This window comes from Williamsia sp. 1135 (genome assembly GCF_002095395.1).
Classification (GTDB): Bacteria; Actinomycetota; Actinomycetes; order Mycobacteriales; family Mycobacteriaceae; genus Williamsia.
Map to the genome: position 1 here is coordinate 1 of NZ_MJEI01000107.1, position 453,060 is coordinate 453,060.

At 65.4% G+C, this 453,060-nt stretch carries 419 protein-coding genes, 5 tRNA genes, 2 pseudogenes and 2 riboswitches; of the genes and pseudogenes, 287 read left to right on the forward strand and 139 right to left on the reverse strand.

Features of this window, described 5'->3' with window-relative positions:
• Nucleotides 1–23: 23 nt before the first annotated feature.
• Together BFL43_RS26170 and BFL43_RS26175 are read right to left on the reverse strand one after the other, a co-directional pair.
• Nucleotides 24–962: an IS3 family transposase gene (locus BFL43_RS26170; RefSeq protein ID WP_084889697.1), complete on the reverse strand. Its 939-nt coding sequence runs from the start codon at nucleotides 960–962 to the stop codon at nucleotides 24–26.
• Nucleotides 959–1,249 (reverse strand): transposase, encoded by a 291-nt coding sequence (locus BFL43_RS26175; RefSeq protein WP_084889699.1) that lies wholly within the window; start codon nucleotides 1,247–1,249, stop codon nucleotides 959–961. Before BFL43_RS26175 ends, BFL43_RS26170 begins: the two co-directional genes overlap by 4 nt.
• A gap of 160 nt (nucleotides 1,250–1,409) precedes the next feature.
• Between BFL43_RS26175 and BFL43_RS26180 the strand changes: the two genes are divergently transcribed.
• Genes BFL43_RS26180 through dprA form a run of 3 tightly spaced genes read left to right on the forward strand, consistent with a single transcriptional unit; the run spans nucleotide 1,410 to nucleotide 4,519 of the window.
• Nucleotides 1,410–1,793 carry a YraN family protein gene (locus tag BFL43_RS26180; protein ID WP_084896809.1) on the forward strand — a complete coding sequence of 128 codons (384 nt, stop codon included), beginning with the start codon at nucleotides 1,410–1,412 and terminating at the stop codon, nucleotides 1,791–1,793.
• 1 nt (nucleotide 1,794) lies between these two features.
• Nucleotides 1,795–3,351: a YifB family Mg chelatase-like AAA ATPase gene (locus BFL43_RS26185; protein WP_084896217.1), complete on the forward strand. Its 1,557-nt coding sequence runs from the start codon at nucleotides 1,795–1,797 to the stop codon at nucleotides 3,349–3,351.
• A gap of 10 nt (nucleotides 3,352–3,361) precedes the next feature.
• Entirely contained in the window at nucleotides 3,362–4,519 is a 1,158-nt protein-coding gene (dprA, locus tag BFL43_RS26190; RefSeq protein WP_084896218.1) for a DNA-processing protein DprA, read from the forward strand.
• Between the two features lie 3 nt (nucleotides 4,520–4,522).
• On the opposite strand, the gene BFL43_RS26195 is transcribed toward dprA, so the two are convergent.
• Nucleotides 4,523–5,353 carry an SDR family oxidoreductase gene (locus tag BFL43_RS26195; protein WP_084896811.1) on the reverse strand — a complete coding sequence of 277 codons (831 nt, stop codon included), beginning with the start codon at nucleotides 5,351–5,353 and terminating at the stop codon, nucleotides 4,523–4,525.
• A 138-nt stretch (nucleotides 5,354–5,491) separates the two neighbouring features.
• Here BFL43_RS26195 and BFL43_RS26200 point away from each other — a divergent pair, with 138 nt between their 5' ends.
• Both BFL43_RS26200 and BFL43_RS26205 read left to right on the forward strand, forming a co-directional pair.
• On the forward strand, nucleotides 5,492–6,340 hold the full coding sequence (locus BFL43_RS26200; protein WP_084896220.1) for a siderophore-interacting protein: 849 nt from the start codon (nucleotides 5,492–5,494) through the stop codon (nucleotides 6,338–6,340).
• A 120-nt stretch (nucleotides 6,341–6,460) separates the two neighbouring features.
• Nucleotides 6,461–7,360 carry a tyrosine recombinase XerC gene (locus BFL43_RS26205; RefSeq protein WP_240498503.1) on the forward strand — a complete coding sequence of 300 codons (900 nt, stop codon included), beginning with the start codon at nucleotides 6,461–6,463 and terminating at the stop codon, nucleotides 7,358–7,360.
• A 6-nt stretch (nucleotides 7,361–7,366) separates the two neighbouring features.
• Here BFL43_RS26205 and BFL43_RS26210 read toward each other — a convergent pair whose 3' ends face one another.
• Complete coding sequence (locus tag BFL43_RS26210) at nucleotides 7,367–7,975, reverse strand: M23 family metallopeptidase (protein WP_346425997.1); 609 nt, start codon at nucleotides 7,973–7,975, stop codon at nucleotides 7,367–7,369.
• A 303-nt stretch (nucleotides 7,976–8,278) separates the two neighbouring features.
• Here BFL43_RS26210 and rpsB point away from each other — a divergent pair, with 303 nt between their 5' ends.
• From rpsB to BFL43_RS26235, 5 genes are all read left to right on the forward strand, one after another.
• Nucleotides 8,279–9,145: a 30S ribosomal protein S2 gene (gene rpsB, locus BFL43_RS26215; RefSeq protein ID WP_084896815.1), complete on the forward strand. Its 867-nt coding sequence runs from the start codon at nucleotides 8,279–8,281 to the stop codon at nucleotides 9,143–9,145.
• 52 nt (nucleotides 9,146–9,197) lie between these two features.
• A complete protein-coding gene (gene tsf / locus BFL43_RS26220) occupies nucleotides 9,198–10,022 on the forward strand; it encodes a translation elongation factor Ts (RefSeq protein WP_084896223.1) in 825 nt (274 codons plus the stop codon).
• Nucleotides 10,023–10,191: 169 nt separating this feature from the next.
• Nucleotides 10,192–10,923, forward strand: a complete 732-nt coding sequence (gene pyrH, locus BFL43_RS26225) for a UMP kinase (protein ID WP_084896225.1) — start codon at nucleotides 10,192–10,194, stop codon at nucleotides 10,921–10,923.
• A gap of 56 nt (nucleotides 10,924–10,979) precedes the next feature.
• Nucleotides 10,980–11,537 (forward strand): ribosome recycling factor, encoded by a 558-nt coding sequence (gene frr, locus BFL43_RS26230; protein ID WP_084896227.1) that lies wholly within the window; start codon nucleotides 10,980–10,982, stop codon nucleotides 11,535–11,537.
• A 53-nt stretch (nucleotides 11,538–11,590) separates the two neighbouring features.
• Nucleotides 11,591–12,463 (forward strand): phosphatidate cytidylyltransferase, encoded by an 873-nt coding sequence (locus BFL43_RS26235; RefSeq protein ID WP_084896229.1) that lies wholly within the window; start codon nucleotides 11,591–11,593, stop codon nucleotides 12,461–12,463.
• A gap of 7 nt (nucleotides 12,464–12,470) precedes the next feature.
• On the opposite strand, the gene BFL43_RS26240 is transcribed toward BFL43_RS26235, so the two are convergent.
• A complete protein-coding gene (locus BFL43_RS26240; protein WP_084896230.1) occupies nucleotides 12,471–12,866 on the reverse strand; it encodes a lipopolysaccharide assembly protein LapA domain-containing protein in 396 nt (131 codons plus the stop codon).
• Nucleotides 12,867–12,952: 86 nt separating this feature from the next.
• Between BFL43_RS26240 and rlmN the strand changes: the two genes are divergently transcribed.
• Entirely contained in the window at nucleotides 12,953–14,062 is a 1,110-nt protein-coding gene (rlmN, locus tag BFL43_RS26245; protein ID WP_084896817.1) for a 23S rRNA (adenine(2503)-C(2))-methyltransferase RlmN, read from the forward strand.
• 3 nt (nucleotides 14,063–14,065) lie between these two features.
• Here rlmN and BFL43_RS26250 read toward each other — a convergent pair whose 3' ends face one another.
• On the reverse strand, nucleotides 14,066–14,773 hold the full coding sequence (locus BFL43_RS26250) for an ankyrin repeat domain-containing protein (protein WP_240498504.1): 708 nt from the start codon (nucleotides 14,771–14,773) through the stop codon (nucleotides 14,066–14,068).
• Between the two features lie 24 nt (nucleotides 14,774–14,797).
• Nucleotides 14,798–15,052, reverse strand: a complete 255-nt coding sequence (locus tag BFL43_RS26255; protein WP_084896232.1) for a DUF2631 domain-containing protein — start codon at nucleotides 15,050–15,052, stop codon at nucleotides 14,798–14,800.
• 142 nt (nucleotides 15,053–15,194) lie between these two features.
• On the opposite strand from BFL43_RS26255, the gene puuE reads away from it, so the two are divergent.
• The 6 genes from puuE (at nucleotide 15,195) to BFL43_RS26285 (ending at nucleotide 22,694) form a co-directional block, all read left to right on the forward strand.
• Nucleotides 15,195–16,235 (forward strand): allantoinase PuuE, encoded by a 1,041-nt coding sequence (gene puuE / locus BFL43_RS26260; protein ID WP_084896234.1) that lies wholly within the window; start codon nucleotides 15,195–15,197, stop codon nucleotides 16,233–16,235.
• Nucleotides 16,232–17,398, forward strand: coding sequence for a 1-deoxy-D-xylulose-5-phosphate reductoisomerase (dxr, locus tag BFL43_RS26265; protein ID WP_084896236.1), 1,167 nt, complete (start codon nucleotides 16,232–16,234; stop codon nucleotides 17,396–17,398). Before puuE ends, dxr begins: the two co-directional genes overlap by 4 nt.
• 28 nt (nucleotides 17,399–17,426) lie before the next feature.
• Nucleotides 17,427–18,641, forward strand: coding sequence for a M50 family metallopeptidase (locus BFL43_RS26270; protein WP_084896237.1), 1,215 nt, complete (start codon nucleotides 17,427–17,429; stop codon nucleotides 18,639–18,641).
• Between the two features lie 57 nt (nucleotides 18,642–18,698).
• Nucleotides 18,699–19,874: a flavodoxin-dependent (E)-4-hydroxy-3-methylbut-2-enyl-diphosphate synthase gene (ispG, locus tag BFL43_RS26275; protein ID WP_084896239.1), complete on the forward strand. Its 1,176-nt coding sequence runs from the start codon at nucleotides 18,699–18,701 to the stop codon at nucleotides 19,872–19,874.
• Between the two features lie 70 nt (nucleotides 19,875–19,944).
• Nucleotides 19,945–20,781, forward strand: a complete 837-nt coding sequence (locus tag BFL43_RS26280) for a GNAT family N-acetyltransferase (RefSeq protein WP_084896241.1) — start codon at nucleotides 19,945–19,947, stop codon at nucleotides 20,779–20,781.
• Nucleotides 20,782–20,879: 98 nt separating this feature from the next.
• Entirely contained in the window at nucleotides 20,880–22,694 is a 1,815-nt protein-coding gene (locus tag BFL43_RS26285) for a penicillin-binding transpeptidase domain-containing protein (protein ID WP_084896243.1), read from the forward strand.
• Between the two features lie 82 nt (nucleotides 22,695–22,776).
• Here BFL43_RS26285 and BFL43_RS26290 read toward each other — a convergent pair whose 3' ends face one another.
• From BFL43_RS26290 to BFL43_RS26300, 3 genes are all read right to left on the reverse strand, one after another.
• The gene (locus BFL43_RS26290; RefSeq protein ID WP_084896821.1) at nucleotides 22,777–23,607 is read right to left on the reverse strand and encodes a heme ABC transporter ATP-binding protein; all 831 of its coding nucleotides are present in this window, start codon (nucleotides 23,605–23,607) and stop codon (nucleotides 22,777–22,779) included.
• The gene (locus tag BFL43_RS26295; RefSeq protein WP_084896823.1) at nucleotides 23,601–24,599 is read right to left on the reverse strand and encodes an iron ABC transporter permease; all 999 of its coding nucleotides are present in this window, start codon (nucleotides 24,597–24,599) and stop codon (nucleotides 23,601–23,603) included. The genes BFL43_RS26290 and BFL43_RS26295 overlap by 7 nt, the downstream gene beginning before the upstream one ends.
• Before the next feature lie 83 nt (nucleotides 24,600–24,682).
• Nucleotides 24,683–25,732, reverse strand: a complete 1,050-nt coding sequence (locus tag BFL43_RS26300) for an ABC transporter substrate-binding protein (protein ID WP_084896245.1) — start codon at nucleotides 25,730–25,732, stop codon at nucleotides 24,683–24,685.
• A gap of 117 nt (nucleotides 25,733–25,849) precedes the next feature.
• On the opposite strand from BFL43_RS26300, the gene map reads away from it, so the two are divergent.
• Genes map through BFL43_RS26315 form a run of 3 tightly spaced genes read left to right on the forward strand, consistent with a single transcriptional unit; the run spans nucleotide 25,850 to nucleotide 29,101 of the window.
• The gene (map, locus tag BFL43_RS26305; protein WP_084896247.1) at nucleotides 25,850–26,713 is read left to right on the forward strand and encodes a type I methionyl aminopeptidase; all 864 of its coding nucleotides are present in this window, start codon (nucleotides 25,850–25,852) and stop codon (nucleotides 26,711–26,713) included.
• A 1-nt stretch (nucleotide 26,714) separates the two neighbouring features.
• A complete protein-coding gene (locus tag BFL43_RS26310; protein WP_084896248.1) occupies nucleotides 26,715–28,244 on the forward strand; it encodes a cobyric acid synthase in 1,530 nt (509 codons plus the stop codon).
• A gap of 35 nt (nucleotides 28,245–28,279) precedes the next feature.
• Nucleotides 28,280–29,101: an alpha/beta hydrolase gene (locus BFL43_RS26315; protein ID WP_240498505.1), complete on the forward strand. Its 822-nt coding sequence runs from the start codon at nucleotides 28,280–28,282 to the stop codon at nucleotides 29,099–29,101.
• Nucleotides 29,102–29,116: 15 nt separating this feature from the next.
• Here BFL43_RS26315 and BFL43_RS26320 read toward each other — a convergent pair whose 3' ends face one another.
• Together BFL43_RS26320 and BFL43_RS26325 are read right to left on the reverse strand one after the other, a co-directional pair.
• Complete coding sequence (locus BFL43_RS26320; RefSeq protein ID WP_084896250.1) at nucleotides 29,117–30,511, reverse strand: mycothione reductase; 1,395 nt, start codon at nucleotides 30,509–30,511, stop codon at nucleotides 29,117–29,119.
• On the reverse strand, nucleotides 30,504–31,556 hold the full coding sequence (locus BFL43_RS26325) for an alpha/beta hydrolase (RefSeq protein WP_084896251.1): 1,053 nt from the start codon (nucleotides 31,554–31,556) through the stop codon (nucleotides 30,504–30,506). The genes BFL43_RS26320 and BFL43_RS26325 overlap by 8 nt, the downstream gene beginning before the upstream one ends.
• A gap of 137 nt (nucleotides 31,557–31,693) precedes the next feature.
• On the opposite strand from BFL43_RS26325, the gene mqo reads away from it, so the two are divergent.
• The 7 genes from mqo to BFL43_RS26360 all read left to right on the forward strand — a co-directional run bounded on the left by mqo (nucleotide 31,694) and on the right by BFL43_RS26360 (nucleotide 40,726).
• On the forward strand, nucleotides 31,694–33,250 hold the full coding sequence (gene mqo, locus BFL43_RS26330; protein ID WP_276206123.1) for a malate dehydrogenase (quinone): 1,557 nt from the start codon (nucleotides 31,694–31,696) through the stop codon (nucleotides 33,248–33,250).
• A 13-nt stretch (nucleotides 33,251–33,263) separates the two neighbouring features.
• Nucleotides 33,264–33,722: a GNAT family N-acetyltransferase gene (locus BFL43_RS26335; protein WP_084896252.1), complete on the forward strand. Its 459-nt coding sequence runs from the start codon at nucleotides 33,264–33,266 to the stop codon at nucleotides 33,720–33,722.
• Nucleotides 33,706–35,598 (forward strand): VWA domain-containing protein, encoded by a 1,893-nt coding sequence (locus BFL43_RS26340; protein ID WP_084896253.1) that lies wholly within the window; start codon nucleotides 33,706–33,708, stop codon nucleotides 35,596–35,598. The genes BFL43_RS26335 and BFL43_RS26340 overlap by 17 nt, the downstream gene beginning before the upstream one ends.
• A 73-nt stretch (nucleotides 35,599–35,671) precedes the next feature.
• Nucleotides 35,672–36,286 (forward strand): cob(I)yrinic acid a,c-diamide adenosyltransferase, encoded by a 615-nt coding sequence (cobO, locus tag BFL43_RS26345; RefSeq protein ID WP_084896254.1) that lies wholly within the window; start codon nucleotides 35,672–35,674, stop codon nucleotides 36,284–36,286.
• Nucleotides 36,280–37,692: a cobyrinate a,c-diamide synthase gene (locus BFL43_RS26350; protein ID WP_084896256.1), complete on the forward strand. Its 1,413-nt coding sequence runs from the start codon at nucleotides 36,280–36,282 to the stop codon at nucleotides 37,690–37,692. Before cobO ends, BFL43_RS26350 begins: the two co-directional genes overlap by 7 nt.
• 103 nt (nucleotides 37,693–37,795) lie before the next feature.
• Nucleotides 37,796–39,094, forward strand: a complete 1,299-nt coding sequence (gene cobA / locus BFL43_RS26355; RefSeq protein ID WP_084896258.1) for a uroporphyrinogen-III C-methyltransferase — start codon at nucleotides 37,796–37,798, stop codon at nucleotides 39,092–39,094.
• A 126-nt stretch (nucleotides 39,095–39,220) separates the two neighbouring features.
• Nucleotides 39,221–40,726: an MFS transporter gene (locus tag BFL43_RS26360; RefSeq protein WP_240498506.1), complete on the forward strand. Its 1,506-nt coding sequence runs from the start codon at nucleotides 39,221–39,223 to the stop codon at nucleotides 40,724–40,726.
• Between the two features lie 73 nt (nucleotides 40,727–40,799).
• On the opposite strand, the gene yaaA is transcribed toward BFL43_RS26360, so the two are convergent.
• A complete protein-coding gene (yaaA, locus tag BFL43_RS26365; RefSeq protein ID WP_084896262.1) occupies nucleotides 40,800–41,543 on the reverse strand; it encodes a peroxide stress protein YaaA in 744 nt (247 codons plus the stop codon).
• Between the two features lie 88 nt (nucleotides 41,544–41,631).
• Between yaaA and BFL43_RS26370 the strand changes: the two genes are divergently transcribed.
• Entirely contained in the window at nucleotides 41,632–43,371 is a 1,740-nt protein-coding gene (locus tag BFL43_RS26370) for a proline--tRNA ligase (RefSeq protein ID WP_206186760.1), read from the forward strand.
• 82 nt (nucleotides 43,372–43,453) lie between these two features.
• Here the strand turns inward: BFL43_RS26370 and BFL43_RS26375 are convergent, their stop codons facing one another.
• Both BFL43_RS26375 and BFL43_RS26380 read right to left on the reverse strand, forming a co-directional pair.
• Complete coding sequence (locus BFL43_RS26375; RefSeq protein ID WP_084896266.1) at nucleotides 43,454–43,885, reverse strand: ferritin-like domain-containing protein; 432 nt, start codon at nucleotides 43,883–43,885, stop codon at nucleotides 43,454–43,456.
• Complete coding sequence (locus BFL43_RS26380; protein WP_240498507.1) at nucleotides 43,882–44,409, reverse strand: hypothetical protein; 528 nt, start codon at nucleotides 44,407–44,409, stop codon at nucleotides 43,882–43,884. The genes BFL43_RS26375 and BFL43_RS26380 overlap by 4 nt, the downstream gene beginning before the upstream one ends.
• A gap of 204 nt (nucleotides 44,410–44,613) precedes the next feature.
• Between BFL43_RS26380 and rimP the strand changes: the two genes are divergently transcribed.
• The 13 genes from rimP to truB all read left to right on the forward strand — a co-directional run bounded on the left by rimP (nucleotide 44,614) and on the right by truB (nucleotide 59,613).
• Nucleotides 44,614–45,198, forward strand: a complete 585-nt coding sequence (rimP, locus tag BFL43_RS26385; protein WP_084896268.1) for a ribosome maturation factor RimP — start codon at nucleotides 44,614–44,616, stop codon at nucleotides 45,196–45,198.
• Nucleotides 45,195–46,220: a transcription termination factor NusA gene (gene nusA, locus BFL43_RS26390; RefSeq protein ID WP_084838572.1), complete on the forward strand. Its 1,026-nt coding sequence runs from the start codon at nucleotides 45,195–45,197 to the stop codon at nucleotides 46,218–46,220. The genes rimP and nusA overlap by 4 nt, the downstream gene beginning before the upstream one ends.
• Before the next feature lie 103 nt (nucleotides 46,221–46,323).
• Nucleotides 46,324–46,644 carry a YlxR family protein gene (locus BFL43_RS26395; protein WP_240498508.1) on the forward strand — a complete coding sequence of 107 codons (321 nt, stop codon included), beginning with the start codon at nucleotides 46,324–46,326 and terminating at the stop codon, nucleotides 46,642–46,644.
• Between the two features lie 80 nt (nucleotides 46,645–46,724).
• Nucleotides 46,725–49,706: a translation initiation factor IF-2 gene (infB, locus tag BFL43_RS26400; RefSeq protein ID WP_084896270.1), complete on the forward strand. Its 2,982-nt coding sequence runs from the start codon at nucleotides 46,725–46,727 to the stop codon at nucleotides 49,704–49,706.
• A gap of 19 nt (nucleotides 49,707–49,725) precedes the next feature.
• Complete coding sequence (locus BFL43_RS26405; protein WP_084896271.1) at nucleotides 49,726–50,022, forward strand: DUF503 domain-containing protein; 297 nt, start codon at nucleotides 49,726–49,728, stop codon at nucleotides 50,020–50,022.
• 136 nt (nucleotides 50,023–50,158) lie between these two features.
• Nucleotides 50,159–50,635 (forward strand): 30S ribosome-binding factor RbfA, encoded by a 477-nt coding sequence (gene rbfA / locus BFL43_RS26410; protein ID WP_084838568.1) that lies wholly within the window; start codon nucleotides 50,159–50,161, stop codon nucleotides 50,633–50,635.
• Complete coding sequence (locus tag BFL43_RS28730; protein WP_143695572.1) at nucleotides 50,632–51,606, forward strand: bifunctional oligoribonuclease/PAP phosphatase NrnA; 975 nt, start codon at nucleotides 50,632–50,634, stop codon at nucleotides 51,604–51,606. The genes rbfA and BFL43_RS28730 overlap by 4 nt, the downstream gene beginning before the upstream one ends.
• A 68-nt stretch (nucleotides 51,607–51,674) precedes the next feature.
• Entirely contained in the window at nucleotides 51,675–53,006 is a 1,332-nt protein-coding gene (locus BFL43_RS26420) for an MATE family efflux transporter (RefSeq protein WP_206186766.1), read from the forward strand.
• A gap of 110 nt (nucleotides 53,007–53,116) precedes the next feature.
• Nucleotides 53,117–55,717, forward strand: a complete 2,601-nt coding sequence (locus tag BFL43_RS29660; protein ID WP_084896275.1) for a LuxR C-terminal-related transcriptional regulator — start codon at nucleotides 53,117–53,119, stop codon at nucleotides 55,715–55,717.
• Between the two features lie 22 nt (nucleotides 55,718–55,739).
• Nucleotides 55,740–56,894 carry a DUF2235 domain-containing protein gene (locus BFL43_RS26430; RefSeq protein ID WP_084896277.1) on the forward strand — a complete coding sequence of 385 codons (1,155 nt, stop codon included), beginning with the start codon at nucleotides 55,740–55,742 and terminating at the stop codon, nucleotides 56,892–56,894.
• A gap of 120 nt (nucleotides 56,895–57,014) precedes the next feature.
• Complete coding sequence (locus BFL43_RS26435) at nucleotides 57,015–58,007, forward strand: metallophosphoesterase (RefSeq protein WP_084896279.1); 993 nt, start codon at nucleotides 57,015–57,017, stop codon at nucleotides 58,005–58,007.
• Entirely contained in the window at nucleotides 58,004–58,657 is a 654-nt protein-coding gene (locus BFL43_RS26440; protein WP_084896281.1) for a 4'-phosphopantetheinyl transferase superfamily protein, read from the forward strand. The genes BFL43_RS26435 and BFL43_RS26440 overlap by 4 nt, the downstream gene beginning before the upstream one ends.
• Nucleotides 58,654–59,613: a tRNA pseudouridine(55) synthase TruB gene (gene truB, locus BFL43_RS26445; RefSeq protein WP_084896283.1), complete on the forward strand. Its 960-nt coding sequence runs from the start codon at nucleotides 58,654–58,656 to the stop codon at nucleotides 59,611–59,613. Before BFL43_RS26440 ends, truB begins: the two co-directional genes overlap by 4 nt.
• Before the next feature lie 12 nt (nucleotides 59,614–59,625).
• Here truB and BFL43_RS26450 read toward each other — a convergent pair whose 3' ends face one another.
• Nucleotides 59,626–60,291: a metal-dependent transcriptional regulator gene (locus BFL43_RS26450; RefSeq protein WP_084838702.1), complete on the reverse strand. Its 666-nt coding sequence runs from the start codon at nucleotides 60,289–60,291 to the stop codon at nucleotides 59,626–59,628.
• Between the two features lie 227 nt (nucleotides 60,292–60,518).
• On the opposite strand from BFL43_RS26450, the gene BFL43_RS26455 reads away from it, so the two are divergent.
• The 5 genes from BFL43_RS26455 (at nucleotide 60,519) to BFL43_RS26475 (ending at nucleotide 67,823) form a co-directional block, all read left to right on the forward strand.
• Nucleotides 60,519–61,475 carry a bifunctional riboflavin kinase/FAD synthetase gene (locus tag BFL43_RS26455; protein WP_084896285.1) on the forward strand — a complete coding sequence of 319 codons (957 nt, stop codon included), beginning with the start codon at nucleotides 60,519–60,521 and terminating at the stop codon, nucleotides 61,473–61,475.
• Between the two features lie 186 nt (nucleotides 61,476–61,661).
• A complete protein-coding gene (gene rpsO, locus BFL43_RS26460) occupies nucleotides 61,662–61,931 on the forward strand; it encodes a 30S ribosomal protein S15 (RefSeq protein ID WP_084838559.1) in 270 nt (89 codons plus the stop codon).
• Between the two features lie 371 nt (nucleotides 61,932–62,302).
• Nucleotides 62,303–64,588: a polyribonucleotide nucleotidyltransferase gene (locus BFL43_RS26465; protein ID WP_084896833.1), complete on the forward strand. Its 2,286-nt coding sequence runs from the start codon at nucleotides 62,303–62,305 to the stop codon at nucleotides 64,586–64,588.
• A 14-nt stretch (nucleotides 64,589–64,602) separates the two neighbouring features.
• The gene (locus tag BFL43_RS26470) at nucleotides 64,603–65,922 is read left to right on the forward strand and encodes a pitrilysin family protein (protein ID WP_240498509.1); all 1,320 of its coding nucleotides are present in this window, start codon (nucleotides 64,603–64,605) and stop codon (nucleotides 65,920–65,922) included.
• Between the two features lie 47 nt (nucleotides 65,923–65,969).
• Nucleotides 65,970–67,823 carry a putative nucleotidyltransferase substrate binding domain-containing protein gene (locus BFL43_RS26475; RefSeq protein WP_240498510.1) on the forward strand — a complete coding sequence of 618 codons (1,854 nt, stop codon included), beginning with the start codon at nucleotides 65,970–65,972 and terminating at the stop codon, nucleotides 67,821–67,823.
• A 4-nt stretch (nucleotides 67,824–67,827) separates the two neighbouring features.
• Here BFL43_RS26475 and ald read toward each other — a convergent pair whose 3' ends face one another.
• Nucleotides 67,828–68,940, reverse strand: a complete 1,113-nt coding sequence (gene ald, locus BFL43_RS26480; protein WP_084896289.1) for an alanine dehydrogenase — start codon at nucleotides 68,938–68,940, stop codon at nucleotides 67,828–67,830.
• A gap of 136 nt (nucleotides 68,941–69,076) precedes the next feature.
• Here ald and BFL43_RS26485 point away from each other — a divergent pair, with 136 nt between their 5' ends.
• Complete coding sequence (locus BFL43_RS26485; RefSeq protein ID WP_084896291.1) at nucleotides 69,077–69,565, forward strand: Lrp/AsnC family transcriptional regulator; 489 nt, start codon at nucleotides 69,077–69,079, stop codon at nucleotides 69,563–69,565.
• On the opposite strand, the gene BFL43_RS26490 is transcribed toward BFL43_RS26485, so the two are convergent.
• Entirely contained in the window at nucleotides 69,521–70,741 is a 1,221-nt protein-coding gene (locus BFL43_RS26490) for an FAD-dependent oxidoreductase (RefSeq protein ID WP_084896293.1), read from the reverse strand. The two genes, BFL43_RS26485 and BFL43_RS26490, sit on opposite strands and share 45 nt — an antisense overlap.
• On the reverse strand, nucleotides 70,738–71,088 hold the full coding sequence (locus tag BFL43_RS26495) for a bifunctional 3-phenylpropionate/cinnamic acid dioxygenase ferredoxin subunit (protein WP_084896295.1): 351 nt from the start codon (nucleotides 71,086–71,088) through the stop codon (nucleotides 70,738–70,740). Before BFL43_RS26495 ends, BFL43_RS26490 begins: the two co-directional genes overlap by 4 nt.
• Before the next feature lie 194 nt (nucleotides 71,089–71,282).
• Here BFL43_RS26495 and BFL43_RS26500 point away from each other — a divergent pair, with 194 nt between their 5' ends.
• The 17 genes from BFL43_RS26500 (at nucleotide 71,283) to BFL43_RS26580 (ending at nucleotide 92,535) form a co-directional block, all read left to right on the forward strand.
• Complete coding sequence (locus tag BFL43_RS26500) at nucleotides 71,283–72,062, forward strand: IclR family transcriptional regulator (RefSeq protein ID WP_084896297.1); 780 nt, start codon at nucleotides 71,283–71,285, stop codon at nucleotides 72,060–72,062.
• A gap of 120 nt (nucleotides 72,063–72,182) precedes the next feature.
• The gene (locus tag BFL43_RS26505) at nucleotides 72,183–74,654 is read left to right on the forward strand and encodes an FAD-dependent oxidoreductase (RefSeq protein ID WP_084896299.1); all 2,472 of its coding nucleotides are present in this window, start codon (nucleotides 72,183–72,185) and stop codon (nucleotides 74,652–74,654) included.
• On the forward strand, nucleotides 74,651–75,793 hold the full coding sequence (solA, locus tag BFL43_RS26510) for an N-methyl-L-tryptophan oxidase (protein WP_084896301.1): 1,143 nt from the start codon (nucleotides 74,651–74,653) through the stop codon (nucleotides 75,791–75,793). The genes BFL43_RS26505 and solA overlap by 4 nt, the downstream gene beginning before the upstream one ends.
• Before the next feature lie 11 nt (nucleotides 75,794–75,804).
• Nucleotides 75,805–76,962, forward strand: coding sequence for an aromatic ring-hydroxylating dioxygenase subunit alpha (locus BFL43_RS26515; protein WP_143695592.1), 1,158 nt, complete (start codon nucleotides 75,805–75,807; stop codon nucleotides 76,960–76,962).
• A gap of 120 nt (nucleotides 76,963–77,082) precedes the next feature.
• Complete coding sequence (locus BFL43_RS26520) at nucleotides 77,083–78,564, forward strand: amino acid permease (protein ID WP_240498530.1); 1,482 nt, start codon at nucleotides 77,083–77,085, stop codon at nucleotides 78,562–78,564.
• Between the two features lie 54 nt (nucleotides 78,565–78,618).
• Entirely contained in the window at nucleotides 78,619–79,371 is a 753-nt protein-coding gene (gene dapB / locus BFL43_RS26525; protein ID WP_084896307.1) for a 4-hydroxy-tetrahydrodipicolinate reductase, read from the forward strand.
• 13 nt (nucleotides 79,372–79,384) lie between these two features.
• Nucleotides 79,385–79,864, forward strand: coding sequence for a hypothetical protein (locus tag BFL43_RS26530; RefSeq protein WP_143695574.1), 480 nt, complete (start codon nucleotides 79,385–79,387; stop codon nucleotides 79,862–79,864).
• Entirely contained in the window at nucleotides 79,857–80,321 is a 465-nt protein-coding gene (locus BFL43_RS26535) for an NAD(P)H-dependent oxidoreductase (RefSeq protein WP_084896312.1), read from the forward strand. The genes BFL43_RS26530 and BFL43_RS26535 overlap by 8 nt, the downstream gene beginning before the upstream one ends.
• A 78-nt stretch (nucleotides 80,322–80,399) precedes the next feature.
• Nucleotides 80,400–82,550: an RNA polymerase recycling motor ATPase HelR gene (gene helR, locus BFL43_RS26540; RefSeq protein ID WP_084896837.1), complete on the forward strand. Its 2,151-nt coding sequence runs from the start codon at nucleotides 80,400–80,402 to the stop codon at nucleotides 82,548–82,550.
• Between the two features lie 10 nt (nucleotides 82,551–82,560).
• On the forward strand, nucleotides 82,561–83,373 hold the full coding sequence (locus tag BFL43_RS26545) for a thymidylate synthase (protein WP_143695575.1): 813 nt from the start codon (nucleotides 82,561–82,563) through the stop codon (nucleotides 83,371–83,373).
• Between the two features lie 10 nt (nucleotides 83,374–83,383).
• The gene (locus tag BFL43_RS26550; protein WP_084896316.1) at nucleotides 83,384–83,884 is read left to right on the forward strand and encodes a dihydrofolate reductase; all 501 of its coding nucleotides are present in this window, start codon (nucleotides 83,384–83,386) and stop codon (nucleotides 83,882–83,884) included.
• The gene (locus tag BFL43_RS26555) at nucleotides 83,884–85,137 is read left to right on the forward strand and encodes a crosslink repair DNA glycosylase YcaQ family protein (RefSeq protein WP_084896318.1); all 1,254 of its coding nucleotides are present in this window, start codon (nucleotides 83,884–83,886) and stop codon (nucleotides 85,135–85,137) included. The genes BFL43_RS26550 and BFL43_RS26555 overlap by 1 nt, the downstream gene beginning before the upstream one ends.
• A gap of 102 nt (nucleotides 85,138–85,239) precedes the next feature.
• Nucleotides 85,240–85,992: an FAD-dependent thymidylate synthase gene (thyX, locus tag BFL43_RS26560; RefSeq protein WP_084896320.1), complete on the forward strand. Its 753-nt coding sequence runs from the start codon at nucleotides 85,240–85,242 to the stop codon at nucleotides 85,990–85,992.
• Between the two features lie 81 nt (nucleotides 85,993–86,073).
• Entirely contained in the window at nucleotides 86,074–86,979 is a 906-nt protein-coding gene (dapA, locus tag BFL43_RS26565) for a 4-hydroxy-tetrahydrodipicolinate synthase (protein ID WP_084896322.1), read from the forward strand.
• A complete protein-coding gene (locus BFL43_RS26570; RefSeq protein ID WP_084896324.1) occupies nucleotides 86,976–88,934 on the forward strand; it encodes a ribonuclease J in 1,959 nt (652 codons plus the stop codon). The genes dapA and BFL43_RS26570 overlap by 4 nt, the downstream gene beginning before the upstream one ends.
• Nucleotides 88,935–88,958: 24 nt before the next feature.
• Nucleotides 88,959–89,579 (forward strand): TIGR03085 family metal-binding protein, encoded by a 621-nt coding sequence (locus BFL43_RS26575; RefSeq protein ID WP_084896326.1) that lies wholly within the window; start codon nucleotides 88,959–88,961, stop codon nucleotides 89,577–89,579.
• 121 nt (nucleotides 89,580–89,700) lie between these two features.
• A complete protein-coding gene (locus BFL43_RS26580; protein WP_168176738.1) occupies nucleotides 89,701–92,535 on the forward strand; it encodes a DNA translocase FtsK in 2,835 nt (944 codons plus the stop codon).
• Nucleotides 92,536–92,538: 3 nt separating this feature from the next.
• On the opposite strand, the gene BFL43_RS26585 is transcribed toward BFL43_RS26580, so the two are convergent.
• Nucleotides 92,539–93,255 (reverse strand): alpha/beta hydrolase, encoded by a 717-nt coding sequence (locus BFL43_RS26585; protein ID WP_084896328.1) that lies wholly within the window; start codon nucleotides 93,253–93,255, stop codon nucleotides 92,539–92,541.
• A gap of 72 nt (nucleotides 93,256–93,327) precedes the next feature.
• Between BFL43_RS26585 and BFL43_RS26590 the strand changes: the two genes are divergently transcribed.
• Nucleotides 93,328–94,332: a TerC family protein gene (locus BFL43_RS26590; protein WP_084896841.1), complete on the forward strand. Its 1,005-nt coding sequence runs from the start codon at nucleotides 93,328–93,330 to the stop codon at nucleotides 94,330–94,332.
• An 8-nt stretch (nucleotides 94,333–94,340) separates the two neighbouring features.
• On the opposite strand, the gene BFL43_RS26595 is transcribed toward BFL43_RS26590, so the two are convergent.
• Both BFL43_RS26595 and BFL43_RS26600 read right to left on the reverse strand, forming a co-directional pair.
• Nucleotides 94,341–94,625, reverse strand: a complete 285-nt coding sequence (locus tag BFL43_RS26595; protein WP_084896330.1) for a YciI family protein — start codon at nucleotides 94,623–94,625, stop codon at nucleotides 94,341–94,343.
• 23 nt (nucleotides 94,626–94,648) lie between these two features.
• Nucleotides 94,649–95,191 (reverse strand): amino-acid N-acetyltransferase, encoded by a 543-nt coding sequence (locus tag BFL43_RS26600; RefSeq protein WP_084896332.1) that lies wholly within the window; start codon nucleotides 95,189–95,191, stop codon nucleotides 94,649–94,651.
• Between the two features lie 113 nt (nucleotides 95,192–95,304).
• Here BFL43_RS26600 and pgsA (BFL43_RS26605) point away from each other — a divergent pair, with 113 nt between their 5' ends.
• From pgsA (BFL43_RS26605) to BFL43_RS26635, 8 genes are all read left to right on the forward strand, one after another.
• On the forward strand, nucleotides 95,305–95,970 hold the full coding sequence (gene pgsA, locus BFL43_RS26605) for a CDP-diacylglycerol--glycerol-3-phosphate 3-phosphatidyltransferase (RefSeq protein ID WP_084896334.1): 666 nt from the start codon (nucleotides 95,305–95,307) through the stop codon (nucleotides 95,968–95,970).
• Nucleotides 95,971–96,168: 198 nt separating this feature from the next.
• Nucleotides 96,169–96,498 (forward strand): helix-turn-helix transcriptional regulator, encoded by a 330-nt coding sequence (locus BFL43_RS26610; protein WP_084896336.1) that lies wholly within the window; start codon nucleotides 96,169–96,171, stop codon nucleotides 96,496–96,498.
• A gap of 107 nt (nucleotides 96,499–96,605) precedes the next feature.
• Complete coding sequence (locus tag BFL43_RS26615; RefSeq protein WP_084896338.1) at nucleotides 96,606–97,418, forward strand: PspA/IM30 family protein; 813 nt, start codon at nucleotides 96,606–96,608, stop codon at nucleotides 97,416–97,418.
• Between the two features lie 145 nt (nucleotides 97,419–97,563).
• Nucleotides 97,564–97,737, forward strand: a complete 174-nt coding sequence (locus tag BFL43_RS29095) for a hypothetical protein (RefSeq protein WP_168176739.1) — start codon at nucleotides 97,564–97,566, stop codon at nucleotides 97,735–97,737.
• 24 nt (nucleotides 97,738–97,761) lie between these two features.
• On the forward strand, nucleotides 97,762–98,958 hold the full coding sequence (locus tag BFL43_RS26620; protein WP_084896843.1) for a nucleotide disphospho-sugar-binding domain-containing protein: 1,197 nt from the start codon (nucleotides 97,762–97,764) through the stop codon (nucleotides 98,956–98,958).
• Nucleotides 98,949–99,143, forward strand: coding sequence for a DUF3046 domain-containing protein (locus tag BFL43_RS26625; protein WP_084896340.1), 195 nt, complete (start codon nucleotides 98,949–98,951; stop codon nucleotides 99,141–99,143). Before BFL43_RS26620 ends, BFL43_RS26625 begins: the two co-directional genes overlap by 10 nt.
• Before the next feature lie 257 nt (nucleotides 99,144–99,400).
• The gene (gene recA / locus BFL43_RS26630; RefSeq protein ID WP_084838531.1) at nucleotides 99,401–100,444 is read left to right on the forward strand and encodes a recombinase RecA; all 1,044 of its coding nucleotides are present in this window, start codon (nucleotides 99,401–99,403) and stop codon (nucleotides 100,442–100,444) included.
• A gap of 64 nt (nucleotides 100,445–100,508) precedes the next feature.
• The gene (locus BFL43_RS26635) at nucleotides 100,509–101,120 is read left to right on the forward strand and encodes a regulatory protein RecX (RefSeq protein WP_240498511.1); all 612 of its coding nucleotides are present in this window, start codon (nucleotides 100,509–100,511) and stop codon (nucleotides 101,118–101,120) included.
• 23 nt (nucleotides 101,121–101,143) lie between these two features.
• Here the strand turns inward: BFL43_RS26635 and BFL43_RS26640 are convergent, their stop codons facing one another.
• Genes BFL43_RS26640 through gluA form a run of 4 tightly spaced genes read right to left on the reverse strand, consistent with a single transcriptional unit; the run spans nucleotide 101,144 to nucleotide 104,488 of the window.
• Entirely contained in the window at nucleotides 101,144–102,016 is an 873-nt protein-coding gene (locus BFL43_RS26640) for an amino acid ABC transporter permease (protein WP_084896344.1), read from the reverse strand.
• On the reverse strand, nucleotides 102,013–102,696 hold the full coding sequence (locus BFL43_RS26645; protein ID WP_084896346.1) for an amino acid ABC transporter permease: 684 nt from the start codon (nucleotides 102,694–102,696) through the stop codon (nucleotides 102,013–102,015). The genes BFL43_RS26640 and BFL43_RS26645 overlap by 4 nt, the downstream gene beginning before the upstream one ends.
• Complete coding sequence (locus BFL43_RS26650; protein WP_143695576.1) at nucleotides 102,693–103,721, reverse strand: glutamate ABC transporter substrate-binding protein; 1,029 nt, start codon at nucleotides 103,719–103,721, stop codon at nucleotides 102,693–102,695. Before BFL43_RS26650 ends, BFL43_RS26645 begins: the two co-directional genes overlap by 4 nt.
• 38 nt (nucleotides 103,722–103,759) lie before the next feature.
• The gene (gluA, locus tag BFL43_RS26655; RefSeq protein ID WP_084896845.1) at nucleotides 103,760–104,488 is read right to left on the reverse strand and encodes a glutamate ABC transporter ATP-binding protein GluA; all 729 of its coding nucleotides are present in this window, start codon (nucleotides 104,486–104,488) and stop codon (nucleotides 103,760–103,762) included.
• A 220-nt stretch (nucleotides 104,489–104,708) separates the two neighbouring features.
• Between gluA and miaB the strand changes: the two genes are divergently transcribed.
• Complete coding sequence (gene miaB, locus BFL43_RS26660) at nucleotides 104,709–106,244, forward strand: tRNA (N6-isopentenyl adenosine(37)-C2)-methylthiotransferase MiaB (RefSeq protein WP_084896350.1); 1,536 nt, start codon at nucleotides 104,709–104,711, stop codon at nucleotides 106,242–106,244.
• A complete protein-coding gene (locus tag BFL43_RS26665) occupies nucleotides 106,244–106,864 on the forward strand; it encodes a hypothetical protein (protein ID WP_084896352.1) in 621 nt (206 codons plus the stop codon). The genes miaB and BFL43_RS26665 overlap by 1 nt, the downstream gene beginning before the upstream one ends.
• Before the next feature lie 9 nt (nucleotides 106,865–106,873).
• On the opposite strand, the gene BFL43_RS26670 is transcribed toward BFL43_RS26665, so the two are convergent.
• On the reverse strand, nucleotides 106,874–108,238 hold the full coding sequence (locus tag BFL43_RS26670) for a DUF349 domain-containing protein (RefSeq protein ID WP_084896354.1): 1,365 nt from the start codon (nucleotides 108,236–108,238) through the stop codon (nucleotides 106,874–106,876).
• Between the two features lie 181 nt (nucleotides 108,239–108,419).
• On the opposite strand from BFL43_RS26670, the gene BFL43_RS26675 reads away from it, so the two are divergent.
• From BFL43_RS26675 to BFL43_RS26695, 5 genes are all read left to right on the forward strand, one after another.
• A complete protein-coding gene (locus BFL43_RS26675; protein WP_143695577.1) occupies nucleotides 108,420–109,160 on the forward strand; it encodes a hypothetical protein in 741 nt (246 codons plus the stop codon).
• On the forward strand, nucleotides 109,154–110,065 hold the full coding sequence (gene miaA / locus BFL43_RS26680) for a tRNA (adenosine(37)-N6)-dimethylallyltransferase MiaA (protein ID WP_084896358.1): 912 nt from the start codon (nucleotides 109,154–109,156) through the stop codon (nucleotides 110,063–110,065). The genes BFL43_RS26675 and miaA overlap by 7 nt, the downstream gene beginning before the upstream one ends.
• A gap of 29 nt (nucleotides 110,066–110,094) precedes the next feature.
• Nucleotides 110,095–111,015 carry a diaminopimelate epimerase gene (dapF, locus tag BFL43_RS26685; protein ID WP_084896847.1) on the forward strand — a complete coding sequence of 307 codons (921 nt, stop codon included), beginning with the start codon at nucleotides 110,095–110,097 and terminating at the stop codon, nucleotides 111,013–111,015.
• Nucleotides 111,016–111,060: 45 nt separating this feature from the next.
• The gene (hflX, locus tag BFL43_RS26690) at nucleotides 111,061–112,536 is read left to right on the forward strand and encodes a GTPase HflX (protein ID WP_084896360.1); all 1,476 of its coding nucleotides are present in this window, start codon (nucleotides 111,061–111,063) and stop codon (nucleotides 112,534–112,536) included.
• A 106-nt stretch (nucleotides 112,537–112,642) separates the two neighbouring features.
• Complete coding sequence (locus tag BFL43_RS26695; RefSeq protein WP_084896362.1) at nucleotides 112,643–113,785, forward strand: acyl-CoA dehydrogenase family protein; 1,143 nt, start codon at nucleotides 112,643–112,645, stop codon at nucleotides 113,783–113,785.
• 75 nt (nucleotides 113,786–113,860) lie between these two features.
• Here the strand turns inward: BFL43_RS26695 and lexA are convergent, their stop codons facing one another.
• Nucleotides 113,861–114,580 (reverse strand): transcriptional repressor LexA, encoded by a 720-nt coding sequence (gene lexA, locus BFL43_RS26700; RefSeq protein WP_084896849.1) that lies wholly within the window; start codon nucleotides 114,578–114,580, stop codon nucleotides 113,861–113,863.
• A gap of 232 nt (nucleotides 114,581–114,812) precedes the next feature.
• Between lexA and BFL43_RS26705 the strand changes: the two genes are divergently transcribed.
• Nucleotides 114,813–115,322, forward strand: a complete 510-nt coding sequence (locus BFL43_RS26705) for a LysM peptidoglycan-binding domain-containing protein (RefSeq protein ID WP_143695578.1) — start codon at nucleotides 114,813–114,815, stop codon at nucleotides 115,320–115,322.
• A gap of 95 nt (nucleotides 115,323–115,417) precedes the next feature.
• Nucleotides 115,418–115,867 carry a transcriptional regulator NrdR gene (gene nrdR / locus BFL43_RS26710; protein ID WP_084896366.1) on the forward strand — a complete coding sequence of 150 codons (450 nt, stop codon included), beginning with the start codon at nucleotides 115,418–115,420 and terminating at the stop codon, nucleotides 115,865–115,867.
• 15 nt (nucleotides 115,868–115,882) lie between these two features.
• Here the strand turns inward: nrdR and hrpA are convergent, their stop codons facing one another.
• Nucleotides 115,883–119,740: an ATP-dependent RNA helicase HrpA gene (hrpA, locus tag BFL43_RS26715; RefSeq protein ID WP_084896368.1), complete on the reverse strand. Its 3,858-nt coding sequence runs from the start codon at nucleotides 119,738–119,740 to the stop codon at nucleotides 115,883–115,885.
• A gap of 83 nt (nucleotides 119,741–119,823) precedes the next feature.
• On the opposite strand from hrpA, the gene BFL43_RS26720 reads away from it, so the two are divergent.
• Nucleotides 119,824–121,062 carry an aminotransferase class III-fold pyridoxal phosphate-dependent enzyme gene (locus BFL43_RS26720; RefSeq protein ID WP_084896370.1) on the forward strand — a complete coding sequence of 413 codons (1,239 nt, stop codon included), beginning with the start codon at nucleotides 119,824–119,826 and terminating at the stop codon, nucleotides 121,060–121,062.
• A gap of 70 nt (nucleotides 121,063–121,132) precedes the next feature.
• Here the strand turns inward: BFL43_RS26720 and BFL43_RS26725 are convergent, their stop codons facing one another.
• Nucleotides 121,133–121,663, reverse strand: a complete 531-nt coding sequence (locus tag BFL43_RS26725) for an alkyl hydroperoxide reductase (protein ID WP_084896372.1) — start codon at nucleotides 121,661–121,663, stop codon at nucleotides 121,133–121,135.
• Nucleotides 121,664–121,665: 2 nt separating this feature from the next.
• Entirely contained in the window at nucleotides 121,666–122,253 is a 588-nt protein-coding gene (locus tag BFL43_RS26730) for a peroxiredoxin (protein WP_084896374.1), read from the reverse strand.
• A gap of 101 nt (nucleotides 122,254–122,354) precedes the next feature.
• On the opposite strand from BFL43_RS26730, the gene BFL43_RS26735 reads away from it, so the two are divergent.
• On the forward strand, nucleotides 122,355–123,293 hold the full coding sequence (locus BFL43_RS26735) for a hydrogen peroxide-inducible genes activator (protein WP_084896376.1): 939 nt from the start codon (nucleotides 122,355–122,357) through the stop codon (nucleotides 123,291–123,293).
• Nucleotides 123,294–123,303: 10 nt separating this feature from the next.
• On the opposite strand, the gene BFL43_RS26740 is transcribed toward BFL43_RS26735, so the two are convergent.
• Genes BFL43_RS26740 through BFL43_RS26755 form a run of 4 tightly spaced genes read right to left on the reverse strand, consistent with a single transcriptional unit; the run spans nucleotide 123,304 to nucleotide 127,958 of the window.
• Complete coding sequence (locus BFL43_RS26740) at nucleotides 123,304–123,747, reverse strand: MarR family transcriptional regulator (RefSeq protein WP_084896378.1); 444 nt, start codon at nucleotides 123,745–123,747, stop codon at nucleotides 123,304–123,306.
• On the reverse strand, nucleotides 123,744–124,385 hold the full coding sequence (locus tag BFL43_RS26745; RefSeq protein ID WP_084896380.1) for a DJ-1/PfpI family protein: 642 nt from the start codon (nucleotides 124,383–124,385) through the stop codon (nucleotides 123,744–123,746). Before BFL43_RS26745 ends, BFL43_RS26740 begins: the two co-directional genes overlap by 4 nt.
• A 54-nt stretch (nucleotides 124,386–124,439) precedes the next feature.
• The gene (locus BFL43_RS26750; RefSeq protein ID WP_084896851.1) at nucleotides 124,440–126,947 is read right to left on the reverse strand and encodes a DEAD/DEAH box helicase; all 2,508 of its coding nucleotides are present in this window, start codon (nucleotides 126,945–126,947) and stop codon (nucleotides 124,440–124,442) included.
• A gap of 27 nt (nucleotides 126,948–126,974) precedes the next feature.
• Nucleotides 126,975–127,958, reverse strand: coding sequence for a PAC2 family protein (locus tag BFL43_RS26755; RefSeq protein WP_084896853.1), 984 nt, complete (start codon nucleotides 127,956–127,958; stop codon nucleotides 126,975–126,977).
• 286 nt (nucleotides 127,959–128,244) lie between these two features.
• Between BFL43_RS26755 and BFL43_RS26760 the strand changes: the two genes are divergently transcribed.
• A complete protein-coding gene (locus BFL43_RS26760) occupies nucleotides 128,245–129,333 on the forward strand; it encodes an S-(hydroxymethyl)mycothiol dehydrogenase (RefSeq protein ID WP_084896382.1) in 1,089 nt (362 codons plus the stop codon).
• Entirely contained in the window at nucleotides 129,330–129,956 is a 627-nt protein-coding gene (locus tag BFL43_RS26765) for an MBL fold metallo-hydrolase (protein WP_084896385.1), read from the forward strand. The genes BFL43_RS26760 and BFL43_RS26765 overlap by 4 nt, the downstream gene beginning before the upstream one ends.
• On the opposite strand, the gene BFL43_RS26770 is transcribed toward BFL43_RS26765, so the two are convergent.
• The 4 genes from BFL43_RS26770 to BFL43_RS26785 all read right to left on the reverse strand — a co-directional run bounded on the left by BFL43_RS26770 (nucleotide 129,957) and on the right by BFL43_RS26785 (nucleotide 133,736).
• Nucleotides 129,957–130,826: an SGNH/GDSL hydrolase family protein gene (locus tag BFL43_RS26770; protein ID WP_084896387.1), complete on the reverse strand. Its 870-nt coding sequence runs from the start codon at nucleotides 130,824–130,826 to the stop codon at nucleotides 129,957–129,959. It abuts the gene before it with no gap.
• Between the two features lie 78 nt (nucleotides 130,827–130,904).
• Complete coding sequence (locus BFL43_RS26775) at nucleotides 130,905–131,381, reverse strand: hypothetical protein (RefSeq protein WP_084896389.1); 477 nt, start codon at nucleotides 131,379–131,381, stop codon at nucleotides 130,905–130,907.
• Complete coding sequence (locus tag BFL43_RS26780) at nucleotides 131,378–132,589, reverse strand: hypothetical protein (RefSeq protein WP_084896391.1); 1,212 nt, start codon at nucleotides 132,587–132,589, stop codon at nucleotides 131,378–131,380. Before BFL43_RS26780 ends, BFL43_RS26775 begins: the two co-directional genes overlap by 4 nt.
• Nucleotides 132,590–132,593: 4 nt before the next feature.
• Complete coding sequence (locus tag BFL43_RS26785; protein ID WP_084896393.1) at nucleotides 132,594–133,736, reverse strand: SPFH domain-containing protein; 1,143 nt, start codon at nucleotides 133,734–133,736, stop codon at nucleotides 132,594–132,596.
• A 140-nt stretch (nucleotides 133,737–133,876) separates the two neighbouring features.
• Between BFL43_RS26785 and BFL43_RS26790 the strand changes: the two genes are divergently transcribed.
• Both BFL43_RS26790 and BFL43_RS26795 read left to right on the forward strand, forming a co-directional pair.
• On the forward strand, nucleotides 133,877–134,584 hold the full coding sequence (locus BFL43_RS26790; protein WP_168176740.1) for a hypothetical protein: 708 nt from the start codon (nucleotides 133,877–133,879) through the stop codon (nucleotides 134,582–134,584).
• 97 nt (nucleotides 134,585–134,681) lie between these two features.
• Nucleotides 134,682–135,947, forward strand: a complete 1,266-nt coding sequence (locus BFL43_RS26795; protein WP_084896397.1) for a DUF4192 domain-containing protein — start codon at nucleotides 134,682–134,684, stop codon at nucleotides 135,945–135,947.
• 6 nt (nucleotides 135,948–135,953) lie between these two features.
• Here the strand turns inward: BFL43_RS26795 and galE are convergent, their stop codons facing one another.
• Nucleotides 135,954–136,946: a UDP-glucose 4-epimerase GalE gene (gene galE, locus BFL43_RS26800; protein ID WP_084896399.1), complete on the reverse strand. Its 993-nt coding sequence runs from the start codon at nucleotides 136,944–136,946 to the stop codon at nucleotides 135,954–135,956.
• A gap of 12 nt (nucleotides 136,947–136,958) precedes the next feature.
• A complete protein-coding gene (locus BFL43_RS26805; RefSeq protein WP_084896855.1) occupies nucleotides 136,959–137,642 on the reverse strand; it encodes a metal-dependent transcriptional regulator in 684 nt (227 codons plus the stop codon).
• 245 nt (nucleotides 137,643–137,887) lie between these two features.
• Here BFL43_RS26805 and BFL43_RS26810 point away from each other — a divergent pair, with 245 nt between their 5' ends.
• On the forward strand, nucleotides 137,888–139,168 hold the full coding sequence (locus BFL43_RS26810) for an acetoin utilization protein AcuC (RefSeq protein WP_084896401.1): 1,281 nt from the start codon (nucleotides 137,888–137,890) through the stop codon (nucleotides 139,166–139,168).
• A gap of 1 nt (nucleotide 139,169) precedes the next feature.
• Entirely contained in the window at nucleotides 139,170–141,878 is a 2,709-nt protein-coding gene (locus BFL43_RS26815) for a bifunctional GNAT family N-acetyltransferase/acetate--CoA ligase family protein (protein ID WP_240498532.1), read from the forward strand.
• A 104-nt stretch (nucleotides 141,879–141,982) separates the two neighbouring features.
• On the opposite strand, the gene BFL43_RS26820 is transcribed toward BFL43_RS26815, so the two are convergent.
• The 3 genes from BFL43_RS26820 to BFL43_RS26830 all read right to left on the reverse strand — a co-directional run bounded on the left by BFL43_RS26820 (nucleotide 141,983) and on the right by BFL43_RS26830 (nucleotide 144,954).
• Nucleotides 141,983–142,951 carry a sigma-70 family RNA polymerase sigma factor gene (locus BFL43_RS26820; protein WP_084896857.1) on the reverse strand — a complete coding sequence of 323 codons (969 nt, stop codon included), beginning with the start codon at nucleotides 142,949–142,951 and terminating at the stop codon, nucleotides 141,983–141,985.
• A gap of 123 nt (nucleotides 142,952–143,074) precedes the next feature.
• Nucleotides 143,075–144,613, reverse strand: coding sequence for a methyltransferase (locus BFL43_RS26825; protein WP_206186761.1), 1,539 nt, complete (start codon nucleotides 144,611–144,613; stop codon nucleotides 143,075–143,077).
• Entirely contained in the window at nucleotides 144,610–144,954 is a 345-nt protein-coding gene (locus BFL43_RS26830; protein WP_084896406.1) for a DUF3099 domain-containing protein, read from the reverse strand. The genes BFL43_RS26825 and BFL43_RS26830 overlap by 4 nt, the downstream gene beginning before the upstream one ends.
• A 131-nt stretch (nucleotides 144,955–145,085) precedes the next feature.
• Between BFL43_RS26830 and BFL43_RS26835 the strand changes: the two genes are divergently transcribed.
• Nucleotides 145,086–145,322, forward strand: coding sequence for a DUF3039 domain-containing protein (locus tag BFL43_RS26835; RefSeq protein ID WP_084896861.1), 237 nt, complete (start codon nucleotides 145,086–145,088; stop codon nucleotides 145,320–145,322).
• Nucleotides 145,323–145,337: 15 nt separating this feature from the next.
• On the opposite strand, the gene BFL43_RS26840 is transcribed toward BFL43_RS26835, so the two are convergent.
• Entirely contained in the window at nucleotides 145,338–146,495 is a 1,158-nt protein-coding gene (locus tag BFL43_RS26840) for a YihY/virulence factor BrkB family protein (protein WP_240498533.1), read from the reverse strand.
• 263 nt (nucleotides 146,496–146,758) lie between these two features.
• Between BFL43_RS26840 and BFL43_RS26845 the strand changes: the two genes are divergently transcribed.
• A complete protein-coding gene (locus BFL43_RS26845; RefSeq protein WP_240498534.1) occupies nucleotides 146,759–148,432 on the forward strand; it encodes a DEAD/DEAH box helicase in 1,674 nt (557 codons plus the stop codon).
• Between the two features lie 90 nt (nucleotides 148,433–148,522).
• Here the strand turns inward: BFL43_RS26845 and BFL43_RS26850 are convergent, their stop codons facing one another.
• Nucleotides 148,523–148,729, reverse strand: a complete 207-nt coding sequence (locus tag BFL43_RS26850; protein WP_084838497.1) for a hypothetical protein — start codon at nucleotides 148,727–148,729, stop codon at nucleotides 148,523–148,525.
• A gap of 251 nt (nucleotides 148,730–148,980) precedes the next feature.
• Between BFL43_RS26850 and BFL43_RS26855 the strand changes: the two genes are divergently transcribed.
• Nucleotides 148,981–149,961, forward strand: a complete 981-nt coding sequence (locus BFL43_RS26855) for an EamA family transporter (protein ID WP_084896412.1) — start codon at nucleotides 148,981–148,983, stop codon at nucleotides 149,959–149,961.
• A 17-nt stretch (nucleotides 149,962–149,978) separates the two neighbouring features.
• Nucleotides 149,979–150,332 (forward strand): DUF952 domain-containing protein, encoded by a 354-nt coding sequence (locus BFL43_RS26860; protein ID WP_143695580.1) that lies wholly within the window; start codon nucleotides 149,979–149,981, stop codon nucleotides 150,330–150,332.
• Here the strand turns inward: BFL43_RS26860 and BFL43_RS26865 are convergent.
• The 3 genes and pseudogenes from BFL43_RS26865 to BFL43_RS26875 all read right to left on the reverse strand — a co-directional run bounded on the left by BFL43_RS26865 (nucleotide 150,329) and on the right by BFL43_RS26875 (nucleotide 152,247).
• Nucleotides 150,329–151,026 (reverse strand): annotated as a pseudogene (locus tag BFL43_RS26865) (response regulator transcription factor). The gene BFL43_RS26860 and the pseudogene BFL43_RS26865 sit on opposite strands and share 4 nt — an antisense overlap.
• Nucleotides 151,023–151,490: a hypothetical protein gene (locus BFL43_RS26870; RefSeq protein WP_143695581.1), complete on the reverse strand. Its 468-nt coding sequence runs from the start codon at nucleotides 151,488–151,490 to the stop codon at nucleotides 151,023–151,025. The pseudogene BFL43_RS26865 and the gene BFL43_RS26870 overlap by 4 nt, the downstream one beginning before the upstream one ends.
• The gene (locus tag BFL43_RS26875) at nucleotides 151,462–152,247 is read right to left on the reverse strand and encodes a histidine kinase dimerization/phosphoacceptor domain-containing protein (RefSeq protein ID WP_084896418.1); all 786 of its coding nucleotides are present in this window, start codon (nucleotides 152,245–152,247) and stop codon (nucleotides 151,462–151,464) included. The genes BFL43_RS26870 and BFL43_RS26875 overlap by 29 nt, the downstream gene beginning before the upstream one ends.
• A gap of 120 nt (nucleotides 152,248–152,367) precedes the next feature.
• On the opposite strand from BFL43_RS26875, the gene BFL43_RS26880 reads away from it, so the two are divergent.
• Nucleotides 152,368–152,937, forward strand: coding sequence for a hypothetical protein (locus tag BFL43_RS26880; protein WP_084896863.1), 570 nt, complete (start codon nucleotides 152,368–152,370; stop codon nucleotides 152,935–152,937).
• A 22-nt stretch (nucleotides 152,938–152,959) separates the two neighbouring features.
• Here the strand turns inward: BFL43_RS26880 and BFL43_RS26885 are convergent, their stop codons facing one another.
• Nucleotides 152,960–154,039 carry a DUF5685 family protein gene (locus BFL43_RS26885; protein WP_084896420.1) on the reverse strand — a complete coding sequence of 360 codons (1,080 nt, stop codon included), beginning with the start codon at nucleotides 154,037–154,039 and terminating at the stop codon, nucleotides 152,960–152,962.
• 140 nt (nucleotides 154,040–154,179) lie between these two features.
• Here BFL43_RS26885 and BFL43_RS26890 point away from each other — a divergent pair, with 140 nt between their 5' ends.
• The gene (locus BFL43_RS26890; protein ID WP_084896422.1) at nucleotides 154,180–155,064 is read left to right on the forward strand and encodes an alpha/beta hydrolase; all 885 of its coding nucleotides are present in this window, start codon (nucleotides 154,180–154,182) and stop codon (nucleotides 155,062–155,064) included.
• A gap of 33 nt (nucleotides 155,065–155,097) precedes the next feature.
• Here the strand turns inward: BFL43_RS26890 and BFL43_RS26895 are convergent, their stop codons facing one another.
• Together BFL43_RS26895 and BFL43_RS26900 are read right to left on the reverse strand one after the other, a co-directional pair.
• Complete coding sequence (locus BFL43_RS26895; RefSeq protein WP_084896424.1) at nucleotides 155,098–156,480, reverse strand: RNA polymerase sigma factor; 1,383 nt, start codon at nucleotides 156,478–156,480, stop codon at nucleotides 155,098–155,100.
• Nucleotides 156,481–156,621: 141 nt separating this feature from the next.
• Nucleotides 156,622–157,416, reverse strand: a complete 795-nt coding sequence (locus BFL43_RS26900) for a polyphosphate--glucose phosphotransferase (protein WP_084896426.1) — start codon at nucleotides 157,414–157,416, stop codon at nucleotides 156,622–156,624.
• 199 nt (nucleotides 157,417–157,615) lie between these two features.
• Between BFL43_RS26900 and BFL43_RS26905 the strand changes: the two genes are divergently transcribed.
• Complete coding sequence (locus BFL43_RS26905) at nucleotides 157,616–158,494, forward strand: inositol monophosphatase family protein (protein WP_276206125.1); 879 nt, start codon at nucleotides 157,616–157,618, stop codon at nucleotides 158,492–158,494.
• A 25-nt stretch (nucleotides 158,495–158,519) separates the two neighbouring features.
• On the opposite strand, the gene cei is transcribed toward BFL43_RS26905, so the two are convergent.
• On the reverse strand, nucleotides 158,520–159,200 hold the full coding sequence (gene cei, locus BFL43_RS26910) for an envelope integrity protein Cei (RefSeq protein WP_084896428.1): 681 nt from the start codon (nucleotides 159,198–159,200) through the stop codon (nucleotides 158,520–158,522).
• Between the two features lie 425 nt (nucleotides 159,201–159,625).
• Between cei and BFL43_RS26915 the strand changes: the two genes are divergently transcribed.
• A complete protein-coding gene (locus BFL43_RS26915) occupies nucleotides 159,626–159,925 on the forward strand; it encodes a DUF4193 domain-containing protein (protein ID WP_020107433.1) in 300 nt (99 codons plus the stop codon).
• A gap of 74 nt (nucleotides 159,926–159,999) precedes the next feature.
• Here BFL43_RS26915 and BFL43_RS26920 read toward each other — a convergent pair whose 3' ends face one another.
• Nucleotides 160,000–160,533, reverse strand: a complete 534-nt coding sequence (locus BFL43_RS26920) for a DUF3093 domain-containing protein (protein ID WP_240498512.1) — start codon at nucleotides 160,531–160,533, stop codon at nucleotides 160,000–160,002.
• Between the two features lie 22 nt (nucleotides 160,534–160,555).
• Here BFL43_RS26920 and dut point away from each other — a divergent pair, with 22 nt between their 5' ends.
• Together dut and BFL43_RS26930 are read left to right on the forward strand one after the other, a co-directional pair.
• Nucleotides 160,556–161,059, forward strand: coding sequence for a dUTP diphosphatase (gene dut / locus BFL43_RS26925; RefSeq protein WP_143695582.1), 504 nt, complete (start codon nucleotides 160,556–160,558; stop codon nucleotides 161,057–161,059).
• 3 nt (nucleotides 161,060–161,062) lie between these two features.
• Nucleotides 161,063–161,908 (forward strand): DUF3710 domain-containing protein, encoded by an 846-nt coding sequence (locus tag BFL43_RS26930; protein ID WP_084896434.1) that lies wholly within the window; start codon nucleotides 161,063–161,065, stop codon nucleotides 161,906–161,908.
• 23 nt (nucleotides 161,909–161,931) lie between these two features.
• Here the strand turns inward: BFL43_RS26930 and BFL43_RS26935 are convergent, their stop codons facing one another.
• Nucleotides 161,932–162,651, reverse strand: coding sequence for an alpha/beta hydrolase (locus BFL43_RS26935; RefSeq protein WP_084896435.1), 720 nt, complete (start codon nucleotides 162,649–162,651; stop codon nucleotides 161,932–161,934).
• Nucleotides 162,652–162,761: 110 nt separating this feature from the next.
• On the opposite strand from BFL43_RS26935, the gene BFL43_RS26940 reads away from it, so the two are divergent.
• Entirely contained in the window at nucleotides 162,762–163,133 is a 372-nt protein-coding gene (locus BFL43_RS26940; RefSeq protein ID WP_084838484.1) for an OB-fold nucleic acid binding domain-containing protein, read from the forward strand.
• A 115-nt stretch (nucleotides 163,134–163,248) separates the two neighbouring features.
• Entirely contained in the window at nucleotides 163,249–163,899 is a 651-nt protein-coding gene (locus BFL43_RS26945) for a DUF3159 domain-containing protein (protein ID WP_084896867.1), read from the forward strand.
• On the opposite strand, the gene BFL43_RS26950 is transcribed toward BFL43_RS26945, so the two are convergent.
• Nucleotides 163,874–164,545: a TrkA family potassium uptake protein gene (locus BFL43_RS26950; RefSeq protein ID WP_084896437.1), complete on the reverse strand. Its 672-nt coding sequence runs from the start codon at nucleotides 164,543–164,545 to the stop codon at nucleotides 163,874–163,876. The two genes, BFL43_RS26945 and BFL43_RS26950, sit on opposite strands and share 26 nt — an antisense overlap.
• Nucleotides 164,546–164,570: 25 nt before the next feature.
• The gene (locus BFL43_RS26955; RefSeq protein ID WP_084896439.1) at nucleotides 164,571–165,239 is read right to left on the reverse strand and encodes a TrkA family potassium uptake protein; all 669 of its coding nucleotides are present in this window, start codon (nucleotides 165,237–165,239) and stop codon (nucleotides 164,571–164,573) included.
• 130 nt (nucleotides 165,240–165,369) lie between these two features.
• On the opposite strand from BFL43_RS26955, the gene BFL43_RS26960 reads away from it, so the two are divergent.
• The 3 genes from BFL43_RS26960 (at nucleotide 165,370) to dxs (ending at nucleotide 170,828) form a co-directional block, all read left to right on the forward strand.
• Nucleotides 165,370–167,391, forward strand: a complete 2,022-nt coding sequence (locus BFL43_RS26960) for an APC family permease (RefSeq protein WP_084896441.1) — start codon at nucleotides 165,370–165,372, stop codon at nucleotides 167,389–167,391.
• Nucleotides 167,388–168,764 carry a TRAM domain-containing protein gene (locus tag BFL43_RS26965; RefSeq protein ID WP_084896443.1) on the forward strand — a complete coding sequence of 459 codons (1,377 nt, stop codon included), beginning with the start codon at nucleotides 167,388–167,390 and terminating at the stop codon, nucleotides 168,762–168,764. Before BFL43_RS26960 ends, BFL43_RS26965 begins: the two co-directional genes overlap by 4 nt.
• Before the next feature lie 96 nt (nucleotides 168,765–168,860).
• A complete protein-coding gene (gene dxs / locus BFL43_RS26970; protein WP_084896446.1) occupies nucleotides 168,861–170,828 on the forward strand; it encodes a 1-deoxy-D-xylulose-5-phosphate synthase in 1,968 nt (655 codons plus the stop codon).
• Between the two features lie 20 nt (nucleotides 170,829–170,848).
• On the opposite strand, the gene BFL43_RS26975 is transcribed toward dxs, so the two are convergent.
• Entirely contained in the window at nucleotides 170,849–172,141 is a 1,293-nt protein-coding gene (locus BFL43_RS26975) for a ribonuclease D (RefSeq protein ID WP_084896449.1), read from the reverse strand.
• A gap of 10 nt (nucleotides 172,142–172,151) precedes the next feature.
• Nucleotides 172,152–172,745: a DUF3000 domain-containing protein gene (locus tag BFL43_RS26980; RefSeq protein WP_084896451.1), complete on the reverse strand. Its 594-nt coding sequence runs from the start codon at nucleotides 172,743–172,745 to the stop codon at nucleotides 172,152–172,154.
• 118 nt (nucleotides 172,746–172,863) lie between these two features.
• Here BFL43_RS26980 and hemE point away from each other — a divergent pair, with 118 nt between their 5' ends.
• The 3 genes from hemE to hemQ all read left to right on the forward strand — a co-directional run bounded on the left by hemE (nucleotide 172,864) and on the right by hemQ (nucleotide 176,034).
• On the forward strand, nucleotides 172,864–173,913 hold the full coding sequence (gene hemE / locus BFL43_RS26985) for a uroporphyrinogen decarboxylase (RefSeq protein WP_084896453.1): 1,050 nt from the start codon (nucleotides 172,864–172,866) through the stop codon (nucleotides 173,911–173,913).
• Complete coding sequence (locus BFL43_RS26990) at nucleotides 173,910–175,271, forward strand: FAD-dependent oxidoreductase (RefSeq protein WP_084896455.1); 1,362 nt, start codon at nucleotides 173,910–173,912, stop codon at nucleotides 175,269–175,271. The genes hemE and BFL43_RS26990 overlap by 4 nt, the downstream gene beginning before the upstream one ends.
• Nucleotides 175,272–175,338: 67 nt before the next feature.
• The gene (gene hemQ / locus BFL43_RS26995; protein WP_084896869.1) at nucleotides 175,339–176,034 is read left to right on the forward strand and encodes a hydrogen peroxide-dependent heme synthase; all 696 of its coding nucleotides are present in this window, start codon (nucleotides 175,339–175,341) and stop codon (nucleotides 176,032–176,034) included.
• Between the two features lies 1 nt (nucleotide 176,035).
• Here hemQ and BFL43_RS27000 read toward each other — a convergent pair whose 3' ends face one another.
• The 3 genes from BFL43_RS27000 to BFL43_RS27010 form a co-directional block, all read right to left on the reverse strand.
• Nucleotides 176,036–177,265 carry a glycosyltransferase family 87 protein gene (locus BFL43_RS27000; RefSeq protein WP_084896871.1) on the reverse strand — a complete coding sequence of 410 codons (1,230 nt, stop codon included), beginning with the start codon at nucleotides 177,263–177,265 and terminating at the stop codon, nucleotides 176,036–176,038.
• Nucleotides 177,266–177,385: 120 nt separating this feature from the next.
• Nucleotides 177,386–179,017 carry an alpha/beta hydrolase gene (locus BFL43_RS27005; RefSeq protein ID WP_240498513.1) on the reverse strand — a complete coding sequence of 544 codons (1,632 nt, stop codon included), beginning with the start codon at nucleotides 179,015–179,017 and terminating at the stop codon, nucleotides 177,386–177,388.
• A gap of 26 nt (nucleotides 179,018–179,043) precedes the next feature.
• Complete coding sequence (locus BFL43_RS27010) at nucleotides 179,044–179,808, reverse strand: dihydrofolate reductase family protein (protein ID WP_084896457.1); 765 nt, start codon at nucleotides 179,806–179,808, stop codon at nucleotides 179,044–179,046.
• A 34-nt stretch (nucleotides 179,809–179,842) separates the two neighbouring features.
• Between BFL43_RS27010 and zapE the strand changes: the two genes are divergently transcribed.
• Complete coding sequence (gene zapE / locus BFL43_RS27015) at nucleotides 179,843–180,856, forward strand: cell division protein ZapE (RefSeq protein WP_084896459.1); 1,014 nt, start codon at nucleotides 179,843–179,845, stop codon at nucleotides 180,854–180,856.
• A 25-nt stretch (nucleotides 180,857–180,881) separates the two neighbouring features.
• Here the strand turns inward: zapE and BFL43_RS27020 are convergent, their stop codons facing one another.
• The 5 genes from BFL43_RS27020 to BFL43_RS27035 all read right to left on the reverse strand — a co-directional run bounded on the left by BFL43_RS27020 (nucleotide 180,882) and on the right by BFL43_RS27035 (nucleotide 182,054).
• Complete coding sequence (locus BFL43_RS27020) at nucleotides 180,882–181,418, reverse strand: GNAT family N-acetyltransferase (protein WP_240498536.1); 537 nt, start codon at nucleotides 181,416–181,418, stop codon at nucleotides 180,882–180,884.
• 64 nt (nucleotides 181,419–181,482) lie between these two features.
• Nucleotides 181,483–181,686: a hypothetical protein gene (locus tag BFL43_RS29665; protein ID WP_240498514.1), complete on the reverse strand. Its 204-nt coding sequence runs from the start codon at nucleotides 181,684–181,686 to the stop codon at nucleotides 181,483–181,485.
• A gap of 93 nt (nucleotides 181,687–181,779) precedes the next feature.
• Nucleotides 181,780–181,854: transfer RNA gene (locus tag BFL43_RS27025), tRNA-Val, on the reverse strand.
• Nucleotides 181,855–181,886: 32 nt separating this feature from the next.
• Nucleotides 181,887–181,960, reverse strand: a tRNA-Cys gene (locus tag BFL43_RS27030).
• 21 nt (nucleotides 181,961–181,981) lie between these two features.
• Nucleotides 181,982–182,054 (reverse strand) — tRNA-Gly (locus BFL43_RS27035).
• Between BFL43_RS27035 and BFL43_RS27040 the strand changes: the two genes are divergently transcribed.
• Together BFL43_RS27040 and BFL43_RS27045 are read left to right on the forward strand one after the other, a co-directional pair.
• A complete protein-coding gene (locus tag BFL43_RS27040) occupies nucleotides 182,025–182,225 on the forward strand; it encodes a hypothetical protein (protein WP_143695583.1) in 201 nt (66 codons plus the stop codon). The genes BFL43_RS27035 and BFL43_RS27040 overlap by 30 nt on opposite strands.
• A 52-nt stretch (nucleotides 182,226–182,277) precedes the next feature.
• Nucleotides 182,278–182,349: transfer RNA gene (locus BFL43_RS27045), tRNA-Val, on the forward strand.
• Between the two features lie 107 nt (nucleotides 182,350–182,456).
• Here the strand turns inward: BFL43_RS27045 and BFL43_RS27050 are convergent.
• The 3 genes from BFL43_RS27050 to BFL43_RS27060 form a co-directional block, all read right to left on the reverse strand.
• Nucleotides 182,457–182,771 carry a hypothetical protein gene (locus BFL43_RS27050; protein WP_084896466.1) on the reverse strand — a complete coding sequence of 105 codons (315 nt, stop codon included), beginning with the start codon at nucleotides 182,769–182,771 and terminating at the stop codon, nucleotides 182,457–182,459.
• Nucleotides 182,768–183,331 (reverse strand): recombinase family protein, encoded by a 564-nt coding sequence (locus tag BFL43_RS27055; protein WP_084896875.1) that lies wholly within the window; start codon nucleotides 183,329–183,331, stop codon nucleotides 182,768–182,770. Before BFL43_RS27055 ends, BFL43_RS27050 begins: the two co-directional genes overlap by 4 nt.
• A 227-nt stretch (nucleotides 183,332–183,558) precedes the next feature.
• Nucleotides 183,559–184,185: a DUF2461 domain-containing protein gene (locus BFL43_RS27060; protein ID WP_084896468.1), complete on the reverse strand. Its 627-nt coding sequence runs from the start codon at nucleotides 184,183–184,185 to the stop codon at nucleotides 183,559–183,561.
• 150 nt (nucleotides 184,186–184,335) lie between these two features.
• On the opposite strand from BFL43_RS27060, the gene BFL43_RS27065 reads away from it, so the two are divergent.
• The 26 genes and pseudogenes from BFL43_RS27065 (at nucleotide 184,336) to BFL43_RS27190 (ending at nucleotide 211,196) form a co-directional block, all read left to right on the forward strand.
• Nucleotides 184,336–185,475: an acyl-CoA dehydrogenase gene (locus BFL43_RS27065; protein WP_084896470.1), complete on the forward strand. Its 1,140-nt coding sequence runs from the start codon at nucleotides 184,336–184,338 to the stop codon at nucleotides 185,473–185,475.
• Nucleotides 185,472–186,767 carry an acyl-CoA dehydrogenase family protein gene (locus BFL43_RS27070; RefSeq protein WP_084896472.1) on the forward strand — a complete coding sequence of 432 codons (1,296 nt, stop codon included), beginning with the start codon at nucleotides 185,472–185,474 and terminating at the stop codon, nucleotides 186,765–186,767. Before BFL43_RS27065 ends, BFL43_RS27070 begins: the two co-directional genes overlap by 4 nt.
• Nucleotides 186,768–186,889: 122 nt before the next feature.
• A complete protein-coding gene (locus tag BFL43_RS27075; protein ID WP_084896877.1) occupies nucleotides 186,890–187,285 on the forward strand; it encodes a TIGR02611 family protein in 396 nt (131 codons plus the stop codon).
• A gap of 104 nt (nucleotides 187,286–187,389) precedes the next feature.
• Complete coding sequence (gene thrS, locus BFL43_RS27080) at nucleotides 187,390–189,489, forward strand: threonine--tRNA ligase (RefSeq protein ID WP_143695594.1); 2,100 nt, start codon at nucleotides 187,390–187,392, stop codon at nucleotides 189,487–189,489.
• The gene (locus BFL43_RS27085; RefSeq protein ID WP_084896474.1) at nucleotides 189,486–190,055 is read left to right on the forward strand and encodes an HIT domain-containing protein; all 570 of its coding nucleotides are present in this window, start codon (nucleotides 189,486–189,488) and stop codon (nucleotides 190,053–190,055) included. Before thrS ends, BFL43_RS27085 begins: the two co-directional genes overlap by 4 nt.
• Nucleotides 190,056–190,110: 55 nt before the next feature.
• A complete protein-coding gene (pgsA, locus tag BFL43_RS27090; RefSeq protein ID WP_084896477.1) occupies nucleotides 190,111–190,773 on the forward strand; it encodes a phosphatidylinositol phosphate synthase in 663 nt (220 codons plus the stop codon).
• Nucleotides 190,770–191,690, forward strand: coding sequence for a phosphatidylinositol mannoside acyltransferase (locus tag BFL43_RS27095; RefSeq protein ID WP_084896479.1), 921 nt, complete (start codon nucleotides 190,770–190,772; stop codon nucleotides 191,688–191,690). The genes pgsA (BFL43_RS27090) and BFL43_RS27095 overlap by 4 nt, the downstream gene beginning before the upstream one ends.
• Nucleotides 191,687–192,811: a glycosyltransferase family 4 protein gene (locus tag BFL43_RS27100; protein WP_084896481.1), complete on the forward strand. Its 1,125-nt coding sequence runs from the start codon at nucleotides 191,687–191,689 to the stop codon at nucleotides 192,809–192,811. Before BFL43_RS27095 ends, BFL43_RS27100 begins: the two co-directional genes overlap by 4 nt.
• A 71-nt stretch (nucleotides 192,812–192,882) precedes the next feature.
• A pseudogene (locus tag BFL43_RS27105) lies at nucleotides 192,883–193,371 on the forward strand (exopolyphosphatase); the annotation flags it as partial.
• 123 nt (nucleotides 193,372–193,494) lie between these two features.
• Nucleotides 193,495–194,421, forward strand: coding sequence for a pyridoxal 5'-phosphate synthase lyase subunit PdxS (gene pdxS / locus BFL43_RS27110; RefSeq protein ID WP_084896485.1), 927 nt, complete (start codon nucleotides 193,495–193,497; stop codon nucleotides 194,419–194,421).
• A 32-nt stretch (nucleotides 194,422–194,453) separates the two neighbouring features.
• On the forward strand, nucleotides 194,454–195,467 hold the full coding sequence (locus tag BFL43_RS27115; RefSeq protein ID WP_084896486.1) for an RDD family protein: 1,014 nt from the start codon (nucleotides 194,454–194,456) through the stop codon (nucleotides 195,465–195,467).
• 150 nt (nucleotides 195,468–195,617) lie between these two features.
• The gene (locus BFL43_RS27120) at nucleotides 195,618–196,433 is read left to right on the forward strand and encodes a protein phosphatase 2C domain-containing protein (protein WP_240498515.1); all 816 of its coding nucleotides are present in this window, start codon (nucleotides 195,618–195,620) and stop codon (nucleotides 196,431–196,433) included.
• Nucleotides 196,434–196,440: 7 nt separating this feature from the next.
• Nucleotides 196,441–197,211, forward strand: a complete 771-nt coding sequence (locus tag BFL43_RS27125; protein ID WP_084896881.1) for a hypothetical protein — start codon at nucleotides 196,441–196,443, stop codon at nucleotides 197,209–197,211.
• A gap of 205 nt (nucleotides 197,212–197,416) precedes the next feature.
• Complete coding sequence (locus BFL43_RS27130) at nucleotides 197,417–197,896, forward strand: helix-turn-helix transcriptional regulator (RefSeq protein ID WP_084896491.1); 480 nt, start codon at nucleotides 197,417–197,419, stop codon at nucleotides 197,894–197,896.
• 78 nt (nucleotides 197,897–197,974) lie between these two features.
• Nucleotides 197,975–198,826, forward strand: coding sequence for an acyl-CoA thioesterase II (locus tag BFL43_RS29670; protein ID WP_240498537.1), 852 nt, complete (start codon nucleotides 197,975–197,977; stop codon nucleotides 198,824–198,826).
• Entirely contained in the window at nucleotides 198,823–199,431 is a 609-nt protein-coding gene (gene pdxT / locus BFL43_RS27140) for a pyridoxal 5'-phosphate synthase glutaminase subunit PdxT (protein ID WP_240498516.1), read from the forward strand. The genes BFL43_RS29670 and pdxT overlap by 4 nt, the downstream gene beginning before the upstream one ends.
• 126 nt (nucleotides 199,432–199,557) lie before the next feature.
• Complete coding sequence (locus BFL43_RS27145; RefSeq protein WP_084896496.1) at nucleotides 199,558–200,316, forward strand: YebC/PmpR family DNA-binding transcriptional regulator; 759 nt, start codon at nucleotides 199,558–199,560, stop codon at nucleotides 200,314–200,316.
• 302 nt (nucleotides 200,317–200,618) lie between these two features.
• Nucleotides 200,619–201,188 (forward strand): crossover junction endodeoxyribonuclease RuvC, encoded by a 570-nt coding sequence (gene ruvC, locus BFL43_RS27150; protein WP_084896498.1) that lies wholly within the window; start codon nucleotides 200,619–200,621, stop codon nucleotides 201,186–201,188.
• Nucleotides 201,185–201,781, forward strand: a complete 597-nt coding sequence (ruvA, locus tag BFL43_RS27155; RefSeq protein ID WP_084896500.1) for a Holliday junction branch migration protein RuvA — start codon at nucleotides 201,185–201,187, stop codon at nucleotides 201,779–201,781. Before ruvC ends, ruvA begins: the two co-directional genes overlap by 4 nt.
• Entirely contained in the window at nucleotides 201,778–202,962 is a 1,185-nt protein-coding gene (gene ruvB / locus BFL43_RS27160; protein WP_240498517.1) for a Holliday junction branch migration DNA helicase RuvB, read from the forward strand. Before ruvA ends, ruvB begins: the two co-directional genes overlap by 4 nt.
• Nucleotides 202,963–203,063: 101 nt before the next feature.
• Entirely contained in the window at nucleotides 203,064–203,471 is a 408-nt protein-coding gene (gene yajC, locus BFL43_RS27165) for a preprotein translocase subunit YajC (protein WP_084896886.1), read from the forward strand.
• A 167-nt stretch (nucleotides 203,472–203,638) separates the two neighbouring features.
• Nucleotides 203,639–205,192, forward strand: a complete 1,554-nt coding sequence (gene secD / locus BFL43_RS27170; protein ID WP_206186772.1) for a protein translocase subunit SecD — start codon at nucleotides 203,639–203,641, stop codon at nucleotides 205,190–205,192.
• Nucleotides 205,185–206,363: a protein translocase subunit SecF gene (gene secF, locus BFL43_RS27175; protein WP_084836811.1), complete on the forward strand. Its 1,179-nt coding sequence runs from the start codon at nucleotides 205,185–205,187 to the stop codon at nucleotides 206,361–206,363. The genes secD and secF overlap by 8 nt, the downstream gene beginning before the upstream one ends.
• Nucleotides 206,364–206,374: 11 nt before the next feature.
• Nucleotides 206,375–208,081 carry an ABC transporter substrate-binding protein gene (locus BFL43_RS27180; RefSeq protein WP_084896502.1) on the forward strand — a complete coding sequence of 569 codons (1,707 nt, stop codon included), beginning with the start codon at nucleotides 206,375–206,377 and terminating at the stop codon, nucleotides 208,079–208,081.
• Nucleotides 208,082–208,154: 73 nt separating this feature from the next.
• Nucleotides 208,155–208,715, forward strand: a complete 561-nt coding sequence (locus BFL43_RS27185; RefSeq protein ID WP_084896504.1) for an adenine phosphoribosyltransferase — start codon at nucleotides 208,155–208,157, stop codon at nucleotides 208,713–208,715.
• A gap of 105 nt (nucleotides 208,716–208,820) precedes the next feature.
• Nucleotides 208,821–211,196, forward strand: coding sequence for a RelA/SpoT family protein (locus tag BFL43_RS27190; RefSeq protein ID WP_084896506.1), 2,376 nt, complete (start codon nucleotides 208,821–208,823; stop codon nucleotides 211,194–211,196).
• Between the two features lie 24 nt (nucleotides 211,197–211,220).
• Here the strand turns inward: BFL43_RS27190 and BFL43_RS27195 are convergent, their stop codons facing one another.
• Entirely contained in the window at nucleotides 211,221–212,171 is a 951-nt protein-coding gene (locus tag BFL43_RS27195; protein ID WP_084896508.1) for a peptidylprolyl isomerase, read from the reverse strand.
• A gap of 203 nt (nucleotides 212,172–212,374) precedes the next feature.
• Here BFL43_RS27195 and BFL43_RS27200 point away from each other — a divergent pair, with 203 nt between their 5' ends.
• Genes BFL43_RS27200 through BFL43_RS27210 form a run of 3 tightly spaced genes read left to right on the forward strand, consistent with a single transcriptional unit; the run spans nucleotide 212,375 to nucleotide 214,550 of the window.
• Nucleotides 212,375–213,100, forward strand: coding sequence for an MBL fold metallo-hydrolase (locus tag BFL43_RS27200; protein WP_084896510.1), 726 nt, complete (start codon nucleotides 212,375–212,377; stop codon nucleotides 213,098–213,100).
• Nucleotides 213,097–214,371 carry a histidine--tRNA ligase gene (gene hisS / locus BFL43_RS27205; protein WP_084896512.1) on the forward strand — a complete coding sequence of 425 codons (1,275 nt, stop codon included), beginning with the start codon at nucleotides 213,097–213,099 and terminating at the stop codon, nucleotides 214,369–214,371. Before BFL43_RS27200 ends, hisS begins: the two co-directional genes overlap by 4 nt.
• On the forward strand, nucleotides 214,368–214,550 hold the full coding sequence (locus tag BFL43_RS27210) for a hypothetical protein (protein WP_084896514.1): 183 nt from the start codon (nucleotides 214,368–214,370) through the stop codon (nucleotides 214,548–214,550). The genes hisS and BFL43_RS27210 overlap by 4 nt, the downstream gene beginning before the upstream one ends.
• Before the next feature lie 163 nt (nucleotides 214,551–214,713).
• On the opposite strand, the gene BFL43_RS27215 is transcribed toward BFL43_RS27210, so the two are convergent.
• Together BFL43_RS27215 and BFL43_RS27220 are read right to left on the reverse strand one after the other, a co-directional pair.
• Nucleotides 214,714–216,348 carry a DUF885 domain-containing protein gene (locus BFL43_RS27215; RefSeq protein WP_084896516.1) on the reverse strand — a complete coding sequence of 545 codons (1,635 nt, stop codon included), beginning with the start codon at nucleotides 216,346–216,348 and terminating at the stop codon, nucleotides 214,714–214,716.
• Nucleotides 216,345–217,208 carry a neutral zinc metallopeptidase gene (locus tag BFL43_RS27220; RefSeq protein WP_084896518.1) on the reverse strand — a complete coding sequence of 288 codons (864 nt, stop codon included), beginning with the start codon at nucleotides 217,206–217,208 and terminating at the stop codon, nucleotides 216,345–216,347. The genes BFL43_RS27215 and BFL43_RS27220 overlap by 4 nt, the downstream gene beginning before the upstream one ends.
• 96 nt (nucleotides 217,209–217,304) lie before the next feature.
• Between BFL43_RS27220 and aspS the strand changes: the two genes are divergently transcribed.
• The 15 genes from aspS (at nucleotide 217,305) to aroB (ending at nucleotide 239,470) form a co-directional block, all read left to right on the forward strand.
• A complete protein-coding gene (gene aspS, locus BFL43_RS27225; RefSeq protein ID WP_084896890.1) occupies nucleotides 217,305–219,131 on the forward strand; it encodes an aspartate--tRNA ligase in 1,827 nt (608 codons plus the stop codon).
• Nucleotides 219,132–219,137: 6 nt separating this feature from the next.
• Entirely contained in the window at nucleotides 219,138–220,079 is a 942-nt protein-coding gene (locus BFL43_RS27230) for a DUF389 domain-containing protein (RefSeq protein WP_084896520.1), read from the forward strand.
• Nucleotides 220,080–220,209: 130 nt separating this feature from the next.
• Nucleotides 220,210–223,935 (forward strand): transglutaminase family protein, encoded by a 3,726-nt coding sequence (locus tag BFL43_RS27235; protein WP_084896522.1) that lies wholly within the window; start codon nucleotides 220,210–220,212, stop codon nucleotides 223,933–223,935.
• A 77-nt stretch (nucleotides 223,936–224,012) separates the two neighbouring features.
• A complete protein-coding gene (locus BFL43_RS27240) occupies nucleotides 224,013–226,691 on the forward strand; it encodes a circularly permuted type 2 ATP-grasp protein (protein WP_084896892.1) in 2,679 nt (892 codons plus the stop codon).
• Complete coding sequence (locus BFL43_RS27245; protein ID WP_084896894.1) at nucleotides 226,688–227,629, forward strand: transglutaminase family protein; 942 nt, start codon at nucleotides 226,688–226,690, stop codon at nucleotides 227,627–227,629. Before BFL43_RS27240 ends, BFL43_RS27245 begins: the two co-directional genes overlap by 4 nt.
• Nucleotides 227,630–227,683: 54 nt before the next feature.
• The gene (locus tag BFL43_RS27250; RefSeq protein WP_084896524.1) at nucleotides 227,684–228,832 is read left to right on the forward strand and encodes a hypothetical protein; all 1,149 of its coding nucleotides are present in this window, start codon (nucleotides 227,684–227,686) and stop codon (nucleotides 228,830–228,832) included.
• 12 nt (nucleotides 228,833–228,844) lie between these two features.
• On the forward strand, nucleotides 228,845–230,224 hold the full coding sequence (locus BFL43_RS27255; protein ID WP_084896526.1) for a replication-associated recombination protein A: 1,380 nt from the start codon (nucleotides 228,845–228,847) through the stop codon (nucleotides 230,222–230,224).
• Nucleotides 230,225–230,318: 94 nt separating this feature from the next.
• Nucleotides 230,319–232,985: an alanine--tRNA ligase gene (alaS, locus tag BFL43_RS27260; protein WP_084896528.1), complete on the forward strand. Its 2,667-nt coding sequence runs from the start codon at nucleotides 230,319–230,321 to the stop codon at nucleotides 232,983–232,985.
• A complete protein-coding gene (ruvX, locus tag BFL43_RS27265) occupies nucleotides 232,982–233,458 on the forward strand; it encodes a Holliday junction resolvase RuvX (RefSeq protein ID WP_084896530.1) in 477 nt (158 codons plus the stop codon). Before alaS ends, ruvX begins: the two co-directional genes overlap by 4 nt.
• Nucleotides 233,455–235,242 carry an endolytic transglycosylase MltG gene (gene mltG, locus BFL43_RS27270; protein ID WP_240498518.1) on the forward strand — a complete coding sequence of 596 codons (1,788 nt, stop codon included), beginning with the start codon at nucleotides 233,455–233,457 and terminating at the stop codon, nucleotides 235,240–235,242. Before ruvX ends, mltG begins: the two co-directional genes overlap by 4 nt.
• Nucleotides 235,243–235,270: 28 nt before the next feature.
• Nucleotides 235,271–236,113 (forward strand): shikimate dehydrogenase, encoded by an 843-nt coding sequence (locus tag BFL43_RS27275; RefSeq protein WP_084896536.1) that lies wholly within the window; start codon nucleotides 235,271–235,273, stop codon nucleotides 236,111–236,113.
• 88 nt (nucleotides 236,114–236,201) lie between these two features.
• On the forward strand, nucleotides 236,202–236,588 hold the full coding sequence (locus BFL43_RS27280) for an A24 family peptidase (RefSeq protein ID WP_168176741.1): 387 nt from the start codon (nucleotides 236,202–236,204) through the stop codon (nucleotides 236,586–236,588).
• Between the two features lie 37 nt (nucleotides 236,589–236,625).
• Nucleotides 236,626–237,834, forward strand: a complete 1,209-nt coding sequence (aroC, locus tag BFL43_RS27285) for a chorismate synthase (protein WP_084896539.1) — start codon at nucleotides 236,626–236,628, stop codon at nucleotides 237,832–237,834.
• Between the two features lie 38 nt (nucleotides 237,835–237,872).
• Nucleotides 237,873–238,358 carry a shikimate kinase gene (locus tag BFL43_RS27290; protein ID WP_084896896.1) on the forward strand — a complete coding sequence of 162 codons (486 nt, stop codon included), beginning with the start codon at nucleotides 237,873–237,875 and terminating at the stop codon, nucleotides 238,356–238,358.
• Entirely contained in the window at nucleotides 238,355–239,470 is a 1,116-nt protein-coding gene (gene aroB, locus BFL43_RS27295) for a 3-dehydroquinate synthase (protein ID WP_084896541.1), read from the forward strand. The genes BFL43_RS27290 and aroB overlap by 4 nt, the downstream gene beginning before the upstream one ends.
• 86 nt (nucleotides 239,471–239,556) lie before the next feature.
• On the opposite strand, the gene BFL43_RS27300 is transcribed toward aroB, so the two are convergent.
• Entirely contained in the window at nucleotides 239,557–240,063 is a 507-nt protein-coding gene (locus BFL43_RS27300) for a B-4DMT family transporter (protein WP_084896543.1), read from the reverse strand.
• A gap of 176 nt (nucleotides 240,064–240,239) precedes the next feature.
• On the opposite strand from BFL43_RS27300, the gene BFL43_RS27305 reads away from it, so the two are divergent.
• The 10 genes from BFL43_RS27305 to pyrF all read left to right on the forward strand — a co-directional run bounded on the left by BFL43_RS27305 (nucleotide 240,240) and on the right by pyrF (nucleotide 251,315).
• Nucleotides 240,240–241,388 (forward strand): Xaa-Pro peptidase family protein, encoded by a 1,149-nt coding sequence (locus BFL43_RS27305; RefSeq protein ID WP_084896545.1) that lies wholly within the window; start codon nucleotides 240,240–240,242, stop codon nucleotides 241,386–241,388.
• Nucleotides 241,389–241,463: 75 nt separating this feature from the next.
• Entirely contained in the window at nucleotides 241,464–242,027 is a 564-nt protein-coding gene (efp, locus tag BFL43_RS27310) for an elongation factor P (protein WP_084896547.1), read from the forward strand.
• Between the two features lie 5 nt (nucleotides 242,028–242,032).
• Complete coding sequence (gene nusB, locus BFL43_RS27315) at nucleotides 242,033–242,524, forward strand: transcription antitermination factor NusB (RefSeq protein ID WP_084896549.1); 492 nt, start codon at nucleotides 242,033–242,035, stop codon at nucleotides 242,522–242,524.
• 129 nt (nucleotides 242,525–242,653) lie between these two features.
• Nucleotides 242,654–243,232, forward strand: a complete 579-nt coding sequence (gene pyrR, locus BFL43_RS27320; RefSeq protein ID WP_084896551.1) for a bifunctional pyr operon transcriptional regulator/uracil phosphoribosyltransferase PyrR — start codon at nucleotides 242,654–242,656, stop codon at nucleotides 243,230–243,232.
• Entirely contained in the window at nucleotides 243,232–244,176 is a 945-nt protein-coding gene (locus BFL43_RS27325) for an aspartate carbamoyltransferase catalytic subunit (RefSeq protein WP_084896553.1), read from the forward strand. The genes pyrR and BFL43_RS27325 overlap by 1 nt, the downstream gene beginning before the upstream one ends.
• The gene (locus BFL43_RS27330) at nucleotides 244,173–245,474 is read left to right on the forward strand and encodes a dihydroorotase (RefSeq protein WP_084896555.1); all 1,302 of its coding nucleotides are present in this window, start codon (nucleotides 244,173–244,175) and stop codon (nucleotides 245,472–245,474) included. The genes BFL43_RS27325 and BFL43_RS27330 overlap by 4 nt, the downstream gene beginning before the upstream one ends.
• On the forward strand, nucleotides 245,471–245,971 hold the full coding sequence (locus BFL43_RS27335; RefSeq protein WP_084896557.1) for a transporter: 501 nt from the start codon (nucleotides 245,471–245,473) through the stop codon (nucleotides 245,969–245,971). The genes BFL43_RS27330 and BFL43_RS27335 overlap by 4 nt, the downstream gene beginning before the upstream one ends.
• A complete protein-coding gene (gene carA / locus BFL43_RS27340; RefSeq protein ID WP_084896559.1) occupies nucleotides 245,968–247,122 on the forward strand; it encodes a glutamine-hydrolyzing carbamoyl-phosphate synthase small subunit in 1,155 nt (384 codons plus the stop codon). The genes BFL43_RS27335 and carA overlap by 4 nt, the downstream gene beginning before the upstream one ends.
• Complete coding sequence (carB, locus tag BFL43_RS27345) at nucleotides 247,122–250,460, forward strand: carbamoyl-phosphate synthase large subunit (protein WP_084896561.1); 3,339 nt, start codon at nucleotides 247,122–247,124, stop codon at nucleotides 250,458–250,460. Before carA ends, carB begins: the two co-directional genes overlap by 1 nt.
• On the forward strand, nucleotides 250,461–251,315 hold the full coding sequence (gene pyrF / locus BFL43_RS27350) for an orotidine-5'-phosphate decarboxylase (RefSeq protein ID WP_084896562.1): 855 nt from the start codon (nucleotides 250,461–250,463) through the stop codon (nucleotides 251,313–251,315).
• Here the strand turns inward: pyrF and BFL43_RS27355 are convergent.
• Nucleotides 251,308–252,456 (reverse strand): alpha/beta hydrolase, encoded by a 1,149-nt coding sequence (locus BFL43_RS27355; protein WP_240498519.1) that lies wholly within the window; start codon nucleotides 252,454–252,456, stop codon nucleotides 251,308–251,310. The two genes, pyrF and BFL43_RS27355, sit on opposite strands and share 8 nt — an antisense overlap.
• 497 nt (nucleotides 252,457–252,953) lie before the next feature.
• Here BFL43_RS27355 and mihF point away from each other — a divergent pair, with 497 nt between their 5' ends.
• The 26 genes from mihF (at nucleotide 252,954) to BFL43_RS27485 (ending at nucleotide 281,806) form a co-directional block, all read left to right on the forward strand.
• On the forward strand, nucleotides 252,954–253,271 hold the full coding sequence (mihF, locus tag BFL43_RS27360) for an integration host factor, actinobacterial type (RefSeq protein ID WP_023959453.1): 318 nt from the start codon (nucleotides 252,954–252,956) through the stop codon (nucleotides 253,269–253,271).
• Between the two features lie 45 nt (nucleotides 253,272–253,316).
• Nucleotides 253,317–253,874, forward strand: coding sequence for a guanylate kinase (gene gmk / locus BFL43_RS27365; protein WP_240498539.1), 558 nt, complete (start codon nucleotides 253,317–253,319; stop codon nucleotides 253,872–253,874).
• A 7-nt stretch (nucleotides 253,875–253,881) separates the two neighbouring features.
• Nucleotides 253,882–254,184, forward strand: coding sequence for a DNA-directed RNA polymerase subunit omega (rpoZ, locus tag BFL43_RS27370; RefSeq protein WP_084836844.1), 303 nt, complete (start codon nucleotides 253,882–253,884; stop codon nucleotides 254,182–254,184).
• 30 nt (nucleotides 254,185–254,214) lie between these two features.
• The gene (gene coaBC, locus BFL43_RS27375) at nucleotides 254,215–255,492 is read left to right on the forward strand and encodes a bifunctional phosphopantothenoylcysteine decarboxylase/phosphopantothenate--cysteine ligase CoaBC (RefSeq protein ID WP_084896566.1); all 1,278 of its coding nucleotides are present in this window, start codon (nucleotides 254,215–254,217) and stop codon (nucleotides 255,490–255,492) included.
• An 81-nt stretch (nucleotides 255,493–255,573) separates the two neighbouring features.
• A complete protein-coding gene (metK, locus tag BFL43_RS27380; RefSeq protein WP_084896568.1) occupies nucleotides 255,574–256,782 on the forward strand; it encodes a methionine adenosyltransferase in 1,209 nt (402 codons plus the stop codon).
• Between the two features lie 24 nt (nucleotides 256,783–256,806).
• Nucleotides 256,807–258,858 (forward strand): primosomal protein N', encoded by a 2,052-nt coding sequence (locus BFL43_RS27385; RefSeq protein WP_168176742.1) that lies wholly within the window; start codon nucleotides 256,807–256,809, stop codon nucleotides 258,856–258,858.
• Nucleotides 258,859–259,136: 278 nt separating this feature from the next.
• Nucleotides 259,137–260,072: a methionyl-tRNA formyltransferase gene (gene fmt / locus BFL43_RS27390; RefSeq protein WP_084896570.1), complete on the forward strand. Its 936-nt coding sequence runs from the start codon at nucleotides 259,137–259,139 to the stop codon at nucleotides 260,070–260,072.
• Complete coding sequence (locus BFL43_RS27395; protein WP_084896572.1) at nucleotides 260,069–261,442, forward strand: transcription antitermination factor NusB; 1,374 nt, start codon at nucleotides 260,069–260,071, stop codon at nucleotides 261,440–261,442. Before fmt ends, BFL43_RS27395 begins: the two co-directional genes overlap by 4 nt.
• A 57-nt stretch (nucleotides 261,443–261,499) precedes the next feature.
• Complete coding sequence (locus tag BFL43_RS27400; protein ID WP_143695584.1) at nucleotides 261,500–263,557, forward strand: PQQ-binding-like beta-propeller repeat protein; 2,058 nt, start codon at nucleotides 261,500–261,502, stop codon at nucleotides 263,555–263,557.
• 7 nt (nucleotides 263,558–263,564) lie between these two features.
• Nucleotides 263,565–263,822 carry a hypothetical protein gene (locus tag BFL43_RS27405; protein ID WP_084896575.1) on the forward strand — a complete coding sequence of 86 codons (258 nt, stop codon included), beginning with the start codon at nucleotides 263,565–263,567 and terminating at the stop codon, nucleotides 263,820–263,822.
• A 92-nt stretch (nucleotides 263,823–263,914) separates the two neighbouring features.
• The gene (gene rpe, locus BFL43_RS27410) at nucleotides 263,915–264,580 is read left to right on the forward strand and encodes a ribulose-phosphate 3-epimerase (protein WP_240498520.1); all 666 of its coding nucleotides are present in this window, start codon (nucleotides 263,915–263,917) and stop codon (nucleotides 264,578–264,580) included.
• A 25-nt stretch (nucleotides 264,581–264,605) separates the two neighbouring features.
• A complete protein-coding gene (ribD, locus tag BFL43_RS27415) occupies nucleotides 264,606–265,592 on the forward strand; it encodes a bifunctional diaminohydroxyphosphoribosylaminopyrimidine deaminase/5-amino-6-(5-phosphoribosylamino)uracil reductase RibD (RefSeq protein ID WP_084896904.1) in 987 nt (328 codons plus the stop codon).
• A 62-nt stretch (nucleotides 265,593–265,654) separates the two neighbouring features.
• Nucleotides 265,655–265,811: riboswitch (FMN riboswitch) on the forward strand.
• Between the two features lie 65 nt (nucleotides 265,812–265,876).
• Nucleotides 265,877–266,479, forward strand: a complete 603-nt coding sequence (locus BFL43_RS27420) for a riboflavin synthase (protein ID WP_084896906.1) — start codon at nucleotides 265,877–265,879, stop codon at nucleotides 266,477–266,479.
• Complete coding sequence (locus BFL43_RS27425) at nucleotides 266,476–267,807, forward strand: bifunctional 3,4-dihydroxy-2-butanone-4-phosphate synthase/GTP cyclohydrolase II (RefSeq protein WP_084896577.1); 1,332 nt, start codon at nucleotides 266,476–266,478, stop codon at nucleotides 267,805–267,807. Before BFL43_RS27420 ends, BFL43_RS27425 begins: the two co-directional genes overlap by 4 nt.
• Complete coding sequence (gene ribH / locus BFL43_RS27430) at nucleotides 267,804–268,298, forward strand: 6,7-dimethyl-8-ribityllumazine synthase (protein WP_084896579.1); 495 nt, start codon at nucleotides 267,804–267,806, stop codon at nucleotides 268,296–268,298. The genes BFL43_RS27425 and ribH overlap by 4 nt, the downstream gene beginning before the upstream one ends.
• Entirely contained in the window at nucleotides 268,298–268,825 is a 528-nt protein-coding gene (locus BFL43_RS27435; RefSeq protein WP_346425998.1) for a PH domain-containing protein, read from the forward strand. The genes ribH and BFL43_RS27435 overlap by 1 nt, the downstream gene beginning before the upstream one ends.
• A 46-nt stretch (nucleotides 268,826–268,871) precedes the next feature.
• Nucleotides 268,872–270,899: an excinuclease ABC subunit UvrC gene (uvrC, locus tag BFL43_RS27440; RefSeq protein WP_084896581.1), complete on the forward strand. Its 2,028-nt coding sequence runs from the start codon at nucleotides 268,872–268,874 to the stop codon at nucleotides 270,897–270,899.
• Nucleotides 270,896–271,810, forward strand: coding sequence for an RNase adapter RapZ (gene rapZ / locus BFL43_RS27445; RefSeq protein ID WP_084896583.1), 915 nt, complete (start codon nucleotides 270,896–270,898; stop codon nucleotides 271,808–271,810). The genes uvrC and rapZ overlap by 4 nt, the downstream gene beginning before the upstream one ends.
• Complete coding sequence (gene yvcK, locus BFL43_RS27450) at nucleotides 271,807–272,874, forward strand: uridine diphosphate-N-acetylglucosamine-binding protein YvcK (protein WP_084896585.1); 1,068 nt, start codon at nucleotides 271,807–271,809, stop codon at nucleotides 272,872–272,874. The genes rapZ and yvcK overlap by 4 nt, the downstream gene beginning before the upstream one ends.
• The gene (gene whiA, locus BFL43_RS27455; protein ID WP_084836855.1) at nucleotides 272,865–273,848 is read left to right on the forward strand and encodes a DNA-binding protein WhiA; all 984 of its coding nucleotides are present in this window, start codon (nucleotides 272,865–272,867) and stop codon (nucleotides 273,846–273,848) included. Before yvcK ends, whiA begins: the two co-directional genes overlap by 10 nt.
• A gap of 164 nt (nucleotides 273,849–274,012) precedes the next feature.
• A complete protein-coding gene (gene gap / locus BFL43_RS27460; protein WP_084836856.1) occupies nucleotides 274,013–275,032 on the forward strand; it encodes a type I glyceraldehyde-3-phosphate dehydrogenase in 1,020 nt (339 codons plus the stop codon).
• 55 nt (nucleotides 275,033–275,087) lie between these two features.
• A complete protein-coding gene (locus tag BFL43_RS27465) occupies nucleotides 275,088–276,305 on the forward strand; it encodes a phosphoglycerate kinase (RefSeq protein WP_084896587.1) in 1,218 nt (405 codons plus the stop codon).
• A gap of 1 nt (nucleotide 276,306) precedes the next feature.
• Nucleotides 276,307–277,095: a triose-phosphate isomerase gene (tpiA, locus tag BFL43_RS27470; protein ID WP_084896589.1), complete on the forward strand. Its 789-nt coding sequence runs from the start codon at nucleotides 276,307–276,309 to the stop codon at nucleotides 277,093–277,095.
• 170 nt (nucleotides 277,096–277,265) lie between these two features.
• Nucleotides 277,266–277,499 carry a preprotein translocase subunit SecG gene (gene secG, locus BFL43_RS27475; protein WP_084836859.1) on the forward strand — a complete coding sequence of 78 codons (234 nt, stop codon included), beginning with the start codon at nucleotides 277,266–277,268 and terminating at the stop codon, nucleotides 277,497–277,499.
• Nucleotides 277,500–277,526: 27 nt separating this feature from the next.
• Nucleotides 277,527–280,367 carry a phosphoenolpyruvate carboxylase gene (ppc, locus tag BFL43_RS27480; protein ID WP_084896591.1) on the forward strand — a complete coding sequence of 947 codons (2,841 nt, stop codon included), beginning with the start codon at nucleotides 277,527–277,529 and terminating at the stop codon, nucleotides 280,365–280,367.
• Between the two features lie 257 nt (nucleotides 280,368–280,624).
• The gene (locus tag BFL43_RS27485; protein WP_240498540.1) at nucleotides 280,625–281,806 is read left to right on the forward strand and encodes an oxygenase MpaB family protein; all 1,182 of its coding nucleotides are present in this window, start codon (nucleotides 280,625–280,627) and stop codon (nucleotides 281,804–281,806) included.
• Between the two features lie 9 nt (nucleotides 281,807–281,815).
• Here the strand turns inward: BFL43_RS27485 and pgl are convergent, their stop codons facing one another.
• From pgl to tkt, 5 genes are read right to left on the reverse strand one after another with little or no spacing between them, the layout of a single operon-like run.
• Nucleotides 281,816–282,559 carry a 6-phosphogluconolactonase gene (pgl, locus tag BFL43_RS27490; protein ID WP_084896593.1) on the reverse strand — a complete coding sequence of 248 codons (744 nt, stop codon included), beginning with the start codon at nucleotides 282,557–282,559 and terminating at the stop codon, nucleotides 281,816–281,818.
• The gene (locus BFL43_RS27495; protein WP_084896595.1) at nucleotides 282,556–283,479 is read right to left on the reverse strand and encodes a glucose-6-phosphate dehydrogenase assembly protein OpcA; all 924 of its coding nucleotides are present in this window, start codon (nucleotides 283,477–283,479) and stop codon (nucleotides 282,556–282,558) included. The genes pgl and BFL43_RS27495 overlap by 4 nt, the downstream gene beginning before the upstream one ends.
• Nucleotides 283,480–283,517: 38 nt before the next feature.
• A complete protein-coding gene (zwf, locus tag BFL43_RS27500) occupies nucleotides 283,518–285,056 on the reverse strand; it encodes a glucose-6-phosphate dehydrogenase (RefSeq protein ID WP_084896597.1) in 1,539 nt (512 codons plus the stop codon).
• Nucleotides 285,057–285,062: 6 nt separating this feature from the next.
• Nucleotides 285,063–286,187: a transaldolase gene (gene tal / locus BFL43_RS27505; RefSeq protein ID WP_084896599.1), complete on the reverse strand. Its 1,125-nt coding sequence runs from the start codon at nucleotides 286,185–286,187 to the stop codon at nucleotides 285,063–285,065.
• Between the two features lie 30 nt (nucleotides 286,188–286,217).
• A complete protein-coding gene (tkt, locus tag BFL43_RS27510; RefSeq protein ID WP_084896601.1) occupies nucleotides 286,218–288,299 on the reverse strand; it encodes a transketolase in 2,082 nt (693 codons plus the stop codon).
• Nucleotides 288,300–288,531: 232 nt separating this feature from the next.
• Between tkt and BFL43_RS27515 the strand changes: the two genes are divergently transcribed.
• Together BFL43_RS27515 and BFL43_RS27520 are read left to right on the forward strand one after the other, a co-directional pair.
• Complete coding sequence (locus BFL43_RS27515) at nucleotides 288,532–289,527, forward strand: heme o synthase (RefSeq protein ID WP_240498541.1); 996 nt, start codon at nucleotides 288,532–288,534, stop codon at nucleotides 289,525–289,527.
• Between the two features lie 128 nt (nucleotides 289,528–289,655).
• Nucleotides 289,656–290,864, forward strand: a complete 1,209-nt coding sequence (locus BFL43_RS27520) for a DUF4878 domain-containing protein (protein ID WP_168176743.1) — start codon at nucleotides 289,656–289,658, stop codon at nucleotides 290,862–290,864.
• Nucleotides 290,865–290,888: 24 nt separating this feature from the next.
• On the opposite strand, the gene BFL43_RS27525 is transcribed toward BFL43_RS27520, so the two are convergent.
• The gene (locus tag BFL43_RS27525) at nucleotides 290,889–291,863 is read right to left on the reverse strand and encodes a quinone oxidoreductase (protein ID WP_084896607.1); all 975 of its coding nucleotides are present in this window, start codon (nucleotides 291,861–291,863) and stop codon (nucleotides 290,889–290,891) included.
• Between the two features lie 62 nt (nucleotides 291,864–291,925).
• Here BFL43_RS27525 and BFL43_RS27530 point away from each other — a divergent pair, with 62 nt between their 5' ends.
• Nucleotides 291,926–292,231, forward strand: coding sequence for a hypothetical protein (locus tag BFL43_RS27530; protein WP_084896609.1), 306 nt, complete (start codon nucleotides 291,926–291,928; stop codon nucleotides 292,229–292,231).
• Nucleotides 292,232–292,241: 10 nt separating this feature from the next.
• On the opposite strand, the gene BFL43_RS27535 is transcribed toward BFL43_RS27530, so the two are convergent.
• The 4 genes from BFL43_RS27535 to mptB all read right to left on the reverse strand — a co-directional run bounded on the left by BFL43_RS27535 (nucleotide 292,242) and on the right by mptB (nucleotide 296,924).
• Nucleotides 292,242–293,225, reverse strand: a complete 984-nt coding sequence (locus BFL43_RS27535; protein ID WP_084896911.1) for a COX15/CtaA family protein — start codon at nucleotides 293,223–293,225, stop codon at nucleotides 292,242–292,244.
• Between the two features lie 85 nt (nucleotides 293,226–293,310).
• Entirely contained in the window at nucleotides 293,311–294,090 is a 780-nt protein-coding gene (locus tag BFL43_RS27540) for an ABC transporter permease (RefSeq protein ID WP_084896611.1), read from the reverse strand.
• Nucleotides 294,087–295,052, reverse strand: coding sequence for an ABC transporter ATP-binding protein (locus BFL43_RS27545; RefSeq protein ID WP_084896612.1), 966 nt, complete (start codon nucleotides 295,050–295,052; stop codon nucleotides 294,087–294,089). Before BFL43_RS27545 ends, BFL43_RS27540 begins: the two co-directional genes overlap by 4 nt.
• 69 nt (nucleotides 295,053–295,121) lie before the next feature.
• Nucleotides 295,122–296,924: a polyprenol phosphomannose-dependent alpha 1,6 mannosyltransferase MptB gene (gene mptB / locus BFL43_RS27550; protein ID WP_084896913.1), complete on the reverse strand. Its 1,803-nt coding sequence runs from the start codon at nucleotides 296,922–296,924 to the stop codon at nucleotides 295,122–295,124.
• Nucleotides 296,925–297,191: 267 nt separating this feature from the next.
• On the opposite strand from mptB, the gene BFL43_RS27555 reads away from it, so the two are divergent.
• From BFL43_RS27555 to BFL43_RS27590, 8 genes are read left to right on the forward strand one after another with little or no spacing between them, the layout of a single operon-like run.
• Nucleotides 297,192–297,917 (forward strand): metalloregulator ArsR/SmtB family transcription factor, encoded by a 726-nt coding sequence (locus tag BFL43_RS27555; protein WP_276206126.1) that lies wholly within the window; start codon nucleotides 297,192–297,194, stop codon nucleotides 297,915–297,917.
• Nucleotides 297,914–299,368 (forward strand): Fe-S cluster assembly protein SufB, encoded by a 1,455-nt coding sequence (sufB, locus tag BFL43_RS27560; protein WP_084836872.1) that lies wholly within the window; start codon nucleotides 297,914–297,916, stop codon nucleotides 299,366–299,368. The genes BFL43_RS27555 and sufB overlap by 4 nt, the downstream gene beginning before the upstream one ends.
• Complete coding sequence (gene sufD / locus BFL43_RS27565) at nucleotides 299,365–300,573, forward strand: Fe-S cluster assembly protein SufD (protein ID WP_084896616.1); 1,209 nt, start codon at nucleotides 299,365–299,367, stop codon at nucleotides 300,571–300,573. Before sufB ends, sufD begins: the two co-directional genes overlap by 4 nt.
• A gap of 58 nt (nucleotides 300,574–300,631) precedes the next feature.
• A complete protein-coding gene (sufC, locus tag BFL43_RS27570; protein ID WP_084896617.1) occupies nucleotides 300,632–301,402 on the forward strand; it encodes a Fe-S cluster assembly ATPase SufC in 771 nt (256 codons plus the stop codon).
• A 25-nt stretch (nucleotides 301,403–301,427) separates the two neighbouring features.
• Entirely contained in the window at nucleotides 301,428–302,756 is a 1,329-nt protein-coding gene (locus BFL43_RS27575; RefSeq protein WP_084896619.1) for a cysteine desulfurase, read from the forward strand.
• A complete protein-coding gene (gene sufU, locus BFL43_RS27580; RefSeq protein ID WP_084896621.1) occupies nucleotides 302,756–303,226 on the forward strand; it encodes a Fe-S cluster assembly sulfur transfer protein SufU in 471 nt (156 codons plus the stop codon). The genes BFL43_RS27575 and sufU overlap by 1 nt, the downstream gene beginning before the upstream one ends.
• Entirely contained in the window at nucleotides 303,223–303,564 is a 342-nt protein-coding gene (locus tag BFL43_RS27585) for a metal-sulfur cluster assembly factor (protein ID WP_084836877.1), read from the forward strand. Before sufU ends, BFL43_RS27585 begins: the two co-directional genes overlap by 4 nt.
• 12 nt (nucleotides 303,565–303,576) lie before the next feature.
• The gene (locus tag BFL43_RS27590) at nucleotides 303,577–303,969 is read left to right on the forward strand and encodes a DUF1992 domain-containing protein (RefSeq protein WP_084896622.1); all 393 of its coding nucleotides are present in this window, start codon (nucleotides 303,577–303,579) and stop codon (nucleotides 303,967–303,969) included.
• A gap of 7 nt (nucleotides 303,970–303,976) precedes the next feature.
• On the opposite strand, the gene BFL43_RS27595 is transcribed toward BFL43_RS27590, so the two are convergent.
• Together BFL43_RS27595 and BFL43_RS27600 are read right to left on the reverse strand one after the other, a co-directional pair.
• The gene (locus BFL43_RS27595) at nucleotides 303,977–304,411 is read right to left on the reverse strand and encodes a hypothetical protein (protein WP_084896624.1); all 435 of its coding nucleotides are present in this window, start codon (nucleotides 304,409–304,411) and stop codon (nucleotides 303,977–303,979) included.
• Nucleotides 304,411–305,022: an RNA polymerase sigma factor gene (locus BFL43_RS27600; protein ID WP_084896626.1), complete on the reverse strand. Its 612-nt coding sequence runs from the start codon at nucleotides 305,020–305,022 to the stop codon at nucleotides 304,411–304,413. Before BFL43_RS27600 ends, BFL43_RS27595 begins: the two co-directional genes overlap by 1 nt.
• A 141-nt stretch (nucleotides 305,023–305,163) precedes the next feature.
• Between BFL43_RS27600 and BFL43_RS27605 the strand changes: the two genes are divergently transcribed.
• The 4 genes from BFL43_RS27605 (at nucleotide 305,164) to BFL43_RS27625 (ending at nucleotide 307,387) form a co-directional block, all read left to right on the forward strand.
• On the forward strand, nucleotides 305,164–305,649 hold the full coding sequence (locus BFL43_RS27605) for an Asp23/Gls24 family envelope stress response protein (protein ID WP_084896915.1): 486 nt from the start codon (nucleotides 305,164–305,166) through the stop codon (nucleotides 305,647–305,649).
• A gap of 20 nt (nucleotides 305,650–305,669) precedes the next feature.
• The gene (locus tag BFL43_RS27610) at nucleotides 305,670–305,939 is read left to right on the forward strand and encodes a hypothetical protein (RefSeq protein ID WP_084896917.1); all 270 of its coding nucleotides are present in this window, start codon (nucleotides 305,670–305,672) and stop codon (nucleotides 305,937–305,939) included.
• Between the two features lie 274 nt (nucleotides 305,940–306,213).
• On the forward strand, nucleotides 306,214–306,393 hold the full coding sequence (locus BFL43_RS27620) for a DUF2273 domain-containing protein (RefSeq protein WP_084836884.1): 180 nt from the start codon (nucleotides 306,214–306,216) through the stop codon (nucleotides 306,391–306,393).
• Nucleotides 306,386–307,387 carry an Asp23/Gls24 family envelope stress response protein gene (locus BFL43_RS27625; RefSeq protein WP_168176744.1) on the forward strand — a complete coding sequence of 334 codons (1,002 nt, stop codon included), beginning with the start codon at nucleotides 306,386–306,388 and terminating at the stop codon, nucleotides 307,385–307,387. The genes BFL43_RS27620 and BFL43_RS27625 overlap by 8 nt, the downstream gene beginning before the upstream one ends.
• 559 nt (nucleotides 307,388–307,946) lie before the next feature.
• On the opposite strand, the gene BFL43_RS27630 is transcribed toward BFL43_RS27625, so the two are convergent.
• Nucleotides 307,947–309,080, reverse strand: coding sequence for a lycopene cyclase family protein (locus tag BFL43_RS27630; RefSeq protein ID WP_084896632.1), 1,134 nt, complete (start codon nucleotides 309,078–309,080; stop codon nucleotides 307,947–307,949).
• 36 nt (nucleotides 309,081–309,116) lie between these two features.
• On the opposite strand from BFL43_RS27630, the gene BFL43_RS27635 reads away from it, so the two are divergent.
• Nucleotides 309,117–310,748: an ABC-F family ATP-binding cassette domain-containing protein gene (locus BFL43_RS27635; protein ID WP_084896919.1), complete on the forward strand. Its 1,632-nt coding sequence runs from the start codon at nucleotides 309,117–309,119 to the stop codon at nucleotides 310,746–310,748.
• 75 nt (nucleotides 310,749–310,823) lie between these two features.
• On the opposite strand, the gene BFL43_RS27640 is transcribed toward BFL43_RS27635, so the two are convergent.
• From BFL43_RS27640 to acnA, 3 genes are all read right to left on the reverse strand, one after another.
• Nucleotides 310,824–312,350 carry an AMP-binding protein gene (locus BFL43_RS27640; protein ID WP_084896633.1) on the reverse strand — a complete coding sequence of 509 codons (1,527 nt, stop codon included), beginning with the start codon at nucleotides 312,348–312,350 and terminating at the stop codon, nucleotides 310,824–310,826.
• 84 nt (nucleotides 312,351–312,434) lie between these two features.
• Nucleotides 312,435–313,001, reverse strand: a complete 567-nt coding sequence (locus BFL43_RS27645; RefSeq protein ID WP_084896635.1) for a TetR/AcrR family transcriptional regulator — start codon at nucleotides 312,999–313,001, stop codon at nucleotides 312,435–312,437.
• A 16-nt stretch (nucleotides 313,002–313,017) separates the two neighbouring features.
• Nucleotides 313,018–315,816: an aconitate hydratase AcnA gene (acnA, locus tag BFL43_RS27650; protein ID WP_084896921.1), complete on the reverse strand. Its 2,799-nt coding sequence runs from the start codon at nucleotides 315,814–315,816 to the stop codon at nucleotides 313,018–313,020.
• A 302-nt stretch (nucleotides 315,817–316,118) separates the two neighbouring features.
• Between acnA and BFL43_RS27655 the strand changes: the two genes are divergently transcribed.
• From BFL43_RS27655 to BFL43_RS27690, 8 genes are all read left to right on the forward strand, one after another.
• Entirely contained in the window at nucleotides 316,119–316,700 is a 582-nt protein-coding gene (locus BFL43_RS27655) for a DUF6676 family protein (protein WP_084896637.1), read from the forward strand.
• A 268-nt stretch (nucleotides 316,701–316,968) separates the two neighbouring features.
• Nucleotides 316,969–318,441 (forward strand): NlpC/P60 family protein, encoded by a 1,473-nt coding sequence (locus tag BFL43_RS27660; RefSeq protein WP_206186762.1) that lies wholly within the window; start codon nucleotides 316,969–316,971, stop codon nucleotides 318,439–318,441.
• Between the two features lie 135 nt (nucleotides 318,442–318,576).
• Nucleotides 318,577–319,761: a MoxR family ATPase gene (locus tag BFL43_RS27665; RefSeq protein WP_143695585.1), complete on the forward strand. Its 1,185-nt coding sequence runs from the start codon at nucleotides 318,577–318,579 to the stop codon at nucleotides 319,759–319,761.
• Entirely contained in the window at nucleotides 319,751–320,692 is a 942-nt protein-coding gene (locus tag BFL43_RS27670; protein WP_084896640.1) for a DUF58 domain-containing protein, read from the forward strand. The genes BFL43_RS27665 and BFL43_RS27670 overlap by 11 nt, the downstream gene beginning before the upstream one ends.
• Nucleotides 320,689–321,669 carry a VWA domain-containing protein gene (locus BFL43_RS27675; protein WP_084896642.1) on the forward strand — a complete coding sequence of 327 codons (981 nt, stop codon included), beginning with the start codon at nucleotides 320,689–320,691 and terminating at the stop codon, nucleotides 321,667–321,669. The genes BFL43_RS27670 and BFL43_RS27675 overlap by 4 nt, the downstream gene beginning before the upstream one ends.
• A gap of 48 nt (nucleotides 321,670–321,717) precedes the next feature.
• Entirely contained in the window at nucleotides 321,718–322,443 is a 726-nt protein-coding gene (fabG1, locus tag BFL43_RS27680) for a 3-oxoacyl-ACP reductase FabG1 (protein ID WP_084896644.1), read from the forward strand.
• A 61-nt stretch (nucleotides 322,444–322,504) separates the two neighbouring features.
• Complete coding sequence (inhA, locus tag BFL43_RS27685) at nucleotides 322,505–323,329, forward strand: NADH-dependent enoyl-ACP reductase InhA (protein WP_084896645.1); 825 nt, start codon at nucleotides 322,505–322,507, stop codon at nucleotides 323,327–323,329.
• A gap of 38 nt (nucleotides 323,330–323,367) precedes the next feature.
• Nucleotides 323,368–324,384 (forward strand): ferrochelatase, encoded by a 1,017-nt coding sequence (locus BFL43_RS27690; RefSeq protein WP_084896925.1) that lies wholly within the window; start codon nucleotides 323,368–323,370, stop codon nucleotides 324,382–324,384.
• Between the two features lie 20 nt (nucleotides 324,385–324,404).
• Here the strand turns inward: BFL43_RS27690 and BFL43_RS27695 are convergent, their stop codons facing one another.
• Nucleotides 324,405–325,220 carry a hypothetical protein gene (locus BFL43_RS27695; RefSeq protein ID WP_084896647.1) on the reverse strand — a complete coding sequence of 272 codons (816 nt, stop codon included), beginning with the start codon at nucleotides 325,218–325,220 and terminating at the stop codon, nucleotides 324,405–324,407.
• A gap of 102 nt (nucleotides 325,221–325,322) precedes the next feature.
• Between BFL43_RS27695 and BFL43_RS27700 the strand changes: the two genes are divergently transcribed.
• The 3 genes from BFL43_RS27700 to BFL43_RS27710 are packed head-to-tail and all read left to right on the forward strand — an operon-like array spanning nucleotide 325,323 to nucleotide 327,824.
• Nucleotides 325,323–326,156: a DUF3097 domain-containing protein gene (locus BFL43_RS27700; protein ID WP_084896927.1), complete on the forward strand. Its 834-nt coding sequence runs from the start codon at nucleotides 325,323–325,325 to the stop codon at nucleotides 326,154–326,156.
• 22 nt (nucleotides 326,157–326,178) lie between these two features.
• Nucleotides 326,179–326,607, forward strand: a complete 429-nt coding sequence (locus BFL43_RS27705; protein ID WP_084896649.1) for an NfeD family protein — start codon at nucleotides 326,179–326,181, stop codon at nucleotides 326,605–326,607.
• Nucleotides 326,604–327,824, forward strand: coding sequence for an SPFH domain-containing protein (locus BFL43_RS27710; protein ID WP_084896651.1), 1,221 nt, complete (start codon nucleotides 326,604–326,606; stop codon nucleotides 327,822–327,824). Before BFL43_RS27705 ends, BFL43_RS27710 begins: the two co-directional genes overlap by 4 nt.
• Here the strand turns inward: BFL43_RS27710 and BFL43_RS27715 are convergent.
• Nucleotides 327,810–328,370 (reverse strand): hypothetical protein, encoded by a 561-nt coding sequence (locus tag BFL43_RS27715; RefSeq protein WP_084896652.1) that lies wholly within the window; start codon nucleotides 328,368–328,370, stop codon nucleotides 327,810–327,812. The two genes, BFL43_RS27710 and BFL43_RS27715, sit on opposite strands and share 15 nt — an antisense overlap.
• Nucleotides 328,367–328,945, reverse strand: coding sequence for a hypothetical protein (locus BFL43_RS27720; RefSeq protein WP_084896654.1), 579 nt, complete (start codon nucleotides 328,943–328,945; stop codon nucleotides 328,367–328,369). Before BFL43_RS27720 ends, BFL43_RS27715 begins: the two co-directional genes overlap by 4 nt.
• A 257-nt stretch (nucleotides 328,946–329,202) precedes the next feature.
• Here BFL43_RS27720 and BFL43_RS29675 point away from each other — a divergent pair, with 257 nt between their 5' ends.
• Genes BFL43_RS29675 through BFL43_RS27730 form a run of 3 tightly spaced genes read left to right on the forward strand, consistent with a single transcriptional unit; the run spans nucleotide 329,203 to nucleotide 331,185 of the window.
• Nucleotides 329,203–329,631 carry an alpha/beta fold hydrolase gene (locus tag BFL43_RS29675; protein ID WP_240498521.1) on the forward strand — a complete coding sequence of 143 codons (429 nt, stop codon included), beginning with the start codon at nucleotides 329,203–329,205 and terminating at the stop codon, nucleotides 329,629–329,631.
• The gene (locus tag BFL43_RS29680; RefSeq protein WP_240498522.1) at nucleotides 329,624–329,902 is read left to right on the forward strand and encodes a hypothetical protein; all 279 of its coding nucleotides are present in this window, start codon (nucleotides 329,624–329,626) and stop codon (nucleotides 329,900–329,902) included. The genes BFL43_RS29675 and BFL43_RS29680 overlap by 8 nt, the downstream gene beginning before the upstream one ends.
• A complete protein-coding gene (locus BFL43_RS27730) occupies nucleotides 329,899–331,185 on the forward strand; it encodes an NtaA/DmoA family FMN-dependent monooxygenase (protein WP_084896655.1) in 1,287 nt (428 codons plus the stop codon). The genes BFL43_RS29680 and BFL43_RS27730 overlap by 4 nt, the downstream gene beginning before the upstream one ends.
• A gap of 72 nt (nucleotides 331,186–331,257) precedes the next feature.
• Here the strand turns inward: BFL43_RS27730 and BFL43_RS27735 are convergent, their stop codons facing one another.
• On the reverse strand, nucleotides 331,258–332,001 hold the full coding sequence (locus tag BFL43_RS27735) for a TVP38/TMEM64 family protein (RefSeq protein ID WP_240498523.1): 744 nt from the start codon (nucleotides 331,999–332,001) through the stop codon (nucleotides 331,258–331,260).
• A 163-nt stretch (nucleotides 332,002–332,164) separates the two neighbouring features.
• On the opposite strand from BFL43_RS27735, the gene BFL43_RS27740 reads away from it, so the two are divergent.
• Genes BFL43_RS27740 through meaB form a run of 3 tightly spaced genes read left to right on the forward strand, consistent with a single transcriptional unit; the run spans nucleotide 332,165 to nucleotide 337,295 of the window.
• The gene (locus BFL43_RS27740; RefSeq protein ID WP_084896659.1) at nucleotides 332,165–334,048 is read left to right on the forward strand and encodes a methylmalonyl-CoA mutase family protein; all 1,884 of its coding nucleotides are present in this window, start codon (nucleotides 332,165–332,167) and stop codon (nucleotides 334,046–334,048) included.
• 1 nt (nucleotide 334,049) lies between these two features.
• Nucleotides 334,050–336,296 (forward strand): methylmalonyl-CoA mutase, encoded by a 2,247-nt coding sequence (scpA, locus tag BFL43_RS27745; protein WP_084896661.1) that lies wholly within the window; start codon nucleotides 334,050–334,052, stop codon nucleotides 336,294–336,296.
• A 12-nt stretch (nucleotides 336,297–336,308) separates the two neighbouring features.
• The gene (gene meaB / locus BFL43_RS27750; RefSeq protein WP_084896663.1) at nucleotides 336,309–337,295 is read left to right on the forward strand and encodes a methylmalonyl Co-A mutase-associated GTPase MeaB; all 987 of its coding nucleotides are present in this window, start codon (nucleotides 336,309–336,311) and stop codon (nucleotides 337,293–337,295) included.
• Between the two features lie 60 nt (nucleotides 337,296–337,355).
• On the opposite strand, the gene BFL43_RS27755 is transcribed toward meaB, so the two are convergent.
• A complete protein-coding gene (locus tag BFL43_RS27755) occupies nucleotides 337,356–338,393 on the reverse strand; it encodes a nucleoside hydrolase (RefSeq protein ID WP_084896665.1) in 1,038 nt (345 codons plus the stop codon).
• A gap of 114 nt (nucleotides 338,394–338,507) precedes the next feature.
• Here BFL43_RS27755 and BFL43_RS27760 point away from each other — a divergent pair, with 114 nt between their 5' ends.
• A complete protein-coding gene (locus tag BFL43_RS27760; protein WP_084896667.1) occupies nucleotides 338,508–339,494 on the forward strand; it encodes an oxygenase MpaB family protein in 987 nt (328 codons plus the stop codon).
• Here BFL43_RS27760 and BFL43_RS27765 read toward each other — a convergent pair.
• From BFL43_RS27765 to BFL43_RS27780, 4 genes are all read right to left on the reverse strand, one after another.
• Complete coding sequence (locus BFL43_RS27765) at nucleotides 339,485–339,967, reverse strand: DUF664 domain-containing protein (protein ID WP_084896668.1); 483 nt, start codon at nucleotides 339,965–339,967, stop codon at nucleotides 339,485–339,487. The two genes, BFL43_RS27760 and BFL43_RS27765, sit on opposite strands and share 10 nt — an antisense overlap.
• A gap of 6 nt (nucleotides 339,968–339,973) precedes the next feature.
• The gene (locus BFL43_RS27770; protein ID WP_240498543.1) at nucleotides 339,974–341,371 is read right to left on the reverse strand and encodes an SDR family NAD(P)-dependent oxidoreductase; all 1,398 of its coding nucleotides are present in this window, start codon (nucleotides 341,369–341,371) and stop codon (nucleotides 339,974–339,976) included.
• A gap of 98 nt (nucleotides 341,372–341,469) precedes the next feature.
• On the reverse strand, nucleotides 341,470–341,997 hold the full coding sequence (locus BFL43_RS27775; protein WP_084896672.1) for a hypothetical protein: 528 nt from the start codon (nucleotides 341,995–341,997) through the stop codon (nucleotides 341,470–341,472).
• A 97-nt stretch (nucleotides 341,998–342,094) separates the two neighbouring features.
• Nucleotides 342,095–342,180: transfer RNA gene (locus tag BFL43_RS27780), tRNA-Leu, on the reverse strand.
• 116 nt (nucleotides 342,181–342,296) lie between these two features.
• Between BFL43_RS27780 and BFL43_RS27785 the strand changes: the two genes are divergently transcribed.
• The 3 genes from BFL43_RS27785 (at nucleotide 342,297) to BFL43_RS27795 (ending at nucleotide 345,159) form a co-directional block, all read left to right on the forward strand.
• On the forward strand, nucleotides 342,297–343,121 hold the full coding sequence (locus BFL43_RS27785; RefSeq protein WP_084896674.1) for an MBL fold metallo-hydrolase: 825 nt from the start codon (nucleotides 342,297–342,299) through the stop codon (nucleotides 343,119–343,121).
• Between the two features lie 65 nt (nucleotides 343,122–343,186).
• Nucleotides 343,187–344,548 (forward strand): M20/M25/M40 family metallo-hydrolase, encoded by a 1,362-nt coding sequence (locus BFL43_RS27790; RefSeq protein WP_084896675.1) that lies wholly within the window; start codon nucleotides 343,187–343,189, stop codon nucleotides 344,546–344,548.
• A gap of 68 nt (nucleotides 344,549–344,616) precedes the next feature.
• Nucleotides 344,617–345,159 (forward strand): YbhB/YbcL family Raf kinase inhibitor-like protein, encoded by a 543-nt coding sequence (locus BFL43_RS27795; RefSeq protein ID WP_084896677.1) that lies wholly within the window; start codon nucleotides 344,617–344,619, stop codon nucleotides 345,157–345,159.
• Nucleotides 345,160–345,246: 87 nt separating this feature from the next.
• Here the strand turns inward: BFL43_RS27795 and BFL43_RS27800 are convergent, their stop codons facing one another.
• The 3 genes from BFL43_RS27800 to BFL43_RS27810 are packed head-to-tail and all read right to left on the reverse strand — an operon-like array spanning nucleotide 345,247 to nucleotide 347,656.
• Nucleotides 345,247–346,353: a quinone-dependent dihydroorotate dehydrogenase gene (locus BFL43_RS27800; protein ID WP_084896679.1), complete on the reverse strand. Its 1,107-nt coding sequence runs from the start codon at nucleotides 346,351–346,353 to the stop codon at nucleotides 345,247–345,249.
• Complete coding sequence (locus BFL43_RS27805; protein ID WP_084896929.1) at nucleotides 346,350–346,610, reverse strand: DUF5703 family protein; 261 nt, start codon at nucleotides 346,608–346,610, stop codon at nucleotides 346,350–346,352. Before BFL43_RS27805 ends, BFL43_RS27800 begins: the two co-directional genes overlap by 4 nt.
• Nucleotides 346,611–346,639: 29 nt before the next feature.
• On the reverse strand, nucleotides 346,640–347,656 hold the full coding sequence (locus tag BFL43_RS27810; RefSeq protein ID WP_143695586.1) for a hypothetical protein: 1,017 nt from the start codon (nucleotides 347,654–347,656) through the stop codon (nucleotides 346,640–346,642).
• 98 nt (nucleotides 347,657–347,754) lie between these two features.
• Here BFL43_RS27810 and BFL43_RS27815 point away from each other — a divergent pair, with 98 nt between their 5' ends.
• From BFL43_RS27815 to BFL43_RS27840, 6 genes are all read left to right on the forward strand, one after another.
• Nucleotides 347,755–348,597, forward strand: coding sequence for an undecaprenyl-diphosphate phosphatase (locus BFL43_RS27815; protein WP_206186763.1), 843 nt, complete (start codon nucleotides 347,755–347,757; stop codon nucleotides 348,595–348,597).
• 91 nt (nucleotides 348,598–348,688) lie between these two features.
• The gene (locus BFL43_RS27820) at nucleotides 348,689–349,387 is read left to right on the forward strand and encodes an MSMEG_4193 family putative phosphomutase (RefSeq protein ID WP_084896933.1); all 699 of its coding nucleotides are present in this window, start codon (nucleotides 348,689–348,691) and stop codon (nucleotides 349,385–349,387) included.
• A gap of 102 nt (nucleotides 349,388–349,489) precedes the next feature.
• Nucleotides 349,490–350,152 (forward strand): DUF3090 domain-containing protein, encoded by a 663-nt coding sequence (locus tag BFL43_RS27825; protein WP_084896682.1) that lies wholly within the window; start codon nucleotides 349,490–349,492, stop codon nucleotides 350,150–350,152.
• A 7-nt stretch (nucleotides 350,153–350,159) separates the two neighbouring features.
• On the forward strand, nucleotides 350,160–350,996 hold the full coding sequence (locus BFL43_RS27830; protein WP_240498524.1) for an SCO1664 family protein: 837 nt from the start codon (nucleotides 350,160–350,162) through the stop codon (nucleotides 350,994–350,996).
• Between the two features lie 63 nt (nucleotides 350,997–351,059).
• Nucleotides 351,060–352,310 (forward strand): cysteine--1-D-myo-inosityl 2-amino-2-deoxy-alpha-D-glucopyranoside ligase, encoded by a 1,251-nt coding sequence (gene mshC, locus BFL43_RS27835; protein WP_084896935.1) that lies wholly within the window; start codon nucleotides 351,060–351,062, stop codon nucleotides 352,308–352,310.
• A gap of 11 nt (nucleotides 352,311–352,321) precedes the next feature.
• Nucleotides 352,322–352,630 (forward strand): hypothetical protein, encoded by a 309-nt coding sequence (locus tag BFL43_RS27840; RefSeq protein WP_084836915.1) that lies wholly within the window; start codon nucleotides 352,322–352,324, stop codon nucleotides 352,628–352,630.
• A gap of 62 nt (nucleotides 352,631–352,692) precedes the next feature.
• Here BFL43_RS27840 and BFL43_RS27845 read toward each other — a convergent pair whose 3' ends face one another.
• The 4 genes from BFL43_RS27845 to BFL43_RS27860 all read right to left on the reverse strand — a co-directional run bounded on the left by BFL43_RS27845 (nucleotide 352,693) and on the right by BFL43_RS27860 (nucleotide 356,819).
• Entirely contained in the window at nucleotides 352,693–353,007 is a 315-nt protein-coding gene (locus BFL43_RS27845) for a Rieske (2Fe-2S) protein (protein WP_084896685.1), read from the reverse strand.
• Nucleotides 353,004–355,496 (reverse strand): nitrite reductase large subunit NirB, encoded by a 2,493-nt coding sequence (gene nirB / locus BFL43_RS27850; RefSeq protein ID WP_084896687.1) that lies wholly within the window; start codon nucleotides 355,494–355,496, stop codon nucleotides 353,004–353,006. The genes BFL43_RS27845 and nirB overlap by 4 nt, the downstream gene beginning before the upstream one ends.
• The gene (locus BFL43_RS27855; RefSeq protein ID WP_084896689.1) at nucleotides 355,496–355,843 is read right to left on the reverse strand and encodes a molybdopterin oxidoreductase; all 348 of its coding nucleotides are present in this window, start codon (nucleotides 355,841–355,843) and stop codon (nucleotides 355,496–355,498) included. Before BFL43_RS27855 ends, nirB begins: the two co-directional genes overlap by 1 nt.
• 94 nt (nucleotides 355,844–355,937) lie before the next feature.
• Nucleotides 355,938–356,819 carry a PAC2 family protein gene (locus tag BFL43_RS27860; protein ID WP_084896690.1) on the reverse strand — a complete coding sequence of 294 codons (882 nt, stop codon included), beginning with the start codon at nucleotides 356,817–356,819 and terminating at the stop codon, nucleotides 355,938–355,940.
• A gap of 51 nt (nucleotides 356,820–356,870) precedes the next feature.
• Between BFL43_RS27860 and metH the strand changes: the two genes are divergently transcribed.
• From metH to hisG, 5 genes are all read left to right on the forward strand, one after another.
• Nucleotides 356,871–360,449 carry a methionine synthase gene (gene metH / locus BFL43_RS27865; RefSeq protein ID WP_084896692.1) on the forward strand — a complete coding sequence of 1,193 codons (3,579 nt, stop codon included), beginning with the start codon at nucleotides 356,871–356,873 and terminating at the stop codon, nucleotides 360,447–360,449.
• A 70-nt stretch (nucleotides 360,450–360,519) separates the two neighbouring features.
• Nucleotides 360,520–361,734: an acyl-CoA dehydrogenase family protein gene (locus BFL43_RS27870; protein WP_084896937.1), complete on the forward strand. Its 1,215-nt coding sequence runs from the start codon at nucleotides 360,520–360,522 to the stop codon at nucleotides 361,732–361,734.
• Nucleotides 361,735–361,793: 59 nt separating this feature from the next.
• Complete coding sequence (locus BFL43_RS27875; protein ID WP_346425999.1) at nucleotides 361,794–362,486, forward strand: HAD family phosphatase; 693 nt, start codon at nucleotides 361,794–361,796, stop codon at nucleotides 362,484–362,486.
• Nucleotides 362,452–362,733, forward strand: a complete 282-nt coding sequence (locus BFL43_RS27880; protein WP_206186764.1) for a phosphoribosyl-ATP diphosphatase — start codon at nucleotides 362,452–362,454, stop codon at nucleotides 362,731–362,733. Before BFL43_RS27875 ends, BFL43_RS27880 begins: the two co-directional genes overlap by 35 nt.
• A gap of 50 nt (nucleotides 362,734–362,783) precedes the next feature.
• On the forward strand, nucleotides 362,784–363,629 hold the full coding sequence (gene hisG, locus BFL43_RS27885; RefSeq protein ID WP_084896694.1) for an ATP phosphoribosyltransferase: 846 nt from the start codon (nucleotides 362,784–362,786) through the stop codon (nucleotides 363,627–363,629).
• Between the two features lie 58 nt (nucleotides 363,630–363,687).
• Here the strand turns inward: hisG and BFL43_RS27890 are convergent, their stop codons facing one another.
• Nucleotides 363,688–364,527, reverse strand: a complete 840-nt coding sequence (locus BFL43_RS27890) for a thioesterase family protein (RefSeq protein WP_084896695.1) — start codon at nucleotides 364,525–364,527, stop codon at nucleotides 363,688–363,690.
• A gap of 18 nt (nucleotides 364,528–364,545) precedes the next feature.
• Complete coding sequence (locus BFL43_RS27895; RefSeq protein WP_084896697.1) at nucleotides 364,546–365,490, reverse strand: RecB family exonuclease; 945 nt, start codon at nucleotides 365,488–365,490, stop codon at nucleotides 364,546–364,548.
• A 71-nt stretch (nucleotides 365,491–365,561) separates the two neighbouring features.
• On the opposite strand from BFL43_RS27895, the gene BFL43_RS27900 reads away from it, so the two are divergent.
• The 3 genes from BFL43_RS27900 to BFL43_RS27910 all read left to right on the forward strand — a co-directional run bounded on the left by BFL43_RS27900 (nucleotide 365,562) and on the right by BFL43_RS27910 (nucleotide 370,984).
• On the forward strand, nucleotides 365,562–366,407 hold the full coding sequence (locus tag BFL43_RS27900) for a tRNA (adenine-N1)-methyltransferase (RefSeq protein WP_084836924.1): 846 nt from the start codon (nucleotides 365,562–365,564) through the stop codon (nucleotides 366,405–366,407).
• A gap of 165 nt (nucleotides 366,408–366,572) precedes the next feature.
• Complete coding sequence (gene arc, locus BFL43_RS27905; protein ID WP_084896698.1) at nucleotides 366,573–368,354, forward strand: proteasome ATPase; 1,782 nt, start codon at nucleotides 366,573–366,575, stop codon at nucleotides 368,352–368,354.
• Between the two features lie 164 nt (nucleotides 368,355–368,518).
• Entirely contained in the window at nucleotides 368,519–370,984 is a 2,466-nt protein-coding gene (locus BFL43_RS27910) for an FHA domain-containing protein (protein WP_084896700.1), read from the forward strand.
• Nucleotides 370,985–371,003: 19 nt separating this feature from the next.
• Here the strand turns inward: BFL43_RS27910 and glgP are convergent, their stop codons facing one another.
• Nucleotides 371,004–373,592 carry an alpha-glucan family phosphorylase gene (glgP, locus tag BFL43_RS27915; protein WP_084896702.1) on the reverse strand — a complete coding sequence of 863 codons (2,589 nt, stop codon included), beginning with the start codon at nucleotides 373,590–373,592 and terminating at the stop codon, nucleotides 371,004–371,006.
• Between the two features lie 132 nt (nucleotides 373,593–373,724).
• Between glgP and dop the strand changes: the two genes are divergently transcribed.
• The 11 genes from dop to BFL43_RS27970 all read left to right on the forward strand — a co-directional run bounded on the left by dop (nucleotide 373,725) and on the right by BFL43_RS27970 (nucleotide 385,778).
• The gene (gene dop / locus BFL43_RS27920) at nucleotides 373,725–375,227 is read left to right on the forward strand and encodes a depupylase/deamidase Dop (RefSeq protein WP_084896704.1); all 1,503 of its coding nucleotides are present in this window, start codon (nucleotides 373,725–373,727) and stop codon (nucleotides 375,225–375,227) included.
• Between the two features lie 99 nt (nucleotides 375,228–375,326).
• The gene (locus BFL43_RS27925; protein ID WP_084896705.1) at nucleotides 375,327–375,521 is read left to right on the forward strand and encodes a ubiquitin-like protein Pup; all 195 of its coding nucleotides are present in this window, start codon (nucleotides 375,327–375,329) and stop codon (nucleotides 375,519–375,521) included.
• Entirely contained in the window at nucleotides 375,518–376,387 is an 870-nt protein-coding gene (gene prcB, locus BFL43_RS27930) for a proteasome subunit beta (protein WP_084896707.1), read from the forward strand. Before BFL43_RS27925 ends, prcB begins: the two co-directional genes overlap by 4 nt.
• The gene (gene prcA / locus BFL43_RS27935; protein ID WP_084896709.1) at nucleotides 376,384–377,151 is read left to right on the forward strand and encodes a proteasome subunit alpha; all 768 of its coding nucleotides are present in this window, start codon (nucleotides 376,384–376,386) and stop codon (nucleotides 377,149–377,151) included. Before prcB ends, prcA begins: the two co-directional genes overlap by 4 nt.
• A gap of 39 nt (nucleotides 377,152–377,190) precedes the next feature.
• Nucleotides 377,191–378,549 (forward strand): Pup--protein ligase, encoded by a 1,359-nt coding sequence (gene pafA / locus BFL43_RS27940; protein ID WP_143695587.1) that lies wholly within the window; start codon nucleotides 377,191–377,193, stop codon nucleotides 378,547–378,549.
• A gap of 102 nt (nucleotides 378,550–378,651) precedes the next feature.
• Complete coding sequence (locus BFL43_RS27945) at nucleotides 378,652–379,620, forward strand: WYL domain-containing protein (RefSeq protein WP_084896940.1); 969 nt, start codon at nucleotides 378,652–378,654, stop codon at nucleotides 379,618–379,620.
• Nucleotides 379,617–380,603: a YafY family protein gene (locus BFL43_RS27950; protein ID WP_084896712.1), complete on the forward strand. Its 987-nt coding sequence runs from the start codon at nucleotides 379,617–379,619 to the stop codon at nucleotides 380,601–380,603. Before BFL43_RS27945 ends, BFL43_RS27950 begins: the two co-directional genes overlap by 4 nt.
• 105 nt (nucleotides 380,604–380,708) lie before the next feature.
• Complete coding sequence (gene tatA, locus BFL43_RS27955; RefSeq protein ID WP_084896714.1) at nucleotides 380,709–380,972, forward strand: Sec-independent protein translocase subunit TatA; 264 nt, start codon at nucleotides 380,709–380,711, stop codon at nucleotides 380,970–380,972.
• Nucleotides 380,973–381,079: 107 nt separating this feature from the next.
• A complete protein-coding gene (tatC, locus tag BFL43_RS27960) occupies nucleotides 381,080–382,051 on the forward strand; it encodes a twin-arginine translocase subunit TatC (RefSeq protein WP_084896716.1) in 972 nt (323 codons plus the stop codon).
• A complete protein-coding gene (locus BFL43_RS27965) occupies nucleotides 382,038–384,839 on the forward strand; it encodes a DEAD/DEAH box helicase (protein WP_084896718.1) in 2,802 nt (933 codons plus the stop codon). Before tatC ends, BFL43_RS27965 begins: the two co-directional genes overlap by 14 nt.
• Nucleotides 384,840–384,971: 132 nt before the next feature.
• The gene (locus tag BFL43_RS27970) at nucleotides 384,972–385,778 is read left to right on the forward strand and encodes a DUF4333 domain-containing protein (protein WP_084896720.1); all 807 of its coding nucleotides are present in this window, start codon (nucleotides 384,972–384,974) and stop codon (nucleotides 385,776–385,778) included.
• A gap of 33 nt (nucleotides 385,779–385,811) precedes the next feature.
• Here the strand turns inward: BFL43_RS27970 and BFL43_RS27975 are convergent, their stop codons facing one another.
• Both BFL43_RS27975 and BFL43_RS27980 read right to left on the reverse strand, forming a co-directional pair.
• Nucleotides 385,812–386,741, reverse strand: coding sequence for a 5'-3' exonuclease (locus tag BFL43_RS27975; RefSeq protein WP_084896942.1), 930 nt, complete (start codon nucleotides 386,739–386,741; stop codon nucleotides 385,812–385,814).
• Between the two features lie 57 nt (nucleotides 386,742–386,798).
• Entirely contained in the window at nucleotides 386,799–387,824 is a 1,026-nt protein-coding gene (locus BFL43_RS27980; protein WP_143695588.1) for an alpha/beta hydrolase, read from the reverse strand.
• 180 nt (nucleotides 387,825–388,004) lie between these two features.
• Here BFL43_RS27980 and BFL43_RS27985 point away from each other — a divergent pair, with 180 nt between their 5' ends.
• Nucleotides 388,005–389,123, forward strand: coding sequence for a Xaa-Pro peptidase family protein (locus BFL43_RS27985; protein ID WP_084896722.1), 1,119 nt, complete (start codon nucleotides 388,005–388,007; stop codon nucleotides 389,121–389,123).
• Nucleotides 389,124–389,227: 104 nt separating this feature from the next.
• On the opposite strand, the gene BFL43_RS27990 is transcribed toward BFL43_RS27985, so the two are convergent.
• On the reverse strand, nucleotides 389,228–389,638 hold the full coding sequence (locus tag BFL43_RS27990; protein ID WP_084896724.1) for a TIGR03618 family F420-dependent PPOX class oxidoreductase: 411 nt from the start codon (nucleotides 389,636–389,638) through the stop codon (nucleotides 389,228–389,230).
• A gap of 121 nt (nucleotides 389,639–389,759) precedes the next feature.
• Here BFL43_RS27990 and BFL43_RS27995 point away from each other — a divergent pair, with 121 nt between their 5' ends.
• From BFL43_RS27995 to BFL43_RS28015, 5 genes are read left to right on the forward strand one after another with little or no spacing between them, the layout of a single operon-like run.
• Nucleotides 389,760–391,778 carry a TerD family protein gene (locus BFL43_RS27995; RefSeq protein ID WP_240498544.1) on the forward strand — a complete coding sequence of 673 codons (2,019 nt, stop codon included), beginning with the start codon at nucleotides 389,760–389,762 and terminating at the stop codon, nucleotides 391,776–391,778.
• Between the two features lie 38 nt (nucleotides 391,779–391,816).
• Nucleotides 391,817–392,575, forward strand: a complete 759-nt coding sequence (locus BFL43_RS28000; protein ID WP_143695589.1) for an SDR family NAD(P)-dependent oxidoreductase — start codon at nucleotides 391,817–391,819, stop codon at nucleotides 392,573–392,575.
• Nucleotides 392,572–393,783: a precorrin-6y C5,15-methyltransferase (decarboxylating) subunit CbiE gene (gene cbiE, locus BFL43_RS28005; protein ID WP_084896730.1), complete on the forward strand. Its 1,212-nt coding sequence runs from the start codon at nucleotides 392,572–392,574 to the stop codon at nucleotides 393,781–393,783. The genes BFL43_RS28000 and cbiE overlap by 4 nt, the downstream gene beginning before the upstream one ends.
• Nucleotides 393,780–394,547: a precorrin-4 C(11)-methyltransferase gene (gene cobM / locus BFL43_RS28010; protein ID WP_084896732.1), complete on the forward strand. Its 768-nt coding sequence runs from the start codon at nucleotides 393,780–393,782 to the stop codon at nucleotides 394,545–394,547. The genes cbiE and cobM overlap by 4 nt, the downstream gene beginning before the upstream one ends.
• A complete protein-coding gene (locus tag BFL43_RS28015; protein WP_084896734.1) occupies nucleotides 394,544–395,302 on the forward strand; it encodes a cobalt-precorrin-6A reductase in 759 nt (252 codons plus the stop codon). Before cobM ends, BFL43_RS28015 begins: the two co-directional genes overlap by 4 nt.
• On the opposite strand, the gene BFL43_RS28020 is transcribed toward BFL43_RS28015, so the two are convergent.
• Genes BFL43_RS28020 through BFL43_RS28030 form a run of 3 tightly spaced genes read right to left on the reverse strand, consistent with a single transcriptional unit; the run spans nucleotide 395,275 to nucleotide 398,560 of the window.
• Nucleotides 395,275–396,780 (reverse strand): precorrin-2 C(20)-methyltransferase, encoded by a 1,506-nt coding sequence (locus BFL43_RS28020; RefSeq protein ID WP_084896736.1) that lies wholly within the window; start codon nucleotides 396,778–396,780, stop codon nucleotides 395,275–395,277. The two genes, BFL43_RS28015 and BFL43_RS28020, sit on opposite strands and share 28 nt — an antisense overlap.
• 7 nt (nucleotides 396,781–396,787) lie before the next feature.
• Nucleotides 396,788–397,411 carry a precorrin-8X methylmutase gene (locus BFL43_RS28025; RefSeq protein WP_084896737.1) on the reverse strand — a complete coding sequence of 208 codons (624 nt, stop codon included), beginning with the start codon at nucleotides 397,409–397,411 and terminating at the stop codon, nucleotides 396,788–396,790.
• 24 nt (nucleotides 397,412–397,435) lie between these two features.
• A complete protein-coding gene (locus BFL43_RS28030; RefSeq protein WP_084896739.1) occupies nucleotides 397,436–398,560 on the reverse strand; it encodes a nitrite/sulfite reductase in 1,125 nt (374 codons plus the stop codon).
• An 87-nt stretch (nucleotides 398,561–398,647) separates the two neighbouring features.
• Nucleotides 398,648–398,777: riboswitch (cobalamin riboswitch) on the forward strand.
• 38 nt (nucleotides 398,778–398,815) lie between these two features.
• Here BFL43_RS28030 and cobN point away from each other — a divergent pair.
• From cobN to BFL43_RS28060, 6 genes are all read left to right on the forward strand, one after another.
• Entirely contained in the window at nucleotides 398,816–402,415 is a 3,600-nt protein-coding gene (gene cobN, locus BFL43_RS28035; RefSeq protein WP_084896741.1) for a cobaltochelatase subunit CobN, read from the forward strand.
• A gap of 138 nt (nucleotides 402,416–402,553) precedes the next feature.
• Nucleotides 402,554–403,078 (forward strand): FxsA family protein, encoded by a 525-nt coding sequence (locus BFL43_RS28040; RefSeq protein WP_084896743.1) that lies wholly within the window; start codon nucleotides 402,554–402,556, stop codon nucleotides 403,076–403,078.
• 61 nt (nucleotides 403,079–403,139) lie between these two features.
• The gene (locus tag BFL43_RS28045) at nucleotides 403,140–404,750 is read left to right on the forward strand and encodes an amidohydrolase family protein (RefSeq protein WP_084896745.1); all 1,611 of its coding nucleotides are present in this window, start codon (nucleotides 403,140–403,142) and stop codon (nucleotides 404,748–404,750) included.
• Between the two features lie 5 nt (nucleotides 404,751–404,755).
• Complete coding sequence (gene lnt / locus BFL43_RS28050) at nucleotides 404,756–406,384, forward strand: apolipoprotein N-acyltransferase (RefSeq protein ID WP_240498525.1); 1,629 nt, start codon at nucleotides 404,756–404,758, stop codon at nucleotides 406,382–406,384.
• 55 nt (nucleotides 406,385–406,439) lie between these two features.
• The gene (locus BFL43_RS28055) at nucleotides 406,440–407,168 is read left to right on the forward strand and encodes a polyprenol monophosphomannose synthase (protein WP_084896946.1); all 729 of its coding nucleotides are present in this window, start codon (nucleotides 406,440–406,442) and stop codon (nucleotides 407,166–407,168) included.
• A 10-nt stretch (nucleotides 407,169–407,178) separates the two neighbouring features.
• Nucleotides 407,179–407,937 carry a pirin family protein gene (locus tag BFL43_RS28060; RefSeq protein ID WP_084896746.1) on the forward strand — a complete coding sequence of 253 codons (759 nt, stop codon included), beginning with the start codon at nucleotides 407,179–407,181 and terminating at the stop codon, nucleotides 407,935–407,937.
• 60 nt (nucleotides 407,938–407,997) lie between these two features.
• Here the strand turns inward: BFL43_RS28060 and BFL43_RS28065 are convergent, their stop codons facing one another.
• Nucleotides 407,998–408,342: an RNA polymerase-binding protein RbpA gene (locus BFL43_RS28065; RefSeq protein WP_084834877.1), complete on the reverse strand. Its 345-nt coding sequence runs from the start codon at nucleotides 408,340–408,342 to the stop codon at nucleotides 407,998–408,000.
• A gap of 188 nt (nucleotides 408,343–408,530) precedes the next feature.
• Here BFL43_RS28065 and BFL43_RS28070 point away from each other — a divergent pair, with 188 nt between their 5' ends.
• Nucleotides 408,531–408,878, forward strand: a complete 348-nt coding sequence (locus tag BFL43_RS28070) for a hypothetical protein (protein WP_084896748.1) — start codon at nucleotides 408,531–408,533, stop codon at nucleotides 408,876–408,878.
• A gap of 4 nt (nucleotides 408,879–408,882) precedes the next feature.
• Here the strand turns inward: BFL43_RS28070 and BFL43_RS28075 are convergent, their stop codons facing one another.
• The 7 genes from BFL43_RS28075 to BFL43_RS28105 are packed head-to-tail and all read right to left on the reverse strand — an operon-like array spanning nucleotide 408,883 to nucleotide 417,779.
• Nucleotides 408,883–410,526: a TerD family protein gene (locus tag BFL43_RS28075; RefSeq protein WP_084896750.1), complete on the reverse strand. Its 1,644-nt coding sequence runs from the start codon at nucleotides 410,524–410,526 to the stop codon at nucleotides 408,883–408,885.
• 22 nt (nucleotides 410,527–410,548) lie between these two features.
• On the reverse strand, nucleotides 410,549–411,958 hold the full coding sequence (locus BFL43_RS28080) for a TerD family protein (protein WP_084896752.1): 1,410 nt from the start codon (nucleotides 411,956–411,958) through the stop codon (nucleotides 410,549–410,551).
• Nucleotides 411,958–412,947, reverse strand: a complete 990-nt coding sequence (locus BFL43_RS28085; RefSeq protein ID WP_206186765.1) for an HAD family hydrolase — start codon at nucleotides 412,945–412,947, stop codon at nucleotides 411,958–411,960. Before BFL43_RS28085 ends, BFL43_RS28080 begins: the two co-directional genes overlap by 1 nt.
• Entirely contained in the window at nucleotides 412,944–414,080 is a 1,137-nt protein-coding gene (locus BFL43_RS28090; RefSeq protein ID WP_240498526.1) for a cysteine protease StiP family protein, read from the reverse strand. Before BFL43_RS28090 ends, BFL43_RS28085 begins: the two co-directional genes overlap by 4 nt.
• Nucleotides 414,077–415,369: a phosphoribosyltransferase family protein gene (locus BFL43_RS28095; protein ID WP_084896753.1), complete on the reverse strand. Its 1,293-nt coding sequence runs from the start codon at nucleotides 415,367–415,369 to the stop codon at nucleotides 414,077–414,079. The genes BFL43_RS28090 and BFL43_RS28095 overlap by 4 nt, the downstream gene beginning before the upstream one ends.
• The gene (locus BFL43_RS28100) at nucleotides 415,366–416,571 is read right to left on the reverse strand and encodes an HpcH/HpaI aldolase/citrate lyase family protein (RefSeq protein WP_084896755.1); all 1,206 of its coding nucleotides are present in this window, start codon (nucleotides 416,569–416,571) and stop codon (nucleotides 415,366–415,368) included. The genes BFL43_RS28095 and BFL43_RS28100 overlap by 4 nt, the downstream gene beginning before the upstream one ends.
• Nucleotides 416,568–417,779 carry a hypothetical protein gene (locus BFL43_RS28105; RefSeq protein WP_143695590.1) on the reverse strand — a complete coding sequence of 404 codons (1,212 nt, stop codon included), beginning with the start codon at nucleotides 417,777–417,779 and terminating at the stop codon, nucleotides 416,568–416,570. Before BFL43_RS28105 ends, BFL43_RS28100 begins: the two co-directional genes overlap by 4 nt.
• A gap of 233 nt (nucleotides 417,780–418,012) precedes the next feature.
• Here BFL43_RS28105 and BFL43_RS28110 point away from each other — a divergent pair, with 233 nt between their 5' ends.
• From BFL43_RS28110 to BFL43_RS28130, 5 genes are all read left to right on the forward strand, one after another.
• Nucleotides 418,013–418,588, forward strand: coding sequence for a TerD family protein (locus tag BFL43_RS28110; protein ID WP_084896759.1), 576 nt, complete (start codon nucleotides 418,013–418,015; stop codon nucleotides 418,586–418,588).
• Between the two features lie 106 nt (nucleotides 418,589–418,694).
• Nucleotides 418,695–419,810 carry a DUF475 domain-containing protein gene (locus BFL43_RS28115; RefSeq protein ID WP_084896761.1) on the forward strand — a complete coding sequence of 372 codons (1,116 nt, stop codon included), beginning with the start codon at nucleotides 418,695–418,697 and terminating at the stop codon, nucleotides 419,808–419,810.
• 135 nt (nucleotides 419,811–419,945) lie between these two features.
• Nucleotides 419,946–421,055, forward strand: coding sequence for a ferredoxin reductase (locus BFL43_RS28120; protein ID WP_084896763.1), 1,110 nt, complete (start codon nucleotides 419,946–419,948; stop codon nucleotides 421,053–421,055).
• Nucleotides 421,056–421,067: 12 nt separating this feature from the next.
• Nucleotides 421,068–422,306: an acyl-CoA desaturase gene (locus BFL43_RS28125; RefSeq protein WP_084896765.1), complete on the forward strand. Its 1,239-nt coding sequence runs from the start codon at nucleotides 421,068–421,070 to the stop codon at nucleotides 422,304–422,306.
• 58 nt (nucleotides 422,307–422,364) lie between these two features.
• Entirely contained in the window at nucleotides 422,365–423,204 is an 840-nt protein-coding gene (locus tag BFL43_RS28130) for an adenylate/guanylate cyclase domain-containing protein (RefSeq protein ID WP_084896767.1), read from the forward strand.
• Nucleotides 423,205–423,223: 19 nt separating this feature from the next.
• Here BFL43_RS28130 and BFL43_RS28135 read toward each other — a convergent pair whose 3' ends face one another.
• Nucleotides 423,224–423,823, reverse strand: coding sequence for a TetR/AcrR family transcriptional regulator (locus BFL43_RS28135; RefSeq protein ID WP_168176746.1), 600 nt, complete (start codon nucleotides 423,821–423,823; stop codon nucleotides 423,224–423,226).
• Nucleotides 423,824–423,938: 115 nt separating this feature from the next.
• On the opposite strand from BFL43_RS28135, the gene BFL43_RS28140 reads away from it, so the two are divergent.
• Both BFL43_RS28140 and BFL43_RS28145 read left to right on the forward strand, forming a co-directional pair.
• Nucleotides 423,939–424,415: a PaaI family thioesterase gene (locus tag BFL43_RS28140; RefSeq protein WP_143695599.1), complete on the forward strand. Its 477-nt coding sequence runs from the start codon at nucleotides 423,939–423,941 to the stop codon at nucleotides 424,413–424,415.
• A 51-nt stretch (nucleotides 424,416–424,466) separates the two neighbouring features.
• Nucleotides 424,467–425,855 (forward strand): phosphatase PAP2 family protein, encoded by a 1,389-nt coding sequence (locus BFL43_RS28145; RefSeq protein WP_240498527.1) that lies wholly within the window; start codon nucleotides 424,467–424,469, stop codon nucleotides 425,853–425,855.
• A 4-nt stretch (nucleotides 425,856–425,859) separates the two neighbouring features.
• On the opposite strand, the gene BFL43_RS28735 is transcribed toward BFL43_RS28145, so the two are convergent.
• A complete protein-coding gene (locus tag BFL43_RS28735) occupies nucleotides 425,860–426,060 on the reverse strand; it encodes a hypothetical protein (RefSeq protein ID WP_143695591.1) in 201 nt (66 codons plus the stop codon).
• A gap of 252 nt (nucleotides 426,061–426,312) precedes the next feature.
• Between BFL43_RS28735 and BFL43_RS28150 the strand changes: the two genes are divergently transcribed.
• Genes BFL43_RS28150 through malQ form a run of 5 tightly spaced genes read left to right on the forward strand, consistent with a single transcriptional unit; the run spans nucleotide 426,313 to nucleotide 432,641 of the window.
• On the forward strand, nucleotides 426,313–426,702 hold the full coding sequence (locus tag BFL43_RS28150; RefSeq protein WP_084896774.1) for a VOC family protein: 390 nt from the start codon (nucleotides 426,313–426,315) through the stop codon (nucleotides 426,700–426,702).
• A 41-nt stretch (nucleotides 426,703–426,743) separates the two neighbouring features.
• Nucleotides 426,744–427,325, forward strand: a complete 582-nt coding sequence (locus BFL43_RS28155; RefSeq protein ID WP_084896776.1) for a 2Fe-2S iron-sulfur cluster-binding protein — start codon at nucleotides 426,744–426,746, stop codon at nucleotides 427,323–427,325.
• On the forward strand, nucleotides 427,322–428,320 hold the full coding sequence (locus tag BFL43_RS28160) for a xanthine dehydrogenase family protein subunit M (RefSeq protein ID WP_084896778.1): 999 nt from the start codon (nucleotides 427,322–427,324) through the stop codon (nucleotides 428,318–428,320). Before BFL43_RS28155 ends, BFL43_RS28160 begins: the two co-directional genes overlap by 4 nt.
• Nucleotides 428,317–430,434, forward strand: a complete 2,118-nt coding sequence (locus tag BFL43_RS28165) for a xanthine dehydrogenase family protein molybdopterin-binding subunit (RefSeq protein WP_084896780.1) — start codon at nucleotides 428,317–428,319, stop codon at nucleotides 430,432–430,434. Before BFL43_RS28160 ends, BFL43_RS28165 begins: the two co-directional genes overlap by 4 nt.
• A gap of 56 nt (nucleotides 430,435–430,490) precedes the next feature.
• Nucleotides 430,491–432,641 carry a 4-alpha-glucanotransferase gene (gene malQ / locus BFL43_RS28170; RefSeq protein WP_084896782.1) on the forward strand — a complete coding sequence of 717 codons (2,151 nt, stop codon included), beginning with the start codon at nucleotides 430,491–430,493 and terminating at the stop codon, nucleotides 432,639–432,641.
• Nucleotides 432,642–432,645: 4 nt separating this feature from the next.
• On the opposite strand, the gene BFL43_RS28175 is transcribed toward malQ, so the two are convergent.
• From BFL43_RS28175 to BFL43_RS28185, 3 genes are all read right to left on the reverse strand, one after another.
• Nucleotides 432,646–433,491: an alpha/beta hydrolase gene (locus tag BFL43_RS28175; protein WP_084896783.1), complete on the reverse strand. Its 846-nt coding sequence runs from the start codon at nucleotides 433,489–433,491 to the stop codon at nucleotides 432,646–432,648.
• A gap of 184 nt (nucleotides 433,492–433,675) precedes the next feature.
• Nucleotides 433,676–434,908 carry an acyl-CoA desaturase gene (locus tag BFL43_RS28180; RefSeq protein ID WP_084896952.1) on the reverse strand — a complete coding sequence of 411 codons (1,233 nt, stop codon included), beginning with the start codon at nucleotides 434,906–434,908 and terminating at the stop codon, nucleotides 433,676–433,678.
• A 273-nt stretch (nucleotides 434,909–435,181) separates the two neighbouring features.
• A complete protein-coding gene (locus BFL43_RS28185) occupies nucleotides 435,182–435,634 on the reverse strand; it encodes a hypothetical protein (RefSeq protein WP_084896785.1) in 453 nt (150 codons plus the stop codon).
• A gap of 84 nt (nucleotides 435,635–435,718) precedes the next feature.
• Here BFL43_RS28185 and BFL43_RS28190 point away from each other — a divergent pair, with 84 nt between their 5' ends.
• From BFL43_RS28190 to hpnE, 4 genes are all read left to right on the forward strand, one after another.
• Nucleotides 435,719–437,203 carry a cryptochrome/photolyase family protein gene (locus BFL43_RS28190; RefSeq protein ID WP_084896954.1) on the forward strand — a complete coding sequence of 495 codons (1,485 nt, stop codon included), beginning with the start codon at nucleotides 435,719–435,721 and terminating at the stop codon, nucleotides 437,201–437,203.
• Nucleotides 437,204–437,336: 133 nt separating this feature from the next.
• The gene (locus BFL43_RS29805) at nucleotides 437,337–437,471 is read left to right on the forward strand and encodes a hypothetical protein (RefSeq protein ID WP_276206124.1); all 135 of its coding nucleotides are present in this window, start codon (nucleotides 437,337–437,339) and stop codon (nucleotides 437,469–437,471) included.
• A gap of 17 nt (nucleotides 437,472–437,488) precedes the next feature.
• Nucleotides 437,489–437,902 carry a hypothetical protein gene (locus BFL43_RS28195; RefSeq protein ID WP_240498529.1) on the forward strand — a complete coding sequence of 138 codons (414 nt, stop codon included), beginning with the start codon at nucleotides 437,489–437,491 and terminating at the stop codon, nucleotides 437,900–437,902.
• A 16-nt stretch (nucleotides 437,903–437,918) separates the two neighbouring features.
• The gene (gene hpnE / locus BFL43_RS28200; RefSeq protein ID WP_084896787.1) at nucleotides 437,919–439,280 is read left to right on the forward strand and encodes a hydroxysqualene dehydroxylase HpnE; all 1,362 of its coding nucleotides are present in this window, start codon (nucleotides 437,919–437,921) and stop codon (nucleotides 439,278–439,280) included.
• Nucleotides 439,281–439,312: 32 nt separating this feature from the next.
• Here the strand turns inward: hpnE and BFL43_RS28205 are convergent, their stop codons facing one another.
• Both BFL43_RS28205 and BFL43_RS28210 read right to left on the reverse strand, forming a co-directional pair.
• Nucleotides 439,313–440,179 (reverse strand): hypothetical protein, encoded by an 867-nt coding sequence (locus BFL43_RS28205; protein WP_084896789.1) that lies wholly within the window; start codon nucleotides 440,177–440,179, stop codon nucleotides 439,313–439,315.
• A 30-nt stretch (nucleotides 440,180–440,209) separates the two neighbouring features.
• Entirely contained in the window at nucleotides 440,210–441,109 is a 900-nt protein-coding gene (locus BFL43_RS28210) for a PD40 domain-containing protein (protein ID WP_084896956.1), read from the reverse strand.
• 148 nt (nucleotides 441,110–441,257) lie between these two features.
• On the opposite strand from BFL43_RS28210, the gene BFL43_RS28215 reads away from it, so the two are divergent.
• Nucleotides 441,258–441,680 carry a TIGR03618 family F420-dependent PPOX class oxidoreductase gene (locus BFL43_RS28215; protein WP_084896791.1) on the forward strand — a complete coding sequence of 141 codons (423 nt, stop codon included), beginning with the start codon at nucleotides 441,258–441,260 and terminating at the stop codon, nucleotides 441,678–441,680.
• A 111-nt stretch (nucleotides 441,681–441,791) separates the two neighbouring features.
• Here BFL43_RS28215 and BFL43_RS28220 read toward each other — a convergent pair whose 3' ends face one another.
• Complete coding sequence (locus BFL43_RS28220; RefSeq protein ID WP_084896793.1) at nucleotides 441,792–442,256, reverse strand: SRPBCC family protein; 465 nt, start codon at nucleotides 442,254–442,256, stop codon at nucleotides 441,792–441,794.
• Between the two features lie 290 nt (nucleotides 442,257–442,546).
• Between BFL43_RS28220 and BFL43_RS28225 the strand changes: the two genes are divergently transcribed.
• Together BFL43_RS28225 and BFL43_RS28230 are read left to right on the forward strand one after the other, a co-directional pair.
• Nucleotides 442,547–443,260 carry a DUF6319 family protein gene (locus tag BFL43_RS28225; RefSeq protein WP_084896795.1) on the forward strand — a complete coding sequence of 238 codons (714 nt, stop codon included), beginning with the start codon at nucleotides 442,547–442,549 and terminating at the stop codon, nucleotides 443,258–443,260.
• 17 nt (nucleotides 443,261–443,277) lie between these two features.
• Nucleotides 443,278–443,886, forward strand: coding sequence for a class I SAM-dependent methyltransferase (locus BFL43_RS28230; protein ID WP_084896797.1), 609 nt, complete (start codon nucleotides 443,278–443,280; stop codon nucleotides 443,884–443,886).
• A 36-nt stretch (nucleotides 443,887–443,922) separates the two neighbouring features.
• On the opposite strand, the gene BFL43_RS28235 is transcribed toward BFL43_RS28230, so the two are convergent.
• From BFL43_RS28235 to BFL43_RS28245, 3 genes are all read right to left on the reverse strand, one after another.
• Nucleotides 443,923–444,684, reverse strand: coding sequence for a 2-phosphosulfolactate phosphatase (locus BFL43_RS28235; protein ID WP_084896959.1), 762 nt, complete (start codon nucleotides 444,682–444,684; stop codon nucleotides 443,923–443,925).
• A 51-nt stretch (nucleotides 444,685–444,735) separates the two neighbouring features.
• The gene (locus BFL43_RS28240) at nucleotides 444,736–445,422 is read right to left on the reverse strand and encodes a haloacid dehalogenase type II (protein ID WP_084896799.1); all 687 of its coding nucleotides are present in this window, start codon (nucleotides 445,420–445,422) and stop codon (nucleotides 444,736–444,738) included.
• A gap of 121 nt (nucleotides 445,423–445,543) precedes the next feature.
• Entirely contained in the window at nucleotides 445,544–446,347 is an 804-nt protein-coding gene (locus BFL43_RS28245) for an SDR family oxidoreductase (RefSeq protein WP_084896801.1), read from the reverse strand.
• 204 nt (nucleotides 446,348–446,551) lie between these two features.
• Here BFL43_RS28245 and BFL43_RS28250 point away from each other — a divergent pair, with 204 nt between their 5' ends.
• Nucleotides 446,552–447,178, forward strand: a complete 627-nt coding sequence (locus BFL43_RS28250; protein WP_084896803.1) for a TetR family transcriptional regulator — start codon at nucleotides 446,552–446,554, stop codon at nucleotides 447,176–447,178.
• 34 nt (nucleotides 447,179–447,212) lie between these two features.
• Here BFL43_RS28250 and BFL43_RS28255 read toward each other — a convergent pair whose 3' ends face one another.
• Together BFL43_RS28255 and BFL43_RS28260 are read right to left on the reverse strand one after the other, a co-directional pair.
• Nucleotides 447,213–448,205 carry an LLM class flavin-dependent oxidoreductase gene (locus BFL43_RS28255; RefSeq protein ID WP_084896805.1) on the reverse strand — a complete coding sequence of 331 codons (993 nt, stop codon included), beginning with the start codon at nucleotides 448,203–448,205 and terminating at the stop codon, nucleotides 447,213–447,215.
• Nucleotides 448,206–448,239: 34 nt separating this feature from the next.
• Nucleotides 448,240–449,775, reverse strand: coding sequence for a long-chain fatty acid--CoA ligase (locus BFL43_RS28260; protein ID WP_084896807.1), 1,536 nt, complete (start codon nucleotides 449,773–449,775; stop codon nucleotides 448,240–448,242).
• Nucleotides 449,776–449,990: 215 nt separating this feature from the next.
• Here BFL43_RS28260 and BFL43_RS28265 point away from each other — a divergent pair, with 215 nt between their 5' ends.
• Entirely contained in the window at nucleotides 449,991–450,830 is an 840-nt protein-coding gene (locus tag BFL43_RS28265; protein WP_084896961.1) for a chromosome condensation regulator, read from the forward strand.
• 967 nt (nucleotides 450,831–451,797) lie between these two features.
• Here BFL43_RS28265 and BFL43_RS28270 read toward each other — a convergent pair.
• Together BFL43_RS28270 and BFL43_RS28275 are read right to left on the reverse strand one after the other, a co-directional pair.
• Nucleotides 451,798–452,736, reverse strand: a complete 939-nt coding sequence (locus BFL43_RS28270; RefSeq protein ID WP_143695004.1) for an IS3 family transposase — start codon at nucleotides 452,734–452,736, stop codon at nucleotides 451,798–451,800.
• Entirely contained in the window at nucleotides 452,688–452,993 is a 306-nt protein-coding gene (locus BFL43_RS28275; RefSeq protein ID WP_084889730.1) for a transposase, read from the reverse strand. Before BFL43_RS28275 ends, BFL43_RS28270 begins: the two co-directional genes overlap by 49 nt.
• Nucleotides 452,994–453,060 lie beyond the last annotated feature (67 nt).

The following is a 453,060-nucleotide window of genomic DNA, read 5'->3' on the forward strand; positions in this document are numbered from 1 at the left end:
CCCCCAAATCGTGGAGGACTCCTCTATGCGGCTTCGGGCTCCGCGACTGCAGCGTTCTCGTAGTCGATGGGGCTGACCATCCCAATCGTGGAGTGCCGGCGGACGTGGTTGTAGAAGCCGTAACACCAGTCAAGCACACCGGCCTTGGCTCCGGCAAGAGTCTCGAAATCGTTGCGTGACAGTACCTCCCACTCCAGGGAAGAGAAGAACGCTTCGGCAGCGGCATTGTCGAAGCATGACCCGACGCGGCCCATCGACTGACGGAGTCCCATCCGACGGCACAGCTTGGTGAACTTGTTGGAGGTGTACGTCGACCCGCGGTCACTGTGGAAGATGACCCGTTCGGACTCCTCGTCACGCCTTATGGCCTGCTTACCGCCTCGGGTGGCCACCGCCATCTCGATTGCTGCACACGCGAGCGGTGCGTCTGGATGCACGCTGGTGGCCGCACCCAGCAATCGGCGGCTGTAGAGGTCGATCACGGTCGCCAGATACAACTTCCCGGCCGCAGTCGGGATCTCGGTGATATCGCCGACCCACTTCTCGTTCGGACGCGTCGCGGTGAAGTTCCGGCGCACCAGATCCGGGAACTTCGGTGCCGTCTTGTCCTGCCGGGTCAGCCCGTTTCGGCGACGGATCCGGCGTGCCACCAAACCCTGCCGGCGCATCGAATCCGCGACCGTCTTCTCGCTCACTGTCCACCCGTCCTCACGCAGGTCCACGTGCAGCCGCGGGGAACCATGCAAGCCCCGCAATGTCATGAACTTGACCTTGACTGCGCGGTCTACCGTGTCGCGCCGATAGTCACGCGCGGTATGCAATCCTGTTGCTGCACCCGGCTTTTGAGAACGCTTGAACCACTTGTAGAACCACGCCATACTCACGCCAAGCAGCGCGCACGTGACCGTATGTGGCACTCGATAGGTGGTCCTCTGCTCTGCGATGAAGCGGGCCAGCATCACTTCGTCGCCTCCTTCACCCACAGGACCACCGATCGTTTTAAAACATCGCGCTCCATCCGCAACTCGGCCACCTCGGCACGCAACCGCTTGAGCTCGGCAGCACTATCGCCGCTCGCCTCATCCTCGCCGCCGCGCTCGGCGCGCGCACGGTTGACCCAGTTGCCCAGGGTGCCCTCGTTGACCCCCAGATCGCGCGCGACCTGGGCGATCGGTTTACCCGTCTCCTCGACGATCCGGACCGCCCCATCACGGAACTCCCGGTCGTACTTCTTCCGCTTCTCAGACATCGTGCTCCTCATTATCGATGCCTCTACGGTTTGGGGGGAACCTCAGTTCCTGCGTCCGCAAGGGCGGATCTATCCACAGTTGTGGTGGTTGTGCACAGGTCGGTGTCGGGTGGGGGTTGTTGTCTGAGGTCTTGTGGGTGTGGGTGGTCATGGTTGGTTCATGGATCAGTCAGGGGTAGGTGGGGCTCGCCGTTCGCGTCGTGAGGTGGGGCAGTTGGGTGAGGATCTTGCTGTCGATTTCCTGGATGGGCTGGGGTGGGTGGTGTTGGCCCGCAATTGGCGGTGTCGGTATGGCGAGCTGGATGTGATCGCGGCCGAGGGGCGGGACCTGGTCGTGGTGGAGGTGAAGACTCGGTCGGGTTCGCTGTTCGGTGATGTGGCCGAGGCTGTGACGCCCGCGAAGTATCAGCGGATGCGTCGGTTGACGGGGATGTGGTTGTCGGAGCAGGACGTGCACTGGCCGGTGATTCGTTTCGACGTCGTTGCGGTGCAGCTCAATTGGGGTGCTTTGCCGACGGTGACGCATCTGCGGGGGGTGTTTTGAGATGAAGCTGGGCAGGGTGCGGTCGGTGGCGATCACCGGGGTGGAGGGGGTGATTGTCGAGATCGAGGCTTCTATCGGGCAGGGGTTGCCGGGGGTGCATTTGGTGGGTCTGGGTGATGCGGCGCTTAAGGAGGCGAAGGATCGGGTGCGGGCGGCGATCACCAATACCGCGGCGGCGCGCAAGGGGGGTTCGGGGGAGGGGGAGAGCGATCCGGATAAGTGGCCGGAGGGGCGGATCACGTTGGCGTTGTCGCCTGCGACGTTGCCGAAGTCGGGGTCGACGTTCGATGTGGGTTTGGCGTTGGCGGTCTTGTCGGCGAATAGTGGGTTTGCGTCGGGGTTGCTCGAGAAGACGGTGTTCGTGGGCGAACTCGCTCTCGATGGTCGGGTGCGCCCGGTGCGGGGTGTGTTGCCTGCGGTGGTGGCTGCGCGAGCGGCCGGTTTCACGCATGTGGTGGTGCCGCTGGCGAATGTGGCGGAGGCGACGCTGGTCTCGGGGATCGAGGTGGGTGGGGCGTCGCATCTGCGGGAGGTGTTGGAGTGGTTGCGGGGTGTGGGGGTGCTGGACACGGTCGGGCCGGTGGTGTCGAGTCCGCCGGTGGTCGCCGGTCCTGATCTGTGTGATGTGGTGGGTCAGGATGAGGCGCGGTATGCGATGGAGATCGCGGCGGCGGGTGCCCATCATTTGTTGCTCACGGGTCCGCCGGGGATCGGTAAGACGATGTTGGCGCGGCGGTTGCCGGGGATTCTGCCGCCGCTGAGTGAGTCGGAGGCGTTGGAGGTCACGGCGATTCATTCGATTGCCGGTGGTTTGCCTGCTGATCATCCGTTGATCGTCGAGGCGCCGTTCATCGCCCCGCATCACAGTACGACGGTGACGGCGATGATCGGTGGCGGTACCGGGATGGCCAAGCCGGGGGCGGTGTCGCGGGCGCACCGCGGCGTCCTCTTTCTCGACGAGTGCGCCGAGCTCGGGGTGAAGGTGCTCGAAACACTGCGGACCCCGCTCGAGGATGGCGAGGTTCGGGTGGCCCGTCGTGACGGGATGGCGCTGTTCCCGGCTCGCTTTCAGCTGATCTTGGCAGCGAACCCATGCCCATGCGCACCGGCAAACGACGTCAACTGTGTGTGTTCGCCCTCGGCGCGCCGGCGCTACCTCGGAAAGTTGTCCGGACCGCTCATGGACCGGGTGGACATCCGAGTCCGGATGGATCCTCCCGGGAACGCCGCACTCAGCGGCGGCGCCGCTGAGTCGAGCGCGCAGGTCCGCGAGCGCGTGGTCGCCGCCCGTGCGCGTGCCCGGGAGCGCTGGACTGCGCACGGCTGGCAGACCAACTCCGAGGTGCCGGGTTCGGCGTTGCGGCGCGGCGAGTTTCGGCTTCCACCCGCGGTGACCAGGCCGATCGAATTGTTCCTGCGGGACGGTCGGGTCACCGCACGCGGTGCCGATCGCGCACTTCGGCTGGCATGGACGCTGTGCGACCTCGCCGGCACTGACCAACCCACCGAAGACCATGTGGCACAAGCCCTGATGTTCCGCGATCGCGGATACAGCTGAGAGGAAGAACGTGATCGACGAACAACAGCGGCGAGCCTGGGCTTATCTGGCCGCCGTCGCCGAACCGCCGAGTGCTGCGATCGTGGCCCTGATCGCGGATGTCGGCGTTCAGGAAGCCGCCGCGGCGGTGGCGTCGAGGTCGGTACCGCCCTCGCATGCCGCCGTCTTGCAGGCCACCGAAGCGAGGTGGGAGACCAACACGGCCGCCGCGGACCTCGACGCTGTCGATCGGATCGGCGGTCGGCTGGTCACGCCGGATGACGACGAATGGCCGGGTTGGCAACTGCTGAGTCTCGGCAATGCCGACACGGCGGTGAAGGGAGGTGAGCCCACCGCTTTGTGGGTACGTGGTCCCGCGCGGCTCGACGAGGCCGTGGCGCGGTCGGTCGGCATGGTCGGGTCGCGGGCTGCCTCCGCGTACGGCGAGCACGTCACCGCATCGATCTCGGGCGACCTGGTGGTCGACGGGTGGTCGGTGCTGTCCGGCGGAGCGTACGGAATCGACGGGGTAGCCCATCGCAACGCGCTCGCCGCCGAGGGAACGACGGTGGCGGTCCTGGCGTGTGGCATCGACCGCGACTATCCAACCGGACATGCTCGTCTTCTCGCAGAAATCGCTCGTACGGGTCTGGTCGTCAGTGAGTACGCCCCTGGTACCTCGGCCGCCAAACATCGGTTCTTGACGCGAAATCGGCTGGTGGCGGCCTTGTCTCGGGTCGTTGCGGTCGTCGAGGCAGGCCGTCGCAGCGGCGCCGCGAACACCGCTGCCTGGGCGCGCAAGCTGGGCACCCCGTTGGGAGCGGTGCCCGGACCCGTCACCTCGGCGACGTCCGTCGGCTGCCATCGGATGATCGCTGACGGTCTTGCTCAACTCGTCACCGACGCAAGCGACATCGTGCGGCTCGCCGAACCAGATGGGGCGAGCGCGGCCGGTGCGGCCGCAGGTGTTCCTCGTCGCGGCGGGTCCGGCAAACGCACCGACGAACTCGATCCCCAGCAGCTCCGGGTCTATGAAGCGATACCTGCCAAGGGCGCTGTGACCGTCGGCGAGGTCGCCTTCACTGCCGGACTCGACGTGCGTGCTGTCCGCTCGGGACTGGCAGCGTTGGAAGCACGCGGTTTCGTCACGCTGGGCGGATCGGGGTGGATGCTGGCGCCGCGCCGATGAGCCTCACGGACGTCGAGGGACGCCGGTCACGATGCGAATCACTCTGTCAGACAGCGCGGTCGGCATGGCGCCGACCAGCGCGGCCTGTACCTGATTCGCTCGCCCGACCACGTACCGCGCGCGGGGTCGTTTGGCGCGTAGCGCTGTTTCGACGGATGCCGCCACCGACTCGGCGGGAACGGCGACCTTCTGGGAGAGCGGGATCGACTTGCGGTAGCCGGTGATCTGTTTGGAGTACAGGGCGCGGTGCTCGGTCGTCATGTTCTCGACCGTGTCCTCGAGAGTCGTCTCGGCATCGCGCCAGATGTCGGTGTCGGTCTGTCCGGGCTCGATGAGGACCACCCGGATCTTCCACGGCGCCAACTCCATACGCAACGCGTCGGCCATTCCTTCCAGAGCGAACTTCGAGGCGTTGTAGGCGCCGGTCATCGGAGTGGCGACGCGACCACTGATCGACGACACAAAGACGATTCGCCCCTGCGATGCCCGCAACCGCGGCAACACCGCGCGGGTGACCGCATGCTGGCCGATCACATTGACATCGAGCTGGTGTCTGAGCTGATCCGGGGTCAGCGCCTCCACCGGGCCGCCGACAACGATTCCGGCGTTGTTCACCACGGCATCGAGTCGCTGCGGCAGCAGCCGGTCCAGCTCGGCAACGTGATCTGGGTTCGTGATGTCGAGAATGACGGGCGTGACGTGCGGCGCCTTCAGCTCGTCGGCTGACCGTTCATCTCGGACACCTGCGATGACGTCCCAGCCCGACGCCGCCAAGCGCTCGGTGATGGCGAGACCGATGCCGCGTGCGGCGCCGGTGATGAGAATTGTCGGCATGTCCACGAGGCTAGCGGTGGTCCGCCTCCCATCGCGGCGACTTAGGGTGCCCTATTTTCGGGTACGGTGGTTCCGGGCGGCCAGAGCCGATGCAGATCGCAGCTCGACCGTAGGTGCCGCCGACGAGAGGACTTTCGCGTGGCCAAGCGAGAAAACACCATGACGGTGCAGCGGACCGAACAGATCACCCCACATCTCGTGCGGGTGTACCTCGGTGGTGCCGGGTTCGACGACTTCCAGGCATCGGACGACACGGACATGTACGTCAAATTCATCTTTCCCGCCGATGCGGCGGACCGAGCGTCGAAGTCCGGTCTCGGGAAACTGCGCGACAAGTTGAGCTCGGACGAACCGACGATCCTGCGTACTTACACCGTGCGCAGCGTCGACCGGGTCGCTCGCGAGATCGCCGTCGACTTCGTCGTGCACGGCGACGAGGGAGTGGCGGGGCCCTGGGCGGCCAATGTTCAGCCCGGTGAAGTGATCAACTTCTTCGGCCCGGGCAGTGGCTACCGGCCCAAGACCGATGTCGACTGGCACTTGCTGGCCTCCGACGAGGCGGGCCTGCCCGCCCTCGCCGCGGCACTCGAGGCGATGCCCGCGGGCACCGTCGCAAAGGCTTTCATCGAGGTCACCGGACCGGAGGACGAGATCGAGCTCGCCGCGCCGGAAACCGCGCAGATAACTTGGCTGCACCGCGGCGTCAGTTCAGACGCCGTCAGTGATGCCCACGGCGGCGCCAACGCTCCTCTTGTCTCGGCCGTCCGCGACGCGGAATGGCTACCGGGCTCGGTCCAGGTCTTCATCCACGGTGAGGCCGAAGTGGTGATGCAGAACCTCCGCGGATACATCCGCAAGGAACGCGGGGTCTCCGCCGGTAATGCGTCGATCAGTGGGTACTGGCGGCGTGGACACACAGAAGAGGGCTTTCGTGAGTGGAAGGCCAGTCAGCGCAGTCGAGACGAGAAAGCCGGCATCACCGCCTGACCCGATGATGGGTCCCTGTGGCGGACAAAAGGCCAAGTCGGCGCCGCCACAACAACACAATATCGGCGGGGACGGGTGTGGCGGCTTGCAGGCGGCCCTCCCGGTGGGTTGGCTGAGCAGGTGAGTGCGACGATCATCGACGACTACGAGAGCCATCTGCGGCTCGAATGTGGTCACAGCGAACACACTGTGCGCGCTTACCTCGGTGATACGCGATCCCTGGTGAGCTTCGCCGGTGCGCGCGGATTGTCACCGGCCGCGATCGATCTGCCCGTACTGCGCGCATGGCTGGCCGCGCACAGCAAGCAAGGGGCCGCTCGTACCACCATCGCCCGGCAGGCCTCGGCTGCCAAGAGGTTCACGGCGTGGGCGACGCGCGAAGGCGTTCTCGCCGTCGACCCCGGCACCCGGCTGCAGGCGCCGCGAGCGCACCGAACGCTGCCCGGAGTCTTGAGTACGAGCCAGGCGGCCGCCGCGATGAACCCGTCCGAACCCGACTGTGACCCAGACGCACCCCTGTCACAACGAGACCGGGTGATCGTCGAAGTGTTGTACGCCACCGGTATCCGGGTGGGCGAGCTCTGCGGTCTCGACATCGGCGACATCGATTCCTCGCGAAATGTGTTGCGTGTCATCGGCAAAGGCAACAAGGAGCGAACCGTGCCCTACGGCGCACCTGCCGCCGCGGCCCTGGACACCTGGTTGCGCAGCGGCCGACCCGCGCTCGCGCAGGCCAAAGCCGGCAACGCTCTGCTGGTGGGCTCGAAAGGCGGTCGACTCGATCAGCGGATGGCTCGGACCGTGGTCCATCGAGTGCTCGCGGCCCTACCCGACACCCCCGATCTCGGCCCGCACGGGCTTCGGCACAGCGCGGCCACACACTTGCTGGAGGGTGGGGCCGACCTCCGTGTGGTCCAGGAGTTGCTCGGTCACGCCAGCTTGGCGACGACGCAGCTGTACACCCACGTCAGCGTCGAACGTCTGCGCAAGGTGCACGATCAGGCGCATCCCCGCGCCTGAGTCTGCTCAATCCTCCTGCGGTTCACCGTGGTCCTCCGGGGCGATCGGTTTGAGTCGAACCTGGATCTGACCGAGTAGTGCGAGCGGGTCGAAGTACACCGCAGACGCCCCGGCTCCCCGGCGCGCGCCCCAGTGCAGACATGGAGTGCTGCACCCCGCATGCCCCGCCACCAGCGTCCCGATCGGCGCACCTCTGTTCACCGGCTGGCCGGACCTGATCGATGCCGTCACCGGTTCGTAGGTGGTCAGCAGCCCGTCGGAGTGCCGAATGGAGACGACTGGCTTGCCGCCGACCGTCCCCGCGAAATTGATCACGCCCCGCCCGGCGGCTCGCACGACCGCGCCGGCGGGTGCTGCCAGATCGACACCACGATGACCGGGAAGCCATCGCTCGCCGGGTGGGTCGAAACCCTTCACGACGGCCGGGGTCGGTGTCAACGGCCAACCGAAGTCCGCCGAACCCCGCGGCGCCGCGTGCGCGGGCGATGCGGACAGTTCTGCCAGGAATGGCGGCGCGGTGGCGAGCACCGTCAACAGCACTGCCGCACGCACGAGGGCCCACCAGAATCGCATGCGGTAGACGATGGGCGATTCGAGTCGAACAGTCGAGGTCAACTGCACGATTGTGGAGGGATCACGGGGTCATCCACAGTTCGCTGTACGGCCTTGACAACACGTCGTGAGCACCCGCCGGATGCGATTTCGTCTCAGGGGCCCGCGAGCGTAGACTCATGTGGCGCTCTCGCTGCGGCGGGAGTGACTTCGCGCGCCTGCGGTCTGCCGATTCACCTCGGACGACACAGCGTGTGGGCAGTCCCGGGCAGTGGCAATGCTCCGCTGCGGGTTCCACACGTGTCAGGTGCCAGGGTCGGCGACCAACCGGGAGCCGACGACAAACTGCACATGAAAGTGAAGTACATGGCTGTCGTAACCATGAAGCAGCTGCTGGACAGCGGCGCTCATTTCGGGCATCAGACCCGTCGTTGGAATCCGAAGATGAAGCGATTCATCTTCACCGATCGCAACGGCATCTACATCATCGACCTGCAGCAGACGCTGACGTACATCGACCAGGCGTACGAGTTCGTCAAGGAGACGGTCGCCCACGGCGGCACCATTCTCTTCGTCGGTACGAAGAAGCAGGCTCAGGAATCCATCGCCTCCGAGGCCCTTCGCGTCGGCATGCCGTACGTGAACCAGCGCTGGCTCGGCGGCATGCTCACCAACTTCTCCACCGTCCACAAGCGTCTGCAGCGTCTCAAGGAACTCGAGACCATGGAGCAGACCGGCGGATTCGAAGGTCGCACCAAGAAAGAAATCCTCATGCTCACGCGTGAGATGACCAAGCTGGACCGGACCCTCGGTGGTATCCGGGACATGTCCAGGGTCCCCTCGGCCGTGTGGATCGTCGACACCAACAAAGAGCACATCGCCGTCGGTGAGGCCCGCAAGCTGAACATCCCGGTGATCGCCATCCTCGACACCAACTGCGACCCCGACGTCGTCGACTACCCGATCCCGGGTAATGACGATGCCATCCGCAGTGCCGCGCTGCTCACCCGCGTGATCGCGTCTGCGGTCGCCGAAGGCGTGCAGGCACGGGCAGGGCAGAACACGGGCGCCGACACCAAGCCCGAAGGTGCCGCCGGGGAGCCCCTCGCCGAGTGGGAGCAGGAACTGTTGACCCAGGCCACCACGCCTGCGGCAGAAGCTCCCGCAGCAGAAGCCCCGGCAGCAGCCGAGGCGCCCGCAGCAGCCGACGCGGAAACCCCCGCCCAGGCCTGATCCACTTCTGGTTCACCGATCCAGACACATCCGACAGGAGGCTCGCCCACCCATGGCGAACTACACCGCCGCTGACGTCAAGCGGCTCCGCGACCTCACCGGCTCCGGAATGCTCGACTGCAAGAACGCGCTCGCCGACAACGATGGCGACTTCGACAAGGCTGTCGAAGAGCTGCGTATCAAGGGCGCCAAGGACGTCGGCAAGCGTGCCGAGCGGTCCACCGCCGAAGGTCTGATCGCCGCCAAAGACGGCGCGATGATCGAGATCAACTCAGAGACCGACTTCGTGGCGAAGAACGACGAGTTCCAGGCGCTGGCCGCCAAGGTCCTCGACGCCGCGGTTGCCGCGAAGACGTCCGATGTGGATGTCCTCAAGGCCGCCACCGTCGCCGACAAGACTGTCGACGAGCTGATCCAGGAACTCTCGGCCAAGATCGGCGAGAAGCTGGTCCTGAACCGGGTCAGCTACCACGAGGGCAACGTTGCGTCGTACCTGCACAAGCGGGCGTCGGATCTGCCGCCTGCCGTCGGCGTGCTGGTGGAGTACACCGGCGACACCCCGGAGGCCGCAGAGGCCGCTCGTGGCGCCGCAATGCAGGTCGCCGCGCTGCGCGCCAAGTACGCCACCCGCGACGAGGTCCCCGAGGATGTGATCGCTTCCGAGCGTCGCATCGCCGAGCAGACCGCCCGCGAGGAGGGCAAGCCCGAAGCGGCGCTGTCCAAGATCGTGGACGGCCGTCTCAACGGTTTCTTCAAGGACGTGGTGCTGATCGACCAGGCGTCGGTTCAGGAGTCGAAGAAGACCGTCAAGGCCGTACTCGACGAGGCGGGGGCACAGGTTGTGTCGTTCACCCGTTTCGAGGTCGGACAGGCCTGAATCACGTGAGAAGAACCCCGTGCGAATCGCCAGATTCGCCGGGGTTCTTTTGCGCTCAACAGGCCCGTGCTCTTTTGTCCTCGATTGCCAGCCTTTGATCTCGATAGCCAGCCTTTGATCTCGATAGCATGAACGCGATCGCTGCCCGTACCTCGAAAGGGATGCCAACATGACCGACGACGTCGCACAGGAACGCACCGGATTCAAGCGGGTCGTTCTCAAACTCGGCGGAGAGATGTTCGGTGGCGGCAAAGTCGGCCTCGACCCCGATGTGGTGTCGACCGTCGCGGATCAAATCGCCGAGGTGGTCAACACCGGTGTCCAGATCGCGGTGGTGAACGGCGGCGGTAACTTCTTCCGGGGAGCCGAACTGCAGCAGCGTGGCCTGGAGCGGGCCCGGTCCGACTACATGGGCATGCTCGGCACCGTCATGAACTCTCTTGCGCTGCAAGATTTTCTGGAGAAGCGGGGCATTGTCACCCGCGTGCAGACTGCCATCACGATGGGGCAGGTCGCCGAACCGTACATTCCGTTGCGTGCACAGCGTCACCTGGAGAAGGGCCGCGTCGTCATCTTCGGCGCCGGCATGGGTATGCCTTACTTCTCCACCGACACGACCGCCGCGCAGCGCGCCCTGGAGATCCAGGCCGAGGTCGTGTTGATGGCGAAGGGTGTCGACGGTGTCTACTCAGCCGATCCCCGGACAGACCCTGACGCGACGCTCTACCGCGAGATCACGCACCGCGAGGTCCTCGAAAAGGGCCTCAAGGTCGCGGATGCGACCGCCTTCAGCCTGTGTATGGACAACCAGATGCCGATGCTGGTGTTCAACCTCCTCGAGCAGGGCAACATCGCTCGAGCGGTCGCAGGTGAGAAGATCGGAACACTGGTCAGTACCTGACCGGTATCCCGCGCAGCACAACCAGACCGCACCCGCACAAGTCAACGGAGGACACCATGATCGACGACGCGCTCTTGGACGCCGAGGAAAAAATGGAGAAGGCCGTCATCGTCGCGCGCGACGACATGGGCTCAGTGCGCACCGGGCGTGCCAACCCCGCCATGTTCAATCGGGTCACCATCGACTACTACGGGTCACCGACGCCGATCGGGCAGGTGTCGTCGATCAACACCCCTGAGGCCCGCATGATCGTCATCAAGCCCTATGAGCCGTCATCACTGGGTTTGATCGAGACCGCGATCCGCAACTCCGACCTGGGCGTGAACCCGACCAACGACGGAAACATCATCCGTGTGTCGATTCCGCAGTTGACCGAAGACCGTCGGCGCGATCTGGTCAAACAGGTCAAGGCCAAGGGTGAGGACGCCAAGGTCTCGATTCGCAACGTGCGGCGCAAAGCGGTGGATGAGCTTAAACGCATCCAAAAGGACGGCGAGGCCGGTGAAGATGAGGTGACGCGCGCCGAGAAGGATCTCGACAAGACGACGGCCTCGTACGTCACTCAGATCGATGAACTGGTCAAACACAAAGAGGGTGAACTGCTCGAGGTCTAGGTCATCGCATTCGATGACCGAACGGGCAGTGGCGAAGGGGTAGGCAGACGACAGTGACCGACACAGACCGGCCGGGCGGCGCAGCGGCGCCGGCTCCCAAGGGCTCCACCTCGCGGGCCGGCCGTGACCTGCCGGCTGCCATCGGAGTCGGTGGCACGCTCGGCGTCTCGCTGATCCTCATCCTGGTATTCGTGCCCGAGGTGTGGTTCGGCGTGGTCGCGGTGGCGATCGCCGTGGCCAGCTGGGAAGTGACCAAACGCCTCCGTGACGGTGGAATCAAGGTCGCACTGATCCCCATCCTCGTCGGCGGCCAGGCAATCATGTGGGCCAGCTGGCCGTGGGGCATCTCCGGCTCGGTGGTCGCTCTGGCGGCCACGGTACTGGTGTCGATGATCTGGAAGTTGCTGTCGCAGGGCCTACAAGCCGCCCCGGAGAATTACCTGCAGGATCTCGCAGGGACGACCCTCGTGCTCGCCTGGTTACCGCTGATGGGTGCCTTCGGGGCGTCGATGGTGCTGCAGGACGACGGAGCGGCGCGGGTACTGACCCTGATGATCGTGGTGGTCTGTTCGGACGTCGGCGGCTACGTGGCCGGTGTGACCTTCGGTAAACACCCGATGGTCCCGGCCATCAGTCCGAAGAAGTCGTGGGAAGGCATGGCCGGGTCCATGGTCTTCGGCATCGTCGGCGCAGTACTCACCGTCGTGTACCTGCTCGACGCGCAGTGGTGGATCGGGCTGGTCCTCGGTCCGGTCCTCGTCATCTGCGCCACTCTCGGTGATCTGGTCGAATCACAGGTCAAGCGCGATCTGAAGATCAAGGACATGGGAACCCTGTTGCCCGGACACGGCGGGATCATGGATCGTCTCGACTCCATTCTGCCGTGCGCGTTCGTCGTCTGGGCGATCCTGGGAGCCCTCCTCTGACGAGCGGCTAGGGCCGGGCCTTCTTGACCGCTCGTCGAACCTGCAGCATTCGCAAGCTGCCCACGATCGCCGTGATCACTGCGCCGAGGATGGCTGCGATCAGCAGACTCACGCCCACCGGCAGGTTGACCGTCCAGAAGAACAGGTCGATGTTCTGACTGTCGAGATTCTGGACGATGAAGATCAGCAGGATGAGCGTGACGAGCGCGCCGACGATCAAACCGACCCAGGCCGCACGCGTGCGCGTGTGCCTGACGTCGTCGAGAGCCTGTCTACGCACCTCTTCGCGGTGGTCCGCGGCGGGCGGGGCGGTCTCGACTGCATCGGTCGGGTATGCCGCATCGGGTTTGGTGGGGTCGTAATCGGGGCTCGGCTGGTAGCCCTCGGGCGGTTGATACGTCATGGCTCTATGGTGCGCCCGAGTAGGGCGAAACGACAATCACAGTGATCGAATTGGCATCTGTGGCGAATCTACGTCACGCTTTGATGATGACTGGTCCGTTGCCGCTGGTATTCGACGCGCCGAAACGTGGCAAACCGCCGCAACACCTTGCCGACCTCGACGCGGCAGGCCGCGTTGCCGCGGTGACCAAACTCGGCCTGCCCAAGTTCCGCGCAGACCAATTGGCCCGTCAGTACTACTCCCGATTCAATGCCGATCCGGCGGAGATGACCGACCTGCCCGCCGCGATGCGGGAGTCGGTGGGTCAAGCTCTGTTCCCCGAACTGATGACCGTGATCCGCCACATCGCCTGCGACGACAACACCACTCGCAAGACCCTGTGGCGGTTGCACGACGGCACGCTGCTGGAGTCGGTGCTCATGCGCTATCCGGACCGCGCGACCCTGTGCATCTCGAGCCAGGCGGGATGCGGGATGGCGTGCCCGTTCTGCGCGACCGGACAGGGAGGGCTGGACCGGAACCTCTCCACGGCGGAGATCGTCGACCAGGTGCGTTCCGCCGCGCGGGCGATGCGTGACGGCGAGCTCGGCGAGCCCGGCCGCCTCTCCAATGTGGTGTTCATGGGTATGGGCGAGCCGTTGGCGAACTACAAGCGGGTGATCGATGCCGTCCGCAAGATCACCTCGCCCGCCCCCGACGGACTCGGCATCTCGCAACGATCGGTGACGGTGTCGACAGTCGGACTGGCTCCCGCGATCCGCCGGATGGCCGACGAAGGACTCACGGTCACCCTCGCCGTTTCCCTGCACACCCCGGACGATGAACTGCGCGACACCCTGGTCCCGGTCAACAATCGCTGGTCGGTCAAAGAGGTGTTGGACGCGGCTCGCTACTACGCGGACAGCACCGGACGCCGCGTATCGATCGAATACGCGCTGATCCGCGACATCAATGATCAACCATGGCGAGCAGATCTGCTGGGGGAGAAGCTCCGCAAGGCGCTCGGATCGCTGGTCCACGTGAACCTCATCCCGCTCAACCCGACCCCGGGATCGAAGTGGGACGCAAGCCCTAAGCCCGCAGAACGAGAGTTCGTCAAAAGGGTGATCGCTCAAGGTGTTTCGTGCACGGTTCGCGACACCCGCGGGCAAGAGATCGCTGCTGCCTGTGGACAGTTGGCGGCGGAAGAGAAATAGTTCTCAGCCACCGAGCAGGCGCGCGACGCCGGTCTGCCCACGTTGCTGCGCGATCTGCAGGGCTGTTCGTCCCTGCGAATCCAGGATGCCGGGATCGGCACCGGCGGCAAGCAACCGGGAGACGATGTCCTGGTAGGTCGGTGAACCGTCGCCGTAGACGACTGCTTCGAGGAGTGCGGTCCACCCGGAGGCGTTGATGTGGTCCAGGGGTACGCCCGCGTCGATCAGTATCTGGACTGTGGTCGGGTGGCCCTTCTCGGCCGCGGGGATGAGCGCGGTACCGCCGAACCGATTGGTGGAGTTCACATCCGCACCGTGATCGAGGGTCAGGACGAGAATGTCGTCCAGTCCCTCGGCCCCGGCGTAAAGAAATGCCGAGTCCTGCATGTTGTCTTTCGCGTTGACGTCCGCCCCCGCGAGGATCAACCTTCGTGCGGAGTCGGTGTCCCGGGACTTGGTCGCGACCACGAGCGGCGTACGTCCGTCGGCGTCCCTGATCTCCAGCGCGGGATCGAGCGCCGTCGTGCTGGGCGGCACCGGCGACGGTGGCGGTGACGGTGACGTGGACGTGGACCTGGACGTCGCGATGCTCGATTGCGCCGAATCAGTACCCGACACGCCGACCCGGCCGCTGCTGCACGCGCTGACCATGATCAGCGCCCAGGCGACCAGTCCGGCAAAGAAGGCAGCCGGACTGCGGCCCGCTCGCATGTCGACGGTCAGAAGGTTGCGGTTTTACTTCTTCTTTTTCCACTTACCGCGGCCGAGGACCTCGCCGCGGACCAGGAGGAAGACGATCAGCGCGGCGAATCCGACGAGGTACCAGTCTTCGACGTGGCCCTCATGATTTCCGATGACCATGCCCAGCAAGGCGACGACCGACACCCAGGCGGCGATCTTGTACGTCTTCATGCCTTCGCCGTGCCAGCCGAATCGGGCCGAAGGCGCGTCTGCGGGCTCGGGCTTGTACTCGACCTCAGTGCTGGCCACGGCTACTCCTGCTGGTTGCGATCCGACTTTTCTCGTCCGAAGCATATCGCGGCGGGTGACCCGTGGCCGCTGATGGGTTCGGCAGGGGTCGCGTCACCGTCGCGAGCCGCGTCTTCTGCGAGGTCAGGCCCACGGTGTGAGAATGAACGCCGTGCCGACCGAGAGATATGCGCCGTCCGAGTATCCCCGCGACATGATCGGATACGGCCGCACCCCGCCCCATCCGCAGTGGCCGGGCGGGGCCAACATCGCGGTCCAGTTCGTTCTCAATTACGAAGAGGGCTCCGAGAACAACGTCCTGGAAGGCGACCGCGGCAGTGAGACGTTCCTGTCGGAGATGGCAGGCGTCGCCGCATTCCCGAATCGGCACATGAGCATGGAGTCGTTGTACGAGTACGGATCCCGGGCCGGCCTGTGGCGGTTGCTCCGGGTGTTCGACCGCCGTGAACTGCCGCTGACGATTTTTGCCGTGGCGCAGGCCATGGCCCGCAACCCCGAGGCGGTGGCGGCCTTCATCGAGCGGGGCGACGAGATCGCCTCGCACGGATTGCGTTGGCTCAACTACCAACTCATCAATCCGGCTGTCGAACGGGCCCACATGGCCGAGGCGATCGAGATCCTGACCGATCTCACCGGCAGTGCGCCCCTGGGTTGGTATACGGGTCGCGATTCACCGAACACGCGGGGACTCGTCGTCGAGCACGGAGGCTTCGTCTACGACTCCGACAGCTACGCCGATGATCTCCCTTACTGGTTGAAGGTACCTGTCGGCGGTCCTTCGCTGTCGGCGCCCGACGCCTCTCCAGAACAGGCCGTCGATCACCTCGTGGTGCCTTACACCCTGGACACCAACGACATGAAGTACTCCTCGCCTGCCGGGTTTCCGTCCGGTGACCAGTTCTTCGCTCACCTGCGTGATGCCTTCGACGTCCTTTACGCCGAAGGAGCGGCAGGCGCGCCCAAGATGCTGTCGATCGGACTGCACTGCCGGCTCGCCGGACGGCCGGGCCGGACCGCGGCGCTCGAGCGATTCCTCGACCACGTGCAGTCCCACGACAAGGTCTGGATCACCCGTCGCATCGACATCGCCCGCCACTGGATCGAACGACATCCGGCACCAGGCGCGTCGGATCGGGAGTCGGGCGGCGCGAACGCGGGCGGATCGACCACACTGGAGCGGTGACCACTAGAGTTCTGATTCTCGGCAGCACCGGATCGATCGGTACGCAGGCGCTCGAGGTGATCGCCGCCAACCCCGATCGGTTCTCGGTCGTCGGCCTCGGCGCAGGCGGCGGGAACATCGACTTGCTGGCCCGGCAGATCGCCGACTGGCGGTTGCCCGGTTCGGCGGTCGCGGTCGCCGATCGCGCGGCTGCCGACAAGGTGGCCGCAGCCGCAGGAGTCGAGGGCATCACCTCGGGACCCGACGCGATGGTCGAACTGATCGAGAAGTCCGGCGCTGATGTGGTCCTCAACGCGGTGGTCGGGTCGCTGGGCCTTCGGCCGACACTGGCGACGCTGGCCACCGGTGCCCGTCTCGCCCTGGCCAACAAGGAGTCCTTGGTCGCAGGTGGCGCGCTGGTCCTCGCGGCCGCGGCGCCCGGACAGATCGTCGCCGTGGACTCAGAGCATTCGGCCATCGCGCAATGCCTGCGCGGCGGCACCGCCTCAGAGGTCGACCGTCTGGTGTTGACCGCCTCGGGGGGACCCTTCTTCGGTTGGGATGCGGAGCAACTGAAAGACGTGACTCCTGAGCAGGCAGGTAAACACCCGACGTGGTCGATGGGCCCGATGATCACCTTGAACTCCGCGACCCTGGTCAACAAGGCGCTCGAGGTCATCGAAGCGCACCTGCTGTTCGACGTCCCTTACGACCGCATCGACGTGACGGTGCACCGGCAGTCGATCGTGCACTCGATGGTCACCTTCGTCGACGGCGCGACCATTGCGAAGGCGTCCCCACCATCGATGAAACTCCCGATCGCACTGGCGTTGGGGTGGCCGGACCGGATCCCGGGTGCGTCGGCGGCGTGCGACTTCTCGCAGGCGAGTTCATGGACCTTCGAACCGGTCGACAACGCGGTCTTCCCGGCCATCGACCTCGCTCGGGAGGCGGGAACCCGGGGCGGCTCACTGACCGCGGTGTTCAACGCTGCCAACGAGGCCGCCGCCGACGGTTTCTTCGCCGGGGTCATCGCGTTCCCGCGGATCGTCGACATCGTGGGGGAGGTGCTCGCCGCCGCAGATCAATGGACCGCCGATCCAGGTACGGTGGATGAGGTCCTGGCGGCCGACGCCTGGGCGCGAGAGCGCGCCCGGCAACTCGTCGCCGGTGCCTCCGCGTAGAAGTTCACCAGAAGGGTAAGTGCGGCCGATGATGTTTGCGTTGGGCGTGGTGCTCTTTGCATTGGGACTGCTGGCGTCGATCGCCTGGCACGAATGCGGCCACATGTGGGCCGCGCAGCGCACGGGCATGAAGGTGCGTCGCTACTTCGTCGGCTTCGGGCCGACCCTGTGGTCCACCCGTCGTGGAGAGACCGAGTACGGCGTGAAGGCGATTCCGCTCGGCGGCTTCTGCGACATAGCCGGTATGACCACCCACGACGAACTGGCACCCGAGGACGAGTCCCGGGCGATGTACAAGCAAAAAGCCTGGAAGCGAATCGTCGTCCTGGCCGCCGGTCCCGCGCAGAACCTGATCCTGGGATTCGCGCTGATCGTCATCATGGCGTTGGCCTGGGGGCTTCCGAATCTCGCCGAGAGTGCGCCGGCGAAGGTGGGAGCGGTGTCGTGTGTCTCCGACACCGTGACCAACGGTGAGAGCGCGCCGTGCACGGGCGCGGGTCCCGCCGAGCAGGCCGGGCTCCTGCCCGGAGACACCGTTGTAGCCGCCAACGGCAAAAGCATCAGCGACTACTCCGAGCTCAGCACGATTCTTCGGTCCGCCACCGCGCCGGTGGCTCTCACAGTGGACCGCGGCGGCCAGAGTCTCGATCTGACGGTCACACCTCAGACGGTCACCGCGGTCAAGACCGACGACAAGGGCGCCGTGACGGCCACCCAGGACGTCAGCATGGTCGGCATCACCTACGACCTCCCGCCTGCTTTCACGCACCCGTCCGCGGCGGGAGCCGTACCGGCCGCTTTTGTGTTCACCGGTGAACTGGTTGCCAAGACCTGGGACTCGCTCCTGTCACTGCCGTCCAAAATAGGTGCCCTCTGGACCTCCGTGACCGGCGGCGAGCGGGCAACCGACACCCCGGTGAGTGTTTACGGAGCCTCGGTGATCGGCGGAGACGCCGCGGACAATGGCTACTGGTGGTTCTTCGTCTTCCTGCTGGCCAGCATCAACTTCTTCCTGGCGCTCTTCAATTTGGTTCCGCTATTACCCTTGGATGGTGGGCACATGGCCATCGTGGGTTATGAGAAGGTGCGCAACACGCTGCGCCGCTCTCGTGGGCTCGGTGTCGGTGCGCCCGTCGACTACCTGAAACTGATGCCGATCACGTACGTGGTGCTGGTGATCATGGGTGGATACATGGCCCTGACCTTGACCGCGGACATCGTGAACCCCATCAAAGCGTTCTAGACCCCCGCCGGCCTCCGAGGCCGACCGCAACAGCCAACGAAGCAGGAAGTGACAACAATGAGTGCAGACGCCACCGCGATCGGTCTCGGGATGCCCGCAGCACCGCCGCCGGTGCTCGCACCCCGGCGCAAGACCCGTCAACTCCAGGTCGGGACCGTCGCTGTCGGCAGCGATCATCCCGTATCGGTGCAGTCGATGACCACCACCAAGACCCATGACATCAACGCGACGCTGCAGCAGATCGCCGAGCTCACCGCGGCCGGTTGCGACATCGTCCGGGTGGCGTGCCCACGTCCGGAGGACGCCGAAGCCCTGCCCGCGATCGCGAGGAAGTCCCAGCTGCCGGTGATCGCCGACATCCACTTCCAGCCGAAGTACATTTTCGCGGCGATCGATGCCGGCTGTGCTGCGGTGCGCGTGAACCCGGGCAACATCAAGGAGTTCGACGGCCGGGTCAAAGAGGTCGCGAAGGCGGCCGGCGACGCGGGCATCCCGATCCGCATCGGCGTCAACGCCGGTTCGCTCGATCCGCGGCTGTTGCAGAAGTACGGCAAGGCCACTCCAGAGGCTTTGGTGGAATCCGCGTTGTGGGAGGCGAGCCTCTTCGAAGAGCACGGGTTCGGCGACATCAAGATCTCCGTCAAGCACAACGATCCGGTGATCATGGTGGAGGCGTACCGCCAGCTGGCGGCCCAGTGTGACTATCCGCTGCACCTCGGGGTGACCGAGGCCGGACCGGCGTTCCAGGGGACCATCAAGTCGGCTGTTGCCTTCGGCGCACTGCTGGCCGAAGGCATCGGCGACACCATCCGCGTGTCGCTGTCGGCGCCGCCGGTCGAGGAGATCAAGGTCGGCAATCAGATCCTGCAATCGCTGAACCTGCGCCCACGCAAGCTCGAGATCGTGTCGTGCCCGTCGTGCGGTCGCGCGCAGGTCGACGTGTACAAACTCGCCGATGAGGTGAGCGCGGGACTCGAAGGTATGGAGATCCCACTTCGCGTCGCGGTGATGGGTTGCGTCGTCAACGGTCCCGGCGAGGCCCGGGAGGCCGACCTCGGTGTCGCGTCGGGTAACGGTCGCGGCCAGATTTTCGTCAAGGGTGAGGTCATCAAGACCGTTCCCGAGGCCCAGATCGTCGAGACCCTCATCGAAGAAGCCATGCGTATCGCGGAGGAGGCAGGCGAATCCGGGGACGGTGAGTCGGCGGGCGCACCGATTGTCACGGTGAGCTGACCGCAGGCACACCCGCCTGGCAGAATGATCGGGTACGTCCCGTACACCTGCTACGAACCTGGGAGCCGCAGTGCTGAAGCTGTTGGGTGACCGCCCGCTCGGTGAGCGGGACTTCGACGCGGTTGCCCGTGCCCTGGCGCAGGACCCGGTATCGGCCTGCATGGTCGCCGCCCGGGTCGAAGACCACGGCATCAACCCGAGATCACTCGGCGGCGAACTCTGGAGCAACAATCAGCCTGGTACCTCGCTGTGCTTCTCGGGCGCCAATCTCGTGCCACTGATCGGCACCGGTGACGACGTACGCACGTTCGCAGAACGCGCTGTCCGTAATCCGCGAGCCTGCTCATCCATCGTCGGCCCTGCCGATCTCGTCATGCCGCTGTGGGAACTCACGCGGGAGTACTGGGGTCCGGCGCGTGAAATCCGGATGGATCAACCACTTCTGGCACTCGCCAGCGCCCCGGCGATCCCAGGCGACCCGTTTGTGCGGCGGGTACGGCTCGACGAGATCGACGCGTATCTGCCTGCCGCTGTCGAGATGTTCATCGGTGAGGTCGGTGTCGATCCCTGCGCCGGTGACGGTGGCCGCTCCTATCGACGTCGTATCGCCGGTCTGATCAACGCGGGCCGTGCGTACGCGAAATTCGAACGCGGGGAAGTCGTGTTCAAGGCCGAGGTCGGTGCGCTCTCGCGGCAGGTGGGACAGATCCAGGGTGTCTGGGTCACGCCGGATCGTCGTGGCCTGGGCCTAGGGGCGTCCGGTACCGCCTCGGTCGTCGAGGCCATCGTCGCCGGCGGCCGGACCGCGAGCCTGTACGTCAACTCGTTCAACACCGCTGCCCGCGAGGCCTACCGCCGGGTCGGTATGAAAGAGGTCGGGACGTTCGCGACCGTGCTGGTCGACTGAGCAGCGTCCGCGGCAACGCCCTGCTCCGCTCCGCTGCGTCTCCCGGGCCCTGCGTGGCAACCGGGTTGGGGGCGTCGCCACAAATACCATGAGCGGTGATGATCCGTTTCCTGCGCCGCCGGCCCGCCCGTCTGCTGGTGATCGCCACCACCCTGGTGCTCGGCACCTCGATGGTGGCGTGTTCGGCCGACGACAATGGCCCGGGCGCCGCCGCAGGGCGTTTCCTGTCCGCATTCGCCGACAACGACCCGCAACGGGCGGGAGAGGCGACGGATCGACCTGACGACGCCGCGACTGCAGTCACCGCCAGTTGGGATGGGTTGTCCGCCACCGACATGTCGGCGAGGACCGCCGGAGTGAAGGTGACGGGCGACACCGCCACCGTTGCCGCCGACTACACCTGGACGCTTCCCGGAGATCACATCTGGAAGTACCGGGCCACGATCGCGATGTCGCGGACCGACTCGGGGTGGCAGGTCCGCTGGATCCCGGCAGCGATCCATCCCAAGCTCGGCGGCAACCAGACGATGGCCCTACGCACGATCGACGCCCAGCGCGCCGCGGTCCGTGAGAACGACGGATCCAACGTGCTGGTGCCCGGGACCGTCCATGAGGTGCGGTTCGACGCCGCCCTCGCCGCACAGTCGGGTGCGGTGGTGTCGACCGCGGGCGATCTCGCCGGCGCGCTCGGGCGATTCGATCCGTCCCTGACCGCCCAGGCCATCGCGGAGCAGGCGACCGGGCTGGGCGGTCAGTATGCGGTGATCACGTTGTCGCAGCGAGACTTCGATCTGGTCCGCGATCAGCTGGCCGGATTGCCGGGGGTCAGCACGGTCGAGCAGGCGGATCTGGTCGCGCCGAATCCGGACTTCGCACCCACGTTGCTCACCCAGGTCAAGAAAGAGGTCTCCGCGGATCTGATCGGGAAGGCCGGCTGGCGAGTGGTGTCGGTCAATCCGAACGGCGTGGACGCCGACGTTCTCGCAGAGACGCAGCCGGATCCGGCGCCGTCGGTCGAGATCTCGCTGTCGCGTCAGGTCCAGGATGCCGCGCAGCGAGCTGTCGACCAGCGCAAGGACTTCCAGGTCGCGATGGTGGTGATCCAGCCGTCGACGGGGCGGATTCTCGCGGTGGCCCAGAACGAACTCGCGGACGCCGACGGTCAGATCGCGACCATCGGTCTGTACCCGCCCGGCTCCACCTTCAAGATGGTCACGTCGATGGCGGCGATGAGCACTGGGCTGGCAACTCCGTCCACGTTGGTGGGTTGCCCCAGTGAGGTGACCATCGGTGAGCGCAGCGTGCCGAACTACAACGGCTTCGGGCTGGGCACTGTCCCGATGCAGACGGCGTTTGCACGTTCGTGCAATACGACCTTTGCGAAGCTGGCCAGCGAGATGGGCCCGTCGGATCTCACCCGGGCAGCGGCGTCGCTGGGCATCGGACCCGAATACGACGTGGTGGGGTTGCCGACCGACAGCGGATCGGTGCCGATTGCACCTGAACTGGTGCAGCGCACCGAGGACGGCTTCGGTCAAGGCAAAGTCCTGACCAGCCCCTTCGGGCTCGCCATGGTCGCGGCGACGGTGGCACACGGCGCCACCCCGACACCGCAGCTGATCGTCGGACGCGAGACCACGATCGCAGGTCCACACCCGCCGATGGATCCCGCAGTGCTCAGTCAGATGCGCCCGATGATGCGCGAGGTGATCGCCTCGGGAACCGCGCTGCGAATGCAAGACCTCGGCCAGGTGTACGGCAAGACCGGAGAAGCCGAGGTCGAAGGCGGCTCGCACGCGTGGTTCGCCGGGTATCGCGGTGACCTTGCCTTTGCGACCCTCGTCGTTCTCGGAGGCAGTTCTGACAATGCGGTCGCGGTCACCCACGAGATGCTTGCCGCGCTACCCGAGTGAGCTGCCGGACCGTCAGTAGCAAACTTTTCTGAACTTTGCGGTCATCCGAGGGAACCGATTTCCGAACTGTCGCGTCAGATCACTACTCGGGTCGGCGGGGCGCTGGAGGGGGGTACCCCGCCGCCCCGGGTGTTCGATCCGGGAGCACGATGAACTGTCCGGTGTCGGGATGGATCCAGGTCATCACGGGGTGGTCGTAGATCTCCGAGAGCAATTCGGCGCTCATGACCTGCGTGGTCGGCCCGGACGCGACGAGCCGGCCGTCTTTCATGACGAGTACTCGGTCGGCGTACGCGGCGGCAAGCGACAGGTCGTGCACGACGATCAGGATCGCCGCGCCTGTGCTCCTACGCTCGGCGAGAATCGTCAACAGTCGCTCCTGGTGGTGGATGTCGAGCGCCGCGGTGGGTTCGTCGAGCATGAGGACCGGTGCCTGCTGCGCCAGTGCCCGCGCGAGTGAGACGCGGGCCTGCTGTCCACCGGACAGTTGACTGAACGGACGATCCCGCACACCTTGCAGGTCACATTGGGTCAGCGCCTGTTCGACGAAATCGGCAGACCGGGCTGCCTCATGGGTTCGGGTCCAGGGAAATCTGCCCATCTCCACCACTTCGTGTACCAGGAAGGGCGTGTCCGCACGGTTGAGCTGGGTGACCAGTGCGCGGCGGCGCGCCAGCTCGATCGGCGCGATGTCGGAGAGATCGATGCCGGAGAAGCGGACGGCGCCACCAGAGACCGGACGCACCCCGGCCAGGCCCGCGAGCAAGGTTGATTTGCCGCACCCGTTCGGCCCGACGAGCGCCACGATCTCCCCGCTGCCGACGACAAGATCGACGCCGGTGACGATGTCGCGCCCACCGATGGCCACGTGTACGCCGGTCGCGGACAGCGCGGGCTTCGTCGCCGTCACCAGCCGACCCCGCTGTGCCTGCTCCGGCGCAGGAGCAGGAAGAACACCGGACCGCCGATGAGCGAGGTGAGCATCCCCAGTGGGAGATCGGCATTGTGCATCAGGGTCCTGGCGCCGAGGTCGGCTGCGCACACCACAATTGCTCCACCGATGACGCTGGCCGGCAACAGGATCGCGTGTTTGGGCCCCACGATCAGTCGCATCAGGTGCGGTACCACCAGGCCGACGAACATGACGATGCCGGTGAACGCGACCGCGGCTGCCGTGAGCACGGCGACCAGAAAGATGACGATCCGCCGGACGCTCTCGACGCGTACGCCGAGAGCGGCAGCCTGTATTTCGCCGAGCGACAGCAGGTCCACACGGCGCACCAGCAGCATGCTGACCCCGATGGCGCCGGCGGCCAGGGGCAGGACCACCCAGACCGGTTTCCACCCGATGCCCTGGAGTGATCCGAGCTGCCAGAAGACGATCTGTTCCCGATCGTTGGTGTCAGCGAGGAAGGTCAGGAACGCGATGATGCCCGAGGCGAAGGCGTTGACCGCGATACCGATGAGTATCAACATGATCGGCGACGACGACCCATCGCGCATGGACAGGGTGTAGACGAGCGCGACAGTGATCAGCGCGCTGATGAACGCCGCACCGGCCAGACCCCAGACGCTCGCCCAGATCCCGCCGGACACGATCGCGATACAGGCGCCCACCGCCGCGCCGGCGGACACCCCGATCACGCCGGGCTCCGCCAGGGGATTGGCCAGTACACCTTGAAGTAGGCAGCCGGCGCAGGCAAGGGTGGCCCCGACGATCAGCCCCATGACAATGCGAGGGAACCGGACCGTCCACAGCGTCTCCTCGCCGTTGGGGGAGCTCGGCATGGGCCCGATGTCGAGGCCGAGGTGGTGCATCACCGATCCGAAGACCTCGGCAGGGGAGATGTAGACCTGGCCCACCGCAGCGGACCAGCCGACCAACACCACCAGCAGCGCGAGCATGGCGACGATGATCACGACGTTGCGTGGCAGTGTCTGCCGGTCGCCGCCGGCAGTGCCCTTGCGGACTGCTTCGCGCACGGAACTCACACGTAGATCGCTTCGGACAACGCGTTCAGAACCCGCCCGGTGTCGGGCCCGAAGGTCAGGATCTCGGCCTGGTCCATCTGGACGACACGGTTGTTTCGGCCGGCATCGGTCTGGGCGAGCCCGGGCAGTTTCAGTACCTGCTCGAGACCGCCCACGGAGTCGGCGCCCTGGGTCATCACGAGGATCACGGCCGGGTTGGCGTTGATCATCGCCTCGGTGTTCACCGTGGTGAACGCAGAAGTGAGACCGGCGGCGGTGCCCGCGTCGACACCGCCGAGGGCGGCTATCAACTCGTCGGCTCCGGAGCCGGGGCCGGCGAGCAATTGCAGTCGAGGGCCGCGAAGGTAGAGGAATGCCATCTTCGCCCCGCGGGCATCGACCGGGACCTGGTTCTCGGCCGCGGTGATCTGTTGGGTGGTTCGCGCCGCGAGTGCCTCGCCCTCGCGCGGTACACCGAGTGCGCCCGCCACCGCCTCGATGAGCGGCCCGGTACCCGAGATCGTGCGGTCCTTCGTGAACACGACCACGGGCAGGCCGGCGGACCGCAGCTGTGCGACCGTTCCGGGCGGGTTCGTGGCCTCGTCGATCAGGACGACGCTGGGATCGGCGGCGAGCACGGCCTCGATGTTGACCGAGTGCCCGTTGTCGGTGATCACCGGAAGGTTTTCGGCCTCTGGGATCACCGTCGAGCGGTCCCGGGCCACTACGTTGTCGCCGAGACCCAGGGAATACACGATGTTGGCGAGGGTGCCCGAGCGGTCGATGGCGATGATGCGTCCGATGTCGGTGACCGTGACATCGCCACCGATCGACTTCGCGGTGGCAGGAAGCGTGGGGATGGGATTCTGGGCCACCGGGTCGACGGCGGAACCGGTGAGCCGAGCGGTTTGCGGCCCGGTTCTCAGGGTGCCGTCGGAGGCGGGAGGGCTCGTCGCGGGGTCGTTGATCGGGGCCGTGGAGCATCCTGCGATCACGAGGGCGAACGCGGTGAGCAACGCTGCGATGATCCGGGTCCGCCCGCGACCGGGCAACCTGGTGTCGGTCATTCATCACTCCATCCCGCCGGCGCTGTGAGTGTCACCTTACTTGTCGCCCGCCCCGCGGTTGATCGTGTGGGTGAGACGGCGGGGCTGGCTCCCGCGAAGAACAGATAGGCTGCAGGCATGCCTGTTCGTGCCCCACTCGCCCCTGGCGAGATCTCGCCGACTCTGTCGGTGCCGGCCACCATCGAGCGACCCGAGTATGTGTGGAAGTCCACTGCCGCCGAAGGTCACGAGCCCTGGGTGCAGACCCCCGAGACGATCGAGAAGATGAGACTGGCGAGCAAGATCGCCGCCAATGCTCTCGCCGAGGCCGGTAAGGCCGTCGCCCCGGGGGTGACCACCGATCACCTCGACCGGGTGGCGCACGAGTACATGATCGATCACGGTGCATATCCGTCGACTCTGGGCTACAAGGGATTTCCGAAGTCGTGCTGCACGTCCCTCAACGAGGTGATCTGTCACGGCATCCCGGATTCGACGGTGATCGAAGACGGCGACATCGTCAACATCGATGTGACGGCCTACATCAACGGCGTGCATGGGGACACCAACGCGACGTTTCTCGCGGGCGATGTCGCACCTGAGGTGATCGAGCTCGTCGACCGTACGCGGGAGGCGACGAATCGTGCCATCAAGGCGGTGCGCCCGGGCCGTGAGCTCAACGTGATCGGCCGCGTCATCGAGTCATACGCGAACCGCTTCGGCTACAACGTCGTTCGTGATTTCACCGGCCACGGTATCGGTGAGACCTTCCACAACGGCCTGGTCATCCTGCATTACGACCAGCCGAACATCGACACCCTGATCGAACCCGGCATGGTGTTCACCATCGAACCGATGATCAACCTGGGCGCCCTCGAATACGAGATCTGGGACGACGGCTGGACGGTCGCGACCGCCGACCGCAAGTGGACCGCCCAGTTCGAGCACACCCTCGTGGTCACCGAGTCCGGAGCCGAGATCCTCACCTTGCCGGACGCCTGACTTGGCTCCCCAGCCCCGGGGTGCGTTGCTCGTGGCGGGCACGAGTTCTGACGCGGGGAAAAGTCTGATCGTCGCGGGGCTGTGTCGAGCGCTGCATCGGGCCGGGGTCTCGGTGGCCCCGTTCAAGGCGCAGAACATGTCCAACAACTCCGTCGTCACCCTGGACGGGGGCGAGATAGGTCGCGCGCAGGCGATGCAGGCCACCGCATGCGGGCTGGCGCCTTCGGTACGGTTCAACCCGGTGCTCCTCAAGCCCGGCAGTGACCGCCGATCGCAAGTCGTCGTGCGCGGACAGGTCGACGGCACGGTCGGTGCGGCCGATTATCATGCGCGCAGGGCGTCCCTCGCTGGTGTCGTATCTGACGAATTGGCTTCTCTGCGTGCAGATTTTGATGTGGTGATCTGCGAGGGCGCCGGTTCTCCCGCAGAGATCAACCTGCGGCGCAGCGATATCGCGAATATGGGTTTGGCCGAGCTCGGCGACCTGCCGGTGATCGTGGTCGGGGACATCGATCGGGGTGGCGTCCTCGCGCACCTGCTCGGAACCCTGGCTTGTCTGGGTCCGGCGGACCAAGCCCGCATCGCCGGCTTCGTGATCAACAAGTTCCGCGGCGATCGATCGATCCTCGAACCCGGATTACAGCAACTATTCGACCTGACGGGCCGCCCCACGATCGGCGTCGTGCCGTATGCCGACGGGTTGTGGCTCGACGCGGAGGACTCTCTGGCCAGCGTGGTGGGCATGCCGGTGGGACGGGCCGCGCCCGCGGTCGGTTCGGCCCGTTTGTCCGTCGTCGCCATTCGGTTGCCGAGGATCTCGAACTCGACCGACGTCGAGGCCCTGGCATGCGAGCCGGGTGTGGACGTGCGGTGGGTGGACGACCCGGCGAGTGTCGCAGGTGCCGATCTCGTCGTCGTGCCGGGAAGCAAGGCGACCATCTCCGATCTTGCCTGGCTGCGTAGCCGCGGCATCGACGAGGTGCTCACCGAACGGGCCCGGCGCAACCAGCCGATCCTGGGCATTTGCGGCGGTTACCAGATGCTCGGTACCAGCATCGTCGACGACGTCGAAGCGCGCGCGGGAACGGTGTCCGGGCTGGGAATCCTCACGGTGACAGTGCAGTTCGCCGCTCGCAAGGTCCTCCGGCAAGCGGTGGGGGTCGCATCGGGAAATGCGGTGCAGGGGTATGAGATCCATCACGGTCGCGTGATCGGAGGTGATGACACACCACTGCTGCACGATGACGAGCTCGGTCCCGAGGGAAGTGTCGCGGGCGCGGTCACCGGGACCCACTGGCACGGGCTGCTGGCGAACGACGGATTTCGTCGCGACTACCTGCGTGACGTCGCCAGGTGGGCGGGGCGGGGCGGCTTCGAGGTCGGGAACGTCTCCTTCGAGCAGGCCCGGATGTCCCAGCTCGACCTCATCGCCGACCTGGTCGAGACCGAACTCGACATGGAGTTCGTCACAGACCTCATCAGCTCAGGGGTGCCCCTCGGCCTGCCAGTGATCACCACCTCGCTGAGTTGACCCGCCGCCCACGGGTCGACACGTAGGCTGGCCGGGTGAGCATCGAACATCGCACCATCACCGTCGGTGACCTCGAGTTCGACGTCCGGATCGGGGGGCCGGACACCGGACCGACCGTGCTGTTGCTGCACGGATTCCCCAATACCGGAGCCTGTTTCGATTCTGTGGTCGGAAGACTGCACGACTCCGGACTGCGTACGATCGTCCCGGATCAGCGCGGATACTCACCAGCTGCCCGGCCCGACGAGGTCGACGCGTATCAGCTCCGACACCTCGCGTCCGATGCTGTCGGCATCCTGGATGCGCTCGGTATCGGATACACGATGGTCGTGGGGCACGACTTCGGTTCGCTCGTCGCCTGGCATCTGGCAGGGCACTATCCGCACCGTGTCACCGGGTTGGTCGCCGTCAGCGTCGGACATCCCTCATCCATCGCAGCATCGCTGGCGGGCAGTGATCAGCGTGGGCGATCGTCCTACATCCTCGACTTCGTGAAGCCCGGCGCCGAGGACACGCTCTTGGCCGACGACGCGAAGATCTTGCGAGAGTTGGTTCCCGACGACAGTGTGCTGCCGCTCACCGAGCGGCCGGCCCTGACCGCAGCACTGAACTGGTATCGCGCCAACTTCACCGGCGACATCAAGGCGAACCTCGCCTGCCCGCCGATCGAAGCACCGACGACGGTGCTGTGGGGTGACGGCGATGATGCGCTGGGCAGAGAGCAGGCGGAGGGGAGTAGTCGATTCGTGTACTCCGACTACCGATTCGCCGCACTGGAGGGCGTCGATCACTGGATCCCGCAGAACGCCCCTGCAGCGCTGGCGAGCGAGATCGCGTTGCGGTCAGCGGTCTGGTGATCCGCTGGCCTTCCCTCAGATCTCGAGCCCCAGCAGCGCGTTCTCCAAGACCTCGGGCATACCTGGGTGAATCCAGTACTGACCGCGGGCCATCGTGGCGGCGTCGAGCCCGAACGACATCGCCTGGATCACCGGCTGGATGATCGAGGGTGCTTGCGGGCCGATGATGTGGGCGCCGAGCAGTCGGCCCGTGCCCTTCTCTGCGATCAGCTTGCACAGACCGGTCTTGTCCTCCATCGCCCAGCCGTAGGCGACGTCGCCGTAGTTCTGCACCTTGACGGTGATGTCGAGGTTCGCGTCGCGCGCCTCGGTCTCGGTCATCCCGACCGAAGCGATCTGCGGGTGGGTGAAGACCGCCGCGGGCACAAAACGAAGATCGAACGGCTGCAGATCGGTGCCGTCCCAGCCCCGCAGCAGATTTGCCTGGACGACCCGGCCCTCGTGGTTGGCCACGTGCTTGAGTTGGTACGGCGAGCTGACGTCTCCCAACGTCCATACTCCGCGGGCTGCGGTCCGGCCGTAGGAGTCCCGCTCGATGCGGCCGTCTTCGTCCACCTCGAGGCCGATCGATTCGAGGCCGATCTTGTCGGAGTTCGGTACCCGACCCACTGCGACGAGGAGCGCGTCTGCCTCGAGGACGGTGTCGTCGGCGAATGTGATGCGGATCGCACCATCGACGGTTTCGACCGCGGCAATCGCCGAATTGAAATGCACATCCCATGCGGCTGAGGCGATCTCGGTGAAGCGCGCCGAAATGTCCGGGTCCTGGCCACGGAGCAGTGCGCCGCTGCGGGCGATGACGGAGACCTTGGACCCGAGCGCTCCGAAGACGTGCGCGAACTCTGCGGCGATGTAGCCGCTACCGACGATGACCAGTCGCTCCGGCAGCTCCGGTAGACGCATGACGTCGTCGTTCGTGTGGTATCTCACCCCACTGCCCGCGATGATGTCCGGGATGACCGGCCTGGAGCCGGAGGCGATGACGACCCGGGACGCCAGCACCAGGTCGCCTGCGCTGGTTCGCAAACGGTAGCGGCCGTCGGAGTCGACCCCGTCGAACGCGACGTGACTGGTGTAGACGGTGATGTTGTCGCAATCCTCGACCCGGTAGCGTTTGCCGCCCGCGGAGATCGGATCGATTCGGCCGAAGACCCGGTTCACGATGCCGGGCCAGTCGACCTTGTCGACGGAGCCGGTGACACCCAGTCGCTCGCCTTCGCGAATGGTCTCGGCGACCTCGGCGGCGTAGACGAACATCTTCGTCGGGATGCAACCGACGTTGAGGCAGGTCCCGCCGTAGATGCTCTCTTCGAAGATCGCGATCTTCTGATCGGCGAACCGCTCGTCGGGGATCGAGTTTCCCGTACCCGAGCCGATGATGGCCAGGTCAACCGATGTGGACTCACTCATGGAGGGCTCCTCGTATCCGATCGTCGTTGCTCAGCAACCAATTGTCGAGCTCGGTGTATGCGGTGTCCCTGGCGCCCTGCCGGGACAGGAAGACGTCGTGGCGGGCGCCGGGCACGGGGACCGCACTGACCCGATTGCCCAGGCAGCCGGTCCACCGAGCGATCTGGCGGGTGTCCAGGACTCCGTCGGCGGTGTCGATGTGTGGGGTCTCGCCGTCTGCAGCCGGACCCGCCAAGGTCGTCGCGTCCGAGTGCAGCACCAGGGAGGGGACGCCGATCTCGAGTCCTCGGTGCAGCGTCGCGTGGCCTCGGCGCACCGCACTCAAGAATCCGAACGTCACCGGATAGCCGTGTAGCGGTTTGTAGTTCAGGTCGTACTCCCATTCGCCGTGCACACTGTTGTGCAGACTCTCGCCGTAGGCGCCCGCGATCTTGCGGGGGATGGTCGCCAGGGGCCGCACCCGCGCGACCGAGTTCACCACCGTGGTCCCCGCGCCGCGCAGAATCGGTGCGCCCTGCAGGTCGAACCAGGGGGAGTTGAGGACCAGCCCGGTGGGGTTGCCCGCAGTCGGATCACGGTCGAGTCGATCGAGCCCACGGTGGAGTCGATCGAGCCCACGACGGAGTCGATCGAGCCACAGTGCGGTGATCAGGCCGCCCGTCGAATGCGCGGCGATCAGCAGGGGCCGGCTGCCGGTGGCGGCGTTGATCTCGGCCGCCGCCAGGCCCAGTTCTGCGTCGTACATGGACAGGTCGGTGATGTGGTGCGGCGTCTGTCCGGGGCGTTGCGAGCGCCCGCACTTGCGCAGATCCAGCGCATAGAACGCGTAACCGCGTTGCGCGAAGAACTCCGCGAGCGGTCGCTGGAAGAAGTAGTCGGTGAAGCCGTGAACGTAGAGAACGGCGGCGGTGGCCGCGGACTGCTGCTCGTGCCGGACGAGGGTCGCAGTGATCTGGCCCTCCCCGTCTGGGTCGTTGCCGAGGTCGAACGTCAATGCCGAGAAGTCTGGGCCGAGTACGTCGGGCTGCCAGCGGGAAGAGGCCACGATTTCACACTGTAGGCGCGCGGGCCGCGGCGCCGGAGATGGTGCGGGGTTAGGCCGACCGCATTACAGTCTTCCGACGCCGATAAGGAACAATGAAAGTCATCTGAAGGTTCGCCGAAAGAGGAAGTTGAGCTGGAGTGTCTGAGTCTGCAACCCCGCGCGACGGCGGAGTCACCACAACCGACATCGTGCTGGTAGGCGCCGGAATCATGAGTGCCACCCTGGGTGCGCTTCTGCATCGGCTGCAGCCCGACTGGTCGATCACCGTCTTCGAGCGCCTCGATGCCGCTGCTGCCGAAAGCAGCGATCCATGGAACAACGCAGGAACTGGCCACTCGGCGTTGTGTGAGTTGAACTACACCCCACAGACCGCCGACGGGGATGTCGACATCACCAAAGCGCTCGCGATCAACGAGCAGTTCCAGGTGTCGCGTCAGTTCTGGGCGAACTCCGTGGAGTCCGGGGTGCTCCGCGATCCGAGCGAGTTCATCAATCCCATCCCGCACGTCAGCTTCGTGCACGGCGAGTCCAACGTCGACTACCTGCGCAAGCGTTACGACAATTTGGCAGGCGAAACCCTGTTCAAGGGGATGGAGTACATCACCGATCCGGGCGAGTTCACCAAGCGGCTCCCACTGATGTCCGCGGGTCGCGACTTCTCCGATCCGGTGGCGCTGAACTGGTTCGACGGTGGCACCGACGTGGACTTCGGTGCCCTCACCCAGCAGCTGATCGGGTACCTCGGGCACTCCGGCGCGACGGTCAACTTCGGTCACGCCGTGACGAACATCACCAAAGAGTCGGACGGCAGCTGGCGGATCAAGGTCAAGAACCTGCGTACGAAGGAAAAGTCCACCGTCAAGGCCGGTTTCGTCTTCGTGGGTGCCGGCGGCGGGGCTCTGCAGTTGCTGCAGAAGTCGGGCATCAAGGAAGCCAAGGGGTTCGGCGGGTTCCCGGTCAGCGGTGCCTTCTTCCGCTGCACCGATCCGACCCTCATCGATGAGCACGCCGCGAAGGTGTACGGCAAGGCCGCAGTCGGCGCTCCGCCGATGTCGGTACCGCACTTGGACACTCGTGTGATCGGCGGCAAACCCGGACTGCTGTTCGGGCCGTATGCCGGCTGGTCGCCCAAGTTCCTCAAAGAAGGCAAGAACACCGATCTCATCGCGTCGGTCAAACCCGGCAATGTCCTGCCGATGCTGTCGATCGCGCCCAAGGAGTTCGGCCTCCTCAAATACCTGATCAGCGAGTTGGCGGCCGGACCCGCCGACCGGGTCGAAACCCTCTCCGAGTTCGTGCCGCGTGCGGACGGCAAGGACTGGGAGATGATCGTCGCCGGCCAGCGTGTCCAGGTGATCCGCAAGAAGGGCCGCGGCGGTGCGCTGGAGTTCGGTACCGCTGTCGTGGCGGCCGAGGACGGCAGCATTGCCGGCCTGCTGGGTGCCTCTCCCGGAGCCTCCACGGCAGTGCCCGCGATGCTCGACGTGCTCGAGCGTTGTTTCCCGAAGCACTTCACAGCCTGGAAGCCTGTGCTCGGCGAGATGATCCCGTCGCTCGGTTCGAAACTGAACGACAATCCCGATCTGTTTGCGCAGGTGTGGGATTGGACGTCGAACGTGCTGGGCCTGCAGGACACCCCGACTCCGGTTGCGGATGAGGGAGATTCTCATCTGGCGACGCCCACCGCCGTGTGATAGGCACTTGCATATGACCGCTACTGCAAGCCTGCACCGTTATTGGGCCCAGGACATCGACATGTCGACGCTGTACAAGATCTTGCAGCTGCGGGTGGAGGTGTTCGTCGTCGAGCAGTCGTGCCCGTATGCCGAACTCGACGGACGTGATCTCGACCAGGACACGCGCCATCTGTGGCTCGAGGAAGACGGCGAGATCATCAGCACGCTGCGGCTGCTCGAGGAGCATGACGGCGGCAAGTCGTACCGGATCGGCCGACTGTGCACCGAACGCTCGCATCGCGGGCAGGGTCACACCACCCGACTCCTGCAGACCGCGCTGGCCGACGTCGGATCGGACATCTGCCGCATCCACGCGCAGACGTACCTCGTCGAGATGTACGCCAAGCACGGATTCACCGTCGACGGCGAAGAACATCTGCTGGACGGCGTCCCGCACGTTCCCATGATTCGCGGTGGCGCACATCGCTGACACGCATTTTCCGTTCAGTGCGGTCGTCGGACAGGAACAACTCAAGCTTGCCCTGATCCTCTCCGCCATCGCGCCGGAGATCGGCGGCGTCCTGGTGCGGGGAGAAAAGGGCACGGCCAAGACGACGGTGGTCCGCGCGCTCGGTCCGCTGCTGCCGGGATCGTCGGCGTCGGTGGTGGAATTGCCCATCGGTGCCACCGAGGATCGCGTGATCGGCTCGCTCGACCTCCAGAAGATCCTGTCCGAAGGCGAGAAGGCGTTCACGCCGGGTCTGCTGGCCAATGCCGATGGCGGTGTTCTCTACATCGACGAGGTCAATCTGCTCGCTGATCATCTGGTCGACGTCTTGCTCGACGCCGCCGCCACCGGGCGGGTCGTCATCGAACGAGATGGGGTGTCCCACACGCAGGCAGCCCGATTCGTCCTCGTCGGCACCATGAACCCCGAGGAAGGCGAGTTGCGACCGCAACTCCTCGACCGGTTCGGGCTGGCGGTGGACGTCAGCGCGCCCCGGGAGGTTGCCACCAGGGTGGCTGTGATCGAACGACGGCTGGCCTACGAGCGCGACCCGGCCGGGTTTGCGGCCGGTTACGCTGACCAGGACGCGGCGGTCGCCGCAGCCATCGGGCGAGCGCGAGCGGATCTCGACTCCGTCGAGTTGCCTCCGGCGCAGCTTCGCAGGATCGCCGCGATCTGTATGGAACTCGAGGTCGACGGTCTGCGCGCCGATCTGGTGGTCGCGAGAACCGCGCGGGCCCATGCGGCATGGCGTGGCGCGGAGCACGTCGAAGACATCGATGTGCGGCGAGCGGTGGAACTGGCGTTGCCACACCGCCGTCGACGCGACCCTTTCGACGAGCCCGGTCTCACCGAACAGCAACTCGATGACGCGATGGACAAGGCAGATGAACAGGCCGCCCCGAGCGAGCCTCCGGAGTCCGACGAGGACTCGGCGGCCGACCAGGATCCGCCGGCGGGACCCACTCCGTCGGAATCGTCTGCGCAGCAATCGGATCCGGAGCCCGACCCCGATCCCGACGGTCCCGGTGGCGGAGGCGTGTCGTCTCCGGGTCCGGGATTTTCGCCGACCACAGGTGGCGCAGCGGTCAAGGCACTCAAGGCGCGCGGCGTCGGCAACGGTGAACCCGGACGACGGTCGGCGTCGCAGAGCGTTCGCGGTCAGGCGGTGCGCGGAGTACGGGGGGGCGGCAACGGGATCCACCTGATCGGTACGGTACTTGCTGCCGCGGACAATCACCTCGAGCGGGGAAGCGCCAGGCTGCAGGTGTTGCCGGAGGACATCCGCGGGGCACTGCGGCGCGGCAAAGAGGGCAACCTGGTCGTGTTCGTCCTCGATCTGTCCGGGTCGATGACAGCCCGGAAGCGGCTCGAGGCGGTGTCGGGTGCAGTGGTGTCGATGCTCCGGGATTCCTACCAACGCCGTGACCGTGTCGCGGTGGTGACGCTGCGGGGAGCGGGCGCCGAGATCACGGTGCCACCGACGCGTTCGGTCGACGCCGCGGTCCGCCGGCTGACCGGTCTTCGTACCGGTGGTCGTACACCGCTCGCCGAAGGTCTGCTGACCGCCCGGGACGTCGTACGGCGCAACCGCCACAAGGAGCCGAATCGACGCCCGATCGTGGTGGTGCTGACCGACGGCAGAGCGACCGCAGGACCGATGGCGCTCACGCGCGCCGGTGCCGCCGCGGACCGCCTGCGGCGCGAGGGCACCTCGGCGATCGTCATCGACTGCGAGCAGGGAATGGTTCGTCTGGGCCTTGCCCGGGTGCTCGCCGGACAACTCGGTGGAGAATGTGTACAGATCGCAGATCTGACCGCCGGGGGAGTCGCCGGCGTGGTCCGGTCCGCGGCCTGAACGCAGGCAGGCATCGGTTCCGAATCCGCCGACACGAGGCGGAGCGGAGCTCAACCATCAGAAGGGAAATGTTGTGCCGCAGGGAGTTCCATCGGTCATTCCCGACGACGGTCTGACCACCAGGGCAAGGCGCAACCAACCGGTCCTTGCCGTGCACACCGGAGACGGCAAGGGCAAGTCGACGGCCGCGTTCGGAATGGCCATGCGGGCATGGAACGCGGGGCTCGACATCGGGGTCTTCCAATTCGTCAAGAGCGCGAAGTGGAAGGTCGGAGAAGAGTCGGCCCTCACCGCACTCGGCCAACTGCACACCGAGACCGGCCAGGGCGGCCCGGTGCAGTGGCACAAGATGGGCGAGGGCTGGTCGTGGATCCGGCATGCGGGCGGTGAGACCGAACACGCTGAGCAAGCAGCGCAGGGCTGGGCCGAGATCCGCCGCCGGATCATCGATCAAACGCATCAGTTCTATGTGCTCGACGAGTTCACCTATCCCCTGAACTGGGGCTGGATAGACGTCGACGACGTGGTCGAGGTGCTGCGTGCACGTGAGGGAAAACAGCATGTGGTCATCACGGGTCGTCGTGCGCCGGCGGCCCTGGTCGACGCCGCCGACCTCGTGACCGAGATGGTGAAGACCCGCCACCCGATGGATGCCGGTCGAAAAGGACAGCGAGGCATCGAATGGTGAGCGGCGCGCCGCCAGCAGTGGTCATCGCGGCACCCGCCTCAGGCAGCGGCAAGACCACCGTGACCACCGGTCTGATCGGTGCGCTGGCGCGGTCGGGGCACCGGGTTGCACCCTTCAAGGTCGGGCCCGACTACATCGACCCCGGATATCACGGACTCGCCGCAGGCAGGCCGGGTCGCAACCTCGACCCCGTGCTCGTGGGCGAAGAACAGATCGGTCCGCTCTACCGCTCGGGCAGCGCCGGCTGCGACATCGCCGTTGTCGAGGGAGTGATGGGGCTGTTCGACGGCCGCATCACCGAAGAGCACATGCCCGCGGTGGCTCCTGGTTCGACAGCTCAGGTGGCAGCGTTGCTGGGTGCTCCCGTGATCCTCGTCGTCGACGCCTCCGGGCACAGTCAGAGTCTGGCCGCGATCCTGCACGGCTTCGTCAGCTTCGACCCCGGTATCGACATCCGAGGGGTGATCCTCAACCGAGTGGGTTCTCCGAGACACGAGTTCGTCCTGCGGCAGGCATGTGCCAGGGCCGGACTCGAGGTGTTCGGTGCGGTACCCCGAAATGCGAGCATGGCGGTCCCCTCGCGGCACCTCGGACTCATTCCCGCCGCCGAACGCGGCCCCGAGGCGCTTTCCGCCATCGACGCCATGACCGAGTTGATCGGTGGCGCTGTGGATCTGCCCGCCATCATCGCCGCAGCGGACATCGGTGCAGGTCGCACCGGACCGGTGTGGTCGCCGGCTGTGGAGGTCGGCGCAGATCTCGACGAATACCGCGGTCCGGCACCCGTTGTCGCGGTCGCTGCCGGTGCCGCATTCACCTTCGGATACGCCGAACACACCGAGCTGCTCGCAGCGGCGGGTGCCGAGGTGGTGCCCTTCGACCCGCTGTCGGATCTGTTGCCCGCCGATTGCGGTGCGGTGGTCATCGGCGGCGGCTTCCCGGAGGAGCACGCTGCGGCGTTGGCCGCGAATCGGCGTCTGCTGACCCAACTCCGGGCTGCAGCCGGGGCCGGCGTCCCGATCCACGCCGAGTGTGCCGGACTGCTCTATCTCGCGCAGAGCCTCGACGATCACGCCATGGCCGGGATCCTGCCGCTGCGTGGGACATTCGGCAAGACACTCACTCTCGGCTACCGCGATGCGGTCGCCCTGACCGATTCGATCCTCTTCGACGCCGGGACCCGGATGCGCGGGCACGAGTTCCACCGGACGACAGTCACCGCCCTCGATGGGACGACACCGTCGGCGTGGGGTTGGCGCCGAGAGGGCCTGGCGCAGACCGAGGGATGGACCGCCGGCCGTGTACACGCGTCCTACCTCCACACGCATCCGGCCGCCCATCCCGAGGGGATTGCCCGCTTTGTGCGGGCGGCGCGTAGAGCCGTCGACCGGGTGCACCAGCGCTGACCTGGGCCATGATCGGCCTGATCGCGCCATACCGCCTCGAGGTACCGGCCCGGTCACCAGGCCGAGCCATCGCGACGCCCGGCGCCGTGGGTACGGTCTACCCATGTCGAAGGCGGAGTTCAACCCATCGCAGCACGCGCAGTCGGCGTCCCGTGACTCCCAAGGGGATCACCACTACCTGGTGGGCCTGGAACTCACCGGGCGCAAGGTGGTCATCATCGGCGCGGGATCGGTCGTACAACGCCGCTTGGGCACCTTGGCGGACAGCGGCGCCGACATCCACGTGATCGCCCCGGAGGCGACTCCGACCGTGGAGTCCTTCCCCGGGATAACGCTGCAGACTCGTAGATACCGCGACGGTGATCTCGAGGGCGCCTGGTACGCGTTGGCGTGCACCGACGATGCGGAGGTCAACGCCGCGGTGGTCGCGGAAGCGGAGTCTCGCCGGATCTTCTGCGTGCGTGCAGACGATGCGCGGCACGGGACGGCCGTGACACCTGCGTCACTGACCCACGATCGGCTCCGGATCGGAGTCCTGGCGGCCGGGGATCACCGTCGTTCGGCGGCCGTCCGTACCGCCATCGGGCAGGCGCTCGGCGGGGGAGAGTTGGGGGCCGCGGGCCTGGAGGCGGCGGCGCGTGAGCCACACCCGCCCGGTGTCGCCTTGGTCGGTGGCGGTCCCGGTGACCCCGATCTGATCACCGTGCGGGGCCGCAGGTTGCTGGCCGCCGCCGACGTCGTCGTCGCAGACCGGCTCGCCCCACCTGCGCTGCTGGCCGAGCTCGGACCACACGTCGAGATCATCGACGCCGCGAAGGTGCCCTACGGCCGCGCGATGAAACAGGAGGCCATCAACGACGTCCTCGTCGAGCGGGCGAATGCGGGCAAGTTCGTGGTCCGGTTCAAGGGCGGCGACCCGTATGTCTACGGTCGCGGGTTCGAAGAACTCGAAGCCTGCGTGGCGGCGGGGGTCCCGGTGACGGTGGTGCCGGGAATCACGAGCGCGATCGCGGGTCCGTCGTCGGCCGGCATCCCGGTCACCCATCGCGGCATCACCCACGAGGTCGTCGTGGTGTCCGGACACATCCCGCCGGGGCATCCCGATTCCCTGGTGAACTGGCAGGCGCTGGCCCAGATGCGCGGCACCATCGTGCTCATGATGGCCGTCGAACGCCTCGACGTGTTCACCTCGGCGCTGATCGACGGTGGCCGGGCAGGCGACCTGCCGGTGGCGATTATCGAAAACGCGACGCTGGGCAGCCAACGACTCGTCCGGTCCACCCTGTCGCAGGCCGCGGTCGACGCCCGCATCCAGAACGTACGGCCGCCGGCGATCGTGGTCATCGGTCCGGTGGCAGGCTTCGACGCCGAGTCAGGGAGCACCGGGACCGCGCGGCCATGAGGCCCGGGACGCGCGTCATCGACGACGTCACGGGCCGACCGACCGGCGACCAACGCAGGCGTGCGACCGCGACCATGACAAGCGTGATTGTGAAATGGCGGTCCGACGGCGGTAGCGTCCTAGCCCATGACCCCACCGACGCACATGGCTGCTGAGGTCGGCCAGACCCGCGTCTGGGGACCTCAGATCGTCGTCCTGGGCGGGATGCAGCTGCTGGTCGTCCTCGACGGCACCGTTGCCGCACTCGCCCTGCCGCGCATCCAGAACGCCCTCGGGCTCTCTGACAGCGCGGGTGCATGGGTGATCACCGCGTACGTACTCGCCTTCGGCGGACTCATGCTGCTCGGCGGGCGTCTCGGCGACACCTTCGGTCGCAAGCGGATGTTCGTCGCCGGTGTCGCCGCGTTCACCCTGACATCGTTGATCTGCGGCCTGGCCTGGGATCCCATCAGTCTGATCGTGGGCAGAGCCCTGCAGGGTGCTGCGGCAGCGGTCGCCGCACCCACGGCGATGGCGCTGGTCGCCACCACGTTTGCCCCGGGTAAGCCCCGCAATCAGGCCTTCGCCGTCTATGCCGCGATGACGGGTATCGGCTCTGTCGCCGGGCTCATCGCCGGTGGTGTGCTCACCGAACTCTCGTGGCGCCTGGTGTTCCTCATCAACGTGCCGATCGGCGTCATCGTCGTCGTCGGCGCCGTGTTGTTCCTGAAGGAATCGCAGGGTGAACGACTACCCCTGGACGTCCGTGGTGCCGTCCTGGCGACTCTCGGCTGCACCCTCGTCGTGTTGGCGGTCAACGAGGGGCCCGGCGGCTGGCTGCGGCCCGTCGTGGTGGTCCCGCTCGTCGTCGGATTGCTTTCGCTCGCCGCCTTCGTGATGGTCGAGCGGAACGCTGACAACCCGATTTTGCCGTTCTCCCTGTTCAAGAACGGGAGCCGGGTCGCCGCGCTGGTGGCCATCCTGCTCGCCGGCGCGATTATCATGTGTATGGCGGTCTTCATCTCCCTGTATCTGCAGGGCATCTTGAAGTACTCGCCGATCCAGAGCGGTCTGGCCGTTGTCCCGTTTGCTTTCGGCCTGGGTACCGCGGCTGCGATCGCCTCCAAACTCGCATTGCGGTACCAGCCGCGCTGGCTGGTGCTCGCGGGCGGCTTGATCGTCGTTGCCGGCTGTGCCTACGCGGCGAGCATTGCGCGAGACGCTCCTGCCTACTTTCCGCACATCCTGTTCCCCGTGATCGTGATCGGCGCCGGTGTGGGGCTGGCGGTGATTCCTCTGACGCTCTCCGTGGTCGCCGGCGTCGGCCCCACCGAGATCGGCCCGCTGACGGCGCTGGCGCAGGTTGCGCAGAACCTCGGTGGCGCCATCGCCTTGGTGGCGGTCGGCGCGATGGTGACCAGCAGGACCCTGTCCGAGGGTGGGGTCACCGGTCCCGTGGACCAGATGAACGACCTCGAATTGGACGCTTTGGCGAGCGGCTACGGCCTCGCCTTCATCTGCTGTGCGCTGATCGCGGTCGCCGCCGGAATCGTGGTCCTGTTCATGCGGTTCACCCCGGAGGACGTCGCCGAGGGGCAGGCCGCGCAGGAGACGGCACACACGTCCATCGATCCGGACGAGCTGACCGCCTGACCCCGATGATGGGTCGTTTTGGCGGTGCCGACCTGCGGTTTTCTTCGCCAGAACAACCCACTTCCGGCGATGGTCAGTCCGTGAGGATGATCAGTTCCCGATCCGAGGCGACCTCGGCGCGCTGGCCGCCTGCCGTCGCGACGGCGGCGAGCGAGTTCACGTCCCGGATCTGCCGACGTGAGCTGACGAGTGAACGTGCGAGCACGCCCTTGTGATGCTTGTTGAAGTGGCTCACCACGGTTCGTGACCCCGAAGGCCCCTCGGTCAGCACTGTGACGGTGATGGCGCCGGGTACGGGTCCGAGCTGCTGGTAGCCGCCGGAGCGGAGGTCGATGACAACGTCGTCGCCGAGATCCGTCAGAGCTTCGGTGAGCGCCGGTTTCCACATCGACGCGAGCGTGCCCATCCCCGGCAGTTTCGACCCGGAGGACAACCGGTAGGCGGGGATCGGATCGGTGGCGCGTACGACCCCGAACAACGCCGAGCCCACGGCCAATCGCTCGGCCGCCTTGGTCTTCGACGCCCTGCTCAGCGACGGGTGGTCGAGGGCGTCGAACAGCACCCCGGTGTAACGCTCGATCGCGGGGCGGGTCGGAGACGACCACAGCTGCGCATTGCGTTCGATCTCTGCGACTTGGGACACCCCCAGACCGAGCGCCTGCTGACTCGCGGCCGGATCGCCGGCAAGGGTGACGAGAGCGTCGGCCAGCTTTCGCCGGATCGGGGTGAGGGAGGGCAGTGACAACTGGTCGAGGTCGAGGGCGGCGCCACGGCCGCCGGTGGCCTTGGTCTCCGAGGGAGGCAGCACGATCAACACAGTCGCACTTTATCTGGGTGACCACGGTGTCGGCGTCTGCGCCCGCCACTGCGGAGACAGGTGCTCCGGCCCCGTTAAGGTGGCACACGTGATCACACGCATGTCGACCCTGTTCCTGCGCACCCTGCGCGATGACCCCGCGGACGCCGAGGTACCCAGCCACAAGCTGCTGGTCCGGGCGGGATACGTGCGTCGTGTCGCACCAGGTGTCTACAGCTGGCTGCCGCTGGGCCTGAAAGTGCTGCGCCGTGTGGAAGATGTGGTGCGCGAGGAGATGAACAACATCGGTGGCCAGGAGATCTCGCTGCCCGCACTCCTGCCCCGCGAACCGTACGAGGTCACCGGCCGGTGGACGGAGTACGGCGATGCCCTGTTCCGGCTCAAGGACCGCAAGGGCGCGGACATGTTGCTCGGGCCCACCCACGAAGAGCTGTTCGCGCAGTTGGTCAAGGGTGAGTACTCCTCATACAAGGATCTCCCGGTGACCCTGTATCAGATCCAGACCAAGTACCGGGACGAGGAGCGGCCCCGGGCAGGCATCTTGCGCGGCCGCGAGTTCATCATGAAGGACTCCTACTCCTTCGATCTCGACATCGATGGCTCCAAGGCGTCATACGACGCCCACCGCGAGGCGTACCAGGAGATCTTCCGCCGGTTGCAGGTCAAGTATGTGATCGTCGCCGCAACGTCTGGTGCCATGGGTGGCAGTGCGTCCGAAGAGTTCCTGGCCGAGAGCGAGGTCGGGGAGGACACCTACGTGCGTAGCCCGGAGTCGGGCTATGCCGCCAACGTGGAGGCCGTCATCACACCCGCACCGCCTGCCCTGCCCATCGAGGGTCTCCCCGCGGCGGCCGTGTACGACACGGGCGACACCCCGACCATCGACACCCTCGTCGCGTGGGCCCAGGAGACCTTCCCGGACCGTGGATTCACCGCCGCGGACACCCTCAAGAACGTGGTCGTCAAGCTGCGCAGTCCCGACGGAAAGGAAGAGCTGCTGGCGATCGGTGTCCCCGGTGACCGTGAGGTCGACTTCAAGCGCCTCGAGGCGGCCGTCGAACCCGCCGCCGTCGAGCTCATCACCGACGCCGACTTCGCGAAGCACAGCTTTCTGATCCGGGGTTACATAGGTCCGAAGGGACTGCAGCACAACGGTGTTCGGTACCTGGTCGACCCGCGGATCGTCGACGGCACCGCGTGGATCACCGGAGCCAACGCGCCCGGCGAACACGTCGTGGACCTGGTGGCGGGACGCGACTTCGTGCCGGACGGCACCATCGAGGCGGCCGAGGTCCGCGACGGTGATCCCTCGCCCGACGGTATCGGGACCCTGGTGACCGCCCGCGGTATCGAGATCGGCCACATCTTCCAACTGGGCACCAAATACACCGACGCATTCGACGTCGGTGTGCTGGGCGAGAACGGCAAACCGGTCCGGCTCATCCAGGGTTCCTACGGTGTCGGGGTGTCACGGATGGTGGCGGTCATCGCCGAGCAGCATCACGACGAGAAGGGTTTGCGCTGGCCGAAAGAGGTGGCGCCGTTCGACGTCCACCTGGTGATCGCAAACAAGGACGAGGGTGCCTGGAGCGGTGCCCGATCACTGGCCGCCGACCTGGACGCCGCCGGGTTCTCGGTGCTCATCGATGACCGTAAGGCCTCGCCCGGAGTCAAGTTCAAGGACGCTGAACTGCTCGGTATGCCGGTGGTGGTCGTGGTCGGCCGCGGATGGGCGAACGGGACCGTCGAGATTCGCGATCGCTTCACCGGCGAGGCAACCGAAGTCGCCTCCGATGCCGCGGTGGACACCATCGTCGCGAACCGCTGAAACCCTTCCAAAACCATTGGTTTCAGGCAAGCCCAGGTGTTATACAACACCTGGGATTGCCTGCTTCTCGTGGGTTTGTGAGTCAGGCGGAACCAGGCAGGGCGACGGTGACGGGCGAGATGCGCAGTACCAGGCGCCAATTGGCTGCGCGGCCCGCAGAGTCGGTCAAGCCGTCGAGGCCCAGCCTGCGGGCACCGACGTCCTCGGCTTGTTCGATGAGTGCTCGGTAGGCGACTGCGCAGTCTTCTTCGGCGGTCAGTGCCACGGTCAAGGCCGACGCCGGATCCGTGATCGGGGCGCTGAGGTCGTACCCCGCTGCCGCTGCGGGCACCTCCGCCTGCGCCGCGGTCAGCGCTGCGACCAATTCCTCACGCCGGGAACGGTGTTCGGCTGTGTACTCGGCAATGGTCTGAGATCGCGACGAGGCGGCATATGCGGCCACCACCCCGTAGGCGAAGATGGCGGCGTTCTCGGCGGCCAAGGCGACGGTCAACGCGTCGGTGGTCTGGCTCATGCGAGCTGCACCGCCACCGCGGTGGTGACGCCCGCACTGATCGATCCCAGCAAGCCTGCCACGTAGCCGTCGAGCTCGACGGCGAGGTCACCGGCAGATCTTGCCGAGGCCGACAGCTGAGTGCGCAACTGGTCGAGGCTCGGCGGTGTGGGCGCCACGGAGCTGGGCGCCACCGAACTCGAAGCGGTCCGAGCTCGGCCGGCGTCGAGGCGGGTGATCTCCTCGGTGAGTACCCGGGCATGCTCGGTGCGTTCTGTGGCGACCACGCCGAGGGCGGCGGCGCGATCGGGATTGGTGGCGATGGCGGCGTTGGCCGCCGCGGCGTCGGCCTGCGCGGCGGCGACCTGGGGGAGCAATCGGTCGGCGAGCTGTTGCTCGGCGCTCACGCCGGAACCGGAGCCGCAGGCCCCGACCGCCGTCACCGCGAGCGCTCCCACCGACAACGCGGCGGCCGAACGCACGAACGAGCGGCGCGAGGGTCGAAACCCACTTTCTGCTGCCTCCACGAGGCCACTGACCGTCACAGGGACACATAGTGCCAGCAGTCCGGGTCGAGCGTGGGACCCACTGCCCGCGGGCACGGTCGGCGAGACCCGTCGGCCGCGATGGGCGAAAGCACCCCCGCCGGGGCGTTAAGCTGAGTGCACCTGCGACCGCGGGCGCCGGGAGTCGAACACCGGGCGCACCGGTCCCGCTACACCGACAACTGCACACGGAGGGAACGCCGAATGCCTGGGGCAATCGACCGCGACCGCATCAGCGAGCTACTCGAACCGGTCGTGACCGGCAAGGGATTCGATGTCGAGGAGCTGACCGTCGTCTCTTCCGGTCAGGAAAACGTGATCACCCTCATGGTCGATCGCGACGGTGGTGCCGGTCTCGACGAACTCGCCGCTCTGAGCCGGTCGCTCTCCGAGGTGCTCGACGGCGACTCCGGCGACGACGACACCTCCGGACACGACGTTGTCGCCGCACTGCCCACGTACACCCTCGAGGTCACCTCGCCCGGGGTCGATCGACCGCTGACCGCCCCGCGGCACTGGCGCAGGGCGGCGGGACGCAAGGTGGTCATCGACCTGGCCACCGAACCCGCGCAGCGGTTGTCGGGACGTGTCGGGCCGCTGGACGACACCGAGACCACACTCACGCTGGTCACCAAGTCCGGGAAGGGCCTCTCGACGCAGACGGTGCCACTCGAGACGGTGCGCGTCGCCCACGTCCAGGTCGACTTCAGTGAGCCCGGTGCGGCCGAATTACAGATGTGCGGCCTCGATGCCGAACAGATCGAGGCAAGACGGAAAGGGAACAAATGAATATCGACATTGCTGCTCTTCGGATGATCGAGGCGGAGAAGGGCATCTCGATCGACACGGTGATCGAGACCATCCAATCGGCGCTCTTGACGGCGTACCGGCACACGGACGGATTCGCCCAGCACGCCTACATCGACGTCGACCGCAAGTCCGGTTCGGTGCGGGTGATGGCCCAAGAACGCGATGAGGACGGCAACACGATCTCTGAATGGGATGACACCCCAGAAGGATTCGGCCGGATCGCCGCCACCACAGCACGGCAGGTCATCTTGCAGCGCTTGCGGGATGCGGAGCACGACAAGAACTTCGGCGAGTTCTCGACCCACGAGGGTGAGATCGTCGGCGGTGTCGTCCAGCAGGACGCCAGGGCGAACGCACGCGGCCTGGTTGTCGTTCGTATCGGGAGCGAGGCGACCGGCCAGGAGGGTGTGCTGCCTCCCGCCGAACAGGTACCCGGCGAGAAGTACGTCCACGGCGAACGCATCAAGTGCTACGTGGTGGGGGTGACCCGGGGTCAGCGTGGCCTGCAGATCACGCTCTCGCGTACCCATCCCAACCTCGTGCGCAAACTGTTCTCCCTGGAGGTTCCCGAGATCGAGGACGGCTCCGTCGAGATCGTCGCGGTGGCCCGCGAGGCCGGACACCGTTCGAAGATCGCGGTCCACACCGGCGTCTCCGGTCTCAACGCCAAGGGCGCCTGCATCGGTCCGATGGGGCAGCGGGTCCGCAACGTGATGCGTGAGCTCGGCGACGAGAAGATCGACATCATCGACTACGACACCGACCCGGCCGTCTTCGTCGGCAACGCGTTGTCGCCGTCCAAGGTCGTCTCGGTGACGGTGGTCGATCTGGCCGCCAAGGCCGCCCGAGTCGTGGTGCCCGACTACCAGTTGTCCCTGGCCATCGGTAAGGAAGGGCAGAACGCGCGCCTCGCAGCGAGGCTGACCGGATGGCGTATCGACATCCGCAGCGACGCCCAGAGCGACGCCGACAGTGCCACGTCGGACGCGGGTGCGAGCTGAGATACATGGTCATCGGTGGGTCTCATTGGCATCAGACGTGCTGCGGACGGTAGACTCGTCGATGGTCCACAGTGATCCTTCGCTCCACCGCGAGAAACCTCCGATGCGTACCTGCATCGGATGTCGTCAGTGTCGCCCGGCCGCCGAACTCGTTCGGCTGGTGGCAGACACGGGCGAGAGCCAACCGGTGGTGGTGATCGACCACCGAAAGACCATGTCAGGGCGTGGCGCCTGGCTACATCCAGATCCTGAATGTTTGGGATATGCGGTGCAGCGGAAGGCCTTCGCCAGGGCATTTCGGATCGGCGGGTTGACCGTCGACGCCGATCTACTGAAGCGAGAGATCGAATCAGTAGCCACACAGAGAGGCCGGCACAAGCCGGCCACTGAGGAACAGGTAGCAGAAGACATGAGCACACCGTGAAGTTCTTGCGATGAGCGAGTTTCGGACGTAAACCGAGGTCGTAGCGGGCAATGCCGCTCGACCTCCAAGTGAGGAGAGCAGTGGCAGGCAAGGCCCGCGTGCACGAATTGGCCAAAGAACTAGGTGTGACGAGTAAAGAAGTTCTCGCGCGCCTCAGTGAGCAGGGTGAGTTCGTCAAATCCGCGTCGTCGACCGTAGAGGCCCCCGTGGCCCGTCGACTTCGTCAGTCCTTCCCCGGGAAGGACGCTCCCGCCGCAGACGGCGGGTCCCCGGGCGGCAACGCCCCGGCAGGAAAACCATCAGGCGCCAAACCGGGCGGCTCCCGCCCGACGGCAAAGCCCGCGCCGGCATCGAACGGTGCCCAGACCCCTGGCGCCCAGCTCCCTGGCGCCCAGACGCCCGGTGCCCAGACCCCCGGTGGGCGCACCCCAGGTGCACCGACTCCGAATGCGCCGACTCCAGGTGCGAAGCCCGGCGCGCCGAAGCCCGCTCCGGCGGCACCGGCGGCGCCCGCAGCACAATCGTCGCCTGCTCCGGCGGCTCCCAGCCCCGCGGCACGTCCGTCGGCGCCGGCAGCGCCTGCTCCGCAGGCACCTGCGCCCGCTGCTCCGCAGGCCCCCGCGGCCTCCGCGACACCGGCCCCGGCCAGTCGTCCGGCTCCGGGTGCGGGCCCTGGCCCCAAGCCAGGTCCTCGCAAGCCGAAGGTCGGAAACAACCCTTATTCGACGGCCGCTCCGGTGGAGCGTCCCGCGTCTCGTCCGGCACCCGGAACCGGTGGGCCCCGTCCAGGTGGCGGAGCACGTCCGGCACCCGGTGGTGCAACAGGTGGCGGTCGGCCGGCTCCGGGCCAGGGCGGTCCTCGCCCCAGCCCCGGCAGCATGCCTCCCCGCCCGAATCCCGGTGCGATGCCTGCTCGCTCGGCTCGTCCCAGCGGACCCGGTGGACCGGGCGGCGCACGTGGCGGACCCGGCGGAGCGCGTGGTGGACCCGGCGGAGCGCGTGGTGGACCCGGCGGTGGCGGTGGCGGTGGATACCGCGGCGGTCCCGGTGGTGGCGGTGGCGCAGGTGCGCCGACCGGTGCACCCGGTGGTCCTCCCGGTGGATTCCGTGGCCGTCCCGGCGGCGGTAACCGTGGTCGCGGCGGTGCCGCGGGTGCGTTCGGTCGCCCGGGCGGAGCAATTCGTCGCGGTCGCAAGTCGAAGCGTGCAAAGCGCGCCGAGTACGAGAGCATGCAGGCCCCTGCAGTCGGTGGCGTAAGGCTGCCCCGCGGCAACGGCGAGACCATTCGCCTTGCCCGTGGAGCTTCGCTGTCGGATTTCGCCGACAAGATCGACGCCAACCCGGCCTCGCTGGTCCAGGCGTTGTTCAACCTCGGCGAGATGGTCACCGCGACGGAGTCGGTCAACGACGAGACGTTGGAGCTGCTCGGCGGCGAGATGAACTATGTCGTCCAGGTCGTCAGCCCGGAAGACGAAGATCGCGAACTGCTCGACTCGTTCGACCTCACCTATGGCGAAGACGCCGGTGGCGAGGAAGATCTCGAACAGCGTCCGCCGGTGGTGACCGTCATGGGTCACGTCGACCACGGTAAGACCCGACTGCTCGACACCATCCGTAACGAGAAGGTTCGTGAGGGTGAGGCCGGAGGCATCACCCAGCACATCGGTGCCTACCAGGTCCTGACCGAATTGGACGGCAACGAGCGACTCGTCACCTTCATCGACACCCCTGGTCATGAGGCGTTCACCGCGATGCGTGCCCGTGGTGCCAAGGCGACGGACATCGCGATCCTCGTGGTCGCGGCCGATGACGGTGTGATGCCGCAGACGGTCGAGGCGATCAACCACGCACAAGCGGCCGACGTGCCGATCGTCGTGGCGGTCAACAAGATCGACAAGGAAGGCGCAGATCCGCAGAAGATCCGCGCTCAGCTGACCGAGTACGGTCTGGTCGCCGAGGACTTCGGCGGCGAGACCATGTTCGTCGACATCTCCGCCAAGCAGGGCACCAATATCGACGCCTTGCTCGAAGCGGTGCTGTTGACTGCGGATGCCTCGCTCGACCTACGCGCCAACCCGGACATGGACGCCCAGGGTGTCGCCATCGAGGCGCACCTCGACCGTGGTCGTGGACCCGTGGCAACCGTGCTCGTGCAGCGCGGAACCCTCAAGGTCGGCGACTCGATCGTGGCGGGCGACGCGTACGGACGTGTGCGCCGCATGGTCGACGAGCACGGCGCGGACGTCACGGCGGCGCTGCCGTCGCGTCCGGTCCAGGTCATCGGTTTCACTTCGGTGCCCGGTGCCGGCGACAACCTGCTGGTCGTCGACGAAGACCGTATCGCCCGGCAGATCGCCGACCGGCGTAATGCGCGTAAGCGCAACGCACTGGCCGCACGCAGTCGCAAGCGGATCAGTTTGGAAGATCTGGATTCGGCACTGAAGGAGACTTCGCAGCTGAACCTGATCCTTAAGGGTGACAACTCGGGAACCGTGGAGGCCTTGGAAGAGGCACTGCTCGGCATCGAGATCGACGACGAGGTGCAGTTGCGGGTCATCGATCGTGGTGTCGGTGGCGTCACCGAGACCAACGTCAACCTGGCATCCGCATCGAACGCGATCATCATCGGGTTCAACGTGCGGGCCGAGGGTAAGGCAACTGAACTCGCGAACCGCGAGGGTGTCGACATTCGGTACTACTCGGTCATCTACCAGGCCATCGACGAGATCCAGAGCGCGCTCAAGGGCATGCTCAAGCCGATCTACGAAGAGGTCGAGCTGGGCCGGGCGGACATCCGCGCGATCTTCCGCTCGTCCAAGGTCGGTAACATCGCCGGTTGCCTCGTCACCTCGGGCATCATGCGTCGTAACGCGAAGGCACGGTTGCTCCGGGACAACGTCGTGGTCGCCGAGAACCTCACCATCACCTCGCTCAAGCGGGAGAAGGACGACGCCACCGAGGTTCGCGACGGTTACGAATGTGGTCTGACCATCACGTACAACGACATCAAGGTCGATGACGTCATCGAGACGTACGAGTTGCGCGAGAAGGCACGGGACTGACCCGGGCCGGTAGGGCGTGATGTTCGTCGGTTCGTTGGAAATCGACCTGCTACTCGGCGACATCCGCTCTCTCAAGCAGAAGCGCTCAGTGGTGCGACCCATCGTCGCAGCACTGGCGCGTCTGCGGGTGTCCGTTGCGGAGGTCGACGACCACGATCTGCACCGACGCGCCCGGATCGGTATCGCGGCGGTCGCGGGTGACACCAGGCGTCTCGGTGAGATCCTCGATGCCGGTGAGGCGTTGGTCGCTGGCCGCCCCGAGATCGAAGTGCTGTCCGTCCGTCGTCTCGTGCGCGGTGGTGGCGACGATGATTAGAACTGTCGGCAGCGACGAAGATTAGAGTTGCAGTAGCGACGAAGATCGGTGATCGAGCCGGCACGTCGAACGTCTGGAACAAGGGTGGGACGTCTCGACGCGGTCGGACGTCTCGAACAAGGAGAGTGAGCTGGAGATGGCAGATCCCGCCCGGGCACAGCGGATGGCGAAGCGGATCTCTTCGATCGTCGCCTCGGCCATCGCCAAGGAGATCAAAGACCCGCGACTGGCCTATGTCACGGTCACCGACGCCAAGGTGACGGGCGACCTGCACGACGCGACGGTGTTCTACACGGTCATGGGTCCGTCGCTGAACGTCGAACCGGACTACGCCTCGGCTGCGGCGGGTCTCGCGAAGGCCACTGGGATCCTGCGTTCCAAGGTGGGCGCCGGCACCGGGGTTCGGTTCACCCCGACATTGTCATTCGTGCTCGACAAGGTGCCGGACACCGCTCGCGACATGGAAGAGCTTCTCGAACGTGCGCGATTGCAGGACGAAGAAGTCGCCCGGCTCGCACGAGACGCCGCGCCGGCCGGTGACCCGGACCCGTATCGCGAACCGCGGGCGGCCGATGAGGCCGAGGACCCCGCAGAGGACACTGGCGAGCGGTGAACACCACAGAGATCACCGCGTCCCTTGCGTTGCGTTCTGTCGTGGACGTGCTGGCTTCGGCCGATCACGTCACGGTGCTCTGTCATACCCGCCCTGACGCCGACACGATCGGCAGTGGCCTCGCCATCGCGGGGGCGCTGCGAAGCCGAGGCACGGTGGTCGAGGTCAGTTTCCCCGGTCCCACCCGGTTGCCGGCCGCGCTGGCCGAACTCCCGGGCGCCGACCTGCTCATCGAGCCCGAGGACGTCGTCGGATATCCCGTCGTCGTCGCCGTCGACTGTGCAAGTATCCACAGGCTCGAGGCCTTGGCCAGCGTGCTCGAATCGGCAACAGAATCCATTGTCGTCGACCACCATGCCTCGAATGCCGGTTTCGGCACCGTCAATCTCGTCGATCCCGGCGCCGATTGCACCGCCGAACTGGCATTGGCCATCATCGACGCGCTGGACGTGCCACTCGACGTGGGTGTTGCGACGTGCCTGTACGCCGGAGTCGTCACCGACACCGGTTCGTTCAAATGGGCGCAACCGAAATCGCATCGGATCGCGGCCCGGCTCCTCGAACTCGGCGTCGACGGCCGGACGTGGACACGCCACCTGCTCGACACCCATCGCTTCGCCTGGCTGTCCATGGTGTCCGCTGCACTCGACTCCGCAGTTCTGGTCGAGGAGGCGTTCGGTGGCCGGGGCCTGGTGTACGCGGTCGTTGATCACGGGTCCACTCAGGCGCTGGGCTGGGAAGAGAGCGAAAGCGTGGTCGACATCGTCCGTACCACCGCAGAGGCCGAGGTCGCGGTGGTGTTCAAGGAGGCCGGTCCCGGCGATTGGACCGTCTCGATGAGAGCCAAATCCGAGGTCGATCTCGTCCCGATCGCGCGCGCCCACGGCGGCGGCGGCCATCGGCTGGCCTGTGGGTACAGCGCCTCCGGCTCTGCCGACGAGGTGGTCGGCCAGCTGCTGCGCTCGGTGTGAGCGCTTCGCCGAACCCGGCCTCGACAGCCGCCGAGGACCGCGACGATTACAACCCGACCAGCCGCAGGATCTTGCGGTTTTCGCTGTCAGCTCTCGTGGTGCTGGTGGCCGAACCCCTTTATCTGATGCTCGATCTGGCCGTGGTCGGTCGGCTCGGTGGCCTCGATCTCGCTGCACTGGGAGTCGGTGTGCTGGTGCTGTCGGTGGTGAGCACGCAGCTGACCTTCCTGTCATACGGGACCACCGCGCGGTCGGCCCAGAAGTTCGGCAGGGGCGACAGGGCGGGGGCCGTCGCCGAGGGCGTTCAGGCGAGCTGGATCGCGCTCGGTGTGGGCGCTGTGATCGTGGTGGTCGTGGGTGTGTGCGCCCCGTGGATCCTCGCCGCGCTCACCGGCGGCGGAGAGGTGGCAGCAGAGACCACCACGTGGTTGCGCATCGCCGTGTGGGGTGTGCCGCTGATCTTGCTCTCGATGGCGGGCAACGGGTGGATGCGTGGGGTCCAGGACACCCGGCGGCCGATTATCTACGTCGTGGTCGGCCTGGGTGTCTCGGCGGTGTTGTGTCCAGTTCTCGTGCACGGCCTGCTCGGCGCACCCATGCTGGGACTCGAAGGCAGCGCGATTTCGAACGTGGTGGGCCAGAGCATCGCGGGAATACTGTTCGCCGTGAGGGTGTGGCGCGACAGCGCGCAGTACCCGGCTGCCGGCGGTTCGCGCCCGCAGTGGCCGATCATCCGGGGCCAGCTGGTGCTGGGCCGTGACCTCATCGTCCGCAGCCTGTCCTTTCAGATCTGTTTTCTCTCCGCAGCTGCGGTCGCGAGCCGATTCGGTGTCGCTGCCGTGGCCTCGCACCAGCTGGTACTCCAGCTCTGGAACTTCGTGGCGCTGCTGCTGGATTCGTTCGCGATCGCGGCCCAGGCTCTGGTCGGCGCCGCGCTGGGTGCCGGGGCCGTTCCGGCGGCGTGGCGGGTGACCAAGCGTGTCACGGTGTGGTCGCTGAGTGTCTCGATCGGGCTGGCTGCAATCTTCGCAGCGGGCTATGTCGTGATCCCGAAGGTCTTCACCGGCGACGCCGAGGTCCTCCGGGCGGTCGCTACTCCGTGGTGGTTTTTCGTCGCGATGCTGCCGATCGCCGGAATCGTCTTCGCGTTGGACGGGGTGTTGCTCGGCAGCGCCGACGCGGCGTTCCTGCGCACTGCGACCCTGGTCAGCGCCCTCGTCGGGTTTCTGCCCATGATCTGGTGCTCTCTGCTCTTCGACTGGGGTCTGGCAGGGATCTGGAGCGGGTTGATCCTGTTCATGGTGTTGCGACTGATCACGGTCTCCTGGCGGATCCGCAGCGAGAAATGGACGACGGTCGCCAATCCGGTGCGGAATGAGGCTGCGGCGCAGGGTCTTTGACACCGAGGCGAAGCCTTGGCGGCGTCTGTCATTGGACCGCAATGGATTTCGTGAGGATAACTAAAGTTATCCACCTCACTCGGCTTGCGCGGGCAGCCTAGAATCAACGCGTGGCACGCACATGGCCGTTGATCGAGCGCGAGCTGGAGTTCAAGACGATCCAGGCGGCTCTCGATTCCGAGACGGCCGATCTCGGAGTGGTACTCACCGGCGACCCTGGCGTGGGCAAGACAACCCTGGCCCGGTACGCGACCGGATCGATGCCCGGGCAGGTCCGGTGGGTCGCCGGAACCGAGTCGGCGCGGAGCATCCCGCTGGGCGCGTTTGCGCACCTGGTCGGGCCGACCACCGCCACCGACCCGGTGACGTTCATGTCGGCGGCGCGCGAGTCGCTTCTCTCCGGGGGAGACACGGTGATCGGCGTCGACGACGCGCACCTGCTCGACGAACTCTCCGCCACCCTGCTCCATCAGCTCGCCATCGACCGGGCCGTACGCATCATCGCCACCGTTCGCAGCGGCGAGACCGTACCCGATGCGGTGACATCGTTGTGGAAAGATCGCCACCTCGTCCGGATCGTGCTGTCGCCCTTCACCAAAACCCAGAGCGTCGAACTCATCGAATCCGTCCTCGGGGGCCGGCTCGAGGGTTTGAGCGCCGACGTGATCTGGGACGCCTCCAGCGGGAACGCCCTGTACCTGCATCATCTGGTCGAGGGGGCGCTCGAATCCGGTGCGCTGCGTCAGGTGCGCGGGGTATGGCAGCTGCGGGGCCGTGCGGCAGTCACCTCCGAATTGGCCTCACTCCTCGAGGGTCGCATCGAGCAGCTCGACGACGACGCCCTCGCGGTGCTCAAGTTGCTCACGTTCTGCGAACCGCTCGATCTCGACGTGCTGTGCGACCTTGTCGGGGAAGCCGCGGTCGACGATGCGGAGGCCCGCGGCCTCATCCGGGTCGCCAGGGACGGACAGCACTTCGACGTCCACTACACGCACCCACTGTTCGGCGACGTGATCCGTCGGCGACTCGGAACCGCCTCGGCGAGACGCCTGCGCGGCCGGTTGGTCACCGCGCTACTCGCAGGCGGTGTCACCACCGCTTCAGAACGTATCCGGCTGGCGGAGCTGTCACTCGACAGCGATCAGAGTCTCGACGTCGAACTGTTCCGCACAGCTGCCCACGACGCGATCGCCCTGGCAAACCTGCCTCTGGGTGAGCGCTTCGCGGAGGCGGCCCTCGCCGGTGGTGGGGGACTCGCCGCAGCCGATCTTCTGGCCAGGGCGTTGTTGTGGCAGGGCCGGCCGGAGGACTCCGACGCCGTGCTGACCGCATTCGATCCGGCGGGCCTGGACCAGCTCCAGTTGGTGCAGTGGGGCCTGACCCGCGTCGGCAACCTCTTCTGGTCGATGGGGGACAGCGATCGCGCCGACGAGGTTCTCGAACTCGTGTCCTCGCGCGTCGATCACCCCGCCCTGGAGTTGGTGGTCGAAGGCATGTCGTCGGCGTGTGCGCTGTTCGAAGGCAGACTGGAGGAGGCGCTGCGCCGCGCGCAGGTGGTCCTGGACTCGCCGAGTGCCAGTCCGTGGGCACTGGAGTGGGCATGCTTCGGAGGAGGCCTGGCGCGTGCCCTCTCCGGTCGAGGCGACGAGGTCGCTGCGCTCGCCGAGCGTGGCCAGGCCGTCGAGTCGAAGACCGACGGACTGCTCCGCTTCCCGACCGGTTTCGGAGAAATACTGGGGCTGACGCTGATCGGTGGTTTCGATGTCGCGGAACAACGCGCCGGACGCTATCTCGCGTTCTCCACCGCCGGGCAGTTCCTCGGCTGGGCGCTGGCGAACATCGTGATGGGCACCGTGGACCTCGCGCGTGGCAGGCTTCGCGAGTCCGCCGCCCGGTATGAGCAGAGTCTTGCGGCCCTGGACACCACGGCAGGTGCTGCGTGGGGATTTCCAGCCCAGATCGGCCTCGTCCAGTCGTACGCCGCCCTCGGCAAAGCCGATGCCGCACAGCGGGTGCTCGCCGACGCCCGCGGGCGCACCGGACGCTATGTGGCCGTGTTCGATCCGCAATTGACAACTGCGGCTGCCTGGGTCGCCGCGTCACAGGGGGTCACGGGAGAAGCGATGTTGCTCGCCCGCCGCGCCGCAGACAGTGCCTCGGCGGCGGGCCAATTCGCCGTGGAGGCCGAAGCGCTGCACGCTGCGGCCCGCTTCGGGGACCCCGCCGTCGCCGGTCGACTGAACGAACTGGCGGGGCGAATCGACGGTGTCCTCGTGGGTGCGTACGCGCGGCACGCCGACGCGGTGGCCACCGGCGAGGGCTTCGATCTGGATCGCAGTGCGACCGAGTTCGAGGACTTGGGGGCCATGGCGTCGGCGGCCGATGCCTCGGCCCAGGCCGCCAGCGCGCACAGCGGTGCGGGCCGGCGGGCCGCGCTCGCCACCTCGTCGGCGCGGGCCAACCGGTTGTCGGCGGCGTGCGGGGGCCTGCGCACGCCCGCGATGGTCGCCGCGGCCAACCCGCTGCCACTGACAGCCAGGGAACGGGAAATCGCCACCCTGGTGGCGGCGGGCCTGTCGAACAAGTCCATCGCCGAGCGACTGACCGTGTCGGTACGCACTGTCGAGGGCCACATCTACCGGGCCTGCACCAAGCTCGATCTCACCGACCGAGCAGATCTGGCGACCCTGCTGTCCGGCCGGGGTCGGTAATACCGAGAGGGCGGGGCCAGGTATGAAGAATCTCATCATCTGCTGCGACGGAACGTGGAAGCGCGCTGACGACCAATACGTCTCGAACATCGAGAAGATCGCCCGCGCCATCGAGACGACACCGGTCGGCGGGACGATGCAGATCGTCTTCTACACGAGCGGGGTGGGTACGGGAGCCACTGCAGCAGAACGCATCCTGGGTGGCGCATTCGGCATCGGGCTGGATTCGGCCATCGTCAGCGCCTACCGGTTCCTCGCACTGAACTACGAACCGGGCGACGCGGTGTTCGTCTTCGGATTCAGCCGGGGTGCGTACACGGCGCGCTCGCTGGTAGGCATGACGAAGGCCATCGGATTGCTGACGCCGGACGGGCTCGCCGACAACAAGCTGCGGTCCGCGATCTCCCTCTACCGTGGCCGTCCGCGCGCTGACGAAGAACCTTCGGAGGACTTCCGTCGTGCCAAGAGCGACTTCGCCGCGTCGTGCTACTCCGACGAGGACGTCGAGATTCGTTTCCTCGGGGTCTTCGACACCGTCGGTGCGCTCGGAGTTCCCGGCCTGTCGCGCCAGAAGTACAGGTTCCACGACGTAACCCTCAACCCACGGGTCAAGTGTGCGCGGCAGGCGCTCGCCATCGACGAACAACGCCGAACCTTCTCGCCCTGCATCTGGCAGCAGGTGCGCGGGGAAGATGGAACGCCCGAGAACACGCTGACCGATGTGAAGCAGGTGTGGTTCGAAGGCGTACACACCGATGTCGGCGGCGGGTACCAGGAAAGTGCGCTCTCGGATCTCGTGCTCAACTGGATGGTTGCCGAGGCACAGCAGTGCGGACTGGTCGTCGATTCCGGACGGCTTGCCAAGGGGCAGAGGTCCGCGCCCCTGATCGTGCACAATTCGCTCACCCTGGCCTATCGCTTCATGAACGTGATCAGTCGTGGCGGGCAGAAGTTCCGGCGATTCCCCAAGGCGGTGATCTGGCGGTTTCGTGGTGATCGTCGGCTGCTGGAGTCGAGCGCGGAGGACTGGGGTGTGGCGATCGCCTCGGGCGCTCACCGGCGCTGGACCGAGGCCGCGGACATGGGCGAACCCAGCGCCGTCAACGTGAGCTGGTGGATCCAATGGCTCGGCGAGCACGGTGTCGACCCCTCGGTACGTGTGGAGAAGGTCGACTGACCCGCGCAACTCGGCTCTGCGGTCGCCGCGCCGATGGTCCGGTTTGACGCCTCCGGTACAAATGCACAGGGGAACTGTACGTGCAATGAATCGGGGATCAGCGGAAGGGATCGACGCGCTATGGCGACATTGTGGGCGGTCAGTGACCTGCATGTCGCGCACCGCGGCAACGAGTCGGTCATCGATCGCATCCACCCGTCGGACGAGGGTGACTGGCTGATCGTCGCCGGTGACGTGAGCGAGCGGACCGACGACATCTCGGACACCTTGCGCCGCCTCAAGGCGCGCTTCCACACCGTGATCTGGACGCCGGGCAACCATGAGCTCTACACCACCGCCAAGGATCCGATGCAGATCTTCGGCGTCGCGCGCTACGACTATCTCGTGCAGATGTGTCGCGACCTAGGTGTGGTCACGCCGGAGGACATCTACCCGTTGTTCGATGCCGGCGACGGCTCGCAGCCGGTTCGGGTGGTGCCCATGTTCCTGTTGTACGACTACACCTTTCGGCCAAAAGGGACCGCCAACAAGCTGCAGGCCCTCGCAGTTGCCCGAGAGAACAACGTGGTTGCGACCGACGAGTTCTTGTTGTCGCCGGAGCCGTTCCAGACCCGCGACGCGTGGAGCCGCGCCCGGATCGAGCAGACTCGTAAGCGGCTGGACCAGCTCGACCCAGCCGAGCCCAAGGTGCTGATCAACCACTGGCCGCTGCGCCGGGAACCTACGGACACGCTGATGTATCCCGAGTTCGCCCTGTGGTGCGGCAGTGAACTCACCCACGACTGGCATCAGCGCTACAACGCCTCGTGCTGCGTCTACGGGCACCTGCACATCCCGCGGACCACCTGGTACGACGACATCCGGTTCGAGGAGGTGTCGGTGGGCTACCCGCGCGAATGGAGCCGTCGCGGTCTACCCGACCCGTTGCTCCGCAAGATCGCGCCGGACGACGGACTCCGTCCCGAACATCTTCCGGAGCACGGTGCGCGGTTCGAGTTGCCGGCCGATTACAAAGAACGCGCCGAGGAGTTCGCCCAGAAACTGGCAAAGAAGCGCGAGGACACGAGAGCCCGCCGCGCGGAGCGGGAACAGAAGCGAGACGGGACGCCATGATCGAGAAGCTGTTGCCCAACGGGGTCGCAGTGGCCGAATCCTTCGGTGAGATGCCCGATGTCGCGCCGCTCGCAGCCGAGGCCGGTCTCATCGCCAGAGCGGTGGACAAGCGCCGCAAGGAGTTCGTCACCACTCGGAACTGTGCACGAGAGGCCCTGGGTCAGTTGGGTATCGATCCGGTGCCCATCATGCGTGGCGAGAGGGGAGAGCCGCTCTGGCCGCGGCAGGTGGTCGGGAGCCTCACCCACTGCGACGGTTACCGTGCCGCCATAGCGGGCTACACGATGCAGGTGCGTTCGCTCGGTATGGATGCGGAACCGCACGGCCCGTTGCCCGAAGGGGTGCTCGAGCACGTCAGCGTCGAACCCGAACGACAGGTCCTCGCCGCCCGCGGCGACGATCTGCATTGGGACCGGTTGCTGTTCTGCGCCAAGGAGGCGACCTACAAGGCGTGGTTCCCGCTGACCAAGCGCTGGCTGGGTTTCGAGGATGCACACATCACCTTCGAGCGGACCGACGAATTCGCGGGCACCTTCCGCACCGAACTACTCGTCGACGGCACCACTGTCGACGGCGGAGACCCGCTGCTCGGCTTCGACGGTCGGTGGCTGATCGACTCGGGGCTGGTCATCGCCGTGATCGCACTATGACCGCGCCGCGGTCGGGACTCGACGGCGCGGGCCTGCTGATCATCGACAAGGAGCAGGGTGTCACCAGTCACGACGTCGTTGCCTCGTGCCGAAAGCTGCTGAAGACGAGGAAGGTCGGGCATGCGGGGACCCTCGACCCCATGGCGACCGGTGTACTGGTCCTAGGGGTCGAACGCGCCACCAAGATGCTCGGGTTGTTGTCCCTGACGACAAAGGCCTACGTGGCGACGATCCGCCTCGGTGCAGACACCGACACCGACGATGCCGAGGGAGCCATTCTCACCCGTACGGACACCGCAACCCTGGATCCGGCCCGCATTGCGGCAGAGGTTCAAGCTCTGACCGGGAACATCAGTCAGGTCCCGGCGCGGGTCAGTGCTATCAAAGTCGACGGCAAACGGGCCCACGCGCTCGCCCGGGACGGCGCGGACTTCGAACTGAAGGCCCGGCCGGTCACGGTGTCCCGGTTCGAGGTCGGCGCGACCACGGTGACGCCGTGGGAGGCCGGTACCGAGGGTGTTTTCACCGATATCCCGGGCGCCGGAGGCGTCTTCACCGATGTAGAGGTCGAGGTGGACTGCTCGGCAGGAACCTACATCCGGTCTCTTGCCCGCGATCTGGGTGCGGCGCTCGGCGTGGGCGGACATCTGATCGCGTTGCGGCGCACCAGGGTCGGGCCGTTCACGCTGGCCGAGGCCCGAACTCTCACCGAGCTGGCCGACGATCCGGCGGTGAGTCTCGGCATCGACGACGCCGCGCAGTTCGCATTCTCCCATCGCAACATCAGTGCGGACGAGGCGGAATCGATCAGCCAGGGTCGCTGGCTCGAACCGATCGGGATGGCAGGGACGTATGCCGCCATCGATCCGGACGGTCACACGATCGCACTGCTCCAGGAGAAGGGCAGGCGGGCGAGTTCGGTGATGGTGGTGCGGCCGGCGACGCTGCGTCAGTGATCGCCGGCGCGATCAGGCGGGCACCAGCCAGATGGCCTGAGCCGCGATGTCGCCCAGGTCGATCGGGGTTCCGCCGTCGATACAGATCTCGATCGTGCCCGCGAACGGTCGCCGTTCACGGACCACGATCGTGCGGTCGAGCGCGATGCCGACCGAGTCGAAGTACCGCAGCATCTCCGGGTCCGAGTCCGCGATCCGCGCGACGGTGCCGCTGACGCCGGCATCGAGATCGGCGAGCACCTTTGCCTGCGGGGAGGGTACGGAACCGTCCAGAGCCGGAATGGGATCGCCGTGGGGATCGCGGGTCGGGTGGTCGAGTTTCGCGTCCAGCCTCGACAGGAAACGGTCGGAGACGGCGTGTTCGAGCACCTCCGCCTCGTCGTGCACCTCGTCCCACCCGTAGCCGAGTTCCCGGACGAGAAACGTCTCGAGCAGACGGTGCCTGCGAACCATGAGGACCGCGGCCATCCGGCCCGTCTCGGTCAGCGTGATGGACCCATAACGCTCGTGAACGACAAGATCCTGGTCGGCGAGCTTACGGATGGCCTCCGAAGCCGTCGACGGTGACACTCCGAGCCTCTCGGCGAGCATCTTGGTGGTGATCTTCTCCGGCTTCCATTCTTGTCCGGTCCAGATCACCTTCAGGTAATCCTGGGTCACCGAGGACAGTTCGGCCAGTGCCTTCAAGTCGGCGGTGTCGACTGTTGGCGAGGAAGCGTCTGTTCCCTTCCCGGCGTCCGAGGGGGCGTCTGATGGCGGCACCCTTCGAGCTTAGGGCTCGGGCGCTCAGGAGTGGGGATTGGGCGCGCTGAGAAACGGGCCGGCAACGATGATGGGCGCGGCCCGGGTAATGCTCCGGTGCGGCAGTGTCGCGGCCGCCAGGGTGGGGTCGTAGGCTTACCGGTGTGTTGCGTTGGCGAGGGCTAGACGATATACCCGCGGACTGGGGCAGATGCGTGGTCACGATCGGCGTTTTCGACGGCGTTCACCGGGGCCACGCCCAACTGATCACGACGGCCACGAAGGCGGCGACCGAGCGCGGGGTCCCGGCAGTCCTGATGACGTTCGATCCACACCCTGCGGAAGTGGTGCGTCCGGGCACCCACCCACCGCAGCTCTCCACCTTGACCCGGCGGGCCGAATTGGCCGAGGAGCTGGGTATCGATGTCTTCTGCGTCATGCCTTTCACCGCGGTACTGGCGGCGCAGAGTCCGAAAGATTTCGCTCACGAGGTGCTGGTGGAGCGCCTACATGCGCAAGAGGTGGTCGTCGGCGACAACTTCACCTTCGGTAAGAAGGCCGCCGGGGACGTCGGGGTCCTGCGGACTCTCGGCGAAAAGTTCGGGTTCGGGGTCCAGGCGGTTTCGCTGCTCGCTGAACACGCTGTGACCTTCTCGTCCACCTACATCCGATCCTGCGTGGACGCCGGAGACGTCGCAGCGGCAACAGAAGCGCTGGGTCGGCCACACCGTGTCGAGGGTGTCGTCGTGCGCGGGGACGGTCGAGGACGGGAACTGGGTTTCCCGACCGCGAACGTCGCGCCGCCGATGTATTCGGCGATCCCCGCCGACGGGGTCTACGCCGCCTGGTTCACCGTGCTGGGCCCGGGGCCGGTGGTCGGCCAGGTCGAGCCGGGGGAGAGCTACCGCGCCGCGGTGTCCGTCGGGACGAATCCGACATTCTCGGGGCGGACGAGGACCGTCGAGGCGTTCATCCTCGACACGAAGGCCGACCTCTACGGCCAGCACGTGGCGGTCGATTTTGTCGCGCGTATCCGTGCGCAGGAAAAATACGATTCGGTTCAGGTGCTCATCGATCACATCGCGGCAGATGTCGAGGAGATCCGGAAGTTGTTGCCCTAGAGTCTGTCTCGCGATCAGTGCGGTCGGTTGCCGGGCGATTTGGCCGCATGGTCGGTGCGGCTGTATTGTTGCCCGTTGGTGTGCGCTGCGGTTCGCGGTGGCCGCACCTGGAGAACTTCGGTGGTGGGCAAATATCGCCCGGTTCTCTCACACATACGTACGCGATCATCATCACCAGGAGTTTTTGTGGCACTGACCGTTGAAGAGAAGAAGACCATCCTGGCCGAATACGGCCTGCACGAGACCGACACCGGATCTCCTGAAGCTCAGGTCGCGATGCTGACCAAGCGCATCGTCGATCTCACCGAGCACCTCAAGAAGCACAAGCACGACCACCACAGCCGTCGTGGACTGCTGCTGCTCGTCGGCAAGCGCCGCCGGTTGCTCAAGTACGTGGCCAAGGTCGACGTGCAGCGTTACCGCACGCTGATCGAGCGCCTCGGCCTGCGCCGATAGCTGCGGTCGGGCCCGCCGCGGCGGGCTCAAGAACTGGAGCACGGCCCGCTGGGTCGGGCTCAAGAACTGAAGCATGGCCCGCTCGGTCGGGCTTAAGAAGTGAAGATTGACAGCGCCGAGGGTATCGAGTGATACCCTCGGCGTGGCTTTTGTGCAAGGAGAATGTTCGTCCGTGCGCCCGCACTGGTGAGCGGTCTTCGGTAGTGGCTCCCGGAACGCAGATCGGCGTCCGGCAGCTTCGATCGATGGCCGTCACCCTCGGCGCCGACAGATGTCCTCCCTCGCTCAGGGCCTACTCGCGTGTGTTTGCCCGCGAGTCACAGACCGTACGCAGGTCGGACCTGTCGTACGACGAGAGGAAACCCCAACACATGACCGACGTCACCACCACCACAGACGCTGTGGAGTACGACGACGAGATCACCGAAGCAACTGCCATCATCGACAACGGCAGCTTCGGAACCCGCACCATCCGCTTCGAGACCGGACGTCTCGCGCAGCAGGCCGCAGGTGCGGTCGTCGCCTATCTGGACGAAGAGACCATGCTGCTCTCGGCCACCAGTGCCGGCAAGCATCCGAAAGACCACTTCGACTTCTTCCCACTGACCGTGGACGTCGAAGAGCGGATGTACGCCGCGGGCCGCATCCCGGGATCGTTCTTCCGCCGCGAAGGCCGTCCCTCCACCGATGCGATCCTCACCTGCCGTCTGATCGACCGGCCGTTGCGCCCGTCCTTCGTCGACGGCCTGCGTAACGAGATCCAGGTCGTCGTCACGATCCTGAGCCTCGATCCCAAGGACCTGTATGACGTGGTGGCCATCAACGCCGCCTCGGCGTCCACCCAGATCGCCGGACTCCCGTTCTCGGGCCCGGTCGGTGGCGTCCGCGTCGCACTGATTCCGACCGAAGAGAACAAGGCCGGCCAGTGGGTCGCGTTCCCGACCGTCGAACAGCTCGAAGGCGCTGTCTTCGACATGGTCGTCGCGGGGCGCATCGTCTCCGGCGAAGGCGACACCGCCGACGTCGCGATCATGATGGTCGAGGCCGAGGCCACCGACAACGTGATCGAGCTCATCGCAGGCGGCGCCCAGGCGCCGACCGAGGCGATCGTGGCCGAGGGCCTCGAGGCCGCCAAGCCGTTCATCGCGCGCCTCTGTGAGGCACAGCAGAAACTTGCCGCCGAGGCCTCGAAGCCGACCGGTGACTTCCCGCTGTTCCCGCCGTACGGTGATGACGTCTTCGCCGCGGTCGAGACCGCGGGTGCAGCCAAGCTCTCCGAGATCTTGACCATCCCGGGCAAGAAGGATCGCGACGACAAGACCGACGAGCTCAAGGCCGAGATCCTTGCTCAGCTCGGCGACCAGTTCGAGGGACGCGAGAAGGAGATCGGCGGGGCGTACCGCTCGCTGACCAAGAAGCTCGTGCGCAAGCGGATCCTCACCGATCACTTCCGGATCGACGGCCGCGGTGTCACAGATATCCGCTCGCTGTCCGCCGAGGTCGCCGTGATCCCGCGTGCCCACGGCAGCTCGCTGTTCGAGCGTGGCGAGACCCAGATCATGGGCGTCACCACCCTCGACATGGTCAAGATGGCCCAGCAGATCGACTCGCTCGGACCCGAGACCAGCAAGCGCTACATGCACCACTACAACTTCCCGCCGTATTCGACCGGTGAGACCGGTCGCGTCGGTTCGCCGAAGCGTCGCGAGATCGGGCACGGCGCACTCGCCGAGCGCGCTCTGATGCCTGTGCTGCCGAGCGTGGAAGAGTTCCCGTACGCGATCCGTCAGGTGTCCGAGGCGCTGAGCTCGAACGGCTCTACCTCGATGGGTTCGGTCTGCGCGTCGACGATGTCGCTGCTGAACGCAGGTGTGCCACTCAGGGCGCCCGTCGCCGGTATCGCGATGGGGCTGGTCTCCGATGAGATCGACGGCCAGACCCGGTACGTGGCGCTCACGGACATCCTGGGTGCCGAGGACGCCTTCGGCGACATGGACTTCAAGGTCGCAGGGACCAAGGACTTCGTGACCGCGCTGCAGCTCGACACCAAGCTCGACGGAATCCCGTCGCCGGTGCTCGCCTCGGCGCTCTCGCAGGCCAAGGACGCCAGGATCACGATCCTCGAGGTCATGGCCGAGGCCATCGACGAGCCCGACGAGATGAGCAAGTACGCACCTCGCGTGACGACCGTCAAGGTCCCGGTCGACAAGATCGGCGAGGTCATCGGGCCCAAGGGCAAGATGATCAATTCGATCACCGAGCAGACCGGTGCGAACATTTCGATCGAGGACGACGGCACCGTGTTCGTCGGTGCCACCGATGGTCCGTCTGCCCAGGCCGCGATCGACATGATCAACGCCATCGCCAACCCGCAGTTGCCGAAGGTCGGCGAACGGTTCCTCGGAACCGTCGTCAAGACAACCACGTTCGGCGCCTTTGTCTCGCTGCTCCCGGGCCGCGACGGACTCGTCCACATCTCGAAGCTGGGCAAGGGCAAGCGAATCGGCAAGGTCGAGGACGTCGTCAACGTCGGCGAGAAGCTCCGCGTCGAGATCGCAGACATCGACGATCGCGGCAAGATCAGCCTCGTCCCGGTCGAGGATGACGCAGACGCCGCGGCGCCTGCTGACGCCGACGCTACCGAGGCGAAAGCCTGAGTAACACAGCTGGTTTGACGGCGGCGCAGCGCTCTGCGTCGTCGGACACCCACCGGGCAGTACGGAGATCCGTACTGCCCGGTGGGCTGCGTGTGGTCACCGAGTACCTCCCAGGGGTGCGCTCGGCGTCCGTCGGGTTGTGGGTCGCAGTCGGCTCGCGTGATGAGAAGCCGTCCGTCGCGGGTGCCGCACACTTCCTCGAACATCTGCTGTTCAAGTCGACGCCCACCCGGTCGGCGGCGGGTACAGCGGAACAGATCGACGCCATCGGCGGCGAACTGAACGCTTTCACCGGTAAAGAACAGACCTGCTACTACGCGCACGTGCTCGACGAGCACCTCGCGACCGCCATCGACATCGTGGGCGACGTGGTGCTGCGCGGGCAGTGTCGCTCGGAGGACGTGGACATCGAGCGGGCAGTGGTGCTCGAAGAGATCTCGATGCGCGACGACGACCCGGAAGATCTGCTGGCCGACCTGTTCATGACTGCGATGTACGGCGACCACCCCATCGGCAGGCCGGTGATCGGTTCGGTCGAGTCGGTCACGGGCATGTCCAGGGCTCAGATCCGCTCGTTCCACCAGCGCCGGTACACGCCGGACAAGATGGTGCTCTCGGTCGCGGGCAACGTCGACCACGCATCGGTACTCGCTGCGGTCCGGACCACATTCGCCGGTCATCTTTCGGGGAAGGTGCCACCGGCGCCGATTCGGGTGGGTGCCAAAGCGATCGGTGGCAGGCCTGCCCTCGAGGTCTCGTACCGGGACACCGAGCAGGCGCACCTGCTCCTCGGTGTCCGCGGACCCGGCCGGGGCAATCCTGACCGATGGGCGCTCTCGGTACTCAACACCGCCCTGGGCGGGGGCTTGAGTTCGCGGCTGTTCCAGGAGGTCAGGGAGTCTCGCGGACTCGCGTATTCGGTCTACTCCTCGGTGGACTCGTTCGCCGACATCGGGGCCTTCTCGGTGTACGCCGGCTGCTCACCCGACCACCTGTCCGAGGTGGTGACCGTCATCGACGACATCTTGACCCAGGTCGCGGCAGACGGGATCACCGACGAAGAACTCGCGCGGGCCAAAGGGTCATTGCGGGGCGCAATGGTGCTCGGTCTCGAGGATTCGCAGTCCCGGATGCACCGCAACGGACGCGGCGAGATCAACTACGGCAAACAGATGTCCGTCGATCAGACGTTGCGCAAGATCGACCGGGTGACGGTTGCCGACACCCATCGGGTGGCGCGAGAGTTGTTGTCGCGCCCGTTCGGGGCAGCGGTGGTCGGACCGTACCGAACGCGCAGGCAGCTTCCGAAGTCGCTCACCTCACTCGTGAACTGATCTGTTTCGATCGCGCTCGTGCGGCGATGAACTGGCACGATGAGCGAATGGTGTCGATCGCAGAGTTCCTTGCCGGGTATCCGCCCTTCGATTCGCTCGCAGCAGACGAACTCGCGCGGATCGCTGCGGCGTCTCGGCTGGAGGACCATGCCTCCGGCAGCCAGATCATGGACGGATTCACAGACCAGGTCGAAGAGCTGGCAGTGGTGGTCTCCGGGCAGGTGGAGTTGTGGAACTCGCCCGATCACAAGCCTGACGGTCCCGACGAGATCCTGGGCCCCGGGGGAGTTTTCGGCTACTCCGCGATGCTGACAGGATCGTCGATCGGCCCACTTGCCATCGCTGCCGGGCCCGTCCAGGCCTGCCGGATCCCGGGCCCGATCGTCCGGCCGGTGTTCTCGTCTCTGGCGGGTGCGGAGTTCTTGGCGCGCAAATTGACCGTCGCGCAACGCACCGATTCGTTGTCGATCAACGACTACGGCACCGTTGATGAACTGATCCGTACTGCGCCGGTGGTCGGTAGCGGGGACATGACGGTGCAACAGGCCGCTCAGAAAATCTCCGAACATCACAGCGGCTACATCGTGATCCCTTGCGCGGACGGTCGTTTCGGGCTGCTCACCGACCGCGATATCAGGGCCCGCGTGGTCGCAGCGGGCGGTGATCTGCAGCAACCCGTCGAGCAGGTGATGACTTTCCCGGCGATCACCGCCGCCACCAGCGCCCCGGCGTCGGATGTCCTCGTCGACATCCTCGAGCAGGACCTGACGTGCGTTCCGGTCGTGGATCCGGGTGGCCGCTTGAAGGGCGTGGTGTTGCCGGGCGACTTCGTCAACGCCCCGGCCGGGGTGAGCGTGACTCTGCGGGAACAGATCACTCGATCCGATTCGATCGAGACCCTGCAGGAGCGGGGTCGCCGGATGCGCTACCTGGTGGCGGATCTGCTGCGGCGCGGGCGGCCGTCGTTCGAGGTGACGGCGGTGCTGTCGGTGGTCACCGACGCTCTGGTGCGCCGCGCCCTGGAAATGGTGCTGGCCGAGCACCCCGAACTCGATCCGGCCGCGCTGACGTGGCTGTCGCTCGGCAGCAACGCGCGTAGGGAACCGGTGCTCAGTTCCGACGTCGACAGCGCGGTGTCGTTCGACGAGTCGGTGTCGGATCCCGAAGACATGGCTCGGTATCGGGCGATGTTCGGGGAGGTGGGTGAGGTGCTGCGCGGATGTGGCCTCGCAGGCGACACCAACGGCGCCACCGCCGCGATGCCGCTGTTCGCCCGGACGCACGAACAGTGGCGGGAGGCGGCTCAGCAGTGGCTGGTCTCGCCACTCGACAACAAGGGCATGATCTTGGCGTCGCTCCTGCTCGACGGCAGACCCATCTGGGGTGATCCGGGAGCGACGGCGGTCTCCGAGGTGTTCGGTGAACTGCGCAAACACCCGGGCACGATGCGGCTGCTACTGGCCGAATCCCTCTCGTACCGAGCGAAAGTCCGCTCGATGCGCGATGTCCTGTCGCGACGCGGTGGCACGTTCGACATCAAGAGTCACGCACTCATTCCCGTCATCAACATCGCCCGGTGGGCTGCGCTGAGTGTGCAGAGCCCGGAGTTGGGCACCCGGGCGCGACTCGCCGCCGCCGCGGGCAGTCCGATGCTCACCGAGGACAACGCGCACACGCTCATCGAGGTGTTCGAGGTGCTGCAGAAGATCCGCCTCACCTACCAGGTCGCGCAGGTAGACCGAGGTGAGACCGCAACGGATGTACTGACCATGCAACGCCTTTCGCCGCTGGACCGCAGTCTCGTCGGACAGGCCGTCCGGGAGGTCTCAGCGGTCCAGCGGCGAATGGAGAACATGTCGCACTATCTGTCCGTCAAGGAGTGGGCCGAGCCCACGAGGTGAGCGATCAGACGGTCAGCGGTGAGGTTCCCAGCGGGATGTCGAGGGCCTCGGACACGTGCGGGCAGAGCAGTTCACCCTGGTGGGTGCTCAGTCCCTTGGCGAGAGCTGGGTCACGGCGCAGGGCGTCGACCCAACCGAGGTCGGCGAGGCGCAGCACGTGGGGCAACGTGGCGCCGGTCAGTGCCATCGTCGAGGTGCGCGCCACGGATCCGGGCATGTTCGCGACACAGTAGAAGACCGAGTCGTGGACCATGAAGGTCGGGTCGTCGTGGGTCGTGGGCCGAGAGTCCTCGAAGCATCCGCCCTGATCAATGGCGATATCGACGAGAACCGATCCCGGCTTCATCTGCGCCACCAGCGAATTCGAGACGAGAACAGGGGCCTTGGCGCCGGGCACCAGCACGGCGCCGATCACGAGGTCGGCCTTCTTGATCGCCTCGTCGAGGTCGAGTTTGGTGCTGTATCGGGTGTGCACGCGTCCGTTGAACCGTGCATCGATGGCGCGGAGTTTGGTGATGTCCAGGTCGAAGACGGTGACGTCGGCGCCCATGCCGACTGCGATGGTTGCGGCATTGACACCGCTGACGCCGCCGCCGATCACGACCACCTCGGCAGGTGCGGTGCCGGGGACGCCGCCCATGAGCACGCCGCGGCCACCGGCTGAACGCATGAGGTGGTAGGCGCCGACCTGAGGTGCGAGACGCCCGGCGACCTCACTCATCGGGGCGAGCAACGGTAGGGAGCCATCGGCGGCCTGAACGGTCTCGTAGGCGATTGCAGTGGTGCCCGACGTCAGCAACGCGTCCGTGCAGGCCCGGCTGGCGGCGAGGTGCAGGTAGGTGAACAGCGTCTGACCCTCCCGCATGAGCTCGTACTCGGGCGCGATGGGTTCTTTGACCTTGAGCAACAGGTCGGCCTGTTCCCACACCTCCCGGGCGGTACCGAGGATCTGCGCGCCGGCCTCCTTGAAGTCGGTGTCGGCGATCGCCGACCCACTTCCGGCCTCGTGCTCGATGACCACGTCGTGCCCGCGCCGGGTGAGCTCGGCGACCCCAGCCGGGGTGATGGCAACGCGGTATTCGTTGTTCTTGATCTCGCGTGGGACGCCGACGCGCATGGCTGGACTCTCCTCGATGTGGACGGGCTCGGTGTGTTCACCAGCGTGAACAAACGTCGGGAAAGTAGCAATGCATCTGAACATAATTCTCTCATGAGGGAGTATTCTCATGAAATCTTCGTAGAAAGGCCCTGGGATGGCACTTGAACCGAATAATATTCGGGTCCGAACAGCGGGCCTTGACGACATTGATCGGCGCCTGTTGACCCTGCTCCAGGCTGATGCCCGTGCGTCGAACAGTGCACTGGCTTCCGAGGTGGGAATCGCCGCGTCGACATGTCACGGCCGGATCCGCCGCCTGATCGAGCTCGGGGTCGTGCGCGGGTTCTTCGCGGACATCGATCCGGCAGCGGTGGGCCGGCCCCTGCGAGCGATGGTGGCGGTCAGTCTGCAATCCGATGCACGGGGGCAGATCCGCCGGTTCGTCGCCGAGATCGGGCAGAAGGACGACGTGATCGATGTGTTCTTCCTGGCCGGGGCCGACGACTACCTCTTGCATGTCGCCACCGCGGACACCGAGAGCCTGCGTCAGTTCGTCGAGATGCTCAATTCCCGGCCCGAGGTGTCGGGAACCACGACGTCACTGGTGTTCGACCATTTGCGCGGATCGGCGCCGGTCTTCTGAACGGTCGAGTTCTTTGCGCAATCGGGTGAACAAACGTCCGCCGTCCACGGCCACCACTGCGCAGGGGTGGTCGCCTGCGCCGAACGTCGCGACAAAGGAATCGGTGTCCGGTCCACCATCGAGGTAGACCGGGTCGGTGCCGGTGGGCACTGCGCCGCTCACCTGGAGCCTGGTGCCGTACTGATCCGACCAGAAGTACGGGGCAACGGTTTTCGGAGCCGAAAGGCCCAACAGTCGCCGGGCCGCTCGACGCGAATGGTCGAGCGCGCCGGACCAGTGTTCTTGCCGCAGGTGCAGCCCGGTCTTGGGGTCGTATACGCGGGCGCAGTCGCCGACCGCATAGACCCCGCCCACCGCGGTGGCGCAGTCGGCGTCCGTGAGGACCCCGGTGTCCAGGGCGACGCCGGATGCCTTGAGCCACTCGGTGTTCGGAACCGCTCCGATGCCGACGACCACCACGTCTGCGGGAAGCTCGCTGCCGTCGGCGAGGGTCACCGATTCGACGCGCTCGGATCCGTTGATGGTGTCGATCGCGGCGCCGGTGAGCAGACGGACGCCGTGCGCTGCGTGTCGGCGATGTAAGCGGGCAGCCAGTTCTGGCCCGACCAGCGCAGCGCCGGGCGCCTCGGATGCTTCCACGATGGTCACCTTCTTGCCCAGTTTTGCTGCGCTGGATGCCACCTCGCATCCGACGAAACCGGCGCCGATGACGACGACATGGGTGCCATCGCGGAAGGACTCGGCCAACGCCGCGGCGTCGTCGAGCGTTCGGAGCGTGTGAACCCCGGAAAGGTCCGCCCCGATCAGAGTGCGTGCGCGAGACCCCGTGGCGGCGATCACGGCCTGCGCTTCGACGACGCCGCCGTCTGCGAGTTCGACCGTGTGTCCGGTGTCGGTGTGCCGCAATCCGATCGCCTCGACTCCGAGCCGCCAGCCGAATCCGGTGTGGTCGTCAGCGTCGGCGAGCATCAACGACTCCGGTGGTTCGGTCTGTTGCAGGAAACCTTTCGACAGTGGGGGGCGGTCGTACGGGTAGTGGTTCTCGGCGCCGATCAAGGTGATGGATCCGGTGTGGCCGAGTGTCCTGAGCTCACGGGCGGTGGACAGGCCTGCCAGCGAGGCCCCGACGATCGCGACCGAGGAGGCGACAGGTGGTGGAACGCCGTCACCACTCATGCGGCGTCGGGCGCGCTCAGACGCAGATAGATGCGACCGCCGTCGACGACGGTCTGATGGACACGGACCGGGAGTTTGGCGGGCGGACCGGACGGCATCCCGGTACGTAGGTCGAAGCAGGCCTCGTGGAGAGGACACTCCACGGCGCAATCCTCGACCCAACCGTCGGCGAGGGACGTGTCTTGATGGGTGCAGGTGTCGTCGATCGCGAACACACCCTCGCTCGTGTGGAATACCGCGATGGTCGCCTGTCCCGGCGGCGTCACCCGCAGGACTTCGCCGGCGGGGAGCGTGTCGGTGGTCGCCACCAAGAAGTGGGTGAGGTCCTGCTGGGGGAGTGTGGTCATGGTGGCCTCGTGATGTCGGGAGTGTATGTGACGGCCAGTTGCGTACGTTGCAACAAGAATCGTTATGCGCAACAGATTGGCAGCCGTGAGCCCAGTCGTCAAGCCGCCGCGCACGTGTTGTGCATAACCCGAGCGCACAGCGCCGGAACGGGTCGTCGCGGTCGTCGGTGGGCGTCCGATTAGGGTGAACAGCGATGACTGATGCCGAGAACGAAACCCGACCCGCGTCGATCCAGTCGGTCGACCGGGCGCTGCAGGTGCTGGAGATCCTGGCCCGGGAAGGGCAGGGCGGTGTCTCCGACATCGCGGACACCCTGGGCGTCCACAAGTCGACGGTCTCCCGACTGGTGTCCGTCCTCGAGGCCAGGGGTTTCGTCGAGCAACTGGCCGACCGGGGCAAATACCGGCTCGGCTTCACGCTCGTCCGGCTCGCCGGGGCGACGATGGCGACACGGGATCTCGGAAAAGAAAGCCGCGACGTGTGCGAGCCGCTGGCCGCAGAAGTGGGAGAGACGGTCAATCTGGCGATCCTCGAAGGCGACCGCGCGATCAACATCACCGAATCCAGTGGTCCGTCGGGTATAGCCCTGCGCACCTGGGTGGGCCAGAGTTCGCCTGCGCACGCCACCTCGAGCGGGAAGGTGCTGTTGTCGGCATTGACCGATGCCGAACTCGGGGCCGCGCTCGACGAAGCCCTCGAACGCTTCACCGACCGCACGATCGTCAGCCGTGACGCTCTGCGTGATGAACTGCACGTGATCGCCGGGCGGGGCTGGTCGGGTGCGGTGGAGGAACTCGAGGAGGGACTCAACGCGATCGCGGCACCGGTGCGTGATCACACCCGTGATGTCGTTGCGGCGCTGAGTATTTCGGGTCCGAGTTTCCGTTTGACCCCGGACGTCATGGAATTGCTGGCACCACGGGTTCGGGAAGCGGCCCTCGAGGTCAGTCGGCGGATCGGCTTTCCGGGCTGACCCGGTGTGACTTGACACCGGGGCGCACCCAGGCCCACCATTTGTTGCGTAGGGCACGACGTGTTGCAGACAGCGCAACAACTGGATTTGCTCGGTGGTCGCTAGGTTTGGAGACTTCTGGTGGGACAACCACGATTCCTCATCATCGGCGCGGGCGTGGTCGGGTCGTCTCTCGCAGATGAGCTGACCGCGCTGGGTCACCGCGACGTGACAGTCCTCGATCGCGGACCCCTGGTACCCGGAACCACCGCCATGACGGGCGGCTCGAGTTCGCACGCACCCGGTCTCGTGTTCCAGACCAACGCTTCCCCCACGATGACCGGTTTTGCGCAGTACACCGCGCAGAAGTTCGGGTCACTCAATCAGCCGGGCAGCCTCTCGTTCAACGCTGTGGGAGGCCTCGAGGTGGCGACCACGCCGCAGCGCCTGGCCGAGCTCGCCCGCAAGGAGGGCTGGGCGAAAGTTGCGGGAATCCCGGCCGAGCTGCTCACACCCGCCGAGTGTGTCGCACTACACCCACTGCTCGATCGCGGACTCGTCCTCGGCGGTCTGCACACGCCGACCGACGGACTGGCCGGAGCGCCTGCGGCGATCACGGCGCAGATGAATCGTGCGATCGAACGTGGTGCGGTCTTCATCGGTGACCAGGTCGTGGTCGAGGTGCTGCGGCGTGGGGGTTCGGTGACGGGCGTACGAACGGCTGACCGGGTCTTCCGCGCCGACGTCGTCATCTCCTGCGCGGGATTCTGGGGTGCGCAACTCGGTGAGCTCGTCGATCTGGTGGTGCCGCTGGTGCCGATGGGCCATCAGTACGCGAAAACGTCTGCCATAGAATCGCTTTCCGCACTTCCGGATTCCGGCCGCGGCCATGCCGACGCCGCGTTGCCCATCCTGCGGCATCAGGATGCAGATCTGTACTACCGGCAGCACGGCAACCAGATCGGCATCGGCTATTACGGCCACCGGCCGATGCCCGTGGACATGAATCGGCTGTACGAGGCGACTGCGGACGAGTCGATGCCGTCCATGTTGCCTTTCACCGCAGCCGACTTCGATCCCGCATGGGCCGAGACGGCACGGATGTTGCCCGACGTCGCCTCCGCTGAGGTCGTGGACGGATTCAACGGCATCTTCTCCTTCACCCCCGATGGTGGGCCGATGATGGGTGAACACCCGGGCCTCGACGGCTTCTGGGTTGCTGAGGCGGTGTGGGTCACGCATTCGGCCGGCGTCGCAAAAACCATGGCGCACTGGATCACGCAGGGTACTCCCGACGTCGATCTGCACGGCTGCGACCTCGCCCGGTTCACCGACGCGCAATTGCGGCCCGACTACGTGGCGGACACGAGCGCGCAGGGTTTCGTCGAGGTCTACGACATCATTCATCCGCGGGAGCCGCGCTCGGTGCAGCGCGGTATCGCCGCCAGCCCGTTTCACGCTCGCCAGGTCGCAGCGGGCGCCGTCTTCCATGTGGGCCGGCAGTGGGAACGTCCGGCCTGGTACGAGTCGAACGCTCATCTGGTGGATGCGCGACACCACTATCCCGCCGATGAGTGGGCGAGGCGGCATTGGTCGCCCATCGTTCTCGCGGAGGCCGCGGCAACGAGGGAGCGAGTCGGCTTGTACGACATGACGTCTCTCATGAGGATCGAGGTGACAGGACCGGACGCGGCTACCTTCCTGAGTCGGCTGCTGACGCGAAACGTCGACCGTCCGATCGGGACCGTGGTCTACGCGCTGCTCCTCGATGCCCGCGGTGGGGTACGCAGCGATGTGACCGTCGCGCGGCTGGGCGACGATCGTTTTCAACTCGGTATCAACGGCCCGATGGACATCGATTGGTTACGTCGGCGGCGTGATGCGGAGGCAGTCACGATCACCGACATCACCGCAGTGACCTGCTGCATCGGTGTCTGGGGGCCGCGGGCCCGGGATCTGGTGGCGCCATTGTGCTCGATCGATCTGCGAGACAACACCCTCGGCTATTACAAAGCCGCCGAAGCCACCATCGCGGGCATCGCCGTCACCATGTTGCGCATCTCGTATGTCGGCGAACTGGGCTGGGAGATCTACGCAGGCAACGCCGACGGACAGCAGCTGTGGGATCGCCTCGCCGAGGCGGGAAAAACGGTCGGTGCGGTCCTTGCCGGACGTAGCGCGCTCGACGTGCTCCGCATCGAAAAGGGTTATCGCTCATGGGGACATGACGTGAACGCCGAGATGACCCCGGACGAGGCGGGAATCGGTTTCGCCGTGGGAAAGAAGCACGACTTCTTCGGCCGCGAGGCCCTGCTGGAACGTCCGATCCGGTGCCGGCTGCAGACGGTGGTGGCCGACGATCCGGCCGCCGTGGTCCTCGGAGGTGAACCTGTCCTGGTGGACACCGAGGTGGTGGGTCACGTCACCTCTGCTGCCTTCTCGCCGACCGTCGGACGCACGATCGCCTATGTCAAGGTGCGACCGGACGTCGACATCGGAGAACACGTGAGCATCGAGTACTTCGGTCGCACCCTCGACTTCACCGTCACCGATCCGGTGCTCGTCGATCCGGCAGGCGATCGGGTCAAAGGACTGATCGGAGTGGTGGGTTGAGCAATACGAAATACGATGTCATCGTCCTGGGCCTCGGCGGGATGGGATCCGCGGCGGCGTATCACCTCGCGGCCCGTGGCAGGCGGGTCCTGGGTCTCGAGCGCTTCACCCCTGCACACGATCAAGGTTCGAGCCACGGCGGTTCCCGGATCATCCGGCAGTCGTACTTCGAGGATCCCGCTTACGTCCCGTTGCTCCTGCGTTCGTACGAACTGTGGGAAAAACTCAAGCGGGACAGCGGGATAGATGTTTATTCGGTCACCGGCGGTTTGTTCATGGGGCCCGCAGAACCCACGACCTTCTCGGGCTCCCTCCGGGCCTCAGAGCAGTGGGATCTGGCGCACGAGGTGTTGACCGACCGCGAGGTGCATCGGCGTTTTCCGGCATTCGACCCGCCTGCAGGACATATGGCGCTGTACGAGAGCATGGCCGGATTCGCCCGCCCGGAGGCCACGGTGCAGGCGCACATCAACCTCGCGCACAACGCCGGCGCCGACCTGCACTTCGGTGAACCCGTCACATCGTGGTCGGACTCCGGCGACGGAGTCGTGGTGACCACGGAGGCGGGCACGTACCGCGCCGCGCATGTGGTGGTGTGTCCGGGGGCCTGGGCGCCGAAGATACTCTCTGACATCGGCATCCCCATCCGGATCGAGCGACAGGTGATGTATTGGATCGACCCCGTGGCGGGATCTGCTCCGATGGAGGGTGGCCCGATCTATATCCACGAGACCGATGGGGTCGAGCAGATCTACGGATTCCCGCCCATCGACGGGCCCGGGGGCGGCGCCAAGGTCGCCTTCTTCCGCAAAGGCGAGGATTGCACGCCCGAGACGATCGACCGGACGGTGTATCCACACGAGATCGAGGCGATGGTCGAACGGGTGGGCAGGCTGTTACCCGGCTTGACCGGGTCGGTACTGGACACCGCGACCTGCATGTACTCGACCACCCCGGACGAGAACTTCGTCATCGCACGGCATCCCGGGCACCACAATGTGACCGTCGCCTGTGGTTTCTCCGGGCACGGGTTCAAGTTCGTTCCTGTGGTGGGAGAGATTCTCGCTGATCTCGCCATCGATGGCGCCACCGATCATCCCATTGCCCTCTTCGACCCGAAAAGGCTGGCCGACGCATGACCATCACCGGAATGCCAGGGCACCAACAACACCCGGACCCCCCGGCGGCAGCCTCCGGTACTCCCGCGCTGCTGCCGACGCTGGGAGGACAGGCGTACATCGATCCGGGTTACTTTGCCGCAGAGCAGGCGACCATCTTCGAGCAGATGTGGTTCTGCGCTGTCCTCGCCGCCGATCTGCCGAACACCGGGAGTTTCAAGACGGTGATGGTCGGCCGTGAGAGTGTGATGATCGTCCGCGGCCGCGATGGGCGGCTGCGTGCCTTCCTCAACAGCTGCCGCCATCGAGGCGCGTTGGTCTGCACTGAGCCCGAAGGGCAGGTGCGCCGCAACCTGCAATGCTCGTATCATGCGTGGACCTATGGGCTCGACGGCAAACTGGTGGCAGCGCCCAACCTCGTCGACCTGGGGGAAATCGACCGCACCGCATACGGTCTCATTCCTGTGGCGACCCATGAGTGGCTCGGGTATGTGTGGGTGTGCCTGGCCGACGACCCTCCGACGTTCGCGGAGTCCGTCCAGGGAGCGGTGACCGAACGGTTGGGCGACGCTGAGTCGATCGAGCGATACGAGGTCGATCGACTGGTGCTGGGCAGGCGGGAGCGTTACGAGGTCGCGTCGAACTGGAAACTGATCATCGAGAACTTCATGGAGTGCTATCACTGCGCGACGATCCATCCGGAGCTGACCGAGGTGCTGCCAGAGTTCGCCGATGGGCTCGCAGCCCAGTACTACGTCGGTCACGGGGCGCTGTTCGGCGACGACGTCGAAGGCTTCACCATCGACGGTTCAACAGGGCTGGGTGTGCTGCCGGAACTGTCGGAATCTCAGGATCGTAGGTACTACGCGATCACCGTCCGCCCGCAGGTATTCATCAACTTGGTTCCCGACCACGTCATCGTGCACCGGATGTATCCGACGGCCGTCGACAAAACCGTCGTCGAATGCGATTGGCTCTATCACCCAGGGGTTTTGGCGGCCGGCGCCGATCTGGACAAATCGGTCGAACTCTTCCATCGCGTCAATGTGCAGGATTTCGAGGCGTGTGAGCGAACGCAACCGGGAATGGTCTCGCGCGCGTATCGACGTGGCGGCGTACTCGTTCCCGCCGAACACCACATCGCCGAATTTCACGATTGGGTGCGCACGATGGCCGGACCCGTCGCATAGTTGACCGGTCACCGTGCACTGGCTCGGTGATCGGAAGGACGTGCGGCAATGACCACTACGCAACCCGAGGGTGCGCCCTCACCTCCTCCAGATTCCGTACCCGCAGGCTCCGACGACGGAATGGAGCACTTCGGCTACAAACCCAGCCTCAACCGGAGCATCGGCAAGTTCGCCAGTTTCGCCGCGGGAGTCTCCTACATATCCATCCTCACCGGGACCTTCCAGCTGTTCTACTTCGGATTCGGCACGGCCGGGGCCGCGTATCTGTGGTCGTGGCCCATCGTCTTCGTCGGGCAACTCGCGGTTGCTCTCTGCTTCATGGAGTTGGCAGCGAAGTATCCGATTGCCGGCTCGGTCTACAACTGGGCAAAGATTCTTGGCAGCAAATTCGTCGGCTGGTTCTCGGGGTGGATGATGCTGACCGCCTCCATCGTCACGATCGCCGCGGTGGTGCTCGCACTCGATTCGACCCTGCCCCGGATCTGGCCCGGCTTCCGCGTGATCGGCAGCGACGACCTGTCCGTCACGTCGCCGGAGAACGCGGTCCTTCTCGGAACGATCTTGATCATCTGCACCACGGTGATCAACGCCTTCGGTGTCAAGTTGATGTCGGTGATCAACAGCACCGGCGTGTTCATCGAACTGATTGCCGCAGTGCTCATCGCGATCATTCTGGCGTTCAACATCGAACGCGGACCCGACGTGTTCTTCTCCACGAATGGGTACGGCGATGGCGTCAGCGGTGGCTATCTGGGGGCATTCTTGATCGCCTCGCTGGCATCGGGCTACGTGATGTACGGCTTCGACACCGCCAGTTCGCTGGGTGAGGAAACCAACGAACCCAGGAAGACCGCGCCCAAGGCGATCCTGCGCGCGATTCTTGCCTCGTTCGTGATCGGCGGCGCGATCCTCGTCTTCGCAATCCTTGCCGCGCCCGACCTCAACGACCCACTACTGGCCGAGAAGTCCGGCGGCCTGCAATACCTGATCGAACAGGTGATGGTCAGCCCGCTCGGCACCATCTTCCTGATCTGCATCGTGATCGCGGTCTTCGTCTGCACCCTGGCAGTACACACGGCCGCGATCCGGATGAGTTTCGCCATGGCTCGCGACAACGCGCTGCCGTTCGGTGAATCGTTGGCGAAGGTCCATCCCAGGTACCAGACGCCCGTCGTGCCTGCGGTGACGATCGGCGTGCTGGCGGTCCTGATCCTGGTGATCAACATCAATCAGCCGCAGATCTTCACGGTGCTCACCTCGATCGCGATCATCATGATCTACATCGCCTACCTGTTGGTCACCGGCCCGCTGCTGATCCAGCGGTTCAAGGGCAATTGGCCACCACCCGATCTCGAGCGGGACGGATTCTTCACCATGGGCAGGTGGGGGTTGGTCGTGAACATCTTTGCCGTGGTCTGGGGCTTCCTGATGGCGTTGAACCTGGCGTGGCCACGAGAATCGGTCTACGGCGTCGGCTGGTACAACGCCTGGGGCGCGTTCATCTACATCGGGATCATCGCGGGCGTCGGGTTCCTCTGGTACTTCACCGTGGGAAGCCGAAGCATCGGAGTTCTGAAATCACATGCAGCCGAAACCAAGTGATCCCAGCGGTGACCAGGTAGGAGGAGCGTTCCCGGGCTGACTAGACTCGGCCGGGTGAGCGACCAGATCAAAGTAGGCGTACTCGGTTCCAGCGGAAAAGTGGGTCAAGCCATCGTCGCGGCAGTGGAGGCCGCCGACGACCTCGACTTCAGCGCCGGGGTCGACCAGGGCGATCCGCTCTCCCGGTTCGTCGAATCCGGTACCAGTGTGGTCGTGGACTTCACCCACCCCGACGTGGTGATGGACAATCTCGAGTTCCTGGTGGAAAACGGGATCCACGCCGTGGTGGGCACCACCGGCTTCGACGACGAGCGACTCGACACCGTTCGTGGATGGCTGGCGCAGCATCCCGGTGTCGGTGTCCTGATCGCGCCGAACTTCGCCATCGGTGCGGTGCTGAGCATGCGGTTCGCCCAGCAGGCCGCGAGGTTCTTCGATTCCGTCGAGGTGATCGAGCTCCATCACCCACACAAGGCCGACGCCCCCTCGGGCACCGCGTTTCGAACGGCTCGCCTGATCGGAGAAGCCCGGACGGCAGCAGGGGTCCCGCGCAGCCCAGACGCGACCAGCACCGAACTCGATGGCGCCCGCGGCGCCGAGGTCGACGGGGTCAGGGTCCACTCGGTGCGGCTGGCCGGGCTCGTCGCCCACCAGGAGGTCCTGTTCGGAACCCAGGGCGAGACGCTGACCATTCGTCACGACTCGATCGACCGGACATCCTTCGTTCCGGGTGTGCTGTTGGGAGTCCGCGACATCGCGGGCCGGCCAGGCCTCACGGTCGGTCTCGACGAGTTGATGGACCTGTGATCGGGTCCTGCACATGAGCCAGAAACCGAAGGACGCCCGCCCGATAGTGATCGGGATCGGCGTTCTCGTGCTGGTACTCGGCTTCTACTTCGTCTTGCTCGGTTCCCGCGCCGTCGATCTGTTGACCAGCGGCGACCCGGTCGGCATCGGGTTGGGGATCGGGGTGCTGATCCTGCCGTTGCTGGGCGTCTGGATGGTGGTGGCCACGCTGCGCGCCGGGCTGGCTCATCAGCGACTGGCCCGGCGAATGGTCGAGGAGGGCCGAGAACTCGACGTCTCGGAACTGCCGCGCAGACCATCAGGTCGGATCGAACGTGATGCCGCCGACGAACTGTTCGCCACGGTGAAAGCAGAGTGGGAAGCAGACCCGGGCAACTGGCGGGCGACCTACCGGATCGCCCGCGCCTACGACTACGCAGGTGATCGCTCTCGCGCCCGCGAGATGATGAAACGTGCTGTGGCACAAGAACGGGAAGCCGACACCGATGTCTGAAGACGTCTCGCTTCCGACGTTGCTGGTCGTACACCACACGCCTTCGCCACCGATGCGTGAGCTGCTGGAAAAGGTCCTTGAGGGAGCCGCCGATCCCGCGATCTCGGGGGTGCGGGTCAAACCCATCGCCGCACTGGCCGCGACTGTGCCCGATGTGCTGTCCGCAGATGGCTTCCTGTTCGGCACCCCCGCGAACTTCGGTTACATGTCGGGCGCCCTCAAACACTTCTTCGACACCGTCTACTACCCGGTACTCGGGTCGGTGACCGGAAAACCGTACGGACTGTGGGTGCACGGGAACAACGACACCGCAGGCGCAATCTCGTCGATTCAGAAGTTGGCGACCGGTCTCGACCTGGAAGCAGCTGCTGCGCCACTGGAGATCACCGAACTGAACACTGGAGCACGCGAAGCTTGTTACGAATTGGGTGCGGTTCTCGCGGCGACACTCGCATAGCGAGTCCTTCCACTTTCAACTTATAGCGCACCCCGGGGCTTGCGGCAAGACCCCGGGGATGGCGCAGAATCTCTCGCCGTGGCAGATAATCTTCGGTTTTCCAGTGTGTTCGACATCCCGCCCCGCCTCGCGAGCAAAGCCGATCCGACCCTGATCGCGCACGATCAAGAGCACTTCACAGCAATCGCGCAGACCCTCGACAACACGATCGCAGATCTGTCCGCCCGCCTCGACACCGTGCGTAAGGCACCTGGTGGCAGCGGTCGCGACGCGATGGATCGCGACATGGAGGTCCACCGGCTGGGTGCCCGACTACGCGCGCTACGCCGTTTCGGAGTAGACCTGTGCCTCGGCCACATGCAGTACGACGACGGCGCGGCGCCCGTGTATATCGGTCGGCTCGGCCTGACGGACAACGATGGGCGCCAACTCCTACTCGATTGGCGGTCACCGGCCGCCGAACCGTTCTTCGGTGCGACCCACGCCGACCCGATGGGATTGTCGAGCCGGCGCCGCTACCGGTGGACCGGAAGCCGGATCACCGACTACTGGGACGAGGTGTTCACCACGGAGGGCCTGACAAACCGGGCGGCCCTCGATGATCAGTCAGCATTCATCGCGAGCCTCGGCACCAACCACTCACCCCGGATGCGGGATGTCCTGGGCACGATCGCGGCGGATCAGGACGCCGTCATCCGCGCGGGTTCGCGGGGCGCGCTGGTCGTCGACGGCGGGCCGGGAACGGGGAAGACCGTTGTGGCGCTGCACCGTACCGCCTATCTCCTCCACGCGGATCCTCGTCTCGGTCACCGGAGAGGCGGCGTGCTGTTCGTCGGCCCACACCAGCCGTACCTCTCATACGTGGCCGACGTCCTGCCCAGCCTCGGCGAGGAGGGTGTGCAGCTCTGCACCATACGTGACCTGGTCGCAGAAGGGGATTGGGCCGCAATGGATCCCGATCAGCAAGCGACTCGCCTGAAGTCGTCGGCCGAGCTTGTACGAGCCATCGAGCCGGCCGTCGAGTTCTACGAACAGCCTCCGGCCAAGGGGATGATCGTCGAGACCGAGTGGTCGGACATCTGGCTCAGCCCGGAGGACTGGGCGGCAGCCTTCGATGCACCGGCTGCGGGCACTCCGCACAACGAGGCACGCGAGGAGATCTGGTCCGAACTCCTCACAATTCTCTCGGACGGGCATGACGGTGTCGCAGGCAGGCAGCTCCGTAAGGCGTTGCAGGAGAACGATGACCTGCGTGCGGCACTGAATCGGGCGTGGCCGCTGATCGAGGCCACCGACCTCGTCGCAGATCTGTGGTCGGTGCCGGCGTATCTACGCAAGTGCGCTTCGTGGCTCAGTGCCGAAGAGGCCGCCGCGCTGCGTCGTCCGGACCCCTACGCCTGGACCGCGTCCGACCTACCCTTTCTGGATGCGGCTCGGCGGCGCCTCGGCGACCCGGAGGCCTCGGGGCGCGGGCGCCGCCGCACCGCTGCCGTGGCTGCCGAACACGAGCGCCGCTCGGCCGTGGTCGACGACTTGATCGCGTCCGACGATTCCGAGCTGATGGTCATGTCGATGCTGCGGGGCGATGACTTGAGCCAGGCACTGATCGATTCAGATGCGGCTGATCGGACGGACCCGGATCTGTTGGAAGGACCATTCGCGCACATCGTCGTGGACGAGGCACAGGAGTTGACCGACGCGCAGTGGCAGATGCTGCTCGCCAGGTGCCCGTCCGGGAGCTTCACCATCGTCGGAGACCGCGCCCAGGCCAGAGCCGGATTCACCGAGACCTGGCGACAGCGGCTCGAGCGGGTGGGCCTCGACCGTGTCGAGGTGGCGTCCCTGACGATCAACTACCGGACCCCGGAAGAGGTGATGGCCGAAGCCGAGCCCGTCATCCGGGCCGTGATCCCGGACGCCAACGTACCCACGTCTGTCCGCAGCAGCGGGAATCCGGTCGAATACGGCCTGACGTCTGATCTGCGATCGGTGGTCGAGGCATGGGCCGCGTCGAACTCCGGCGGGACTGCCTGCGTGATCGGTGATCCCACGTTCGCGGGAACCGAACGGGTTCGGTCGCTGGCGCCGGAACTGGCGAAAGGTCTCGAGTTCGACCTGGTTGTCCTGGTCGATCCGGATGCGTTCGGCGATGGGGTCGGGGGAACAGTCGACCGCTATGTCGCCATGACCCGCGCAACCCAGCGGTTGGTGATCCTCACCCGCGATTAGACTCGACCGCGTGACGGATGCGGCGAAGATTCCGACCCCCTACGAGGACCTGTTGCGGCTGGTCCTGGACACGGGAACTCCGAAGGCGGATCGAACCGGGACCGGGACCAGGAGCGTGTTCGGACATCAACTCCGATTCGACCTGTCTGAAGGGTTTCCGCTGATCACGACCAAGCGGGTGCACCTGAAGTCCATCGTCTACGAGCTGCTGTGGTTCCTGCGCGGGGAATCCAACGTGCGCTGGCTGCAGGACCGAGGCGTGACCATCTGGGACGAGTGGGCCGATCCTGATGGAGAGCTCGGTCCCGTTTACGGCGTGCAATGGCGGAGCTGGCCGACTCCGTCAGGCGAGCACATCGATCAGATCAGTGCGGCCCTGGAGCTGCTGAAGACCAACCCCGATTCGCGTCGCAACATCGTCTCGGCGTGGAATGTGGGGGAGATCCCGCAGATGGCGCTTCCGCCGTGCCACGCGTTCTTCCAGTTCTACGTGGCCGACGGCAAGCTCTCGTGCCAGCTGTACCAGCGCAGCGCGGACCTGTTCCTGGGGGTTCCGTTCAACATCGCCTCGTACGCGCTCTTGACCCACATGATGGCCGCGCAAGCGGGACTGGAGGTCGGCGACTTCGTGTGGACCGGCGGCGACTGCCACATCTACGACAACCACGTGGAGCAGGTCACCACACAACTGGCCCGCGATCCCTACCCCTACCCGACACTGGCTTTGGCGGAGCGCGATTCCATTTTCGACTACGAGTTCGAAGACATCGAAGTACTGGACTATCGCTACCATCCGGGAATCAAGGCGCCGGTGGCGGTCTAGGACTCACGTGATGACCATTGCCCTGATCTGGGCGCAGTCGACCAGTGGCGTGATCGGACGCGACGGCGGCATGCCCTGGCACCTTCCCGAAGACCAAAAGTACTTCCGCACAATCACCGGCCACCATCCCGTGGTGATGGGCAGACGTACCTGGGACTCGCTTCCGGAGCGGTTTCGTCCCTTGCCGAACCGGGCGAACCTGGTCATCACCAGGCAGCGTGACTGGCAAGGCGACGGCGCGCAGAGTTTTCCCGACATCACTTCCGCGCTGGCGGCGGCGGAACAGCTCGACGACACGGTCTTCGTCATCGGTGGTGGTGAGATCTACCGGGCCGCAATTGATGTTGCCGACACGGCCTACGTCACCGAGATCGACATCGACATCTCCGACGGGGACACGCTCGCACCAGAACTCGACCCCCACCGCTGGGCCCTCGACGCCGATGAGGACTGGCACGAGTCGGCCTCGGGCGTGCGGCACCGCTTCCTCCGGTACTCGGCGAAGGCCTGATGGTCGCGAAGCGCACTGTCGCCAAACCTTCCGGGGCCTGCGACCTCTCGGCGTCACAGGCCCGTCGATTGGCATTGGCGGCCCAGGGTTTCGCGGATCGACAGCCCGCGGCCACAGTCAACCGCCGCCACCTGCAGCGAATGCTGTCCAGAACCAGGCTCATCCAGATGGACTCGGTCAGTGTGGCGGTGCGTGCCCACTACATGCCGATGTTCAGTCGGCTCGGCCCGTACGACCGTACTGTCCTCGAGCAGGCCGCGTGGGAACCCACCGCGCGACGCCCGGCCCTGCTCGCGGAGTACTGGGCACACGAGGCCGCTCTCATCCCGATCGAGCACTGGCCGCTTTTCCGTTGGCGCATGCAGGACTACGCGCACGGTAGATATCGCGAGGCGATCGGCGACAAGAAGGCCGCCGATGTGCGGACGCGCATTCGCGAGGCGGTCGCGGACGTCGGGCCCTGCACCAGCGGCATGCTCGAAGATCATCTGGGCCATGAAAAAAGACCGAAGAAAGGCGCGTGGTGGGATCGCAGCCAGGTCAAGTACCTGTGCGAAGTGATGTTCGCCGCGGGGGAGCTGTCGGCGACGCGCCGTAGTGGCTTCACCCGCTACTACGACCTCGCCGAGAACGTCGTCGGTGAGTACGCGAATGTCGAGATCCCACGCGACGAGGCGGTCAGGTCGTTGGTGGCGGGGTCCGTCGTGGCGCTCGGGGTGGGTACCGAGGCGGACATTCGCGACTACTACCGGTTGAAGCCTGAGCCCGCCCGCGCGGCACTGGCCGACCTGGTGGCGGCGGGGGAGGTCGCGCAGGTCCGCGTCGAGGGTTGGGAGAAGCCTGGCTACCTGGACCCCGGGGCCAAGGTCCCCCGAGCCATCACTCGGTCTACCTTGCTGAGTCCTTTCGACCCGCTGGTGTTCTTCAGGCCGCGGACGGAGCGCGTGTTCGACTTCCACTACCGCATCGAGATCTACGTCCCGGAGGCCAAACGGGTCCACGGCTACTACGTTCTGCCTTACCTGTTGGGAGATCAGCTGGTGGCCAGGGTGGACCTGAAGACCGACCGGCCCGGCAATCGTCTGCTGGTACTCGGTGCATTCGCCGAACCCGGCGCAGATGTGCCGCTTGTCGCGGACTCGCTGGCGACAGATCTGTTGACCATGGCGAACTGGCTCGGTGTCGAACAGATCGTCGTGGGTGATCGCGGCGACCTCGCGCCGCAGCTCCGCAAGTCGACTCGGCGCCGCTGAACCGGTCGCCCGGGTGCGCCGCTGCGAGGTCGCGTGTCGTCGAACTTCTCGGGTAGGGGAGAATCGGCACTGCTCACCCGCGGCGAGAAAAGAGGAACTGCAGTGTCGGAAATGGTGCCGTTGAAGGTGCAACTGGTGGCGAAATCGTCTTTCGAAGCGCCCGCCGATGTGCCTTGGAGCACCGACGTCACCGGCAGTGAGGCGCTTGTCGAGTTCGCGGGTCGTGCCTGCTACCAGAGCTGGGACAAGCCCAATCCACGCACAGCGACGAATGCCGGGTACCTGCGCCACATTCTCGAGGTAGGTCATCTTTCGCTGCTCGAGCACGCGACGGTGACGTTCTACATCACCGGGATCTCACGATCGTGCACCCACGAACTCATCAGGCATCGCCACTTCTCGTACTCGCAGCTTTCGCAACGTTTTGTGCCGGAACATGATTCGAATGTGGTGCCGCCGCCGGCGATCCGCGGGGACGAAGAACTCGAAGCACTGTTCGTGGCGGCGACCGACGCGAGCAGGCAGGCCTACTCCGAACTGCTGACCGCGCTCGAGGAGAAGTTCTCCGACGTTCCCAACAACATCCTGCGCCGCAAGCAGGCGCGTCAGGCTGCCCGTTCGGTGCTGCCGAACGCCACCGAGACCAAAATCGTCGTCACCGGCAATTATCGTGCGTGGCGGCATTTCATCGGCATGCGCGCGACCGAGCACGCGGACGTGGAGATCCGGCAGTTGGCCATCGAATGCTTGCGTCAACTCACCGACGTCGCGCCGACGGTCTTCGGCGATTTCGAGATCGGGACCCTCTCCGACGGCACCGAGGTGGCCACATCGCCCTTCGTGTTCGAAGGCTGAGCGGGGCATCACCGGCGTACTGAGGGCGCGGGGCGCCGTGGCGTCACTCGGCCCCCGATGGCTCCGGTAACCTTACCGACCATGACCACCGGTGAGATGCAACCACAGAGCTTCCCTTTCGGGACAGTCAGTGTTGCCATGGTGACGCCGTTCACCGTTGACGGAAAGCTTGACCTCGACCGAGCCGCGGAGCTCGCAGACAAGTTGGTGTCCGGCGGGTGCGACGGACTCGTCGTCTCCGGAACCACCGGCGAGTCCCCGACGACCACACCGGCCGAGAAGCTCGATCTGCTGCGTGTGGTGCTCGACACCGTCGGTGACAGAGCGCGAATCGTGCAAGGCGCGGGCAGTTACGACACCCGGGAGAGTGTCTGGTTCGCCAAGGAGTCCGCTGCGCTCGGCGCGCACGGGTTGCTGGTGGTGACGCCGTACTACTCCAGGCCGCCGCAGACGGGGCTGCTCGCCCATTTCACCGCCGTCGCCGATGCCACCGACCTCCCGGTCCTGCTCTACGACATCCCGCCGCGCTCGGTGGTTCCCATCGAACATCGCACATTGCTCGAGTTGTCGCGCCACCCGAACATCGTTGGCGTGAAAGACGCCAAGGGTGATCTGAACTCGGCCGCGTCACTCATGACGGACACCGGACTGCAGTACCTGTCCGGTGAAGACGCACTGAACCTGCCCTGGCTGTCGATCGGGGCTGCGGGATTTGTCAGCGTCATCGGACACCTGGTTCCGGATCGGTTGCGCGACATGCTCGAAGCCGTCAACAAAGGAGATCTGGTGCGCGCCCGCGAATTGAATGTCTCGATGATCCCGCTCGTCAACGCGATGGGCCGCCTCGGTGGTGTCACCATGGTCAAGGCGGCGCTCCGAATCGTCGGGATGGATGTTGGTGATCCCCGGCTCCCGCAGGTGCCGGCCAGTGGCCCCCAGATCGAATCGCTGATCGCAGATCTGCGTGCAGCCAAGGTGCTTTCATGACCACGGCGGACGGTGGCGGACGTAGGCGCGGCAGGGTCGTCCGGCAAGCCGGACCGCCGTCGGACCCGCCCCCGGTGAACGCTGCGCCGCCGGCGACGGTGGAACCCGTCGCCCCGCCAATCGCTGAACCCGTCGTCGAACAGCAGGCAGCGAAAGCGCCACGCGCTGCGAAACCTGCCGCTGCCAAACGGACGTCGCGCGACCGCAAGGGTGGCAAGTCTGCCCCGCAGAAACGCAACGAACCGAAGGTGGTCGAAGGAACCGACCGGCTCGGAGTCCCGCCGAAGCTGCCCAAGGGCGGGATGCGGATCGTGGCGCTCGGTGGCATCGGCGAAATCGGCCGGAACATGACAGTTTTCGAGTACGACGGACGTCTGCTCATCGTCGACTGCGGGGTCCTGTTCCCCGAAGATGCCCAACCCGGCGTCGACCTGATCCTGCCCGACTTCCGGTACATCGAAGATCGCATCGACGACGTCGAGGCGATCGTCCTGACCCACGGCCACGAAGACCACATCGGAGCGGTCCCGTTCCTGCTGCGGCTTCGTCAGCAGATACCGGTGATCGGCTCCAAGTTCACGCTGGCGCTACTGGCGGCGAAGTGTAAAGAGCATCGTCTGCGTCCGAAGCTGATCGAGGTCACCGAAGGCGAGCATTCGACTCACGGTCCGTTCGACTGTGAGTACTTCGCGGTCAACCATTCGATCCCCGACGCGCTCGCGGTGGCCATCCGCACCGGCGCGGGCGTGGTGCTGCACACCGGTGACATCAAGCTCGACCAGCTGCCGCTCGACGGCAGGCTCACCGACCTCGCCGGTTTCTCGCGACTCGGTGACGAGGGCGTGGACCTGTTCCTCGTCGACTCGACCAATGCCGAGGTCCCCGGGTTCGTCATGCCTGAACGCCAGATCGGTGGGGTTCTCGATCAGGTCATCGGCAAGGCAAAACAGCGCGTGATCGTCGCATCCTTCGCCAGCCACGTCCACCGCATCCAGCAGGTCGTCGATGTCGCGCACACCCATGGCAGGCGGGTCACGTTCGTGGGCCGGTCGATGGTCCGCAACATGCAGATCGCGCAAGAACTCGGGTACCTGCGAGTTCCCGACGGGGTGGTGGTCGACCTCGATACCGCAGCCAGTCTGCCGGACCACAAGGTGGTCCTGATCTCGACCGGGTCGCAGGGCGAGCCGCTGTCCGCCCTCTCCAGGATGGCGCGTGGTGAGCATCGCCAGATCAACATCCGTGCCGACGATCTCGTGGTCCTGGCGTCTTCACTCATCCCCGGTAACGAGAACTCCGTTTTCGCCGTCGTCAACGGGCTGGCTCGTCGCGGGGCCACCGTCGTCACCCAGCAGAGCGCGAAGGTCCACGTGTCGGGTCACGCCTCGGCGGGCGAACTGCTGTATCTCTACAACGCGGTGCGTCCCTCGAATGTCATGCCCGTGCACGGTGAATGGCGTCATCTGCGCGCGAATGCCGCACTGGCGGAGGCGACCGGTGTGCCGGCCGACGCAGTCGTATTGGCCGAGGACGGGGTCGTCGTCGACCTCGTCGACGGGAAGGCCCGTATCACCGGCCGGGTACCGGTCGGTTACGTCTACGTCGACGGACTGTCGGTCGGCGACGTGGGGGAGTCGACCCTGTCCGAGCGGCTCGTGCTCGGTGAGGGCGGGTTCATCGCTATTGCGATTGTCATCGACGCGACGACGGGCAGGGCCATCAGTCCTCCAGAGGTGTCAGGTCGCGGCTTCTCCGACGATCCGACAGCGCTGAAAGAAGCTGCAGACCTGGTGGAACAGGCGTTGACCCAGATGGCGACCGAGCGGGTGACCGACACCCATCGAATTGCACAGACGATTCGCCGGATAGTCGGTCGCTGGGTTGCCGACAAGTACCGTCGTCGCCCGATGATCATCCCCACCGTGCTCACGGTCCGCGAGGGATCCGACAACTAGCTGTCTGGCAACTAGGGTGTTCACATGACCATTGCCCAAGATGAACGCGCCGCGCTCGCGACCACCCTGCGAGCGGTTGGCCCCGATGCGCCCACTCTGTGTGACGGCTGGACGGCACGCGACCTCACCGCACACATGATCGTGCGGGAATACCGACTGGACGCGTCGCCCGGCATTCTGATCTCGGCGTTCGCCGGGCACACGGAGAAAGTCCAGAACGAGGTCGCGGCGGGGGACTGGGATGCGATGGTCACCAAGTTCGCCGCGGGTCCGCCGCTGTTCTCCCCGCTGAAGCTGGTCGATCGATTCGTGAACGTCACCGAGATGTTCGTCCATCACGAAGACGTTCGCCGCGGTGGCGCCGAGTGGGAGCCCCGGACACTGGATGCCGCGAGCACGAAGGCGGTACTCGGTCCTCTGAAGGCCATGGGCAAGCGGGCGATCGCGAAGTCGCCCGCGACGGTCGAACTGGTGACCCCGGCAGGCGAACAGATCGGTGTCGGGGGTCGCGGACCCATCGTTCGAGTCACCGGTGAACCTCTCGAACTGCTGCTGTTCGCCTTCGGACGATCGAAGACCGTCCTCGATTTTTCCGGCGACGTGGATGCGATCGCCGCGGTCAAGGCGGCCAAGCGCGGCTTTTGACCGAACCTTGCAGGTCAGCCGAGTAGAACTCGGGGCTACTCCGGTCACGAATCTGACACGGCCCGCGATACGCGTGTTGTAGATGAGGTAGGTGTGACTGTTGCCGACTAGGCTGTCAGCCATGGCAACCAAGTCCACCGCCCGTCGTTCTGGCGCGTCGGCTCGAAGTTCTGCGCAGGCAACCAAGGCCGGCGCCAAGAAGGCTGCGCCGCGTAAGGCGGCTCCGAAGAAGGCCTCACCGGCCACCGGACCGAAGAAGAGCGCAGCAAAGAAGTCCAGCGTGAAGAAGGCGGGGGCGAAAAAATCTCCGTCGACGCGAGCTGCGACGAAGAAGACCGCAGCGACCCCGGCACGCCCGGTCCGCGAGCGCCGATCGGTCGCCAAGGCCGTCGGTAGCGGGGTCGGGGCAGGCTGGGGAATGCTCGCGAAGGGTGTCGGTTCGGTCGCCCGGGTCGGTTCGCGAGGAGGCGACCCGGACTACGACGAGCGCATGTACGACACCGACGACGGCTGGGACGAGGCTGCCGGCGACTTCGGCGGCAACTGGGACGCGCGACCCGACGGCGACCATGGGCCCGGGCACACCCAGGGCAGAGATGGGATCGCCCTGGTACTGATCGCAGCCGCGATCGTGATGATCGCCGCGATCTGGTTCGACGCCGGCGGTCCGGTCGGTGCCTTCGTCGACTCCGCCACCCGCGCGGTACTCGGATCTGTTGCCGCGTTGGTTCCGGTCGTCTTGATCGTGATCGGCTTCCTGCTGATGCGGCATGCACCGAACCCGCGCGGCCGCGGACGCTTCATCGGTGCGGCGCTGCTGATCGGGTTGCCGCTGCCCGGTCTGTTTCACATCTTCTCGGGCATGCCGAACGACCTCGACGGCAGGCAGGGTGCAGGGGGCTTCATCGGTTTCGCGGTGGGCGGCCCGCTCACAGACGGTCTCACCGCCTGGCTGTCCGTCCCGATCCTGCTGCTGTGCATGGCTTTCGGGTTGTTGCTGCTGTCGGGTCTCACTGTTCGCGAACTCACGGCGGTGGTCGGTTCCTACCTCGGAATCGGTGTCGATCGTGAATGGGACGACGAAGAACCCGACGACGATGAGGATGTCGACGGCGGTTACGCAGACACCGCCTTCGGCGATCCCTACGACAACTATCCGCCCGACGAGAACCCGACAGCTGCCGGATCAGAGGCGTTGCGCAGACCGCCACGGCGCCGTCAGGCGAGTGCGGTGACCGCTTCAGAAGCCTTGACCGAACCGATCATCGACGACGACGGCAGTCCTTCCGCGGTGACGGCCGCCATCACCACGCCACCCGCCGGAGCAAAGCCGGTGCGCAAGCGGCCGGTGCCCAAGCCGACGCCCAAGCCCGCCCCGGTCGAAGACGACGACGACGACCTCGGCGGCGACCACGACGCACTGGTCGTTGATCGCGCAGTCGAGGGCGACTACAAACTGCCTCCGGCGAGTCTGCTGATCGACGGTGATCCGCCGAAGTTGGGCAGCGCGGCCAACGACGAGATGATCGATCGGATCTCGGCCGTCCTCGAGCAGTTCAAGATCGATGCCGCCGTCACCGGTTTCACGCGTGGTCCGACCGTGACCCGGTACGAGGTCGAACTCGGACCCGGTGTGAAGGTCGAGAAGATCACTGCGTTGCAGCGCAACATCTCCTACGCCGCCGCCACCGACAACGTGCGATTGCTCGCCCCGATCCCCGGCAAGTCCGCTGTGGGTATCGAGGTGCCGAACAGCGACCGTGAGATGGTCCGCCTCGCGGACGTACTAACCGCGAGTTCGACCCGGAAGGACAAGCATCCGCTGGTCATCGGTCTCGGTAAGGACATCGAGGGCGACTTCGTCACCGCGAACCTCGCCAAGATGCCGCACTTGCTCGTCGCCGGTTCCACCGGCTCGGGTAAGTCCAGCTTCGTCAACTCGATGCTGGTGTCCCTGCTGACCCGCGCTACCCCTGATGAGGTCAGGATGATCCTCATCGACCCGAAGATGGTGGAACTGACTCCGTACGAGGGCATTCCGCACCTCATCACGCCCATCATCACCCAGCCCAAGAAGGCTGCCGCTGCGCTGGCGTGGCTGGTCGAGGAGATGGAACAGCGCTACCAGGACATGAAGTCATCGCGGGTCCGCCACATCGACGACTTCAACGCGAAGGTGCGTTCAGGCGAGATCACGACCCCGCTCGGTTCTGAGCGGGTCTACAAGCCGTACCCGTACATCCTTGCGATCGTCGACGAGCTCGCCGACCTGATGATGACCGCTCCGCGTGACGTCGAGGACGCGATCGTCCGAATCACCCAGAAGGCCCGCGCCGCGGGTATCCACCTCGTGCTGGCAACGCAGCGACCCTCGGTCGATGTGGTGACCGGTCTGATCAAGACCAACGTCCCCTCGCGTCTGGCGTTCGCGACGTCCTCGCTCACCGACTCCAGGGTCATCCTCGATCAGCCCGGCGCGGAAAAGCTGATCGGTATGGGTGATGGCTTGTTCCTGCCCATGGGCGCGAGCAAGCCGGTCCGCATGCAGGGCGCGTTCATCACCGACGAGGAGATCCAGGCAGTCGTCGACTTCGCCAAGGACCAGAGCGAACCCGATTACACCGAAGGTGTGACCGCCAAGAAGGTGTCGGACAAGAAGGTGTCGGACAAGAAGGACATCGACTCCGACATCGGCAACGACCTCGACGATCTGCTGCAGGCGATCGAACTCGTGGTGACCAGTCAGTTCGGCTCGACATCGATGCTTCAGCGCAAGCTCCGGGTCGGCTTTGCCAAGGCAGGCCGCCTGATGGACCTGATGGAGACCCGGGGGGTGGTCGGGCCGTCGGAGGGATCGAAGGCGCGCGATGTGCTCGTGAAGCCGGAGGACCTGGCAGGCGTCATCGCTTCGATCAACGGTGGCGGCTCCGACACCGACGGCGATCCGGACGACTGAGCGTCATGCGCGACGCGCTGAGGCGATGAGAAGGTCCGCCAGACGTTCTGGGTCACTGAACGGCGACATGTGTCCGGCGCCGGCCAACACCGACATCCGGGCGCCGTCGATTCGGTCCGCCATCTCACCCATCGCGGCAACACTCGAGACGGGGTCGCGATCGGCCGCGATCACCGTGGTCGGCGCGGTGATCTGGCCGGTGCGGTCAGAGCAATCGAAACGCGAGATGGCAGCCAGGGCTGCCGCCCACTGCGTGCGATCGGCGTGCTGGAGCGTGGTCCGGGCGTACCGCACCGCAGGCCCGTTCGCTTCGATCTCGGCGGCGTTGAACCAGCGCTGTAGCGACTGCGAAGGATCGAGGGGCGACTTCCGCACCGTCTCGGCCAGTTGAGCGAAGGCCGGGAACGGGGTGTCGCGGGTACACAAGAGCGTCAGTGATGCCACGGAAGCGGGGGCCTGCAGAGCGAACTCGAGCGCGACCTGACCACCGAACGAGTGTCCGACCACGTGCAGGCGGCGCGCATCCTGACAGTGTTGTGCTACCAGGTCACCGGCCAGTCTCGCCTGAACATCAGGTGAACTCTCGGTGGCCGTCAGGGTTGGCGTGACTGCGTCTGCAGCGATCGCTACGGGCAATAGCTGCACTAGAGGCGCCCAAACCTCAGGTGTGAGCGGCACTCCGTGCAGGAGCAACCAGGCGGAGGTTTTGCTCTCACTCATCGAGATCTCCTCGAACGTTCGGTAAAGTCATCTTTACTGTTTGACTGGAACTGCTGCTTGGAGGCTGCGACTGTGCACGTGTCATCGACCGTGTGGATCATCACCATCCTGGTGATCCTGGGCTTGTTCATCTTCGACTTCTTCGCCCACGTGCGCGTCCCGCACGCCCCCTCGATCAAGGAATCGGGGTTCTGGTCGGCTTTCTACATCACAGTCGCACTCATCTTCGGTGGGTTCGTGTGGTGGAAGTGGGGTTCGACGTCGGGCACCGAGTATTACGCAGGCTTCGTCACCGAGAAAGCCCTCTCGGTGGACAACCTGTTCGTGTTCGTCATCATCATGGCGAAGTTCGCGGTGCCTCGTGAGTACCAACAGAAGGTGCTGCTCCTCGGTATTGTGATGGCGCTGGTCATGCGCGGTGCGTTCATCGCCGTGGGCGCGGCGGCCATCAACGCATACTCCTGGGTCTTCTACCTGTTCGGTGCATTCCTGATCTACACCGCGATCAAGCTCGTCCGCGAGTCCGGCCACGAGGAAGAGGCCGAAGAAGAGCGCGAGAGCACCATCCAGCGGTTCGTCAAGAAGGTGCTTCGCACGTCGGACAACTACGACGGCGACAAGTTGTTCACGAAAGAGAACGGCAAGCGCCTGGCCACCCCGATGCTGATGGTGCTCATCGTCATCGGCTTCACGGACGTCCTGTTCGCGCTCGACTCCATTCCGGCGATCTACGGTCTGACCTCCGAGCCCTACATCGTGTTCACCGCCAATGCGTTCGCCCTGATGGGTCTACGACAGCTGTACTTCCTGCTGGGCGGTCTGCTCGACAAGCTGGTCTACCTCTCCTTCGGCTTGTCGTTCATCCTCGGGTTCATCGGTATCAAACTCGTCCTGCACGCCCTGCACGAGAACACGCTGGGCTTCATCAACGGTGGCGAACACGTGAAGGTGCCCGAGATCTCGACTCCGTTGTCGTTGTCCGTGATCGTCGGCACGCTGGTGATCACCACGATCGCGAGCTTGCTGAAGTCGAGATCCGACGCCCGCAAGCCGGACAAGACCGAGCTCAGCCCCTAACCAAGAGTTCAGTCGGTGACGGGTCCGAACACCGGTGTCCACTCGGTGATGGTCGTTGCATCAATCGCAGCGACCGGAACGTAGGGATCGCCGGCGAGGATCGTGGACAGCGAATCGACGTCGGGCGCGTTGAAGATCAACAGCGCGCCCGACCCGTCGGTATAGGGGCCGGACGCCTTCAGCACACCATCGTCCAATAGCGCTTTCAGCCAGGTTCGATGGGTGGCGCGAGTTTCGTCGCGGACCGATGCGGTGCCGGGCGAGAACGTATAGGTGACGAGATAAGTCGACAAGGTTCCACTTTCGTTGTGCTGATCTACAGGCTTGCGATCATCCTGGTGTTGCCCAGGGTGTTCGGTTTGACGTAGCTGAGGTCGAGGAACTCGGCGACGCCGGCATCGTACGAACGGCACATCTCCTCGTAGACCTCCGAGGTGACCGGGGTGCCCGCGATCTCGGTGAAACCGTGTTTGGCGAAGAACCTGGTCTCGAAGGTCAGGACGAAGACCCGGCTCAACTGCAGTTCGCGGGCCATCTCCATCAACCGGGCAACGAGCTTGTGTCCCACCCCGTGTCCGGCGTGCGCCTTGTCCACAGCCACCGTGCGCACCTCGCCGAGGTCGGCCCACAGCACGTGCAGTGCACCACATCCGACGACAGTGCCGTCGAACTCGGCGACCCAGAACTCCTGAACTGCTTCGTAGAGGGTGACGAGGTTCTTCTCCAACAGGATCCGGCCCGCGTACTGGTCGATGAGTTCTTTGATGCGCGGTACGTCGGAGGTGCGGGCGCGTCGTACTGTCACCGCGGTTGCGGGTGCGGCGGCAGCCTGGTGTGTGGAGCGCTCGTCAGATGCCATGGATGAACAGTAATACGAGCGCCGCGTACCCCTGCCGGTGACCGCGAGGGCCGCCGCCTATCCTGTGCGTGTGGGTATTGGGCAACGCGAATCACCGGAACCAGGTGTTGCCCATGGCTGATCGTTTGCGGCGCGAGGTCAACGACCCCGAAGCCGACCCCATCTCGGACCCGGTCAGCACCGATGTCCCGGTCCTCAATCTCGCGAACATCCTCACGATGTTCCGCATCGTGCTGGTGCCGGTCTTCGTCGTGGTCCTGTTCGTCGATGATGGCGACAACCCGTGGTGGCGGACGCTGGCCTGGGGGATATTCGCTCTCGCGGCGGTCACCGATCACTATGACGGCCGGATAGCGCGACAGCGCGGATTGATCACCGATTTCGGGAAGCTGGCGGACCCGATCGCGGACAAGGCCTTGATCGGGTCGGCGTTGATCGGCCTGTCGGTTCTCGGCGAGCTCCCGTGGTGGGTGACGGGCGTGATCCTCGCTCGCGAACTCGGCATCACCGTCCTGAGGTTCTGGGTGCTGCGCCACGGCGTGATCCCGGCGAGTCGCGGCGGCAAGCTCAAGACCCTTCTGCAGGCCGTCGCGATCGGGCTGTACATCCTGCCGTTGCCCGGGTTGCTGCACTGGCTCGCGGTGATCTTCATGGCGGCCGCGCTCGTCGCGACGGTGATCACCGGCTTCGACTACGTCTGGCAGGCCTTCGCAAAGAGGGCACAGCGACGCCGGGATGCGGCCGCAGCCCGGCAGATCGACGGGCGCAGGCACCGGTGACGTTCGATCGACCCACCGGCGTCGGAGCGCATGTCGCTGTCCGGCGATCGATAAGATATTCGTCTAGTCTCGTTCACACGGTCGATCGCTGAACCCTCGACCGGCAGGGTGCGTGCTCGGCGCACTCTCTCACCGAGTTCCGGGAACGGAATCGAGCCGTGTGGCGTTGGACAGACTGACGTGTTGAGGAGGACTCATATGGCACTGCTTTTGCGGGAAGCGCTCGGTGGCAGCCTGCGGCGGGTCCGCATGGATCAGGGTCGGACGCTGCGCGAGGTCTCGACGAGCGCCCGGGTCAGTCTCGGGTACCTGTCGGAGGTCGAACGCGGCCAAAAGGAAGCATCGAGCGAACTGCTCGCGGCCATCTGCGATGCTCTGGCTGTCGAGATCGCGGACGTGCTGCTCGATGTGCGAGACACCTTGCGTACCGATCCCGAGCACGCGGCGCCGCAGGGCGGGCACGCGAACATCGCCACGGAAACCAAGGTGGTCATCCCCGCCCCGGCATCTGCGCTCGCGGCAGCTTGATCAGTGGCTCGCGAGCCCGTGTCGCGGCCTCTGCTGTTTAAGCTCGGGCCAGACGATAGATTAGACATCGAACTGCTCGGAAACGGACTTCAAGACAAGGCAGGGCAATGGCTAACCCATTCGTGAAGGCGTGGAGATACTTGATGGCGTTCGGCAACGCCAAGATCGACGAGAATGCCGACCCCAAGATTCAGATTCAGCAGGCAATAGAGGATGCGCAGCGTCAGCATCAGGCGCTGTCGCAGCAGGCGGCTGCGGTCATCGGTAATCAGCGCCAGCTCGAGATGAAGCTCAACCGGCAACTCGAGGACATCGAGCGTCTGCAGGCGAACACCCGACAAGCGCTGACCCTTGCAGACAAGTCCGCCACTGCGGGCGACACCGCGAAGGCGACCGAATACACCAACGCGGCCGAGGCTTTCGCTGCTCAGTTGGTGACCGCAGAACAGAGTGTCGAGGATTTGAAGAATCTGCACGACCAGTCGTTGCAGGCCGCCGAACAGGCCAAACGCGCCGTCGAGCAGAATTCGATGCAGCTTCAGCAGAAGCTCTCTGAGCGCACCAAGCTGCTGAGCCAACTGGAACAGGCGAAGATGCAGGAGCAGGTGTCGGCGTCGCTCAACCAGATGAGTGAACTCTCGGCTCCCGGCAACACCCCGAACCTCGAGCAGGTGCGCGACAAGATCGAGCGCCGGTACGCCAACGCTCTCGGATCGGCTGAGCTGTCCCGCAATTCGGTCCAGGGTCGGATGATGGAGGTTCAGCAGGCCAGCGTGCAGATGGCAGGCCACTCCCGGCTCGAACAGATCCGGGCCTCGATGGCAGGCGAGTCCTTGCCGGCGGGGGAGTCGAGCGCCACGCCGGCGACCGATCCGGCCGCCGCTCTGGGGCCCAACATCGAGAAGCCGCAAGCGAACTGAGTGCGGTCGATCGGTCGACCGATCGGTGGCTCTCGGGGTAGTCCCTGAACTTCCACCCATCTTGGCTGCTTTTCCGTGACACCGGGCCATACCCCTGGCACCGTTGTGGTCACCGGAGACGAACACCGGAATGAGGAGAAGCATCATGTGGTGGAAAGTATTGCTGGCAGTTCTGGTGGTGTGGTTGGCCTTCGGCCTGATCATGGCGCTGGTCAAGGGGTTGCTCTACATCCTGGTGATCGGCCTCGTCATCCTCGGCATCGTGTCCGTGGTCAAGTGGGCCAGTTCGGACAAGCAATCCACGCGTTCCGGCCTGTAGTTGACCCGTTCTCATGCCGGCCCGCTGCGGGTCGCACTCGTGGCAGGCTCCGACGCGGGGCACGCTCTGCCGGTGCTGGCGTTGGCGGAGCTGTTGCAGGACAAGGGTTTTGATCCGGTTGTCTACACGGGTTCGGGCTGGATCGAGACGGCGGCGGCACGCGGCCTACAGGTGAGAGAACTCCCGGGCCTGGGTGCCGATCGCGATGACGACGATTCGGACGCGGGCGCCAAACTCGGCGTCCGCGCCGCCCGTATGTGCGAGTTGCTCGTCCCGTTGCTTCGCCGCGATCCTCCTGATCTCGTGGTGTGCGATGTCATCACCGTGTGCGGCGGCTGGGCCGCCGAGACCCTGCGTATCCCATGGGTGGAGTTGTCGCCTCATCCGCTCTACAGCCCGTCGCGCGCGTTGCCGCCCATCGGCAGTGGTCTGGCAGCAGGGACCGGTGTCAGAGGACGACTGCGGGACACCTTGCTGCGGGCCGCCACCGACAGGTCGATTGCCGTCGGTCGACGACAACGACAATCCGCTCGTCGTGAGATCGGCCTGCCTGCACGCGAACAGGTACCTGCGGCGCGGCTGATCGCCACGCTGCCGGCCCTGGAGGTCCCCAGACCGGACTGGCCGGGCGAGGCCGAGATCGTAGGTCCGTTGCTGTGGGAGCCCACCGACGTGGTGTTCACCCCACCGCCGGGCGATGCGCCCCTGGTGGTCATTGCTCCGTCCACCGCCACCACGGGTGCGGCCGGGCTTGCCGAGACGGCTCTGGAGGCGCTTGCCCCGGACCTGTTGGGCAGGCCGGTGCGCGCAGTGGTCTCCGGCCTCGCGCCCACGGTGAGCGACCTGCCGTCGTGGGCGATCGCCGGACACGGCCGACAGGACCTGTTGCTGGCCCAGGCCGCGCTGGTGATCTGCGGCGGCGGACACGGGATGCTGGCCAAGTCGCTGATCGCCGGGGTTCCCCAGGTGCTCGTCCCCGGCGGTGGTGACCAATGGGAACTCGCCCAGCGAGCCCGCCGATGGGGCTGTGCCGAGGTGGTACGTCCGGTGACCGCGCGGGAGTTGAGTGCTTCGTGCCGAAAGGTGTTGGACAGCACATCGTTTGCCGAGTCGGCCCGGAGCGCGGGCAGCAGCGCCGCCGACACCGTCGATCCCGTCGCGGTCTGTGCCCGCGCGGCGGGCGGCCCGGGTGCTTCGCTACTCTCGGTGGCGTGCGACTGACCGAATTCGCCGAACTCATCAGCTCCGAGTTCGGCGCCACCACCGCGGATTCGCTACTCGTCGACCACGTGCTGACCGATCTCGGTGGTCGGACGGCAGCGCAAGCCCTCGAGTCGGGGGTCGATCCCAGGGACGTATGGGTCGCACTCTGCCGCGACTTCGATGTTCCCCGCAGCCGCTGGTAGTCCTTCCGATCTTTGTCGGCGTGTCATCACCATATGGCTTTGACTCGAACACGCGTTCGCCTACAGTGGGTGGCAGATAGAAGCGGCGATGAGAAATGTCGAGACCGGGGATTCGCCGGACAAGTGAATTGTCAGAGGGCTCCTCTAGCGTGACGTCAGTGCGCAAAGAGACGCCGAATACGCGAAAACGAGCCCGATCCCGCCAGACCGGCGGCACCACCGCCGACAACTCGGCCCAACCACCACTAGGGGTAACCATGGCAGCTCAACCAGACCGCGAAAAGGCCCTCGATCTGGCCTTGGCTCAGATCGACAAGAACTATGGCAAGGGGTCGGTGATGCGTCTCGGCGAGAACGCTCGCCAGCCGATCGCCACCATCCCCACCGGTTCGATCGCGCTGGATGTCGCGCTCGGAATCGGTGGTCTGCCACGTGGCCGCGTGGTCGAGATCTACGGTCCGGAGTCCTCCGGTAAGACCACGGTGGCGCTGCACGCGGTTGCCAATGCCCAGGCCGCCGGCGGTATCGCCGCCTTCATCGACGCGGAGCACGCGCTGGACCCTGACTACGCGCAGAAGCTGGGCGTCGACACCGACGCGCTGCTGGTGTCGCAGCCTGACACCGGTGAGCAGGCACTCGAGATCGCCGACATGCTGATCCGCTCAGGCGCGCTGGACATCCTGGTCATCGACTCGGTGGCCGCGCTGGTCCCTCGTGCGGAGATCGAGGGCGAGATGGGCGACAGCCACGTCGGTCTGCAGGCCCGTCTCATGAGCCAGGCGCTGCGAAAGATGACCGGTGCCATGAGCAACACCGGCACCACGGCGATCTTCATCAACCAGCTTCGCGAGAAGATCGGTGTGATGTTCGGTTCGCCGGAGACGACCACCGGAGGTAAGGCGCTCAAGTTCTATGCCTCGGTGCGACTCGATGTGCGTCGGATCGAGACCCTCAAGGACGGCACGGAGGCAGTGGGCAACCGCACCCGCGTAAAGGTGGTCAAGAACAAGGTCGCGCCACCGTTCAAGCAGGCGGAGTTCGACATTCTGTACGGCCAGGGCATCAGCAAAGAAGGCTCGCTCATTGACATGGGCGTGCTCCACGGCTTCATTCGCAAGTCGGGTTCCTGGTTCACCTACGAAGGTGAGCAGCTGGGTCAGGGCAAGGAGAATGCTCGTAAGTTCCTGTTGGAGAACACCGAGATCCGCGACGAGGTCGAGAAGAAGATCAAGGAAAAGCTCGGTATCGGAGCTGTGCTGACCGCTGATGACGAGGTCGCACCCGCCCCGGTCGAGTTCTAGCAACACATCGAGTTCTAGAAGGACGCACGAGATCGTGAACAACCCTGGGGGAGAGGATCCCCGTGTGAGCGCCGCGAAGTTGCGGAATGCGACCGCGGAGATCCTCTCCCGCAGTGCATCTGAGGACTCGGGTGCAGCATCCCGAGAGACCGTCCCGAACCGAGGGCGAGACCCCGGTTCTGGCTTCGGCTCGACCTCGGCGTCTGCGTATGACGCAGCGCTTCGATTGCTCGGGGTGCGAGGGAGAAGCCGATCCGAGTTGTTGAAGCGTTTGCAGGACAAAGATTTCCCCGCCGAGGAGATCGACTCGGTGATGGAGCGCCTGGAGCGGCAACAACTGCTCGACGACAACGATTTCGCCCAGCAGTGGGTACGATCGCGACACCTGCACAGTGGCAAGGGCCGGACGGCGCTGCGTCATGAGTTGAGGAACAAGGGCGTTGATCAGGTGATCATCGAAGATGCCCTGAGTCAGGTCGACGACGATGCCGAACATGACCGCGCCGCAGAGTTGCTGCGCCGTAAGACGCATCGCCTGACCGCGGAGGACCTCGTCGAGCGCGTCGATCGGGATAGGCACACCCGGCGACTGGTCTCGATGCTGGTGCGCCGCGGATACTCGCCCTCATTGGCGTTGGGCCTGGTCAAGACCGAGATCGACCGGCTGCGCGACTGACGCAGCCGGTCGACCTGGCCGTGTCACCGGTCGGCGGTGATGGCGTCGTCGGTGATCGTGACGTCGCCGACGGTGCCCTTGCGCTTGCCTTCTCGCACCCGACGCTCGACAACCGTTGCGAGGGACGAGAGCCCGAAGTTCAGCGCGATCATGATCACGGCGACCACGACCAGTGCCGGCAGGTAGTTGCCGTAGAACGATGCGGACTGAATGCCCGATCGCACGACCTCGATGTAGCCGATGGCGTACCCGAGCGCACTGTCCTTGAGCGCGATGACCATCTGCGAGATCAACGCCGGGAGCATTGCTGTGATCGATTGCGGCAGCAGCACCAACCGCATGGTCTGCGACTTTCGCATGCCCAGCGAGTTGGCGGCCTCGAGTTGGCCCGAGGGCAGAGAGTTGATGCCGGAACGAAGGATCTCCGCGATCACCGACCCGTTGTAGAGGGTGAGTCCGGTGACCACTGCCGCGAACGCGAGTTGTTCGGCCGGGAAGACCGCATACTCGGCGAACAGGTAATAGGCGAAGATCATCAGGATCAGCACCGGGATCGCGCGAAAGAACTCCACGGTTCCTCCACTGAGGATCCGGATCGCCCGATGATCCGACAACCGGCCGATACCGAGGATCGCGCCCAGCACCAGGGCGAAGACGATGGATAGCACGGCCGCTTTGATCGTTCCCCAGAGACCGGGCAGCAGATATGTCGTCCACGTGTCCAGCTGGATGAAGGGGTCCCACTTCTCGGCGGTCAGCTGCCCGTTGTTGCCCAGTGCCACCAGCACGTAGACGGCGATGGCAAGCACGATCGCGCCGAAGATCACTGCGATCACGAGATTGCGCTTACGCGCCTTTGGTCCGGGTGCGTCGTACAGAACAGTTGAGCTGCTCATCGTTTGACCGCCAATCGCTTTGCGAGATAACCGAACACGAAGCCCTCGGTGAGGGTCAGCACCATGAAGCCCGCGGCGATGATGGCGAAGATCCAGATCACCTGGTCGGCGTGATTCTCGATCTGTTCCTTCATCAGCAGCGACGCCTCGGCGACACCGATCGCCGAGGCGATGGTGGTGTTCTTGGTCAAGGCGATCAACACGCTGCCCATCGGACCTATCACCGACCGGATCGCCTGCGGCAACACGATGAGAGCGAAGACCTTGCTGAACGGCAGGCCCAGGGATCTGGCCGCTTCGGCTTGCCCGAGGGGGACCGTGTTGAACCCGGACCGCAACGTCTCACACACGAATGTCGACGTGTAGAGCGTGAAGCCGAGCACCGCGAGCCAGAAGTTGTTGTTGTCGATGAAGTTCTCGTTCTCGGGAGCAAGCGCCAACCCGAGATTCTGATACAGGCCCACCGAGCAGAAGATGATGATCAGGGTCAGCGGGGTGTTGCGGACGATGTTGACGTACCAGGTGCCGAAGAACCGCATGACGGGTACGGGTGATACGCGCATTCCCGCCAGCACCGTGCCCCAGAGGAGCGATCCGACGGCGGAGAAGAACGTCAGTTTGATCGTGACCCAGTACGCCGGCCACAAGCCAGGGCCGATGTCTGTCCAGAGTTCGTTCATGACAGTCCCTCCGGGCAGGGGGTCGACTTCGACGTGAGGAATTCGAGATTCCCCGGCTCAGGGGTGAAGGTGTATGTCGAATCAGGCCCCTCTGACCGCTCGATCATGGAGTCGACCTGCGTGTTACCGATGTTGTCGCGCAACGCGGTCTCCCATGCGGACGGGCCGCCACCGGGCGGCGGCGTCATCATGTTGACGAGTGCCTTGTTGGCGGCCTCGACAGCCTCCGGATATTCCTTGGCCATACCGATGCCGTATCGCTCGGTCGAGAACGGTGTTCCGGCCTTCTTCAGCGATTTCTTACCGCTCGACGTCACGCAGGCATCGTCGGGATAGGTCATGTCGACGAGCTTGAACTCGTCGGGGTAGAAGTCCGAGAAACCGGCAAGGATCGCCTCGTCGGTGGTCAGCGCATCGACCTTCCCGCGGCGCAATGCCTCGACGCACGACGAGTACGAGTCGTACTCCTGGAGCTGGATGTTCGGCAGCTGGTTCTTGACGTTCTGTGCAGACGTCGAGCCGGTGACCGAACACAGCTTCTTGCCGTTGTTCAGGTCGGTCAGCACCGCGATGCTGTCGTCGTCCTCGCGGACGAGAAGACCCTGATAGTTGATGAGGTACGGCCCCGCGAACGCCACCTTTTCCGATCGCGCCGCGTTGATGGAGTAGGTGGCCGCGATCATGTCGACCTCACCGTTGGCGATCAGGGTTTCCCGCTGGGCCGACGGGGTTTCTCGCCACGTGATGTCTGGTTTGTCCCATCCGTTGGTCTCGGCGATGTTGTTGATCACGTACTCGGATACCGCAACGTCGAAGCCGGTGAAGTCCTTGTCGGGGTGACGGAGACCGAGACCGGGCTGATCGAACTTCGTGCCTGCGATCACCGAGCCCGCCTCGATGGACTCGAGCAGGTTTCGCGGGTTGGTGTTGCCGCAGGCGGCGAGCCCGCCCGCGATGAGTACGGCAGCGAGCGCGAGACCGAGAATCGAGGTCAGGCGTCGTGTCTTCTGTGAATTGACGGGCATGGGTGTGTTCGTGCGTTCTAGTCGGTTCATCACAGTCCTCAGTGGCCCAGGATCTTGCCGAGAAAGTCGCGCGCGCGTTCGGATTTGGGGTTGGTGAAGAAGGTTTCCGGTTCGTCGTCCTCGACGATCGCACCGTCGGCCATGAAGATGACCCGGTCGGCAGCCTTCCTGGCAAAGCCCATCTCGTGGGTCACCACGAGCATCGTCATGCCCTCTTTGGCGAGTGAGACCATCACGTCGAGGACCTCGTTCACCATCTCAGGGTCGAGTGCCGAGGTGGGTTCGTCGAACAGCATGACCTTGGGTTCCATCGCCAGCGACCGTGCGATCGCCACCCGCTGCTGCTGACCGCCCGACAACTGGGCCGGATACTTGTCGCGCTGACTGGCGATCCCTACACGTTCGAGCAATTCCATACCGCGCTTCTCCGCATCGGCCTTGCTCTTGCCGCGGACTTTGATGGGAGCGAGGGTTACGTTCTGCAGGATCGTCTTGTGGGCGAAGAGATTGAAGGACTGGAACACCATGCCGACGTCGGCGCGCAACGCCGCAAGCGTCTTGCCTTCTGCCGGGAGGATGTTGCCGTCGATGCGGATCTCACCGCTGTCGATCGGTTCGAGCCGGTTGATGGTCCGGCAGAGCGTGGACTTTCCTGAACCCGAGGGGCCCAGGATCACCACAACTTGCCCTGCCGGCACCTCGAGGTCGACATCTTTGAGCACGTGCAGGTCGCCGAAATGCTTCTGTACGTTCGTCATGCTGATCATCGTCTGGCTGCCGCCGCCCGCCGGTACCTTGCCGACCGGATGCTGCGCGCCCGAGGAGTCCCGAGATGTTGTCATGGATAACGACCTTATTGGGTCGACGACCGGGCCGTGAGCGCAACACCCGACATCCGGCGGAGCGCCACTCGTCCGGAAGACCGTCTAAAACGCAGGTCGCCGCGTCCATTTCGCCTGGTCGGGCCGGGCAAGTACCCTGGATCGGGTGACAATCTCGTTGACAAGTCCGGTAGCCGACAGTCCGCTGACCATAGGGCGTTCTTACCAGGTCACCACCTATGGCTGTCAGATGAATGTCCACGATTCCGAGCGCATCTCGGGCCTGCTCGAAGAGGCGGGCTATGTGCGTGCCGAGGACGGTACCGAGCCCGACCTCGTGGTCTTCAACACATGTGCGGTGCGCGAGAACGCCGACAACAAGCTGTACGGAAACCTCTCGCATCTTGCTCCGGTCAAGGAACGGCGGCCCGGAATGCAGATCGCGGTCGGCGGCTGCCTGGCGCAGAAAGATCGCGCGACGGTGGTGAAGAAGGCTCCCTGGGTCGACGTCGTCTTCGGTACCCACAACCTCGGCTCGTTGCCGGTGCTGCTCGAACGGGCACGGCACAACGAGCAGGCGCAGGTCGAGATTCTCGACGCACTGGAGGCGTTTCCCTCGACGCTGCCCGCCAAACGCGAGTCGGCGTATTCGGGGTGGGTGTCCATCTCGGTCGGTTGCAACAACACCTGCACGTTCTGCATCGTCCCCGCCCTGCGCGGCAAGGAGGTCGACCGTCGTCCCGGCGATGTGCTGGCCGAGGTGCAAGCCCTGGTGAATGAGGGTGTCGGGGAGGTCACGCTGCTCGGACAGAACGTCAACGCGTACGGCATGTCCTTCTCAGACCCCGACCTCGGCCGCGATCGAGGTGCCTTCGCAGCCCTGCTGCGGGCGTGTGGAGAGATCGAGGGGCTCGAGCGCGTGAGGTTCACGTCCCCTCATCCGGCTGAGTTCACCGATGACGTGATCGAGGCGATGGCGCAGACACCGAATGTCTGTCCGCAATTGCACATGCCGTTGCAGTCGGGTTCAGACCGGGTCCTCAAGGCCATGCGCCGCAGTTATCGCAGCACGAAGTTCCTCGGGATCATCGATCGCGTCCGCGCCGCAATGCCGCATGCGTCCATCACGACCGACATCATCGTGGGGTTCCCCGGCGAGACCGAAGCAGATTTCCAGGACACTCTCGACGTTGTCGCCAAGGCCAGATTCACCAGCGCCTACACCTTTCAGTATTCGCCGCGGCCAGGTACGCCGGCAGCGGAGATGGCCGACCAGGTTCCCAAAGCTGTTGTGTCCGAGCGATACATGCGTTTGACGGAGCTCCAGGACCGGATTTGCCTCGAAGAGAACCAGAACCTGATCGGTACGCTGGTCGAGGTTCTCGTGACGGCCGACGGTCGCAAGGACCAGGGCCGGATGACCGGCCGTGCCCGCGATGGTCGACTCGTGCATTTCGCAACTGCTGGTGAGGGCATCCGGCCGGGCGACCTCGTGAACGCGGTGGTCACCGGTGCCGCGCCGCACTACCTGCTGGCCGATGACGGGATCACCGCGCACCGGCGCACTCGGGCCGGGGATGCGCATGCCGCAGGCACCACACCGCAGACTCCACCGATCGGTGTGGGTCTGGGACTGCCGACAATCGGAAAACCGACGAGCGCACCGGTCGAATCCGCATGCGACTCAGGATGTGAGATGTGATGGCCGAACCAGATAGCGGACAGTTTCCAGCTTTTGAGGACTTCAAGGGTGATCTTCGCAAGGCCGAACGAAAAGTGGCCGGCGAGATCGATCCGGGTGCCCGTGCAGTCGTTGTCGCCGTGGCGGTGCTCGCGGTGCTGCTCTCGTTCGTACTGCCCCACACCGGTTCGGTCACAGGCATCGATGTCCTGACGTTCAACTCGGAAGCCGCCGCCGAAAACGTCACCATCACCTCCCGAATCTTCGTCTGGCTGCAGTTGGTGTTCGGTGTCGGGTTCTCTGCCCTGGCCCTGATCACCCGCCGTTGGTTCTTCGCCTGGGTTGCCCTGTGCGGCAGCGCGGTGTCCTGCGTCGCCGGGATGCTCGCCTGGTGGTCGCGCAACACACCCGGGGTCTCGGGTTATGCACCGCCGAGCGGCGTCGGCGTCGGACTCGTGGTCGGCTGGATCGCAATGTTCGTGATCGTTTTCCACTGGTCGCGAGTCGTGTGGACCCGCACCAGCTATCAACTCACCCTCGAGGCCCAACGCCGCGAGGAGGCTGCTGCCGAGGAACAACGAGCTCTCGCCCTGCAGCGACGACGCACGCCACGGCCTGCCGATCCCGATACCGAGAGCTGAGAGATCTGCTCAGTCGCTGATCGCGCCCTCGGCCGCACGAGCCCACTCACGCCACTGCTCGGCCTGCTCGCGTAGTTTGCGCGCGTCCTTGGCCTTGCCGTTCGCCTCGGCCTTGGCGGCCTGATCTTCGAGCTGGGAGACCCGGTCGGCGAACTGCTGCGCGCGTGCCTTGACCTCGGGATCGGTGCGCTGCCACTGTGCTGACTCGGCATCGCGGATCCGCTTCTCGACCGCCTTGATGCGAGCCTCCAATGAGTGCATCTGTTCGCGGGGGACCTTGCCGATCTCGTCCCACTGATCGCGGATCAACCGGAACTCGCGACGTGCGGCGTCCAGATCGGCCGCGGGATCGATCGACTTCTCGGCCCGGGTCAACAACTCGGCCTTCGCCTTGGCGTTTGTCTCGAACTCGGCGTCCCGCTCAGAGGATGCGGCGTTCCGGGCTCCGAAGAAGACGTCCTGGGCCGCCTTGAAACGGGCCCACAGTGCGTCGTCCTGGTCGCGGGGGGCGCGGCCGGCAGCCTTCCACTGGGTGAGGAGGTCACGGAACTTGGCTGCGGTGTCGGCCCATTCGGTTGACGCCGACAGCGCCTCGGCCTCGGCGATGAGCTCTTCCTTGCGCGAACGTGCCCCCGCGCGTTCGCGATCCATCTCGGCGAAGTGCGCGCCGCGCCTGCGGTTGAAGGTGTCCCGCGCTTTCGAGTATCGCTTCCAGAGCTGATCGTCGGTCTTGCGGTCGACGCCCTTGATGGTCTTCCACTCTTCGAGGATCACCCGCATGCGGTCGCCCGCGACCTTCCACTGGGTCGACTCCGAGCCGATCTCCTCGGCCTCGGCGGCCAGCTCCTCTTTCCTCGCGATGGCTGCGGTGCGTGCCTCGTCGCGATCGTGTTTGACCTTCTCGGCCGCGCCGTCGGCGCCGTCGATGATCGTCTGCAGGCGTGCTGCGACCGCGTCCACGTTGCCGATCACGGCGGCGGTCGGGAGAGACTCCACCAACGCGGCCGCTGCGATCTTCGTCTTGCGCGGGTCTCCGGTGCCGGCCTCGAGTCGTTCCTCGAGCAGTTCCACCTCGACGACGAGATCGTCGAACCGGCGGCCGAAGTGAGCGAGGCCCTCGGCGGCGGTACCTGCCTGCCAGGACGCGATCTGGTGTTCGCCTTCGGAGTTCTTGAGCCACACCGCGCCGTCGTCGTCGATTCGGCCGAACTCGGACGGGTCGGAGGCGGGCCTGACGACGTCTGCGGGGGCATGCACCTTGGGCGGAGCGTGCTGGCCCGGACGTGGTCCGGGTCGGGGGCCGGGCCGTGGTCCCGGCCTGGGGCCGGGTACCGGGGTGGCGTCTGCGGCAGGTTCAGGGGTGTGCTCGGTCATGTTCTTCCTTGTCCTGCCGCGCGACACGGCTGCCAGTTGCGTTCGTCTGCCGGCGCTGACGCCGGTGTGGCGCCCATCGCCTCTCTCATTGAAGCAGGTCACGGCCGTAGGCGTGGACACTCATCGACAATGAGGTGGCTCGGATCGTGCGGCGCGGTATCGGAGCGGAGAGTCGGCTACCGTGGCGCAAGTGTTGGTCGCCGCTGCATTCGTCCCCGCCGCACCGGTTTTGGTGCCCGAGCTGTCCGGTCCCGGCGTTCCGGAGATCGTTCCCATTCGTGATGCTGCACATGCGGTTTGTGATCAATTGGCCGAGCGGGCGCGTCGCTGGGTGGTCGTCGGTATCGGCGATCCGGCCGTGCCGGTCGCGGCGCGCGGCACCTTCGTGGGTTTCGGCGCCGATCTCGAGGTCGAGATCGATCCGCGCACGCCCGGCGACCCCGACGCGTTGATGCCGACCTCGGTCCTGCTGGCCGGCTGGCTGGCCGGTGCGGTCGAACCGCGGCCACAATTGGCGGTGACCCTGGTCGATGCCGAGACGTCGGCCGCCGACAGCGCCGAGCTCGGTCGGGTGCTGGGACACGCGTTGGCGGCAACGGATGAACCGATCGGGCTGCTGGTGGTCGCCGACGGTGCGAACACTCTGGGGGCGAAAGCTCCGGGAGGCGAGCAGGCGGAAGCGGCAGCGTTGCAGACGGTGATCGACGCCGCATTGGGTTCTGCTGATCTCCACGCGCTCGGGGCCCTCGCCGAAGAAAAGTGTGCGCAGCTCGGGGTCTCCGGTCGCGCGGTCTGGCAGCTGGTGGTCGGCGCGCTCGCAGGTGCCGGCGTGGACGGTGCCGCGGTGGACGGCAGCTTGCTCAGCGCCGCTGCGCCGTTCGGCGTGGGCTATGTGGTCGCCCGTTGGGACGTGCGGTGGTGACGCCGATCGCTGTCATCGGACCCACGGCCAGTGGTAAGTCGGACCTGGCGCTCGAGCTGGCGAGCGCTCTCGGCGGCGAGATCGTGAACGTGGACGCGATGCAGCAGTACCGCGGTATGGACATCGGGACGGCCAAGATGCCGGTCGCCGAGCGGCGTGGGGTCCGACACCACCAGATAGACGTGCTCGGGGTGACCGAGACGGCGACCGTTGCCCGCTATCAGCAGGCGGCGCGCGCCGATGTCGAGAGCATCCTCGCCGCCGGTCGGACGCCGGTGATCGTCGGCGGATCGATGATGTACATCCAGGCGTTGCTCGACGACTGGCACTTCCCGGCGACGGATCCCGAGATCAGGGCCCGCTACGAGGAGCAACTCGCGCAGCTCGGTCCCGCAGCGTTGCACGGACGCCTCGCCGAGGTGGACCGCGAGGCCGCGCAGCACATCCTCGACACCGATGGCCGCAGGATCGTCCGAGCGCTCGAGGTGGTCGAGATCACGGGTAGGCCCTTCGCTGCTTCAGCTCCGGTGATCGGCGAACCTCGTTGGGACACAACAATCATCGCGCTCGACCGGGACACGGCCGATCTCGACGAGCGGATTGCACGCAGGACATCGGCCATGTTTTCCGGAGGTCTGGTGGACGAGGTCCGGGCCTTGCTCGACGTCGGGTTGCGCGAAGGGGTGACCGCTGCCCGGGCGATCGGGTACGCGCAGACGATCGCAGCACTCGACGGGGAGTACGACCTCGCACGAGCGGAAGAACTGACGTTCATCGGAACCCGCAGGTACGTCCGCAGGCAGCGCTCGTGGTTTCGTCGGGACCCGAGGGTGCGGTGGCTCGACGCGTCGGCTCCCGACGTGGTCGGTCAGGCATTGCTGGCTGCGGGTCGTGGCGGCGGGTAGTGGCCGGTAGAGCGCGTATTGTGGGTGAGATGTCGGAGACGGAGACGGAGCGCAGCGGAGCGGCGGCGCATGTCGATTTCGTGAAGGGCCATGGCACGCAGAACGACTTCGTGCTGCTGCCCGATCCCGGTGTGGCGCTGGACCTGACCCCGGAGTTCGTTTCCGCGCTGTGTGATCGGCATCGCGGGATCGGTGCCGATGGAGTGTTGCGGGTCGCCACCGCAGGAGCGCTTCGCGACGCCGGTGTGCTCGAGGCGGTGCCGGACGGCATCTCCGACAACGACTGGTTCATGGACTACCGCAACGGGGACGGTTCGATCGCGGAGATGTGCGGCAACGGGGTTCGGGTGTTCGCCCACTACCTCGCGGCCCACGACCTGGTCGCCGGCAGCGCTTTCGTCGTCGGATCACGTGCCGGTGCGCGCCCGGTGGTGGTGCACGAGCGCAACGGAACACACGCGGAGGTCAGTGTGTCGATGGGCAAGGTCGTGTTCGGTTCGGACAGCAAGGCGACCATCGGCGGCCGCACCGTTGCAGGGGTCGCGGTCGACGTGGGCAATCCGCATCTGGCCTGCGTTGTCGAAGGTCTGAGCGCGGCGGACCTCGATGACGTCGATCTCACCGCGCCGATCACTTTCGACAGCGGAGTCTTTCCGGCCGGCGTCAACATCGAGCTGATCACGCCGCCGGTGCCGTCGACGGTCGAGGGTGTCACCGCCGAGGTACTCATGCGAGTGCACGAGCGCGGGGTCGGCGAGACGCGCAGTTGTGGCACGGGAACTGTCGCCGCCGCTGCGGCCGCGTTGCGCTCGCTCGGCCGCACCACGGGGACCATCATCGTCGACGTCCCCGGCGGGCGGATCACGGTGACGGTCGGGGATGACGACAGCGAATTACGTGGCCCGTCCATTCTGGTCGGCGCGGGCATGCTCAACGAAGGATGGCTTTAAAACCGGTATGCAGCGAGTACACCGCAATGTCACGATGGTCATCTCATGACCGAAGACACCAACCCGCAGAGCGGGACCCCAGACATCACTGATGAGCCGCCTGCCGAACGTACGCAGCACATCCCCACGACCGGTGAACTGCAACTCGACGAACGAAGTTCGCTGCAGCGTGTCGGTGGGCTGTCGACGGAGCTGACCGATGTCACAGAGGTCGAGTATCGGCAGCTGCGGCTCGAGCGTGTCGTGTTGGTCGGGGTCTGGACCCAGGGCAGCACGACGGCCCAAGCCGACTCGAGCATGGCGGAGCTCGCCGCGTTGGCGGAGACCGCGGGTTCGGAGGTGCTCGAGGGACTCATCCAGCGTCGCGACAAGCCCGACCCCGCAACGTATATCGGCTCGGGCAAGGCGCATGAACTCCGCGAGATCGTCTTGGCCACGGGGGCCGATACCGTGATCTGCGACGGCGAGCTCACCCCGGCGCAGCTCACTGCGCTGGAGAAGGTCGTGAAGGTCAAGGTGATCGACCGCACAGCCCTGATCCTGGACATCTTCGCCCAGCACGCCACGTCGCGTGAGGGCAAGGCGCAGGTGGCCCTGGCGCAGATGGAGTACATGTTGCCCCGACTGCGCGGCTGGGGTGAATCGATGTCGCGGCAGGCCGGCGGTCGGGCGGGCAGCAACGGTGGTGTGGGCCTGCGCGGACCCGGTGAGACGAAGATCGAGACCGACCGCCGCCGGATCCGCGAACGCACCGCCAAACTGCGGCGCGAGATCCGGGAGATGAAGACATCTCGAAACACCAAGCGCAGCAAGCGTAAGCAGGCGGTCGCCCAGTCGGTGACCATTGTCGGTTACACCAACGCGGGCAAGTCCAGCCTCATCAACAGGATGACCGGCTCAGGTGTCCTGGTCCACAACGCCCTGTTCGCGACCCTGGATCCGACGACACGACGCATGACCCTGGAGGACGGTAGAGAACTCGTCATCACCGACACCGTCGGCTTCGTCCGGCACCTGCCGACCCAGCTCGTGGAGGCCTTCCGGTCCACCCTGGAGGAGGTTGCCGACGCGGATCTTCTGTTGCACATCGTCGATGGGTCCGACCCGATTCCGACCGACCAGATCTCCGCTGTGCGAACCGTGATCGAGCAAGTGATCTCTGAGGAGAAGGCGGCGGCCCCGCCTGAGATCCTGGTGATCAACAAGATCGATGTGGCCGACCCGTTGGTGCTGGCGCAACTGCGCGGTCTGTTCCCCGACGCGGTGTTCATCTCGACGGTGACGGGGGAGGGCATCGACGAGTTGTTCACCGGGATTCGTGAGGCCATCGCCCGCCATGATGTCCACGTCAGCGTGCGAGTGCCGTACTCCCGTGGCGATCTCGTGTCGCGGATCCACGCCGAAGGCGATGTGCTGACCGAGCAGCACGGTGCAGACGGCACCGCCATCACTGCGACCGTTCCCTCCGGTCTGGCGCGCCAGTTGGCGATCCTGGCAGTGCCGGAGGTGGCCGAGCAGTGATCGCGGCCTGTGTTTTGGGCAAGATGTAGAATCCAGTTACAGTTAATGGGAACCGAGGCGTCGCCCCCTTCGCCTGCCTAATCCCCTTAGTAATGGAGATCTGCTGATGGAACGCACGTTGTTCGAGCCCGAGCACCTACTTTTCCGTGATTCGTACCGCAGCTTCCTCGACCAGCACGTGGCGCCGAACCACGATCGCTGGGAGGAGCAGAACATCGTCGATCGCGACGTGTGGATCGAAGCCGGCAAGAACGGCTTCCTGGCGGTCGACGCTCCAGAAGAGTTCGGTGGCGGTGGAGTCCAGGACTTCCGCTACAACGCCATCGTCGCCGAGGAGTCGGCCCGTGGGGGCTACAGCGGACTCGGATTCCCGCTGCACAACGATGTGATCGCCCCGTACCTGCTCGAACTGACGAACGATGAGCAGAAGGCGCGCTGGCTTCCCGGCTTCACCTCCGGTGAGCTGATCACCGCGATCGCCATGACCGAGCCGGGTACGGGCTCCGACTTGCAGGGCATCAAGACGAACGCCAAGAAGGACGGTGATCACTGGGTCCTCAACGGATCGAAGACCTTCATCACCAACGGCATCAACGCCGACCTCGTGATCGTGGTGGCGCGCACCGATCCCGAAGCCGGGGCCAAAGGCTTCAGCTTGCTCGTCGTCGAGCGCGACATGGAAGGCTTCGAACGGGGCCGCAATCTGGACAAGCTCGGGATGAAGGCGCAGGACACAGCGGAGTTGAGCTTCGACAATGTTCGGGTCCCCGCTGAGAACCTGCTCGGTGAAGAGGGCCTCGGCTTCATCTACCTGATGCAAAACCTGCCCCGTGAGCGCCTGTCGATCGCGGTTGTCGCCGCTGCGGCGATGGAAGCGGTTCTCGAGACCACCGTGCAATACGCGAAGGACCGCAAGGCGTTTGGTCGCTCGATCGGCAACTTCCAGAACTCGCGTTTCCTGCTCGCGGAATTGGCGACGTCGACCGCCACGACGCGCGTGTTCGTCGATCACTGCATCGGCCTGCTCAACGAGAAGAAGCTGACGGTTCCGGATGCGGCGATGGCCAAGTACTACGCCACCGAGAATCAGGTCCAGCTCATCGATCGCTGCCTACAGCTGCACGGCGGCTATGGGTACATGCGTGAGTACTCGGTCGCGAAGGCATTTGTCGATTCGCGCGTACAGACGATTTATGGTGGCACCACAGAGATCATGAAGGAAGTGATCGGTCGCAGTCTGGGAATCTGATCTCCAGACAAACGTAGCCGAGCGGGGTGTACCGGATTACCGGTACACCCCGCTCGTTGTTGTCGCGCAGTCGTTTCAGAGGCGCCGCATCACGGTGACGACCTTGCCGAGGATCACAGCGTCGTTGCCGGGGATGGGATCGAACACCGGGTTGTGCGGCATCAGCCACACGGCGTCCTTCGTGCGCTTGAACGTCTTGACGGTGGCCTCACCCTCGATCATGGCGGCGACGATGTCACCGTTGTCGGCGACGTTCTGCTGGCGGACGACCACCCAGTCGCCATCACAGATGGCGGCGTCGATCATGGATTCACCTACGACCTTGAGGAGGAACAGCGAGCCTTCCCCGACCAGTTCCTTGGGTAGCGGAAACACGTCTTCGACAGCTTCTTCGGCGAGGATGGGTCCGCCGGCCGCGATCCGACCGAGTACGGGAACGAACGTGGGCGTTGGCAGGGATTCGTCCGGGATCTGGACCTGACCTGCGGCGGTGGCCGGATTCAGATCGGTGTCCTGGACGTTGACCGCACGCGGTCGATTGTTCTCCCGCTGCAGGAAACCCTTGCGTTCCAGGGTGCGCAGCTGGTGCGCGACCGAGGACGTCGAGGTGAGTCCGACGGCATCGCCGATCTCGCGGATGCTCGGCGGATAACCCCGCTCGCGCACCGAGGCCCTGATGACCTCGAGGACGGCCTTCTGGCGGGGTGTCAGCGAGCCCTCGGCCAGGGGTTCGGTGCTGACCACGGTGGTCGCCGCCGACTCTTGCGGACTTCGGGAATCAGTTGTTTCGGCCATCAGGGCCTCCATTTCGTGGTGCGTGGCCTGGTCGGTGCGGGGTTCGTCCTTGGTTTATGGGCCTCACGGTAATGGAAAATGTCACAACTCTCAAACATTTGTTCGAGCGGGCGTGGCGCGTGTCGGACCTCCGTGATACAACTCGAACATTCGTTCAATCGAACGAGTGATCGAAACCCTCGCGGTCGCGTCCGCCTGGTTCCGGTCTCCGAGTGACCTGAGGATCGAACCCATGACTGCAGCCACCACCATCAGCCGGCCGGCAACGTCTCGGCCCGTTCGTCGACTCGCCGACTCCGGTGCCGGTACGCGCACCGTTCGTCCGGTTCGGCCGGCCGATACCAACCGGCCCGCGGATCGCCGCCATGGCGTCGGCCGCCGCGGCGTGGTCACGTGTGGCGAATCGGACAACGCAGCGCAGCGGCAGGCGACATCTCCGATGAGTGTGTACGCCCGCCGCCGGGCGTGGGCGGCGGCCGCGGTTGCCGGTGTAGGTCTCATGGTGCTGGTGGTTTTCATGATGTTCTTCGGTGGTGTGGTGGAGCAGTCCGCGAACCCGGCGAACACCGGGACGGCGGTCGTCCACGTACAGTCCGGAGAGTCGTTGGGCGATATTGCATCTCGGATCGCACCTGAGATGCCCACTGCGGCGGTGGTCGACAAGATCATGGAGCTCAACGCGATGAACAACTCGGCGTTGTCCGTCGGTCAGTCGTTGCTCACTCCGGTGTACGCGCGGTAGTTGCAGTGCTGCCGCAGCCAGTTGCCTGGGCGGTATCCTCGACGTCAGAGTGCCCGGTCACCATGCCTGGGCCGCCGACAGTCGAGGGACCCTGCATGCATTGCCCGTTTTGCAAGAACGAGGACACCCGAGTGGTCGATTCGCGGGTGGCGGACGAGGGGCAGGCGATCAGGCGTCGTCGCTCGTGTTCGCAATGCGGCCGCCGGTTCACCACTGTGGAGAGTGCGGTGCTCGCTGTCGTGAAGCGCACGGGGGTCACCGAACCCTTCAGTCGCGAGAAGGTGATGCGAGGTGTTCGCCGGGCGTGCCAGGGGCGTGCCGTCGACGATGCGAAGCTCCAGCAGTTGGCACAGCAGGTGGAAGAAGCGGTTCGGGCCACCGGGTCGGCCGAGGTTCCGAGCAACGAGGTCGGCCTGGCCATTCTCGGGCCGCTGCGCGACCTGGACGAAGTTGCCTATCTGCGGTTCGCCTCCGTGTACCGCTCATTCGATTCGGTCGAGGACTTTCAGAAGGAAATCGACGATCTGCGCGCTGCCAAGCCATGACCGTCGAGCGCGAAATCATTGCAGTGCTTTGATCGCCTTCACGACCCGCTTTTCCGAGACGGGGTAGGCGGTACCCAATTGCTGGGCGAACAGCCCCACCCGTAGCTCCTCCACCATCCAACCCGCTTGCTCGTTGACGGCGTCGCGGCGTGGTTGCGGGACTGTGCGTACGTGCGCGGCCCACGCTGCGACCACCCGGTCGATTGCATCCATGGCCTGCGCATCCCTCGCGGCGCTCGCCGGCAGTTGTTCGAGGCGGGAGATCGCCGCGTCGAGATATCGAGGAATCTCGCGCAGTGCATCCGCACTGGTCGCGGAGATGAAGCCATCGAACACCAGCTCGTTCAGTTGTTCGAGGACGTCGTCCCTGGCGGCCGTGACCGAGGTCGAATCGATGACGCGCCGAAGCGGGGCGACGCGGGAGAGGATCTCGGCCGCCTGGCTCAGCTTCTCGGTGGCGCGGCGATTCACCTGGCCCGTGACATGAGTCCTGAGCGCGGCGAACTCGGCGGCCGTCCACACATTCGGGTGCTGCGGAACGAGATCGACCACTGCGCCGCGGACGCAGTCGGCAAGGAGTGCGGTCGTGGTGGGGTACGGGCTCTGACTGAGGGCGAGTCGGTGGGCGGTGCTCAAGGCGGTGGTGGCGGATTGTCGTAGGGCGGGCAGGCCGGCGATGAGCAGATCGACGATCGCGAGGTACATGTTCGCCGCTTGCTCGGCCGCGGTCGCAGCTGCGACCACGGTGAATCCCTTACCGCGGCGCACCAGCGCGGGGTAGCTGGTGATCTCCTGACCGGCGACCACCGCGCTCACCGTTCGGTCGATGTCGCCGAAGGTGTCGGCAGTCCAACTGGTCGCCACCGGGACGGCCACGGCGGCTGCCTCGCTCTCGAGTGCCGCGCGGGCCCGGGCTGCGAGAGAATCCTGCAACTCCCGCAGCGACTTCGAGGTCGCGAGGACGTTTCCGCCCGCATCGGTGGCCGCGAAGGTCATGCGGAGGTGAGCAGGTAGCGCGGTGACGCGCAGGTCGGCCGCGGCGACGGGTACCCCGGTGCGGTCGCGGATTTGTTCTGCGACCGACTCGGTCAGCGGACGTGCCCGCGGGGTCACCGAAGCCAAGATTTCCGCCGCGAGGTCGGGAGCCGGACCCACCTGTCGCCGTAGGGATTTCGGTAGCGTGCGTAGCAGTTCGGTGATCAGCTCCAATCGCATACCGGGCACCAGCCAGTCGAACCCGGACGGACGGGCCCGGACGAGGAGCGACAGCGGTATCAGGACGGTGACACCGTCGTCGGCCGTACCGGGCTCGAAGCGATAGCGCAGGTCGTAGCCGGTGTCGCCCTGGCGCCACCGGTCGGGGAATCCGGCGGGGTCGCTTCCGGCGTCGGCTGCGACCAGGTCGGCGGGATCGAGGTCGAGGAGCGTGGGGGAGCGTTTGCGGGCAGTCTTCCACCAGGTGTCGAAGTGCCTGCCCGACACCACCTCCGGCCCTATGTGCTGATCGTAGAAGGCGAAGAGCGTGTCGTCATCGACGATGACGTCGGTACGGCGGACCCGATGTACCGACTCCTCGGCGTCGTCGAGCAACGCGCGATTGCGATGAAAGAACGGGTGCTGCGTACGCCAATCGCCTTCGACGAGGGCGTGCCGGATGAACAATTCCCTGGCCGCCTCCGGATCGATCGAGCCATAGTTGACGCGACGCTGCGTGACCAGTGGGACTCCGTAGAGCGTGACCCGTTCGTATGCCATTGCCGCAGAGTGCTTTCCCGACCAGTGCGGCTCGCTGTACTGGCGTTTGACGAGGTCTCCGGCGAGGCGCTCAGCCCACTCGGGCTCGATGCGGGCAGCTGTGCGCGCCCACAGCCGCGATGTCTCGACGATCTCCGCGGCCATCACGAAGCGTGGCGGTTTGTTCGACAGGTGGGACCCGGGGAAGATCATGAACTTGGTGCCGCGTGACCCGAGGAACTCTTTGGTGTCCCCTTCGCGAACGCCGATCTGACTCAGCAGGCCGGCCAGCACCGACTGATGGATTGCGGTCGCCGCAGGTGTTTCTGCCTCTGGTGCGGCGACGGCACCCGGCACCGTCCAACCAAGGTCGCGCGCGATCCGGACGAGTTGGGAGTGCAGGTCCCGCCACTCCCGTATGCGGAGTCCATGAAGGAACTCGCGACTACAACGCTTGCGGAATTGGTTGGACGAGAGCTCCTTCCGCAGATCGTCGAGATAAACCCAGAGATTGAGCAGGGTCAGGAACTCCGAACCCGGTACGGCAAAACGTTTGTGCGACTCGTCGGCGGCCTGGCGATGGTCTGCGGGACGTTCGCGGACGTCGGGCAGTGAGAGCGCGGCGGTGATCACCAGCATGGGCCCGAGGGCACCCTGCCTCTCGGCCTCCACGAGCATGCGCGCGAGGCGCGGATCAACGGGGATGCGGGACAACGATTTCCCGATGGGTGTCAGCCGCCGCACCGGTGTGTCGGTCGACGGGGCGGCGAGAGCGCCGAGTTCTTCGAGTAGTTGCTGCCCGTCGCGAATTGCTTTGGGGTCAGGTGGTTGCACGAAGGGAAAGCGGCCGACGTCGCCGAGGCCCAGCGAGGTCATCGTCAAGATCACCGCGGCGAGATTGGTCCGGAGTATCTCTGGTTCAGTGTACTCCGGACGCTGATCGAAGTCGTCCTCGCTGTAGAGGCGGATGCACACACCCGCCGCCACGCGGCCACAGCGACCGGCGCGCTGACGCGCGCTCGCCTGGGAGATCGGTTCGATCGGCAGTCGCTGCACTTTGGTGCGGGTCGAATAGCGGGAGATGCGTGCCGTCCCCGCGTCGATCACGTAGTGGATCCCGGGAACCGTCAGCGATGTCTCGGCGACGTTGGTGGACAGGACGATGCGGCGCCCGCGGTGCGGTGAGAACACACGGTGTTGGTCGGCGGCCGACAGGCGCGCGAAGAGCGGTATGACCTCGACACCCCGGGCTTCCAGGTGTTTCAACGAGGCGGCGGTGTCGGTGATCTCACGCTCGGTGGGAAGAAAGACCAGGATGTCGCCGGGGCCTTGCCGGAAGAGTTCATCAACTGCCGCCCCGATCGCCTGTAGCTGGTCGAGGTCCGCTTCGTCCTCGTCCTCCACGATCAAGGGCCGGTAGCGAACCTCCACCGGGTACGTCCGCCCCGACACCTCGATGATCGGCACCGGGGCGCCGTCGGTCGCGAAGTGTTCGGCGAAGCGCCCGGGCTCGATGGTGGCCGAGGTGATGATCACCTTCAGGTCCGGCCGTTGGGGCAGGAGCTGTTTGAGGTATCCGAGGATGAAGTCGATGTTCAGGCTGCGCTCGTGCGCTTCGTCGATGATCAGGGTGTCGTATTCGCGGAGCTGTCGATCACGAGACAACTCCCGCAGCAGGATGCCGTCGGTCATCACCTTGACAAGCGTGTCGTCACCGGCCCTGTCGGTGAATCGCACCGAGTAGCCGATCAATTCGCCGAGTTCGGTGCCGGTCTCTTCCGCGATTCTCTCGGCCACCGAACGGGCTGCGAGTCGCCGTGGCTGAGTGTGCCCGATACGTCCGGAGACACCTCGGCCGAGTTCGAGGCAGATCTTCGGCAATTGCGTAGTCTTGCCCGACCCGGTCTCGCCTGCCACCACGACCACCTGGTGCTGCGAGATCGCTGCCGCGATCTCCTCGCGGGCAGCGGAGACCGGCAGCTCCGGGGGGTAGCTGATGGTGGGCACCAATGCGCGCCGGCGCTCGGTCTCGGCCGGGGACAGCCGCGACCGGTTTCCTCGACGCTGATCGGGGCGGCGCCTGCGTCGTCCGGGTGCCTGGTCGGCTGTCTTGTTGGACTCGTTCGGCGCGGTCGACATATCCACTCCATGATAGTCCGGCGGGGAGTGCCGGCCCGGCCCAGGCTGGTGTCCTGCTGAGCGCTGCAGGCATGATGTAGCGCATGACTGCATCGACTTCCGCCGGTCTCTGGCACGGTTTCGCCGACATGGGTGCGGTGAGCGCTACCGGGCCATTCGTGGTCGCCAGGGGTGAGGGCGTACACATCTGGGACACCTCGGACAACAAATACCTCGACGCCACAGCGGGACTCTGGTTCACGAACGTCGGCCATGGCCGCACCCAGATCGCCGACGCGGTCGCGCGCCAGCTGAGCACGCTGGCCCATTACTCGGGCTTCGGGGACATCACATCAGACGTCACCGCGGCGCTCGGGGACCGTCTCGCCGAACTCGCGCCCATCCCCGGTAGCAAGGTGTTCTTCACCTCGGGCGGCAGCGACTCGATCGACTCCGCGGTCAAACTCGCACGGCGCTACTGGCACGAACTGGGCAAGCCCGACAAGAAGATCGTTGTCGGCCGGACCAAGGCGTACCACGGCATGCACGTCGGCGGAACGGCACTGTCCGGGCTGCCGCCCAACCGCGAGAACTACGGCGAACTGATGACCGACGCGGCGACGGTCGAATGGGACGACGCGAAGAGCCTGCTCGGTTTGATCGAGCGGATCGGCGCCGACAACATCGCCGCCTTCTTCTGTGAACCGGTCATCGGGGCCGGTGGCATCTATCTGCCGCCGCAGGGCTATCTGGCCGAGGTGCGCCAGATCTGCCGCGACAACGACGTGCTGTTCGTCGCCGACGAAGTGGTGACCGGATTCGGACGCATCGGTGGGTCGTGGTTCGCCTCGACACGTTTCGATCTGCAGCCGGACATGATCGCCACAGCGAAAGGTCTGACGTCGGGATACGTGCCGATGGGTGCGTTGTTCATCGCGCCCCACATCGCTGAGCCGTTTTACGCCGGCGGGGTGTGGTGGCGGCACGGTTACACCTACGGCGGGCACGCGGGCGCGGCTGCCGCAGCCATGGCGAACCTGGACATCATCGAGTCCGAGGGACTGCTCGAAGAGGCCGCACGCCTGGAATCGGATCTGCATGTGGCGCTCGCTCCACTGGCGGATCTGCCTGCGGTCGGTGAGGTTCGCAGCGGACTCGGCGCGGTGAGCGCCGTGCAGCTGGAGGACCCGGGCACGGCTCCTGCGGCCATCGCGGCGCTACGGCGGCACGGGGTCAGTGGTAGGGCGGCGGGCCAAGGTGCACTGCAGATCTCACCGGCGTTCGTGATGACCGCGGCTCAGGTCGCCGAACTCGCCGAGCGCATCTCAGATGCTTTGACCTGATGCGGCTGTAGACATACGAAGAGCAGGGACCCCGAACGGGGTCCCTGCTCTTCGTATGTCACCGGCGGAGCTATCCGACGAGCACCTCTGCGGTACTGAGGGCGGCTGCCACGCCTGCCACGATCGAGGCGACCTTGAGTGATTCGAAGATCGCCTCACGGTCGACGCCCGCTTCGCGGAGCGTGTTCTCGTGTGCTGCAACACAATGCCCGCAACCGTTGATCGACGACACCGCGAACGACCAGAGTTCGAAGTTCGCCTTGTCCACGCCGGGGTTGCCGATGATGTTCATCCGCAGTCCGGGGCGCAGGTCGTCGTACTTGCCGTCGAGAAATCCGCGACCGCGATAGAAGACGTTGTTCATGCCCATGATCGAGGCAGCACCCAACGCGGCGTTGTACGCCTCCGCCGACAGGTTGTCTGCAGCTTCGTCGGCGATCTCCTTGAGTACCACGGCGTTCTTTGTGGCGGCTGCGGTCGAGAGAAGAGTTCCCCAGAGCTGCTCGTCCTTGAGAACCGTGGTCCTCGAGATGGACCCCAGGTTGAGCTTGAGGTCTTTCGCGTACTCGGGGAGAGCTTCCTTCAGGTTGTCGATACTCATTCTCAGACGCTCGCCGTCAGCAGTTCGCCTGCGTCGATGGTCGGATCACCCTTTTTCCAGTTGCAGGCGCACAACTCGTCCGACTGCAGCGCGTCGAGCACCCGCAGGACCTCGTCGACGTTGCGGCCGACGGAGCCGGCGGTGACCGAGACGAACTGGATCTCGTTGTTCGGGTCGACGATGAACGTTGCACGGTCGGCGACACCGTCGGCGTTGAGAACTCCTGCAGCCGAAGCCAGTTCGCGCTTGAGGTCCGACAGCATCGGGAAGGGGAGCGTCTTGAGATCCTCATGCTGTGCCCGCCACTGGAAGTGGACGAACTCGTTGTCGACGGATGCGCCGAGCACCTGGGCGTCGCGATCGGCGAACTCGTCGTTCAGCTTGCCGAAAGCCGCGATTTCGGTGGGGCACACGAACGTGAAGTCCTTGGGCCAGAAGAAGACGATGCGCCACTTGCCGGCGGCGTCGTCGCTGGTGATGGTTGTGAAGTAGTCGTCGGGCTGCTGGGCGTTGACCTTCGACAGGTCTCCTCCGATGACGGCCGTCAGATTGTATGAGGGAAATTGGTCGCCAATGGTCAGCAAAGACAAAGTTGCTCCTTAGATGTCACATTTTTCTTTCGCGGTGCTACCCAATCTTGCCGGTAAGTCGGTGAAAAGGAAACGTGATGAGTAGCACTATAGTGATAGGTATGACCGATCAAAGTTATCAGCCGACGATCGCCGGGCTGAAGGCGTTCGCAGCAATCGCAGACAAACGGCATTTCGGTTCGGCGGCAGATGGTTTGGGTGTGAGCCAGCCCTCGTTGTCTCAGGCGCTCGCGGCGCTCGAAACAGGCCTGGGGCTGCGGTTGGTCGAGCGGTCGACGCGGCGTGTCTTCTTGACGAGCGAGGGCGAGGCGCTCCTGCCGCGTGCCACCGCGGCGATCGAGGCGGTGGACATGTTCACCGCGGCAGCGGTCGGGGTGGCTCAGCCGTTGTCGGGCACAGTGCGACTGGGACTCATCCCCACGGTCGCGCCGTACGTTCTGCCGTCGATGCTGCGTGATCTCGCTACGCAGTTGCCTGAGCTCGCCGTACGCGTTGTCGAGGACCAGACGTCACGTCTGCTCGATGCGCTGCGACACAACTCGATCGATGCCGCGATGGTCGCCCTGCCGGCCGATGCGCCCGGCATGATCGAGATCGCCATGTACGACGAAGACTTCGTGCTGGCGTTGCCGCCGGGGCATGCGCTGGCCGGGCGGAGTCGAGTCGACCCCGCCGCGCTCGCGGACCTGCCACTTCTCTTGCTCGACGAAGGTCATTGCCTGCGGGATCAGGCGCTGGAGGTGTGCAGGCTGGCCGGGGTCCGGCCGGACGTCGGTCCCACGCGGGCCGCGTCGCTCGCGACCGCTGTCCAGTGTGTGGAGGGTGGTCTCGGCGTCACGTTGATCCCGCAGACGGCGGTACAGACCGAAACCGCCAGGGGCGCCTTGGCGATCGCAAGGTTCGGCCGGCCCCGTCCGGGCCGCCGGATAGGACTGGTGATGCGCGCGACCAGCGGACGAGAGGACGAGTACCGCCAGCTGGCGGCGCTGATCGCCGGGACGATCACAGGTGCGGGCCTGGGTGCCGTGAAAGCGGCTTAGCAGCCGCGTGTCACAGGCGATCGAGCTTCTGCAGGGCCTCGGAGAGTTCCTGCAGTCCGGACAGCGCGGTGGCCCAGGTGGTTTCGTCGATGAGTTCGCTCAATCGACGCGCCATGTCGCGGTGGCCGGGGTTGATCAGCCGGACGGCGGAAAGTCCGGCATCTGTCACTTCGACGAGTTTCGCCCGGCGGTGCGCCGGATTGTCGCGGAAGGTCACCAGGCCTTGTTCGGCGAGAAGGTCGGCGGTGCGTTGGACACTTTGCCTGGTGATCCCCATCTCGCGGGCGATATCCGATACCGAAAGTGGTTCGGAGAGAACTGCTCCGAGAACCTGCCAGCGGGTTGCGGTCAGACCGGCGGGAGCGGCGAGGGCCTCGGCGACGGCGAGGAACTGACCGTTGAGGCGAAAAGCGGTGAGGGCCGAGTCACTGAGTAGTTGCTGGGGGTCGCTCATGAGGTTGCGGCCATCAAGTCGTGGTAACCGGCGGGATCACCACTGTAGAGTTTGGTCCATGCTGTGAGGGTCTCGGGCGTGTACAGGTCCAGCTCGGCGAAGATCTCTCGTGCGAACGACACCGGATGCATTGCGGCAGCGGTGATCAGATGGCCGGGACGGCTGTCGTCGGTGACCGCGGGCTCGTCCACGTAGTCTGAGGCACCCGCGTAGCCGGTCCATGACAGGGCCTCGGCCGCGTTGCTGGTGTGGCGGCGGCCATCGAGTAGTCCGCGCTGGGCCATCGCGACCGTGGCACCGCAGATCCCGGCCACGGGTGTACCGGCTGCGAGGAATTCGGCTGCCGCATCCACGAATGCGGTCAGACCGCCGCTCAAGTACTCCGACGCTCCGGGCAGGATGAGCATGGCGCTGTCTCGCGGGTCAAGATCGGCGAGCGCGATGTCAGGCACGATGCGAACACCTCCCGCGGTGGTGATCGGCTCCGTTGTCGGCCCGACGGTCCGGATCCGGTACCTCCCGGGATTCGCCTGGTACTCGGGATTGTTGATGTGCGCGACCGCGTATCCGGTCTCCCAGTCGGCGAGTGTGTTGTAGACAGCGAGATGAACGGTGTGTGGTTCTGTTGTTGTGGTCATGACAGTATGCTGTCATAAATGACAACATGCTGTCAAGATGTCCGGGCTGCTTCGTCAGCCAGGAATGATTTCCATGTCCTGGAGTTCGGGTTCGTCATCAGCGGTGTCGGGGGCGCTGAACCGGGCGAGCAACGACCATCCGCGATGTCCGTCGGGGTCGTCGAGTACCTGCCTTGCGACCCACTGATCGTCCTCGCGTGTGACGCTGAACAGTGCTGGTCCTCGCGCCCCCGGGCCCGCGCCGACGTCGCCGTACTCGTCGAGGAAATCGGCCATCTCATCGGCCCAGTCGAGGTCAGGGTACGCGGCCTGCAGATCGAACCAGGCGCGCCGTGACAACAGGTTGACGTACCGGAACATCGTGTTCCGCAACTGGACCCGAATGGCCCGGGCATTCGGTGCCCGTCCGGGTGTGGGTGATCCCGCGGCGATCGGGTCGATGGGCCCGTCGTCGGGGTGGGTGAGTTGCTCCCACTCGTCGAGCAGGCTCGAGTCGACGCGGCGGACCAGGTCGCCCAGCCACTCGACCACGTCGTCGAGTTCGTCGGTCCGGGCGGAGTTCGGGATGCTCTGCCGCAATGTTCGATATACGTCGGTCAGGTAGCGCAGGACCACGCCTTCACTGCGGGCAAGGGAGTACCGGGAGATCAGATCGCCCCAATCCATACCCTCCTCGATCATCTGACGCACCACAGATTTCGGCCGGGGAGGCGTGTCCGCGACCCACGGGTGTCCCTGTTGGTAGATCCCGAATGCCTCGAAGATGAACTCACGCAGCGGACGAGGCCAGGTGACCTCGGTCAGCAGCTCCATCCGCTCCTCGTACTCCACGCCGTCGGCCTTCATCCGCGCGATCGCCTCGTTGCGGGCACTCTTCTGCTGACCCATGAGAACCGGTCGTGGATCGTCCAGGGTCGCCTCGACGATCGAGATCAAGTCGACGGTGTAGCTCTCCGATTTGGCGTCCAGCAGCTCGAACGTCGCCAGCGCAAAAGGGGACAGCGGGTTGTTGAGAGCGAAGTTCGCCGGAAGGTCGACGGCCAGAACGGCATAGCGGCCGTACTCATCAGGTTCGTCCAGGCGTCGCACGACACCACTGTCTATCAGCGAGCGGTACAGGCGCAGTGCTCGCAGGATGTGCCAACGCTGCCGGGTGCGGGTCTCGTGGTTGTCTTCCAGCAGATGTCGCATCGCGGTGAAGCAATTGCCCGGGCGGGCAATGACTTCCAGCAACATCGAGGTGGTCACGGCAAATCGGGAGCGAAGTGGTTCAGGCGGCGCGACGATGAGCTTGTCGAAGGTGGCCTCGCCCCATGAGACAAAGCCCTCGGGCGCCTTCTTGCGCTGGATCTTCTTAAGTTTCTTGGGATCGTCGCCGGCCTTGGCGACCAGCCGGGCGTTCTCGACGTCGTGGTCGGGTGCCTGGGCGACCACGAATCCACGCACATCGAATCCGGCGCGCCCCGCACGACCGGCGATCTGGTGGAACTCGCGCGCTTTGAGATGGCGCTGCCTGACGCCGTCATACTTGGTCAGTCCTGTCAGCAACACCGTGCGGATGGGGACGTTGATGCCGACGCCGAGAGTGTCTGTGCCGCATACCACCCGCAACAGACCTTGCTGGGCGAGACGTTCCACCAGGCGCCGGTAGCGGGGGAGCATCCCGGCGTGGTGGACCCCGATGCCCGCTCGGACAGTTTTCGACAGGGTCTTCCCGAAGCCGGTGCTGAAACGAAAATCGCCGATCTCCTCGGCGATGGCGTCCCGTTCGGCGCGGCTGCAGATATTGGCACTGAGCAGGGACTGGGCCCGTTCCATCGCGGACAGCTGGGTGAAGTGGACCACGTAGACCGGCGCCCGGTCCTTGTGGATCAGTTCTTCGATGGTCTCGTGGACCGGCCGGGTCGAATACGAATAGTCCAGAGGAACAGGCCGGGTGGTGCCGGTGATCGCGGCGGTGTCGCGGCCGGTCCGACGCTGGAGGTCGTCGACGAAGAAACTCACGTCACCGAGGGTTGCCGACATCAACACGAACTGGCTGCCGGGCAGTTCGATCAATGGGACCTGCCACGCCCAGCCGCGGTCTGGTTCGGCGTAGTAATGGAACTCATCCATGACGATGACGCCGATCGAATGGTCGTCGCCCGCGCGGAGGGCGATGTTGGCGACGACCTCGGCAGTGGCACAAATGATCGGTGCGGTGGGGTTCACCGAGGCGTCGCCGGTGAGCATCCCGACGTTCTCGGCGCCGAATTGCGCGCACAGGTCGAAGAACTTCTCACTGACCAGGGCCTTGATCGGTGCGGTGTAGAAGGCCCTCCGGCCCTGCGCCGCAGCGAAATACAGAGCCCCACTGGCAACCAGCGACTTTCCCGAACCCGTGGGGGTCGAGATGATGACGTTGGATCCGGCCGCGAGTTCGATGAGCGCTTCGTCTTGGTGCGGATACAGGGAAATCCCCCGCGCCGCCCACCACGCGGTGAAGGAGCTGTACAGCTCATCGAGATCAGGCTCGGTGTCGGCTGGGAGATCGAGGGGCCGGGCCTGCGGCGGGTGGGTCACCACTGCAGGTTATGGCACCGAAGTCGGTCAGCCCGCAGCGCCGTCACCCTTGTCGTCACCGTCGCGCGATTCCGCGTCGTTCTCGGTAGTGGCCTCGTTCTGGGCGTGATCGGCCAGGAAGCGTTCGAGTTCGGCTCCGAGTTCGTCGCCGGTGGGCAGGTCACCCTCGGCGGCCAGTAACGACGCTTTCTCCTGCTGTGCCTGGTTGAACGTGTCGTATTGGGTCTCCAGTGCTGCAACCACCGACTCGACCTCTTGGTTGCCCGACACCTCGGCATCTACCTGGGTGCGCACCTTTTCTGCTGCATTGGCCAGCGCGGCTGTCGGGAGATCGAGACCCGTCACCTCGCCCAGAGACTCCAGCAGTTTGTGGGACGCGGCAGGGTATTCGGCCTGCGAGAGGTAGTGCGGGACGTGGACCGAGAGACCGGCGGTGGCCAGGCCGCGCTCTCCGAGCCGGAGTTCGAGCAGCATGGACGCGCTGCCGGGGACCTTGAGTTCCGAACCCCACCGGGGCAGCGAACCGATCAGGTCCTTGCTGTTCCCGTGGGCGGTGATCGTCGAGGGTCGCGTGTGGGGGATACCCATCGGGATGGCGTTGAGTCCGATCACCGATGTCACCCCGAACTGGTCCGAGAGAGCGCCGATGGCAGCGACGAACCGTTCCCAGCGCAGGTCTGGTTCGGCACCGGACAACAGGAGGAACGGGGTTCCGTTGTTGTCGCGGATCGCGTGCAGGGTCAGCTCCGGCATGGCTGCTGCGGTGAACTCGTCGCCCGTGAAGGTCATCAGCGGACGGCGCGAGCGGTAGTCGATCAGTTCGTCGGTCGAGAACGTGGCGACCAGCTCCGAGTCGAGACTCTGCCGGAGATGGTCGGACGCCAACTTGATGGCGTGTCCGGCGTCCGCGAATCCTTCGAGGGCGTGGATCAGCACCGGACCGTCACCCTCGTCATCTGCCAGTTGTGGTGCTGGGAATTCGAGTTCGTAGAGCGTGGACTTCTCGTCCATGGCGAACCTCCTCGCTGCCCAGTCGTGCGGTGTGTCGTCCATTGTCTCCCATGAGCACCCTTACCCACCAATTCCGGCCTTCGGCCGGCCATGTGGTGACGTCGGTTCCATGGACTTGTCTGTGTCAACAGCCGTCGTCCACGCAGGATTCCCACCAGTGCGTTCGCTCAGTGCGAACACCGGCCGTCACCGATCGCTGCGGCGCCCATCCATGCACGCATGGCCATCTGGATATCGCTTAGGGTTGGTGCCGAGCGATAACTATGGACAGCGGCGAGAGGCAGTCATGGCAGAGCAGGTTCGTGGTGTGGTGTCGGCAGGCAAGGGTGCTCCGACGACCATCGAGACGATCACCATCCCCGATCCGGGGCCACGCGATGTGGTGGTGAAGATCCAGGCGTGCGGCGTATGCCACACCGATCTGGCCTACCGCGAGGGTGGGATCAACGACGAATACCCGTTCTTGCTCGGGCACGAGGCCGCGGGCATCGTCGAGACCGTCGGTGATCAGGTCACCCTCGTCGAGCCCGGCGACTTCGTGGTCCTGAACTGGCGTGCGGTGTGCGGCGAATGCCGGGCCTGCAAACGCGGCCGGCCGCAGTACTGTTTCAACACCCACAATGCGAGCAAGCCGATGACGCTGGCCGATGGAACCGCGTTGACCCCGGCGCTGGGTATCGGCGCGTTCGCCGACAAGACGCTGGTCCACGAGGGCCAGTGCACCAAGGTCGCCCCGGATGCAGACCCGGCGGTCGTGGGACTGCTCGGCTGCGGCGTGATGGCCGGCCTGGGTGCGGCGATGAACACCGGCGGCGTCGTCCGCGGCGACAGTGTCGCGGTGATCGGCTGCGGCGGCGTCGGTGACGCCGCCATCGCCGGTGCCCGCCTGGCCGGCGCGACGAAGATCATCGCGGTCGATCGTGATGCCCGCAAGCTCGAGTGGGCCACCGACCTCGGTGCCACGCACACCATCGACGGTTCGAAGATCGATGATGTCGTCACCGCGATCCAGGATCTCACCGACGGCAACGGCGCCGATGTCGTGATCGACGCGGTCGGGCGGCCCGAGACCTACAAGACCGCGTTCTACGCGCGGGATCTGGCCGGGGTTGTCGTCCTGGTCGGCGTGCCGACGCCGGACATGAAGCTCGAACTCCCGCTGATCGACTTCTTCTCTCGCGGCGGCGCGCTCAAGTCGTCCTGGTACGGCGATTGCCTGCCCGAACGCGATTTCCCGATGCTCGTCGACCTTTATCAGCAGGGCCGGCTGCCGCTGGAGAAGTTCGTCTCCGAGCGGGTCGGCCTCGACGATGTCGAAGCTGCCTTCCACAAGATGGAGGCCGGCGAAGTGCTCCGCTCGGTGGTGATCCTGTGACCATACGCATCGAGAACGTGGTCACCTCCGGCCAGTTCAGCCTCGACGGCGGAACCTGGGACGTCGACAACAACATCTGGCTCATTGGCGACGACTCCGAGGTGGTGATCATCGACGCCGCGCACTCGGCGACGCCGATCATCGACGCGGTGGCCGGCCGGACCGTCAAGGCTGTCCTGCTGACCCACGGCCACAACGACCACGTGACCGTGGCACCGGAACTGTCGCAGCGACTCGATGCGCCGATGCTCCTGCACCCAGGTGATCGCATGCTGTGGGATCAGACCCACCCCGACATCGGGCCGGGCGAACTCGAGGACGGGCAGAAGATCACCGTCGGCGGCACCGATCTCGTCGTCATCAACACACCCGGTCATTCACCCGGCTCATGCTCGATCTACGCTCCCGAACTCGGCGTGTTGTTCAGCGGCGACACCCTGTTCTCCGGCGGGCCCGGTGCGACCGGCCGCTCGTTCTCCTCGTTCCCGACGATCATCGAATCCATTCAGACCAAGATCTTCACGTTGCCCGCCGAGACGAAAGTCAACACCGGCCACGGCGACTCGACAGCAGTCGGAGACGAGTCACCACACCTCGAGGAATGGATCAAACGGGGGAGTTGATCACGGGCCGATCTTCGCGAGCACCTGCTGCGCAATCCCGTTCTCACCGCGGGCATTCGGGTGCTGGGTCGAAGCGCCGATCGCTCCGGTACGAGGCTCGATCCACCGGGTCGCGGGACCCGTGCACGAGTTGTACGGAATCGACGGGGTGAAGGTGTCCACGTACTCCACCCCAGCATCCCCGGCCTCTCGCGCCAACATGGCGTTCAGGTCCTTCTCGATCCCATTGAGATACGCGGTATCGGCCACCGAGTACGGGTTCTGAGGCCGGCAATTCCCGCGCTGCGGAAATATTGCGGGATAGCCGACGACGATGACGCGCGCGTGCGGCGACTTGCTCTTGATGTCAGATAGGGCACCGGCGATCGCCGACGCGGTGGTGGTGTTGATCGCGTCGGCGAAGCGGGTTCCGTTACGGGCCTCGCAGGTCATCACCTCGGAGCTGATACCACCGGATTGTTGCTCGGCACACGAATTGAGGCTGCCGGTGTAGACGAAGCTGTCGTTGTAGCCGATCAAGAGCGTGACGAGATCGGTGTCGGCGCGCAGAGCCTCGAATTGGGGTCCTTGCCCCTCGAGTTGGCTGATCTCCAGATTTCGCACTTGGGCGCCGCCGCAACTCACATCTGTGAGTTGGTAGTCCTTTGTTTTAGCGACAACATGCGCGAAGTTGTTGGTCGAGCGGCCGCATCCGGCAGGCGATCCCGGCACCCGCTCGGGAACACCCGCACCGGCCGCGAACGACGCGCCTAGTGAGACGTAGGACAAGGACGTGGCGCTCGCCTGCGGCGCACTCACGCTTGCTGCGATCGCGACGGCGATCGACGCGATGACCGCGGCCCGGGTGCGGAACCTGCTGGTTTGTTTCACCGCAGCAGATTAAGGGCGAATCGGCGTCATGGCGTGTCGAACAGGCGAAATCGTGATCCGTTCGCAGCTCGCCAGGTACTAGCCGTCGAGTTGTGGGGGTGACGTCATCCGGCGGATGACCGCATCGATCTGTGCGTTTCGCAGCTCCGCGCCCCCGGAGATCTCCGAGGCGAGGTTCTCGAGTTCGGTCACCGACGTGTCAGCGTGCGCCACCAGTGGTCCCCGCAGGCGCTGCGGTGACCGGGCTGCGGTGATGAGTCGATCGTCGAGCTCGGTGGCAGCGATCTCGAGCCGGACCCGGGCGTCGATCCGGGCACCGTCGTAGTCCAGCTTCGGATCGGATCGCAACAGCGCCAATGCGTCACGGATTCGGCGGTGCAATCGGGCCTCCGGGTCGTGTGATCCCGCCCACGATGCGGGAGCCCGTGTCGGCCGGCCGGGGACGATCTCGTTGGCCTGCAACGCACTCTGCCGGATCCGGCGCGTCATGATGAACACGCCACCGGCCGCGGCCACGCACGCAACGATGACCACGAGAACGATCACAGCGGTCATGTGAGCACCGCCCACGCCGCCACGATCGCGATGATCACGATCAACGCCGCCACGACCGCGAACGCGATCTTGACCTTGCTCCACGGCCGTTGTCCCTGTACCTCGCCCGTGACGCCGTTGATGAACACCTGGAACGGAGTACCCGCGTACACCACGGTCAGCAACCAGATGGGCAGCAGCACATGCTTGAACCTCAGCGAGTTGTAGCGGGTGTCCTTGTTGTTGATCCGCTGGTGGTCGCCGCCGATATCGCGGCGGATGGCGGCGTCGATACCGGCGTCGATCCGGGACTGGGCCACCGGAAAGCACTGATCAGCGTCGAGATCGTAGGTCCGGCACAGATGGCCGGCAACGAACTCCGGGCTGAATGGCGTGGCCTGTCCGGTGGGCCATGGTTCGAGTTCGTGAACCCGGTCGGTGTCGAATCCGGTGTTCGCCAAGACCGCGACGTCATCGAAATTGTTGCCCACCACACCCGACCGATGACTCCAGCGGGTACGGGTCTCGGTGCGCCGGTTGTCTCCGCTGCCGGTGGTCACCGTGTAATTGTCGCCGCGCATCCCCGTATAAGAGGTGGTCGTGTCCGCGTCGTAGGTGAAGTAGGCCGCATAGAGGCTGGAGAACGAACCGACTTCCCTGTACTTCTTGAACTCGGTCGGAGCGAACCACCTGCTGTTGATCCATTGCTCGATCACCTCCCGGCCGCGTGCGTCATCGACCTGGAACGGCAGGATGCCGTCGACCGGAAGCCTCGTGGGGGCTGCGTGGATGTCGTCGCGCTGAATTGGCGTGGCGCAGTAAGGGCATCGGGTCGTGGTCAGTGTGCCGGTGAATGTCGTTCTGCCCCCGCAACTCTGGCAGACGATTTCACGCTCGGAATCCGGTGTCGTCGCCGGGGGTGCCGCGGCGAGCAAGCCGCGCAACTGGGTCATCGTCGAAGCCAGATCGTGCTCGACGACCCGGCGTGCGGGATCGAGGACGATGGGATGCGAGCGACCACAGCTGGGGCACAACAGGTTCTGGGTCGTCGGGTCGAACACGAGCTGTGCGCCGCAACTGTCACAGGGATAGGTGCGCGTCTGCTCGGTGACCTGGAACAAGGCCCGTTCCGGGTCGGACGCAGTAGGACGCGGCGGCATCGGAGGCAGTGGTGGTGGGGGGCCGGCCGAACCGTCGGGCAGGGGCGGCGGGTTGTGCGAATCGTTCATCGGCCTAGGTGGTGGGAGTCGTCGGAATCGGGGGAGGTGTGGCGAAGAGTCCGGCGAGTGCCGGCACGGAAGCAGCCTGCACCCAGCCGGGCATGCCTTGACTCCACACCAGCGTGGCGCCGGTGAACTGCCCCGAGGTCGCTGCCCCCTGCAGTTGCGCGACGGTGAACGGACCTGCGGGCTGGCCACCGTTGTCGATGTGGAACGTCGCCGTACCGGGCAAGGGCGGGGGACCTGCCGCGGGGGCGGGCTGCCCCTGTCCCGCTCGACCGAACTGACCGGCCATCTGACTACCCAGGGCGACGCCCATTCCGGCGGACATCATGTCGCCCATGGCACCGCCGCCAGGATTCTGAGCGGCCGCGAGCATCGCGTCGGCCGCCTTCCCCTGCTGGTAACGGCCGAGATCGCCGACGTTGTCGAGGAATCCGCCCTCCTCGACACCGCGGGCGACGCCACGGGTCATGGCGGACGTGATCTCGTCCGGCAGGGAGATGTTCATGGTGACCGAATCGATGGCCAACCCGAACTCGTCGTCGACGCGCTCGGATACGAACGCGCGGAGCTTGTCGGACAACTCCACCTGACGACCTTGGAGGTCGATGACACCGAGGCGGGTCTCCATGATCATGTCCGAGAACGCGAGAGTGATGACCCGACGCAACAATTCAGATATCTCGTCGACATCGACCGCGCTATCGGTCCCGATGACCTCCCGCAGAAATATTTCAGGATCAGCCACCCGAACGACACACAAACCGTTCGCGCGTACCTGCACCATCGTGAAATCCGGGTCGCGGACGGTCACGGGATTGGCGGTGCCCCAGCGTAGATCGGTCACCGGGCGGGTGTTGATGAAGTACACCTCGGATCGGAACGGGCTGTTGAACCCGTGCTTCCAGCCCTGCAGGGTGCTCAGGATCGGAAGGTTCTCCGACGTCAGCTGGTAGTGCCCCGGTCCGAAGCGGTCGGCCAGCTGCCCGCGGTAGACGAAAACCGCCTGCTGACCTTCACGAACGATGAGTTCGGCCTCGTTCTTGATCTCGTTGTTGTAGCGCGGAAAACGCCACGCCAACGTCGAACGTGAATCGTCGATCCATTCGATGATGTCGACGAGTTCACCTTTGATCTTGCCGATGATCCCCATGTTCGGTGTTCTCCCTAGCGGCGTCGCGTGATCGCGGTGTCTGAAGAAGGCCGACGTGAAGCGCCCAGCCAAAGACCAGTCTAGTGACACCGGCCGTGTCGCACGGCCACATGGCCTGCTCGCGATGGGAGAGTGGTCAGGTGAGTCGGGACTGTGTGGAGCGAACCGGGCACCGGTGGATACCGGTCGCGATGCTTGCCGCCGTCCTGGTCATCGGTGGGTGTACGACCGAGGTCGACGGTGATCCGACGGCTGCTCCGGTCACCGCCGTGAGCCCGAACAACTCCACCCAGTCGAGCGACCTCCGAGAGCGCTCGGTGACCCCTGCCGATTTCCCGGCCGGATACTCCGCGACGGAGGTCACCGGCGGACAACTGGGCGCTCTGCTGGGCGACACCGCGGGCGTGGCCGCGGGCGGGACTGTCGACCCACCGACCTGCGCGCCGAGGCAACTCCCATCTGACTCCGGCGACGCGATCGCGTTCGTGGCGACCGGCACCGGCGCCAACGCCGGCGCGCTGTCCGCGGTCACGGTTCTGGTGGACACCCCGCTGGCGGAGTTGAAGGCAGCCCTGGAGAGGTGCCCCACCTACACGACCGACACCGAGGGCGCGAAAGCGACTGTGACAACGACTGTTCTGCCGTCTTCGCCCGCGCAATCAGACGAATCGCTGGCGTTCCGACGGGTCACGTCGTCAGGTGCGATGACCCAGACAATGACCGCACTCGTCGGTCAGAACGACGGCATCCGGGTCTACGTCACCTATGTCGCGTCGGGACAGCGACCTCCCGACGGCATGGCACTGGACCAGCTCTACACCGCGGCATTGTCCCGGTCCCGGGGTTGAGCGGCCACCTGTGGATACAGCCCTGATCGGTGGATAACCTCCCGATTCGGCTGCGCCGGACGCATGCGACGTCCGGACCACGACCGACCATCGGTGCATGACATCTGACAACTTCGAAACCTCGGTATCGGGCCCCGCAGCGCTGATCACCGCCATACCTGCTCTGCTCGGCTTCGTCCCGGAGCGTTCCCTGGTGTTGATCACCTTCGAGGGCAACGGCGACGAGATCGGCACCACGATGCGTCACGACCTGACACTGGAACCGGACGGCAAACCCACCGAGCTGATGCTCGGTGTCATCGATCACCTCGCTCGGGTGTGCGAGTCCTACGGCGCGACGCGAGTGGTCGCCGTGATCATCGATGATCGGATGGACCCGCACGGCCGCGCCTATCGTCGCCTTGCGGCCATCATCGACCGCAACCTACTCGCCGTGGGCGGGCTGTACGGTGCCTTCTGGACGTCGGCGATATCTCTCGGTCGCCCATGGATCACGCTGTGGGACCGCCGATCCGAGGTGATCGAATCGGACCGGATCGCCGATGGAGTCGTGGGTGATCCGATGATCAGCCCGGTAGCCATCGCGCGGGCGGTGGCCGGCGGGCGGCGTGTCCTGATGACCCGGGACGAGATGGTCGAGAACCTCTCGCCGCTGCCTCACTGTGCGTCAGCGGAGTGTGATGCGTACGAGATCTCGGCGATCGACGACCGTCACTATGCCGAACTGACCGAGTCGAAACTGATCGGAGCCACCGCGGACGAATGGTCGGACATCGCGGACGACGATGAGGCGGCGTCGACATCGGGACCGGTGGATCAGACCACGATCGATCCGGAAGTCTTGCAGGACTACGCCGGTACGGGGACGGGGCGCGTCCCGCTGCACCTGTTGGTCGAGCAGGTTCGTCGAATTCAAGAGCGGTCTGACCTGGAGTTCGTCCTCGACCTGGTCGTGCGCAGGTGCGGCGATCTGGGTTGCGGCGACCTCCAGCGCCTCGACAAGGCTCTCCGCGAACTCTATGTGCGTGATGCGCTCGTGTCGCTCGCGGTGACCGACCTGTGGTCTGACGCCGAATATCTGTTCACGCAGGCCGCCCGGAGGTTGCGCGGACGAGGGCAGGCGGCGGCCGCGACCCTGCTGGGGTTCGTCCATTACGTGCACGGCAACGGCGCGATGGCAGGCACCGCCTTCGACCTGGCGCTCGCGGTCAGTCCGGGGTACTCGATGGCGACCCTCTACAACGACGCGTTGACGCGCGGGATACCGCCCGGTGTGATCAATCGGTGCGCGGAGACCGGTTATCACCTCGCCCGGTCGCTCGGGGTGGAGCTGCCACCACCGATTCTCCGGCCGGCGGCGTGATTGTGGTCAGCGCGTCGAGAGGGACGCCGAGTGGGCGCGGTCGCCGAGAGCCCGGGTGTACTCCCACGCGTCGGCGACGATGACCGACAGGTCGGTGTGTTCGGGGTACCAGCCGAGTTCTGCGATGGCCTTGTCGCTGGACGCGATCAGGACAGCCGGGTCGCCGGCACGTCGAGGTGCGTCGACCACCGGGATCTCCAGCCCGGTGACTTCCTCGCAAGCCGAAATGACCTGTCGCACAGAAAAACCGGTGCCGCTGCCGAGGTTGAAGATCGAATGCCGGCCGGCGACCGCGGCCTCGAGGGCCAGGGCATGGGCCTGCGCGAGATCGAGGACGTGGATGTAGTCACGAATGGCTGTGCCGTCGTCGGTGGGGTAGTCGGTCCCGAACATCTTGATGTGCTCACGATGCCTCAGGGCGACCTGGAGGACGAGCGGGATCAAGTGGGTCTCGATGACCCGATTCTCGCCGGCACCGGCGTAGGCACCCGCGACGTTGAAATACCGCAGAGACATCGCGCCGAGGCCGTGAGCCGCCGCGTACGACGTGATCGCGTGATCGATGGCGAGCTTGGTCGCGCCGTAGGGATTGGTCGGACGGGTGGGCGCGGACTCGAGGATGGGCACCGATTCGGGCTCGCCGTAGGTGGCGGCCGTCGACGAGAACACCAGCCGCGGGGTCTCGGTGCTTCGGACGGCCTCGAGGAGGGCAAGCGATTCGACGACGTTGCCGTACCAGTACAGCTCAGGGTGTTGAACTGATTCGCCGACCAACGACTGGGCGGCGAAATGCAGAACCCCGTCGAAGGCGTCGGAACCGAGTACGTCGGCGGCGACGTCTCGGACATTGCCTTCGATGAAGGGAACACCCTCCGGCAACGCCTCGACGTTTCCGGTACTCAGGTTGTCGACGATCGTGACGTCATGACCGTGCTCGACCATGACTCGGGCGCAGACGCTACCCACATAACCGGCGCCGCCGGTGACCAAGAGTTTCATGAAGGGTTCGGGTCAGACCTTCTCGACCTGAACCGAGTGCGCCATCTCCTCGGACAACTGCAGCCCCTGATGTCCCGGGGTGCTGATGACGATCGACGTGGGGTTGACGGTCACGCTGACGCGCGCGTTGGGGACGACACCGGCTTCGCGTAGTGCGCTGATCAACTCGATGTCCGCCTGAGCATGCTCGGACAACCTTCGTACGATGACCGCGACGGGCTCGCCTTGGGGAAGCTCCGAGATGCGTGTCATCGGCGCGGGAGGAACCAGATCTGAATATCCGAGCTGATCGAGTCCGGGAATCGGGTTGCCATACGGTGACGTCGTCGGGTGATCCAGTACCTCGAGCAGGCGGCGCTCGACGTTCTCACTCATCACGTGTTCCCAGCGGCAGGCCTCCGCATGGACGTCCTCCCACGGCATCCCGATCACATCGACCAGCAACCGCTCCGCGAGACGGTGCTTGCGCATCACCGAGACCGCAAGACTTCGGCCCTTGTCGGTCAGTTCGAGGTGGCGGTCACCGGCGACCAGCACCAGTCCGTCGCGTTCCATGCGGGCGACCGTCTGTGACACCGTCGGGCCGCTCTGTTCCAGGCGTTCGGCGATGCGTGCCCGCAAAGGCACGATGCCTTCTTCCTCGAGGTCGTAGATCGTCCGAAGATACATCTCAGTGGTGTCGATCAGTTCGTTCACGATCCCCATCCCTTTCGTCCTGCACCAGGCTACCTATAACAACGTCCGGTTTCGGTCAACCCTTCCCCTGACCGTGATGCGTCACACGCCAATCCGGGTCGAGCTCCGCTGCGCTCCGTCTCCGCCAATCCGGTCGAGCTCCGCTGCGCTCCGTCTCGCCAATAGGGTCGAGCTCCGCTGCGCTCCGTCTCCGCCAATCCGGTCGAGCTCCGCTCCGCTCCGTCTCCGCCCTCTAGGCTCGGTACATGAGCAATGACGCCGGTCCGGCGAACGCGCAGTCCGCGGCGGTGATCTGGAGCGATGATTTCCTCGGCTACCGATGGGCGCCCACGCACCCGATGAACCCTATCCGGCTGGCACTGACGATGTCACTGTCGAAGTCGCTCGGGGTCCTCGACGGTGTCCCCTCGATCCCTCCGATGGCAGTCGACGACAGGTTGCTGCAAACAGTGCACACCGCTGCGTATCTGGATGCGGTGCGCAGCGCTTCATCGGTCGATGACCATGTGGGTGGGGCCTCTCACGTCCTGGAGCGGTTGTTCGGTCTGGGAAGTGTCGACAACCCGGTGTTCGAGGGGATGCACGGTGCCGCCGGTGTGCTGGTGGGAGGCACGATGGCAGCGGCCGCAGCCATCGCCTCCGGATCTGTGCGCCGCGCCGTCAACATCGGCGGCGGGATGCACCATGCGATGCCGGGCCATGCCGCCGGCTTCTGTATCTACAACGACTGCGCGGTCGCGATTCGCTGGCTGCTTGAGCAGGGGTACGACCGGATCGCCTACATCGACATCGACGCACATCACGGGGACGGCGTGCAGAAGGTGTTCGCGGGGGACCCGCGGGTACTGACGATCTCGCTACACCAACATCCGGCGACCTTGTGGCCGGGCAGCGGTTGGCCCGAAGAGGTCGGCGAACAGGACGGGAGGGGGACTGCGGTCAACATTGCGCTCATGCCCGAGACCTCGGACAAGTTGTGGCTGCGGGCGTTCAACGCAATCGTGCCCGGCGTCGTCGAGAACTTCCGACCCCAGATCATCGTCAGCCAATGCGGTGTCGACAGCCACTTCCAAGACCCCTTGACCGACCTGTCGCTGACGGTCGACGGGCAGCGGGCCGCTATCTATGCGATGCGCGATCTGGCCGACAAGTATTCAGAGGGCAGGTGGCTCGCGGTCGGCGGCGGTGGGTACGGGATCATCAACGTCGTACCCCGCAGCTGGACCCACCTCATTTCCGCTGTCACCGGAGCCGACCTCGCTCCGGACACCGTGATCGACGAGAGCTGGTGTGCTGCGGCGACAGCCGAGGCCAGAATGCTCGACGAGACACTGCGTGCGGACCCGGTCGCAGTCATGACCGACGGTGGCCAGACCGATTATTTGCCCTGGGATGGTGATGGCGGTGGTCCACTGATGGACGGGACCACCGACGCCGCGCAGACCCGCACCGACGCCACGATCATGGCAACCCGGCGTGCCGTTTATCCGTTGTGTGGTCTCGACCCGGAGGATCCCCGTGACTGACTTGCCAGAGACGAACCGCAGCGACGCAGCGGAGTTGACGATCGCCCCGGACAAGCGCGGACCGCACGATTTCCCGAGACACTGGATCGCTGACGTGCTCGCCAGTGACGGTGGCGTGGTGCACCTGCGGCCGATCGTGCCCGAGGACGCGGACGGGCTGGTCCGGTTCCACTCAGCGCTGTCTGAACGCACCAGGTACTTGAGATATTTCGGTCCGTTCCCGCACATCCCGCCCCGCGAGCTCGCCCGGATGACCACTGTCGATCACTACAGCCGTGTCGCGTTCGTCGGATTGCTCGGCGGGGAGATCATCGCCATCGGGATCTACGAAGGTCTGGCTGCCGATGGCAAGGACGGCACGGCGGAAGTCGCCTTCGTCGTCGCCGACGAACACCAGGGTCGCGGCCTCGGGCCGATTCTGCTCGAGCATCTCGCAGGCGCCGCTGCCGAATGTGGATTCGAGCGCTTCGAAGCAGAAGTGCTGGCCGAGAACCCCAACATGGTTGCAGTGTTCCGCGACGCCGGATATCAGGTGCGCCGCAGCTTCGACGGCAGCACCATCCACGTCGAGTTCACGATCGACCCGTCCGAGGCGCTGCTGTCGGTGCGCAATGCCCGCGAGCGCGGCTCGGAGGCCCGCAGTGTCGCGAACCTGCTGCGGCCGACATCCGTCGCGGTCATCGGAGCCTCCGTCGACCGTCTGAAGGTCGGAAACGCGGTACTCGCGAACGTGATCGCCGGCGGCTTCACCGGACCCGTCTTCCCGGTGAACTCCGAACACCGGGCGGTCCGCGGGATCCGCGCCTACTCGACGGTGCGCGACATTCCCGACCCCGTCGACCTCGCGATCGTCGCAGTCCCGGCCGACGCGGTCGAAGAAGTCCTCGACGACTGTCTGCACAAGGGCGTCAAGACCATGGTGGTGCTGTCTTCCGGGTTCGGCGACACGAGCGACTCGGGCCTCGAGTCGGAGCACCGACTGGTGGAATCGATCCGGGAACACGGCATGCGTCTGGTCGGGCCGAATGCCCTGGGGGTGGCCAACACCGATCCGGCGGTGTCCCTCAACGCCACCCTGGCACCGCTGGTCCCGGGTCGGGGCACGGTCGGGTTCTTCTGCCAGTCCGGCGCGTTGGGTATCGCCATCCTGGACGCCGCGGCGCGGAGACAGCTCGGATTGTCGACCTTCGTCTCCGCAGGCAACCGAGCCGACGTCTCCGGCAACGATCTTCTGCAGTACTGGGACACAGATCCGGACACCGAGGTCGTCTTGCTGTACCTCGAGAGCTTCGGTAATCCCAGGAAGTTCACGCGACTGGCGCGCAGGGTCGCCAGCGGCAAGCCGGTGGTCGCGGTGAAATCCGGGCGAGGGGCTGTGCCGCCGGCGATGGCCGCCGTCGATCACTCGCTCGACGACGAGAGCACCCGGGCCCTGCTCGCGCAATCCGGGGTGATCCAGGTCGCGACGATCCCTCAATTGTTCGACTGCGCGACCGTGTTCGCGTATCAGCCGCTACCACGCGGACCACGCGTGAGCATCGTCGGCAATTCCACGGCGCTCGGCGTGCTTGCACAGGAGGCTGGGAGTCACTTCGGGCTCGAGGTCGTCCAACGGGTCGATCTGGGCCCGAGCGCGTCGCCCGAGGCTTTCGAAGAGGCCGTGCGGACCGCTGCCGCAGACGAAGGCGTCGACGCATTGATCGCGGTGTTCGTGCCACCGGTCGCCGTCAGTGTCGATCGGTACGCCCAGGCGCTGATGTCGGGTATGGCCGACTCCGACAAACCGGTGGTCACCACATTCCTGGCCGTGGAAGGAATCCCGCAGAACTTGTCGGTGCTGGGAGCCCACGGCACGCCCGCCCGAGGGTCGATACCGTCGTTCCCCGGGCCGGAGCGAGCCGCGGAAGCTCTCGGACATGCCTGGCAGTACGCCCAGTGGAAGTCCCGGCCGGCTTCAGAGGTGCGTAGGCCCTCCGACGCCGATCCCGACACCGCTCGGCGTCTGGTCCGTGAGGCGGTCGCTGCTTCGGCGGGTGCGGTCACCGAACTCGATGACGACCGAACCGTTCAGATCCTTGCCTGTTACGGGATTCACATCGTCCCGTTCAAGGAGGTCAGCAGCGCCGACGAAGGTGTCGCGGCGGCAAACGAACTCGGGTATCCCGTTGCCATCAAGGCATTCTCGCCGAGCTGGCGGGGCCGGGCGGACCGGGAAGGTGTGCGACTCGACCTACCCGATCAGCATTCGGTGGAGCTGGCGGTCGTCGAGTTGACGGAGGTAACCGGTGAGTCGAGGTTGCATGTGCAGCAGATGGCACCGAAGGGGATCAGCACTGTGATCCGGGTCCGGGACGATCCGTCCTTCGGGTCGCTGATGTCGTTCGGTCTTGCCGGCGTCACCAGCGATCTCCTCGGTGATCGCGCCTATCGCGCGCTCCCGCTGACGGAGAATGATGCCGCGGATCTGATCGCGGCGCCGCGGTCGGCGCCGTTGCTCTCGGGTTACGGGGGACAGGAACCCGTCGACAAGAACGCCTTGATCGATCTGGTGACGCGCATCTCGGCGCTGGTCGACGACATCCCGGAGGCGCGCGACGTGGTCTGCGACCCCATTCACGCGACCCCGGGCGGTGTCGCGGTGCTCGCAGCGCGGATGCGGGTGGGAGCCGTTCCGACCAAGCACGATTCGGGCCCCCGCCGGTTGGGTTGAGGCGGCCGATCGGGCCTCACGGCCACACAGACCACATCCTCACAAAGCACCAGCCGCCACTGATGATTCAGTGGCGGCTGGGTGGGAGAGAAGTGCAGTGATGATCAGCTGGCGTAGGCGCGCAACCGCTCTGCGCGGTCGCCCTGACGCAGTTTCGACATGACCTCGCGCTCGATCTGGCGTACCCGCTCACGCGAGAGGCCGAACATCCGGCCGATCTGATCCAGGGTGCGCGGCTGACCGTCGTCGAGTCCGAACCGCAACCGGATCACCTGCTGCTCCCGCTCGTCCAGCGTGGCGAGAACCGTACGGACGTCGGTGTGCAGAAGTCCTGCGATGACGGCGTTCTCGGCTGAGGTGGCCTCTGCGTCTTCGATGAAGTCACCCAGCGGTGCCTCTTCGTCGCTGCCAACCGGCATGTCCAGGCTCACCGGGTCCCGGCTGTGGTCGAGCAGGTCGGCGATCTTCTCGGCCGGGATACCCGACTCCGACGACAATTCGTCATCGGTGGCCTCACGCCCGAGTTGCTGGTGGAGTTCGCGCTTGATCCGTGCCAGCTTGTTGACCTGCTCGACGAGGTGGACCGGGAGCCGGATCGTGCGGCTCTGATCTGCCATGCCGCGGGTGATCGCCTGACGGATCCACCAGGTGGCGTAGGTCGAGAACTTGAAGCCCTTGGCGTAGTCGAACTTCTCCATCGCCCGGATCAGACCGAGGTTGCCCTCCTGGATCAGGTCGAGCAACGGCATTCCGCGGCCCGTGTACCGCTTGGCCAGCGAGACGACCAGCCGCAGGTTGGCCTCCAGCAGGTGCGAGCGGGCCGACTCACCCTCGCGGATCAGAGTCGCGAGATCGCGCTTCTTGACTGCTGTCAGACGCTTCCTGGTGGCGAGAACGTGCTTGGCGTAGAGGCCGACCTCGATCTGCTTGGCCAGTTCCACCTCTTGCTCGGCGTTGAGAAGTGCGGTGCGGCCGATGCCGTTCAGGTAGACGCGAACAAGGTCCGCGGCCGGGCTTTGCGCATCCAGGTCCTGTTCGGTCATCGCCGGACGGATGGTGGTGGGGCTGGACATGTCGGCCTCCTCAAGTGCGGTTGTCTTCACTTGGTTCAACGGAGGAGGCTGCCCAGATAGTTCCACGAGGGTTCCCCGGCGCCGGCGCTGTGACCAGCGCTTTCCGATAACCGGTCTGAGAAGTTACTGAGAGTGCCCTGAGGTTTCCCGGCAGGATGCGTTCCAACCCGCCGGGAGAACGATTCCGTGGCGGATCAAACCCTCGACGAGGTGCTCCACGGCCGCACCGTCGATCTGTTCGTCACCGGTTGCGACCGCGAGCAGATCGGTGACCTCGCCGAGCGTCAACCCGTCGGGACGGAGGCCTGCGAGCAGCGCCTGGCCGAGGGTGTCGATCTCGTGACTCCACCGCGGACCGTCGGGACGGTGGATACGCATCACCACGTCCTGCCATCCGGTGTCGGGGTCGAGCGTCGCCACCCGTTCGAGGGCTGCGCCCGCCGTGACCGAGAAGCGCTCGTTCGCCAGGTGATGAGTTCGCAGCCACGCGATGCGGCGGAGGTAGTCGTCGGCCTCGGGCCCGAGCGGATCGTCGAACGAGTGCCCGAGCTCCTCGGCGAGCAGGTCGGTCGGCTCGTCGGTGCGGCGCAGGAAGACGAACCCGAACCCGATGCCGGACACCCCGGACCGCTCGAGGTGTCTGAGCCAACGGTCGGCGAGCTCTGCGGATGCGGGGTCGCGGGGATCGTGACCGGCGTCGCGCAACCAGGTACCCACATAGAGGGCGGGGTCGGCGACATCGCGCTGTACCACCCACGCGTCGACCCCGCTGTCCGGGATCCACTGCGAGATTCGCGTCCGCCAGTCGTCCCCGGTGATGACCCAGGAGGCCAACATCGAGGCGGTCCCGCCCTCGGTGAGGAACTTCGGCGCCGTACGGCACATGAGCTCGCTCGCGCCGTCGAGGTCCAGGCCGGAGTCGCGGTAGGTGTGCGTGACCTCGGGTGGACCGACGACGAAGGGTGGATTCGCGACGATCCGATCGAACTTCTGGCCGCCGACGGGCCCAAACCAGGCGCCCTTGGACAAGGTGACCCGGCCGGGGTCGATGCCATTGATCGCGAAGCCCGCGCGGGTCATCGCCAGGGAGCGATCGGTGATGTCGGTCGCCGTGACGTGGCCCGCGAAATCTGCGGCATGGATCGCCTGGACGCCGCAGCCGGTGCCGACGTCGAGCACGGAGCCGGTGGGATCCGTCGCGGTCGCCTTCAGCAGGGACAACGATGCGTGTCCGACACCGAGTACGTGGTCCTCGGTGATCGCCTTGCGGCGCATCGTGCCGTCGAGGTCGGACAGCAGCCAGCGGTTGCCCGACCCGAGGTCCACCGGACGCACATCGATGGCCGCGCAGTACCCGGGGCCGTCGGCCTCCAGGAGTCCGACGCTGATCGCCTGGTCGATGTCCACCGGCGACAGCGCGGAAGACACCTGTGACCGGGTACAGGTGTCACCGAGGAGGAGGAGCCGGATCAGGGTTCCGAGAGTGCCGCTGTCGGCACACGCCCGCCGAACAGGTACCGGTTCACCACGCCCCAATGCCCCATGGGCCTCGTCGCCGAGCAGATCGAGTACCCCGTCGGCCGTGTAACCGGCCTGCCGAAATGCGGTCCGTAGGTCGTCCGCGATGGTGTGCAGCTCGGCAACTGAACCCAGGGCGCTCACTCCTCGCGTCTGTCGAGACCGAAGAAGGATCGCTTCTCCGTGAGCTGGTTGGTCCGCTCGGTGCCGTACTTGTAGTGAGGCACTTCGCCTTTGGCGCGAGGCGGCCGGTCGTTGGCGATCAGCACCGCGACCCAGGGGATCGGGATCGACAGGATGATCACTCCGAGCGCCAGGAACCCGTTCTGTGTTGCTCCGTAGATGACCCCCGCGAGGACCAGTGCGGGGACACGGAACGCCATCAACGTCAGGTACTTGCGTACGCGGGCCCGGTGCTGTTCTTCCAGAGAGGTTTGAGCCTCGGTGATGAGAAAAGTCTCCGGCGCGTGTTCTTTCGGAGCCATGTTTTCCACTGTCCCACTTTCGTTGCCGGACGGCCACCTGCAGTTGTACCGGCCCTGATGTGGTCTGCGTACCGGCCCACCACGACACGCGTTGGCCCATCGCGGCTTGTCGAGGCAGAATTGTTCTCATGGTGGATACGCAGACCCTCGACAAGCCCGAAGTCACAACCGACGAGACGACAGAGGATGACACCCCGAAGTTCTTCCACTACGTCAAGAAAGACAAAATCGTCGAGAGCGCTGTGATGGGCAACATCGTTGTCGCCCTGTGTGGTGAGACTTTCCCCGTCACCCGCTCGGCCAAACCAGGCTCTCCGGTGTGCCCGAAGTGCAAGAAGATCTATGCGCGCATGAAGAAGGGCGAGTGACCGGTCGTCCCGCACTCAGCGCGGTGCGTCCGGCCCTGTAGACGGAGCGTCTTTCTCCCGTGGCGCGGGAGCGGGTGTGGTCGATGACGCTTCGCTGCGTTTGATCGGCCCGGACGGCAGCCACGCCGGGACGCCCTTGAGTTGATCGGTGATGTCGCTCGTCTGCTGCGAGACCCAGTCTCGGACCTGATCGATCTTGGTCGGGTTCGCAGGCCACAGTTGCTGGGCGATCGCGTTGAACTCCGCGCCCACCACGATGGCGAAGCCGAGGAAAAACGTGAAGAGCAAGAAGGCGATCGGCGTGGCGAGCGCGCCGTAGCTGTATCCGGTCTGGGTGATCGTCGCCAGATACCACCGCAAGATGGCGCTCGCACACCAGAACACGAGGCCCGCGAGCAGCGCACCGGGTACCAGCCGGTGCCATGGGAGGGGCTTTGCCAGGGCGACGCGGTACAGGGTCGTCAGTCCTGCGAGCAAGAGCAGTGCGACGGCGGGGAAGTACCCGTATTCGATGGCCACCGAGCTGGCCGGGTGCCACGAGTCAGGTATCACCTCGCGGACGTAGGCGGGTCCGAGCGCCACGAGGGGCAGCGTGAGGACGGCGAGCACCAGGAAACACACGTAGAGCCACAACGCGAACAGTCTCTGCGTCACCGCATGCCGGACATTGTGCTGACCGTGTGCCACGACGATGGAGTCGACGAAACTCGACATGGCGGAGGACCCCGCCCACAGCGACAGCACGAACCCCAGCGAGATGACCTCGGCGCGCCCGCTGACGAGCACGTTGTCGACGGTGGGGGTGATGATCTCGTCGACCACATTCTGGCTGAAGGTGCGTTCGGCGAAGCTGATGATCCGGTCTTGGATGATCTCCTCGGTGTTCGGCCCGAACCAATTCGCGACGTAACCGACGCAACCAAGAAGACCGAGCAGCAGCGGGGGTAGTGACAGCGTCTGCCAGAACGCGGCCTGAGCCGACATTGCGAAGATCGAGTCGTCCCAGGATTTGGTGATGGTGCGCCAGAGCATCCAGGGCAGGCTCTTGAGTACGCGCGGCCGGTCGCCGGCGCCCTCCTGTCGACGGGTGTCATCGACCTGCGACGGATGCGGCGTCGCGGGGTCGGGGGAGGGTTCGGTTGGCTGTGTGATGACACCAGCATTACGGAAGATCGAGCGCGATGGGAGATGCCGCGCCGCCGACGCTGTGGGCTGATCGTCGCTCGGCGCGGTAACATTTTGCGGTGCCCCGGCGGGACGAGCGCAGCGCGCCGAATCGCCCGACGAAGTGGAGCACACGCCGTCCGGCCAGACCGGTTGGCCCGGATTGAAGAACCTCATCGCATGTCAAGGAGTTGTGCCCTGTCGTGACCCGGCCCTCTGCCCTCTCCGGATCTCAGGTCACCGAACCGGCGCCTCCGCCGGCCGCCTCGCCGCTGCGTACCTGGCAGCGGCGCGCCCTGACCAAGTACCTGTCCGCGGCACCCAAGGATTTTCTCGCGGTGGCGACGCCGGGCGCAGGCAAGACGACCTTCGGGCTGCGGATCGCAGCTGAGCTGCTCGCCGACCGCACGGTGGACCAGATCACCGTCGTCGCCCCCACCGAACACCTCAAGCACCAGTGGGCTGCCGCCGCCGCGCGTGCCGGTATCGCGCTGGACTCGCGCTTCAGCAACTCCGCGGGACAGACGAGCTCGGACTATCAGGGTGTGGTGGTCACGTACGCGCAGATCGCCACCCATCCGGCCAGGCACCGCGTCCGCACCGAGAATCGCCGGACTCTGGTCATCCTCGATGAGATCCACCACGGTGGCGACGCGAAGAGCTGGGGCGAGGCGATCCGCGAGGCCTTTTCCGACGCGACCCGGCGGCTGGCACTGACCGGTACCCCCTTCCGGTCCGACGACAGCCCCATCCCCTTCATCACCTACGAGCCGGAGCCCGGAGGTGGAAGCCGATCGGTCGCCGACTACGTATACGGCTACTCCGATGCCCTGGCCGACGGCGTCGTGCGCCCGGTGGTCTTCTTGGCGTACTCAGGTGAGGCCAGTTGGCGGAACAACGCGGGTGAGGAGTTCACCGCCCGGCTCGGCGAACCGCTCTCGGCCGAACACACCGCGCGCGCGTGGCGCACCGCCCTCGATCCCCACGGTGACTGGATCCCCGCGGTGCTGCAGGCCGCCCATACCCGTCTGCGGCAGTTGCGCAACTCCGGCATGCCCGACGCAGGCGGTCTGGTGATTGCCACGGATCAGACCGTGGCCCGGGACTACGCCGAACTGCTGCAGGCGATCACCGGCAAGATGCCCACGGTGGTGCTCTCGGACGACCCGAAGTCGTCGAGCCGGATCGCAGAGTTCAGTGAGTCGCAGGACGAGTGGATGGTCGCCGTGCGCATGGTGTCCGAGGGCGTCGACGTACCTCGTCTCGCTGTGGGCGTCTACGCAACCAGCGCGTCGACACCGCTTTACTTCGCGCAGGCGATCGGTCGTTTCGTGCGGTCGCGTCGGCCTGGCGAGAACGCCAGCGTGTTCCTGCCGTCGGTCCCAGTGCTGCTGCAGCTGGCTGCGCAGCTCGAGGCGCAGCGCGACCACGTGCTCGGCAAACCGCATCGGGAGTCCGAAGGACTTGACGACGCGCTGCTCAATGACGCGAACAAGCAGAAAGACGAGGACGGCGAGGACGAGCGGGGATTCGAGTCCCTCCACGCCGACGCCGAACTGGACCAGGTGATCTACGACGGGTCGTCCTTCGGCACGGCCACTTTCTCCGGTTCCGATGAGGAGGCCGACTATCTGGGATTGCCCGGCCTGCTCGATGCCGACCAGGTCCGCGATCTGTTGCAACAACGCCAGGCGACCCAGATCGAGGCGCGTAGCGCGCAACCTACTCCCGCGCCGGTCGTGAAGAACGAACCGTCGGTGGGCAAGCAACTGACCGCGCTACGTCGCGAACTGAACAGCCTGGTGGCCATGCATCATCACCGCACCGGTAAGCCGCACGGCCAGGTGCACAACGACCTGCGCGAGCGGCTCGGAGGTCCCCCCACCGCGATGGCCACGGCGGACCAATTGCAGGCCAGGATCGAGGCATTGCGGAAGTGGCGATGATCGTCCCGCGTGCGCTCTTGGGCCGGCGGGCCCGGATACAGCACCGCCGCGGCTCACATGATGTGAACCGCGGCGGCGTGACGGGAGTTCTTAGACCAGCTCTTCTTCGTTGGTGACCACGGTCGCGCCCATGTCGATCAGGCGTGCTTCGTGCTCGTTGAAGTGGTGACGGCAAAACAGCAGCTCTCCACCTGTGGAGAGAACCGCGCGTACACGTGCCGCCGCACCGCAACGATCACAGCGGTCGGCAGTGGTCAGTGGCATGTGGATCGGGGGCGTGGTGATGGTGTCTGACATGTTTTCCTCCGTCCAGGGCCTGCGCTTACGCGGTCCCTTCGCGAGCTGATGTACCGGGGTGGTACATCCACTCTCACTCTTTCAGACGATTTGGCAATCGGCTTTGTTCCCGGGGGCCCTCCGGTGTGTCGTCACTCACCCGTAACAACTGAGCTGCGATCGGCAACATCCACCGTCTTTTCGGTGTGAGACAGATCCCAGCCGGTAACCGGTGGGCGGGTGACGACTCGTGACCCACCTACAGTGTTGCAATGTCGCGCGCCGCCGAAACCTCAGGGTCGGTGAGCGGGCTCTCGAAGCTCTCGGTTCTCTTCGTGATCGGGGCCGTGTGCCAGTACATCGGGGCCTCGATCGCGGTTCCGCTCTTCGGTGAACTCGACCCTGCGACGATCGCCTGGCTTCGGGCGAGCGGCGCCGGCGCGGTGCTGTTCGCGGTGTGGTGGCCGTTCGCTGCGCGCCGATGGCCGCGGGTGGGCGTCCGGTTTCCTCCGCGGCGGCTCCTGACCGCCGCTGCGTTCGGGCTCGTCACCCTGGGAATGAACATGGCGTTCTACCTCGCCATCGATTCGATCGACCTCGGCGTGGCGGTGGCCATCGAGTTCCTGGGGCCTGTGGTGGTCGCTGCAGCGGGCTCGCGGACACGTTCGGACGGCTTGGCCGTCGGCGCCGTACTCGTGGGCGTGGTGCTGCTCAGCGGTGCGAGTCTCGAGGGTTCACCGATGGGTGTCCTGTTCGCGCTGCTGGCTGCCGGCCTGTGGGCTGCGTACATCGTGGTCGGCAAGATGGTCGCCGGCGGATCGGTGATACGCAAAGAGGGGGAGGCGACGGGCGAGTCCGGCCGGAAGACCGCTCCGTGGCGAGATGGGATCGACGACCTGGCCATCGGGCTGACGGTCGCCGGCGCTCTCGCCGCGCCGGTGATGATCGCGATCAGCGGTGCCGCGGACCCGGGCGCACTGTGGAATTGGCGAATCCTCCTGATCGGCGTGGGGCTCGGTGTGCTCTCGAGCGCGATCCCGTACCTGCTCGACCAGATCGTCCTGTCGAAGTTGGGTCGGTCGCAGTTCGCGCTCCTGCTGGCGCTGCTCCCGGTCACCGCAGCGGTTGTCGGTGCGGTTGCGCTCGCGCAGGTTCCGACATGGCCGGAGTTGTGCGGCATGGCTCTTGTGGTCGCCGCCATCGTCTTCACCGCGCGCACCGCCGATATTGCCTCTGGCGCCGGCACCGGCTGATACGGCAGGCTGAAGGGGTGAGCGGCGACGTAAATCTGGTTCATCTGTGCTCGATCTCCGACTGGCTCGAGGCCAGGACGACAGGGGCGATCGAACCTGCGTCCCTGGCGACACAGGGCTTTGTGCATCTCTCGGACCGCACGCAGGTGCACATCCCGGCAAACCTGTTGTACCGCGATCAGGCGGATCTGGTGTTGCTGAGCATCGATCCCCTACGCGTGGGCGCCGAAATCGTCTGGGAAGACGGTGATCCGCCTGACGCGGCGGGCACCCAGTTCCCGCATCTGTACGGCGCGCTGCCGACCGGTGCCGTCGTGGGTGTGCAGCGATACGACATGGACGAATCGGGGCGTTTCCCTCAACTGCACTAATCCGATCGCCTGCACTGGTCCGCGTGAGCCGGGCGGTATGTCAGTCCGTGCTCGCGGGCGAGGATCGCGGCCTGCACCCTTGATTGCAGGGCAAGCTTGTTCAACACCCGGGACACGTGCGTCTTGACCGTGGTCTCACCGATGAACAGCGCCGAGGCGATCTGGGCGTTCGACAATCCCGCGCCCAGGGTGGAGAGCACTTCACGTTCGCGATCGGTGAGTTCCGAAAGGTCCTGCATCTGTGACCCGCCGGGATCTGCCGGGGCGACCCCACCGAATCGGTGGGTGAACCGGTCGATCACGCGTCTGGTCACCTCGGGTGCGAGCGCCGCGTCTCCGCGTGCCACCGCGGACACCGCGGCGATCAACTCCGAGGCGCCGGCGGTCTTGAGCATGAACCCTGATGCCCCGGCCCGCAGCGCGGCATAAATGTAGTCGTCGATGTCGAAGGTCGTCAGGATCAGCACCTTGGAAATCCCAGCGGCGCAGATTCGACTGGTCGCCTCGATCCCGTCGGTCCCCGGCATCCGGATGTCCATCAGGACGACCTCGGGTCTGAGTTCGGCGGTCAGCGTGGTCGCCTGATCTCCGTCGGTCGCCTCACCGATCACCTCGATGTCCGTGGACGTCTCGAGGAGCAGGCTAGGCCGGCGCGGATCGCTGCGTGGTCGTCGGCGATCAGAACCCTGGTCATGACGAAGATCCTGGCAGACGATCCGACTGCGGAGGGTGATCGAGGTCGGGCGTCGGGAGTTCGGCGACCACCTCCCAGCGGGAGTCGGTGATCCTGACGTCCACTGTGCCGCCGACCGAACCCGCACGTACCCGCATGTTCGCGATGCCGTGGCCGTCGACCCGATCCGGAAGCGCGACATCCGGCCCCACAGTGTTCGACACCGATACCAATGCCGACGAAGTTCTCTGGCACACAGTGACATCGACGTCTGCACCCGGGCTGTGGGTGGCGACGTTGGTCAGGGCCTGCTGGATGATCCGGTATGCCACGATGGTGCTTGCCGGGGAGAGCCGGGTCGTCGCGACATGCATGTCGACGGTCGACCCGCATGCGCGGGCGGTATCGGCCAGTCGGTCGATGCGGTCGAGGTTTGCTGTGACGGCGGTATCGAGATCATCTGGACCCGATAGCAATTCGATCATCGTGCGCATCTCGCGAAGCGCTTCGACGCTCGACGCTCGACGACCGCACCGACCGCACCGACCGCAACACCGAATCACGAACATTGCCGTCGGTGGTCTCGAGCGCCGCGGCCGATTGCAGTGCGATGCCCGACAACTGGCTCGCGACGACGTCGTGGAGATCACGAGCGAGCCTGCGCCGCTCGGCGGCGACCGCCACCTCTTGGTCGCGGGTCGCCAGCGCCTCGACTGCGCGCGCTCGATCACGTTCACTCTCGGCGGCCATCTGGTGCTGCCTGATGGCGTGGCCGTACGACGCCGGAGAGGCGATGAGAGCGGTGACGAGCAACATGGCCAGCAACGCCACCCGCCAGTCGCCGGAACCCGTCAGGGCCACCACGAGCACGACGGCGGCGACCAGCCAGTTCACCAGCAGCATGACCCGTCGTAGCCGGTCGGAACCGTACCTGGCCACGGCGTAGACCACGTCGGAGTAGACGATCCACACGGCGATGGTCGGACCGCAGAACGCATCGATGGCCAGGGCTGCGACAACACCTGTGAATGCGATCGCCGGCCGGGTAGAACGCCACCCCTGAGAGCAACAGGCAACAGCCAAGGTGACCAGCGGAAGCCACTGCGGCAGAGCGGTGTTGAGGGCAGTTGCCCCGAAAAAGTACCGGAGATCGCCGATGTACAACACAATGCCGGCGACGAAGAACGCGGCCGCTACGCCGAGATCTCGCTGCCGGTCCGGATCGATCCGTGCCCGTGTCATCACACCTCCAGGTATCCATCACAGCACAGCGCCGAGGAGGCGTCGTCATCCCGATTGATGACCTCATCTCACCCGGGTGGCCGATGCGCCGACCATCTCGTCAGCCGCACACTCGACGGCATGAACTCACCGATCCTGGTCGTCATCATCGGGTGCGAAGTCGGCTTCTGGGTAATGGTCTTCGCGGGCATGTGCCTGCGTTACCTGTTGCACCTGCGCACGATCTCCACGATTGTGCTCGCGGCTGTCCCCGTGCTCGACGCTCTACTGCTCGCCGCTGTGGCACTCGACATCCACCAGGGCAGTACGGTCGAGACGGTTCATCGGCTGGCGGGGGTCTATCTGGGCGTCACCGTGGCTTTCGGGCACTCGGTCGTCACCTGGGCCGATGGCTGGTTCGCACACCGGTTTGCGGATGGGCCTGCGCCGGCGCGGGGTCCGAAGAAGGGGCAGGCGGCCTTCCGTCGGGAGGTGCGGGCGTTCGGGCAATGGATGTGCGCGGCAACGATATCCGGGATCACGGTCGTCGGGTTGGCACAGACGGTGGCCGATCCCGAACAGGCTTCAGCGCTCTACGGAGTGTTTCCGACGCTGGGCGTCATCACCGTCCTCTGGTTGCTGACCGGCCCGGTGTGGGCGCTGTTCGACATCGGGGAGCGGAAGCCGCGCAAGATCTCAGACCCGGCGTGACGTCGTAGCGGTCGGCTCGCGATCAGCAATCGCAGCAATCACAACAGTCGCAGCAATCACAGTTGCATCCCTTGCAGGCGCTCTGATGACGTTTGCCATTACAGGGGTTGGTGTGATCGGCACAGCACGCGTATCCGGTGCAGTACACGCCCATCCACGGCAGGATGCGCCGGTGGAAGGGTGGCAGGGGAGGGCGATTCGGTGGACGCGTGGGTGGGCCGGGAGTGGTGAAGACAGCTTCTGTGTGACGACCGAAGACCCGGGTCATCGCACGCTCTAGCCCACCGAGCACCAACAACCGAAGGAGCCGATCGTCGCGCAACACCAGCGTATCGGTGGCGGCGCGAATCGCCGAGATCAATCGCCTACAGTCCTCTCCCGCCCTCTCGAAACTGGTTCCCGTCGCTGTCAAGGGATTGAAGTCACCTGTCGTGCGGTCCTTTTCGAGATCCTCGGCGGCGTCGAGCAGGTGTGCGCAGCGGCCGAAGTCGGAACCGATCCGCTCGAGCGCAGCTCGATTCTCCGGTACCCCGGCCAGGTCCGCGGTAGCGGCGAACACCGCGCCCGCCGCGCGAGCGGCGCCGTCGGTGATCTCGTCGAGGCTCGCCCCACCCACTTCGACATCTGCTTGCCCCGCCAGATCGTCGAGTAACTCGCGGCCTCCGATGGCGGTCGTGATCTGGCCGTCGGCGAGCGCTTTGGCCCGGAGTCGTGGTCCCGCGAACCGGGCGCCGCGCGAACGCAGCGCGGAGGGTGTCGCCAGGCCGGCCCGCTGTTCGGCCAACACGTCGGCCGCTTTCGCAGACGCGAGCGTCAACGAGGTAGTCGCACCGAGGCGGACACTGAGCTCTGCCGGTGCGATGACCTGAGCAGTACGCATCCCGCGCAGTGCGCACGGACCTGCGGTCACTGTGTTCGACGGCGATTGTCGTTGCGCATCAACGAGAATCGATACCACGATGGCGTCCGTGTTGGTGGTCAGCCGCGCGAGCTGGCCGTGATCGTCGCGTAGTGACAGACACACGCCACACATGTGAGCGCGCCATTGCGCCCCCAACTCCGAGTCGAGATGGGTCATACAGGGGCTCAGGACGCCGAACATGCAGACATACAAGCACAACGCAGCGCGCCGAGCCTGGCAGAAAGCAGGATTTAACCCATTTGATCGATGAGAATACGGATCAGCAGGCAGTGGGGCACTTTTGTGATGCCCGCGCACAGAGGCTTCTCGAGAGGAAACGCATGTCATCAGAGTTCACGGTCCCGGCAGGTCGCGGCGTCCGGATCTCGGCAGTTCGCTGGGATCCCACGTCGGAAGCGGTCGGCGTGGTGGTGCTCGTACACGGCATGGGTGAGCACATCGGCCGGTACGAGGAGACCGCCCAGGCGCTCATCGACGATGGATATGTGGTCTTCGGTTACGACCACCGCGGTCATGGCCGATCACAGCTGGCCGGACGCGAACTCGGGGATCTGGGCCCGGACGGCTGGGCCGGACTCGTCTCCGACATCGGGCGCGTCGTCGACACGGCACGCGGCGAGTTCCCGGACCTGCCGCTGATCCTGCTCGCCCACAGCATGGGGTCGTTCGCGACCCAGCAGTTCTTGCTCGACGGCGGGAGCGCGAAAGTCGATGCCGTGGTTCTCAGTGGCACTGCAGCCCTTGACGGGCTCGAACCCGCCTTGGATCTCGATGCCGAGCTGGACCTGTCGATGTTCAACGCGCCGTTCGCACCTGCCCGCACCGACTTCGACTGGTTGTCGAGGGATGAGAAGGTCGTGGACGCGTACGTTGCCGACCCGCTCTGTGGTTTCGGAATCGATCAGGAGTCGGGCCGAGAGATGTTCGTCGCCGCGCGCCGGATCGCGGAGACCGCCGCGGTGGCGACGATCCGAGCTGATCTCCCGATTCTCATTGCCGTCGGCGATCGTGACCCGGTGAACGGAGGCGGGGGACTGGTCGATCTGCTGGCAGCCCATTTCCGCGCGGGTGGTCTCGAAGACGTCACGGTTCGGGTGTTCAAAGACGCCCGCCACGAGATCCTCAACGAAACCAACCGCAGCGAGGTGCGTGACGACCTTCTCGACTGGATGGCCACCGCCGTCGACAAAGGTGCCGACGAGTAGTCGGCACCTTTGTCGGTTCGTTCGGGGGAGAGGTCAGTCCAAGTAGTCGCGGAGGACCTGTGACCGCGACGGGTGGCGCAGTTTCGACATGGTCTTCGACTCGATCTGCCGGATGCGCTCGCGAGTGACGCCGTAGACCTGTCCGATCTCGTCCAGGGTGCGCGGCTGGCCATCGGTGAGCCCGAAGCGCAGACGCACGACACCGGCCTCACGCTCCGACAGCGTCTCCAGCACCGACTGCAGCTGATCCTGGAGCAGCGTGAACGACACAGCGTCCACGGCGACAACGGCCTCGGAATCCTCGATGAAGTCACCGAGCTGGCTGTCGCCCTCGTCGCCGATCGTCTGATCGAGAGAGATCGGCTCGCGCGCGTACTGCTGGATCTCCAGCACCTTCTCCGGCGTGATGTCCATCTCCTTGGCGAGCTCTTCAGGAGTGGGTTCGCGCCCCAGATCCTGGAGCAGCTCACGCTGGATACGGCCGAGCTTGTTGATCACCTCGACCATGTGTACCGGGATGCGGATGGTGCGGGCCTGGTCGGCCATGGCGCGGGTGATGGCCTGGCGAATCCACCAGGTCGCATAGGTCGAGAACTTGTAGCCCTTGGTGTAGTCGAACTTCTCGACCGCGCGGATCAGACCGAGGTTGCCCTCCTGGATGAGGTCCAGGAACGCCATCCCGCGGCCCGTGTACCGCTTGGCGAGCGAGACCACGAGCCGGAGGTTTGCTTCGAGGAGGTGGTTCTTGGCACGGCCACCGTCGCGAGAGATCCACGACAGATCACGACGCTGCGCGACGGTGAGCTTCTCGCCCGCCTCGGTGATGCGACGCATCCGCTCCGTCGCGAACAGGCCCGCTTCGATCCGTTTGGCGAGTTCGACCTCTTCCTCGGCATTGAGCAGGGCGACCTTGCCGATCTGCTTCAGGTACGCACGAACCGAATCGGCAGAAGCGGTGAGCTCGGCATCCTTACGGGCCTGACGGAGCGCCTCGGATTCGTCCTCGTCCCAGACGAAGTCTCCTGACGCCTTGTCCGCTGCGGACGGCTCCTCGACCTCGTCGGCCTTCTTGCCTTTGGTCTTGCCTGCGGTGACGGCCGGACCGGCCGCGTCGGCCTCGTCCTCGACGACAACCACTGCAACGTCGTCCTCGGTCAACTCGTCCTCGGGCGCGTCGATCTCGTCGATCGATGGTTCGTCGAGGCCGCCGTCGTCGACGACCTCGCCGTCGACTCTCTTGACGGGCCGCTTGGCGGCAGCCTTCTTTGCAGGAGCTTTCTTGGCGGGCGCCTTCTTGGCCGCCGCCTTCTTGGCGGCTGCTTTCTTGGCGGGTGCCTTGTGCGCCGACGCTGTCACCGACTCCGATTCCGACTGCTCGGTATCCGGTTCGGTTTGGCGGGTTTTCGTGGCTGCCACGTACGACCTTTCGGGCTATCTATCGTGACATCGCACCGGTGGTTTACGTCGCGGTGGCGGTGTCACGCCGAGTCTCACTCGGCGAAGCTGGGGGCTTTGGGGTGACCGGGGTGGCCGGCCTGGATGCCATTGTAACGGCACCTACGGGCGTAACCCTGCTTCCACTGCCATAGCCGCCCCGACAATGCCCGCCGTATTCAGCAAAGTTGCCGGTACGACAGGCGTCTGATTGGTCAGATGCGGGATCCATTTGTGTGACTTTCGGCTGATTCCACCGCCTGCGATGAACACCTCGGGCCAGAACAGGGCCTCATAGGCCGACAGCACTTTCGACACCTCGACCGCCCATTTGGTGTAGGACATGTCCTTGTTCTCTTTGACCTTGGACGACGCCTGGTGTTCGGCCTCTTTCCCGTCGACCTCCATGTGACCGAGTTCTGTGTTCGGGATGAGTGTGCCGCCGAACATGATCGCCGAGCCGATTCCGGTACCGAAGGTCAGGAGCATCACCACGCCCTTGTAGTCCTTGCCCGCGCCGTAGCGGTCCTCGGCCATGCCCGCGGCGTCGGCATCGTTGAGGACCGACAGCTGCCGGTCTCCGAGCTGTTCTCCGAGCAGCTTGTAGACGTCGGTCCCGATCCACCCCTTGTCGATGTTCGCCGCTGTGCGGGCGACCCCGCCGGTGATCACGGCGGGGAGGGTGACGCCGACGGGTCCCTTCCAATCGAAGTGATCGACGACCTCGCGGATGCCGCCGGCCACGGCCTCGGGGGTCGCGGGCTGGGGGGTGAGGACCTTGAAGCGTTCTCCGACGAGGTCGCCGGTGACGAGGTCGACGATCCCGCCCTTTATCCCCGAGCCTCCGACGTCGATACCGAATCCGTGTTGTGCGATGTCGGGCAGGGACTCGGTGGAAACCCCGGATTCACTGGACACGTGGACAACTCCTCAGCTCGAAGTGACGGCACACGCCCGATGGGGCGTCGTCATTCAGGCTAGTCAGCGGGTGCCGGTTCTGCGCGACGTCTGCCGGATCGGTGTGAGCAATCGACGGCGACCTCCTGTCATCGCCCTCGGCGTAGACGGGTCGATCCGGCCCCGGCGTTGGCGGGCCGACACCGCGCAGCGGCGGGTCGTGTGCTCACATGTACTGGTGTCCACCACAGATCCGGCAGAGCTGACCGCCGTCGCGGTACGGGTTGCCGAGAAGGCAGCCGAACACGTTCGCACGCGACGGCCGGAGGTGTTCGGGTCTGAGGTCGCGGAAGGGTCTGTGCCGCAGGCCGTGTCGACGAAGAGCACCGACACCGATCCTGTCACCATCGTCGACACGGAATCCGAGACGCTGCTGCGTGATCTGCTGGCGGAACTGCGGCCCGGTGATGCCGTCCTCGGCGAGGAGGAGGGTGGTTCGATCGCCGTCCCCGCGGGGGTGCGATGGGTCGTCGACCCGATCGATGGCACCGTCAACTTCCTCTATGGCATCCCGGCCTACTCGGTGTCGGTCGGTGCCCAGGTCGAGGGTCGCACCGTGGCCGGCGCCGTGGTCGACGTGGCGCGCGGGATCACCTATTCGGCAACCCGCGGTGGCGGTGCGTTCTCGGACGACGGTCGTGGTCCTGTCAGATTGGCCTGCAACGGCATCGAGGACGTGGGGCTGGCCTTGGTCGCGACGGGCTTCGGGTACGCGTCGTCCCGGCGATCCGTCCAGGGGGCGCTGATCGCCTCGCTGTTACCGCACATCCGCGACGTGAGACGAATCGGATCAGCGGCCCTGGATCTGTGCATGGTCGCCAGCGGAGCTGTGGATGCCCACTACGAGCACGGCCTCAGCCCGTGGGACTGGGCGGCGGGTTCGTTGATCGCCGAGGAGGCGGGCGCCGTGGTGCGGATACCTGCCGCGACCTCGCGCAGTCCACAGGGAGACGTGACCTTGGCGATGGCGCCGGGTATTGCGAGCGAGATGACCACTCTGCTGAGCGGCCTCGGCGCGCTGGACCCGATCCCGGCCTGAACCCCGGCCCGCGTCGTATCGGCCGTCAGCAGGACGCTTCGTGGACCGCCGCGATGACGGCAGGGTCGGCGCCGGTGTTGGGGTCCTGCGGGTTGGCCGCCCGGAGGGTGTCGAGGACGGCAAGTGCGTCCTGGTTCTGCTCGGACTCGCTGAAGTGTTCACCGATCGACAGGTCGACCCCGTTGCCGGGACGTCCATCGTTGATGAGTTCGGTGCACGGGGCCGCGATCCACAGGGCCGCGGCAGCGGCCTTGCCGGCATCGCCGAAGCGGATCTGCCCGAAGCAATCCAGATTCTGGTCGGGGTAGAGGGTGTCGTCGCCGTACGCGGCCTCGGGGGCGGCCTGGAAGCCGAGTGATGTCAGATCGTCGAGAACGGTCTGGGCCTTGCCCTGCTCGTCGGTGGCATTCAGGACGCGGATCTGAAAACTCGCCAGGGCCGCCGGTGGTACCTGCAACATCTCGTCGCGGCCGGCGGTGGTCCCGACTGGGGGCGCGGCGACATCGGGCGCCGCAGAGGGCGCGGGAGGTGACGGGCAATCGGTGGGTGCAGCGGTTGCCTCGGAGGTCGACAGCGCGCTGATCCACACGAGCGCGGCGATGAGCGTGAGCACCACCGCGACGATGACGGCGGGAAGGTAGCGCCGGCGGCGGAAGGGCCGGCCGCGGTCATCGGTGGGATAGCCATAGGTGATCTGGGAAACCATGGGTTCTCGAGATGCCTTCCGCCGGAGATGTGCACGAGCGAGTCAACTGTAAACGTATGCCGCCCACCGACGGCGCCAACCGGCGTCGGGTGGCCGGGTGTCGCCGGTTGGCCTCCGTGGGGCGTTCTCGGTTCAGACGGCTGGGGAATGTTCTCGCGCCCGTGTTGTTGTTGACTCTGAGAGGCAGCTGGGCTAGGCTTCGGCCGCCTCGGATTGGATAGCTTGAAATTCGGACTACCGATCAACTGTGGCGAAAATCACAAAATCCATGCCTGGCAGTGCAACGAATAGCCCTCGATGGGTCGTTGTCCCAAGGGCATTGTCGCGGACTTTGCAAAAGGGGAAGTGCGCGGCTTGTTGGGACTTTTGGAACCCGCTCACATCGGGAACCCGAAGTCGCAGGTGCTTCTACATAAGGCGGAATTATGGCAACTGATTACGATGCGCCGCGGCGCACCGAATCCGATGAGGTCTCTGAGGACTCCCTCGAAGAGCTCAAGGCGCGACGAAGTGAGGCGCAGGCGGCCTCGGTTGATGTGGACGAAGGCGACACCGCCGAATCGTTCGAACTCCCGGGCGCTGACCTGTCGGGCGAGGAACTATCGGTGCGGGTGATCCCCAAGCAGGCCGACGAGTTCACTTGCACCAGTTGCTTCCTCGTATATCACCGCAGCCGTCTGGCGACGGAGAACGGGAACTCCCGGATCTGCGTCGACTGCGCCTGATCGCACGGTGGAAGAGGTGAATCGTCCAGTGGTCTGATTCATCTCGCGCCGCGTGGGGGCGCGGCGGCAAGAAACTATTGGCCCGAAGCCTCGGTGGCCGCGTCTGGCAAGCCCAGCGCGGCCACGAGCTTTTCCGGGTGACGGGTGCTGACCAACCAGTACGGAGTCGGGTCGTCTGGATCGTCGAGGACCAGCAACACCATCGTCTTCACCCAGAACTTGTGGACGAGGAACGCCGCCGGATCGAGCTGTCGTCCCATCGCCGCGCTCTTGGCGCTCGCGGGGATGACCGCCGCCCGGGCGATCATCGCAATCGGCAGGTGCGCCTTGTGCGCGAACAGCTCGTCGCCGGACACCCACACCCGGGTTCGGCCCATCGACCACAGCATCCAGATCACCAGCGGGGTGAGAACGGCGTAGGCGATCCAGCTCAGCGAGCTCTCGTGCAGCGAGAGCTGTATCTCGTAACCGAGGATCCCGGTGACCACGACAGCGCCGAGCCACCACCACAGCGGCACGTGGAGGCGTTCGTCGAAATGGCCCGCGGCAGCGGTCGCCGGGGAGCCGGACGAGTCTCCGGCGGGGTCGGGTGATGGCAGAGGTGGCACGGCGCCAGCGTAGTCTTCCGGTGTGGCAACCGACCGTGGCAGCACCCCCGCCGATGTATCGACCGTGTCTCTACGGCGTCTCGACAAAGGCATTGCGGTGCCCACCCGCGCCCACCCCGGCGACGCCGGGGTCGATCTCTCCAGCGCTGTCGACCTGGTACTCGAACCGGGTGAGAGACAACTGGTTCCGACCGGGATCGCGATCGCGCTACCGGTGGGGACGGTGGGTTTGATCCACCCCCGCTCCGGGCTCGCCGCGCGTGCCGGTCTGTCGATCGTGAACACCCCGGGCACGGTCGATGCGGGATACCGCGGTGAGATAAAGGTCTGTTTGATCAACCTCGACCGGCACACCCCGATCTCGATCAGCAGGGGGGACCGCATTGCGCAGTTGCTGGTGCAACGGGTCGAGTTGCCGGAGTTCGTCGAGGTGGACGAATTGGACGACACGAGCCGAGGGGCCGGCGGGTATGGCTCCAGCGGCGGACACGCGATACTGGGCGCACTCGCGCCGGAGGGTAGTTGAGAGATGGCACGTGAGCGAGGTCGAGGCCGCAGAGGCGGCAAGGGTGCGCCGAGTGCGCCCGAGGAATCCGGACCACAGGTGATCGGTAGCGGCCAAGGGCCCTACGACATCGGAGACCTGGCGCCCGAATCGCGTTTCGAGAACTCCCACCTCGACCTCGGGTCCGTACTGGTTCCCGTCGTCGAAGGCGGTCAGGTGACCGTGGAGATGTCCGCGGACCATCAGCCGCAATCGGTCTATCTCGTCACTCCACATGGACGCATCACCGTCGCAGCCTTCGCGGCACCCAAATCGAGCGGGCAGTGGCGCGACGTCGTCGTCGAGCTGACCGAATCACTGAAGACCGAAGGTGCCGAGACCGCAATCGAGACGGGGTTCTGGGGCCGTGAGGTCGTGGCCACCGTGCCTGGCGGTGTCCACCGGTTCATCGGCGTCGACGGCTCGCGATGGATGATCCGCGCCGTGGCGAGTGCGCCGACAGCAGGCGCCGAAGCGCTGGCGAAGGTGGCACGCGCCGTGGTCAGCGAGACGGTCGTCCGCCGTGGCGACGACCCGCACCCGCCGCGGACTCCATTGCCGATCGTTTTGCCCCCTGTGCTCGCCGAACAGGTTGCCGCAGCTCAGCAAGAGATGGCCGACTCGGGCCAGATGGCCGCATCGGCTGCGCCCGCACCGAATGACAGTGGGGCGCAGGCCCAGTCCGCGCAGGCCACGGTCCGGGTTCAGGGCACGCCACCGCCGGCGTCAGCGCCCGATCCTGCGCCCGACGCCGAACCCGCAGAGACGAAGACCGGGCCGGTCTCGAGCGGGTCGGCGATGCAGCAGTTGCGAAACCGTCCGCAACGCTAGCGCTGTCAGTGCCCGGCGGGGCGTCACGGGTCTAGTGACCGCCAGCCTTCGAGCGCCCGGCGGCCGAGGATCGAAGGATCGGCGCCGAGTTCGGCCAACGTGATGTCCGCAAGTGTCGATATCGGGGCATGCGCCCGCCACACCTGTGCGACTGCGTGGGGATGGACCGGGTCATCGGTGGCGGCGGTGATCGCGAGCGGAACCCGCAGCTGCGAGATCGTCTCCGCAGTCGGGGCGTGATAGTTCGAGGCCTCGACGAGCACCGGCTCGAGCTGATCGCCGATCACACGCCACGATCTGGTCAACTCCGCGGCCAGCCACGGTGGGCTGCCCGCCTGCATCTGCGAAATCGTCTCGTCGAGACCCTGCCGGCGAAGTAGATCGAGTGTCAGGAGCGCGCTGTGTGCGGCCGGTGCGCTTGCGGGATCGCCCACCCATGGGGGTAGGGCTGCCAGCACGCCCGCGCAGCGCTGGGGATTGTCGATCGCCCACTGCACGGCCACGCAGGCCCCGAGTGACACCCCGGCCGCCACGATCGTGCCCCACGTCGACGCCGCGTCGTCGAGTGCGCGGCGATAACCGCTGATCAGACCATCACCGTCCGGATCGACCGCGATGACCCCGAGGTCGGCGTTCGCGAACGCCCGCGCCGCGAAATCGGCGTCCGAGCCCGTTCCGGGCAGAGCTACGATCACCTGTTCGCCGGCTCGGCGGGTCGGAGACGACGGCTGGTGTTGCGGCATGGAATGATCTTGCATCGCGGGTGGAAGTCGGGTGGACAGAGGTCTACGCTGGCGTGAGCACAGACCCGTGACAACTACTAGCCCGAGCGATCGGGAAGGTGCGTAGCGCAATGACTGCAGGCGGATACCTCAAACGCCTCACCCGCAGGCTGACCGAGGATCTCGAGCAGCTCGACGCCGAGACGATCTCGCAGCAGTCCCAGCAGACCGGTGCCCAGCGCGCCTGCGACTGTTCCGCCGGAGACGAGGTCACCATGCACGGTGAACTGCGCTCTGTGCAGACCTGTTCGAAGAGCATGAAGACGGGCATCGTCGCCGAGTTCTTCGACGGCACCGACGTCGTCACCCTCAAGTTCATCGGCCGCAACCGCATCCCCGGTATCGAACCCGGGCGGACCCTGACGGTCCGTGGCCGGATCGGCGAGCACGACGGACACAAGATCATGTTCAATCCGTACTACGAGTTGCTCGGTGAGAGCTGAGTTGATCTTGAGAGCGCAGCAGGGAGCGGATCCGCAGTCCTCCGGCGATGGCGGTCCCGAGCTACCCGGTGATGGCCGCGGAACAGCGGACGGCGAGCCCGCCGCACTCACGGTGATGGAGCAGATGGGCGGGGTCTCCGGGCTCATCTACTCGTCGATTCCGATCGTGGTGTTCGTACCCGCGAACTCGCTGTGGAATCTCACGGTGGCGATCTACGCCGCACTTGGCGTGGCACTGCTCATCTTCGTCGTCCGGCTGATCCGGCGCGAACCCATCCAGCCGGCCATCTCGGGTGTGATCGGGGTCGCGGTGTGTGCGTTCATCGCGCACCGGACGGGGGATGCCAAGGGATTCTTCCTCTTCGGGATCTGGACCACTCTGCTCTACGCGGGGGTGTTCGTCCTGTCGATTCTGGTGCGGTGGCCACTCGTCGGAGTCATCTGGAATGCGCTGAACGGCAACGGAACAGCCTGGCGCAAGCATCGACGCACTCTTCTTGCATACGACATCGCCACCGCGATCTGGGCGGTACTCTTCGGGGTCCGTTACCTGGTGCAGTCGTTCCTCTACGACCACGATCAGACCGGTGCGCTCGCGGTGGCGCGTATCGCCATGGGATGGCCGCTGACCGCGGTCGCCGTCGTTGCCACGGTGCTGCTCGTCCGCTGGGCTCAGAAAAACGAGGACAGCGACGAAACCGCCCCCGTGAGCGAGAAATCCGGCCCCGCAGACGACGTCGCTACGCCGGAGCCGCCGGCTCGATGATCGCTGCCCGCAATTGGGCCTCGGCCTCAGCGGGCACGATGAAGATCAACTCGTCCCCACCCTCGACGGCGTCGTCGGGTAAGGGGACGATCACCCTTCCACCGCGCAGAATCGTCACGAGCGCGGCATCCCTGGGTAATTTGAGCTTGCGGACCGGTTTGCCTGCCAGCGGGGTGTTGTCGGGGAGGGTCATCTCCACCAGATTGGCCTGACCCTGGCGGAAGGTCATCAATCGGACGAGGTCGCCTACAGAGACCGCTTCCTCGACGAGCGACGCGAGCATTCGCGGGGTCGAGACGGCGACATCGACACCCCAGTCCTCGTCGAACAACCACTCGTTGCGGGGGTCGTTGACCCGCGCGACCACCCTGGCGACGGCGAACTCCGTCTTGGCCAACAGGCTGACGACGAGATTCGCCTTGTCATCGCCCGTCGCCGCGATGACAACGTTGAACTTGTGCAGCTGCACCCGCTCGAGATTGTCGAGTTCGCAGGCGTCGCCGCTGACCCACCGGGCACCCGGTACCGATTCCTCGTCGATGTGATCGAGATTGCGTTCGAGAAGCAGGACGTCGTGAGAGTTGGCGATCAGCTCGCGAGCGATCGACCGTCCCACCGCACCGGCACCGGCTATGGCGACCTTCATGATGTTCTCCTACGTTCTGCGGTGGTCAGTCGGACTCGGGCGCGACACCGGCGGCGACCGAGCGGACTTTCTCGAGATTGTCGACGAGCGCCGCGACAAAAACCTGGTCATCCTGCTGCAGAACCGCTTTGGGCCCGGGGAGCAAGGGCAGTCCGAGCCGGTTGATGAAGCTCACCCGAGACCCGGTGTTCTCCTGGAACAGCGTCACCGACGTTCCCACCCACGATTCGTGGACGGGCAGCCGGACGATGGCGACCTCGCCCGACGGCTCCGTCCAGGCGACCTCGTCGGCATCGGCCTGGCCGAGCGCGGAGATGAACCGGTCGGTGGTCCAGGGGACCGTCGCGACCGTCGGGATGCCCAGTCGCTCGTAGACGGCCGCGCGTTTGGCGTCGTAGATCCGCGCGACGACCTTGGGTACGTGGAAGGTTTCCCGCGCCACCCGCGCGGCGATGATGTTCGAGTTGTCGCCGGACGACACCGCGGCGAACGCGTCTGCGCCCTCGATTCCCGCGCGGCGCAGTACCTCCTGGTCGAATCCGACACCCTTGACGGTCGTGCCGCCGAAGTCGTCGGGTAGCCGGCGAAAGGCGGTCGCATCCCGGTCGATGACTGCGACGTCGTGGCCTGCGGCCTGCAATTTCAGGGCCAGGTTCGCGCCGACGCGGCCGCACCCCATCACCACCACGCGCATGCAAACTCCTCGCTGAAATCATCCGGGCCGGCCATTTGGTCGAGCTTCGCTCCGCTGCGTCTCGGCACTCTGTTGAACGCTACCGCCACCCACGTAGCTATACGGCACGGCAGGCCCTATTGTTTGCCTGGTGTCAAAGGTGTCCAAGGCCTCTACGGCGACAAAACGACTGCTTCTCGGCAGGCCGTTCCGCAGTGACACCCTCGGTCATACGTTGCTGCCGAAGAGGATCGCGCTCCCCGTGTTCGCCTCGGATGCGATGTCGTCGGTCGCCTACGCCCCCCAGGAGATCTTTCTCGTCCTGTCGGTGGCCGGATTGTCCGCTTACACGTACACGCCCTGGATCGGTCTCGCCGTCGCGCTGGTGATGGTGGTCGTGGTGGCCAGCTATCGACAGAATGTGCACGCCTACCCCTCCGGTGGTGGCGACTACGAAGTTGCCACCACCAACCTCGGGCCGACAGCCGGACTCACGGTGGGAAGCGCGCTGCTCGTCGACTACGTGCTGACCGTGGCGGTGTCGATCGCGTCGGCGGCGGAGAACATCGGTTCGGCCGTGCCGTTCGTACAGACCCACAAGGTGCTCTTCTGCATATTCGCGATCGTCCTGCTCACCGCGATCAACCTGCGTGGACTACGCGAATCGGGTACCGCGTTCGCCATTCCCACCTACGCCTTCATCGTCGGCATGGTCGTGATGCTGGCCTGGGGGTTCCTCCGGGTCTATGTCTTCGGCGACGACATCCACTCGGAGACCGCGGGTTATGAGATCAAGGCGGAGCAAGACCACCTGATCGGGATCGCCTTCGTGTTCCTGATCGCGCGCGCCTTCTCGTCCGGTTGCGCCGCGCTGACCGGGGTCGAGGCGATCAGCAACGGAGTGCCCGCTTTTCAGAAGCCCAAGTCCCGTAACGCCGCGACGACGCTGTTGCTGCTGGGCTCGATCTCGATCGTCCTCTTGATGGGCATCATCCTGCTGGCCAAGGAAATCGGCGTGAAATACGTGTCGAACCCGGCCAAGGATCTACTCGGCGCGCCGGAGGGATACGAGCAGAAGTCGCTGATCGCGCAGATTGCCCACGCGGTGTTCGGCGGGTTCACGCCCGGCTTCTACTTCGTGACCGTGGTCACCGCGCTGATCCTTGTTCTGGCCGCGAACACCGCGTTCAACGGGTTCCCGGTGTTGGGTTCGGTGCTGGCCCAAGATCGTTACCTGCCGCGACAATTGCACACCCGCGGGGACCGCCTGGCCTTTTCGAACGGGATCCTGTTCTTGGCGGCCGCGGCGATCGCCTTCATCGTGGCCTTCGGCGCCGAGGTCACCGCGTTGATCCAGCTCTACATCGTCGGGGTCTTCGTGTCGTTCACCCTGAGTCAGATCGGGATGGTGAAGCACTGGACGCGGCATCTGAAGACGGAGCGCGATCCGAGCGCGCGAGCGCGAATGATCCGGTCCCGCATCATCAACACCATCGGCCTGCTCATGACCGGATCGGTGTTGATCATCGTCCTGATCACGAAATTCCTGGCGGGGGCGTGGATCGCGATAGTCGCGATGGTCGCGATCTTCGGCCTGATGAAACTCATTCACCGCCACTACGCGTCGGTCCAGGCAGAGTTGGACAATTCCGACTACGAGGCCGTTCTACCGAGCCGTACGCATTCGATCGTGCTGGTCTCGACCCTGCATCTGCCGAGTCGGCGTGCGCTCGCCTTCGCCCGTGCGACGCGTCCTGACACGCTCGAAGCGGTGACGGTGAACGTCGATGACCGCGACACGCGGAAGCTCGTGGCGCAGTGGGAAGACAGTGACATCACAGTGCCGCTGAAGGTGATCGCGTCGCCATACCGAGAGGTCACCCGACCGGTCATCGACTACGTCCGCCGGCTGCGACGCGAATCGCCGCGTGATGTGGTGACGGTGTTCATTCCCGAATACGTGGTGGGGCACTGGTGGGAGCAGATCCTGCACAACCAATCCGCTCTGCGACTCAAAGGTCGACTGCTATTCGAACCAGGAGTGATGGTGCCGTCGGTCCCGTGGCAGCTGAGTTCGTCTGATCGACGCAAACGCGACCGCACCTACATCGCCCCGGGGGACACCCGCCGTGGTGTGGGAACGCTGCCCGGCGAACGAAATGATCCGCAGTGACCGAGACACCAGAATCCCACCCGCGAACGAACGAAAACAGTTGGCTCGGCAGGGAATTCGAACTCGCCACCGAGCGACTCGGGCACGGCGGCGTGTGCGTCGGACGCCACGACGGCAGAGTCGTGTTCGTGCGCCACGCCCTACCGGGTGAACGGCTGAGGGTGCGGGTGTCGGAGGATCGGGGCAAGGGCTTCGTCCGCGCCGAGATCGCCGAGATCGTCGAGGCGTCAGAACATCGCATCGACGCGGCCTGCCCGGCTGGTGCGCCAGGCGGCGGCGCAGGCTGCTGCGATCTCTCTCACACGACGGGATCTCATGCGCGCGAGCTGAAGTCGGGCGTGCTCAGCGAGTTGTTGAGTCGAATGGGTGGGGTGCAATGGGATGGCGAGGTGCTCTCGCTCGACGCCGCCGCAGGTGAACAGCCCGAGACAGGGTGGCGAGTCCGTGAACGCCTGATCGTCGACAGCGCCGGTGTCGCGGGAATGCATGCCCATCAATCACACTCGGTGATCCGTCGGCTCGATTGCGCGCAACCGCTTCCGGGTCTGCTCGACGGCATCGACCTCCTCGAAGGTCTGCAACCGGGGGCCGACCTGGTGGTCACCGCGGGGGACGACGGGGTTCGGCACATCGCCTCGATCGCCGGCGTCACCCCGGCCGGCGACGTGCGCCGCGCGCGTCGCACCCGAACACCTTCCGGGGGCAGGCGGAAGGTCCAGCGCGACCGCGCCCAGCGATCAGCCGCTCGCGACGAGTCGATACTCGCGGGGGGACCCACCGTGCGGCGCACCGTCGCCGGACGGAGTTGGGACCTGCCCATCACTGGCTTCTGGCAGGCCCACCGTCATGCCGCCGCCGGGTACAGCACTGCGGTTCGAACCCTGCTGCGAGACGCGGGCCTACCGCGATCTGTCGTCGTGTGGGACTTGTACGGCGGCGCGGGAGTCCTGGCCGGGGCCGTGATCGACGAGAACGACGACGCGCGGGGGACCGCCAGGGTCCACATCGTCGAAGCGGACGCCGCAGCGGTCGCCGCGGCGCAGGAAACGTTCGCCGATGATCACCGGGTGCAGGTGCACCGCGGCAACGTGGCAACCTCGCTCGCCACTCTGCCTGCCCCTGACGTGGTGATCCTCGACCCACCGCGAGCAGGCGCCGGGCGCGCGGTCGTCGAGCAGGTGGTCGCCGCGGCTCCGTCCTACGTGGTTGCGGTCGGGTGCGATCCGGCGACGTTTGCACGTGACCTGGGCGACTACATCCGCGGGGGGTACGAGGTGGTCACACTTCTCGGCTTCGACGCGTTCCCGCTGACCCACCACTTGGAGGCGATCGCACTGCTGCGCCCATCCTCCGCTCCGGCCACGGGTCCGTAGACTGGGTAGCCACGCGTCCGCCGCAGCCCGGCGGGTGCACTGCGGCGGACCGGTAGTTCCTCCGTTTCGCCGCCCACCTGAGAGGACATCAGAGAGATGAGCGTGCTGGATTCGGTCAATTCGCCATCCGATCTGCGCGAGTTGACCCTCCCGCAGACGCAGGAGTTGGCCCAGGAGATCCGCGAGTTCCTGATCGCCAAGGTCTCGGCGACGGGCGGGCATCTCGGACCCAATCTCGGCGTGGTCGAATTGACCCTCGCGCTGCACCGGGTCTTCGACTCGCCGAACGACGCGCTCCTCTTCGACACCGGACACCAGTGTTACGTGCACAAAATCGTGACCGGCCGTAAAGGGGGATTCGACACCCTCCGCCAACGCGACGGATTGACCGGGTACCAGGAACGCGCAGAGAGTGAGCACGACTGGATCGAGTCGTCGCATGCCTCGGCAGCACTGTCGTATGCGGATGGGCTGGCCAAGGCCTTCGAGCTGGCGGGCGAGGAACGGCACGTGGTCCCGGTCGTCGGCGACGGTGCCCTGACCGGTGGCATGTGCTGGGAAGCGCTCAACAACATCGCGGGCGGCGACCGACCGATGGTCATCGTTGTCAACGACAACGGCCGTTCTTATGCGCCGACCATCGGCGGCTTCGCCCGTCATCTGTCGGGTCTGCGCCTGCAGCCGGGGTACGAGCGCGTGCTCGACGAAGGTCGGCGTGCTGTGCTCAAGCTCCCACTTTTCGGAGCGCTGGCGTATTCGGCGCTACACGGGCTCAAGACCGGTCTCAAAGACGCGATCGCCCCGCAGGCGATGTTCACAGACCTCGGTATCAAGTACGTCGGCCCGGTCGATGGACATGACCAGGCAGCCCTCGAGATTGCGCTGCGCGGCGCGAAGTCCTTCGGCGGACCGGTCATCGTGCACACCGTCACCCGTAAAGGCATGGGCTACCACCACGCCGAGAACGACGTGGCCGACCAGATGCACTCCACCGGCATCATCGATCCGGCCACCGGAAAATCGACCAGTGTGCCCGCACCCGACTGGACGTCGGTGTTCTCCGCGGCTCTGATCGAGGCCGGCAGTCGCCGCAAGGACGTTGTCGCGATCACCGCCGCGATGCCCGGTCCCACCGGTCTCGCGCCGTTCGGTGAGCGTTTTCCGGATCGCATGTTCGACGTCGGTATCGCCGAACAACACGCGCTGACCTCGGCTGCCGGACTGGCTCTCGGTGGACTGCACCCGGTGGTGGCTGTGTACTCCACATTCTTGAACCGCGCCTTCGATCAGCTCCTGATGGACGTCGCCTTGCTCCGGCAGCCGGTCACACTGGTCCTCGACCGCGCCGGTGTCACCGGTCCGGACGGACCCAGTCACAACGGCATGTGGGATCTGTCACTCATGGCCATCGTGCCGGGCATGCGCGTCGCAGCGCCACGGGATTCGGTGCGGTTGCGTGAGGAGTTGGCCGAAGCCCTCGACGTCAACGACGGACCGACCGCGCTTCGCTTCCCGAAAGGCGCGGTACCCGAGGACATCCGCGCCATCGAACGGCTCGACGACGGCACAGATGTCCTCGCCACACCGTCTCGCGGCGACGACTCCGACGTGCTCATCGTCGCCGTCGGCCCGTTCGCCTCGCTCGCCCTCGACACCGCCGCCCGCCTTGCCCAGCAGGGGATCGGGGCCACGGTGATCGACCCACGCTGGGTCTTGCCGGTGCCGGAATCCATTGTTGGACTGGCCGCTGCCCACCGCCTTGTGGTCACCGTGGAAGACGGCGGAGTCCACGGCGGTGTGGGTTCGTCGGTGTCGGAGAAACTGCGCAGTGCCGGGGTCTGCACACCGGTTCGCGACGTGGGCATCGCACAGGAGTTCCTCGCACCCGCCTCGCGCAATCAGATTCTTGATCAACTCGGTCTCACCGCCCAAGATGTCGCTCGTGCGATCACGGCCATGGTGTCGGGGATGCAGCCACCGCTGTCGTCGTCGGATGAGAGCAAACTCGGCCGCGGGGATCAAGATTCGCGGCAGGCCTCGGATCAGCAGGCCCTCCCCGAGTGAGTCCCGAGTAGCGAACTCTGTTAATCGGGCGGCGGCGCGGCCAGGGCGTCGGCGATCACCGGAGAGGTCAGTTCGATCTGCCACGATCGTGTGCCACCGACCGCCAATCGTGCGGCGACGGCCTCCGGCGTGGCAGTTGGCACGTCGTCCCAGCACAGTTGACGGACCAGTTCGGGCTGCAGCAGATTCTCCACCGGTGTGTTCACCTCGTCGGCCAGCACCGTCAGCGCCGCGCGGACCGCGGTCAGCCGGGCAGCGGCCTCGGGCGACTTGGCTTCCCACCGATTGACCTGGGGCAGTCCGGTACTCGGTGGTCGCCGGGGCGGTAGTTCGGAGTCGGGCAGGCGTCGCGCCGCCTCGAGTGCGGACATCCAGCGGCCGGCCTGCCGTCGTTGGCGTGGACCGCCGAACAGGGGCAGTTTGTACAATTCGTCCAGCGTTTTCGGATCGGCGACCGCCGCGGCGACGATCGCTGAGTCCGGCAGGATTCGGCCTGGTGCAACGTCGCGTCGACGTGCCACATCCTCACGCGCAGTCCACAACTGCTGCACGGCAGCCAAGGTTCGCGTGGACTTGATCGTGTGGATCTTCGAAACCCGCCGCCACCGATCCGGCCGCGGCACAGGCTCAGGCCTGGCCAGCACGGCAGCGAACTCCTGCGCTGCCCACGTCTCTTTTCCCGCCTCGACCAGAGCGGCTTGGACCGCGTCACGGAGTTCGATGAGTACCTCGACGTCGAGGGCCGCGTAGTTCAACCAGTCAGCCGGAAGCGGACGTCGCGACCAGTCCGCGGCACCGTGACCCTTGACCAGGCCGAGCCCGAGGAAATGCTCTACCATGGCAGCGAGATTCACCTTGGGGATCCCGAGCAGCCTGCCCGCCAGTTCGGTGTCGTAGAGCGCAGCGCAACGGAAGTTCAGCTCGCGCAGGCAGGGCAGGTCCTGGTCGGCGGCGTGCAGGATCCATTCGGGACCGTCGAGGGCTGCTGCAATCGGTGCAAGAGCGTCGGGATGGTCGATCGGATCGATGAGCATCGAACCGCTACCCGCGCGCCGGATCTGGATGAGATAGGCCCGTCCGGAATACCGGAAGCCTGACGCCCGCTCGGTGTCGAGCGCGATCGGTCCGGTGCCCGCAGCCAACAATCGTCCTGCCTCGGCGAACTCATCCGGCGTGGTCAGCACCGGTGGAACGCCGTCTGCGGGCTCGGTCAACGGAGTCGGTGGGGGACCTTCGTCGACAACAGGCGCATCTGCGGCTGCGGGGGAAGCCGTGTCGTCGGAAACCGGTGGCGGTTCGGTTGATTCGGTCATGCGGCTGGGTTCACGCTTCGGCGAACCCGAGCCGTGTGACCCCCGAGGGGGGCAGGCCCGCAGCCAGGGAGAGTACTTCGCAGAACGCCTCCACATGGCCATTGAGCTCATCGGTGGTGGCTGTCCACGACGCCCTCAATTCGAGCTGATGCGCTCGCGGGGGTCCGGAGATGTCGCCATAACGGACCGACGTCGTCGACGTGACGGTGCCTCCGAGCGCGGTGATCTCCACGTGCTCGGACTTCTCGAGGGATTCGGTCAACCAGCTCCAGGCCACCTCGGGCAACAGCGGGTCGGCGGCCAACACGGCCTCGACCTCGGCCTGGATGAACGCCACCAAGCGCATGGTCCCGTTCCAGGCCTCATGGCCGTCGGGGTCGTAGAGCAGGATCAGACGGCCGAATGCGGTGCCATCGGAATCGGTGGCCACATCGTCGCCTTCGGGCTGGGTCACCTCGGCGCCGACGGCGTAGCTGTAGGGCGCCAGTCGCTGCGGGGGACGAATGCTGCCGAGTTCGATCTCAGACCGGACCTTGGCCGCATGCATCGATTCGATGGCGCTGCGGAAGACCGCAGGCTCGGTCGACGCTCCGGAAGTGGTCACCGTTCGACCGTAGGGCCCCGTCACGCCGAGGCTGCGGAGGCGCGCCGTGACCGACCCAGGCCGCCGTCGGCGGTGGGCCGTAGAGGTCGCAGGCGTGCTCATGGCAGCATGTCGGGTGATGACTCAACAACATGCCCGCGCCCTCTCGCCGCTGGTCGCGGCCGCCCGCGGGCAGCGCCCCGACCGTCGCCCTGTGTGGTTCATGCGGCAGGCGGGCCGCTCGTTGCCGGAATACCGTGAAATCCGGGTAGGACGCGGCATGCTCGAGTCGTGCTTCGATCCCGAACTCGTCTGCGAGATCACGCTCCAGCCGGTCCGTAGACACGGCGTCGATGCGGCAATCCTCTTCTCCGACATCGTCGTCCCGCTCAAGGCCGCGGGTGTCGACCTGGACATCGTGTCGGGCGTCGGCCCGGTGATCGCCGAGCCCATCCGAACCAGGGAAGACATCCGCAGGCTCCCGCTGCTCACCCCAGAGGCCGTGGGTGCGGTCTCGCGAGCTGTGACGCTGCTCAAGGCCGAGCTCGGGGACACGGCGCTGATCGGCTTCGCGGGCGCGCCGTTCACCCTGGCGTCGTATCTCGTGGAGGGCGGTCCGAGCCGCAACTACGAGAACACCAAAGCGCTGATGTACTCCGATCCCGCCGTATGGCATGAGCTGGTCGGTAAGCTCGCCGACATCACGATCGCGTTCCTGAAGGTGCAGCTCGACGCCGGTGTCGATGCGTTTCAGCTGTTCGATTCCTGGGCCGGCGCACTGTCCGTCGCCGACTACAACACGTTCGCGCGACCGCACTCGGCTCGGGTTTTCGCGGAACTGGCGGCCTACGACGTCCCACGCATCCATTTCGGTGTCGGGACGGGGGAGCTGCTTCACGACATGGGCACCGCCGGCGCCGACGTGGTCGGTGTCGATTGGCGTATCCCGCTGGACGAGGCCGCCCGCCGGGTCGGGCCAGGGAAGGCCCTGCAGGGGAATCTGGATCCGGCCACCCTCTTCGCGCCGTGGGAGGTGGTCGAGCGTGAGGTTCGCCGGATCGCCGCCGAAGCCGACCAGGCCCTCGACGCCGGTGCGATCGGGCACATCTTCAACCTCGGCCACGGCGTCTTGCCCGCCACCGATCCGACGGTGCTGACCAGGGTGGTGGAGTTGGTGCACTCACTGTGAACCCGCGGGTGGCGGTTCTGGGCGGCGGGATCTCCGGTCTCGTCGCTGCGTACCGGTTACGCCGACTGCTCGGCGACTCGGTGGGCATCGAGCTGTTCGAGAAGTCCGAACGCGTGGGCGGGACCCTGCATTCGGTCGAGGTCGGCGGAATCCGTGTCGACGTCGGGGCCGAAGCATTCCTGGTGCGACGCCCCGAAGCCACTGCGCTGGTCGATGAACTGGGATTGACCGACCTGCTCGTCCATCCGGGGACGCTGGGTCCGAACATCTTGTCCGGGGCGAGTCTGCATCCGGTGGCGCGGCCAACCCTCATGGGCATACCCGGTGACCCGGACACCGTCGCCCACCTCGCCGAGGCCGACGATTTGCGCCTGATGGCACGCGAACCCGCCCGTGCGCTGGCGTGGCGGTCCGGTCAGGACATCTCGATAGGCGAACTCGTCGGTGACCGCTTCGGGCGGTCGGTGGTCGAACGTAGCGTCGATCCGATGCTGTCGGGTGTGTACTCGGCACGTTCCGACGATCTGGGGCTGAGGGCGGTGATGCCGGGCTTGGCAGCGCACCTGGACGCGGGTGCGCCGAGTCTGACCGCAGCTGTCACCGCGTTGCTTGGGGCCGCGACCGGATCAGGCCCGGTGTTCGGTGCATTGCTCGGTGGATACCCGGTGCTGGTGGACGAACTCCTACGGCAGAGTGCACCGATTGTGCACGGAGGTACCTCGGTGCGGGAGGTCCGCCGAACGGACCGCGGCTGGTCGGTCGATGGTGAACCCTTCGACGGTGTGGTGTGCGCGCTGCCGGCGCCGGTGACCGCAGAGATCTTTGCCTCGGTGGATGAGATCGCCGATCCGCTGGCCGGGATCGACGTATCGGGTTCTGCGGTGGTCGCGATGGCGCTGGACAGCGGCGTCGACCTACCCCAATTGTCGGGTGTCCTCGTGGCTGGGGACGAAACCGTGGTCCGCGCAAAAGCATTCACGTTCAGTACCCGCAAGTGGTACCACCTCGCCGGCGACGGCTCGGTCGTCCGGGCATCGTTCGGCCGATACGGCGCGAGTGTGAGCAGTATCGATGACCGGCAATTGATCGATTGGGCCACAACCGATCTGAGTACCGTGATGGCGCTCGCGGGGCAAGATCAGACGCCTGTCCGGGTCCGAGACGCCGTGGTTCAGCGCTGGCCCGGAGGTATCCCGCGATACGCCCCCGGACATGCAGGCCTCGTTTCCACCGTCGATCGGAATCGGCCTGCACGGCTCGTGCTGGCCGGCGCCACCTACAGCGGCGTAGGGGTACCTGCGTGCATCGGGCGTGCAGATGCGGTTGCGCGTCTGCTCGCCGGTGATCTCTCGAGCTGACATCGCGACCTCGGGGGTGCCGGACCTCAGCGGAGGCCGGACACCTCACGGTGGCAGTATGAAAAGCATGACCCGCCTGGATTACGCAGAACTCAACGCCACCGTCCGCTATCTGATGTTCTCCGTGTTCTCGGTTCGCCCAGGGGAACTGGGCGAAGACCGCTCGGCCGCCGTCGCCGACGCGAAGGAGTTCTTCGACTCCCTCGCCGACAAAGGTGTGGTGGTCCGCGGGATCTATGACGTCTCAGGCCTGCGCGCAGACGCCGACTTCATGATCTGGTGGCACTCCGAAGAAGTCGAGCAGATCCAGGCCGCATACGCCGATTTCCGCCGCACCACCGTCCTGGGCAAAGTGAGCACCGCGGTCTGGAGCAATGTGGCGCTCCACCGGCCCGCTGAGTTCAACAAGAGTCATATCCCGGCGTTCCTCGCAGGTGAAGAGGCGGGCAAGTACATCTGTGTCTACCCGTTCGTGCGGTCCTACGAGTGGTACCTGCTACCCGATGCCGAGCGCCGCCAGATGCTCGCGGACCACGGCAAGCAGGCCCGCGGCTACAAGGATGTGCGTGCCAACACCGTCTCGTCGTTCGCGTTGGGCGACTACGAGTGGTTGCTGGCGTTCGAGGCTCCCGAACTGCACCGGATCGTCGACCTGATGCGCGACCTGCGAGCCACCGAGGCCCGGATGCACGTGCGCGAGGAGACCCCGTTCTACACCGGACCTCGCGTCGAGATCGACCAGCTCCTCGCCGCGTTGCCCTGAGCTAGACCCCCGCCGGTGCTGCCGGTCGGGTGGAACTGCCGCTGACCTCGATCTGATCGGTCTTGCGCAGGTCGAGGTAGCGGAACAGCAACACACAGAACACCGAGATCATCAACAGCGACCAGCCCCAGGTGACCTTGTTGTATTCCACGGCCCGGCCGAAGGCTTCCCACCGGTCGGAGTAGAACGCGTCGAAGGTGAAGCACCCGTACACCCCCAGCCACGCCGGCCAGTTGCGCATCGTCGATCCTCGCAGCAGCACGGTCATGAGCAGCGGGAACAGCAGCATCGAGTAGTAGCCCTGGCCCAGAGAGCCGACCAGCCACGAGGTGCACAGCAGAACCCCTGACGAGGTGGTGAGCCACAGCAATTCGTCGGTCTTGCGGTAGTGGCGGTACAGGAACCAGAGGCTGAACGCGGCCATCAGAACGAATGCGATGCGTAACAGCACCACCAGCCATGTCTGGACGCCGAAGTAGGCGCCGTTGCCGACAATCGAACTGTTGTAGTAATCCCGGGCCTCGAACAGGTAGGGCGCGGTGCGTTTGATGAACGATCCGGGATCGGCCGACAACGGCCAGGCCATCGCCGTCAACAGGATCGGAACGCCGATGGCTCCGACGAACACTTTCCACTGTCGGTTGAGCAGCGGTAGCAAGAGCAGGACTGCCAGCACCGGTTTGACGGCCAACGTGATGCCCAGTGGGACACCGGCCCACAGGTCCTTGCGTTTGAGTGCCAGCATCATGAATGCCAGTTCGCCCAGCAGCACAAACGAATTGAAGTTCACGAAGATCAGGGTGTGTGCGACTGTCTCGGACAGGAAGAAGACGAAGAGCACGACGGGCATCACAGGGGAACGCACCGAATACCCGAACATCCGGGTGACCAGGTAGGCGCACAGGACCAAGACCATGACCGAGGCGAAGATGAACAGCCAGCGGGCGCGCTCGGGGTCGAGGTAGCCCAGGGGAGCCATCAACATCGTGCCCGACGGCGGGTAGAGGTAATGCGGATCGACGGTGTTGTAGTTCTCCGTGTACACCGGCTCGCTGCGCAGGAATGCGAGCGCCGCACGGTACACCGGAGAGAAGTCGTCGGTCCGATCCCCGTTCACCCCGAGGATCACAGAGCGCTGGAACACCATCAAAATCGCAACCGGCCAGAGCACCAGCGACACGATTCGGCCGATATCCACCTGCGGAAACAGGACACGATCGGCAACGGACAGTCGCGTTGGGTTCACTGGTTCGGGCGGGATGGTGTCATTGTTCGGCACTGCCGAACCGTACTACGGCCGGCCGGGTGGTCGGCGTCCGACACCGCAAGATCCGGACATCCGCGCCGTCGGTCAGGCCGGGCACGCACCCTGGGCCGGAGGCTCTGCAGAGCGGCTGTAGGCGATGGCGGCTTCGCCCGCACAGTCCGAATGTGCCAGGACCGAGTAACCGAGGCCTTCCCAGGTGAGTGTGGAGAAGGTGGCGCCTGCGCCGATCAGGGCGCCGTTGATGCCATCGGTGGCAACAGGTCCGGTGATCGGGTCTCCTGCGCCGCGAAACATCAACACCGGAACCGGGAGCTCGCCGAGCGTAGGAGGCTGGTCTCCGGACGGAAAACCGTTGCATCGCAACAGTCCGAGCGCCGAGTTGGAGCCCGTCAACGGGTACTGCTTGCTCCATTCGTCGAGCAGGCCTGCGATCTGGTTCTGGCCGACCGGTTCGGTGGTGTCGTTGCATCTCGACAACAGCTGTCCGTCGCTGCCGCGCAGTTCACGAGCCTGCGCGATCGCTGTGCGCAGTGGGCCCACGACGCCGGCGTCGGCGGATGCGAGCAGGTCTGCGGCGGCGGTGATGACCGCCGTCCTGTCTCCGGGGGTCACGGCGATCGTGGTCGTGAGGGCCAACAGGATGTCGGTGTCGGAGAGACCGTCGACGCCACCGGTCCGAGCCCGTTCGAGGAGGCCGGCGATGGCTGCGGCCGGATCGGCGCCCAGGGAGCAACTCACCGCCCGACACTGGTCTGCGAAGGTCCGTAGTGCGGCGTTGGTGCCATCCGCCGTCTGTTGCGCGGTGACCTGAGCGTTGACCCGGTAGGGGGCGGGGGTGTCGAGGATCAGGCGGCCGAGATGGTCGGTGTACAGCCCCGCGTATGCCAGCGCGACGCCCGCGCCTTCACCGACACCGATGATCGCGACGTGGTCGACGCCCCAGATCTCGCGCAAGGCCTCGATGTCTGCAGCAGCGTTGTTTGCGGTGAACTGCACCTGGTGGGGGCTGAGCGTCTCGGTGCAACCGTCGGACGCCGAGGTGCCACCGGCGGCGAGTCGTCGCTCGCGCGCCGGGTTGTCGGTCGAGGTCGTGCTGAAGCCGTTTGCCAACAGCGTGCTTCGTTCCAGGTTGGTCATGCAGTCCAGCGGGGTTGATTCCCCGGTTCCGCGGCGGTCGATCGCGACCACGGGGTGCGCATCGAGCACGTTGGCACCGCCGCCTTGTGCCAGGGACACCAGCGTTCTCGCAGAGGCGATGTCGGTGCCCGAGGTCAGGATGAGTGGGGCGGCATCAGCGGGCGTGTTGGCGGTCCTGGCGCGCATCACCGAGACGGTCACGGTGTCGATGCTCTGGGTGCCGGGCGTCACCGAGGTGTCGAAGGACGCACAGTCGAGTGTGGTGCCGGCGGGCAGAGCCGCGGTCCCGAACCGCTGACGGGTGTCGGCGGCGCAGTCGGACCAATCCAGATCGCTGGTCGGCGCGGCCAGATTCGGCGGGGGCGGTGCGGTGGACGGTGCAGGACCGCCGCCTTTGCCCTCGTCGATCACGAGATCGGGTCCTGGGTCCGGCCCGGCCGAGCACCCGGTGACGACAGCGACCGCGAGAAGCAGAGCGACTGACGAACGGCGGGCCGAGGCGGGGGATCGGCGAGTGGGTACCGGCGACCGATGTCCGGAGGGCACGGAAAAGTGTCGATGCATACCGGCGATGGGCATACCGGCGAGGGTACTGGCGCGTTGCTTCAGTGCTGCTCGCGCACCCACCGCACGTACAGGTAATCCTCGTCGTCGCCGAGGACGTGCATGCGTCGCATGGGACGGGAGGAGCCATCACCGATGGTGATGTGTTTGCCTGCGCCGGCGGTCAGCAACGGACTCACGGTGACGCACAGTTCGTCGAGGAGGCCGGCTGCGACAAGCGATCCCAGCAGGGACGGGCCGCCCTCGCAGAGCACCCGCCAGGCACCGATGCCTGCGAGATGCCGGGTCACCGCGGCAGGGTCGACATGCTCGTCGCCACAGTCGATGACTTGTGCACCGGCGTCGATCAGCCGGGACCTGGCATCAGCGGGCGCACGGGAGCAGGTCGCAACCACCGTCTCGGGATCGGCGAGGAGCGGGTCGTCGGTGGGGATGGCCAGAGAACTGCTGAGCAACACCAGCTTCGCCGTCGGTGCCTGACCCGATCGCAGTCGCAGGGCCGCGAGCCCCGCGTGCGGTTGAACTGGGCCGTACCCCTCGGCGAAGGCCGTCCGGGCACCGACGACGACGGCGTCGGACAACGCGCGGAGCACCATGAACAGTTGCTTGTCGCCCGGGCCGCCGAGGCCACCTGACCGGCCGTCGACGGTGGCCACCCCGTCGATCGAACCGACCATGTTCGCACGCAGGACAACGCCGGTCGGCGGCAGCGATGGGTAGGCGTAGAGCTCCGCCAGATCCGTGTCGGTCAAAGGCGTCGAGGAGTCGCCGGCTGTGAGCTGAGTCGCTTTATTCAGTGGGTGCACAGAGTCATTCTGATCGCGTCATTAGGCTCGGCGCATGCCAGCACGTCTGAGTGACCGCACGCCGCAGGTCGCACCCGAGGCCCTGATCGGTGAGATGGTCCCGCCATCGATGTTCGACGAGGTCAGTTTCGACTCGTACATCCCCGACCCGAACGAGCCGAGCCAAGCGCAGGCGGTCACGGCTGCACGCAACTTCGTCGAGCGTGCAAAGAAGATCAAAGGCGGCAAGAAGGGCCTGTTCAGCAGGAAATCTGCATCGACCGCAGGGCTCGGTCTGTACCTCGACGGTGGTTTCGGCGTCGGCAAGACCCACCTGCTCGCGTCGATCTATCACGCGATGCCGGGACCCAAGGCGTTCGCCACGTTTGTCGAAGTGACCCACGTGGTGGGGGCATTGGGATTCGCCAACGCACTCGAGAGGCTGTCGGACCATTCGGTGTTGTGTATCGACGAGTTCGAACTCGACGATCCAGGCGACACGATGCTGGTGTCTCGGTTGCTCACCGAACTCTCCGCGAAGGGCGTCTCGATCGTGGCGACGTCGAACACCCTGCCCGGCCAGCTCGGGGAGGGACGCTTTGCGGCGCAGGACTTCCTGCGTGAGATCAAGAAACTGTCGGCGGTCTTCGAGGCCATCCGTGTCGACGGTCCCGACTACCGGCACCGTGATCTGCCGCCGGCACCTGATCCGCACACCGACGCCGAACTCGAGGCCTTGGCGGAGAGCACCCCGGGTGCGACGCTCGACAACTTCGACGATCTCTGCGCGCACCTGGCCAAGCTCCACCCGTCCAAGTACAAGGCACTCGTGGAAGGCGTCACGCTGGCCTGTGTGGAGGGCGTACACCCGGCAGCGGACCAGACTGTTGCCCTGCGCATCGTCGTGCTTGCCGACCGGCTGTACGACGCGGGTACACCCCTGATGGTGTCCGGCTCCAAACTCGATGAGATCTTCACCGAAGAAATGCTCTCCGGCGGATATCGGAAGAAGTACCTGCGCGCGACCTCTCGACTGCTGGCGCTGTCGAGGTTCGCCGAGAAGAGCTAGGCCGGGCGGTCCCGCGGGTCGAGGGTCAGTCGGCAGGCGGACGGGCGAGCACGAAGTCGCTGCACCGCTTGCCGTTGACCACAAACGACTTCCGGCCCACGACGGTGAAACCCATCTTCTGATAGAAGCGCTGGGCACGAACGTTCTGGTCGTTCACCCCGAGCCAGACCAGCGCGCTACCGCTGGTACGTCCGTGTGAGAGTGCGGCGTCCATGAGACCGGCCGAGACGGCACGACCGTGAAAGCCCGGCAGCACATACATCTTCGAGATCATTGTCAGCGGTCGAGCGGTGATCGCCTCGCGCACGTCAGGATCGGTGGGCTCGCCGTCGACGAGGAGCGCATAACCCACGATCGAATCGGAGGTGGGATCGACGGCCTTGAGAACATGGCTGTCCTGGTCGGCCAGGTGAGAGCGGAAGTGGAGCGCCGAGAGATTGTCGGCGACGAAGAGCGCAGCGTCCGCGGCAGTGAGTTCAGGCGGGCACGCGAGGGGAAACGTGAGTGCCGCAACGGCGGCCAGTTCGTCGGCGTCCGCCGGATCGGTCGTGAAGGTGACCACGGCGGTGGCTGCGGGGCCTGAGGCCGTGATCTCGCTCGGGTCGCCCACGCTGGAGCGGTCCGGGTCAGACAGAAGCCAGCACCTGATCGGCGCCCGTGATGCGACGGGCAGTGTGATGGAGGGCGTCTTCACGCTCGACGAGGTCGGCGTGCCTGCGGGTGATCGGCAGCAGTTCGAGCAGGACCTGACTTCCGCTGATCGCATAATCGTGGGTGCTCACCCAACCGAGGGTGAAGCGGAGCGCGTCGCGGTCGTGGCTGTCGTTCATGTGCATTCCTGAGGTGGGTACCGGGATCGGGTGACAATTGGTGCTCGGGACATGAGAAAGACCCGGGTTCGCCGGGTCATTTCTGTCGTGAGCTGGTGCGCGATACAGGGATTGAACCTGTGACCTCTTCCGTGTCAGGGAAGCGCTCTCCCGCTGAGCTAATCGCGCGAGACTGTGTTTAGTTGTCGAAGCTGAACTCGTGGAGGCGGCGACGGGAATCGAACCCGTGTGCACGGCTTTGCAGGCCGTTGCCTCACCACTCGGCCACACCGCCACAGTGAAAAATCTTTCTCCGAGCGGATGACGGGATTCGAACCCGCGACCCTCACCTTGGCAAGGTGATGCGCTACCAGCTGCGCCACATCCGCACGCTGCCAGATTGTTGCTCTCTGGCTGCGGTGGTGAACATTATCGGACGTACCGGCAAAGCAACAAATCCGCTGGTCACGGACCTGAGCGCAGGCACGTTCGGCGCCGCGGACGCGACGCCGACGGGTTCGGCGGCCCACCTGTCGGGGATTTGGATCCGGGCGGGGTGAGCGTGTTAATGTCTTTCGGTCGCAGACCCCCGCTCCTACGGGTCTGCTGCACGGTCCCGTGGCTCAGTGGAAGAGCGTCCCGTTCACACCGGGAAGGTCGCTGGTTCGATCCCAGCCGGGACCACTACGCCCCGCAGGCGTGGAATCCGTACTTGATGATCGAACGGCCCATCGACTTCGGCCGCCCCCGCTACCTGCGGTGGCACTTCTGCCCTCGTGGGCTTCAGGTGTTCACCGTGGTGATTGTCGATTCCCGTGTCGTAGGTACCCGTACAGGGCCGCTCGGTATCCGCGGGTGTAGCTCGGTTCGTCCGCTGTCAGATCAGGTTCGGCTGCCATCGTCAGTGTCGCAAAATGGTGCGCCCAGGATGTCGGCATCGAATCCAGTCGGGTGAGCGCGTCGTCGAAACCGTGCTCGAACAGGTCGTGGTCGAGCGCGACGTCCAATTCCGGATCGATGAGCGGAAACGAGGTCGGTAGGCGGGTCGCGACACCGTATTGCGTGACGATGTCGAGTTCGGGGAGGTCGGGTTCGATGGTTGTCATCGCACCGACCTCCGTTCTGCCAGGGATCGATAGAGCGTCGCTCGGCTGACCCCCAGTCGGGTGGCGATCGTGGGGACCGAGTCGCCGCGGGCGCGCATGCGTTCGGCCAACGCCACTTGATAGTCGTCCAGTGCGCGCGGTCGACCGACCGCGGTGCTGTCCGGACGGGGATGCGTGGCCCTCGACTGCCTCACCGACCGGTTCTCGTCGTCCAACTCGGCAAGCGAGGCGAGCACGCCGACGATCATCCCGCCTGCCACCTCGGTCGAGTCGACACCTTCGTCGAGTGAGCGAATACCGATGTGGCGTCGGGCAAGTTCCCTCGCGGTGACGAACACTTCGTCGATGGTGCGCCCGAGCCGGTCGATACCGACCACAACGGTCGTGTCGCCTGCTCGCGCGTAGTCGAGCAGGGCGGACAGGCCCGGGCGTGCGGTGGTGAGGTCGGCGATGTTGTCGCTGTAGATCCGATTCGGCTCGACACCCCCATCGGTCAACTCGTCGATCTGGGACTCGAGGCTGCGGCGCCCGGCACCTGCGCGGGCGTATCCCAGCAACATGCCGGGGCTCGCGGTGGTCGTACCTGTTTGCATGCCCATCACATTATCGCAAAACTATTGAGATCTTGATTCAAATGTCGGCGTGTGCGGGCAAGTTTTGCGACAACTGCAGCAACATCGCTCCGATATGCGCAAGTAGTCGGGTTAACAGTGGCAGTGTGATTGCTCGCTATATCGAGACGGTAATTACGGGAGTGTCGCAATATTCGAGGCGTGTCGCACCCGGATCATCCATGGCGAAGCGCCCATTCGACAAGAGGTGCGCCCGACCTCCAGTCCGCGCGTACGCGATCGACAAGTGCCGGACTGTGGATGAAATCTTCGAATCCGTAGTCCCGTGAAGCGGTGAGGGTTTTGTGGCGTAGTAGCGAAATTCGTGGATGGTCTTTGTCCCACCCGCGGGGTGCGGTCTTGAGGACACTGCCACCGATCTCCCACCCGTCCACATGTAGGGCGTCGATGAGTTCTTCGAGTGCGGGTCCGTGGAGATCGTGGTCGACCGCCGCACGCAGGTTCGCCAGTCGCTCCGGTGCGGCCTCGTAATAGCCGACGGCGACCTTTACTCCAGGTGCGCCGATTTGCACGTAGTAACCGGTGGCCGGTCCGACGGCGACGAACGCTCCCTGATGTGTCTTGTATGGGGTCTTGTCCTTCGCGAACCGGACGTCGCGGTAGGGGCGGAACACCTTGGGCTGACCGAACTCGTCGCCCAGCGCCTCGACGAGCTGGTTCATCGGGTCTGCCACGGCACGTCGGTACGTCTCCTTGTGCGCTTCCCAGAAGGCTTTGGAGTTGTCCTGCTCCAAGTCGTCATAGAAGTCCAGCGCGGCCTCGGGGAATCCCTGAAAACTCATCGCCAGATCGTACGTTCGAGGCGGATCGGGGTGGTTCCGCTTGCCTCGGCAGGCCCGAAGAGGCTACTAGTGGAATCCGGATGAGAATAATATTCTCTCTGCGAGAGATGTATGTATCCGCAGGTCGACCGAGGTTAGGACATTCACGCCATGTTGCTGGAGCTGACGGACGATCAGGAGTTCTTCAGGGACAACACCGCAAAATTTCTTCGCGAGCAGGTACCGCCCGCCGAACTTCGCCGCCTTCGTGGCGAATCGAGGGGATTCGCCGCCGACTATTGGCGGAGAGGTGCGGAACTGGGCTGGACGAGCCTGCTGGCGCCCGAGGACCAGGGTGGCGGGATCATCGGCGACTCAGGTCTCGAGGATCTGTCGTTGATCGCCCACGAGTTCGGCCGGCATGCTGCGCCCGGTCCGCTGATACCGACAAACGTGGTGATCGCCCTGCTGAGCAAGTACCCGGTGGACGTGCGCGCCGAGTTGGTGCAGTCGCTCATTGCCGGGACATCGACGGCGGCATGGTGTGTGAGCGAACCGAATCCGAGGTCGACCGCTGCTGCACCTGCCGTTGAGATCGAGATTGACGGGGCTGAGGTCAAGGTCCGGGGTACGAAACGTCCGGTCGAGGCGGCAGGGACGGCGGACGTCCTGTTGGTCGCCGGGCGGACGGGGGACGGCTTGTCTCAGGTTCTCGTTCCACGCGATGCCGATGGGGTGCGGGTGAACTCGCTGACATCGATTGATCTCACCCGTCGCTACGGCGTCGTGGAGTTCGACGAGGTGCGTCTGCCCGCCACCGCGCTGGTCGGGCATCCGGGGCAGGCTCGCGACGACGTTTCCCACGCCCAGGACATCGCGATCGTGATCAGCTGCGCCGAGTCGGTGGGCGCTCTGCAAGCGGCGTTCGAGATGACCCTGGATTGGGCATTCGACCGGTATTCGTTCGGACGTCCGCTCGCCTCCTATCAGGAACTGAAGCACCGTGTGGCAGACATGAAAGCGTGGCTCGAGGCGAGTCACGCGATCACCGACAAGGCCACCGCATCAGTCGCCCGCGACTCGGCCGACGCCGCGGAACTGGTCAGCGCGGCCAAGGCCTACGTCGGTGGCTACGGCGGGGACCTGATGCAGGACTGCGTGCAGATCCATGGCGGCATCGGGGTCACCTTCGAGCACGATCTGCACCTGTTCGCGCGCCGCGTCGCGGCGAACAGATCGAACTACGGGACACCCGCAGAGCATCGGCAGAAACTCGCCGACAGCGTCGAGCGCGAGGAGACCAGCGCATGAGCACACAACAGGTAGCTGTACACACCGCAGAATCGGACCCTGCGGAATCGGTCGAGAGCTTCCGGGCGCGGGCACGCACATGGATCAGGGCCAACCTCGAGCGCGCCGATCCCGCTGCTCATGTCGGCGTCCTCAGGAACGAGGGTGCCGACGAGGGCGAACTCGCCCACGTCGAGCACGAGCGCACGCTGCAACGGAAGCTGTTCGACGCCGGGTTCGCCGGCGTCTGCATCCCGCCCGAGTACGGCGGGAAAGGGTTGACCAGGGCCCATCAGCAGGCGCTGAACGAGGAGATGACGGGTTACGAATACCCGGCCCGGTTGCAGTCGCCGACCTTCGCCCCGTGCGTCGGTGTCCTGATGGATTTCGGGACCGAAGAGCAGAAGATGGGACACATCCCGGCCATCCTGCGAGGAGAGGAGATCTGGATGCAGTTCCTCTCCGAACCCAGCGGTGGCTCCGACGTGGCCGGGGCGCTGACGACCGCCGTCCGCGACGGCGACGAGTGGATTCTCAACGGGTCGAAGATCTGGACGACGGGCGCGTGGTGGTCGGACTGGGCACTGTGCCTGGCCCGGACGAATTGGGATGTGCCCAAGCATCGCGGATTGACGGTGTTCATGCTTCCGCTGAAGGCGGCGGGGATCGAAGTCCACCGCATCGAGATGCTCAGCGGGTCCAGGGAGTTCTGTCAGGAGTACCTCACCGATGTCAGGGTTCCGGACTCCGATCGTGTCGGCGAGGTCGACGACGGTTGGAAAGTCGGCACCAGGTGGATGTTCCACGAGCGGATGGCGTCCAACTCGCCGTACACAACCCTTCCGGGGGGCGGCTCACGTGGTGGATCCCGTGTCTCCGAGCTGTTCGAGGTCGCCCGTGATGCGGGCCGCCTCGACGACCCGATCAGTCGTGATCTCCTCGGCGAGGCGCGGATGCTCGACGTCGTCAAGGCGGCGCTCGGTGAGCGAATTGATCACGGCATCGCCTCGAGGGCGATCTCCGATCAGTCGGCGAGCATCACCCGATTGGTGTCGGGCCTGGCCGCCACTCGCACCACGTCCATCAGCTACGAGTTCACCCAGGCCTCGGGCGCCGCCTGGGATTCCGCAGATGGCGCAGTCGTCGAGCGTGGCACCGACTACCTGATGCAGCAGGTGTCGTGTATCGCGGGCGGCACGACCGAGATGGCGCGTAACGCGATCAGCGAGCGCGTTCTGGGCATGCCACGCGAGCACACGCACGACGTGGGGCTCGCGTTCCGGGACGTCCCGAAGAACAGGTCGGCGACCTAGCCTGGTTGCGTATTCCGTACTCTGTCAGTGAGAGTTCGTGATCGCTCAACTTCGGACGAAGGATCGTTGCAGTGCCTGAAGAAGCCGGTGTCGACGTCGAGCGCGAACGCCCGGCCTCGGGCATCCTCGCTGCAATCTCCAACAAGCGCAACGAAATTCGCGACAAGAAAAAGCTCAATCTGATCTATCGCTGCGTGGTGGGGGTAGTCGGGGCGGCAGTGCTGATCGGCGGAATCGTGCTGATCCCGTACCCGGGCCCCGGCTGGCTGATCGTCTTCGCCGGCTTGGGCATTCTCGCGTCGGAGTTCGAGTGGGCGCACCGGCTCCTGAAGTTCGCCCGCGGAAAATACGACCTCTGGATGGACTGGATCAAAGAGCAGCACTGGAGTGTGCAGGCGCTACTCGGCCTTCTCACCTGCGCCGTCGTCCTCGCGACGCTGTGGCTGCTGGGCGCCCTGGGCCTGGTTGGCGGGTGGGTCGGGATCGACTGGTCTTGGCTACAGAGCCCGATTTTGTAGAAAGCGGACATGCCGCGGCACCACCGGACGTGGGACGCGCATCCGAGCGGCACTAACATCATTGACTGATGAGCCAGCTCGGCCGATCCGGTCGTAGCGGTCTGATGTCGACAGGAGCTTTCCAGGTGTCCGAGAACCCAGTTGTCTTGCCCGCTGCCACGATCACGGTGGCGGCCGGGACCACCGCGGGGGCGGCTCTACGCGAGAGCGGGCATCCGAACAAGGGCCCGGAGGCCATCGTCGTCGTCCGAGACGCGCAGGGTTCCCTTCGGGATCTGTCCTGGTCGCCGGAGCAGGACGCGGTGGTAGAGCCCGTGGCCGCAAATACCGAGGACGGCCGCAGTGTGATCAGGCACTCCGCCGCGCACGTGCTGGCGCAGGCCGTGCAGGAACTCGACCCGACGGCGAAACTGGGTATCGGCCCTCCCATCGAGAACGGTTTCTACTACGACTTCGACGTCGATCAGCCGTTCACCCCCGAGAACCTGACCGCGCTCGAGAAGAAGATGAAGCAGATCATCAAATCCGGGCAGCGCTTCTCGCGGCGGGTCTACGGAACGGTCGACGAGGCGAAGGCCGAGTTGGCGGGCGAGCCGTACAAACTCGAATTGGTCGACGACAAGGGATCGGCGGACGACCCGGAGGTGATGGAAGTCGGCGGCGGTGAGCTGACCGCGTACGACAATCTCAATCCCCGCACCGGTGAACGGATTTGGGGCGATCTGTGCCGCGGTCCTCACGTGCCGACGACGAAGTACATCACCGCCTTCAAGTTGACCCGCAGCTCTGCCGCGTACTGGCGAGGAAACCAGGACAACGCCGACCTGCAGCGGATCTACGGCACCGCCTGGGAATCGGCGGAGGCCATAGACGCCTACCTGGAACTCTTGGCCGAGGCAGAGCGACGTGACCATCGCAAGCTGGGTGCAGAACTGGATTTGTTCAGCTTCCCCGATGCTCTCGGATCAGGCCTGCCCGTGTTCCACCCCAAGGGCGGAATCATCCGCAAGGAGCTCGAGGACTACTCGCGTCGGCGCCACATCGACGAGGGGTACGAGTTCGTCAACACCCCTCACATCACCAAGGGCAATCTCTACGAGATCTCCGGCCACCTCGATTGGTACAAGGACGGCATGTTCCCGGCGATGCATCTCGACGCCGAGCTCGATGACGACGGCGCCGTACGCAAGCCCGGCCAGGATTACTACCTCAAGCCCATGAACTGCCCGATGCACAACCTGATCTTCAATGCGCGGGGTCGCTCGTACCGGGAGTTGCCTCTGCGCTTGTTCGAGTTCGGGTCGGTCTACCGCTACGAGAAGTCCGGAGTCATCCACGGCTTGACCCGCGTGCGCGGCATGACGCAGGACGACGCGCACATCTACTGCACCAAGGAGCAGATGCGGTGCGAGCTTACGACGACCCTCAACTTCGTGCTCGGTCTGCTCAAGGACTACGGACTCGATGACTTCTATCTCGAGTTGTCGACCCGGGATCCGAAGAAGTCCGTCGGATCCGACGAGATCTGGGATGAGGCAACGGCCACCCTGGCCGAGGTCGGCGAGGCGTCGGGACTGAGATTGGTCCCGGATCCGGGTGGGGCCGCTTTTTACGGACCCAAGATCTCGGTGCAGGTCAAAGACGCCCTGGGCCGGAGCTGGCAGATGTCGACCATTCAGCTCGACTTCAACCTGCCCGAGCGATTCGAGATGGAGTACACCGGCCCCGACGGTTCCAAGCATCGTCCGGTGATGATCCACCGGGCGTTGTTCGGATCGATCGAACGCTTCTTCGGAGTCCTCACCGAGCACTACGCGGGTGCCTTCCCGGCCTGGCTGTCGCCGGTGCAGGTGGTCGGGATCCCCGTCGCAGACGCGTTCGTCCCGCACCTGGAAGCCGTTGTCTCGCAACTCCGGGATCGGGGCCTGCGCGCAGAGGTCGACGCGTCCGACGATCGGATGCAGAAGAAGATCCGGAACCACACCACGGGTAAGGTGCCGTTCATGCTGCTGGCGGGGGAGCGTGATGTGGAAGCGGATGCGGTGAGCTTCCGGTTCCGCGACGGCACCCAGGTCAACGGGGTGCCCGTTGCGGAAGCGGTGACTTTGATCGCCGACTGGTCTGCGGGGCGGCGCAACGAGTCCCCGACCGCAGACCTGATCGAGGCCCTTCGTCAGGTCCCCGCGGGTGGGGAGGCGCCGTGACATCGGCGGACGGCCCCGGAATCCTCCGCGACGAGGGTCCCGGCGATCCGGATCGGTTGCAGCGTCTGTGGAGCCCGCACCGGATGTCGTACATCACGGCTGCCCCGCTGTCCGGTGACGAGTCGTCGGCAAAGTCGGTGCACCCGTTCCTCGACATCCCGACGATGTCGGACGAGGCGGGCCTGATCGTCGCGCGCGGCGAATCGGTGTATGCCGTGCTCAACCTGTATCCGTACAACCCAGGCCACATGATGATCGTGCCCTACCGACAGGTGGCCGACCTCGAGGATCTCACCGAGGCCGAGAGCCGTGAACTGATGGTTTTCACGCAGAAGACGATCCGGGCGATCAAGTCGGTCTCCAACCCCGATGCGTTCAACGTCGGACTCAATCTGGGTGCGGCAGCAGGCGGGTCGCTCGCGGAGCACCTGCACCAGCACGTCGTCCCGCGGTGGGGTGGCGACGCCAACTTCATCACCGTCGTCGGTGAGACGAAGGTGATGCCGCAGTTGCTCCGCGACACCAGGGGTCTGCTCGCACAGGCCTGGTCGAGGCTGGAGGCTTGATGGGAGACGCAGGGTTGATGGGAAGTGCTGGATTGATGGAGAGCATGCTGGATCAATGTTGAGTGTGCTGGGCCGGGCGTCGGTATCCAAGGTCACGTTGCCCCTCGGCAGGGCGTTGATCAAGACCGGACTCACGCCTGATGCCATGACGATGATCGGGACCACCGCGACAATCGCTGCTGCGGTGACGCTGTTCCCGATGGGGTACCTGTTCGTCGGCACCCTCGTGATCTGGCTGTTCGTGATGTTCGACATGCTCGACGGCGCCATGGCGAGGGCACGCGGCGGGGGTACCAAGTTCGGTGCCGTGCTCGACTCCACCTGCGACCGGCTCGCCGACGGTGCGATCTTCGCAGGGCTCGGCTGGTGGTGCCTCGTCGAGGAGCCGAGCAAGCAATTGTTCGTCGCCACGATGATCTGCCTGGTCACCTCTCAGGTGATCTCGTATGCGAAGGCGCGTGCCGAGGCCAGTGGACTCAACGGTGATGGTGGACTCATCGAACGTCCTGATCGCCTGATCATCGTGCTCGTCGGTACGGGCCTGACCGGGCTCGGTCTGTCGTGGGCCATCTACATTGCGATGTGGCTGCTGGCGGTCGGCAGCGTGGTCACCGTGTTCCAACGCATGTGGTCGGTGTACAAATCGCCCGGTGCCACCGATCTGCAACCCATCGCCGCCCCGACTGCTGTCGCGGACGAGGACGGATCCACCGCGTGAGTTCGGTGGGCGAACGGCTGGCGGACGTCGGCTATGCGGCCGGGTGGTCGCTGGTGCGCCTGCTCCCGGAGTCGGTCGCACGGACCGTGTTCGATCGGGCCGGCCACTTCGTCGGCGGCCGGAACGGCGGGCCTGCACAGCTCCGCAAGAACTTGGCCCGCGTACTGGGCTGTGCGCCCGACGAGGTCCCGGAATCGGTGATGCGGGACTCGATGCGGTCCTACGCCCGGTACTGGCGTGAAGCGTTCCGGCTTCCGACCATGGATTTCGCGCTTGCAGCCTCACGGGTCGACCTCCCGGCGCCCGATCATCAGCTGCTCGACGACGCGCTGGCCAAGGGCAAGGGCGTGGTCCTGGCGCTTCCTCACAGCGGGAACTGGGACATGGCCGGGGTGTGGTTGGTGCAGAACGTCGGCACCTTCTCGACCGTCGCGGAACGACTGTCTCCAGAGTCGCTGTTCAAACGGTTCGTCCGCTACCGGGAGTCCCTGGGTTTCGAGATCTTCGCGCTCAGTGGGGGTGAGCAGCCGCCTTACGGCCAGTTGGCTGATCGCCTGCGATCGGGTGGCGTCGTCTGTCTGCTGGGGGAACGGGACCTCGCAGAACACGGAGTACCTGTCACATTCTTCGGTGAGTCGACCCGTATGCCTGCCGGACCGGCGAAGCTGGCGATCGACACCGGGGCCGCCCTCATCGCGGTTCATCACTGGTTCACCGGACCGGATACGTCGCAATTTCGGCTGTCCGGACCGCTCGACACCTCCGGTGGGGTCGCCGCGGCCACGCAGTTGCTGGCGAACGAGTTCGAGTCGAACATCGCTGCCCACCCGCAGGACTGGCATATGTTGCAGCCGCTCTGGCAGGCCGATTGGTCGGATGCGCGACGGCGGCGCATCGACGGCGAGGCCACCCGATGAAGATCGGCATGATCTGTCCCTACTCATTCGATGTTCCCGGTGGCGTGCAGGCCCACGTCATGGAGCTCGCGCAGGTTTTCATCAACCGCGGTCACACGGTGAGTGTGTTGGCGCCGTCCGGAAAGGACACCGAGCTTCCCGAGTATGTGGTGTCGGTGGGCGAGGCTCTGGCTTTCCCTTACAACGGGTCGGTGGCACGGCTGAACTTCAGTCCGAACGCTTATGCGCGCCTTCGTCGTTGGATCAGGGAGGAGAAGTTCGACATCCTTCACGTACACGAGCCCAACTCGCCGAGTATCTCGATGATGTCGCTGATGGTGGCACAGGGCCCGATCGTCACCACCTTCCACGCCGCGACCACGAAGTCGTTGCTGCTCAGCGTATTCCAGGGAATTCTGCGCCCGTACCACGAACGGATCGCCGGAAAGATCGCGGTGTCCGAACTGGCCCGGCGGTGGCAGATGGAGTCCCTCGGGTCTGATGCCGTCGAGATCCCGAACGGTGTTCATACGCAGTCGTTCGCACACGCCGAACCGTTCGAGGGTTACCCACATCCCGGCCGGACCGTCCTGTTCCTCGGCCGCTACGACGAACCCCGCAAGGGCATGGACGTGTTACTCGAAGCACTGCCCGCCGTGGTGGCTCGATACCCCGACCTGAGAGTGCTGGTCGTCGGTGGGGGACACGAGCGCACGCTGCGCGGGAAAGCCGGCGAACTCGCCGATCACATGGTGTTCCTCGGCCAGGTGGACGATGAGCTCAAGGCGCGCGCTCTGCGATCGGCCGACGTCTACTGCGCGCCCAATCTGGGAGGCGAGAGTTTCGGCATCGTCCTCGTGGAGGCCATGGCCGCCGGAGCAGCCGTGGTGGCGAGCAAGCTCGATGCGTTTCGGCGGGTCCTCGACGACGGTCGCGCGGGCGTCCTCGTCGACGTCGGCGACTCCGACGAGCTGGCATACGGGATCATCGCCGCCCTCGGCGACGACGAGAGTCGCGCCGCGATGGTCGATCGAGCACGACTGCGCGCCGGACGGTACGACTGGTCACAGGTCGCCGATCAAATCCTGCGGGTGTACGACACCGTGACGGTGGGCGCAGGCAAAGTCATCGTCTCCGACTGACCCTGACCGGCCCCAACCACAGCCCCGAGATCCCAATCGCAGCCGCGAGGGTGACTGCCCGAAAGGACTTCATGACCGTCTCCGCCCTGACCGTCCTCATCCTGGGCATCATCTTGGTGGTGGTCCTGCTCGGCCTGGGCTGGGCGTACAAGACCGCAAACCGGCTCGATCGCTTGCATGTACGGGTGGACCTCGCCTGGCAGGCACTGGACGCGGCTCTGGCTCGGCGAGCCGTGGTGGCGCGGTCGATCGGTGCGGGTCTCGGTGGGGAGGGGCGTGAGCTGATCCTCGCGGCCGACCGCGCGGAGGGCGCCGCCCGAGCAGACCGTGAACGCGCAGAGAATGTCGTCTCCGCCGCGCTGGCGCAGGTTGACAGCGCGTCTTTGCGGTCGCAGTTGGTCACTGAACTCGCGGATGCCGAGACGCGGGTGATGATCGCCCGCAGATTTCACAACGATGCGGTCAGGGACACCCTTGCCCTGCGAGGCAGACGGCCCGTCCGCTGGCTGCATCTGGGAGGCACCGCCCCGACGCCGCTGTACTTCGAGATCGTGGAGCGAGCGGCCGTCTGATCAGCGCGGACAGCCCTCACCCGGCACTGCGGGACCGCGCGGCGACAGGACCCACGCAGAAAGCCTAGACTGGAAGCTCAGCAATCGACTCGACTTGTAGGAGCAGTAGACGTGAGCAGTGCCCCAGACCTTGGTTCATCGGTGAAGCCGGAGACGTCCGGCACCGGAACCGCGCGTGTCAAGCGTGGGATGGCCGAGATGCTCAAGGGTGGCGTGATCATGGACGTCGTCACCGCGGAGCAGGCGAAGATCGCCGAGGATGCGGGTGCTGTCGCTGTCATGGCTCTCGAGCGTGTTCCGGCCGATATTCGTGCCCAGGGCGGGGTGTCGCGGATGAGTGATCCGGACATGATCGATTCCATCATCTCCGCGGTGTCGATTCCGGTGATGGCCAAGGCGAGGATCGGGCATTTCGTCGAGGCGCAGATCCTGCAGAGTCTGGGCGTGGACTACATCGACGAGTCCGAGGTCTTGACCCCGGCCGACTATGCCAATCACATCGACAAGTGGCAGTTCACCGTTCCTTTTGTGTGTGGTGCGACCAATCTCGGTGAGGCTCTGCGTCGCCTGACCGAGGGTGCGGGCATGATTCGCTCGAAGGGCGAGGCCGGTACCGGTGACGTGTCGAACGCCACGACCCATATGCGCAAGATCCGCGACGAGATCCGTCGGTTGACGTCGTTGCCGAAGGACGAGCTGTTCGTGGCCGCGAAGGAATTGCAGGCGCCGTATGAGCTGGTGGTCGAGGTTGCCGAAAGCGGCAAGCTGCCGGTGACGTTGTTCACTGCGGGCGGTATCGCGACCCCGGCGGACGCGGCGATGATGATGCAGCTCGGCGCCGAGGGTGTGTTTGTCGGATCGGGGATCTTCAAGTCCGGCAATCCTGCCGAACGGGCGGTTGCGATCGTGCAGGCGACCACGTTCTACGACGACCCCGACGTGCTGGCCAAGGTCTCACGTGGGCTGGGCGAGGCCATGGTCGGAATCAATGTCGACGACATCCCACAACCGCACCGGCTCGCCGAACGCGGCTGGTGATCTGACACGGATGCGGGGGTCCGAAGAATTCGATGACGAGCGCGTCCGCTGATTTCGAGGCGATCCCACTCGGCTGCGGCCGCTGTGGGACGCAAATCCCGTCCGCGCTGGCGCGGTGCCCCGAATGCGGGCAGCAGATGTTCGTCAGCCCCGGCGCAGGAGTGCCGGAGTCTCCGCGAGAGTTTCTAGGGGCCAACCGGATCCCGGCGTCGATGGGAGCCCGGACGACGGCTTACCTGATCGATACCGCGCTGGTGATCGGCTCTCTGGCCGCCCTGCTGTGGGCCGAGCTGGCCCTCGGGCTCGGTCTGGCGGTCGTGTTCGCCGTCGGCGTGCCGCTGCTCGCCTTGACGGCGAGCGCGTTGCTTCGCGCCGCCGGCCGGCGGACTCCCGGTCAGGTACTGAGCAGGACAACCGTCAGGCGCCGGGTCTCCGGTCACCCCGGCGGATTCTGGCGGCAGCTGTTGCGCACCACCGCACTGCATGTGAGCAATGTGCTGCTCTTCGCGGGTGCGTGGTCTGTCCTCGCCGACCGTGGTCGCCCACGGCGCGGCTGGCACGAAAAGATCTCCGGCACGACGACGACAGGCAGTCTCGGTACTGCGGGTTACGAGGTCGTTCCCGTGCCTCCGCGTTTCGCGGGTGGCGGCGACTCCGCTGACCTCCCGACAGATCTCATCGATCCCCGGCAGTCCGCACGGACGTTGCCCTTGCACTCCGGCCACCGCCCGCTCCGGTTGCGGATGGATGACGGCAGTTTCACCGATCTGTCAGGGTCCGGGTTTCTCGGCGTACCGGCGGTCGCGTGGTCTGGGGGACGTGCCGAGATGGTCGTGGTGTCGGCAGAATCTGCGCTCGAAGGCGACACGCATCTCCAATTCAGTGTCTCGGGCGGCAGATTGTGGATGATCAGTACGGGTCCAGCGGTCGGATCCGTCCTCGACAACGGCGAATCGGTCACCACGATGCGTCCCGGACATCCCTACGAGGTGGGTCCGGGCACGGTGGTGCATCTCGGTCCGCGCAGTTTCGAGGTCGCCGGATGACTATCAGACGCGGAGCCGGAGGCGGAGCTCGACCATGACGACTGGAGACGAAGCCGCAGACACGGCTCGGGCCATGACGACTGGAGACGAAGCCGCAGACACGGCTCGGGCCATGACGACTGGAGACGAAGCCGGAGGCGGAGCTCGACCATGACAATGGAGACGACTGGGACAGTCCGTGATGAGATGCGCAGTGGGACAGGCGAGTTCGGTCAGGTCGAGATAAGTTGGGCAGTGGTCAGTGATGTCGGTCTGCTTCGGGAGACCAACGAAGACGCGGCACTGGTGGGGCCTGGCATGCTCCTCGTCGCGGACGGTATGGGTGGCCACGATTGCGGCGAACTAGCCAGCGAGGCGGCGCTGTCGGCGTTGTCGGACACCGCGATCACGGGGATCAACCGCACTCGGGACTCGGTGATGGACCTGCTGAGCGAGGCGCAACGTCAGATCGAGGACATCGACACCGCAGACTCGGGTCGGCGAGCGGGTACGACGATCACCGGGGCGATGTTGGTCGACAATGACGGCGTCCCGCACTGGCTTGTACTCAACATCGGGGATTCTCGGACATACCGGATGTCTCACGGCCGTCTGGAGCAAGTGACGGTCGATCATTCGCAAGTACAAGAACTCGTGGACGCGGGTTTCTTGACCGCGGCACAGGCCCGGGTCGACCCGCGACGAAACGTGATCACCAGAGCCCTTGGCGCGGGTATGGAGCAGGAAGCCGACTTCTTCACGTTCCCGGTGGAGGTGGGGGACCGGATCATGGTGTGTTCCGACGGGCTGACCGGTGAGCTGACAGACGATTCGATCGCGACGATCCTCGCCGACCTCACAGACCCTGCCCAGGCCGCACAGGCTCTGGTGGCGGCGGCGTTGGAAGCGGGCGGACGGGACAACATCACGGTGGCGATTGCCGACGCGACAGCTGTTCCGAAGATCGTGGAGTCCACTGACCGGTGAGATGCCCATGACCGCAGCGGATTCGCCGGATGAGTCGCCGATCGTCGCGCAACAGGTAGATCGAGCGATCCCCGAGACTTTTGTCGACTACTGCGGCGAGAGGTTCACGGTCAGCCCTGACGAGCCATTCCACATCGGGCGTGAGGCCGATCTCGACGTCGACGACAATCCGTACCTGCATCGTAAGTTCCTGATGCTCCACTACGAGGACGGGTTGTGGTGGTTGTCGAATGTCGGTTCGCACCTGTCGGCCGGCGTGGTTGCCGGAGACGCCGGATTTCAGGCGACTCTCGCGCCGGGCGCCCGGGTGCCGCTGGTTTCCGGCGTGAGCGCCGTGGTCTTTTCCGCTGGTCCGACGACCTATGAGCTCGATATTCACTCCGGCGCAACACCTTTGGTCACCATTGAGCCGCCCGTCGAGCCGACGCAGAGTGGGGAGACCACGATCGGTGTGGTCTCGCTGACCGAGAGCCAAAAGCTGCTCATCGTGGTGTTGGCCGAGGAAGTGCTGCGTCGCAACGGCACGGGCGCGAGCTCGATCCCGTCGTCGGCGCAAGCCGCCAGGCGCCTGGGATGGTCCATCACGAAGTTCAATCGAAAGCTCGACAACGTCTGCGACAAGTTCGATCAGATAGGCGTCTCCGGGATGCGCGGTGGCTCGGGCCGGTTGGCGAGCAATCGACGGGTCAAGCTCGTCGAGTATGCGGTCGCGGCGCGGCTGGTGACACGCTCAGACCTCCCTCTGATCGACGCCGAGGCGAAGGTCAACGGCGTCTGAGACGCCTCTTTGTGCCCTGCTGCGCCCCAATGTCTGCACCATCGGGCAGCTGGATGGGTTCTTCTTGAGCAAAATGCGCTCTAACCTGCGGATATGGGGTGGGTAGTTCTCCCCATCGACACAGCTGGGAGGTCGTCTTAGTGTTTGTGTCACGTCCAGAACAGCGCGGCGGAGCTAGCCGGCCAACACCTACAGGAGAACTTCGATGACCGTATTGCACAACACCTTTGGCGCGCCGGCTCGCACTCGGGTCGGATATCGGCCGGCGACCCCGGCCAGGATGACGCGAGAAGAGGCTCTCGCCCGGCTGGCCCAGCGCACGATGCCACTGCCTGGCCGACCGGGACACGCCGCAGCAGGCGCCACCTGCACCACTCCGGGCGCCCCCACCTCGAACGGTCAGCAGTCGCGGTCGATGCACGCCCCGATGGCCTCCGAGCCGGCGCCGGTGGCGTATCCGAAACCGAAATTGTCGCAGCGGGAGATCGAGGTGCTACGCGCGTGGCTGAACCTGGATTCGAAGTCCGCGGTGGCCGAGTCCCTGTTCATCTCGCTGGGGACCGTGAACACGCACCTCGCCCGAATCCGGGTGAAGTACAACGAGGTCGGTCGCGGCGCTCCCACCAAGGCCGCGCTGGTCGCGCGCGCCATCCAGGACGGGATCGTGCATATCGACGACCTGTGAGCGCAGGCGCCATGGTGCGTGGTGGGGATCACTGACGACGGTGGGCAATAATCGTTGTCGGAAAGGGGTCACATGGCCATGGCGATGATCGAGGAGATCCTGCAACTCGAGGCGATCGAGAAGGACATCTACCGAGGACGCGTACATCCGAGTTTTCTGCAGCGGACGTTCGGCGGCCAGGTTGCCGGCCAGTCGCTGGTGTCGGCGACCCGCACCGTCGAGGACAGGTTCCGGGTGCACTCCCTGCACGGATACTTTCTGCGTGGGGGCAACCCCAAAGAACCGACGGTCTACCTCGTCGATCGGGTGCGGGACGGTCGCTCGTTCTGCACGCGCCGCGTCACCGCGATTCAGGACGGACTGGCGATCTTCACGATGTCGGCCTCGTTCCACGTCGAGGATCAGGGGTACGAGCATCAGGACAGCATGCCCCGCGTGCCCCGCCCCGAAGAACTGCCCGACATCCTCGATTCCGAGGACGCGGATCTCACGGCCCCGTATCGCGAGTGGGAGAACTTCGACGTCCGAATTGTGCCTCGTGACCAGTTGATCGGGAGCCGGGATCTCGCGTCCCAGCAGCAGGTCTGGTTCCGCTACCGCAACCCGCTGCCCGACGACCAGGTCTTTCACGTCTGCACGCTCGCGTACATGAGCGATATGACTCTGCTCGGTTCGGCCAAGGTCGCACACCCCGACGAGGACGCGCAGTTCGCATCGCTCGATCATGCGATGTGGTTCATGCGCCCGTTCCGGGCCGACGAATGGCTCCTCTACGACCAGACGTCGCCGTCGGCCGGTGGCGGTCGCGCACTGACCCAGGGCAGGATCTACGACCACCGCGGTGTGATGGTGGCGGCGGTGACCCAGGAGGGGCTGACCCGCACCGGACGCGAGGTCCCCAAGGATCAGCACGCCAAGCGGGAGAGTTGAGCGCCACGCTGCGGATCGGTGTCCTCGCGCTGCAAGGCGACGTCCGCGAACACCACGCCGCGCTCTCCGCCATCGGGGTGGAGTCTGTCTCTGTGCGTCGACCCGCGGAACTCGCATCGATCGACGGGATCATAATCCCGGGTGGAGAGTCGACGACGATGAGCCGGTTGCTCGTCCTGCTCGATCTCCTGGACCCTCTGCGCGCTGCCCTCGCCGGTGGCCTGCCCGCCTACGGATCATGTGCCGGGATGATCATGCTGGCGACCGACATCCTCGACACCAGGCCAGACGCGCATCACCTCGACGCCTTGGACATCACGGTGCGGCGCAACGCTTTCGGTCGGCAGGTCGCTTCCTTCGAGACGGACCTGGAACTCGACGGCATCGCGGGGGGCCCGATGCGTGCCGTCTTCATCAGAGCACCCTGGGTCGAGTCGACCGGGGAGGCTGTAGATGTTCTGGGGGTCGTACCGGAAGGGCCCGCGGAGGGCCGGATCGTCGCGGTCCGCCAAGGCGTCGTCCTGGCCACGTCGTTTCATCCCGAGGTCACCGGGGATCGTCGCGTCCACGAGTATTTCGTCGAGATGGCGCGCTCGGCACGGTGAAACCCTCCGAGCCTGCATCTGGGCACCGCGGCGCGGGAGTAGGATCGGTCCGCAGTTCAAAGACCCGCCACCGACCACGAATCGACCGCATGCCTTCGCCGGGCATCATGAAAGGGGCTTGCGCCAATGAGCGGCCACTCCAAATGGGCCACCACCAAGCACAAGAAGGCGGTGGTTGATGCCAAGCGCGGCAAGATGTTTGCCAAGCTCGTGAAGAACATCGAGGTTGCAGCGCGTACCGGCGGCGGTGACCCGAGTGGCAACCCGACGTTGTTCGACGCCATCCAGAAGGCAAAGAAGTCGTCGGTCCCCAACGACAACATCGAGCGAGCCCGCAAGCGCGGCGGCGGCGAAGAGGCCGGTGGCGCCGACTGGCAGAACATCACGTACGAAGGCTATGGCCCCAACGGTGTCGCGATCCTCATCGAATGCCTCACCGACAACAGGAACCGCGCTGCCACCGAGGTGCGCACCGCGATGAGCCGCAACGGGGGCAACATGGCAGACCCCGGTTCGGTCTCGTACCTGTTCCACCGCAAGGGTGTGGTGACCCTGGAAAAAGCAGGCCAGACCGAGGACGATGTGCTGATGGCCGTGCTCGAGGCAGGTGCAGAGGAGATCACAGACCTGGGCGACACCTTCGAGATCGTCAGTGAGCCAACCGATCTCGTCGCCGTCCGGTCCGCGCTTCAAGAGGCCGGTATCGATTACGAGTCCGCCGAGGCGAGCTTCCGGGCGTCTGTCGAAGTACCCGTCGACGCCGACGGTGCCCGCAAGGTGTTCCGCCTGATCGACGCGCTCGAGGACTCCGACGACGTCCAAGACGTGTATTCGAATGTCGATATCAGCGATGAGGTATTGGCTGAGTTGGAGGAAGAGGACTAGGGGCTGCTGGCCCCGCCGGGTCGGGCCGGGAGTGTGCGCTTGTGTCGCCGCTGTGTCATTTCGCTCCGCTTCGCTGCGCGGGGCGTGCGGCCCTTAATCGCGTGCTCTTCCTCCGTCGACTCGGTCGCTGCGCTCCCTCGCTCCTCCGTCCAGAGCACGCGGGGCCGCACGCGAGCGGTGTCAGTCGCGCGTCGTTCCGACCGCGAGAAGGCCGCGGTGTGTCGGTGAGCCGTTGCTGTCCTGCTTCCCTCTAGAATATCGAACAACTGTTCGTGTTTTGTGGTCCGACTTGAGGGGCGTTCATGCGGGTGATGGGTGTGGACCCAGGGCTGACCAGATGCGGCATCGCGCTGGTCGAATCGGGTACGGGCCGCGCGGTCACCGCCCTGGACGTCGACGTCGTGCGGACGCCGCCGGAGATGGCCCTCGAGAACCGGTTGCTCGCGATCTACAACGCCGCTGAGCACTGGATCGAGATCCACAGTCCCGACGTGGTGGCGATCGAACGGGTCTTCGCCCAACACCAGGTCAGTACCGCGATGGGCACCGCGCAGGCCGGCGGTGTGGTCGCGCTGGCAGCCGCCAAACGCGACATCCCTGTTCGATTTCACACCCCCAGCGAGGTGAAGGCAGCAGTCACCGGCAGTGGTCGGGCCGACAAAGCCCAGGTCACCGCTATGGTGACCCGAATCCTGGGAATGCAGCAGGCACCCAAACCGGCGGATGCCGCCGACGCCCTGGCGCTGGCGATATGTCATTGCTGGCGGGGCCCCGTGGCCGAGCGGATGGCACAGGCCCAGGCGCAGGCAGTGGCACAGCAGAAGGCGTATCGAGAGCGGGTCGCCCAGGCGAAGAAGGCGGTACAGCGGTGATCTCCTCGGTACGTGGCCCGGTTATGGATGTAGCACTCGACCACGTCGTGATCGACTGCGCCGGAGTCGGTTATCGCGTTCTCGTGACTCCGACCACCGCAGGATCCGTGCACCGGGGCGCCGAGGCGACCTTGCTGACGACCATGATCGTCCGCGAGGACTCGATGACCCTGTACGGGTTCACCGAGCCCGACGCACGCTCCCTGTTCACGCTGCTGCAGACCGTGACCGGCGTCGGTCCGCGACTCGCGATGGCCACCCTGGCGGTTCTCGAGCCCGACGCTTTGCGGCACGCGCTGGCAGGTGAGGACACCAAGGCGCTCATGGGCGTTCCCGGGATCGGGAAAAGAGTCGCCGAGCGTCTCGTCGTGGAACTGCGCGACAAAGTCGACCGTCCGCATTCCGCCACCGGAACGGCGGCCGGGCCCGGGAGCTCCTCGGTACGTGATCAGGTCATCGAGGCCCTCGTCGGGCTGGGTTTCGCAGCCCCGGTTGCCGAGAAGACCGTCATCGCCGTACTGGCAGATCAACCGGGCGCCGATTCGGCGACCGTGCTACGTGCCGGCCTGGCATCGCTGGGTAGATCCACATGACCGGCGACACCTTCGACCCCGACGGCGGGGTCGGCCGGGACGGAGCGTTCGGTCCTGACGCCGCGTTCGATCCGGACAGGGCGGCCGGTACCGATGGCGCCAACAGGACGGTCAACGCCGGTCGTATCGGTGGTGACGGCGATCTCGACAACAGCCTGCGGCCCAAATCGCTCGGCGAGTTCATCGGCCAGCCCCGGGTCTGCGAGCAGTTGGACCTCGTGCTGCAGGCCGCCCGTGGCCGTGGTGGCACGCCCGATCACATCTTGCTTTCGGGGCCTCCCGGCCTCGGCAAGACCTCGTTGGCGATGATCATCGCGGGGGAGATGGGCGCCGCCCTGCGGGTCACGTCCGGCCCGGCACTCGAACGCGCGGGGGATCTCGCCGCGATGCTGTCGAACCTCGTCGAAGGTGATGTGTTGTTCATCGACGAGATCCACCGCATCGCGCGCCCTGCCGAGGAAATGCTCTATCTGGCGATGGAGGACTTCCGCGTCGATGTGGTGGTCGGGAAAGGACCGGGTGCCACCTCGATACCCCTCGACGTCGCGCCGTTCACGCTGGTCGGCGCGACCACGAGATCTGGTGCGCTCACCGGCCCACTCCGTGATCGCTTCGGCTTCACCGCGCACATGGAGTTCTACGACACGGGGGAGCTGGAGCGGGTCCTGACCCGCTCCGCCGGAATCCTCGGCATCACCATGCAAGCCGACGCCGGTGCCGAGATCGCATCCCGATCTCGCGGTACGCCGCGTATCGCCAACCGACTGCTGCGCCGCGTGCGCGACTACGCCGAGGTGCGGGCCGATGGCCTCGTGACCTTACCGATCGCCCGGGCGGCACTGGCGGTCTATGACGTCGATGAGCTCGGATTCGACCGGCTGGACCGAGCCGTCCTGGCCGCGTTGGTCCGGGGCTTCGGTGGCGGCCCGGTCGGCGTCTCGACGCTGGCGGTCGCGGTAGGCGAGGAACCGGCCACGGTCGAAGAGGTCTGTGAGCCATTCCTCGTACGTGCCGGGATGATCGCCCGCACACCCCGTGGGCGGGTGGCCACTGCGGCCGCATGGCATCACCTGGGTCTCACGCCGCCGGCGGGAGCCCTCAACGCGGCGTTCGGGGTCCGTGCGCGCGACGAGGGCGCCGGGATGATCTCGCTCTTCGACTCGGACGACCAAGAGATCTGAGACTCGAATTCGGGCGCTGCGGCGCGGGGATGGCACACTGGTTGTGATTGCGGGCGCTGCTCGTGACCACGAACACACAATCGAGGATTGAACACACCATCATGGAATTGATATTCCCTATCCTGCTGGTCTTCCTGGTCGGCATCATGTTCCTGTCCGTGCGTCGCCAGAAGAAGGCGGCCGCGGAGGCCAAGGAGATGCAGGAGACCCTGCAGATCGGTGCCCGTATCCAGACGACGTCCGGAATGTACGGGACCATCGCCGGCCTGGCAGACGGCACCGTCGACCTGGAGATCGCCGACGGGGTCGTCACCCGCTGGAACCGGCTCGCCATCCGTGAGGTCGTCCACGCCGACGACCTGGCCGACAGCTACCCCGGCGTCGGGTTGATCGACCCGGACTTCGAGGCCAACGGCATCCACGACGATGATGAGGACCTCGACGCCCTGACCGAGAATGATGACCACATCAGTCTCGACAAGTCGCGCGGAGACCAAGACAAAGCGTAAGACCAACTCGTCACAGGGGCGCCACACGTGTGGTGCCGCGGCATGCTCGTAGCCGCGGCACGTACCGTGGCAGGCGCCCCTGCGGTGCGTACGGGGTTAGTTGAGCAAAATGAGGAGACGTAGGCAGCGTGGCATCGTCGTCGAACCGTGAGGTACCGCCCTTACGGATGTTGATCGTCTTTTTCTTACTGATGGTCGTTACGTATGGACTGGTGTTCTTCACCGGTAGCAAGGATCCGACCCCGAAACTCGGTATCGACCTGCAGGGCGGGACCCGGGTCACTCTGACCGCGCGCACGCCCGACGGGAATGCGCCGAGCCGGGATCAGCTCGACAAGGCCAAGCAGATCATCGAGAACCGTGTCAACGGTCTCGGGGTCTCGGGGTCCGAGGTGATCATCGACGGCGACAACCTCGTGATCACCGTGCCCGGTGACGACGGCAAACAGGCCCGGACACTCGGTCAGACCGCACTCCTCTACGTACGCCCGGTTGCGACCGTGCAACCGGCGACTCCTCAGCCCAACGCTCCACCCCCGCCTGCGGGCCAGACCGCAGAAGAGGCCATCGCCGAGGCGAAGGCGCTTCGGCAGGCTCCGAAGGACGCCAATCTCGACGCGTTGACCGCACAGATGGCGAAGATGAACTGCGACCCGGCGGCGCCGGATCCGTTGCAGGGCAACGACAACCCGGACGAATACCTGGTGACCTGTTCCGAGGACGGCACCCAGGTCTATCTTCTCGAGCCGCAGATCCTCCGCGGTAGCGATATCGCCGAGGCAGAAGCCGGCACCACGCAGGGCGCAGGTGCCTGGATCGTCCGTCTCGACTACAAGGGCGGTGCGAGCGAGCGCTGGTCGAGCTATACGGCCCAGAACATCGGCAAGGCAACCGCTTTCACCCTCGACTCCAAGGTGGTGAGTGCACCTCAGATCAACGGTGCCATCAACGGCACCACCGAGGTCAGTGGCGATTTCACCCAGACTGAGGCCAAGGACTTGGCCAACGTCCTCAAGTACGGCTCGCTTCCGTTGTCGTTCGAGGCTTCTGACGCAGAGACGGTCTCGGCCACCTTGGGGTGGGCGTCGCTGCAGGCAGGTTTGATCGCGGGTCTGATCGGACTCATCGCGGTCTTCATCTATGCACTGGCGTACTACCGGATGCTGGGAATTCTCACGATCCTGTCGCTGGTGGCTTCCGGGATCATGGTCTACGGGATCATGGTGCTGCTCGGCCGCTACATCAACTTCACGCTCGACCTCGCTGGAATCGCCGGTCTCGTCATCGGTATCGGTATGACGGCCGACTCTTTTGTCGTCTACTTCGAGCGAATCAAGGACGAGATGCGCGAGGGCCGGAGTTTCCGGTCGGCGGTGCCCCGCGGCTGGGCCCGGGCCAAACGAACCATCTGGTCGGGCAACATGGTCAGTTTGATCTCGGCCGCCGTCCTGTACTTCCTGGCGATAGGCGACGTGCGCGGGTTCGCGTTCACACTCGGCCTCACCACCATCCTCGACATCGCGGTGGTCTTCATGGTCACCCACCCGCTGGTGGTTTACGCCTCACGGTCGAAGTTCCTGTCCAAACCGAACGTCAACGGGCTCGGCGCGGTGACAGAGGTCGCGCGCGAACGCCGTCAGGCCGCCGACGAGCGTACGTCTGTCACCACCAGTCCGGGTCCGTCCACTGATCCGACCTCGGGAGGAGAGCCCAATGGCTGAAGCAGATCGCCTGGCACCAACCAGTGACGCGAACTTCGTGTCTGCCAAGAACCGCTCGATCCTCTCGCGGCTGTACACCGGCACCGGAGCGTTCGAGATCGTCGGCCGCCGCCGGATGTGGTTCATGATCACTGCCGCGATGGTGGTGATCTCGCTCGCGAGCATCGGATTCCGTGGTTTCACGCTCGGGATCGAGTTCGAGGGCGGCACGCAGATCTCGTTCCCGAAGACCGGCGAGGTGTCGACCAGCCAGGTCGAGGACACCTACTCGAACGCGCTCGGGGAAGATCCGCAGACGGTACAGACAGCGGGGTCGGGCGGAAGCCAGACCGTGCAGATCCGCACCGAGACCCTCAATGCCGCGCAACTGGTGACGATCACCAATGCGATCGCCGAGGAGTTCCAGATCGCCCCGAATGACGTCAGTTCGTCGGATGTCAGTTCCACCTGGGGCGGTGAGATCACCGAGAAGGCGCTCATCGCGCTGTTGGTGTTCCTCGTCATCGTGACGATCTACATTGCGATCCGCTTTGACAGGGAGATGGCGCTGTCTGCCATGGCGGCACTGTTCTTCGACATCGCCACCACGGCGGGTATTTATTCACTGGTGGGATTCGAGGTGACCCCGGCCACCGTCATCGGCTTCCTCGCCATCCTGGGATTCTCGCTCTACGACACCGTGGTCGTTTTCGACAAGGTCGAAGAGAACGTACGCGGCGTGCTGCACACGAGCAGACGAACCTACGCGGAGCAGGCGAACCTTGCGATCAACCAGACCCTCATGCGGTCGATCAACACCACGGTGATCTCCGTACTCCCGGTGCTCGCGTTGATGGTGATCGCGGTCTGGCTGCTCGGCGTCGGGACGCTCAAGGACCTCGGCCTGGTGCAGATGGTCGGTGTCATCACGGGTACGTATTCCTCGATCTTCTTTGCCACGCCGTTGCTGGTGACGCTCAAAGAACGTCGTCGGGACATCGGTTCGCACACCCGCAAGGTGTTGGCCAAGCGCGCCGAGCGGGACACGCGCGGCACTGCTACAGCCGCGACCGAGACGGCAGGCACGGGCTCCACGACAACCCTCACCAAATCGGCGCCCGCGACCCGTCGCACGGCAGCCTCGCCGCAACCTGGGGCGCGCCCCTCCGGTAAACGCAGGCGCAAGCGCTAGCCTCACGGGTCATGGACACCCGCGCGATCATCGGTGCCGCGCTGGCGGCGGTGTCGGTCGGGAGTCTGCTCGTGGCCTGTTCGGAGCCCGCCGAACCAACGATCAACTATGTGGTCGACGGGACCGTGACCACCTACAACACCGAAACGCTGTCCGGCTCGACCGGCGGAGCGGGGATGGCCCTGTCGAGGGTGCTGCCCGGGTTCAGCTATCTCGGCCCGGACGGCCGGGTCATCGCCGACACCGACATCGGTGCCACCGCCGTCGAACCCGCGGAGTCGGGCGCTCTCACGATCCGATATGACATCAACCCGCGTGCGGTGTACTCGGATGGTGTCCCGCTGACCTGCGATGCGCTGGTGCTGGCGTGGGCGGCCCACAGCGGCCGGTTCGAGGGCTTCGACGTGATCAGCACGGCCGGCTATCGCGACGTCGAACGGGTCGATTGCCGGCCCGGCGCCAAGACGGCAACGGTGACGTTCAAGCGCGGGCGTTCATACCGCGACTGGCGAGCGCTGTTCGGGCCAGGAACGCTGTTGCCACCCCAGGTGGTCACCCGGGGCGCCGGTATCGCGGACGTCGTCGGCCCGATCAGCAGGACCGACCGGCGTGTGCTTGCTGACATCGCCAGGATCTGGAGCACCGGATGGACGATGGTCCCAGGAGAGTTCGACCCGGAGGGCTACCCGTCGCTCGGCCCGCTGCGGGTGGACGAGTACACCGACAACGGCGGTCTTGTTCTCCGCGCGAACGACCGATGGTGGGGCCAGCCCGCCGGCGATCGCCGGATCATCCTGTGGCCACGGCATTCGGCGCTGGCCGAAGATCTGTCCGAGGGAGAAGGTACGAACACCGTCGACGTCCTCGACATCGCGGCCGGCACCTACGGCGTCGACCCGGTGCCGCGTGGCGCACAAAGTGTCCCGACTGCACCTACAGCCGGTCTCGCCCCGATGTCGTCACTCGGGGTCGAGCGGCTCGTGATGGCCGGGTCGGGTGTCCTGGCCAATCCTGCAATGCGGCGGGCATTCGCGGCCTGCATACCCCGTGATGGTCTGGCCCGCGAGTTCGGTCGGGGCGCGCCGGTCAGCAACAACCACATCCTCGGACCCGACGAACTGCTGACGGGCACCATCGATGCAGAGTTCGGGCGCGACTATCTCCGGGCCGATCCGGTGCGTGCGGGAAACGAGGCGCGTGATGCGCGCCGCGGCGACGGAGCTCTGACGATCCGGGTCGGATACCTCGCTCCAGACAGCCGACGAGCGCAGATGGTCGCGGCGATGGCAGCGAGCTGTCAGGGGGCGGGCATCACCGTCACCGACGTCGCGTCCGACTCGATCGGTCCGGCAAGCCTGGGTGGGGAGGCAGACGCACTGATCACGGCGTCCGGCAACGGGTTCGCAGCGACAGGTGCCGCTGATCCGACCCGGGACACCTACGCGTTCCACGGCGGGGACCCCAGCAACATCGGTGGGTACCAGAATGCCAGGGTCTCTGCGTTGATCGACCAACTCGCGGTGACGGTTCCCGCTGCGGACCGACTTCCACTGGTGCGCGAGATCGAAAGCCTGCTGTGGCGAGACATGCCGGCGCTACCGTTGTTCACCTCGCCTCGAACCCGGCGCGCGGGGGACAATGTCGTACATGTCGTGTCAGGACTGTCACGGTCGGGGACCGGTTGGAACATCGACCGCTGGATGGTGAGCACGCCATGAACGACTGGACATCGCAGACCGGCACGGCTCCGCAACACGACCGACCGACCGACCACACCGTGAGGACAAGGCGATGAACGCCCAGACACAGACCAGCCGCGAGGCGCTGTCCGCCATTGAGCGCCTGACCCGGAAGGTGGCCGACTTTCCCGCTCCCGGAATCCAATTCAAGGACCTCTCGCCGGTTCTCGCCGACGCTGCCGGTCTGCGCGCGGTGATCGCCGGTCTGGGCGGATTCGCGGACAGCGACGTCGACCTCGTGGCGGGAATCGACGCCCGCGGATTCCTGTTGGGTTCGGGTGTGGCCCTGCACCTGGGTACCGGGGTCCTGGCGGTTCGCAAGGCCGGAAAGCTGCCGCCTCCGGTGTTCACCGAGGCGTACACCCTTGAATACGGAACGGCTTGTCTGGAGATTCCCGCGGACGGACTGGACCTCACGGGCGTCCGGGTCCTGGTGGTCGACGATGTCCTGGCGACCGGCGGGACGGTCATCGCCGCGGTGAAGCTGCTGCGGCAGGCGGGTGCGGTGCCCGTCGCGGTCGCGGTGGTGATGGAACTGGACGGACTCGGTGGACGCGCCGCGATCGAGACGGCCTGCGGCGACATCGAGGTCTCGGCGCTCGCTCCGGGATAGCCCGGAGTCATCACGAGGGCAAGAGATCGGGCGACTAGGGTTGATCGATATCTCCCGCGGTTTCGGACAGGACGGTAGGCGAGATGTACATCAGGAGGTGGTGAGATGGCAGAAGAGACTCACGGAGCTCTCACGCAGACCTCAGGTGGCCAGCTGAGCGACGCCGGATCGACTCCACCGGCGGTGGATGAGCCCGCCAAGAGCGCCACCGGTTCTGTCCCGACATCGGCCTCCCGCCGGGTGCGGGCCCGCCTGGCGCGGCGTATGACTGCGACCAAGAGTTCGATCCGGCCGGTTCTCGAACCGCTTGTGGCCCTGCATCGTGACGGCTATCCGAAGGCGGACGTCACTGTACTGCAGCGTGCCTACGACACCGCCGAGTCGAAGCACAGCGGGCAGTTCCGTAAATCCGGCGATCCGTACATCACCCATCCGCTGGCCGTGGCGACGATTCTTGCCGATCTCGGTATGGACACCACCACGCTGGTCGCAGCGCTGCTGCACGACACCGTCGAGGACACCGGTTACTCCCTCGAGGCGCTGTCCGAGGATTTCGGGCAGGAGGTCGCGCATCTGGTCGACGGTGTCACCAAGCTCGACAAGGTCGCGCTCGGGAACGCCGCAGAGGCCGAGACCATCCGCAAGATGATCATCGCGATGGCGCGAGACCCGCGGGTGCTGGTGATCAAGGTCGCCGACCGTCTGCACAACATGCGGACCATGCGGTTCCTCCCGCCCGAGAAGCAAGCGCGCAAGGCGCGCGAAACCCTCGAGGTCATCGCACCGCTGGCGCACCGGCTCGGTATGGCGACGGTCAAATGGGAGCTCGAAGACCTCGCGTTCGCCATCCTGCATCCGAAACGATACGAAGAGATCGTCCGTCTGGTCGCCGACCGGGCGCCCTCGCGCGACACGTACCTGGCTCGGGTGCGCGCCGATATCGTCAACGCGCTCACCGGTTCCCGGATCGATGCGACGGTGGAGGGCAGGCCGAAACACTACTGGTCGATCTACCAGAAGATGATCGTCAAGGGACGCGAGTTCGACGACATCCACGACCTCGTCGGCATGCGTATCCTCTGCGACGACCTGCGTGACTGCTATGCCGCTGTGGGCGTAGTCCATTCGCTCTGGCAGCCGATGGCGGGCCGGTTCAAGGACTACATTGCCCAGCCGCGGTTCGGCGTCTATCAGTCCCTGCACACCACTGTCATCGGACCCGAGGGCAAGCCGCTCGAGGTTCAGATCCGTACGCGCGACATGCACCGGACCGCCGAGTTCGGTATCGCTGCGCACTGGCGGTACAAGGAGACCCGAGGAAAGAACTCAGACAAGCATTCCTCTGATGCGGCTGAGATCGACGACATGGCCTGGATGCGGCAACTACTCGACTGGCAAAGGGAGGCAGCCGATCCCGGCGAGTTCCTGGAGTCGCTGCGCTACGACCTCGCGGTCAAGGAAATCTTTGTGTTCACCCCGAAGGGTGACGTGATCACGCTGCCGACGGGGTCGACACCCGTGGACTTCGCCTACGCAGTACACACCGAGGTCGGGCACCGATGCATCGGCGCCCGGGTCAACGGGCGTCTCGTGGCCCTCGAACGCACCCTCGAAAACGGCGAAGTCGTGGAGGTTTTCACCTCCAAGGCGGCCACGGCAGGGCCTTCCCGAGACTGGGCGACCTTCGTGGTCAGTCCGCGCGCCAAGGCGAAGATCAGGCAGTGGTTCGCAAAGGAGCGTCGCGAGGAAGCCCTCGAGAGTGGCAAGGATGCGATCGCCAAAGAGGTTCGCAGGGGCGGGCTTCCGATCCAGCGGTTGCTCAACAGCGATTCGATGGGCGCCATCGCGAACGAACTGAGGTTCGTGGATGTTTCCGCGCTCTACACCGCGGTCGGTGAGGGCCACGTGTCGGCACGCCACGTCGTCAGCAGGCTGGTGGCCCAACTCGGCGGGCTCGAGGACGCCGAGGAGGAACTCGCCGAGCGGTCGACGCCGTCGACGATGCCATCGCCTGCACGACAGACCGGCGATGCGGGCGTCGTGATTCCCGGTGCCGAGGGCGTGCTGGCGAAGCTGGCCAAGTGCTGCACCCCGGTACCCGGCGACGAGATCATGGGTTTCGTCACCCGCGGAGGCGGTGTGAGCGTGCACCGCACCGACTGCACCAACGCCAGCGCGCTACGGGAACAGTCCGAACGTCTCATCGAGGTGAAGTGGGCGCCATCTCCGTCCTCGGTGTTCCTCGTGGCCATCCAGGTCGAGGCGCTCGACCGTTCGCGCCTGCTCTCAGACGTCACCAGGGTGCTCGCCGACGAGCGCGTCAACATCTTGTCGGCCTCGGTGACCACCAGTCGCGACCGCGTGGCGATCAGCAAGTTCACCTTCGAGATGGGCGACCCCAAACACCTCGGTCATGTGCTGAACGTGGTGCGCAACGTCGAAGGCGTCTACGACGTCTACCGCGTCACCTCGGCCGCCTAGTCTCCAGGCGGCCGAGGCGCTCGGTCAGTTCGTGATGGTGGCGGTGGTGATCTCCACCGGCAGAACAGGTTTGCCGTCGGTGGGATTCTCGTCGAGTGATCCGGTCTGCTGGTTCGGACGCAGCCCCGGCGTGATGCCACCCGCGAGCACCTTGTCCAGGACCTGCAGTCCGGGCTCTTCGACCTTGCCGATGACGGTGTAGTCCGCCGGCAGGACGCCGTCCTGGATCACCATGAAGAACTGGCTGCCACCGGTACCTGCTCCGGTTTCCTGGTTCTTGCCGCTGTTGGCGACCGCGATGGTCCCGCGTGGATAGGTCACCGGCTGCGCGCCGGACGTCGGGTCGGGCTCACCGGCAGGCGCGAAACCGGTCGGCGGCTCGTCGGGACTCTGCCAACCGGGACCGCCGCGACCTGTTGCCGTCGGGTCGCCGCACTGCAGCACCTTGAGCTGATCGTTGGTCAGCCGGTGGCAGGAGGTGTCATTGAAATAGTTCTCTTTGATGAGCCCTTCGAACGCGCCGACGTTGCAGGGTGCGTCCTTCCGGTTCAATTGCACCGGGATGTCGCCTTGGCTCGTCGCGAAGACGGCGTCGACGGTGCCTTCTTTGAGCTGCTTGTCCCCGGGGATGGGCGCTTTGCGCTGGTTGGGCGCACCGGCTTTGAGCTCATCGAGGAACTGCTGGAACTTCGGCTGCTGATCTGCCGGCACCTCGGCCGGAACGGTGTCCGGCAGGCCCGCGAACGGGTCGGTCGGGTCGTCGACGAAGCTGCAGGCTGTCCAGCGGGCCTTCTCGTTGTCGTCGGCGACCTTTTTCACGATGAGCGTCGTGGCCACCGCGGCGACGGCCACGACCAGCACCACCGAGGTCGAGATGATGATGATCTTGCGCTTGCGCGCGGCCTGCTGCTGCCGCTCCAACCGCTTCTCCAGCTTGCGTTTCGCCGCCTGCCGTCGTTGCTCGTTGCTCGACACTGCAGAGATCCTCCGTCAAAGTCGTCGTGTAATGCACCGCCCCGGGGCCGGGGCACCGGTGCGAGTCTGCCAGCAGTTGCTGAGAGCACGTTATATGAGTGGGACGCTGGCGCGCCGTGGACCACTGCCCCGGCCGGGGCCCAGGCGGTTTGCCGTCGCTGGGATGATGGTCCTACACGTTCCCCGACCCAGGAGTACTGACCATGCTGATCACGGGCTTTCCCGCGGGCATGTTCGCCACCAACTGCTATGTGGTGGCGCAACACCCCGGTTCCGATGCGATCATCATCGATCCAGGTCAAGATGCGGCCCCGGGTGTTCGCAAGCTGCTCGCGGAACATGAGCTGAACCCGGTGGCCGTGCTGCTCACCCACGGGCACCTCGACCACACCTGGAATGCCACCGAGTTGTGCGACGAATACGGGATACCGGCGTTCATCCATCCGGCTGACAGACACATGCTCGCCGACCCGGCGGCGGGGATCGGCCGAGCGCTCGGTGCGATGATCGGCGACACCGTGTTCCGGGAGCCTGACAAGGTGATCGACCTTGTCGACCGCGAAGATCTCGAGGTCGCCGGACTCAAGTTCTCGGTGGATCTCGCTCCTGGCCACACGCAGGGGTCGGTGCTGTTCGGAATCGCCGTCGACACCCCAGATGGGCAGGTACCCGTGTGCTTCTCCGGCGACGTCCTATTCGCGGGATCGATAGGTCGTACCGACCTGCCGGGAGGCGACCATCAGCAACTGCTCGATTCGATTGCCGAGCGGATGCTGCCACTTCCCGACGAGACCGTGGTGCTACCCGGTCACGGTGAACAGACGAGCATCGGCCAGGAGCGTGCCTCCAATCCGTTTTTGGTCGATCTGCCCGGTGCCGGGCAGGATGGGACGACAAATGAACGTCAGAAGGGACGTCACGGACTGTGAATGCCGGATTTCAGGCTCCGCGGGGGATTCCCGACTACCTCCCACCGCAGTCCGCGCAGTTCGTGGCCGTCAGGGACACGTTGTCGCGGGCAGCACGGCTGGCCGGCTACTCCCACGTCGAATTGCCGATCTTCGAGGACACCGCGCTGTTCGCCCGCGGTGTCGGGGAGTCCACCGATGTGGTGTCGAAAGAGATGTACACCTTCGCCGATCGCGGCGACCGGTCGGTCACCCTGCGTCCGGAGGGAACTGCCGGTGTGATGCGGGCGGTCATCCAGCACGGTCTCGACCGTGGACAACTGCCGGTCAAGCTGTCGTATGCGGGACCGTTCTTCCGATACGAGAAGCCGCAGACCGGGCGTTACCGCCAATTGCAGCAGGTCGGTGTCGAGGCGATCGGTATCGACGACCCCGCCCTGGACGCTGAGGTGATCGCGATCGCCGACGAAGGATTTCGGGCCCTGGGCCTGACGGGCTACCGGTTGGAGATCACCTCACTCGGCGACGACACCTGCCGCCCACAGTACCGAGAAGCGCTGCAGCAGTACCTCTTCGGGCTCGATCTCGATGAGGACACCAGACGTCGGGCAGAGATCAACCCGTTGCGGGTGCTCGATGACAAGCGTCCCCACATCCGGGAGGCGACAGCAGGTGCGCCGCTGATGATCGACTACTTGTCCGATTCCGCGCGTGAGCACTACGACGCGGTGATCGGTCATCTCGATCGCCTCGGTGTTCCGTACGAGAAGAACCCGCGGTTGGTGCGCGGGCTCGATTACTACACCAAGACGACCTTCGAGTTCGTCCATGACGGGCTCGGGGCGCAGTCGGGTATCGGTGGCGGTGGTCGCTACGACGGATTGATGAAACAACTCGGCGGAAAACTCGAGTTGTCGGGTATCGGTTATGGACTCGGTGTCGATCGCACGGTGCTGGCGTTGGAGGCCGAGGGACTCGCTGCGGCGAGCGATGCGCGGTGCGAGGTCTTCGGTGTGCCGATGGGTGACGCGGCGAAGGGCGAGCTGGTAGCGGTGGCAGGGCATTTGCGCGCCGCCGGCGTTCGCGTCGACATCGCCTATGGCGGGCGCGGTCTCAAGGGTGCGATGAAAGCCGCCGACCGATCCGGGGCGCGGTTCGCATTGGTTCTCGGCGACAACGAGATCGACGCAGGTGAGGTCGAGGTCAAGGATCTCGGTAACGGAGAGCAACATCGCATCAAGCTCGATGACGTCGTGGCGCACATCAGTTCGCGATTGGCGTCCGGAACATGAACCGCCGGATCCGGTTGTGGTGGTCCGCACTCGCGCTGAGTGTGGTGATCATGGGCGGATCCGTGGCCTGCACGTTCACCGTCAGCGGTGATCCCGCTCCCGCTCCGCAGACCGGCCGAACCTGGGGGAGTCAGGCCCATACCCCGACGTTCCCGGTCGCCGAGAACCCGCCCGAATAACCGCCGAGCGTGCCGTAAATGTCGCCGAGCGTGCCGCTACACGCGGTGATCGGGTCGCTGGGTGTCGTCGGAATGACGAAACGGCCCGATCATCTGGAACAACGGCCCGGTCAGCGGTTTCAAGGGCACGGTCGGCGGTGGTTTAGGCACGGTCGGCGGTGGGTCAGCCGAGCTCGGCTTTCAGGACATCGAGGCTGACGCCGCCCAGTGCGAGCGCTTTGCTGTGGAAGTCCTTGAGCGAGTGTGTCGGATTGGTCCGGGCGTACGAGTCGCGGGCCTGCTGCCACACCCGTTGGCCGAGCGCGTAGGACGGCGCCTGTCCGGGCCAGCCGAGATAGCGGTTGAGTTCGAACCTGAGCACGGTGCGGTCCATCGCGACCGCGGCGGTGAGGAAGGCCCAGGCTTTCTCGGCGTCCCAGATGCCGCCGCCCACCGATTCCGGAGCCCGTAGACCACAGTGCACTCCGATGTCGACCACGACTCGTGCGGCCCGAAGTCGTTGAGAATCAAGCATTCCCATGCGGTCGCCGGGATCATCGAGCCAGCCGAGCTCGCCCATGAGCCGCTCGGCGTACAGCGCCCAGCCCTCCCCATGGCCGGAGGTGAACGAGGCGAGCTTGCGCCATCGGTTCAATTCGGGACTGACCATCGCGGACCCGAGTTGCAGGTGATGGCCGGGGACGCCCTCGTGGAAGACGGTGGTCGTCTCCTGCCACGTGTGGAAGACGTTCTGCTGCGGAGGAACCGACCACCACATCCGCCCTGGCCGAGACAGGTTCTCGCTGGGCATCGTGTAGTAGATGATCCCCGTCGCAGACGGCGCGAGCCGGCACTCGAGCGCGGTCAGTTCCGTCGGGATGTCGAAGTGCACCTTCCCGACTTCGGCGGTCGCGCGGTCGGAGAGGTCCTGCATCCAGGCGACGAAGGCGTCGCGATCGGTCATCTGGTAGCGCGGATCGGCATTCAGTGTCGCGAGTGCGCCGGAAACCCCTTCCCCGGGAGCGATCTGCTCGGCAAGCATCTCCTGCTCTGCCACTATCGAGTCGAGAAGATCCAGCCCCCATGCGTACGAATCGTCGACGTCGATATCGGTTCCGACGAACTCGGCCGAATGCAGCTGATAGCGATCTCGGCCGACGGCGTCGGCGTCCGTGGCGCGGGGGAGCACCTCGTCACGTAACACCGCTGCGAGTGTTGTCATCGCGGCGCCCACCCGGCCGCGCAGGTCGTCGAGGAGTTCGACCTGATCGGTGGCCTCGATAGCGGTCGCATTGCTGAAGATCGACGCGGTCGCAGTATCGGCCTGCTCGGCGACGAGGCCGACCTGGCGGCCGGCGAGTGGCGGACCGGATTCGAGGCGGTGACGCAGGCCCTCGATGATCGATTCGACGCTGCGCGGGATTTGGGTGAGCCTGGCGAGGAAGACGTCCTGCTCGGCGGCGGTGCCGGTCGGCATCAGATCGAACACGTCCCGGACCGACTGCAGCGGCGATTCGATGACGTTGACCTCACCGATACGCAGACCCGCGTCGTCGATGGCGAGCGATCGGCGGAGCTGATCAGTCATGGTGGCCACGGTCACGCGATCGACGTCGTCTGCTGCCGGCTCACCTGCCAACGCTGCGAGGGCATCACCTCGAGCGGTGGCCCGATCGGCCTCACCCAGAGGGGAGAAGTCGGTCAGCAGATGATCGTGGCCGGTCACCCCGAGGTGCGTGGCCTCGATGGGGTTCAGGGCGCAGGAACGTTCGAGGTATCCGTCGGCGATGCGATCGACCCCGCCGGCCGCGCGCGTCACAGGCTGCCCGCCGCGAAGGTGTCGCAGGAGGCCGGGTCACCCGCGCTGTAGCCGACATTGAACCAGCGCACCCGCTGATCGGACGACCCGTGCGTCCAACCTTCGGGGTTGGAGCTGTCGCCTTGAATCGCGTCGTCGCCGATCGCCTTTGCTGTCTGGATGACGTCGTTGATCTGTTGCTGGGTCAGCGGCTCGAGCATCGCGTCGGGACCCTTGTCCGCATGAAACGCCCAGACCCCGGCCAGGCAGTCGGCCTGCAGTTCGATTCGAACCGACCCCGACGTCGGTCCGGCCGCGCCCTGTCGTTGGCCTTTCTGGAGTGCACCGGTCAGGTACTCGATGTGGTGGCCGTATTCGTGCGCCACGACATACTCCTGCGCCAGGGGTCCGTCGCCGCCGCCGAGGCGATCTGTGAGGACGTCGAAGAACGCCGGATCGAAGTACGCGGTCTGGTCACCGGGGCAATAGAACGGGCCGACGTCTGAGGTGGCGGGCCCGCATGCGGTGTCGACGTTGCCCTCGAAGATCTTGGTCTGCGGTGGCTCGTAGCCGGGCATGATGTCGGCCCACACCGCGTCGAGGCTGTTCGTGGTCGCGACGATCCGGCAGACCGTGTCCTCGTTGGCCTTCTCGATGGTGCACCCCTGGATTTGCTCGTCGATCACCGATTGTTCCTGTGACGTCGACGTCGTACTCGAACCATCGCTGCCAAGCCCGAGGACACCGGGGTCGAAGCCGAACAGTGCGGCGACGATGACGATGATGAGCCCGGCACCGCCACCGACGGCGAGTTTGCCGCGGCCACCTCCGCCCCCGGAAACATTGCTTGTGTCGAGTGGTCCGCCACCTCGGAATGTCATGCGCTCAGCATCCCATGAGCAGGGGCGTTCTCGGCCGAATGTGGTCGCCGTAGGATGTTGCACGACACGACTTCAGTCAGCTTCGAGAGGAACACTGTGCTGCGCACCCATTTCGCCGGATCACTGCGAGCCGAGAACGCCGGGCAAACGGTGACGTTGACCGGCTGGGTGTCGCGCCGACGCGACCACGGCGGGGTCATCTTCATCGACCTGCGCGACAGCTCCGGGCTCGCGCAGGTGGTCTTCCGCGACGAGGCCGTCGCGACGCCGGCGCACCGGTTGCGGGCCGAATACTGCGTCCAGGTGACAGGATTGGTCGAACAGCGCCCGGCCGGTAGCGAGAACGCGAACCTGGAGTCGGGCGACATCGAGGTCAATGCCACCGAACTCGTCGTCCTCAACGAGTCGGCTCCGCTGCCTTTCCAGCTCGACGAGAACCCGGGTGAAGAGGCCCGGCTCAAATACCGCTACCTCGACCTGCGCCGCGAAGGGCCCGGCAACGCCCTGCGCCTGCGGTCGAAGGTCAATCAGGCCGCCCGCAACGTCTTGCTGGATCACGACTTCATCGAGATCGAGACACCGACGCTGACGCGGTCGACGCCGGAAGGCGCCCGCGACTTCCTGGTGCCCGCGCGGCTGCAGCCCGGCACGTTCTATGCGCTGCCGCAGAGCCCGCAGTTGTTCAAACAGTTGCTGATGGTGGCTGGGATGGAGCGCTACTTCCAGATCGCGCGTTGCTACCGCGACGAGGACTTCCGTGCCGATCGCCAGCCGGAGTTCACCCAGCTCGACGTCGAGATGAGTTTCGTCGAGCAGGACGACGTGATCAAGGTGGCCGAAGAGATCCTGACCGCTCTGTGGAAGTTGATCGGTGTCGACATCACGACCCCGATTCCGCGGATCACCTACGCCGACGCGATGCGCCGGTTCGGCAGCGACAAGCCCGACCTGCGCTTCGGACTCGAGCTCGTCGAGTGCGCGGACTACTTCAAAGACACACCGTTCCGGGTCTTTCAGGCGCCCTATGTCGGCGCCGTGGTGATGCCGGGCGGGGCCGGACAGCCGCGCAGGCAGCTCGACGCCTGGCAGGAGTGGGCCAAGCAGCGGGGAGCCAAGGGTCTCGCGTATGTGCTTGTCCAAGAAGATGGTTCGCTTGGTGGTCCCGTTGCGAAGAACCTTTCGGACGCCGAACGTGCGGGCCTGGTTGCTCACGTCGGCGCCAATCCGGGGGACTGTGTGTTTTTCGCCGCAGGGCCGGCCAAGGCCCAGCGGGCCCTGCTCGGTGCCGCCCGCGGGGAGATCGCTCAGCGGCTCGGCCTGATCAAGGAAGGGGACTGGGCCTTCACCTGGGTCGTCGACGCCCCCCTCTTCGAACCGGCGGACGACGCCACCGCCAGCGGCGACGTGGCGGTGGGGTCGGGAGCATGGACCGCGGTTCACCACGCCTTCACGTCACCGAAACCGGAATCGCTCGACGTGCTCGAGTCGGATCCGGGCTCCGCGCTCGCGTACGCATACGACATCGTCTGCAACGGCAACGAGATCGGCGGCGGATCGATTCGTATACACAAGCGCGAGGTCCAGGAGCTGGTCTTCAAGATCATGGGCATCAGCACCGAGGAGGCTCAGGAGAAGTTCGGATTCCTGTTGGATGCCTTTGCCTTCGGCGCGCCTCCGCACGGCGGCATCGCGTTCGGCTGGGATCGCATCACTGCCCTGCTCGCCGGCCAGCCGTCGATTCGCGACGTGATCGCTTTCCCGAAGTCCGGTGGCGGTGTCGATCCGCTGACCGACGCGCCGGCAGCGATCACTCCGGCGCAGCGCAAGGAATCCGGGATCGACGCCAAGCCTGCAGCCCCGAAAGAAACGGCGCCGAGAGAAACTGCGGCAAAGTCCGCAGAGGCGGCGACGACCGGTACATAATCAGGCGTGCTGCATCTGCGGATCATCAGTCCGGACAAGCGGTCTGACGACGTGGTCGCAGCATTGCGGGAGTGCCTCGGTGTCACGCATGTGACGCGGGTGCCCGGCGCGGCGCTCGAGCCGCCCGGTGACCTGATAGAGGCGGACGTCACGCGGGAAGCCGCGAACGAGCTGCTCAAGCAGCTTCGTGCGCTGGAACTGCCCACCGATGGCGCCATCGTGGTCGAACTGTTGGACACCGTCCTGTCGAATGCGGCCGAACAGGCCGAACGCGATGCGCCAGGCGGTCCCTCTGACGCGATCGTCTGGGACGAATTGGTCGAGCACACCAACGAGGACGCGACCCTCAGTGTCACGTTCCTGGCGTTTCTCTGCCTCGCCTGCCTGCTCGCAGCGGTCGGGGTGGTGACCGATTCGCCGGTGACCGTCGTCGGCGGCATGGTGGTCGGACCTGAGTTCGGGCCGTTGGCCGGGATCGCGGTGGCGATCGTGCGGCGTAGATTCTCGCTGGCCCGGCGATCGGTCCTGGCCCTGGCCGTCGGCTTTCCCTTGGCGATGGTGGTGACGGGTGCGGGAGCTGTACTCGCCGAACGGCTGGGCTGGATCGCGATGAAGGACGTCACCACCGCCGACCAGCTCGACTTCATCTATCAGGTCGGACCCTTCTCCCTCGTGGTCGCGCTGCTGGCGGGTGCTGCCGGGATGCTGTCGCTCGTATCGTCGAAATCGGCTGCGCTGGTGGGGGTGTTCATCTCGGTCACCACTGTGCCGGCCGCCGGATATGCGGTCGTCGCAGCGACGCTCGGCCAATGGCGGGTGGCCGCAGAATCAACTGCGCAGTTGGTGATCAACCTCGTCGGCATCGTCGTCGCCGGGATCGCGGTCTTGCTGATCCACCGGGCCCACAGCCGCCGCACGACCCGCAAGGTCGCGTACACCAAGCACTAGCGCACAGACCTGGACAACCCGGGTTTGCAGATCTCACCGGGCCGGTGCCGATCCTCGAGCCCGGCGTCATCGCCGAACTTGTGATGAACTTGCAGCCAGTGTTTTTACCGGCGCATGGAGGTATTGGTCGTTGACCATCAAGGTGGCACTCGAACACCGGACCACGTACAACTTCGACAGGTTGACGAAGGTCTATCCGCATGTGCTGCGGCTGCGTCCGGCACCGCATTCACGTACTCCGATCGAGGCCTATTCGCTGAAGGTCGAACCAGCTGAACACTTCATCAACTGGCAGCAGGACGCGTTCAGCAACTATCTTGCGCGACTGGTGTTTCCGGAGCCGACGAATGTCTTGAGCTTCACGATCGGCCTGGTGGCCGATCTGACGTCGATCAACCCCTTCGACTTCTTCATCGAAGAGTTCGCCGAGCACGTCGGATTCGCCTACCCCGAGGAACTGCGGCGCGACCTCGAGGTCTACCTGCGGCCGGTGGATTCGGCGGGCGGCGACCCGCTCGTGAAGAAATGGGTGGAAGACCACCGGGTGACCGGCAAGACCAGGATCATCGACTACCTGGTCGCGCTCAACAGTGCCGTACGCGACGACGTCCGCTATACGGTGCGTCTCGAAGCCGGTGTCCAGGAACCGGAGTTCACCCTCGACAGTGGCATCGGCTCGTGCCGAGACTCGGCCTGGCTGCTCGTCGCGATCCTCCGCAGGCTGGGGTTGGCCGCACGTTTCGTCTCCGGCTATCTGGTCCAGCTCACCTCGGACATCAAGTCGATCGACGGTCCGTCCGGGCCCGACGCCGACTTCACCGACCTGCACGCGTGGACCGAGGTGTACCTGCCCGGCGCCGGCTGGGTGGGGATGGATCCCACGTCGGGTCTGTTCGCCGGAGAAGGACACATCCCGCTGGCCGCGACACCACACCCCGGCGCGGCGGCGCCGATCACGGGCGCCACCGGCAAATGTCATGCGGTGATGGACTTCTCGAACGAGGTCACCCGGTTCCATGAGGACCCACGCGTGACGCTGCCGTACACCGCTGACCAGTGGGGCAAGATCGTCGATCTCGGTGCCGACCTCGATGCCCGGATGGCCGCCAGCGATGTCCGGCTGACCGTGGGCGGAGAGCCGACCTTCGTCTCGCTCGACAACCAGGTCGATCCGGAATGGACCACCGCAGCGGACGGACCGCACAAGCGCTCGCTGGCGTCCGACCTCACCGATCGACTCAAGAAGATCTATGCGCCTACCGGGTTGGTCCAACGTGGGCAGGGCAAGTGGTATCCCGGTGAGCCGCTGCCGCGCTGGCAGATCGACCTGATCTGGCGCGCCGACGGCAAAGCGCTCTGGAGCAACCCGGACCTCCTCGACGATCCGTGGCCGACGAAGGCCGCCGCGCAGACGACGATCGACTGGCAGTCCCCTGGGGGACTGGGACCGGCCGATCCGGCGACGGCGAAGTCGCCCAAGGCGTTCATCGAGTCGCTGGCCCGCCGACTGCGGTTGCCCGATTCGCAGGTCGTCCCGGCCTATGAGGACCCACTGCTGAGGTTGGCCGAACTGGTCCGGCTGCCAGTCGGCATACCGCCGAACACAGAGGCCGAAGCAACCGCGGCCGTCGAGAAGGACATCGACCCCGAGACCGATACCGACGACCGCCGGCAACAGTTGCTGGCAGAACTCGATTCGTCGGTGAGTACACCGACGGCGTATCTGCTGCCGATCAGCCGGGCCCCGCGCGGTGTCGGCTGGGTCAGCGCTCTGTGGCGTACCCGGCGTGGACGTCTCGTCCTGAGTCCGGGTAACTCGCCAGCAGGGCTCCGGCTGCCGCTCAGTGCCCTTTTCTGGGAGGGGCAACCGCAGTTCTTCCCGGCGGACCCCACCGCCTTCGACATCGAACCGCTGGCAGACCTCACAGCGTTGCCGGAGTTCCCGCCACCCCCGGAAGCGATCGACCCGGCCGCCCAGGAGACGGACGAACCGGACGCCGCCGCGCCGGAGGCGCCACCGACGGGGATGGCCGGGGAACCACTGCCGCGCCCCCGTCCCGGGACGTCGATGACGCCGGAGGGCACGCACGGGGACGGCGAACCGCTGTGGATCACCCCGGAGATGCAGATCGAGCGGGCGAGAGCCGCCGCGGCGGCCCGAGCCGCTCGGGAGGCGGAGGCCGCAGTCGCCGAAGAAGCCGCACGAGAGCAGGCGCAAGCGCCGGAGGCGGGCGTCGCGCCGGGGGCAACCGACTCGGAGGCCGAGGGGGATCTCGTCGATCCGAGTGGGCGCGCTGTGACGGCGCTGGTCGCAGAAGAACGCGGCGGCGTTCTCTATGTGTTCCTGCCACCGACCGAGACCGGCGACGACTTCGCGGAGCTGCTCAACCTGGTCGAGCGCAGCGCCGCCGAGATCGGTAAGCCCGTCGTGGTCGAGGGTTACGGCCCGCCGGCGGATCCACGACTGACGTCGATGACGGTCACCCCGGATCCCGGGGTGATCGAGGTGAACATCCAGCCGACCGCGTCGTTCGCCGAACAATCGGAACTCCTCGAGACCCTGTACGACCAGGCCCGCCGGGTACGGCTGGGCACCGAGTCGTTCGACCTGGACGGCAGCCACGGTGGCACCGGTGGCGGTAACCACATCACGCTCGGCGGCATCCGTCCCTCCGAGTCGCCGATGCTGCGACGGCCGGACCTGCTCGTCTCCATGCTCACCTACTGGCAGCTGCACCCGTCGCTGTCGTATCTGTTCTCCGGACGGTTCATCGGGACCACCTCGCAGGCCCCCCGTGCCGACGAGGGGCGCGAGAGCGCACTCTACGAACTCGAGGTTGCGTTCGCCGAGATCGACCGGATCACCGAGGAGATCCAGGCAGGCGCGACCGGGTACCACCTGCCGTGGGTGACCGACCGAGCATTGCGCCACCTGCTCACGGACATCACGGGCAACACGCACCGGGCTGAGTTCTGCATCGACAAGCTGTATAGTCCCGACTCGACCCGTGGCAGGCTCGGACTGCTGGAACTGCGGGGGTTCGAGATGCCGCCACACCACCAGATGGCCATGGTCCAGTCGCTACTGGTCCGCAGTCTCGTCTCGTGGTTCTGGGACGACCCGTACCGGGCACGGCTGCAGCGTCACGGCGCTGACCTGCACGGTCGACACCTGCTGCCGCATTACGTGATCGACGACATCGCGAACGTCGCAGAGGATCTCCGGGAGGCCGGCTACGACTTCGACACCGCCTGGCTGGCGCCGTTCACCGAGTTCCGCTTCCCGCGCCTGGGAACCGTCCACATCCGCGACGTCGAGATCGAGTTGCGCGGCGCGATCGAGCCGTGGAACGTCCTCGGCGAGGAGTCGACGGCCGGTGGTACCTCCCGCTACGTCGACTCGTCCATCGAGCGGGTGCAGGTACGTGTGCTCGGCGGTGACAACAGTCGGTTCATCCTCACCTGCAACGGAGTCCCCGTTCCGCTGACGGGTACCGGTCGGGCAGGGGAGTCGGTGGCCGGGATCAGGTTCCGGGCGTGGCAACCTCCGAGTGCGCTGCACCCGACGATCACCATCGACACCCCACTCGTGTTCGACCTCGTCGACACGCACAACGGTCGCTCCGTCGGCGGCGCCAAATACCACGTCGTCCATCCCGGGGGCCGGGCGTACGAGCGCCCGCCCGTCAACGCGGTGGAGGCCGAGTCACGTCGCAATGGCCGGTTCGAAGCCTCCGGGCACCGGGCCGACGCCGTCGACACCGCGAAGCTGCGCGAATTCGCAGCTCGTCTCGCGACCGATTCCGGCGTACCGATGATCCTCGACATGCGGCGAGCACGTACAGTCCTTCGGTGACATCGCCCAGGGTTGAACCCACCGGAGTTCTGGACCGATATCGGTCTGACCGGTTCGGATTGTTCGATCTTGCCGCCATGCCGGGTAACGCGGAGGCGACATCCGCGGGCACCGTGACCGCATCGCCGGCCGGCATCTTCGACGAACTGCTCGACGGGACCGGGGCGCTACGTGGCCAGTGGGCCGATCTGATCGAAGGGTACGAACGCCTCGGCGACGAGGGCTTGCGTCAGGCCGACCGCCGCGTTCGGACACTCGTCGACGACGACGGGATCACCTACAACGCCCCGGCCGCCACCGGGACGCAACAACGCCGGTGGCAGCTCGACTGCGTGCCACTTCTTGTCGACGGCGCCCGCTGGCAGGAACTCGAGAAGGGGATCGCGCAACGCGCGCGTGTCCTGGACGCGCTGCTCTCCGACATCTACTCCGACCAGCGGACCATCACCGCGGGGGTGCTGCCGCCCGAGATGGTCTACGGACATCCTGGCTACATTCGGAAAGCGGCCCGTTTTCCGCAGACCCAGCCGCACAGTTTGTTCCTGCACGCCTGTGACATCGGCCGCGGGTCCGATGGCGAACACCTCGTGTTCGCCGACCGGGCACAGGCGCCGTCCGGTATCGGTTACGCGATCGCCGACCGCCGCCTCATGTCGCGGGCGTTCCCGCGCCTCTTTCAACGCTGCGTCCCGCGACCGACCGCCGCGTTCGCCGCCACGCTGCGGCTCGCGCTGTTCGAGTACGCGCCGCAGGGCATCGAAGACCCCACCGTGGCGGTGCTCACCCCGGGCTCGCTGTCGGAGACGGCGTTCGACCAGGCCTATCTCGCCTCGATCCTCGGGTTCCCGCTGGTGGAGGCGGCCGACCTGGTGGTCCGCGACGGGGCTGTCTACATGCGCTCGCTCGGCAAGTTCAAACGCCTCGACGTCATCTTGCGGCGCGTGGACTCCAGCTACTCCGACCCGCTCGACCTGCGAACGGATTCCCGGCTCGGTGTCACCGGACTCGTGGAAGCGATCTCGCGGGGTTCGGTGACGGTGCTGAACACACTCGGCAGCGCGGTGGTGGAGAACCCGGCCCTGAACACGGTGCTGGCTGCCGCATGCCGGTATCTGCTCGACGAGGACCTGCAGCTGAACTCGGTCGAAACCTACTGGGCCGGCGACGATCTGCAACGCTCGAAGGTGACGGTCGAGATGTCTGACATGACGGTCTCGAACTTCCGGACCGGCGAGGAGATCCTGGGTCCGACGCTGTCCGCCGGGGATCGGTCTGTGCTGGCCGCCCGGATCGAGAGCGAACCCTGGCAGTGGGTCGGACGGCGACTGACCTCGTTCTCGGTGGCGCCGTCGACCACCCCGGGACCGTACCGGCGTACGGCGATCGGTTCGCCGCTGCGGGCTGCGCCGGTCGGTATCCGCGCGTTCAGCGTCGCGCAGGGATCGGGCTATGCGGTGATGCCGGGTGGTCTCGGTCACGTGCTCGCCGACGGTCCCGCCGGGTCGTCGATGACGTCGATCGCGGGCAAGGACGTCTGGGTGACAACGGTGGAGCCGACCGGCACGCAGGCCCGGGTCCCCGAGTCGACGGACCGCCCTGTGCGGGACGCGGCGATCGTGGTGAACGGCAGCGACTCCGCGGCGACGTATCGCGGTACCGATGCCGCGGTGGTCAGTTCGCCCCGTGTGTTGTCGGATCTGTTCTGGTTCGGCCGTTATGGCGAGCGCGCCGAACTGACCACGCGGATGGTCAGGGTCGCGCGTGAGCGCTACGAGGACTACCGGTACCGGCCGTGGATGACCGGGACGGCGTCCATTCCGCTGTTCCTGGCCGCAGTCGCGACGACCACCGGGACGGGCGGAATCGTCAGGGGTGCGAAGAACATCGGTGACGATTCGGGGGAGGGCGCCCCGGAACCCGACGAGGTGCAGGCGGCGACGCTGCGATTGCACGCCATGACCAGTGCACGCCGGTCACCGGGCTCGGTGGCATTCGCTGTGGACCGGATGCAGCAACTCGCGCGAGCGGTGCGGGATCAGCTCTCGACCAGCACCTGGATGGTGTTGGGTGCAGTGGACCGCGCACTCACCGAACTCGGACCGCAGCCCGTCCTGGACGCCGAGTCCGACGAACCGGACCTGGACGGATCGGGTCTGGGCCGGGCTCAGGACGACGTCCTGCACGGACTGTTGGCGTTGGCCGGATTGCAGGCCGAGTCGATGGTCCACGACCCCGGCTGGTTGTTCATGGACATCGGCCGCCGGATCGAGCGAGCTCAGATGCTCGCCTCGCTCACCGCAGCGGTGCTGGTGACACAGCGGGACGCGGACACCGAGCAGGGACTGCTCGAGGCTTATCTGGTGGCCAACGAATCGGCGATCATCTACCGGCGGCGCAACCGCGGAATCGTCAGGCTGGGGTCGGTCGCCGCGTTGATGCTCTTCGACGAGGGCAATCCGCGGGCGATGATCTACCAGTTGGCCACGTTGCGCGAGGACCTCTCGTCGTTGCCCACCGACGTCCGTTCCGCTGCCGCCGAGCGCGTCGTCGAGGACCTGGTCTCCGAATTGCGCCGCGTCGACCCGGTCGATCTCGCGGCGATCGGCGCCGGTGGCCGACGGGTCGAGCTCGACGATCTGATGCGCACGCTGAACTCGGGTCTCCGAGAGATCTCGGACGTGTTGGGTCGCACCCGATTCGCCTATCCGGTGGAGATGCAGCCTCTGTGGGGCGCGGGTTCGCAGGTGCAGTTGTGAACTCCCAGCAGGGTCGATCCCAGAACGGTCAATCCCAGAACGGTCAGTCGCAGCAGCCCGCAGCCCGTCGCTACCGGGTCACCCACCGCACGCGGTACGACTACGACAACGTGGTGTCGAGTTCGTACGGCCGCGCGTACCTGCAGCCCCGTGATCTGCCGGGGCAGCGGGTGCTGACCAGTGAGGTAGAGGTCGACCCCGAACCGTCCGACCGCTCGACCGGAGTGGACATCTACGGCAACTCCGACAGCTATTTCCACGTCCGCACACCTCACCGCCGACTCGAGGTCACCGGCACGTCGACGGTCGAGGTGGATCCGATCGATCATGGCCTGCTCGACTCGCCGGCGGCACGGGGGTCGTGGGAAGACGCCCGGCCGCTCGGTCCGGCATCCGCACGGGCGGTCGAGTTCCGGCTGGACCTGTTCCCGCCTGAGATCAGCCCTGCCGTGCGGGACTACGCCGCGACGATCTTCACCCCAGGCGCGCCTTTGATCGATGTGGTGGTCGAGCTGACCCGGCGGATCTTCCGTGACTTCACCTACCGATCGGGCTCGACCCAGATCAGCACGCGGGTCGATACCGTCCTGGACCGCCGCGAAGGGGTCTGCCAGGATTTCGCCCGCGTCGCGATCGCTTGTCTGCGTTCGCAGGGACTCGCCGCTCGTTACGTGTCCGGATACCTCGCCACCGACCCACCACCGGGCAAGGAACGGATCTTCGGTGCGGATGCGTCCCATGCCTGGGCCGCGGTGTGGCTGCCGGGGGACCGGTGGATCGCATTCGACCCGACCAACGACACCCTGGTGGGCGAACGGCACGTCACCGTCGCGTGGGGACGCGACTACGAGGATGTACCGCCGCTGCGAGGAGTCATCTATACCGAATCCCGCAAGAGCAAAATCGATGTCTCGGTGGATGTCTCCCCAGTTCCCTGACACGAGTTGCCTTATCGACTATGGTTCGCGGCACAGTTCGGTAGGTTGTAGGGGATGACTGTTCTAGCCGATAGCCACATCACCGGCGCGGTGCAGGCAGCCGAGCGGCTTCTGGCCGCTCGCGCCGGCTCCCCGGTGTCCTTAGCCGACCCGCAAGACCTCGGCGGGAGTGGGCGCACCGAAGTCGTGCGGGTGCGTGTTGCGCAGAACCCGTTCTCCGGCGATCGCACGCTGGTGATCAAGGTGCTCGGTGACGGCGACGCCGTGTCGGGTGAGGCGTTCATCCGTGAGGTTGCGTCCTACAAATACGCGACGGCGCTGCCGACGGAGTCGCGTCCGGGGCCCGCGCTGATCGCGTTCGACCTGCGCGCCAAGGTGCTGGTGCTCAGCGACCTGGGCGACGGCAGGTCGATGACCGAATTGCTCGGCAGCAACGACGTGGTGGCCACATCCAACGCCGTCAGTGCGTGGGGACAGGCATTGGGACGGATGCATGCCGCGACGGTCGGCGGCGAGAACGACTTCGCGGCGCTGTTGCGGCAGGGCGCCGAGGGCATCGCGGTGGATGCGCTCCGAGCGCAGTTCGATGCTGCGGTCCGGGCCGCCCCGCGGGTGATCGCTGATGTGTTCGGTCTCACGGTCGACCCCGAGGTGCTCGGTGCGCTGGAGAAGGCGGGTGAGCTCTTCCGGGAGGGCGAGCGCCGTGCGTTCAGCCCCTCCGATGTCGGCCCGGAGAACATCCTGATCAACGACGAGGGTGTGCAGTTCATGGACTACGAGTGGGGCGGTTTCCGGGACGCCTCGCTCGACATCGCGTATGCGCTGGTGACATTCAGCCCGTGGCTGTCCGGCGACACCGGCGCTCGTCGGGTGGATCTCGAGACCTCGATGATCGATGCGTGGCGCTCCGAGGTCCAGGGGATCTGGCCGGCGCTGGGGTCGGACCGCGAACTCGCCCGCAAGACCGTGCTGGCTCGCCTGGCATGGGTGTGGCTGTCCACGGTGTGGATGCTGCCGGTGGACGAGTCCGATGTGGGCCGTTCGGACGAGCCCCACGGTCTCGCTCTGAGCACCTCCGATCCCCGCGTGATCGTGGACCGCTGGTCCGGTCTGGCCGACGCCGCGCGCCGCGCGGACGCACCGGGACTTGCCGAGTTCGCCGACACCGTGGGTCAGGCACTCGACTCCTCCTGGCTGCACTGATCACCACCTGTGATGACTGACGACCAGGGCGGCCTGTTCGCCGCCCCCGAGGCGCCGCCCGCCACGATCACCGCCGGACTGCCGCGACCGACCGCCGGAGCACCGCTCGCCGTGCGCATGCGTCCTGCAACACTCGAAGAGATCGTCGGACAGGAGCATCTCCTCGAGTCCGGATCGCCACTGCGGCGCCTGATCGACGGTTCGGGCGCAGCGTCGGTGTTGTTGTTCGGTCCTCCCGGAACTGGCAAGACGACGATGGCGGCGTTGATTTCCGCAGCGGCCGGTGGTCGTTTCGAGGCGCTCTCGGCGCTCTCCTCGGGCGTCAAAGAGGTACGGGCCGTGATCGACGCAGCCCGGCGGCGGCTCATCTCGGGAACGCAGACGGTGCTGTTCATCGACGAGGTCCATCGCTTCTCGAAGACCCAGCAGGATGCCTTGCTGGATGCGGTGGAGAACCGGATCGTGCTGCTGGTCGCGGCGACGACGGAGAACCCCTCGTTCTCGGTGGTCGCCCCGCTGCTCTCGCGATCGCTGGTGCTGCAGTTGCGCTCGCTCGGTGGGCCGGACATCCGAAAGCTGCTGATACGCGCTGCGGCCGACTCGCGCGGGCTCGCGGGCACCGTCACCATCGATGACGACGCGCTCGATCATCTGGAGAAGATCTCGGCGGGCGACGCCCGGCGCGGCCTGACCGCGCTCGAGGCCGCCGCCGATACCGCTTTGTCCGACGCGGACAGCGGCGACGGTGAGGCCGTGGCGGTCACCCTCGCCCATGTGGAGTCTGCGGTCGACCGTGCGGCGGTGCGGTACGACCGCGACGGCGATCAGCACTATGACGTCATCAGTGCGTTCATCAAGTCCATTCGTGGATCGGATGTCGATGCGGCACTGCACTATCTGGCCCGCATGATCAGCGCGGGCGAGGATCCTCGGTTCATCGCGCGCAGGCTCGTCGTCCACGCGAGCGAGGACATCGGGATGGCCGACCCGACGGCGCTGCAGACCGCAGCCGCCGCGGCACAGGCAGTACAGCTCATCGGTATGCCCGAAGCGCGGCTGGCGTTGGCGCAGGCCACGATTCACCTCGCCACCGCGCCCAAGTCGGCAAGCGTGGTCGCTGCGATCGGGGCCGCGGTCGCCGATGTGGAGGGTGGCAAGGCCGGAGCGGTGCCCGCCCATCTGCGCGACGGTCACTACGCGGGCGCCGCGAAACTCGGCAACGCCGTCGGGTACCGCTACCCGCACGACGATCCCGGCGGAGTCGTGACCCAGCAGTACCCCCCGGACGAGCTCGTCGGCGTCGACTACTACATCCCGACCGACCACGGCCACGAGCGCGAGATCGGCCCCCGCCTGGGCCGGTTGCGCAACATCGTCCGCGGCCGGCGATGACGGGCGATGACGGACTGGACGCGGTGATGCCAGTAGGGTGGATTGGGCTCGTTCGCGGGCTTAGGCAACTGCAGTCGAAACGTGAGGACCTCCAGTGCAGACGCATGAGATCAGGAAGCGGTTCCTGGATCACTTCATCAAGGCCGGGCACACTGAGGTACCCAGCGCGTCGTTGATCCTCGATGATCCGAACCTGCTGTTCGTCAACGCCGGAATGGTGCCCTTCAAACCGTATTTCCTGGGTGAGCAGACACCGCCGTACGACCGGGCGACGAGCATCCAGAAGTGCGTTCGCACCCTCGACATCGAGGAAGTCGGTATCACCACCCGCCACAACACCTTCTTTCAGATGGCGGGCAACTTCTCCTTCGGTGACTACTTCAAGCGCGAGGCGATAACGTTCGCGTGGACCCTGCTGACCAACCCGGTGACCGAGGGTGGCTTCGGCATCGATCCGTTGCGGCTCTGGCCGACCGTCTATCTCGACGACGATGAGGCCGAAGCGATCTGGCGGGACGAGATAGGGGTGCCCGCCGAGCGGATCCAGCGCCGCGGCCTGAAAGACAACTATTGGTCCATGGGTGTACCCGGCCCGTGTGGACCCTGCTCGGAGATCTTCTACGACCGTGGCCCCGAGTACGGGGTCGACGGTGGGCCCGAGGCCGACGAGGACCGCTTCATCGAGATCTGGAATCTCGTCTTCATGCAGAATCAGCGGGGACCCGGTGGTGGCAAAGAAGGCTACGAGATCCTCGGACCGCTCCCCAAGAAGAACATCGACACCGGGCTCGGCATCGAACGCGTCGCCTGCATCCTGCAAGGCGTCGACAACGTCTACGAGACGGATCTGCTGGCCCCGGTCATCGCGGTCGCCGAGCGCCTGACCGGCCGGACCTACACCGCAGGCAATGCCGCGGATGCGATCCGGTTCCGGGTCATCGCCGATCACTCGCGGACCGCGGTGATGCTCATCGCCGACGGCATCACCCCCGGCAACGATGGGCGAGGCTACGTACTGCGCCGCCTGTTGCGGCGCATCGTCCGGTCCGCCCGGCTCCTCGGCGCGAGCACGGCGACGATGGGCGAGTTCATCGAGGCCGTCATCGCGACCATGGCGACGTCGTATCCCGACCTGCCGGAGCAACGTTCGCGCATCGTCTCCATCGCAGTCGGGGAAGAGGACGCCTTCCTCAAGACCCTGTCGGCAGGTTCGAAGTTGTTCGACGATGCCGCGGCCGCCACGAAGGCGTCCGGCGCAACCCGTATCAGCGGCGGCGACGCTTTCGCTCTGCATGACACCTACGGTTTCCCCATCGACCTCACGCTCGAGATGGCGGCAGAGGCCGGATTGGCGGTAGACCGCGAGGGCTTCACCGAGTTGATGGCCGAGCAGCGCAACCGCGCCAAAGCCGATGCCACGGCGAGAAAGTCGGGTCATGCCGACTTGAGCGTCTACCGTGAGTTCCTGGACCGCGGCCCGACGCTGTTCACCGGATTCGATGAACTCGCCACCGAAGCAAGAGTCTTGGGGCTCGTGACCGACGGCGGCAGGGTGCGCAGCGCGTCGAAGGGGCAGACGGTCGAGGTGATCCTCGACCGGAGTCCCCTCTACGCCGAGTCGGGCGGGCAGATCGCCGACATCGGCACGATCACCACATCGGGCGGTCTGCGGGTCACCGTCAAAGACGTGCAGAAGCTCGGCAAGTCGGTCTGGCTGCACAAGGCCGTCGTCGACGAAGGTGAGATCGCCGAGGGCGACGACGTACTGGCACAGGTCGACAACGCATGGCGCCACGGCGCGACACAGGGCCACTCGGGAACCCACCTGGTCGGTGCCGCACTCCGACAGGTTCTCGGTCCCTCGGCCACCCAGGCCGGATCACTCAACCGGCCCGGATACCTCCGGTTCGACTTCAGTGCGTCGGGACCTGTCACCGAGTCCCAGCGCAGCGAGATCGAAGAGATCACCAATTCGGCGGTGGAGGCCAACTATCCGGTCAACACCTTCGAGACCGGCCTGACCGAGGCCAAGGCGATGGGCGCGATGGCGCTGTTCGGCGAGAACTACGGCGACGTGGTGCGGGTGGTGGAGATGGGCGGTCCCTTCTCGATGGAATTGTGCGGCGGTACGCACGTCTCGACCTCGGCGCAGGTCGGTCCCGTCACCTTGCTCGGCGAATCGTCGGTGGGGTCGGGCGTACGCCGGATCGAGGCCTACGTGGGACTCGATTCCTACCGCTATCTCGCGAGAGAACGTTCCCTGCTGGCCGGATTGGCCTCGTCGCTGAAGGTTCCGAGCGACCAGGTCCCCGCCCGGGTCGAGAACCTCGTGACCAAGCTCAAGGAAGCCGAGAAACAGATCGAGAAGATGCGGGCCGACGCCGCCCGCGCGTCGGTCGGATCGCTGATCGACGACGCGCACCGGGTTGGCGACGTCCTGGTGGTCTCCGGTTCACTCGACGGACTCGACGCGGGCGACTTGCGCACCCTGGCGGCGGACCTGCGCGGGCGGGTGGCGTCGGATGTCGCTGTGGTGGCGCTGTTCTCCGCCTCCGGAGACAAGGTGCCGTTCGCGATCGCGACGACCGAATCCGCCCGCAGCGGCGGCATCAAGGCCGGTGACCTGGTGCGTGAACTCGCTCCACTGGTGTCCGGTCGGGGTGGCGGCAAACCAGACCTGGCGCAGGGCTCGGGGTCCGACGCAGCTGGAATCGGGCCGGCGTTGTCGCGTCTGCGCGAACTGGTCGGCGAGATTCGATGACCCTGACGCCTCGCGGTCGGCGGTTGGCCATCGACGTCGGGAGTGTCCGCATCGGGGTCGCGTCATGCGATCCCGACGGCATCCTCGCCACTCCGGTCGAAACGGTCGCCCGGACACCGAAAGCCGACGGTGACCTGCGTCGTATCGCCGCGATCGTGGACGAGTACGAGGCCGTCGAGGTGATTGTCGGGCTGCCCAAGACGTTGCGTGACGAGCACGGCCACGCAGCCGCGCTGGCCACGGAATTCGGCACGGCGCTCGGCGAGCGGATCTCTCCGGTACCAGTGCTCTACAGCGATGAGCGACTCAGCACGATCACGGCCCAGCAGGCGCTGCGCTCGTCGGGGGTGCGCGCGAAGGCGCAAAAGGGTGTGGTCGATCAGGCTGCCGCAGTCGCGATCCTGCAAGGATGGTTGGATCTACAGACACATCGCCACGATCTGGAGTCGGGCCGTCAGGAAGGTCTCGGGTGAACGACGATCGATCCGAGGGACGGCCTGACGATCCCGGTCACGGTGACCGCCGGGAACAGCAGGAGCGGGCCGCTCATCGCCGGCGGCGTTCCGATGGTCACCCTGATCCCGAGCGGCTGAGGTACTTCACGCACGGCGATGGCGCGCCTCGCTCCGGTGGTCGCCACGGTCCCCGGGCCATCCCGCCGCAAGATCCGGGTGCCGCACGCCGGAACCCGCCGGGCCGGCGCGGCAACCCACCGGCGGCCGGCTCACCGTGGTCTCCTCCTGGGGCCGACGATGGCCGCCGCCCTTCGCCCCCGCCGGCGACCCCACCACCTCGCTCCGCTCCGCCCGCACCCCCCGCCCAGGGCCGCGGCCCGGTCGATTCCGGGCCCGTCCAGCAATCGGCGACCCCCCACGAACCTCGGCCGGAGCAACGCGTTCGGCCCCCACATGCTTACGACCCTGCACCGTCGCACGACCCTCCAGGGCTGTTCTCTGATTCCGGTCGCGACGAATACGACCGTAGGCAGACCGACGCCCGCGAGCGGAGTGCGCAGGCGGAGGCACCTGTCGGCGCGTCGACCGGACGCGACCGAGGACCGTTGCCGGCCCGCGACCGCTCGCCGAAACGCAGCGCCGCCGCGGAACGCAGACGCCGGCGGCGCCGAGTCGTCATCTCGATCGCCGTCGTGTTCATGGTGGTGCTGATCGGAGGCATCGGTTACGCGGGACTGCGTGTGGTCGGGTTCTTCGGCGCCGACGACAAGGACTTCACCAATACCGCAGGTACGGCCGACGTCATCGTGCAGATCCCGCAGGACGCAACTCTGACGAAGTTCGGTGAGATCCTCACGGAGAACGACGTGGTGGCCAGCGTCAACGCTTTCACAACCGCGGCGGGCGGCGAGCCGATCTCGGCCGGTTTCTACAAGCTGCGCACCGAGATCCCCGCCAGCACCGCGGTGGCGATGATGACGAACACCGAGAACAGGGTGGGCAGGGTGGTCATCCCCGAGGGGTTGCAGCTCGACACCAAGGAAGGAATCGACGGTAAGACGACACCGGGCATATTTGCGCGGGTCGCCGAGGCGACCACCGTCGACCTCAACGGTGAGGAAAGCGGCGTCACCGTCGAAGAGCTCGCCCAGGCCGCTGCCACGGCGACACCGCAGGAGCTGGGTGTGCCGTCCTGGGCAACGGATGCGGTCACGGCCCTGACCGGTGATCACCGACGGATCGAAGGATTGATCGCGCCGACGTCCTGGGAGGCCATCGACCCGTCCCAGACGCCGGTGCAGATGCTCAACTACCTGATCTCTCGGAGCGCATCGTTGTTCGCGCAGTGGGGGTTGCCGGAATCGGGCACCTCCGCCAGCAACCTCACGCCCTACCAGACGCTGGTGACCGCCTCGGTCGTCGAACGTGAGGTGAACCGGGCGGAGGACTATCCGAAGGTCGCCCGGGTGATCGTGAACCGGCTCGGTGACGACCAGGCGCTGCAGATGGACTCGACGGTGAACTACACATCCGCCATTCAGAACATCGACGTCGCGGGCGATGATTTCACCGCGGCGACCAAGTGGAACACGTACCAGCAGAAGGGACTGCCTCCGACGCCGATCGGCGCGGTGGGGCAACCCGCACTGCAGGCCTCGCTCGATCCGCCTGCGGGCAACTGGCTGTACTTCGTCTCCGTCGACCAGCAGGGGACCACGCTGTTCACCGAGGACTTCGAGCAACACAAGCGCAACCGTCAGCAGGCGTGCGACAACGGTGTGCTGAAGACCAACTGTGGATGAGTGACATTCGGGATGAGTGGTGTCGAGGATGAGTGACACGGGGATCGGCGTCGTGACCGGTCCGCGCGCGGCAGCGATCCTGGGCGCGCCGGTATCGCATTCGCGTTCACCCGCATTGCACCTCGCGGCCTACGAGGCACTCGGCCTCACCGGCTGGACCTACGAGCGTATGGAGTGCACAGCCGAACAGCTGCCCGCGCTCGTAGCGGGTCTCGATGAGCGATACGTGGGTCTTTCGGTCACGATGCCGGGCAAGCGCGCGGCCCTGGCGTTCGCGGATCATCGCACCGAGCGGGCGGTGGCCGTGGGTTCGGCCAACACGCTCGTACGTCGCGAGGACGGCTGGCACGCGGACTGCACCGACGTCGACGGTGCCTCGGCCGGCCTGGCCGACCTCGGGATCACCGACGGAGCCGGTTCCCGTGCCGTCCTGGTGGGGGCGGGTGGTACCGCAGCACCGGTCGTGGCCGCTCTGGCCGCCGTGGGGTTTCGGGAGTTGAGCGTGGTCGCGCGCAGCGCTGACCGCGCGAGCGAGGTGCTCACAGTCGCGGACGCGTATGGCATCGCGGCCGAGGTGCTCACGTTCGAGCCGAACTCGACGTTGCGCGAGCGCTCACGTGACTGCGCGGTCCTGGTCAACACGGTGCCGGCCGCCGCCGCAGCTTCCTTGGTCCCGGCGCTGTCGTCCGCGCCGCGCCTGTTCGACGTGATCTATGACCCGTGGCCGACACCGCTGGCGGCAGCGGTCGAGTCCGCCGGCGGCATGGTGGTCGGTGGCCTGGTGATGTTGCTGAACCAGGCGTTCGGGCAGGTCGAGCAGTTCACCGGGATGCCTGCACCGCGCGTGGCGATGGCCGCGGCACTCGTCTGATCTCAGAGTTCTCCACAGATCTGGCCGCCATCCCCAGAGCGGTGCTCTGTCGGAGTGTCTCGGCACGGCGATGGTCGATGGTGGACCGATGCAGCTGGTGTTCCCGATACTCGCGATCTGGCTGATCGCCCTCTCGGTTTCGGACATACGGGAGCGCAGACTCCCCAACACCCTGACCCTGCCCGCGCTGTTCGGGGCTGTGGTCGGAGCCGCCACCCACCCCGCCGCGACACCGGGTCTGCTGCTGGCGGCAGGGGCGTACGGGGTGGCTCACGCGCTGGGTGGCTGCGGAGGTGGCGATCTCAAACTCGCACCGACACTGGGCGCGATGTCCGGCTCGTTGATGGCCGGGGCCGTGCTGATCCTGCTCGCCCAGCTGCTCACCCTTGCGGGTGCGGCGAGGTCTCGCCGCAACCCACAGGCGCACGGTCCGCCGATGTGCGTCGCTGCGGCCCTGTCGTGCGGCGTCTGGTGAGTGTTGCGGCATCTGGTGACGGCGCACCAGCCGAGGCGTGGAACAATTGAGAACTGTGTTGCGCTGGAGTACTGCCGGAGAATCCCATGGTCCCGCTCTGGTCGCTGTCCTGGAAGGGATGGTGGCCGGTGTCGAGGTGACCTCGTCACAGATCGCCGAGCAATTGGCGCGCCGCCGATTGGGCTACGGCCGCGGGGCGAGGATGAAGTTCGAGGCCGATCAGGTGACGGTCGTGGGCGGAGTACGCCACGGCCTCACCATGGGTGGCCCGGTGGCCATCGAGGTCGGCAACACCGAGTGGCCGAAGTGGGAAACCGTGATGTCCGCGGACCCCGTTCCGCAGGACGAGCTCGACGGAATCGCTCGCAACGCCCCGCTCACGCGGCCCCGTCCGGGCCATGCCGACTACTCGGGAATGCTCAAGTACGGCTTCGACGATGCCCGCCCGGTGCTGGAGCGGGCCAGTGCACGCGAGACCGCCGCGCGGGTCGCAGTGGGTACCGTCGCCAGGAACTTCCTGCGTCAGGTCCTCGGCATCGACGTGCTCTCGCACGTGATCTCCATCGGTGATTCAGCGCCCTACGTCGGCGCCGCACCCACCTACCTGGATCTCGAACAGATCGATGCGAGCCCGGTGCGTGCCTACTCGACCGACGCGGAAGCCGCGATGATCGCCGAGATCGAGGCCGCCAAGAGGGACGGGGACACCCTCGGCGGCGTCGTCGAGGTCGTCGCGACGGGTGTACCGGTCGGACTCGGATCCCACGTCAGCGGAGACCGCAGGCTCGACTCCCGGTTGGCGGGTGCGCTGATGGGCATCCAGGCCATCAAAGGGGTCGAGGTGGGTGACGGCTTCGAGACCGCACGCCGTCGCGGCAGCGCCGCCCATGACGAGATGGTCCCCGGTCCCGACGGTGCGGTTCGGTCCACCAATCGGGCGGGCGGGCTCGAAGGCGGGATGAGCAACGGTGAGTTCATCCGGGTACGCGCTGCGATGAAACCGATCTCGACGGTCCCACGCGCGCTGTCGACGATGGACATGACCACCGGCGAGCAGGCCACCGCGATTCATCAGCGTTCGGACGTGTGTGCGGTTCCGGCTGCCGGCGTCGTCGCCGAGTCGATGGTCGCGCTGGTGCTGGCTCAGGCGGCCCTCGAGAAGTTCGGTGGCGATTCCGCACTCGAGACCGGCGACAATGTCGCCGGCTATCTCAAACGCGTGGCCGCGCGACTGCCGCAACCGTGACGGCAAGCTTCGGGCCGCGCGCCGTACTCGTCGGGTTCATGGGATCTGGCAAAACCACCGTGGGACAGCAACTTGCGCGGGCCCTCGGAGTCGCGTGGATCGACAGTGACGGCGAGATCGAACGCCGCGCGGGCCGCACCATCCCACGGATCTTCACAGCGGACGGAGAGTCGGCATTCCGCGACCTCGAAGAGCAGGTCGTCGCTGACCTGTTGGCCGAACACACCGGTGTACTCTCACTCGGCGGCGGGGCGGTGCTGAGCACCAGGACGCGGGAACGCCTGGCAGGCCATCCGGTGGTCTATCTCAAAATGTCTGCGGAACAAGGTTTTTCACGGGTGTCCAATTCGGACAGGCCGCTGCTGCGGGCCGAGGATCCAGCCGCTGTGTATCGCGACCTGCTGGCCGAGCGCGACCCCATCTATCAAACGGTCGCGACGATCGTCGTCGACGCCCACCCGCACCAGCGGCGCGTGGCGGATGACATCATCGCCGCGCTGAGCACTCAGGAGGCGACACAGTGACAGGCAACAGCGCACCGATCCGGGTACCGGTGAACAGTGAGAGTCCGTACGACGTCATCATCGGCCGGGGCTTGCTCACCGAATTGGTCGAGGCCGTCGCGGGCGCCGACTCGGTCGCGATCCTGTACCAGCCGACGCTGGCCGAGACCGCCGAAGTGATCCGCAAGACGTTGGACGAGAACAACTTCAACGCACACAGGGTCGAGATCCCCGACGCGGAGTCCGGCAAGGAACTCTCCGTAGCGGCGTTTTGCTGGGAGGTCTTCGGCCGGATCGGCATGAAACGCAACGACGTCGTGATCAGTCTCGGCGGGGGAGCGGCCACCGACCTCACCGGGTTCGTTGCCGCGACCTGGATGCGCGGCATACCGGTGGTGCATGTGCCGACGACACTGCTGGCGATGGTCGACGCCGCGGTCGGCGGTAAGACGGGGATCAACACCGAAGCAGGCAAGAACCTCGTCGGCTCGTTCCACGAACCGCGCGCCGTGCTCATCGACATCGCGACCCTGGAAACAGTGCCGCGCAACGAGATCATCGCCGGGATGGCCGAGGTCATCAAGACCGGCTTCATCGCCGACCCCGTCATCCTGGATCTGATCGAGGCCGACCCCGAGGCCGCACTCGACCCCACCGGTCCGGTCTTGCCCGAACTCATCGAACGTTCTGTGCGGGTCAAGGCAGGTGTTGTCGCCGCTGATCTGCGGGAGTCGTCGCTGCGCGAGATCCTCAACTACGGGCACACCCTCGGCCACGCCATCGAACGTCGCGAGAAGTACCGCTGGCGGCACGGCGCGGCCGTCGCAGTGGGTCTGGTGTACGCCGCGGAGCTCGGGCGGCTCGCGGGTCGGCTCGACGACGAGACCGCCGATCGTCACAAGGCGATCCTGGAGAGTGTCGGGCTGCCGGTCGGCTACGACCCCGACGCGTTCGGTGATCTGCTCAAGGGCATGGCAGGCGACAAGAAGAACCGGTCGGGGATGTTGCGGTTCGTCGTCCTCGACGGGCTGGGTACACCGGGACGTCTGGAAGCCCCGGATCCAGCACTCCTCGTCGCCGCGTACTCGGCGGTGGCCAAGGAACAACCTTCCGGCGGCGCGATCCTGCTCTGACGGCCCGAACAGCCGTCGCCCGCCCGAACTGGCGAGGCCCACCCGAAACGTCGGGTGGGCCTCGCGAGTTCGGATGGGTCGGTCGACTACTTGGTCAGACCGACCGGCTGCGTCTGCTGGTAGGAGAAGTCGTCGTCGGCCTCGGCATCGCGGGCTGCCTGGTTCTTGCGGTGCTGGCGGCGGGTCAGGAACCTGCCGAGTGCGGCTCCGACCAGAGAGGGTACGAAGATCAGCAACGTGGTGAACGAACCGCCTGCGAAGATCTCGATCGCGAGCGAGTTCTGACCGATGCCCGCCATCACCCAGTTGCCCAGGATCCAGCAGACGATGGCGCTGATGAGACCGGCGAGGAGGCCGGCCTTGAGCCAGACCATGGTGAGGTCGCGGTAGTCGTCGGGGTCCTCGTGCTCGCGGCCGTCGATGAGTCCGTCGACACCACCCCAGATGAGTGCGACCAGCACCACCGCCGCGATGGCGACCGTCTTCCACATCGTCGATTCCAGTGGCCAGGCCACGATGGCCAGACCCAACAGGACCCGGGCACCGATGTGCACCGCCGACATGACCAACCCACGCAACAACCACGCAACCATGCGAGCAGACTACCGATGCCCGGTCGCTTTGTGTGGCAGGGCCCACAAATGGACCCCGTGTCCGGCGATATCGCGACGTTCTGGCGAGTAGACGCCAACGGCGACTCCGCCCGAACAGCACACATTCGGGTACGCCGCGGACCGCCGCGGCCGGCCCGCTCCACTAGCCTTGACACATGAGCGCCACCTCACAGACCTCGCAACAGCCGGCCGGCGTCGCTCGCGTGGCGCCCGACCTCGGTCCGACCGCGCAGAGCGCGAGGCGGGATCTGTTGCGCGCCCAGCTCGATGCCGCGGGGGTGGACGCGGTACTGATCACCGATCTGATCAATCTGCGGTATCTGACCGGGTTCACCGGGTCGAACGGCGCTCTCGTGGTGACCGCGGCCGGGGCCGACCGCATAAGCACCGACGGCCGCTACCTCACGCAGGTGTCGGAGCAGGCGCCGGATCTGAGCGCGATCATCGCTCGCGATTGCCCGAAGGCTCTGATCGAAGACCTGTCCGGCTCCGGGGCCAGGATCGGCTTCGAGAAGCACATCGTGACGGTGGCGACCCATCAACGACTGGTCCCGCTTCTCACCGGCGGGGAGACCCTCGTCGGGGTGACGCCTCTCGTCGAGGAGCTGCGGATCGTCAAAGACGAGTACGAGGTGGAACAGATTCGGACCGCGTGTCAGGCGGCCGACCTCGCGTTGGCCGACATCATCGCCGACGGACTGCTCGTCCCGGGACGGACCGAGCGGCAGGTGGCACGTGCGCTGGAATGGGCGATGTTCGAGCGGGGCGCCGAAGCGATCTCCTTCGAGACGATCGTCGCCACCGGGGCCAACTCGGCCATCCCGCATCACCGTCCGACGGACGCCGAACTCAGCTCCGGCGACTTGCTGAAGATCGACTTCGGGGCGGTCGTCGAGGGTTACCACTCGGACATGACCCGCACGTACGTGCTCGAGACGGTGCAGCCGTGGCAACGCGACATATACGAAGTGGTCGCGGCCGCGCAGCAGGCTGGACGCGAAGCGCTCGAACCGGGCGTCGAAGCGGTCGGGGTCGATGCCGCAGCGCGTTCGATCATCGACGAGGCAGGGTTCGGCGAGTACTACGTCCACGGCCTGGGCCACGGCGTCGGCCTGCAGATCCATGAAGCGCCGTCAATCGGGGCTCTCAGCACGGGTACACTGCCATGCGGTGCAGCTGTAACCGTCGAGCCCGGCGTCTACCTGCCGGGCAGGGGCGGTGTCAGGATCGAGGACACCCTCGTGGTCCGTGACGGCGAACCCGAACTGCTCACCACCACCGACAAGACATTCACCGTCATCTGATCGCGCGCCCCGGCGCGAGCAGCAGATGGGCGCAGCAACAACATGCCCGGGGCGGGTGAGAGGAAGAACAGAGAAGTGGCAAACACCTCGGATTTCAAAAACGGCCTGGTGCTCAACATGGAGGGCAACCTCTGGCAGATCCTTGAGTTCCAGCATGTGAAGCCCGGCAAGGGGCCGGCCTTCGTCCGGACCAAGCTGAAGAACATCCTGTCGGGCAAGACCGTCGACAAGACCTTCAACGCGGGTGTCAAGGTCGAGACCGCAACGGTCGACCGGCGCGACATGACCTACCTGTACAACGACGGCACCGACTACGTCTTCATGGATGGCGAGACGTTCGAGCAGCTCAACGTCAGCCCGGAAATCGTCGGGGACAGCGCGAACTTCATGCTCGAGAACATCAAGGTCCAGGTCGCGACCCACGAAGGCGTGCCGCTATACGTCGAGTTGCCCGTAACCGTGGAGCTGCTGGTCTCGCAGACCGATCCCGGCGTCCAGGGCGACCGCTCGACCGGCGGTACCAAGCCTGCAACCCTCGAGACCGGTGCAGAGATCGCCGTTCCGCTCTTCATCAACACCGGTGACAAGCTCAAGGTCGATTCGCGGGACGGCGGCTACCTCGGCCGCGTCAACTCCTGACGCTGGTGAAAAAACCAGGTACCCGCCACAAGGCACGCAAGCGTGCTGTGGATCTGCTGTTCGAGGCCGAGGTCAAGAACTGCTCGCCGGTCGACCTGATCGTCCAGCGCCGCGAACTCGCGGTCGACGACGACACCGTCGGCAAGATCAATGACTACACCGCCCAGATCATCGAGGGCATCGCCGGCGACACCGCGGGCGTGGACGCGGTCATCTCCTCGCACCTCAAGGAATGGACGCTGCCGCGGCTACCCGCAGTCGACCGGGCGATCCTGCGGCTGGCGACGTGGGAGCTGTTCAACACCGTCGACGTACCGACGATGGTGGTCGTCGACGAGGCCGTGGAGTTGGCCAAGGAGTTGTCCACCGACGACTCGCCGGCATTCATCAACGGTGTCCTCGGCCGGATCGTGCTGCTCGCACCGCAGGTTCGGGCCGCGCTCACCGCCGAACAGTCGAGCGGGTCGAGCACGGACCATCGATCGCAGGGGTCGTAACCACGCCTGATAACGTATGGCGAAGAAATTGTGATGGCGACCGATACATCTACGGATGGGTGGCCATGACAATGGCCGACATCCTTTAACGATCCGTCCAGAGAGGCGGAGAAGGAGGTCCCGATCACCGTGCCAACACCCGAGGGCGACGGCACCGACACGGGTCGCGAATTACTCGACGACGCCGATGTCGGGCGGACCATAGCGCGGATAGCGCATCAGATCATCGAGAAGACCGCGCTGGACAATTCCGATGCGCCTCGCGTGGTCATCATCGGAATTCCCACCCGCGGAATTTTTCTCGCCCGCAGACTCGCCGAGAACATCGCCGAGTTCGCCGGGGTCGACGTGCCCGTCGGTTACCTCGACATCACGTTGTACCGCGACGACCTGCGTGCGAAACCACACCGCGCCCTCGAGCCCACGGTGGTGCCTGCCGGAGGTGTCGACGGTGCCCTGGTGGTGCTCGTCGACGACGTCCTCTACTCCGGGCGCACTGTTCGTGCGGCTCTCGACGCCCTGCGTGATCTCGGCAGGCCGGCGGCGGTGCAACTCGCGGTACTGGTCGATCGGGGCCATCGTGAGCTGCCGTTGCGCGCCGACTACGTGGGCAAGAACATCCCGACCTCGCGGAGCGAGGACGTGCAGGTCCACCTTCGCGAACACGACGGCGCCGACCGCGTGGTGTTACGGGCGGGGGAGAGCTGATGCGACACCTACTGTCCGTGGACGACCTGAACATCGATACCGCCACCGAACTCCTCGACGAGGCGCAGCGATTCGAGCAGGCGCTGGTCGGGCGTGAGGTCCGTAAGCTGCCGACCCTCCGGGGCCGCACGATCATGACGGTGTTCTACGAGAACTCAACGCGCACAAGGGTTTCCTTTGAAGTCGCCGGCAAGTGGATGAGTGCTGACGTGATCAACGTCAGCGCGTCCAGCTCGTCGACGAGCAAGGGGGAGTCGCTGCGTGACACCGCGAAGACCTTGCGGGCGGCAGGCGCCGATGCCCTGATCGTCCGGCACCCGGCTTCTGGCGCCGCACACCAGATCGCCGAGTGGACGTGGGAGGACGGTACCGGTCCGTCGGTCATCAACGCCGGCGACGGCACCCATGAACATCCGACCCAGGCCCTGCTCGACGCCCTGACCCTCCGTCAGCGCCTCGGGTCGCTCGCCGGCCGCCGGATCGCCATCGTCGGGGACGTCCTACATTCGCGTGTCGCGCGCTCGAATGCGCACCTGCTCGCGAAACTGGGTGCGCAGGTGGTGCTCGTCGCGCCACCCACGCTGTTGCCTGTTGGTGTCGAGACGTGGCCGGTCGAGATCTCCCACAGTCTCGATGCCGAACTCGCCGCGGTTGACGCAGTCATGCTGCTGCGGGTGCAGGCCGAGCGAATGAACGGCGGATTCTTCCCGTCGGCTCGCGAGTACTCGATCCGCTACGGGTTGTCCGATCGGCGGTCGGCTCTGTTGGCCGATCATGCGGTGGTGCTTCACCCCGGCCCCATGCTGCGCGGCATGGAGATCGGTTTCTCGGTTGCGGATTCGTCGAAGGCGACTGTGCTGCAACAGGTATCCAACGGAGTGCATATGCGGATGGCGGTGTTGTTCACCTTGCTGGTCGGAACCGAGAGTGGGGGTCCGGCGTGAGCGGTGAACTCCTGATCAGAAATGTCCGGCCGTACGCGGACGAACTCGTGGACATCGTGGTCCGAGACGGCGAGATTGCCGAGATCGGCCGGGACCTCACCGCTGCCCCCGAGATCGAGGTGCTCGATGGAGCCGGGGCGATCGTGTTGCCGGGCTTCGTCGACATGCACACCCACCTGCGCGAACCCGGCCGCGAGGACACCGAGACCATCGAAACAGGTTCGGCCGCCGCGGCTCTGGGCGGGTACACGGCGGTGTTCGCGATGGCGAACACCGATCCCGTCGCCGACACCGCGGTGATCACCGACTACGTGTGGCGCCGCGGACAGGAAGTCGGCCTCGTCGATGTGCATCCCGTCGGTGCGGTGACCGTCGGACTGGCCGGAAGACAGCTGGCCGAGATGGGCGCGATGGCCGCCGGTGCGGGCAAGGTGCGCGTGTTCAGCGATGACGGCAAGTGTGTCGACGATCCGCTGCTCATGCGCCGCGCGCTCGAGTACGCCAAGGGTCTCGACGTGCTGATCGCCCAGCACGCCGAAGAACCGCGACTGACCGTCGGCGCCATCGCCCACGAAGGTGCGGTGGCGTCTCGGCTCGGCCTCGCAGGCTGGCCGCGGGCGGCAGAGGAGTCGATCGTCGCGCGGGATGCGCTGCTCGCCCGGGATGCCGGTGCCCGCGTGCACATCTGTCACGCCTCGACCGAAGGCACGGTCGAACTGCTCGAGTGGGCGCGCGGACAGGGGATCTCGATCACCGCGGAGGTGACTCCCCACCACCTGCTGCTCGACGACACCCGGCTGGGCACCTACGACCCGGTGAACAAGGTCAATCCGCCGCTACGTGAGGACCGCGATCGGCAGGCCCTACGCCGCGCTCTGGCCGACGGCATCGTCGACTGCGTCGCCACCGACCATGCTCCCCACGCCGCACAGGAAAAATGCTGCGAGTTCGCCAATGCCCGCCCCGGCATGCTCGGACTGCAGACCGCACTCTCGATCGTGGTGGAGACGATGGTGCGACCGGGACTGATCGATTGGCGCGGCGTCGCCAGAGTGATGAGCGAACGCCCGGCCCAGATCACCGGGCTGCCCGATCAGGGACGGCCGATCGCGGTGGGTGAACCCGCCAACCTCGCCCTGATCGATCCGGACACCGAGTGGACCGTCGAGTCCAGCGCTCTGGCGAGCCTGTCCGAGAACTCGCCGTTCGACGGGCTGACGCTGCCCGGGGTCGTGGTGGCCACGGTCTTGCGCGGTGAGGTGACCAACAACGGCGGAAAGGTCCGGGCGCCGCGATGACCGGCGTCGTGGTCGTACTGATCGTGGTGGCGGCGTGGGGCGGCATCGTCGGATTGATGCTGCTCGGCTGGCGCGGGAGGGGCAGACGACAAGAACAGCTGCTCGGCGCCTTTCCCGAGGTCCCGGCCACGCTCGGCACCCGCCGCCTCGGACCGCACACCGGGCTCTACGTCGGCTCGACGATTGCGCCGAGCTGGCAGGACCGCGTTGCGGTCGGCGACTACGGCGACCGGGCGATCGCCGAGATCAGCCGATTCGACACCGGAATCCTGATCGAACGCACCGGCGCAAATCCGATCTGGATCCCCGACGACCAGATCACCGCGATCCGCACCGAACGCGGCCTGGCGGGAAAGGTCATGACGGCCGACGGCGTCCTCGTGATCCGCTGGCTGCTCCCGTCGGGAACCGAGATCGACTCGGGTGTGCGCGCCGACGACAAAAGCATCTACCCACATTGGGTGAAACCTCTAGAGCAGGACGGAAAGAAATCGTGACATCAGGTAATCCGGGAGATCAGGCCGTCTTGGTCCTGGAGAACGGCGAGCGCTACCTCGGCACCAGCTTCGGAGCCCGGGGCGAGACCCTGGGGGAAGCCGTCTTCTGCACGGCGATGACCGGGTATCAGGAGACGCTGACGGATCCGAGTTATCACCGCCAGATAGTGGTCGCCACCGCTCCGCAGATCGGCAACACGGGCTGGAACAAGGAGGACGGCGAGAGCCGTGCAGGGTCGGATGACTCGGGAAAGATCTGGGTCCGCGGCTACGCGGTCCGTAACCCGACCCGGCGAGTGTCGAGTTGGCGCGCCACCGGCTCGCTCGAAGACGAGTTGATCGAACAGGGGATCGTCGGGATCGCGGGCATCGACACCCGCACGGTCGTACGAACCCTGCGCGATCACGGGTCCATGCGGGCAGGCATCTTTTCCGGTGATGCGTTGGCCGGAGCCGACGAGTTGCTGCGCCGCGTCGTCGAAGCCCCGCAGATGGCAGGTGCGAACCTGGCCGGCGAGGTCTCGACCACAGACGGATACGTGGTCGAGCCCGAGGGTGAGGTGCGGTTCACCGTCGCCGCGATCGACCTCGGGATCAAGACGAACACGCCGCGTATGTTCGCGCAGCGCGGGTTCCGGGTGCACGTACTGCCGGCCGGCACCGCATTCGACGCCATCGCCGATCTGAAGCCCGACGGCGTCTTCCTCTCGAATGGGCCCGGCGACCCGGCGACCGCGAACCAGGTCGTCGACTTCACCCGTGAGGTCCTCGGCGCCGACATCCCGCTCTTCGGCATCTGCTTCGGCAACCAGATCCTCGGCCGCGCACTCGGCCGCAACACCTTCAAGATGAAGTTCGGTCACCGCGGCATCAACATCCCCGTGATCGAGCACTCCACCGGTGCTGTCTCCATCACCGCGCAGAACCACGGGTTCGCACTCGAAGGAGAAGCGGGCGAGGAGTTCGCCTCGGACTTCGGGACTGCGCGAGTGAGCCACATCTGCGCCAACGACGGCGTCGTGGAGGGCGTCGAATTGGTCAGCGGTAGAGCGTTCTCCGTGCAATACCACCCGGAGGCCGCGGCAGGCCCGCACGATGCGGCCTACCTCTTCGACAAGTTCACCACTCTGCTGCAAGGAGCACGTGCCTGATGCCCCGCCGTACCGACCTCTCGCATGTTCTGGTCATCGGCTCCGGTCCGATCGTCATCGGTCAGGCCTGCGAGTTCGACTATTCCGGCACCCAGGCGTGCCGGGTGCTCCGCGCCGAGGGCCTACGCGTGAGCCTGGTGAACTCCAACCCGGCCACGATCATGACCGACCCGGAGTTCGCCGACGCCACCTACATCGAACCGATCACCGCCGCCTACGTGGAGAAGGTGATCATCGCCGAACGTGACGCCGGGCATCCGATCGACGCCGTGCTGGCCACCCTCGGCGGACAGACCGCGCTGAACTGCGCGGTCGCGCTCCATGACGAGGGCATTCTCGAGCGGTACGACATCGAGCTGATCGGTGCCGACTTCGAGGCCATCCAGCGCGGTGAGGACCGTCAGAAGTTCAAGGACATCGTGGCCAAGGTCGGTGGCGAAAGCGCCAAGTCGGCCGTCTGTTACACGATGGAGCAGGTCCACGAGACCGTGGCCGAACTCGGCTATCCCGTCGTCGTACGGCCGTCGTTCACCATGGGTGGACTCGGATCCGGCATGGCCTATGACGCAAACGATCTGGACAGGATCGCCGGTGGAGGGCTCGCGGCCTCGCCGACCGCCAACGTTCTCATCGAGGAGTCGATCCTCGGCTGGAAAGAGTACGAACTCGAGTTGATGCGCGACAACCGTGACAACGTCGTGGTGGTCTGCTCGATCGAGAACGTCGACCCCGTCGGAGTGCACACCGGTGACTCGGTGACCGTAGCGCCGGCCATGACGCTGACCGACCGTGAATATCAGGACATGCGCGACCTCTCCATCGCGATCTTGCGCGAGGTCGGCGTCGACACCGGTGGCTGCAACATCCAGTTCGCGATGGATCCCGCCGACGGCCGCCTCGTCGTCATCGAGATGAATCCCCGGGTGTCTCGCTCATCGGCGCTGGCATCGAAGGCGACGGGATTCCCGATCGCCAAGATCGCCGCCAAGCTCGCTGTCGGCTACAGCCTCGACGAGATCGTCAACGACATCACCGGGGAGACGCCGGCCTGCTTCGAGCCGACGCTCGATTATGTCGTCGTCAAGGCCCCACGCTTCGCCTTCGAGAAGTTCCCCGGTGCCGACGACACCCTCACCACCACCATGAAATCGGTGGGCGAGGCGATGTCTCTGGGCCGCTCGTTCGCCGAAGCGCTCGGCAAGGTGATGCGGTCGCTGGAGACCAAGGCTGCGGGCTTCTGGACCGAAGCCGTCGATCCCGATGCCGTCCCCGAGTTGCTGCCCGAACTCCTCGAGCGGCTCCAGACGCCGAAAGACGGCAGGCTCTACGGGATCATGCAGGCGTTCGCCCTCGGTGCCACCGTCGAGCAGCTCTTCGACTCGACCAAGGTCGATCCGTGGTTCCTCGCCGAGATCGAGGGCATCCACGAACTGGGCAACCGCATCAGGTCCGCGGACACCATCGACGAGTTCTTGCTCCGCGAGGCCAAGAGTTCAGGCATCTCTGATCGCCAGATCGCGGCCCTGCGAGACGATTTCGCCGACGAGGCGGCCGTGCGCAATCTGCGACACACGCTCGGTGTGCGTCCGGTGTACAAGACGGTCGACACCTGTGCGGCGGAGTTCGAGGCCGCGACGCCGTACCACTACTCGACCTACGAACTCGACCCCGCGGCCGAGACCGAGGTCGCGCCGCAACGCGAACGTCCCAAGGTCCTGATCCTGGGGTCGGGCCCGAACCGCATCGGCCAGGGCATCGAGTTCGACTACTCGTGCGTGCATGCCGCGACGACGTTGTCGGAGGTGGGCTATGAGACCGTCATGGTCAACTGCAATCCCGAGACCGTGTCCACCGACTACGACACCGCCGATCGTCTGTACTTCGAGCCCCTGACGTTCGAGGACGTCCTCGAGGTGTTCCATTCCGAATCGGCATCGGGCACCGTGGCCGGAGTCATCGTCCAGCTGGGCGGCCAGACACCACTCGGTCTCGCGCATCGACTGCAGTCGGCGGGCGTCCCGATCGTCGGTACCAGCCCCGAGGCCATCGATCTCGCCGAGGATCGCGGCGAGTTCGGCAAGGTCCTGGCCACCGCGGGTCTGCCGGCCGCCAAGTACGGCATGGCCACGACCTTCGAGCAGGCCAAGACGATCGCAGGCGACATCGGTTACCCGGTGCTCGTGCGTCCGTCCTACGTTCTCGGCGGCCGAGGGATGGAGATCGTCTACGACGAACCGTCGCTCGAGGGTTACATCTCCCGGGCCACCGAGATCACCCTGCAGCACCCGGTCCTCGTCGACCGCTTCCTCGAAGATGCCATCGAGATCGACGTCGACGCCCTCTACGACGGCACGGACTGCTACATCGGTGGGGTGATGGAGCACATCGAAGAGGCGGGTATCCACTCCGGCGACTCCGCGTGCGCATTGCCACCGATCACGCTCGGGCGCTCCGACCTCGAGAACGTGCGTCGTTCCACCGAGGCTCTCGCAAAGGGGATCGGCGTTCGCGGGCTGCTCAACGTCCAGTACGCGCTCAAGGACGACATCCTCTATGTCCTCGAGGCGAACCCGCGAGCGAGTCGGACGGTACCTTTCGTGTCCAAGGCGACCGCGGTGCCATTGGCGAAAGCTTGTGCCCGGGTGATGCTCGGGGCGACGATCGCCGAGTTGCGCGCCGACGGGATCTTGCCCGCCGAGGGGGACGGCTCGGCACTGTCGCCGTCGTCGCCGATCGCAGTCAAGGAAGCGGTGCTGCCATTCAATCGCTTCCGGAAAGCCGACGGCAGCGGCGTGGATTCGCTGCTGAGCCCGGAGATGAAGTCGACCGGCGAGGTGATGGGAATCGATGCGGACTTCGGTCGCGCATTCGCCAAGTCGCAGACGGCCGCCTACGGCTCGCTGCCGACCACGGGGAAGATCTTCGTGTCGGTCGCCAACAAGGACAAGCGTGCCCTGCTGTTCCCGGTCAAACGGCTCGCGGACCTCGGATTCGAGATCCTCGCCACCGAGGGGACCGCGGATGTGCTGCGGCGCAACGGTATAGATGCCACCCAGGTGTTCAAGCACTCTGACACCGACCTGCCCGAGGGTGAGGTGACGATCGTCGAACGGATCCGCTCGGGTGAGATCGCCATGGTCATCAACACGCCGTACGGCAATTCGGGTCCTCGCATCGACGGCTACGAGATCCGCAGCGCAGCGGTCTCGGTGAACATCCCCTGCATCACGACCGTGCAGGGTGCGAGTGCGGCGATCCAGGGCATCGAAGCTGCCATCAACGGGGCGATGGGTGTGCAATCGTTGCAGTCACGACATCTGTCGATGCTGGGTGGCTAGATGAGTGTGGATCTGAGTGTGGCGCGGACGTTCCGGTCTCGCTACCGCGAGGTGGTGGCAGACCGGGGCCGGTTGTGCGCTGGAATCGATCCGCATCCCGAACTGCTGGAGCAATGGGGGCTTCCCGTCAGCGGAGCCGGCGTCCACGCGTTCGGTGAGATCTGCGTCGAGGCGCTCGGTCCGGTCGCCTCGGTGATCAAACCGCAGGTTGCGTTCTTCGAAGCCTTCGGATCAGCCGGGTTTGCGGCTCTCGAATCAGTGATCGCCGGCTGCCGCGCCGAGGGGGCGCTCGTGATCGCCGACGCCAAACGCGGTGACATCGGCTCGACGATGGCAGCCTACGGACGTGCTTGGCTCGATCCTGCGTCAACGCTGTCCTCGGACGCGGTCACCGCGTCGCCCTACCTCGGATTCGGCTCGCTGGAACCAGCGATCGACCTGGCGCGCAAAGCGGGACGGTGCGTGTTCGCGCTGGCCCGCACCTCGAATCCCGAAGGCGCGCCGGTGCAACTTGCCCATCGCGACGGCGTCAGCGTGGCGCAGCGGATCATCGATGCCGCTGCGTCGGCCAACACCGACGGCTCGTCGACGCTGGGCGTGGTCGTCGGGGCAACCCGGGAGCACGGACTGGACCTGGGCGGCCTGAACGGCCCCGTCCTGGCGCCAGGTCTGGGGGCACAGGGGGCGAGCGCCGACGATCTGCGCGGTGTGTTCGCCGGTTCCGATCTGTCGTGGTTGCTGCCCGCCAGTTCACGCGCGGTCTTGCAGGCCGGACCCGACCCGCAACAGTTGCGTATCGCGTATCAGCAGGCCCGCGACGAGGTCGAGACCTCGCTGGGACGATCGATCAGCTGAGTGCCGCAACCGGCAGCGCGTCGAGGAATCCGTCGATGCGCGGCCAGGTGTCGCGGACCGCGTCCGGTCCCGCTATCAGGCCGAGGTGACTTGTCTCGACTGTCGTGAAATGCACCTGCGGTGACGACCCGAACAGTTCCACGCCGTGGTGGGCCGCCCGCCATGGCACGATCGCGTCGCGGTGACTGCCGAACAGCTGGATCGGGACGGCGATCGATGTCAGGTCGATGCTCCGGTCTCCCAGCGTCACCACTCCGCGGGCGAGCTCGTCGTGATAGATCAGCCGCTCCCACATCTGCTCGACCAGGCGCCCCGGATAGCCGGGGAATGTCCGCTGGAACCGGTTCACGATCTCCATCCGGGCCAGGGTCTCCGTCTCACCGAGGTTGTTGAGGATGAACCACGGCTTCTTCAGTTCGCGCTCCCAGGCGGTCGCCCGGTAGGCGAGCTGGACCAGCGGCGCCGGGATCCCGCCAAGCGCCTTGAGCACTGCCGTGATCGCCCGGCCTCCGGTCGGTGCGGTCACGGTGCGAACGACGGGGTAGGGCGGCACCAGCGCGTAGTTGAGCGGGGTCCCGACCGCGGTGATCGACCGCACGGGCAATTCGGGATGCGCCGCCAGGCTCAGAAGGCTGACGGTGCCGCCCAGACTCCAGGCGATCACGTCGACCTCGGTTCCCGCGGGACCGTCGAAATCGGCGAGCACCCGGTCGATCGCCTGCGGGACGATGTCGTCGACGAAGTCCTCGAATCCGATGTTCCGGTCTGCCCGTGTCATCTCGCCGTAGTCGACGACGTAGGGGATCCGACCGGTCTCGAGGAGGTGGCCCACCAGCGAGTGTGCCGGTCCGAGGTCGTAGCACGTCGCGGGAGCGGCCAGCGGCGGCACCAGCAACACCGGACCACGCCCGTTGCCGCGGGCGCGCAGGAGGCTGCTCAGGTCACCGTAACGGCGCAGCTCACGATGTGGCTCGGAGTGCAGGACGACGTGTTCGGTCCGGAACTCCGGGCGGATCCCGTCACCCACGGTCAGGGCGCGCAAATTGCTCAGCTGCGCTCGCAACCGATCGAAAAGGGGGCTTGAGTCGCTGTCGATCCCCGAATCGGCCGGCTCGTCCGCTTCGATCGTCGTGCCCGTCATCAACCCCGCCCTCGTTGTGTGAATGTCTGCGTCGCCATCTAACACCAGTCACATTCGTCATCGGTCTGCTGGCCCGCCGGCCCGTGTTCCAGGGAGCCGGCGACGCCTCCGCGCAGGTCACACGCGGCGCCGACACGCGCGTGCGACCAAAAATCTCAGAAAAATCCCGCTGCGGAACTCCCGTCACAGGCGTATCGACGATGTGACCTACGTCATGTCTGTGTACCTTTGGGGTCGACCTTACGAAACACTTTGTATCGCAACATGTTTGAGAATATCGAAGCATCCAAACCCCAAAATTCCCGATCCGCATACCCGACCTCACGTCAGCTCGTTCGAAAGGCTTACAACACCGGTTTTCGTGGGGGAATGCCGGGGTGGGGGTCGCAAATCCCTGCTCACGTGGGTACGGTCGCATTCGCTGCCCCCACACAGGAGCAGCCGCCCCGGCACCACCGGTGACGGGGCAAAGAACACACAGACGAATCGGAGGAACCGTGGCCCTTCCCCAGTTGACGGATGAGCAGCGTGCAGCTGCCTTGGAGAAGGCAGCTGCCGCTCGCCGGGCCCGGGCGGAGCTCAAAGAGCGCCTGAAGCGAGGCGGCACCGATCTGCAGCAAGTGCTCAAGGATGCCGAGAACGATGAGATCCTGGGCAAGATGAAGGTGTCGGCTCTGCTCGAGGCTCTGCCCAAGGTCGGCAAGGTCAAGGCGCAGGAAATCATGACCGAACTCGAGATCGCCCCGACCCGCCGCTTGCGTGGCCTGGGTGATCGCCAGAAGAAAGCTCTCCTGGCCAAGTTCGACTTTGCCTGATCGCTCGCATACGTGAGCCAAGATCAACGACAGAGGGGCCGGCTGCTGGTTTTGGCCGGCCCCTCTGCTGTCGGCAAGTCGAGTGTTGTCCGACGGCTTCGTGAACTGTTACCCGACCTGATGTTCAGCGTGTCCGCGACGACCCGGGATCCACGGGCCGGAGAGGTCGATGGGCGTGACTATCTCTTCGTCGGACCTGAGGAGTTCGATCGGCTGATAGAGGCCGGCGAACTGCTCGAGTGGGCAGAGATCCACGGTGGACTGCAGCGATCGGGAACTCCGGCCAAGCCGGTCTTCGACGCCATGGAGCAGGGGAGACCCACTCTCGTGGAAGTCGATCTGGCCGGTGCTCGCAATATCCGCGAAGCCGTGCCGGAGGCCGTGACAGTCTTTCTGGCGCCTCCGAGCTGGGATGTTCTGGTCTCGCGGCTGCGCGGGCGAGGCACCGAAAGCGACGAGATCATCAAGCGCCGATTGGAGACCGCACGCGCCGAACTGGACAGCGCGCACGAGTTCGATCACCTCGTCGTAAACGACGAAGTCGACTCGGTCGCCCAAGAGTTGCTATCCTTGCTGGTTGAATCCCATTTGAATAATTTGTAGGAGAACTGTGAGCAGCTTGACCCAACAGGACGAGTTCATCGGCGAGGTCGACGCGACTGCGTACGACACACCGCTGGGCATCACGAACCCGCCGATCGATGAGCTGCTGGAACGCGCTTCTTCGAAGTACGCACTGGTCATCTTCGCGGCCAAGCGTGCGCGTCAGATCAACGATTACTACAACCAGCTCGGCGACGGGATCCTCGAGTACGTCGGACCCCTGGTCGAGCCCGGCCTGCAGGAAAAGCCGTTGTCGATCGCCATGCGCGAAATCCACTCCGACCTGCTCGAGCACACCGAAGGCGAGTAATTCCACCACGGTTCCGAAAGGCGAGAGTTCGTGGGCGAGAACGTCGGTACTACGCGTAAGAACATCGTCATCGGAGTAGGTGGCGGGATAGCCGCGTACAAGGTGGCATCGGTGATCAGGCATTTCACCGAGGCAGGCCACCATGTCCGTGTGATCCCGACCGAGGCGGCGCTGAAGTTCGTCGGCGCCGCCACGTTCGAGGCCCTGAGCGGGAACCCGGTGAGTACAGCGGTATTCGATGATGTGCCCCTGGTTCCGCATGTGCGCCTCGGACAGGAGGCGGATCTCGTCCTGATCGCGCCCGCGACTGCTGATCTGATGGCTCGCGCGGCCGGCGGTCGAGCCGACGACCTGTTGACCTCCACGCTCCTGACCGCTCGATGTCCGGTGGTGTACGTACCGGCCATGCACACCGAGATGTGGGAGCACCCTGCCACCCAGGCGAACGTGGCAGCCCTGCGCGAGCACGGTGCGACGGTGCTGACCCCGGCCTCGGGCCGGCTGACCGGCGCGGACACCGGAGCCGGCAGGCTTCCCGAACCGCAGGAGATAGCGCTGCTCGGTGACCTGCTGCTGGAACGCCCGGAGGCACTCCCGTACGACCTGGCAGGCCTCAAGTTCCTGATCAGTGCAGGCGGAACCCGAGAACCGCTCGACCCCGTCCGCTACCTGGGCAACCGCAGTTCCGGCAAGCAGGGTTACGCGCTCGCCCGAGCAGCGGCTCAGCGCGGCGCCCAGGTGACACTCGTCGCCGGTGCCACCGCCGATCTGGCCGACCCGGCTGGCGTCGAGGTGATAAAGATCGCCACCGCCGCGCAGTTGTCGGAAGAGATCGGAAAGCGCGCACCCGAGACCGACGTGGTGATCATGGCCGCCGCTGTCGCGGACTTCCGCCCGGTGCACCTGTCCGGTGCGAAGATCAAGAAGACCGACAAGGGACCTGCCCCCATCGAGCTGACCACCAACCCGGACATCCTGGCCGGTCTGGTCGCAGCGCGCCGCGCCGGCGAGATACCCGACACGACCTCGATCGTCGGTTTTGCCGCCGAGACCGGGGACGAGCATCACGGCGTGCTCGACCACGGGCGGGCAAAACTTGCCCGCAAGGGCTGTGACCTGCTGGTGGTCAACGCTGTCGGCGAGGGCAAGGCCTTCGGGATGGACCACAACACGGGATGGATACTCGCTGCCGGCGGTGACGAGACGGCCCTGCCGCTCGGTTCCAAAACACTCATGGCGACTCGAATACTTGACGCGGTCACTGTTCTGCGCCCAGATGGTGGGGGCACAGATGGTCGATGTAACTGACAACACCCCCCCCTGTGTAATTTGAGGTCCGCGGGTTTTCGCGCACCGTGCCGCCAGGACAACCGTTCCGAGAGGAAATCCATGACCGATTCCCGTTTGTTCACCAGCGAGTCCGTCACAGAAGGCCACCCCGACAAGATCTGTGATGCGATCAGCGATTCCATCCTGGATGCGCTGCTCACCGATGACCCCCGTGCCCGGGTCGCCGTAGAGACCTTGGTGACCACCGGTCAGGTCCACGTCGCGGGCGAGGTGAACACCACCGCTTGGGCCGACATACCCAAGATCGTGCGGGACAAGGTTCTCGAGATCGGCTACGACTCGTCGGCCAAGGGTTTCGACGGCAACTCGTGCGGCGTCAACATCGCGATCGGTGCGCAGTCGCCGGAGATCGCCCAGGGTGTCGACAACGCCTACGAGTCCCGCGTCGAGGGCATCACCGAGGACGAGATCGCCCGCCAGGGTGCCGGTGATCAGGGCCTGATGTTCGGCTACGCCACCAACGAGACCCCCGAGTACATGCCGGTGCCGATCGCGCTGGCCCACCGGCTCGCCCGGCGCCTGACCGAGGTTCGCAAGACCGGTGTCCTGCCGTACCTGCGCCCGGACGGCAAGACCCAGGTCACCATCGAATACGTCGATGACAAGCCAGTGCGCCTCGACACGGTCGTCGTGTCGACCCAGCATGCTGCCGACATCGATCTGGAGAATCTCCTCACCCCGGACATTCGCAACCAGGTCCTCGAGTCGGTGTTCAACGACCTGAACCTGCCCACGCTGGACACCAACGACGTGCGACTGCTGGTCAACCCGACCGGCAAGTTCGTCCTCGGAGGTCCGATGGGTGACGCCGGCTTGACCGGCCGCAAGATCATCGTCGACACCTACGGCGGCATGGCTCGTCACGGCGGCGGCGCCTTCTCCGGCAAAGATCCGTCGAAGGTCGACCGCAGCGCCGCCTACGCGATGCGCTGGGTTGCCAAGAACGCCATCGCCGCAGGCCTCGCCGACCGCATCGAGGTGCAGGTCGCGTACGCCATCGGCAAGGCTGCTCCCGTGGGTCTGTTCGTCGAGACCTTCGGCACCGAGCACGTCGATCGCGCCAAGATCCAGTCGGCGATCACCGAGGTGTTCGACCTGCGTCCGGGCGCGATCATCCGCGACCTGGATCTGCTGCGGCCGATCTATGCCCCGACCGCGGCCTATGGTCACTTCGGGCGTACCGACATCGATCTCCCGTGGGAGCACACCGACCGCGCCGAGAAGCTGAAGGCCGCTGCCGGCGTGTGAGCGCCGTGGCGTGCACGCCGCGGCATGAGCACAGCTAAAAAGGGCCGGGAACTCGCGCCTGAGTTGCCGATCGCCCGGGTTCTTCCTGCGCTCGGGCTTGCACACCTGGATCGTCCGTTCGACTACCAGGTGCAGACCGATCAGCACGAGGACGCCCAGCCGGGTGTCCGGGTGCGGGTGCGATTCTCGGGGCGACTCGTCGACGGGTTCATCCTCGACCGCGTCGCTGCCAGTGAGCACCCGGGCAAACTCGGCTGGCTCGAGCGGGTGATCTCGGCCGAACCGGTGCTGACCCCTGAACTGGCCGTGCTCGCACGCGCGGTTGCCGATCGCTACGCGGGCACCATGACGGACGTCCTACGACTGGCGATACCGGCACGCCACGCCCGGACCGAGCAGGCAGTGGGCCTGCCGCCGGGAACACCGAAGCCTCCGACGGTCGATCTGGAGGGCTGGAAGCCGTATCAGCACTCTGACTCCTTTCTCACCGCGATCGCAGAGGGAAAGGCGGCGAGGGCGGCCTGGCAGGTGCTGCCGGGGGAGCCCTGGCCGGCCCGCCTCGCCGAACTCGCGTGCCACACCGTCGTCCACGGGCGCTCCGCGATCATCGTCGTCCCGGACCAGCGAGATCTGGTCCGGTTGGAGACCGCGTGTGAGCCGTTGCTCGGTGATCGGGTGGTGTCGTTGTCCGCGGGACTGGGTCCGTCGGCGCGATATCGACGCTGGCTGCGGGCGTTGCGAGGCCAGGCGTCGGTGGTGATCGGTACGCGTAGCGCCGCGTTCGCACCGGTCCCGGATCTCGGTCTGATCGTCGTCTGGGATGACGGCGACGACAGCCTCTGCGAACCGCGTGCACCCTATCCGCACACGCGTGAGGTGGCGGTGTTGCGTTCGCACTCCGAGACCTGCGCCCTCGTCCTGGGCGGTGCGGCGCGGACAGCCGAGACGCAGGCATTGGTCAACGCGGGGTGGGCACACGATCTCACCGGCGCACGCGCGACCGTCCGGCAGCGCACGCCCAGAGTTCATGCCCTGTCCGATGAGGACAATCGAATCACCCGCGACCCGCTCGCCCGCTCCGCGAGGATCCCGGCCGTGGCCTTCGATGCGGCGCGAGCAGCGATCGCCGCCGACGCCCCGGTGCTGTTCAGTGTTCCCCGGCGTGGTTACCTGCCGTCACTGGCGTGTGAGCGTTGTCGCGCCCAGGTCCGGTGCCGACGCTGTCACGGGCCGATGCAGGCGGATGGTCCAGGTGCGGGCGGCCCCGGTGCGGGCGGCGCCCATGCGGGTTCCGTCGGCTCACTGAGCTGCCGTTGGTGTGGGCACCCGGAGACCGATTTCCGTTGTGCCGAGTGTGGATTCACCAAAGTGCGGGCGCTGACGACCGGGGCTCGGCGCACCGCGGAAGAGTTGGGGCGTGCTTTCCCCGGAGTCCCGGTGCTCACCTCTGGCGGGGACAAGATCGTCGACTCGGTCGATGCCGGGGCGCGAGTTGTCGTCTCCACGCCAGGCGCAGAACCGGTCGCCGACGGCGGGTACGGCGCCGTCGTGTTGCTCGACACGTGGGCTCAACTCGACCGACCGGAACTCCGGGCCGGGGAAGAAGCCGTCCGCCGGTGGCTCTCGGCCGGTCTGCTGGTCCGCCCTCATGGTGAGGGTGGTGCGCTCGTCATCGTCGCCGATGCAGGTCTGGCGCCCGTTCAGGCCGTGATTCGATGGGACCCGGTCGGATTCGCCGATCAGGAACTGTCCCAGCGCACCGAATTGGCCTTTCCGCCCGCGGTGACGATGGCGTCCATCGATGGCGAGGGTCCGGCGATCCTCGCGTTCGCAGAGACCGTTGAACTCCCTGATGGCGGGGAGGTGCTGGGTCCCGTCGAACTGCCACCCGGTGTCCGGCTTCCTTCCGGGCTGAGCCGCGACGAGGTGTCCGACCCGCAGCGGATCTTGCTGCGATGCACCCGCGCTCAGGGGCGAGAACTAGCCGCGGCTCTGCACGCTGCCCAGGTCGCGCGCAATGCCCAGCACGAATCCGCCCCGATCAGAGTTCAGATGGATCCGCCGACCATCGGATAGTAGATCCGCCCACACGCGGGTGGTAGGCGCCGACATGTTTTTGTAACCGCACCACCGCGGCGGACGGCCGCGTGTTCTGGACGAGGGAGCGAGGGAGCGCAGCGACTGAGTCGACTGAGGAAGAACACGCGATAAAGGCCGTTCGCCACGCGAGCGCCAGCGAGCCAACAAGCACCGTGGTGAGACGACGACGCGAATGGGCCCGAGCGAACCAGCCAACTACGCTGTTGGCTGGCCGCGGACGAATGTTCGGCAGGCGCAGACTTTGGAGGTACTACATGCGGGTGGTGTTCGCGGGCACACCTGAGCCCGCAGTCGGTCCGCTGCAAGCATTGATCGATTCACCGCGTCACGACGTGATCGGCGTGATCAGTCGTCCTGATGCCGCTGCCGGACGGGGCCGCAAGGTCACGCGATCACCGGTGGCGCAGCTTGCGGACGACAACGGCATCCCCGTCATGACCCCGCGCAAACTGGCTGATCCGGATTCGGTGGCGCAACTCGAGGAGTGGGCGCCCGAGTGCATTCCGGTCGTCGCCTACGGCGGACTGGTGCCTGCGTCGCTGCTCGACGTGCCGACCCACGGGTGGATCAACCTGCACTTCTCGTTGCTGCCTGCTTGGCGAGGCGCCGCACCCGTCCAGGCAGCGATCGCCGCCGGCGACGAGATGACCGGGGCGAGCACGTTCCGCATCGAGGCCGGCCTCGATACCGGGCCGGTGTTCGGAGTGGTCACCGAGCGCATCCGCCCTGACGACACGGCCGGAACGCTGCTCGCCAGATTGTCCGAGTTCGGTGCGGGGCTGCTCACCGCCACCCTGGACGGGCTCGAAGACGGTGAGCTGATCGCCGTCCCGCAGCAGTCAGAAGGCATCAGCACCGCTCCGAAGATCTCCATCGAGAACGCCAGGATCCGGTGGGACCTGCCGGCTCACCTGATCGACCGGCACATCAGGGCGATGACTCCTGCCCCCGGCGCATGGACCACCCTTGACGGACTCCGGGTCAAGGTGCTCGCCACATCGGTGGCGCCCGCCGGCGAAGGACCCGCCCCGGCGGCGGGCGAGCTGGAGGTCACCAAGAGAGCGCTGCTCGTCGGCACCAAGACCGATCCGATCAGGCTGGACACCGTCCAGCCACAAGGCAAAAAAGCGATGGCGGGCGCCGATTGGGCGCGCGGTGCCAGATTGACCGACGGACAGGCATTGACATGAACCAACCGACCGACCAGCGCGAGCACACACCTATCGACCCGGCACGCGTCGCAGCCGTCGATGTTCTGGCAGCCGTGCGCGAACGCGATGCCTACGCCAACCTTGTGCTGCCGAAGATGTTGCGAGACAGAAAGATCACCGGTCGCGATGCTGCCCTTGCAACCGAGCTGACCTACGGTACGTCGCGGGCGGTCGGGATGCTCGACGCCATTATCGCCGAGGTGGCCAAGCGTCCGGTCGCAGAGATCGACGGTGCCGTGCTCGACGTCCTGCGGCTCGGCACCTATCAATTGCTGCGGACCCGGATCGGAGCGCACGCAGCCGTTTCCACGTCCGTGGATCTCGTCCGTTCGCGCTCGGGCCACGGTCCGGTGGGTTTCGCCAACGCGGTGTTGCGCAAGATCTCTCAGCGCGACGAAGACCTGTGGGTGCAGGCGCTGGCTCCGTCTGTCGCCGAGGACCTCATCGGCCATCTGGCCTTCCAGTACGCACATCCGCGCTGGATCGCAGCCGTGTTCGACGACTCGCTCGGTGGTTCGGCCGGCGCCTTGCAGGCTGCACTGGCCGCTGACGACGAACGTCCACTGACCCATCTCGTCGCCCGCCCGGGGATGATCACCGCCGAGGAATTGGCGCTGATCACCGGCGGCGAGGTCAGTCGGTACTCGCCGTATTGCGTCTATCTCGACGGCGGCGATCCCGGCGACCTCGAGCCGATCCGTGAGGGTCTGGCCGGGGTGCAGGACGAGGGCAGCCAATTGGTGGCCCGCGCGCTGGCGCAGGCACCGCTCGAGGGCCCCGACTCGGGTCGTTGGCTCGACCTCTGCGCAGGTCCCGGTGGGAAGGCCGCGCTGCTCGGCGCACTGGCCGAGATAGAAGGCGCCAGGGTCGATGCCGTTGAGAAGGCGCCGCATCGGGCCGAACTGATCAGCAAATCCACCCGCGACCTACCGGTCGACGTACATGTCGCCGACGGCCGTGACCCGGGCCTGGAACCGGGATTCGATCGAGTACTCGTCGATGCTCCCTGCACCGGTTTGGGAGCGCTGCGGCGCAGGCCTGAGGCCCGCTGGCGGCGCAGTCCGAATGATGTCGCCGAACTCGTTGTGCTGCAGCATCAACTGCTCACCTCGGCGGTCGAACTGGTGCGTCCCGGCGGCGTGGTGGTCTACTCGACGTGTTCCCCCCACCCGGCAGAGACCGCGGGAGTTGTCGAGCGGGTTGTCGCCGAACAGCCGGTGACCCCACTCGACACCCGAGAGCTCGTTCCGGGCGGCATCGAGGGACTCGGGGACGGACCTTTCGTACAGTTGTGGCCGCACCTACACGGCACCGATGCCATGTTTTTCGCCGCGCTGCGCAAGGACTGAGTCCACTAGTCCGTTCGTGCTCTTACGCGTCGGCCGGGCGACACGTTCAATTGTCATGTGACATATCCCGGTCCGCCTCAGGGTGGTTGGCCCGCGCCGCAGTTCGGGCCGCCGCCTCAGTTCGGACCTCCGCCGCGACGCGGAATGCCCCGATGGATCTTGCCGCTCGTCGCGATGATCTGCGTCCTCGCGGTAGCGACGGCCACAGTGGTGGTGTGGCAGAGCGTCTCCGGCGGCGGGTCGGAGCCGACGAAGCAGCCGCCGCTGGCCGGTCAGTTGACCTCGGAGTACCCCTCGGCGCCCATCGCGACCTCTGAGGTCTCCGCAACGCAACTAGGAGCCGACCAGTTCGTATCGGTGTTGTCGGCCGAGAACCAGTACTTGCGTCCGGGGTTCGTGCATGACGACTCGACCGTCGTGACGATGACGGCGAACCAGGGATCGTCGGATCACTCCTTGGTCGGCGTCGTCGTCGAGGCCGGCGAACAGTGGGTGTCCCCGGTGCGGCCGCGCGCCTGCGCCGATCGGATCGTCGACCACCAGATGGTCTGCAACGACGCCGGATCGGTGTACTTCATCGACACGCTCACCGGTCGGGCGACGCACACCGTGCCGCTGGACGGGGGGATGGGTTACGGACTCGCCTACGACGGTGACAACGCGTACGTCGTCAGCGCCACGACGGGCGACAAGACCATCACGCAGGTCACGCCAACCGGTAGGGGGTGGTCGCAGACGTACCCGTCGGCCGGGGCGTTGCCCAGCGGTGACTCCACCACGACACTCGCCACCGATTCGCTGGTGGCGACCGCGTCAGGATCGGTGACAGTGGCGTCGACCGTCGATGGTCGAGTGCTGGTGAACCGGCCGGGCGGTGCCTCGATCTCGACGCTCGCCGACGGGTCGATCCTGGTGGTCGCGGGCTCGTTCAGCAACGGCCAGGTCAGCCGGGGCCCGGTGCTCGTGGTTCGCCCAGACGGTTCCGTCGACGAGGTCGACGGCGATTCGGTGGCCACCCCTGCCGTCTCGAATCCGGGGGAATCAGAGTGGGCCCTGATCGGCGGACGGCTGGTCGATTCTCGTTCCGGAGTTCCGCGATGGCAGGTCCCCGTCGCGAGCGGGACTTTAACTCCGAATCTGTCCTTGCTGACCGCGCAGCAGGCCGTGGTCGTCGATGGCGACGGTGCCCGGGTCCACAGCATCGACACCACGACCGGCGTCGAGCGCTGGAGTGCAGGCACCATCCGTCAGTTCGGCGAGAACGTCGGCGTGACCGACGGGCAGCGGTACATCTATGTAGGCCCGGACAACGGGATCGTTGCCGCCGACCTCGCGACCGGTGCGCCGCAGTGGTCGCTTCCGACGTCGCCGGGAGGTTCGGTGTCGGTCTACGCCGGCCCGCAGATTCTGGCTGTCGGGGATCACCTGGTCGTCGCGACTCCCGGCGCGATCACGGTGTACAACCCGACCGGCGGGGCCGCGTCCGCGCCGGGTGAGCCCGGCACCACCGACCAGGCGGCGGGAAACGGCGATGATGAGTATGTGACCCGGTGCGGGAGCGCGCCGGTGTTCGAGCCGCAGCGCTTCGCGACGTCCGCGGGCGGCCTCGTGGTCACGATGAAGGTGACCGCCACCTGCCCGACCGGTGACGTGTTGTCGAGCGGATCAACCCGGATCACCATCACCCAAGGCGCGGCGCTGGTGGCGTCCGGGTTGTTCGATTTCTCGCGTTCGGTGCTGGCGCTGCCCCCTGGCCGCGGCGCCGACCGGCCTCGCTCGATAGACCTCGACATGACCTTCTCGCCGGGGAGCTTCTTGCGCCTACCCGACACGCTGCCCTCGGGTTCCGGTGCCGCAGGGACCACCTACCTGGTCGAATGTGAGCAGGTGGGAGGTCCTGGGACCCTCACGGAGGCACCGGCACCCGCGGGTGGGGCATCAGCGGCAGCGGTCTCCGCTTCGAGCCCGTTCATCCCGCAGGACGTCGATGTCGAGGCTGTTTGTCGAAGATGCCCTTCGGCGGCAAGCCAATTCGGACCGCAACTTCATCCTCGCGAATCTGAACAACCGGTGGGTCGCTCAACTCAGCTCGAAGCAGCCGGGTCTCGTCGCTGACGGACGGGTGTGGTCGAGGCAGGCGATTCTCGACGAGTTTCTCGCGCTTCGGTTGCGCTTCAACGACGTTCGTCTCTTGTGGACTGGTGAGTGGACGGTGTTCGATGATCCGGGATGGTGGGTGACGGTGGCAGCGGCCACCTTCGCCGGACCCGACCAGGCAAACGCCTGGTGTGCAGCGAATGGCCTCGACCGGGACCACTGTTTCGCCAAGCTGGTCAGCACCACTGTGCCCCCGGAGGGTACGACGCTCTATCAGCGCTGAGGGTACGACGCTCTATCAGCGCTGAGGGTACGACGCGTATCAACGCCGACGGGTCGGATGTGCTGCCAACGGTTCGCCCTAGGATGATTCTCATGCAGACGCCTCCGATGATCGCGCCGTCCATCCTGTCCGCCGACTTCGCGAAGCTCGGTGCCGAAGCCGACGCGGTCGCCGGCGCGGATTGGTTGCACGTAGATGTGATGGACGGCCACTTCGTGCCGAACCTGACGCTGGGATTGCCGGTGGTGCAGAGCTTGCTCAAGAGCACCGACATCCCGATCGACTGTCACCTGATGATCGACGATCCGGGGCGCTGGGCGCCGGGGTACGCCGAGGCCGGAGCCTACAATGTGACGTTTCACGCGGAGGCCACCAATGATCCGATCGCGGTGGGCCGCGACATCCGGGCCGCAGGAGCGAAGGCGGGGTTGAGCATCAAACCCGGCACCGACCTCGACCCGTATCTGGAGATCCTGAAGAGCTTCGACACGTTGCTGGTCATGAGCGTGGAACCCGGCTTCGGAGGCCAGTCGTTCATCCCCGAGGTCCTCGACAAGGTGCGCCGGGTTCGGTCCCTGGTGGACTCGGGTGAACTACGGGTGCTCGTCGAGATCGACGGCGGCATCAACGTCGACACGATCGAACAGGCCGCCGAGGCAGGCGTCGACTGCTTTGTCGCCGGATCCGCGGTCTACAACGCCACCGATCCTGCTGCTGCTGTGGAATCGCTGCGCGCCCAGGCGATCAGCGCACGATGACTTCGTGACCGACGTCGACGGGGCGATGGGCCGGGCGATGACCGCGTCGCTCGGTGCGCGGGGGATCAGTTCGCCGAACCCACCGGTCGGAGCGGTGATCCTCGATGCCGACGGTGCCGTGGCCGGGGTCGGTCACACCAGTGCGCCAGGCGGTGCCCACGCGGAGGTGAACGCGCTGGCGCAGGCCGGCGTGAGGGCCGCCGGTGGCACCGCGGTGGTCACCCTCGAACCGTGCAATCACACCGGCCGGACCGGCCCTTGCACCGAGGCATTGATCGCCGCAGGTGTTCGCGAAGTGGTGTACGCCGTCGCCGATCCCAATCCGCTCGCCACCGGAGGTCATCGGCGGCTCGAGGATGCCGGTCTGCTGGTGCAGGGTGGTGTCCGGGCCGGTGAGGTGAGTTCCGGCCCGCTCCGGGAGTGGCTGTTCCGGCAGAAACACGGGCGACCGATGGTCACCGCGAAGTTCGCAGCCTCGATCGACGGTCGGATCGCCGCCCCCGACGGGACGAGTCAGTGGATCACCGGTGATGTCGCCCGCGGCCGCGTGCACGACGAACGTGCTCAGCTCGACGCAATCATCGTGGGCACCGGAACGGTGCTCACCGATGACCCGACGTTGACCGCGCGTCACCCCGACGGCTCCCTGCGTCGACACCAGCCGCTGCGAGTCGTGGTGGGGTTGTCCGAGATCTCGCCGCAGGCTCGCATATTCAATGCCGACGCCCGCACGCTCCAGGTGCACGACCGCGATCCGAACCGCGTACTCGCGGCGCTCGGTGACCTGGCGAATGTGCAGATCGAGGGGGGCTCCCGCCTGCTCGGCGCCTTTTTTGCGGCGGGCCTGGTCGATCGCGTCCAGGCGTACATCGCGCCGCTGGTGATCGGTGGGGGAGCCGCCGCCGTGGTCGACGAGACCGTGCAGACCCTGACCCAAGGCCACCGGTTTGTGACCCAGAGTGCCGAAACCCTGGGTGACGACGTTCTGCTCACCCTGACCGCAACCCGCTGACCGGCGTCGTCACCGCGTTACGCCTGCTCAGCTGCCCTGGTGGTTGTGCTAGCGTCGTTGGTGGAAGTTCTCGGGGCGGGGTGTGATTCCCCACCGGCGGTAAAGGCGAAGATCCGATTTTCTCCTAGCCCGCGAGCGCCTTCACCTCGGTGAAGGGTCCAGCAGATTCCGGTGAGATCCCGGAGCCGACGGTTACAGTCCGGACGTGAGAGAACACCACTGGTAGGTCGCCCAGGCCTGTCATGTGCCGCCCTGAGATCGCGCAGCGATTGAAGGAGAAGGCGATGTTCACCGGGATCGTCGAAGAACGCGGCAGCATTGTCGCAAGGGAAGACCTGACGGATGCGGCACGGTTCACCGTCCGCGGCCCACTCGTCACCAGCGACGCCGGACACGGCGATTCGATCTCCGTCAACGGAGTCTGCCTCACGGTCGTCGACGTCCTCGCCGGCGGCGATTTCACGGTCGACGTGATGGGTGAGACCCTGCGCCGCAGCTCGCTGGAGGCCGTCGGACCGGGCAGCCCGGTGAACCTGGAGCGCGCGATGCCTGCGAGCGGCCGGTTCGGTGGCCACATCGTGCAAGGCCATGTTGATGGCGTCGGCACCGTCAGTTCGGTGAACGCGGGCGAGAACTGGACTGTCGTTCGCATCGCGATCGCAGGGTCGCTTGCCCGTTACATCGTCGAGAAGGGTTCGATCACCGTCGACGGGGTGTCACTCACCGTTTCGGCGGTCGGTCCGGACTGGTTTGAGATCTCACTCATCCCAACCACTCTCACCTTGACCACCTTGGGTGCTGCCGCGCCGGGCGTGGTGGTTAACCTTGAAGTCGACGTGATCGCAAAGTACGTCGAACGGCTGGCTTCGATCGGAGTGGAGCGATGAACAACACCGCAGACAAGCCACAGGGGCTGTCCCAGAACACCAGGTTCGACACGGTCGAGCGGGCGATAGCCGATATTGCTGCAGGTAAGGCCGTTGTCGTGGTCGACGATGAAGACCGTGAGAACGAAGGTGACCTCATCTTCGCTGCGGAGAAGGCGACGCCGGAACTCGTCGCGTTCATGGTCCGGTACACCTCGGGCTACCTCTGCGTGCCGCTGGACGGCGCCGACTGTGACCGGCTCGGACTGCCGCCGATGTACTCGATGAATCAGGACAAGCACGGCACGGCCTACACCGTCACCGTCGATGCCCGCGAAGGCATCGGCACCGGTATCAGTGCCTCGGACCGGGCGGCGACCATGCGGCTGCTCGCCAATCCGGAGAGCACGGCGGGCGACTTCACCCGTCCCGGTCACGTCGTGCCACTGCGTGCCAAAGAAGGCGGCGTTCTGCGCCGCCCCGGCCACACCGAGGCCGCCGTCGACCTCGCCCGGATGGCGGGTCTGACGCCCGCCGGAGTCATCTGCGAGATCGTGAGCCAGAAGGACGAGGGCGACATGGCCCAGACTCCCGAGTTGCGTGTCTTCGCCGACGAACACGATCTCGCGCTGATCTCCATTGCAGACCTGATCGCGTGGCGTCGTCGTCACGAGAAGCACGTCGTGCGGGTGGCCGATGCACGGATCCCTACCGCACACGGCACGTTCCGCGCGGTCGGCTACACCAGCATCTACGACGAGGTCGAGCATGTGGCCCTCGTGCTCGGTGACATCCCCGGCGCAGACGGCGAAGGCAACGATGTTCTGGTCCGGGTCCACTCGGAGTGCCTGACCGGCGACGTCTTCGGTTCGTTGCGTTGCGACTGCGGCCCTCAACTCGATGCAGCGCTCGAGATGGTCGCGCAGGAGGGGCGCGGAATCGTGCTGTACATGCGTGGTCACGAAGGCAGGGGCATCGGACTGCTGCACAAGTTGCAGGCGTACCAACTGCAGGACGCCGGTTCGGACACGGTAGATGCGAACCTCGAGCTCGGACTGCCCGCCGATTCACGTGACTACGGTCTCGGCGCACAGATCCTGGTCGATCTCGGCGTCGCCTCGATGCGGTTGCTCACCAACAACCCCGCCAAGCGTGTCGGCCTCGACGGCTATGGCCTGCACATCACCGAGCGCGTGGCGATGCCGGTGCGTCCGAACGCCGAGAATCTTCGGTATCTGCGTACCAAGCGGGACCGGATGGGCCACGACCTCACCGGGCTCGACGACCCGCACGGAACGGACACCGGCGGCGTGCAACCGATCAACATCACCGGAGGAAACCCCGCATGAGCGGCGCAGGCGAACCAGAGCTCGAACTCGGAGATGCCAGCAAGTTGCAGGTGGCGATCGTTGCCTCGCAATGGCATTCGACGATCTGTGAGTCGCTGCTCAGTGGCGCCACGACAGCAGCGGCCAAGGTCGGTGTCGACCAGCCGACGATCGTTCGGGTCGCGGGCGCAATCGAACTGCCGGTCATCGTGCAGGCCCTTGCCCGCAACCACGACGCCGTCGTCGCGCTGGGCGTGGTGATACGCGGTGAGACGCCCCACTTCGAGTACGTGTGTGACGCAGTCACCAGCGGCCTGACCCGGGTCTCCCTCGACGAGTCGACCCCGGTCGGCAACGGTGTGCTCACCACCAACAACGAACAGCAGGCGCTGGACCGGGCTGGGCTGCCCGATTCTTCGGAGGACAAGGGCGCACAGGCGGCCACGGCGGCCATCGCCTCTGCGTTGACCCTGCGGGCGCTCTCCCGTGGCGAGTACCACGCCGGCGTCTGATGAGCGCGAATGCCGACAGGACCGCAGAGGCGTCTGCGACCGGATCATCCGTGAGCGCGAGTGGTGAGGCCATGGAGTCGAATGGTGAGCCACGCTGGTTGATGGTCTACCGGCCGCGCCGGTCACCGTTGTACGCGACCATTGCTGCGGTGGTGGTGGTCATCGTCCACGTCGTCATCGGTTCGCTGTTGACGATCTCGGACACGGGCGCGCACTTCCAGACCTCGGACCAGATAGCCATGGGCTTGATCGGAGTGGTGATCGGCGGTTCGATGATGCTGCTGTGCCGGGCCCGACTACGGGTCGGGGCCGAAGGCGTCGGGATACGAAATCTGCTCGGCGAGCGGGTCTTCGACTGGAGCATCGTCCGAGGCGTCTGGTACCCGGACAGCGGCAACTGGGCGCGACTGGAATTGCCGGAGGACGAGTTCAGCCCGATTCTGGCGATCCAGGCGAACGACGGTGACCGCGCGGTGGCCGCGATGGCGGAGTTCCGGGAACTGCAGGAGCGGTTCGCTCCCCGCTGACGTCGGTATTTAACTCCTGTCGTTGCGGGGTACTAGCCTGGAAAATGTGGCTGACCCGTCGACGTACCGCCCGGCTCCGGGGAGCATTCCCACCGAGCCCGGCGTCTACAAGTTCAGGGACGTCCATCGGCGGGTGATCTACGTCGGGAAGGCGAAGAGTCTGCGATCGCGGCTGACGTCGTATTTCGCCGATCTGACGTCGCTGCATCCGCGGACGCGGCAGATGGTGACGACGGCGGCGTCGGTCGAGTGGACGGTGGTCTCGACCGAGGTCGAGGCGTTGCAGCTCGAGTACAACTGGATCAAGGAGTTCGATCCACGTTTCAATGTCCGGTATCGCGACGACAAGAGTTACCCGATGCTCGCGGTCACGATGGCCGAGGAGTATCCCCGGTTGTTCGTCTATCGCGGTCCACGGCGCAAGGGTGTCCGGTATTTCGGTCCGTACGCGCATGCCTGGGCCATCCGGGAGACGCTCGATCTGTTGACCAGGGTATTCCCGGCCCGCACATGTTCCAACGGTGTTTTTAAGCGGCACAGGCAAATTGACCGGCCATGTCTGCTCGGGTACATCGACAAGTGCGCGGCGCCGTGTATCGGCCGCGTCAGCGCCGAGGAACACCGGGTCATCGTCGAAGACTTCTGTGATTTCCTCGCCGGGCGCACCGACCGGATGATCAACAATCTGCAGTCTCAGATGGAGAAGGCATCCACTGCCCTCGACTTCGAGCGCGCGGCTCGTCTCCGCGACGACATCGGGGCGCTACGAAGGGCGCTGGAGCGGCAATCGGTGGTGCTCGGCGACGGGACCGACGCCGACCTCGTCGCAATGGATGGGGACGATCTCGAGGTCTCTGTCCAGGTCTTCCACGTGCGCGGTGGTCGCGTTCTGGGTCAACGGGGCTGGATCGTCGAGAAGTCGGGCGATGACGACATGGCCGATCAGGTGGGGCAGTTCCTGACCCAGTTCTACGGCGAGCAGGTGGAGCAGGCCGCGTCCGTGTCGATGGAGGACGGTCACGCGTCGTCGGACCCGGTTCCGCGTGAGGTTCTCGTCCAGGCGTTACCCCCGAACGTCGGCGAAGTGCGCGAATGGCTTTCGGGTCTGCGCGGGAGCAATGTCGATCTACGGATCCCGCAACGCGGCGACAAGAAGTCGCTGATGGAGACGGTTGCACGGAATGCGTCCGGCGCGCTCGCGCAACACAAGCTCAAGCGGGCCGGAGATCTCACGACCCGGTCGGCGGCCTTGACCGAGATCCAGGACACCCTCGGCCTCGACACCGCACCGTTGCGTATCGAGTGCATCGACATCTCCCATGTACAGGGCACCGATGTCGTCGCCTCGCTGGTCGTGTTCGAGGACGGGTTGCCCCGCAAGTCCGACTACCGGCACTACGCGATCCGGGAGGCCGCCGGTGACGGCCACTCTGACGACGTCGCGTCCATCGCCGAGGTCACCCGTCGCCGGTTCCTACGGCACCGCGCGGACCTCGCAGAAAGCTCGGCCGTGGTGATCCCGCCGCCCCTCGCCGACGCGAGCGGGGGAGACCTCGCGCCCGAAGCGGCGATCGACCCGAAAACGGGTAGGCCGCGGAAGTTCGCCTATCCGCCGAACCTGTTCGTGGTCGACGGCGGCGCCCCGCAGGTGCACGCTGCTGCAGCGGTCCTCGACGAGCTCAACATCACCGATGTCGCGGTCGTCGGGCTGGCGAAGCGGCTAGAAGAAGTCTGGGTACCCGGCGACGATGACCCGGTCATCTTTCCTCGCACCAGCGAGGCGTTGTTCCTGCTGCAGCGTGTGCGGGACGAAGCGCATCGTTTCGCGATCAGTTTTCACCGCAGCAAGCGCAGTAAGCGGATGACCGCCTCGGCGCTCGACGGGGTCCCGGGACTGGGCAGTACCCGCAGGTCCGCGCTTGTCGCGCATTTCGGTTCGGTCGCGAACTTGCGGCAGGCGACCATCGAGCAGATCGCGGAGGTGCCGGGAATCGGGCAAATGACCGCAAAAGCGGTACAGGAGGCACTTGTCGAACATAATCAGGACAGCGAGAAGACGGGACCCACCAGGTGAGCGAAACCCAGGCCGGCGCGGAGCGCGCGGGCGCCGGACGGCCAGAGGTGTTGTTGGTCACCGGACTTTCCGGGGCGGGCAGCAGCACCGTGGCGAACCTGCTCGAGGACGCCGGGTGGTATGTGGCCGACAACGTCCCGCATACCCTCATCGGTTCGATGGTCGATGTGGCCCGCAAGGAGAATTCGACGATCTCCCGGTTGGCTCTGGTGATGCGCATCCAGGGGGACTCCTACGCCGCCGCCCTCGATGTGCTGCGCACAGAACTCGACGCGGCCGGCATTCACCCCAAGGTGGTGTTCATCGAGGCCTCGGAACAGGTTCTGGTGCAGCGCTTCGAGCAGGTGCGCCGGCGTCACCCGTTGCAGGGCAACGGGACTCTGATCTCGGCGATAGCCGCCGAGAGGACGATGCTCGCGGCGGTCAAGGAACGCGCCGACCTCGTCGTCGACACCTCCGGGCTCTCGGTTCAGCGGCTCCGGGTGATCATCGAGGGCGCCTATGCCAGTGCCTCCGTTGCCGACGTGAGTGTCGTGGTGGAGTCGTTCGGTTTCAAGTACGGACTCCCGATCGATGCGGACATGGTGGCCGACGTCCGGTTCCTGCCCAATCCCTACTGGATCCCGGAACTGCGGGACCACGACGGTCTCGAGGAACCGGTCCGGGACTACGTGCTCGGGCAAGAGGGGGCAGGGGAGTTCCTCGACAAGTACGAGCAGATTCTCCGACTGGTCGGTGCCGGGTACCGCCGGGAGGGCAAGCGCTACATGACGGTGGCCATCGGCTGTACCGGCGGAAAGCACCGCAGTGTCGCGATGAGTGAAGAACTGGCGGCCCGGCTCTCGCGCACCGGTCCCGACTCAGACGCCTTCTCTGTGCGCGTGGCCCATCGCGATCTGGGGCGCGAATGAGTGGCACCGATCCGGCGATCGTCGCCCTCGGAGGTGGACACGGTCTCTACGCGACGCTGACCGCGATGCGCCGGCTGAGCGATGACGTCACAGCCATCGTCACCGTCGCCGATGACGGGGGCTCGTCCGGGCGACTGCGAGCGGAGTTGGGCATCCTCCCACCCGGTGATCTGCGGATGGCGATCGCGGCTCTGCTGTCGGCCACCGATCCCGATCCGGAGAGGTCCGCGACCGGCCCGGGTTCGCGTCCCCCGCGGGAGTGGGCGACCTTGCTGCAACACCGTTTCGGCGGTCAGGGTGCGCTCGCGGGGCATCCTGTGGGCAACCTGTTGCTGGCGGGGCTGACCGAGGTCACCGGCGACGCTGTCGAAGCGCTCGAGATGATCACCGCGCTGTTCGGGGTGCGGGGGCGAGTCCTGCCCATGTCCGCGACGGCTCTGACGATCGAGGCGGACGTCTCGGGGCTCGAGGCGGATCCGCGGATCAGCAGACCGATCCGTGGGCAGGTCGCGGTTGCGACGACCCCGGGAAAGGTGCGTCGTGTCCGCTTGTCACCGGACGATCCGCCCGCGTGCGCGCAGGCCGTCGACGCGATCGACAACGCCGACGTGGTGGTGCTCGGCCCGGGCTCGTGGTTCTCGAGTGTGATCCCACATGTGCTCGTCCCGGCGCAGTTGGCGGCCCTCAAACGTACCAGGGCCCGCAAGATCCTCATCGTCAATCTTGCTCCCGAACCTGGTGAGACAGCAGGGTTTTCGGTGGAGCGCCATCTTCATGTGCTCTTTGCCCACGCTGACGATTTCCGGGTGGACCACGTCGTCGTCGACTCGGGTTCGGTTCCCGTCGGACGTGAGCGCGAGCACGTCGAACGGGCCGCTGCGCAGTTCGGGGCCACCCTGCACGATGGTGAGCTCGCCGTTCCCGGGACGCACACCCACGACCCGGGAAGGGTCGCCGCCCTGATCGGAAGGCTGTGCGATAGTAAAGCCTCAAGTTACCGATCGACAGTCGGGCAATCTGCATCTGAAACATCCAATGAAGGGGACGACGTCGAGTGGCGATGACATCCGCGGTCAAAGACGAACTGAGTCGTCTGGCGGTGACCCAGGTGAGCAGCCGCAAGGCAGAGGTGTCGGCGTTGCTCCGGTTCGCGGGTGGGCTGCACATCGTCGCAGGCCGGGTCGTGGTCGAAGCCGAGGTCGACCTCGGCAACGTCGCCCGCCGGCTGCGTCGGGAGATCTTCGAGTTGTACGGCTACAACTCCGAGGTACACGTGCTCAGTGCGGGCGGCATCCGCAAGAGCGCGCGGTACATCGTCCGCGTCACCAAGGACGGCGAAGCGCTGGCGCGGCAGACGGGTCTGCTCGACATGCGTGGTCGTCCCGTGCGCGGGTTGCCCGCGCAGGTCGTCGGCGGCAGCGTCGGTGACGCCGAAGCTGCCTGGCGGGGCGCGTTTCTCGCACACGGGTCGCTGACAGAGCCCGGACGGTCCTCGGCGCTGGAGGTCAGCTGCCCCGGTCCGGAGGCCGCGTTGGCCCTGGTCGGCGCAGCCCGCCGGCTGGGCGTCACGGCCAAAGCTCGTGAGGTCCGCGGGGCGGACCGCGTGGTCATCCGCGACGGTGAGGCCATCGGCGCCTTGCTCACCCGGATGGGCGCTCAGGACACCAGGCTCACCTGGGAAGAGCGACGCATGCGCCGTGAGGTCCGGGCGACGGCGAATCGGCTGGCCAACTTCGACGACGCAAACCTGCGCAGGTCGGCCCGAGCCGCGGTCGCGGCCGCCGCACGAGTCGAGCGCGCGCTGGAGATCCTGGGCGACCAGGTCCCGGACCACCTGATCACGGCAGGCCAGTTGCGGATCACACACAGGCAGGCCTCTCTGGAGGAACTCGGCCAGCTCGCTGACCCGCCGATGACCAAAGACGCTGTCGCCGGGCGAATCCGCCGGCTGCTCTCGATGGCCGACAAGAAGGCGCGAACCGACGGGATCCCCGACACGGAATCGGCGGTCACCGCCGATCTGCTCGACGACGACTGACGTTCGAGGGCGATGTCGCTCCCCGGCTTGTCGCAACATCGACGGGTGGGGTCAGGCCACGGAGTCGGACCGGGCGTGCCTGGTCCGAGGCCGACGACTAGGCTGATCACTGCCGCAGACGGGCCACACGATGGCCCAGCACATCCACAGCTAAGGAGCTCATAGTGACCGTTCGTGTAGGCGTAAACGGATTCGGCCGGATCGGCCGTAACTTCTTCCGTGCCATCGAAGCGCAGAAGGCGCTCGGCACCACTGACATCGAGATCGTCGCGGTCAACGACCTCACGGACAACGCGAGCCTGGCACATCTGCTCAAGTACGACTCCATCCTCGGTCGGCTGCCGCAGGATGTCTCGCTCGAAGGTGACGACACGATCGTCGTCGGAGACCGCAAGATCAAGGCTCTCGCACATCGCGGCCCGCTCTCCGAGCTGCCCTGGGGCGACCTGGGAGTCGACATCGTCGTCGAGTCGACCGGTATCTTCACCGATGCCGCCAAGGCCAAGGGCCACCTCGACGCCGGCGCCAAGAAGGTCATCATCTCCGCGCCCGCCAAGGGTGAGGACATCACCATCGTGCTCGGCGTCAACGACGACAAGTACGACGGCAGCCAGAACATCATCTCCAACGCGTCATGCACCACGAACTGCCTCGGACCGGTCGCCAAGGTCCTCGATGACGAGTTCGGCATCGTCTCGGGTCTGATGACCACGATCCACGCCTACACCCAGGATCAGAACCTGCAGGACGGACCGCACAGTGACCTGCGTCGCGCCCGCGCCGCCGCCCTCAACGTGGTGCCCACCGGAACCGGTGCCGCGAAGGCCATCGGCCTGGTGCTCCCGCAGCTTCTCGGCAAGCTCGACGGTTACGCGCTGCGCGTGCCCATCCCGACCGGCTCGGTCACCGACCTCACCGCCATCCTGAAGAAGAAGGCGACCGTCGACGAGATCAACGACGCCATGAAGGCCGCAGCCGAGGGACCCCTCAAGGGCATCCTGAAGTACAGCACCGCACCGATCGTGTCCTCGGACATCGTCACCGACCCCCACTCCTCGATCTTCGATGCGCCGCTGACCAAGGTCATCGACGAGCAGGTCAAGATCGTGTCCTGGTACGACAACGAATGGGGCTACTCCAACCGCCTCGTCGACCTCACCGGTCTCGTTGGAAAGTCGCTGTAACACAACCAGTTCGAGTAGACCCTGACCCTTCGAGCGCCGGGAGACGACGCGCCTGATGACCACCTCGGTACCCACCCTCGCTGATCTGCTCGCGACCGGAGTGGAAGGACGGACCGTTCTGGTCCGATCCGACCTCAACGTTCCGCTGGACGGCTCCACCATCACCGACGCAGGCCGCATCCTGGCCTCGGTGCCCACCATCAAGACGCTGTCCGATGCAGGCGCGAAGGTCATCGTGACCGCGCATCTGGGACGTCCGAAAGGCGCTCCGGATCCGGCCTTCTCACTGGCCCCGGTCGCTGAGCGGCTCGGTGCCGAGCTGGGCCGCAACGTCCAGCTGGCCACCGACGTGGTGGGCGGCGACGCCCTTGCGCGCTCGGAGGGTCTGACCGACGGTGACGTGATGATGGTGGAGAACGTGCGGTTCGATCCGCGCGAGACCTCCAAGGACGCGGCCGAGCGGGAGAAGCTGGCCAAGGCGCTGGTGGAACTGACCGGTGACGAAGGCGCGTTCGTCTCGGATGGGTTCGGGGTGGTCCACCGCGAGCAGGCGTCGGTGTACGACGTGGCAAAGCTTTTGCCGCACTACGCCGGTGGCCTGGTCGCGGCCGAGGTCGAGGTTCTCGCGAAGCTCACCACGGATACGGCACGCCCATACGCAGTGGTGCTCGGTGGTTCCAAGGTCTCCGACAAGATCGGTGTCATCGAGGCGCTGGCGCCGAAGGTCGACACCCTGGTCATCGGCGGCGGGATGGCGTTCACGTTCCTGGCGGCCAACGGCTTGTCGGTGGGTTCGTCGCTGCTGCAGGAAGATCAGATCGAGACCTGCAAATCTCTGCTCGAGCGGTTCGGCGACGTCATCCACCTGCCGATCGATGTTGTGGTGGCCGACAAGTTCGCCGCTGATGCCGAGGCGAAGGTGGTGTCGTCCGCGGAGATCCCTGACGGTTGGATGGGTCTCGACATCGGGCCGGAAGCGGTGAAGCGATTCGCGGCCGTGCTCGGTGAGGCGAAGACCGTGTTCTGGAACGGTCCGGCCGGCGTCTTCGAGTTCGAGAAGTTCGCTGCCGGTACGAAGGGCTTGGCCGAAGCGATCATCGGCGCCACCGAGGGTGGCGCTTTCTCGGTGGTCGGCGGCGGCGACAGTGCCGCGGCCGTGCGCACACTCGGTCTGCCCGAGGATGGTTTCTCTCACATCTCCACCGGTGGCGGAGCCTCCCTCGAGTACCTCGAGGGCAAAGAACTTCCCGGACTGAAGGTATTGGAGAGCTGAGATGGCCACCCGTAAACCGCTGATCGCGGGCAACTGGAAGATGAACCTGAACCACCTCGAGGCCATCGGTCTGGTGCAGAAGATCGCATTTGCGTTGCCCACCAAATACTTCGACAAGGTCGACGTCACGGTGATCCCACCGTTCACGGACATCCGCAGCGTGCAGACCGTCGTGGACGGTGACAAGCTGCTGCTCACCTACGGCGCACAGGATCTTTCGGCGCACGATTCCGGTGCGTACACCGGGGAGATCAGCGGGGCGTTCCTCGCGAAGCTCGGCTGCACGTTCGTCGTCGTAGGGCATTCCGAGCGTCGCACCCTGCACGCCGAGACCGACGACGTGGTGCTGGCCAAGACCAAGGCCGCACTGAAGTACGAGTTGACGCCGATCGTATGTGTCGGTGAGGGGCTGGAGATCCGTGAGGCGGGCGATCACGTCGCCTACAACATCGCGCAACTCAAGGGGTCCCTCGCCGGATTGAGCGCTGACGAGATCTCCAAGGTCGTCATCGCCTACGAGCCGGTCTGGGCCATCGGCACCGGCCGCGTCGCCAGTGCCTCCGATGCGCAGGAGGTGTGTGCAGCTCTGCGTACGACACTCGCCGAACTCGCCGATCAGAAGATCGCCGATTCGGTGCGCGTGCTCTATGGCGGTTCGGTCAACGCCAAGAACGTGGGCGAGATCGTCGGCCAGACCGACGTCGACGGCGCGCTCGTCGGCGGTGCCTCACTCAAGTCGGACGAGTTCGCCACCCTGTCGGCCATCGCCGCCGGCGGACCGCTGCCCTGATCTCCCGATTTTGGTGGCTTTTGGCGAGCAAAACCGCAGGTCACGCTCACCAAAAGCCACCATTTCGGAGACAAAGCGAAGCGAAGCTCGACCATATTTCCGGGTTTCCGGTGCGGCCGGTACAGTGGTAGATCGGCCGTTCGAACAAAACTTATGATAGGAAACGACACGTGAAGCTTGCCCTGGACATCGGACTCGTGGTCACCAGCGTGTTGCTGATCGTCTTGGTGCTGCTTCACCGCGGCAAGGGCGGCGGCCTGTCGTCGCTGTTCGGCGGCGGCGTGCAGTCCAGTCTGTCCGGTTCGAGTGTCGTCGAGCGCAACCTCGACCGACTGACAGTCTTCGTCGGCGTGATCTGGACCATCTTCATCCTCGGTATCGGCCTGGACATCAAGCTCTCGTAACACCTTCGACCAACGTCGATTGTCGAGATGCGCCGGCACCGGGCTGGCATAGATACTGAGCGGGTGACTGACAAGCGCCCCGCTGTGCCCCGTCCGGAAGCCGGCAGCACCGACAGACAACTGACCGAACCGCTACGCGAGGACATTCGTCTGCTGGGCGGCATCCTCGGACAGATCGTCCGCAAACACGCCGGCGAGGACACCTTCGAACTCGTCGAGAAGGCCAGGGTCGAATCCTTCCGGATCCGTCGTTCTGAGATCGATCGCACCGAACTCGAGAGCCTGTTCCGCGACATCGACATCTCCGAGGCCATCTCGGTGATCCGGGCATTCAGCCATTTCGCTCTGCTCGCGAACCTCGCCGAAGACATCCACAGAGAACGGCGCCGCGCGATCCACGTCCGCGCGGGCGACCCGCCGCAGGACTCCACGCTCGCGGCCACATACGCCAAACTTGCAGCTGCGGGTCTGCGCGACGAGCAGGTCGGCGCGGCTCTCTCCGACGCCACTGTGGTCCCGGTGATCACCGCACATCCCACCGAGACCCGGCGCCGAACGGTGTTCGAGGTGCAGCGTCGGATCACCGACCTGATGCGGTTCGCCGGGCGCACGGAATTGACGCCCGCCGAACGAAACGAGGTCGACAAAGCGCTGAACCGGCAGGTGCTCACGCTCTGGGAGACCGCGCTGATCCGTCTCGAGCGCCTCCAGATCCAAGACGAGATCGAGGTGGGACTCCGCTACTACGACGCCGGGTTCTTCGAGGTGATCCCACGCGTCAACGCCGAGCTCCGGGCCTGGCTCCAGGAGCACTACCCGGCTGCCGGCATCGCCGACGATCCCATGCTGCGGATGGGCTCGTGGATCGGCGGGGACCGGGACGGCAATCCGTTTGTGACCGGTGAGATAGTCGGCATGGCAACCAGGCGGGCGGCGGAAACCGCGGTCTCACACCATCTCTCCGAACTGGCGACACTGGCGCAAGAACTCAGCCTGACGTCGCGACTGACCGAGGTCGGCGACGAAGTGTTCGCGCTCGGCGGTGTGCAACGCGGTGAGACCGAGGGTGACGAGCCGTACCGGCAGGCGCTGCGCGCCATCCGGGCGCGACTGGCGGCGACCGCAGGCGAATTGTTCGGGGACAGATTTGTCGCGGTCAACGACGGGGGATACCCGAAAGATGGCGCGGCGACCTACACCGACGCCACCGAGTTCCTCGCAGATCTCGATGTGATCGACGAGTCCCTGCGCTCGAACGGCGACGACGAACTCGCCGACGATCGGCTGCTGACCCTCCGAGAGGCCGTGCGGGCATTCGGGTTCCACCTTTCCGGTCTGGACATGCGCCAGAACTCCGAGACCCACGAAGAAGTGGTTGCGGAGTTGCTGGCCTGGGCCGGTGTGCACTCGGACTACCTCTCGCTGGGGGAGGCCGAGCGAGTGGAGTTGCTCACCGCCGAATTGAGCAACAGACGCCCGCTGACCGGGCCGGGGGCCGACCTCTCCGACCTCGCGCACAAGGAACTCGACATCGTTCGCGCCGCGGCGGCGGCGGTCGCGGCGTACGGACCGCAGGCGGTCCCCAACTACATCATCAGTATGTGCACATCCGTGAGCGACCTCTTCGAGGCGATGGTGCTGCTGAAGGAGGCGGGCCTGTTCGATCCTGGGTCGTCGGACACCGCACCGAGTTCGTCGGTGAGAGTGGTGCCGTTGTTCGAGACCATCGAGGATCTGCAGCAGGGCGCTGCGACACTGCTCGCCGCCCTCGACATCCCCCTCTACCGTTCGCTCATCGACGCGCAGGAGGGGATCCAGGAGGTCATGCTCGGGTATTCCGATTCCAACAAGGACGGCGGGTACCTGGCGGCGAACTGGGCGCTGTACAGGGCTGAGCTGGATCTCGTCGACGCCGCCAAGAAAGCCGGCATCCGGTTGCGACTGTTCCATGGTCGCGGCGGAACGGTCGGTCGCGGTGGCGGCCCGAGTTACGACGCGATCCTGGCGCAGCCTCCGGGCGCCGTTCAGGGTTCGCTGCGGATCACCGAGCAGGGCGAGGTCATCGCAGCCAAGTATGCAGAACCGGTGGTCGCACGGCGGAACCTGGAAACCCTTCTCGCGGCGACCATCGAGTCGTCGTTGCTGGACACGGAGGGCCTCGGTGCCGAGGCCGAGGCGGCCTACACCGTGCTCGACGAACTCGCCGCACTGGCGCGTGCGGCTTACAGCGAACTGGTGCATGAGACGCCGGGATTCGTCGAGTACTTCGTGAACTCCACTCCGTTGTCGGAGATCGGGTCGCTCAACATCGGCAGCCGCCCCGCCTCGCGTAAGCAAACAGAGAAGATCTCGGATCTGCGGGCGATCCCCTGGGTCTTGTCCTGGTCGCAGGCCCGGGTCATGTTGCCGGGCTGGTACGGCACCGGCGCGGCTTTCGAGCAATGGGTCGACGGCGACGACGACCGGCTCGCGACCTTGACCGACTATTACAACAGGTGGCCGTTCTTCCGCACCGTCATGTCCAACATGGCGCAGGTGATGGCGAAGTCCGACCTCGGCCTCGCTGAGCGCTATTCGCGTCTCGTTCCCGACGAGGCGTTGCGCGAGAAGGTTTTCGGGATGATCACCGCCGAGCACGATCGCACGACCTCGATGTACTTCAAGATCACGGGAACCGATGATCTCCTTGCCGACAACGCGGCGCTCAAGCGCTCGGTCTTCAACCGCTTCCCGTATCTCGAGCCGTTGAATCACCTGCAGGTCGAGTTGCTACGCCGCTACCGCGGTGGGGACGATTCGGATCTGGTGCGTCGCGGTATCCAGCTCACCATGAACGGACTCGCAACGGCACTACGCAACAGCGGGTAGTCGACACAGAAGCACACCGTTCGGTCACATGCACCTGTTGCAACGGGTGCATGTGACCGAACGGTGTGTTTTTGTGCGGGGATGGCAACCGGGCCGTGATGAGGTATGTTCGAGTTCTGCGAGACGGTTCTCCATTTTCGTCTCACTGGAACCGAACAGGAGTCTGGGTGTCCACACCAACGCCGATTCGTCGGCAGCTCGAACCGCAGTTCCCCGAGGCCGTCCGGTACGCAGACGCGGTGAACAGCAAGGCGGTGATGCGCGCACGTCGGGTGGCACAGCGACTGACGGGCAAGGACCTCTTTCCGGCGGAGAAGCACATCCGCACCTTTGCCGCGGAGATGTTCACCACGGACCCCGTTGCAGAACGATTCGTGGACGAGGTCTACGGCGAACTCGGCGGCGAGGCGGCCCGCGCACTACTCGACAAGGCGTTGACCGAAGGGCTCGACTCGATCGAGAATCCGCCGCCCGCAATGGTGGCGCTCTTCGAGGAGTTCGAGACCGTTCCCGACTGGGTCGACCCGGTACAGATAGCCGAAGGTGAGGCCATCTGGAGGCGCTGGGGGACATCGTTGTTCAGCGTGGCGGGCGGAATCACCCTCGAGATGTACACCGAGGCAGCGGTCGCCACCCCGCTGTCGCTCGCAGGTGGTTACGCCGGTGACAACGCCCTGCGGCGGTTCCTGGAGACCGCCCGCTTCTGGATCGACGTGTCCGAGCCCGATGCCCTCCTGACACCCGGGTCAGCCGGTCGGGCCACCGCCATGCGGGTTCGGGTCATGCACGTCTGGGTCCGCCGCACGGTCGCCGAACATCCCGAATGGGACTCCGCGCGTTGGGGTCTGCCGATCAGTCAGTCATACCAGTTGCTCACCCTGCTCGGCGGCAGTGTGGTGCCTGCGATGGCGCTGTGGATGGTCGGGGTCCAGACCTCGCCACGGGAGATCCGGGTCCTACTGCATTACCAGCGCTACCTCGGACATCTGCTCGGGGTCCGCACGCAGTGGTACCCGGACTCGATCGCCGATTCGTTGCGACTGCTGGCACTGGTCAACACCACCCGAAGCTACGATTCGGGACCGCACGGCGCAGAACTGATCGAGTCGTTCCCCGCGGCCTTCGCCCCCAGGGACGGTCACACCGGTCTACGCCGGATCCGTGAACTCTACAATTCACGGATCTGTGCGGCGTATTCGGCGCTGTTCATGATGCCGTGGACGAGACGCAAGTACGACATGCCCAGCCCTTTTCCCGCCATCGTGTGGATCGTGCTGAGGCTGCCACTGATGACGATCGTCGAGACCGCACGTCGGGTGTGCCCACCGATCGCACGTGTTCACGAACGACTCATGCGAAGGCATCGCGAGAACTGGCATGCCGCCCAGATGGAAGGACGTGAGGCGACTTTCGAGACAGGTCGCGGACTACGCCGCTGACGCAGCCGGTCAGGGCAGATTCGACGCGGCCGCCGGATCGACAAACCACACCGTGGCCTCGGTACCGTGCGCACCGGCACACGGCCAGTCCATGAAGTCGGCACCGGCCACGCCTGCTGCGACGGCTTCTGCCTTTTCCGCACCCGATACCAAGAACCAGACCTCGCGTGAACGCGCGATGGCAGGCAGGGTGAGGGTGATCCGCTTCGGTGGCGGTTTCGGCGAGTTCGTCACGGCCACCACGGAAGCCCGACTCTCGCCGGTCGCGTCCGAGTGCGGGAACAGCGAGTTGATGTGGCCTTCGCCGCCCATGCCGAGCAGGTGCAGGTCGAATTGCGGAACTGTCTCGCCGTCGCCTGCCCGGGCAGCCAGGCGTTCGGCGTAGTCGGCGGCGGCCGCCTCGATGTCGTCACCGAACTCGCCGTCCGACGATGCCATCACGAAGACCCGATCAGCTTTCACCGGAACGTGATCGAGCAGCGCGGCCTGTGCCTGACCCGCGTTGCGTTCGGAATCATCCGCCGCGACGAAACGCTCGTCCCCCCAGAAGATGTCAACGGCTGACCAATCGATGTCGCCGGAGTTCTTTGCCAGGGCCTCGAGCAGTGTAATGCCATTGCTTCCGCCCGTCAGCACCACCGATGCGGAGCCGCGGGCTGCCTGAGCCGCCGTGATCGTGTCGATGAACCGTTCGGTCACCGCGTCGACCAGCGAATCCTTGTCGGCGGACCTGAAAATTTCCGGTGTTGTCATGCGTGAACCCTGTCTTCTGCGCGAATGATGCCGGCCACCCCCTGGAGGGCGAGATGGTAGATCTCGTCGGGGTCCAGCCGGCGAAGTTCTTCTGCGAGTAGGTTACTCAGCTCGCGGCCCGGAAGTGCAACCCGCCCATCGGGTTTGCCCGGGATAGAGATGATCGCCTGGTTGCTCATGCCGACGCACAGCACGAGCGGACCGGCCTCACGGTCCACGGTCACCTTGAAGCTGCCGACAGAACGCGTCACCGGGACATCGAGGACCGAATGCAGCCAGCCCGCGAGCAGGTCGACTGCGGGGGAGTCGGCCGGACCTTCGATCTCGGCTGCGGTGACCGGACTGTGTGGCGGTTGATCGAGTGCCGATGCCAGCAGTGCTCGCCATGCGGTGATCCGCGACCAGGCGATGTCGGAGTCGCCCGGGGCATAGGTGGCCAGGCGTTGCTGCAACTCCGCGGGGACATCGGTTGCGCGGCGGGCGTCGGTGATGCGTCGGGTCCCGAGTTGCCCGATCGGATCCGCGGCCGGATTGTCTGGTCCACGCCCTGGCCACCAGGTCACCACCGGCGTGTCGGGCAGCATGAACGGGATGACGACGCTCTCACCGTGATTGGCGAGCTCGCCGTAGAGGTGCAGGACCACGACCTCGGAGGCGCCGGCATCGCCACCGACCCGGATCTGGGCGTCGAGCCGCGACTGTGTGTTGCGGTCGCCGCGCGCGACGACGATCACCCGGCAGGGGTGCTCGCGGCTGGCCTCGTTGGCGGCTTCGATGGCGCCCTCTGTCGGCTCGCCCTCGTCGGTGCAGACAAGAAGGGTCAGCACCCGACCGGAGGTGAACGCGCCACCGGAGTCACGAATCTTGATGAGCTGCTTGCTGATTGCAGTGGTACTCGTATCGGGAAGTTCGACGATCATTGCTTGCTCCTTCGCCAAGAGGCACGACTACCGGGAAATCAAGGACGACGCCAGGCCCGCCCGTTGCGGGTCATCATCTCGTCGGCGGACTTCGGGCCCCAGGTGCCCGATTCGTAGCCGTCCGGTGTGCCCGTCGCAGCCCAGTGTTCGAGGACGGGATCGAGGATCTTCCACGACAACTCGACCTCGGCATTGACCGGGAACAGTGACGGTTCGCCCAGCAGGACATCGAGGATCAACCGCTCGTAGGCCTCGGGGGAGGACTCGGTGAACGCCTGGCCATAGGAGAAGTCCATGTTGACATCCCGCACTTCCATGGACGATCCAGGAACCTTCGAGCCGAAGCGGAGCGTGATGCCCTCGTCGGGCTGCACACGGATCACCAGCGCATTCTGGCTCAGCTCTTCGGTCATCGTCTGATCGAAGGGCAGATGTGGGGCCCGTTTGAACACGAGTGCGATCTCGGTGACCCGACGCCCCAAGCGTTTTCCGGTACGCAGGTAGAAGGGAACCCCGGCCCATCGGCGGCTGTCGACCTCGACCGCGATCGCGGCGAAGGTCTCGGTCGTCGAATCCGCGGCGAACCCTTTTTCGTCTTTGAGACCCGGGACCGGCTCGCTGCCCTGCCATCCGGCCTCGTACTGACCCCGGGCGGTGTTCTCGTCCAGCGGCAAGATGTTGCGGGTGGCCGAGAGCACCTTGATCTTCTCGGTCTGCAGCTCGTGCGGTTCGAACGAGATCGGCTCTTCCATCGCGATCAGAGCCATCAGCTGGATCAGATGGTTCTGGATCACATCACGTGCGGCGCCGATGCCGTCGTAGTAACCGGCGCGACCACCGAGGCCGATGTCCTCGGCCATGGTGATCTGGACGTGGTCGACGTAGTGCGAACTCCACACGGGGTCGAACAGTTGATTCGCGAAGCGCAGCGCGAGAATGTTCTGGACGGTTTCCTTGCCGAGGTAGTGATCGATCCGGAAGACCGAATGCTCCGGGAACACCGTGTTGACCACGTTGTTGAGCTCTTTCGCACTTTCCAGATCATGGCCGAACGGCTTCTCGATGACCACCCGTCGCCACTTGTCCTCGGACTGGTCCGCGAGCCCCGACCGCGAGAGTTGCTCACACACCACCGGGAACGCCGCCGGCGGAATCGACAGATAGAACGCGTGGTTGCCGTCGGTACCGCGTTTTTCGTCCAACTCACCGAGCGTGTCACGGAGTTTGTCGAAGGCCTCGGGATCGTCGAACGTGCCCTGAACGAACCGGAATCCCTCACTCAGCCGTTCCCAGACGTCTTCGCGGAACGGGGTCCGGGCATTGGCCCGGACCGCGTCGTGCACGACTTGGCCGAAGTCCTCGTGATCCCAATCGCGGCGGGCGAAACCGACCAGCGCGAACCCCGGCGGCAGCAGCCCCCGGTTCGCGAGATCGTAGACCGCGGGCATCAGCTTCCTGCGGGCCAGATCCCCGGTGACGCCGAAGATGACCAGACTGCATGGTCCGGCGATCCGGGGAAGCCGCTTGTCCCGTTCATCTCGGAGTGGGTTGACCCAATCAGAGTTGCGGTCGGGCAATGTCTTTCAGCCCTTCGACTTCTCGGCCAACTGCTCAGCTGTGGCGTCGAGCAGTTCCTTCCACGACGCCTCGAACTTCTCGACGCCCTCGTTCTCGAGGACGACGAACACGTCAGTGATGTCGATGCCGATGGCGGAGAGCTTGTCGAAGATCTCTTGCGATGCCGGGCCCTGGCCGATGATCGAATCCGGGTTCACCTCACCGTGATCGGCGAAGGCGTCCATCGTCTTCTCCGGCATGGTGTTGACGGTTCCGGGCGCGACCAGCTCGCCGACGTAGAGGGTGTCCGGGTATGCCGGATCCTTTACGCCGGTCGATGCCCACAACGGCCGCTGGGCGTTGGCACCCTTGGCGGCCAGCGCAGCGAAACGGTCATCCTTCTCGAACACCTGCTGGTAGGCGGCGTACGCAAGGCGAGCATTCGCGAGCGCAGCCTTGCCCTTGAGCGCCGTGGCCTCGTCCGAACCGATGGCGTCGAGCCGCTTGTCGATCTCGGTGTCGACGCGCGAGACGAAGAACGACGCGACCGAGTGGATCTTGGAGATGTCGTGGCCGGCGGCCGCCGCCTGCTCGAGACCGTCGAGGAAGGCACCCATGACGAGTTCGTAGCGCTCGACGGAGAAGATGAGGGTCACGTTGACGCTGATGCCCTCGGCGATCGTCTTCGCGATCGCCGGAATGCCCGCCTCGGTGGCCGGGATCTTGATGAGTACGTTGGGCCGGTCGACGATCTTCCACAGTTCCACTGCCTGCGCGGCGGTCTTGTCCGAGTCGTGTGCCAGTCGGGGATCGACCTCGATCGACACCCGTCCGTCGACGCCCTTCGACGACTCGTACTGCGGAGCCAGGATGTCGCACGCATTGCGGACGTCGTCGGTGGTGACCGTCCGGATGGTCGCGTCGACGTCGGCGCCGCGGGCGGCGAGTTCGTTCACCTGCTCGTCGTAGGCGTCGCCCTTGGAGAGGGCGGCCTGGAAGATCGACGGGTTGGTGGTGACGCCGACGACGGATTTCGTGGCGATCAGCTCGGCGAGGTTGCCGGACTTGATCCGGGTCCGCGAGAGATCGTCGAGCCAGACCGATACGCCGGCCTGGGACAGTGCAGCAAGATTGGCGTTCTGTTCACTCATCGTGCGCTCCAATTCTTGGTGGGGGAGTCGTTACTTGGCGAGTGCGCGCTCGGCGGCGGCGGTGACGGCCTCGGCGGTGATACCGAACTTCTCGTACAGGATCTTGTAGTCGGCCGAAGCGCCGTAATGCTCGATCGACACGATCTCGCCGCCGTCCCCTACGAGCCGGTACCACGGCATGGCGATTCCGGCTTCGACGGAAACCCTGGCCTTGATGCTCGGGGGGATGACCGAGTCGCGGTAGGCCTGATCTTGCTCGTCGAACCATTCCACGCAGGGCATCGAGACAACCCGAGCTGCGATTCCCTTGTCCTTCAGTGCCTTCTGCGCGTCGACTGCGAGGTAGACCTCGGAACCGGTACCGATCAGGACAACCTGGGGGTCACCGTCGGCTTCGGAGAGGATGTACCCGCCCTTGGCCACACCTTCCGCGGATGTGCCCTCGAGGATCGGCAGGTTCTGGCGGGTCAGGGCGAGCCCGGCCGGGTTGTGGCGACGCTGCAGGATCTGCTGCCAGGCGTAGGCGGTCTCGTTCGCGTCACCGGGGCGGACCACATCCAGATCCGGGATGGCCCGCAGGGCTGCGAGGTGCTCGATCGGCTGGTGGGTCGGACCGTCTTCACCCAGCCCGATGGAGTCGTGGGTCCAGACGTAGATGGGGTCGGTCTTCATCAGGGAAGCCAGCCGCACCGCGGGTCGCATGTAGTCGGCGAACTGCAGGAAGGTGCCGCCGTAAGCGCGCGTCGGACCGTGACGGACGATGCCCGAGAGGATCGCACCCATGGCGTGCTCGCGGATACCGAAGTGCAGCGTCCTGCCGTAAGGATTGGCACTCCACTGTTTGGTGCTGATCGACGTGGGACCGAACGATGCGGCGCCGTCGATGGTCGTGTTGTTGCTGCCGGCGAGATCGGCTGAGCCGCCCCATAATTCGGGCAGGATCGGACCGAGTGCGGACAGCACCTTGCCCGAGGCGGAACGGGTCGCCACGTCCTTGTCGCCGACCTCCCACTTCGGAAGGGCGTCGGTCCAGCCGTCGGGCAGCCCGTTGACGTTGAGCCGGTCGAGCAATGCCTTGCGGTCGGGATTTGCTTCGGCCCACTCGTCGAAGGACTTCTCCCAGGCCTTACGCTGCTCGGCGCCGCGTTCGACCAGCGCACGGGTGTGGCCGATGACCTCGTCGGACACGTCGAAGGTCTTGTCCGGATCGAAACCGAGGAGCTTCTTCGTCGCCGCGACCTCGTCGTCACCGAGCGCTGACCCGTGTGCGCTACCGGTGTTCTGCTTGTTCGGGGCGGGGAAGCCGATGATCGTCCGCAGGACGATGATCGACGGCTTGTCGATCACTGCCTTGGCCTTCTCGATGGCCTCTTCGATGGCCGTCACGTTTTCGCCGCCGTCGACGTGCTGCACGTGCCAGCCGTACGCCGCGTAACGCGCCGCGACGTCCTCGGACAGCGCGATGTCGGTGTCGTCCTCGATGGAGATGTGGTTCTTGTCGTAGAAGACGATCAGATTGCCGAGCTGCTGGGTACCGGCCAGCGAGCTGGCTTCGGATGTGACGCCCTCTTCGATGTCACCGTCCGAGGCGATGACATAGATGTAGTGGTCGAAGGCGCTGCCGCCGACCGGAGCATCCGGGTCGAACAGACCGCGCTCGTAGCGGGCGGCCATCGCCATGCCGACGGAGGAAGCGAGTCCTTGGCCGAGAGGGCCGGTGGTCATCTCGACGCCGCGGGTGTGTCGGTATTCGGGGTGACCCGGCGTCTTCGAATCCCACGTGCGCAGCGCCTCGATGTCCTCGAGCTCGAGTCCGAAACCACCGAGGTAGAGCTGGATGTACAGCGTCAGGCTCGAATGCCCGCACGAGAGGATGAACCGGTCGCGGCCCATCCAATCGGTGTCGGTGGGGTCGTGGCGCATCACACGCTGAAACAGCGTGTACGCGAGTGGGGCCAGACTCATGGCCGTGCCGGGGTGGCCGCTACCGCATTTCTGAACGGCGTCGGCAGCCAGAACCCGTACTGTGTCAACCGCTTTCGTGTCCACCTCGCTCCAGTCAGCTGGATGAGAGGCCTGGGTTAGCGCGCGAATTTCGTCTGATGCTGACACGATCGTGTGAACTCCTACAAGCTCGACTCCGGTACAGGGCGGGGCTACGCAGAGCCCGACACCAGCCTAGTCGTCTCGGCTCGATGTCGTGGCATACGGGACGCGAATTGTCGCTGCGCTGCCGACTGTGGTGGGTGACAGGCCGCTGTGGTGGGGTTTCGACCTCGATTCTGGTTATGGAACCCCGGCCGTCTACCATTCTCTGTAGTAGATGGACGAGTCAGGAGATCTAGTGCGGATTGGGGAACGTGTGAGCGGACACGGTTTCGCCTCCTCCCCGGCGACAGGTGGCGGTGAGGCGCCGCCGGTGTCGACCTCGACAACTCTTCGCCGGCGGATTCAGAGTGCGGCGCTGGCTTATCTCGCGCTCACCAAGCCCCGGGTCATCGAGCTGCTGCTCGTCGCGACCATCCCGGTGATGCTGTTGGCAGATCGCGGCAACATCGATCTCGCCCTGATGGCGTGGACGTTGCTGGGCGGCTGGTTGGGTGCGGCGAGCGCGAACACCTTGAACATGGTGGTCGACGCGGACATCGATCAGAAGATGAAACGCACCGAACGTCGGCCTCTGGCCCGGCACGCGGTGTCCACCCGAAGCGCCCTGATCTTCGGCATCCTGCTCGGTGCGGGGTCGTTCGCCGTTCTGTCGACGATGGCGAACCTTCTCAGCGCTCTGCTGGTGATGGCCACCATCGCGTTCTACGTCTTCGTGTACACGATGGTGCTCAAGCGCCGGACCTGGCAGAACGTCGTCTGGGGCGGAGCCGCGGGATGCATGCCCACGCTGGTCGGCTGGGCCGCGGTGACCGGAAGCCTGGGCTGGCAACCACTGGTGCTGTTCATGGTGATCTTCTTCTGGACCCCTCCGCACACCTGGGCGCTCGCCATGCGTTACAAGGAGGACTACCGCGCTGCCGGAGTCCCGATGCTCCCGGTGATCGCCACCGAGATCCAGGTCACGCGGCAGATGCTCTTCTATACGTGGGCCACGGTGCTGAGCACTCTGATCCTGTGCCTGGCGACCAGCTGGATCTATGCCGCCGTCGCCCTGGCAGCCGGCGGATGGTTCATCTTCGTCGTCCACAAGCTCTACCGTTCGACGCTCAGGGGTGAAGAGGTCACACCTCTGAAGGTCTTCCTGCAGTCGAATGAATATCTCGCGATCGTGTTCTGTGGTCTGGCAATCGACTCGGTGATCGGCTTTCCGACACTCGCCAGCCTGTTCTGACGTCATCCGTTCGGTACATCGTCGGCCCATTTCCGGGGTCGGTTGGGCGTGCCGGACGCGATGAGCGTTAACGTCTGTTGATTCGGGCTTCTCGCTGGGCCTGTTGCCGAACTTCCTTGGGGGGAATCGTGTCGTATCCACATGGACCTGGGTCCGGGCCTGCCGGTGGTGGACCCGAATGGCAGCCGTATTCAGAACCGACGGTGGCCGGTCAGCCTCACTTCGGGCAGCCACAGCCGGGTAATCCGCAGTATGGGCATCCGGCACCGGGCGAGGCCTACCAGCCCTACCAGCCCTATCCGCCACAACCGGGTCAGTGGCCTGCGGGGCAGAGTGGCTTCGGACCGGGTGGCGGGCCACCTCCGCCGCGATCACGCAAACCCCTGATCATCGGTCTGGTCGCCGGCGCCGCGCTCCTCGTCGTGGTGTTGGTCGTGACGCTCGTGGTGACCCTCGCCGGAGGCGGTGGCGCGGCCAGCAATCCCGACGCCGCGGTGAAGACCTACCTACAGGCCCTGTCCGATGGCACTGCGCAGAAGGCTCTGGAAGTCATGAAGGCGCCGCCGTCGGATCTGCTGCTCAACGACGACATCTTGAAGAAGCAGCAGGAGATCGCCAAGATCACCGACATCAAGATCGTCGACACCACCAAGGCCGGAGACATGGCCACTGTGCAGGCGACCTACAAGTACGGCGACCGCAACGCCGACGAGACGTTCATCCTCCACAAGACGGGTGATTCGTGGCGCTTGGATGAGGGTGCAGTCGGCCTGGAGCTCTCGCCGTCCATGGACATACCCGAACTCACCGCATTCGGTGTGGCCGTCGACAAGGAAGCCAAGATCTACTATTTCCCCGGCCCGATGGAGTGGGGGAGCGCGGACAAGAACTTCACCGTCGTCGACACCAAGGCCAAAGACTTCCCGATGTCGGCTCAGGCCTATTTCGGTGTCTCGCAGCTGACCACCGAGCTCAGCGGTACCGGCCGCAACGCTGTGCAGTCGGCGATCACGGCTTACCTCGACAACTGTGCTCTCTCCAAACAGGCGGACGCATCGGCGGACAAACCTGGTTGCGGACAGAATGTGTATGCCTACAACGCAGAGCCGGGGTCGGCCACCTGGACCGCACCGACCGACTTGTCGAAACTCGAGTACCGCATCGGCTACGACAATCCCGAAGAAGTGTCAGTCAGCGGCCAGCTGCCCTGGTCGGTGACGTACCGCACCACCGCGACGAGCTATCGCCCCGCAGAGAACAAGACCGAACAGGACAACGAGTTCCTGTACGGCAAGGTCGACCTCTCGGCCGACCCGCCGACGTTCACCTCGGACTGAGCCGAGCTACGGCGCCGATGGAGGTCAGGGCCGACCCGGGAGCAGAACGACCGAACCGGTGGTGGCGCGAGCGGCGAGGTCGCGGTGCGCCTGTGCGGCGTCGGCCAATGGGTACGTGTGGCCGACAAGGACTTTCACGGTGCCGTCCGCGATTCCGCTGATCACGTCGCCGGCGCGCCAGGTGAACTCGTCATCGTCGGCGGTGAAATCCCCGAGCTTGGGGCGGGTGACCGATAGCGAACCCGCCGCGTTGAGCCGCTGGAGATCGAAGGGCGGGACCGGGCCGCTCGCCGCCCCGAACAGCACGACGAAGCCGCGGACGGCGGTCGCGGCCAGACTCTGTTCGAAGGTGTCGGCGCCGACCCCGTCGTAGGTGACCGCGACTCCGCGTCCGTTCGTCAGTGCGCGCACCCTGTCAGCGAGGTCGTCACCGTAACGCAGGACCTCGTCTGCGCCCGCCTCGCGCGACAGGGTCTCTTTGGCGTCAGAGGACACGGTTGTGATGACCCGTAGCCCTTTCGCTTTCGCCATCTGGGTGAGCACCAGCCCGACACCGCCGGCACCTGCGTGCACGAGGATGGTCTGACCCGGTTGTGGATGGGCCGACCCGTCCAGCAGGTAGTGCGCGGTCAGTCCTTGGAGCAGGGCCGATGCGGCGACCTGATCGTCCACGTCGTCCGGGACCGGGATCGCCCGCGCGGCGCGCACGACGACGAGCTCCGCGTAGCTGCCCGGTGCGTCGCACCAGGCAACCCGCTGGCCCACGGTGAGCGACGTGACCTCGGGTCCGACTGCGATCACCTCGCCGGCGCCCTCACTGCCGGGGACGTAGGGCAGCGTCATCGCGTACGCACCTGAGCGTTGATAGGTGTCGATGAAATTGACCCCGGTGGCGGAGACGCGGACCAGGATCTCACCGGCGCCGGGTTCCGGATCGGGCACGCTCACGTGCTGGAGCTCGTCGGGACCACCGTGCTGACTGACCTGTATCGCATGCATGTTTCTGTTGTACGCGGGCCGGATGAACGGACCTCTCACCGGGCCCGCCGCACCCCGGCTCTATGCTGTTTTCCATGAGTGAGCACCAGGGCGTCATCTCCGCGATCACCAAGTACGTGGCCCGTGAGGGCGGTTCGGCCACCGCTGTCCTCCAGCCCATCGGCGCAGCGGGCGTTCGCATCACCCTCGTCGGTGGTCAGGGCGGCATCCTCGGTGACCAGGTCGTCGCAGACCTCGAGACCGCGAAGGCGATCGTCGACAGGGTCGAAGGCCTGGAGATCGGAGAATGGGACCGGGAGTTGACATCCTCGGTGGACGTTCGGCCCGGTCACTACCGCAAGATGGCGGGCTGGGTCGCCAACACCTGAGCCCCCCGGCTCAGCTCAGAGCGGCGGGTGACCGCTCCGGACTCGTGTGGTCGACAGCGACCGGCGACAGGCGCGGCCGCATCGCTAGCCACAGCGCAGCGGTTGCGGCGACACACGCGCCGGCCCCCGCCACGTGCACGACCACCAGCGCTGCCGGAATGTCGGTGATGTACTGCGTCACCCCGACCAGAGCCTGCGCGGCCACCACCGCGACGACGACATAGAGCCGTTTCTTGAGCCTGCGCGAAGCACCGACCGCGAACAGCGCAAAGCCGATCGCGACGAGGACCGACAGGTAAGCGATCAGTAGGTCGGCGTGAAGATGCACCAGCGTGGTGATCTCGACCGCGAGCCGGGGAACGGGCTTGTCGATGCTCTTGTCGCCTGCGTGGGGGCCTGCACCCGTCACCATCGTCCCCGCGACGAGCACTGCACCCATGAGAGTGGCAGACAGCACGGTGAGCCAACGCAACGCAGCAGGCACCTCGGCGATCGCCACGGCGTCGTCCGGTTCACGAACCTTCTCCAACAACAGCACCGACAGCCAGACCATGGCCATCGACAGCAACAGATGGATCGCCACGGTCCACCAGAGCAGGCCCGTCAGTACCGTGATACCGCCCATCACAGCCTGTACGACAGTGGACACGGGCATCAGCCATGCATAGACCCGGACCTCGTACCTGCGTCGCGCCCGGGTCACGGCGATGACGATCAATGCGGCGGTGAGCACAACCAGGAACGTGAGCATCCGGTTGCCGAACTCGACCGCTTGGTGGATCGCAGCCACCTCGCCGTGCTGGACGGGCGTGAAGCTACCCGGGAAGCACTGCGGCCAAGTCGGGCACCCCAACCCCGACGCCGTCACCCGGACGACGGCCCCGGTGACGGCAATGCCCGCCTGGGACAGCACCACCGCGATGGCGATGCCGATCTGGACGCGGAGCGAGGGGAGCGGGAGCCGGTCGACGAGCCGGACAAACAGGCGATACACGCTACCGATCGTAGGCTGCGGTCCGATGCGCACCGGCCTCAGGTGAACCTCATCGACGTCGGCGGGGTGACCTCACCGGCGATTCTCAGGTGAACTTGAAATACCTCACGGCGGCGACCCCGGACACGATGCCCCAGACGGCGAGAACTGCCAGGCCGAAGAGATCGACCGACCCGGCAGTCGCCTGGTGCAGGGCTTCGCTCAGTGCGCCCGATGGCGTACAGCGGGCCACCCACTGCGCTGCGTCCGGCACGCGGTCACCGAGCACCACGATCGAACCGATGCCCAGAAATGCGAACCACAGGAGATTGGCCAATGCGAGTACCACCTCGGCCTTCAGGGTGCCTCCGAGAAGCAGTCCCATCGCCGAGAACGTCAGGGTGCCGACCGCGATGGCGATGATGCCCAGCAGAAGTCCGGCAATTGATGGCCGCCAGCCCAAGGCCACACCGATACCGCCGAGGATGACCGCCTGGATGCTGACCACGACCGCGACGGCGATCGACTTGCCGGCGATGACGCCCCATCGCGGCAGGGGAGTCGCCCCCAGCCGTTTGAGCGCTCCATAGCGGCGGTCGAACCCGACGGCTATTGCCTGACCGGTGAACGCCGTCGACATCACTGCGACGGTCATGATGGCCGGCACGAACAGATCGGTGCGGGACTCGTCGAAGTCACCGATCGGGAGCAGGCAGAGACCGATCAGAAGCGTGATCGGTATGAAAATCGTGAGCAGTTGTTGCTCACCGTTGCGCAGCAGCAGCATCAACTCGATACGCGACTGCGCGGCGATCATCGTCCTGATGGGTGCGGGGCTCGGGCGGGGGGTGAAGGTGCCGGCGGCGAACCGGTTGGGAACGGTCATCCGCGCATACCTCGTCCGGTCAGTTCCAGGAAAACGTCTTCGAGGCTTCGGGTCTCGACCCTCAAGTCGGTGGCGAGCACGTTGATCTTGGCGCACCAGCCTGTCACCGTGGCCAGCACCTGAGGTGTCACCTGACCCCGTACCAGATACCCACCCGGGGAGAACTCGCTGCACGAATAGCCCTCGGGAAGAACGGTTTCCAACAGCGTGAGGTCGAGGCCCCGAGGGGCGTGGAAACGCAACTCGTTCTCGGCGCCGCGCCGGGTCAGTTCGGCAGGCGTGCCCTTTGCGACCTCGACGCCGTGGTCGATGATGATCAGCTGATCCGCAAGTTCCTCGGCCTCGTCCATGAGGTGGGTGGTCAGCAGGACCGAGACCCCGTCCGCCCGAAGACGTTCGATCAGTTCCCACACCATGATCCGGGCGTGGGCGTCCATGCCGGCTGTCGGTTCGTCGAGGAACACGACCTCGGGCCGTCCGACCAGGGCGCATCCCAGGGCGAGGCGTTGTTGCTGCCCGCCGGACAGGCGCCGGTACGACGTACGTTGCGCTTCGACGAGACCGAGGTTGTGCAGGAGCCAGTCCGGATCGATCGGGTCGGCGGAGTACGACGCGCACAGGCGCAGCATCTCGCCTGCGCGGGCACCGGGGTAGGCGCCGCCGCCCTGCAACATGACACCGATCCGGCTGCGTACCTTCTCGTTGTCTGCGATGGGGTCCAGCCCCAGCAGGGTGACTTCCCCCTCGTCGGGAGACTGGAATCCCTCGCAGATCTCCACCGTGGTGGTCTTGCCGGCGCCGTTGGGGCCGAGTATCGCGAGGATCTCCCCGGTCTGGAGTTCGAGATCGAGCCCACCCACCGCGGTGGTGTCCCCGTAACGCTTCACGAGTCCCTTGACCGACAGGGCCGGACCGGCCGCCGCAGCGCCGGTGACACCGGCGGCGGACGAGGGGCTACTCACAACGTCCAAGGGTAAGCGTCGATTGATGCGGTGCGGAACACGGGTGACCGCCGCGCCTGGCGACGGTTCTCAGCGGACCGACCCGACAGGCTCGGCGACGTCGGCCTTTGCCCGGCGTCTGCGCTGCCAGGGCATTTCCTCGAAGAACAGGGCTGTGAGTATCGCCACAAGCAGAACCGCCGCGACGATCGCCTCGGCGAGCTGGAACCCACGCGTCCCCGCCCCCGTCGGCAGCACGACCACGGAGATGATCGCGGAGACGGTGATCGCGATGATCCGGAACCAGCGACCGGTTGCCCAGGCTGCGAGCGGGATGATCGCCCACAGGAGGTACCACGGCTGGACGAAGGGGAACAGCAGGACGAAGGTGCCCATCGCGATCCCGAGCGCCCCGACCGGGTGCAGCCGTCCTGCGAGAGCCGCGAGCAACCAGCGGACGACGAGGATCGCGGCGATGACCTGGGCAACCGGTCTGGCGACGTCGAGCATTGCCTGGGTGTGATCACCGAGTCCGAGCTGCACGCCGATCCGGCCGGTGGTCACAGACAAGAAGGTCGGCATCGACATCCAGGAACGGACCACATCTCCGGTCGAGAGTGTCGTTGTCCAACCGAACCCGAGGCCGGTTCCGAGTGAGATGGCGGCGGTGACGCCCCCCAGGATCACGCCGAGCAGCCCCGCGGATCCGAGTAACGCAGCGACGCTCCGTTTGGACCGTTGCCAGTATTCGCGAGGTGGCGCGTGCCGCAGGGCGGGCAGGGTGGCGCCCCATCGTCTGGCCAGCGCGATGCCGACGAATCCGAACGCGAGCACCGAGGCGATCTTGATCATCGCCGACGCGGCGAGCAGCACAGCGCCGGCCAGCAGCAACCAACCTGCCGCAGAAGGCAGCCACGACCCGGGTCTTCGCAGCCGCTGTGGCGAATCGATGCCCCGGAAGCAGATCTCGATGCCGGCCAGCATCATCCCGAGCATGAGGGCCTCGTTGTGGATGCCTCCGACCAGATGCAGGATCAACAGCGGATTCATCGCGCCGAGCCACAGGGCGGCAACCGGGGAGACCCCGCACCTCTTGGCCAGGCGCGGCAGTGCCCAGACGATCAGCGCGACCCCGAAGAGCGCGAGGGCCCGGTGTGCGACGAGTGCGGCCGGGATGTATTCACCCGTGATGTGGGTGATCCCGTCGCCGAGCCAGAGGAAGAGCGGACCATACGGAGCGGGTGTTTCTCGCCACAGATTGGGCACGGACCGGGTGAACACGTGATCTATCCCGAGTCCTGCTGCAGGGCTGACCGTATATGGGTCGAGCCCGCGGGCTGCGATCTCGCTCTGTGCGAGGTAGGAGTAGACGTCTTTGCTGAGCATCGGCGGCGCGACGATGAACGGCAACAACCACACCAGCAGAGTCCGGTCGGCCTGCCGCCGCGTCATCCGGCGTTTCGGGGTGCGGCCTTTCATCACGTCGACCCCGAGTCGGCCGACCGCGAAGCGCCCGAGCAGCAGCCACGCGAGGACCAGGATGACGGTGCCCGCGAGGGAGAACGTCAAGGCGGTCGGCCACATCCGCGAGGGCAGAGACAAGACGCGAGTGCCCGCGATGGGGTTTTGGAGTACCGGGAGGGCGCCGGTACCGAGAGCGCCGACCAGCACCAATACTGCGCCGGTGGCCCCGAACAACCGGATTTTCAGGAGCCTCCGCGACTCCTCGCGATTGAGCGGGCCCACCTCACCTTCGTCGCCATGGAGCTTGGCGACTGCCAGTCCGTAGTCACCGGTGGAGTCGCGGCCCGGTGGGCTCGCCCCGACACGGCGAAGGCCCAGATAGTCGGCGGAACGACCCAGCGCCGTCCGTACCGGGTGTCGTTGATCCATCGCCGGAGCACTCGCGTCGAGTTCGGTGGCTGTGGGTTCCGGCACAGGTGCGACTGTAATCGCACGGACTTCGTCCACCGGTGAGGCCACCGTGGGGGGAGGCAACGCGTGGGGTGACGCAACCGACAGTGCCAAGCAAGGTGACCCTTCCTAGCATTCGATTCCTATTTCGGTAACACTTGTGTTGTGAAAACGGCACAGGAACGCTCGCATGCCCTCGAGGTGGCATCGATCTCCGATGCGCCGAGCACATACGGAACCGATGAGCTGCACAGTCCGGTGACCGTCAGTCATGACGGTCACACCCGTGCAGCGGTCGTCACGCTGATCCTGGAACAGGGGCCGGTGACCGCCGGCCACATCGGCGAGGAACTCGGAATCACGCCCACCGCGGTCCGGCGCCATCTCGACGCGATGATCGCATCGGGCGACGTCGTCGCCACTGCGGCGCCTCGTTACGCCCAGCGTGGCCGAGGCAGGCCGGCCAAACACTTTCAGCTCACTGCGGCAGGTCGCGGTCGTCTCAAACACGCCTACGACGATCTTGCGGGCGCCGTCATGCGGCGACTCCGCCGTATCGGAGGCGAAGAAGCCGTTCAGGAGTTCGCTCGTGACCGTGCTCAAGAAATCGTCTCCGAGGTGCAGGTATCCGGCAGTTCGGCGGAGGAGCTCGAACGCACGGCGGAAGAAATTGCCGAAGCACTGACCAGTGCGGGATTTTCTGCGACCACCCGACGCGTTGGTAATGGTGTGCAGATCTGCCAGCACCACTGCCCCGTGGCGCATGTGGCCTCGGAGTTCCCGGAACTCTGTGAAGCCGAGACGGCAGTGTTCACGGAGAAACTCGGCACCCACGTGCAGCGCCTGGCAACGATCGCCAACGGCGACTGCGCATGTACCACCCACGTGCCGCTTGCAAATCTGCAGGTGGCAAATCAGGTCGACGCCCAGCCCGCGTCGGCACCGGCAGCCTCCGGAAGGAGTCACACATGACGGTCACAGACCCGACACCCACACAGACAGCTGCTGCGGGCGTACTGACGCAGGAAGAGACGATCGACTCTTTCGGCGCCTATGGATACGGCTGGGCGGATTCGGACGTCGCGGGAGCAAGCGCGAAGCGCGGTATCTCCGAGGCGGTCGTCGCCGACATCTCGGCCAAGAAGAGCGAGCCCGAGTGGATGCTCGCCGCGCGCCTCAAGGCGCTGTCGATCTTCGAGCGCAAGCCGATGCCGAGCTGGGGCTCGAATCTCGACGGCATCGACTTCGAGAACATCAAGTACTTCGTGCGTTCCAGCGAGAAGCAGGCCGCAACCTGGGATGACCTGCCCGAAGACATCAAGAACACCTACGACAAGCTCGGAATCCCCGAGGCTGAGAAGCAGCGCCTGGTGTCCGGTGTCGCGGCGCAGTACGAGTCCGAGGTCGTCTACCACTCGATCCGTGAGGATCTCGAGGAGCAGGGCGTTCTCTTCCTGGACACCGACACGGCTCTGCGCGAGCAGCCCGAGCTGTTCCAGGAGTACTTCGGCACCGTGATCCCGGCCGGAGACAACAAGTTCTCCGCGCTCAACACCGCCGTGTGGTCGGGTGGCTCGTTCATCTACGTGCCGCCGGGCGTCCACGTCGACATCCCGCTGCAGGCCTACTTCCGGATCAACACCGAGAACATGGGCCAGTTCGAGCGGACCCTGATCATCGTCGACGAGGGTGCCTACGTGCACTACGTCGAGGGTTGCACCGCGCCCATCTACAAGACCGACTCGTTGCACTCGGCCGTAGTCGAGATCATCGTGAAAAAAGGTGGCCGCTGCCGGTACACCACCATCCAGAACTGGTCGAACAACGTCTACAACCTGGTGACCAAGCGGGCGAAGGCCGAAGCCGGCGCCACCATGGAGTGGGTCGACGGCAACATCGGTTCCAAGGTCACGATGAAGTACCCGGCTGTGTGGATGACCGGTGAAGGCGCCAAGGGCGAGGTGCTCTCGGTGGCGTTCGCCGGCCCCGGACAGCACCAGGACACCGGCTCGAAGATGGTGCACCTCGCTCCCAACACCTCCTCGAACATCGTCAGCAAATCGGTGGCGCGTGGTGGTGGCCGAGCGTCGTACCGCGGCCTGGTCCAGGTGAACAAGGGCGCGCACGGCAGCCGGTCGACGGTCAAATGTGATGCGCTGCTGGTCGATCAGATCAGTCGCAGCGACACCTACCCGTACGTCGACATCCGTGAGGACGACGTGACCATGGGTCACGAGGCCACCGTCTCCAAGGTCAGCGACGATCAGATCTTCTACCTGATGAGCCGTGGCCTGACCGAGGACGAGGCGATGGCCATGGTGGTTCGTGGCTTTGTCGAGCCGATCGCCAAGGAACTCCCGATGGAGTACGCGCTCGAGCTCAACCGGCTGATCGAACTGCAGATGGAAGGGTCGGTGGGATGAGTTCTCCTTCCGGAGTAGTTGGACCGGCCGGGGTGGTCGGAGCAGTACAGGGTGAGAACGTTCGCCCTGTCGCCAACAAGGGTGAGCAGTTCACCTCGTTCGACGTCGACGCGTTCGAGATCCCCCGGTCCAAGGACGAGGCGTGGCGGTTCACCCCGTTCCGTCGCCTACGCGGCCTCCACGACGGATCGGCGAAGGCCACCGCGCAAGCGGTGACCACGGTCGAGGGTCTCGTCGAGGGGACGAGCGTCGAGACCGTCGGCCGCGACGACAAGCGCCTCGGGCAGGGTGGTGTGCCCTTCGATCGAATCGCAGCACAGGCTTACTCGGCGTTTTCCGAGGCGACCGTCATCACGGTCGGCAAAGAGGTCACCCCGGCAGACCCGATCACGGTTGTGATCGAGGGTCCCGGCGAGGGCGAGTTCGCATTCGGGCATCTGCAGGTTCGTCTCGAGGCCTTCGCCAAAGCGGTCGTGGTCATCGACCAAAAAGGCAGCGGTACGTACGCCGAGAACATCGAGTTCATCGTCGGGGACAGCGCCCACCTGACGGTCGTCAACGTCCACGACTGGGCCGACGATGCTGTCCATGTCGCGGCGCATCACAATCGGATCGGTCGCGACGCGGTGCTGCGGCACTTCGCCATCAGCCTCGGCGGCGACCTCGTACGCATCTCCCCGATCGTGCATTACGACGGACCCGGCGGCGACGCCGAATTGCTCGGGCTCTACTTCGCCGACGCCGGTCAGCACCTCGAGCAGCACCTGTTCGTGGACCACTCGCAGCCGCACTGCCGTTCCAACGTCGTCTACAAAGGCGCCCTGCAGGGCGTGGCGAACGATCGAACGCGTGAGGCTCACACGGTGTGGGTCGGTGACGTGCTGATCCGTGCCGAGGCCGAAGGCACCGATACGTTCGAGCTCAACCGGAATCTGATCCTGACCGATGGCGCCCGCGCCGACTCGGTGCCGAACCTTGAGATCGAGACGGGTGAGATCGTCGGAGCCGGACACGCCAGTGCCACCGGACGTTTCGACGATGAGCAGCTGTTCTACTTGCAGGCTCGCGGCATTCCCGAGGACCAGGCCCGCCGGCTGGTGGTGCGCGGCTTCTTCGGTGAGGTGATCGCCAAGATCGGTGTGCCGGAGTTGCGTGAGCGGCTCGAGGCAGCAGTCGAAGCCGAACTAGAGGTCGCCGGCGCCTGAGGCGCAGCCGACACCGACAAATCTCTCAAGCACAGATACAGGCAAGGACTGAAATACAGTGGCTATTCTGGAAATCCGCGATCTGCACGTCAATGTGAAGCAAAGCGACACCGACGCCGAACCCATCCGGATCCTCAAAGGCGTCGACCTGACCATCGAGTCGGGCACGACGCACGCGATCATGGGACCGAACGGCTCCGGCAAGTCGACGCTGTCGTACGCCATCGCAGGTCACCCCAAGTACGAGGTGACACAGGGGACCATCACCCTCGACGGTGAAGATGTCCTCGAGATGTCTGTCGACGAGCGCGCGCGGGCCGGTCTGTTCCTGGCGATGCAGTACCCCGTCGAGGTGCCGGGCGTATCCATGTCGAACTTCCTGCGCACCGCGGCCACCGCCGTGCGCGGTGAGGCACCCAAGCTGCGGCACTGGGTGAAAGAGACCAAGGAAGCGATGACCGAGCTCGACATCGATCCGTCGTTCAGCGAACGCAGCGTCAACGAAGGATTCTCCGGTGGCGAGAAGAAGCGCCACGAGATCCTTCAGCTCGGACTGCTGAAGCCGAAGATCGCCATCCTCGACGAGACCGACTCCGGCCTCGACGTCGACGCACTGCGTGTCGTGTCCGAGGGTGTCAACCGATACAAGGAGAACGAGAACGGTGGCGTGCTGCTGATCACGCACTACACCCGGATTCTTCGCTACATCAAGCCGGACTTCGTCCACGTCTTCGTCGCCGGCAGGATCGTCCAATCCGGCGGATCAGAGCTCGCAGACGAGCTCGAGGACAACGGTTACATCCGATTCACCCAGGCCGCGAGCGTCTGAGGTCAGAACATCCTGGAGGGCAGACGTGACGACCACCGATCAGAGCTCCTCGGTCGAAGCAGGGGCATTGGACGTGACTGCTGTCCGCGCCGACTTCCCGATCCTCGGCCGGACCGTCCGCGACGACAAGCCGTTGGTGTACCTCGATTCAGGGGCCACCAGCCAGCGGCCGTTGCAGGTCCTCGATGCAGAACGTGATTTCCTGCTCAGCTGTAACGCTGCCGTCCATCGCGGTGCGCATCAGCTGGCCGAGGAGGCAACCGACGCCTACGAAGACGCGCGGGCGATCATCGCGGAGTTCGTCGGTGCCGACTTCGACGAACTCGCCTTCACCAAGAACGCGACAGAGTCCCTGAACCTCGTGACCTACACGCTCGGCGACGATCGCAGCGCGGGTGTCCTGGGGGGCAAGCCACTCGGTCCAGGTGACACGGTCGTGATCACCGAGCTCGAACACCATGCGAATCTCGTTCCCTGGCAAGAACTCTGCCGCCGAACGGGTGCCACTTTGAAGTGGTACGGCGTGACCGGCGACGGCCGGATCGATCTCGATTCGCTGGATTTGGACGCCAGCGTGAAGGTGGTGGCGTTCACCCATCAGTCGAACGTGACCGGTGCCATCACAGATGTTCCGGAGATCGTCTCGCGGGCTCGGGCGGTCGGTGCCCTGGTCGTACTCGACGCCTGCCAGTCGGTTCCACATATGCCGGTCGATTTCCACGAGCTGGACGTCGATTTTGCAGCCTTTTCGGGCCACAAGATGTTCGGCCCCTCGGGCGTTGGTGTGCTGTACGGCAAACGCGATCTACTCGCGCAGTTGCCGCCGTTCATCACCGGTGGATCGATGATCGAGACCGTGTCCATGGATGTGTCGACGTATGCGCCTGCGCCGCAGCGTTTCGAGGCCGGTGTTCCGATGACCTCGCAGGTGATCGGACTGGGCGCGGCGGTGCGGTACCTCCAAGTCCTCGGCATGGACGCCATTGCAGCGCACGAACATTCGCTTGTCGCGGCCACCCTCGACGCGCTCGGTCAGATCGACGGTGTCCGGATCATCGGGCCGGCGACCACGGATCGGCGAGGCGGTGCCGTGTCGTTTGTGGTGGATGGCATTCATGCACACGACCTCGGGCAGATCCTCGACGACGAGGGCGTCGCGATCCGTGTAGGCCATCACTGCGCTTGGCCGCTGCACAAACGTTTCGGCGTCGCGGCCACGGCGCGGGCGTCGTTTGCGGCATACAACACCCTCGACGAGGTCGATGCGCTGGCGAAGGCGATCGTCACCGCCCAGAAGTTCTTCGGCGTGAGCGAAGCGAACGGCGACAATGCGCAGAGTGGGGTGGTTGCCTGATGCGTATGGAGCAGATGTACCAGGAAGTGATCCTTGATCACTACAAACATCCGCAAGGTCGCGGATTGCGTGACCCCTTCGGCGCCGAAGTCCACCACGTGAACCCGACCTGCGGCGACGAGGTCACGTTGCGGGTCCAGCTGTCCGAGGACGGCAACAAGGTCACCGACGTGTCCTACGACGGCCAGGGTTGTTCGATCTCACAGGCGTCCACATCGGTGATGTTCGAGCAGTTGGTGGGCCACTCGGTCGAAGAGGCGCTCGCCACGGTCGACTCGTTCAATTCGATGATGACGTCCCGCGGCAAGGTCGACGGCGACGAAGAAGTCATCGGAGACGGAGTTGCTTTCGCCGGAGTCAGCAAGTACCCGGCCCGCGTCAAGTGCGCGCTGCTGGGATGGATGGCATTCAAAGACGCGTTGGCTCAGACTGTGGTCAACAAAGAGAACTCTGCCAAGGAGTCAGCATGACAGAAGAAGTTCAGACCTCGTTGCCGAAGATCGAGGACATCGAGGAGGCCATGCGTGACGTGGTCGACCCCGAACTCGGCATCAACGTCGTCGATCTCGGACTGGTCTACGGTCTCGACGTCAACAGCGACGCGGTGGCAAAGATCGACATGACCCTCACGTCCGCGGCCTGCCCGCTGACCGACGTCATCGAGGATCAGATCCGGTCGGTGTTGATCACCTCTTCCGGTCTGTGCACCGACATCGAACTGAACTGGGTGTGGCTGCCGCCCTGGGGCCCGGACAAGATCACCGACGACGGCCGCGACCAGTTACGCGCCCTCGGTTTCACCGTCTGACCCAGCTGGGCGATGGCGGAAACGTTCGAAACCCGGATCGATCGACTGATCCGGGAGGCGCAGGAATGCGGCGAGTTCGACAACCTGCCCGGCGCCGGGAAGCCTCTCGATCTGAGTGACGCAGACGATCCCGAGTGGTGGGCCAAGCGCAAGATCAAAGAAGAGAACCTCGGTGCGTCCGCCTTGTTGCCTCCGACGCTTCAATTGCGGCGAGAGGCCGCGAGTTACCCCGAGTCGTTGAGGGACCTGCGTAACGAGTCTGCGGTTCGTGCCGTTCTGGAGGACTTCAACCGTCGGGTCCGTCGCGATCGGCTGGCACCGAGTCTGGGGCCCGCATCGTATGTCATCGCCCGAACCGTGGACGTCGACGAGATGATCGAGCGCTGGCGCAGCTTTCGTCGCTGACGCGCAGTCACTGCGCAGGCGACTCGAGGTCGGTCCAACGGATCTCGACGGCCGTCTGTGCGCTGGTCTGGGCGCCGAGCAGGCGGGCGAGTCCGGCTCGCGCAGTGCCGCGGACCTGATCTCCGAGCACCCCGAGGTCGTCGTCGTAGCGGCCGATCAGATCGATTCGGACACGTTCGACGACCTTACCGTCGGTGTCGATATGCAGCGCAGCGATCTCTCGTTCACACACATCGTGGACGATGCGCGCGAGCGAGAACCGCAGCGCCCGCGTGTTGACCTCGATTCCGGTGCTATCGGTGGCGACCGGGACGCCACGACGCACTGCGGCCCGCAATTTGGGCTGAAGCCTGTTGTAGACGTCGGTGTCGTCAGTGTGGTCGCCGAGTTCGGCAGCGGCGTCAGCAATCCACAAATCGTCATCGTTTGCGGGCTGTGCCATCACAGATCATCCCTTCCGTCACTCGATCGATCCCTGCTTCGCTGCGTCTCGCTTCGATCGTGACTGTCCGGATTCCACGGCGCAAGTTGTTGCGCCAGATGCGCCCTCGCTCGCTGGAGATGCCCACGTACGGAACCGCGCGTGATTGCCAGGGCCGTCGCGATCTCATCATGGGACAAACCCTCGACCTCACGTAGCCACCAGCAGGCTCTGGCGTGGTAACTCAGTCGCTCCAGCTCGACCTGTAACGCCTGGAGGAGGGTCTGGCCGACGTATCGGTCATACGGATCGGAGTTCCGGCGGTCGGGGCCGTCGAGTCGGTCGTCCTCGGTCGGTATCGCCGAGCGGCGTCGACGCAGGTCGATCGCCTTGCGGGACGCGATCGTGAACAACCAGGTGCGGAACGAGGAACGCTGCTCGAGGTCCGGGAGATTGCGCCACGCCGCAATGAAGGTCTCCTGTGTGACGTCCTCTGCTGTCGTCGGGTCCGACACCAGGCGTGTGGCGTAACTCAGCAGTGGTCGGAGGTGCCGCCGAACGAGTTCGTCGAAGGCAAGTCTGTCTCCGATGGCTGCGGCACGAATCAGCGAATCTTCGCCCTCTTCGTTCACTTGTTAAGCATGCCACAGGCGGTAGTGGTGGAGGTCACTTGTGGCGCCGCGTGCACTTTGCATGCGGGCCATCGTCTAAGTAGGTGGATCGGAAAGTTCGGGTCCACCGAGATCGTGACCATCAAACTCAAGGAGCCATTCATGACAACCGCAGCAACAAAGACTGTCGGCGCAACGGGTTCGGCGTCGGATCGAGATATCGTCGCATCGTCCATCGGTGGGGACGTGGTAGCGGGCGATCACGGCAAGACGTCGATCGCCGACGTGGTCATCGCCAAGATCGCCGGCATCGCGACGCGCGAAGTCGACGGTGTCTACGATCTCGGCGGCGGGGCAGCACGCGCAGTCGGAAAGCTCCGCGAGACGATCCCCGGCGCATCAGCGAACGTCACCCAGGGCGTGTCGGTCGAGGTCGGCGAGCGGCAGGCCGCCGTCGACATCGGGCTGGTCGCCGACTACGGCGTCGCCATCCATCAACTCTCCCAGTCGGTACGGTCGAACGTGATCGATGCGATCGAGAAGATGACCGGTCTCGAAGTAGCCGAGGTCAACGTGACCGTGCACGACGTGCATCTGGACGGCGATGAGATCGGGTCCGAGGGTCAGTCCAGCCCGCGAGTCCAGTGAGCGGTGTACCCACAGGTGGTGTGTCACCCGCCCAGCAGGTCGCGACCGCTGTGACGGACCTGGACGGCGTCGCGGAGCTCCACGGCGGCGTCCTCGGGGAGGTGGCGACCTACCTTCCCGGCGGTCGGGTCAACGGTGTCCGGCTGGACAAATCCGGTGTCGAGGTCCATGTCGTCCTCTTCCTAGACGACGACATCAGGGCGGTGGCCGCGGAAGTCCAGCGGGTGGCGTCCGGTGTTGTCGGGGTACCGGCAACCGTGGTGGTCGAGGATGTCGTCGCCAGGGTCTGACCCGGCCCGCTCGTCGGATCCGGATTACCGATTGCGGCGCAGACAGATCATCCGCGAGAACCATCCGGACCACGGCGGTCGGTCCGAGACCATGAATGCGGCGCTGGCCCGTCTCGACGCTGAATTCGGGATGGCCGCAAGGCGGGACCAGCCGACCGCGTTCGTGCGGACTCGGTCCACGCGACGGCGCTGGCGCCGGGTCCTACCCCGGTGGTTTCCGGGAAGTGTTCGTTACATCGATATCTGAGTGAGTGATTCGAGAAATGAGTTTTCCATGAGCAATACAGTCCTAGGGCTGATCGTGGGCCTGATGTTGGCGCTGGCGGTCACCACGGGCGGGTTCTTCGGCCTGCTGATCGCGCTCGTCTTCGGCGCTGTCGGCCTCGCGGTCGGGGCGCACCGTGATGGCCGTATCGATCTCGGTGTGCTGCTGCGGAGCAAGGGCCGTGGCTGACACCGCGGTGGCCCAGAGGTCGGTACCGCACGACCTGGAGGTACAGCCCCCGGCGCCGCCTGCCGATCGGGGAGACCTTCACGTCGAGGCCCGGGTGTACTCCCAGATTGCACGTCAGGCCGCAATGGAGGTGCCGGGTGTCGTAGCCCATTCGGTTACGTTCGGATCGCTGACGGGCCGCAATCTGCCAAGGGCGTTGGCTGATTCCGATTCGCGACATCCCGCCATCGCGGTCGAGATCGCCATCGGCTGGCCCTCGTCGGCCGCCGAGGTGTCGGCCGGCGTGCAGCATCACGTCGCAGAGGTGTTGACGCGATTGACCGGTCGCCGTCCCTCGCGGGTCGATGTGGACGTCGCCGCAGTGAGTCAATCGGAGTTGTTGCTCACCGAAGAGGTGGCTGAGTTCGTCACTGCTCAGCAGGATTCGCCTGACGCCGTACTGACTCAGCACGACCGGATTCCGCGCAGCTATCCGGCCGCAGGACTCCTTGCCGCTCTGATCGGCCTGCTCATGGTGCTCTCCGCAGTGGTCTTCGGCCGCGAATACGCGGTGGCGCAAGGTCATTACGATTCCGAGCCCTGGCTGGCAGACGCCGCAGGGTGGTTGTCGAGCACCGCATGGCAGACCTGGATGGTCGCTGCGGCAATCGGCGCCATAGTGGTGGGACTGTGGCTGCTCTACAACGCCATCAGGCCTCGCGCGCGCACACATCGGGCCATCACGGCCGCACCAGGCGTGTGGACCCGCGACACCGACATCGCCCGACGGCTCAGTGCGATCGCGCTCGACGATGACACCACGGTCTCCGCCGGCACGACAGTTGTGCGAGGACGGGCGAAGGTGACAGTTCTGGGGCAACCCGGCTCTGACGGCGGAGCGCTACAGGAGCAGCTCGAGGACGCGGTGAGCTGGCTCGATTCGCCACCGAAGGTTGTGCTGGATCACAGTGCACCTCCGCTCTCACCCGGTATCGCGGAAGGACCTTCCACATGAGGCGCACCGTACACACGATTGATCGACTGGTGGTCGCTGTGACCGCGCTGGCGCTGATCGCCGGCGGGGTGGTGGCATTGCTGTGGTGGCAGAGTGTCGTGGTGGTCGTGGACGCGGTCGCTCGGGTGGACAACACCAAGATCGACACGGCTGCAGACCAGACGTGGTGGCCGTGGGCTCTGCTCGCCGCGACCGTCATCCTTGCGCTGCTGGGTGTGTGGTTGCTGGTCGGCAACCTTCGCCCGAACCGCGTACGCACGGCGTCGGTCGGAGCTGATTCCGACGTTGTCGGTGGAACCTGCGCGGTCTCGGTCACCGATGTGGGCAAGGCGGCGGCGAAATCGCTGGAGCGGCACCGCCGGATCCAGTCGACACGAACCCGCAGCTACGTCGAGGGCACCACAAAGATTCTCGAGCTCACGGTCACCGCCGATCCGACCGCCGACGGCCGCGACCTCATCGAAGTGCTCCGGGCAGTCCGGCACCAACTACAACTGTCGTTCGCAGGCTCGGACGTCGAGGTCCAGATGTTGCTCCATCGCGGCGCAACAACTGACCGTCACCCGATCCTCGAGCGTGTCGCCGACCGGATTATGTTGCCGGCCAGCTTCGCATCCGCATGCAGGGCGGTCCCGGCCATCGCGCAGAGAGTTCCACCTATCCGATCGCGGCCGCTGAGGTAGGCGCGTCGGTGACGTGCCGGTGCAGCGAAGAACGCCTCGAAGAATCCCACGAGGTCTTTCTGGGGCAGGTTGAGCAGAGCCGTCAGTCCGCGGACACGAAGGCGATACACCGCCCGCGCCTGCCAGGGCCACAACGCGCTGGCCGGGTCGTCGCCGGTCGCCACGGCGGCGATCAGGTCATCGGCTGCGCTCAGCGATTCGGCGACGCTGTAACCCGTTGCCGGGTGCAACATCCCACCTCCGGCGCCGAACCTGAGTGGCCTGCCGGGTTCCCAGGGACGACGCGCGGTGTCGAGGAGCGCGAAGTGCACCTTCTCCGTGCCCAGGACGTCGAGGTCGTTGACATCTAGTCCGAGGTGTCCGAGTCGGGCGGTGAGACGTCCGCGCAGTTCTCCGATGGACATCGGCGGTGCGGCCGCGAGGCAGGTTTCCTCCAGCAGCACGCGCTGCTCGTCCAGCGGGATCACGTACAGGAACGTCGGAGCCGAATCATTGCGCGTGCCACGCCAATCCATGAGGATGGCCGCGGCGCCGTCGAGTATCGGCTCGGCGACCGAGCGCTGCACGACGATCCCATACGCGGTCTGTGCGGGTGCGCCGCGATCGCGTAGTCCGCGCGCGTCCACCACGTTTCGCGCGCGCACCACGGTGCCGTTGTCGAGCTCCACCGATCTCTCTCCGAGGGCGGCCGCGCGATGTGGGTGCACGGTGACGCCGTCGAGCCCCAGCGATTGCTGCAGTTCCGCCGTTCCCAGGGTGACGTACGGCCGGTCGAGCACCTTGCGCGCTGGTGTGTAGACCGCGATCTGCTGACTCCTGGCGACGATCGCCGATGGGTCCAGCCAGTCCGGGAGGTCGTCGGCCCACGCCGCGTAGGTGGGCTTCCACCGGGCGTCCACGTCTGGGTCGATCAGTGCGATCTGCAGTCCCACGCTCGCGCCGCGGTGGGCGAGTGCGCGGCCCGCGGGCCCGGCTCCGACCACGGCGAGGTCGACGAGATGGTTCGTCATATGGGAACCGTATCGTTTTGGCGTACACTGCGCGTCGTGATTACGGCAACTGACCTCGAAGTACGCGCAGGCGTACGCACCCTGCTGAGCGCCCCTGGTCCGGCGCTACGGGTGCAGCCCGGCGATCGCATCGGGTTGGTCGGCCGCAACGGTGCCGGCAAGACCACGACGATGCGCATATTGGCCGGTGAAGGCGAACCTTACGCGGGCGCGGTCACCAACAGTGGTGAGATCGGATATCTGCCTCAGGATCCACGAGAAGGCGATCTGGAGGTCCTTGCGAAGGACCGGGTGTTGTCGGCGCGCGGACTCGACTCCCTGTTGCGGGATCTGGAGAAGCAACAGGCGCTGATGGCCGAGGTCGTCGACGAGAAGGCGCGCGACAAGGCTGTCGATCGCTACGGAGTACTCGAGGATCGGTTCTCGTCGCTCGGCGGCTACGTCGCCGAATCCGAGGCCGCCCGGATCTGCAACAGTCTCGGGCTGCCGGACCGGGTGCTCGCGCAGCCGCTGCGGACACTCTCGGGCGGACAGCGCCGTCGCATCGAGCTCGCCCGCATCCTGTTCGCCGCCTCCGACGGTAGCGGCGGTAAGTCGGGTACCACCTTGCTGCTCGATGAGCCCACCAACCACCTCGACGCCGACTCCATCACCTGGCTGCGGTCGTTCCTGCTCAACCACGACGGCGGCTTGGTGGTGATCAGTCACGATGTCGAGTTGCTCGGCGACGTGGTGAACCGCGTGTGGTTCCTCGACGCCGTTCGGGGCGAGGCCGACATCTACAACATGAGCTGGCAGAAGTACCTGGACGCGCGCGCGACCGACGAACAGCGGCGTAAACGCGAACGTGCCAATGCCGAGAAGAAGGCGGGCGCGCTCCGCGTCCAGGCAGCGAAGATGGGGGCGAAGGCCACCAAAGCCGTTGCTGCTCAGAACATGCTGAAACGCGCCGAGCGGATGATCGACAACCTTGACGATGAGCGGGTGGCCGATCGCACCGCCAAGATCAGATTCCCGGATCCGGCGTCGTGCGGTAAGACCCCGCTGATGGCGTCGGGGCTGACGAAGATGTACGGATCGCTCGAGATCTTCGCCGGCGTCGACCTCGCCATCGACAGGGGGAGCCGCGTGGTCGTCCTAGGTCTGAACGGCGCGGGCAAGACCACGCTGCTCCGACTGCTGGCAGGTGTCGAAACCGCCGAGCGGGGCACGCTGGAACCCGGATACGGTTTGAAGATCGGCTATTTCGCGCAAGAGCACGAAACGCTCGACGATCAGGCCAGCGTCTGGGACAACATCCGCCACGCTGCGCCCGACGCGGGTGAGCAGGACCTGCGAGGGCTTCTCGGCGCGTTCATGTTCACCGGTCCGCAGCTCGATCAGCCCGCAGGCACGCTTTCGGGTGGTGAGAAGACCCGTCTGGCGCTGGCGGGGTTGGTCTCGTCGGCGGCCAATGTGCTGTTGCTGGACGAGCCCACCAACAACCTCGATCCGATCTCGCGCGAGCAGGTCCTCGACGCGCTCCGCAGTTACAAGGGTGCCGTGGTCCTCGTGACCCACGATCCGGGTGCGGCGGCGGCGCTCGATCCGCAACGCGTGATCTTGCTGCCCGACGGCACCGAGGACCACTGGTCGGCGGACTACCAGGAGATCATCGAACTGGCCTAGTCCGATCTTGGTGGGTTTTGGTGAGCGCGACCTGCGGAAACGCTCACCAGAACCCACCAAAACCGGGAGTTCGGGTCAGGTGTAGCGCGCCTGGAGCTCGCGTTTGACGAGTTTCCCGGTCGGTGTGCGCGGCAGAGAATCCACGAAGTCGATACTCTTCGGCACCTTGTAGTGCGCCAGCCGTGACCGCGCGAAATCGGTCAGTTCTGTCGCCAACTCATCGGTCGCCTCGATCCCCGGCTCGAGCTGGACGCACGCCTTGGCGACCTCACCCAGGTCCGGATCGGGTATCCCGATGATGCCGATGTCGAACACCGCGGGGTGCCCGATCAAGATGTTCTCGGCTTCCTGCGGATAGATGTTGACGCCACCGGAGATGATCATGAACGACTTGCGGTCGGTCAGATAGAGAAAGCCCTCGGCGTCCACGTACCCGACGTCCCCACTCGTGGTCCAGGCGGGATGCACGGGATGCTGTGCTTCCTTTGTCTTCTGGGGATCGTTGTAGTACTCGAAAGGCAACTCGTCGCGCTCGAAGTACACCGTGCCGATCTCGCCGACCGGCAATTCGGTGCCGTCATCGGCGCAGATGCGGATGACGCCCAGCAGCGGCTGACCCACCGAACCGGGATGGGCGAGCGCCTGCTCGCTGTTGATGAAGGTGGCTCCCGAACCCTCGGTCGACGCGTAGTACTCGTGAATGACCGGGCCCCACCAGGCGATCATCGCCTGTTTGACCTCCGGCGGGCACGGAGCGGCCGCGTGGATGGCGATCTTGAGGCTGCTGACGTCGTACTTGGTGCGGACCTCTTCCGGAAGTTTGAGCATCCGGATGAACATTGTCGGCACCCACTGGCTATGGGTCACCTTGTACTCGTCGATCAACTCCAGGGCCGTTTCGGCGTCGAAGCGGTCCATCATGACGACGGTCCCGCCCACGGAGTTGACCATCCCGCAATAACGCAGTGGTGCAGCGTGATACAGCGGCGCCGGGCAGAGGTAGACGCACTCCTGGTCGAAGCCGTAGATGAGGGAGAAGACCGCGGTGTAGGGATCGGAGATCTCGTTGACCTGGCCGTCCTGCAACGGCACCTTGATGCCCTTGGGACGTCCCGTCGTCCCGGACGAATACAGCATGTCCTGGCCGCGCGGTTGATCGTCGAGCGGCGCATCCGAGGCGGCGGCGAGGATCTCGTCGTACGACTCGAAGCCCGCGAGGTCGCCGGCCCACGCGATGCGATGGGTGACCGTGGGTACCTGGTCGACGGCGGAGACCGCGTCGGCGACCTCGGCGGAGGCGAACAGCGCGACGGCCCCGCAGTCGCCGAGGATGTAGTTGGTCTCGTCCGGGGTCAGATGGTTGTTGATGGCGGTCACGTACATGCCTGAACGTACTGCCGCCCAATAGATCACGAGCATCCGGATGTCGTTGGTCGACACCATGGCCACGCTGTCGCCGCGACCGAGACCGAGATCGCGAAGGTATCGGGCGACCTTGGTCGAGTCCCGATCGAGTTCGGCGTACGTGATCGACTCGCCCGTCGCGGGTCGCACGACCGCGACCTTGTCAGGTGTGGTTGCGACAAAATTGCCCGGGAACATTCTTGACCTCCGGCTCTGGGAGCGCGATCGACCTGACCGCATATGTTAACCAGAACTATCACATGGCCAGGCGCCCGCGAGGGCTTATTGAGGTCGGCGAACCGACGCTTCGACGAGGTCGAGTACCGCGTGTAGATCGTCTGTCGCCGCGCCCGTGGCCAAACGAGTGGTCAGGCCGTCGAGGATCAGATCGAGATAGGCGACCAGCACCGTCGTGGGGATGTCGTCGCGCAATCGGCCGGCCGTGCGCTGGCGTTCCAGTCGCGCCAGTGTCGCCGACTCGAGCTCTGCGGACCTGGCCTTCCACTCAGTACGAAAACCGGGGTCCGTCCGCAACTTTCGTGCGATTTCCAGCCGGGTACCCAGCCAGTCGAAATCTTCCGGCCGGTTGAGCATGTCGCGCATGACCTGAACAAGACCCTGATTGGCCGCGACGTCAGCCATCCTCTCGGCGTCTTCGTGCGCCAGCGCGAGGAACAACGCCTCTTTGTCCCGGAAGTGATGGAAAATCGCACCCCGGGACAGGGACGTTGCCTCCTCGAGCCGGCGCACGGTGGCGCCGTCGTAGCCGAACTCGGCAAAACAACGGCGCGCACCGTCGAGGATCTGATGTCGCCGGGCTTCCAGGTGGTCTTGGCTTACCTTCGGCAACGCCCCTGGTCCTCGGTCAGCTCTTGAGCATGTTGCGCAGGACGTACTGCAGGATGCCGCCGTTGCGGTAATACTCGGCCTCACCGGGGGTGTCGATGCGAACCACTGCGTCGAACTCGATCTTCTCGCCGCTGTCCTTGGTCGCAGTGACCTTGACGGTCTTCGGTGTCTTGCCCTCGTTGAGTTCGGTGATGCCCGCGATGTCGAACACCTCGGTGCCGTCGATCCCCAGCGACTTGTAGCTCTCGCCTTCCGGGAACTGCAGAGGCACGACGCCCATGCCGATCAAATTGGACCGGTGGATGCGTTCGAACGATTCGACGATGACTGCCCGCACACCGAGGAGCATGGTGCCCTTGGCCGCCCAGTCACGCGACGACCCGGACCCGTACTCCTTGCCGCCGAGGACGACCAGCGGGGTGCCCGCGTCCTGGTAGTTCTTGGAGGCATCGAAGATGAAGGACTGCGGTCCACCCTCTTGGGTGAAGTCGCGGGTATATCCGCCACTGACGTCGTCGAGCAGCTGGTTCTTCAGGCGGATGTTCGCGAAGGTTCCGCGAATCATCACCTCATGGTTGCCACGCCGCGACCCCAACGAGTTGTAGTCCTTGCGCTCGACACCGTGCTCGTCGAGGTACTGGGCTGCCGGGGTACCGGGCTTGATGGCACCGGCGGGGGAGATGTGGTCGGTGGTCACCGAATCGCCCAGTGCGGCAAGAACCCGAGCGCCGGTGATGTCGGTGACCGGCTCGGGATCCTTCGACATGCCGTCGAAGTACGGCGCCTTACGGACGTAGGTGGAGTTCTCGTCCCACTCGAAGATGTCACCCTCGGGCGTGGGCAGATTGCGCCAGCGCTCGTCACCCTTGAAGACGTCGGCGTAGGACTTGGTGAACATCTCCTGGCTGATCGCCTGGGCGATGGTGTCCTCGATCTCCTTGGTCGAGGGCCAGATGTCCTTGAGGTAGACGTCCTTGCCGTCGGTGCTCGTCCCGAGGGAATCGTTCTCGAAATCGAAGTCCATCGTGCCCGCGATGCCGTAGGCGATGACCAGCGGCGGCGACGCGAGGTAGTTCATCTTCACGTCGGGGGAGATACGTCCCTCGAAGTTGCGGTTACCCGACAGCACCGCGGTGGCCGTGAGGTCATTGTCGTTGATCGCCTTCGACACCTCTTCCGGCAGCGGGCCGGTGTTGCCGATGCAGGTGGTGCAGCCGTAGCCGCCGAGGTAGTAACCGAGCTTCTCGAGATACGGCCACAGACCGGCCTTCTCGTAGTAGTCCGTGACGACCTGCGAACCCGGCGCCATGTTGGTCTTCACCCACGGCTTGGTGGTCAGACCCAGGTCGACGGCCTTCTTGGCCAGTAGCGCGGCACCGATCATGACGGTCGGGTTGGAGGTGTTGGTGCACGAGGTGATACCTGCGACCACCACCGCGCCGTGGTCGAGTACGAACTCGCCGCGTTCATCGGAGACACACTTGACCGGCTTGCTCGGACGGCCCTCGGCGCCATTGGCTGCCGACTGCACGTTGACCGCGCCGTCATCGGCGAACGAGAGCGTCGCAGGATCGCTGGCAGGGAACGACTCCTCGATTGCCTCGTCGAGCTGGGTGTGGTCGGTCGGGTGGTTCTCGCCGACGTACTGATGGATGTCCTTGCGGAAGGCGGTTTTGGCCTCCGACAACAGGATCCGGTCCTGTGGGCGCTTCGGGCCCGCGATGGACGGGACGACGGTGCCGAGATCGAGTTCGAGGTACTCGGAGAACACCGGCTCCTTGGACGGGTCGTGCCACATGCCCTGTTCCTTGGCGTAGGCCTCGACGAGTGCGAGCTGCTCCTCGTCTCGACCGGTCAGGCGCAGGTAGTCGACCGTGACCTCGTCGATGGGGAACATCGCAGCGGTGGAGCCGAACTCGGGGCTCATGTTGCCCAGGGTCGCTCGGTTGGCCAGTGGGACCTCGGCGACGCCGTCGCCGTAGAACTCGACGAACTTGCCGACCACTCCGTGATTTCGCAGCATCTCGGTGACCGTCAGCACGACATCGGTGGCGGTGACGCCCGGCTTGATCGCGCCGGAGAGCTTGAAGCCGACGACGCGGGGGATCAGCATCGAGATCGGCTGTCCGAGCATCGCGGCCTCGGCCTCGATTCCACCGACGCCCCAGCCCAGGACACCCAACCCGTTTTCCATGGTGGTGTGCGAGTCGGTGCCGACGCAGGTGTCCGGGTAGGCCTGACCGTTACGCACCATGATCGACCGGGCGAGGTGCTCGATGTTGACCTGGTGCACGATTCCGGTGCCCGGGGGGACGACCTTGAAGTCGTCGAACGCGCCCTGGCCCCAGCGCAAGAACTGGTAGCGCTCGCCGTTGCGCTGGTACTCGAGGTCGACGTTGCGCTCGAAGGCGTCGGCGCGGCCGAAGACGTCGATGATCACGGAGTGATCGATCACCATCTCGGCGGGGGCCAACGGGTTCACCTTGGTGGGGTCGCCACCGAGCGCGGTGACCGCCTCGCGCATTGTCGACAGGTCGACGATGCAGGGCACACCGGTGAAGTCCTGCATGAGGACGCGGGCAGGGGTGAACTGGATCTCGATGCTCGGATCGGCTGAAGGATCCCACTGCGCGATCGCCTTGATGTGATCCTCGGTGATGTTCGCGCCGTCTTCGGTGCGCAGCAGGTTCTCTGCGAGCACCTTGAGGGAGTAGGGGAGTTTTTCTGTTCCCTCGACCGCGTTGAGTCGGAAGATCTCATATGAGTTGTCTCCAACGGTCAACGTGCCGCGGGCGCCAAAGGAATCAATACTCATCGCTTGCGTCAGCTCCACTCTTCGTGTTGTCGGCCGGCGGGGCTGCGCCGGTCATTGTTTTCGGCGTTGTCACCGGCTGTGTCGCCGGTGTCGTCGCCTTGTCGCATCGACGGGCTGCCTCGATGCGTACTGCTGTCGATTCTAGCAGTACAAGCGTACTGGTAAAAACTCAGGCCTCCCCGGCATGTCCCGGTTGTGGTGGACAGGCGAGGCGGTACGTCGAGCCACTTCGATTCTGTCGTATTGTGCTGCCATAGGTTGGCTACGCGATCAAAAAGTTGGAACGGAGATCTGACGGACCCATGGCACCGACGCCTCTCATGACGATCGTTCCGCCGGACGTGAACATCCCCGATCTCCAGGCCGGCCTCGCGGACGACGGCGTGGTGGCACCGCCCGAGATGACGCCGAAGATCCTGCAGGTCGTTGCCGAGGGCCGCGACAAGGGCTATGACCTGCACTTCGTGGTAACCGACAAGGTTTATCCGCGCATCACGTACTACCGGGATATCGCCACCGAGCTCCAGCAGGAAACGGGCGGCACCGTCATTGTTCTGGGCGGCAATTACATCGGGTCCGCGAGCGATGAGTTCAGTCGCGTCCAATTGGAACAGACGACTGACAACCTGGCCATTTCCAATCCGCCGTTGGCGGCTGAGCAGATGCTCGACCGGATGACCGAACAAACGCAGGTCCCGTGGACCGTGGTGACCCTGGTTCTCATCCTCGTGGTCGCGGTGGGAGCCGCAGTCGCTCGCAAGCTGCAGCTGCGCAAGGGAACTGCCCCACGCCCGGTGGTTTCACCCGCCGCCGACACCGTCGCGGCGACCGCCACGCCAGGGCGCGCAGGAGTCGAATCCTCCGAGGACGACATTCACGACTGAACTACAATTGTGTAGTTCGCCAATATCCAATTTGTGACCTTCGTCATTTGTCGAGTTCACAGCGTTTCCGCAGGGTAATGACCTCAATGTAATTTGTGACTCATGTTTCTTTCGGGGTTGTAGTGACGTACGGTTCGTATGTCATCGGTGGTGCTTATGGGGAAGTTGATCACTGTCGTGGCGATGGCCGAAGGAGCGACCGAAAGGTTGCCGTCGGCGCAATGCCAGATCTGCGAGGGAGTCATTTGTGAGTCGAGGAATGGCATTCATGCCGCGTCGACGTGGCGTTCGGTTGTCCTCCGCCGTTGCTCTGCTGGCCGCCCTGGCGGTGGCCGGTGCGCAACTCTCTGCGGGTATGGCAGTCGCGGAACCTCCGAGCAGCGCTGACAAGATCGCCACGCTGATCAATCAGATCGCCGATACAAACCAGAACATGGCCAACCTCGACGGCGACGTCGCAGTGAAGCGAGAGGCCGTCAACCGCGCCCTCGTGGATCTGCAGAACGCCAGGGAATCGGAGCGGCTCGCCGCTGTCGCCGTACGAGGCGCTCAGGAGTCCCTCAAGCTGGCCACGGGCGCAATTGCGCTGGCCGAGAAGGATTTCGACGGCTTCATCCGCAGTCTGTACACGCAGGGCAACAGCCAGGACTCGATGGGGAGCTATCTCTCGGGCGAGCCCGGGGCGGTGTTGGATCGGGCTTCGGTGATCGATCAGCTCAGCAAGGATCAGCAGGCGACGATCACCCGTTTGCAGCAGGCCCGCAATGAAGAGGCCAACCGCGCCTCCACGACGCAGGCCACGCAACAGCAGGCCGCCTTCGCCACTGCGACCGCGGAAACGCGGCAGGCCGACGCGCAGACGGCCATCGCCGAGGCGACAGCGGCAGTGAAAGCGGAGCAGTCCCGCCGGGCGATGCTCGAGAAGGACCGCGCCGCCGCGCAAGAGGAGCTGAACAAGCTGCGTGGCCAGCCGGCGCCCGCTCCGCCCACCGAAGGGGGTGGGCAGGTTCCCATCCTGCCCGAGCAGCAAGCTGCCATCGAGCAGCAGGCGCACCAGGACGCGCTGCGCGCCGCCGGCGACGCGGCCGGAAAGCTCGCACTGAACACCGCCCAGCAGACTCTCGCGGCCATCGTCGGTTCACTGACTGCGCCGCATACCGACATCGACGGCGCCACGCCTCCGCCGACCACGACGCCGACCGATCCGAATGCGCCGCTCGACCCGACCCTGCCCGCCGATCCGGACGAGCCGTTCGACCCGACCCTGCCCACCGAGCCCACCACGCCGGCGCCGGGAACGGTCGATCCGGGGCTTTCCGGTTCCGCCGCGGTCGAGGTCGTCGTGAATCGCGCACTCTCTCAACTCGGGGTCACGTATTCGTGGGGCGGCGGCGACGCCAACGGTCCGACGCTGGGTATCAGGGACGGTGGGGTCGCAGACTCCTACGGTGACTACAACAAGGTCGGTTTCGACTGTTCCGGCCTGATGATCTACGCCTTCGCCGGTATCGGCGTCTCGCTGCCGCACTACACCGGATATCAGTACACGTCCGGGCCGCAGGTCCCGTTGTCCCAGATGCAGCGTGGCGACATGATCTTCTACGGCCCGAATGCCAGCGAGCACGTTGCCCTGTATCTCGGCGACAACACGATGGTGGAGGCACCGCAGTCCGGCGACGTCGTCAAGATCTCGCCGCTGCGTACCAGCGGCGCGATGCCGTACGTGGTCCGACTGACCTGACGCCGGCCCCGGTATGGCACCGCGGGAATGTCGATTCATCGGCGGTTTACCGACGCGGCCGTCGTCGTCCCCCTCCAGGGGCCAGTACCCTCGGTGCAGTCAGTACAACGATCGAACAGACCCCGGAGGGTATCGGTGACCTCAGCGACCGACGACAGCAAGGCCTCAGCAGAGGTATTCAAGCTCACCCAGGCCGATGTCGCCTTGCTCGAGAAGGCAATGTTCGAGGTCAAACGAGTGATCGTTGGACAGGACCGGCTCGTCGAGCGGATTCTGGTCGGCCTCCTCGCTCGCGGGCACATCCTCCTCGAGGGCGTACCCGGTGTTGCCAAGACCCTCGCGGTGGAGACCTACGCCACGGTGATCGGCGGTAGCTTCTCGCGCGTCCAGTTCACCCCGGATCTCGTGCCGACCGATCTCATCGGTACCCGTATCTACCGCCAGGGCCAGGAGGCGTTCGACACCGAGCTCGGTCCGGTGGTCGCCAACTTCCTGCTCGCGGACGAGATCAACCGCGCGCCCGCAAAGGTGCAGTCGGCGTTGCTGGAGGTGATGGCCGAGCGGCAGGTGTCGATCGGCGGCACCACCTATCCGATGCCGGATCCGTTCCTGGTGATGGCCACGCAGAACCCCATCGAGAACGAGGGTGTCTACCCACTGCCCGAAGCGCAGCGCGACCGGTTCCTGTTCAAGGTTCTCGTCGACTACCCCGCTGTCGAAGAGGAGCGGGAGATCGTCTACCGCATGGGCAACAAGCCGCCCAAGGCGTCGCCGATCCTGGACCCGGTGACGATGGTCCGTCTGCAGGACACCGCCGCGAACGTCTTCGTACATCACGCACTCGTGGACTATGTCGTCCGGGTCATCAACGCGACCCGTCGTCCTGCCGAACTCGGTATGCATGACGTCGCGGGCTGGTTGTCCTATGGTGCATCGCCGCGTGCGACCCTCGGCATCATCGCGGCCTCACGTGCTCTCGCCCTGGTCCGAGGCCGTGATTACGTGATCCCGCAGGACGTGGTCGAGATCATCCCCGACGTCCTGCGCCACCGTCTGGTCCTGAGTTACGACGCGTTGGCGGACGAGGTCGACGCCGACGCCGTCATCACCCGGGTCCTGCAGACGGTCGGACTGCCGCAGGTCAGCGCGCAACCGCTGGCCACCCCTCCGGCTCCGCAGCCTCAGGGCGGATTCCCGCAGCAGCCGAATGGTCTGACCAAACCTCCTGCGCCGCAGCATAATCCAGCTCCGTCACAGGGGTATCAGGCTGCTTCGCAGGCGAATCCGGCGCAGGGCAACCAGTCGCACTATGGCGGATAACGGCGCACTGCCGTCGTTCGGCGCGGGCACCCTGGAAGACCCCAAGCTGACCGCGGCCCTCAAGACGCTCGAGATCGTGGTGCGGCGCAAGCTCGACGGTGTCCTGCAGGGTGATCATCTCGGTCTGATCCCCGGCCCCGGCAGCGAGCCGGGGGAGGCACGCGAGTATCAGCCGGGCGACGACGTACGGCGGATGGACTGGTCGGTGACCGCGCGGACCACCCATCCCCATGTGCGACAGATGGTCGCCGATCGCGAACTGGAGACCTGGCTGGTCGTCGACATGTCGGCGAGTCTGGACTTCGGCACGGTCAACACGACCAAACGTGATCTGGCCGTCGCCGCCTGTGCCGCCATCGCGCATCTGACGCTCGGCGGCGGCAACCGGATGGGCGCCGTCGTCTGCACGGGAGATCAGGTTGTCCGCATACCCGCCCGTAGCGGGCGTGCGCACGCGCTCAACACGCTCAAGACGATCGCGACCACCACCCGCGCCACCGATGGTGTCCGCGGCGATCTCTTCGCGGGTATCGACGCATTGCGCAGGCCTGAGCGCCGCCGCGGCCTCGCGGTCGTGGTCAGCGATTTCCTGGGCCCGATCGATTGGGACCGGCCGCTGCGGGCGGTCGGCGGGCACCACGATGTGCTCGGTGTCGAGGTGCTCGACCCCCGCGACATGGAGCTGCCCGATGTCGGCGACGTCATGCTGCGGGATGCGGAATCGGGCCAGGTGCGCGAGCTGACCATCACCGACAAGGTGCGGGCCGACTTCGCGCGCGCCGCAGAGGCTCACCGGATGGAGGTGCAGCGGACCCTGCGCAAGTGCGGCGCTCCGACCCTCGCGTTACGCACGGATCGAGACTGGATCGCCGACGTGGTCCGCTTCATCGCCCAGCGCCGCCGCGGCATGAATGCGGGGGCCACCCGATGAGCTTCTTCGACCTCGCCTCCCCATGGTGGCTGCTGGTACTGCTCGGTGTCGCCGGACTGGTCGGCGGCTACATATACATGCAGCGCCGGCGCAAGGAACGGGCGCTCAAGTTCGCCAATCTCGATCTGCTCAACACGGTCGCTCCCAAGACCCGGAACCGCAGTCAGCACGTTCCGATCGCGTTGATGATCATCGCGTTGATCGTGTTGACCGTGGCCATGGCGGGACCGCAGGCCGATCGCAAGGTGCCGCGCAACAAGGCGACCGTGATGCTGGTGATCGATGTGTCTCGATCGATGGATGCCACGGACGTCGCGCCCTCGCGCCTGAAGGCCGCGCAGGAGGCCGGCAAGAAGTTCGCCGACGAACTCACCGAGGGGATCAACCTCGGGCTGATCTCGTACGCGGGCACCGCGACCACACTGGTCTCGCCCACCCCCGACCGGGCGGCCACCAAGGCGGCGATCGACAAGCTCCAGCTCGACGACAAGACCGCCACCGGCGAGGGAATCCTGGCGGCGGTGTCGCAGATCAAGACGCTCAATGCCGTGCTCGGTGGGGACGCCGGTGCCCCGCCCGCCCAGGTGGTACTGCTCTCGGACGGCAAGGAAACGGTGCCCGACGATCCCGACGATCCGCGCGGCGCCTTCACCTCCGCCCGGAAGGCGAAGGAAGAGCAGATACCGGTCAACACGATCTCGTTCGGGACCCGCGGCGGCACCGTGGACCTCGAGGGCGACCGCATCCCGGTCCCCGTCGATGACGATTCCTTGCGCCGGATCGCGCAGTTGTCCGGCGGCAAGTTCTTCACGGCGTCGAGTCTGGACGAGCTCAATCAGGTCTACGAGAACCTGCAGAATCAGATCGGCTACGAGACCAGGCGTGGGGACGCGTCACGGCCCTGGCTGATCGCCGGAACTCTGCTGGTGCTGCTCGCCGTCATCAGTGCGGTGGCCATCAACAGGCGCCTGCCCTGATGGGACCGGGTACACGCCCGCCGACCGGAAAGCGATAGGTTGTCCGTCATGGCTGACAGCATCCAAAAGGCATCTCGCTCGGTCCTGGTCACCGGTGGTAACCGCGGAATCGGGCTCGCTATCGCGCAGCGACTCGCCGCCGACGGACACAAGGTGGCGGTCACACACCGTGGGTCGGGAGTTCCAGAGGGCCTGTTCGGTGTCGTGTGTGACGTGACGGACAACGACTCGATCGTCCGTGCCTTCAAGGAGATCGAAGAGCACCAGGGTCCGGTCGAGGTCTTGGTCTCCAATGCGGGCATCACGGACGACACCCTGCTGATGCGGATGACCGAGGAGCAGTTCGAGAAGGTCATCGACGCCAATCTCACGGGCTCGTTCCGGGTGGCGAAGGCCGCGTGCCGGTCGATGTTGCGGAAGCGCTTCGGCCGCTTCATCTTCCTCGGTTCCGCGGTGGCGATGATGGGTACCCCGGGCCAGATCAACTATGCGTCATCGAAGGCCGGCGTGATCGGTATGGCCCGGTCGCTCACCCGTGAACTCGGTTCGCGCTCGATCACCGCGAACGTGGTGGCACCCGGCCTCATCGAGACCGACATGACCGCCGAACTGCCCGAAGAGTACCGAGACCAAGCAGTCAAGCTCATCCCCGCCGCCCGGGTGGGCAGGCCGGACGAGGTTGCCGCTGTGGTCAGCTGGCTGGCCTCCGACGACTCGTCCTACGTCTCCGGGGCCGTGATCCCCGTCGACGGCGGGCTCGGGATGGGTCACTGACGTCGGCGTTCTCGCCGGCTCCGCACGCACCAACGATTCGACCGACTGCGAGGAGCAGACATTGAGCGGGATTCTCGACGGTAAGACGGTTCTGGTCACCGGGATCATCACCGATTCTTCCATCGCTTTCCATGCCGCCGCGATGGCGCAGGAGCAGGGCGCCCGGGTGATCATCACCGGCTTTGATCGGCTGCGGCTGATCGACCGGATCGCCCAGCGTCTGCCCAAGGAGGTGCCACCCGCGTTGGAGCTCGACATCACCAACGAGGAGCACCTGGGCACTCTTGCTGACCGTCTCAAAGAGGTTGCGCCCGAGGGCATCGATGGCGTGTTGCATTCCATCGCTTTCGCGCCCCGCACCCTGATGGGCCCCGATGCCAAGCCGTTCCTGGAAGGCCCGGGTCCGGATGCCGCGCAGTCCTTCCAGGTGTCGGCATGGAGCTACGCCGCGCTCGCGCGCGCGGTGCTCCCCGCCATGAACGAGGGCGGATCGATCGTCGGTATGGACTTCGATCCCCGGACGTCCATGCCGTTCTACAACTGGATGGGTGTGGCGAAGGCCGCGCTCGAATCGGTGAACCGCTATGTTGCCCGCGAGGTCGGCGCCGCCAAGAGGATCCGGTCGAACCTCGTTGCGGCAGGACCGATCAAGACGTTGGCGGCCAAGGCGATCGCGGGAACCGCGACCGGTGATGCGAAGAAGCTGAATCAGCTCAACGAGTACTGGGATGGTGCCTCGCCCATCGGCTGGAACGTCGACGACCCCACCGTGGTCGCGAAGTCGATCTGCGCGTTGCTCTCGGACTGGCTGCCCGGCACCACTGGTTCGATCGTCTACGTCGACGGCGGCGCAAGCCACAACACCTGGTTCCCGGAAGAGTTCTGACCGCGGTGACGTCGGTGGGAGACGGATTCGACGCCGTCATGGTGCTGTCGTTCGGTGGGCCGGACAAGCCCGCCGATGTCCGGCCGTTCCTCGAGAACGTGACCCGTGGACGCGGTGTGCCGCCCGAACGTCTCGACGAGGTGGCGAAGCACTATCACCACTTCGGTGGGGTGTCGCCGATCAATGCACTCAACAAGCAGATCATCGGTGCCCTCGAGTCGGAGCTCGACCGGACGGGCATCGAGTTGCCGGTGTACTTCGGCAACCGTAATTGGCACCCGATGATCGAGGAGACGCTCGCGCGGATCCATGCTGACGGTCACCGCCGTGTCCTGGTGTTCCCGACTTCGGCGTGGGGCGGTTACTCGGGTTGCAGGCAGTACGACGAAGACATCCGCCGTGGGCTGCAAGCCATTGGCGACAAGGCTGATTCGATGGTGGTGCGCAAGCTGCCGCAGTACTGGGACCATCCGGCGATGACCGCTTCGTGGGCTGATTCGATCAGGGCGGCGAGCGCGGAACTCCCGCCGCAACTACGAGACGATGCCCGACTGATCTTCACGGCCCACTCGATCCCGGATTCGGCCGACAGGGCCGCTGGGCCGCCGCAGGAGGGTGGACGGCTCTACAGCCGTCAGGTGGCGGACGCGTCCCGGCTGGCAGCGGAGGCGGCCGGCTTCTCGTCTTTCGATCAGGTGTGGCAGTCCCGTTCGGGACCTGCCCGGATTCCCTGGCTCGACCCTGACATCTGCGACCACCTCGACGATGTTGCAGCGCAAGGTGTTCGTGCGGTGATCGTCTGCCCGATCGGGTTCGTCTCCGACCACCTCGAGGTGGTCTGGGATCTCGACAACGAAGGTCTGGAGAAGGCGCAGGAGCTGGGCCTCGGTTACGCACGGGCCAAGACGGTGGGGACCGATCCACGGTTCATCGCGATGATCGCGGAGTTGATCGCCGAGCAGCTCGCGGGAACAGTCCCGTTCCGGCAGGGCATGACCGACAACGGCGCGCCGTGCGCCCTCGGATGTTGCGAACCGGTCCGCAGGCCGGCCTGAGGGTCCACCAGCGGCTGTACTCAGACCTTGTTGCCGTGCAACAGTTCTGAGATCACCGCGTTCGTCGCACTCATCCGCGCCACCCGCACGGTCCTGCCCAGTTCACGCAGGGCCCCGTCGCCGGTGTGCTGCCCGGCGGCGTTGATACCGAAGTCCGGTGCGGCGGCGGCGGCGACCGCCAGGATTGCCGCGACGTGGGCTGCCTGTTCGAGGATTCGTTCGGCGCGTGTGTTGACATTCGGGGGCAATTGCGTGGCGGCGAGGGCGGTGAGTTCGGCAACTTTCGCGCGGGGATCGGGAAACGGCGCCGACCGCGGCAGTCGCAGATCGCCGAGAATGTCTGCTGCCGAGCGAATGCTCTCGCGCAGTTCGTATTCCACCTCGCCGAGGGGCAGGGTGATGGGGACCGTGGGCGCCTCGATGGTGTGGGCACCCCACCCCACCGTGTACCGATCCAGTCGGCGGGGGACCAGCGCGTGACGGCCCGGTACGACGAGGAGCTCGCCGGCGTCGAGGGCTGCGGTGGTGACCGGACTTCGCGGCGGGAGGCCGAGCATATCGCCGGGAGCCACGAGCAGGATGGCCAGGCCACGTGGTGATCCCTCACGGACCAGCCGCAGCAGGGCGTCGCTCTCCTCGCCGTCCGCCTCGAGCGAGAGCGCCTGTGCAGCAGCTCTGTCCGCAGGAATCACGCGGTGTCTCGGACTCCACCGACTCAGCACGTCGAGTACGTCGTCCGGCGAGCAACGGCCCGACTGCCACGCAGCACCCCACGCACCCAGGGCGCCACTGAGGCCCTGGGCGTCGCTCGGATACTCGAAGTCCGTGTCAGTCATCCATTCCCTTTGTTCCGTTTTCTCCGGGCCACTCTAGCGCCGAAACCCGATCCACGGCGTGGCAAGTCCCGGGCCCGTTGACTGAGCCCTAACGTGGTTGCGGTGAACAGCAATGGCTCCGATCGCTATGGCAGAGATGTGCTTTCCGGGCCTCGTCGCAGCGCCCGACCGGCGACGCCCGAGGTCGTCGCCGAACGCGACCTGGTCGTAGAAGACGCAGCATCCGGTTTCTGCGGCGCGGTGGTCGGCTTCGAGCGCAGTTACGACGGTGAGTTCGTCCGGCTGGAAGACCGCCGTGGTCTGACCAGGATCTTCGCGCTGCGTCCCGCGGCGTTCCTGATCGACGGTGCGCCGGTGACCCTGACAAAGCCGGTCTCGAAGCCGCCCGCGGCGCCGGCCCGAACTGCCTCTGGATCGCGGACCGTGGCGGGACAGCGGGCCCGTGTCGCACGAGCCAGCCGACTCTTCGTGGAGGGCGTGCACGACGCCTCGCTGATGGAGCGGATCTGGGGTGACGACCTCCGGGTGGAGGGCGTGGTGGTCGCCAGTCTCGACGGACTCGACAATCTCGACGAGGCTCTTGCCGAATTCGAGCCGGGCCCCACCCGTCGCGCAGGCATCCTCGTCGATCACCTGGTCGCCGGATCCAAGGAGTCCCGGCTCACGGAACGGGTCGGGGAGCACGTGCTCGTCTGCGGGCATCCGTACATCGATGTCTGGGAGGCGGTGAAGCCTGCCGCAGTGGGGATCAAGGCCTGGCCGAAGATCCCTCGCGGCACCGACTGGAAGACGGGCGTCTGCGCGGAGTTGGGTTGGGGGACACCGCGGGAGGGTTGGCGCAGGGTCAACAATTCGGTCTCCAGCTTCCGTGACATCGAGGTCCCACTGATCAGGGCGGTGGAAGAGCTCATCGACTTCGTCGCGGCGGCCGAATGAACAAACGTGGCAGACTCGAAGTATGGGAGCACTGTTATGGCTCGTAGCCGGGTTGATCCTGATCGGTGCTGAAGCACTCAGCGGCGATCTGATCCTTCTCATGCTGGCCGGCGGTGCACTGTCGGCAGCCGGCGTCAGCGCCATATTCGATCCACCGTTGTGGGTCGATGGTGTCGTGTTCGCCGTCGTGTCGTTGCTGTTGTTGTTCACTGTTCGGCCGGTCGCAAAACGCCACATGTTCAGTAGGCCCCGTCTTGCGACCAACACAGAGGCTTTGGTGGGTCAGCATGGTGTGGTGGTCGCGGCGATCACCGAAGACGGTGGTCAGGTCAAGTTCAGCGGTGGGATCTGGTCGGCCCGGGCCGCGCATCCCGGTGATCGATTCGACGAAGGTGAAGCAGTGACGGTATTGGAAATCGACGGCGCCACCGCTGTCGTGTGGAAAGGATGAGCAGCGCAATGTTGGTCGGTCTGATTGTCGTCATCGTGCTGGTTCTTCTGGTGGCGGTGATCCTGGCCAAGTCAGTGGCCCTGATCCCGCAGGCCGAGGCGGCGGTGATCGAGAGGCTCGGCCGGTACACCAAGACGGTGTCCGGTCAGCTGACGTTGCTCGTTCCGTTCGTCGATCGCATTCGGGCGCGCATCGACCTGCGAGAGCGCGTTGTCTCGTTCGCTCCGCAGCCGGTGATCACCGAGGACAACCTCACCGTGCTCATCGACACCGTCGTGTACTTCCAGGTGACCACCCCGCACTTCGCGGTCTACGAGATCAACGATTACATCGTCGGTGTCGAGCAGTTGGCCACGACCACACTGCGAAACGTTGTCGGCGGCATGACCCTCGAAGAGACGCTGACCTCGCGTGATTCGATCAATGCTCAGCTTCGCGGGGTGCTCGACGAGGCGACCGGTCGCTGGGGTCTGCGCGTCGCGCGGGTCGAGTTGAAGAGCATCCTGCCGCCACCGTCCATCCAGGAATCGATGGAAAAGCAGATGAAGGCCGACCGCGAGAAGCGGGCCACCATCCTGACCGCCGAAGGCCAGCGGGAGTCGGCGATCAAGACGGCCGAGGGCAACAAGCAGAGCCAGATCCTCTACGCCGAAGGCGCCAAACAGGCGGCCATCCTGACCGCCGAGGGCGATCGGCAGTCCCGCATCCTGCAGGCGCAGGGTGACCGGGCCGCGCAGTACCTGCGGGCGCAGGGTGAGGCGAAGTCGATCCAGAAGGTCTTCGCCGCGATCAAGTCAGCGAAACCGACGCCGGAACTGCTGGCGTATCAGTATCTGCAGCAGCTGCCAGAGATGGCCAAGGGTGAGGCGAGCAAGGTGTGGGTCGTGCCCAGCGACTTCGGTTCTGCCCTACAGGGTTTCGCGAAGTCGTTCGGAGTGCAGTCCGACGACGGCGTCTTCCGGTACGAGGCGCCTGCCGATGACGGCACAACTGAGGTGGACGAGTCCGACATCGAGGATTGGTTCACCACCGCGACCGATCCGAAGGTGGCACAGGCGGTCGCCGAAGCGGAAGCGGTTGCCAGGACACCCGTGTCGGAGCAGCCGCCGCTGTCTGCTCGGCGCGCCGATACCGCATTGGACAAAGGGCCGTACAACTCGCCCGCGACACCGGGATGGCAGGCGCCGGATTCCGAGCCGGATTCACTGCAACAGTAGGTACCCGGTGCCCGCTGCTGCCGCGGCCCACAGCACCGATGCCAGGGTTCCGATGATGAACTGCTCGGCCGCGCCCGACTCCCGTAATTCGGGATAGCGTCCGAGTCCCTTGACCGCCAGCACGATGGCGATCGCCTCCGGCCAGCGAAGTCCCAGTGCGGCGACCACCGCAATCCTCTCGAGGTAGCCGATGACGCGGCCGCCACGGAGTGGTGTCGGATCCGGTGGCGCGTTGTCTGCTCCGCCCGGCGCGGGTGGCGGGGAGTCGAGCTGCCAGGGTTCGATCCCGCCGAGCAGCAGGGCGCCGCGGACCAGCAGAGTGCCGCCGGTGACCGCGGTGACGACCGTCAGGACATGGACAAACACCTCGAGTCTTCCGGTGGCCGGGTCGGCAGCCAACGCAAGTAGCGCGACCACTCCGAGCAGGACGGGTGTGGCTGCCGCGGCGGCGATGTTCGCCCTCATCCCGTGGCCGACCGGTACCCGACCGAGGATCAGCGGAAGGACTGCGGTCGCGCAGAAGGCGATCAGTGCCGCGACGATCATCGGGCGTCCGCCAGCAAGCGGGTGACGAGCATTCGGGTGTCCTCCTCGAGATACCAGTTGGCGGCGCGAAGCCGTTGTGACATCGCCTGGGGTGTGACACCGAGTGTGGCAGCCGCCTCTGACTGTGTGCGTTCTCGCCGCATCTCCCGGACAGCCGCCCGTCCGGCCTCCGACCGTTCCCCGACCAGGAGGACGAGCAGCCGTGCTGCGGTCTGGGCGGACGACGCTGTCTCCGGATCTGCACCGACCACGGCCACGGGGTGAGGGGCGCGTTTGGCGTCGGTGACCGCGATGCGAGCTCGTTCGAAGGCGGCGCCGCGGCCCGCCCGGGTCTGCGTGGGGAGCGGTCGCTCGACGTCGCCGATCCCGATTCCGATGCTCCAGGGGCCGAGTTCGGCGAGGATGACTATGGCGTCGGTGAGGGCGCCCGGTGAGTCGAAGACCGCCTGGAACTCATCTCCGGCGGTGCGATCGAACGACCGTATGGTCGGGATGGCCGAGAGTGCGGCGACTGCCTCGGGAACCCGATCGACGTCGCGGCGGCTCTGACGCTGGTCTGTCGTCATCACGAACATGCGGGACTCCCTGCTCTCGGGTCAATCTCTCAACCTGGATCTGACAGTATCAAGTCATATGGCTTTATATCAACCAATCAAGCTAAGTGACTTGATCGACCCGAAGATCCGTCGGCTGAAAGAGCTCGTCGCCCTATTCCTGGGAGAATCACGCTGCATCTATCCCTGTCGCCGACGTCTCCGGCTTCGTACGCTCGCCCGCGGGCGGCACGGTGAACCGTGGCCCGACGTTCGGGTGAGATGAGAGGCGTGGAGAAGTGGCTGACGAGATCAGGGTTGAACGGTGGGGTTCGGGAGACCGTGATGCGGTCCTGATCCACGGTCTCGGCAATTCGTCCGAATCGTGGTGGGAGGTCGGCCCCGCGCTCGCCGACCGTGGTTACTCGGTGCATGCGGTCGACTTGCCTGGCCACGGACGCAGCGCAGCACTGGTCGACTACTCGGTCGAGTCGCTCGTCGACGCCGTCGTCGGGGCGGTACCCACAAAGCCGGAGCTGGCGATCGGCCACTCGCTCGGCGGACTGGTACTGGCGCACGCGCTGGACCGCCTGGCACCCCGACTCGCGGTGTTCGAAGATCCGGCGTGGACGGTGGCCATCGCCCCCGAGGTCGTGGAAGCATTTCGCGCGCAGAAGAAGTGGACGATCGACGACGTCAATCGCACATACCCCCGGTGGAGTGATTGAGAGCCGCCGCCGCAAACTCGAAGCCCTGGCCGAGTGGGATGAGTCGATTCTCGACGACCTGTCGCACTTCACGCCGGCCACGATCACGACTCCGCAGGTGCCGACGGCGGTGATCCTTGCCGATCCGAGCGCACTCGTATCCGCCGAACGCGCCGATTCCCTGCGGCAGAGCGGCTTTCATGTGCTCACGGTTCCGGGCGCCGGGCACGTGGTCCATTTCGACGACATCGACGGGTATCTGCGCGCGCTCGACGAGGCGATCGCCCGATGACCGGGCGACGCCGGCCACTCAAGACGGTCACCGGGGTCAGTGGGGGTACGGACGTCTACGACGCCGCGATCAATCCGGCCCGATCGACGCTCGCGTCGGCCGTCGAGGTCGCGCAGATCGCCGAGACCCACAAGATCGACGCACTTTTCGCTGCCGACCTCCTCGCGTTCGGGGCCCAGGGTGCGATCGGCGCCCAAGAGCCCCTCATGTACCTCGCTGCGCTCAGCGCGGTCACATCCGATGTCGGGCTGATAGCGACCGTGACCACGACGTTCCATCACCCGTACAACCTCGCGCGGCTCTTCGGGACCCTTGACCACATCAGCAACGGCCGGGCGGCCTGGAACGCGGTGACCTCGTCTCTCGGTGAGGAGAACTACAGCGATCTGGAACTGCCGAGCCCTGAGGAGCGATACGCGCGGGCGACCGAGTCGCTCGAGGTGGTCGCCGCGCTGTTCGACAGCTGGCGGCCCGGAGCGTTGAGTCCGGGAACCGACGGCGCCGTGCTCGATCCGGATCTGGTCCGGCCCATCGACCATCGCGGCACCTACTTCACGGTGCGCGGTCCCCTCAACATCCCGTCGCTGCCCCAAGGCCGCCCCGTCCAGTTCCAGGCCGGGCAATCGGCCGGCGGCGTAGAACTCGGAGCCCGATTCGCCGAAGTCGTCTTCACATCCCTCGCGACCATCGAGGATGCCACCACCTACGCGAAGACGATCCGGTCACGCGCTGCCGAGCTGGGACGGGACCCGCAGCTGCCCCTCATCTTCAGCTCGCTCCACGCGACGTACGGCTCCACCGAGGCCGAGGTCCGGGCGCTGGTCAAGGAGAGGGAGGAGTCGATCGACCTGACAGCGGCACGGGCCGGTCTCGAAGACATGCTCGGCGGTGGGGTCGACTTGTCGGAGTTGCCGCTGGACAAGCCGATTCCGGAGTCGGTGCTGCCTGACCCGCGCACGGTGAACCGGCGTCGCGGTCGGGTCGAGATCTTCAGCGCCCTGGCACGTCAGGGTAAGACGTTACGAGAGTTGATCGTCGCCGCGCAGGACACCGGGCACTGGGCGGAGTCCGGTACTCCGGAACAGATCGCCGACGCGATCGTCGAACGATATGACGCCGGGGTGCTCGACGTCGTCAGCCTCGGCGGGCTCGCCGATCCGATCAGCCGGGACTTCGTCGTCAACGGGCTACTGCCCGAACTGCGCCGTCGGGGAGTCGTCGGAAACGATTACGTCGGCGGCACGTTCCGCGAAAACCTCGAACTCCCGCCCCTACCCCGATAATGGGTCGTTCTGGCGAACAAACATGCAGGTGACGACCGCCAAAGCAGCACATCATCGGGGATGCCGGGGGAGTCAGGTGGCGCGGGGGGAAAGTTCATCGGTCGGCTTGTCGGAGTTCGCAGCCTCGTCATCGACTGTTTCCACGTCGTCGGCGGCCGACGGCACCCCGAGCCGGGCATCGAGGATCAATCCGATCACCCCGAGACTGAAGAGGGAGGCCGAGAGAGCGAGCGCGCCGACGCTGCCTTCGCCGGCGAGTGCGTTGCCCAGGATGACGATCGCCGCCGTGCCGGGCATGACACCGATGACGGTGGCCACCGCGTAGGGGACGAACTTGATCGACGAGAGCGCCGCGACGTAGTTGGTGACGGAGAACGGGAACGCCGCGATCAGACGTAGTGAGCCCACCGCCAACCACCCGCGGTGTTCCATCCGCAGTTCGACCGCCCGCGCCGCCGGATGGCGCAGGTACGGCCTCGCGATCCTCCGGCCGTAGCGCCGGACCAGCACAAACGCCATGATCGCAGCAAAAGTGGTCGCAAGCATCGCACCGATGAAACCGACCAGGGGACCGAAGAGCACACCGGAGGCGACGGTGAAGGCCGACCGGGGAACCGGGAAGATGGCGATGATGGCGTAACCGATGAAGAAGATCCACACGAAACCCGGCCCGAAAGAGTCGGCCCAGTCACGTAACCGGGCCACCGAGGGCACCGGTATGAGGTACGCGCAGAGCAACACGACGAGTACGACGACCAGTCCCGCGAGCGCCCGGATCACGGCCTTACGCCGGGTCAGTCGGCCACTGGTTTTCACGTCCACAACCATACGGCTGATATCTGCATGCCGATGTGCTCGATACCACTGCGGCAGTACCCACCTCCTTGCTCGGCCCGAGCGTTTGATCGGCTACTGTCGATCCACGTCCAGATGCGACAGACATCACGACGTCACCAGCTGATCGAAGGGCTCACGACGAATGCCGGATACCGGACCAGACTTCCAAGACCTGGAGGCGAACTACGAGCAGTGGTCCGCCGCCGCTGCGCAGGTACTTGCGAAGTCCAAGCGTGTTGACGTCTCGGATCTTCACGACACCCCTGAGGCGTTGCTTTCGACGATCACGCCTGACGAACTCGTCATCAAACCGCTGTATACGCGGCGCGACGAACTCGACGAGCCCGGACTGCCGGGTACCTATCCGTTCGTCCGGGGTAGCGATCCGACGCGCGATGTGAACATGGGTTGGCGGGTCACCGAGCGTTTCGGTGATCCGACCGGCGAACCCCAGGATCCGGCCGCACTCAACTCGGCGATCCTCGACGCGTTGAACAACGGTGCCAGCGGCCTGTGGCTGGCGGTAGGGCCTGATTCCATCGCCCCAGAACAGCTCACCCAAGTCCTGGACGGTGTGCTGCTGGACCTCGTCCCGGTCACACTCGATGCCGGCGCGGACGGCGTCGCTGCTGCCGACGCAGTCACCCCTCTTCTGCCGGACACGGCTTCGGTCGGCACGGTGTCGTCCTTCGGACTCTCGCCGCTGACTGCGGGGTACTCCGGTCGTCCGACTGTCGATCTCGATGCCGCGGTGAAGGTTGCGGTGGCGGCCGGGTCCGGAGTGCGTGCGATCCGGGTGGACGGCACCGACTTCGCGCTCGGCGGTGCGACCGATGTGCAGGAGTTGGCACTGGTCACCGCGGCGGGCGTCGAGTATCTGCGCGCTCTGACCGAGGCCGGGCTCGATGCCGACAAGGCGTTGGCGCAGTTGACCTTTGCGTTGTCGGCCACAGATGACCAGTTCGGCACGATGGCCAAGTTCCGGGCGATCCGGCGTTTGTGGGGCAGGGTCGCCGACGTCACCGGCGCACCGGAGGCCGGCGCTGCCGTGACCCACGGCATCACCGCGCTGGGCATGATGAGTCAGCGCGATCCCTGGGTGAACATGCTCCGGGTGACCACGGCGACGTTCGGCGCGGGCGTCGGCGGTGCCGATCAGATCACAGTGCTGCCGTTCGACGCCGCCTTGGCGCCGTCGGACCGCACCACCAATCCGAGTTTCTCGCGACGGATGGCCCGCAACACCCAGTTGTTGCTGCTCGAGGAGTCCAACGTCGCCAAGGTCATCGACCCGGCGGGCGGCGCGTGGTTCGTCGAATCGCTGACCGACGATCTGGCCGTGTCCGCGTGGGCACTCTTCCAGGAGATCGAAGCCAAGGGCGGTTACCGCCGGGCTCTCGCCGACGGCTGGATCGGTGAGCAGATCGCTACCGCGTTGGCCGCCCGCGACAAGGCCGTCGCGCATCGCGCCACGGCGCTCACCGGGATCAACGAGTTCCCGAACCTGGCCGAGAAGCCACTGGGTACCGAAGGGTCCGCCGACTTCGCGGATCTGCCCTCGGCAGCTCCCAACCTGGCGCGGATCGCCCGCCCCTTCGAGCGTCTGCGCGATCGATCCGATGCCTATCTCGCAGCCCACGGTCGGCGCCCCCTGGCGATCATGCTTCCGCTGGGTTCGGTGGCCGAACACAACGGCCGGACGACCTTCGTTGCGAACCTGTTGGCGGCCGGCGGCATCGAGACCGTCAATCCCGGTCCGCTGGATGGAGCGTCGGTTCCCGCCGCCGTCGACGCTGCCGGAGGGCTTGCCGTCGCCGTGTTGTGCGCCGCCAATCCCCGGTATGAAACCGATGGCGGCGCCGCGCTCGCCGCCGCCCGTGCCGCCGGTGTGGGAACTGTACTGCTGGCCGGACCGCCGAAGGCGTGGACCGACTCGGCGGATACCCCGGACGGATTCCTGCAGATCGGGATCGACGCCATCTCCACGCTGACCGAACTACTCGACACCATCGAGGCGAAGAGCTGACATGACCAGTACACAGAAGAAGATCTCGAGCTTTGCCGATGTCCCGCTGGAGAGTCCCGCTGTCGCTCCGGCAGCGGGTGACAGCGACCGGCTCATCTCTGATCTGGCCGGCGCCCATGGGTATTCGACCGATCAGGTCACCTGGAAAACACCTGAGCTGATCGATGTGAAGCCGATCTACACCCGCGCAGATCGGGACGCGGTGACAACCGGCGGTGAGAATCCGTACCCGCTCGACACCGTTCCCGGCGCGGTGCCGTATCTGCGTGGTCCGTACCCGACGATGTATGTGAACCAGCCGTGGACCATTCGTCAGTACGCCGGTTTCTCCACGGCCGCTGAGTCGAACGCGTTCTATCGCCGTAACCTCGCGGCCGGTCAGAAGGGGCTGTCGGTCGCCTTCGACCTCGCGACCCACCGCGGCTACGATTCCGATCACCCCCGCGTCGCCGGAGACGTCGGAATGGCCGGTGTGGCCATCGATTCCATCCTCGACATGCGCCAGCTCTTCGACCGTATCGACCTGGGTTCGGTGTCGGTGTCGATGACGATGAACGGCGCCGTCCTGCCGATCCTGGCGCTCTACGTCGTGGCCGCAGAGGAGCAGGGTGTGCCGCCGGAGAAGTTGGCGGGGACCATCCAGAACGACATCCTCAAAGAGTTCATGGTCCGCAACACCTACATCTATCCGCCGAAGCCGTCGATGCGGATCATCTCCAACATTTTCGAGTACACCAGCCTCAAGATGCCGAAGTTCAACTCGATCTCGATCTCGGGCTACCACATCCAAGAAGCCGGGGCGACGGCCGATCTGGAGCTGGCGTACACCCTTGCCGACGGCATCGAGTACCTACGCGCGGGTGTCGACGTCGGACTCGACATCGACAAGTTCGCACCGAGGCTCTCGTTCTTCTGGGCGATCGGCATGAACTTCTTCATGGAGGTCGCCAAACTGCGTGCGGCCCGGTTGATCTGGAGTGAACTGGTCGCGAAGTTCGACGCGAAGAACCCCAAATCGCGGTCGCTGCGTACCCATTCGCAGACGTCGGGATGGTCGCTGACCGCGCAGGATCCGTTCAACAACGTGGCGCGTACCTGTATCGAGGCGATGGCCGCGACCCAGGGCCACACCCAGTCGCTGCACACCAACGCCCTCGACGAGGCGCTCGCGTTGCCGACCGACTTCTCCGCCCGGATCGCGCGCAACACCCAGCTGCTCCTCCAGCAGGAGTCGGGCACCACCCGCCCGATCGACCCGTGGGCCGGGTCGAACTACGTCGAATGGCTCACCCACGAGCTGGCGACGAAGGCACGCGCCCACATCGCCGAGGTCGAAGAGGCCGGCGGTATGGCCCAGGCGATCAACGAGGGCATCCCGAAGCTGAGGATCGAGGAGGCGGCGGCCCGCACCCAGGCCCGCATCGACTCGGGCCAGCAGCCGGTGCTCGGCATCAACAAATATCAGGTCGACGAGGACCAGGAGATCGAGGTTCTCAAGGTCGAGAACTCCAAGGTTCGCGTCGAACAGCTCGAAAAGCTGGAGCGGCTTCGTGCGAACCGGGATTCCGATGCCGTGGAAGCTGCGCTGGCCAACCTCACCCGCGCCGCTGCCGACGAGAAGGGCGGCATGGACAACAACCTGATGGCGCTGGCCATCGAGGCTGCCCGGCATCAGGCCACGGTCGGTGAGATCTCTGAGGCGCTGGAGAAGGTCTACGGTCGCCATCAGGCAGAGATCCGCACGATCAGTGGGGTGTACCGACATGAGGCCGGTCAGGTGAAGAACATCGACGCAGCGATCGACATCGTCAACAAGTTTGCCGACGCAGAAGGTCGTCGCCCGCGTGTGCTGGTGGCCAAGATGGGCCAGGACGGGCATGACCGAGGCCAAAAGGTGATTGCCACGGCCTTCGCCGATCTCGGATTCGATGTCGACGTGGGCCCGCTGTTCCAGACCCCCGACGAGGTGGCGCTGCAGGCCGCGGACAACGACGTGCACGTGGTCGGTGTCTCGTCGCTGGCGGCCGGCCACCTCACGCTGGTGCCCGCGCTGCGTGACGCACTGGCCAAGGTCGGGCGCGGCGACATCATGATCGTCGTCGGCGGCGTCATCCCTCCCGGCGACTTCGACGAACTGTACGAGGCCGGAGCCGCCGCGATCTTCCCGCCCGGCACCGTCATAGCCGACTCGGCAGTGGAGCTGATCAACAAGTTGGCCACCGAACTGGGGCACGAGCTCGCATCGTGACCGTATTCGCACATGCCTAGGCCCCCACTGGATCTGGCCGCGATGGCCGATGCCATACGTGCTGACAAACGTGCCGATCTGGCGCGTGCGATCACGTTGGTCGAATCGACGCGGGCCGATCATCGAGCCCAGGCACAGGAATTGCTCCTGTCGCTGGGTGCCGACGCCGGCGATTCCTACCGCGTAGGGATCACCGGTGTGCCCGGGGTCGGCAAGTCGACGACCATCGAGGCGCTTGGGATGTACCTAATCGAGCAAGGTCACAAGGTCGCAGTCCTGGCCGTCGATCCGTCCTCGACTCGCACCGGCGGCTCGATCCTGGGGGACAAGACCCGGATGGGTCAGCTCTCTGTGCACCCCCGCGCGTACATCCGCCCGTCACCCACGTCGGGCACGCTCGGCGGTGTCGCGAAGGCGACCCGCGAGACCATGGTGTTACTCGAGGCGGCGGGTTTCGACGTCGTCCTCGTCGAGACCGTGGGTGTCGGGCAGTCAGAGGTCACCGTTGCGAACATGGTCGACGTCTTCTGCTTCCTGACCCTGGCCCGCACCGGGGATTCGTTGCAGGGCATCAAGAAGGGCGTCCTCGAACTCGCCGACATCGTCGTCGTCAACAAGGCCGACGGCAAATATCAGCGGGAAGCCCAGAACGCGGCGCGCGAACTGCAGGGCGCGCTCAAGCTCCTCACGCCTCACGAGGCGATCTGGCGGCCTCCGGTGCTGACGATGAGCGCCATCGAGAACACCGGGGTCAAGGAATTCTGGGAGACGGTTCTCAGGCACAAAGAAGTTCTCCGTGAGGCGGGGGAGTTCGAGGCCCGCCGCAATCGTCAGCAGGTCAACTGGATGTGGGCGATGGTCACCGACCAATTACTCCGCCGGCTCGATGCCAACCCGGAAGTCCGCGGGATCCGTGACCGAGTCGAAGACGACGTCCGGGCCGGCACCCTCACACCGGCCTTGGCCGCGGCCGAGATCGTGAAGGCCTTCGACGAGTAATCCCGATGATGGGTTGTTTTGGCGACGCTCACCTGCGGGTTTGTTCGCCAAAAGGGCCCATTATCGGGCGGTGGTGTGGGCACGGGCAAACGCAGCAACGCGCTCGATCAGGTCGTCGAAGAAGAGTTCGGGGTCGGTGCTGGTGGCGATCTCGGCGTTGACCGGGCGACCCCAGAATTCACGTTCGTCGGCGACCGTGGTCCCTCGTGTCAACGAGCCGACGGTCTCCACGTCGACGCAGGCTGAGCGCGTCACCGCGATCGAGGGGTCGATGGCGACAGCCGCGGCGAACGGATCGTGCATGTGGGCGATGTAGCCCTCGGACTGGGATTCGTGGAATTCGAAGTAGAAACGCACCGCGTCGACGAGGTGTCGGATGATGACGTTGCTCGTGGTCGAACGAGTTCCGGGTTCGTCGTCGGGGCCGGGTTGTTCGACCGGGCTCGATTCGGCCTGTGCTGCAAGACGTCCGACGTGGTCCGGCGTCATCCGGATGGTCTCGGTGAGGTCGAGGGGGCAGACGATGGGGCGTGGGGCACCGTCGACTCCGAACGCGGCGAACACTTCTTTGGCGGCCTCGGGATCGACGGCGATGTTCCACTCGCTGGTGGGTGTGGTGTTGCCGCCGTGGTGGAACACCCCGCCCATGATGATGAGTCGGCGAAGCCGGGACGGCAGTAAGGGATCACGGCGGATCGCAAGCGCCAGGTTCGTCAGCGGGCCGGTGACGAGGCCCACGATCTCTCCGGGTTTCTCGGCAGTGATCTCGATCCAGGCATCCGCGGCGTCGCGGGACGACTTGGTAGAGATCGGTGTCGGGAGTTGTGCATAGCCGATACCGAGTGGGCCGTGCGTGTCCTCGGTGGTCATCAAAGGCGACTCGAGTGGTCCGTCGGCACCCAGGCACACCTCGATATCGTCTCGGCCGCACAGCTGCAGCCACGCGAGGTTGTTGCCGCAGACCACATCGGTGGGTACGTTCCCGCCGGTCGAGAGCACGGCGCGAACATCGGCGCCGGGATGGGCGAGGAGGTAGACGAGGGCGAGGGAGTCGTCGATACCGGTGTCACAGTCGAAGATCAGGGGCACGGAGAGCATTTGTTGACCGTAGTGGATCCGTGAATTGGAGTGATCGGCCAGTGAAATTGCTACACGTTCTCATCAAGATCTGCTAATCTGACCACATACGTTTCCTGATGGAGGGTTGCAGACATGACCATTGCTGAGTCGGCTCCGCTACAACGAGCGACCACGCCCGGCGAGGGTGAGGACTCCCTTTTCAACAATTCCGACGCCGAGATCGAGTTGGTTCCACCGGACTCGATCACCGCCGAACAGACCGGTCGTTTCACATTTCTTCCGGTCAATGGAGCCGCCTTTGTGATGCAGGTGATGCATCCGGTCATCGGGGATGTCGTCGGTAAGTACTCGGTTTTCCGGACCGACCCGGGCGGGCGCGCGATCCGCTCGATCGACTCGGTACTGCGCTGGGTCTACGGTGGCGAGGAAGCGCTCGCCGAGGGCAAGCGTCTTCGCAAGATGCATCAGCCACTCCAGATGAAGAACGCAGCGGGCAAGCACATCAGCGCACTCAATCCCGAGGCCTATCAATGGGTCATCGCGACCGCGTTCCCCACCACACTGTCCGCGGGACCGCTCCTGATCGGGCGCGACTTCACCGCCGATGAGCAACAAGAGATCTTCCGTGACAACCGCCGGATCGCGAAGATCGTCCAGGTGCCCATGAAGGGGTATCCCGAGTCGATCGGTGAATTCCACGAGTACTTCGACGATTTCATCAACAACAAGTTGGTGGCCCACCCCGTTGCGCTCGAGCTCATCGGCCAGATGCGGCAGGCTCCGCCGATTCCCGACGCGGTGCCCGCACGGCTGCGGCCGGCGGCGATCAAGGCTGCGGAGATCGCCACCGCCCCTCTCCAGAACCTGAACTATCTGACGACGGTGGGCGTGATGGATCCGCGGGTCCGCGAGATCCTGGGCCTGAGCTGGAGCGACAGGGAACAGCGAGATCTGGAGCGGATGCACAAGGTCATCCGCGGTTCCTACAAGGTGTTGCCCGACCGACTGACCTACTTTCCGCTGGCCTATCACGCCCGGCGCCACCATGCCGCCATCCAGGCGATGAAGAAACGCGAAAACGCGGGCGCCGCTTACCACGTGCGGGAGCGTCAGGCCTGAGTCAGTAGATCCCGCGTCAGTTCGAGTTGGCCCAGATGCTGGGCCAACTCGCGCTGAATGTGTACCAACACCCACTCGGGGGTCGCGGTGGCCGCATCCGATCGGGTCGAGCCGCGGGCGGATCGATCCCTGATCCCTTCGCGGACAGCGACATCCACCCACTCGACCAAACTCGTCCGCACTTGCTCGACCTTGCCGATCAGGCCGTCGACCGGTCCGGATGCCGTGAACTCGGCATCGCGATCCCGGGGGATGGCGAGCCCGGCGATGACCGATCCCGCCCAATGCTCGAGCATCCCGACACAGTGGAAGACGATCGCGTACGGACTGTTCGCGCCCGGCAGAGACGGCCGTCGATTGGCGAGGTCGTCGCCCAGCTCGGCAAGAATCCGGGTCATCGCGTCGAGGCACTCACCGCCGATGGCGAGGACCGCGTCTGCCAAACGCGGGGATGCGGTCTCTTCAGCAGCCATGGCACGTCACCACGGGTACGGCTCGAAATCCTTGAGGAAACATCCGTAGAGGTCGACTCCTGCTTCCCCCTGGACCACCGGGTCGTAAACCCTGGCCGCGCCGTCGACGAGGTCGAGCGGGGCTCGAAAACCCTCTTCGGCGAGACGCACCTTGCTGGTGTGCGGCCGTTCGTCGGTGATCCAACCGGTGTCGACTGCCGTCACCAGGATCCCGTCGTTGAACAGCTCGCCGGCACTGGTCCGGGTCAGCATGTTCAGGGCAGCTTTGGCCATGTTGGTGTGCGGGTGTCCCGGCCCCTTGTACCCACGGGAGAAGACCCCTTCCATCGCCGAGACGTTGACCACGTACTTGCGCCGGGCCGGCGAGGCCCGGAGTGCAGGCGTCAGCCGCGACAAGAGGATGAACGGCGCCACACTGTTGCAGAGCTGTACCTCGAGGAGCTCCAACGGATCGACCTGGTCGACCGTCTCGACCCAGCTGTTGCTGTCCACGAGGTCGGGCAGGAGTCCGCCGGCGTCGATGGCGGTGCCGTCGGCGATCCGGTCGACGGTTGCGGAGCCAGCGGTCATCGCCAGCGCGGCGAGCGCTTTTGCGGCGGAATCGGAATCGCCGCCGGACGCGAGGGCCTGCGGATGGAGTTCGCTGCTGTCGCCCATCGTCAGCACCGGCACGGTCGCGGCGGCGCCGGTCAACGGAGCCAGTTCGGCATCGGCCAGAGAACTGTAGGCGCCGGGGGAGCGCCGCACGGTTTGCGCCGCGTTGTTGATGAGGATGTCCAGCGGGCCCTCGGAGGCAACCGCATCGGCCAGATCGGTGACCTGGGCGGGATCGCGAAGGTCGATTCCGACGATGTGCAGGCGGTGGAGCCAGACGTCCGAATCGGGTTGCCGGGCGAACCGCCGGGCGGCGTCGCGCGGAAACCGCGTGGTGATCGTGAGATCTACGCCATCACGCAGCAGCATCAACGCGATGTACATGCCGATCTTGGCGCGGCCGCCGGTCAAGAGCGCCCGACGGCCGGTCAGGTCCGCGTGCTGGTTGCGCTTCTCGCGGTTCTCGGCGGCGCACGCCGGACAGAGCTGGTGATGGAAGGCGTCGACCCGGGTGTACTCCTGCTTGCAGATGTAGCAGCTCTGCGGCCGGATGAGGGTTCCCGCGCTGGAACCCGGCGCTCCGGTGAGGGGCAGCCCCGCCGTCTCGTCGTCGATTCGGTCCGGAGATCCGGTTGCCGTGGCGGCCAAGACCTTTCGGTCGGCGTCGAGGCGTAATTGGTGCTTCTGCCTCCGCCGGTTGCGCTTCGCCTTTTTGAACATATGGGCGACGGCGCGCTGGACCTCGATCGAGTCGGAGTGCCCGGCGTCGAGTTCGCTCGCCTGATCGAGGACACGGCGGAAGATCGCCATGTCGGCAGGATCGATCGACTCGCTGGGCACATTTCGCACGCTTGGCAGTGTAATGGCCTCCGGACCCCACTCGGTTCGGCCACGGTCTGCGGCGGACATCAGGTCGTGGGCGCCCCGGCTGCAGGTTCCTCGGTCGGTGGGATCTCGCGCCGCGGTGTCATCGCCACGAACCAGGCTTCCTGGGCTCCGAGGATCACGATGATCGTCAGCAGCAGGCCCTCGACCTCGATCGGTTTCAGCGTCAGGCCGTCGACGACCGCCGGAAAGAGCGCCACCACAAAGACCAGGATGTACAGGGGCACGCCGGCACCGGCCAGTATCCACGGCATGATCCGGCTGTCGGTGTTCGCTCGAAACGCAGCTGCCAGGAGTACGACGCCGGTCGCCCCGATCAATCCTGCCAAGGCGAAACCGGTCCGCCAGATCGCGGCGATATCCGGCGCAACCTGCGCGAACAGCGACACCGCCGCGGCCACCAGGAACTGCAGGGACACCAGATAGGCCATCTGCCCGCCGCGTCCGTCCTTACCCGTCAGGTCGTCGCGGTCCTTGATCGCGACCCACCACAGGCCGAGCAACGTGAAGTTCGTTGCCGCGACGACGCCGTAGAACGCGGATTGGTCCATGACAGAACGATAATCCCAGGTCGGGGCCGGTGCAGGGTGCTTTCCGAAGACAACGAAAAAACCGTAGCCGACATGTTCGTCGACTACGGTTTCTGTGTGTCCGAGGGGGGACTTGAACCCCCACGTCCGTTAATAGGACACTAGCACCTCAAGCTAGCGCGTCTGCCATTCCGCCACTCGGACCCGAGACACTGTCAGGATCGAACCTGCCAGCGCCGGATAACATTAACCGACCACGTGCCCGCAACCCAAATCGCCAGGCAGCCCCATCGGCCGGGATCATTTGCTACGAATTCCTGATGGACTCTGCGGTCGTCATCTGCCGAACCTGCGCCGTCGAACACGCGGGCCCTCTACCCGTGCAGTGTCGGATCTGTTCTGACGAGCGGCAGTACCTTCCGCCGGACGGCCAAATGTGGGCGTCGCTGGATCAGCTGGCGTCCGAAGGGCAGACGGTCGTCGTCGACGAACTCGAACCCGGTCTGCTCGAGCTGTACGCGTCTCCGGGAGTGGGGATCAATCAGCGCAGCAAACTGGTCTGCACCGAAGCGGGCAACCTCCTGTGGGATCCGATCGGACTCATCGACGAGGCGGCGATTGCCGACATACGCCGACAAGGTGAGGTCGTCGCGATAGCCGCGAGCCATCCGCACATGTTCGGCGTCCAGGTCGAGTGGAGTCACGCTCTGGGACGGGTGCCGGTATTGGTCGCCGAAGCCGACATGACCTGGGTGGCGCGGCCCGACCCGGTCATCGAACCGTGGGCGGGTGACCTCGCGGTGCTACCCGAGGTGACCCTGACGCAGCCCGGCGGGCACTTTCCCGGGAGCGCGGTCGCCCACTGGAGTGCCGGCGCCGAAGGTCGGGGAGTTCTGCTGGCCGGCGACACTGTGTTGCCCAACCCCGACCGGGCGAGCGTGAGCTTCATGCGCAGCTATCCGAATCGGATACCCCTCTCGGCCGCAGTCGTCGAGCGCGTCGCAGCGCACCTGGAGCGGTTCGATTTCGATCGCCTGTACGGCAACTTCGCCGACTACCTCGACGCCGATGCGAAGGGGATCGTCCGTCGCTCGGCGGATCGCCACAAGGGTTGGGTGCAAGGTGATTTCGACCATCTGACCTGATCGGATCAGCTTCATGCCAGTGTCTTCGGCCCCGTTTGACCCCTGTCGGGTGGTAGGAATGACCAGTGAATGAGAAAGCAACGACATGTGGTGCGAGCTCCGGCCCGGCTGCGGTCGACGAGGTGGTCGGCCTGGTCAGCAGGCTCATCCAATTCGACACCAGCAACACCGGCGAACTGGAGACCACCAAAGGCGAGGCCGAGTGCGCGCGCTGGGTACAGCAGCAGCTCGAAGAGGTCGGTTTCGAGACCGAATATCTGGAATCGGGTCAGCCGGGGCGCGGCAATGTGTTCGCGACGCTGCCCGGAGCCGATCGCGGTCGCGGCAAACTGTTGCTCCACACCCACCTCGACGTGGTCCCGGCGGAGCCCGCCGACTGGAGCGTGCACCCGTTCTCGGGCTCGGTGAAGGACGGCTACATCTGGGGCCGTGGGGCCATCGACATGAAAGACATGGTCGGTATGGCGCTCGCGCTCGCTCGCCAGTTCAAGCAGCAGGGCACCGTGCCGCCTCGCGACATCGTGTTCGCGTTTCTGGCGGACGAAGAGGCCGGGGGCAAATGGGGGTCGCACTGGCTGGTCGCCAACCGCCCCGATCTCTTCGAAGGTGTCACCGAGGCCGTCGGAGAGGTGGGCGGGTTCTCGCTGACGGTCGACCGCCCCGACGGCACCCAGAAGCGGCTCTATCTCGTCGAGACGGCCGAGAAGGGCATCGCGTGGATGAAGCTGACCGCGACGGCCACCGCGGGCCACGGTTCGTTCCTGCACGACGACAACGCCGTGACGATCCTGTCCGAAGCGGTGGCGAAACTCGGCAGGCACCGCTTTCCCCTCGTCATGACCGAATCGGTGTCTCAGTTCCTTGCGGCGGTGTCCGAGGAAACCGGTCTGGAACTCGATCCCGACACCCCAGATCTGGAGACCGTGCTGTTCAAGATCGGCAGCATCGCGCGGATCATCGGCGCGACGTTGCGCGATACTGCCAACCCGACGATGCTGCAGGCCGGTTACAAGGCCAACGTCATCCCGCAGACCGCCACGGCTGTCGTCGACTGCCGGGTGCTGCCGGGCCGCCAAGCGGCGTTCGAAGCCGAGGTCGATGAACTCATCGGACCGGCGGTCACCCGGGAATGGGTGACAAAGCTGGACTCGTACGAGACGACGTTCGACGGCGACCTCGTCGACGCGATGAACAATGCGATTCTGGCCCACGATCCGCAGGGCCGGACCGTGCCTTACATGCTGTCGGGTGGCACCGACGCCAAAGCCTTTGCCCGTCTTGGTATTCGGTGCTTCGGGTTCGCCCCCCTGAAGTTGCCGACCGACCTCGACTTCGCCGCACTGTTTCATGGCGTCGACGAACGGGTACCGGTCGAGTCGTTGTTGTTCGGGACAGAGGTTCTCGAACATTTTCTGCTACACAGCTGAACCGGTGCATCAGCGCGGCCACCTGACGCATGATGAAGTGGCCACCTACGGAAAGGACGCGAACAACGATGTCGAGGTACAACCCGTACGACGCACTACCTTCTCTGCCCACGTTCACCCTCACCTCCGAGAGCATCACCGACAACTCCTCGCTCACCACCCCCCAGGTGTCGGGGATCATGGGCGCAGGCGGCGAAGACGTGTCGCCCCAGTTGAGCTGGTCCGGATTCCCCGAGGAGACCAAGAGTTTCGCGGTGACGGTCTATGACCCCGAAGCGCCGACCGCCTCGGGCTTCTGGCATTGGGCCGTCGCAGACATCCCGGCCTCGGTGACCTCCCTGGCCCCAGGTGTCGGAGACGGGTCCGAGGGCGCGTTGCCCTCCGGTGCGGTGGCGCTCAACAATGACGCATCCCTGCCGCGGTTCATCGGGGCCGCGCCCCCGCCCGGTCACGGCGTTCATTACTACTACACGGTCGTGCACGCGGTCGACGTCGAAAGTCTCGGTCTGCCGGACGGTGCGACACCGGCGTATCTGGGGTTCAACCTGTTCTCCCACGCAATCGCGCGGGCCATCATCACCAACACCTACGAGCGTCCCGACGGCGACTAGTCCGGACTGAACCACAAACCCAGCCCGTTCAGGCAGAACCAGGTGTTGTGAGACCTGGTGGTGCCTGGACGGGCTGGGTTTGTGAGACTACCGTTTCGCTGCTGCACTACCCACGGCGTCGGAGATCGAACCGTAACCGGCTTCTCGCACCCGCTGGGCGAGTCCTCGGTGTATCTGCTTGGTCCACAACGGACCTCCGTAGATGAAGCCGGTGTAGCCCTGGATCAGGGAGGCGCCTGCGCAGATGCGCTCCCAAGCCTGCTCTGGCGTCTCGATCCCGCCGACGCTGATCAATGTCATGCGGGTACCGACTCGGGCGTACAAGCGACGCAGCACCTCGAGTGAGCGGTCCGCAAGGGGCGCACCGGACAACCCGCCTGCTCCATGACGTTGCACGTCCGAGGGCGCTGTTGCGAGTCCGTCGCGGCTGATCGTCGTGTTCGTGCAGACGATGCCGGCGAGGCCCAACTCAAGTGCGAGATCGGCGATTTCGTCGATGTCCTCGTCGACCAGGTCCGGTGCGATCTTGACCAGTACGGGGATGTCGACCGCGTCCAGTACCGCTGCGAGCAGCGGTCTCAACGATTCGACCGCCTGCAGGTCGCGAAGTCCGGGAGTGTTCGGTGAGCTGACGTTCACCACCAGAAACTCGGCGAGTGGCGCGAGCAGACGCGCACTGATCAGGTAGTCGGCGATCGCGTCGCTCGCCGGGACTGCCTTGGTCTTCCCGATGTTGGCGCCGATCGGCACCATCGTTGTGCTCGCCTTCCGCTGCTTGAGCAGATTGGCCGCGGCACCGGCTCCGTGGTTGTTGAAACCCATCCGGTTGACGAGAGCCCTGTCCTGCGGCAGCCGGAACAGACGCGGTGCCGGATTTCCTGGCTGTGCCTCGCCGGTGACCGTGCCCACCTCGGCGAAACCGAAGCCGAGCGCGCCCCACGCGTCGACGGCCTCGGCGTTCTTGTCGAACCCGGCGGCGAGCCCGAGCGGGGCGGGGAAGTCGATGCCGAAGACGCGGGTACGCAACACGGGATCGTCGACGACGAGCACACGAGCGACGAGTGTGCGCAGCAGGTTGATCCGGCCCACCAAGCTGATCAGCCGCGCCATCGCCCGGTGGATCCGTTCGGGTGGAATCCGGAACATCAGAGCCAGTAGCGCGCCGTAGAGCCGCCGGTACAGCGGATCCATCATGCGCTCATCTCCGTGTTCGGCTGGTCGGTCGACGCCAGGCGCGGACGTCGTCTAAGGAGCAGTACTTTTCGGCTGCCATCGGCGTACAGGCGTACGCGGGACAGCTCCCAGCCACCGAATTCCGCCTGGATCGACAGCCGCATCGATGCCGAGACGCGGGTGACGTCCGGGGGGAGGCGCAGCGGGATGTACTCGTAGTCATCCGCTGACATATCCCATTCCCGTGGAAAACCTCGGGTTCGCTTACCTGCCACCATGACCACCCTTCACTGCCGCGAATGCCGCCTCACTGCTGGTCGGCGTCGATGACCTGCAGGCCCTCACCCCGGGCCGAGAGCAGGTAAACCGTGCCTCTGTCTGGATCCACCACCATGGAGTCGGCTTGACCGACCGTCGTGAACTGTCGCGTCTGGACCGGGGTCCCGGAGGCCAGTTCGTAGGCTGTCACCTTGTTGTCGCCGGTGGTCGCGACCCACGCCAGGTTGTGTGTGTCGTCATAGCCTACGGCGTAGGGGCCGAAGGCCACCGGATAGCGGAACTTGTTGACGAGCGGGTCGCCGCTGAACGCGAGGAACTCGCCTCCCTTGGTGTCTGTGCTCAGGAAACGCCCGAAGTGGTCGACTGTGAGGTTTGTCGCACCGTCGCCGGATCGCAGGGCCACACCCAGATCGCCGTCGGCGATGTCGACCTGTGTGACCGACGACTGCGCCCGGTCGAGCGCGACGACCTGGCCGGCGTGTTCGGCGAGGGCATCGACGCGAACGAGGCCGGAGATCGTCTTCTCAATGCCCCCCTCGGCGTTGATGACGGCGATCTGGCCGAGGTCGTTGCCCACCAACGTCTGGCCCTGGGAGGTCAGCACCGCCGACAGCGGTGTTCCCGGCAGATCGGTTCTGACCACGTCGCCGGTGGCCGAGTTCACCGTGAGCAGGGCATGGGGAATGAGGACCTGCAGCACGCCGTTTGCGAATGTTCCGAACCCGGATGCCTTGTCGCTCAACCCGACTGTGCGCGTCGGCGTCGAGAGGGCCGCCGTCGGGCGGAACTGCACCGACCGGCCGTCTGCCGACAGGACGGCCACTTGCTCGGTGCTCGAGCAGTACGCCAGGGCGCCGCCGGCGTCGGGCATGGAGACGACCTGGCCGGCGGGTGCACCGGCCTCGACGGCGGGTGCCGCGATCGGCGTCTGAGGCGCGATCGTCGGGACGTCGGGAGTGTCCCCAGAATCGGAACATCCCGCCAGCAGAGCCACCACCGCAGCTGCCGCCACCGTCACCACACCAGCTCTTCCGCGCACATTCATGAGACCCATCTTGCTGGTTGCCGCGCGCTGCGCCGAAATCCGGTGCGTCAGAGGTGTCAGAGGGGGAGTGGACGGCGGATTCCAGTAGCATCTGCGCGGTGACGGACACGATGAGTTGGGCCCAGTCGATCGTCTTGGGGGCCGTTCAGGGACTGACCGAATTCTTGCCCGTGTCGTCGTCCGGACATCTGCGGATCGTTTCCGAGATCTGGTTCGGGGAAGATGCCGGTGCATCGTTCACGGCGGTGACCCAGCTCGGAACCGAAGCAGCAGTCCTGGTGTTCTTCGCGAAGGACATCATCCGAATCATCGCGGCGTGGTTCCGTGGCCTGTTCGACGCCGGCAAACGCGACCTCGATTATCGAATGGGCTGGTACGTGATCATCGCCACCATTCCGATCGGCATCCTGGGATTCCTATTCAAAGATCAGATCCGCACCGGTGCTCGGAATCTCTGGCTGGTCGCGGCGATGCTCATCTTCTTCTCGATCGTCATCGCCGCGGCCGAGCACTTCGGGCGCAAGGAGCGTCCGATCGAGAAGCTGACCACACGGGACGGTCTCGTGATGGGCTTCGCGCAGTGTCTCGCGCTGATCCCCGGGGTCTCGCGTTCCGGCGCCACCGCCAGCGCAGGTCTGTTCATGGGCCTCAAACGCGAAGCGGCGGTTCGTTTCTCGTTTCTCCTGGCGATCCCAGCGGTGACCGCGTCCGGCTTGTTCAGCCTGCCCGATGCGTTCAATCCCAGCGGTGACGGCATGGAGGCGCCCGGACCCCAACTGCTGGTCGCCACGGCGATCGCGTTCGTGGTCGGTTACGCAGCCATCGCCTGGTTGCTGAAGTTCGTCGCGAACCACTCCTTGTACTGGTTCGTGGGGTATCGCGTGATCCTTGGCATCGTGGTCATGGGGCTGCTCGCCGGTGGAGTCATCAGCGCGACCTGACGGTCCCGGCCGTCGTGCCCTGAGCACTCCTGCTGCCCTTCTGACCTGCGCCACCCCAGGCCGGTGCGCACTTCCGCATAAGGTGAAATACGTGACGGTCATATTGCTACGCCACGGACGCTCGACAGCGAACACCTCAGGTGTGCTGGCCGGCCGGACCCCAGGGATCGATCTCGACGATCACGGTCGTTCGCAAGCGGCTGCGCTGATCGAGCGGATCGCGGCTTCGGGTCCCTTGGCAGCCGTCGTCAGGTCTCCGCTTCAACGCTGCGAGCAGACTGTGCTTCCGCTGGTCCAGCACCTGGGTGTCGAGGAGATCGTCGACGAGCGGCTCATCGAGGTCGACTACGGGCAGTGGTCCGGTCGCCCCATCAAGGAATTGCTTTCCGAACCGCTGTGGCGGGTCGTGCAACAGCAGCCGTCTGCCGCGATCTTCCCCGGCGGTGAAGGCCTCGCGCAGGTGCAGGCGCGGGCGGTTGCCGCGGTCCGTGAGCTCGACGCCCGGTTCTCGGGCGAAGACGGTGCAGGTGTCTGGGTGGCGTGCTCCCACGGCGACGTCATCAAGGCGGTACTCGCCGACGCGATGGGGATGCACCTCGACTCGTTCCAGCGGATAGTCGTGGAGCCCGCATCCATGAGTGTCGTCCGCTACAGCGTCGCGCGGCCCTATGTGCACGCGGTGAACTGCACGTCCACATTGCAGAAGTTGGGGTCGGCACCGAAGCACGAAGCCAAGACCGAAGACAAACAAGCCGACGAAGCCGTCGTCGGCGGTTCGACCGGGACCTGAACGACAAGCAGGATCTGCTCCGGCGCGCCGGTCGCGGAACGTCCATGGTGTGGGCGAACCCGCCCCGAATGGGGATAATCAATTTCGAAGAACGGAGGTGCCATGGCCAGAGCGATACACGTCTTCCGCAGTCCGGACCGTTTCATCGCCGGAACGGTCGGCCAACCCGGTGACCGGACCTTCTACCTGCAGGCCATCCACGAGACCCGCGTGATCAGCGTGATGCTCGAGAAGCAGCAGGTGCAGATACTCGCCGATCGAATCGGAGCGCTGCTGGAGGAGGTGCACCGCCGGTTCGGTACACCGCTGCCCGCGGAGCTCGCGCGGGTCGAAGATCTCAGTCCGCTGGTGATGCCCGTGGACGCCGAGTTCCGGGTCGGGACGATGGGTCTCGGGTGGGATTCGGAGTCCGAGGCGGTGGTGGTCGAACTGCTCGCCATCACCGAGGGTGAGTTCGATGAGAGCGTCGTCCTCGACGACACCGAGGACGGGCCAGATGCGGTCCGGGTGTTCTTGAGCACGGGCGCCGCCCGCGAGTTTGCGACGAGATCCTCCAGCGTCATCTCTGCGGGTCGTGAACCGTGCCCTCTGTGCGGTGACCCGCTTGATTCGGCCGGCCACATCTGTGTCCGCACGAACGGCTATCGGCGCGACGCCGAGTTCGGGCCATCGCTCGAGTTCGTCGATCCCGACCTCTTCGACGACCCGAGCCTCGAAGGCGACGATGACACCGACGAGGATCCGACCGCAGGGCCGGACAGGTAGCGATCACGTGAGTGCAACAGCGCCCGAGCGTGAACCGCTCGACGTGGCGCAGATTCTCGCCGATGGCGACCTCGAACTCATCGGACAGATCCGCTCGGCGAGCAACGCCACCCTGGTGTGCGACGCCGTCCTCGGGGACGACCGCGTTCGATGCGTGTACAAACCCGTCCGGGGTGAGCAACCGCTGTGGGACTTCCCGGACGGCACCCTGGCCGGCCGTGAGGTCGCCTCGTTCCTCATCTCCGACGCGCTCGGATGGTCGGTGGTGCCGGTGACGCTGTTGCGAGACGGTCAGTTCGGGCCCGGCATGGTGCAGCGGTGGATCGACACGCCCGAACCCACCGACGCGTTGCCTGCGCGCCTGGATCTGGTCGACCTGTGTTCGCCGGACCTGATCCCCGAAGGATGGAAGCTGATCCTGTCCGCGATAGACGGTCGCGGCGAGGACGTGGCGTTGGTCCACGCAGACGACCCGCGGTTGCAGCGGATGGCCGTCCTGGACGTCCTCATCAACAACGCGGACCGCAAAGGTGGCCACGTCCTCGAAGGACTCGATGGCCAGGTCTACGGCGTCGACCACGGAATCTGCCTGCATACCGAGGACAAGTTGCGAACCGTGCTGTGGGGCTGGGCGAACCAACCGGTGCCTGCACACCTCATCGACGATGTCGAAGGCTTGGTGCGGTCGCTCGAGCAGGCGTCGTCGCCACTTCGCGACCGGTTGACCGAGCTCATCACACCCGCCGAGATCGATGCCCTGACCGAGCGGGCGATGGTGATGGTGGCTGATCCGGTGATGCCCGACGCGAACCGGTCCCGGCCGATTCCCTGGCCCGCATTCTGATACGACGGGGATTCCGGCAGCCCTGACAGCAGTCGCTGCCGGCGTCGCCTTAAGGTGGTGTTCATGCAGTCGTGGTCTGACACCGTCGTTCCGCCCGTGCCCGGTCGGGGCCCGGCATTGAGGCTTTTCGACACCTCTGATCGGCAGGTACGCCCCGTCGTCCCCGGCCCCACCGCAACGATGTATGTGTGCGGCATCACCCCCTACGACGCAACACATCTCGGCCACGCTGCGACGTATCTCGCGTTCGACCTCGTGAACCGGATCTGGCGTGACCTGGGTCACGATGTCCATTACGTCCAGAACATCACCGATGTCGACGACCCGTTGTTCGAGCGCGCCGAGCGGGACGGGATCGATTGGGTAGACCTGGGGCAGCGGGAGATACAACTCTTCCGCGAGGACATGGCCGCATTGCGGGTGTTGCCGCCTCGCGACTACATCGGCGCGGTCGAATCGGTGGACGAGGTCGTCGAGGTGGTCGGCAAACTGGTTGCCTCCGGCGCCGCATACATCGTCGACGATGCCGACCACCCCGACATCTACTTCCGGACCGACGCAACCGAACAATTCGGCTACGAGTCGGGATACGACTTGCCGCAGATGCAGAAGTTCTTCGCCGAGCGCGGCGGCGACCCGGACCGACCGGGTAAGCGAGACCCGCTCGACGCCCTGGTCTGGCGAGCAGCTCGCGACGGGGAACCATCGTGGGACTCGCCTCATGGCCCCGGCCGCCCTGGATGGCACATCGAATGTGCGGCAATAGCTTTGAACCGGATCGGTACCGGTTTCGACGTGCAGGGTGGGGGCAGCGACCTGATCTTCCCGCATCACGAGTTCTCTGCAGCACACGCCGAGGCGCTGACCGGTGACCGCCGGTTCGCCAAGCACTACGTGCACACCGGGATGATCGGACTCGACGGCGAGAAGATGTCGAAGTCGCGAGGAAACCTGGTCTTCGTCTCCAAACTGCGTGCGGCACAGATCGATCCGGCCGCGATCCGGCTCGGTCTGTTCGCCGGGCACTACCGGCAGGACAGAGCATGGACAGATGACGTCCTCGACGACGCCGTCAGCCGCCTCGACCGGTGGCGTCGTGCCGCGGCCCGGAACTCCGGACCGGCGTCGGCGGCGACGATCGAGCGTCTGCGTCAGCACCTGGCCGACGATCTCGACACTCCCAAAGCGATTGCCGCCATTGACGCCTGGGCCGGTGACGCGCTCGACGGGTTGGGCTCGGACACCGATGCCCCCGGCGAGATCGCCGCGGCGGTCGACGCGTTGCTGGGCGTCCCGTTGACCGGGTCCCGGTAAGGTCTCTCACCGTGGCGAACGTTGAGGAGATCGACCCCGGTACGGCACAGGGCGTGTGGACAGTGTTGACGCGCACCTCGACCTATCTGCTCGACTTCGGTGAGATGACGCTACTGCGCGCGCCCGGAGTCGGTGGTACGGACGACGAGTCCTGGTCGGTGAGTCGGCTCCGGCGGGACTCGGAGGATATTCCGCTGCTCGGTGTGAAGTCGTGCCGCGTAGGTGAGTCCGCCCAGTTCTGGGTGCGCGCCGCGGACGACCCCGATGTCCGGACCTGGCGAATCACCACCCCGGTCGTGTCGATCGAGCGGATCTCCTAGCCGACGACTGCCACCGTAGGGGCCCACTCGAGGTCGAGGAAGGCCCGGTCAGCGTCATCTCATCAGACCCAGAGGTGGATCCGGCCGTCGTGTAACTCGGCCTTGAAGACCGGTAGCGGCTCGATGTCGCCGTTGGTACAGGCACCGTCCGTGAACGAGAAGGTGTACTGGTGCAGCGGACACATCACCTTCGTCGCGTCGGTCTGCCCATCTGCGATGGGACCGCCCCGATGCGGGCACCGGGCACCGAGGGCGCGCAACGTCCCGTCGCCCAGCAGGAACACCGCGACCTGCTGGCCGTTCACCACGTAGGTACGGCCCTCGCCAACGGTGAGGTCCGTGACCGACCCCACGACACTCGACGTCGGCGCGCTCATCGGACCGGAACCAATGGCAGCTTGATGAGCGGCAACGACGGGCTGAACTGCGCCGGAGACTTCGGTTCGAGCCGTTCTTTCCAGGGGTCGGTGTAGGCGGCGGCCGAAGCGTTGATGCGCTCGGTCAACCCGTCCACCAACCCGTCGCGGTCGTCGATCAGGATCGCCTTCAGCTCGTCGATGCCCACCCGGGGAACCCACGCATACGTGCGTTCGAGCCACTTGGCCTGCTCGCGGTAGTACTGGATGAACACGCCGCAGATTCGGATGACCTCTTCGGCGCCCTGAGCGGTCGCGAGCAGGTCGCCCTTGCGAATGTGGGCCCCGGCCGCGCCGCCGACGTAGATTTCCCACTTCCCATCGCCCACGGCGACAACGCCGAAGTCCTTGCACAGCGCTTCGGCGCAATTTCGCGGACACCCGGTGACCGCCAGCTTCAGCTTTGCGGGCGACTCCAGACCCTGGTACTTCTCCTCGATGGCGATCCCGAGAGCAGTGGAGTCGTCGAGACCGAAACGGCAGAAGTCGAGTCCGACGCAGGTCTTGACCGTGCGGAAGCTTTTCCCGTACGCGTAACCCGACGGCATGTCGAGATCGGCCCACACCTTCGGCAGATCTTCCTTCTTGATCCCCAGCAGGTCGATCCGCTGTCCGCCGGTGACCTTCACCATCGGAATGTCGTACTTTTCCGCGACGTCGGCGATGCGTCGCAGTTGAGCCGGGTTCGTCACGCCGCCCTTCATCTGCGGTACGACAGAGAACGTGCCGTCGCGCTGGATGTTCGCGTGTACGCGGTCGTTGATGAACAGAGCCCCGCGTTCGTCCTCCCAGTCGGCGCCCCAGATGATGCGGAGCAGCGACGCGATCGGCATCTTGGCCGTCACGTCATCGCCCTCGGGCGCGAGTTCGCCCAGGACCGCCGATACCGACCGCAAATTGCGTTCCTTGATCTGGGCCATCAGTTCGGGCTTGTCCATCGGGATCGCTGGGACATACCAGTCGGCCGACGGGTCGAGGGCGAGGTCGCCGCCGGCCGCGCACGCCACGATGTCACCCACGAGACCTTTGCAAGAGCCGCAACCCTTACCGGCCCTGGTCTGTGCAACCACGTCGCCGACGGTCTTCGCACCCGCGTGCACGCAGGCCACGATGTCGCCTTTCGTGACGCCGTTGCAGTTGCAGACCTGCACGTCGTCGGCCAGCTCTGCGGCGCCGGTTTCCGCGCTGGGTGTACCCATGTCGAACAACATGCTGATGCGTTCATCAGGCAGCGGCACCTTGTCATCGAATGCCTGGGTCAAGAAGTTGACCTTGCTGATGTCGCCGAGCAACATCGCACCGATCAGCTTGTTGTCGCGCACCACGACCGATTTGTATGTACCGCTGCGGGGTTCGTAGAACTGGACGAACTCATCGGTGTCGCGTTCTGGTCCCTTGACGCCCATCGCCGCGACGTCGACCCCGGCGACCTTCAGTTTCGTCGTCAAACGCGAACCGTGATACGCGGCGGTGGGATCGGCGCCGGTGAGCACGTCGGCGAGTACGACGGCCTGCTCCCAGAGCGGCGCGACGAGTCCGTAGACCTCGCCGCGGTGCTGGCAGCATTCGCCGACCGCGTAGATGGAACCCTCGTCTTCGCAACGCATCTGGTCATCGACGACGATGCCGCGTTCGATCACCAGTCCGCCGGCTCTGGCCAGTTCGACGTTGGGTCGGATACCGGCGGTGACCACGATCATGTCCGCGGGCAGTGAGGTGTCGTCGTTGAACCCGACGCCCTCGACATTGCCTGCGTCGTTCCGCAGCACCGTGGTGGTGCGTTTGGACGTGTACACCCCGACACCGAGTTCTTCGATCTTGTTGCGCAGCACCCGTCCGCCGCGTTCGTCGAGTTGCTGGTTCATCAGGTGTCCGGGGGAGTGGACCACGTCGACGTCGATGCCCTGGGTGCGCAGTCCATAGGCTGCCTCCAGACCCAGTAGACCGCCGCCGATGACGACCGCGCGCATGTCGTCACGCGACAGCGCCATCTGGAGCATGCCGTTGGTGTCTTCGATGGTCCGGAAACCGAACACCCCGCGTGCCAGGCGTCCGTCGGGCTCGCGGAGCCCGTCCATGTTGGGGAAGAAGGTGTTGCTACCGGTGGCGATGATCAAGGTGTCGTAGTCGATGACGCGGCCGCTTTCGCAGGTGACCGACTTCGCGAATCGGTCGATCTGCATCGCTCGATCACCTGAGAACAGCCTCACATCGTTCTCGCGGTACCACGCCATCGGATTGAGCATGAGGTCGTCGTCGTCGATCGAGTTCTCGCCTGCCAGGACGTGCGAGAGCATGATGCGGTTGTAGTTGCCGTACGGTTCGTCACCGATCATCGTGATCTCGAACCGGGAGCCGCCGCCGCGCGACAGGATCTCCTCGACCGTGCGGGCACCGGCCATACCGTTGCCTATGACGACGAGGCGGTCTAGTTGCGTCTGGTCCGTCATCAGAACTCCGCGAATCCGAAGTCGACGACTATGTCGCCTGTGCATCCCTCGGGCGCCGCGAAAACCAATTCGAGCAGGGTGTCGGAATCGACGTCTTCGACAACGCGCAAGGGGACGTTCACCGAGGACTTCGCTCCCATGGGGAACCAGCGCATCGGCTGTTGGTCGCGGAGCAGTGTCACGTACACCAACTCGTCACTGCTGTTGCCGCCACGGAAGTAAAGCGGCTGAACGGTCATGCCGGCCGGGACCTGGTAGGCCAGCGAGGGGTCCAAGGGGGCTGCCTTGGTCAATCCGGTGCCGGTGAAGGAGAAGACACCCTGCAAGAACTTCGGGGTACTGGACATGGGAGTCAGTGAACGGCAGCCGGATGAACCGCTACTTGCAGCCGCGTTACGAACCGATTGTCAGGTACTCACCGTGCACCTGAACCCGGGGTGATCACGCCCCGAAGCTGCCCCCGGGACCGCGGCGGCGTAGATAGCGTTCGAACTCCGCTGCCAGGGCGTCGCCGTCGATTTTCGACAGGGTCTCGTCCACACTCACCTCGGCGTCGCCGCGTTCTTCGAGGCCGCGGACGTAGTCGGCGATCTCTTCGTCGTCTTCCGTCATCTCGGTCACGGCCCGTTCCCACTCCTCGGCCTGTTCCGGCAGCTCTCCGAGGGGGACCTCGACATCGAGGACCTCCTCGAGATGACTGAGCAACGCGGCAGACGCCTTGGGGTTCGGTGGTGTGGACACGTAGTGGGGGACCGCGGCCCAGAAGGAGATCGCCGGGATCCCGGCTCTGACGCATTCGTCTTGCAGAACCCCGGTGATGCCGGTGGGGCCCTCGTACCGGCTCTCCTCGAGTTTGAACTGTTTGGCCGACTCGCCGCTGTATGCGGCGCCGGTGACCGGGACCGGTCGAGTGTGTGGGGTGTCGGCCAGCAGCGCGGCAAGGATGACAACGGTCTCAACCTGCAGCTCACGGGCAATCTCGAGGATTTCGTTGCAAAATCCTCGCCACCGCATATTCGGTTCGATTCCCCGGAGGAGGACGATGTCTCGGTCCGCACCGGGCGGCGTACAGTACGAGATCGAGGTGGTCGGCCAATCGATCCTTCGGGTGACGCCATCGATCTGCTTGATCATGGGCCTGTTCACCTGGAAGTCGTAGTAGTCGTCGGAATCGATTTCGGCAAGAGGTACGGCGTCCCAGACGAGCTCGAGATGTTCTACAGCTCCGCTGGCCGCATCGCCGGCGTCATTCCACCCCTCGAAGGCAGCAACAAGCGTGGGGCGGCGCAAGCGTGGAAGGTTTGCGCTCTGCTCAGCGTTCACTGAACCAGCCTACGACCGAACACCGAGTGAGAGCGAACTACCCTGATAACCATGTCGTCAGCCACTTCACCAACATTCGATTCGGGATTGCTCACCGCCATGAGTAAACGCGTGTTGATCGGTGACGGGGCCATGGGCACCATGTTGCAGGCGGCAGACCTCACCCTCGACGATTTCATCGGTCTCGAGGGTTGCAACGAGATCCTCAACGACACCCGACCCGATGTGCTCAAGGAAATCCACCGCGCGTATTTCGCGGCGGGCGCCGACGCGGTCGAGACCAATACATTCGGCTGCAACCTGTCGAACCTCGGCGACTACGACATCGCGGATCGCATCCGGGAGCTGGTCTATAAGGGCACCAATTTGGCGCGTGAGGTCGCCGACGAGTTCGGCCCCAGTGCTGACGGGACCCCGCGGTTCGTCCTCGGCTCGATCGGCCCGGGCACCAAACTCCCGACCCTCGGTCATACGACGTTCGGCGTGATCCGGGATGCGTACAAGGAATGTGCTCTCGGAATGGTGGACGGCGGTGCCGACGCGATCCTGATCGAGACCTCGCAGGACCTGCTCCAGGTGAAGGCCGCGATCCTGGGCTCACAGCAGGCGTTCGAGGAATTGGGTCGCCGCATCCCGATCATCGCCCACGTGACGGTGGAGACCACCGGCACGATGCTGCTCGGTTCGGAGATCGGAGCCGCTCTCGCCGCGCTGGAGCCGCTCGGTATCGACATGATCGGCCTGAACTGCGCCACGGGTCCCGCGGAGATGAGCGAGCATCTGCGCTATCTGACCAAGCACGCCCGGATCCCGGTCTCGGTGATGCCGAATGCCGGCCTGCCGCAACTCGGGCCGAATGGCGCCGAGTACCCGTTGACGCCCGAGGAACTGGCCACAGCCCTGAGCGGGTTCGTGTCCGAGTTCGGCCTCTCCTTCGTCGGAGGCTGCTGTGGCACGACCCCCGAGCACATCCGGCAGGTCGCCGAAGCGGTACGCGATGCCTCCAAGGCCCAGCGCACGCCCGAGCACGAGGCCGAGGTCTCGTCGCTCTACAGTTCCGTCCCGTTCGCGCAGGACGCCAGCATCTTGATGATCGGTGAGCGCACCAACTCGAACGGTTCCAAGGCCTTCCGCGATGCGATGCTGGCGGAGGACTACCAGAAGTGCCTCGACATCGCGAAGGATCAGACTCGCGACGGTGCGCACATGCTCGATCTCAACATCGACTACGTGGGGCGCGACGGTGCCGCGGACATGTCCGCACTGGCCAGCCGCCTGGCGACGTCCTCGACCTTGCCGATCATGCTCGACTCCACCGAACCCGAGGTGATCGAAGCCGGTCTCGAGCACCTCGGTGGTCGCTGTGCGGTGAACTCGGTGAACTACGAGGACGGTGACGGTCCCGATTCCCGCTTCACGAAGATCATGAAGCTGGCGAAGAAACATGGCGCCGCCGTGGTGGCCCTCACCATCGACGAGGAAGGCCAGGCCCGGACCGCGGAATGGAAAGTTCGTGTCGCCGAGCGGCTCATCACCGACATCGTCGACAACTGGGGCATGGAAGAAGAGGACATCATCATCGATGCCCTCACCTTCCCGATCTCGACCGGTCAGGAAGAGGTGCGGCGGGACGCGATCGAGACGATCGAGGCGATCCGCACCCTCAAGGAGCGTCACCCCGACCTGCACTTCACGCTGGGTATCTCGAACGTCTCGTTCGGACTGAATCCGGCCGCACGCCAGGTACTGAACTCGGTGTTCCTCAACGAGTGTGTGCAGGCCGGTCTCGACACCGCCATCGTGCACGCGTCCAAGATCTTGCCGATGGCGCGGATCCCCGACGAGCACCGCGAGATCGCGCTCGACCTGGTCTATGACCGCAGGCGTGAGGGCTACGATCCCCTGCAGAAGCTGATGCAGCTGTTCGAGGGTGTCTCCGCCGCATCGGCGCGCGAGTCGCGAGCGCAAGAACTGGCCAAGCTACCTCTGTTCGACCGGCTGGAACGGCGCATCGTCGACGGCGAGCGGGCGGGACTCGAGGACGATCTCGACGAGGCCATGACCCAGGTTCCTCCGCTGGACATCATCAACAAGACATTGCTGTCCGGGATGAAGACCGTTGGTGAGTTGTTCGGGTCCGGCCAGATGCAGCTTCCCTTCGTGCTGCAGTCGGCCGAGGTCATGAAGACAGCGGTCGCGCATCTCGAACCGCACATGGAGGCCACCGGCGAAGACGGCAAGGGCCGAATCGTGCTCGCGACGGTCAAGGGCGACGTTCACGACATCGGCAAGAACCTGGTCGACATCATCCTGTCGAACAACGGCTACGAAGTCGTCAACATCGGTATCAAGCAACCGATCGCGACCATCATCGAGGTTGCACAGGACAAGAACGCCGACGTGATCGGTATGTCCGGGTTGCTCGTGAAATCGACCGTCGTGATGAAGGACAACCTCAAAGAGCTCAACACGCGGGGACTCGCCGAGAACTACCCGGTGCTGCTCGGTGGTGCAGCGCTGACCCGGTCGTATGTCGAGAATGATCTGAGCGAGACCTACGAGGGTGACGTGCACTACGCGCGTGATGCCTTCGAAGGTCTGCGACTGATGGACGACATCATGCAGACCAAGCGCGGCGGCGGACCGGACCCGGACAGCCCCGAGGCGATTGCCGCCGCCGAGAAGACCGCCGAGCGCAAGAAACGTCACGAGCGGTCGAAGCGGATCGCCGAGAAGCGGAAGGCCGAAGCCGAACCGGTCGTGGTACCGGAGCGGTCGGATGTCGCGGCGGGACTACCTGTTCCGACGCCTCCGTTCTGGGGCTCGCGGATCATCAAAGGTGTCCCGATCGCGGAATACCTCACCCTGCTCGACGAACGCGCCTTGTTCCTGGGGCAGTGGGGACTTCGCGGAGCACGGGCCGGCGAAGGACCGAGCTACGAGGACCTCGTCGAGACCGACGGCAAACCGCGGTTGCGGTATTGGATCGACCGGCTCACGTCCGAGAACATCCTGCAGCACGCCGCCGTCGTCTATGGCTACTACCCGGCGGTCAGCGAGGGTGACACGGTCCACGTGCTCACCGAACCGCGCCCCGACGCCCCGATCAGGCACAGCTTCGAGTTCCCGCGGCAGCAGCGGAGTCGATTCCTGTGCATCGCGGACTTCATCAGACCACGATCCGAGGCGATCGAGACCGGGGTGGTCGACGTCCTGCCGTTCCAGCTCGTGACGATGGGGCAGCCGATCGCCGACTTCGCAAACGTGCTCTTCGCAGAAGACGCCTACCGCGATTATCTCGAGGTGCACGGCATCGGGGTTCAGCTCACCGAGGCGCTCGCCGAGTTCTGGCATCAGCGGGTTCGCGAGGAACTGCGGTTCGGCGACACGGCGATGGCTGCCGAAGACCCCGACAACGCGCAGGACTTCTTCGACCTCAAGTATCGCGGCGCGCGATTCTCGTTCGGCTACGGCGCCTGCCCGAATCTCGAGGACCGGGCCAAGATGATGGACCTGCTCGAGCCCGAGCGTATCGGTGTGGAGCTGTCGGAAGAGCTGCAGCTTCATCCGGAGCAGTCGACGGATGCCTTTGTGCTGCACCATCCCGAGGCCAAGTACTTCAACACCTGATATCAGCGCAGTTGGATTCACCATGAATGGAACTGGTGCCTTCGACGTGAGGGTGACCAACACTCGTGCCATGACAATCACAACTGCTGCCACCACCGGTTCGGTCACCGACGCGGAACTCGACGCACGCTTCCGTCCGGTCTTCGACGCCATCGCCGGCGATGCGACCCAACGGGAAGTCGACCGTCGGCTCGCGCACGACGAGGTACACAAACTCCGGGAGGCCGGACTGGGAGCCCTGCGGGTGCCCGTGGAGTTCGGTGGGCTGGGAGCCTCTGTGCGTCAACAGTTTCGGCTGCTGATCGACCTCGCCGCCGCCGAATCGAACCTGCCGCAGGCGCTTCGCGTGCATTTCAGCTTCGCCGAGGACCAGCGGCTCGCCGAACCGAGTGCCGAGCGCGACACCTGGCTGCGGGCGGTGGCCGGGGGAGTTCTCGTCGGCAACGCCATCACCGAGCCCGGGGTCGGAGCTGTCGACCGCTATCAGACGCGTCTCACCCCCAAGGGCGACGGTTGGGTGCTGAGCGGGACCAAGTACTACAGCACGGGATCCCTGTATTCGAACTACATCCTCGTCGCCGCAGACAAGGACGGGGAGCGCGTGTCCGTCCTTGTCGACGCGGACGCCGACGGCATCACGCAGCACGATGACTGGGACGGATTCGGACAGCGGCTCACGGCCAGTGGCACAACAGAATTCAATGACGTCGCCGTCACCGCCGACCGGATCCTCGGCCCGGGGTACGGGGGAGCGGGCAAGACCTATGCCACCTCATATCTTCAACTCGTCCAGCTGGCCGTGCTCGCGGGTATCGCTCAGCGAGCGACCGACGACACGGCACAGTGGGTGCGCGACCGTACCCGCTCCTACACCCACGCGGCAGCTGACCTGCCGCGAGAGGATCCACTGGTCCAGCAGGTGATCGGGAAACTGTCTGCGGCAGCGTTCACCGCGCGGACCGCGGTTCTCGCCGTCGCCGACATCCTCGATGAGGTGCTGGTAGACGCGACCACCGCTGTCGACCCGGAGTTGCTCGACCGCGCAGAACTGGCCGCCGCCCAGGCCCAGCTCACCGTGATCGATCTGGTACTGCGCGCCACGAACGATCTCTTCGAGGTCGGTGGCGCATCGATCACCTCGGAGAGCTTGCGGCTCGACCGCCACTGGCGCAACGCGCGGACGATCTCCGTGCACAACCCGACGATATTCAAGAGCCAGGCCATCGGCGCGAACGTACTCAACGGCACCGAGCTTCCCTTTGCCTGGAGCGCCGGCAACCGCTAGCTCGACGTCTGTGCACCACCGATTTCGGTTGGCGGTCCCCGGTCGGCAAGTATGTGGGGGTGACCGATCTACCGAAAGCCGCGTTGTTCGACATGGACGGAACCCTTCTGGACTCCGAAAAGCTCTGGGACATCGCGATGGGCGATCTCGCCGCCGACCTGGGCATCGTGATGACCCACGAACTCCGGGAATCCACGCTCGGCAACTCGATGAACGACGCGCTGACGAAAGTGTTCACGGCAGCCGGGGTGCCTGCCGACGACAGGGATTATCCCGGCCGCGGGGCTTGGTTGCGCGACCGGGTGTCGACGTTGTTCGCAGCCGGGATCCCGTGGATGCCGGGCGCTCGAGATGCCCTGGACATGATTGCCGCCGAGGGCATTCCACTCGCGCTGGTGACCAACACCGAACGTGTGTTGACCGAGCAGGCGCTCGACACCATCGGTCGGGACCGGTTCGCGGCGACGGTCTGCGGCGACGAGGTAGCGGCGGGCAAACCCGCGCCGGACCCGTATCTGCGGGCAGCGGGTCTGTTGGGGGTCGCAGCCGCCGACTGCTTGGCGTTCGAGGATTCACCGACGGGCACCGAGGCTGCGACCACAGCCGGATGTGCCGCGATCGTCGTACCGTCCGCGGCTCCGGTCCCGGACGGCCCGCGACGCACGACTCGTCGAAGTCTCGTCGGGCTGACCCTCGCTGAGGTCGCGGCTGCCTTCAATGGGAGAATTGGGCACCGTGAAGACCTTCGATGAGCTGTTCGCCGAACTGACCGACAAGGCCGCTACCCGACCCGAGGGCAGTGGCACGGTCGCGGCCCTGGACAAGGGCGTGCACACCCTCGGCAAAAAGATCATCGAGGAAGCCGGCGAAGTGTGGCTCGCAGCCGAGCACGAATCGTCCGAGGCGCTGGGTGAGGAGATATCTCAGTTGCTCTACTGGCTTCAGGTGATGATGATCAAACGCGGTCTGACGACCGACGATGTCTACAAGCATCTGTGATCGCGATCCACCCCAGCACCTGACTCAACCCCTGCCGATAGGACCCACCCATGCTGCGCGTTGCCGTTCCCAACAAGGGGGCGCTCTCCGAGTCGGCCGCCGAGATCCTCAGTGAGGCCGGCTATCGTCGCCGTTCGGACTCGAAGGATCTGACCGTTCTGGATCCGGCCAACGAGGTCGAGTTCTTCTTCCTCCGCCCGAAAGACATCGCGATCTACGTCGGTTCCGGTGAGCTCGACCTCGGTTTGACCGGTCGCGACCTCGCGCTCGATTCCGGCGCCGACGTCGAGGAATGCCTCGCCCTCGGGATCGGGACCTCGACCTTCCGGTACGCGGGACCGAACGAGCGGGAATGGACGGTGGCAGATCTCGCGGGCAAGCGCATCGCCACCTCCTACCCGAATCTGGTCCGTGCCGATCTTGCCGATCGCGGCATCGAGGCGACGATCATCCGGTTGGACGGCGCCGTAGAGATTTCCATCCAGCTCGGCGTGGCAGATGCCATCGCCGATGTCGTGGGTTCGGGTCGGACCCTGAAGCAGCACCAGCTGTCGGCGTTCGGCGAATCGCTCTGCGATTCGGAAGGTGTTCTGGTGCAGCGTGCGGGCGCTGACCGAACGAAGGCCGCGCAGCGCTTCATCGCCCGCGTCCAGGGTGTCGTCTACGGGCAGCGTTACGTCATGCTCGACTACGACTGCCCCAAGTCGCTTCTCGAAGCGGCGATGAAGATCACTCCCGGTCTCGAATCACCCACCGTCGCACCGATGGCGGATGACAATTGGGTGGCCGTCCGGTCACTGGTACCGCGTAAGCAACACCAGAATCTGATGGACGAGCTGTCCGAGCTCGGCGCCAAGGCGATCTTGGCCTCCGACATCCGCTCCTGTCGCTTCTGACCGGAGTTGGTGGGCTTTGGCGAGCGTTTCCGCAGGTCGGGGCCGCCAGAACCCACCATTATCGGGGCTGGATCGGGCGGATGAGCAACGTCTGCGCCGAGCGCGCCACAGCACCTGATTCATCGAACAGGTCCGCGCCGGTCATCCCGTAACCGCCGGGTCCGACGGCCATCCGGGCATCGATTCCGGTCCAATCGCCGACGGGCTGGCGGTACAGGTGGACGGTGGTGTCGGTGTTCATGAACGACCATTTGCCGAACTCGAGCCGCGATCCCACCCCATTGGCGACGTCGAGCACGGTGAAGAACTTTTCGGCGTCGGTGGTCTGCTCACCTGCGACCAGCGGTAACAGTGGACGGACCCACACCTGGCGCCCGTCGCCGCCGTTGTCCGGCAGAGTCCGGCTTTCGAGCGTCCCGACGAAACCCTTCGTACCCCAGTCGCCGGTCAACGGGCCCAGCCCGGAGAAGCCGATGGTGCCCTCGAGATCCTGCGGCCCGGGGGCCAGGCCCCCGGTCGGGTAGTGCTCGACCACCGAGATGTCGTCGGTGGCCAGCCGCCAGCCCTGTGCCCGCGCCACCGGCCGGAACGATCCGTCGGATCTGCGTACCGACAGTTCGCTCTGCAACAAGCTGATCTGGCGGCCGGGCCGGAGCACGGTCGTCTCGACCCGGTTCTCGCCGAGGCCGATCGCGCCGAGGATGTCGACGGTGATCCGCGAGAACTCGTGGGCGGGGTCCGGGTTGTGCCGAAACAGGGCGCGGGCCAACAACCCGATCGGGGGGCCGCCGTGCTGTAGTTCGTCGCCCCACACGCTTACGGTGTTCTCGGTCGGTGTGAAGTGTTCGTGAGCCCCGTCGCGACCCAACGGAAGGTAATAGGCACGTTCGTCAGACATTTGCCTGACTCTAACGACCTACTCCGCGACCGCTTCCGCGTGGCTTGTCTCGCCGGGCGCACTGGGCCATCCGGGATAGGGGAGCAGGGTGCCCCCGAACTCGGGGCAGTGGGCCTTGTGGTCGCACCACTGGCACATCCGGCTCTTCTTGGGCGGGAACTCGCCTGTGGCACCGGCCTGCTGGATTGCTTTCCAGATCGCTTTCAGGGTCTTCGCGAAACGATTGAGTTCGGCCTCGTCCGGGGTGTAGATGAGTGACTGACCGTCAGCGAGATACAGCAATTGCAGCCGTGCCGGGACAACACCGCGCAGGCGGTAGATCGCCAGGGCGTAGAACTTCATCTGGAACAGGGCCCGGGACTCGAAGCTCTCGCCGGGTGAGCGACCGGTCTTGTAGTCGACCACGCGAACCCTGCCGTCGGGAGCGACATCGATGCGGTCGACGAACCCGCGGAGCAGGACCCCGTTGTCCGTCTCGTCGTCCGCGAGGAGATCCACCTCGACCCGGAGTTCGCACGATTCCGGGGTGAACGCCGTCGGGTTCTCCAGCGTGTAATACGTCGAGATCAGCTTGTGGGCGTCGGACAGGAACTTGTCGACCTGATCGTCGGGCACGAGATCACGTAGTTCTGGCGACTCCTCGCACAAGGCGCCCCAGGCCCCGTCGACCAGAAACTCCGCGGACTCCGGCACCCGCAGGCCGGCAGGCATGTCGAAGAGGTTCTCGAGTGCGGCATGCACCACGGTGCCCTTGACCTGTGCCTGTGTGGGCACCTCGGGCAGCCGGTCGATCGCCCGGTACCGATAGAGCAGCGGACACTGCTTGTAGTCACCTGCCCGGCTGGGTGAGAGCGCGGGCACCCGCCGCGGAGAGTGCGCGGAAGGGCGCACAGGCGGGTCTGCATCGGGGCGGGATTCGGTACTCACACTCACACCTGGCAGGGTATGCCTGACCAAGGACATCACCGCTCATTTGCCATCAAAGTCATATGACCGAATGTTCGACCGTGAACCAAGAGAGGCCCGCCGCCGCAATGTCTACAACAGGTCCGTTTGCCGTCGGCGACCGTGTCCAGCTCTCCGATGCCAAGGGCCGCAAGTTCACCGTGCGACTCGAGGCGGGCAAGAGTTTTCACACCCACAAGGGCGGGATCGCCCACGACGACCTGATCGGGGCCGACGAGGGGATCGTCGTCACGTCGACGTCGAACACCCCCTATCTCGCGTTGCGGCCTCTGCTCATCGACTACGTCCTCTCGATGCCGCGCGGAGCCCAGGTCATCTATCCCAAGGACGCGGCCCAGATCGTGATGGAGGGCGACATCCATCCAGGCTGCACGGTGCTCGAAGCAGGGGCCGGGTCCGGCGCCCTCACGTGTTCGCTTCTGCGCGCGGTCGGGGACCACGGCAAAGTGCTCTCGTACGAGGTCCGCGACGATCACGCGGAGCACGCCGTCCGTAATGTCGAGGAGTTCTTCGGCGGCCCTCCGCCCAACTGGGATCTGACCGTCGCCGACCTCGCCGACTACCCCGGCACGGGGGACGTGGACAGGGTGGTTCTCGACATGCTGGCACCGTGGGAACCGTTGGACACGATCAAGCGGGCACTCAAACCCGGCGGGGTTCTGACCATTTATGTGGCTACTGTCACCCAGTTGTCGCGGGTCGTCGAGGCGATCCGAGAGCAGCAGTGCTGGACAGAGCCGAGAGCCTGGGAATCGCTGGTCCGCGACTGGCACGTCGTCGGGCTTGCCGTGCGGCCGGGTCATAAAATGCAAGGTCACACCGCCTTTTTGATCACCACACGCAGGCTTGCGGAAGGTACGGCCCCGCCGCGCCCACACCGCCGACCCAGCAAGGGTGGACCCGCCGTGGTGTAGCGTCGGAAAACCTTGTGGCGACGCACATTTAACATGGCTACAACAACGTGGTCCGCGAGGTGCAGGGCGAGGCTGCCGATTCGCCGGTAACCTCGGGAGACGGGTTCGACCGTACGAACACCACAAGGTGGTGGCGACGAGTCGACTCGGGGAGAGGAGTCAGAAATGACGGAATCCAGCAGTGACGAGCCTCGGAACCGTAGCGGTCAAGAAGACACCGCTGCGGTAGCCGAATGGGGTTCGGCCTCGACCCGGTCTGCCAAGGCGGGCCCTACCTCTGACACCGGCTCGCTCGGCAAGTCAGTGGACCCTGACCTCCAGGCCCGCCTGGACACCCTGACCACACGTAACGCGAAGTTGCTCGAGACCCTCAAAGAGGCTCGCCAGCAACTCATCGCCCTGCGCGAAGAGGTCGACCGTCTCGGTCAGCCGCCCAGTGGCTACGGCGTCTTGCTCGGCATCTTCGAGGACTCCACGGTCGACGTGTTCACGTCCGGTCGCAAAATGCGGTTGACGTGCTCGCCCAACATCGACCTCGACACCCTCAAAAGAGGTCAGTCGGTCCGCCTGAACGAGGCTCTGACGATCGTCGAGGCCGGTGATTTCGACTCTGTAGGGGAGATCAGTACCCTGCGCGAGGTGCTCGACGACGGGCACCGTGCGCTGGTGGTCGGACACGCCGACGAAGAACGCGTCGTCTGGCTGGCCGAACCGCTCAGCGAGGCGTTTCTCGCCGAGATCGAGGGCAACCGCAAGCTTCGTCCGGGTGACTCGCTCCTCATCGACACCAAGGCCGGGTTCGCCTTCGAGCGCGTGCCCAAGGCCGAAGTCGAGGATCTGGTGCTCGAAGAGGTGCCCGATGTCAACTACGAGGACATCGGTGGTCTCGGTCGCCAGATCGAGCAGATCCGCGATGCCGTGGAGTTGCCGTTCTTGCACAAGGACCTTTTCCGGGAGTACGACCTGCGTCCCCCCAAGGGTGTGCTGCTGTACGGCCCTCCCGGTTGCGGTAAGACGCTGATCGCAAAGGCGGTGGCCAACTCGCTGGCCAAGAAGATCGCCGAAGTTCGCGGGGACGATGCCCGCGAGGCCAAATCGTTCTTCTTGAACATCAAGGGTCCAGAACTGCTCAACAAGTTCGTCGGTGAGACCGAGCGACACATTCGGTTGATCTTTCAGCGCGCCCGAGAAAAGGCCTCTGAAGGCACCCCGGTGATCGTGTTCTTCGATGAGATGGACTCGATCTTCCGGACCCGTGGGTCAGGAGTGTCCTCCGACGTGGAGACCACGGTCGTGCCTCAGCTGCTCAGTGAGATCGACGGTGTCGAGGGGCTCGAGAACGTGATCGTGATCGGCGCCTCCAACCGTGAGGACATGATCGATCCGGCCATCCTCCGGCCGGGCCGTCTCGATGTGAAGATCAAGATCGAGCGACCGGATGCCGAGTCGGCGATGGACATCTTCTCCAAGTACCTCGTCCCGACGCTTCCGATCCATCCCGACGACATCGACGAGTTCGGCGGTGATCGTGGTGCGTGCGTCAAGGCGATGATCGAGCGCGTGGTGGAGCGGATGTACGACGAGACCGATGACAACCGTTTCCTGGAGGTCACCTATGCCAATGGTGACAAAGAGATCATGTACTTCAAGGATTTCAACTCCGGTGCGATGATCCAGAACGTCGTCGACCGGTCGAAGAAGTACGCGATCAAGTCTCAGTTGGAGACCGGCCAGTCCGGCCTGCGGATTCAGCATCTCTTCGATTCGATCCTCGACGAGTTCGCTGAGAACGAGGATCTGCCGAACACCACCAACCCAGACGACTGGGCTCGTATCTCGGGCAAGAAGGGCGAGCGGATCGTGTACATCCGCACGCTCGTCACCGGCAAGAGCGCCGGCGCAAGCCGCGCGATCGACACCGAGACGAACACCGGCCAGTACCTGTAAGGACGCATCGTCGGCGGCGGCGCCGGAGCACATTGCTCCGGCGCCGCCGCTGTCGTTTGTGTCGTCCGCGGCCGATGCCCGGGTTCCCGATGTCCTCCGACCGGTTGATCATCGCGCCTGCAATGGGGGTCGTCCGATCATGGGCAGACTAAAGTGATGCGTTAATGAATGCATCCCCAACGCCGCTGCGGATCTGGGTGGACGGCACCGAGCAGAGGTTGCGTCCGGCCGGACGGTTCACCATCGGCCGAACGCCGGACAACAACATCGTCATCATCCATCCACTGGTGTCCCGGCAACATCTGGCGATCGAGTGGCATGGATCGTTCTGGAGCGCTGTCGATCTGGGCAGCACCAACGGCTTGTACCTCGATGGCGTCCGGATGCGTGGTCTGGAACTCCGCAGCAACCAGCGCATCCGGCTGGGGGACGCGACCACCGGCCCGCTGATCGATATCGCGGTCACCGCACCGGTCGCGCCCGGTGGCCGGCCGATGGCCGGTGTCCCGTCGGGTCCGATGAACTTCTCGGGTCCGATGAGCCGACCCGCGCAGTCACCTCCGCCATCGCCCCGGCAACCGTATCCGGCGTTCAGCGGCGCCGCGGGCGCACCTCATCTGCAGGCGCTGCACCAGAACATGTCCGCGGTGTACCAGGTCAGCCCCGACGGGCAGATCCACCCGCAAGCCGTACCGCATCGCCAGGCGATCGACATGGGGGGCTCCGCGCGCCTGAGTATCGGACGCACGCCCGACAACGACATCGTCGTCAACGACGTGCTGGCATCCCGGCGTCACGCCCGGTTGCTCTCCACCCCACAGGGTCTCGCGATCGAAGATCTGCAATCGGTGAACGGCACCTACGTCAACGGGCAGCGGATCAGCCGACAGATGCTGGCCGAGGGTGCGGTGGTCACCATCGGCAACAGCGACTTCGTGGTGTCGGGCGGCACCCTCATCCGCGGGCAGGCCCAGGCAGCGGTCGCCGACGGGCTGCACGTCCATACGATCGGGCTGAACATCGACGGCAAACAGCTGCTCCACGATGTGGAGTTCGCGGCCGGCCCCGGAACACTGACGGCTGTGATCGGGCCATCCGGGGCCGGAAAGTCGACCGTCTCGAAGATCGTGGCGGGCGCGGCCAATCCATCGACCGGCAGTGTCACCTTCGAGGGTCGCAGCGTGCACGCCGAGTACGAGGCGTTGCGTACCCGAATCGGCATGGTGCCTCAAGACGACGTCTTGCACCGCCGGCTCACCCTGCGCCAGGCCCTGCGGTACGCCGCGGAACTGCGTCTGCCGCCGGACATGAGCAGGTCCGACCGCGACAATGTCATCACCGGAGTGCTGGCCGAACTTCAGCTCACCGAACACCTCGACACCCGCGTCGACAAACTCTCAGGCGGCCAACGCAAGCGTGCGTCGGTTGCCATGGAGCTCTTGACAGGTCCGTCGCTGCTCATCCTCGACGAGCCCACCTCCGGTCTCGACCCCGCGTTGGACCGTCAGGTGATGTCGACGCTCCGGCGCCTTGCCGACGCCGGTCGTGTGGTGATCGTCGTGACCCACTCGCTGACCTACCTGTCGATGTGCGACCAGGTGCTGTTGCTCGCGCCGGGCGGTAAGACAGCGTTCTGCGGTCCTCCGGCGGCAGTCGGTGCGGCGATGGGGACCGAGGACTGGGCGGAGATCTTCGCGTTCGTCGCAGATCAGCCCGACGCTGCCCACCACCGCTACCGCTCGCGCAACCAACGTCCGCCGAACCGACCACCCAGCCTGCGCACCGGTTCACCGGTTCGGCCGCCCCAGACGAGCTTCGGCCGGCAGACCTCCACCGTGTCCAGGCGGCAGGTTCGGCTGATACTCGCCGACACCGGCTATCTGGCGTTCCTGGTGCTGCTGCCGATCGTTCTGGGTGCGTTGTCGCTGGTGATACCGGGTAAGGCCGGGTTCGGTCTCAACAACGACGACAGCCTCGGCGAGACCGTCCAGATCCTCGTCGTGCTGGTGGTCGGGGCAAGTTTCATGGGCGCCGCGCTCACCGTGCGGGACCTGGTGGGCGAACGGGCGATCTTCGTGCGTGAACGCGCCGTCGGCCTGCGCCCCGGGGCGTACCTGCTGGCGAAGATGGTGGTGTTCTTCGTCGTTTCGGTTCTGCAGTGTGCGGTGATGATCGCCATCACTTACTCCGGCAAGGGGACACCGGGTCCTGGATTGTTGACCTCGGGCGCGATCGAACTCTTTGTCGCCGTTGCCTTCCTGGCCTGCGTGAGCACATTGATAGGTCTGGCGATCTCGGCGGCGGTCAATTCGAGCGAACAGACGATGCCGCCACTCGTGGTGGTCGTCATGGTGCAGCTCGTCTTCTGTGGGGGCTTGTTCCCGTTGGCGGGGCGACCGGGGCTGGAACAATTGTCCTGGATCTTTCCGGCCCGCTGGGGATACGCCGCGGCCGCGGCCGCAGTAGATCTACGTCAGGTGTCACCGGGCTCACCATCGACGCAAAAGGAAACCATCTGGGACCAGACCGCGGCAAACGTGGCCCTGGCCTATGGCGCGATGACCGTCATAGGTCTACTGCTGGTCTGGTTCACCTATCGCCGGTTGGTTCTCAAGAAGAAGACACTCTAGAGCCAGCGCCGGTGGTCGGTCACTGATGCGCAAAGGTGACGACACCCAGTTCGGCGTTGCTGGTGAGGAATCGGTGTCGTGGCATGACCCGCACGGTGTATCCGATCGGTCCGGTCATCGGTAGCGGGATCGCGACTTCGAAGATGGGCTCGCCCGCCGGGCCGACCCGGTCGTCGACCAGAGGCATCGTCGTCGTTGCGATCTGTGTCAGGTTCTCTTCGTCGTCGACCCGTCCGATCACCGCCTGCACCAGCACCTGATCTGGATGGAGCCCGGCCAGATCGATGTGCGCGGTGAGTGTCATCGTGGACCCGAGCAACGGGGTGTCCTCGAGGCCCGCGCTGTCGACGTCGAGTACCTTCACCCCGGGCCAGGCCGTCTCGACCTGCCGGCGGAACAGTGCGAGTTCCCTTGCGCCGGCGTAGTTGTCGGCGGTGACCTGTCGTCCGGAGAGCGCGGCAGGCGCGTAGTAACCCTCGGTGTAGTCGCGCACCATCCGCGAGGCCAGCACTTGCGGACCAAGGGTGTGCAGTGTGTGGCGGACCATCTCCACCCATCGGGTCGGAATGCCGTCCGAACCGGCGTCGTAGAACTTCGGCACCACGACGTTCTCGAGCAACTCGTACAGCGCAGCCGCCTCGAGGTCGTCGCGCCGAGCATCGTCGGTCACGCCGTCGGCGGTGGGGATCGCCCATCCGTTCTCGGTGTCCGACATCTCATCCCACCAACCGTCGAGGATCGACAGGTTCAGGCCGCCGTTGAGGGCCGACTTCATGCCGGACGTTCCGCAGGCCTCCATCGGCCGCAGGGGGTTGTTCAGCCACACATCGCAGCCGCCGTAGAGGAAGCGCGCCATCGACATGTCATAGTCCGGCAGGAACACGATTCGGTGCCGGACGTCGTTGGCGTCGGCGAACCGGACGATCTTCTGGATGAGCGCCTTGCCGCCGTCGTCTGCCGGGTGTGCCTTACCGGCGACGACGAGTTGCACGGGACGTTCTTTGTCGAGCAACAGGGCCTTCAGTCGCTCGGTGTCGCGCAGCATCAAGGTCAGACGTTTGTAGGTCGCGGCGCGGCGGGCGAATCCGATCGTCAACACCCGCGAGCTGAACACCCCGGCGGTCCACCCCAATTCGGCAGCCGAGAAACCGCGCTCGAGGCCGGACCGGCGTAGTCGGCGCCGGACCTCGGCGATCAATTCGGTACGAAGCAGATTTCGGGTCGCCCAGAGCTGTTGCGCCGGAACATTTTTCATTGCTGCCAGCGTGTCCGCTTCGTCCGGCGTCCCGGCGTGACCCACGGCGGCCAGTTCGGTCCAGCGGCGCGACGACCACGTCGGGGCGTGCACCCCATTGGTGACGGAGCCGATGGGCACCTGTGCGGCATCGAAACCCGGCCACAGCGGGCCGAACATCTCGCGACTGACCGCGCCGTGCAGTTTGGACACGCCATTGGTTCGCTGCCCGAGGCGAAGTCCCATGTGCGCCATGTTGAATACACCGGGATCGCTCTCGCTGCCCAGTTCCAGGATTCGGGACAACGCGAGCCCGGGCAGCAACGTCGATTGCCCCTGCTCGTCTCCGAAATAATGGCGCACCATGTCGAGCGGAAAGCGATCGATACCCGCAGGGACAGGTGTGTGCGTCGTGAACACGGTCGAAGCACGCACTGCGGCGAGCGCGGTGTCGAAGTCGAGACCGGCTCCGGCCGGAGATACGAACTCACGAATACGTTCCGCACCGAGGAAGCCGGCGTGACCTTCGTTCATGTGGAAAACGTCGGGATCGGGTAGGCCCTGGATCCGGGTGTATTCGCGTACCGCGCGCACGCCGCCGACCCCGGCCAGGATCTCCTGTTTGATGCGATGGTCTTGGTCGCCGCCATAGAGCCGGTCGGTGACGCCACGCAGATCGGTGTCATTGTCTGGAATGTCGGAGTCGAGGAGCAGCAACGGGATTCGTCCCACATCGGCCACCCACAGGCGGGCCCGCAAAACCCGGTTGTCGGGCATCGGGACCCGAACGGTGACCGGGTTGCCGTCCGCGTCGTTGACCGTACGAACCGACAACCCCTGCGGATCCAGGTTGGGGTACCGCTCGGTCTGCCAACCATCGGCGGTGAGCGATTGCCGGAAGTAGCCACTGCGATAGAGCAGGCCGACGCCGATCAGCGGCAGTCCGAGGTCGGACGCGGCCTTGAGGTGGTCACCGGCAAGTATCCCGAGGCCACCCGAATAGATGGGTAATACCTCCGAGACGCCGAACTCCATCGAGAAGTACGCGATACCGGTAGGGAAGCGGTGTCCGGAAGCCACCTGCTGTTGGAACCATCTGGGCTCCTCCAGGTAGGCGTCGAGGTCCGCGGCAAGTTCATCGAGCCTGCTCAAGAAGCCGTCATCATCGGCAAGTTCTTGCAGGCGAGCGGGCCCGATGTCACCCAGCAGTCGCAGTGGATCCCTCGATCCGGCCCACAGGTCCGGGTCGATGGAGGCGAAGAGATCTTGGGTCGGCGGGTGCCAGGACCAACGCAGATTGGTCGACAGATCCGCCAGGGCTTGGAGGGGCTCGGGGAGGTGGGCGCGGACGGTGAAGCGGCGCAGTGCTTTCACGGCGCAAACCCTACCGACGAGCGGGCTACCGCGCGAGCGCGACGGTCAGATGTACATCTGGCTGTAATCAGCCGAGTCCTGCGGCGAGGAGCGCGCGACATGGCCGTGCGGTCGCACAGCTAGGCTCGGGGCATGCAACGCATAATCGGAACCGAAGTCGAGTACGGGATCTCGGCACCGAACGATCCAGGTGCCAACCCGATCATGACCTCGACCCAGGCTGTTCTCGCCTACGCGGCGGCCGCCGGCGTTCCCCGTGCGAAGCGGACACGCTGGGACTATGAGGTCGAGTCGCCGTTGCGCGATGCCCGCGGGTTCGATCTGGGCCGCAGCTCCGGCCCGGCTCCCATCATCGATGCCGACGAGGTCGGCGCCGCCAACATGATCCTCACCAACGGTGCTCGGCTGTATGTCGACCACGCCCACCCGGAGTATTCCGCTCCGGAAGTCACCGATCCGCTCGACGCCGTCATCTGGGACAAAGCCGGGGAACGGGTCATGGAGGCGGCGGCGCGGCATGTCGCGAGCGTGCCGGGCGCCCCGAAACTGCAGCTGTACAAGAACAACATCGACAACAAAGGCGCCTCGTACGGCACCCACGAGAACTACCTCATGGCGCGCTCGACCCCCTTCACGTCGGTGATCACCGGCCTCACCCCGTTCTTTGCATCGCGTCAGGTGTTCACCGGGTCGGGTCGGGTCGGTATCGGTCAATCCGGCGACGAAACCGGCTTTCAACTGAGCCAGCGCGCCGATTACATCGAGGTAGAGGTCGGGCTGGAGACCACGCTCAAGCGCGGCATCATCAACACCCGCGACGAGCCGCACGCTGACCCCGAGCGCTACCGCCGTCTGCACGTGATCATCGGCGACGCCAATCTGGCGGAGACTGCCACGTATCTGAAGGTGGGCACGGCCTGCCTGGTGCTCGACCTCATCGAGGCGGGGGTGGAGCTCAGCGACCTCGAACTCGCCAGGCCGGTGCACGCCGTCCATGTGATCAGCCACGATCCGACGCTGCAGGCAACGGTCGCGCTCGCCGATGGGCGGGAGATGACGGCGCTTGCGCTGCAACGGATCTACCACGAGCGCGTGTCGGCTTTCCACGATGCCAACCACAGTGACGACCTGCGGGCCAAGGACGTGATCGACACCTGGGCGGACGTACTCGACAAACTCGAGCGCGATCCGATGGAGTGCGCAGACCTCCTCGACTGGCCCGCGAAACTCCGATTGCTCGAGGGTTTCCGCCAGCGCGAGAACCTGGCCTGGTCGGCGCCCCGGCTGCACCTGGTGGACTTGCAGTACTCCGATGTCCGGCTCGACAAGGGGCTGTACAACCGTTTGGTCGCCCGTGGCTCCATGAAGCGCCTCACCACCGAGCAGCAGGTCATGGATGCGATCGGGTCGCCTCCCGAGAACACCCGGGCGTACTTCCGCGGCGAATGTCTGCGCAGGTTCGGTGCCGACATCGCGGCGGCTAGTTGGGATTCGGTGATCTTTGACCTCGGCGGTGAGTCGCTGGTCCGCATTCCGACGCTCGAACCACTCCGGGGGAGTCGGGCCCACGTCGGTGAACTGCTCGATTCGGTGAATTCGGCGGCGGAACTGGTTAATCAGCTGACCAATCCGTAGTGCGGCCCGCGTCGGCATATACCAGGCGAGATCCCCTTGGCCCGGTAGGGTGAACAGTACGAGCGGTCCCTGCGGGACCGTGGTCTGAAGGAGGCAGCGATGGCGCAGGAACAAACCAAGCGCACGGGCGGTAATGACGACGACAATGAATCGGGTCCCGATTCGGGTGCCGGTCAGGAACGCCGTGAAAAGCTGGCCGACGACACCGACGACCTGCTCGACGAGATCGATGATGTACTCGAAGAAAATGCCGAGGACTTCGTCCGTGCCTATGTCCAGAAGGGCGGCCAGTGACCGATCGAATCCGGTCTCTCGGCCAGGACATCTCATCGTTTTCCGACTACCTGCGTAATTACGCTCCAGACTTGTTGCCCAAGAACAGGTTTCCGGAGGGGGCTACCGCGAACATTCCGCACGGCACCACCATCGTCGCGATCACCTACCCCGGTGGGGTGGTGATCGCGGGCGATCGTCGTGCCACTGCAGGTCACCTGATCGCCAGCCGCGACATGCGGAAGGTGTTCATCACCGACGAGTACTCAGCGGCGGGTATCGCGGGCACAGCCGGCGTGGCCATCGAGATGATCCGGCTGTTCGCCGTGGAGCTCGAGCACTACGAGAAGATCGAAGGCGTATCGCTCACGCTCGATGGCAAGGTCAACCGCCTCGCGTCGATGGTCCGTTCGAACTTGGAGGCCGCGATGGCCGGTCTGGCAGCGATTCCGCTGCTCGTCGGTTACGACTCGGATGCGATCGATCCGCAGCGTCCAGGCCGCATCTTCTCCTTCGACGTCGCCGGTGATCGACACGAGGAACACGGCGGCTACCAGGCAATCGGCTCGGGTTCGGTGTTCGCGAAGTCTGCCATCAAAAAGCTGTATCGCCACGACATGACCGCGGCGCAGGCGCTCGAGATCGCTGTCGAGTCGCTGTACGACGCGGCCGACGACGACTCCGCGACCGGCGGACCGGACATGGTGCGTGGTCTCTATCCGACCGCGGCGACAGTCGGTCCCGACGGTGCGACGGTCGTCCCGGCCGAAGACATCGAAGAAGCAGCGCGCTCCGTCATCTCCCGTCGTTCCGCAGCGGGAGACGAAGCGAACCGGAGCTCGACCCGGACTGCCAATGGTGGCGTCAGTGCAGGTGGTGAAGCATGACCTTCCCGTATTACGCGAGTGCCGAACAGATCATGCGCGACCGTTCGGAGCTGGCCCGCAAGGGCATCGCACGCGGGCGCAGCGTCGTAGCGCTCACCTACGCCGACGGAGTGCTGTTCGTTGCCGAGAACCCGTCGAACACCCTGCGCAAGGTCAGCGAGATCTACGACCGCATCGGTTTCGCGGCGGTCGGCAAGTACAACGAGTTCGAGAGTCTGCGTAAGGCGGGCATCCAGCACGCCGACATGCGCGGATATCAGTACGACAGGCTCGATGTCAGTGGTTTGTCGTTGGCAAATGCGTACGCCAGCACGCTGGGTTCGGTGTTCACCGAGCAGCCGAAGCCTTACGAGGTCGAGTTGTGTGTTGCCGAGGTGAGCCGTCCCGGCAAGCCCGGTCCGTCGCAGCTCTACCGGATCACCTATGACGGATCGATCGTCGACGAGACCAAGTTTCTCGTCATGGGCGGCACCACCGAGGCGATCTCGGCGTCGATGAAGGAGTCGTACGACTCCGAGGCTGATCTGCGAAGTGCTCTGGCGTCCGCGATCAGCGCGTTGCAGACCCCGGCTGCATCGAATGGCTCGGGTTCTTCCTCGTCGTCATCATCGTCGACCCCGGCGCCTGCTCCGGAGCCACGCAAGCTCGAGCCAAGCGACCTCGAGGTCGCGATTCTCGATCACGGTCGGCCCCGGCGCGCATTCCGGCGACTGACAGGTTCGACCTTGGTCGATCTTCTCCCGGAAGGCTCGACCGAAAGCTGAAGCACTACCCACCAGGACACTCGACGGTAGGTTGAAATCGTGGAACGACGAATAATGGGTATCGAAACCGAATTCGGTGTGACGTGTACTTTTCACGGGCATCGTCGGCTCAGTCCCGACGAAGTTGCGCGGTATCTCTTCCGCCGGGTGGTCTCGTGGGGGCGTTCGTCGAACGTGTTCCTGCAGAACGGGGCGCGGCTCTATCTGGACGTCGGGTCGCATCCCGAGTACGCGACTGCCGAATGCGACAACCTCCAGCAACTGATCGAGCACGATCGGGCCGGCGAGCTGGTGCTGGAAGACCTTCTGGTGGACGCCGAGCGGCGTCTCGCCGATGAGGGGATCGGCGGTGACATCTACCTGTTCAAGAACAACACCGACTCAGCAGGTAATTCGTATGGTTGCCACGAGAATTACCTGGTGGTTCGCGCCGGAGAGTTCTCGCGGATCTCCGACGTGCTGCTCCCGTTCCTGGTCACCCGCCAGCTGATCTGCGGCGCAGGCAAAGTCCTGCAGACGCCGAAGGCCGCGACCTTCTGTCTGTCCCAGCGTGCCGAACACATCTGGGAGGGCGTCTCGTCGGCGACCACCCGCAGCCGGCCGATCATCAACACCCGAGACGAGCCGCACGCGGACGCCGAGAAGTACCGGCGACTACATGTAATCGTCGGCGACTCAAACATGGCCGAGACCACGACGATGCTCAAGGTCGGATCAGCCGCTCTGGTGCTTGAGATGATCGAATCGGGCGTCTCGTTCCGGGACTTCGCCCTCGACAACCCGATCCGGGCGATTCGGGAGGTCTCGCATGATCTCACCGGACGTCGTCCGGTTCGGCTGGCCGGCGGCCGACAGGCGAGCGCGCTCGACATCCAGCGCGAGTACCACGTGCGCGCCGTCGAGCACCTGCGCACCCGCAAGCCGGATCAGAACATGACCCAGGTCGTCGACCTCTGGGGCCGGATGCTCGACGCGGTCGAGCAGCAGGACTACGCGAAGGTCGACACCGAGATCGACTGGGTCATCAAGCGCAAGCTGTTCCAGCGCTACCAGGACCGTTACTCGATGGAGCTGTCCGATCCGAAGATCTCTCAACTCGACCTTGCGTACCACGACATAAAGCGTGGTCGCGGTGTCTTCGACCTGCTGCAACGCAAGGGTCTGGCCGCCCGGGTCACCACAGACGAGGCGATCGCCGCCGCCGTCGACACACCGCCGCAGACCACGAGGGCGAAACTGCGCGGGGACTTCATCGCCGCGGCACAGAAGGCGGGGCGTGACTTCACGGTCGATTGGGTTCACCTCAAACTCAACGACCAGGCCCAGCGCACAGTCCTGTGCAAGGACCCCTTCCGCAATGTCGATGAGCGCGTCGAACGGCTGATCGCCTCCATGTAGACCGCGCGGCACTAGTCTGGGCGGGTGGCAGAGTCAGGAATCAAGCCCGGGGGAAGTGGGATCGGCGGAGCCCCAAAGCCCAAGGCGAAGGTGGAGCGACAGATGAACCTGGTCATCTGCCTGCTCTCGACGCGGCAGTTCTTGTCCGCCGAACAGATTCGCAAGATCGTGGGCGGTTACGAGACGTCCAAGTCCGACGAGGCGTTCAACCGCATGTTCGAGCGGGACAAGAACGAACTCCGGGATCTGGGTATCCCGCTGGAGACCGGACGTAGCTCAGGACTGTCGCCGGTCGACGGCTACCGCATCGACCGCGATGCCTACGAGCTCAGTGACGTCGACCTGACCGAGGAAGAGGCCGCGGCAGTCGCGCTGGCTGCGGCCTTGTGGGATTCGCCCGGGCTCGCCGCCAACACCCACAGTGCGCTGATGAAGTTGCGCGCCGCGGGGGTGCAGGTCGACGCAGACGCCGTCTTCGAGGAATCGGCTCCCTCCATCCATTCTTCGGCGCCTCGCGGGATCGGTTCCCAGGAGGTCCTGACGACCCTCCTGGCGGCGGTCGATGCCCGTCGGCAGGTCCGTTTCGAGCATCGCTCGGCCAAGAACCAGCCGTATCAGACACGAACGATGAAGCCGTGGGGCGTTGTCACCCACCAGCGGCGTTGGTACCTGGTCGGCCACGATGTAGATCGAGGCGAGCCCCGGACCTTTCGGCTGTCCCGGATCGCCTCGGTGGAACCGTTCGGCAAATCAGGCGTGGTCGTACAACCCGACGACGTGGATCTACGGGCAATCGTGGCCGATGCGGTGACCGTGTCGGGACCGCCCCGTATCGCCAAGATCTGGGTGGCGGACAATCGCGCCGCCGGTCTGCGGCGGATTGCGGCGGCGTCGTCGCCCGGTGTTTTCGCCGGCCGCGACGGTACGGTCCTGGACGTCGCGATGAACTCGATCGATGGACTGTCCCGGCAGGTGCTCGGCGCCGGAGCGGATGCGGTCGTCGTGGAACCCGCCGAACTCCGGGACCACGTCGTCAACGAACTGCGGGCACTGGTCGGGGGAGGGCGATGAGTTCTCCGACAACGACGTCTCACCTCACCCGGCTGCTGGTCATGGTTCCGTACCTACAGGCTCATCCCGGTGTCAGCGCCGCGACGGCGGCGCGGGATCTGGGCACCACCAGCAAACAGGTGATGAGTGACCTCAACCAACTGTGGATGTGCGGGTTACCGGGGTATTCACCCGGAGACCTGATCGATCTGTCGTTCACCGAGGAAAGCATCGAGGTCACCTTTTCGGCGGGCATCGATCATCCACTTCGCTTGACCGCGGCCGAGGCCGCGCCGTTGCTCATCGCGCTGCGCGCGCTGATCGACACAGCGGGAGTAGTCGATACAGGTTCTGCGCGCACGGCCATCGCGAAGATCGAAGCGGCGATGGGCCCGTCGTCGGGTTCGGGTATCACGGCACCCACTGACGCCGGACCTGCCGAATCCAAAGCGGTTGTGGCCGTCCGCGTCGCAGTTCGAGACAAGCGCGCCCTTCGCCTGCGGTACTACTCCGCGTCCCGCGACGCGATCACGGACCGAATCGTGGATCCGGTACGACTGCAGGCGGTGGAGGGCAACGGTTATCTGGAAGCCTGGTGCCGCGACAGCGATGGGATCCGGCTGTTCCGATTCGACCGTATCGACGAAGCCGTGGTGCTCGATGAACCGGCCACGCCGCCTCACGGCACCGACGACTCGGCCGCACTGGGCCTGTTCGAATCCGACCCGGCGCTACCGTCCGCCTTGATCGAGATCGATTCCGATGTGATCTGGGTGATGGAGTACTACCTGATCGAGCCCGCCGACCCCGACGCGATTCCGGATTCGACGAAGCCGCTGCTGGCGACCATGACGTACGGTTCCGCGGAGTGGCTGACCCGGTTCATCGCCAGTTTCGGTGGCAAGATCCGTGTTCTCGACAACCCGGCTGTCAGCGCTGCTGTCACTGATCGGGCCACGGCTGCGCTGGCAATGTATTTGCAGAACACATCGGATTCGGTGTGAACGTTCGGCAAACCCGGTCCGGGACGCCAGTCCGGGACACCAACTCCGGTAGCATCGACCCATAGTCGATTATGCCCTTATCGATTTTGTCAGAAAGGTAGTTCAATGACTGGAGCACTCAGCTGGTGGCACATCGTCATTGTCGTCGCCGTCTTCATACTTTTGTTCGGTTCGAAAAAGCTGCCTGACGCGGCACGCGGCCTCGGCCGCTCCATGCGCATCTTCAAGAGCGAGATCAAAGAGATGCAGAACGATGGCAAGCCCGAGGGCGAGGCGCCGTCCGCTGATGCCGCGCCACAGATCACCTCCGGCCTCGATGGTTCTACGCCGTCGCAGACGAACCCCGACACCGAGCGTCGATCCGCGTAACGATCACGGTCCTGTTGGCAGCAAGGCAGTTCACCGTTCATGAGAGTTCGGTGATCGATCCGGCTTGGTGCCAATCCACCAGCAACTGATCTGAAAACAGTCCACCAGTGCGCATTCCTCTCGACCCTCGGCGCCGTAAGCGCAAGGTCAATCCCGATGGCACCATGTCGTTGGTCGACCACCTTCGCGAGTTGCGGACCCGGCTGCTGATTTCAGTGGCCGCCATCGCGTTCACCACGATCCTCGGCTTCCTGTGGTACTCCCACGGCGTACTCGGCATGGATTCCCTCGGTGACCTGCTGCGTCAGCCCTATTGCGACCTGCCGGCGTCCTCACGGGCGAACCTCACAACCGACGATGCCTGTCGGCTTCTCGCGACCGGTCCGTTCGATCAGTTCATGCTTCGCCTCAAGGTGGCGTTGACCGCAGGTTTCGTGATGGCCTGCCCGGTCTGGTTCTACCAACTCTGGTCGTTCATCACACCCGGTATGCACTCGAAAGAGCGCAAGTACGCGGTCTCCTTTGTCACTGCCGCGGCCATCCTGTTCATCGGTGGCGCCATTCTCGCGTACATGGTGGTCAGCAAGGCGTTCGAGTTCCTGCTCACCGTCGGTGACAACGTCCAGATCACGGCGCTCGCCGGCGACCAGTACTTCAACTTCCTGCTGCACCTGCTGTTGATCTTCGGCGTGAGCTTCGAGATACCCCTGCTGATCGTCTCGCTGAACTTGATCGGGGTGTTGCCCTACGCGAAGCTGAAGGCCTGGCGCCGCGGCCTGAACTTCGGGATGTTCGTGTTCGCAGCCGTGGCGACCCCCGGTAACGACCCGTTCACGATGCTGGCGCTGGCGGTTGCCCTGTGCATCCTGCTCGAGTTCGCGATCCAGATCGCCCGCATCCACGACAAGCGCAAGGCCAAGCGGGAAGCGTTGGAGTGGGGCAACGTCAGCGACGACGAGGCCTCGCCGATCGCCCCCGCGTCACCTGCCGAACCGGCGACGGCACCCGTCCGATCGTCGGCGCCGGTGTCGGCCACCTCCTCGGCGAGCGGAGTCGATCACTACGATGACACTCTCTGACACCGGCGTAGAACTGGAAAAGTTCTCCGCGCGCCAGGCTTTCGCACTCGACCCGTTCCAGCTCGACGCGTGCGCCGCGCTGGCCGATGGTCACGGTGTGCTGGTGTGCGCTCCGACCGGCGCAGGCAAGACGATCGTCGGTGAGTTCGCGGTGCATCTCGCCCTCGCCGCCGGAAGCAAGTGTTTCTACACCACGCCCATCAAGGCGTTGAGCAACCAGAAGTATGCCGACCTCGTCCGGGCACACGGAGCGGACTCGATCGGACTGCTGACGGGCGACTCGTCGGTGAACTCGAATGCACCGGTCGTGGTCATGACGACCGAAGTCCTGCGGAACATGATCTACGCGAATTCTCCTGCCTTGGAGCATTTGTCGCACGTGGTGATGGACGAGGTCCACTTCCTGGCCGACCGCTTCCGCGGTGCGGTCTGGGAAGAGGTGATCCTTCATCTGGCGCCGTCCGTGCGAGTGGTCAGCCTGTCGGCGACCGTCAGCAACGCGGAGGAGTTCGGATCCTGGATTCAAACAGTCCGCGGCGACACGACCGTGATCGTCGACGACCATCGCCCGATTCCTCTCAGCCAGCACATGATCGTCGGGAACCGACTCTTCGACCTGTTCGACCGCAAGGATCCGACTGCGCCGAACAAGAAGCCGGCGGTGAACCCCGAACTGACCCGTTACATCAGGCACCGCGAGCTGGCTGCCCGTCGGGACGATGACTACTCGCCGCGTGGATCACGGGGGCGCCGCGGCGGATCGCAGCGGAGCGATGGGCGACGGGACGGCACCCGCCCGATTTCTCGACCTGATCTGATCGCCAGGCTCGACCGCGACGGGTTGTTGCCTGCCATCGGATTCATCTTCTCTCGCGCCGGGTGTGAGGGCGCATTGAGTCAATGCCTTCGGTCGGGGCTACGTCTGCTGGAGCCGCACCAGGCCGACGAAGTCAATCGCATCGTCGACAAGTACGTGTCCGAACTGTCGGCGTCCGATCAAGACATTCTCGGGGTGCCCACTTGGCGGGAAGGCCTGACCCGGGGGTTCGCCGCGCATCATGCCGGATTGCTCCCTGCGTTCCGGCATGCCGTCGAGGAGCTCTTCGTGAAGGGGCTGGTGAAGGCCGTATTCGCAACGGAAACACTGGCTCTGGGCATCAACATGCCGGCGCGGTCAGTGGTGCTCGAGCGCCTGATCAAGTTCAACGGAGAGGCCCACGTCGACCTGACACCGGGGGAGTACACGCAGCTGACCGGCCGCGCGGGCCGCCGCGGTATCGACGTCGAAGGACATGCGGTTGTCGTCTGGACCGACGATCTCGAGCCCACCCGGGTGGCGGGGCTCGCCGGGGCGAGAACGTTTCCACTGCGGAGCTCGTTCGCGCCCGAATACAACATGGCGGTGAACCTGATCGGCAGGCTCGGACTCGCCGGCTCCCGCAATCTCCTCGACCGATCCTTCGCGCAGTTCCAGGCCGACAAGTCGGTGGTGGGTCAGGCGCGGCAGATCGACACTGCGCGGCGACAGCTCCGCAAGATCGAGATCGAACTCGAGAATCGGGCCGAAGGCCGGGGCCTCGACGGGGGAATCGACGGCTTCCTGGGCTATACGCGACTGCGCGAAGAAATCCGCTCACGCGAGCGTTCCTTGAAGTTCGAAAACCGCATGGCCACCCAGCAGAGCACGGTCGAGGATCTCTCCGCTCTCAAACGCGGGCAGGTGATCGGGCTGCACGGGGGCAGACATCGTGGATTGGCTGTGGTCCTCGAGGCCGCGACCGACATTCGCGACCCGAAGCCACTGGTGATTTGTGAAGACGCCTGGTGTGGCCGCGTCGGACCCCGTGATTTCCTCAACCCGCCGCAGGTCCTCGGAAACATGCGGCTGGCCAAGCAGATCGACCGGCGAACCGGCCGCGGTCGACGAGATCTCGCGTCCGCGTTGAGGTCTGCGGGGATAGACATGCCGAAGGGCAAGCAGAGCAAACGTACGCAGGCAGCCGACGACACCGGACTCGCGCGGCTGCGTTCCGAGTTGCGCGAGCACCCGGCACACCAGATACCGCAACACGACGAGCTCTTTCGACTCGCGGAACGACGCAATCGCGTCGCGCGAGAGATCGCGTCGCTGGAGGAGTCGGTCGCACAACGCACGTCCACCCTGTCGATCAACTTCGACCGGATCGTCGGAGTTCTGAAAGAACTCGGTTATCTCGAACAGAACGCAGGTAAGTCCAACGGCGACCTGATGGTGACCACAGCAGGGGACACCCTGAGCCGCGTGTACAGCGAAAGCGACCTGCTGATCTGCGAATGCATCCGGTCCGGGCTGTGGGATCAGCTCGGCGCCGCCGAACTCGCGGCCGTCGCGTCGTCGGTCGTATACGAATCGCGCCGCGATTCTTACGGCGGCGCGGAACTCGTCACCGGTGTCGCCAGCGTCCGTGAGGCACTGAGCCGCACCCACGCGGCGTGGCAGGCGCTGACGCGGATCGAGATGAGCCATCTGATCGAACCCACCCGGGAGCCCGACGCCGGATTCGCCACAGCCATCTACCTCTGGGCGTCCGGCCGGAGCCTGACCGAGGTACTCGCCGCAGCGGGCGAACGCGGTACCTCGCTGCCTGCAGGTGATTTCGTGCGGTGGAGCCGGCAGGTCATCGATCTGCTGGAACAGATACGCACTGCGGCAAGCCTGGAATCGTCCGGAGAATCCCGGTTGACGAAGTCGGCCACAGCCGCGATCGCCGGTATCCGCCGTGGTGTGGTGGCCGTCGAGCTCGGTTGAGCCTGATTGCTGGTGCCACAACATCGGCCCTGGCGCGGATTGTGCCTTCCGAAGCAGGCCCGGCATGTGCGGTATGTTCGGGGTCGGTGATCCCCGTAACTTCGGTGCGGTGAGGACAAGCGGAGGGACAACATGAGCGGGCCACACGACCCCAACAATCCGGGCAGCACGGGGGCGCCTGATGCGTGGCAGCCGGGCGGTCAGCCTGATCAGTGGAGCCAGACGCAGTACCAGCCTCCCGGACCAGGCGAACAACAACCTCAGGGACAGGCGCCACAAGGTCAACCGCCGCAACAGGGTTGGGGCGGGCAGGCACCGCAGGAGTACGGGGCGCCCCCCGCCGGGTACCCGCAGCAGCCTCCCGGCGGCAGCTACGGTCAGCCGGGGCAATACGGTCACCAGCCGGGACAGCCTGGGCAATATGGTCAGCAGCCCGGACAGTATGGTCAGCCTGCGGGTCAGCAATTCGGTGCACCGCAGAACGCGGGCCAGTACGGGCAGCCCGGTCAGTACGGCCAGCCGGGTCAAGCCGGCCAGTACGGACAACCCGGCCAATTCGGTCAGGGCGGTCAGGGCGGTCCGGACCAGTTCGCGAACATGGCGCCGCCGAAGGCGAAGAAGAACCTGCCGCTGTTCGTGGGAGCGGGCGTGGTCGCGTTGATCGCGGTCGTACTCCTCGTCACCGCGTTTCTGGCGCCGGGGTTCGCGGTCACCAAGGTTTTGAGTCAGGATGCCGCACAAGAAGGTGTGAAGACGGTCCTCGAGACCGACTATCAGGCGAAAGATGTGCAGAACGTGCAGTGCCCGAAAGACAAAGAAATCAAGAAGGGCGACACCTTCACCTGCACCGCCACCGTTGCAGGGGCCAATCAGCAGGTGAAGATCACGTTCCTCGACGATGACGGCAAGTACGAGGTAGGGCAACCCACCGCAGCATGATCGAGCACGCGGACCGGAGTGCTGTTGCGCTGGTCAGCCGACCTGCCAGCCGAGCGCTTTGCTGAGCCGGCCCACCGAGGAGCCGATTCCGAGTTCTTCGATGAGGTCGGCGAGCCCGGCGGGATCCGCCGGTTCGGATGGTAGATGATCGTCGCCCAGTCCTACGATGTCGGCATCGGTCCGCACGAAGACGACCGTGCGTGCCGCGCTGAGATAGTCCGCGCCCTCAGCAAGTGACTTGCGTTGCCGGGTCGATACTCGTTTGTCGGCGGTGGAAGCGGCACGCTGCAGCTCATCGAGGTTGCCGAACTCGTGCAACAGTTTTGACGCGGTCTTCTCTCCGATACCGGCAACTCCGGGTAGGCCATCGGAGGGATCACCGCGCAGTATCGCCATCTCGGCGTACGCGGATCCGGGGTTGTCTGTGGGGAGGTCGTATCGTTCGGCGACCTCGGCCGGGCCATACATCTCGGCCTTGGCGAGTCCGCGTCCCACGTACAACACCCGCACCGGAACGGGATCGTCGGCGACCACCTGCAGCAGATCTCGATCTCCACTGACCACGATGACCGGGTCGGTACCTTCGCTGTCGGCAAGCGTGCCGAGGACATCGTCCGCCTCGCAACCCTCCGCTCCGGCGGTCGCAATACCGGCGGCAGCAAGGACTCTCATGATCATGTCGACCTGAGGCGTCAGGGTGTCCGGAACTTCCTCTGACCCGTCCGTGGCCTCTTCGGCCACTCGGTGCGCCTTGTAGGACGGGATGAGGTCGGTGCGGAACGCCGGCCGCCAGTCGAGATCGAGGCACACCACGAGTCGGTGCGGATGCTCGCGGGTCACCAGTGACGCGATCATGTCGATGAAGCCTCGCACCGCGTTGACCGGGCGGCCGTCCGGCGCCGTCATCTTCTCGGGAAGGGCATGAAAGGCCCGAAACCACAGACTCGCACCGTCGAGCAACATCACCGGGGGGCTCATGCCTCAACCATGCCAGATCGGCCGACGCCCGACGGGACCGAGTTAAGTCGCGCTTCGCTCGTCGTTTCCCAACGCATCGAGTACCGCAAGTCGTGTTCCGCTGTCACCGGTCAGCGGTTTCTCGGAAGGACCCTGCCGGAGCTTGGCTTTCACGTCATTTCGTGAGATGACCGCGGGGTTGGTGGCGGCCACGAACGTGAAGAACAGTTCGAGGAATCGGTCCGGATCATCACGGAATGGAAAGTGTCCCGCGCCGTCGAACACTTCCAGTTGAGATCCTGGCATCGCGCTGTGCAGCATGTGGGCGTGGGCCACAGGTATCACCTGATCGTCCGAACCCCACACGATCAATGTCGGAATGCCCGCGCTGAGGTAGCAGCGGTCCAGCATGGTCACGACCTGCCCGCGCCAGTCCACCGCTGAGCGCAGTGTGCGGGCAAAGACTTCAGCCGAGCCTTTCTCGGGCATGCGTTCGAGGACCCGCACGATCTCGTTGTTGTCGGTGAACAGGGCGGCAGGGATCAAGTTCTGCAAAGACTTGGCGGCGGTGGAGAACGTCGAGAAGACTGCAGGAATCGACATGAGGCCGAGAACGTATTCGGAGAACGGAAGTGACAACGCGCGCAGTGCGGGGTTGACGTCCTTGGTGACACCGCCGGTTCCCACCAGCACGAGACGTTCGACGAGTTCGGGGTACTGATAGGCGAACTGTCCGGCAACTCCTCCGCCGAGCGAGTGCCCCACGACGGTCACTCGCTCGATGTCGAGGTAGGTGAGGAGGTCGCGCATCCCGTTGGCAAAGGCCGACACCGAGTAGTCCGCGCGCGGACGATCCGAGAAGCCGTGACCCAGAAAGTCTGGTGCGATCACGGTGAACTTCTCGGTGAGCTGATCGAACAGCGGCTCCCACGCCAGCGAGTTGTCGCCGATGCCGTGCAGGAGCAGGACGGCGGGCCCGCTGCCTGCCATGCGATATGCGCGCTTGTATCCGTGCAGCGTGGCGAATTGCACGGGTGTGGCGTCACTCGGAACCGCGCGAAGACGGCGCGGCGTGCCTTCACGGTCCACGGTGACCTCCTCGTTGTGTTGTTCCGTCTATCTTGGGGCCAAGCGGCGAACTTCGCCTGTTCAGTGGCCAGGGAATGGTCTGGCCGCCGAGTACGGGGTGCGACACTGCGCTACTGCGCGTTCGATGCTTCATCGGTTCTTCACGATGCCACATTCGGTTCAGCCGTTAGCCTTGGGTACATGGTGGAGCAGAGATTTTCGGCATCGGTGTACAGGTCACGGCTCGAGCGGGCGCAGAAGTTGACCGCAGAAGCGGGGCTGACCGCGCTATTCATCACACCTGGGCCCGATCTTCGCTACCTGACGGGTTCCCGCGCGGCGACCTTCGAGCGGCTGACGGCTCTCGTGATCAGCCCTGACCGCGAGGCCCAGGTAGTGGTGCCGCGACTCGAGCTCGCGGCGCTCCGCGAGTCGGCTGTCGGCGAGCTCGGACTGCCGATTCACGATTGGGTCGATGGCCAGGATCCGTACGCTCTGGCCACAGCGGCCCTCGGCGATGAGATCGGCCGATATGCGGTGTCGGATGTTGCGCCCGCCCTGCACACTGTCCCCTTGGCGGCCCGAATCGGGTTCGGCCCGGAACTGGCCACCGCGGTGCTCCGAGAGCTGCGGATGGTCAAAGACCAGGCCGAGATCGACTCGCTGCGTGAGGCGGGTGCGGCCATCGACCGCGTGCACGCCCGGGTGGGTGAATGGCTCAAGGCCGGCCGTACCGAGAGTGAGGTTGCCGCGGACATCGAGGCAGCGATCATCGCCGAAGGGCACACCGGGGCCGAGTTCATCATCGTGGGTTCTGGTCCCAACGGCGCCGATCCCCACCACGAGGTGTCCGATCGTGTGATCGAGGACGGCGACGTGGTCGTGGTCGACATCGGCGGACCGGTCGAGCCGGGCTACAACTCCGACTGCACTCGAACCTATTGTGTGGGAACAGCTTCGAGTACCGTCACCGAGCAGTACGCGATCTTGCAGCAAGCGCAGGCCGCGGCTGTCGCCGCAGTGCGGCCCGGGGTTCGTGCCGAGCAGATCGACGCTGCCGCCCGCGACATCCTCATCGATGCAGGACTCGGGGAGCAGTTCGTGCACCGAACCGGACACGGCATCGGATTGTCGGTGCACGAGGAGCCGTACATCGTCTCCGGCAATGACACCCCACTGGCCCCGGGCATGGCGTTCAGCATCGAGCCAGGGATCTATTTTCCGGGGAGCTGGGGTGCGCGCATCGAAGACATCGTCATCGTGACCGAGGACGGTTGTGAACCGCTCAATCGGCAACCGCACGAGCTGAAAGTCGTCTGACACCAGCGCACGCTCCCGCTCGCAAAACTTGGTCCCGCTCGCTCTGTCGACCGAGCGGGACCGAGTTCTGCGAGCGGAGTCGCAGCCAGGACGTGCTCAGCGGTCTAGTCAGATGCGGTGAGCAAGCTCTGTGAGCCGAGGATGCGTGCGACCTTGATCTCGATGACCACTCGCCGTGGGTTGATCTTGGGCTGCCGGTACCGCAGCGCATAGCGCCTGACGCCCTCGGCAATCGAGTCGGCGTCGCGCTTTACGGCTGCCGCGCCCTCCAACGTGAGCCACCGCGGTCCGTCCACCTGGAAAACCGCCGCGTATCCGGCACGTCCGACGTTCTTCACCTTTTGGCTGCCCTCGAACGTGATCACCCGGACGATCTGCGCCTCGGAGTCGTAGGTGAACCCAACAGCAACGACGTGTGGCGTTCCGGCGGCTCGGACCGTGCTGAGGCTGCCGAGATGGCGGTCGGTGAGGAACTCGAGGGCCGCTGGGGTGAGGTCGTCTGCAGATTTGGCCATGTCATCGAGACTAGTTGCCGTCCTCTGGTGCTCCACCTCCGAGTGCCGTGTCATCTCTTCATACCAACGAAGCCTTTGTTGCCTGCGCAAACGGGTGCCTACGTGCGATAGTCGGCGCGTGATGGACCAGACCGTGGAAGCACTCGAACTCGTTCGTGGGCAGAATCTTTCCCTCGAATCGATCAGTGGTGGTGACGAGCAGATCGTCGTCGGCGTCGTCAGTGAGTTTCCCTCAGAGAGTTCGGCTCGGCCCGACGTGAGCATCTTGCTCCTCGACAACGCCGGGAAGGTACGCACCAACGCTGATTTCGTCTTTTACAACCAGCGCGAGGCCGCCGGCGGTGCAGTACGTCTTGTGGAGCGAGCCCCGTCGCCGAACGATGCAACAGGGTCGCCAGGTGAGGTACTCGTCGTCGATTTCGCCTCGTTGCCTGCAGATGTCGACCGAATCGTCGTCGGTGCGAGTCTCGATTCCGATGCCGAGCTGACGTTCGCGAACGCCGACCAGCTGGAGATCAGCCTGCTGGTTGCAGAATCGTTGTCGCCGAGTGTCGTCTTCAAGGTCGCGGTGCAGGAACCGGTTTTGGCCCTGCTGTTCGGAGAGTTCTACCGGCGTGGCGACGAGTGGAAGTTTCGTGCACTTGGCCAGGGGTATGAGGGCGGGCTTTCTGCGCTGGCACAGGAGTTCGGGGTCGACATAGACGATGAACAAACAACCACCGACAGTTCCGGGGTAGTCGCAGAGATCGGTCCAATAGCGGAAGAGATCGACGAACCGGCGGCATCTTCGGACCTCGACGGCCTCCAGTCTGTCGACATGGAACCGATCGCTGATCCAGCTCCCATGACCATCAAGAAGGTCGTGCGGCCACCCAGGCTGCCTGAGTGGTCTTTGCGAAACGATCTGAACGACGAGGCCGAATGGGATCGGGCGCGGTTGTTCTCGGTGTCCGCGATCGGGAGTGGTGACGAGCGCGAGCGGCGCGCCGTGTCGGCACTGCTGTCGGTGATGAACGGGGTGCGGGAGTTCGGCCGAGAACTTGTCCGGCGAAGCAGTGGGCCGGCCGGCACGATCGAGACCTTCATCGAGCCCGAGTTCGAATGGAACGAGAAGAAGTATCGACCCGACGGCCTGATCCGAGTCACCCGTGGCGTGAAGCAATGGACTGCGCTCGTCGAAGCAAAATCGTCAACGGCGAAGCTCGAGGACAGTCAGGTGGAGGTCTACGTCGACATCGCGCGGAAGCTCGGTTTCGACGCTGTGATCACGGTGAGCAACCAGCTGTTGGGTGCTCACGATCAACATCCGGTCACCATTGACAAGCGCAAATTGAAGAAGGTCTCACTACATCACCTGTCCTGGGATGAGATCCGTTCTGTTGCGATACAGATGTCGATGCACCGACAGGTCCAGGATTCGACACAGAGTTGGGTGCTGCGGGAGTTCGTCCGATACCTGCAGCATCCAAAGTCCGGGCTGCACGGCTTCACCGACATGGGACCGCAATGGGTCCAGGTCCGAGAAGCTGTGAAGACCCGGACACTGAATGTCGACAACAAGGGGGCCATCGAGGTCTGCAACCTGTTCGACCAGCTCGTTCGCCACATCGGCCATGACTTGTCTTGTCTGTTGAGTACCGATGTCCGCCCGATCTTCCCGCGTAATCGGCCTGACAGCACAAGCCGCATCCAGCAACTCGCCGACTCCGGGATGATGTTCGGATCCCTCCGCGTACCCGGCGCGACCGGGCCGCTGACTCTCGCCGTGGATCTGCGATCTGACACAGTCGAATGCTCGACTCTCGTCGACGCGCCTCGTGAGGGTCGGCCCGTGACGCGAGTGAACTGGATCGTCAAACAGATGCCTGACGCCCACGTCGATACCCTCGTCGAGGCGGTGCTTCCGGGTCGGGCTTCCGCAAACGTCGGAGCACTGCTGGGCCAGCTACGTGAGTCGCCGGATGCGCTGGTCCCGGCCGATGGCAAATTGCCCAAGCAGTTCAAGATCACTCGCGGCCACACGCTTTCTCGCAACCGCGGAAACGTCGTCATCTCGGCCAACAAACTGGTCGAGGAGTTCTACCGAAACGTCGTGCAGGTTCTGCGGTCACCGAAGCCGGCGAAGCCCGCCAAGGGCTGACCGGAGACCGCCGGTTGCCCGTTTGGGATACTCACCAGGTGAGCAATGGTCAGGTAGTGGTCCTGTTCGGTGGACGCAGCGAGATCGGGATCGAGGTCGCTGCGCGGATCGCCGCTGGTGCCACGGTTGTGCTGGCGGCTCGGCGCCCTGATGACCTCGAGGAACAGCGCGAGCGCCTGACGAGCGAAAATGCCGCGGCGGTCCACACGGTGGAGTTCGATGCGAACAACACTGAGCAGCACGGCGCGCTGATCGAACAGATCATCGCCGAGCACGGCCGCATCGACGTCGCGATCGTCGCCTTCGGGATTCTGGGCGATCAGGCGCGCGCCGAGACCGATGTGACGCACGCACTGCAGATAGCCCACACGGATTACCTCGCGCAGATCAGCGTGCTGACCCCACTCGCCGCGACGATGCGTAGTGCCGCTCACGGCGACATCATCGTCTTTTCGTCGGTTGCAGGCGTGCGAGTCCGCCGCGCGAACTATGTCTACGGATCGACCAAGGCTGGCCTCGACGGGTTCGCGAGTGGACTGTCGGATGCCCTCCACGGCAGCGGAGTTCGCCTGCTACTCGTCAGGTCAGGTTTCGTGATCGGGAACATGACCAAGGATTTGATGGCTTCAGGAGTCAAACCGGCCCCGATGTCCAGAACTGTGCCGGAGGTGGCCGACGCGGTCGTAGCCGCCTTGCATCGCGGAAAGAGCGTGGTCTGGGTACCAGGCAAGCTCCGACCTGTCTTCTTCGTCATGCGACTACTCCCGCAGGCTATCTGGCGCCGGTTGCCGCGATGAGCAATCACCGCTACATCGTTGTCGGTATCGGTGCAGATGGTTGGGACGGGCTGACGCCGGCCTCCCAGCGCGAGTTGCAAGGCGCCAAAGTCGTGTACGGATCGCCGCGACAACTCGGTCTTCTCGATCCGATCGATGCAGAGCTGCGACCCTGGACCTCGCCGATGTCGGAGCACCTTGCGTCTGTTCTCGCAGACCCGCAGTCGTGCCCGGTCCACATCCTCGCGTCGGGGGATCCGATGTTTCACGGCGTGGGTGCCAGCATTGTCAAAGCAGTTGGTGCGGAGAATGTTCGGGTTCTACCAGCCGTGTCCAGCGTGAGTCACGCTGCGTCCAGGCTCGGGTGGGATCTGGCGACCACACGCATCTGTAGCGTCGTCGATCGGCCGTTGAGTTCGATTCTCACCAGTGTCAGCGACAACGTGCAGCTCCTGGTACTCAGCCGCGATGAGACAACCCCCGAAGCACTCGCGAAGCTGCTGACCGCCCACGGTTTCGGCTGGTCGCACCTGACCGTGCTCGAACAACTCGGCGGCCCTGCTGAACGCACGTACGGCGGGATCGCTCGAACGTGGCGGTACGCCGCCGGCGACCGGCTCAATCTCGTCGCGGTCCAGTGCGTCGGCCCCGCGGTCAGCGCGCAGGCAGGTCTTCCCGACACCGATTTCAGCAACGACGGGCAGATGACGAAGCAGGCAATTCGCGCCCTGACGGTCACCGCGCTGCGTCCCGCTGCGCGTCAACTGTTGTGGGATGTCGGAGCAGGCGCGGGAAGCATCGCGATCGAGTGGTTGCGCACCGATCCCTCGTGTAGCGCAATAGCCTTCGAGTCCGACGGCGCTCGGCGCGATCGGATCGGCCACAACGCGTCGGAACTCGGTGTAGCGCAGGGGTTGACGATTTTCGAGTCCGCTCCGGAGCACTTCGGACACGCACCCGACCCCGATGCGATCTTCATCGGTGGCGGCGTGACCACGGCGGGGATCTTGGAGGGTTGCTGGGACGCGCTGCTCGAGGGTGGCCGCATTGTCGTCAACGCTGTGACCATCGAATCCGAAGCGCTGCTGGTCACGTGGCACTCGGCGGTCGGTGGCACGCTTCGTCGTTTTCAGGTTGATCACGCCGAACCACTCGGGTCTATGACCGCCTGGCGACCAACTCTTCCGGTCACGCAGTGGATAGCCGACAAGCCGGTGGCAACACCATGACGGTCTACTTCCTGGGGGCCGGACCCGGTGCAGCAGACCTGATCACCCTGCGCGGTGCCCGCGTTCTGTCGCAGTGCGACACCTGTCTTTACGCCGGATCGCTGGTGCCGGAGGAGATGCTCGAGCACTGCCCAACCGGAGCGAACCTCATCAACACCGCAAAGATGCCGTTGACGACGATCATCGAACACATCAGCGACGCGCATCGGGCGGGCCATGACGTCGCCAGGCTGCACTCCGGCGACCCTGCCTTGTATTCGGCTGTTGCGGAGCAGATCCGGCACCTTCGGAAACTCGGCATCGACTACGAGATCGTCCCCGGTGTACCCGCTTTCGCGGCGGCGGCCGCGGCACTCAAGCAGGAGCTGACGGTCCCAGGGGTGGGGCAGTCCCTGCTGATCACGCGGGTATCCACCCTGTCGACGGATATGCCCGCCGGTGAACAACTCGAGGAGCTCGCGCGCTCAGGGGTCACGATGGCGCTCCACCTGGCCGCCCATCGGGCTGAGCAGATCGTCGAGGCGCTCGTACCTCACTACGGCGCGCAGTGCCCTGTCGCGGTGGTGGCCTTCGCCAGCCGCGAGAACGAACAGGTCTTGCGCTGTCGGCTGGAGGAACTGCCGGAACGTCTGGCTGCCGACAACATCGTGCGCACCGCGGTCATCTTCGTCGGCGAAGTGCTGGCGGCTGACCAGTTTCCTGACAGCTACCTGTACTCGACCGCTCGGATGACGAAACTCCGCGACGACGCTCGGCGCCCGTGAACGGCCATCGGGTTCTGATCCTCGGAGGTACGGCCGAGGCCAGGTCTCTCGCGGCTCTGCTCCACGACGCCGGCATCGACGCTGTCTCCTCGCTGGCAGGCCGGGTGAAGAATCCCGCGCTGCCGGTGGGAGAGGTGCGGGTCGGTGGCTTCGGCGGCGTCGACGGGCTGGTCTCGTGGCTTCGAGCAAATGAGTGCACCGCCGTAGTCGACGCCACCCATCCGTTCGCCCGAGTGATCTCGGCGAACGCCGCGCAAGCGGCAGCTGTCGTTGAACTACCGCTGCTGACGTTGCGCAGAGCTGCGTGGGAAGCTCGACCCGGTGACACCTGGATAGAGGTCGACGACATGGGTGGCGCTGCGCGGGCCGTCGCCGAGATGGCAGCCGTGCGGGACGATCTGCGGGTCTTCCTGACCACAGGAAGGCAGGACGTCGACGCCTTCAAGGCCGTTGATGATGCATGGTTCCTGATTCGGCTCGTGGACCCACCCGAGCGCGAGGGGCCCCGACACAGCACCACGATCCGAAGCCGGGGGCCCTACACACTCGACGGTGAACTCGCCCTGATGCGCGAACACGGTATAGACGTCATCGTGACAAAGAACAGCGGCGGCCAGTTGGTGAGGGCCAAACTCGATGCGGCGCAGGAATTGTCACTCCCGGTGATCATGGTCCGTAGGCCATCCACTGTCGGCGGACCGCGCGTTCATACCGCGGCCGAGGCCGCTCACTGGGTGGCGGGGCTTGCCGAGTAGCGACGATTCGTGAACACTGCCTGACCGCCCACGCGGTCGACGACGGTGGTGGTGGTGGACCCGATGATCAGCAGTGTCCGCATGTCGACGGTTGCCGGATCCAAGTCGGCCACCGTGGTGATCACGAGAGACTGTTCGGGTCCGCCGACATCGCGGCCGAGGATCACCGGGGTTGTGCCCGCAATCTGCTGCAGCAGAATGTCTTTCAACTCGGCGACCTGCCAGGTTCGGCTGGCCGACCCCGGGTTGTAGATGGCCAGCACGAGGTCGGCGCGCAGTGCGGCGCGGACCCGGTCGGCCACGACGTCCCAGCTCTTGAGGCGATCCGACAGAGAGATCACCGCGTAATCGTGGCCGAGGGGAGCGCCGGCCAGACTCGCGACGGCGTTGGCGGCTGTCACTCCGGGCACCACGCGGACGGGCACCTCACGCCATTGTTCGTCAGCGGCTTCTTCGATGACGGCGGCTGCCATCGCGAAGACGCCGGGATCGCCCGAGGACACCACCACGACCCGCGCGCCGCCTTTGGCGAGATCGAGTGCCATGCAGGCTCGTTCGGACTCGACCTTGTTGTCGCTGGCGTGCAGTCGCTGACCGGCGCGCGGCGTGATCCGGTTGAGATAGGTCTTGTAGCCGACCAAGTCTGTGGCCTGGGCCAGTTCGGCACGCACCTCAGGGGTCGTCCATCGATCTGCACCCGGCCCGAGGCCGACCACCACGACCTGGCCGACGTTGTGACCCGACCCGGAGATCAGTGGGTTGTTCAGCTCGCCCGGAATGACGATCATCGAGAAGTAGGGAACCGTCGAGGCGTCCACGTCGACGACGGGGACCACCCGTTGCGTTGGCGTCGAAGCCCGCTCGACGTACCAGGCCTGCTCGAGGCGGCCCGACTCCATCAGCGCAGCAACAACATCGGGGAAGGTCCGGCCGAGCTTCATGATGGCCACGGCGTCGCTGTCGCGCAGTCGGCGGACCAGTTCGTCCTTGGGAAGGGTGCCGGGCAGGACTGTGAGCGTTTCGTCCGCCTCGACCAGAGGTAGTCCGGTGGCGGCCGCCGACGCACTCACCGAGGTCACTCCGGGGATGATTTCGGTGTCGAAATCTTCGACCAGGCGTTTGTGCATGTGCATGTAGGAGCTGTAGAAGAGTGGATCGCCCTCGGCGAGCAGTGCGACACTCCGTCCTGCCGAAAGATGCTGTGCCAGAGTCTGTGCCGCGGAGGTATAGAAATCCGCGAGTGCGCCTCGATAGCCGCCGGGGTGGTCGGTGCTTTCCGTGGTGACCGGATACATCAACTTTTCTTCGATCTGACCGCTGCGCAGGTACGGTGCCGCGACGGACCGGGCGATGGATCTGCCGTGCCTGGCGCAGTGATACGCGACGACGTCGACCTCGCCGATCACTCTGGCGGCCTTGACGGTCACGAGTTCGCTGTCCCCGGGGCCCAGGCCCACACCCCATAGTTTGCCGGTCATGATCTCTCTATTCCGCTGTCGAAGCGAGCGCGTTGATGGCTGCCGCAGTGATGGCCGAACCCCCGCGCCGGCCGAGCACGGTGAGATACTCGAGGTCGGTGCGATCCGCAAGGGCCTGGCACGATTCGGCTGCTCCGATGAAGCCCACTGGTGCGCCGATGACCGCCGCAGGACGTGGCCCGCCCGCGTCGATGAGCTCGAGGAGAGCGAACAGCGCGGTCGGTGCATTGCCTATCGCGACCACTGCTCCTTCCAGGACGGGGCGCCAAAGCTCTATGGCCGCAGCCGTTCTCGTGGTGTCCAACTCGGCCGCGAGTTCGGGGGTCCGAGGATCTCGGAGCATACACAGGACGTCGTTGTCGGCAGGCAATCGCTTCCGGGTGACTCCGGAGGCCACCATGTTGGCGTCGCACAGAATCGGGGCGCCGGCCTCGAGGGCTCCGCGAGCTGCAGTCACCACGCGGTCACTGGCCCGGACATCGGCGGTCAGGTCAACCTGACCGCAGGCATGGATCATCCGGACGACAACGCGCGACAGGTCATCGTCGAAACCGCCGAGGTCTGCCTCGGCGCGGATCGTGGCGAAGGACTGGCGGTAGATCTCAGCGCCGTCTCGAATATGGGAGTACATGGTGTTTGCCACGATAGAGGTCGCTCAGATCTGCTGACGTACGTACCCGTCGTCGGTGGCCTCGACGCGGGTGTGGCCTCCGTGGGGTGAACCACACCCACGTTCGCAGCCCACCCAGTGCTCACGAGTGGTGAGCTCGACGTCGGGTGCACTCAGCAGCAACTCCAGGTCCCCGCGGACGTCAGCGCGAGACTTGTCGCATCCGGGGGAGCCGGCACACGCGCTGACCCGGGTCCACGGCGAGTTCGCATCGAAGATGAGTCCCATGGGAGCGAGCACCCGCAAGACGGTGTCGGCCATCCCCTCCGAGAGGTCGACGATGACGATCTCTTTGCGCGGGGTGAAGTAGATGTCCCGTTCGATCGCCGCGAGGAACTCGGCGATGCGCGACGACATGCGGCCGTGTGCCACGACCGCACCGAGGGCGACGAGTCCATCGTCCTGGTCGAGCCAGCCGACCAGGGGTTCAGCGGGCGGAAACGGCAGTTGGTGCGGGGGCGCGAGGGCGAGCGATTCGAGTAATCCACTGATCGCAGGATGGCCGGCCAGGTCTTCGATCCGCCATTCGTCTGTGCGGTCGACCAGGAACGCATGTGCCACTGCCAACAGTGTCTGCGCTGCCTCGACGACGGTGGTCACTCGACCGGTGGGAACTCCGCCCACCACGACTTCCAGGATGTCCCGGTCGATGGCCAGCAACCCGGCGTCGGGTGCTTCGCCCACGATGTCGCCGCGGCCGTCGTCGACGCCGAACAGGAAACGGGCGGGCAGGTGGGCGAGCCCGGCATCGGCGCGTAGGCCGACGTCCAGGCCGTCGAGAATCGGCCGCGCGTCGAGGAGTCCGCCGCGGCGCCCGGTGAGCGCCGACAGTTGCAGGTTGCGCACCCGCTCGTGGCTCGGGGTCGGGATCAAGCCGGCGTCGGCGATCAGCTCGGCGGCACCGTCCAGGTCCGAGATGCCTCTGAGCTGTAGATTGCCGCGGGACGTGAGTTCCAGATGAGCATCCCCGAACTCGTCGGCGACTACGACGAGCGCCTGCAGTTGAGTTGGAGAGATGAGTCCGCCGGGTAGCCGGATCCGCGCGAGATGACCATCTGCGGCGGGGTGTGCAGAAAACACCCCTGGGCAGCGGTCAGCGGGTCGGCTCATGGGTCCAACGGTACTGCTTCCGCCCGCCCTCATCCTCCGATGGTGTGTCCTTGTGGCGAACGAAAGCCCAGGTGGGGTTCGCCAAAGGGCCCCATCATCGGGGACGATAGTCTGATACCTGACCTGCAATAGGGAAGCCGGTGCGATTCCGGCGCGGTCGCGCCACTGTGTCGGGGAGACCCGAAGTCAGACCCCTGTCGCTCCATCGCTGTACTACCCGTCGGGCGCGAATCCCCGGCAAGGAGGTTCCACCCCGTGATCTTGCTGCTGTCCACCTCGGACACCGATCTGCTGACGGCCAAGGCGTGTGGTGCGGGCTACCGGCTCGCCAACCCGTCTCGATTGCTGATCGACGAAGACCTCCCGGTGCTCCTCGCCGATATCGACCTGGTCGTCGTCAGAATCCTGGGCGGCCGACAGATCTGGGAAAAAGGCCTCGAGGCCGTGCTGGCCGCAGGACTGCCGACGGTGGTGCTCTCCGGTGAACAGCTTCCGGACCCCGACCTGATGTCGATGTCGACCGTCGCGCCCGGTGTCGCCGCGGATGCGCACAACTACCTGGCGCAGGGTGGCCCGGAGAATCTCACGAACCTGCACGCGTTCCTCTCCGACACCGTCCTGCTCACCGGTCATGGTTTCGGCGGGCCGGTCGCGACCGCGCAGTGGGGATTGCTCGAACGGCCGCACACGACCCCGGCGTCGGGCCCGACCATCGCCGTTCTCTACTACCGGGCGCAGCACCTGGCCGGGAACACCGCGTACATCCACGCACTGTCCGACGCGATCGAACGGAAAGGCGGCCGGGCCCTGCCCATCTTCTGCGCGTCACTGCGCACCGCACCCGACGATCTGCTCGAACAACTCGGCGCGGCAGATGCGTTGGTTGTCACCGTGCTCGCGGCCGGAGGCGCGACGCCCGCGACCGCCTCGGCCGGTGGCGACGACGACAGCTGGAACATCGAGCAGCTCGCCCGCCTGGACATACCGATCTTGCAGGGTCTGTGCCTGACGTCGTCGCGAGAGAACTGGGCTTCGAACGACGACGGGATGTCCCCGCTCGACGTTGCCACCCAGGTTGCCGTGCCCGAGTTCGACGGCCGGATCATCACGGTGCCGTTCTCGTTCAAGGAGATCGGCGACGACGGGCTGCCCTGGTACCGGCCTGATCACGAGCGCTGCGACCGCGTCGCCGGTATCGCCGTCCGCCATGGCAAACTGCGGCACATCGCTCCATCTGAGCGCCGAATCGCGATCATGCTCTCGGCCTACCCGACAAAGCATTCGCGGATCGGGAACGCCGTGGGTCTCGACACCCCACAGAGTCTGCTCCGACTTCTCGACGCCATGCGTGCGGCCGGTTACGACATCGGGCCGGAATCGGGCGACGGTGCGGTCCCGGGACTGTCGGAGAACGACTCGGACAAGCTGTTCCACACCCTGATCGCCGCCGGCGGCCAGGACCCGGACTGGTTGACCGAGGAATCCTTGGCAGCCAACCCGATTCGCCTGTCTGCGGCCGATTACCGCGAGTGGTTCGCCACCCTCCCCGACGATTTGCGGGAAGGGATGACCACGCACTGGGGTGAGGCACCTGGCGAGCTGTTCGTTGATCGTTCCGTCAACCCCGAGGGCGATATCGTCATCGCCGCAATGCAATTCGGCAACACCCTGTTGATGGTGCAGCCGCCCCGTGGCTTCGGCGAGAACCCGGTCGCGATCTACCACGATCCGGATCTGCCGCCGAGTCACCATTATCTGGCGTGTTACCGCTGGGTCGCTGCTCAGAACGGCTTCGACGCCGACGCCGTCGTCCACGTGGGCAAACACGGCAACCTCGAGTGGCTGCCCGGCAAGACACTCGGGATGTCCGCCTCGTGCGGTACCGACGCAGCCCTTGGCGATCTGCCCATGATCTACCCGTTCCTCGTCAACGACCCGGGTGAGGGCACCCAGGCCAAGCGGCGCGCACACGCCACCCTGGTCGACCACCTGATCCCACCGATGGCTCGCGCCGAGAGCTACGGCGACATCGCCCGACTCGAGCAGTTGCTCGACGAGCACGCGAACATCTCGGCGCTCGACCCGAGCAAACTGCCCGCCATCCGCCAGCAGATCTGGACGCTGCTGCAGGCCGCCAAGATGGATCACGACCTCGGACTCTCGGAACGGCCGGAGGAAGACGTCTTCGACGACATGTTGCTGCACGTCGACGGCTGGCTGTGCGAGATCAAAGACGTGCAGATACGCGACGGTCTGCACATCCTCGGACAACCGCCGGCGGACGACGTCGAGGTCGACCTCGTCCTCGCGATGCTCCGGGCCCGACAGTTGTGGGGCGGCAAGCAGAGTCTGCCGGGGCTCCGGGAAGCTCTCGGTCTCGTCGAAGACGGCAACGCGGGGCGTACCGCGACCGATGACATCGAAACCGTTGCGCGCGAACTTGTCGCCGCCTGCGCAAAGGGCAACTGGGATACCGACACGATCACCCGGGTCGCGGCCGACCATCCCGAGGACGTTCACCGGATCCTCGAATTCGCTGGCACGGAGATCGTGCCCCGTCTCCGGCAGACGGATCAGGAAATTCCTCGGATCCTGCACGCGCTGAACGGTGGTTTCATCCCGGCGGGGCCGAGCGGTTCACCGCTGCGTGGCCTCATCAACGTGCTGCCGACGGGACGCAACTTCTACTCTGTCGACCCCAAGGCCGTGCCGTCGAAACTCGCGTGGGAGACCGGCCGTGCGATGGCCGACTCCTTGCTGGCGCGATATCTGACCGACCACGGGGAGTACCCGCGATCGGTGGGTCTGTCGGTGTGGGGGACCAGTGCGATGCGGACCTCTGGCGACGACATCGCCGAAGTCCTTGCGTTGCTGGGCGTCATGCCGATCTGGGATGAGGCCTCTCGCCGCGTGACGAAGCTCGACCTGATCGATCTCGCAGAACTGGGGCGACCGCGTGTCGATGTCACGGTTCGTATCTCGGGCTTCTTCCGCGACGCGTTCCCTCACGTGGTCACCATCCTCGACGACGCCGTACGGATGGTCGCGGCCCTCGATGAGCCCGACGAATCCAATTATGTTGCCGCCCACGCCCGTGCCGACATCGCCGAACACGGTGACACCGATCGCGCGACCACCCGGATCTTCGGTTCCAAGCCCGGAACCTACGGCGCCGGCCTGCTGCAACTGATCGACTCCAAGGACTGGCGCAGCGACGCCGACCTCGCGGAGGTGTACACCGCATGGGGTGGTTATGCCTACGGTCGGGGTCGAGACGGAGTCGCGGCGGTCGAGGACATGCGGTCGGCCTATCGTCGGATTGCGGTGGCAGCCAAGAACACCGACACCCGTGAGCACGACATCGCCGATTCCGACGACTACTTCCAGTACCACGGCGGTATGGTCGCCACGGTTCGCGCGCTGACCGGTCAGGACCCCGAGGCCTACATCGGGGACAGCACCAGCCCCGACAACGTCCGCACCCGGACGCTGTCGGAGGAGACCACCCGCGTCTTCCGCGCGCGCGTGGTCAACCCGAGGTGGATCTCGGCGATGCAGCGACACGGATACAAGGGCGCGTTCGAGATGGCGGCGACCGTCGACTACCTGTTCGGCTACGACGCGACCACGAATGTCATGGCTGACTGGATGTACGAGCAGCTGACCGAGTCCTACGTGCTCGATCAGGAGAACAACGACTTCATGACGAAGTCGAACCCCTGGGCGCTCCATGGAATTGCCGAACGGCTCCTCGAGGCCGCGCAGCGAGAGATGTGGGCTGCTCCGCCTCCGGAGATGCTCGACGAACTCCGCCGCGTCTTCTTGGAGACCGAAGGCGATATCGAAGGCGCCTGACCCGATCTTGGTGGGTTCTGGCGAGCGTGACCTGGGAAAACGCTCGCCGAAACCCACCATTTTCGGGGAGTGGGAGAAAATCGGACGTCCCGTGCGTTGACCGTGTGTACGCACAGCCGATAGTCGGGATGGTTTCTCATGAAGTTCGCGCTCTTCCTCCTCTACGTGGCAATCGAGATCGCCGCCTTCGTCGGGCTCTGCTACGCCATCGGCTTCGGATGGACCCTGCTGCTCGGCCTGGCAACGGTGATCGGCGGATTCTGGCTCTTGCGCCGACAGGGCGCCAAGGTGTTTCGCAATCTGCGGGAAGCGGGCGAGAAGGCCGCAGGCGGTCAGCCGGCCGGGCCCGCAGAATCCGCGGCGCCCGTTGCCGACACGGCATTGCTCGCCGCAGCGACCATTGCCATGATCATCCCCGGCCTGGTCAGCACTGCGGTTGGAATCCTGTTGTTGCTCAAACCGATTCGAATTCTCTTGCGCCCTGTTGTCATCGCGCTCGGCACGCGCAAGGTGGTCGGGGCGATGGAGACCTACTCGCGGTACGGCCGGGGGATGGCAGGCGTGACCGTCGTCGAGGGACAGGTTGTCGACACCACGGAGTACGGCCCGACCGGATACGACCCCACCCGTCCGCAGTTGCGTAAGCCACAGACCGAGCGCTGACGCCATCGGTTCGCGGCCCTGGCCACACCGAGTCGGCGCCTGACAGGCAGACTGGACCGTCGTGGACAGTCAACTGCTGATCGGCGGGCACATCTATTCGCCGGTGGCCCCCGATGCAACCGCCATGGCGATCGAGAACGGTGTGGTGGTCTGGGTCGGATCGGACCAGGTCGGCCGCACGCTGCATCCGAAAGCCCAGATCATCGACCTCGGTGGTGCGCTGGTCGCGCCTGCTTTCGTCGACTCTCACGTACACCTCACGTCGACCGGCCTCGCGATCCGCGGTCTCGATCTCAGCGATGCGGTCAGTCGTGAAGACTGCCTCGAGCAGATCCGCCGATACGTCGCCGAGAACACCGACACCGACCTCATCTGGGGTCTGGGTTGGGATGAGTCGAACTGGCCCGACCTGACCTGCCCGACGACTGCGGAGATCGACGCGGTGGTCGGCTACCGGCCGGTCTATCTGGCCCGGATCGACGAACACAGCGCAGTTGCCTCGACCGCTCTGCGTTCGCGTGCCGACGGTCTGATCGGCGCTCAGGGTTATGACGAACAAGGTCCTTTGACAGCCGACGCACATCACCGCGTGCGCGGCGCCGCCCGCCTGCTGTTGTCCCAGACCGGCCGGTACCGAGCCCAGCATTCGGCCCTCGACGACGCTGCCTCGCATGGGATCGTCGCCGTCCACGAAAACGGTGGACCCGACATCAGTGGGCTCGACGACTTCCTCTCACTCGCGGATCTCGACCATGCGGTCCAGATCCGGCGATATTGGGGTGCGCCGGTCGCCGACGCAGAGCAGGCGGTCTCGCTGCTCGCCGCGACCCGCGCCCATGCTCTCGGCGGGGACCTGTTCATCGATGGAGCGATCGGCTCTCACACTGCGTTGCTGCGCGAGCCCTACACCGACGCCGACACCAGGGGGGTCTGCTATCTCGACGGCCACACCGTCACCCGACACATCCGGGCGTGCACTGAGGCCGGTATCCAGTGCGGCTTCCACGTCATCGGAGATGGTGCCACCGATCTTCTGGTCGAGGGTTTCAGCACCGTGGCCGCCGAACTCGGCGCGCCCGCGCTCGCGCGTATGGGTCACCGGATCGAACACGCAGAGATGATCACTGCCGAGCAGGCAGCCATTCTGGCGTCGTGCGGCGTCATCGCGAGCATGCAGCCACTGTTCGACGCGCTGTGGGGTGGACCCGAGCAGCTCTATGAACAGCGACTCGGGCTACCGCGGGGACGCTCGCTCAACAATTTCGCGCAACTCGCGAGGGCTGGGGTCGGATTGGCCTTCAGTTCGGATGCCCCGGTGACGGCGATGCGCCCGTGGGAGGCGATTGCCGCTGCTGCACACCACAACAACCCGACGAGCGCGATCTCGGTGCGGGCGGCTTTCGCGGCAGCCACGCGCGGAGCCTGGCGCGCAGGGGGAGAGCGGGATGGTGTCGCCGGAACGCTGGTCCCAGGTGCTCCCGCCGACTACGCCGTGTGGGAGGTCGACGAGCTCGTGGTCGCGGGGTCGGCTGATCCTGCGGTCGCACGGTGGTCCACCGATCCACGTTCTCGGGTACCCGCGTTACCGGATCTGCGACCGGGTAGCCGGCTACCCGAGTGTGTCCGGACGGTGCGAGCCGGTACGCCGATCTACGATCGGGCAGGTTTGTGACGGCCGTGACCACCGCGGCGGACAACCCCGGATTCCGCAACAGGGTCGGGTTCTTCGGGACCCGTGAGTTCCTCTTCCGGACCGCGGGCAGTGTGTCAGGCGGCCTACTGATGTGGGCTGCGTTCCCGCCTCGGAACCTCTGGTTCCTGGGCATCGTGTCCCTGGCGTTCCTCGCCGGCTCGCTCGGCGGCGTCGTCCGCTTCCGTGAAGGTTTCTGGTACGGCTTCGTCTACGGGCTGGCGTTCTTCCTGCCACTGCTCCCGTGGATCGGCGTCTACGTGGGACCTTTGCCGTGGGTGGCGCTCGCCATCGTGCTGTCGCTGTACACCGGACTGTTCGGGGTCCTGGCGGTGCGGACGACCACCTTGCCTCTGGGTCCGCTTTGGTTCGCGATCACCTGGGTTGCAGTCGAATGGGCGCGGTCGTCGTTTCCTTTCGGGGGTTTCCCGTGGGGAAGGGTGGCATTCGGGCAGATCGGGGGCCCGATGCTCTCGCTGGCCTCCATCGGTGGAGCGCCTCTGGTGTCGTTCGGGGTCGTGCTGTCCGGCGCCGCGCTCGCGGCGCTCGCAGGTGCGCTCGCCCGTACGCCGCGCCGCTGGCAGGCGTTGATCCCGGCGACCGCGCTGGTGCTGCTCGCACCACTGGTCGCCGCGGCGCTCTGGCCCTCGGTCGATGGCCGCAACACCTCGGACGACACCATCACGGTTGCCGCGATCCAGGGCAATGTGCCCCGGCTCGGGCTCGACTTCAACTCACAGCGCCGTGCCGTACTCGACAATCACGTCCGAGAGACGCTGCGGCTCGCCGAAGCCGTCAAGGCAGGAGACTCGCCACAACCCGACATCGTGTTGTGGCCCGAGAACGCCTCCGACATCGATCCGACTGCGAACTCCGATGCTGCGGCCGAGATCACCGCCGCATCGATCGCCATCGACGCCCCGATCATGGTCGGCACTCTTGTGCGAAATCCAGATGGACGACCGACCAACACCGTGCTCGTCTGGGACGGGCGGCTGGCGGCAGACGGACAGCAGATCCGCGGTCGATACGACAAGCACATCATCCAGCCGTTCGGTGAATACCTGCCGTGGCGAAGCTTTTTCACGCACTTTTCTTCCTACGCCGAACAGGCGGGGAACTTCAAGGCGGGCACGGGCCCCGGGGTGGTCGACGTCGACATCGCGAACGGGCGACAGGTGACGGTCGGGGTGTCGACCTGCTGGGAGATCGCGTTCGACCGCTCGGCCCGTGGGGCCGTGAAATCAGGCGCCGAGTTCTTGTCCGTACCCACGAACAACGCCACCTTCGGCCGCACCCAGATGACCTATCAGCAGCTCGCCATGTCGCAGCTCCGTGCGGTCGAGCACGGTCGCGCCGTGGTGGTCTCCGCAACGAGTGGTGTCAGTTCGATCATTGCGCCGGACGGCCACAGCATGTCGCGGAGCGGGTTCTTCGAACCCGCAGCACTGGTGAACACCATCCCATTGCATACCGAACAGACGGTCGCAACGACAATGGGTCCGTGGCCTGAGCGATTGGCCGTACTCTTGGGAATCTGCGCTTTTTTGTACCTGTTGGCGCCAGGCGTTAGGTTCAGGGGATGGTCAAAGGAGGAGCATGGTGACGGGGCCTGAGGACAACTCGCGTGGTACGCGAGCCGTGGTGGGGGCTGACGGGGCCGGTACTTTGGTGATCATCCCGACGTTCAACGAGATCGAGAACCTGCCGTTGATCGTCAAGCGGGTGCACGCGGCGCAGCCCGCCGTTCACATTCTCGTGGTCGACGACAGCAGTCCGGACGGCACCGGCGAACTCGCCGATCAACTGGCCGAGACCGATGGTGCAGGCCGCATCCATGTGCTGCATCGGACCGTCAAGAACGGGCTCGGCGCTGCGTACATCGAAGGTTTCCAGTGGGGTCTGGCACGTGACTACGCCGTGCTCGTCGAGATGGACGCCGACGGCAGTCACGCACCCGAGGAGCTACATCGTCTGCTCGACCGCCTCAACGAGGGCGCTGACCTGGTGATCGGCTCCCGCTATGTACCCGGGGGCACAGTGGTGAACTGGCCCCGCCGCCGCGAAATCCTCTCACGAGGCGGGAACATCTACTCACGGCTTGCGCTCGGAGTATCGGTGAAGGACATCACCGGCGGTTTCCGGGCCTACCGTCGTGAGGTGCTCGAGACTCTCGACCTGAGTGCCATCGAATCGCACGGATACTGCTTTCAGGTCGACCTCGGCTGGCGTGTGATCCAAGCCGGATTCGACGTAGCCGAAGTGCCTATCACCTTCACCGAGCGTGAACTCGGCGAATCGAAGATGAGCGGCAGTATCGTCCGTGAGGCCGCATTCAAGGTTCCACGCTGGGGTTTGACCCACCGCCTCGGCAAGTTGCGGAAGGCGAAGCGCGCCTGAAGGCTCGTCGATGACGCAAGCAGACGTCAGCGTGATCCCGGCAGCCGACCGGGAACATTGGCGCAGCGAATGGCTCTACTCACGCCAGTCGTTCCTGGCCACAGGGAACTTCGACCTTGCGGCAGGCGCCCACGGGATGTTGATGGTCCACAACGATGACATCGTCGACGCAGGCGAGGGTTTCGACACCCATCAGCATCACAGTGTCGAGATAGTCACCTGGGTCCTCGAGGGCACTCTGGTCCACCAGGATTCGCTGGGACACTCGGGAATGATCTACCCGGGACTTGCGCAACGGATGAGCGCGGGGAGTCGGATCATGCATTCGGAGAAAAACGGCGCACTGCGACGCGACGGCACACCGCTTCGCGTCGTGCAGATGTGGCTTCCACCCGACACCGCCGGTGGCCAGTCGAGCTACGAGGAACTCGACGTGGCGACGGAGCTGCGCGACGGCTCATTGGTCACGGTCGCCTCCGGTATGAAGAGAGACCGGAACACCGCCGCGATCGGCATCGGGAACAGTCATGCCGCGCTCCATGTCGCCCGCCTACAGCCCGGTCAGTCCGTGACGATCCCGGACGCCCCTTACGGCCACGTCTTCGTTGCCCGGGGAGAAGTTGTCCTCGAAGACACCGGTGACCTGGGCGAAGGTGACGCGGTTCGCATGACGGCGACCGGCGGGCATCGCGTCACTGCCACAACGCGGTCTGAACTGCTGATCTGGGAGATGCAGCGCGGGTTCGGAGCACACAACAAAACGCCGTAGCACCGTCTGGTGCTACGGCGACTGTCGCCTGTATGTCGACCCTCGGCGGGTCGTAGAGACCTAGCTGGAAGTGCCGCGGCGACGTGCCTTGAGCAGGTCGAGACGCTCGGTCAGCAATACCTCGAGCTCATCTTCGCTTCGCCGTTCGAGCAGCATGTCCCAGTGCGTCCGCGGTGGCTTGACCTTCTTCTCCTCAGGCTCTGCGCCTTCGAGAATCGTGCCTTCCATACCGTTCTTGCAGGGCCACGTGGACGGGATCTCGGCGTCGTCGGCAAACGGGACGTCGAAGATCTCACCGTTGTCGGTGCGGTACTGCACGATCCGGCGCGGTGCGAGGTCATGATCGCGATCGGTCTCGTAGCTCACCGCTCCGAGGCGGCTGCCGCGTAGAACTCGATCTGCCATAACTTCTATCCTCTCGTTGGATTACCTATCCATCTTACGCGCGTCTGGAGACTACTGGCCGCGGGCGGCGGCACCGCCGCCGACTTTCCTGCGGTTACCGGCGAATCAGGGCGCCGAGGGGCGGTGAACGACCGGTGTTCGGCCCGGTTGTCGCCGATGCCCGCAGACGCCGAGTACCGTCATCGGATATGGAGCAGGAGGCCGCCCCTCGCCGCAACAGGGCGCGTAACTCGTGTGCGTGGTGCGGCCGCGAGATCGTGGAGTCCGAGATCGGACGTCGCCGCAAGTACTGCAAACAGTCATGCCGTCAACGAGCTTACGAACAGCGGAGCCTGGTTGCCGGATCGTCTATCCCGGCCGACGCCGTGGTGCTGAGCGCTGGTGAGGCCGACGACCTCATCGAACGGTTGTTCCGCCTGAGATGTGCTGCGGAGGACATCGCCACGGCAGTCGACGAAAACGCGGGCAAGAGTGAACTGGCAAGTCTGGGCGCGGAACTCGTCGCCCTGGCCAAGGAGGCCGAACGGTGGCGTTAGCGCGTCAGGCGTTCGGGTTGGCACCCGACCGAGGCTGATCACTGCTCAAAGTGGCAACGATCCGTCTGGCCTGTGCGCCGGCCGGATCGATGTGCTCGGCCGCCACCGACCACGGTAGACCGACCCACGGGTCATGGGCGCGGGCCTTCTCGGTCACCGGAATCATCATCGTTCGATCCGCGATGGTGCTCACCAGGGGATCGCTGTCGTTGTCGTCGAGGGATCCGGCGAACACAAACGCCCAGCCGAGTTCGCTTCCGCGATCTGCAATTCGGAGCAGCCTCGCCATCGCCCCGACGTCCCACCCGAACGGCAGATCTGCGATGACCACCACGCGGGTGTCGATGTCATCGACCTCGCCGGCCTGCAGCGCCATCTGCGTGAGGTCTATCGACGACTCCAGCACCGACAGTCGGTCGGCAACGGACTCCGGCGCAGTGACCGCGGGCGCGGTGAGCACCGGCGACAGCATTTCGGTCATCGGTGCCAATGAGCCCGTCAGATCGAACACGTCGATCAGCACCGTTCCACCGTTGGAGGTCCTCCGCGTTCCGGGGAAGGGCACCCGGGCGGCGACCACGAGTCGCAACACCAACGACGTCACAACGGATAGCACCGGGTCGCCGGTGTCGAGCACCCACAGCGGTCGAGCGATCGGTGTCGGCACGCAGAACGGAAGCCGCAGATCGCCGCGCTCGGGGGCGAACAACTCACCGATGCGGAGGCCACCTGCAGAAGGCGAACCGGCGTGGTTCCAGGCAGGCGACTTCCACGACGCCATCGCAGGCGGCAACTGCGGATCCAATGCAGCCAACTCCGCCATCAACACTGCCGAGTCGGCGTCGAAACGACTTCTGGCCGACGTCACGAGGTCGTCGCACCGCTGCTGCGCGGCGGCTCGGGCGCGGTCGGCGGCAGGCGAGTTGCGTTGCGCAGGATCCGCCAGCAGGTCGCCGAGTTCTCTGTCGAGTCGGTCCATCGCAAAACCCTCGGCCTGGACGTACCCGGCGGCCGACCTGGCCGCATCCTCGAACACGACGTGGGCACGCGCGACGGCGGCGCCGTAGTCGGATCCCAAGGTGACCAGAGCCGGCGGCAGGGAATCGTCGCCGCACTGTGGCCCAACGGGTTGCGGGTCGGCGGGCGCCCGAGGCGGTACCTCCGGCGCATCATCGACCTCGACCTCGACGCCGTGCGCGGTCAGCAGCGCTGCGAGTCCGCCTTGATAGCCCTGTCCGAGTGCGCGCACTCGCCACCGTCCCGACCGCTGATAGAGCTCGAAGCACAACAGCGCCGTCTCGCCGTGGAGCGGGCGCAACGGAAACGAGTACTCGGAGTTGTCCGGCGCGCCGTCGAGTTCAGCCGTGAGGCCGGGCGCCAGGCCTACATCGGCATCACCGCTCACCGCACACAGCACGATCGCGTCAGGGGGCAGCGACCCCAGATCCACCACAATGCGGTGACCCTCGAGCCGTACCCCGGCCGTCTGTGGCTGGTTGTAGAAGACGACGCTGTCCGAATCGCTCGTCCGCAGATCCGGACCGACCACCAATCCGACCAGATCCGCTTCACCGATGCCACCGTTCACCGAGAACACCAACGTCGATGCCGCCACCGGCACGTTCTGACCGGGAACCAACTCGTTCATGACGCGAATGTATTCATCGGGGCTACTTCATGAAGTCGTTCGACAAGAACCGTTGCAGCTGCGGGACCGCCTCACCGGGATGCTTTGCAGTGATGCCCTCACCGATCGCCTGCAGCTTCCAGGTGCCGTCCTCGCGGAACACCTTCGCCATGACCACGCCGGTGTAGGCCATTCCGCCCGCGAGGGTGTACCGCGCGAGCTCCACATTCGTCGTCTGGTCGACCAATCGGCAGAACGCGTTCTGCACCTGCTCGAACGTCTGGCCCTGGTAGGAGGTGACGATGAAGATGATCGCGTTGACGTGCATCGGGACGCGAGTGAGGTCGACCGTGACCACCTCGTCGTCGCCCTCGCCCTCCCCGGTCAGGTTGTCACCGAGATGCCGTATCGATCCGTCCTTGGACGTGAGTTGCCCGTAGTAGGCGACATCGGCGAGTTGGGTGTCGGCATACATGACCGCTGAGGCGTCGAGGTCGATGTCGGCGCCACGGCTTCCGAACATCTTCTTGACCACGACGGGATCCCAACCGAGCCCCATCTGGATGTTGGTGAGTGCGACCCCACCGTCCTTCTTCAGCGAAACACGTTGTCCCTTGGACAGACTGACGGGTCGATTCTTGGTGAGACTGACCTCGGGCGGACTTGTCGGTGCCGGGGCGGCATAACCGGGCTGCTGGTTATAGGCCGGTTGCTGGTTGGGAGCGGGCTGCTGCGGAGGCGGGTACGCACCGGGCTGCGGTTGCTGCGGCGGGTAGTTCGGGGCCGGCGGTTGCTGCGGCGGATAGTTCGGGGCCGGCGGCTGTTGCGGCGGGTAGTTCTGCTGTGGCGGATGGTTCTGGGCTGGTGGCTGCGGGGCGACGGGCGCCGAGGGTTGCCGGGAGTAGCTCGGCGGAGGGCTGTTCCGCACCGAGGGAGGCGACGGCGCGGCCGCTGGGGCGGGTGCGTCGTCGACCGAGACGCCGTGGTCGGTCACCAGTGCGGCGAAACCGCCCGCATAACCCTGCCCGACTGCGCGGACCTTCCAGTCGCCACCGCGGCGGTACACCTCGAGTGCGATCACGATCGACTCACTCGACAGACCGTCGATCCGGTATTCGTACAGCGATTGTCCGCCACCGCTGACGCGGGCGACCGGCGGCGCCACCGCGCCGAAGGTGCCGTTGTCGAGCGTGATCACCGCTCGCACCTGGCTGATGTCAGCAGGGACGGCGCCCAGCGAGATGGACAGAGTTCCGATCCCGGCGCCGGCTTGCAGCGACACCCCCGGCCCGTTGGGTTGGTTGAAGAAGACGAAATCGGCGTCGGTTCGGACTTTGCCGTTGTCGGTCACCAGCAACGCGGACAGATCGCCCGCGGTGGCGAGGTCGACGGTGATCTCGACCGTCGCCGCGTTCAGCGGGCCGTTTTGCCCTTTGACCAGAGTTGTTGTCATCACCTGAGCCCTTCGTTGGGTGTGGAATTGTCGATGATCGAGCTCCGCTGTGCTTCGTCTACGCCTACCGCACCGGCGACCTGTGGAGCCAAGGCCGATTTGCCCGGTTCGTCGACGTTCACCATTGTGCCTGCCCGCATCAGCAGCCATGTCAGCATCTCCTCGGACGCCGCGAGGCCTCGCCCTTCGGTCACCGCCACATTCGAGTGGTTCCACCCGAGTTCTTCGAGTTCACCGTGCCGCGGACGGATGGCCTCGTCGGCGCCGACGAGCATCGGCTGGTCGAGCACACCGTCGCCCGCAGCGTAGGTGGATGACGGCACGTCGGCCAGCCGCACGCGCACCTCGTCGACCGCGAGTTGTTTGGTCACCGGATCCGGCATCACATAGATCTTTCGCCCCTGGCGGGAGACATTCCAGCCCCGTTCGGCGGCCCAGCTCGCCCACGCCGGAACCACCTGCGGGGGAAGCAATTCGAGTTCGACGACGACGTAGCAGAAGAGTCCGTCGGCAATCCGCATCGTGCGCAGCCACGGCGCGCCGGCGGCGTCGGCACCGAGCCGCTCGTACACAGCGTCGACCCCGACGCCCAGCGTGCCGAGCAGGTCCGAGACCCGTCGGGACCACGCTTCGTCGCGGACCCCGTTCACCAGTATGTTGCCGCCGTTGCTGGTGATCGCGAAGCGCGGGGTGCCGATCGGCAGCGTGATCCGCCGGTACTGCTCGATGGTGCGGGTGGTCGTCGGCACCACCTCGGCGATCGCGGCCAACTCGATCAGCATCGACATCGCCGAGGGCGACATGAACGACTGCGGCCGGTCTTGATAGATCTCCACACAGTGCGCCGTGGCGGACAGCGCCGCGGCGGCGGCAGCGTCCGTAGCTCCCTCGGCGATTGCGGCAGCCGAGTAGATCAGGGTGCGATCGAGGTCGATCGTGGCGAGTGCACGTCCCGTGGACGGTGTCGCCACGGTGTCGAGTGTGTTCACGAGACCTCTTTCACCAAACCCATACAGCTGTAGGCGAGGTCCGGGACGACCTCGACGGGAACGCCTCGGGCAGTCGCCAGAGCGCGGATGTGCTCGTGTTCCGGATCATCCGCCGTTCGTACCAGGATCATCCAGGGGACCCTGCGCAACAGCACGCGGGTGGTCTCACCGACCCCTGGCTTCACGAAGTTGACCGACGAGATGCCGTGACTGCTACGGACCTCCTCGACCGAACGCCATCCGGACCAGGTCGGCGTGCGGTCAGAACGCTGGATCTCGTCCCGGCGGGTCGACGCCTCCGCTGTCGCCGAATCGAACTCGGCGGTCACCGCGTCGAGCAGAACGGCCGACATGTCCTGCCCGGACAGCTCCGCGTAGAACTTGGCGCCATGGAAATCGTCAGCACCGATGAAGTCGACATTGAGGACTGTTCGCGAGATCAGACCGGAAACGGTCGAGTTCAGGCACGCCGACGCGATGAGGAAATCGTCGCGGGTACCGAATGTGCGAACGCACGACCCCGGGTCCGCGAGCACCGCCAGGTCCGGATTGAACACCGGGCCACCGTCGGCGGACAAGGCATCGAGGGCTTCGGCGAGTTCTTTGGTGATCGCGCCCTTGCCGGTCCATCCGTCGACGAACACGACGTTCCCCGGATCGTGGTGGGCGGCCAGGTATTTCATCGCGTTCTCATCGATGCCCCGGTCGCGGACGATCGACACCGCATAGTGGGGGAGGTCCAGACCGTGCTGGTGCTGGGCCCAGCGACGCATCAACACACCGACCGGTGTTCCGGCTCTGGCCAGGGAGGTCAGCACCACGTCGGTACCGCGTTCCGCGAGAACCAGTTCGGTGACCGCGCCCACCGCGACAGCCAGCCGGTGCGCACTGTTTGCCAACACTCGCCCGAACAACTCCTGATAGGCGGCATCGGGCTGGAACTCGACGGGCAGCGACTCTGCGTAGTGGGCAAGGCCCGCCTGGATCCGCTGCTCCCGCGCGGCCACGTCGCCTTCGAGCGCCACCGAGGAGAGGTCCTTGAGGAGCCACTTCACCTCGTCGGGGCCATAGCTGCCGAACTCGGGTCCGGTGAGTGGGCCCGGGGACACCCGGATGTCGCCACCAGGACTCACGGCGTCTCCCTCGCTGCGCGGAGGGCAAGGTAATCGGTCCCCGGCACAACAACCAGTAAGACATCGATTCCCGCACCGCTGATGGTGTCGAGTAGTCCACCCGATGCCGTCAGCGCTTCGGTATCGGCGGGTGAATCGATGATCATCACCAATCTCGCTCCGGGATCGTCATGAGTTGCGTTGTACAGGTATCGATCTCGTGCCTCATCTGGTTCGGGAGCGATGAAATGGTACCCACGCCGCAGCGGATAACCCTCGTGATCGATCACGTGTGCGGGTGAACGCGTGGTGGTCTGACTCAAGATCGGGGCCTCGATGAACTGGGCAAGACTCCCGGCCACGCGCTGGGGCAGATACATGAGTTCCTCGTGTCCGACCACGACGACCGACCTGGCCGGATCCAGGTGCCGGGCCACGACGCGGGCCACCTCGGAGATGGCCCCGTCGAACTGTGGCCAATCGGCCCGCCGGAAACCGTGGCGACCGCCGTCGGGAACCGACGCCGGCCACGGGACCTCCAGTCGTTCCACCGATCCTGGGTGCAGGGTCGTCGGCGAAGGTGTGGCAGCCGGCAATCCCACGACCCTCGCGGGCAGGCCTTCGGGGATATGGGTGCGACCCCGGGCCAGACTGACGAACTCGACCTCGGTGCCCAGTTCGTCCGCGCGCAGACGGCACCGGGTGATGTCTTCGTCGGTACGCATGTCGACCAGCGATGACACCAGGTACAGCGATCGGCTGTGGATGCGCTGCATCGACGAGATCGCGTCCAGGGCCGTCGCGCCCGTGGAGATCTCGTCGTCGACGAGCACTACGGGCAGATCGGTGCATAAGCTGTCCGGGTCCGTGGGCACGATCAGGTGGTCGGTGGCGTGGGAGTGACCCTCTTCGAATCGAGCGACCACCGGAACCGCGGAGTTCCCGCGCCGGGTCGACTGCAAGTAGTGCCCGGCATCCATCTGGTGCGCGACCGCATGTCCCAGGCCTGTGGCGGTCTCGGCGAACCCGAAGACCAGCGAGTCGGTGAGACCATGTGCGCGCAGGGCGGCGGTGGACAGCACGCCGAGATCGGCGGCGGCTGCGAAGATCACAGCAGGGGGGACCGGTATGTGTTTACCGAGCACGGTGGACACCCAGAGGTGAGCCCGTTTCGGGTTGCGCCGAAGACCCGGGCGTACCAGGTCTTCGACACGCCAGCCATTGACACCGGACACATGTTCGGCGCCGAGCCCGAAGTGCTCGCGTGCATACGACTCGGTCCCCGGTGCCGCACCGTTGCCGGCGATCATCGAAGCACCACCGCCGTCAGCAGGTCGACCACACCGATCTCAGGTTGCAGCACTCCGAATGCCTGGGATCGGATGAGCGTCTTGACGGCCCAATTCCGATGCGGGCGCCGCTCGTTCATCTTGTTCCGGTAGGCCGACGCCAGTACACCACCCGTGTCGTCGACCCCCAGCACCGCAACAGCGTCGTCGTACTCCTCGTGTGGCACAGCGCTCATCGCGTGCACGACGTTCACGTGCGACGGGTGGATGACGGTCTTGCCCTGCAATCCGTTCGCGCGGTCGAGAACCAGTTCGCGCAGCAGACCATCGAGATCGCGACTGACCAGATGTGTCCGGAATCGAACGGCATCGATCTCCTCGAAAGGCGTGTGGCGCAGCAACGGCCGGAACATCCGGTCGTGGGTGTTGTAGTACTCCCACACCGGCCCCGTGATCGTATGGCCGGTACCGTCGGCCCTGCCGAGCACGTTGACGATGGCACTGATGACCTCGGCAACAGGGTGGACGTCATAGATGGTCAGGTCGGGATCGCGCCGGATACCGAGCGCACCACACATGTCGGTGCCGCCGATCCGGACGGCCAGGATCTTGCCCCGATGTTTGTCGAGCACCTGCCTGATCGACTCCAGCGCAGCAGCCCGGGTCTCGAGATGGAGCACGGATGTCGACTCGATGATCGGCATCGCGTACAGCACTCGGCCGACCTGGGCCTGTGCGGCCTCGATCCGATTCAGATAATCGTCGCCGTCCACCCCTGTGAACTTCGGGAGCACGAACCCGGCGAGGCTGTCGACGCCGTCGCCGAGCCGTCCGAGCAATTCGTCGATTTGCTGTGGACGCCGGACCCGGACGAAGAGCAGCGGCGCTGCCTGGCGACCTGCCGCCAGCTCACGGAGTGTGTTGGTGAGGTTGGTGATCGCCGCGTCGACGTCACCGTCGGCGATTGCGTCCTCGAGGTCGATGACCATCGACGTCGAACCGCTCCGGCGCTGCCGCAGGATCAATTCGGCAAGTCGTTCGCGGCTGGCAGGAATGTACAACGTGGCGCCCAGGGCGACGCTCAGCAGTTCCGGAGGCGCGTCTATCCCGATCGGTTCGGGAACGCGGAAGAACAGTCGTTCGCGTTCTGCGTCGTCGAGTGCGGTGAAGTGCTGCAGTTGCTTCGTCCCCGCGGTACCGGCAGCGCTCGAGTCTGTTGTCACCGCCTGGCCTCGTCCTTCATCTTGCTCACTACTCCGGACACGAAGTCGGAGATGGCGCGCAGGTCCACCAGATACCCCCAATAGTCAGGATGCCGACCGGTCAGAGCCGCCACGGCTCGATCGACTCTCAAAACCTGTGCGTCCAGAACCGATCCCCATTGTTTGACCAAGCCGAGGTTGACGGCGAGCAATTGAGCATCCCGGATCTGAAACCGAACCCTACCGGCAGCTGCCGGCGGATCCCGCTGAACAACCCGAAGTTCATTCAAACGATCAGTGACCCCGTCGACCAATTCCTCGGCCTCGGACAAGTGCTTGCGAGCCCGGGTGATGGCCGCTGACGCCGATTCCGGGTCGGATCTGAGTACGGTTGCGGCCGAATCGATTTCATTGGATGCGCGGTCGAGTTCCTGCGCGCTGAGATGATCATGACCCACCAGGTCACGAGAGCACTGTGCGCTGAATTCACGGAGCAGGGCCGAATACGCTTCCGGCATCCTGGCGCTGCGATTCCGGACCGCCGACAGCCGGGTACGGACAGATGCAAGCGCCGCACGGGCATCCTCGGCCTTGCCCGGAGCTGCGGCAATGGCCTGTTCCAGCTTCTTGACGGCCTCGCCGAGCGCGGCGGTCCTGGCCCGCAGTTCGGCCCGGTCGCCGCCCCCCTGGGATACCGAAAGCTGGGCCGCCTCGAGCTCCCTGAGGCATCGATCATGTTGCTGTACAGCAGTTGTCACAGAGGTGTACGCAAGCTGATCGGGAGGTAGACGAGCCAGCCGATCGGCGAGGCTTTTCGAATCGGCGCGCACCCGCGCCGCCTCCTCCGGTACGGCCGCATAAGAGATCCTGGCGTGTTCGAGCTGGGTCGAATGACGTTCGTAGAACTGATCGAGCGTTCGAATCGAATCGGTGATCTGAGACATCGTGCGCTGATAGTCGTTCAGAGGAGCAAGTGGTCCGTCGGTCCCGCTGAGGGTCAGATACTGATTGATCGTCTCGTAGCAGGCGTCTCGGATGGGTACGAAGGCGCGCACCAATTCACCACCTGTGCCCAGGACCTCGGCGGCTGCGACGGAATCGCTGATGATCGACAAGCGCTGGTCGAGTTGGAGAAAGGCATTGACCATGTCGTTTCGGGCATGCTCGACGGCGCCAGTGGATCCGCCACCGGCACTACGGTCATCTCGTTGAAACCAGCCCCTGGCCACACCGCGCATCCTACTGGGATGAGACGAACCGGCTCCGCCGGCGGATGAGGGGACCGGTCGTACTGCGGCCGGGGGAAACGGGAGTCATTCAATCGGTTCAGCGTTCGGCTTTGTCGCCCCCGTCGATGTCCACTTTCACGTACGGTTACTTCCAAGGACTGGTTCTGAGCAGAAGTTGCTCCGACCTCTGGGCCTCATCTACTCACGAAGACAAACTCAGGAAGGGTACTGACATGGGCGTCAGCTTGAGCAAGGGCGGAAACGTTTCGTTGACCAAGGAGGCTCCGAACCTGACCGCAGTGGCGGTCGGTCTCGGCTGGGACGTGCGTTCCACCACGGGCACGGACTTCGACCTGGACGCGAGCGCGATCGGCGCCGGAGCCGACAAGAAGGTTGTTTCCGACCAGCACTTCATCTTCTTCAACAACCTGCGGTCCCCGGATGGCTCCATCGAGCACACCGGTGACAACACCACGGGCGAAGGCGAAGGCGACGACGAGGTCATCAACGTCGATCTGGCTGCGGTGCCGCCGAACATCGAGTCGGTCGTCTTCCCCGTGTCGATCTACGACGCCGATGCGCGTTCGCAGTCATTCGGTCAGGTCCGTAACGCATACATCCGGGTCACCGACCGTTCCAACGGCAACGAACTCGCCCGCTACGACCTGTCGGAAGATGCCTCCACCGAGACCGCGATGGTCTTCGGCGAGCTGTACCGCAACGGCGCCGAGTGGAAGTTCCGGGCGATCGGTCAGGGTTACGCCTCGGGTCTCGCGGGCATCGCTCGTGACTTCGGCGTGAACGTCTAGCCTTCCGGCGGCGGATGGCAACCACATAGAAGTACACTTGCGCACTATCGCGGAACCACCCCCGGTTCCGCGATAGTGCTGTCACTGGCAAAACTAAGGAGCACGTGTGGTCATCCGCGTATTCGGCATTTCGATCGCTGTCACGATCGTCTCGCTGGGCGTTGCGTACCTATATGGCGGGTGGACTGCGCTTGCTCTGTGCGCAATCCTCGGAGTCCTCGAGGTGTCCCTCTCCTTCGACAACGCGGTCATCAACGCGACCGTGCTGGAGAAGATGAGTGAGTTCTGGCAGAAGATCTTCCTCACCATCGGCATTCTCATCGCCGTCTTCGGCATGCGTCTGCTGTTCCCGCTGCTCATCGTGTGGGTCACGGCCGGACTGAATCCGGTCGAGGCCTTCGACCTCGCGATGAACGTCCCTGAGGAGGGTTCGGGTCAGCAGTCCTACGAAGAGATCTTGACTGCGGCACACCCGCAGATCGCGGCCTTCGGCGGCATGTTCCTGTTCATGCTCTTCCTCAACTTCATCCTCGAAGACAACGAGATCAAGTGGTTGACGTGGCTGGAGCGGCCGCTTGCCGTCATCGGCAAGCTCGACCAGCTGGCCGTCGTCATCGCCGGCGGCAGCCTGGTCCTGATCGCAGAGTTCCTGGCTGAAGACGACCAGATCTCGACGGTCATGGTCGCCGGAGTGCTCGGCATCATCACCTACATCACGGTCAACAGCCTGGGCCAGTTGTTCCACACCGAGGAGCTCGCAGCAGAGCACGACGAGGCGGTCAAATCGGGGGGACCGTCCCAGCTGGCGAAGGCCACGGGCAAAGCCGGGTTCTTCCTCTTCCTCTACCTCGAGGTCCTCGACGCGTCGTTCTCGTTCGACGGTGTCATCGGTGCCTTCGCGATCACGGCGGACCCGATCATCATCGCCCTGGGTCTGGGCTTCATCGGCGCGATGTTCGTTCGGTCGATCACCGTGTACCTCGTGCGGGCGGGAACGCTCAACGAGTACCGGTACCTCGAGCACGGAGCGCACTGGGCCATCGGAGCTCTCGCGGCCATCTTGTTCTTCTCGATCAAGTGGCACATCAACGAGATCATCACGGGCCTCGTCGGCGTGGCGTTCATCGGCGCGGCCGCGCTGTCGAGCATCGTGGCCAATCGTAGGGAAGCAGCAGAGTCCGGCAGCGATACGTCCGAGAAGGATTCGCTCACCGCCAAGTAGCTCGTGCGCCGCGATCCCACTCTGCGCACACCACCAAACGCTGCGGTGTACATGTGTACACTCGAATGCACACGCACGGCCGTGGTGACGCTCTTCTGGGCGTCACCACAGCGGTGATGACGGAGCGGAGTGTTTGTGGACTTGCTGAAGTGGAGTAAGCGCCCCGCCGCCGGGGTGGAGGCGACCAAACCCCAGATCAATGTGCTCAGGGGGCTGGTGGCGCGGGCTACCACGCCGCTGCTGCCCGACGATTATCTGCACCTCCTGAACCCCCTGTGGTCCGCGCGTGAGCTGCGGGGACGGATAGTGGCGGTGCGCAAGGAAACCGACGACACGGCCACCGTGGACATCGAGACAGGCTGGGGCTTCAGTCATCGTTATCGACCGGGCCAGTACGTCGGAATTGGTTTGCAGGTCGAAGGCCGCTGGCACTGGCGGTCCTACTCACTCACGTCGATCGCAGGAGACGACAAGGTCATCTCGGTGACCGTGAAGGCGAATCCGGACGGTTTCTTGTCCAGCCACCTCGTCGACGGTGTCCTGCCGGGAACAGTCATCCGGCTCGCGGCGCCCAAGGGCGACTTCTCGCTGCCCAGTCCGCCGCCGGAAAAGGTGCTGTTCGTGACCGCCGGTTCGGGTGTCACGCCCGTGATGGCGATGTTGCGCGGTCTGAGTTCTCGGGGCGACATGCCGGACGTGGTCCATCTGCACTCCGCACCGAATCGCGAATCCGTGATCTTCCACGACGAACTGGTCGCGCTGCAAGAGCAGTCGCCGTCATACCACCTCGAGATGCAGTTCACCCGGGAAGACGGCAAGATCGATCTGCACGATCTCGGGTCGGTTGTACCGGACTGGCAGGATCGGGAGTGTTGGGCGTGCGGGCCCGTGCAGATGCTCGACGTCGCCGAACAGGTCTGGGAAAAAGCCGGCCTACACGAGAACTTGCACATCGAACGGTTCGCGATCGCCCGCACTGACAAGGGCGGCGAAGGCGGCACCGTGACGTTCAGCAAGACGGGCAAGTCTGCGGAAATCGACGGTGCCACAACGCTATTGGAAGCCGGCGAAGAACTGGGTATCCAGATGCCGTTCGGTTGTCGGATGGGTATCTGCCAATCGTGCGTCGTACCGTTGTCCGGGGGCTACGTTCGAGACCTGCGTTCGGGAGACGAGCGCCGAGAAGGAGATCGAATCCAGACGTGCATCAGCACCGTGTCTGGCGAATGCACACTCGACCTCTAGGAGGGGCACATAGTGGCGATCACTGATATCGACCTATACGCACACCTGACCGAAGCCGACGTCGAAGCACTCGGCAAAGAGTTCGATGCGATCAGGCGTGACATCGAAGAATCGCGGGGCGAGCAGGATGCCCGCTACATTCGGCGCGCGATCACGATCCAACGCAGTTTGGCGGCGGGTGGTCGTGCGGTGCTGTTCGCCAGTCACAAGAAGCCCGCGTGGATTGCGGGCACGGTGATGCTCGGTCTTGCGAAGATCATCGAGAACATGGAGCTCGGGCACAACGTGATGCACGGGCAGTGGGATTGGATGAATGATCCCGAGATCCACTCGTCGTCGTGGGAGTGGGACACCACCTGCCCGAGCAGTCAGTGGAAACACTCGCACAACTTCATCCACCACAAGTACACGAACATCGTCGGAATGGACGACGATGTGGGCTACGGAATTCTCCGGGTGACGCGCGACCAGCCATGGGAATGGTGGAATCTCGGCAATCCGATCTACAACCTCACCCTCGGAACGTTTTTCGAGTACGGCGTCGCGCTACACCACGTCGAGACAGAGAAGGTCCGCAAGGGAGAGAAGAGTCTGGGCGAGGTCGGCAAAGACCTCCGCATCATCGGTCGCAAGGTGGGCAAGCAGGCGGCCAAGGACTATCTGATCTTCCCCGCGCTGACCGGTCCCAACTGGAAACACACCCTGACTGCCAACGTCACGGCAAACTTCATCCGCAACTACTGGACGTACGCGGTGATTTTCTGCGGTCACTTCCCGGATGGGGCCGAGAAGTTCACCAAAGAGGAGTACGAGAACGAGGATCAGGCTCGCTGGTATCTGCGGCAGATGCTGGGTTCGGCAAACTTCCGCGCCGGCAAGCTGATGCGGTTCATGTCGGGCAACCTCAGTCATCAGATCGAACACCACCTGTTCCCGGATCTGCCGAGCAACCGCTACGAGGAAATCGGTGTCCGCGTCCGTGAGCTGTGTGAGAAGTACGACCTTCCGTACACCACCGGCACGATCTGGCACCAGTACCTGCTCACGTTCCGGACGATCGCGAAATTGGCGCTGCCGAACGCGCTTCTCTCGGCGAGCAGCGACGATGCGCCGGAAACTGCATCCGAACTGCGGTTCAACATTCGGGAGGGCGTGCAATCGAGCTTCAGCGCGGATCCGGAGTCCGGAAGAAGGCGAGGTCTGCGCACAGCGCTGAAGGAGCTGCGCGATTCGAAGGTGAAGGCAGCCTGACCGCGTCACGTGCGCGTGTCATCGCTCCGGCGCCGCCGGTCCACATAGACTTTCTCCGATGAGCAAGGCGAGCGACGGCGGCGATATCGCCAGTGGATCAGCGCAGGTTCGTCGAGGCGCCGGTCGGCTCGGAGATTTTCTGGTGCGCGCCGATGGCAGTGAGGGGCTCGTGCGGGCCGCGCGCGCAGCCCGCAGAGTGGCGCCGGGGGCGCGCCCCGACATCGATCCTGAGCGTTTGCGGCACTCCGAACGCATCGCGGGGTTGATCGCGCAGGCTCGCGGCGAGAGGCCAAGTGCCGTGCGGGAACTGGCGTTGGCTGCCGTCGAGTCGTGGCAGGCATTGGTGACGCGCAGACGCCCTGATGTTCCCGATGTCAGCGGCCCGGTGACCATACTGTTCACCGATCTTGTCGGCTTCTCTACCTGGGCGTTGGGAGCAGGGGACGACGCGGTGCTCGAACTCCTTCATCAGGTCAACGAGTCGAGTACCGAGATCATCAACAGGCGTGGTGGCTCGGTGACCAAACACCTGGGTGATGGCCTGATGGCGGTCTTCCGAGACGGCGCGGTCGCCATCGAGGCCGCTCACGAGGCAGGCGTGGCGGTGTCGGCGATCACCATCGACGGTTATCGTCCGGCCCTGCGCGCAGGGCTGCACACGGGAGAGCCGCGACACGTCGGCGACGACTACCTCGGGGTCGATGTGAACATCGCCGCCAGAGTCGCCGATGCGGCATCAGCAGGGGAGGTCCTGGTGACCGAGGCGACCCTGGCTGCCACGGACGAGACCAAGTACATCAAGCGACGCCGACGGTTTCGGGCGAAAGGAACGCCCAAGGATCTTGTCGTCTATGCGGTCCTCCCGCGCTACGACGGCGAACCCGACGAGCTCGACTGAACCGAGTGCACGAGTGTCCTCAAGCCTGTTTCAATGCTGAGTACAGGACCTTGAGCTGCGCAGCGGCGACATCCAGCGACTCGACGTTCCGTTGGCTTCGACACTGGATTATCGCGCCTTCGATCGCGTTCACCACGAACAGCGCGAAGCTCTCCGCGTCATCGATCGACAGCCCGCCGCGGAGTGCGGAGTCGGCGACCAGGCGTCGCCAGGCATCAAATGCCACGTTGGCCGTGGCTGCGACCTCCGGTTCGTCTGGCGCGGCCATGGCAGCGGCCGCCACCGGACACCCGAGTGCGTAGTCGCTGCCCTCGAGTTCGCGCTTCCACCACTTCACCAGGGCATCGACGGCCTCCTGCGGTGTCCGGGTGGTGGTGAGGTGGTCGATGAAAGCTGTCATCTGCTCGCCGGATTCTGCGGTGGCGGTCGCGATCAGCCCGGACTTCCCGTTCGGGAAGTGTTGATAGATGGAATTCCTGGCCGCACCGCTGTGACCTAGAAGGTCGGCGACACTCGTCGCGAAGACACCGCGCCGCCGGACCAGGTCTATAGCAGTGGAGATCAGCCGTTCGCGCGGTCCTGCAGATGCGTCGAACTCCTGTATCGGGTTGTCAGCCACCCTGGTCTCTCCTCGCCTACTCCATAGACCAATTGGTCCATCCGCGGTGTTACGCTTCACGGTATGGACCATTTGGTCCACCACGCTACCAGGAGGGAGTCCCATGACCGGGCGAATGACCGAGCAGGCCGCAGCCGGTACCTCGGATCAGATCTCGATCGGCGAGATGACGGGGTTGGAAGTGTTGCGGTACATGACCGGACTGCCGGAGCGACCGCCGAACATCGCGCAATTGGTGGGTATGGAAGTCGAGTCGCTGGAAGAGGGCCACGTCAGATTCAGCTTGAATGCCCGGCCAGACATGACCAATCCGATTGGATCACTACATGGCGGCATCTGCGCAACTCTGCTCGACTCGGTGATGGGGTGCGCGGTGCACACGACCCTCGGTGCGGGTGTCGGCTACGGAACACTGGAACTCAAGGTCAACTACATTCGGTCTGTTCCCACCGATGGACGCCGAATCATCGGCTATGGCAAGACCATTCACGTCGGACGTCGGACCGCTACCGCAGAGGGCGAGATCCGGGACGAACGAGACAAGTTGATCGCCCACGGCACCACCACCTGCATCATCCATCAGCCGGACTGATGCGAGCCCGGTGGAGGGGCGCCTCGATCAGGAGACCCTAGACTTCGTGGGGTGCAGTCTCCCGAGATACCGCGTCCTGTTCCAGGTGGCCGAGGTTGGCCCGATCCGTTGATGCGCAATCTGACGCTGTCGGCCAACCACGGCAAACTGTGGTTTGCGGTCGCAGGCGTCCTGGCTCTGGTGGGTAAACGGCAGCGCCGCGCGGCCGCGCGCGGTTTGGGATCGCTGGCCGGTGCGAGCCTGTTGTCCAACACCGTGATCAAACCGCTGGTGGGCCGCAGTCGCCCTCCAGCAGATCTGCTGCATCCGCATCGGCAGTTGCCGAGAATGCCCTGGACATCGTCCTTTCCCAGCGGTCACAGCGCCTCGGCCGCAGCATTCGCGGTCGGCGCGGCGCTGGAACGGCCGCGCACCGCGATAGTCCTGGCGCCGCTCGCTGCCGCGGTCGCCTATTCCCGGGTCTACGTCGGTGTGCATTATCGAACAGACGTGGTCGCCGGGGCAGCGGTCGGCACCGGCGTGGCACTCGCCGGCCACTTCCTGTGGCCGGCCACTCCGCTCCGAGCGGCCGAAACCGCCCCCGGGTCGGCACCGGCACTACCGGCTGGTGAAGGTTTGGCCGTCGTCGTCAACCCCCGGTCAGGGTCGGCAGCCGATGCCCCGGCTGAGGTCGCAGCCGCACTGCCGGGGGCGACCATCGTGCAGTGGGACGTGGACAGGCCACTAGACGACCAGATTCCCGACGGAATTCGAGCGCTGGGCGTTGCGGGGGGCGACGGCACCGCCGCGACGGTTGCGCAACTCGCGCTAGATCGGGGACTGCCGTTGGCCGTGTTCCCGGCCGGCACCCTCAACCATTTCGCCCGATCGCTTGACCTGGAGACCTACGCCGACACCGCGCGCGCAGTGACGATGGGAACAGCCGGAACTGTCGACGTCGGACGGATCGATGGCCGCGTTTTCCTCAATACTGCAGGCCTCGGCGGATACCCGGAGATGGTCCGGCTACGCGATCGCCTCGAACATCGCATCGGAAAGTGGCCCGCAGCAGCGTTCGCGCTCTACCGGGCGGTGAAGGGACGTAAACCCGTCGACCTGGTCATCAACGGACAACATCATCTGGTCTGGGCGGTATTCGTCGGCAACGGCGTGTACCGACCTCGCGGTCTGAGCCCGGCACGACGTTCCGACCTGGCCGACGGTGTGCTGGACCTCCAGTACCTCCGCGCAGACCGGAAGCTCGGTCGCACCACGGCAATTGTTGCGTCGCTGTTCGGTACGGTCGAGCGATCCAGGGTCCTCGGGTCCGTGCAAGCTTCTCGATTGGAGATCACCAGCGCGTCCGGCCCCCTGCTCACCGCTCACGATGGCGAAGTGACCGGGCCTGTCGAGAACGTGCTCCTCGAGCTCGATGAGCAGCGGCTGACGGTTTACCGCTGAGCATTCAGATGATCGTCGGCCCGGGGCTCGGCTCCGGGGGCGATGGCGCGGGAAACGCCGGATCGGGTGCGGGATGTTCGGGACCCGGCGGGGTGGTGGGCTCCGGCTGAGGCGTCGGAACGGGTTCCGGCTCAGGCACGGACGGGATGGTGGGCTCGGTTCCCGGTGGGTCCGGACGATCTGGAGTCGGAATAGGTTGTCCCATGGTCGATCTCCTCACCTATGGGGTGACTGCGCGGAGCGCGGACGGCGGTTTGCATCGTGCGCTTCACCTTCATGCTTACCAGGGCGGGAGATCGGGTGAGGGCGATCAGGCACGGATGTCCCGATTCGTTCTGGTAACCACCTCATCCACGACGTCCGCGCTGGTATCAAGAATGAGCCGCGGGTGCAGATGCGTCCGCGACATCGGCGCGGTATGTCCGTTCTTGGCCGATGCGTCGGGTAGACAAGACCCATGGAGGTTCTCAGTGGCCGAATCATTCTCCGCCCGTCAGACCCGCGGACGACGATCCGGTTCTATCGCGATCAACTCGGATTGGCCGTCGCCCGTGAGTACCCCGGCGGAATTGTCTTCTTCGCCGGGGCCGCGCTGATCGAGGTGGCTGCGCACATGGACGCGAGTGGCGCACCACCGGGTACGAGCGTCCTGTGGTTGCAGGTGCGTGACATCGCCGTCGCAGAACGTGAGCTCCGCGTATCAGGCGTCGCCATCACCCGGGATGCGAAAACTGAACCCTGGGGGCTCATCGAGATGCATGCGGTGGATCCCGACGGCACCGAGATCATCTTTGTAGAGGTTCCCGAGGACCACCCTCTTCGCCGCGATGGACGGGCGCCTGCCTGAACTCTTGTTTGCCGCTGCGGCCGACTGGGTAATTCCGGACCATGGATGACCAGCCCTCATCACGTTCTGTCGCTGTGCGCTCTGGCCCGGTTCGAACGATCGGACTACATGTCAACGGCGAACACCGTGATATCGAATGTGACCCCCGGACAACGCTTTTGGATGCTCTCAGAGATCACATCGGCTTGACGGGCTCGAAAAAGGGATGTGACCGCGGCCAGTGCGGTGCCTGCACCGTTCTGGTCGACGACCGCCGTGTGGTGAGCTGCCTGATGCTCGCGGTGTCCGCACAAAACCATCGGATCACGACGATCGAGGGAATCGATCAAGTCCCTTCCGGGTCGACGCTGCAAAAGGCGTTCATCGATCACGATGGATTTCAATGCGGGTTCTGTACTCCCGGCCAGATCTGCTCAGCGGTGGGCATGCTCGATGAGGCCAAGCATGGATGGCCGAGCGCAGCGACCGCGGACGTGGCGGAGCCTCACGACGTCGTGCTCGACGACGAAGAGATACGAGAACGATTGAGCGGCAACATCTGTCGATGTGGCGCATACGTGAACATCGTGGCTGCGGTCCGTAGCGCCACGGATGAGGGCGCGGCGGGCGAGGTGTCGTCATGAAGACCTTCGACTACCTCGCGCCGGATAGCGTGGACATCGCCGTCGAGCGCCTCGGGGCAGACCCGGACTCCAAGCTCCTGGCCGGCGGCACCAACCTCGTCGACCTGATGAAGCTCGGTGTGTGCAATCCCGACACCCTCATCGACATCAGTGCTCTGCCGCTCGATCAGGTCGATCTGACCGAGTCGGGCGAACTACAGATCGGCGCCAACGTCCGGAACAGCGATCTCGCCGCGCATCCAGTCGTACGAACGCGTTATCCGGTGCTGTCGGAGGCCCTGCTCGCGGGGGCCTCGGGGCAGTTGAGGAACATGGCGACGACCGGAGGCAACCTGTTCCAGCGAACCCGGTGCCCGTATTTCATGGACACCGCAAAGGCCTGCAACAAGCGCGAGCCCGGTTCCGGGTGTTCTGCGGTGGGCGGAGTCAACCGAGACATGGCGATCCTGGGCGCGTCGTCGCAGTGTGTCGCCACCCACCCGTCGGACATGGCAGTGGCGCTGGCTGTCCTCGAGCCGCATCTGGAGATTCTCGGACCAGCAGGTCGGCGCGTCGTCCCCTTCGATGCGCTCTACCGACTCCCGGGAGACCACCCCGAACTCGACACCACACTGGAACGTGACGATCTCGTCGTCTCGTTGGCCATCCCTGCCCTGCAGGCGGCCCGGACCTCGACCTATCGGAAGGTCCGCGACCGGGCATCGTTCGCTTTCGCTCTGGTGTCGGTTGCCGCGGTCCTGGAGGTCCAGGACGGCGTGGTCTCGGCAGTTCGGATCGCGCTCGGCGGTGTGGCCCACAAGCCATGGCGCGCGCGTGCGGCCGAGCAGCAGCTGATCGGTCGATCGCCTACCCGTGCGGAGTTCGCTGCTGCCATCGAACTCGAACTAGAAGCTGCACAGGCACTCTCGGACAACGAGTTCAAGATTCCGATGGTGCGATCGCTTGTTACCCAGACGCTGGTCCAGCTCGCGGGTGGTCAGGTGGCGCAGCGATGAGCGCGCTCGGGGTGCCGCACCGCCGCATCGAGAGCGACGACAAGGTGAGGGGAACGGCCCGTTACACCGCAGATCAACGGCCCGACGGAGACGGTGTCGTCCACTGTCGCCACGTCGGCTCGCAGGTCAACCGCGGTCGGGTCATCGCAGTCGACGTCGAGTCGGCGCTGTCGCACCCGGGCGTCCTTGCTGTGCTGTGGCATCAAAACGCGCCCGCGCTGGACGAAGTCGACGACACCGAATTGATGATCATGCAGTCCGACGAGGTCAACTACCGAGGACAGATCGTTGCGGCGGTCATCGCCACCTCCCCGGAGACTGCGCAGGCGGCCGCCGACTCTCTGGACATCACCTACGAGAGCTCATCCGATTTCGACAACGTACTGGAGAGGGACCACCCGGATCATTACGCACCGGAGGAAGTCAACGCCGGTTTTCCGACCGACGCCCGCCGTGGCGATCCCGAGCAGGCGCTGTCCGACGCGGCACACGTCGTCGACCACTGGTACTTCACGCCTGCCATGCACAACAACCCGATGGAGCCACACGCTTCCGTCGCTCGATGGCGGCACGGCGACGGAGGAGGTGCCGAGGTCACGGTGTGGGACTCCACCCAAGCTCCGTCGGGGGTGCAGGGGGATCTCGCGACGATGTTCGGTCTCGAACCGGAGCGCATTCGGGTGATCGCCGAGCACGTCGGCGGCGGTTTCGGCGGAAAAGGGAGTACTCGTCCGAACGTGGTGCTGGCGGTCATGGCGGCCAGGCACCTGAAAAGCACGGTCCGCGTCGTCCTCCCGCGGTCGGCGACATTCACGTTCGTCGGGTACCGAACCCCGACCTATTCGCGACTGGCTCTGGGCGCCGATCCGCAGGGGCGATTGTCGGTCGTGTGCCACGACACCATGCAGCAGACATCGAAGATCGTCGAGTTCGTCGAACAGACCGCCGAGGGTACTCGGCACATCTATCGATCGGACCACAGCAGGACCACGCATCGTGTTGCTGCCCTAGATGTTTCGACGCCGCGGTGGATGCGTGCACCGGGGGAGGCGCCGGGTATCCACGCTCTCGAGTGCGCCATCGATGAACTCTCGTACGAGCTCGGGATGGACCCGATCGAACTCCGCATCGTGAACGAGCCCGATGCGGACCCGGCAACGGGAACCCCGTTCAGTTCACGCAACGTGGTCCGAGCGCTTCGGGTCGGGGCGGACAAGTTCGGCTGGGAACAGCGTAATCCTGAGCCTGCAGCCACACTCGTGGGACGAAAGCTGTGGGGCACCGGGGTCGCCCTCGCCTCGTACCCCGCACTCACCTCGCCCAGCACCGCCCGGGCCCGAGCGAACAGTGATGGAACCTTCGACGTCTCCATTGCCGCCTCCGATATCGGCACCGGCGCGCGCACCGTGCTCGCACAGATAGCCGCCGACGCCCTCGACGCACCCTACTCGGCGGTTCGCCTGCACCTCGGCGACAGTTCCCTACCGAAAGCACCCGGAGCCGGTGGCTCAGCCGGTACGTCGTCGTGGGGTTTTGCCGTGGACAAAGCATGCCGCGATCTGCATTATCAGCTCAGGCAGGTCGGCGTACCGACTACGGCCCTCGAGGTCACTGCCGACACCGCAGACGATGTGGCGGCTCGGGCGCAGATGCCACGCGAAGCCTTCGGTGCCCAGTTCGCGCAGGTGAGCGTCGACGTCGATACCGGTGAGGTGGCCGTCGAGCGGATGCTTGGTGTGTTCGCGGTGGGGCGGGTGCTCAATCCGCGATTGGCGCGGTCACAGCTCATCGGCGGCATGACCTTCGGCCTCGGGATGGCGCTGCTCGAGGAGGGGATTCCCGACCACGATTACGGCGGCTTCACGAACGAGAACATGGCCGACTATCACGTGCCCGCTCATGCCGACGTCAGAAACATCGACGCGATCTGGATCGACGAAGAGGACAACGACCTCAACCCGATGGGCAGCAAGGGAATCGGAGAGATCGGTAATGTCGGTTCCTCAGCCGCGATCGTCAACGCGGTGTACCACGCCTGCGGGGTGAGGGTCAGAGATCTGCCGGTGCGACCCGACAAGCTGCAATCCCTGATAGATCCCGCACTGCGCGAGTGACGCCGAGTAGTAGCCGGGGCGAGCGCAACGCCGGCAAACCTGGCAGCATCGCAGAGGTGTGGTACACCGAGCAGCTGAGAATCCTTGCCGATCGATGTGGTGTCGCCACTTCGTACGAGGGCTGGGACAAGCAGCGCAAGCAGGTGTCCGACAGCAGTTTGCAACACATCCTCGGGGCGCTGGGTGTCAACTGCGATACTTCCGACACCATCGCGCAATCCCTTCACGAGATCGACGAAAAACCGTGGCGCAGGACACTGCCTCCGGTCCTCGTCATCACCGAGGGATCGGACAGCCACATTCCGGTCCACATTCCTCATGGGACGCAAGTCCGCGTGTGGGTGACCACCGAGCAGGGTGCCCGCGTCGCAGTGGACCAGGTGAACGTCTGGACGGAGCCACGCGAAGTCGACGGCGTACTGATCGGGCGAGCGACCTTCGCTGTGCCGGCCACGTTGCCCACCGGGTGGCATTCGGTGCATGCCGAGCCCGACGACGGAGCGCCTGCGGTGTGCTCCCTCGTCGTGACTCCGAAACGACTGACGACCGCCGACAGGTTCGCTGCTGATCAACGGTGGGGATTGGCTGCTCAGCTGTACTCGATCCGTTCGCGCCGGTCGTGGGGAATCGGGGACCTGGCCGACCTGTCGGACATCGCACACATCGCCGGATCGGTGCACGGCGCCGACTTCGTGCTGGTCAACCCCCTTCACGCTGCTCAGCCGCAGCCACCGCTGGAGCGATCTCCGTACCTACCGACCACCAGAAGGTTCGTCAATCCGCTCTACATCCGGGTCGAGGACATCCCTGAGGCGGCGTTGCTGCCGGAGACCGCCCACCGGCAGATGCACGATTACGCGGCCAAATACGCGAAGAGCAACGCCGACCCGAACCGCATCCGCCGGAACTCGGTGTATCGCGCGAAGCTTCAGGTTCTCGAAACCATCTTTCGCGTTCCGCTGAGCCCGCACCGACGCGGCAGCCTGGATCGATACCTCAACGCTGAAGGCGAAGGTCTGCTGGAGTTCGCGACCTGGTGTGCCCTGATCGAAAAGTACGGCGCAGCAAGCCCGAAATGGAGGAAGTCTCTACGAGATCCCAGCGGCGTCGCCGAATCGAGAATCAAGCTGGCCGATCGAATTGGCTTCTACAGTTGGTTGCAGTGGATCTGCGACGAGCAGCTTGCGTCCGCTCAGGAGGCCGCCACCGACGCGGGTATGAGCATCGGGATCATTCACGATCTCGCGGTCGGGGTGCAGCAGGGTGGCGCCGATGCATGGGTGCTCGGCGACGCGCTGACGACAGGTGTTTCAGTTGGCGCTCCTCCCGATGCGTTCAATCAACAGGGGCAGGTGTGGAACCAGCCACCTTGGCACCCATGGCGTTTGGCCGAGCATGGTTACGTCCCGTTCCGGGACATGCTCCGCACGGTCCTGCGCCGCGCGGGGGGACTCCGCATCGATCACATTCTCGGTTTCTTCAGGCTGTGGTGGATTCCGGAGGGCGAATCGGCGGCCGCGGGTACCTACGTCACTTTCGACCACGAAGCCTTGATCGGCATCCTGGTGCTGGAGGCACAACGCGCCGACGCCGTGGTCATCGGCGAGGATCTCGGTGTCTTCGAACCGATCGTTCAGGACTACCTCAGCGCACGTGGGGTCCTGGGGACGTCAATCCTGTGGTTCGAACATGGCGAGTTCGCCCCGATTCCGCCGGAGAACTACCGCACCCTGTGCCTGACCTCCGTCAACACCCACGACCTGCCGCCGACCGCCGGTTACCTGGCCGGGGAACACATTCGATTGCGAGCTGAACTCGGGTTGCTCGAGCAGGACGAGGCCACCGAACGCGCGGACGACGCCCGCGACCGCGAGGCGATCCTGCAATTGGCACGCGACCGCGGGCTGCTGGCAGCCGACGCCGACGAGGTGCAGACTGTGGATGCACTCCACGCGCTGATCGCGCGCAGTCCGTCCATCTTGTTGTCAGTGGCGCTGGCCGATGCGGTGGGGGAGCGGCGGATCCAGAATCAGCCGGGAACAGACGAAACCCAGTATTCGAACTGGTCCATCCCACTCGCCGACGGCGAAGGGAACGTGGTCGGCGTCGAAGATCTCATCGACAACGCGCGATTCACGAGGTTGGTGCGAGCGCTCCGGCCGAATCCGGGTGGGGATCGACCGGAGACGCACCCCGGTCAGCAGTGACGCCTCAGGACGCGTTCGACCGCGGCATCCTTGCAGTGTCCGCGTGTTCCAGCGCCCAATTCAGGGCGTAGTCGGCGACGGCCTCCCAGCCCGGCTCGGCGCAGGTCCAGTGTGAGCGTCCCTCGAACTCGTGAAAGTCGGTCAGCGCCTTCGATTTGTGATAGTGCTTGGCATTCGACTTGTTGACCGATGGCGGCATGATGTGGTCTTCGCTGCCGGCTATGAACAATAGCGGCGCGCGATCGTCGAGACTGTAGTCGACCCACGTTTCCTGGTGTCCCGGTTTGAAGTTCGCGATCAGCCCGTACGCCCAGACCCAATTGCCCGGTGCCCCGATGTGGTACCGGTCGTAGACCCTCTTCGAGTCTTCGGCGCTGAGGGTGTTCGTGAATGCGTAGTGAAACTCTTCTGGAGTGAACCCGGCGGCCTTGTGTCGGTTGGCCGGGTTCTTCAGTACCGGGAACAGCGATTTGACCTGTGAGAGCGGGTTGACCCGTACGCCTTCGGTGGGCGCCGAGTCGATCACCACCGCTGCCGATCCGAGACCGCGGGCGACCAACAGCTGAGTCAGTGTGCCGCCGAAGGAATGACCCATAAGGATCGGGGGCGTCTGCACACTCTCGATGACCTGGGCCAGGTGCTCTACTGTTTCGGGGACTGTGAGACCGGCGATGACGTCCGGGTTCTCTCGCAAGGCCTCGACCTCGATCTCGAACCCGGGGTAGGCCGGCGTCAGGACGCGGTACCCCTTCGCCTCGTAGTAACTCACCCAGCCTTCCCAACTCCGCGGAGTCATCCAAAGGCCATGGATCAGAACGATTGTGTCGGGCGCTGCGGCGGAATTGGTCACGTGAGGTCCTTTCGTCGGTCACTGAGGCTACGTCGGCGTGATCGCCCGGAACTGGCTGAAACTGCACAGTTCTGTGCTGACGGCGCACCGCGTGTGTCCGCGCGGTCCGTCGGTGTCTTCTCGAGCCGATGAGTCAGCGCAAGCGCATCCGCCAACGCACGCGCGTGGGTGGCCTCGGGATCGACTACCTGCTACCGGGATTGCGGGCCTGACGTATGTCTCTCAGGGCCGATCTCAGCCCGTGCCGACGATCTCCACCGGCGTCGGTCGGAAGGTGTGAACCCGTGAACGAGAAACGGCGTTCCGAGCTGGTTTCCGGCGCGTCATCCGACGTGCGATTGAGAAAGCTGTCGGGGAGCGCGAGCTTGTGTATTGTCCGCAACGCCAACCAGTACTGCCGGCCCAGCGATCCCGTCGTGTACGGCAGGTCGTACTTGTCGCACAACGCCTCGACTCGCTGCGCGATCTCGACGTAGCGATTGCTCGGTAGATCGGGGAACAGGTGGTGCTCGATCTGGTAGCACAGGTTTCCACTCATGAAGGCCATCACCGGTCCAGCCCGAAAGTTGGCGCTGCCTAGCATCTGTCGCAGGTACCACTCCGGCTTAGTCTCATTCTCGTACTGCTCGACGGTGAACTTTTCCGCCCCGTCGGGAAAGTGGCCGCAGAAGATCACCAGGTATGCCCAGAGATTCCGGATCAGGTTCGCAGTGGCATTGGCGGTCACGGTGGTCCTCCACGACCGTCCGGCGAGCGCGGGGAAGAGTACGAAATCCTTCCCGAGTTGCCTGCCGATCTTCCGGTAGAAGACCGCACTGGCCTGCGAACCCCGCTCGTGCGGTCCGACGCCGTCCAACTTCTTCTGCGCGTCCAGGTCATGCCGCGCGATGCCCCATTCGAATGTCACTGCGAGAATGACGTTCGCGAAGGGTTGAACGAGATTCGCAGGTCGCCAGGGCACGTCGCGCGTCATTCGCAGGATTCCGAAGCCGATGTCGTCGTCCATGCCGACGATGTTCGTGTAGATGTGGTGGGTGTAGTTGTGGGCTCGTTTCCATTGGGACGACGGCCCCACCTGATCCCATTCCCATGTGATGCTGTGAATCTCCGGGTCGTTCATCCAGTCCCATTGCCCATGCGAGATGTTGTGGGCGAGTTCCATGTTCTCGATGATCTTCGACGAGGAGAGAAGGGCAGTACCCAACAACCACAGAGGACGGCGGCGAGAACCCGTGAGAGTCGCGCGAGCACACACCTCGAGGCCGCGTTGAAGCGCGATCGTGCGTCTGATGTACCGGGCGTCGCGCACTCCGCGATCATCCTCGACGTCTGATCGAATCGAATCCAGTTCGTCGCCAAGTGCTTTGACGTCCACATCAGTCAGATGGGCGAACTGGGCAATGTCGGTGATGGCCAACGTCAACTCCGATTGGCGTCGGCCGGTGTCACCGGACCGATGCGTGAGAAACGTCCGACCGTTTACCGCGGTGCGGGCGAACGAAAACAATGTTCCGGGCGGCGACACTTACGGCGGCACGACCCACGGGCGGCACCACCGGTCCCAGGCCGGCTGTGTTGTCAGCACGTACAACGAAACCCGCGTTCTGGCCAGGTGTCAAGACGTGCAGGTCGACACCGGTTGGTAGTTGTCTCATGCGCCCGAAGCGAACGCGTTCTGTCGGCTGCGATGTCAGGGCTTCGCTTCGTGATGGCGCCGGCCGCCGGTCCGTCGACGTTCCTTCATCTCGGCCTCGAACACATGCCGAACGCCGCCCTGGAGCTTGTCCCGTGTTCGTCGCTCGTGCTCGCGGAAAGCCGCCCAGTAATTGTCGTCGAAGTCTTCGACGATCTGGAAAGTCCAACGTCCTTCGATGACGTTTCGGCCGATCAGCTCCTCGTCGAGTTCTTCAGCGATGTCGCCGTGTCCGGCTTCCCGCAGTTGGTCGACGGCATCGCCGAGAAGTAGATCGGTGTGGCCCATCATCTGGTGGAACGAGTAGAGGTGCCCGCGGGCGCGCTCGAGAGATTCCAGCGCTTCGGACAGTTTCCCGACCGCAGCGACTGTGTCGTCGGAGACACCTTCGGGACGTCGTTCGCCGAGAGCTGCGGATTCGAGGTCGTGGGCTTTGCGAGAGTAGGACACAGGGCGGGGATACCCAGAGGATCGCAGTTGTATTCACCTGCCGAGAGCCCCGTGAGTCACCGACGACATGCGTAGCCTGAAGTGGTGTCTCGTAGTCCAGCGCCGTTGTGGCTCTTTGCCGATCAGCTTGGTCCACACATCCACTCCTCCCAGGAGAACGCCGAGCGAGATGTCGTTCTCATCGAGTCTTCGGCGGCCCTTCGCCGCCGAGCCGGCCATCGACAGAAGGCTCATCTCCTTCTGTCCGGCATGCGCCATCTGGCGGCTGAGCTCGGAGATCGCGCCCAGTACATCCGGGGCGTCGGCTACCGGGACGTGCTCGCCGAACTTCCGGGTCCGGTCGCCGTCCATGAGCCGACGTCGCGGGCGGCCCATGAGTTCGTCCATCGCCTCGCCGAGGAAGGGTTGGTCAGCGAGATCCTTCCCAATCCGTCGTTTGCATTGCCTCGCGAGGATTTCGAGCAGTGGGCCTCTGGACACAGGTCATTCCGCATGGAGGCGTTCTACCGGGAGCAACGGACTCGCTTTGACGTGCTCATGGATGGGGACCAGCCCGCCGGTGGTACCTGGAATTACGACCACGACAATCGGAAGCCGCCGCCCAAACGACGCACACTGGGGGTCGACGAGCCGTGGTGGCCGACCGAGGACGCCATCGACGACGAGGTGCGGGCGGACCTCGACGCACTGAACGTTTCCTGGACGGGTGTCGATGGCCCGCGGTTGTTCGCGGTGACAGCGGATGAGGCGCAGGCGGCGCTGCGGACTTTCATCGACCACCGCCTCGAGACGTTCGGTCCGTATGAGGACGCGATCATGGGCGACGACTGGACGATGTCGCATTCACTTCTGTCCGTCCCATTGAACCTCTCCCTCCTCGACCCCCTCGACGTTGTTCACGCGGCGGAGCGAGCAGCGAGGGAGGACGGGGTGCCTCTGGCCAGCGCCGAGGGGTTCATCCGGCAGATCCTCGGCTGGCGCGAGTTCATCTGGCACCTCTATTGGCATTTCGGCGCCGATTACACCGCCAACAACGAACTCGACGCGACCGCACCTCTCCCGGACTGGTTTCGACACCTGGACGCGGAAGCGGTCACCGCTCGTTGCCTTTCCGACGCACTGTCCGGTGTTCGGGACCGAGGCTGGGTTCACCACATCCCGCGCCTGATGGTCCTGGGAAGCCATGCGCTGCAACGCGGTTATGATCCAGCCGAGCTCACAGCCTGGTTCACCGCCAACTTCGTCGACGGCTACGAATGGGTGATGCCGGTGAACGTCGTCGGGATGAGCCAGCACGCTGACGGCGGGTTGATGGCGACGAAACCCTACACATCTGGCGGCGCCTACATCAACAAGATGTCCGATCACTGCCGTGACTGCGAATTCGATCCCAAGAAACGTCTCGGAGATGATGCGTGCCCGTTCACCGCCGGATACTGGTTCTTCACCCACAAACATCAGAAGCTGTTGGGGGACAACGTTCGGACTCGGCGTCAGGTATCCAAAATGAACAGGCTCAGCGACCTCGATGCGGTGATCGAACAAGAGCATGCGCGTGACCAGTTCTGATTTCGCTCAGCGCCTCGACGGTCAGGATGGCCTTCGCTGCGCCGACTGATTCTCGCCCGGCGTCACCAGATCAGGGTTCTACTCAGGGACATCCTGGATGTGCACGACCGCGGTCGGTTCATACCGTGAGAACATGCAGAAACAGACGGTGGGTCGGGGGAGTCGGGTTGCGACGCTTGCGTTCACCACAGCAGCCGTAGCAGGGCTACTCCACGGAGCTGCCAGCCTCTACTGGGCGATCGGTGGCGGTGGCAACTCGAGTCTGTAGGTAGATGGGCCGTCGAATTGGCCGACGAGCATCCGATTGGTTCGGGGATCGGGCTTGGTCTGCTCGCTGTTCTCAAAGCACTCGCCGCGGTTGTCCCGGCCTTCAACGAGAGGTGGCGGGGCCATTTCTACCGCGCTGTTCGCTCATGCAGCTGGGTCGGTGGCGTGCTCCTGGTCGGCTGGGGCGGGCTGTCCACGTTGTCTGCCTGGGCTGTTCTGGCGGGGCTGATCAGGCCCAGTGGAGGGTATGACAGCGCAACGATGATCGGTCACGCCGCCGTGTGGGACCCCCTGTTCCTGATATGGGGCGGTGCTTTGCTGACCGCGCTGTGGGTGAGCGGCAGGCGCACACGAGATCTGGAGAATGACCCGGAGACCTCACCGATTACCGATCCGCTCCAAGCAGCGAACTGCCACTTCGGTCAGCGCTGACCGTTACTGTGGCCGCATGCATTGTGTAGTCGTAGGTGGGGGACTGGCCGGCTTGGCGTCGGCGGTGTGGCTGGCGGAAGCCGGCCATCAGGTGACGCTGCTGGAACGGCGGGGGTCGTTGGGCGGCCGGACCATCGCCATGCCGGTCCCCGCCGTCGACGATGTCCCGGACAACGGCCAGCACGTATTCGCGAGCGGGTACCAACACCTGATGCGCTATCTGGACAGCGTCGGTACCCGAGAACATGTCGAGTTCCCCGGGCACATGACGATTCGGCTGCCGGGTGGGGGTACCCGAGTGTCGGCGTTTGGTGGAATGGCGGGTCTGAGGGTGGCGTTCGGTGACCTTCCCGGCGTCACCGGTCTCGACCGACTCCGAACAGCACGAGCACAGGCCACGCTGATCCGGCAGGCTCTCCGTCAGCCCGCCTGGTTGGACGACATCACCGCTGACGAGTGGTTCCGCCGTATAAATATGCCTCAGTCTGCGCGCGACGCGCTGTGGGATGGAATCGTGATCGGATTGACCGGCGACAAACCCGAGATCTCGTCAGCGAAGGTGCCCGCAGACCTCTTGGTCACCGGTATGCGGCGGGCGCGCGAGACCAAGACCCCGATCTCGATCGGGTATCCGACCGTCGACCTCGACACCCTGTTCATCGACGGTGCGGAGAAGGTTTTCGCCGATGCCGGTGTAGATGTGCGCCACCGGGCAGTCGTCGCCGCGGTCGACGTGGCCGACGGAGTCGTCGTCGGCGTCACACTCGCCGACGGCGAACGGGTCTCGGCCGACGCGGTCATCTGCGCCGTGCCGGTCTGGAGCGTGAAAGGACTGCTCGACCAGGTGCCCGAGCACGAACGAATCTATGAAGCAGTCGAGCATCTGACGCCCGTCCCCATCGTGAGTGTCAACCTGTACCTGGACCGCTCGATCGGAATGGTCGACTGGGGAGAGGTCCTCCTCGGTGGTGAAGGGGTACTCGAGCAGGTCTGGGATCGTCAGCGAATGCACGGCCGGGACGCATCTCGGCATCATCTCTACAGCACCACGGTGTCGGCGTCGTACGAACTGACCAAGAAATCGAACACCGAGATCACCGAGATCCAAATGGACATGCTGCGCAAGTATTACCCTGACGCCGCTGGTGCCGAAGTGGTCCACAGCCACGTCGTGCGGATGCCGAAATCGACTTTTGCTCAACGGCCGGGAACCGCAGGCATTCGTCCGGATCAGCGAACCTCGGTCCCAGGGCTCGCACTGGCAGGCGATTGGACCCGCACCGACTGGACCACGACGATGGAAGGCGCGTGTCAGAGCGCAGCGCGGGCCGTCGACGTGATTTTGGAATATGCGAAGGGGCCCGACTCTCGGGTTTGACGCCTGTCAAACGAGTGTTTCCGGCGCCTCGCTCACCCGAGCCCGAGCTGGTTAGCCGCGATGAGGATTCTCGGCTCGCCAGAATGTGCGTGCACGCCGACGTTGCCGGCCGGATCGACCCCATCATCGACGATGACGACGTAGGGGATTCCGGGCGGAAGGTCCGCCGCGACACCTGCAGCGTCGGTGGGAATATCGGTGAGCAGGATCGCCCTCTTTCGGGCCAACCCGGTCTGACCGGCGTGGACAGGCTCGGGCACAGGCGATCCCGCCCACGGCATCCTGTCGGTTACGTACGTGCCGCTGCGGCACCTGTCGGCGAAAAAGATCGCGTCTTGGGGGTCGGCGACGAGTGCTTCATATGTCTGTTTGTCGAGGCCGAAGTACTCCCGGAACTCCTGGCCTCGTTGCGGCATCGTGACGGCGAGATAGCGCCGCCCGGTATGTCTTTCGATGCCGAGCTCAGCGTCGCGGTTCTTCTCCTGAAAGTAGTGTCTCCGGTCGTAGGTCAGGACTCTCGGCTCGCGCGTGGTGGCTGTCGAAGCTTCCGCCGGCGCCGTCGAGGCGTTCCTTTCGTGTATCCGCTGACCCATCGCGATGAGTCCCACGCTGACGACCATCACGAGCACTGCGGCGACAACCATCACCCCGAACGCGACAATGGGGTAATAGAACGTGAGGCCATCGGACTGCCATGCCAACAGAACGGCAGCCACGTACACGATCACAGCAGTGACCGGTACCCCGAAGATGGCGAGAAACACTCCACCGACCGCGATTCCGGGTGCACCCGAGTCGCTCAGCATGGTCGACATCCCACCCAGGTACACCGAGAACAACACGGCAGAGATGAGCAGGACAAACAGCGAGATCGTCACGAAAGTGTCGAAGGCACGCACGGGTGAATGGTATCGGGGGGTCGACCCAGACTATTTTCCACCAGCGACGCTGGCACCCTGAGCCGTGATTGACCGAGGCGTCAGACGCTTCTGATCCGAACCGTCGGGATTCATCGATGCGAGCTCGGCATGGGTCGAGGTGGCCACATCGGTCACCAACTCGCCAGACTCCGTCGTCGCCCTGGTGTACAGAATCCGTGAACCGTCCGCTGTGAACTCAGGACTCACTGCGTAGGTGTCGGTGAGCGGGGTGATCTCGCCGCCCGCGACAGGCATCGAATAGATCTCCGAGCCGTTGTTACCTCCGCGGTTGCTCGAGAACAGCAGCCTGGAACCGTCAGGTGAGAATGCGGGGTCTGCGTTCCAGAATTGGTCCCGCAGAACGACTCTTGATTCTCCTCCCGCGACAGGGACCTCGACGAGGTATCCGGCCACGTTGAAGATCAACCGGGAACCGTCAGGTGAGAACGTCACCTGTGATGCGGACTCCTCGCGAGCAACGATGCGCACATCGGACCCGTCGGCATCCATGATCTTGACGTTGCCTGAGCCCGAGCTGACGAAGGCGATCGATGACCCGTCCGGCGAGTAGACGGGTTGATACCCGCCGTCGTGGACTGTTGTCGTTGCGCCGGATGGGAGGTCGACGACCTCGATGAACTTGCCGCCCCGCGTGTACGCCAACCGGGTGCCGTCTGGTGACAGGGCAGCGAAGTTTGCGTAGCGCGTGTCCGTCGTATCGTCGCCCAGGGTTGGTGTGACCTGACGCAGACCGGTGCCGTCGACGTTCATCACGAACACCTGACCCCATCCATCGTCGAAGGCGGCCAGCACCGGCCTCGCCCTGTCTGAGGTGTCGTCGGAGCATCCGGTCGTCACAACGAAGACCGTGACCAGAGCGGCGAACGTTCGGCTGCTTAGGACGCGCATCGACTGATCGTCGCAGACCCATGCCACCAAGACTCGCCTTTGGTGGCCCTGAACGAAGGTGAGTCGAGGCGGGGGTCTGCCACACGTACCGTCGGACCGACACACTCGCTAGGGAATGCGCGATTGCCGGGTCGCGTTGTGAGCAGTCATGAAACTCGACGACTCTGCTCGCGCGCTCATCGGTTCCGGCGCGGACGCAACCCTGGTCACGCTCAATCCGGATGGCAGCCCGCAAGTGTCGGTTGTGTGGGTCGCGCTGCGTACGGCGCCTGAGGGCGACGAGCTGCTGACCGCTCATCTCGGGGTCTACAAGAAGGTACGCAATGTTCGCCGCGACCCTCGTGTCGCACTGACAATTCTGGGATCCGATTCCGATGCGTTGATGACGCCCTATCTCGCCATCAATGGCACCGCTGACATCCTCAAGGGCGGTGCGCCGGAGCTGCTCGCCGAACTCGCAGCGACGCTTGCACCTCCCGGTTCGGGCTTTCCGCCCGAGGACGCGCCACCCGGATACATCACACGCATCCGGATCGAAAAGGTCGGCGGCATCGGTCCCTGGAACAGCTGAGATCGCCGGCCCCTACCGTCCCGCACCTAGTGCGGTCGGTGTCTCCCACAAACGACTCGGTCGCCGGCGCAGACTGGCTGCGGCAGCGACCGAGATCGGTGTCAATGCAAATCAGGAAGTTGCGGCGGCAGCAAGCTTTCCGAGGGTGTCGGTCAGCTGGTCCTCGGTGACGAGCGGAAACTTCAACTGTTCGAGCAGTTTCTTGTCGGTGACCTTTGACCAGTCGTAGGTGTGGCGAACCAGGGTTTCGTTCGGCCCCTGGGACTCCAACTCCCACAACCATTCCCATCCGGGAGGTTCGGTGCCCGCGGGTGCGGTCTTCCAGGCCAGAAGCTTGTCCTTGACGTACCCGGTCACATGGTTGTCGGTCTTGTATTCGCCGCCTACGTGGTCGCCCTCCATGTTCATGGTGAACACCTCGCCGACTTTCTGGATTCGGTCTGCGTGGTCCACGCTCCGGATAAACCCGGAGCCGTCCAGTTCCAAGTGCCGTTCAGGGTTGGAGAGGACGTCGAAAACTGCGTCGACGGGCGCCTCGATGGTGCGTTCCACAGTGACTTTCGTGTTGTCGCTCATGGCTCCACACTGCCTAAAGATCCTCGACTCGGCAACAACCCCTGGGAGATGACAATGTCGCCGGCGCCGTGATATCGACGCCGCAGCTCGGGTAAGTTTCGTCACGACACAGCTCATCGGAATCCGATGCCTCGATGAGCGCGGAGACAAGCGGGTTACAGAAAGCAGTGGGGCCGCCGGTCCGCGGGTGTCGAGCGTCGATATGTGGTCGAGGTCTGCGCTCCCACAGATTGAGCGGTCGCGACACGAGGCCCGGCCAATCGCGAGTTTGTTCGCACGCATGTGCGAATATGGTCAGCGTGAACTCGCGCAGACGGACCGGATTGACGACCGACGAACTGGAATCGATGGCCACGGCACTCGCCGCAGGCAAGCGGGTCACCGTCTACCTCCGCGATCCGATGCCGTCGCTCGACCTCGCCGCCGGTGCATCGGCACGAGTGGTGTCCATCGACGGGTCAACGGTCATGGTGAGCCCGAAGGGTGTCGACGATCAATTGCCGTTCGAGGCCGACGAACTGCAGAAGACCCGGACGCCCGCAACTCTCACGAGTCCGGCGCGTCAGCGCCCGGCCAAGGCGACGTCCGGACCATCAGGCGTAAGAAGATCTCCAAGCGCGGTCGTGGAGCCATCGAATCCGGAGCCAGAACCCGTGTTGCCGGCTCCGACGGACGAGAAGGTTGCGCCGCCGAAAACGCAGCGACGCACCAAGAACACGGCTCCTGCTGCAGTCAGTGTCACCATCACGTCGATGGGCGAGAGCACCTGGTCGGTGTCGGTGTCGCACGGTAGCAAGCGCCAGGGCAAGCCCGCCGAGGTCACCTCCGACCGGGTGACGCGAGCGATGCACGCGCTCGGCGACGACACTGCGATCACGGCAGTCGACGCGGTGATCGAGTCCGCACGAGCAGCGACCCAGAAGAGAATCGACGAGCTGAGCAGTGAGCTCGAGGCCGCACGAGCGGTGTTGGCACATCTCGATGAACAGGCCGGGGACAGCTGACGGGACGCTCTTCTACGATGACGCAAGAGGGTTACGACGCCATGGCCGATCTGTATGCCACTACGCTCCCGACCACCTATCAGTTTCCCATCGAAGCGCACGCGGTGGCCGCCTTCGTCGAACTGGCCATGGAATGCGATGGCGTGACGGTAGACGTCGGCTGCGGCCTTGGGCACGTGACAGCAGATCTGGTCGCTCGCGGGCTGGATGCGACCGGCTGCGACCCCAGCGCCGGAATGCTGGATCATGCGCGGCGGAATTACCCAAAACTGCGCTTCATCGAGGGCGACGCCACCTTGACGATGTGGCCCGAGGACATCGGCATCGCCGCGATCATCGCCCGGTTCAGTTTGATTCATGTCGAGCCGGCTCAAGTGGCCGACATCCTCGAACTCTGGTCTGACCGGTTGACCAAGGGCACGCCCGTCCTGGTCTGCTTCCAAGCCAGCGACGAGCCCGGGACTCCGATTCCGTTCGACCACGCGGTGGCTCCCGCGTGGCGATGGCACCCTGACGAGTTCAGCCGAATACTCGGGGACCACGGGTTCGCCGAAGATTGGCGAATTGTGTACCGCGATAGCAGTTATAGATTCCCGATGGCCAACTTACTTGCTCGTCGCACCTAGCCGGCCGGTGCAATCGAGCCCCAACCGGATCTGAGGCTATGTCGCCGGCACGAATCGATCCCTTCGCAGTACAGGGACATGGGTGCTGGTGTTCAGTTCCGCAGCGATCGCGACATCCTGGGAGTAGCCGGCGTCGATGAGTTCGCGCCCGCTGGCGCACGCTTGGAGGTGGCTCGTCATGACCGGTTCGACGCTGGTCCAGGCGGCGCTGGCAGCGGCGGCCTCTGGCGAAAAGTGTTCTTGCCAACCGCGTGTGGCCATCACACTGAGGACGGCGCCGGCGCCCCACATGTCCTCGAAGGCCGGCCTCAGCGACCCGTCCGGCCACTGTTCGCCCGCGGCGATGACCGCCACATTGGTGTCGGCGGAGAATGAGTCGCAGATCCACGATGCGACGGAGCGGGCATTGCGCAGGCTTGCACCGACCACCGTCGGCGCCGACGTTGCGAGTTCGTAGCTGATCGTGGAGCCGTTGGGGGACGGGAGCACCAGTCGCTCGGGCGGGACGGACCGGTTGCGAATCGTCGGCGCTGACAGGCTGATCTGGTCTCCTCGAGCTACAGATCGTCCGACCGCGAGAGTTGCGTCGACTTCGGCGGCAAACGCCGCGGCTTCAGTCCCCCTTGTTCGGTAAGGCAAGACCGTGATGCCGGCGTCGAGAGCGACGCTCAGGGTGGTGGTGAACGACAGCACGTCCACGACAACGGCCAGTTCGCAGTGCTGCGCGATTGCTCGCGCCCCCGAGAGCCCCCAATCGAAACGAACACCGAATCTGTCTTGCTGGTGAGCCGGATTCACGGGATGGAGATTACCCGCGGACACCACGAGCCGGATTTCGGTCCCGTTCGCTCAGCATCCGAGTTGCGTTGCCAGTTCGTCCATCCCTGCGACGTGGTGGTCATCGAGTGGATTGACGAACTCATCTTTGACTTCGGGTCCCCATTCGCGAGGTCGTGCGACATACGCGGTGCGCAGCCCGCAGGCCCTCGCCGCCTCGAGATCAGCGGCGTGAGTGGCGACCATCATCACCTGGTGGGGTTCGACCCGCATGAGCTCAGCGAGCCCGAGATACACCTCGGGTGCCGGTTTGTAGTGCCGCCATAGATCTGCGCCTCCGATGACATCCCAGCCGAAATCGTTGCGCTTGGCCATCTCGGTGAGCAATGCGACGTTCCCGTTGCTGAGCGCGCAGACGGTGTATCTGGTCTTGAGTCGGCGCAGGCTTTCCGCGGCCTCAGGCCAACCCGGGATGGTGTGCCACGAGTGCACGGCTGCATCAATCTGTTGTGCGGTCGCATCGGCGACACCTCTGTCGCGGAGCAGACGCTCCAGTGTTTCGCGGTGCAGGTCGTCGAGAAGCGTCCACGGCCGTGTCCCGGCCTCCACTTCGGCGAGCGCCGGGCTGTAGGTTCGTCGCCAGTCACGCGCGAGTTCAGAGCCGTCGATGCCGGGGAACTGATCGCGCAGCACCGCACTCACACCGCTGTGCCAGTCCGTGACGGTGCCGAACGTGTCGAACGCCAGAACCTTCAGCATGCGCACCCTCCGTTGAACGTCGCGTCACATCTGCTCCACTTTCGCGGAACTGCTCCGGTTCCAGGGCCCTGGAACCGGAGCAGAATACTGAAAGTGGAGCACATCCGAGCGCTCCGCGGTTCTACATCCCCATTCCGCCGTCGACCGGGAGGCCGGCGCCGGTGATGAACTTGGCCGCGTCAGAGGCGAGGAACACCACGGCATCGGCCATGTCATCGACCTGACCGAGTCGTCCGAGAGGGGTGAGCCCCGCGACCGCTCCGGCCGCGGCCTCGGGCGATTCGAACAAACCCAGGGCTGCGGTCTCGACCGCGAGCTTGTTGCCCATTGCGGTCGGCGTGAGCCCCGGGTAGATGCAGTTGACCCGCACCCCGTAACCGAGCTTGCCCGACTCCGCAGCGGCGACACGCGTCAGTCGGTCAATTCCGGACTTCGAGGCTGAATACAGGGCGATCCCGGGAAACGCGATGGTCGCAGCCACAGAAGCGATGTTGATCACCGCGCCGCCCGATCCTGCTGTGCCACCGGGTCGCATCGCCCTGAATGCGTGCTTGATTCCCAGTGCGGTGCCCAGGACGTTGATCTCGAGCATGTTTGATGCAGCGGCGGCGTCGAGGTCGATCAGCAGGTCGGTCACCTCGATTCCCGCGTTGTTCACGACGATGTCGAGGCCACCCAATGCATCAATCGTCGATGAGACTGCCGCCTCCCACGCAGCGTCATCACGGACATCGAGGAGCACGAACTCTGCCTTCGCGCCCTTGGCCCGTAGCGCGTCGACAGTCTGCCGACCCGTGTCGGCGTCGATGTCGGCCACGGCCACGGCTGCCCCCGCCGCGGCGATGGCCTCGGCCATCCCGGCGCCCAGTCCCTGCGCGCCGCCGGTGACCAGTGCTGTACGTCCTGTCAGGTCGTAGCTCGTCATTGAATCGTCTCCCTTGACCCTGCGAATATTTACCGAATCCGTACACAGGCATGCAATGTCGTCACCTACATGATGCGACGTGGGTCACATTACGAACAAATCTTGACGGGTGTCAAGAGTAATTGTGACAATTGTCAAAGAAATTGGTCGCTGAGCACTGTTTCGGCTGGACACGCACGTGGGGGCGCGCCGTAAACTGTTCCGATGACCACCGTCGCCGATAACACCCCGCGAGCCGGGTTGCGCGGCCCCGACAAGTTCGAGGCGCGTCGTATCGAGCTGGCGACTGCCACCCTGCTGACGCTGGCCGAATTGGGTTACGCGCGCACCAGTTTGCGGGAGATTGCGCAGAACTCGGCGTTCTCACACGGGGTTCTGCACTACTACTTCTCCGACAAGCTCGACCTGATCGCGCAAGCAGTCCGGATCTACGAGGACGTGTGCGTCACCCGTTACGACGAGGTCGTCACGTCGGCCTCTACCGCGCAAGAACTGAGAGATGAGTTCGCGGCGATGTTCTTCGCGACGCTCGAGTCGGACTCTGCGCTGCATCGGCTGTGGTACGACCTCCGCAATCAGACCCTGTTCGAGTCGTCGTTCAGAGAAGACGTGCGCGAGATCGAATCTCGGCGTGAGGAAATGACGTGGCGAGTGGTGACCCGGTTCTACGAATTGTCGGGTGTAACGCCCCGCGTCTCGTCGAACATGGCCTACGTCGTCATCGACGGCATCTTCCAGCGTGCGTTGATGAGCCTGTTGAGCGATGACCACGACCAGCTGACGTCTTCTCGAGATCAGCTGGCCGAGGCCTTCGACCTGTTCTTGCGGTGATCTGCGCAGACACCTGCGCGTTGTGTAGCCGCTTCTACATCGCCTCGATTTTCGGCAGGATGTCGTTCTTCAGGCGCTTCATGTCGTCCATTGTCTTGGGGGTGGGGACGTCGGCGAACGGCGGCCACAGAAGCAGCTTGGTGAGTCCAGCCTCTCGATAGCGCTTGAGCATGTCGGTGACCTGGGCCTCGGATCCGACCAGCAGATTACTGGCCTTGCCTGCCGGCGTCTGGTCCATGTCCACGTCGGTGATGACGGTCCAGATCATGCTGGCGATGTCGAGGTCGTCGATGGTGCGAGAGGTGTCGAGGGCTTCGAGTTCATTCTGAATTCCTTTGCGCCACTCCGCGATCTCCTCCGGTGAGTCCTGAATCCCAATCCAGCCGTCCAGGCCGTACTTGGCTACTCGTTTCGCGGCGCGTTTGGCGTCCTTGAGTCCACTGAAGTAGATAGGCGGATGTGGTTGCTGGAGGGGTTTTGCTCCGAAACCGCTGGGCCCGAAGTCAGCGAATTCACCGTGGTACTCGAAGACGTCGTTGGTCCAGATACCCTGCATGATCTCGATCGTCTCGCGCAGGTGTTGGTGGCGGCGCGGGAAGATATGCGTGGCACTCGCGGCCGCGAACTCCTCTGGCATCCATCCTGAGCCCACGGCGACGTTGAGCCGTCCGTTGCTGAGGTGATCGATGGTGGCCAGTTCAGCGGCGAGCACCCCCGGGGATCGGTACGGCGTGTCGATGATGCTCATACCGATGCGGACCTTACTGGTCTTGGCGGCGAGCCAGGGGATGAGCGGAAAGCCCTGGAGGAACTCACCCCGAGAGGAGACGGGCAGCTGCTTGGGCAACTCATGCATCATGCCGAACGCGAACTCCATCTCGGCCCGGTCGGAGGACTCCGGAACGATGATGCGATCAAGCGTCCACACGGATTCGAAGTCGAGATCCTCGGCCAGCTGGGTGAGGTCCTCGAGCTCGGTGACGGTGACCTTTTCGCGAAAGTTGGGAAGGTATAGGGCTAGTTCCATCGTCGTAGACCTCGTTACTTTGTTGGGGTGTCGATCATTTCGCGGTAAGAGTGGAGCGGATGTCGGTCTTGAGGATCTTTCCGACGGTCGAGCGGGGCAGGTCGGTCCAGACTTCGACCTGCTTGGGTGCTTTGACGCTGCCGACACGCGCTTTCACGAACGTGATCAGATCGTCGGCGTCGAACTCGACGTCGGGTCGCAGCGAGACGATGGCGGTAACTCTCTCGCCCCACTTCTCATCGGGTAACCCGATGACGGCGCAGTCTCGGACAGCAGGGTGGGCCATCAGAGCCTGCTCCACCTCGGCGGAGTAGACGTTGAAGCCGCCGGTGATGATCATGTCTTTCGCGCGGTCGACGATGTAGAGGAAGCCGTCGTCGTCGAGGTAGCCGATGTCGCCGGTGTGATGCCATCCGTGGGTCGAGGCCTCCGCGGTCGCTTCGGGATTGCGGTAATAGCCCGCCATCACCAGAGACCCGCGGACACAAACCTCGCCTCGAGCCCCCGTTGGGACCGCCATCCCGTCTTCGTCGAGAATCGCCACGGTCACCAGCGGTGATGGTCGGCCTGCCGACGACAATCGGTCGATGTCGACGCTTCCGTCCTTCCGGCGGTGCTCAGCCGGTGACAGCGTGGAGATCATCATCGGTGCCTCGGACTGCCCGAACAGCTGGGCCATCGGTCCAAGGCGTTCGAGGGCCTCGGCGAGGCGAGTGGTCGAGATGGGGGCGGCTCCGTACCAAAAGCACTGCAGCGAGGAAAGATCGGTGGAGTCGAGTGATTCGTGATCCAGCGTCATGTAAATCAACGTGGGCGGCAGAAAGGTGTGGGTGATGCGGTGCCGCTCGATCAGTTCGAGAAAGTCTCCGACGTCGGGATGATCCATCACGACGACCTCGCCGCCCAGCGCGAGAATGGGAAAACAAAGCACGCCAGCGGCATGAGTGAGCGGCGCGAGCGCGAGGTACCGTGGCCGACCCTCGAACGGATAGCGCATCAGCACAATCGCTGTCATTGTTTCCAGGTTGCGGCCGGTGAGCATGACGCCCTTGGGACGGCCGGTGGTGCCGCCGGTACCGACGAGCGCAACGAAATCATCAGGAGCACTGCCATTGTCGGCTGGCAGTCCCGCCTCGGCCTTGGCCAACCAGGAGTCGAAGCCGATGGCTGTGTCATCACTGTCGCCCAGTCTCACAAGGTTCGAGAGCTTCGGCAGCTTCGGCGCGATCTCGGAGGTCAGCGCGTCGAACGCAGGTTGGTAGATCAGTGTGGTGCAATCGAACAGGTCGAGCAGCTCGGCGTTCTCACTGCCCGCATTGCGGGGATTGATCGGGCACCAGACTGCGCCCGCGCGCGAGATGCCGAAGACGCACGCAAATGATGTCGGGTGGTTTGCCGACAGGATGCCAACCTTGTCACCCGGCCGCACCCCGGAACTCTTGAGCGCCTTGGCAACCGAGTGCGAGAGGGTCACGACGTCCCCGTAGCTGAGCGACACTCCGTTGAATGTCAGACACGGAGCGTCCGCGCCCAGCGACGCACCTTTGTCGAGATAGAAGGTCAACGACACTGTTGTTCTCCGCTTCGTCATGTGGTGCAAATGAGTCTCCCGTCAATCTATGGCAACTGTCAAGATTTTTCCGGACAGTTGTCAAGATTCGTGCTTGTGAGTTCGTGGCCGAACCATGCTCGTCTGCCCGATCCCACTGATTCACAGAACGCTTCCGCCCCGCCCGCAATCGAAATTGCCGCCAGTGCGCCGCGAGAAGCCCTATCGTGATCGTGATGGGTCAGATCATCGCCGCCGGGCGGCGGCATTCGGTATGCGTGAGGGCAGACGGTTCGGCAGTGGCCGCCGGTAGCCCGAAGGCGCCGGAAACCCTTATCGAGCAGTGGATTTCGATCGAGGCGGTGGGAGCCGGGAACGTGCACACGGCATCCAATACAGGACGCGCGCACACTGTCGGGCTGCATGTCGACGGTACCGTCACCGCCGCCGGCTGGAACGCCGACGGCCAGTGCGAGGTCGGCGATTGGACAAGCGTTGTGGACATCGCGGCGGGCTGGCGACGAACGGTCGTTGTCTTTCCCGACGGATCGGCAGGCGCACGCGGGCGTCGACTCGAGGGGGCCTGCGACGTCGAAGGATGGCGAGAGGTAATTGCTGTGACTGCAGGGGACTGGCACACCGTCGGCGTTCATGCGGACGGCACTGTGACGGCAGTAGGCAACACAAGCAGGGGACAGTGCGCAGTCGCCGGTTGGCGGGATGTGAAGGCCGCCGCGGCCGGCTACCTCCACACGGCTGCGGTGACCGGCCAGGGCCAGGTTTTGGCCACCGGTAATCGTGACGCGGGAACTGATGAGATGCGTACGTGGCGAAACATTGTCGCCATCTCAGCGGGCACCTATCACACAGTGGGCCTCGAATCCGGAGGGCGAGTTCGAGCTGCAGGCAACAACGCCCGAGGACAGTGTGACGTTGACACCTGGCGAGATGTTGTAGCAATCGCTGCGGGGTCCACACATACTCTCGGCCTGCGCGGGGATGGCAGTGTTCTCGCGGCCGGAAACAACGACGACGGCCAATGCGATGTGGAAAATTGGCACCTGGCCCGTCCCTAGGGCTTATCGTCACATGTGACGAAAGGACGTTCGACCGGACGCAATTGTCCACTAGGAGGTTGGGTGGGTAGTCCTTCGTTCAACTAGGCGGGTCGACGTGGAGGCTATTTACCCACCGCGATTGGAGAGCACCAGCGGCGGGTTTGCAATCAGCGCCTGCAGTGAGCGCTCCGTGGGTACTGGCGCAGAGATTCCGGCCATCGCCGATCCGGCGTTACTCACTCAGGTGCAGCCACCTAGGCGGTTTCGTCACATGTGACGATTTGAGGGTAATCACCTTGCCGCACTGTGCGTTTGAAGTCCACCAAGATTGGCGTTCAGAGAGCGGTCGCCGTGGAGTAGCTGTCGCCGGCCCGATGAGACGGCGACGAGCGAACGCCACAAGGCGGATGCGCACCGACGGCTCCGGACGCACAGGCCTGTCGACTGCCGAACGTCGAAACGTGCCGACAGAGTTCAGATGACGGCCGTGCCGGCACGTTCAGATGTTCACGGCAGTGTTCACCTGAACTCCAGATACCCACAGCAACCTTCGATCGACCCCTCCCAACCTCAACGCCGATAAGAAACATTATGTCAAGTAGAGTTGGCATTGTTGCTCCTCAAGAGCATCGGCGTGGCGCTTCCCCGAATCATCCTGGCAGGTTGGTGCTACGAGGTGGTGCGCCTCAGGGTCTCAGGGTCGCCCCCGGCGACGGGATCGGCCTCGGTCTGCCACCAATCGCCAACCGCTGTTGAGCGCCAGTGCGGCCCCTACGTACCCGATCAGAGTTGGTGAGAAGATCTCGGGCTCACCTGCGTGACTTATGCCCCAGTACAAACCAAACGCGATGCCACCGACGCCGATCACGACCGCCGCTATGTGAGCTGACTTGGTATACGGGTGGGTGGTGGTTTGCATGGCTCCAGACTCGCACGCCACCCGGCCGTACGTAACATGAGGTTCCCCCCGGATAGTGGAGGGTGGTTACGCGGCCTGAAGGTCCGCGGTCAATGACATCTCGTAGTCGATGGGACTGAGCATCCCGATCGTTGAGTGCCTCCGTCGAGTGTTGTAGTAGTCGAACCAATTGTCAACCGCAGCAACCAGTTCGCTCTTGTAGACGTAGCTGTGGCGGTAGTAGTGCTCGTGCTTGAACGTCGACCACAGGCTCTCGGCACCGGCGTTGTCCCAGCACACCCCGGTCCGACCCATCGACCGAAGCAGACCGTACTTCCCGCAGGCATTCGTCATCAAGGACGATGTGTACTGAGATCCCCTGTCCGAGTGCATGATGATGCCCTTGGTTCGACCGCGACGGGTACGAGCAGCCATATCGACCGCATCGGTCACCAAGTCAGCGCGCATGTGATCGGCCACAGCCCACCCCAACGCCCGCTTCGAATGCTCATCCTTGATCACGCACAGATACATGTCTTCGCCACCGCAAGTCAGATATGTGATGTCCGACGTCCACACGGCGTCGGTGCGGCCCTGATCGAAGACGCGGTCGACCAGATCCGGCGGGAACGTCGCGAACGGATCGACGATCGTCGTCGGCGGCGAGAAGGTGCGCGGACTGATACCAGCTAGGCCCCGCTCGGCCATGATTTTGGCGACGGTCTTCTCGGTGACGAACTCGCCCCGCGCGCGTAGCTCAGCGGTGATCCGCGGCGATCCGTAGACACCGTGGGAGTCTTCGTGGATCGAAGCGATTCGCACAGCCAACTCTTCCCGACGCTGCCTCTGTATCCCTAATTCTGTTGCCCTGGTTGACTTTAGATGCCGATAGTAACCCGAGGCTGACACACCCAGCAGGGTGGCCATTCGACTGATTGCTGTGGTGGCGCACTCCGTGGCCATCAACGCGTACTTCTCTACCGTTGATGGTTCGCCGCGAAGTACGCCGACGCTTTTTTCAAGAATGCGATGTCCTTCTCCTGATCGGCGACCTGCCGGCGTAGCCGGGCAAGCTCGTCGCGCTCGACTGCGGTCAGTGGCTCATCGCCCTCTCGCCGCGCTGCGTCCAGGCGCCGGCGCTCATCAGCGACCCACCGCCCCAGCAGGCCTTCGTTGAGGCCGAGGTCTCGTGCGACCTCGGCGATGGATCGACCAGAATCGATCACTCGATGCGCAGCATCGACCTTGTACTCGGTCGTGAACGACCGACGCTTCCGCGACATGTGAACATCCTCCCAGCGGAACCGCTGATCCCGCTAGCTCGGTGTCCACTACCTGGGGGGAACCTCA

Excerpts from the sequence above, each read along its gene's own strand:
- BFL43_RS26175 (WP_084889699.1), bottom strand. The coding sequence starts at position 1,249 with ATGTCTGAGAAGCGGAAGAAGTACGACCGGGAGTTCCGTGATGGGGCG.
- BFL43_RS26180 (WP_084896809.1), top strand. The coding sequence starts at position 1,410 with ATGGATCAGTCAGGGGTAGGTGGGGCTCGCCGTTCGCGTCGTGAGGTG.
- BFL43_RS26185 (WP_084896217.1), top strand. The coding sequence starts at position 1,795 with ATGAAGCTGGGCAGGGTGCGGTCGGTGGCGATCACCGGGGTGGAGGGG.
- BFL43_RS26195 (WP_084896811.1), bottom strand. The coding sequence starts at position 5,353 with ATGCCGACAATTCTCATCACCGGCGCCGCACGCGGCATCGGTCTCGCC.
- rpsB (WP_084896815.1), top strand. The coding sequence starts at position 8,279 with ATGGCTGTCGTAACCATGAAGCAGCTGCTGGACAGCGGCGCTCATTTC.
- tsf (WP_084896223.1), top strand. The coding sequence starts at position 9,198 with ATGGCGAACTACACCGCCGCTGACGTCAAGCGGCTCCGCGACCTCACC.
- pyrH (WP_084896225.1), top strand. The coding sequence starts at position 10,192 with ATGACCGACGACGTCGCACAGGAACGCACCGGATTCAAGCGGGTCGTT.
- frr (WP_084896227.1), top strand. The coding sequence starts at position 10,980 with ATGATCGACGACGCGCTCTTGGACGCCGAGGAAAAAATGGAGAAGGCC.
- BFL43_RS26240 (WP_084896230.1), bottom strand. The coding sequence starts at position 12,866 with ATGACGTATCAACCGCCCGAGGGCTACCAGCCGAGCCCCGATTACGAC.
- rlmN (WP_084896817.1), top strand. The coding sequence starts at position 12,953 with ATGACTGGTCCGTTGCCGCTGGTATTCGACGCGCCGAAACGTGGCAAA.
- BFL43_RS26250 (WP_240498504.1), bottom strand. The coding sequence starts at position 14,773 with ATGCGAGCGGGCCGCAGTCCGGCTGCCTTCTTTGCCGGACTGGTCGCC.
- puuE (WP_084896234.1), top strand. The coding sequence starts at position 15,195 with ATGAACGCCGTGCCGACCGAGAGATATGCGCCGTCCGAGTATCCCCGC.
- BFL43_RS26270 (WP_084896237.1), top strand. The coding sequence starts at position 17,427 with ATGATGTTTGCGTTGGGCGTGGTGCTCTTTGCATTGGGACTGCTGGCG.
- ispG (WP_084896239.1), top strand. The coding sequence starts at position 18,699 with ATGAGTGCAGACGCCACCGCGATCGGTCTCGGGATGCCCGCAGCACCG.
- BFL43_RS26285 (WP_084896243.1), top strand. The coding sequence starts at position 20,880 with ATGATCCGTTTCCTGCGCCGCCGGCCCGCCCGTCTGCTGGTGATCGCC.
- BFL43_RS26295 (WP_084896823.1), bottom strand. The coding sequence starts at position 24,599 with ATGCTCGCGCTGCTGGTGGTGTTGGTCGGCTGGTCCGCTGCGGTGGGC.
- BFL43_RS26300 (WP_084896245.1), bottom strand. The coding sequence starts at position 25,732 with ATGACCGACACCAGGTTGCCCGGTCGCGGGCGGACCCGGATCATCGCA.
- map (WP_084896247.1), top strand. The coding sequence starts at position 25,850 with ATGCCTGTTCGTGCCCCACTCGCCCCTGGCGAGATCTCGCCGACTCTG.
- BFL43_RS26320 (WP_084896250.1), bottom strand. The coding sequence starts at position 30,511 with ATGAGTGAGTCCACATCGGTTGACCTGGCCATCATCGGCTCGGGTACG.
- BFL43_RS26335 (WP_084896252.1), top strand. The coding sequence starts at position 33,264 with ATGACCGCTACTGCAAGCCTGCACCGTTATTGGGCCCAGGACATCGAC.
- BFL43_RS26350 (WP_084896256.1), top strand. The coding sequence starts at position 36,280 with ATGGTGAGCGGCGCGCCGCCAGCAGTGGTCATCGCGGCACCCGCCTCA.
- cobA (WP_084896258.1), top strand. The coding sequence starts at position 37,796 with ATGTCGAAGGCGGAGTTCAACCCATCGCAGCACGCGCAGTCGGCGTCC.
- BFL43_RS26360 (WP_240498506.1), top strand. The coding sequence starts at position 39,221 with ATGACCCCACCGACGCACATGGCTGCTGAGGTCGGCCAGACCCGCGTC.
- BFL43_RS26375 (WP_084896266.1), bottom strand. The coding sequence starts at position 43,885 with ATGAGCCAGACCACCGACGCGTTGACCGTCGCCTTGGCCGCCGAGAAC.
- rimP (WP_084896268.1), top strand. The coding sequence starts at position 44,614 with ATGCCTGGGGCAATCGACCGCGACCGCATCAGCGAGCTACTCGAACCG.
- nusA (WP_084838572.1), top strand. The coding sequence starts at position 45,195 with ATGAATATCGACATTGCTGCTCTTCGGATGATCGAGGCGGAGAAGGGC.
- BFL43_RS26395 (WP_240498508.1), top strand. The coding sequence starts at position 46,324 with ATGCGTACCTGCATCGGATGTCGTCAGTGTCGCCCGGCCGCCGAACTC.
- BFL43_RS26405 (WP_084896271.1), top strand. The coding sequence starts at position 49,726 with ATGTTCGTCGGTTCGTTGGAAATCGACCTGCTACTCGGCGACATCCGC.
- rbfA (WP_084838568.1), top strand. The coding sequence starts at position 50,159 with ATGGCAGATCCCGCCCGGGCACAGCGGATGGCGAAGCGGATCTCTTCG.
- BFL43_RS26430 (WP_084896277.1), top strand. The coding sequence starts at position 55,740 with ATGAAGAATCTCATCATCTGCTGCGACGGAACGTGGAAGCGCGCTGAC.
- BFL43_RS26435 (WP_084896279.1), top strand. The coding sequence starts at position 57,015 with ATGGCGACATTGTGGGCGGTCAGTGACCTGCATGTCGCGCACCGCGGC.
- BFL43_RS26440 (WP_084896281.1), top strand. The coding sequence starts at position 58,004 with ATGATCGAGAAGCTGTTGCCCAACGGGGTCGCAGTGGCCGAATCCTTC.
- truB (WP_084896283.1), top strand. The coding sequence starts at position 58,654 with ATGACCGCGCCGCGGTCGGGACTCGACGGCGCGGGCCTGCTGATCATC.
- BFL43_RS26465 (WP_084896833.1), top strand. The coding sequence starts at position 62,303 with ATGACCGACGTCACCACCACCACAGACGCTGTGGAGTACGACGACGAG.
- BFL43_RS26475 (WP_240498510.1), top strand. The coding sequence starts at position 65,970 with ATGGTGTCGATCGCAGAGTTCCTTGCCGGGTATCCGCCCTTCGATTCG.
- ald (WP_084896289.1), bottom strand. The coding sequence starts at position 68,940 with ATGCGCGTCGGCGTCCCACGCGAGATCAAGAACAACGAATACCGCGTT.
- BFL43_RS26485 (WP_084896291.1), top strand. The coding sequence starts at position 69,077 with ATGGCACTTGAACCGAATAATATTCGGGTCCGAACAGCGGGCCTTGAC.
- BFL43_RS26490 (WP_084896293.1), bottom strand. The coding sequence starts at position 70,741 with ATGAGTGGTGACGGCGTTCCACCACCTGTCGCCTCCTCGGTCGCGATC.
- BFL43_RS26495 (WP_084896295.1), bottom strand. The coding sequence starts at position 71,088 with ATGACCACACTCCCCCAGCAGGACCTCACCCACTTCTTGGTGGCGACC.
- BFL43_RS26500 (WP_084896297.1), top strand. The coding sequence starts at position 71,283 with ATGACTGATGCCGAGAACGAAACCCGACCCGCGTCGATCCAGTCGGTC.
- BFL43_RS26515 (WP_143695592.1), top strand. The coding sequence starts at position 75,805 with ATGCCAGGGCACCAACAACACCCGGACCCCCCGGCGGCAGCCTCCGGT.
- BFL43_RS26520 (WP_240498530.1), top strand. The coding sequence starts at position 77,083 with ATGGAGCACTTCGGCTACAAACCCAGCCTCAACCGGAGCATCGGCAAG.
- BFL43_RS26530 (WP_143695574.1), top strand. The coding sequence starts at position 79,385 with ATGAGCCAGAAACCGAAGGACGCCCGCCCGATAGTGATCGGGATCGGC.
- BFL43_RS26535 (WP_084896312.1), top strand. The coding sequence starts at position 79,857 with ATGTCTGAAGACGTCTCGCTTCCGACGTTGCTGGTCGTACACCACACG.
- BFL43_RS26550 (WP_084896316.1), top strand. The coding sequence starts at position 83,384 with ATGACCATTGCCCTGATCTGGGCGCAGTCGACCAGTGGCGTGATCGGA.
- BFL43_RS26555 (WP_084896318.1), top strand. The coding sequence starts at position 83,884 with ATGGTCGCGAAGCGCACTGTCGCCAAACCTTCCGGGGCCTGCGACCTC.
- dapA (WP_084896322.1), top strand. The coding sequence starts at position 86,074 with ATGACCACCGGTGAGATGCAACCACAGAGCTTCCCTTTCGGGACAGTC.
- BFL43_RS26570 (WP_084896324.1), top strand. The coding sequence starts at position 86,976 with ATGACCACGGCGGACGGTGGCGGACGTAGGCGCGGCAGGGTCGTCCGG.
- BFL43_RS26575 (WP_084896326.1), top strand. The coding sequence starts at position 88,959 with ATGACCATTGCCCAAGATGAACGCGCCGCGCTCGCGACCACCCTGCGA.
- BFL43_RS26580 (WP_168176738.1), top strand. The coding sequence starts at position 89,701 with ATGGCAACCAAGTCCACCGCCCGTCGTTCTGGCGCGTCGGCTCGAAGT.
- BFL43_RS26585 (WP_084896328.1), bottom strand. The coding sequence starts at position 93,255 with ATGAGTGAGAGCAAAACCTCCGCCTGGTTGCTCCTGCACGGAGTGCCG.
- BFL43_RS26600 (WP_084896332.1), bottom strand. The coding sequence starts at position 95,191 with ATGGCATCTGACGAGCGCTCCACACACCAGGCTGCCGCCGCACCCGCA.
- pgsA (WP_084896334.1), top strand. The coding sequence starts at position 95,305 with ATGGCTGATCGTTTGCGGCGCGAGGTCAACGACCCCGAAGCCGACCCC.
- BFL43_RS26610 (WP_084896336.1), top strand. The coding sequence starts at position 96,169 with ATGGCACTGCTTTTGCGGGAAGCGCTCGGTGGCAGCCTGCGGCGGGTC.
- BFL43_RS26615 (WP_084896338.1), top strand. The coding sequence starts at position 96,606 with ATGGCTAACCCATTCGTGAAGGCGTGGAGATACTTGATGGCGTTCGGC.
- BFL43_RS29095 (WP_168176739.1), top strand. The coding sequence starts at position 97,564 with ATGTGGTGGAAAGTATTGCTGGCAGTTCTGGTGGTGTGGTTGGCCTTC.
- recA (WP_084838531.1), top strand. The coding sequence starts at position 99,401 with ATGGCAGCTCAACCAGACCGCGAAAAGGCCCTCGATCTGGCCTTGGCT.
- BFL43_RS26640 (WP_084896344.1), bottom strand. The coding sequence starts at position 102,016 with ATGAGCAGCTCAACTGTTCTGTACGACGCACCCGGACCAAAGGCGCGT.
- BFL43_RS26645 (WP_084896346.1), bottom strand. The coding sequence starts at position 102,696 with ATGAACGAACTCTGGACAGACATCGGCCCTGGCTTGTGGCCGGCGTAC.
- BFL43_RS26650 (WP_143695576.1), bottom strand. The coding sequence starts at position 103,721 with ATGCCCGTCAATTCACAGAAGACACGACGCCTGACCTCGATTCTCGGT.
- gluA (WP_084896845.1), bottom strand. The coding sequence starts at position 104,488 with ATGATCAGCATGACGAACGTACAGAAGCATTTCGGCGACCTGCACGTG.
- BFL43_RS26665 (WP_084896352.1), top strand. The coding sequence starts at position 106,244 with ATGGCCGAACCAGATAGCGGACAGTTTCCAGCTTTTGAGGACTTCAAG.
- BFL43_RS26670 (WP_084896354.1), bottom strand. The coding sequence starts at position 108,238 with ATGACCGAGCACACCCCTGAACCTGCCGCAGACGCCACCCCGGTACCC.
- dapF (WP_084896847.1), top strand. The coding sequence starts at position 110,095 with ATGTCGGAGACGGAGACGGAGCGCAGCGGAGCGGCGGCGCATGTCGAT.
- hflX (WP_084896360.1), top strand. The coding sequence starts at position 111,061 with ATGACCGAAGACACCAACCCGCAGAGCGGGACCCCAGACATCACTGAT.
- BFL43_RS26695 (WP_084896362.1), top strand. The coding sequence starts at position 112,643 with ATGGAACGCACGTTGTTCGAGCCCGAGCACCTACTTTTCCGTGATTCG.
- lexA (WP_084896849.1), bottom strand. The coding sequence starts at position 114,580 with ATGGCCGAAACAACTGATTCCCGAAGTCCGCAAGAGTCGGCGGCGACC.
- BFL43_RS26705 (WP_143695578.1), top strand. The coding sequence starts at position 114,813 with ATGACTGCAGCCACCACCATCAGCCGGCCGGCAACGTCTCGGCCCGTT.
- nrdR (WP_084896366.1), top strand. The coding sequence starts at position 115,418 with ATGCATTGCCCGTTTTGCAAGAACGAGGACACCCGAGTGGTCGATTCG.
- hrpA (WP_084896368.1), bottom strand. The coding sequence starts at position 119,740 with ATGTCGACCGCGCCGAACGAGTCCAACAAGACAGCCGACCAGGCACCC.
- BFL43_RS26720 (WP_084896370.1), top strand. The coding sequence starts at position 119,824 with ATGACTGCATCGACTTCCGCCGGTCTCTGGCACGGTTTCGCCGACATG.
- BFL43_RS26725 (WP_084896372.1), bottom strand. The coding sequence starts at position 121,663 with ATGAGTATCGACAACCTGAAGGAAGCTCTCCCCGAGTACGCGAAAGAC.
- BFL43_RS26735 (WP_084896376.1), top strand. The coding sequence starts at position 122,355 with ATGACCGATCAAAGTTATCAGCCGACGATCGCCGGGCTGAAGGCGTTC.
- BFL43_RS26740 (WP_084896378.1), bottom strand. The coding sequence starts at position 123,747 with ATGAGCGACCCCCAGCAACTACTCAGTGACTCGGCCCTCACCGCTTTT.
- BFL43_RS26745 (WP_084896380.1), bottom strand. The coding sequence starts at position 124,385 with ATGACCACAACAACAGAACCACACACCGTTCATCTCGCTGTCTACAAC.
- BFL43_RS26755 (WP_084896853.1), bottom strand. The coding sequence starts at position 127,958 with ATGGACGAGAAGTCCACGCTCTACGAACTCGAATTCCCAGCACCACAA.
- BFL43_RS26760 (WP_084896382.1), top strand. The coding sequence starts at position 128,245 with ATGGCAGAGCAGGTTCGTGGTGTGGTGTCGGCAGGCAAGGGTGCTCCG.
- BFL43_RS26775 (WP_084896389.1), bottom strand. The coding sequence starts at position 131,381 with ATGACCGCTGTGATCGTTCTCGTGGTCATCGTTGCGTGCGTGGCCGCG.
- BFL43_RS26780 (WP_084896391.1), bottom strand. The coding sequence starts at position 132,589 with ATGAACGATTCGCACAACCCGCCGCCCCTGCCCGACGGTTCGGCCGGC.
- BFL43_RS26785 (WP_084896393.1), bottom strand. The coding sequence starts at position 133,736 with ATGGGGATCATCGGCAAGATCAAAGGTGAACTCGTCGACATCATCGAA.
- BFL43_RS26795 (WP_084896397.1), top strand. The coding sequence starts at position 134,682 with ATGACATCTGACAACTTCGAAACCTCGGTATCGGGCCCCGCAGCGCTG.
- galE (WP_084896399.1), bottom strand. The coding sequence starts at position 136,946 with ATGAAACTCTTGGTCACCGGCGGCGCCGGTTATGTGGGTAGCGTCTGC.
- BFL43_RS26810 (WP_084896401.1), top strand. The coding sequence starts at position 137,888 with ATGAGCAATGACGCCGGTCCGGCGAACGCGCAGTCCGCGGCGGTGATC.
- BFL43_RS26820 (WP_084896857.1), bottom strand. The coding sequence starts at position 142,951 with ATGTCCAGCCCCACCACCATCCGTCCGGCGATGACCGAACAGGACCTG.
- BFL43_RS26830 (WP_084896406.1), bottom strand. The coding sequence starts at position 144,954 with ATGGCTCCGAAAGAACACGCGCCGGAGACTTTTCTCATCACCGAGGCT.
- BFL43_RS26850 (WP_084838497.1), bottom strand. The coding sequence starts at position 148,729 with ATGTCAGACACCATCACCACGCCCCCGATCCACATGCCACTGACCACT.
- BFL43_RS26855 (WP_084896412.1), top strand. The coding sequence starts at position 148,981 with ATGTCGCGCGCCGCCGAAACCTCAGGGTCGGTGAGCGGGCTCTCGAAG.
- BFL43_RS26870 (WP_143695581.1), bottom strand. The coding sequence starts at position 151,490 with ATGATCGAATTGCTATCGGGTCCAGATGATCTCGATACCGCCGTCACA.
- BFL43_RS26875 (WP_084896418.1), bottom strand. The coding sequence starts at position 152,247 with ATGACACGGGCACGGATCGATCCGGACCGGCAGCGAGATCTCGGCGTA.
- BFL43_RS26880 (WP_084896863.1), top strand. The coding sequence starts at position 152,368 with ATGAACTCACCGATCCTGGTCGTCATCATCGGGTGCGAAGTCGGCTTC.
- BFL43_RS26885 (WP_084896420.1), bottom strand. The coding sequence starts at position 154,039 with ATGTTCGGCGTCCTGAGCCCCTGTATGACCCATCTCGACTCGGAGTTG.
- BFL43_RS26890 (WP_084896422.1), top strand. The coding sequence starts at position 154,180 with ATGTCATCAGAGTTCACGGTCCCGGCAGGTCGCGGCGTCCGGATCTCG.
- cei (WP_084896428.1), bottom strand. The coding sequence starts at position 159,200 with ATGGTTTCCCAGATCACCTATGGCTATCCCACCGATGACCGCGGCCGG.
- BFL43_RS26915 (WP_020107433.1), top strand. The coding sequence starts at position 159,626 with ATGGCAACTGATTACGATGCGCCGCGGCGCACCGAATCCGATGAGGTC.
- BFL43_RS26930 (WP_084896434.1), top strand. The coding sequence starts at position 161,063 with ATGGCACGTGAGCGAGGTCGAGGCCGCAGAGGCGGCAAGGGTGCGCCG.
- BFL43_RS26935 (WP_084896435.1), bottom strand. The coding sequence starts at position 162,651 with ATGCCGCAACACCAGCCGTCGTCTCCGACCCGCCGAGCCGGCGAACAG.
- BFL43_RS26940 (WP_084838484.1), top strand. The coding sequence starts at position 162,762 with ATGACTGCAGGCGGATACCTCAAACGCCTCACCCGCAGGCTGACCGAG.
- BFL43_RS26945 (WP_084896867.1), top strand. The coding sequence starts at position 163,249 with ATGGAGCAGATGGGCGGGGTCTCCGGGCTCATCTACTCGTCGATTCCG.
- BFL43_RS26950 (WP_084896437.1), bottom strand. The coding sequence starts at position 164,545 with ATGAAGGTCGCCATAGCCGGTGCCGGTGCGGTGGGACGGTCGATCGCT.
- BFL43_RS26955 (WP_084896439.1), bottom strand. The coding sequence starts at position 165,239 with ATGCGCGTGGTGGTGATGGGGTGCGGCCGCGTCGGCGCGAACCTGGCC.
- dxs (WP_084896446.1), top strand. The coding sequence starts at position 168,861 with ATGAGCGTGCTGGATTCGGTCAATTCGCCATCCGATCTGCGCGAGTTG.
- BFL43_RS26975 (WP_084896449.1), bottom strand. The coding sequence starts at position 172,141 with ATGACCGAATCAACCGAACCGCCACCGGTTTCCGACGACACGGCTTCC.
- hemE (WP_084896453.1), top strand. The coding sequence starts at position 172,864 with ATGACTCAACAACATGCCCGCGCCCTCTCGCCGCTGGTCGCGGCCGCC.
- hemQ (WP_084896869.1), top strand. The coding sequence starts at position 175,339 with ATGACCCGCCTGGATTACGCAGAACTCAACGCCACCGTCCGCTATCTG.
- BFL43_RS27005 (WP_240498513.1), bottom strand. The coding sequence starts at position 179,017 with ATGCCCATCGCCGGTATGCATCGACACTTTTCCGTGCCCTCCGGACAT.
- zapE (WP_084896459.1), top strand. The coding sequence starts at position 179,843 with ATGCCAGCACGTCTGAGTGACCGCACGCCGCAGGTCGCACCCGAGGCC.
- BFL43_RS29665 (WP_240498514.1), bottom strand. The coding sequence starts at position 181,686 with ATGAACGACAGCCACGACCGCGACGCGCTCCGCTTCACCCTCGGTTGG.
- BFL43_RS27050 (WP_084896466.1), bottom strand. The coding sequence starts at position 182,771 with ATGACAACCATCGAACCCGACCTCCCCGAACTCGACATCGTCACGCAA.
- BFL43_RS27055 (WP_084896875.1), bottom strand. The coding sequence starts at position 183,331 with ATGTTGCTGGGATACGCCCGCGCAGGTGCCGGGCGCCGCAGCCTCGAG.
- BFL43_RS27060 (WP_084896468.1), bottom strand. The coding sequence starts at position 184,185 with ATGAGTTTTCAGGGATTCCCCGAGGCCGCGCTGGACTTCTATGACGAC.
- BFL43_RS27065 (WP_084896470.1), top strand. The coding sequence starts at position 184,336 with ATGTTGCTGGAGCTGACGGACGATCAGGAGTTCTTCAGGGACAACACC.
- BFL43_RS27070 (WP_084896472.1), top strand. The coding sequence starts at position 185,472 with ATGAGCACACAACAGGTAGCTGTACACACCGCAGAATCGGACCCTGCG.
- thrS (WP_143695594.1), top strand. The coding sequence starts at position 187,390 with ATGTCGACAGGAGCTTTCCAGGTGTCCGAGAACCCAGTTGTCTTGCCC.
- pgsA (WP_084896477.1), top strand. The coding sequence starts at position 190,111 with ATGTTGAGTGTGCTGGGCCGGGCGTCGGTATCCAAGGTCACGTTGCCC.
- BFL43_RS27100 (WP_084896481.1), top strand. The coding sequence starts at position 191,687 with ATGAAGATCGGCATGATCTGTCCCTACTCATTCGATGTTCCCGGTGGC.
- BFL43_RS27115 (WP_084896486.1), top strand. The coding sequence starts at position 194,454 with ATGACGAGCGCGTCCGCTGATTTCGAGGCGATCCCACTCGGCTGCGGC.
- BFL43_RS27120 (WP_240498515.1), top strand. The coding sequence starts at position 195,618 with ATGACAATGGAGACGACTGGGACAGTCCGTGATGAGATGCGCAGTGGG.
- BFL43_RS27125 (WP_084896881.1), top strand. The coding sequence starts at position 196,441 with ATGACCGCAGCGGATTCGCCGGATGAGTCGCCGATCGTCGCGCAACAG.
- BFL43_RS27130 (WP_084896491.1), top strand. The coding sequence starts at position 197,417 with ATGACCGTATTGCACAACACCTTTGGCGCGCCGGCTCGCACTCGGGTC.
- BFL43_RS29670 (WP_240498537.1), top strand. The coding sequence starts at position 197,975 with ATGGCGATGATCGAGGAGATCCTGCAACTCGAGGCGATCGAGAAGGAC.
- BFL43_RS27145 (WP_084896496.1), top strand. The coding sequence starts at position 199,558 with ATGAGCGGCCACTCCAAATGGGCCACCACCAAGCACAAGAAGGCGGTG.
- ruvC (WP_084896498.1), top strand. The coding sequence starts at position 200,619 with ATGCGGGTGATGGGTGTGGACCCAGGGCTGACCAGATGCGGCATCGCG.
- ruvB (WP_240498517.1), top strand. The coding sequence starts at position 201,778 with ATGACCGGCGACACCTTCGACCCCGACGGCGGGGTCGGCCGGGACGGA.
- yajC (WP_084896886.1), top strand. The coding sequence starts at position 203,064 with ATGGAATTGATATTCCCTATCCTGCTGGTCTTCCTGGTCGGCATCATG.
- secD (WP_206186772.1), top strand. The coding sequence starts at position 203,639 with ATGTTGATCGTCTTTTTCTTACTGATGGTCGTTACGTATGGACTGGTG.
- secF (WP_084836811.1), top strand. The coding sequence starts at position 205,185 with ATGGCTGAAGCAGATCGCCTGGCACCAACCAGTGACGCGAACTTCGTG.
- BFL43_RS27180 (WP_084896502.1), top strand. The coding sequence starts at position 206,375 with ATGGACACCCGCGCGATCATCGGTGCCGCGCTGGCGGCGGTGTCGGTC.
- BFL43_RS27185 (WP_084896504.1), top strand. The coding sequence starts at position 208,155 with ATGAACGCCCAGACACAGACCAGCCGCGAGGCGCTGTCCGCCATTGAG.
- BFL43_RS27190 (WP_084896506.1), top strand. The coding sequence starts at position 208,821 with ATGGCAGAAGAGACTCACGGAGCTCTCACGCAGACCTCAGGTGGCCAG.
- BFL43_RS27200 (WP_084896510.1), top strand. The coding sequence starts at position 212,375 with ATGCTGATCACGGGCTTTCCCGCGGGCATGTTCGCCACCAACTGCTAT.
- BFL43_RS27210 (WP_084896514.1), top strand. The coding sequence starts at position 214,368 with ATGAACCGCCGGATCCGGTTGTGGTGGTCCGCACTCGCGCTGAGTGTG.
- BFL43_RS27220 (WP_084896518.1), bottom strand. The coding sequence starts at position 217,208 with ATGACATTCCGAGGTGGCGGACCACTCGACACAAGCAATGTTTCCGGG.
- BFL43_RS27240 (WP_084896892.1), top strand. The coding sequence starts at position 224,013 with ATGCCGGGTAACGCGGAGGCGACATCCGCGGGCACCGTGACCGCATCG.
- BFL43_RS27250 (WP_084896524.1), top strand. The coding sequence starts at position 227,684 with ATGACTGTTCTAGCCGATAGCCACATCACCGGCGCGGTGCAGGCAGCC.
- BFL43_RS27255 (WP_084896526.1), top strand. The coding sequence starts at position 228,845 with ATGACTGACGACCAGGGCGGCCTGTTCGCCGCCCCCGAGGCGCCGCCC.
- ruvX (WP_084896530.1), top strand. The coding sequence starts at position 232,982 with ATGACCCTGACGCCTCGCGGTCGGCGGTTGGCCATCGACGTCGGGAGT.
- BFL43_RS27275 (WP_084896536.1), top strand. The coding sequence starts at position 235,271 with ATGAGTGACACGGGGATCGGCGTCGTGACCGGTCCGCGCGCGGCAGCG.
- BFL43_RS27280 (WP_168176741.1), top strand. The coding sequence starts at position 236,202 with ATGCAGCTGGTGTTCCCGATACTCGCGATCTGGCTGATCGCCCTCTCG.
- BFL43_RS27290 (WP_084896896.1), top strand. The coding sequence starts at position 237,873 with ATGGGATCTGGCAAAACCACCGTGGGACAGCAACTTGCGCGGGCCCTC.
- BFL43_RS27300 (WP_084896543.1), bottom strand. The coding sequence starts at position 240,063 with ATGGTTGCGTGGTTGTTGCGTGGGTTGGTCATGTCGGCGGTGCACATC.
- BFL43_RS27305 (WP_084896545.1), top strand. The coding sequence starts at position 240,240 with ATGAGCGCCACCTCACAGACCTCGCAACAGCCGGCCGGCGTCGCTCGC.
- BFL43_RS27325 (WP_084896553.1), top strand. The coding sequence starts at position 243,232 with ATGCGACACCTACTGTCCGTGGACGACCTGAACATCGATACCGCCACC.
- BFL43_RS27335 (WP_084896557.1), top strand. The coding sequence starts at position 245,471 with ATGACCGGCGTCGTGGTCGTACTGATCGTGGTGGCGGCGTGGGGCGGC.
- carB (WP_084896561.1), top strand. The coding sequence starts at position 247,122 with ATGCCCCGCCGTACCGACCTCTCGCATGTTCTGGTCATCGGCTCCGGT.
- pyrF (WP_084896562.1), top strand. The coding sequence starts at position 250,461 with ATGAGTGTGGATCTGAGTGTGGCGCGGACGTTCCGGTCTCGCTACCGC.
- BFL43_RS27355 (WP_240498519.1), bottom strand. The coding sequence starts at position 252,456 with ATGACGGGCACGACGATCGAAGCGGACGAGCCGGCCGATTCGGGGATC.
- metK (WP_084896568.1), top strand. The coding sequence starts at position 255,574 with ATGACCGATTCCCGTTTGTTCACCAGCGAGTCCGTCACAGAAGGCCAC.
- BFL43_RS27385 (WP_168176742.1), top strand. The coding sequence starts at position 256,807 with ATGAGCACAGCTAAAAAGGGCCGGGAACTCGCGCCTGAGTTGCCGATC.
- fmt (WP_084896570.1), top strand. The coding sequence starts at position 259,137 with ATGCGGGTGGTGTTCGCGGGCACACCTGAGCCCGCAGTCGGTCCGCTG.
- BFL43_RS27395 (WP_084896572.1), top strand. The coding sequence starts at position 260,069 with ATGAACCAACCGACCGACCAGCGCGAGCACACACCTATCGACCCGGCA.
- rpe (WP_240498520.1), top strand. The coding sequence starts at position 263,915 with ATGCAGACGCCTCCGATGATCGCGCCGTCCATCCTGTCCGCCGACTTC.
- ribD (WP_084896904.1), top strand. The coding sequence starts at position 264,606 with ATGGGCCGGGCGATGACCGCGTCGCTCGGTGCGCGGGGGATCAGTTCG.
- BFL43_RS27420 (WP_084896906.1), top strand. The coding sequence starts at position 265,877 with ATGTTCACCGGGATCGTCGAAGAACGCGGCAGCATTGTCGCAAGGGAA.
- BFL43_RS27425 (WP_084896577.1), top strand. The coding sequence starts at position 266,476 with ATGAACAACACCGCAGACAAGCCACAGGGGCTGTCCCAGAACACCAGG.
- ribH (WP_084896579.1), top strand. The coding sequence starts at position 267,804 with ATGAGCGGCGCAGGCGAACCAGAGCTCGAACTCGGAGATGCCAGCAAG.
- BFL43_RS27435 (WP_346425998.1), top strand. The coding sequence starts at position 268,298 with ATGAGCGCGAATGCCGACAGGACCGCAGAGGCGTCTGCGACCGGATCA.
- yvcK (WP_084896585.1), top strand. The coding sequence starts at position 271,807 with ATGAGTGGCACCGATCCGGCGATCGTCGCCCTCGGAGGTGGACACGGT.
- BFL43_RS27465 (WP_084896587.1), top strand. The coding sequence starts at position 275,088 with ATGACCACCTCGGTACCCACCCTCGCTGATCTGCTCGCGACCGGAGTG.
- tpiA (WP_084896589.1), top strand. The coding sequence starts at position 276,307 with ATGGCCACCCGTAAACCGCTGATCGCGGGCAACTGGAAGATGAACCTG.
- ppc (WP_084896591.1), top strand. The coding sequence starts at position 277,527 with ATGCGCCGGCACCGGGCTGGCATAGATACTGAGCGGGTGACTGACAAG.
- BFL43_RS27485 (WP_240498540.1), top strand. The coding sequence starts at position 280,625 with ATGCGCGCACGTCGGGTGGCACAGCGACTGACGGGCAAGGACCTCTTT.
- pgl (WP_084896593.1), bottom strand. The coding sequence starts at position 282,559 with ATGACAACACCGGAAATTTTCAGGTCCGCCGACAAGGATTCGCTGGTC.
- BFL43_RS27495 (WP_084896595.1), bottom strand. The coding sequence starts at position 283,479 with ATGATCGTCGAACTTCCCGATACGAGTACCACTGCAATCAGCAAGCAG.
- tal (WP_084896599.1), bottom strand. The coding sequence starts at position 286,187 with ATGAGTGAACAGAACGCCAATCTTGCTGCACTGTCCCAGGCCGGCGTA.
- BFL43_RS27525 (WP_084896607.1), bottom strand. The coding sequence starts at position 291,863 with ATGCATGCGATACAGGTCAGTCAGCACGGTGGTCCCGACGAGCTCCAG.
- BFL43_RS27530 (WP_084896609.1), top strand. The coding sequence starts at position 291,926 with ATGCTGTTTTCCATGAGTGAGCACCAGGGCGTCATCTCCGCGATCACC.
- BFL43_RS27540 (WP_084896611.1), bottom strand. The coding sequence starts at position 294,090 with ATGACCGTTCCCAACCGGTTCGCCGCCGGCACCTTCACCCCCCGCCCG.
- mptB (WP_084896913.1), bottom strand. The coding sequence starts at position 296,924 with ATGGATCAACGACACCCGGTACGGACGGCGCTGGGTCGTTCCGCCGAC.
- sufB (WP_084836872.1), top strand. The coding sequence starts at position 297,914 with ATGACGGTCACAGACCCGACACCCACACAGACAGCTGCTGCGGGCGTA.
- sufD (WP_084896616.1), top strand. The coding sequence starts at position 299,365 with ATGAGTTCTCCTTCCGGAGTAGTTGGACCGGCCGGGGTGGTCGGAGCA.
- sufU (WP_084896621.1), top strand. The coding sequence starts at position 302,756 with ATGCGTATGGAGCAGATGTACCAGGAAGTGATCCTTGATCACTACAAA.
- BFL43_RS27585 (WP_084836877.1), top strand. The coding sequence starts at position 303,223 with ATGACAGAAGAAGTTCAGACCTCGTTGCCGAAGATCGAGGACATCGAG.
- BFL43_RS27590 (WP_084896622.1), top strand. The coding sequence starts at position 303,577 with ATGGCGGAAACGTTCGAAACCCGGATCGATCGACTGATCCGGGAGGCG.
- BFL43_RS27595 (WP_084896624.1), bottom strand. The coding sequence starts at position 304,411 with ATGGCACAGCCCGCAAACGATGACGATTTGTGGATTGCTGACGCCGCT.
- BFL43_RS27605 (WP_084896915.1), top strand. The coding sequence starts at position 305,164 with ATGACAACCGCAGCAACAAAGACTGTCGGCGCAACGGGTTCGGCGTCG.
- BFL43_RS27620 (WP_084836884.1), top strand. The coding sequence starts at position 306,214 with ATGAGCAATACAGTCCTAGGGCTGATCGTGGGCCTGATGTTGGCGCTG.
- BFL43_RS27630 (WP_084896632.1), bottom strand. The coding sequence starts at position 309,080 with ATGACGAACCATCTCGTCGACCTCGCCGTGGTCGGAGCCGGGCCCGCG.
- BFL43_RS27640 (WP_084896633.1), bottom strand. The coding sequence starts at position 312,350 with ATGTTCCCGGGCAATTTTGTCGCAACCACACCTGACAAGGTCGCGGTC.
- acnA (WP_084896921.1), bottom strand. The coding sequence starts at position 315,816 with ATGAGTATTGATTCCTTTGGCGCCCGCGGCACGTTGACCGTTGGAGAC.
- BFL43_RS27655 (WP_084896637.1), top strand. The coding sequence starts at position 316,119 with ATGGCACCGACGCCTCTCATGACGATCGTTCCGCCGGACGTGAACATC.
- BFL43_RS27660 (WP_206186762.1), top strand. The coding sequence starts at position 316,969 with ATGCCGCGTCGACGTGGCGTTCGGTTGTCCTCCGCCGTTGCTCTGCTG.
- BFL43_RS27670 (WP_084896640.1), top strand. The coding sequence starts at position 319,751 with ATGGCGGATAACGGCGCACTGCCGTCGTTCGGCGCGGGCACCCTGGAA.
- BFL43_RS27675 (WP_084896642.1), top strand. The coding sequence starts at position 320,689 with ATGAGCTTCTTCGACCTCGCCTCCCCATGGTGGCTGCTGGTACTGCTC.
- fabG1 (WP_084896644.1), top strand. The coding sequence starts at position 321,718 with ATGGCTGACAGCATCCAAAAGGCATCTCGCTCGGTCCTGGTCACCGGT.
- BFL43_RS27690 (WP_084896925.1), top strand. The coding sequence starts at position 323,368 with ATGGTGCTGTCGTTCGGTGGGCCGGACAAGCCCGCCGATGTCCGGCCG.
- BFL43_RS27695 (WP_084896647.1), bottom strand. The coding sequence starts at position 325,220 with ATGACTGACACGGACTTCGAGTATCCGAGCGACGCCCAGGGCCTCAGT.
- BFL43_RS27705 (WP_084896649.1), top strand. The coding sequence starts at position 326,179 with ATGGGAGCACTGTTATGGCTCGTAGCCGGGTTGATCCTGATCGGTGCT.
- BFL43_RS27710 (WP_084896651.1), top strand. The coding sequence starts at position 326,604 with ATGAGCAGCGCAATGTTGGTCGGTCTGATTGTCGTCATCGTGCTGGTT.
- BFL43_RS27715 (WP_084896652.1), bottom strand. The coding sequence starts at position 328,370 with ATGATCGTCGCGGCACTGATCGCCTTCTGCGCGACCGCAGTCCTTCCG.
- BFL43_RS27720 (WP_084896654.1), bottom strand. The coding sequence starts at position 328,945 with ATGTTCGTGATGACGACAGACCAGCGTCAGAGCCGCCGCGACGTCGAT.
- BFL43_RS27730 (WP_084896655.1), top strand. The coding sequence starts at position 329,899 with ATGACCGGGCGACGCCGGCCACTCAAGACGGTCACCGGGGTCAGTGGG.
- BFL43_RS27740 (WP_084896659.1), top strand. The coding sequence starts at position 332,165 with ATGCCGGATACCGGACCAGACTTCCAAGACCTGGAGGCGAACTACGAG.
- scpA (WP_084896661.1), top strand. The coding sequence starts at position 334,050 with ATGACCAGTACACAGAAGAAGATCTCGAGCTTTGCCGATGTCCCGCTG.
- meaB (WP_084896663.1), top strand. The coding sequence starts at position 336,309 with ATGCCTAGGCCCCCACTGGATCTGGCCGCGATGGCCGATGCCATACGT.
- BFL43_RS27755 (WP_084896665.1), bottom strand. The coding sequence starts at position 338,393 with ATGCTCTCCGTGCCCCTGATCTTCGACTGTGACACCGGTATCGACGAC.
- BFL43_RS27760 (WP_084896667.1), top strand. The coding sequence starts at position 338,508 with ATGACCATTGCTGAGTCGGCTCCGCTACAACGAGCGACCACGCCCGGC.
- BFL43_RS27765 (WP_084896668.1), bottom strand. The coding sequence starts at position 339,967 with ATGGCTGCTGAAGAGACCGCATCCCCGCGTTTGGCAGACGCGGTCCTC.
- BFL43_RS27770 (WP_240498543.1), bottom strand. The coding sequence starts at position 341,371 with ATGGCGATCTTCCGCCGTGTCCTCGATCAGGCGAGCGAACTCGACGCC.
- BFL43_RS27775 (WP_084896672.1), bottom strand. The coding sequence starts at position 341,997 with ATGGACCAATCCGCGTTCTACGGCGTCGTCGCGGCAACGAACTTCACG.
- BFL43_RS27785 (WP_084896674.1), top strand. The coding sequence starts at position 342,297 with ATGGACTCTGCGGTCGTCATCTGCCGAACCTGCGCCGTCGAACACGCG.
- BFL43_RS27795 (WP_084896677.1), top strand. The coding sequence starts at position 344,617 with ATGTCGAGGTACAACCCGTACGACGCACTACCTTCTCTGCCCACGTTC.
- BFL43_RS27800 (WP_084896679.1), bottom strand. The coding sequence starts at position 346,353 with ATGATGGATCCGCTGTACCGGCGGCTCTACGGCGCGCTACTGGCTCTG.
- BFL43_RS27805 (WP_084896929.1), bottom strand. The coding sequence starts at position 346,610 with ATGGTGGCAGGTAAGCGAACCCGAGGTTTTCCACGGGAATGGGATATG.
- BFL43_RS27810 (WP_143695586.1), bottom strand. The coding sequence starts at position 347,656 with ATGAATGTGCGCGGAAGAGCTGGTGTGGTGACGGTGGCGGCAGCTGCG.
- BFL43_RS27825 (WP_084896682.1), top strand. The coding sequence starts at position 349,490 with ATGGCCAGAGCGATACACGTCTTCCGCAGTCCGGACCGTTTCATCGCC.
- mshC (WP_084896935.1), top strand. The coding sequence starts at position 351,060 with ATGCAGTCGTGGTCTGACACCGTCGTTCCGCCCGTGCCCGGTCGGGGC.
- BFL43_RS27845 (WP_084896685.1), bottom strand. The coding sequence starts at position 353,007 with ATGAGCGCGCCGACGTCGAGTGTCGTGGGGTCGGTCACGGACCTCACC.
- nirB (WP_084896687.1), bottom strand. The coding sequence starts at position 355,496 with ATGACGGACCAGACGCAACTAGACCGCCTCGTCGTCATAGGCAACGGT.
- BFL43_RS27855 (WP_084896689.1), bottom strand. The coding sequence starts at position 355,843 with ATGTCCAGTACCCCGAAGTTCTTGCAGGGTGTCTTCTCCTTCACCGGC.
- metH (WP_084896692.1), top strand. The coding sequence starts at position 356,871 with ATGTCGTCAGCCACTTCACCAACATTCGATTCGGGATTGCTCACCGCC.
- BFL43_RS27870 (WP_084896937.1), top strand. The coding sequence starts at position 360,520 with ATGACAATCACAACTGCTGCCACCACCGGTTCGGTCACCGACGCGGAA.
- BFL43_RS27880 (WP_206186764.1), top strand. The coding sequence starts at position 362,452 with ATGGGAGAATTGGGCACCGTGAAGACCTTCGATGAGCTGTTCGCCGAA.
- hisG (WP_084896694.1), top strand. The coding sequence starts at position 362,784 with ATGCTGCGCGTTGCCGTTCCCAACAAGGGGGCGCTCTCCGAGTCGGCC.
- BFL43_RS27890 (WP_084896695.1), bottom strand. The coding sequence starts at position 364,527 with ATGTCTGACGAACGTGCCTATTACCTTCCGTTGGGTCGCGACGGGGCT.
- BFL43_RS27895 (WP_084896697.1), bottom strand. The coding sequence starts at position 365,490 with ATGTCCTTGGTCAGGCATACCCTGCCAGGTGTGAGTGTGAGTACCGAA.
- BFL43_RS27900 (WP_084836924.1), top strand. The coding sequence starts at position 365,562 with ATGTCTACAACAGGTCCGTTTGCCGTCGGCGACCGTGTCCAGCTCTCC.
- arc (WP_084896698.1), top strand. The coding sequence starts at position 366,573 with ATGACGGAATCCAGCAGTGACGAGCCTCGGAACCGTAGCGGTCAAGAA.
- BFL43_RS27910 (WP_084896700.1), top strand. The coding sequence starts at position 368,519 with ATGAATGCATCCCCAACGCCGCTGCGGATCTGGGTGGACGGCACCGAG.
- dop (WP_084896704.1), top strand. The coding sequence starts at position 373,725 with ATGCAACGCATAATCGGAACCGAAGTCGAGTACGGGATCTCGGCACCG.
- BFL43_RS27925 (WP_084896705.1), top strand. The coding sequence starts at position 375,327 with ATGGCGCAGGAACAAACCAAGCGCACGGGCGGTAATGACGACGACAAT.
- prcA (WP_084896709.1), top strand. The coding sequence starts at position 376,384 with ATGACCTTCCCGTATTACGCGAGTGCCGAACAGATCATGCGCGACCGT.
- BFL43_RS27945 (WP_084896940.1), top strand. The coding sequence starts at position 378,652 with ATGAACCTGGTCATCTGCCTGCTCTCGACGCGGCAGTTCTTGTCCGCC.
- BFL43_RS27950 (WP_084896712.1), top strand. The coding sequence starts at position 379,617 with ATGAGTTCTCCGACAACGACGTCTCACCTCACCCGGCTGCTGGTCATG.
- tatA (WP_084896714.1), top strand. The coding sequence starts at position 380,709 with ATGACTGGAGCACTCAGCTGGTGGCACATCGTCATTGTCGTCGCCGTC.
- BFL43_RS27965 (WP_084896718.1), top strand. The coding sequence starts at position 382,038 with ATGACACTCTCTGACACCGGCGTAGAACTGGAAAAGTTCTCCGCGCGC.
- BFL43_RS27970 (WP_084896720.1), top strand. The coding sequence starts at position 384,972 with ATGAGCGGGCCACACGACCCCAACAATCCGGGCAGCACGGGGGCGCCT.
- BFL43_RS27975 (WP_084896942.1), bottom strand. The coding sequence starts at position 386,741 with ATGTTGCTCGACGGTGCGAGTCTGTGGTTTCGGGCCTTTCATGCCCTT.
- BFL43_RS27985 (WP_084896722.1), top strand. The coding sequence starts at position 388,005 with ATGGTGGAGCAGAGATTTTCGGCATCGGTGTACAGGTCACGGCTCGAG.
- BFL43_RS27990 (WP_084896724.1), bottom strand. The coding sequence starts at position 389,638 with ATGGCCAAATCTGCAGACGACCTCACCCCAGCGGCCCTCGAGTTCCTC.
- BFL43_RS27995 (WP_240498544.1), top strand. The coding sequence starts at position 389,760 with ATGGACCAGACCGTGGAAGCACTCGAACTCGTTCGTGGGCAGAATCTT.
- cbiE (WP_084896730.1), top strand. The coding sequence starts at position 392,572 with ATGAGCAATCACCGCTACATCGTTGTCGGTATCGGTGCAGATGGTTGG.
- cobM (WP_084896732.1), top strand. The coding sequence starts at position 393,780 with ATGACGGTCTACTTCCTGGGGGCCGGACCCGGTGCAGCAGACCTGATC.
- BFL43_RS28020 (WP_084896736.1), bottom strand. The coding sequence starts at position 396,780 with ATGACCGGCAAACTATGGGGTGTGGGCCTGGGCCCCGGGGACAGCGAA.
- BFL43_RS28025 (WP_084896737.1), bottom strand. The coding sequence starts at position 397,411 with ATGTACTCCCATATTCGAGACGGCGCTGAGATCTACCGCCAGTCCTTC.
- BFL43_RS28030 (WP_084896739.1), bottom strand. The coding sequence starts at position 398,560 with ATGAGCCGACCCGCTGACCGCTGCCCAGGGGTGTTTTCTGCACACCCC.
- BFL43_RS28040 (WP_084896743.1), top strand. The coding sequence starts at position 402,554 with ATGAAGTTCGCGCTCTTCCTCCTCTACGTGGCAATCGAGATCGCCGCC.
- BFL43_RS28060 (WP_084896746.1), top strand. The coding sequence starts at position 407,179 with ATGACGCAAGCAGACGTCAGCGTGATCCCGGCAGCCGACCGGGAACAT.
- BFL43_RS28065 (WP_084834877.1), bottom strand. The coding sequence starts at position 408,342 with ATGGCAGATCGAGTTCTACGCGGCAGCCGCCTCGGAGCGGTGAGCTAC.
- BFL43_RS28070 (WP_084896748.1), top strand. The coding sequence starts at position 408,531 with ATGGAGCAGGAGGCCGCCCCTCGCCGCAACAGGGCGCGTAACTCGTGT.
- BFL43_RS28075 (WP_084896750.1), bottom strand. The coding sequence starts at position 410,526 with ATGAACGAGTTGGTTCCCGGTCAGAACGTGCCGGTGGCGGCATCGACG.
- BFL43_RS28080 (WP_084896752.1), bottom strand. The coding sequence starts at position 411,958 with ATGACAACAACTCTGGTCAAAGGGCAAAACGGCCCGCTGAACGCGGCG.
- BFL43_RS28095 (WP_084896753.1), bottom strand. The coding sequence starts at position 415,369 with ATGATCGCCGGCAACGGTGCGGCACCGGGGACCGAGTCGTATGCACGC.
- BFL43_RS28110 (WP_084896759.1), top strand. The coding sequence starts at position 418,013 with ATGGGCGTCAGCTTGAGCAAGGGCGGAAACGTTTCGTTGACCAAGGAG.
- BFL43_RS28130 (WP_084896767.1), top strand. The coding sequence starts at position 422,365 with ATGAGCAAGGCGAGCGACGGCGGCGATATCGCCAGTGGATCAGCGCAG.
- BFL43_RS28140 (WP_143695599.1), top strand. The coding sequence starts at position 423,939 with ATGACCGAGCAGGCCGCAGCCGGTACCTCGGATCAGATCTCGATCGGC.
- BFL43_RS28735 (WP_143695591.1), bottom strand. The coding sequence starts at position 426,060 with ATGGGACAACCTATTCCGACTCCAGATCGTCCGGACCCACCGGGAACC.
- BFL43_RS28150 (WP_084896774.1), top strand. The coding sequence starts at position 426,313 with ATGGAGGTTCTCAGTGGCCGAATCATTCTCCGCCCGTCAGACCCGCGG.
- BFL43_RS28155 (WP_084896776.1), top strand. The coding sequence starts at position 426,744 with ATGGATGACCAGCCCTCATCACGTTCTGTCGCTGTGCGCTCTGGCCCG.
- BFL43_RS28160 (WP_084896778.1), top strand. The coding sequence starts at position 427,322 with ATGAAGACCTTCGACTACCTCGCGCCGGATAGCGTGGACATCGCCGTC.
- BFL43_RS28165 (WP_084896780.1), top strand. The coding sequence starts at position 428,317 with ATGAGCGCGCTCGGGGTGCCGCACCGCCGCATCGAGAGCGACGACAAG.
- BFL43_RS29805 (WP_276206124.1), top strand. The coding sequence starts at position 437,337 with ATGCAGAAACAGACGGTGGGTCGGGGGAGTCGGGTTGCGACGCTTGCG.
- hpnE (WP_084896787.1), top strand. The coding sequence starts at position 437,919 with ATGCATTGTGTAGTCGTAGGTGGGGGACTGGCCGGCTTGGCGTCGGCG.
- BFL43_RS28210 (WP_084896956.1), bottom strand. The coding sequence starts at position 441,109 with ATGCGCGTCCTAAGCAGCCGAACGTTCGCCGCTCTGGTCACGGTCTTC.
- BFL43_RS28215 (WP_084896791.1), top strand. The coding sequence starts at position 441,258 with ATGAAACTCGACGACTCTGCTCGCGCGCTCATCGGTTCCGGCGCGGAC.
- BFL43_RS28220 (WP_084896793.1), bottom strand. The coding sequence starts at position 442,256 with ATGAGCGACAACACGAAAGTCACTGTGGAACGCACCATCGAGGCGCCC.
- BFL43_RS28225 (WP_084896795.1), top strand. The coding sequence starts at position 442,547 with ATGGTCAGCGTGAACTCGCGCAGACGGACCGGATTGACGACCGACGAA.
- BFL43_RS28230 (WP_084896797.1), top strand. The coding sequence starts at position 443,278 with ATGACGCAAGAGGGTTACGACGCCATGGCCGATCTGTATGCCACTACG.
- BFL43_RS28240 (WP_084896799.1), bottom strand. The coding sequence starts at position 445,422 with ATGCTGAAGGTTCTGGCGTTCGACACGTTCGGCACCGTCACGGACTGG.
- BFL43_RS28245 (WP_084896801.1), bottom strand. The coding sequence starts at position 446,347 with ATGACGAGCTACGACCTGACAGGACGTACAGCACTGGTCACCGGCGGC.
- BFL43_RS28250 (WP_084896803.1), top strand. The coding sequence starts at position 446,552 with ATGACCACCGTCGCCGATAACACCCCGCGAGCCGGGTTGCGCGGCCCC.
- BFL43_RS28255 (WP_084896805.1), bottom strand. The coding sequence starts at position 448,205 with ATGGAACTAGCCCTATACCTTCCCAACTTTCGCGAAAAGGTCACCGTC.
- BFL43_RS28265 (WP_084896961.1), top strand. The coding sequence starts at position 449,991 with ATGGGTCAGATCATCGCCGCCGGGCGGCGGCATTCGGTATGCGTGAGG.
- BFL43_RS28275 (WP_084889730.1), bottom strand. The coding sequence starts at position 452,993 with ATGTCGCGGAAGCGTCGGTCGTTCACGACCGAGTACAAGGTCGATGCT.